The sequence below is a fragment of the Nitrospirillum bahiense genome, from assembly GCF_007828025.1.
Classification (GTDB): domain Bacteria; phylum Pseudomonadota; class Alphaproteobacteria; order Azospirillales; family Azospirillaceae; genus Nitrospirillum; species Nitrospirillum amazonense.
This window is the reverse complement of sequence record NZ_VITO01000001.1, coordinates 1-460,107: the sequence shown is the minus strand read 5'-3', so window position 1 is coordinate 460,107 and position 460,107 is coordinate 1. Positions and strand designations below refer to the sequence as shown.

At 67.4% G+C, this 460,107-nt stretch carries 388 protein-coding genes, 2 tRNA genes, 1 pseudogene and 1 riboswitch (1 of these 392 only partly in view); of the genes and pseudogenes, 186 read left to right on the top strand and 205 right to left on the bottom strand.

Annotated features, from left to right (window positions below):
• Positions 1-647, bottom strand: the 5' portion of a protein-coding gene (gene ytfQ / locus FBZ88_RS01945) for a galactofuranose ABC transporter, galactofuranose-binding protein YtfQ (protein WP_081486693.1). It extends 307 nt beyond the left edge of the window; the window shows 647 of its 954 coding nt (coding positions 1-647); its start codon is at positions 645-647; the stop codon falls past the left edge of the window.
• A gap of 337 nt (positions 648-984) precedes the next feature.
• Between ytfQ and araD1 the strand changes: the two genes are divergently transcribed.
• The 3 genes from araD1 (at position 985) to FBZ88_RS01930 (ending at position 7,009) form a co-directional block, all read left to right on the top strand.
• Positions 985-1,980, top strand: a complete 996-nt coding sequence (araD1, locus tag FBZ88_RS01940; protein ID WP_145615149.1) for an AraD1 family protein — start codon at positions 985-987, stop codon at positions 1,978-1,980.
• 423 nt (positions 1,981-2,403) lie between these two features.
• Positions 2,404-5,343, top strand: a complete 2,940-nt coding sequence (locus FBZ88_RS01935; RefSeq protein ID WP_246138453.1) for a TonB-dependent receptor domain-containing protein — start codon at positions 2,404-2,406, stop codon at positions 5,341-5,343.
• Positions 5,344-5,593: 250 nt separating this feature from the next.
• Positions 5,594-7,009, top strand: coding sequence for an amino acid permease (locus tag FBZ88_RS01930; RefSeq protein WP_145615147.1), 1,416 nt, complete (start codon positions 5,594-5,596; stop codon positions 7,007-7,009).
• A gap of 131 nt (positions 7,010-7,140) precedes the next feature.
• On the opposite strand, the gene FBZ88_RS01925 is transcribed toward FBZ88_RS01930, so the two are convergent.
• On the bottom strand, positions 7,141-8,904 hold the full coding sequence (locus tag FBZ88_RS01925; protein WP_246138452.1) for an alpha-amylase family protein: 1,764 nt from the start codon (positions 8,902-8,904) through the stop codon (positions 7,141-7,143).
• 127 nt (positions 8,905-9,031) lie between these two features.
• On the opposite strand from FBZ88_RS01925, the gene FBZ88_RS01920 reads away from it, so the two are divergent.
• The 3 genes from FBZ88_RS01920 to FBZ88_RS01910 all read left to right on the top strand — a co-directional run bounded on the left by FBZ88_RS01920 (position 9,032) and on the right by FBZ88_RS01910 (position 12,868).
• A complete protein-coding gene (locus FBZ88_RS01920; protein ID WP_145615146.1) occupies positions 9,032-10,624 on the top strand; it encodes an alpha-N-arabinofuranosidase in 1,593 nt (530 codons plus the stop codon).
• The gene (locus tag FBZ88_RS01915; RefSeq protein ID WP_246138451.1) at positions 10,621-12,129 is read left to right on the top strand and encodes a glycoside hydrolase family 27 protein; all 1,509 of its coding nucleotides are present in this window, start codon (positions 10,621-10,623) and stop codon (positions 12,127-12,129) included. The genes FBZ88_RS01920 and FBZ88_RS01915 overlap by 4 nt, the downstream gene beginning before the upstream one ends.
• 97 nt (positions 12,130-12,226) lie before the next feature.
• Positions 12,227-12,868 (top strand): GntR family transcriptional regulator, encoded by a 642-nt coding sequence (locus FBZ88_RS01910; protein WP_145615145.1) that lies wholly within the window; start codon positions 12,227-12,229, stop codon positions 12,866-12,868.
• A 40-nt stretch (positions 12,869-12,908) separates the two neighbouring features.
• Here the strand turns inward: FBZ88_RS01910 and FBZ88_RS01905 are convergent, their stop codons facing one another.
• Positions 12,909-13,544, bottom strand: a complete 636-nt coding sequence (locus FBZ88_RS01905; RefSeq protein WP_145615144.1) for a glutathione S-transferase family protein — start codon at positions 13,542-13,544, stop codon at positions 12,909-12,911.
• Between the two features lie 159 nt (positions 13,545-13,703).
• On the opposite strand from FBZ88_RS01905, the gene FBZ88_RS01900 reads away from it, so the two are divergent.
• Positions 13,704-14,612, top strand: a complete 909-nt coding sequence (locus FBZ88_RS01900; RefSeq protein ID WP_186464148.1) for a sigma-70 family RNA polymerase sigma factor — start codon at positions 13,704-13,706, stop codon at positions 14,610-14,612.
• Here the strand turns inward: FBZ88_RS01900 and FBZ88_RS01895 are convergent.
• The 7 genes from FBZ88_RS01895 to FBZ88_RS01865 form a co-directional block, all read right to left on the bottom strand.
• The gene (locus tag FBZ88_RS01895) at positions 14,580-15,047 is read right to left on the bottom strand and encodes an SgcJ/EcaC family oxidoreductase (RefSeq protein WP_145615142.1); all 468 of its coding nucleotides are present in this window, start codon (positions 15,045-15,047) and stop codon (positions 14,580-14,582) included. The two genes, FBZ88_RS01900 and FBZ88_RS01895, sit on opposite strands and share 33 nt — an antisense overlap.
• Before the next feature lie 83 nt (positions 15,048-15,130).
• The gene (locus FBZ88_RS01890) at positions 15,131-16,108 is read right to left on the bottom strand and encodes a glycosyl transferase family protein (protein WP_145615141.1); all 978 of its coding nucleotides are present in this window, start codon (positions 16,106-16,108) and stop codon (positions 15,131-15,133) included.
• Between the two features lie 23 nt (positions 16,109-16,131).
• Complete coding sequence (gene cobA, locus FBZ88_RS01885; RefSeq protein WP_145615140.1) at positions 16,132-16,923, bottom strand: uroporphyrinogen-III C-methyltransferase; 792 nt, start codon at positions 16,921-16,923, stop codon at positions 16,132-16,134.
• Entirely contained in the window at positions 16,904-19,552 is a 2,649-nt protein-coding gene (locus FBZ88_RS01880) for a nitrate reductase (protein WP_145615139.1), read from the bottom strand. Before FBZ88_RS01880 ends, cobA begins: the two co-directional genes overlap by 20 nt.
• An 11-nt stretch (positions 19,553-19,563) precedes the next feature.
• Positions 19,564-19,902, bottom strand: coding sequence for a nitrite reductase small subunit NirD (gene nirD, locus FBZ88_RS01875; RefSeq protein WP_145615138.1), 339 nt, complete (start codon positions 19,900-19,902; stop codon positions 19,564-19,566).
• The gene (gene nirB / locus FBZ88_RS01870) at positions 19,902-22,373 is read right to left on the bottom strand and encodes a nitrite reductase large subunit NirB (RefSeq protein ID WP_186464147.1); all 2,472 of its coding nucleotides are present in this window, start codon (positions 22,371-22,373) and stop codon (positions 19,902-19,904) included. The genes nirD and nirB overlap by 1 nt, the downstream gene beginning before the upstream one ends.
• A gap of 59 nt (positions 22,374-22,432) precedes the next feature.
• Positions 22,433-23,644 (bottom strand): nitrate/nitrite transporter, encoded by a 1,212-nt coding sequence (locus FBZ88_RS01865; protein ID WP_145615137.1) that lies wholly within the window; start codon positions 23,642-23,644, stop codon positions 22,433-22,435.
• A 430-nt stretch (positions 23,645-24,074) separates the two neighbouring features.
• On the opposite strand from FBZ88_RS01865, the gene FBZ88_RS01860 reads away from it, so the two are divergent.
• Positions 24,075-25,772, top strand: coding sequence for a bifunctional protein-serine/threonine kinase/phosphatase (locus tag FBZ88_RS01860; RefSeq protein ID WP_145615136.1), 1,698 nt, complete (start codon positions 24,075-24,077; stop codon positions 25,770-25,772).
• 23 nt (positions 25,773-25,795) lie between these two features.
• Here the strand turns inward: FBZ88_RS01860 and FBZ88_RS01855 are convergent, their stop codons facing one another.
• The 9 genes from FBZ88_RS01855 to FBZ88_RS01815 form a co-directional block, all read right to left on the bottom strand.
• Positions 25,796-26,068, bottom strand: a complete 273-nt coding sequence (locus FBZ88_RS01855) for a hypothetical protein (RefSeq protein WP_145615135.1) — start codon at positions 26,066-26,068, stop codon at positions 25,796-25,798.
• A 31-nt stretch (positions 26,069-26,099) separates the two neighbouring features.
• Entirely contained in the window at positions 26,100-26,366 is a 267-nt protein-coding gene (locus FBZ88_RS01850; protein WP_145615134.1) for a hypothetical protein, read from the bottom strand.
• Positions 26,363-27,391 carry an ABC transporter substrate-binding protein gene (locus FBZ88_RS01845; protein WP_145615133.1) on the bottom strand — a complete coding sequence of 343 codons (1,029 nt, stop codon included), beginning with the start codon at positions 27,389-27,391 and terminating at the stop codon, positions 26,363-26,365. Before FBZ88_RS01845 ends, FBZ88_RS01850 begins: the two co-directional genes overlap by 4 nt.
• Positions 27,388-27,978, bottom strand: coding sequence for an ANTAR domain-containing response regulator (locus tag FBZ88_RS01840; protein ID WP_145615132.1), 591 nt, complete (start codon positions 27,976-27,978; stop codon positions 27,388-27,390). Before FBZ88_RS01840 ends, FBZ88_RS01845 begins: the two co-directional genes overlap by 4 nt.
• 92 nt (positions 27,979-28,070) lie before the next feature.
• Positions 28,071-28,355, bottom strand: a complete 285-nt coding sequence (locus FBZ88_RS01835; RefSeq protein ID WP_145615131.1) for a 4a-hydroxytetrahydrobiopterin dehydratase — start codon at positions 28,353-28,355, stop codon at positions 28,071-28,073.
• Between the two features lie 11 nt (positions 28,356-28,366).
• Entirely contained in the window at positions 28,367-29,062 is a 696-nt protein-coding gene (locus FBZ88_RS01830) for an SDR family NAD(P)-dependent oxidoreductase (protein WP_145615130.1), read from the bottom strand.
• 20 nt (positions 29,063-29,082) lie between these two features.
• Positions 29,083-30,390 (bottom strand): fumarylacetoacetase, encoded by a 1,308-nt coding sequence (gene fahA, locus FBZ88_RS01825; RefSeq protein WP_246138450.1) that lies wholly within the window; start codon positions 30,388-30,390, stop codon positions 29,083-29,085.
• A gap of 8 nt (positions 30,391-30,398) precedes the next feature.
• Complete coding sequence (gene hmgA, locus FBZ88_RS01820; RefSeq protein ID WP_246138449.1) at positions 30,399-31,718, bottom strand: homogentisate 1,2-dioxygenase; 1,320 nt, start codon at positions 31,716-31,718, stop codon at positions 30,399-30,401.
• Positions 31,719-31,936: 218 nt separating this feature from the next.
• Positions 31,937-32,407: an Lrp/AsnC family transcriptional regulator gene (locus FBZ88_RS01815; protein WP_088873059.1), complete on the bottom strand. Its 471-nt coding sequence runs from the start codon at positions 32,405-32,407 to the stop codon at positions 31,937-31,939.
• A 155-nt stretch (positions 32,408-32,562) separates the two neighbouring features.
• On the opposite strand from FBZ88_RS01815, the gene FBZ88_RS01810 reads away from it, so the two are divergent.
• Together FBZ88_RS01810 and FBZ88_RS01805 are read left to right on the top strand one after the other, a co-directional pair.
• The gene (locus FBZ88_RS01810; protein WP_145615129.1) at positions 32,563-33,756 is read left to right on the top strand and encodes an amino acid aminotransferase; all 1,194 of its coding nucleotides are present in this window, start codon (positions 32,563-32,565) and stop codon (positions 33,754-33,756) included.
• A complete protein-coding gene (locus tag FBZ88_RS01805) occupies positions 33,753-34,145 on the top strand; it encodes a Rieske (2Fe-2S) protein (protein WP_211102469.1) in 393 nt (130 codons plus the stop codon). The genes FBZ88_RS01810 and FBZ88_RS01805 overlap by 4 nt, the downstream gene beginning before the upstream one ends.
• A 10-nt stretch (positions 34,146-34,155) precedes the next feature.
• Here the strand turns inward: FBZ88_RS01805 and galE are convergent, their stop codons facing one another.
• Together galE and FBZ88_RS01795 are read right to left on the bottom strand one after the other, a co-directional pair.
• The gene (gene galE, locus FBZ88_RS01800; protein WP_145615128.1) at positions 34,156-35,193 is read right to left on the bottom strand and encodes a UDP-glucose 4-epimerase GalE; all 1,038 of its coding nucleotides are present in this window, start codon (positions 35,191-35,193) and stop codon (positions 34,156-34,158) included.
• A gap of 76 nt (positions 35,194-35,269) precedes the next feature.
• Positions 35,270-36,646 carry a glycosyltransferase family protein gene (locus FBZ88_RS01795; protein ID WP_145615127.1) on the bottom strand — a complete coding sequence of 459 codons (1,377 nt, stop codon included), beginning with the start codon at positions 36,644-36,646 and terminating at the stop codon, positions 35,270-35,272.
• A gap of 358 nt (positions 36,647-37,004) precedes the next feature.
• Between FBZ88_RS01795 and FBZ88_RS01790 the strand changes: the two genes are divergently transcribed.
• From FBZ88_RS01790 to FBZ88_RS01760, 7 genes are all read left to right on the top strand, one after another.
• Positions 37,005-38,279, top strand: coding sequence for a glycosyltransferase family 4 protein (locus tag FBZ88_RS01790; RefSeq protein ID WP_145615126.1), 1,275 nt, complete (start codon positions 37,005-37,007; stop codon positions 38,277-38,279).
• A 145-nt stretch (positions 38,280-38,424) separates the two neighbouring features.
• Positions 38,425-39,528, top strand: coding sequence for a GDP-mannose 4,6-dehydratase (gmd, locus tag FBZ88_RS01785; protein ID WP_145615125.1), 1,104 nt, complete (start codon positions 38,425-38,427; stop codon positions 39,526-39,528).
• Entirely contained in the window at positions 39,497-40,471 is a 975-nt protein-coding gene (fcl, locus tag FBZ88_RS01780; RefSeq protein ID WP_145615124.1) for a GDP-L-fucose synthase, read from the top strand. The genes gmd and fcl overlap by 32 nt, the downstream gene beginning before the upstream one ends.
• 147 nt (positions 40,472-40,618) lie before the next feature.
• The gene (locus FBZ88_RS01775) at positions 40,619-42,163 is read left to right on the top strand and encodes a lipopolysaccharide biosynthesis protein (RefSeq protein WP_145615123.1); all 1,545 of its coding nucleotides are present in this window, start codon (positions 40,619-40,621) and stop codon (positions 42,161-42,163) included.
• On the top strand, positions 42,160-42,993 hold the full coding sequence (locus tag FBZ88_RS01770; RefSeq protein WP_088873068.1) for an FkbM family methyltransferase: 834 nt from the start codon (positions 42,160-42,162) through the stop codon (positions 42,991-42,993). Before FBZ88_RS01775 ends, FBZ88_RS01770 begins: the two co-directional genes overlap by 4 nt.
• Positions 42,994-43,080: 87 nt before the next feature.
• The gene (locus tag FBZ88_RS01765) at positions 43,081-44,037 is read left to right on the top strand and encodes a hypothetical protein (RefSeq protein ID WP_145615122.1); all 957 of its coding nucleotides are present in this window, start codon (positions 43,081-43,083) and stop codon (positions 44,035-44,037) included.
• A gap of 2 nt (positions 44,038-44,039) precedes the next feature.
• Complete coding sequence (locus FBZ88_RS01760) at positions 44,040-44,543, top strand: hypothetical protein (RefSeq protein ID WP_145615121.1); 504 nt, start codon at positions 44,040-44,042, stop codon at positions 44,541-44,543.
• 87 nt (positions 44,544-44,630) lie between these two features.
• On the opposite strand, the gene FBZ88_RS01755 is transcribed toward FBZ88_RS01760, so the two are convergent.
• From FBZ88_RS01755 to FBZ88_RS01685, 15 genes are all read right to left on the bottom strand, one after another.
• Positions 44,631-44,879, bottom strand: a complete 249-nt coding sequence (locus tag FBZ88_RS01755; protein ID WP_145615120.1) for a hypothetical protein — start codon at positions 44,877-44,879, stop codon at positions 44,631-44,633.
• Between the two features lie 27 nt (positions 44,880-44,906).
• A complete protein-coding gene (locus tag FBZ88_RS01750; protein ID WP_145615119.1) occupies positions 44,907-46,349 on the bottom strand; it encodes a hypothetical protein in 1,443 nt (480 codons plus the stop codon).
• A gap of 60 nt (positions 46,350-46,409) precedes the next feature.
• Positions 46,410-47,834, bottom strand: a complete 1,425-nt coding sequence (locus tag FBZ88_RS01745; RefSeq protein WP_145615118.1) for a hypothetical protein — start codon at positions 47,832-47,834, stop codon at positions 46,410-46,412.
• Positions 47,831-49,030: a glycosyltransferase gene (locus tag FBZ88_RS01740; protein ID WP_145615117.1), complete on the bottom strand. Its 1,200-nt coding sequence runs from the start codon at positions 49,028-49,030 to the stop codon at positions 47,831-47,833. Before FBZ88_RS01740 ends, FBZ88_RS01745 begins: the two co-directional genes overlap by 4 nt.
• Positions 49,031-49,202: 172 nt before the next feature.
• Positions 49,203-50,714, bottom strand: coding sequence for an undecaprenyl-phosphate glucose phosphotransferase (locus FBZ88_RS01735; protein WP_145615116.1), 1,512 nt, complete (start codon positions 50,712-50,714; stop codon positions 49,203-49,205).
• Between the two features lie 183 nt (positions 50,715-50,897).
• Complete coding sequence (locus FBZ88_RS01730) at positions 50,898-52,160, bottom strand: glycosyltransferase (RefSeq protein ID WP_186464145.1); 1,263 nt, start codon at positions 52,158-52,160, stop codon at positions 50,898-50,900.
• The gene (locus FBZ88_RS01725) at positions 52,150-53,469 is read right to left on the bottom strand and encodes a glycosyltransferase (protein WP_145615114.1); all 1,320 of its coding nucleotides are present in this window, start codon (positions 53,467-53,469) and stop codon (positions 52,150-52,152) included. Before FBZ88_RS01725 ends, FBZ88_RS01730 begins: the two co-directional genes overlap by 11 nt.
• Positions 53,470-53,524: 55 nt before the next feature.
• Positions 53,525-55,816: a GumC family protein gene (locus FBZ88_RS01720; protein ID WP_145615113.1), complete on the bottom strand. Its 2,292-nt coding sequence runs from the start codon at positions 55,814-55,816 to the stop codon at positions 53,525-53,527.
• Positions 55,816-56,490, bottom strand: a complete 675-nt coding sequence (locus FBZ88_RS01715; RefSeq protein ID WP_145615112.1) for a polysaccharide biosynthesis/export family protein — start codon at positions 56,488-56,490, stop codon at positions 55,816-55,818. The genes FBZ88_RS01720 and FBZ88_RS01715 overlap by 1 nt, the downstream gene beginning before the upstream one ends.
• A gap of 195 nt (positions 56,491-56,685) precedes the next feature.
• Complete coding sequence (locus tag FBZ88_RS01710; RefSeq protein ID WP_186464144.1) at positions 56,686-58,002, bottom strand: outer membrane beta-barrel protein; 1,317 nt, start codon at positions 58,000-58,002, stop codon at positions 56,686-56,688.
• Between the two features lie 187 nt (positions 58,003-58,189).
• Entirely contained in the window at positions 58,190-59,653 is a 1,464-nt protein-coding gene (locus FBZ88_RS01705) for a mannose-1-phosphate guanylyltransferase/mannose-6-phosphate isomerase (protein WP_145615110.1), read from the bottom strand.
• Between the two features lie 263 nt (positions 59,654-59,916).
• The gene (locus tag FBZ88_RS01700) at positions 59,917-61,917 is read right to left on the bottom strand and encodes a sulfatase-like hydrolase/transferase (RefSeq protein ID WP_145615109.1); all 2,001 of its coding nucleotides are present in this window, start codon (positions 61,915-61,917) and stop codon (positions 59,917-59,919) included.
• Between the two features lie 147 nt (positions 61,918-62,064).
• On the bottom strand, positions 62,065-63,591 hold the full coding sequence (locus FBZ88_RS01695) for a sensor histidine kinase (RefSeq protein ID WP_186464143.1): 1,527 nt from the start codon (positions 63,589-63,591) through the stop codon (positions 62,065-62,067).
• Complete coding sequence (locus tag FBZ88_RS01690) at positions 63,536-64,420, bottom strand: response regulator transcription factor (RefSeq protein ID WP_145615107.1); 885 nt, start codon at positions 64,418-64,420, stop codon at positions 63,536-63,538. The genes FBZ88_RS01695 and FBZ88_RS01690 overlap by 56 nt, the downstream gene beginning before the upstream one ends.
• On the bottom strand, positions 64,356-64,883 hold the full coding sequence (locus FBZ88_RS01685) for a hypothetical protein (RefSeq protein ID WP_145615106.1): 528 nt from the start codon (positions 64,881-64,883) through the stop codon (positions 64,356-64,358). The genes FBZ88_RS01690 and FBZ88_RS01685 overlap by 65 nt, the downstream gene beginning before the upstream one ends.
• Positions 64,884-65,623: 740 nt before the next feature.
• Here FBZ88_RS01685 and FBZ88_RS01680 point away from each other — a divergent pair.
• A complete protein-coding gene (locus FBZ88_RS01680) occupies positions 65,624-66,850 on the top strand; it encodes a glycosyl hydrolase family 28-related protein (RefSeq protein ID WP_145615105.1) in 1,227 nt (408 codons plus the stop codon).
• 93 nt (positions 66,851-66,943) lie between these two features.
• Here FBZ88_RS01680 and FBZ88_RS01675 read toward each other — a convergent pair whose 3' ends face one another.
• On the bottom strand, positions 66,944-67,702 hold the full coding sequence (locus FBZ88_RS01675; RefSeq protein WP_145615104.1) for an SDR family oxidoreductase: 759 nt from the start codon (positions 67,700-67,702) through the stop codon (positions 66,944-66,946).
• A gap of 122 nt (positions 67,703-67,824) precedes the next feature.
• Here FBZ88_RS01675 and FBZ88_RS01670 point away from each other — a divergent pair, with 122 nt between their 5' ends.
• On the top strand, positions 67,825-68,721 hold the full coding sequence (locus FBZ88_RS01670) for a helix-turn-helix transcriptional regulator (RefSeq protein WP_145615103.1): 897 nt from the start codon (positions 67,825-67,827) through the stop codon (positions 68,719-68,721).
• Here FBZ88_RS01670 and FBZ88_RS01665 read toward each other — a convergent pair.
• The 3 genes from FBZ88_RS01665 to FBZ88_RS01655 all read right to left on the bottom strand — a co-directional run bounded on the left by FBZ88_RS01665 (position 68,711) and on the right by FBZ88_RS01655 (position 71,353).
• Positions 68,711-69,778: an alpha/beta fold hydrolase gene (locus tag FBZ88_RS01665; RefSeq protein WP_425465776.1), complete on the bottom strand. Its 1,068-nt coding sequence runs from the start codon at positions 69,776-69,778 to the stop codon at positions 68,711-68,713. The two genes, FBZ88_RS01670 and FBZ88_RS01665, sit on opposite strands and share 11 nt — an antisense overlap.
• A 175-nt stretch (positions 69,779-69,953) precedes the next feature.
• Positions 69,954-70,415, bottom strand: coding sequence for a Dps family protein (locus tag FBZ88_RS01660; RefSeq protein ID WP_145615102.1), 462 nt, complete (start codon positions 70,413-70,415; stop codon positions 69,954-69,956).
• A gap of 239 nt (positions 70,416-70,654) precedes the next feature.
• Positions 70,655-71,353 (bottom strand): pirin family protein, encoded by a 699-nt coding sequence (locus FBZ88_RS01655; protein ID WP_145615101.1) that lies wholly within the window; start codon positions 71,351-71,353, stop codon positions 70,655-70,657.
• Between the two features lie 145 nt (positions 71,354-71,498).
• On the opposite strand from FBZ88_RS01655, the gene FBZ88_RS01650 reads away from it, so the two are divergent.
• Together FBZ88_RS01650 and FBZ88_RS01645 are read left to right on the top strand one after the other, a co-directional pair.
• Complete coding sequence (locus FBZ88_RS01650) at positions 71,499-72,437, top strand: LysR family transcriptional regulator (protein WP_145615100.1); 939 nt, start codon at positions 71,499-71,501, stop codon at positions 72,435-72,437.
• An 88-nt stretch (positions 72,438-72,525) separates the two neighbouring features.
• Complete coding sequence (locus tag FBZ88_RS01645) at positions 72,526-75,453, top strand: ATP-binding protein (protein ID WP_145615099.1); 2,928 nt, start codon at positions 72,526-72,528, stop codon at positions 75,451-75,453.
• Positions 75,454-75,469: 16 nt separating this feature from the next.
• On the opposite strand, the gene FBZ88_RS01640 is transcribed toward FBZ88_RS01645, so the two are convergent.
• From FBZ88_RS01640 to FBZ88_RS01605, 8 genes are all read right to left on the bottom strand, one after another.
• Complete coding sequence (locus FBZ88_RS01640) at positions 75,470-76,234, bottom strand: SDR family NAD(P)-dependent oxidoreductase (protein ID WP_145615098.1); 765 nt, start codon at positions 76,232-76,234, stop codon at positions 75,470-75,472.
• 63 nt (positions 76,235-76,297) lie between these two features.
• Positions 76,298-76,855 carry a response regulator transcription factor gene (locus FBZ88_RS01635; RefSeq protein WP_145615097.1) on the bottom strand — a complete coding sequence of 186 codons (558 nt, stop codon included), beginning with the start codon at positions 76,853-76,855 and terminating at the stop codon, positions 76,298-76,300.
• Positions 76,842-78,170 (bottom strand): ATP-binding protein, encoded by a 1,329-nt coding sequence (locus FBZ88_RS01630; RefSeq protein ID WP_145615096.1) that lies wholly within the window; start codon positions 78,168-78,170, stop codon positions 76,842-76,844. Before FBZ88_RS01630 ends, FBZ88_RS01635 begins: the two co-directional genes overlap by 14 nt.
• A gap of 238 nt (positions 78,171-78,408) precedes the next feature.
• Entirely contained in the window at positions 78,409-78,792 is a 384-nt protein-coding gene (cyoD, locus tag FBZ88_RS01625) for a cytochrome o ubiquinol oxidase subunit IV (RefSeq protein ID WP_145615095.1), read from the bottom strand.
• Positions 78,792-79,430, bottom strand: coding sequence for a cytochrome o ubiquinol oxidase subunit III (gene cyoC / locus FBZ88_RS01620; protein WP_145610240.1), 639 nt, complete (start codon positions 79,428-79,430; stop codon positions 78,792-78,794). Before cyoC ends, cyoD begins: the two co-directional genes overlap by 1 nt.
• 4 nt (positions 79,431-79,434) lie before the next feature.
• The gene (gene cyoB, locus FBZ88_RS01615) at positions 79,435-81,414 is read right to left on the bottom strand and encodes a cytochrome o ubiquinol oxidase subunit I (RefSeq protein WP_145610239.1); all 1,980 of its coding nucleotides are present in this window, start codon (positions 81,412-81,414) and stop codon (positions 79,435-79,437) included.
• 3 nt (positions 81,415-81,417) lie between these two features.
• The gene (gene cyoA / locus FBZ88_RS01610) at positions 81,418-82,314 is read right to left on the bottom strand and encodes a ubiquinol oxidase subunit II (protein WP_145610238.1); all 897 of its coding nucleotides are present in this window, start codon (positions 82,312-82,314) and stop codon (positions 81,418-81,420) included.
• Between the two features lie 653 nt (positions 82,315-82,967).
• Positions 82,968-83,735, bottom strand: coding sequence for a FadR/GntR family transcriptional regulator (locus FBZ88_RS01605; RefSeq protein ID WP_050898633.1), 768 nt, complete (start codon positions 83,733-83,735; stop codon positions 82,968-82,970).
• Between the two features lie 294 nt (positions 83,736-84,029).
• On the opposite strand from FBZ88_RS01605, the gene FBZ88_RS01600 reads away from it, so the two are divergent.
• The 4 genes from FBZ88_RS01600 to FBZ88_RS01585 are packed head-to-tail and all read left to right on the top strand — an operon-like array spanning position 84,030 to position 90,023.
• Complete coding sequence (locus tag FBZ88_RS01600) at positions 84,030-84,833, top strand: SDR family oxidoreductase (protein ID WP_145615094.1); 804 nt, start codon at positions 84,030-84,032, stop codon at positions 84,831-84,833.
• A gap of 22 nt (positions 84,834-84,855) precedes the next feature.
• A complete protein-coding gene (locus FBZ88_RS01595) occupies positions 84,856-86,688 on the top strand; it encodes an acyl-CoA dehydrogenase (protein WP_145615093.1) in 1,833 nt (610 codons plus the stop codon).
• Between the two features lie 28 nt (positions 86,689-86,716).
• A complete protein-coding gene (locus FBZ88_RS01590) occupies positions 86,717-87,895 on the top strand; it encodes an acetyl-CoA C-acyltransferase family protein (RefSeq protein ID WP_145615092.1) in 1,179 nt (392 codons plus the stop codon).
• A gap of 31 nt (positions 87,896-87,926) precedes the next feature.
• Positions 87,927-90,023, top strand: coding sequence for a 3-hydroxyacyl-CoA dehydrogenase NAD-binding domain-containing protein (locus FBZ88_RS01585; protein WP_145615091.1), 2,097 nt, complete (start codon positions 87,927-87,929; stop codon positions 90,021-90,023).
• Between the two features lie 7 nt (positions 90,024-90,030).
• On the opposite strand, the gene FBZ88_RS01580 is transcribed toward FBZ88_RS01585, so the two are convergent.
• Positions 90,031-90,213 carry a hypothetical protein gene (locus FBZ88_RS01580; RefSeq protein ID WP_145615090.1) on the bottom strand — a complete coding sequence of 61 codons (183 nt, stop codon included), beginning with the start codon at positions 90,211-90,213 and terminating at the stop codon, positions 90,031-90,033.
• A gap of 341 nt (positions 90,214-90,554) precedes the next feature.
• Here FBZ88_RS01580 and FBZ88_RS01575 point away from each other — a divergent pair, with 341 nt between their 5' ends.
• The gene (locus FBZ88_RS01575) at positions 90,555-91,028 is read left to right on the top strand and encodes a hypothetical protein (protein ID WP_145615089.1); all 474 of its coding nucleotides are present in this window, start codon (positions 90,555-90,557) and stop codon (positions 91,026-91,028) included.
• A 54-nt stretch (positions 91,029-91,082) separates the two neighbouring features.
• On the opposite strand, the gene FBZ88_RS01570 is transcribed toward FBZ88_RS01575, so the two are convergent.
• Positions 91,083-92,669, bottom strand: coding sequence for a porin (locus tag FBZ88_RS01570; protein WP_246138448.1), 1,587 nt, complete (start codon positions 92,667-92,669; stop codon positions 91,083-91,085).
• 595 nt (positions 92,670-93,264) lie between these two features.
• Here FBZ88_RS01570 and FBZ88_RS01565 point away from each other — a divergent pair.
• Entirely contained in the window at positions 93,265-94,035 is a 771-nt protein-coding gene (locus FBZ88_RS01565; RefSeq protein ID WP_145615087.1) for an AraC family transcriptional regulator, read from the top strand.
• An 85-nt stretch (positions 94,036-94,120) separates the two neighbouring features.
• Positions 94,121-95,110 carry a DMT family transporter gene (locus FBZ88_RS01560; RefSeq protein WP_145615086.1) on the top strand — a complete coding sequence of 330 codons (990 nt, stop codon included), beginning with the start codon at positions 94,121-94,123 and terminating at the stop codon, positions 95,108-95,110.
• Between the two features lie 4 nt (positions 95,111-95,114).
• Here the strand turns inward: FBZ88_RS01560 and FBZ88_RS01555 are convergent, their stop codons facing one another.
• Positions 95,115-96,851 (bottom strand): tannase/feruloyl esterase family alpha/beta hydrolase, encoded by a 1,737-nt coding sequence (locus FBZ88_RS01555; protein ID WP_145615085.1) that lies wholly within the window; start codon positions 96,849-96,851, stop codon positions 95,115-95,117.
• A 12-nt stretch (positions 96,852-96,863) separates the two neighbouring features.
• On the bottom strand, positions 96,864-98,999 hold the full coding sequence (locus FBZ88_RS01550; protein WP_186464142.1) for a TonB-dependent receptor: 2,136 nt from the start codon (positions 98,997-98,999) through the stop codon (positions 96,864-96,866).
• Between the two features lie 408 nt (positions 99,000-99,407).
• Here FBZ88_RS01550 and FBZ88_RS01545 point away from each other — a divergent pair, with 408 nt between their 5' ends.
• Entirely contained in the window at positions 99,408-100,706 is a 1,299-nt protein-coding gene (locus FBZ88_RS01545; RefSeq protein WP_145615083.1) for an MFS transporter, read from the top strand.
• 27 nt (positions 100,707-100,733) lie between these two features.
• Here the strand turns inward: FBZ88_RS01545 and FBZ88_RS01540 are convergent, their stop codons facing one another.
• Positions 100,734-101,375 (bottom strand): YbhB/YbcL family Raf kinase inhibitor-like protein, encoded by a 642-nt coding sequence (locus FBZ88_RS01540; RefSeq protein WP_145615082.1) that lies wholly within the window; start codon positions 101,373-101,375, stop codon positions 100,734-100,736.
• A gap of 392 nt (positions 101,376-101,767) precedes the next feature.
• Here FBZ88_RS01540 and FBZ88_RS01535 point away from each other — a divergent pair, with 392 nt between their 5' ends.
• Complete coding sequence (locus tag FBZ88_RS01535; RefSeq protein WP_145615081.1) at positions 101,768-102,733, top strand: GlxA family transcriptional regulator; 966 nt, start codon at positions 101,768-101,770, stop codon at positions 102,731-102,733.
• A 9-nt stretch (positions 102,734-102,742) separates the two neighbouring features.
• Here the strand turns inward: FBZ88_RS01535 and FBZ88_RS01530 are convergent, their stop codons facing one another.
• Positions 102,743-103,378 (bottom strand): helix-turn-helix domain-containing protein, encoded by a 636-nt coding sequence (locus FBZ88_RS01530; protein ID WP_145615080.1) that lies wholly within the window; start codon positions 103,376-103,378, stop codon positions 102,743-102,745.
• A gap of 511 nt (positions 103,379-103,889) precedes the next feature.
• Here FBZ88_RS01530 and FBZ88_RS01525 point away from each other — a divergent pair.
• Positions 103,890-106,946: an ATP-binding protein gene (locus FBZ88_RS01525; RefSeq protein WP_145615079.1), complete on the top strand. Its 3,057-nt coding sequence runs from the start codon at positions 103,890-103,892 to the stop codon at positions 106,944-106,946.
• An 82-nt stretch (positions 106,947-107,028) separates the two neighbouring features.
• Here the strand turns inward: FBZ88_RS01525 and FBZ88_RS01520 are convergent, their stop codons facing one another.
• Complete coding sequence (locus FBZ88_RS01520; protein ID WP_145615078.1) at positions 107,029-107,778, bottom strand: SDR family NAD(P)-dependent oxidoreductase; 750 nt, start codon at positions 107,776-107,778, stop codon at positions 107,029-107,031.
• A gap of 355 nt (positions 107,779-108,133) precedes the next feature.
• Between FBZ88_RS01520 and FBZ88_RS01515 the strand changes: the two genes are divergently transcribed.
• Positions 108,134-109,060: a Gfo/Idh/MocA family protein gene (locus FBZ88_RS01515; protein WP_145615077.1), complete on the top strand. Its 927-nt coding sequence runs from the start codon at positions 108,134-108,136 to the stop codon at positions 109,058-109,060.
• Here the strand turns inward: FBZ88_RS01515 and FBZ88_RS01510 are convergent.
• From FBZ88_RS01510 to FBZ88_RS01500, 3 genes are all read right to left on the bottom strand, one after another.
• Entirely contained in the window at positions 109,045-110,451 is a 1,407-nt protein-coding gene (locus tag FBZ88_RS01510; protein WP_186464141.1) for an MFS transporter, read from the bottom strand. The genes FBZ88_RS01515 and FBZ88_RS01510 overlap by 16 nt on opposite strands.
• A 130-nt stretch (positions 110,452-110,581) precedes the next feature.
• Entirely contained in the window at positions 110,582-111,013 is a 432-nt protein-coding gene (locus tag FBZ88_RS01505; protein WP_244909551.1) for a 6,7-dimethyl-8-ribityllumazine synthase, read from the bottom strand.
• Between the two features lie 111 nt (positions 111,014-111,124).
• On the bottom strand, positions 111,125-111,604 hold the full coding sequence (locus tag FBZ88_RS01500) for a MaoC family dehydratase (RefSeq protein ID WP_145615076.1): 480 nt from the start codon (positions 111,602-111,604) through the stop codon (positions 111,125-111,127).
• 128 nt (positions 111,605-111,732) lie between these two features.
• Here FBZ88_RS01500 and FBZ88_RS01495 point away from each other — a divergent pair, with 128 nt between their 5' ends.
• From FBZ88_RS01495 to FBZ88_RS01485, 3 genes are read left to right on the top strand one after another with little or no spacing between them, the layout of a single operon-like run.
• Positions 111,733-112,275 carry a winged helix-turn-helix transcriptional regulator gene (locus tag FBZ88_RS01495; RefSeq protein WP_145615075.1) on the top strand — a complete coding sequence of 181 codons (543 nt, stop codon included), beginning with the start codon at positions 111,733-111,735 and terminating at the stop codon, positions 112,273-112,275.
• A 13-nt stretch (positions 112,276-112,288) separates the two neighbouring features.
• On the top strand, positions 112,289-113,434 hold the full coding sequence (locus tag FBZ88_RS01490; protein WP_145615074.1) for an HlyD family secretion protein: 1,146 nt from the start codon (positions 112,289-112,291) through the stop codon (positions 113,432-113,434).
• Complete coding sequence (locus tag FBZ88_RS01485; protein WP_145615073.1) at positions 113,431-115,041, top strand: DHA2 family efflux MFS transporter permease subunit; 1,611 nt, start codon at positions 113,431-113,433, stop codon at positions 115,039-115,041. The genes FBZ88_RS01490 and FBZ88_RS01485 overlap by 4 nt, the downstream gene beginning before the upstream one ends.
• Before the next feature lie 39 nt (positions 115,042-115,080).
• Here FBZ88_RS01485 and FBZ88_RS01480 read toward each other — a convergent pair whose 3' ends face one another.
• From FBZ88_RS01480 to FBZ88_RS01470, 3 genes are all read right to left on the bottom strand, one after another.
• Positions 115,081-115,473 carry a catalase-related domain-containing protein gene (locus FBZ88_RS01480; protein WP_145615072.1) on the bottom strand — a complete coding sequence of 131 codons (393 nt, stop codon included), beginning with the start codon at positions 115,471-115,473 and terminating at the stop codon, positions 115,081-115,083.
• Between the two features lie 173 nt (positions 115,474-115,646).
• Positions 115,647-116,723, bottom strand: coding sequence for an EAL domain-containing protein (locus tag FBZ88_RS01475; protein WP_186464140.1), 1,077 nt, complete (start codon positions 116,721-116,723; stop codon positions 115,647-115,649).
• 191 nt (positions 116,724-116,914) lie between these two features.
• Complete coding sequence (locus FBZ88_RS01470) at positions 116,915-118,111, bottom strand: cytochrome-c peroxidase (RefSeq protein WP_145615070.1); 1,197 nt, start codon at positions 118,109-118,111, stop codon at positions 116,915-116,917.
• A 160-nt stretch (positions 118,112-118,271) separates the two neighbouring features.
• Here FBZ88_RS01470 and FBZ88_RS01465 point away from each other — a divergent pair, with 160 nt between their 5' ends.
• Entirely contained in the window at positions 118,272-119,813 is a 1,542-nt protein-coding gene (locus FBZ88_RS01465) for an acid phosphatase (RefSeq protein ID WP_425465775.1), read from the top strand.
• Between the two features lie 74 nt (positions 119,814-119,887).
• Here FBZ88_RS01465 and FBZ88_RS01460 read toward each other — a convergent pair whose 3' ends face one another.
• Together FBZ88_RS01460 and FBZ88_RS31200 are read right to left on the bottom strand one after the other, a co-directional pair.
• Positions 119,888-120,475 carry a hypothetical protein gene (locus tag FBZ88_RS01460; protein WP_145615068.1) on the bottom strand — a complete coding sequence of 196 codons (588 nt, stop codon included), beginning with the start codon at positions 120,473-120,475 and terminating at the stop codon, positions 119,888-119,890.
• Positions 120,476-120,481: 6 nt separating this feature from the next.
• On the bottom strand, positions 120,482-120,616 hold the full coding sequence (locus tag FBZ88_RS31200; RefSeq protein WP_281290088.1) for a hypothetical protein: 135 nt from the start codon (positions 120,614-120,616) through the stop codon (positions 120,482-120,484).
• A 228-nt stretch (positions 120,617-120,844) separates the two neighbouring features.
• On the opposite strand from FBZ88_RS31200, the gene FBZ88_RS01455 reads away from it, so the two are divergent.
• Entirely contained in the window at positions 120,845-121,564 is a 720-nt protein-coding gene (locus FBZ88_RS01455) for a 4'-phosphopantetheinyl transferase family protein (RefSeq protein ID WP_186464139.1), read from the top strand.
• Here FBZ88_RS01455 and FBZ88_RS01450 read toward each other — a convergent pair whose 3' ends face one another.
• Positions 121,565-123,607, bottom strand: coding sequence for a TonB-dependent receptor (locus FBZ88_RS01450; protein ID WP_246138447.1), 2,043 nt, complete (start codon positions 123,605-123,607; stop codon positions 121,565-121,567).
• Between the two features lie 139 nt (positions 123,608-123,746).
• Positions 123,747-123,976: riboswitch (cobalamin riboswitch) on the bottom strand.
• 395 nt (positions 123,977-124,371) lie between these two features.
• Between FBZ88_RS01450 and FBZ88_RS01445 the strand changes: the two genes are divergently transcribed.
• From FBZ88_RS01445 to FBZ88_RS01435, 3 genes are all read left to right on the top strand, one after another.
• The gene (locus tag FBZ88_RS01445; protein ID WP_246138446.1) at positions 124,372-125,973 is read left to right on the top strand and encodes a DEAD/DEAH box helicase; all 1,602 of its coding nucleotides are present in this window, start codon (positions 124,372-124,374) and stop codon (positions 125,971-125,973) included.
• Positions 125,974-126,022: 49 nt separating this feature from the next.
• Positions 126,023-126,259: a hypothetical protein gene (locus FBZ88_RS01440; RefSeq protein ID WP_145615066.1), complete on the top strand. Its 237-nt coding sequence runs from the start codon at positions 126,023-126,025 to the stop codon at positions 126,257-126,259.
• Between the two features lie 103 nt (positions 126,260-126,362).
• Positions 126,363-126,782, top strand: coding sequence for a DUF2177 family protein (locus FBZ88_RS01435; RefSeq protein ID WP_246138445.1), 420 nt, complete (start codon positions 126,363-126,365; stop codon positions 126,780-126,782).
• Here FBZ88_RS01435 and FBZ88_RS01430 read toward each other — a convergent pair.
• From FBZ88_RS01430 to FBZ88_RS01415, 4 genes are all read right to left on the bottom strand, one after another.
• A complete protein-coding gene (locus FBZ88_RS01430; RefSeq protein ID WP_145615065.1) occupies positions 126,761-127,249 on the bottom strand; it encodes a hypothetical protein in 489 nt (162 codons plus the stop codon). The two genes, FBZ88_RS01435 and FBZ88_RS01430, sit on opposite strands and share 22 nt — an antisense overlap.
• Before the next feature lie 73 nt (positions 127,250-127,322).
• The gene (locus FBZ88_RS01425) at positions 127,323-128,159 is read right to left on the bottom strand and encodes a DUF1295 domain-containing protein (protein WP_246138444.1); all 837 of its coding nucleotides are present in this window, start codon (positions 128,157-128,159) and stop codon (positions 127,323-127,325) included.
• A 3-nt stretch (positions 128,160-128,162) separates the two neighbouring features.
• Positions 128,163-128,834 (bottom strand): ChrR family anti-sigma-E factor, encoded by a 672-nt coding sequence (locus tag FBZ88_RS01420; protein ID WP_186464138.1) that lies wholly within the window; start codon positions 128,832-128,834, stop codon positions 128,163-128,165.
• An 8-nt stretch (positions 128,835-128,842) separates the two neighbouring features.
• Complete coding sequence (locus tag FBZ88_RS01415) at positions 128,843-129,469, bottom strand: sigma-70 family RNA polymerase sigma factor (protein ID WP_246138443.1); 627 nt, start codon at positions 129,467-129,469, stop codon at positions 128,843-128,845.
• Between the two features lie 216 nt (positions 129,470-129,685).
• On the opposite strand from FBZ88_RS01415, the gene FBZ88_RS01410 reads away from it, so the two are divergent.
• Together FBZ88_RS01410 and FBZ88_RS01405 are read left to right on the top strand one after the other, a co-directional pair.
• Positions 129,686-130,549: a DUF1365 domain-containing protein gene (locus FBZ88_RS01410; protein WP_326486103.1), complete on the top strand. Its 864-nt coding sequence runs from the start codon at positions 129,686-129,688 to the stop codon at positions 130,547-130,549.
• A gap of 13 nt (positions 130,550-130,562) precedes the next feature.
• Positions 130,563-131,789 (top strand): SAM-dependent methyltransferase, encoded by a 1,227-nt coding sequence (locus tag FBZ88_RS01405; RefSeq protein WP_246138442.1) that lies wholly within the window; start codon positions 130,563-130,565, stop codon positions 131,787-131,789.
• Positions 131,790-131,795: 6 nt separating this feature from the next.
• Here FBZ88_RS01405 and FBZ88_RS01400 read toward each other — a convergent pair whose 3' ends face one another.
• On the bottom strand, positions 131,796-133,124 hold the full coding sequence (locus FBZ88_RS01400; RefSeq protein ID WP_186464137.1) for a cytochrome P450: 1,329 nt from the start codon (positions 133,122-133,124) through the stop codon (positions 131,796-131,798).
• 13 nt (positions 133,125-133,137) lie between these two features.
• Positions 133,138-133,740 (bottom strand): acyl-homoserine-lactone synthase, encoded by a 603-nt coding sequence (locus FBZ88_RS01395; protein WP_145615060.1) that lies wholly within the window; start codon positions 133,738-133,740, stop codon positions 133,138-133,140.
• A gap of 130 nt (positions 133,741-133,870) precedes the next feature.
• Here FBZ88_RS01395 and FBZ88_RS01390 point away from each other — a divergent pair, with 130 nt between their 5' ends.
• Both FBZ88_RS01390 and FBZ88_RS01385 read left to right on the top strand, forming a co-directional pair.
• Positions 133,871-134,638 carry a helix-turn-helix transcriptional regulator gene (locus FBZ88_RS01390; RefSeq protein WP_186464136.1) on the top strand — a complete coding sequence of 256 codons (768 nt, stop codon included), beginning with the start codon at positions 133,871-133,873 and terminating at the stop codon, positions 134,636-134,638.
• 86 nt (positions 134,639-134,724) lie between these two features.
• Entirely contained in the window at positions 134,725-135,498 is a 774-nt protein-coding gene (locus FBZ88_RS01385; protein WP_145615058.1) for a sulfite exporter TauE/SafE family protein, read from the top strand.
• On the opposite strand, the gene FBZ88_RS01380 is transcribed toward FBZ88_RS01385, so the two are convergent.
• The 9 genes from FBZ88_RS01380 to FBZ88_RS01340 form a co-directional block, all read right to left on the bottom strand.
• Positions 135,499-136,239 (bottom strand): alpha/beta fold hydrolase, encoded by a 741-nt coding sequence (locus tag FBZ88_RS01380; RefSeq protein ID WP_145615057.1) that lies wholly within the window; start codon positions 136,237-136,239, stop codon positions 135,499-135,501.
• On the bottom strand, positions 136,236-137,459 hold the full coding sequence (locus FBZ88_RS01375) for a GNAT family N-acetyltransferase (protein WP_145615056.1): 1,224 nt from the start codon (positions 137,457-137,459) through the stop codon (positions 136,236-136,238). The genes FBZ88_RS01380 and FBZ88_RS01375 overlap by 4 nt, the downstream gene beginning before the upstream one ends.
• Before the next feature lie 86 nt (positions 137,460-137,545).
• A complete protein-coding gene (locus FBZ88_RS01370; RefSeq protein WP_145615055.1) occupies positions 137,546-138,013 on the bottom strand; it encodes a RidA family protein in 468 nt (155 codons plus the stop codon).
• 19 nt (positions 138,014-138,032) lie between these two features.
• A complete protein-coding gene (locus FBZ88_RS01365; protein WP_145615054.1) occupies positions 138,033-138,689 on the bottom strand; it encodes a phosphatase PAP2 family protein in 657 nt (218 codons plus the stop codon).
• 14 nt (positions 138,690-138,703) lie between these two features.
• On the bottom strand, positions 138,704-140,521 hold the full coding sequence (locus FBZ88_RS01360) for an ArnT family glycosyltransferase (protein WP_145615053.1): 1,818 nt from the start codon (positions 140,519-140,521) through the stop codon (positions 138,704-138,706).
• A gap of 15 nt (positions 140,522-140,536) precedes the next feature.
• A complete protein-coding gene (locus FBZ88_RS01355; protein ID WP_088873140.1) occupies positions 140,537-140,872 on the bottom strand; it encodes a lipid-A-disaccharide synthase N-terminal domain-containing protein in 336 nt (111 codons plus the stop codon).
• Positions 140,873-140,875: 3 nt separating this feature from the next.
• Entirely contained in the window at positions 140,876-141,595 is a 720-nt protein-coding gene (locus tag FBZ88_RS01350) for a glycosyltransferase family 2 protein (protein WP_145615052.1), read from the bottom strand.
• A gap of 208 nt (positions 141,596-141,803) precedes the next feature.
• The gene (gene pncA, locus FBZ88_RS01345) at positions 141,804-142,463 is read right to left on the bottom strand and encodes a bifunctional nicotinamidase/pyrazinamidase (protein ID WP_145615051.1); all 660 of its coding nucleotides are present in this window, start codon (positions 142,461-142,463) and stop codon (positions 141,804-141,806) included.
• A gap of 214 nt (positions 142,464-142,677) precedes the next feature.
• Positions 142,678-145,827, bottom strand: a complete 3,150-nt coding sequence (locus FBZ88_RS01340; protein ID WP_145615050.1) for an Rne/Rng family ribonuclease — start codon at positions 145,825-145,827, stop codon at positions 142,678-142,680.
• A 707-nt stretch (positions 145,828-146,534) separates the two neighbouring features.
• On the opposite strand from FBZ88_RS01340, the gene FBZ88_RS01335 reads away from it, so the two are divergent.
• Both FBZ88_RS01335 and FBZ88_RS01330 read left to right on the top strand, forming a co-directional pair.
• A complete protein-coding gene (locus tag FBZ88_RS01335; RefSeq protein WP_145615049.1) occupies positions 146,535-147,899 on the top strand; it encodes an N-acetylmuramoyl-L-alanine amidase in 1,365 nt (454 codons plus the stop codon).
• Between the two features lie 159 nt (positions 147,900-148,058).
• Entirely contained in the window at positions 148,059-150,512 is a 2,454-nt protein-coding gene (locus FBZ88_RS01330; RefSeq protein WP_246138440.1) for a penicillin-binding protein 1A, read from the top strand.
• A 68-nt stretch (positions 150,513-150,580) separates the two neighbouring features.
• Here the strand turns inward: FBZ88_RS01330 and FBZ88_RS01325 are convergent, their stop codons facing one another.
• On the bottom strand, positions 150,581-151,387 hold the full coding sequence (locus tag FBZ88_RS01325; RefSeq protein ID WP_088873145.1) for an SDR family NAD(P)-dependent oxidoreductase: 807 nt from the start codon (positions 151,385-151,387) through the stop codon (positions 150,581-150,583).
• A 132-nt stretch (positions 151,388-151,519) separates the two neighbouring features.
• Between FBZ88_RS01325 and FBZ88_RS01320 the strand changes: the two genes are divergently transcribed.
• A complete protein-coding gene (locus tag FBZ88_RS01320) occupies positions 151,520-152,458 on the top strand; it encodes a GlxA family transcriptional regulator (protein WP_145615048.1) in 939 nt (312 codons plus the stop codon).
• A gap of 82 nt (positions 152,459-152,540) precedes the next feature.
• The gene (locus FBZ88_RS01315; RefSeq protein ID WP_145615047.1) at positions 152,541-153,422 is read left to right on the top strand and encodes a hypothetical protein; all 882 of its coding nucleotides are present in this window, start codon (positions 152,541-152,543) and stop codon (positions 153,420-153,422) included.
• A 9-nt stretch (positions 153,423-153,431) separates the two neighbouring features.
• On the opposite strand, the gene FBZ88_RS01310 is transcribed toward FBZ88_RS01315, so the two are convergent.
• Positions 153,432-153,869: a MarR family winged helix-turn-helix transcriptional regulator gene (locus FBZ88_RS01310; protein WP_145615046.1), complete on the bottom strand. Its 438-nt coding sequence runs from the start codon at positions 153,867-153,869 to the stop codon at positions 153,432-153,434.
• Between the two features lie 114 nt (positions 153,870-153,983).
• Between FBZ88_RS01310 and FBZ88_RS01305 the strand changes: the two genes are divergently transcribed.
• From FBZ88_RS01305 to FBZ88_RS01285, 5 genes are all read left to right on the top strand, one after another.
• Complete coding sequence (locus FBZ88_RS01305; protein ID WP_145615045.1) at positions 153,984-155,408, top strand: MATE family efflux transporter; 1,425 nt, start codon at positions 153,984-153,986, stop codon at positions 155,406-155,408.
• A 281-nt stretch (positions 155,409-155,689) separates the two neighbouring features.
• Positions 155,690-155,872, top strand: coding sequence for a DUF1843 domain-containing protein (locus FBZ88_RS01300; protein ID WP_040847170.1), 183 nt, complete (start codon positions 155,690-155,692; stop codon positions 155,870-155,872).
• A gap of 59 nt (positions 155,873-155,931) precedes the next feature.
• Positions 155,932-156,111, top strand: coding sequence for a DUF1843 domain-containing protein (locus FBZ88_RS01295; RefSeq protein ID WP_088873150.1), 180 nt, complete (start codon positions 155,932-155,934; stop codon positions 156,109-156,111).
• 29 nt (positions 156,112-156,140) lie between these two features.
• On the top strand, positions 156,141-156,323 hold the full coding sequence (locus tag FBZ88_RS01290) for a DUF1843 domain-containing protein (RefSeq protein ID WP_040847175.1): 183 nt from the start codon (positions 156,141-156,143) through the stop codon (positions 156,321-156,323).
• A 77-nt stretch (positions 156,324-156,400) separates the two neighbouring features.
• Positions 156,401-157,891, top strand: a complete 1,491-nt coding sequence (locus tag FBZ88_RS01285; protein ID WP_145615044.1) for a GDL motif peptide-associated radical SAM/SPASM maturase — start codon at positions 156,401-156,403, stop codon at positions 157,889-157,891.
• A gap of 58 nt (positions 157,892-157,949) precedes the next feature.
• Here FBZ88_RS01285 and FBZ88_RS01280 read toward each other — a convergent pair whose 3' ends face one another.
• From FBZ88_RS01280 to FBZ88_RS01270, 3 genes are all read right to left on the bottom strand, one after another.
• Entirely contained in the window at positions 157,950-158,489 is a 540-nt protein-coding gene (locus FBZ88_RS01280) for a hypothetical protein (RefSeq protein ID WP_145615043.1), read from the bottom strand.
• A gap of 453 nt (positions 158,490-158,942) precedes the next feature.
• A complete protein-coding gene (gmk, locus tag FBZ88_RS01275) occupies positions 158,943-159,605 on the bottom strand; it encodes a guanylate kinase (RefSeq protein WP_088873152.1) in 663 nt (220 codons plus the stop codon).
• Positions 159,606-159,616: 11 nt separating this feature from the next.
• The gene (locus FBZ88_RS01270) at positions 159,617-160,486 is read right to left on the bottom strand and encodes a YicC/YloC family endoribonuclease (RefSeq protein ID WP_145615290.1); all 870 of its coding nucleotides are present in this window, start codon (positions 160,484-160,486) and stop codon (positions 159,617-159,619) included.
• 252 nt (positions 160,487-160,738) lie between these two features.
• Here FBZ88_RS01270 and FBZ88_RS01265 point away from each other — a divergent pair, with 252 nt between their 5' ends.
• Positions 160,739-161,515: an SDR family NAD(P)-dependent oxidoreductase gene (locus FBZ88_RS01265; RefSeq protein WP_145615041.1), complete on the top strand. Its 777-nt coding sequence runs from the start codon at positions 160,739-160,741 to the stop codon at positions 161,513-161,515.
• Here FBZ88_RS01265 and FBZ88_RS01260 read toward each other — a convergent pair.
• Both FBZ88_RS01260 and FBZ88_RS01255 read right to left on the bottom strand, forming a co-directional pair.
• On the bottom strand, positions 161,512-162,729 hold the full coding sequence (locus tag FBZ88_RS01260; protein WP_145615040.1) for an aminotransferase class V-fold PLP-dependent enzyme: 1,218 nt from the start codon (positions 162,727-162,729) through the stop codon (positions 161,512-161,514). The genes FBZ88_RS01265 and FBZ88_RS01260 overlap by 4 nt on opposite strands.
• A gap of 5 nt (positions 162,730-162,734) precedes the next feature.
• Positions 162,735-163,193: a RidA family protein gene (locus FBZ88_RS01255; protein ID WP_145615039.1), complete on the bottom strand. Its 459-nt coding sequence runs from the start codon at positions 163,191-163,193 to the stop codon at positions 162,735-162,737.
• Between the two features lie 137 nt (positions 163,194-163,330).
• Here FBZ88_RS01255 and gcvA point away from each other — a divergent pair, with 137 nt between their 5' ends.
• Positions 163,331-164,302: a transcriptional regulator GcvA gene (gcvA, locus tag FBZ88_RS01250; protein ID WP_145615038.1), complete on the top strand. Its 972-nt coding sequence runs from the start codon at positions 163,331-163,333 to the stop codon at positions 164,300-164,302.
• Between the two features lie 28 nt (positions 164,303-164,330).
• On the top strand, positions 164,331-165,593 hold the full coding sequence (locus FBZ88_RS01245) for an acyltransferase family protein (RefSeq protein ID WP_145615037.1): 1,263 nt from the start codon (positions 164,331-164,333) through the stop codon (positions 165,591-165,593).
• Between the two features lie 11 nt (positions 165,594-165,604).
• Here FBZ88_RS01245 and FBZ88_RS01240 read toward each other — a convergent pair whose 3' ends face one another.
• Both FBZ88_RS01240 and FBZ88_RS01235 read right to left on the bottom strand, forming a co-directional pair.
• Positions 165,605-166,276, bottom strand: coding sequence for a class I SAM-dependent methyltransferase (locus FBZ88_RS01240; protein ID WP_246138439.1), 672 nt, complete (start codon positions 166,274-166,276; stop codon positions 165,605-165,607).
• Positions 166,277-166,547: 271 nt separating this feature from the next.
• A complete protein-coding gene (locus tag FBZ88_RS01235; protein ID WP_145610177.1) occupies positions 166,548-168,434 on the bottom strand; it encodes an ABC-F family ATP-binding cassette domain-containing protein in 1,887 nt (628 codons plus the stop codon).
• Positions 168,435-168,566: 132 nt separating this feature from the next.
• Between FBZ88_RS01235 and FBZ88_RS01230 the strand changes: the two genes are divergently transcribed.
• The 12 genes from FBZ88_RS01230 to FBZ88_RS01175 all read left to right on the top strand — a co-directional run bounded on the left by FBZ88_RS01230 (position 168,567) and on the right by FBZ88_RS01175 (position 181,246).
• Positions 168,567-168,914, top strand: a complete 348-nt coding sequence (locus tag FBZ88_RS01230) for a type II toxin-antitoxin system Phd/YefM family antitoxin (protein WP_145615036.1) — start codon at positions 168,567-168,569, stop codon at positions 168,912-168,914.
• Entirely contained in the window at positions 168,911-169,579 is a 669-nt protein-coding gene (locus FBZ88_RS01225; RefSeq protein WP_211102468.1) for an ATPase, read from the top strand. The genes FBZ88_RS01230 and FBZ88_RS01225 overlap by 4 nt, the downstream gene beginning before the upstream one ends.
• 107 nt (positions 169,580-169,686) lie before the next feature.
• A complete protein-coding gene (gene ndk, locus FBZ88_RS01220) occupies positions 169,687-170,109 on the top strand; it encodes a nucleoside-diphosphate kinase (protein ID WP_040844830.1) in 423 nt (140 codons plus the stop codon).
• Positions 170,110-170,536: 427 nt separating this feature from the next.
• Positions 170,537-171,832, top strand: a complete 1,296-nt coding sequence (gene aptA, locus FBZ88_RS01215; protein WP_145615289.1) for an omega-aminotransferase AptA — start codon at positions 170,537-170,539, stop codon at positions 171,830-171,832.
• A gap of 170 nt (positions 171,833-172,002) precedes the next feature.
• A complete protein-coding gene (locus tag FBZ88_RS01210; protein WP_145615034.1) occupies positions 172,003-173,319 on the top strand; it encodes an NAD(P)-dependent oxidoreductase in 1,317 nt (438 codons plus the stop codon).
• A gap of 18 nt (positions 173,320-173,337) precedes the next feature.
• Positions 173,338-174,624 carry an NAD-dependent dihydropyrimidine dehydrogenase subunit PreA gene (preA, locus tag FBZ88_RS01205; protein WP_145615033.1) on the top strand — a complete coding sequence of 429 codons (1,287 nt, stop codon included), beginning with the start codon at positions 173,338-173,340 and terminating at the stop codon, positions 174,622-174,624.
• Positions 174,625-174,641: 17 nt separating this feature from the next.
• Positions 174,642-175,898: a Zn-dependent hydrolase gene (locus FBZ88_RS01200; protein ID WP_145615032.1), complete on the top strand. Its 1,257-nt coding sequence runs from the start codon at positions 174,642-174,644 to the stop codon at positions 175,896-175,898.
• A gap of 40 nt (positions 175,899-175,938) precedes the next feature.
• Positions 175,939-176,631 carry a TetR/AcrR family transcriptional regulator gene (locus FBZ88_RS01195; RefSeq protein WP_145615031.1) on the top strand — a complete coding sequence of 231 codons (693 nt, stop codon included), beginning with the start codon at positions 175,939-175,941 and terminating at the stop codon, positions 176,629-176,631.
• 22 nt (positions 176,632-176,653) lie between these two features.
• A complete protein-coding gene (gene hydA / locus FBZ88_RS01190; protein ID WP_145615030.1) occupies positions 176,654-178,114 on the top strand; it encodes a dihydropyrimidinase in 1,461 nt (486 codons plus the stop codon).
• A 93-nt stretch (positions 178,115-178,207) separates the two neighbouring features.
• Positions 178,208-179,671, top strand: a complete 1,464-nt coding sequence (locus tag FBZ88_RS01185) for an NCS1 family nucleobase:cation symporter-1 (protein WP_145615029.1) — start codon at positions 178,208-178,210, stop codon at positions 179,669-179,671.
• Positions 179,672-179,778: 107 nt separating this feature from the next.
• Entirely contained in the window at positions 179,779-180,129 is a 351-nt protein-coding gene (locus FBZ88_RS01180; protein ID WP_326486120.1) for a tRNA-binding protein, read from the top strand.
• Between the two features lie 193 nt (positions 180,130-180,322).
• Positions 180,323-181,246, top strand: coding sequence for a LysR family transcriptional regulator (locus FBZ88_RS01175; RefSeq protein WP_145615027.1), 924 nt, complete (start codon positions 180,323-180,325; stop codon positions 181,244-181,246).
• Between the two features lie 30 nt (positions 181,247-181,276).
• Here the strand turns inward: FBZ88_RS01175 and FBZ88_RS01170 are convergent, their stop codons facing one another.
• Together FBZ88_RS01170 and FBZ88_RS01165 are read right to left on the bottom strand one after the other, a co-directional pair.
• The gene (locus tag FBZ88_RS01170; protein ID WP_004272315.1) at positions 181,277-181,504 is read right to left on the bottom strand and encodes a hypothetical protein; all 228 of its coding nucleotides are present in this window, start codon (positions 181,502-181,504) and stop codon (positions 181,277-181,279) included.
• Between the two features lie 101 nt (positions 181,505-181,605).
• Positions 181,606-183,099, bottom strand: coding sequence for an FAD-dependent oxidoreductase (locus FBZ88_RS01165; protein WP_145615026.1), 1,494 nt, complete (start codon positions 183,097-183,099; stop codon positions 181,606-181,608).
• Positions 183,100-183,220: 121 nt separating this feature from the next.
• Between FBZ88_RS01165 and FBZ88_RS01160 the strand changes: the two genes are divergently transcribed.
• The gene (locus FBZ88_RS01160; protein WP_145615025.1) at positions 183,221-183,703 is read left to right on the top strand and encodes a MarR family winged helix-turn-helix transcriptional regulator; all 483 of its coding nucleotides are present in this window, start codon (positions 183,221-183,223) and stop codon (positions 183,701-183,703) included.
• On the opposite strand, the gene purN is transcribed toward FBZ88_RS01160, so the two are convergent.
• Together purN and purM are read right to left on the bottom strand one after the other, a co-directional pair.
• On the bottom strand, positions 183,700-184,374 hold the full coding sequence (gene purN / locus FBZ88_RS01155; protein WP_145615024.1) for a phosphoribosylglycinamide formyltransferase: 675 nt from the start codon (positions 184,372-184,374) through the stop codon (positions 183,700-183,702). The two genes, FBZ88_RS01160 and purN, sit on opposite strands and share 4 nt — an antisense overlap.
• Positions 184,362-185,429 carry a phosphoribosylformylglycinamidine cyclo-ligase gene (gene purM, locus FBZ88_RS01150; RefSeq protein ID WP_145615023.1) on the bottom strand — a complete coding sequence of 356 codons (1,068 nt, stop codon included), beginning with the start codon at positions 185,427-185,429 and terminating at the stop codon, positions 184,362-184,364. The genes purN and purM overlap by 13 nt, the downstream gene beginning before the upstream one ends.
• Positions 185,430-185,575: 146 nt before the next feature.
• Between purM and FBZ88_RS01145 the strand changes: the two genes are divergently transcribed.
• The 3 genes from FBZ88_RS01145 (at position 185,576) to FBZ88_RS01135 (ending at position 188,823) form a co-directional block, all read left to right on the top strand.
• Positions 185,576-186,835 (top strand): DUF2066 domain-containing protein, encoded by a 1,260-nt coding sequence (locus tag FBZ88_RS01145; RefSeq protein WP_145615022.1) that lies wholly within the window; start codon positions 185,576-185,578, stop codon positions 186,833-186,835.
• Positions 186,836-186,906: 71 nt separating this feature from the next.
• Positions 186,907-188,058, top strand: a complete 1,152-nt coding sequence (locus FBZ88_RS01140) for an AI-2E family transporter (RefSeq protein WP_145615021.1) — start codon at positions 186,907-186,909, stop codon at positions 188,056-188,058.
• Positions 188,059-188,124: 66 nt separating this feature from the next.
• Complete coding sequence (locus FBZ88_RS01135; protein WP_186291446.1) at positions 188,125-188,823, top strand: HdaA/DnaA family protein; 699 nt, start codon at positions 188,125-188,127, stop codon at positions 188,821-188,823.
• A gap of 61 nt (positions 188,824-188,884) precedes the next feature.
• Here the strand turns inward: FBZ88_RS01135 and FBZ88_RS01130 are convergent, their stop codons facing one another.
• From FBZ88_RS01130 to FBZ88_RS01120, 3 genes are read right to left on the bottom strand one after another with little or no spacing between them, the layout of a single operon-like run.
• Positions 188,885-189,154, bottom strand: a complete 270-nt coding sequence (locus tag FBZ88_RS01130) for a type II toxin-antitoxin system RelE/ParE family toxin (protein ID WP_145615020.1) — start codon at positions 189,152-189,154, stop codon at positions 188,885-188,887.
• Entirely contained in the window at positions 189,154-189,336 is a 183-nt protein-coding gene (locus tag FBZ88_RS01125) for a hypothetical protein (protein WP_145610157.1), read from the bottom strand. The genes FBZ88_RS01130 and FBZ88_RS01125 overlap by 1 nt, the downstream gene beginning before the upstream one ends.
• A 35-nt stretch (positions 189,337-189,371) precedes the next feature.
• Positions 189,372-191,276: a CYTH and CHAD domain-containing protein gene (locus tag FBZ88_RS01120; RefSeq protein ID WP_145615019.1), complete on the bottom strand. Its 1,905-nt coding sequence runs from the start codon at positions 191,274-191,276 to the stop codon at positions 189,372-189,374.
• A 316-nt stretch (positions 191,277-191,592) separates the two neighbouring features.
• On the opposite strand from FBZ88_RS01120, the gene FBZ88_RS01110 reads away from it, so the two are divergent.
• A complete protein-coding gene (locus FBZ88_RS01110; protein ID WP_186464135.1) occupies positions 191,593-194,787 on the top strand; it encodes a phosphoenolpyruvate carboxylase in 3,195 nt (1,064 codons plus the stop codon).
• Between the two features lie 67 nt (positions 194,788-194,854).
• On the opposite strand, the gene FBZ88_RS01105 is transcribed toward FBZ88_RS01110, so the two are convergent.
• On the bottom strand, positions 194,855-195,832 hold the full coding sequence (locus FBZ88_RS01105) for a malate dehydrogenase (RefSeq protein ID WP_145615016.1): 978 nt from the start codon (positions 195,830-195,832) through the stop codon (positions 194,855-194,857).
• Positions 195,833-196,022: 190 nt separating this feature from the next.
• On the opposite strand from FBZ88_RS01105, the gene FBZ88_RS31195 reads away from it, so the two are divergent.
• Positions 196,023-197,186: a M23 family metallopeptidase gene (locus FBZ88_RS31195; RefSeq protein WP_281290095.1), complete on the top strand. Its 1,164-nt coding sequence runs from the start codon at positions 196,023-196,025 to the stop codon at positions 197,184-197,186.
• A gap of 55 nt (positions 197,187-197,241) precedes the next feature.
• Here the strand turns inward: FBZ88_RS31195 and FBZ88_RS01095 are convergent, their stop codons facing one another.
• Together FBZ88_RS01095 and FBZ88_RS01090 are read right to left on the bottom strand one after the other, a co-directional pair.
• On the bottom strand, positions 197,242-198,273 hold the full coding sequence (locus FBZ88_RS01095; protein WP_145615014.1) for a methyl-accepting chemotaxis protein: 1,032 nt from the start codon (positions 198,271-198,273) through the stop codon (positions 197,242-197,244).
• A gap of 441 nt (positions 198,274-198,714) precedes the next feature.
• A complete protein-coding gene (locus tag FBZ88_RS01090; protein WP_145615013.1) occupies positions 198,715-199,245 on the bottom strand; it encodes a SixA phosphatase family protein in 531 nt (176 codons plus the stop codon).
• 174 nt (positions 199,246-199,419) lie between these two features.
• Between FBZ88_RS01090 and FBZ88_RS01085 the strand changes: the two genes are divergently transcribed.
• The 3 genes from FBZ88_RS01085 to FBZ88_RS01075 all read left to right on the top strand — a co-directional run bounded on the left by FBZ88_RS01085 (position 199,420) and on the right by FBZ88_RS01075 (position 203,900).
• Complete coding sequence (locus FBZ88_RS01085) at positions 199,420-201,606, top strand: RNA degradosome polyphosphate kinase (RefSeq protein ID WP_246138438.1); 2,187 nt, start codon at positions 199,420-199,422, stop codon at positions 201,604-201,606.
• Positions 201,607-201,635: 29 nt separating this feature from the next.
• On the top strand, positions 201,636-203,168 hold the full coding sequence (locus FBZ88_RS01080) for a Ppx/GppA family phosphatase (RefSeq protein WP_145615012.1): 1,533 nt from the start codon (positions 201,636-201,638) through the stop codon (positions 203,166-203,168).
• Between the two features lie 90 nt (positions 203,169-203,258).
• Entirely contained in the window at positions 203,259-203,900 is a 642-nt protein-coding gene (locus FBZ88_RS01075) for a hypothetical protein (protein ID WP_145615011.1), read from the top strand.
• Positions 203,901-203,915: 15 nt separating this feature from the next.
• Here the strand turns inward: FBZ88_RS01075 and FBZ88_RS01070 are convergent, their stop codons facing one another.
• A complete protein-coding gene (locus FBZ88_RS01070; protein WP_145615010.1) occupies positions 203,916-204,302 on the bottom strand; it encodes a hypothetical protein in 387 nt (128 codons plus the stop codon).
• 594 nt (positions 204,303-204,896) lie between these two features.
• Here FBZ88_RS01070 and FBZ88_RS01065 point away from each other — a divergent pair.
• Positions 204,897-205,373, top strand: a complete 477-nt coding sequence (locus tag FBZ88_RS01065) for a hypothetical protein (protein WP_145615009.1) — start codon at positions 204,897-204,899, stop codon at positions 205,371-205,373.
• Positions 205,374-205,487: 114 nt separating this feature from the next.
• Here FBZ88_RS01065 and purF read toward each other — a convergent pair whose 3' ends face one another.
• From purF to radA, 3 genes are read right to left on the bottom strand one after another with little or no spacing between them, the layout of a single operon-like run.
• Entirely contained in the window at positions 205,488-206,942 is a 1,455-nt protein-coding gene (gene purF, locus FBZ88_RS01060) for an amidophosphoribosyltransferase (RefSeq protein ID WP_145615008.1), read from the bottom strand.
• Between the two features lie 60 nt (positions 206,943-207,002).
• The gene (locus tag FBZ88_RS01055; RefSeq protein ID WP_145615007.1) at positions 207,003-207,701 is read right to left on the bottom strand and encodes a CvpA family protein; all 699 of its coding nucleotides are present in this window, start codon (positions 207,699-207,701) and stop codon (positions 207,003-207,005) included.
• Between the two features lie 6 nt (positions 207,702-207,707).
• A complete protein-coding gene (gene radA / locus FBZ88_RS01050; protein ID WP_145615006.1) occupies positions 207,708-209,135 on the bottom strand; it encodes a DNA repair protein RadA in 1,428 nt (475 codons plus the stop codon).
• A 229-nt stretch (positions 209,136-209,364) separates the two neighbouring features.
• Between radA and FBZ88_RS01045 the strand changes: the two genes are divergently transcribed.
• Positions 209,365-210,741, top strand: a complete 1,377-nt coding sequence (locus FBZ88_RS01045; RefSeq protein ID WP_246138437.1) for an amidohydrolase family protein — start codon at positions 209,365-209,367, stop codon at positions 210,739-210,741.
• Between the two features lie 236 nt (positions 210,742-210,977).
• Entirely contained in the window at positions 210,978-211,346 is a 369-nt protein-coding gene (locus FBZ88_RS01040) for a hypothetical protein (protein ID WP_145615005.1), read from the top strand.
• A 27-nt stretch (positions 211,347-211,373) separates the two neighbouring features.
• On the opposite strand, the gene FBZ88_RS01035 is transcribed toward FBZ88_RS01040, so the two are convergent.
• The 6 genes from FBZ88_RS01035 to cysQ all read right to left on the bottom strand — a co-directional run bounded on the left by FBZ88_RS01035 (position 211,374) and on the right by cysQ (position 218,059).
• On the bottom strand, positions 211,374-212,168 hold the full coding sequence (locus tag FBZ88_RS01035; protein ID WP_145615004.1) for an ABC transporter ATP-binding protein: 795 nt from the start codon (positions 212,166-212,168) through the stop codon (positions 211,374-211,376).
• Positions 212,165-212,935, bottom strand: coding sequence for an MlaE family ABC transporter permease (locus FBZ88_RS01030; protein WP_145610143.1), 771 nt, complete (start codon positions 212,933-212,935; stop codon positions 212,165-212,167). Before FBZ88_RS01030 ends, FBZ88_RS01035 begins: the two co-directional genes overlap by 4 nt.
• Before the next feature lie 56 nt (positions 212,936-212,991).
• Positions 212,992-214,137 carry an alanine racemase gene (gene alr, locus FBZ88_RS01025; RefSeq protein WP_246138436.1) on the bottom strand — a complete coding sequence of 382 codons (1,146 nt, stop codon included), beginning with the start codon at positions 214,135-214,137 and terminating at the stop codon, positions 212,992-212,994.
• A gap of 19 nt (positions 214,138-214,156) precedes the next feature.
• Positions 214,157-215,659 (bottom strand): replicative DNA helicase, encoded by a 1,503-nt coding sequence (locus FBZ88_RS01020; protein ID WP_186464134.1) that lies wholly within the window; start codon positions 215,657-215,659, stop codon positions 214,157-214,159.
• A gap of 154 nt (positions 215,660-215,813) precedes the next feature.
• Entirely contained in the window at positions 215,814-217,130 is a 1,317-nt protein-coding gene (locus FBZ88_RS01015) for an SAM-dependent methyltransferase (protein ID WP_145615001.1), read from the bottom strand.
• 128 nt (positions 217,131-217,258) lie between these two features.
• On the bottom strand, positions 217,259-218,059 hold the full coding sequence (cysQ, locus tag FBZ88_RS01010; protein ID WP_246138435.1) for a 3'(2'),5'-bisphosphate nucleotidase CysQ: 801 nt from the start codon (positions 218,057-218,059) through the stop codon (positions 217,259-217,261).
• Positions 218,060-218,290: 231 nt separating this feature from the next.
• Between cysQ and FBZ88_RS01005 the strand changes: the two genes are divergently transcribed.
• From FBZ88_RS01005 to FBZ88_RS00980, 6 genes are all read left to right on the top strand, one after another.
• Positions 218,291-218,848, top strand: a complete 558-nt coding sequence (locus FBZ88_RS01005; RefSeq protein WP_145615000.1) for a thermonuclease family protein — start codon at positions 218,291-218,293, stop codon at positions 218,846-218,848.
• A 220-nt stretch (positions 218,849-219,068) separates the two neighbouring features.
• Positions 219,069-219,287 (top strand): translation initiation factor IF-1, encoded by a 219-nt coding sequence (infA, locus tag FBZ88_RS01000; RefSeq protein WP_044559220.1) that lies wholly within the window; start codon positions 219,069-219,071, stop codon positions 219,285-219,287.
• A gap of 47 nt (positions 219,288-219,334) precedes the next feature.
• Positions 219,335-219,931, top strand: coding sequence for a Maf family protein (locus FBZ88_RS00995; RefSeq protein ID WP_088873191.1), 597 nt, complete (start codon positions 219,335-219,337; stop codon positions 219,929-219,931).
• 13 nt (positions 219,932-219,944) lie between these two features.
• Complete coding sequence (locus FBZ88_RS00990; RefSeq protein ID WP_145614999.1) at positions 219,945-221,261, top strand: ribonuclease E/G; 1,317 nt, start codon at positions 219,945-219,947, stop codon at positions 221,259-221,261.
• Positions 221,262-221,272: 11 nt separating this feature from the next.
• Entirely contained in the window at positions 221,273-221,485 is a 213-nt protein-coding gene (locus FBZ88_RS00985; RefSeq protein ID WP_145614998.1) for a DNA gyrase inhibitor YacG, read from the top strand.
• A gap of 210 nt (positions 221,486-221,695) precedes the next feature.
• Positions 221,696-221,771, top strand: a tRNA-Phe gene (locus FBZ88_RS00980).
• Between the two features lie 63 nt (positions 221,772-221,834).
• Here FBZ88_RS00980 and FBZ88_RS00975 read toward each other — a convergent pair.
• Positions 221,835-222,956: a DUF5694 domain-containing protein gene (locus FBZ88_RS00975; protein WP_145614997.1), complete on the bottom strand. Its 1,122-nt coding sequence runs from the start codon at positions 222,954-222,956 to the stop codon at positions 221,835-221,837.
• 175 nt (positions 222,957-223,131) lie between these two features.
• Here FBZ88_RS00975 and FBZ88_RS00970 point away from each other — a divergent pair, with 175 nt between their 5' ends.
• Entirely contained in the window at positions 223,132-223,689 is a 558-nt protein-coding gene (locus tag FBZ88_RS00970; RefSeq protein WP_145614996.1) for a DUF3833 domain-containing protein, read from the top strand.
• A 61-nt stretch (positions 223,690-223,750) separates the two neighbouring features.
• On the opposite strand, the pseudogene FBZ88_RS00965 reads toward FBZ88_RS00970, so the two are convergent.
• The 5 genes and pseudogenes from FBZ88_RS00965 to FBZ88_RS00945 form a co-directional block, all read right to left on the bottom strand.
• Positions 223,751-225,412: pseudogene (locus FBZ88_RS00965) on the bottom strand (methyl-accepting chemotaxis protein); the annotation flags it as partial.
• Between the two features lie 221 nt (positions 225,413-225,633).
• Positions 225,634-226,290, bottom strand: coding sequence for a PqiC family protein (locus FBZ88_RS00960; protein WP_145614994.1), 657 nt, complete (start codon positions 226,288-226,290; stop codon positions 225,634-225,636).
• Positions 226,287-227,924, bottom strand: a complete 1,638-nt coding sequence (locus tag FBZ88_RS00955; RefSeq protein ID WP_145614993.1) for a PqiB family protein — start codon at positions 227,922-227,924, stop codon at positions 226,287-226,289. The genes FBZ88_RS00960 and FBZ88_RS00955 overlap by 4 nt, the downstream gene beginning before the upstream one ends.
• A complete protein-coding gene (locus tag FBZ88_RS00950; RefSeq protein ID WP_145614992.1) occupies positions 227,917-228,648 on the bottom strand; it encodes a paraquat-inducible protein A in 732 nt (243 codons plus the stop codon). Before FBZ88_RS00950 ends, FBZ88_RS00955 begins: the two co-directional genes overlap by 8 nt.
• Positions 228,645-229,292 carry a paraquat-inducible protein A gene (locus FBZ88_RS00945; RefSeq protein ID WP_145614991.1) on the bottom strand — a complete coding sequence of 216 codons (648 nt, stop codon included), beginning with the start codon at positions 229,290-229,292 and terminating at the stop codon, positions 228,645-228,647. Before FBZ88_RS00945 ends, FBZ88_RS00950 begins: the two co-directional genes overlap by 4 nt.
• A 347-nt stretch (positions 229,293-229,639) precedes the next feature.
• On the opposite strand from FBZ88_RS00945, the gene FBZ88_RS00940 reads away from it, so the two are divergent.
• From FBZ88_RS00940 to FBZ88_RS00910, 7 genes are all read left to right on the top strand, one after another.
• The gene (locus FBZ88_RS00940; RefSeq protein WP_145614990.1) at positions 229,640-232,444 is read left to right on the top strand and encodes a M16 family metallopeptidase; all 2,805 of its coding nucleotides are present in this window, start codon (positions 229,640-229,642) and stop codon (positions 232,442-232,444) included.
• A gap of 172 nt (positions 232,445-232,616) precedes the next feature.
• On the top strand, positions 232,617-234,935 hold the full coding sequence (locus FBZ88_RS00935) for an ATP-binding protein (RefSeq protein WP_186464133.1): 2,319 nt from the start codon (positions 232,617-232,619) through the stop codon (positions 234,933-234,935).
• A 156-nt stretch (positions 234,936-235,091) separates the two neighbouring features.
• Positions 235,092-236,405 carry a pentapeptide repeat-containing protein gene (locus FBZ88_RS00930; protein ID WP_145614988.1) on the top strand — a complete coding sequence of 438 codons (1,314 nt, stop codon included), beginning with the start codon at positions 235,092-235,094 and terminating at the stop codon, positions 236,403-236,405.
• 193 nt (positions 236,406-236,598) lie between these two features.
• Entirely contained in the window at positions 236,599-236,841 is a 243-nt protein-coding gene (locus FBZ88_RS00925) for a hypothetical protein (RefSeq protein WP_145614987.1), read from the top strand.
• Positions 236,842-237,114: 273 nt separating this feature from the next.
• On the top strand, positions 237,115-239,472 hold the full coding sequence (locus tag FBZ88_RS00920; protein ID WP_145614986.1) for a response regulator: 2,358 nt from the start codon (positions 237,115-237,117) through the stop codon (positions 239,470-239,472).
• A gap of 107 nt (positions 239,473-239,579) precedes the next feature.
• Entirely contained in the window at positions 239,580-240,014 is a 435-nt protein-coding gene (locus FBZ88_RS00915; RefSeq protein WP_145614985.1) for a response regulator, read from the top strand.
• Between the two features lie 96 nt (positions 240,015-240,110).
• Positions 240,111-242,387 (top strand): putative bifunctional diguanylate cyclase/phosphodiesterase, encoded by a 2,277-nt coding sequence (locus FBZ88_RS00910; RefSeq protein WP_145614984.1) that lies wholly within the window; start codon positions 240,111-240,113, stop codon positions 242,385-242,387.
• Positions 242,388-242,435: 48 nt separating this feature from the next.
• On the opposite strand, the gene FBZ88_RS00905 is transcribed toward FBZ88_RS00910, so the two are convergent.
• The 4 genes from FBZ88_RS00905 to ald all read right to left on the bottom strand — a co-directional run bounded on the left by FBZ88_RS00905 (position 242,436) and on the right by ald (position 245,321).
• On the bottom strand, positions 242,436-243,167 hold the full coding sequence (locus FBZ88_RS00905; protein ID WP_145614983.1) for a hypothetical protein: 732 nt from the start codon (positions 243,165-243,167) through the stop codon (positions 242,436-242,438).
• 299 nt (positions 243,168-243,466) lie between these two features.
• Positions 243,467-243,808 (bottom strand): cupin domain-containing protein, encoded by a 342-nt coding sequence (locus FBZ88_RS00900; protein ID WP_145614982.1) that lies wholly within the window; start codon positions 243,806-243,808, stop codon positions 243,467-243,469.
• A gap of 28 nt (positions 243,809-243,836) precedes the next feature.
• A complete protein-coding gene (locus FBZ88_RS00895) occupies positions 243,837-244,031 on the bottom strand; it encodes a hypothetical protein (protein ID WP_145614981.1) in 195 nt (64 codons plus the stop codon).
• A gap of 174 nt (positions 244,032-244,205) precedes the next feature.
• On the bottom strand, positions 244,206-245,321 hold the full coding sequence (gene ald / locus FBZ88_RS00890) for an alanine dehydrogenase (RefSeq protein WP_088873209.1): 1,116 nt from the start codon (positions 245,319-245,321) through the stop codon (positions 244,206-244,208).
• Positions 245,322-245,481: 160 nt separating this feature from the next.
• Between ald and FBZ88_RS00885 the strand changes: the two genes are divergently transcribed.
• Positions 245,482-245,988: an Lrp/AsnC family transcriptional regulator gene (locus FBZ88_RS00885; RefSeq protein ID WP_088873210.1), complete on the top strand. Its 507-nt coding sequence runs from the start codon at positions 245,482-245,484 to the stop codon at positions 245,986-245,988.
• Positions 245,989-246,098: 110 nt separating this feature from the next.
• Positions 246,099-246,833 (top strand): SDR family NAD(P)-dependent oxidoreductase, encoded by a 735-nt coding sequence (locus FBZ88_RS00880; RefSeq protein ID WP_145614980.1) that lies wholly within the window; start codon positions 246,099-246,101, stop codon positions 246,831-246,833.
• 494 nt (positions 246,834-247,327) lie between these two features.
• On the opposite strand, the gene FBZ88_RS00875 is transcribed toward FBZ88_RS00880, so the two are convergent.
• Positions 247,328-248,203, bottom strand: coding sequence for a dienelactone hydrolase family protein (locus tag FBZ88_RS00875; RefSeq protein ID WP_145614979.1), 876 nt, complete (start codon positions 248,201-248,203; stop codon positions 247,328-247,330).
• A gap of 71 nt (positions 248,204-248,274) precedes the next feature.
• Positions 248,275-249,540 (bottom strand): CaiB/BaiF CoA transferase family protein, encoded by a 1,266-nt coding sequence (locus tag FBZ88_RS00870; protein ID WP_145614978.1) that lies wholly within the window; start codon positions 249,538-249,540, stop codon positions 248,275-248,277.
• 188 nt (positions 249,541-249,728) lie between these two features.
• On the opposite strand from FBZ88_RS00870, the gene FBZ88_RS00865 reads away from it, so the two are divergent.
• The 3 genes from FBZ88_RS00865 (at position 249,729) to FBZ88_RS00855 (ending at position 251,884) form a co-directional block, all read left to right on the top strand.
• Complete coding sequence (locus FBZ88_RS00865) at positions 249,729-250,127, top strand: acyl-CoA thioesterase (RefSeq protein WP_145614977.1); 399 nt, start codon at positions 249,729-249,731, stop codon at positions 250,125-250,127.
• A gap of 101 nt (positions 250,128-250,228) precedes the next feature.
• The gene (locus FBZ88_RS00860) at positions 250,229-250,537 is read left to right on the top strand and encodes a hypothetical protein (RefSeq protein ID WP_145614976.1); all 309 of its coding nucleotides are present in this window, start codon (positions 250,229-250,231) and stop codon (positions 250,535-250,537) included.
• 258 nt (positions 250,538-250,795) lie between these two features.
• Entirely contained in the window at positions 250,796-251,884 is a 1,089-nt protein-coding gene (locus FBZ88_RS00855; RefSeq protein WP_186464132.1) for a GGDEF domain-containing protein, read from the top strand.
• Positions 251,885-251,947: 63 nt separating this feature from the next.
• Here FBZ88_RS00855 and FBZ88_RS00850 read toward each other — a convergent pair whose 3' ends face one another.
• From FBZ88_RS00850 to FBZ88_RS00840, 3 genes are all read right to left on the bottom strand, one after another.
• On the bottom strand, positions 251,948-252,628 hold the full coding sequence (locus tag FBZ88_RS00850) for a TetR/AcrR family transcriptional regulator (protein WP_145614974.1): 681 nt from the start codon (positions 252,626-252,628) through the stop codon (positions 251,948-251,950).
• A 245-nt stretch (positions 252,629-252,873) separates the two neighbouring features.
• Positions 252,874-257,235, bottom strand: coding sequence for a response regulator (locus FBZ88_RS00845; protein ID WP_186464131.1), 4,362 nt, complete (start codon positions 257,233-257,235; stop codon positions 252,874-252,876).
• 303 nt (positions 257,236-257,538) lie between these two features.
• Positions 257,539-257,697, bottom strand: coding sequence for a DUF3309 family protein (locus FBZ88_RS00840; protein ID WP_040843864.1), 159 nt, complete (start codon positions 257,695-257,697; stop codon positions 257,539-257,541).
• 532 nt (positions 257,698-258,229) lie between these two features.
• On the opposite strand from FBZ88_RS00840, the gene FBZ88_RS00835 reads away from it, so the two are divergent.
• The 6 genes from FBZ88_RS00835 to FBZ88_RS00810 all read left to right on the top strand — a co-directional run bounded on the left by FBZ88_RS00835 (position 258,230) and on the right by FBZ88_RS00810 (position 261,237).
• Entirely contained in the window at positions 258,230-258,430 is a 201-nt protein-coding gene (locus tag FBZ88_RS00835; RefSeq protein ID WP_088873218.1) for a CsbD family protein, read from the top strand.
• Positions 258,431-258,653: 223 nt separating this feature from the next.
• Positions 258,654-259,400 (top strand): lipid-binding SYLF domain-containing protein, encoded by a 747-nt coding sequence (locus FBZ88_RS00830; RefSeq protein ID WP_145614972.1) that lies wholly within the window; start codon positions 258,654-258,656, stop codon positions 259,398-259,400.
• 304 nt (positions 259,401-259,704) lie between these two features.
• A complete protein-coding gene (locus FBZ88_RS00825; RefSeq protein WP_145614971.1) occupies positions 259,705-260,187 on the top strand; it encodes a ferritin-like domain-containing protein in 483 nt (160 codons plus the stop codon).
• A 108-nt stretch (positions 260,188-260,295) separates the two neighbouring features.
• A complete protein-coding gene (locus FBZ88_RS00820) occupies positions 260,296-260,541 on the top strand; it encodes a hypothetical protein (protein ID WP_145610110.1) in 246 nt (81 codons plus the stop codon).
• A 49-nt stretch (positions 260,542-260,590) separates the two neighbouring features.
• Positions 260,591-261,055 (top strand): hypothetical protein, encoded by a 465-nt coding sequence (locus FBZ88_RS00815; protein WP_145614970.1) that lies wholly within the window; start codon positions 260,591-260,593, stop codon positions 261,053-261,055.
• 32 nt (positions 261,056-261,087) lie between these two features.
• Complete coding sequence (locus FBZ88_RS00810; RefSeq protein ID WP_145614969.1) at positions 261,088-261,237, top strand: entericidin A/B family lipoprotein; 150 nt, start codon at positions 261,088-261,090, stop codon at positions 261,235-261,237.
• 73 nt (positions 261,238-261,310) lie between these two features.
• Here FBZ88_RS00810 and FBZ88_RS00805 read toward each other — a convergent pair whose 3' ends face one another.
• A complete protein-coding gene (locus FBZ88_RS00805) occupies positions 261,311-262,585 on the bottom strand; it encodes an Hsp70 family protein (RefSeq protein WP_145614968.1) in 1,275 nt (424 codons plus the stop codon).
• A gap of 158 nt (positions 262,586-262,743) precedes the next feature.
• Positions 262,744-263,778 carry a LacI family DNA-binding transcriptional regulator gene (locus tag FBZ88_RS00800; protein WP_211102466.1) on the bottom strand — a complete coding sequence of 345 codons (1,035 nt, stop codon included), beginning with the start codon at positions 263,776-263,778 and terminating at the stop codon, positions 262,744-262,746.
• A 645-nt stretch (positions 263,779-264,423) separates the two neighbouring features.
• On the opposite strand from FBZ88_RS00800, the gene FBZ88_RS00795 reads away from it, so the two are divergent.
• From FBZ88_RS00795 to FBZ88_RS00775, 5 genes are all read left to right on the top strand, one after another.
• Complete coding sequence (locus FBZ88_RS00795) at positions 264,424-266,619, top strand: TonB-dependent receptor (protein ID WP_145614966.1); 2,196 nt, start codon at positions 264,424-264,426, stop codon at positions 266,617-266,619.
• 110 nt (positions 266,620-266,729) lie between these two features.
• Positions 266,730-268,724, top strand: a complete 1,995-nt coding sequence (locus tag FBZ88_RS00790; protein ID WP_186464130.1) for a glycoside hydrolase family 3 protein — start codon at positions 266,730-266,732, stop codon at positions 268,722-268,724.
• 41 nt (positions 268,725-268,765) lie between these two features.
• Positions 268,766-271,003, top strand: a complete 2,238-nt coding sequence (locus FBZ88_RS00785; RefSeq protein ID WP_246138434.1) for a beta-glucosidase — start codon at positions 268,766-268,768, stop codon at positions 271,001-271,003.
• A gap of 78 nt (positions 271,004-271,081) precedes the next feature.
• Positions 271,082-272,677, top strand: a complete 1,596-nt coding sequence (locus FBZ88_RS00780; RefSeq protein ID WP_246138433.1) for a carboxylesterase/lipase family protein — start codon at positions 271,082-271,084, stop codon at positions 272,675-272,677.
• A 135-nt stretch (positions 272,678-272,812) separates the two neighbouring features.
• Positions 272,813-274,135, top strand: coding sequence for a sugar MFS transporter (locus FBZ88_RS00775; RefSeq protein ID WP_211102465.1), 1,323 nt, complete (start codon positions 272,813-272,815; stop codon positions 274,133-274,135).
• A 63-nt stretch (positions 274,136-274,198) separates the two neighbouring features.
• On the opposite strand, the gene FBZ88_RS00770 is transcribed toward FBZ88_RS00775, so the two are convergent.
• Positions 274,199-275,125, bottom strand: a complete 927-nt coding sequence (locus FBZ88_RS00770; protein ID WP_145614964.1) for an AEC family transporter — start codon at positions 275,123-275,125, stop codon at positions 274,199-274,201.
• Positions 275,126-275,131: 6 nt separating this feature from the next.
• Positions 275,132-275,710 carry a Holliday junction resolvase RuvX gene (gene ruvX / locus FBZ88_RS00765; RefSeq protein WP_145614963.1) on the bottom strand — a complete coding sequence of 193 codons (579 nt, stop codon included), beginning with the start codon at positions 275,708-275,710 and terminating at the stop codon, positions 275,132-275,134.
• A gap of 101 nt (positions 275,711-275,811) precedes the next feature.
• Between ruvX and gatC the strand changes: the two genes are divergently transcribed.
• Together gatC and gatA are read left to right on the top strand one after the other, a co-directional pair.
• On the top strand, positions 275,812-276,099 hold the full coding sequence (gene gatC / locus FBZ88_RS00760; protein ID WP_145614962.1) for an Asp-tRNA(Asn)/Glu-tRNA(Gln) amidotransferase subunit GatC: 288 nt from the start codon (positions 275,812-275,814) through the stop codon (positions 276,097-276,099).
• Positions 276,099-277,583 carry an Asp-tRNA(Asn)/Glu-tRNA(Gln) amidotransferase subunit GatA gene (gatA, locus tag FBZ88_RS00755; RefSeq protein ID WP_145614961.1) on the top strand — a complete coding sequence of 495 codons (1,485 nt, stop codon included), beginning with the start codon at positions 276,099-276,101 and terminating at the stop codon, positions 277,581-277,583. The genes gatC and gatA overlap by 1 nt, the downstream gene beginning before the upstream one ends.
• A gap of 68 nt (positions 277,584-277,651) precedes the next feature.
• On the opposite strand, the gene FBZ88_RS00750 is transcribed toward gatA, so the two are convergent.
• The 4 genes from FBZ88_RS00750 to FBZ88_RS00735 form a co-directional block, all read right to left on the bottom strand.
• Entirely contained in the window at positions 277,652-278,503 is an 852-nt protein-coding gene (locus FBZ88_RS00750) for an aspartyl protease family protein (RefSeq protein ID WP_145614960.1), read from the bottom strand.
• 43 nt (positions 278,504-278,546) lie between these two features.
• The gene (locus tag FBZ88_RS00745; protein ID WP_186464129.1) at positions 278,547-279,323 is read right to left on the bottom strand and encodes a ribonuclease T2 family protein; all 777 of its coding nucleotides are present in this window, start codon (positions 279,321-279,323) and stop codon (positions 278,547-278,549) included.
• 147 nt (positions 279,324-279,470) lie between these two features.
• Positions 279,471-279,656 (bottom strand): hypothetical protein, encoded by a 186-nt coding sequence (locus FBZ88_RS00740; protein WP_145614958.1) that lies wholly within the window; start codon positions 279,654-279,656, stop codon positions 279,471-279,473.
• Positions 279,653-279,910 (bottom strand): hypothetical protein, encoded by a 258-nt coding sequence (locus FBZ88_RS00735; RefSeq protein ID WP_145614957.1) that lies wholly within the window; start codon positions 279,908-279,910, stop codon positions 279,653-279,655. The genes FBZ88_RS00740 and FBZ88_RS00735 overlap by 4 nt, the downstream gene beginning before the upstream one ends.
• A 634-nt stretch (positions 279,911-280,544) precedes the next feature.
• Here FBZ88_RS00735 and FBZ88_RS00730 point away from each other — a divergent pair.
• The 5 genes from FBZ88_RS00730 to FBZ88_RS00710 all read left to right on the top strand — a co-directional run bounded on the left by FBZ88_RS00730 (position 280,545) and on the right by FBZ88_RS00710 (position 289,092).
• Entirely contained in the window at positions 280,545-281,801 is a 1,257-nt protein-coding gene (locus FBZ88_RS00730) for an efflux RND transporter periplasmic adaptor subunit (protein WP_145614956.1), read from the top strand.
• Between the two features lie 4 nt (positions 281,802-281,805).
• Complete coding sequence (locus tag FBZ88_RS00725) at positions 281,806-284,979, top strand: efflux RND transporter permease subunit (protein ID WP_145614955.1); 3,174 nt, start codon at positions 281,806-281,808, stop codon at positions 284,977-284,979.
• Positions 284,976-286,457 (top strand): efflux transporter outer membrane subunit, encoded by a 1,482-nt coding sequence (locus FBZ88_RS00720; protein ID WP_145614954.1) that lies wholly within the window; start codon positions 284,976-284,978, stop codon positions 286,455-286,457. Before FBZ88_RS00725 ends, FBZ88_RS00720 begins: the two co-directional genes overlap by 4 nt.
• Positions 286,458-286,556: 99 nt before the next feature.
• Positions 286,557-287,384, top strand: coding sequence for a transporter (locus FBZ88_RS00715; protein WP_186464128.1), 828 nt, complete (start codon positions 286,557-286,559; stop codon positions 287,382-287,384).
• A 40-nt stretch (positions 287,385-287,424) separates the two neighbouring features.
• The gene (locus tag FBZ88_RS00710) at positions 287,425-289,092 is read left to right on the top strand and encodes a methyl-accepting chemotaxis protein (RefSeq protein WP_145614952.1); all 1,668 of its coding nucleotides are present in this window, start codon (positions 287,425-287,427) and stop codon (positions 289,090-289,092) included.
• A 36-nt stretch (positions 289,093-289,128) separates the two neighbouring features.
• On the opposite strand, the gene FBZ88_RS00705 is transcribed toward FBZ88_RS00710, so the two are convergent.
• The gene (locus FBZ88_RS00705) at positions 289,129-291,528 is read right to left on the bottom strand and encodes a glycoside hydrolase family 95 protein (RefSeq protein WP_145614951.1); all 2,400 of its coding nucleotides are present in this window, start codon (positions 291,526-291,528) and stop codon (positions 289,129-289,131) included.
• Positions 291,529-292,010: 482 nt separating this feature from the next.
• Here FBZ88_RS00705 and FBZ88_RS00700 point away from each other — a divergent pair, with 482 nt between their 5' ends.
• Both FBZ88_RS00700 and FBZ88_RS00695 read left to right on the top strand, forming a co-directional pair.
• Positions 292,011-294,485: a glycoside hydrolase family 3 protein gene (locus FBZ88_RS00700; protein ID WP_246138432.1), complete on the top strand. Its 2,475-nt coding sequence runs from the start codon at positions 292,011-292,013 to the stop codon at positions 294,483-294,485.
• Between the two features lie 71 nt (positions 294,486-294,556).
• Positions 294,557-295,306, top strand: coding sequence for an SGNH/GDSL hydrolase family protein (locus FBZ88_RS00695; RefSeq protein WP_145614950.1), 750 nt, complete (start codon positions 294,557-294,559; stop codon positions 295,304-295,306).
• 81 nt (positions 295,307-295,387) lie between these two features.
• On the opposite strand, the gene FBZ88_RS00690 is transcribed toward FBZ88_RS00695, so the two are convergent.
• The 8 genes from FBZ88_RS00690 to FBZ88_RS00655 form a co-directional block, all read right to left on the bottom strand.
• Complete coding sequence (locus tag FBZ88_RS00690) at positions 295,388-295,903, bottom strand: META domain-containing protein (protein WP_145614949.1); 516 nt, start codon at positions 295,901-295,903, stop codon at positions 295,388-295,390.
• A gap of 1 nt (position 295,904) precedes the next feature.
• The gene (locus FBZ88_RS00685; protein ID WP_145614948.1) at positions 295,905-297,149 is read right to left on the bottom strand and encodes a DUF418 domain-containing protein; all 1,245 of its coding nucleotides are present in this window, start codon (positions 297,147-297,149) and stop codon (positions 295,905-295,907) included.
• A 64-nt stretch (positions 297,150-297,213) separates the two neighbouring features.
• Positions 297,214-298,740, bottom strand: a complete 1,527-nt coding sequence (locus tag FBZ88_RS00680; RefSeq protein WP_246138431.1) for a tryptophan halogenase family protein — start codon at positions 298,738-298,740, stop codon at positions 297,214-297,216.
• 147 nt (positions 298,741-298,887) lie between these two features.
• Entirely contained in the window at positions 298,888-301,821 is a 2,934-nt protein-coding gene (locus tag FBZ88_RS00675) for a TonB-dependent receptor (protein ID WP_145614947.1), read from the bottom strand.
• A 495-nt stretch (positions 301,822-302,316) separates the two neighbouring features.
• Complete coding sequence (locus FBZ88_RS00670; RefSeq protein WP_145614946.1) at positions 302,317-303,972, bottom strand: tryptophan halogenase family protein; 1,656 nt, start codon at positions 303,970-303,972, stop codon at positions 302,317-302,319.
• Between the two features lie 121 nt (positions 303,973-304,093).
• Positions 304,094-306,964 carry a TonB-dependent receptor gene (locus tag FBZ88_RS00665; protein ID WP_145614945.1) on the bottom strand — a complete coding sequence of 957 codons (2,871 nt, stop codon included), beginning with the start codon at positions 306,962-306,964 and terminating at the stop codon, positions 304,094-304,096.
• 938 nt (positions 306,965-307,902) lie between these two features.
• The gene (locus tag FBZ88_RS00660; protein ID WP_145614944.1) at positions 307,903-308,562 is read right to left on the bottom strand and encodes an HD domain-containing protein; all 660 of its coding nucleotides are present in this window, start codon (positions 308,560-308,562) and stop codon (positions 307,903-307,905) included.
• A 153-nt stretch (positions 308,563-308,715) separates the two neighbouring features.
• Complete coding sequence (locus tag FBZ88_RS00655; RefSeq protein ID WP_145614943.1) at positions 308,716-309,243, bottom strand: isochorismatase family protein; 528 nt, start codon at positions 309,241-309,243, stop codon at positions 308,716-308,718.
• 300 nt (positions 309,244-309,543) lie between these two features.
• Between FBZ88_RS00655 and FBZ88_RS00650 the strand changes: the two genes are divergently transcribed.
• The 13 genes from FBZ88_RS00650 (at position 309,544) to FBZ88_RS00590 (ending at position 325,736) form a co-directional block, all read left to right on the top strand.
• On the top strand, positions 309,544-311,193 hold the full coding sequence (locus tag FBZ88_RS00650; RefSeq protein WP_246138430.1) for a GH35 family beta-galactosidase: 1,650 nt from the start codon (positions 309,544-309,546) through the stop codon (positions 311,191-311,193).
• Between the two features lie 73 nt (positions 311,194-311,266).
• Positions 311,267-314,185, top strand: coding sequence for a TIM-barrel domain-containing protein (locus FBZ88_RS00645; RefSeq protein WP_246138429.1), 2,919 nt, complete (start codon positions 311,267-311,269; stop codon positions 314,183-314,185).
• A 312-nt stretch (positions 314,186-314,497) separates the two neighbouring features.
• Positions 314,498-315,544 (top strand): LacI family DNA-binding transcriptional regulator, encoded by a 1,047-nt coding sequence (locus FBZ88_RS00640; protein ID WP_145614942.1) that lies wholly within the window; start codon positions 314,498-314,500, stop codon positions 315,542-315,544.
• A gap of 83 nt (positions 315,545-315,627) precedes the next feature.
• Complete coding sequence (locus FBZ88_RS00635; RefSeq protein WP_145614941.1) at positions 315,628-316,593, top strand: metallophosphoesterase family protein; 966 nt, start codon at positions 315,628-315,630, stop codon at positions 316,591-316,593.
• A gap of 12 nt (positions 316,594-316,605) precedes the next feature.
• A complete protein-coding gene (locus FBZ88_RS00630; RefSeq protein WP_145614940.1) occupies positions 316,606-316,956 on the top strand; it encodes a cupredoxin domain-containing protein in 351 nt (116 codons plus the stop codon).
• Between the two features lie 12 nt (positions 316,957-316,968).
• Positions 316,969-317,517: a sigma-70 family RNA polymerase sigma factor gene (locus FBZ88_RS00625; RefSeq protein WP_186464126.1), complete on the top strand. Its 549-nt coding sequence runs from the start codon at positions 316,969-316,971 to the stop codon at positions 317,515-317,517.
• On the top strand, positions 317,514-318,305 hold the full coding sequence (locus tag FBZ88_RS00620) for an anti-sigma factor family protein (RefSeq protein WP_145614939.1): 792 nt from the start codon (positions 317,514-317,516) through the stop codon (positions 318,303-318,305). The genes FBZ88_RS00625 and FBZ88_RS00620 overlap by 4 nt, the downstream gene beginning before the upstream one ends.
• A gap of 138 nt (positions 318,306-318,443) precedes the next feature.
• On the top strand, positions 318,444-319,625 hold the full coding sequence (locus FBZ88_RS00615) for a fumarylacetoacetate hydrolase family protein (protein WP_145614938.1): 1,182 nt from the start codon (positions 318,444-318,446) through the stop codon (positions 319,623-319,625).
• Between the two features lie 70 nt (positions 319,626-319,695).
• The gene (gene xylB, locus FBZ88_RS00610; RefSeq protein WP_145614937.1) at positions 319,696-320,457 is read left to right on the top strand and encodes a D-xylose 1-dehydrogenase; all 762 of its coding nucleotides are present in this window, start codon (positions 319,696-319,698) and stop codon (positions 320,455-320,457) included.
• An 18-nt stretch (positions 320,458-320,475) separates the two neighbouring features.
• Positions 320,476-321,339 (top strand): SMP-30/gluconolactonase/LRE family protein, encoded by an 864-nt coding sequence (locus FBZ88_RS00605; RefSeq protein ID WP_186464164.1) that lies wholly within the window; start codon positions 320,476-320,478, stop codon positions 321,337-321,339.
• Positions 321,332-323,110, top strand: coding sequence for an IlvD/Edd family dehydratase (locus FBZ88_RS00600; protein WP_145614935.1), 1,779 nt, complete (start codon positions 321,332-321,334; stop codon positions 323,108-323,110). Before FBZ88_RS00605 ends, FBZ88_RS00600 begins: the two co-directional genes overlap by 8 nt.
• 143 nt (positions 323,111-323,253) lie before the next feature.
• A complete protein-coding gene (xylE, locus tag FBZ88_RS00595; protein WP_088873251.1) occupies positions 323,254-324,717 on the top strand; it encodes a D-xylose transporter XylE in 1,464 nt (487 codons plus the stop codon).
• Positions 324,714-325,736, top strand: a complete 1,023-nt coding sequence (locus FBZ88_RS00590; RefSeq protein ID WP_145614934.1) for an aldose epimerase family protein — start codon at positions 324,714-324,716, stop codon at positions 325,734-325,736. The genes xylE and FBZ88_RS00590 overlap by 4 nt, the downstream gene beginning before the upstream one ends.
• A gap of 67 nt (positions 325,737-325,803) precedes the next feature.
• Here FBZ88_RS00590 and FBZ88_RS00585 read toward each other — a convergent pair whose 3' ends face one another.
• The 5 genes from FBZ88_RS00585 to FBZ88_RS00565 all read right to left on the bottom strand — a co-directional run bounded on the left by FBZ88_RS00585 (position 325,804) and on the right by FBZ88_RS00565 (position 331,779).
• On the bottom strand, positions 325,804-326,316 hold the full coding sequence (locus tag FBZ88_RS00585; RefSeq protein WP_145614933.1) for a hypothetical protein: 513 nt from the start codon (positions 326,314-326,316) through the stop codon (positions 325,804-325,806).
• A 58-nt stretch (positions 326,317-326,374) separates the two neighbouring features.
• A complete protein-coding gene (locus tag FBZ88_RS00580) occupies positions 326,375-328,426 on the bottom strand; it encodes a tetratricopeptide repeat protein (protein WP_145614932.1) in 2,052 nt (683 codons plus the stop codon).
• The gene (locus tag FBZ88_RS00575; RefSeq protein ID WP_145614931.1) at positions 328,423-329,055 is read right to left on the bottom strand and encodes a phosphohydrolase; all 633 of its coding nucleotides are present in this window, start codon (positions 329,053-329,055) and stop codon (positions 328,423-328,425) included. Before FBZ88_RS00575 ends, FBZ88_RS00580 begins: the two co-directional genes overlap by 4 nt.
• Before the next feature lie 89 nt (positions 329,056-329,144).
• Positions 329,145-330,398 carry a DUF1501 domain-containing protein gene (locus FBZ88_RS00570; protein WP_145614930.1) on the bottom strand — a complete coding sequence of 418 codons (1,254 nt, stop codon included), beginning with the start codon at positions 330,396-330,398 and terminating at the stop codon, positions 329,145-329,147.
• A gap of 13 nt (positions 330,399-330,411) precedes the next feature.
• The gene (locus FBZ88_RS00565) at positions 330,412-331,779 is read right to left on the bottom strand and encodes a DUF1800 domain-containing protein (protein WP_145614929.1); all 1,368 of its coding nucleotides are present in this window, start codon (positions 331,777-331,779) and stop codon (positions 330,412-330,414) included.
• Positions 331,780-332,069: 290 nt separating this feature from the next.
• Between FBZ88_RS00565 and torT the strand changes: the two genes are divergently transcribed.
• Positions 332,070-333,266: a TMAO reductase system periplasmic protein TorT gene (gene torT / locus FBZ88_RS00560; protein WP_186464125.1), complete on the top strand. Its 1,197-nt coding sequence runs from the start codon at positions 332,070-332,072 to the stop codon at positions 333,264-333,266.
• Between the two features lie 102 nt (positions 333,267-333,368).
• On the opposite strand, the gene FBZ88_RS00555 is transcribed toward torT, so the two are convergent.
• Together FBZ88_RS00555 and FBZ88_RS00550 are read right to left on the bottom strand one after the other, a co-directional pair.
• Entirely contained in the window at positions 333,369-333,845 is a 477-nt protein-coding gene (locus FBZ88_RS00555) for a Ros/MucR family transcriptional regulator (RefSeq protein ID WP_145614927.1), read from the bottom strand.
• Between the two features lie 305 nt (positions 333,846-334,150).
• The gene (locus tag FBZ88_RS00550) at positions 334,151-335,053 is read right to left on the bottom strand and encodes an ATP-binding protein (protein ID WP_246138428.1); all 903 of its coding nucleotides are present in this window, start codon (positions 335,051-335,053) and stop codon (positions 334,151-334,153) included.
• A gap of 253 nt (positions 335,054-335,306) precedes the next feature.
• Between FBZ88_RS00550 and yajC the strand changes: the two genes are divergently transcribed.
• Positions 335,307-335,657: a preprotein translocase subunit YajC gene (yajC, locus tag FBZ88_RS00545; protein WP_040849264.1), complete on the top strand. Its 351-nt coding sequence runs from the start codon at positions 335,307-335,309 to the stop codon at positions 335,655-335,657.
• Positions 335,658-335,774: 117 nt separating this feature from the next.
• Positions 335,775-336,152, top strand: a complete 378-nt coding sequence (locus FBZ88_RS00540; RefSeq protein ID WP_186291458.1) for an Mth938-like domain-containing protein — start codon at positions 335,775-335,777, stop codon at positions 336,150-336,152.
• 112 nt (positions 336,153-336,264) lie between these two features.
• Here the strand turns inward: FBZ88_RS00540 and FBZ88_RS00535 are convergent, their stop codons facing one another.
• Together FBZ88_RS00535 and FBZ88_RS00530 are read right to left on the bottom strand one after the other, a co-directional pair.
• Entirely contained in the window at positions 336,265-336,861 is a 597-nt protein-coding gene (locus tag FBZ88_RS00535; protein WP_004274034.1) for a superoxide dismutase, read from the bottom strand.
• 249 nt (positions 336,862-337,110) lie between these two features.
• On the bottom strand, positions 337,111-338,079 hold the full coding sequence (locus FBZ88_RS00530; protein WP_088873262.1) for a squalene/phytoene synthase family protein: 969 nt from the start codon (positions 338,077-338,079) through the stop codon (positions 337,111-337,113).
• Between the two features lie 215 nt (positions 338,080-338,294).
• Between FBZ88_RS00530 and FBZ88_RS00525 the strand changes: the two genes are divergently transcribed.
• From FBZ88_RS00525 to FBZ88_RS00515, 3 genes are all read left to right on the top strand, one after another.
• A complete protein-coding gene (locus FBZ88_RS00525) occupies positions 338,295-338,858 on the top strand; it encodes a VOC family protein (protein WP_145614925.1) in 564 nt (187 codons plus the stop codon).
• Between the two features lie 63 nt (positions 338,859-338,921).
• Complete coding sequence (locus FBZ88_RS00520; RefSeq protein ID WP_145614924.1) at positions 338,922-339,734, top strand: citryl-CoA lyase; 813 nt, start codon at positions 338,922-338,924, stop codon at positions 339,732-339,734.
• Positions 339,735-339,770: 36 nt separating this feature from the next.
• Complete coding sequence (locus FBZ88_RS00515) at positions 339,771-340,925, top strand: CaiB/BaiF CoA transferase family protein (protein WP_088873265.1); 1,155 nt, start codon at positions 339,771-339,773, stop codon at positions 340,923-340,925.
• 25 nt (positions 340,926-340,950) lie between these two features.
• Here FBZ88_RS00515 and FBZ88_RS00510 read toward each other — a convergent pair whose 3' ends face one another.
• Entirely contained in the window at positions 340,951-341,790 is an 840-nt protein-coding gene (locus tag FBZ88_RS00510; protein ID WP_186464124.1) for an IclR family transcriptional regulator domain-containing protein, read from the bottom strand.
• Between the two features lie 186 nt (positions 341,791-341,976).
• Between FBZ88_RS00510 and FBZ88_RS00505 the strand changes: the two genes are divergently transcribed.
• Positions 341,977-342,690 carry an alpha/beta fold hydrolase gene (locus tag FBZ88_RS00505; protein ID WP_145614922.1) on the top strand — a complete coding sequence of 238 codons (714 nt, stop codon included), beginning with the start codon at positions 341,977-341,979 and terminating at the stop codon, positions 342,688-342,690.
• A 46-nt stretch (positions 342,691-342,736) separates the two neighbouring features.
• Positions 342,737-343,342, top strand: a complete 606-nt coding sequence (gene wrbA, locus FBZ88_RS00500) for an NAD(P)H:quinone oxidoreductase (protein WP_145614921.1) — start codon at positions 342,737-342,739, stop codon at positions 343,340-343,342.
• Between the two features lie 81 nt (positions 343,343-343,423).
• Here the strand turns inward: wrbA and FBZ88_RS00495 are convergent, their stop codons facing one another.
• Entirely contained in the window at positions 343,424-345,679 is a 2,256-nt protein-coding gene (locus FBZ88_RS00495; RefSeq protein ID WP_246138427.1) for a TonB-dependent receptor, read from the bottom strand.
• Positions 345,680-345,892: 213 nt separating this feature from the next.
• Here FBZ88_RS00495 and FBZ88_RS00490 point away from each other — a divergent pair, with 213 nt between their 5' ends.
• Positions 345,893-346,750 (top strand): phytoene/squalene synthase family protein, encoded by an 858-nt coding sequence (locus FBZ88_RS00490; RefSeq protein WP_145614920.1) that lies wholly within the window; start codon positions 345,893-345,895, stop codon positions 346,748-346,750.
• 9 nt (positions 346,751-346,759) lie between these two features.
• Here FBZ88_RS00490 and trmFO read toward each other — a convergent pair whose 3' ends face one another.
• Positions 346,760-348,121, bottom strand: coding sequence for a methylenetetrahydrofolate--tRNA-(uracil(54)-C(5))-methyltransferase (FADH(2)-oxidizing) TrmFO (trmFO, locus tag FBZ88_RS00485; RefSeq protein ID WP_145614919.1), 1,362 nt, complete (start codon positions 348,119-348,121; stop codon positions 346,760-346,762).
• 168 nt (positions 348,122-348,289) lie between these two features.
• On the opposite strand from trmFO, the gene FBZ88_RS00480 reads away from it, so the two are divergent.
• The 15 genes from FBZ88_RS00480 (at position 348,290) to FBZ88_RS00410 (ending at position 363,805) form a co-directional block, all read left to right on the top strand.
• Positions 348,290-348,604 carry an ArsR/SmtB family transcription factor gene (locus FBZ88_RS00480; RefSeq protein ID WP_211102464.1) on the top strand — a complete coding sequence of 105 codons (315 nt, stop codon included), beginning with the start codon at positions 348,290-348,292 and terminating at the stop codon, positions 348,602-348,604.
• Positions 348,605-348,629: 25 nt separating this feature from the next.
• Positions 348,630-348,887, top strand: coding sequence for a hypothetical protein (locus tag FBZ88_RS00475; RefSeq protein WP_145614918.1), 258 nt, complete (start codon positions 348,630-348,632; stop codon positions 348,885-348,887).
• Between the two features lie 49 nt (positions 348,888-348,936).
• The gene (locus FBZ88_RS00470) at positions 348,937-349,341 is read left to right on the top strand and encodes a hypothetical protein (protein WP_088873271.1); all 405 of its coding nucleotides are present in this window, start codon (positions 348,937-348,939) and stop codon (positions 349,339-349,341) included.
• A 165-nt stretch (positions 349,342-349,506) separates the two neighbouring features.
• The gene (locus FBZ88_RS00465) at positions 349,507-349,734 is read left to right on the top strand and encodes a Sec-independent protein translocase subunit TatA (RefSeq protein ID WP_088873272.1); all 228 of its coding nucleotides are present in this window, start codon (positions 349,507-349,509) and stop codon (positions 349,732-349,734) included.
• A gap of 132 nt (positions 349,735-349,866) precedes the next feature.
• Positions 349,867-350,430, top strand: a complete 564-nt coding sequence (gene tatB / locus FBZ88_RS30490; RefSeq protein WP_211102463.1) for a Sec-independent protein translocase protein TatB — start codon at positions 349,867-349,869, stop codon at positions 350,428-350,430.
• Between the two features lie 16 nt (positions 350,431-350,446).
• Entirely contained in the window at positions 350,447-351,280 is an 834-nt protein-coding gene (gene tatC / locus FBZ88_RS00455; protein ID WP_145614917.1) for a twin-arginine translocase subunit TatC, read from the top strand.
• Positions 351,281-351,394: 114 nt separating this feature from the next.
• Complete coding sequence (gene serS / locus FBZ88_RS00450) at positions 351,395-352,666, top strand: serine--tRNA ligase (RefSeq protein WP_145614916.1); 1,272 nt, start codon at positions 351,395-351,397, stop codon at positions 352,664-352,666.
• A 10-nt stretch (positions 352,667-352,676) separates the two neighbouring features.
• Entirely contained in the window at positions 352,677-353,459 is a 783-nt protein-coding gene (gene surE / locus FBZ88_RS00445) for a 5'/3'-nucleotidase SurE (protein ID WP_145615275.1), read from the top strand.
• Positions 353,456-354,220: a protein-L-isoaspartate(D-aspartate) O-methyltransferase gene (locus tag FBZ88_RS00440; protein WP_088873277.1), complete on the top strand. Its 765-nt coding sequence runs from the start codon at positions 353,456-353,458 to the stop codon at positions 354,218-354,220. The genes surE and FBZ88_RS00440 overlap by 4 nt, the downstream gene beginning before the upstream one ends.
• A 101-nt stretch (positions 354,221-354,321) precedes the next feature.
• Complete coding sequence (locus FBZ88_RS00435) at positions 354,322-355,608, top strand: LysM peptidoglycan-binding domain-containing M23 family metallopeptidase (protein ID WP_246138426.1); 1,287 nt, start codon at positions 354,322-354,324, stop codon at positions 355,606-355,608.
• A gap of 210 nt (positions 355,609-355,818) precedes the next feature.
• Entirely contained in the window at positions 355,819-357,228 is a 1,410-nt protein-coding gene (flgK, locus tag FBZ88_RS00430) for a flagellar hook-associated protein FlgK (RefSeq protein ID WP_145614915.1), read from the top strand.
• Positions 357,225-359,372 carry a hypothetical protein gene (locus tag FBZ88_RS00425; RefSeq protein WP_145614914.1) on the top strand — a complete coding sequence of 716 codons (2,148 nt, stop codon included), beginning with the start codon at positions 357,225-357,227 and terminating at the stop codon, positions 359,370-359,372. The genes flgK and FBZ88_RS00425 overlap by 4 nt, the downstream gene beginning before the upstream one ends.
• 12 nt (positions 359,373-359,384) lie before the next feature.
• A complete protein-coding gene (locus FBZ88_RS00420; RefSeq protein WP_088873280.1) occupies positions 359,385-359,666 on the top strand; it encodes a hypothetical protein in 282 nt (93 codons plus the stop codon).
• Positions 359,667-360,105: 439 nt separating this feature from the next.
• The gene (locus FBZ88_RS00415; RefSeq protein WP_145614913.1) at positions 360,106-362,823 is read left to right on the top strand and encodes a flagellar hook-basal body complex protein; all 2,718 of its coding nucleotides are present in this window, start codon (positions 360,106-360,108) and stop codon (positions 362,821-362,823) included.
• Positions 362,824-363,010: 187 nt separating this feature from the next.
• The gene (locus FBZ88_RS00410; protein WP_186464123.1) at positions 363,011-363,805 is read left to right on the top strand and encodes a putative metalloprotease CJM1_0395 family protein; all 795 of its coding nucleotides are present in this window, start codon (positions 363,011-363,013) and stop codon (positions 363,803-363,805) included.
• Between the two features lie 54 nt (positions 363,806-363,859).
• Here FBZ88_RS00410 and FBZ88_RS00405 read toward each other — a convergent pair whose 3' ends face one another.
• The 11 genes from FBZ88_RS00405 to FBZ88_RS00355 all read right to left on the bottom strand — a co-directional run bounded on the left by FBZ88_RS00405 (position 363,860) and on the right by FBZ88_RS00355 (position 380,433).
• Positions 363,860-364,219: a hypothetical protein gene (locus tag FBZ88_RS00405; RefSeq protein ID WP_145614912.1), complete on the bottom strand. Its 360-nt coding sequence runs from the start codon at positions 364,217-364,219 to the stop codon at positions 363,860-363,862.
• Between the two features lie 161 nt (positions 364,220-364,380).
• A complete protein-coding gene (locus FBZ88_RS00400) occupies positions 364,381-365,106 on the bottom strand; it encodes a hypothetical protein (protein ID WP_145614911.1) in 726 nt (241 codons plus the stop codon).
• Positions 365,107-365,266: 160 nt separating this feature from the next.
• A complete protein-coding gene (gene flaF, locus FBZ88_RS00395; RefSeq protein ID WP_145614910.1) occupies positions 365,267-365,779 on the bottom strand; it encodes a flagellar biosynthesis regulator FlaF in 513 nt (170 codons plus the stop codon).
• A 479-nt stretch (positions 365,780-366,258) separates the two neighbouring features.
• Positions 366,259-367,476: an ABC transporter permease gene (locus FBZ88_RS00390; RefSeq protein ID WP_145614909.1), complete on the bottom strand. Its 1,218-nt coding sequence runs from the start codon at positions 367,474-367,476 to the stop codon at positions 366,259-366,261.
• A gap of 24 nt (positions 367,477-367,500) precedes the next feature.
• On the bottom strand, positions 367,501-368,664 hold the full coding sequence (locus FBZ88_RS00385; RefSeq protein ID WP_145614908.1) for an ABC transporter permease: 1,164 nt from the start codon (positions 368,662-368,664) through the stop codon (positions 367,501-367,503).
• Positions 368,661-369,356, bottom strand: a complete 696-nt coding sequence (locus tag FBZ88_RS00380) for an ABC transporter ATP-binding protein (protein ID WP_145610039.1) — start codon at positions 369,354-369,356, stop codon at positions 368,661-368,663. Before FBZ88_RS00380 ends, FBZ88_RS00385 begins: the two co-directional genes overlap by 4 nt.
• A gap of 60 nt (positions 369,357-369,416) precedes the next feature.
• Entirely contained in the window at positions 369,417-370,484 is a 1,068-nt protein-coding gene (locus FBZ88_RS00375; RefSeq protein WP_246138425.1) for an efflux RND transporter periplasmic adaptor subunit, read from the bottom strand.
• A gap of 190 nt (positions 370,485-370,674) precedes the next feature.
• On the bottom strand, positions 370,675-372,612 hold the full coding sequence (gene cysN, locus FBZ88_RS00370; RefSeq protein ID WP_145614907.1) for a sulfate adenylyltransferase subunit CysN: 1,938 nt from the start codon (positions 372,610-372,612) through the stop codon (positions 370,675-370,677).
• Positions 372,612-373,538, bottom strand: coding sequence for a sulfate adenylyltransferase subunit CysD (cysD, locus tag FBZ88_RS00365; protein WP_145615272.1), 927 nt, complete (start codon positions 373,536-373,538; stop codon positions 372,612-372,614). The genes cysN and cysD overlap by 1 nt, the downstream gene beginning before the upstream one ends.
• Positions 373,539-373,881: 343 nt before the next feature.
• Complete coding sequence (locus tag FBZ88_RS00360) at positions 373,882-378,297, bottom strand: CHASE domain-containing protein (RefSeq protein WP_186464122.1); 4,416 nt, start codon at positions 378,295-378,297, stop codon at positions 373,882-373,884.
• 162 nt (positions 378,298-378,459) lie between these two features.
• Entirely contained in the window at positions 378,460-380,433 is a 1,974-nt protein-coding gene (locus FBZ88_RS00355; RefSeq protein WP_411861220.1) for a CocE/NonD family hydrolase, read from the bottom strand.
• A 198-nt stretch (positions 380,434-380,631) separates the two neighbouring features.
• On the opposite strand from FBZ88_RS00355, the gene FBZ88_RS00350 reads away from it, so the two are divergent.
• Positions 380,632-381,036: a spore germination protein GerW family protein gene (locus FBZ88_RS00350; protein ID WP_145614905.1), complete on the top strand. Its 405-nt coding sequence runs from the start codon at positions 380,632-380,634 to the stop codon at positions 381,034-381,036.
• 2 nt (positions 381,037-381,038) lie between these two features.
• On the opposite strand, the gene FBZ88_RS00345 is transcribed toward FBZ88_RS00350, so the two are convergent.
• Positions 381,039-381,815, bottom strand: a complete 777-nt coding sequence (locus FBZ88_RS00345; protein WP_145614904.1) for a sulfotransferase domain-containing protein — start codon at positions 381,813-381,815, stop codon at positions 381,039-381,041.
• A gap of 293 nt (positions 381,816-382,108) precedes the next feature.
• Between FBZ88_RS00345 and FBZ88_RS00340 the strand changes: the two genes are divergently transcribed.
• Positions 382,109-383,173, top strand: a complete 1,065-nt coding sequence (locus FBZ88_RS00340; protein WP_145614903.1) for an NAD(P)-dependent alcohol dehydrogenase — start codon at positions 382,109-382,111, stop codon at positions 383,171-383,173.
• 160 nt (positions 383,174-383,333) lie between these two features.
• A complete protein-coding gene (locus FBZ88_RS00335; protein WP_145614902.1) occupies positions 383,334-383,726 on the top strand; it encodes a hypothetical protein in 393 nt (130 codons plus the stop codon).
• Between the two features lie 16 nt (positions 383,727-383,742).
• On the opposite strand, the gene FBZ88_RS00330 is transcribed toward FBZ88_RS00335, so the two are convergent.
• The 4 genes from FBZ88_RS00330 to FBZ88_RS00315 all read right to left on the bottom strand — a co-directional run bounded on the left by FBZ88_RS00330 (position 383,743) and on the right by FBZ88_RS00315 (position 390,868).
• Entirely contained in the window at positions 383,743-385,023 is a 1,281-nt protein-coding gene (locus tag FBZ88_RS00330; RefSeq protein ID WP_145614901.1) for a DUF3422 family protein, read from the bottom strand.
• Between the two features lie 135 nt (positions 385,024-385,158).
• Positions 385,159-387,309, bottom strand: a complete 2,151-nt coding sequence (scpA, locus tag FBZ88_RS00325; RefSeq protein WP_145614900.1) for a methylmalonyl-CoA mutase — start codon at positions 387,307-387,309, stop codon at positions 385,159-385,161.
• Positions 387,310-387,314: 5 nt separating this feature from the next.
• A complete protein-coding gene (locus FBZ88_RS00320) occupies positions 387,315-389,321 on the bottom strand; it encodes an acetyl-CoA carboxylase biotin carboxylase subunit (protein ID WP_145614899.1) in 2,007 nt (668 codons plus the stop codon).
• 11 nt (positions 389,322-389,332) lie between these two features.
• A complete protein-coding gene (locus FBZ88_RS00315; RefSeq protein WP_088873296.1) occupies positions 389,333-390,868 on the bottom strand; it encodes an acyl-CoA carboxylase subunit beta in 1,536 nt (511 codons plus the stop codon).
• Between the two features lie 201 nt (positions 390,869-391,069).
• Here FBZ88_RS00315 and FBZ88_RS00310 point away from each other — a divergent pair, with 201 nt between their 5' ends.
• Positions 391,070-392,506, top strand: a complete 1,437-nt coding sequence (locus tag FBZ88_RS00310; protein ID WP_145614898.1) for a helix-turn-helix domain-containing protein — start codon at positions 391,070-391,072, stop codon at positions 392,504-392,506.
• Positions 392,507-392,549: 43 nt separating this feature from the next.
• On the opposite strand, the gene FBZ88_RS00305 is transcribed toward FBZ88_RS00310, so the two are convergent.
• Positions 392,550-393,266 (bottom strand): MgtC/SapB family protein, encoded by a 717-nt coding sequence (locus FBZ88_RS00305; protein WP_145614897.1) that lies wholly within the window; start codon positions 393,264-393,266, stop codon positions 392,550-392,552.
• A 171-nt stretch (positions 393,267-393,437) separates the two neighbouring features.
• Between FBZ88_RS00305 and msrB the strand changes: the two genes are divergently transcribed.
• A complete protein-coding gene (gene msrB, locus FBZ88_RS00300; protein WP_040847084.1) occupies positions 393,438-393,836 on the top strand; it encodes a peptide-methionine (R)-S-oxide reductase MsrB in 399 nt (132 codons plus the stop codon).
• Between the two features lie 19 nt (positions 393,837-393,855).
• Here the strand turns inward: msrB and FBZ88_RS00295 are convergent, their stop codons facing one another.
• Positions 393,856-394,275, bottom strand: coding sequence for a hypothetical protein (locus tag FBZ88_RS00295; RefSeq protein ID WP_145614896.1), 420 nt, complete (start codon positions 394,273-394,275; stop codon positions 393,856-393,858).
• Between the two features lie 266 nt (positions 394,276-394,541).
• Here FBZ88_RS00295 and FBZ88_RS00290 point away from each other — a divergent pair, with 266 nt between their 5' ends.
• The 11 genes from FBZ88_RS00290 to FBZ88_RS00240 all read left to right on the top strand — a co-directional run bounded on the left by FBZ88_RS00290 (position 394,542) and on the right by FBZ88_RS00240 (position 407,871).
• Positions 394,542-396,488, top strand: coding sequence for a methyl-accepting chemotaxis protein (locus FBZ88_RS00290; protein ID WP_145614895.1), 1,947 nt, complete (start codon positions 394,542-394,544; stop codon positions 396,486-396,488).
• Positions 396,488-398,020, top strand: a complete 1,533-nt coding sequence (locus FBZ88_RS00285) for a chemotaxis protein CheW (RefSeq protein WP_145614894.1) — start codon at positions 396,488-396,490, stop codon at positions 398,018-398,020. The genes FBZ88_RS00290 and FBZ88_RS00285 overlap by 1 nt, the downstream gene beginning before the upstream one ends.
• On the top strand, positions 398,017-399,171 hold the full coding sequence (gene cheB / locus FBZ88_RS00280; protein WP_145614893.1) for a chemotaxis-specific protein-glutamate methyltransferase CheB: 1,155 nt from the start codon (positions 398,017-398,019) through the stop codon (positions 399,169-399,171). Before FBZ88_RS00285 ends, cheB begins: the two co-directional genes overlap by 4 nt.
• Positions 399,168-400,073, top strand: a complete 906-nt coding sequence (locus FBZ88_RS00275) for a CheR family methyltransferase (RefSeq protein ID WP_246138424.1) — start codon at positions 399,168-399,170, stop codon at positions 400,071-400,073. Before cheB ends, FBZ88_RS00275 begins: the two co-directional genes overlap by 4 nt.
• Complete coding sequence (locus tag FBZ88_RS00270; protein ID WP_186464121.1) at positions 400,066-402,075, top strand: chemotaxis protein CheA; 2,010 nt, start codon at positions 400,066-400,068, stop codon at positions 402,073-402,075. Before FBZ88_RS00275 ends, FBZ88_RS00270 begins: the two co-directional genes overlap by 8 nt.
• Positions 402,072-402,314 (top strand): hypothetical protein, encoded by a 243-nt coding sequence (locus FBZ88_RS00265; protein WP_145614891.1) that lies wholly within the window; start codon positions 402,072-402,074, stop codon positions 402,312-402,314. The genes FBZ88_RS00270 and FBZ88_RS00265 overlap by 4 nt, the downstream gene beginning before the upstream one ends.
• Before the next feature lie 126 nt (positions 402,315-402,440).
• On the top strand, positions 402,441-402,824 hold the full coding sequence (locus FBZ88_RS00260) for a response regulator (protein WP_145614890.1): 384 nt from the start codon (positions 402,441-402,443) through the stop codon (positions 402,822-402,824).
• A complete protein-coding gene (locus FBZ88_RS00255) occupies positions 402,821-403,471 on the top strand; it encodes a chemotaxis protein CheX (protein ID WP_145614889.1) in 651 nt (216 codons plus the stop codon). The genes FBZ88_RS00260 and FBZ88_RS00255 overlap by 4 nt, the downstream gene beginning before the upstream one ends.
• A 36-nt stretch (positions 403,472-403,507) precedes the next feature.
• Positions 403,508-406,336 carry a hybrid sensor histidine kinase/response regulator gene (locus FBZ88_RS00250; RefSeq protein ID WP_145614888.1) on the top strand — a complete coding sequence of 943 codons (2,829 nt, stop codon included), beginning with the start codon at positions 403,508-403,510 and terminating at the stop codon, positions 406,334-406,336.
• 93 nt (positions 406,337-406,429) lie between these two features.
• Positions 406,430-407,272, top strand: coding sequence for a hypothetical protein (locus FBZ88_RS00245; RefSeq protein ID WP_145614887.1), 843 nt, complete (start codon positions 406,430-406,432; stop codon positions 407,270-407,272).
• Between the two features lie 20 nt (positions 407,273-407,292).
• Positions 407,293-407,871: a DUF4269 domain-containing protein gene (locus FBZ88_RS00240; protein WP_145614886.1), complete on the top strand. Its 579-nt coding sequence runs from the start codon at positions 407,293-407,295 to the stop codon at positions 407,869-407,871.
• Here FBZ88_RS00240 and FBZ88_RS00235 read toward each other — a convergent pair.
• Positions 407,831-408,742: an EamA family transporter gene (locus tag FBZ88_RS00235; RefSeq protein WP_145614885.1), complete on the bottom strand. Its 912-nt coding sequence runs from the start codon at positions 408,740-408,742 to the stop codon at positions 407,831-407,833. The two genes, FBZ88_RS00240 and FBZ88_RS00235, sit on opposite strands and share 41 nt — an antisense overlap.
• 135 nt (positions 408,743-408,877) lie before the next feature.
• Between FBZ88_RS00235 and FBZ88_RS00230 the strand changes: the two genes are divergently transcribed.
• On the top strand, positions 408,878-409,384 hold the full coding sequence (locus FBZ88_RS00230; protein WP_246138423.1) for an Lrp/AsnC family transcriptional regulator: 507 nt from the start codon (positions 408,878-408,880) through the stop codon (positions 409,382-409,384).
• A gap of 241 nt (positions 409,385-409,625) precedes the next feature.
• Here FBZ88_RS00230 and FBZ88_RS00225 read toward each other — a convergent pair whose 3' ends face one another.
• Together FBZ88_RS00225 and FBZ88_RS00220 are read right to left on the bottom strand one after the other, a co-directional pair.
• A complete protein-coding gene (locus FBZ88_RS00225) occupies positions 409,626-410,405 on the bottom strand; it encodes a hypothetical protein (protein ID WP_145614884.1) in 780 nt (259 codons plus the stop codon).
• Positions 410,406-410,654: 249 nt separating this feature from the next.
• Entirely contained in the window at positions 410,655-411,164 is a 510-nt protein-coding gene (locus FBZ88_RS00220) for a hypothetical protein (RefSeq protein WP_088873313.1), read from the bottom strand.
• A gap of 259 nt (positions 411,165-411,423) precedes the next feature.
• Here FBZ88_RS00220 and FBZ88_RS00215 point away from each other — a divergent pair, with 259 nt between their 5' ends.
• On the top strand, positions 411,424-412,077 hold the full coding sequence (locus FBZ88_RS00215; RefSeq protein ID WP_145614883.1) for a response regulator transcription factor: 654 nt from the start codon (positions 411,424-411,426) through the stop codon (positions 412,075-412,077).
• 22 nt (positions 412,078-412,099) lie between these two features.
• On the opposite strand, the gene FBZ88_RS00210 is transcribed toward FBZ88_RS00215, so the two are convergent.
• Positions 412,100-412,579, bottom strand: coding sequence for a hypothetical protein (locus FBZ88_RS00210; protein WP_145614882.1), 480 nt, complete (start codon positions 412,577-412,579; stop codon positions 412,100-412,102).
• 101 nt (positions 412,580-412,680) lie between these two features.
• On the bottom strand, positions 412,681-413,937 hold the full coding sequence (locus FBZ88_RS00205) for a cupin domain-containing protein (RefSeq protein ID WP_145610008.1): 1,257 nt from the start codon (positions 413,935-413,937) through the stop codon (positions 412,681-412,683).
• A 213-nt stretch (positions 413,938-414,150) separates the two neighbouring features.
• Here FBZ88_RS00205 and FBZ88_RS00200 point away from each other — a divergent pair, with 213 nt between their 5' ends.
• Complete coding sequence (locus FBZ88_RS00200; protein WP_186464120.1) at positions 414,151-415,014, top strand: LysR family transcriptional regulator; 864 nt, start codon at positions 414,151-414,153, stop codon at positions 415,012-415,014.
• On the opposite strand, the gene FBZ88_RS00195 is transcribed toward FBZ88_RS00200, so the two are convergent.
• Both FBZ88_RS00195 and FBZ88_RS00190 read right to left on the bottom strand, forming a co-directional pair.
• Entirely contained in the window at positions 415,015-415,683 is a 669-nt protein-coding gene (locus FBZ88_RS00195; RefSeq protein ID WP_145614880.1) for an HAD-IA family hydrolase, read from the bottom strand.
• A gap of 105 nt (positions 415,684-415,788) precedes the next feature.
• On the bottom strand, positions 415,789-416,790 hold the full coding sequence (locus FBZ88_RS00190) for a glutathione S-transferase family protein (RefSeq protein ID WP_145614879.1): 1,002 nt from the start codon (positions 416,788-416,790) through the stop codon (positions 415,789-415,791).
• 488 nt (positions 416,791-417,278) lie between these two features.
• Between FBZ88_RS00190 and FBZ88_RS00185 the strand changes: the two genes are divergently transcribed.
• Complete coding sequence (locus FBZ88_RS00185; RefSeq protein ID WP_145614878.1) at positions 417,279-418,703, top strand: mannose-1-phosphate guanylyltransferase/mannose-6-phosphate isomerase; 1,425 nt, start codon at positions 417,279-417,281, stop codon at positions 418,701-418,703.
• A gap of 42 nt (positions 418,704-418,745) precedes the next feature.
• Here FBZ88_RS00185 and FBZ88_RS00180 read toward each other — a convergent pair whose 3' ends face one another.
• Together FBZ88_RS00180 and FBZ88_RS00175 are read right to left on the bottom strand one after the other, a co-directional pair.
• The gene (locus tag FBZ88_RS00180) at positions 418,746-420,116 is read right to left on the bottom strand and encodes a phospholipase (RefSeq protein ID WP_145614877.1); all 1,371 of its coding nucleotides are present in this window, start codon (positions 420,114-420,116) and stop codon (positions 418,746-418,748) included.
• Between the two features lie 445 nt (positions 420,117-420,561).
• A complete protein-coding gene (locus FBZ88_RS00175) occupies positions 420,562-422,529 on the bottom strand; it encodes an SPFH domain-containing protein (protein ID WP_145614876.1) in 1,968 nt (655 codons plus the stop codon).
• A gap of 612 nt (positions 422,530-423,141) precedes the next feature.
• On the opposite strand from FBZ88_RS00175, the gene FBZ88_RS00170 reads away from it, so the two are divergent.
• Complete coding sequence (locus tag FBZ88_RS00170; protein WP_145614875.1) at positions 423,142-424,794, top strand: OprO/OprP family phosphate-selective porin; 1,653 nt, start codon at positions 423,142-423,144, stop codon at positions 424,792-424,794.
• A gap of 33 nt (positions 424,795-424,827) precedes the next feature.
• Here the strand turns inward: FBZ88_RS00170 and FBZ88_RS00165 are convergent, their stop codons facing one another.
• From FBZ88_RS00165 to FBZ88_RS00125, 9 genes are all read right to left on the bottom strand, one after another.
• Complete coding sequence (locus FBZ88_RS00165; RefSeq protein ID WP_145614874.1) at positions 424,828-425,595, bottom strand: MBL fold metallo-hydrolase; 768 nt, start codon at positions 425,593-425,595, stop codon at positions 424,828-424,830.
• Positions 425,596-425,603: 8 nt separating this feature from the next.
• Positions 425,604-426,449 carry a TatD family hydrolase gene (locus tag FBZ88_RS00160; protein WP_145614873.1) on the bottom strand — a complete coding sequence of 282 codons (846 nt, stop codon included), beginning with the start codon at positions 426,447-426,449 and terminating at the stop codon, positions 425,604-425,606.
• Positions 426,449-428,002 carry a methionine--tRNA ligase gene (gene metG, locus FBZ88_RS00155; protein WP_145614872.1) on the bottom strand — a complete coding sequence of 518 codons (1,554 nt, stop codon included), beginning with the start codon at positions 428,000-428,002 and terminating at the stop codon, positions 426,449-426,451. Before metG ends, FBZ88_RS00160 begins: the two co-directional genes overlap by 1 nt.
• A 64-nt stretch (positions 428,003-428,066) precedes the next feature.
• On the bottom strand, positions 428,067-429,185 hold the full coding sequence (locus tag FBZ88_RS00150; protein ID WP_145614871.1) for a DNA polymerase III subunit delta': 1,119 nt from the start codon (positions 429,183-429,185) through the stop codon (positions 428,067-428,069).
• Positions 429,185-429,829: a dTMP kinase gene (tmk, locus tag FBZ88_RS00145; RefSeq protein ID WP_145614870.1), complete on the bottom strand. Its 645-nt coding sequence runs from the start codon at positions 429,827-429,829 to the stop codon at positions 429,185-429,187. The genes FBZ88_RS00150 and tmk overlap by 1 nt, the downstream gene beginning before the upstream one ends.
• Positions 429,830-429,837: 8 nt before the next feature.
• Complete coding sequence (locus tag FBZ88_RS00140; RefSeq protein WP_145614869.1) at positions 429,838-431,010, bottom strand: D-alanyl-D-alanine carboxypeptidase family protein; 1,173 nt, start codon at positions 431,008-431,010, stop codon at positions 429,838-429,840.
• Between the two features lie 188 nt (positions 431,011-431,198).
• Positions 431,199-432,290, bottom strand: a complete 1,092-nt coding sequence (locus FBZ88_RS00135) for a septal ring lytic transglycosylase RlpA family protein (RefSeq protein ID WP_246138422.1) — start codon at positions 432,288-432,290, stop codon at positions 431,199-431,201.
• Between the two features lie 43 nt (positions 432,291-432,333).
• Complete coding sequence (locus FBZ88_RS00130) at positions 432,334-433,443, bottom strand: lytic murein transglycosylase (RefSeq protein ID WP_246138421.1); 1,110 nt, start codon at positions 433,441-433,443, stop codon at positions 432,334-432,336.
• A gap of 51 nt (positions 433,444-433,494) precedes the next feature.
• On the bottom strand, positions 433,495-434,169 hold the full coding sequence (locus FBZ88_RS00125; RefSeq protein WP_246138420.1) for a YdcF family protein: 675 nt from the start codon (positions 434,167-434,169) through the stop codon (positions 433,495-433,497).
• A 430-nt stretch (positions 434,170-434,599) separates the two neighbouring features.
• Here FBZ88_RS00125 and FBZ88_RS00120 point away from each other — a divergent pair, with 430 nt between their 5' ends.
• Positions 434,600-435,844 carry a putative bifunctional diguanylate cyclase/phosphodiesterase gene (locus tag FBZ88_RS00120; RefSeq protein ID WP_186464119.1) on the top strand — a complete coding sequence of 415 codons (1,245 nt, stop codon included), beginning with the start codon at positions 434,600-434,602 and terminating at the stop codon, positions 435,842-435,844.
• 52 nt (positions 435,845-435,896) lie between these two features.
• Here FBZ88_RS00120 and FBZ88_RS00115 read toward each other — a convergent pair whose 3' ends face one another.
• The 3 genes from FBZ88_RS00115 to FBZ88_RS00105 all read right to left on the bottom strand — a co-directional run bounded on the left by FBZ88_RS00115 (position 435,897) and on the right by FBZ88_RS00105 (position 438,385).
• Positions 435,897-436,274, bottom strand: coding sequence for a PilZ domain-containing protein (locus FBZ88_RS00115; protein WP_145614866.1), 378 nt, complete (start codon positions 436,272-436,274; stop codon positions 435,897-435,899).
• Positions 436,275-436,894: 620 nt separating this feature from the next.
• A complete protein-coding gene (locus FBZ88_RS00110) occupies positions 436,895-437,662 on the bottom strand; it encodes a phosphatase PAP2 family protein (protein ID WP_145614865.1) in 768 nt (255 codons plus the stop codon).
• A gap of 264 nt (positions 437,663-437,926) precedes the next feature.
• Entirely contained in the window at positions 437,927-438,385 is a 459-nt protein-coding gene (locus FBZ88_RS00105) for a nucleotide triphosphate diphosphatase NUDT15 (RefSeq protein WP_145614864.1), read from the bottom strand.
• Positions 438,386-438,489: 104 nt separating this feature from the next.
• Here FBZ88_RS00105 and FBZ88_RS00100 point away from each other — a divergent pair, with 104 nt between their 5' ends.
• Positions 438,490-439,182 carry an SOS response-associated peptidase gene (locus FBZ88_RS00100; RefSeq protein WP_145614863.1) on the top strand — a complete coding sequence of 231 codons (693 nt, stop codon included), beginning with the start codon at positions 438,490-438,492 and terminating at the stop codon, positions 439,180-439,182.
• A gap of 2 nt (positions 439,183-439,184) precedes the next feature.
• Here FBZ88_RS00100 and FBZ88_RS00095 read toward each other — a convergent pair whose 3' ends face one another.
• From FBZ88_RS00095 to gyrA, 4 genes are all read right to left on the bottom strand, one after another.
• Positions 439,185-440,021 carry a SphA family protein gene (locus FBZ88_RS00095; protein ID WP_186464118.1) on the bottom strand — a complete coding sequence of 279 codons (837 nt, stop codon included), beginning with the start codon at positions 440,019-440,021 and terminating at the stop codon, positions 439,185-439,187.
• Positions 440,022-440,301: 280 nt separating this feature from the next.
• A tRNA-Lys gene (locus FBZ88_RS00090) sits at positions 440,302-440,377 on the bottom strand.
• 165 nt (positions 440,378-440,542) lie between these two features.
• A complete protein-coding gene (gene coaD, locus FBZ88_RS00085; RefSeq protein ID WP_145614861.1) occupies positions 440,543-441,100 on the bottom strand; it encodes a pantetheine-phosphate adenylyltransferase in 558 nt (185 codons plus the stop codon).
• A gap of 99 nt (positions 441,101-441,199) precedes the next feature.
• Positions 441,200-443,998, bottom strand: a complete 2,799-nt coding sequence (gene gyrA, locus FBZ88_RS00080) for a DNA gyrase subunit A (protein WP_145614860.1) — start codon at positions 443,996-443,998, stop codon at positions 441,200-441,202.
• Positions 443,999-444,231: 233 nt separating this feature from the next.
• On the opposite strand from gyrA, the gene FBZ88_RS00075 reads away from it, so the two are divergent.
• The 5 genes from FBZ88_RS00075 to FBZ88_RS00055 all read left to right on the top strand — a co-directional run bounded on the left by FBZ88_RS00075 (position 444,232) and on the right by FBZ88_RS00055 (position 447,835).
• Complete coding sequence (locus FBZ88_RS00075; protein WP_145614859.1) at positions 444,232-444,639, top strand: VOC family protein; 408 nt, start codon at positions 444,232-444,234, stop codon at positions 444,637-444,639.
• 82 nt (positions 444,640-444,721) lie between these two features.
• Entirely contained in the window at positions 444,722-445,948 is a 1,227-nt protein-coding gene (locus tag FBZ88_RS00070) for a DUF4331 domain-containing protein (protein ID WP_145614858.1), read from the top strand.
• A complete protein-coding gene (locus FBZ88_RS00065) occupies positions 445,945-446,529 on the top strand; it encodes a HupE/UreJ family protein (RefSeq protein ID WP_145614857.1) in 585 nt (194 codons plus the stop codon). Before FBZ88_RS00070 ends, FBZ88_RS00065 begins: the two co-directional genes overlap by 4 nt.
• The gene (locus FBZ88_RS00060) at positions 446,526-447,002 is read left to right on the top strand and encodes a hypothetical protein (protein WP_145614856.1); all 477 of its coding nucleotides are present in this window, start codon (positions 446,526-446,528) and stop codon (positions 447,000-447,002) included. The genes FBZ88_RS00065 and FBZ88_RS00060 overlap by 4 nt, the downstream gene beginning before the upstream one ends.
• Positions 447,003-447,010: 8 nt before the next feature.
• Complete coding sequence (locus tag FBZ88_RS00055) at positions 447,011-447,835, top strand: DUF4198 domain-containing protein (RefSeq protein ID WP_145614855.1); 825 nt, start codon at positions 447,011-447,013, stop codon at positions 447,833-447,835.
• A 61-nt stretch (positions 447,836-447,896) separates the two neighbouring features.
• Here FBZ88_RS00055 and FBZ88_RS30085 read toward each other — a convergent pair whose 3' ends face one another.
• From FBZ88_RS30085 to nadE, 5 genes are all read right to left on the bottom strand, one after another.
• Positions 447,897-448,046: a hypothetical protein gene (locus FBZ88_RS30085; protein ID WP_186291334.1), complete on the bottom strand. Its 150-nt coding sequence runs from the start codon at positions 448,044-448,046 to the stop codon at positions 447,897-447,899.
• 95 nt (positions 448,047-448,141) lie between these two features.
• Positions 448,142-448,972: a helix-turn-helix transcriptional regulator gene (locus tag FBZ88_RS00050; protein WP_145614854.1), complete on the bottom strand. Its 831-nt coding sequence runs from the start codon at positions 448,970-448,972 to the stop codon at positions 448,142-448,144.
• Between the two features lie 46 nt (positions 448,973-449,018).
• Positions 449,019-450,467 carry an MATE family efflux transporter gene (locus FBZ88_RS00045; RefSeq protein WP_145614853.1) on the bottom strand — a complete coding sequence of 483 codons (1,449 nt, stop codon included), beginning with the start codon at positions 450,465-450,467 and terminating at the stop codon, positions 449,019-449,021.
• Positions 450,468-450,611: 144 nt separating this feature from the next.
• On the bottom strand, positions 450,612-452,324 hold the full coding sequence (locus tag FBZ88_RS00040; RefSeq protein WP_145614852.1) for a ShlB/FhaC/HecB family hemolysin secretion/activation protein: 1,713 nt from the start codon (positions 452,322-452,324) through the stop codon (positions 450,612-450,614).
• Between the two features lie 112 nt (positions 452,325-452,436).
• Positions 452,437-454,197, bottom strand: coding sequence for an NAD(+) synthase (nadE, locus tag FBZ88_RS00035; protein WP_145614851.1), 1,761 nt, complete (start codon positions 454,195-454,197; stop codon positions 452,437-452,439).
• Between the two features lie 149 nt (positions 454,198-454,346).
• Between nadE and FBZ88_RS00030 the strand changes: the two genes are divergently transcribed.
• Positions 454,347-454,649 (top strand): hypothetical protein, encoded by a 303-nt coding sequence (locus FBZ88_RS00030; protein WP_145614850.1) that lies wholly within the window; start codon positions 454,347-454,349, stop codon positions 454,647-454,649.
• 19 nt (positions 454,650-454,668) lie between these two features.
• Positions 454,669-454,944, top strand: coding sequence for a DUF3175 domain-containing protein (locus FBZ88_RS00025; protein ID WP_145614849.1), 276 nt, complete (start codon positions 454,669-454,671; stop codon positions 454,942-454,944).
• A gap of 501 nt (positions 454,945-455,445) precedes the next feature.
• Here the strand turns inward: FBZ88_RS00025 and FBZ88_RS00020 are convergent.
• The 5 genes from FBZ88_RS00020 to FBZ88_RS30485 all read right to left on the bottom strand — a co-directional run.
• On the bottom strand, positions 455,446-456,099 hold the full coding sequence (locus FBZ88_RS00020) for a hypothetical protein (protein WP_145614848.1): 654 nt from the start codon (positions 456,097-456,099) through the stop codon (positions 455,446-455,448).
• Between the two features lie 335 nt (positions 456,100-456,434).
• Positions 456,435-456,668, bottom strand: coding sequence for a hypothetical protein (locus FBZ88_RS00015; RefSeq protein WP_145614847.1), 234 nt, complete (start codon positions 456,666-456,668; stop codon positions 456,435-456,437).
• Positions 456,669-456,746: 78 nt separating this feature from the next.
• The gene (locus tag FBZ88_RS00010; protein WP_145614846.1) at positions 456,747-456,926 is read right to left on the bottom strand and encodes a hypothetical protein; all 180 of its coding nucleotides are present in this window, start codon (positions 456,924-456,926) and stop codon (positions 456,747-456,749) included.
• Between the two features lie 121 nt (positions 456,927-457,047).
• Positions 457,048-459,540, bottom strand: a complete 2,493-nt coding sequence (locus FBZ88_RS00005; RefSeq protein WP_211102462.1) for a hypothetical protein — start codon at positions 459,538-459,540, stop codon at positions 457,048-457,050.
• On the bottom strand, positions 459,524-460,107 hold a 584-nt coding region (locus FBZ88_RS30485; protein ID WP_211102461.1), incomplete at its 5' end, for a hypothetical protein. The genes FBZ88_RS30485 and FBZ88_RS00005, both read right to left, overlap by 17 nt.

Here is a 460,107-nt window from a genome sequence, read left to right as displayed (position 1 = left end):
ACGGCGCAGATGCTGCCCGGCGCCTCGGCCTTCAGGAAGCCCTCCATGACCTCCTTGCCCTTGGCGCGGGTGAACTCGCCCGACTGGGTGCGCACCAGATGCAGGTTGGGGGCGGTGGCGATGGCCTCCTCGAAGCCCTTCTTGCGGTTGGCCACCAGGCTGGCGCCCACCGTGCCCTGGATTTCCACGATGCGGCAATCGCGGCCCTGCACCTTGCCCGCCAGCCAGCGGCCGGCCACACGCCCCTCCTCGATGGTGTCCGAGGTGACCGCCGTCAGGTAGAGGTCGACGTTGGGCGTGTCGATCTGCCGGTCCAGCAGGATGACGGGGATGTTGGCGGCCTTGGCCTCGCCCAGCACCTCATCCCAGCCGCTGGAAACCACGGGGGCCAGCAGGATGGCGTCCACGCCCTGCGCGATGAAGGACCGCACGGCCTTGATCTGGTTTTCCTGGCGCTGCTGCGCGTCGGAGAATTTCAGGGTGATGCCCCGCTGCTCCGCCCCCTGGCGGGCCAGCTTGGTCTCCGCGGCGCGCCAGCCGGACTCCGACCCGATCTGGGAAAAGCCTACCGTCAGGCCCTTCTTGTCGCCGCTGTCGCATCCGGCCGCCAGGCTGCCCAGCAGCACCGCCGTTCCGATACCCAGCATCCGACGCGCCAAACCCTGGCGAGAGATTTTCCGGCTTCCCAGCAGCGTTTTCATATCCATCCCTGTCTCATGTTCACCCCGTCGGGGCCGTCCGCCGACTATCCTTTCCAGGAGATGGCGGGCGTTTGTTATGGGTCATATGATATTATTTATGGAGGCTACTCAAGCCCCTTTGCGTCCCCGGACGTCGCCCCTCTTGTGACGAAGTCGCTTGCCCCCGAAAAGGGCTTGGACTAGACAGAAATAGTATTATTAAATGAGCACGTCCAGCCCTCTGGTGCCGTCATTCCGGCCGGGCGGACCACAGTCACGCAAAACAATCGTCAGGGAAACACCCATGGTCCTGCGTCTCCTCCAATATGTCGACGCCACGGGCGCCCGTGCCGTCGCCGCCCGCCACGATGATGGCCCGGCGCACACGGTGCTCGGTGTCGCCAGCGTCTATGAGCTGGCGCAGCGGGCCATCGCTGCGGGCACGGGTTTGGCGGCGGTGGTCGAGGCGGCGGGCGTGGGCGGTTCCGTGGACTTGGCCGCCTTGATGGCCGAGGGCCGCCTGTTGGCGCCGCTGGATCATCCCGATACCGCCCACCTGCTGGTCACCGGCACGGGCCTGACCCACCTTGGGTCGGCGGAGGGCCGGGACAAGATGCACAAGGACCTGGCCGATCCCGCCAAGCAGACCGATTCGATGCGCATGTTCCGCCTGGGGCTGGAGGGCGGCAAGCCGGCCGCCGGGCAGGTGGGGGCACAACCGGAATGGTTCTTCAAGGGGGACGGCAGCATCGTCACGGCGCCCGAGGCGCCGCTGGCCTCCCCCGCCTTCGCCCTGGACGGAGGGGAGGAGCCGGAGATCGTGGGCCTCTACGTCATCGGTCCCGACGGCACGCCCTTCCGCCTGGGCTACGCCTTGGGCAACGAGTTCTCCGACCATGTGACGGAGCGGCAGAACTATCTCTACCTGGCGCATTCCAAGCTGCGCCCCTGCTCCTTCGGGCCGGAACTGCTGGTGGGGCCGCTGCCGGCCGACATCCGGGGGACGACGCGTATCGTCCGCGATGGCCAGGTGGCGTGGGAGAAGCCCTTCCTGTCGGGTGAGGCCAACATGTGCCACAGCCTGGACAACCTGGAACACCATCACTTCAAGTACGCCGGCTTCCGCCGCCCCGGCGATGCCCACGCGCATTATTTCGGCACCGCCACCCTATCGTTCAGCGACGGCTTCACCACCCGGCCGGGCGACCGGTTCGAGGTGGAGGCCGCACCCTTCGGCCTGCCGCTGCGCAACCCGCTGACGGTGAAGGAAGCGGAAGCGGTGGCCGTGACGGCGCTGTAGCCCGCGACTGCGGGTGCCGGAGATTTCTGGGGAGCCGAAGGCGGACTGGAAATCGAGGACAAGCCAAGGCCACGGATGTGGCCGCCCGGCGCCTGGGGGGCATTTGAGCGGTCACGATCAAATGCCGCACGTATAAGCGCTACGCCCGCGCACCGGCGCCCATCCTAAGCCGGATGGGTGATTTTTACGGCGACACCTCTGCAACCGCCCTCCCCACTGGGGAGGGCGGCTTTTGGCGTTTGTCTGTCGCGGCGCGACTTAACTATTTGAAGTAGCGCAAAGTTTGGTCGCCGCTGATGCGTCGGCGACACACTTTCGAATAAATCATACGATATACGATATAAGATATTTGACAGGTCCGTGGCATTTGCGGGACGGTTGTTCAGCGCGCACTAACGGGGGTGCGCGGTCTGGGAGATAAGAATGCAAAAGATTCATGCGAAGTCCGCCCCCGGGTCGGTGCTCCGCTCGGGCCGCGCGTCGGTCCTGGCGGCGGGGGCCGCCATGGTGGCATTGATGGCGGGTGGCCAGGCGCTGGCCCAGTCCGTCGATGACCTGCAGGAAATCGTCATCACCGGTTCGCGCATCAAGCAGGCGAACCTGACGACGGCCAGCCCCCTGACCACGGTGGGGTCGCAGGACCTGCAGTATCAGGGCACGACCAATATGGTGGACGCCCTGAACCGTCTGCCGCAGGTGACGGCGGACGCCAATGACAATGTGTCCAACGGTGCCGACGGCACCTCGCGCGTCAACCTGCGCAACCTGGGTTCCAACCGTAACCTGGTGCTGATCGACGGCCAGCGCATGCTGCCGCCGGAAACCTCCGACATCAACTTCATCCCCACCGCGATGGTGGACCGGGTGGACGTGGTCTCGGGCGGCGCCTCGGCGGTCTACGGTTCCGATGCCGTGTCGGGCGTCGTGAACTTCATCCTGCGCAAGAATCTGGACGGCGTGCGCGCCGACGTGCAGTACAGCATCGCGCAGCACGACAACGGCAACACCGCCCTGCGGTCCCTCAGCCAGGCCAAGAACTTCACCACCGCCCCCGGCGAGGTGTGGGATGGCATTAAGAAGGACATAAGCGTCGCCGCCGGCACCAACTTCGACGGCAAGAAGGGCAACGTCACGCTGTTCGCCGGCTATCACTATTCAATGCCGGTCACCCAGGATAAGCGCGACTATTCCAATTGCGACCTGAACCTGAAGGACGCCAACACCTTCATCTGCGGCGGCTCCAGCAACAACGCCTATGGCCTGTTCTATCCGCTGAGCGGCCCCAACGCGAACACCACCCTGGTGAACGCCAAGGACGGCAGCAAGACCTGGGTGCCGTACAACAGCAGCTTCGCCTACAACTACACGCCCACCAACTACATCCAGCGCACCGACAAGCGCGAGACCGGCGGCTTGGCCGCCCACTATGAATTTGCCAAGGAAATCGAAGCCTACGGCAACTTCATGTACATGAACGACCACAGCTTCTCGCAGGCGGCGCCGTCCGCCCTGTTCCAGGGCACGACGTTCAACATCAACTGCAACAACCCGCTGATGTCGTCGGCCCAGGCGTCCACGCTGTGCGGTGCCGACGCCGGCACCAATACCGACGCGCAGACCTTCATCGGTTACCGCCTGACCGGCCCCGGCAGCCAGCCGCGCCGCGACGACCTGCGTCACATCGATTACCGCTTCACCGGCGGCTTCCGCGGCGAGGTGTGGGACGGCTGGAGCTACGACGCCAACTTCCTGTGGTCCAAGGCCATCCTGAACGAGACCTACATGAACAACGTCGACAACACCAAGGCGCAGCGCGCCCTGGAGGTTGTCAACGTGAACGGCGTGCCCACCTGCAAGTCGGTGATCGACGGCACCGATCCGACCTGCGTGCCCATCAACGTCTTCCAGTACAACGGCATCAGCCAGGCCGGTTACAACTACCTCTATTCCCCCAGCCACACCCACGGCGCCCAGACGGAAAAGGTGGGCAGCCTGTCCATCAACGGCGATCTGGAGCAGTACGGGATCAAGAGCCCGTGGGCCAAGAAGGGTGCGGCCATCGCCCTGGGCTATGAACACCGCGAGGAAACGCTGCTGTTCGAGGCGGATCAGGTGGCCCAGGCCAACGGCACCCTGCCGTCGCACGGCAGCCTGAGCGTGGACGAAGGCTACGGCGAACTGCAGTTCCCCATCATCCAGGACAAGCCCCTGGTCGAGGAACTGCTGTTCAACACCGGCTACCGCTACTCCAAGTACGACTACCTGGATGGCGGTGTCAGCACCTACAAGTTCGAGTTGCAGTACGCCCCGGTCAGCGATGTCCGCTTCCGCGGCAGCTACAACCGCGCCGTCCGCGCGGCCAGCATCTCCGAACTGTTCGCGCCGACCACGCTGGGCAACGTCGCGGCGGTGGATCCCTGCTCCGGTTCCAGCCCGACGGCCTCGGCGGCCCAGTGCGCCCTGACCGGCGTCACCTCGGCCCAGTACGGCCACATCGCCGACTGCCCCTCGGCCGTCTGCGTGACCCAGGGCGGCGGCAACAGCGCGCTGAAGCCGGAAACGGCGGACACCTTCACCGCCGGCGTGGTGCTGACCCCGACCTTCATTCCCAACTTCTCCGCCACGCTGGACTACTACAACATCAAGGTTGACGGCTACATCTCGGCGCTGGACGCCCAGACGGTCATCAACCAGTGCGTCCAGACCGCCAACCCGTACTTCTGCGGCCTGTTCCACCGCGCCAAGGGCTCGGGCGTGCTGTTCGGCACCGACGGCTACATCATCGCCGGCAACCAGAACACCGGTCACCTGCAGACCTCGGGCGTGGACATTGACGTGTCCTACAAGCTGGCCTTGGAAGACGTCGTCAACCGCAACTGGGGCGACCTGGACTTCAACCTGACGGGCAGCGTGTTGCTGACCCGTGAGACCCAGCCGCTGCCCAGCCTGGGCACCTATGACTGCACCGGCCTGTTCGGGCCGACCTGCGGCCAGCCCAACCCGCGGTGGCGCCACCAGTTGCGCACCACCTGGTCCAGCCCCTGGGTCCCGGCCACGGTGTCCCTGAACTGGCGCTTCATCGGCCCGACGTCGCTGTCCAGCAACACGGCCAACGACTTCCTGGCCTCCGACTTCGTCGGCATCAACGCCAAGCTGCCGTCGTACAGCTACTTCGACCTGGCGATGACCTACAAGATGACCGACTACCTGTCGCTGCGCGCGGGTGTGAACAACATCCTCGACCGCGACCCGCCGGCCATCGCCTCCAGCCTGCTCAGCAGCTTCGGCAACGGCAACACCTATCCGGGTGTCTACGACCCGCTGGGCCGCACCATCTTCGTCGGTGCGACGGTGGAGTTCTAAGGCCTGGTCCTGGAACGGAGATATCCCCGCCCGGGTGGTCCCGGGCGGGGTTTTTTGTTGGAAAGCGGGCCTTCCGCGCCACAAAATGTCGTTTGAAACGGCTAGGGCAGTTAAGGTGTTGACGCCCGCGCTGATCGGTGTCCAAACAGCTTTCAGCCGACAGGCGCCGCCCCAGGGCAAGGGGGCGGTGCCCCTCAGGGGAAAAGGTCGGCGGCGGGGGCTAAAACACGTTCTAGATGGGGACTGCTTTATGACGTTCTGGACGCGCCGTAAGGCGTTGGACGCTTTGGCGCACGTGGACCAAAGCCGGCAGTTGCGCAAGACCTTGAGCTGGCCGCACCTGGTGGCCCTGGGCATCGGCGGCATCATCGGCACGGGCATCTATACCCTGACCGGCATCGGTGCCGAGCGCGCCGGCCCCGCCGTCATCCTGGCCTTCGCCGCCTGCGGCATCCTCTGCGCCTTCGCGGCCCTGACCTACGCCGAAATGGCCACCATGATGCCGGCCGCCGGCAGCGCCTACACCTACACCTACTCGGTACTGGGCGAGGGGCTGGCCTGGATCATCGGCTGGTCCCTGGTGCTGGAGTATGCCGTCACCTGCAGCGCCGTGGCGGTGGGCTGGTCGGGCTATATGGTCGGTCTGCTGGAAAGCATGGGCATCCATCTGCCCAAGGACCTCATCGCGGGACCCTATGCCGGCGGCATCGTCAACCTGCCGGCCATCGTCATCACCGCGCTGGTCACGGCCCTGCTGGCCAAGGGCGCCAAGGAAAGCGCCACGGTCAACATCGCCCTGGTCGCCATCAAGATCATCGCCCTGGCGGTGTTCGTCGGCCTGACGGTGTTCAGCCTGGTGCCGGAAAACTTCACCCCGTTCATGCCCTATGGCTTCGTCTCCCACATGGACGACGCGGGCCATGTGCGCGGCGTGATGGCGGCGGCGGCCATCGTCTTCTTCGCCTTCTTTGGCTTTGACGCCGTGTCGACCTCGGCGGAAGAGGTGAAGAACCCCGGCCGCGACCTGACCATCGGCATCCTGGGCTCCATGGTCATCTCCACCATCATCTATATGATCGTGGCCGCCTGCGCCGTGGGTGCCTGGCCCTTCGCCGAGTTCGCCGCCAGTGGCGAGCCGCTGGCCTTCATCCTGCGCAGCCTGAATCATCCCGGCGCCGCCTGGGCCATCGGGGCCGCCGCCATCGTGGCCCTGCCCAGCGTCATCCTGGTGATGATGTTCGGCCAGACCCGCGTGTTCTTCGTCATGTCGCGCGACGGCCTGCTGCCCCGTGGCCTCAGCGATCTGGGGCCCGACCGCCGCTCGCCGGTGAAGGTGACCCTGCTGGTCGGTCTGTTCGTGGCCCTGTTCGGCGGCTTCCTGCCGCTGGCCACCATCGCGGAGCTATCCAACGCCGGCACGCTGGCGGCCTTCATCTCCGTCTCGGTCTGCGTCATGGTCCTGCGCGTGACCAAGCCGGACATGCCGCGCCTGTTCCGCTGCCCCGCCGTCTGGGTGGTGGCTCCGCTGGCGGTCATCGGCTGCCTCTACTTCCTGTACTCCCTGCCCGGCACCACGCTGCGCAACTTCGCCATCTGGCACGTGATCGGCCTGGTGATCTACCTGGGCTACAGCCGCCGGGCCAGCCTGCTGAACAAGACTGTGTAAAGGCGACCACGCTTGAAATGAAAGGCCGCCTGCCCGGATGGGTCGGCGGCCTTTTTCTTTGTTTTCCTCAAGCGGCGGCGGGCATCCGCCCGCCACGCTCCCCGGAAAATCCCGGCGGCCGCAGTCGCGGCCTACTTCCGCCGCGCTTCACCCCAGGCCTTGGCCTGTTTGATGTAGTCCGCCATGGCGGCGCGTTCCTTCGTGAAGGTGTCGTCGACCACGGTGATGGTGGGGATGGCGCGCTGGTGCGGCGGGATCTCGGGCTTGTAGGTGCCGAAGCCCGCCTCGTGCACGCCGGTGCTGCCCCGGCCGGGGGCCGGGCGGCTGAGATGCTGATAGCTGCGCACGTGACCGTCGTAGGCGGCCGGGGCCAGGGCGTAGCGCGTCACATGGCTCATGGGGATGAAGGCCATCTGCGCGTCGTACAGCATCTCCCCCACCGGCGGGATGCTGGGGTGGCGCTGGGCCAGATCCTGCACCAGCCGGCGCGTGCCCTCATGCATGTCGGCCTTGGTGTTGTTGATGGCCGCGCCGGCGATGTCCAGGAAATAGCCGTCCACGCCGAACTGCCTGATGGTGGCGGAGATGCGCTCCCCCAACCAGCGGCGCCAGGAGTCCACGCCCAGGTTCATGAAGGGCATCCAGCCCTCGCCGGACCGGTCGTTGTCCCAGTCCACCCAGTTCAGGTCGAAGGAATCGCCGTCCACGCGCTCCGTCGTGGCGTCGGCGAACAGCTTGAACTCCTCCCACACCTTGTTGGCGCTGTTGGTGCCGAACATGGGAACGATGCGGAAGCCCAGCTTCTGCGCCTGGGTGACCAGGCGCTTGAAGCCCTCCGCCCCGCCCATGCGCGGGTCGGGCTGGTACAGGGGGTAATTCCAGTAATAGCGGCCGTCCCAGGCCGGCAGGAACACCATGACGCGCTTCGGGTCGATTTGCGTGGCGGCCCAGCGCAGGATCTCCAGGATGCGGGCATAGTCGTTGAAGATGTAGCCGGTCCAGTGCGCGCCGTGGATGCTCAGCACCAGGTCGACCTCCCGCATCCACGCCGGCATGTCCGGCCGGGTGGCCAGCGGCGGGATGCCGTAGGTCTTTTCCACATGGGCGAAGTGGGGGGCGACGGCGGCCGCGTAATCCGCCGCAGGGCCCACCCGCCACGGCGGGGTCGCCAGGCTGGTGGCCTTGGCCCAACCCTCGCCCTCATGGATCAGCTCGACGCGATAGCCGTCCGGCCCCGGCTGGAAGAAGAAGCGGCAGGTGCGCACCGCCGTCTGCCGCGCCGACAGGGCGAAGTGACGGCCATCGGCGGCCTTCAGCACAGCCAGGGGCGTCGCCACCCCATGGAAGAAGTTGGGATATTCGAAGACCTTCTCATCATCCTTCAAATCGGTGAAATCCTGGCCGGAGACGGAGATTTCACCGCGCGGCAGGCCGCGCACCACGGTGGTGATGGACTTCACGGGGTGCGGCGCCTCGGCCTTGGCCGTCCATTGCACCGTGCCGTCCGCCTCCACCGTGAATTCGGCCACCAGCGTGCCCGGCGCCTTCTCCTGCCCGCCGGCCCACAGCAGGCCGTCGCAGGTCAGGATGGTGCGGTTACCGTCGCGCACCATGCGCGTCACCGTGGGGTCGATGGCGTAGGCGTTCTCATACGTCTGCACCCGGAAGCCCATCAGCAAAGGGCCCACCTGCACCGACGCCTCGGGGAAATCGAAGCTGAACTGCAGCACCGCCTCGCCCTTGGCCGGGGTATAGACGCCGCTGCGCGAGGTCAGCAACTGCAAGTCCGGGCTGGGCGCGCCGGACGCCGCTGCCGCCGGGGCGGTGGCGGCCAGCGCCGCGGCGGTGCCGGCGCCGCTGGCCAGGAAGGCGCGGCGGGTCACTGGATGGGGCACGGGTGACGTCTCCTGTTCCTGCTTGTTCTTTTCCGGCGGTGGCCGGCCCGCGAATGGTTTACAACCTCGCTGCCGCCGGATAGTACTATTATACGACTTAAAAATACCACAGGGAGTGCCTCCAGGAATGATCCGTGCTCTTCGCCCCGCCGGGCGCCTCGCCGCCGCCGTCCTGTTGGCGGGCACCGCCCTGGGCGGTATGACGGCCTTCGCCGCCGCCCCCTCGGCCACGGTGACCGTTCAGGCCGACCATCCCGGCCCGGTCATCGCCAAGGAGATCTATGGCCAGTTCGCGGAGCATCTGGGCACGCAGATCTACGGCGGCATCTGGGTGGGACCCGACAGCCCCATCCCCAACATCCACGGTTACCGCAAGGACGTGGTGGAGGCGCTGAAGGCCCTGCATGTGCCGGTGGTGCGCTGGCCCGGCGGCTGCTTCGCCGATGAATACCATTGGCGCGATGGCATCGGCCCCAAGGAGCGCCGCCCCGTCATCGTGAACACCAACTGGGGCGGGGTGGAGGAGAACAACGCCTTCGGTACCCATGAGTTCATGGACTTCTCGGAACTGATCGGCGCCGGAACCTACGTCAACGGCAACCTGGGCAGCGGCAGCGTGCGCGAGATGGCCGACTGGGTCGCCTACATGACGGCGGACAACCACGGCAGCCTGGTGCAGGAGCGGCGGGCCAACGGCCGGGACAAGCCCTGGACGCTGAACTGGTTCGCCGTGGGCAACGAGGTCTGGGGTTGCGGCGGCAACATGACGGCGGATTACTATGCCGACCTGCTGCGCCAGACCCGCACCTTCCTGAAGCCGGGCGCCGGCCAGCCGACGAAGTTCATCGCCGTGGGTCCCAGCGATGACGACACCGCCTGGACCGAGACCATCATGGCGCGGGCGGCCAAGGAAATCGACGCGCTGTCCATGCACTATTACGACGTGGCCTCACTGAACAGCGTGCCCAAGGGCACCTGGAAGGTGAAGGGCTCCGCCACCGACTTCAATGAGACCGAATGGTTCGCCAGCATCTTCGGCGCCTACCAGATCGGCACCTACATCAGCCACCACAGCGCCATCATGGACAAGTACGACCCGGAGAAGCGGGTCGCCCTGGTGGTGGATGAATGGGGCACCTGGCACGACCCGACGCCGGGCAGCAACCCCGGCTTCCTGCAGCAGCAGAACACCGTGCGCGACGCGGTGGTGGCGGCGATCAGCCTGAACATCTTCCATGCCCATGCCGGCCGCGTGCGCATGGCCAACATCGCCCAGATGGTGAACGTGCTGCAGGCCATGATCCTGACGGACGGGCCGCGCATGGTGCTGACACCCACCTACCATGTCTTCGACATGTACAAGGGCTTCCAGGGCGCCACCAGCCTGCCCGTGGCGGTGACGGGGCCGGATTACAGCCAGGGCGGCCGCACCGTCCCCGCCGTCAGCGCCTCGGCCGGCCGTGGCACGGACGGCATCACCCGCCTGGCCCTGACCAACGTCGACCCCAACAAGGCGGCCCCCGTGCAGGTGCGCCTGGCCGGGCTGAAGGCGGGCAAGGTGACGGGCCGCATCCTGACGGGCCCGGCCATGAACAGCGACAACACCTTCGACCATCCGCAAACGGTGGTGCCGGCGGACTTCGGTGACGCCAAGCTGTCGGGCGACACCGTCAGTGTGACCCTGCCGGCCAAGTCTGTGGTCGTTTTGGAACTGAAATGACCAAGTGTGTCCTTGGCGTCCTGGCCGGTGTTCTTCTCACCGGCCAGGCGTGGGGCGCTGATCTGACGGGCGACTGGGTCTTCCAGGCCGCCCCGTCCTTCCCCCGTTTCACCAGGATGGCCATCCGTCAGGACGCGGGTGGTCTGCACGGCACCATCACGTCCGAGTGGTATGGCGACCTGCCCATGCTGGACCTGAAGGCGACGGGGGAGGGCCCGGCAGGGGAAAGGTTGGTCTTTCATATCGACAACGGCAATCCCAAGCTGAAGCCCCTGGACCTGACCCTGGCGCCGGATGGGGCGGGCATACGGCTGACCGGCCAGGTCTGGTACGAGAAGCAGGGCGCCACCGCCCATCGCGCCACGGCGGCGGAGATGGCGGCCCTGGACTTTCCCACGTATCCGCTGCCCGCCCCCGCCCATGTGCCTGCCAACGGCCAGGCCCGCACCCCGCCCATGGGGTGGAGCAGCTGGAACAAGTTCGCCGAGGCCATCGACGACAAGACGGTGCGGGAGATCGCCGACGCCCTGGTGCGCAGCGGCCTGCGCGACGCCGGCTATGTCTATGTCAACATCGATGACGGCTGGCAGGGGGAACGGGGGCCCGACGGCGTGCTGCATCCCAACGCCAAGTTCCCGGACATGAAGGCCCTGGCCGACTATGTCCACGCGCGGGGGCTGAAGCTGGGCATCTACAGCTCCCCCGGGCCTAAGAGCTGCGCCGGCTATGCCGGCAGCTACGGCCATGTGGAGCAGGACGCCCGCACCTGGGCGGAATGGGGCATCGACTACCTGAAGTACGACCTGTGCTCGGGCGAGGGCTTCTACCACACCGCCGATACGGTCCAGGCGGTGTATCAGCAGATGGGGGCGGCGCTGAACGCGACCGGCCGCCCCATCGTCTACAGCCTGTGCGAATACGGCCGCTTCGACGTGGGCGCCTGGGGCCGCGATGTGGGCGGCAACTTGTGGCGCACCACCGGGGATATCGAGGACAGCTACGCTAGCATGGCGGCCATCGGCTTCGACAAGAACGGCGTGCCCCGTCACACTGGCCCCGGCGGCTGGAACGACCCGGACATGCTGGAGGTCGGCAACGGCGGCATGACGACCGAGGAGTATCGCACCCACATCAGCCTGTGGGCCATGATGGCGGCCCCCTTGCTGATGGGCAATGACGCCCGGTCCATGACCCAGGAAACGCTGGCCCTGCTGGGCAATGCCGAGGTCATCGCTATCGACCAGGATCCGCTGGGCCGCCAGGGCCTCCCTTGGCGCAAGCAGAACGGGACGGAAATCTGGACCCGGCCCCTGGCCGACGGCTCGGTCGCCGTGGGCCTGTTCAACCGCACGGACAAGCCGGTGGCCATGATCGCCGATTGGCCCGCCCTAGGCCTGGGGGATCATCCCAGCGTGCGCGACCTGTGGGCCCACCGCAGCGTTGTATCGGGTGCGGTCCATACCGTGCCGGCGCACGGCGTGGTGCTGCTGCGCGCCACCCGGTAGGTGTTAGCGCTAACAGCGCCAGCGGACTTTCATTCGGAAAATGCTATGATGGGGCCACGGCAGTTCGCCGCGACCCTCTCCCGACTGAATCCGCCGCATGAGCATCATCGTTCGCAGCCTGCCCGATCAGGCCTATGAAATCGTGCGGGACCATATCCTGCTGGGCACCATGGCGCCGGGCACGGCGGTGCAGCAGGCGGCGGTCGCCAACCAGCTGGGCATCAGCAAGATCCCCCTGCGCGAGGCCTTGGGCCGGCTGGAGCAAGACGGCCTGGTCACCTCCTTCCCCAACCGGGGCTATGTGGTGAACACCCTGACGGCGGAAGAGGCGACGGAGGTGTTCGCCCTGCGCCTGAAGCTGGAACCCGGGGCGACGGCGGATGGCGCCCGGCGCGCCACCCCGGCCGACCGGGAGCACGCCCGGGCCGAGCTGCTGGCGCTGGAGCGGGAGCAGGGGACCGCCGGCACCGGCCACGTCACCCACAACCGCGCCTTCCACATGGCGCTGATCCGCCCGGCGGGCGGCATCACCAGCCAGCTGATGGAACGCCTGCACATCCTGTCGGAACGCTATGTCCGGGTGCACCTGGAACCCCAGGGCCGTGATGACCGCGCGCGGGACGAGCACCGCGCCCTGTTCGATGCATGGATGGCAGGCGACGCCCCGGTGGTGGAGACACTGACCGCCCGGCACATCCAGGGCACGCTGGACGATCTTCAGCGCGAACTGGCGGGCTGACCGACGACGCGGCGGGTGTGACCCCGCCGCGCTTGACGCCTCACGCCGCCACGGCCGTCGCCTTCGGTGCCGCCTTCACCCAGGCGGGTTGTTCCCGCATGTGATCCAGATAGCGGTTGATGTTGGGGAAGGGCGCCCAGTCAAAGGGCGTCACGCCGCGATAGCCCTCCAGGCAGACCAGGCCGTAATCGGCCAGGGTGACGCCGTCGCCGACCAGATAGGTCCGGCCGGCCAGGTGGCGTTCCAGCACGGGGGCGAAGCGCGCCAGATCCTTCTGGAAAAAGGCCATGACCTCGGCCGCCGGCTCGCCCAGGCCGTTGCGCGGCTTGATGATGCTTTCGAAGATCAGGGTGCCCCAGGCCTTGTTGAAATGCGCCTGCTCCCAGAACTGCCAGCGGGTGATGTCGGCGCGCACGGCGGGATCGTCCGGAAACAGGGATGAGCCGCCGGCCTTGGCCACCAGGTACTGGTTGATGGCGCAGCTCTCCCACAGCGTCAGGCCGCCGTCCACCAGTACCGGCACCATGCCGTTCGGGTTGAGGGCCAGGAAGGCGGGCTGCCGCGTTTCCTGCTTCATGAAGTCCAGGGTGTGGACATCGACCGCCAGGCCCAGATGGTGGACGACGGCCATGACCTTGCGGACGCTGGGGGAGCCGGGAAGGGTGTAGAGTTCCATGTTGCGTATGCTCCTTGGGTTTGGGGAACACCGCTAAGACGCCGGCGGCGCCGCAAAAGATTCGGACTCGTGCCCGCAAATATTTTTCGCGCCCCCTGTAACCTTCCGCCGACCTGGATCGTCCTTGGGGGATGCACCCCAGCGGAAGGCGTCTTTCCCATGCTTCAGATCCATCCCCGGCCCCAGACGGATTTCGACCGCCTGGTGCGCGACCTGCGCCCCCGGCTCTACACCTTTTGCGCCCGCATGGTGGGCTCGGTGGTGGAGGGGGAGGACGTTGTGCAGGACACGCTGCTGAAGGCGCTGCAGGCCTGGCCGGGGATCGAGCGGCTGGACAGCCCTGAGGCCTGGATGTTCCGCATCGCCCGCAACGCCGCCCTGGACGCGCTGAAGCGCGGCGGCCGGACGGAGCCGCTGGAGGATCATGAGCATCTCGCGGTGGAGACGACGGACGCGCTCAGCCAGCGCGAACTGACGGAATTTGGCTTGCGCCCCTTCATGAAGCTGTCGGCCGCCCAGCGCGCCTGCCTCATCCTCCTGGACGTGCTGGGCTACACCCTGGCGGAGATCGCGGCCATGCTGGACATGAGCGTGCCGGCGGTGAAGGCCGCTCTGCACCGGGGCCGGACCAAGCTGCGCGCCCTGGCCGCCACGCTGGAGGAGCCGGCGCCCCTGGTGCTGTCGGCGGAGGAGCGGGCGCATCTGGCCCGCTATGTCGCCCTGTTCAACGCCCGCGATTTCGACGCCGTGCGCGCCCTGCTGGCCGACGACGTGCGCCTGGACCTGATGGGCGAATTCACCCGCCACGGCCGCGCGGGCGTGGAACCGTACTTTGGCAACTACAGCCGCCTGCTGGGCTGGCACCTGGTGCCGGGCACCATCGACGGCCAGCCCGGCCTGCTGTCCTACCGCGACGGTGCCATCGCCAACTTCATCTTCATCAGCTGGCGGGACGGGCGCATCACCCGCATCCGGGATTTCTTCCACTGCCCGGTGGCGCGCGGCATGGCGGACGCCCGTCCCCTGGAGGTGGCTTCACTCCCGGAGGGTGGGGCCATCCAGATCTGACTCCCGGCTGAGGTGCCCCGTCAGGCTTTCGGGCGCGATGGGGACGGAGGTGTGCTCCTGCGCGATGAGCCACGCCGTCTTTCCCTGGGGCCCCTCGCGCTTCACCAACTGCCAGCTCAAGCGGTTCTGCATGGACCGCAGCTTGGCCCCCTCCGGCGTCAGGGCGGTATAGGTCAGGAAGGCGCTGAGGCCCGCGGCCTCACCGCCGCCCACCACCCGCACCGCCTCTGCCGTGACCTGCACGCGCTCGTCATTGAGCCCGCCCAGCCAGGCCTCCACCGACTGCCGCCAGGCCGCCCGGTCAGGATAGGACCAGGTGTCCCAGGTGTCGAACACCACTACATCCTCAGCATAAAGAGCCAGCAGCGCCGCCGCGTCCCGGTTCCACACCGCCTGGCGGTAGGCCTCCAGAACCGCTTTCACCTCTTCTTCCATATCGCTTCTCCTGTGGGCTTTGAGCCTGGAAGACGAACGACGAGGGGAGAAAGATACAGGGGCGATTGGGTTTTTTTTGAGGATCAGCCAGCGATGGCCTGGCGCCCCGCCCAAATCTCCGCCGCCACCCGGTCGGCCTCGGCCGGCTCATCCGCCAACCCTAGGGCCAGCACCCCCAGGGCGATGGTGGCGATGACCGTCGCCGTTTCCGCGTCCCGCCCCGGTTCGCCGCGCCACACGGGCAGCAGGCCCGGCACCTCCGCCTTGCCGGCGGTCAGCGCGGGGAGGGGGAGTTCTCGGCGCTCGGTGCCGACTTGCAGATAGGCGGTGGTGGGCTTGGCGGGATTGCGTTCCACCTCGCCGCCGCCGCCCTTGACCACCACCAGCCGGGGGCGGTTCAGGCGCTGGGCGACGCCTAAGTGCAGGTCGATGTAGGGCGGGTGGAAGACGCCGTCGACGGCGGCACGGGTGTCGAACGGGTCCAGCAGGCGGCAGACGGTGTTGATGGGGCTGCGCAGGCCCAGCAGGTGGCGCAGGTTCAGCAGATGGTCCAGCGTTGAACTGAGCACCGACAGGGGCAGGTAGGCGAAGCCGGTTTCGGCCACCAGGGCCTTGGCATCCTCGCGGCTGGTGGCCGGGCGCAGGCCCAGCTCCCCCAGGGCGTCGGGTACGTCGCGGCCCTGGGTGAAGGCGTTGGACCCGTGCATGATGACGCGGTGCCCGGCCTGGGCCAGCGCCAGGGCGGACAGCAGGAACCAGGGCTCATCGCGGGTGCGGCCGGCGCCGTAGGATGGCCAGTCCAGGTCGGCGGCGCCGGTGCAGGTGCCGTCGCTGATGCCAGCGGCGTCGCGTGCGGCCTCCACCAAGCCCGCCACCTCATCCCGGTCCTCCCCGCGATAGCGCAGCAGCATGAGGAAGGCGCCCACCTGGTGGGGATCGGCCTCCCCCTTCAGCACCATGCCCAGGGCCGTGCGCGCCTCTTCCCGTGTCAGGGAGCGCGAGCGGCCGGGGCCGCGCCCCAGGGTGCGGACATATTGGGCGAAGACATGTTCATCGGTCATGGGGCGGGCAGGCTCTGGCAGGATCAGGCGGCGCGGGACCGTACCTCGGTCATTGCGGACTCTACCGCGTCTTGCCGCCGCAATGCCACCACCCGTCCCACCAGCACGAGGGTCGGGCCGCTCACCGCGGCGGCAGTCACCAAAGCGGCGATGTCGGCCACCGTGCCGGGCAGGCGGCGCTCGGTTGCCAGGGTCGCGTTCTCGATGGCGATGGCTGGGGTGCTGGGGTCCAGGCCGGCGGCCAGCAGGCGCTGGGTGACCTGGCCCAGCGTGCGGCTGCCCATATAGATGGCGATGGTGCCGTCGCAGGCGGCCAGGGCGTTCCAGTCGTGGGTGGGCAACACCTCGTCTGCTCCATGACCGGTGATCAGGTGGAGGCTGCGGCTGTAGCCGCGCTGGGTCAGCGGCATGGCCATGGATGCCGCCGCGGCGCAGGCCACGGTGATGCCGGGTACCACCTCCGCCACCACGCCGGCGGCGGCCAGGGCCTCCAGCTCCTCGCCTGCGCGGCCGAAGACCATGGGGTCGCCGCCCTTCAGGCGCACGACATGGGCGCCCGCCTGGGCATGGGCGACGATCAGGCGGTTGATGGCGGCTTGGCTCAGGGTATGCCGGCCGCAGCGCTTGCCCACGTCGATGCGCGGGGCATGGGCGGGGGCCAGGTCCAGGATGCGCGGGTCGACCAGCTTGTCGTACAGCAGCACGTCGGCGCTCTCGATACGGCGCAGGGCCTTCACCGTCAGCAGCTCGGGATCGCCGGGGCCGGCGCCTACCAGACTGGCGCGGCCGGTGACGTTAGGCTGAGGCATGGACATCGCGCAGGATCTCCTTCAGTTCGGAAATACAGGACCCACAATTGGTGCCCGCTTTCAGGCAGGCGCCGATCTCCTCCGCCGAGGTCAGGCGGTGGGCGACGATGGCCTCCCGGATGGTGACCAGGCCGACGGAGAAGCAGGCGCAGACGGTGCGGCCGGCTGACTTCACGCCCGTGGCCCCCACGCCGCCTAGGGCGCGGCCGGACAGCAGGCTGGGCCGCGCCGCGTCTGTCACCTTGTCGCCCAGCAGGGCCGCCAGCACGTCGCGGGGCGGCAGTTGGGCGCCATCACCGGCGGCCAGGAACAGGCAGGCCTCCAGCCGGCCATCCACCAGGATGGCGACGCGCAGCAGGCCGCGCCCGGCGTCGGTCAGTTGCAGCCATTCGGCGCCCGCCGGCGGGTGCAGCAGGCCTTCGACGAAGCGGGTCAGGGCCGCCCCCGCTGGCAGGGGGTCCGACCCCACGAGCTCAAAGGCGTGGCCGGTGCTGAGCGGCACGCGTGACCAATAGGCCACACCCTGGGGGCGCACGGCGGCGCGGTGCAGCAGCAGGCCGCGCCAGGCAACGGGCACCGCCTCCGCCCGCACCGGCGTCAGCTTCAGTTCCGGCTGGCCGGAAACAGGGTCCAGCGCCGCGTTGACCAGGCGGCCGGCGGGCCCGGCGGAGCAGAACTCATCCGTCCAATGCATGGGCAGGAACAGCTCCCCCACCCGCTGCCCGGCATCGATGGTGGCGCGCACCACCGTGCTGGCGTGGACGCTTTCGATGCGCACCAGGTCGCCGTCCTTGACGCCCAGGCGCGCGGCGTCGGCGGGAGACAGGGCGGCGCGCGGCTCCCCGGTATGGGCCAGCAGGCGGGGCACGCGGCCGGTGCGGGTCATGGTGTGCCACTGGTCGCGGATGCGGCCGGCGGGCGGGCGCCAGGGGGTGGGCACCAGGCGGCCCCGGCCGCTGGGCGTGGCGAAGCCGCCCTGGCCGAACAGCCGCCCGCCCTCATCCCCCGCCCAGCGCACGGGCCAGCGCACTGGCGCCAGGGCGTCGTACTGCCCATCGGTCAGCATGGCCAGGCCGCTGATGTCGAAGGGCCGGCTGCCGGCGTTCTCGAAGCCGGACAGGGCGGCATGCTCCCGGAACACCGCCGCCGGGCTGGTCCAGGAAAAGGCGTCCTTCCAGCCCATGCGCTGGCCCACGGCGGCCAGCACCCGCCAGTCGGCCCGCGCCTCGCCCGGGGCGGGGCGGAAGGGGCGCTGGCGGCTGATGACCCGTTCGGAGTTGGTGACGGTGCCGTCCCGCTCCCCCCAACCCGCCGCCGGCAGCACCACGTCGGCCAGGGCCGTGGTGTCGTTGGGCCAGCAGTCGGACACGACGACGAAGGGGCAGCGTGCCAACGCCTCGCGCACCCTATCGGCCCGGGGCAGGCTGTCGGCGGGGTTGGTGGCGATGATCCACAGGGCCTTGATGCGGCCGTCCAGCACGGCGTCGAACATCTCCACGGCCTTCAGCCCCGGCCTGGTCGCCAGGTTGGGCGCCCGCCAGAAGCGGCGGACGCGGTCGATGGCCTCGGGCTGGTCGAAGCGCATGTGGGCGGCCAACTGGTTGGCCAGGCCGCCCACCTCGCGCCCGCCCATGGCGTTGGGCTGCCCGGTGATGGAGAAGGGGCCGCAGCCGGGCTTGCCGATGCGCCCCGTGGCCAGATGGCAATTGATGATGGCGTTGACCTTGTCGGTGCCCACGGAAGACTGGTTCACCCCCTGGGAATAGACGGTGACGACGCGCGGGGTTGACGCGAACCACTGGTAGAAGCGGGCCAGGTCCGCCGGGTCCAAGCCGGTGAGGGCGGCGGTCTGGCTGGCCGTCTGGCGGGCGGCGGCGAGGGCGGCTTCGAACCCCTCCGCATGCGCCGCCATCCAGGTGTGGTCCAGCGCATCCTGGTCAGCCAGATGGGCCAGCAGGCCGTTGAACAGGGCGACGTCGGCGCCGGGGCGCACGGCCAGATGCAGGTCGGCATCCTCACAGGTGGCCGTGCGGCGGGGGTCGATGGCGACGATGCGCAGCGGCCGCTTAGCCTTGGCCGCCAGCAGGCGCTGGTGCAGCACCGGGTGGCACCAGGCGGAATTGCTGCCCACCAGCACCACCAGGTCCGCCAGTTCCAGATCCTCGTACGTTCCGGGCACCACGTCGGCGCCGAAGGCGCGATTGTGGCCGGCGACGGAGGAGGCCATGCACAGCCGGGAATTGGTGTCGATGTTGCCGCTGCCGATGAAACCCTTCATCAGCTTGTTGGCGACGTAATAATCCTCCGTCAGGCATTGGCCGCTGACGTAGAAGGCGACACTGTCGGGGCCATGCTCCGCGATCGTGGCCTTGAACCGCTGCGCCACCAGGTCCAGGGCTTGGGTCCAGTCCGCCGCCCGTCCGTCGATCAGGGGGCGGGTCAGGCGTTCGCCATCCTTCAGCGTTTCCGCCAGTGCGGACCCCTTGGAGCAGAGGCGGCCCCGGTTGGCGGGGTGGTCGGTGTCGCCCACCACCTGGCCATCGGCCTGGGCGACGACGCCGCAGCCCACGCCGCAATAGGGGCAGGTGGAGCGGACGGTGCCGGCGAGGGCACCGGCTTCAGCGTCCCGTGCCATCCCCTCCGGCATCACGCCACCATGGCCAGCAGGATGCGGCCGTCCTGCACCCGCACGGGGATGCGGATGACGCAGCCCTCGTCGGGGGCGCAGGCCTCGCCCGTCTCGAGGTCGATCACCCAGTTGTGCAGGGGGCAGGTGACGGCATGGCCGTGCACCGTGCCTTGCGACAGCGGGCCGCCCTTATGCGGGCAGCGGTCGTCCACGGCGAAGACGGTGTCGTCCAGGGTGCGGAAGACGGCGACGTCGCCCCGGGGGGTGGCGACCACGCGGGCACCCTGGCGGGGGATGTCGTCCACCGCACCCACCTCGACCCAGCGGCTTTCGGTACCAACGCTGTCCATGGTCATCACTCCACCGTCGCCAGGGTGCGGAAGGGGGCGGCCGCCGCCTTGCCGGGCGCGCGCTCGGCCCAGGGGTCGTCCTGGCTGAATTTCTGGGCGTACAGGAACTTGGCGTAGAGCGCCTTGCGGCCCGCCTCATCGTCCACGATGCGCTGCTTCACATGGGCCAGGCCCACCCGCTCGATCCAGGGCGCCGTGCGCTCCAGATAGCGGGACTCCTCGCGGTAGAGCTGCAGATAGGCGCCGCAGTATTCCAGCACCTCCTCCTCCGTGCTCACCTTGCACAACAGGTCCGTGACGCGGACGTGGATGCCGCCGTTGCCGCCGACATGCAGTTCCCAGCCGCTGTCCACCGCCACGACGCCGAAGTCCTTGATGGTGGCCTCGGCGCAGTTGCGCGGACAGCCGGACACGGCCAGCTTCACCTTGTGCGCGTGCCAGGAGCCCCAGGTCATGCGCTCCAGCTTCACGCCCATGCCGGTGCTGTCCTGCGTGCCGAAGCGGCACCATTCCGACCCCACACAGGTCTTCACCGTGCGCAGCGCCTTGCCGTAGGCGTGGCCGGAGACCATGCCGGCGTCGTTCAGATCCTTCCACACATGGGGCAGCTGCTCGCGCGTCACGCCCAGCAGGTCGATGCGTTGGCCGCCCGTCACCTTCACGGTGGGGATGGCGTACTTGTCCACCACGTCGGCGATGGCGCGCAGCTCATCCGCCGTGGTCAGGCCGCCCCACATGCGCGGCACCACGGAATAGGTGCCGTCCTTCTGGATGTTGGCGTGGTTGCGCTCGTTCACGAAGCGGGATTGCTGGTCGTCCTGGTACTCACCGGGCCAGGCCACCAGCAGGTAGAAGTTCAGCGCGGGGCGGCAGACATGGCAGCCGTCGGGCGTGGACCAGCCCAGGGTGGACATGACCGCCGGCATGGTGCGCAGCCCCTGATCCACGATGGCGCGGCGCACCTGGTCGTGGCTGTGGGTCGTGCATTTGCACAGCGGCTTCTCGCCTGTGGGCTTGGCGTAGCTGTCGCCCAGCGACAGGGCCAGCAGCTGTTCCACCTGGGGCGTGCAGCTGCCGCAGGAGGCGGACGCCTTGGTGCGGGCCCGCACCCCCTCCAGCGTGGTCAGGCCATGCTCCGCGATGGCGCCCATGATCTTGCCTTTGCACACGCCGTTGCAGCCGCAGATCTCGGCCTCATCGGGCAGGGCCGCCACGGCGGCGGTGGGGTCGGCGGCGGGCGCGCCGGCCGCCAGGCTGGCGAAGGCCTGGCCGAAGATCAGGGTGTCGCGCAACTCGCCCAGGGGCTTGCCCTCGCGCAACAGCTGGAAGTACCAGCCGCCGTCCTGGGCATCGCCATACAGCACGGCGCCCACCAGCACGTCGTCGCGCAGCACCAGGCGCTTATAGGTGTTGCGGGCGGCGTCACGGAAGACCACCTCCTCCGTCGTCTCGTCACCGATGAAGTCGCCGGCGGAGAAGACGTCGATGCCCGTGACCTTCAGGCGGGTGGCCATGGCGGCGGGGACGTAGTCGCTGGTGGCGTCCTCGCGCGCCAGATGGTCGGCGCAGACCTTGGCCATGTCCCACAGCGGGGCCACCAGGCCATAGGTCTTGCCGCGATGCTCCACGCACTCGCCCACGGCGAAGATGTCGGGGACGGAGGTGCGCATGTCGTCGCCCACCTCGATGCCGCGGTTGATGGCCAGGCCGGCGGCGCGGGCCAGGTCGATATTGGGACGGATGCCGATGGCCAGCACCACCAGGTCGCCCGGTATCTCCCGCCCGTCGGCCAGGCGCACGCCCTGCACCCGGCCCTCACCGAAGATCTCTTCGGTCTGGCCGTTGGTGAAGAAGTTCATGCCGCGCTCGTCCAGCTCGCGCTGCAGCAGCTCGGCCGCCGCCTTGTCCAGCTGGCGTTCCATCAGCGTGCCCATCAGGTGGACGACGGCCACCTGCATGCCCCGGCGCAGCAGGCCGTTGGCGGCCTCCAGTCCCAGCAGGCCGCCGCCGATGACGATGGCGCGCTTATGCGTCTGCGACGCCGCGATCATGGTGTTGACGTCGGCGATGTCGCGGAAGGCGCAGACCCCGGGCAGGTCCAGGCCCGGCACGGGCGGGGCGATGGGTCGGGACCCGGTGGCCAGCAGAACCTTGTCATAGGCCACCACCCGGCCGCTGGCGGAGGTCACGGTGCGGGCCTGGGTGTCGATGGCGGTCACCGCGTCACCGGTGATCAGCTCGATCCCATTCTCCTCATACCAGGAGCGGGGGTTGATGACGATCTGCTCCAGGTCCTTTTCGCCGGCCAGCACGGACGACAGCATGATGCGGTCGTAGTTCACGTGCGGTTCGGCGCCGAAGACCGTGATGTCGTACTTCAGCGGGTTGCGCTTCAGCAGTTCGTCCACCGTCCGCATGCCGGCCATACCGTTGCCGACAACCACCAGCTTCTGGCGCGGGGGCATATGCGTGTCCATGGGGGAACCCTTCCCTTAAATCGCTAAGTCTGGAGTGCTGTCAGCAGGGCGCGGCCGGATCAGACGCGAGCCGCGCCCAGGGCGGCGGCGCCCCAGGTGGTGCGCCACCGGCGCTTCACGCCGGTCAGGCCGACCAGGGCCGCCAGGGCCAGCAGGGCGAACAGCAGGAAGCCCGCCTGGTAACCGCCGGTCAGCTGCTTGGAGTAGCCGAGGCTGGAGGCCAGGTAGAAGCCGCCCACGCCGCCCATCATGCCGACCAGGCCGGTCATGACGCCGATCTCGCGGCGGAAGCGCTGCGGCACCAGCTGGAAGACGGCGCCGTTGCCCATGCCCAGCGCCAGCATGGCGACGACGAAGACGGCCAGGGCCATCCAGGCCTGCGGCAGGGCGAAGCTGACCACCACCAGGGCGCTGGCGGCGATGGTGTACATGACGGTTAGTGAGCGGACGCCGCCGATGCGGTCGGCCACGGCACCGCCGATGGGCCGCACCAGGGACCCGGCGAAGACGCAGGCCGCGGTGAAATAGCCGGCGGTGATGGGGCTCAGCCCATACTGGTCGTTGAAGTAGATGGTGAGGGAGGAGGCGAGGCCGACGAATCCGCCGAAGGTGACGCTGTAGAAGAACATGAACCACCAGGCGTCACCGATCTTCAGCACGGCCAGGTATTCGGCCAGCGACTTGGCCGGCGGGCATTCCGGGCTGTCCTTGGCCAGCACGGTGTAGACGCACAGGGTCACGGCCAGCGGGATGGCCAGCAGGCCCAGCACGTTGTTCCAGCCGTAGGCGACGGCCAGGGCCGGCGCGAAGAGGGAGGCGAACACGGTGCCGGAGTTGCCGGCACCCGCCAGGCCCAGGGCCGCGCCCTGGTGTTCCGGCGGATACCACCGCGAGGCCAGCGGCAGGGCCACGGCGAAGCTGGCGCCGGCCACGCCCAGGATGGCGCCGGTCAGCAGCGTGGCGTTGAAGCTGTGCACGCCGAAGTACCAGACGGCGATCAGCCCGGCGATCACCACGACCTGCGCCAGGATGCCGGTGCGCTTGGGCTTCAGATGATCCACCAGGATGCCGTTGATGACGCGGAAGAAGGCGCCGGCCAGGACGGGAACCGCCACCATCAGGCCCTTCTGCGCCGGCGACAGGCCCAGGTCCTTGGCGATCAGCACGCCCAGCGGGCCCAGGATCACCCAGGCCATGAAGCTCATGTCGAAGTAGAGAAACGCCGCGAACAGGGTCGGCAGATGTCCAGCCTTCAGGAAACTCTTGTTCATCGGGTGCGCCTCCGGGCAGGGCCGTGGGCCTTTGGCGATGGGGGCTGCCATGGGTCAGGCGCCGCCTATCACCAGAAGGGGTGGTGGATCGGGATCAGGCCGCGAGGGGCCTGGGGGTGGGGTAGGGCCCGGTGGCACCGGACGCTGACAGGCCGCCGTTGACCCGCCGATCGAACCACGTGGGACGTGCGCCGCCGCACCATCCCGGAGGCGGGGCCGCCCCGCCGTTGGGGCCGCCCCGATGCAGAAAAGAACCTTTCGGCCCCCTGCTCGTGTAATGTTCTTCGCAACCGCCGTGCCAATTTCGCAATCGCGGAAAACCTGAGGTTTTGGAAAAATGGCGGGCGACCTGCATGCCTAATTACTGAGCAATCGCCAAGTTGACGGCGCAAATGATTAAAATATAGGCGATAGCTGAGGTGGGTCGGGGATGGGAGCACGGCAGATCGAACTGCGCGTCGGCTGGTGCAGCGAAACCGGCCGCCGCCCGCGCAATGAGGACTACGTGGGCGTGTGCCTGGGTACCGCCACCCAGCGGGCCCGACAGGGGGCGGTGGCCGCCGTGGCCGACGGCGTGTCGGGGGCGCCCGGTGGCCGGGTGGCGGCGGAACTGGCGGTGCGCGGCTTCATCGATTTCTATCTGGGTGAACGCCAGACCCTGGGCATTCGGCGGGCGGCGGCGCACGCGGCGGAGGCCATCAATCGCTGGATCCACGCCCAGGGCCGGGCGGACCCGGAGCGCAGGGGCATGGCCACCACCCTGACCGCCGTCATCCTGCGCGACCGCCGCGCCCATATCCTGTACGTGGGCGATACCCGTCTATACCGCCTGCGCGACGGTCGGCTGACCCAGCTGACCGAGGACCATGTGCACAGCGGCCCGGACCAACGCCACATCCTGCGCCGTGCCATCGGGCTGGAGGACGCGCTGCGCGCCGACTACACGGCCGAACCCTTGCGCGAGGGCGATCGCCTGGTGCTGCTGACCGATGGCGTGCACGGGGTCTTGTCATCCCGCGACCTGGCCCGCCTCACCTCGGGGGAACCGACGCCGGAGGCGGCCAGCCAGGAGATGGTGGCGGCGGCCCTGTCCGCCGGCAGCCACGACAACGCCACCGCCCTGGTCATCGACGTGGTGGCCCTGCCGCCGGCCGACCAGGGGGAATTGGCCGACCTGACGGCGGAACTGCCGATCCTGCCCGTGCCCAAGCCGGGCGATGTGGTCGACGGCTATCGCGTGGGCCGCCAACTGTCCGATGGCCGCTACAGCGCCCTGTTCCTGACCGAGCCGGTGGGGAAGGAGGTGCGGCTGGTGCTGAAGTTCCCCAAGCCGGCGGTGGCGGACGACGCCGTCTACCGCCTGGCCTTCGTGCGCGAGGGCTGGGTGGCAGCCCGGGTGCGCAGCCCCTGGCTGGGGGAGGTGGTGGAGGTGCCGCCGGGCCGGCAGACGCGGCTATACACCGTCATGCCCTATTACCCAGGGCAAACCCTGGCGCAGCGCCTGGCGGCCCCGCCGCGCGTGGGCGTGGCGGAGGGCGTGCCCTTGGCGGTGAAGCTGGCCAAGGCGGTGGCGGCCCTGCATCGCGCCGGCATCATCCACCGCGACCTCAAGCCGGACAACGTCATCATCGACGGCGCCGGCGGCCTGCGCCTCATCGACCTGGGCGTGGTGCGCCTGCCCGGGATGGAGGATTTCCCGGCCGAGCAAATCCCCGGCACGCCCAGCTACATGGCGCCGGAACTGCTGGCCGGCGCGCCGGGGGATGAGCGCACCGATCTCTACGCCTTGGGCGTCACCGTCTATCACCTGTTCACCGGAGCCTACCCCTATGGCGAGGTCGAACCCTTCCAGCGCCCCCGCTTCGGCGCGCCCGTGCCCCTGCAGCAGCGCCGCCCCGACCTGCCCACCTGGCTGGACCTGTCGGTCATGAAGGCCGTGGCTGCCCACCCGGCCGACCGCCACGGCGACGTGCTGGAATTCGCTTTGGAACTGGAGGCCGGCGCCGCCCACCCCGCGCCCCGCCCCGCCCGCCGCCGATCCTTCTACGACCGCGACCCGGTGCGCTTCTGGAAGCTGACGGCCCTGGCGCTGCTGATCCTGCTGATCCTGTCGCTGGTGCGGGATTAACGGCCTGGCTAATCCCGGCCCAATCAATGGGCAGGGAAGATGCTCAACCAGGCCAGTAGACCAAGCAGGCCAATCCCAACAATTGCCATCAGCGCGAAGACCAGCTGGAGAAACGGCCCATACAGCGGGTTTCTCAGGAAAGGCGGACTCGCTTTGGTGAAAATACGTCCATGCCCATGGCGCCAAGCCATCAGAAGTGCGATCCGTTCATTCGTCCGCTTGGCACGCCTGACGCCAGCGAACCCATAGACGATAAGTCCGATGGCCATGAGATAGCCGGGCAGCAAGTCCCTCATGATGAATCCAAATCAAGTTGGACGCCGATGATCAGCCGATAGCCAGGGTATGGGTGCACAAAGCCCACAGCAAGGCGCAGCCAACGCAAAAGGCGATCACGCACAGGAGCCGATACGCCGGCACATAGAGCGGCATGTCGAGGAAGAACAAGTCCAGGCTTGCCAAGGCTCGCCCTGTTGCGTGCCTAGCCTTGGCGCGGGACAAGAGGTTTTGATGAACGCGCCGGGTGCGAGCGAAGCCGACGATGCCTTGAAGGATGAAAAGCGCAGCCACTCCGTACGCGATGATTTCAGTCATGGCCGGACGGTGTCCGCCGCCATCTCATACAAGTCCGGCCGATAGATGCGTGCGGCCAATGCTTCCGCATCGGCGCCGCTGACTGGCAGGTCGCGCCAGCGGGCCATCTGGTCCAGGAACCAGCGGGCCTGATCCAGGGTGGGGCGGGTGGCGCTGCCGAAGACGCAGACGTCGGTGTCCTGGCCCAGGCCGTCGCGCGCGCCACCGGGGAGGGAGGCGGCGATGATCTCGGGCGCCAGGTTCAGGAAGGCGGGCTGGGCCAGGGTGGCGGCGATGGTGAAGGTGTTGGCCGGGTCGGCGCAATCCGCGGCGGCGCGGAGCAGGGCGCGCAGCAGGGCCTGAAGGGCGTCGGGCTGTTCCTCGGCCCAGGCTTCGCGCACCGCCAGGCATTTCTCCGGATGGCCGGGCATGATGTCGGACGACAGGGCCACGGTGCGGCCCACCCCGGCGGCCGCGGCCACGGCACCCCAGGGGGCGCCGGCGCAGAAGCCGTCGATGCGGCCGGACTCGATGGCGGCCACGCTGTCGGCCGGTGGCACGATGGCCCAGTCGACATCGGCCTGCGGGTCGATGCCGGCGGTGTGCAGCCAGCTTTTGAACAGCAGGGCATGGGTGGACCAGGCATGGACCACCGCCAGCGTCACGCGAGGGCGCCCTCGCAGCAGGGTGGCCAGGCGGCGGCCGGCTTTGGCCGCCGTGGGACGGCCGTTTTCCAGGATAGGACCGGCCAGCTCATTGGACAGGGTCACGGCGTCGCCGTGCTGGCTAAGGCTCATGGGGATGATCAGGCGGGCCGCCGCCGGCCGCAGGCCCAGCGCCATGGCCAGCACCAGGGGCGGCAGCATCACGGCGCCATCCAGCAGGCCGTAGGACAGCTTGTCCGCCAGGTTGGCCCAGCTGGGCTCCACCGACAGGGTGACGTCCAAGCCCTCTGCCGCGAACAGGCCGGAGGCTTGGGCGTGGATGACCGGGGCGCTGTCGGTCAGGCGCAGCAGGCCGATGCGGACGGGGCGCGAAACGGTCATGAGCCGCCTCCCTTCTTCTCTTCAGCGGCGGCGACGATGTCGGCGGCCACGGCGGCCAACTTGCGGCTTTGCTCCATGGCCTGGCGGCGCAGCCAGCGATAGGCCTCCGGTTCCGCCATGCCGCGCTGGCGCATCAGCAGGGCCTTGGCCTGGTCCACCACCTCACGCTCGCGCAAGGATGTTTCGGCCTTGTGCAGGCTGGCTTCCACCTGGCGATAGCGGCGGAACATGGCCACCGCCGCCTGCACCACCGGCTTGATCGCGGGCAGCGAGGCACCGACCACGTTGTAGGAGCTGACGCCGGCCTCGATCGCCGCCTCCATGAAGGCCGGGTCGTCCTGGTCGACGAACATGACGATGGGGCGGGGATCGTGGCGCGAGATGGCGCGGATGTCCTCCAGCCCGTCGCGGTCGGGGCGGGCCATGTCCACGATCACCAGGTCCGGGGCGGTGCGCAGCACGGCGTCCGCCAGCAGCTCGCCAGCGGCCAGGCGCACGATCTCCGTGGCGCCCGCGGCGGCCAGGTCGGCCTCCACGATGCGCCCGGGGTCGTTCAAATGGACTGTGTCGGCGATCAGAACCTTCACCGGCGGCCCATGAAGCTGGTTGGCGGGGGAACACCCTTAATCGCCAACCGGGCTGTCACGCAAGCGCGGTGATGCCGATTGTGTCCGTCAGGTTAGAGGACGGGCAACAAGCGGTCGATGGCCTGGGCCATGTCCACGTCGCGCTGCGACAGCCCGCCGGCGTCGTGAGTGGTCAGCCGGATGTCCACGCGGTTGTATACGTTGAACCATTCCGGATGGTGGTCCGCCTTCTCCGCCAGCAGGGCCACCTGGGTCATGAAACCGAAGGCGGCGCGAAAGTCGGTGAAGATGCAGCGGCGGGTGATGGCGTCGCCCTCCGGCGTCACGGTCCAGCCGGGCAGGGGGGGAAGATCGGTGGCGTTCAGGCGCTTGACCATGATGGGCCTCTTCAGTCGGCGGTGGGGGCGGTGACGGGAACCAGGGCGCCGTTGATGGCGCGGGCGGCCCGGCTGGCCAGGAAAACGATGGCATCGGCCACCGCCGCCGTGGCCGTCCAGCTCTTGGGATCGACGTTCGGCATGTCCGCCCGGTTCTGCGGCGTGTCCATGACCAGTGGCAGCACGGCGTTGACGCGGATGCGCCCGCCCAGTTCCGCCGCCAGGCTTTCCGTCAGGCGGGCCACGGCGGCCTTGGAGGCGGCATAGGCGCCCATGCCGGCACCGGCCTTCTCCGCCGCCGCGGCACCCACGTTGACGATGGCACCGCCGTCCGACAGGCCGCCATCCGTCTCGGGCATGATGGCGGCCCGGCACATGTTCAGGCAGGTGCGGGCGTTGATGGCGAACAGCTTCTCCCACGTGGCGGGGTCGCCGTCCGCCACCGTCTGCCAGCGGAAGCCGCCGGCGACGTTGACCAGCACGTCGGCTCCGCCCATGGCGACCTTGGCTTGGCTGAAGGCGGTGCGGGCGGCGGCCTCATCCGTCAGATCCACGCCGCCCAGGTGCAGCACGCCCTCCGTCACCGCGGCGGGGGCCGGCGCATGGTCGATCACGGCGACGTGATGGCCGGCCGCCCGGAAGGCCTGGGCCACGGCGGCGCCCAGGACCCCGGCGCCGCCGGTGATGATGACCTTCTGCTGGGTCATGATAATCCCTTCTTCGTTTCTCAGACGTTCAGCGCGGGCGTCACCTGGCCCCGGCAGTCGCCGAAGCCGATGGAGACATAGCCGTCGGCCGCGGCGCGGCCGGCCAGGATCAGCTCATCGCCGTCGGCCAGGAAGGTGCGCGTCTCGCCGTTGGGCAGGGTGATGGGCGCCTTGCCGCCCCGCGTCAGCTCCAGCAGGCTGCCCACGCCGCTGTCATCGGGGGTGGAGATGGTGCCGGTGCCCAGCAGGTCGCCGGGGTTCAGGTCGCAGCCGTTGCAGGTGTGGTGCGCCACCAGCTGCGCCGCCGTCCAATAGAGGTTGGTGGCGGGGCCAGTACCCAGGCGGTGCGGGGCCTGCTTGTCCTCGCGCATCTTGGGCGTGCGGATCAGCACCGACAGCTCGATGCCATAGGCGCCGCGCTCCTGGTCCGTCTCATCCCACAGATAGGGCAGGGGCTTGGGATCATCGGCGGCCCGGGCCGGCTGACGGGTGCGGAAGGGGGCCAGCGCCTCCGCCGTGATGATCCAGGGCGACACGGTGGTGAGGAAGTTCTTGGCCAGGAAGGGGCCCAGCGGCTGGTATTCCCAGGCCTGCAGGTCGCGGGCCGACCAGTCGTTCAGCAGGCAAAGGCCGGCGATGTGGCTGTCGGCCGCACCGATGGCGATGGGCGTGCCCAGCTCATTGCCCGGGCCGATCCAGATGCCCAGCTCCAGTTCCAGGTCCAGGCGCTGACTTGGGCCGAAGGTCGGCGCGTCGGCATCGGGCGCCTTGCGCTGCCCATTGGGCCGGCGCACATCCGCCCCGGTCACGCGCACGGAAGAGGCGCGGCCGTGATAGCCGATGGGCACATGCTTGTAGTTGGGCAGCAGCGGGTTGTCCGGGCGGAACTGCCGGCCGACGTTCAGGGCATGGTGGATGCCGGCGTAGAAGTCGGTGTAACCGCCGATGGCCGTGGGCAGGTGCAGGGTGCAGTCCACCGCGTGGTAAAGCAAACCTTCCACGATGCCCTGGTCATCGCTGCCGGTGGCCAGCAGCTGCGACAGCCGGCGGCGCAGGGCCCGGCGTGGGCCTGCCCCCAGGGCCAGCAGCGGGTTCAGCGTGCGCCCGCTGGCGGCGATGGCCGCGTCCAGCGCGTCGCCCGTCAGCAGGCCGGACCGGCCGGCCTTGGCCAAATCCAGCACCCAGTCGCCGATGGCGACACCGCCGCGCGGCGCCTCGTTCCGGGTGCTGAACACGCCCAGGGGCAGGTTCTGGATGGGGAAGTCGGCGTGGCCGTTGGCGCTGCTGACCCAGCTGGTCAGGGCCGGGTTGTGCGTTTCATCGATCAAGGGAATGTTCATCGCGGCAGCTCGGCCTTGGTGAAGCCCGCCCAGCAGTCATCATAGTCCAACTGCATCAGCGGGGTCTCGGTGGCGAAACGGGTGGGTCGGATGACCCAGCGGCTTTCGAACATGAAGGCCATGGTGTTCTCGATCTTATGCGGCTTCAGGTCGGCCGCCACCGCGCGCTCGTAACTGGTGCGGTCGGGGCCGTGGCCGCTCATGCAATTGTGCAGCGAGGCGCCGCCGGGGGCGAAGCCGCCGGCCTTGGCGTCATACTGGCCATGGATCAGGCCCATGAACTCATTCATGACGTTGCGATGGAACCAGGGCGGCCGGAACGTGTCCTCCGCCACCATCCAGCGCGGCGGGAAGATGACGAAGTCGCAATTCGCCGTGCCGGCGATTTCCGATGGCGCCGTCAGCACCGTGAAGATCGACGGATCCGGATGGTCGTAGGACACGGTGTTGATGGTGTTGAACCGCGCCAGGTCGTACTTGTAGGGCGCCAGGTTGCCATGCCAGGCCACCACGTCCAGCGGGCTGTGGTCCAGGGTGGTGGCCCACAGGCGGCCCTGGAACTTCTGCACCACTTCGGTCGCCTCATCCACGTCCTCGAACCAGGCGACGGGGGTCAGGAAGTCGCGCGGGTTGGCCAGGCCGTTGGCCCCGATGGGGCCCAGGTCGGGCAGATTGAACGGCGCGCCGTAGTTCTCGCAGACATAGCCCCGGGCGGTGCCATCCGGCAGCAGGACGCGGAAACGCACGCCGCGCGGCACCACGGCGATTTCGCCCGGCGCCACCTCCAGCCGGCCCAGCTCCGTTTCCAGGCGCAGGCGGCCCAGCTGCGGCACCAGCAGCAGTTCGCCATCCGCGTTGTAAAACACCCTTGCCGCCATGGGCTGGTTGGCGGCGTAGAGGTGGATGGCGATGCCGTTGTTGGTACCCACGTCGCCGTTGCCGCCATAGCTCACCAGCCCGTCGACGAAGTCGGTCGGCGCGTCGGGCAGGGGCAGGGGATCCCAGCGCAGGCGGTTGGGCGTGGGCGGCACCTCATCGAACGGGCCGGACCGCAGCAGGCTGGCCCGCCCATATGCCGTGAAGGGCGCATGGCTGGCGGTGGGGCGCAGGCGGTACAGCCAGGACCGGCGGTTCTCATTGCGGGGGGCGGTGAAGGCGCTGCCCGACAACTGCTCGGCATACAGGCCGAAGGGCACCTTCTGCGGCGAGTTGCGGCCCACGGGCAGGGCGCCAGGCACCGCCTCGGTCGCAAAGCTGTTACCGAAGCCGCTCATCATGTCAAAGGGCGCGTTGTCTCGGATGCTGTCCTGGGTCATGGCCGCTGCCTCCACCAGATCGTTTCATTTGAAACGATATAAGGGGCGATGTCCGCCGCTTGTCAAATGGATAAACGCCGCCGGTTCCAGGATCCGATCCAGGTTATCCGCCGGCTTCCGTGAAAACCTTTCAATCGCGCTGGCGGAACCCGGCAGGCCTGAAAAGGTTTCGCGGCCCAAATACCATCGGTGAAAGGAGTCACCGGAAATGGAAAAGATCAGATCGGCAGGGCGGTGGTGTATTTCACCTGGCTGAGCGCGAAGTGCGAGGCGGCGGCGGCCACGGCCGGGTGGGCCAGCAGCTCGCGCATCAGGAAGCGTTCGTAGCTGGCGACGTCGGCCACCACCACCCGCATCAGATAATCCCATTCGCCCGACATGCTGTGGCAGTCCATGATCTCGCCGCGTGTCTGGATGAAAGCCTCGAATTCCTGCCTGTCCTTGGTGGCGTGGCTTTTCATGCGCAGCTGGCACATGACGCTGACGCCCCGGCCCACCTTGGCGGCGTCGACCAGGCGAACGGCGGCGCCCAGGATGCCGGCCCCCTCCAGTGCCTTGATGCGCCGCCAGCATGAGGCCGGGGAGGCGCCCACCTCCTCCGCCAGGGCGGCATGGCTCAGGCTGGCATCGCGTTGCAGCGCGCGCAGGATGCGGTGGTCGATTTCATCGAACTGATCAATCTCTTTCATTTTTCCCAATCCGGCGAAATGCGCTTCCCATATTGGGTTCCCATGGCGCGTCAATGAAAAGACATTGTCACAGATTTCGCATAAAATCATTCAGCAACGATAGGGGTGCCGCCGCTGGGGGCGGATCCAGCCCCGCCCATAAGGGAGTCTCCACGATGTCCGCCCCGACGCCTTTCGACGCGCTGACGCCGCAGCCCGCCGATGTCCTGTTGTCCCTGATTGCCCTGTACCGCGACGATCCGCGGCCCAAGAAGCTGGACCTAGGCGTGGGCGTCTATCGCGACGACACGGGCGCCACGCCGGTGATGCGCGCCGTCAAGGCGGCCGAGGGCCGGTTGCTGGAGACGCAGGGCAGCAAGAGCTACCTGGGGCCCGAGGGGGACATCCGCTATACCGAGCTGCTGCAGCCCATCGTCTTCGGCAAGACCATGCCAGCCGACACGATGGTGGGGGTGCAGACGCCCGGCGGTACCGGCGCCCTGCGCCTGGCGGCGGAACTGGTGAACGCCGCCCAGAAGAATGCCAAGCGGCCTGGGGCCAAGGTCTGGCTGGGCACCCCCACCTGGCCTAATCATGCGCCCATCATGACCTCCGCCGGCCTGACCGTGGCCACGTACCGCTATTACGACCAGGCGACGCAGACCATCCTGTTCGATGAGATGATGTCGGCCCTGAAGGGTGCTGACGCCGGCGACGTGGTGCTGCTGCACGGCTGCTGCCACAACCCCGTCGGTGCCGACCTGGATCAGGCCCAGTGGCGGGCGGTGGCTGAGGTGGTGGCCGAGCGCGGCCTGATCCCCCTCATCGATCTCGCCTATCAGGGCCTGGGCGACGGGCTGGAAGAGGATGCCGCCGGCGCCCGCCTGGTATTGGACGCCGCCCCGGACGCCCTGGTGGCCTATTCCTGCGACAAGAACTTCGGGCTTTACCGGGAACGCGTGGGCGCCCTCTACGCCAAGGGCGGCACGCCCGCGCGCACCGCGCTGATGCGTTCCAACATCCTGCTGCTGGCCCGCGTCAACTGGTCCATGCCGCCCGACCACGGTGGCGCCCTGGTGCGCGTCATCCTGGATGACGCCGGCCTGACCGCCGAGTGGCGGGCGGAACTGGACGCCATGCGCACCCGCATCAACCAAGTGCGCCAGGCCTTGGCCGCCGGTGACGCCTGGCTGGCCCCGTTGGGGTGCCAGCGGGGCATGTTCTCGCTGCTGCCCCTGTCGCCGGAGCAGGTGGGCCTGCTGCGCCGCGACCATGCCGTCTACATGGTGGGCAACGGTCGCGCCAACCTGGCCGGCCTGACGCTGGCCACCGTGCCGCAGTTCATCGACGCCCTGCGGGCCGTCCGTTGAGCGACGCGCCCGCGCCGGGCGGCATCCGCCCGCGGCTGACCCGGACGCCGGCCGGGGTGCGCTTGTGCGCGATGGCGGAACTGGCGCCGCTCAGCGCCCGCAACTTCGTGCTGGAGATCCAGGGCGAGCGCTTCCATGGCTTCGTGGTGCGGCGGGGGGAGGCGGTCACCGGCTATATCGACCGCTGCCCCCATGCCGGCGTGCCCCTGGCCTTCACCCTGGACGACTATCTCGCCCAGGACCTGACCGGTCGTGACGTCATCCGCTGCAGCTGGCACAGCGCCCTGTTCGACATCGACACGGGGCGTTGCGTCGCGGGCCCATGCCCCGGCCAGGGGCTGCTGTCCTGGCCGGTGACGGTGCGCGACGGGTTCATCGAGACGGCCTAGCGGCCTGCCGTCAGGCGGTCTTGCGCGCTGGCGAGCTTTCACCGCCGGCCACACCTGTATCGCTGGGGGCCTGCAGTTCGCGCAGGCGTCGGCGCCAGGCGTCGGCGATCTGCACGTCCAGCCCGCTGCGCTCCGGTGTCCAGCCCAGGATGCGGCGGGCTTGCGTGGCGTCGCCGACCAGGGACGGCGGATCGCCCGGCCTGCGGGGGCCGACGTGCCAGGGGATGGGCAGTCCGGTCACCCGCTCCGCCGCCTCCATGACCTCGCGCACGGAATAGCCGTTGCCGTTGCCCAGGTTCAAGGCCATGGATGGGCCGTCGTCCAGCAGGTGTCTCAGCGCCAGAATGTGGGCCTGGGCCAGGTCGCTGACGTGGATGTAATCGCGGATGCAGGTGCCGTCCGGCGTAGGATAGTCGGCGCCATTGACTGTCAGCCCGTCTTTGCGACCCAGCGCCGCGTCCAGCACGTTGGGGATCAGGTGCGGCTCAGGGTCGTGGTTCTCCCCCAAATCGCCGTCCGGATCGGCGCCGGCCGCGTTGAAATAGCGCAGGACGACGGCGCGCAGGCCCCAGGCGGGTTCGCAGTCGGCGATGATGCGCTCCATCATCTGCTTGCTGGCGCCATAGGGGTTGATGGGCGCCTGGGGATGGCCCTCCGTGATCGGCACCCGTTGCGGCACGCCATAGACGGCGCAGGTGCTGGAGAAGACCAGATTGGTGACGCCGGCGTCGCGCATGGCCTCCAGCAGGCCGACGGAGCCGGAGACGTTGTTGCGGTAATACAGCAGCGGGTCGCTGACGGATTCGCCCACATGGGCATAGGCCGCGAAATGCATGACGGCGCAGGGATCATAGTCGCGCAGCACGGCGGTCAGCCGGTCCACATCGCCGATGTCGCCCACCTCCAGCGGGCCGTACAGCACGGCCTGCTGGGGACCGCGGCTGAGATTGTCATAAGTGACGGGGCTGAACCCCGCCTCGGCCAGCGCCTTGCAGGCGTGGCTGCCGATGAAACCGGCGCCGCCGGTCACCACAACGGTGTCGCTCATAGCCTATTCCCTTCACAGTCTTCTCCCCGACAACCCGGGGGGCTTTTGATGGGTCCGCGATAAATCGGGGGGCGGATCAGGAGGCGGGGTGCGGTTGCATCCCCTCCTCAACCGGCGGCTTTTCCATCGGGGTCGCGGCCCGCCGGGCGAAAAAACGGCACAAGGCCCGGATCTCCTCACCGGCGACGAAGGTCTCGTCGGGCAGGGCCAGCAGGCGCCGCCGCTTGCGTTCGTACTCCTCGACCGTCAGATCCTGGAAGAAGCGGACCATGGTCTCTTCCAGCGGCTGCTCGAAGCCCCAGCCCACATCGTGGCGGCGCACCAGGCGGTCGACCTCGAACCCTTGGACGCTGAGGCAGGGCACGCCGAAATAGCCCGCCTCGTAGAAGCGGTTGGGCAGCAGCCAGCGTGAATTGTGCTCGGTGTTTTCCAGGTCCAGCGCCCAGGCGAAATCCACGCCGGCGTACATGTCGGCCAATTCGCCCGGGTGGTCGTAGCGGCCGCCGTAAACGATGTTGGGGCAGGACTCCAGCGTCTTGAAAAAGCGCTTCTCATCCACCGTGGTCAGCACACCGCGAAAACGGATCTGCAGCCGGTCGGGCAGGCGCTGGGCCAGGCGGTGCATCAGGTCCACCGTCTGCTCCCCCCGGATCAGGCCGAAATAGCCGATGACCCAGGGACGGTGCGGCGGCATCAGGGGCTTGGTCCCAGCGGGCTGGGCTTTGGGCTGGGCTTCGGACGCCACCGCGGCGGCGGGCTTGGGCCGTTCCGGCAGGCCGACACGAGGCAGCTTGTTCTCCACCAGCAGCCAGGGGCCCCGGAACTTCTGCGTGGGCGCGTAATAATGCCGATGGAAGCCGGGGGAGGACAGCACCAGCAGCTTCACCTGGGTCAGGCACAGGCGTTCCACCAGGCGCAGCAGGAAAGAGCGCAGGCCATGGGCCACGAACATGGGCTGGATATCCAGCACCTCGTAGGCCACCTCCGCCCGCCGGCTGATGAACAGCTTCATGACCAGGGCCAGCAGCAACTGGTCGATGTTGCGGGCGTACAGGATGGTGGCGTCGGTCAGGCGCGGGCGGTGGCGGAAGATGACGCGCAGGGCGCCCGCCAGCGCCTGCAGGCGATGGGCGTACTTGCCATCCACGGTCCGCCCCAGCAGCACGTGGGGCCAGGGCGGCCGATAGCCGCTGTTGTACCGCTCGCGTTCAAACCCCAGGACCAGGACGGGCAGGCCGTTATCCAGGAATTCCCGCACCCGTTTGATGGTGCTGACGTCGGTGACGTCCTGGGTCAGGAACACCACGCCGGCCTTGTCTGCCGAAGGGGCGCCGGGGCCGACGCGCTGGGCCATCCAATCGCCCAGGACATCGCCGCCGGGCATGCCGCCCTGCGGCGCAGCGGCGGCGTCGGTGGGTGAAACGGCAGCGGTGGCAGCCTGACTATTGTCCATCAATGCTGCACTGGGAATTCTTGACGGCACGGAGCGTCCCCATTAGCGGCCAATGCGAAGTAATTCATCATGAACCTGGGCGGATTTTCCGTGCTGTGACAAAACAGGGCCGCCTTATCATTAAAGGGCATATGCCTTTTTTCCGTTGGGGTAGCCCCTGTGACTGAAATGGGGCAGATAAAGCACCCCCGGTCACAGGTTGGTCACTGGCGGGTTTGACGCCGGGCTTGTTTGATTTCAACCACGACATCAGCGGGTTCATGTGCCCGAACCACCTGTTCATAACGCTGCGGCGCCGGACGGGCCTCCAGGCACCCCCGATCCCGCCGCCGATCAACCGACCGGAGTGACCAAGGCCGTGGCCGCGCACACCCCCCAGTCCCAATCGCATCCGTCCGGGCGCCCCGTGCAGCCGCCGCCGGTTTTCGGTGGGTTTTCCGGGGAAGAGGCGCCCGCTCGTCCGGCCATCACGGAGGGTGAGGCGGGCGAGCGCCGTTTTGACCATGTGGCCATCACCTCGGTCTTCGGCGATCCCGCCCATCCCCGCACATGGTCGGGTGCCCCCCGCAACCTGGGCGTGGCCCTGGAAAAGCTGGGCGTGACGGTGGAGGGCTTCCATCCCCACCTGTCCAAGACCTTCAAGATGGGCTTGGCCGCGCGCCACGTGATGGGCGGCTACGGCAGGCTCATGACGTCGGAGCAGCTGTACCGCGCGGCCCCCGCCCGGCGCCATCTGGCCCGTCAGCTGGCGGCCAAGGCGGCGGAGCGCGGCACCCGCCACATCATCCACACCGGCGCACTCGACCTGCCGGCGGTGGAGGCGCAGGCCACGGCCGATCCCATGGCCGACCGGGCGCACCGTGTCCACCACTACCTTTATTGCGATCACACCTGGGCGCTGGCGGCGGAGCATCGCCCCGACATCGCCGGCTACAGCGCCCGCGCGCTGGAAGCTTATGAGGAGCTGGAGCGGCGGTCGCTGCACTGCGTCGACCACATCTTCACCTTCGGCCGCTATGTGCGCGACCACATCATCAGCCATTACGGCGTGCCGGCGGCGCGGGTGACGGCGGTCGGCTCGGGCATGGGCGACATCAAGCCCTACATCGGGCCCAAGGATTACGCCAAGCCCAAGCTGCTGTTCGTCTGCAAGCACCTGTTCCGGGAAAAGGGCGGCGAGCTGGTCATCGAGGCCTTCCAGCAGGCGGTGCTGCGCCGGCCGGACCTGACCCTGACCATCGTGGCCGACCCCTCGGTGCGTGACCGGGTGCCGGAGCATCCGGCCATCGACTTCCGCTCCGCCTTGCCATGGGCTGAGCTGCAGGAGCTGTACCGCCGCTCTTCCCTGCTGGTGCAGCCCATGCTGAACGACCCCTGGGGCCAAGTGTATCTGGAAGCGCTGATCTCCCGCACCCCCGTGCTGGGCTTGCGCCGCAACGGCCTGCCCGAGATCAGCGGTGACGGCCGCTACGGCTTCCTGGCGTCGCGCGCCGACCCCCAGGTGCTGGCCGATCTCATCATCCATGCCGTGTCCGACCCCCAGCGCCTGGCCGTCATGGGCGCCCGGGGCCAGAACCACGTGCTGGAAACCTACACCTGGGACCGTGTCGCCCGCGCCGTGCTGTTCCCGTGAGGGACGGGCGCGCCGGCCGGTCGCCAGGACAAGGGGCGTCTAGAACAAGGGAAAGAAGCGCCCCCGCGAACAACAACCCTGAAGAACAGAACTCCCAAGATTTTGCTGAAAGCAGCGATCAACCCTTTGATGAACGGAGCAGCGTATGTCGAATAGAACCGCGTTGATCACCGGTATCACCGGCCAGGACGGGTCTTACCTGGCCTCGTTCCTGTTGGCCCGTGGTTATGTGGTCCACGGCCTCAAGCGCCGTTCGTCGTCCATCAACACCGACCGGCTGGATCACATCTACCGCGATCGCCATGAGGGCGGCTTCGAGTTCTCGCTGCACTACGGCGACATGACGGACAGCATGGTGCTGACCCGCCTGATCGCCGAGACGCGGCCGACCGAAATCTACAACCTGGCCGCCATGAGCCACGTGGCCGTCAGCTTTGAGATGCCGGAATACACCGCCAATGTGGACGCCACCGGCACCCTGCGTCTGCTGGAGGCGGTGCGGTCGCTGAAGATGCAGGACGATGTCCGCTTCTACCAGGCGTCCACCTCCGAACTCTACGGCGGCATCAGCAGCGAGCCGTTGTCGGAGACGACGCCCTTCCATCCGCGCAGCCCGTACGCGGTGGCCAAGATGTACGGCTACTGGATCACGGTGAACTACCGTGAGGCGTACAACATGCATGCCTCCAACGGCATCCTGTTCAACCATGAATCGCCGGAGCGCGGCGAGACCTTCGTCACCCGCAAGATCAGCCGCGCCGTGGCCGCCATTGAGCGCGGCCTGCAGAACTGCCTGTACCTGGGCAACCTGGAAGCCCGCCGCGACTGGGGCCATGCCCGCGACTATGTCGAGGGCATGTGGCTGATGATGCAGCAGGACAAGCCCGACGACTACGTACTGGCCACCGGCGAGGCCCATTCGGTGCGCGAGTTTGTGGAACTGGCCTTCCACTGCATCGGCCGTCCGCTGGTGTGGCGCGGCGAAGGCGTCAACGAGCGCGGCTACTGCCGCCGCACCGGCAAGGTGCTGGTGGCGGTTGACCCGGCCTACTACCGCCCGGCCGAGGTGGACTTCCTGCTGGGCGACCCGACCAAGGCCAAGACGGTCCTGGGCTGGGAGCACAAGATCGCCTTCGAGGAACTGGTGTTCGAGATGGTGAACGCCGACCGCGCTCTTCTGGATCGCACCCCCGTCAAGCAGTGGGAAGGACAGCACGATGCACAAGCCCCCTTACGAGCTGCGCAATAAGCGCGTCTGGGTCGCGGGTCACCGCGGCCTGGTGGGCTCCGCCCTGGTGCGGCGGCTGGAGCGGGAGGGATGTGATGTCCTGACTGTCGGCCGCCACCACTGTGACCTGCGCAACAGCGGCCAGGTGGACAAGTGGATGAAGGACCTGCGTCCGGACGCCGTCTTCCTGGCGGCGGCCCATGTCGGCGGCATCCATGCCAATGACACCCGGCCGGCCGAGTTCATCTACGACAACCTGATGATCGAGGCGAACATCATCGACAGCGCCCACCGCTCCGGCGTGGAGAAGCTGTTGTTCCTCGGTTCCTCCTGCATCTATCCGCGGATGGCGCCCCAGCCCATCCCGGAAGAGGCGCTGCTGACCGGCCCGCTGGAGCCGACCAACCAGTGGTACGCCATCGCCAAGATCGCAGGCATCAAGCTGTGCCAGGCCTACCGCCGCCAGTACGGCTGCGACTTCACCTCGGTCATGCCGACCAACCTGTACGGTCCCGGCGACAACTTCGACCTGATGGGCAGCCATGTGGTGCCGGCCTTGATGGTCAAGGCGCACAAGGCCAAGCAGGAAGGCGCCAAGACCTTGGAAATCTGGGGCAGCGGCACGCCCTTGCGCGAACTGCTGTTCGTCGATGACGCCGCCGACGGCATGGTCTTCGTCATGAAGCACTATTCCGAAGAGGAGCCGTTGAACCTGGGCAGCAGCCAGGAGGTTTCCATCGCCGAGCTGGCGGAACGGATCTGCCGGGTGGTTGGTTTCCAGGGCCAGATCGTCCACGACCGCAGCAAGCCCGACGGCACGCCGCGCAAGATCATGGACAATGGCCGTCTGGAGGCCCTGGGCTGGCGGGCGCCGACGTCGATCGACGACGGCCTTGCCCAGACCTACCGCTGGTATGTGGAAAATATCGGCTCCGTCCGGGGCGCGCCGGTGGTCCATGCCTGATAGCGATGATTCTCGGGTGCCGGCTCTCCCCAGCGCCCGGGGCGTCGCCACCAATGCCCGGTCCGGCGATTGCCCTCGCCGGGCCGGGCATTGGTTCCACCCCAACAACGGCGGTCCGTGCTTCAGGGCCGCCGGTGAGAGGTGTTAATGCGTGATCGGAATGGCGATCTGAATACCGCGCACCTGATCGATGACATCGGCCGCCGGGCGACCCGCGGGGGCACGGTCATGCTGGGGGCCCAGGTGGTGAAGCTGGTGGCCCAGTTCGGATCCGTCATCGTGCTGGCGCGCGTGCTGGCGCCGGAGGAATTCGGCCTCATCGCCATGGTCGGCGCCATGACCGCCCTGTTCGAGATCGTGAAGGAACTGGGCCTGTCCGCCGCCACCATGCAGAAGACGGACATCACCCACGAACAGGTCAGCGCCCTGTTCTGGATCAACACCGGCGCCGGCTGTCTCATCGCCGCCTGTCTGGCCCTGGGCGCGCCCGCCATCGCGCGCTTCTACGGGCAGCCGGACCTGGAAGCGGTCACCCGCTGGCTGGCCCTGGGCTTCGTCATGAGCGGCGCCACGGTCCAGCACTGGGCCCTGCTGCGCCGGCAGATGCGTTTCTCCGCCATCGCCATCGCCGAAACGGGCAGTGAGTTGATGGCCTTCGTCGTCGCCGTGGTCCTGGCCTTCCAGGGCTGGGGCCACTGGGCCCTGGTGGCGCAACGCCTGGCCGCCCCGCTGCTGGTCATGACCGGCTGCTGGTTGTTGTGCCGATGGCGGCCGTCGCTGCCCCGGCGGACGCCGGGCATACCGGAACTGCTGGGCTTCGGCCTGTCGGTCTCGGGATGCGGTATCCTGGCCACCCTGGCCCGCAGCATCGATCAGATCCTGGTGGGGCGATTGTTCGGCGCCGCGACCCTGGGGCTATACGAACGCGCCGCGCGTCTGGTGCTGGTGCCCATCAACAGCATCAACGCGCCGCTCTATTCCGTGGCCATGCCGGCCCTCAGCCGCCTGGTGGATGAGCCGCAGCGCTTTCGCCGGGCGTTCGGTGTCCTGATCGAGCGGGTGGCCATGGTCACCATGCCGGCCGCCGCCGGTGCCGCCGTGGCCTCCGACTGGGTGACCAACCTGCTGTTCGGCCCGAAGTGGGAGGCGATGTCCCCCCTCATCACCTGTTTCGCCCTGGTGGCAGCGGTGCAGCCGACGCTGATGACGGCCGGCCTGATCTACCTGCCCCAGGGACGGTCGCGCGACCTGCTGCGCTCCACCGCCATCGACGTGGCCCTGGCCATCGCCTCCTTCGTCGCCGGCATCCCCTATGGCGCCGTGGGTGTGGCGGGGGCCTATGCCGCCATCGGCCTGGTCATACGTTTGCCGGTTTGCTTCTACCTGGCGGCGGGGCAGGGGCCGGTGACCCAGCGCGATCTATACCTGCGCATCACGCCCTCGGTGGTGGCGTCGCTGGCCGTGGCCGGCGTCGTCTGGATCTTGAGGAACGGCGTGATGCCTGAGAGCCTGCTGGCGGCGCCCTTGGTGGCCCTGGCGGTGGCCGCGGTGGTGGGCATGCTCACCGCCGGGGTCGCCTTCCTGCTGATGCGGCCAAGCCGGGATGCCATGACCAGCGTGGTCCGGTCTCTATTCTCCCGGCACCCGCCGCAGCCGGTAACGACGACCTTCGCCGAGGAGGTGGCTGAATGATCCCCGGTGCGCTGAGGCGCGGCGCGAAGCAACTGGTTCGCACCGTCTGTCCCACGCCGATGATGCTGTGGCTTGAACACAAGTATTTCGAGCATTTCGGTGAAGCCGAAATCCGCCTGGTACGCCATCTTTGCGAGCCCGGGCGCGACGCCATCGACGTGGGCGCCAACGAAGGCTGTTACATCCACTTCATGCGGCCCCATGCCCGGCGCGTGTACGCCTTCGAGCCGGTGCCCTGGCTGGCGGAGCGCCTGGCCGCCAAGTTCGGTGACGACGTGGTGGTTTACCCCACGGCTCTGTCGCAAACCTCGGGTATGGCGCAACTGCACATCCCCGTGGTGGCGGGACAGCCGGAAACCGGCTTGTCCACCCTGTCGCCTACCGCGCTGGCCGACCAGCCGGCGCAACGCGAGCTGAAGGTGACCTCCTCCCCCCTCGACGCCGTCTATTCCGGCGACGTCGCCTTCATCAAGATCGACGTGGAGGGGCATGAGGAGGCGGTGCTGGAAGGCAGCCGGGAAACCATCGCCCGTTCCCGTCCCCGCATCCTGGTGGAGATCGAGGAACGGCACGCCCGCGGTTCCATCGACCGCATCGCCCGTTTCTTCGACGCCATCGATTACCAGGGCTATTTCCTCTACCACAACAAGCTGCGCACCCTGGACGATTTCGACGTGGCCACCATGCAGCGGCCGGAAGACATCCAGGACTACCGTCCCGGCCTGGCCCGCAGCCAGTTCGCCGACTATGTGAACAACTTCCTGTTCCTGCCCCGCCAGGAATCCCCCGGTACCCTGGCCAATATCGCGGCCGAGCTGGCGCAAGAGTAGCGGCCCGCGGCGGCCGGCGTTCGCGCTTAGGTTGACAAGAACAAAGAAAGAACGTACGGTGCTCTTCCAGCAACAGGGAGGGCGAACATGGATGGTTGGCAGCGGCGTTACCGCCTCAGCACCGGCCCCGGCGGCCTGGGCCTCAACTGCACGGACGAGGGCTTGGCCCTGGCCGGCGTGCCCCTGCTGGCCAAGGGCGCCGGCGGCTTCCAGGCCCGCCCGGCGGCCGAGGTGGCGGTGTTGCTCAAGCGCGCCTATGCCGGCGCTGAACCGGACGCCGCCGTGCTGCCCGGCCTCACTAAGATCGCCGACGCGCTGAACCGGGGCGACCTGGCCCAGGCCATGATCCGCGCCGTGCATTTGCGCCTGCCCGAGCTGGACTGGGACGCCGCCGTCCGCCTGGCGCGGGCCAACGACAACTTGGCGAAGTACAGCCCGGACCAGCCGCGCGACTGGCATGGGCGGTGGGCGAGTGGAGGTGGGGCATCGCCGGAACCCGTCAAGGTTAAGCAGATGGAAGCCGGGGGTGCGCCGAATAAGCCTTCCATCCTACCCGAAGACAAGAACTCGCAAAATGCGCGGAAAGTATGCGGGCAATATCCTATATATGAAAATAGGATACTTAGTCAGGCTGACGCCAAGAAGATGTTTGATGAAGAATTGGGGAACATGTTGAGGTCTGGCCTTATTTCAAAACAAGATTTTGATAGGTTTTCCTTTGTTCCGTGGTTCGCGGCGACTACGAGAAAAATGAATGATCCGTTGCTATCAGGATCAATGCGGGCCGCCCTTTCGCAAGCCAACGGATTGACGGGTGGATTCGTCGCCGGTGGGCTAACCGACCCGCGAACCAATACGTCGAAGATTTATATGTCTGCAGCCGCTGGCGCCGTAATACCAGGGCTGGGAAAGACTGATGCTAGACGGACTATGCAGTATGTGCTTCGGCAAGAGTTATTTCATCAGCAGCACGGTGGAACCTGTGCGGGTGATGAAGAATGCTGCGCCGACGCTTTCGCAATTGCTAACATGCCGGAGAAGTGATTGTGAAAAAGTTGACAATAATTTCGATTAAGATGGCGGCCAATTTGATTGGCGCGGCGTCGTTTCTGGCGGTTATATTAATAATATATAAGATATACACTCCATCAATCGGGGTTTTTGTGGATGATGCAGATGCGGCCGCTGCTGTGTTGGCGCGTGAATACTTAAAGGGAGAGAGGGGTGACTTTTATGTCTCAATCAATGGGCACGATATTGACGGAAAGACTAGAAATTCCATTGCGAATAACAATCTCATACTGCGCAATTTGAGCGAACTTCCGGAATGTAACGTATCTGATGATCGGAAGCAGGATCCATCATGCGAAGAAAAGAAAATTCTCCGTGCGGAATTTAAAGATGAGCCGATAGAAGATGTCGCGCTGGTAGATTTTACGAAGAATTTAAGTGGCGGTGGAGGTATCGTCGTGAAAATTGCGGGTAGATGGCTTCTGTTGAAAAGCCATATGAATTATTGTTCATTAGAAACTAGAATAATTGAAGATTAATTGTATGCACACACTGTACAGAGATAGTTATCCCATGACATTCGCCCCTGTGTGAAGAACCTCCTGTCCGGCCCTTTGCCAGCCGGCCTAAGCGGACACCTTCGGCGCCCGGGGGGCCTTATCAGCTATCGTGGCGGACAGGGCGTAGGCCGCCCGCATCATGGCGGCCGCGGCCAGCAGTTCCGATGGGCTGGGCGGCAGGTCGATGATGCCGCTGGCGATTTCGAACGGTGAGAGGGATGCTTCCGCCACGGCGGTTGGCGCCACGGCGGTGGTCGCGACCCCCGGAAAGTCTGGATCGGTGGCGGGGGAGGGGGCGTCGGGCCAGAGGTCCATTGGGGGGGCTCCCTCTTTCGGGTTGGATTAGTGCAGGGCCGCCAGGGGCGGGATGGTGGGCGGGGCGGGCGGCAGGGCCGCCGCCGGCAGGATCACGGGCGGCTCCAGCGGGGCGGGGACGGCGGCCTCCGCCGCGCGCTTGGCCCGGGCGTGCAGCACGCTGCAGGCGCCGATCAGGAACAGCACGGTCCAGGTCTTGGGGCTGACATAGGCGCCGGACGCCTGGCCGAGCACCGCCCAGGACAGCCAGCACATCAGCACGGCGCGCACGCCCAGGGCGCGCAGCCAGCCGCTGATGGCCAGGATCATGACGATGCCGCCGCACAGGCCCAGATAGACCCAGTGCAGGAAGAAATAATTGATCAGAACCTCGTTGGGTTCGGGGATGTTCCACAGCGGGCTGAAGGCGCCGGAACGCAGGAAGACGTCGGCGATGTTGTCGCTGACCAGTTGCTCCCCCGTCAGGCCCACGCCCAGGATGGGGTGGTGCTTCACCACGTCCACGGCCACCAGGAAGGGACCGATGACGCGGTAGAAGAAGCTCTCGTCGTTGCCCGAGGCGATCTCGTGCAGGCGGTTGGCGTAGACCGTGCTGCCCACGATGGCGAAGGCGGCTATGGCCAGGATGCCCACGGCCGCCAGCTTGAGGATGCGGGTGGTGGTGGACTGGCCGGCATCGTCGCTGGGCCCCAGTTCGTGCAGCGCCAGCAACAGCACCAGCAGCAGCAGCGTGGGCCCCGGCATGGCCACCATGGCGGCGCCTGTCATGGCCAGATAGCCCAGGCGCTTGTACTTCCAGTTGCTGGTCAGCAGCCAGGAAAAGGCGAACAGGGTGTAGGCGAAGGTGACGGCCGATGGCTCTGTCGTGAACAGCTTGGGCCGCACGCGGCCGTACAGCATCTCGTCCCGGATGTCTGACTCGTAGATGCCTTGGTGATAGATCGCCAGGCGGACGGCATCGCTGATGCGGTTCAGGCCGGCATAGCTTTCCAGCAGGGTGCCGATGACGATGGTGATGATGAACACCAGCATCAGGCGCGAGAACGCCGCCGCCCCCGCCTCCACCACCGTCAGGAACAGGGCGTAGGAGATGACCAGCGAATACATCATCTGCAGCAGGCCCGTGGTGCGCTTGGACAGCAAATCCAGGCCCGGCGCATAGAGGATGGAGGCCAGCAGCAGCAATGTCACGCCCAGGAAGGCCGCCAGCCCGGTGGGGGAGATGCGATGCCGCCGGCGCCACAACAGGACGACACCGGCCATGCCGGCGATGGCGGCGGGGAAGGGCACGTTGGGCGTGATCTGGATGGAAAAACCGGTGTAGATGCCCAGCAGGAACACCACCAGCAGGACCCAGTCGGTGCGGGCCATGCCCGGTCCGGGCGCGTCCACCCCCCCGTCCAGGCTCCAGGATCGCTGCGGCGCCCACGCGCCGATATCAGGGGCCGTCCACTGGGTCGCAAGGGTCATCACTCTGCCTCAGGGCTTGGTGGCTACGGTGTCAGGGCCGGTCTTTTCCAGATGCGCCGGCTAGGGTCGGGAACGGGGGCGGCCGTTGCCGCCGATGGCCACCAGCGTGCCCGGCGGATAGGGCCGGGGCGGCGGAGGTGGGGCCGGGATGGGTGCGGATGGCGCCGTCTTACGCTTGTGGGCCTCGGCGTGCAGGATGCTGCAGGCCGCGATCAGCATCAGCACGGTCCAGGTCTTGGGGCTGACATAGGCGCCGGATGCCTGGCCCAGGATGGCCCAGCCCAGCCAGCACAGGGCCAGGGCGTGGACGCCCAGGCTGCGCAGCCAACCGGTGATGGCCAGGATCAGCACCACGCCGCCGCAGATGCCCAGATATACCCAGTGCAGCCAGAAGTAATTGGTCATCACCTCCTGCGGGTCCGGGATGGCCCACAGGGGGGAGAAGGCACCGGACCGCAGGAAGACGGTGGCGATGCTGTCGGCGATCATCTGCTCGCCCGTCAGGCCGATGCCCAGGATGGGGTGGTTCTTCAACACCTCCACCGTCACGAGAAAGGGGCCGATGACGCGGTAGAAGAAGCTCTCGTCGTCGCCGTTGGCGATATTATCCAGGCGGGCGGAATAGACGGAGCTGGCGATGACGGCGAAGGCGATCAGGGCCAGGGCGGCGATGGCGCCGATCTTGATGAGGCGCACGCTCAGCAGGGTGGGCGCATGCTCCTCCCCCTTCGGCACCATCTCGTGCAGGCCCAACAGCAGCAGCATCAGCAGCAGGGTGGGTCCAGGCATGGCGACCATGGCCGCCGCCATCATGGCGAGATAGCCGAAGCGCTTGTATTTCCAGGTGCTGGTCAGTAGCCAGCAGAACGAGAACAGGGTGTAGGAGAAGGTGACGGCCGATGGTTCCGAGGTGAACAGCTTGGGCCGCACCTTGCCGTACAGCAGCTCGTCCCGGATGTCGGCGTCATAGACGCCGGAGGTGTAGATCTTCTGCCGCACGGCGTCGCTGATGGCGGCCAGGCCGGCATAGGTCTCCAGCAGGGTGCCGACGATGATGGTCAGGATGAAGACCAGCATCAGCCGGCAGAAGGCGGCCGGCCCGGCCTCCACCACCGTCAGGAACAGGGCGTAGGAGATGGCCAGCGAATAGATCATCTGCAGCAGGCCGGTGGTGCGCTTGGACAGGAGGTCCAGTCCCGGCGCGTACAGGATGGAGGCCAGCAGCAGCAGGGTCACGCCCAGGAAGGCGGCCAGGCCGGCGGGTGAGATGCGGTGCCGCCGGCGCCACAGCAGGATGACCCCGGTGATGCCGGAAATGGCGGCGGGGAAGGGGACGTTGGGCGTGATCTGGATGGCGAAGCCGGTATAGATGCCCAGCAGGAATCCCACCAGCAACACCCAATCCACCACCCCCAGCGGCTGGCGTTGCGCGGCGCTGTCTTGGGGAACGGCGCCGTATCCCGCCCATTCTGTCCAGGTCGTCATGCCGCGGCGATGGCCGACAGCAACTGCGGCCCCCTGCTGGTCCAGTGGAAACTGTCGCGGCAGGCGCGATAGGCCGCGTCCTGCAGATTGTTCAGGCGGTCCAGGTCGTCGATGGACTGGACCACGCCCATGGCCAGGTCCTCATGCCCCGGGTACAGCAGGATGCTTTCCTCCTGCTCCAGCGGCACGCCGGCCACCGAGCCCTTCAGGGCCAGGATGGGCAGGCGGTTGAAGACATAGTCCAGCACCTTCAGCTTGAATCCGCCGCCGTTGCGCTCCGGAACCAGGGCGATGCGGGCCGCGTCCATGTGGCGGCGGACATCGTCCACCGTGCCGGTGAAGCGGGTGGCCAGGACGCGCTTGCGCATGCTGGCCAGGAAGGTGGCGTCGCCGCTGCCCACCACCTCCAGCTCCACGCCGTTGGCGGCGAAGATGGCGTCGGCCACGCTGATGAACTCTTCCAGGTTCATGCGCTTGGCGATCCAGTCGAAGCTGCCGACGATGACGGCGCGGCGGGGCAGGTCGCGGCTGATCGGCTTCTTCTCGCGCTCCGTCGCGCGATAGCCCGGGGTCAGCACGGCCATGGCCTTGTCGGGCCAGTGTTCGCGATAGAGGTCGGCGTCGTCGGGCGTGATGGCGGTGATCAGGTCCGCCTCTTTCACGATGGCGCGTTCCAGATGCGTCACCTTGGCGGCATCGAAGCGCATCGCCTGGTGCTTCAGCAGGTTGGATTGGTTTTGCGCCAGCTGGGCGCGCAACGATTCCTCGTGGTTGTGCGAGACATACACCAGCTTGGGCCGGTTGTGGCGGTCGGGGTAGCGGCGCAGGAAGTCCGCCAGCGCCCACCCCGATCCGATGCCGTCCAGCACCACGCTGTCCCAGGATTCCGTCGCCAGCAGGCGGCGCACCCGGGCATGCATGTCCGGCGTGCCGCAGCGGTGGGCGATGTTGGGCAGGGGGGACCGCAGGCTGCTCCAGCGTGAACGGGGCTTATGCTCCGCCAGGTGCCAGGCGATGGCGCCGGCGCCGGGCGTCTCGCGCGCGCCATCGGCACGCTTGCCGTCCGGGCGGCTCAGCCCCAGCACCGCCATATCGGCGCCCGCTTGTGCCAGGCTGCCGATCAGCCCCCCGGAATAGATGAACTGTCCATTATGGGGCGGATCGGGGTCGGCCAGCGTGATCCAGAGGCAGCGCATGGGCTACGGTCCCTTCTGTGATGGTCTGCCGCCGGCACCCTCAGGCGCCGGGCGCCGCCATCCGGCGGCTTGGCTTGTCCTCAGTTTCCAGTCCACTGCGTTTCCCCGGAAACTTCCGGCGGCCGCAGTCGCGTCCTACAACGGCAAGAGGCACAGCCTCTTGCCGTTGGCGTCAGTAGGCGTTCTTGGTGAAGATGCTGCTGGTGATGGTGCGGGCGATGATTTTCAGGTCGCCCAGCACGGTCCAGGTCTCGATGTAGCGGAGGTCGTGCTCCACCCGCTTGACGATGTGCTCTACCGTGCTGGTCTCGCCCCGCCAGCCGCTGACCTGGGCCAGGCCGGTGATGCCGGGCTTCATGCGGTGGCGGCTGTCGTAATGGGCGACGGCGTCGCGGTACAGCAGGCCGCCGGCCTTCGCCGACTGGGCGTGCGGGCGGGGTCCGACGATGGACATCTCGCCCCGCAGCACGTTGATGAACTGCGGCAGCTCATCCAGGCTGGTGCGGCGCAGGATGCGGCCCAGGCGGGTGATGCGGGGATCGTTGCGCTGCGCCAGCTTTTCGGCGTTCGCGTCCGCCATGTGGTGGTACATGGAGCGGAACTTGTACACCTCGATCAGCTGGTTGTTGTAGCCGTGGCGCTTCTGCTTGAAGAGGATGGGCCCCTTGCTCTCCAGTTTGATGGCCACGGCGATGGCCAGCATGATGGGTGAGATCATGACCAGGATGATGGCGGCCAGCACCCGGTCCTCGACCGTCTTGGCGATGGCCCGCCAACCGGTCAGCGGGTGGCTCAGCAGGTCCAGCACCGGCGGCTCATCGCCGGCACCTTCGCGCCACCCGCCCTGTTGGCGGTGGATTTCCACCTGATCCAGGCTGATGCCCACGTCCACCGGCGCCAGGCTCAGCTTGGCCAGGGCCGCAGCGAGGGCGTGATTGTCGTCCGACAACGGCATGGCCAGGATCACCCGGTCCACCCGGCCCTCGCGGATTTCGGTCAGCAGGTCGTCCAAACCGCCGCGGATGGGGTAGCCGACGCAGAAGCGGGCGTGGCCGGCGCGGTTGTCGTCATAGACGCCCACCACATGGCGGTCGTCGCGCGGGTTGGCGCGATACCGGCGCAGCAGGCGCTGGCCCTCCGGCCCCGTGCCGACGATGGCCACGGTCTGGGTCAGGCGCCCGGCGCGCTGGCAGGTGCCCACGGTCAGGCAGGTTGCCAGGCGGCCCGCCACAAGGGCGCCCAGCGCCAGCAGCGACCAGATGGCCAGCCAGCTGGTCATGGGTGGGTCGAAGGCGCCCAGCAGGTACAGCAGCGCCACCAAGCTGCCGGCGGTGGCCGCCCAGGCCAGGGCCAGAGGCAGCAGTCCATCGGCGGGCTTGCTCAGGCGGTTCAGCTGCCGCGCGCCAGTCCAGCGCAGGGCATACATGCCCAGCGTCAGGCCGATGATCAGGACCAGGCCGAACAGGGGACGGGCCACGGTGCCGTCCGCCAGGGCGGATGCGGCCAGGCCGGTGACCAGGATGACCAGGGCGTCGACGGCGGCGACGGTGCCGGTGATCACCTGCGGCGCCAGGGGGCGGCCGCTGCGCAGGCGGTGGGTGTCCGCCGCGGGAACGGCGACCGCCTGGGTCTCCCGTAGCGTGACGAGGGGGGTGGAAAGGGCTTCGGACAGGGCTGGGGGCATGGGTTGGGTTCCTGAATGCGGCGACCGGTGGCCACGGCCGCCCACGCAGGTGCGACGGTCTGGCCAAGGGTGGCTGATCAACAGCCGAGTTCGCCTAAATCAGGCCACGCTTGACTCAAGAAGTCCTGTGACCAAGCTGGGACCTGCTCGCACCTGCGGCAATTGATCCCGGTAATACTCCGATCAGGGAGTGCCCATCAGGCTGGAGAATATTTCGGAAGCGAAGTTCTGAGGACTCTGATGGCGGATATAGTTGGCCGCCGCCTCTTGGTCGAAATAGCTGCGGGTGTCGCTCTCCGATATATATTCTATACCTTTGGAGAGGACTTCGCTGTCGGTCGTATCCAACGCGAGACCTAGCCTATGGGTACGGGCCAGGCAGCCCAGCAGGCCCAAATCCTGGGTCAGCACCGGCTTGCCCGCCTGCGCCGCCCACAGCAGCACGCCGCTGGACCCGACGAAGCGCTGGTAGGGGGCCAGCACGACCGACGCCTCCTTGATCAGCGCGTTGATCTCACCGCTGCTCAGGCGGCGGTCCTCCAGGTGGATCCACAGCTCGGGCTGTTCCTGGATCACCTTTTTCAGGCCGGCGTACACCCGGTCGCGCAAGGCTGGGTCCACCTTGCCGGCGATCATGACACCCACCTTGGCCGCGGCTTCCGCAGGCAGCTGGCACAACGCGTCCAGCAAGGACAGCACGCCCTTGCGCTCACTCAAGAATCCGAACAGCAGCAAGGTGACGCGATCGGTGGGCATGCTGTCGGCCAGCGTCCGTTCCTCCGCCGTCTCGTTCACGAAGGGATGGACGGGGTCGACCACCGTGCGCACCTTCCCCCCCTGGCCATAGCGGTCGTGGGCGTAGGTCGGGAAGTACGGGTCCAGCGTCAGGACGCGGTGGACCGCGGAATTGCGCAGCATGAGGGGGTAGAGCAGGGCCTTGCGCGCGTCGCGCAACCACTCCTTCAGGCTGGGCTCATAGCTGCCCAGGGCGCGGTAGTGGACGGACGGCCGGAACAGGATGCCGCACAGGCGGCGGCCCCGCGCGCCCAGCGACAACGCCAGGGGCAGGGTCAAATGGTCCAGCGACAGGAAGTGCCCGGCCTCGGACCCCGTGCGCTCCAGATAGCGGCGCATGACCCACCAGCGGGCGAAGCCGCGCACCGGCAGCAGGGGGTGGCGGCACAGCGCCTGCTCCGACGGCTCCAGCGCCAAGACCTGCACGCGATCCTGGCGGCTGGCGGCGCCATCGGCCGCCAGCTCGTCATACAATTCGCGCGCCACGACGAAGGTGACGCGGTAGTCCCGCTTGTCCGCGGCAGCGAAGTGCATCAGGTGCTTCAGCCATTCGCAGGGGTGGCCCTCCGCGTCCGGCTCGAAGATGACGAAGGAGCGGGGGCCGTCGGCCAAGGGTTTGGCCTGGGCCCCTGCCGGGGACTTACTTGGCATAGAGCGCATCCAATCGCCGGACCAATCCCCCCAGGACGTGGGACCGGGAATAGTGCTGTTCCACGAAACGCCGGCCCCGGGCCCCCAGTTCCCGGCGCAGGCCCGCATCCCGCACCAGGCGCAGCACAGCCTCGGTGAAGGCCGCGGTGTCATGGGGTGGCACGCAGATGAAGGCGCCGCTGCGTTCCCGCAGGTGCCACAAGGGGCTGTGCGGGTTGGCCGTGGTGACGAAGGGGCGGCCCACCGCCATGATGTTGAAGATCTTGGATGGGATGGCGAAGGCGGCGGCCTCCGGCTCCTGCGGCACCAGGTGGATGTCGCCCTCGGTCAGGCCCTGGCGCAGCTGGTCGGGGGGCAGCAGGCCGGTGACGCGGACCCGGCGCAGCGCGCGGGCGGCGATCTCCTCCTCCAGGGTGGCGCGCATGGCGCCGCTGCCCCGCAGGATGATCTCCACGTCGTCGGTCTGGCGCTGCAGCTCCTCCGCCATGGACAGGACCTGGCCCAGGCCCTGCTTCAGGCCGAAGTTGCCGCTGTACAGCAGCCGGGCGGCGATCTTGGGCGCCGGGATGATGGCCGGTGCGTCGTTGGCCGGCACCTTGGGCGCGTCCGGGTACAGGCGGTCGGTGTCGACCCAGATGGGCACCACCTCGATGTCCTGCGTCACGCCCAAGTCCCGCAGCTGCTCGGCCATGTGGTCCGTCAGCACGACGATCAGGTCCACCCGGTTCAGCACGGTGCGCTCGCACCAGCGCATCGCCTTCACCAGGCCGCCGCTGGACACCATGTTCAGCCCCTGGGCCATGCCGGACTGGATGTCGTGGATGATGGCGACGTGCCGGCCGTCGCGCTGGCGGACCAGGCAGCCCAGCGCGACGGTAAGGATGGAAGGACAGAGGCTGATGACCAGGGGCTTGGGCTTGAGCCGGCCTGAGGCGCGGGCCCAGAGCCCCGCCAGCAGGAAGCTGGCCTCGGCCAGGATGCGCGCCTTGGCCGACCCCTTGCGGGGGATCATGGCCCGCAGGCGTTCCACCCGTACCCCGTTCAGCACCTCGTGACCGCCCTTGAAGTCCTTGTACTGGGTGAAGACCTCGTTGCCCGGATAATAGGGCAGGCCCGTGAACACCGTGGTCTCGCAGCCCAGCCGGGTCAGCCATTCCGCCAGATCGGCGCACTGCGGGGCGGAGCCGATGAGTTCCGGCGGATAGGCGCGGGTCAAAAGGGCCGCCTGGGGGGAGGGGACGGAGGAAGGAGGAAGATCCATCCCCTTCACCCCCTCTGGCGGCAAGTCACGCAGGGCCTCTCGCTCCATGGGGCTATCCTTAACCGAAGTGGCCCTTAACCGAAGTGGCCTTGACCGGAGTGGCTCAGCCGAAGTGATCGGCCAGGGGGCGGGCGTAGTCGTAGTTTAGTGGGCCGTAGCCATACTGGCGGTAGCGGCGCGGATCGACGCGGGACATGATCACGCCGGTCAGGTCGCACTGCACCTCCACCAGCTGGCGCAGGGCCTGCAGAGCGGCGTTGCGGCGCGTATGGTCCCAGCGCACGGTGAACAGCACCTTGTCCACCATCCGCGACATGGCCAGCACCTCGGCCCCCACCAGCACCGGCGCCGTGTCGATCAGCACCAGGTCATAGTTCTTGGCGAAGGTCTGCAGCAGGACCCGCATCCGGTCGGACGTCAGCATGCGGGTGTCCTTGGACGTCCAGTGGCCGGCGGTGATCAGCTCCAGCCCCGACAGGGTGTCGTGATGGATGCAGTCGTCCAGCACCACACTGTCATCGGTCAGCAGCGAAGCTAGGCCGTGCTTGTTCGACACGTTGAACAGCTTGTGCTGCGAGGGTGAGCGCCAGTCGCAATCCACGATCAGGATGCGCCGGCCGTGGCTGGCCAGCAGGCGGCCCAGGGCGGCGATGATGACGCTCTTGCCTTCGCCGGGCGCGGCGGAGGATAGCAGCACCGTGCGGGGACTGTACTCCATCTCCGACAATTCCAGCGCGATATGGATCTTGCGCAGGGTCTCGGCGAAGGGGGACACAGGCTCGCGCAGCACCTGGGCGGTGGGCGACTTGCCCTTCACCTCCGGCACCAGGGCCACGACCGGGATGCCCGTGGCGCTTTCGATCTGGCTGCTCTGGCGGAAGGTCTGGTCGGCCTCTTCCATCAGCAGCGCGATCAGCATGCCGGCGACAGCGCCCACCAGGGTGCCCAGCAGCAGGATCAGGGCCTTGGGCGGATAGCTGGCGGACACCGGCGGGGTGGCGCGGGAGATGACGCGGGCGTCGGGCGCCTCCAGCTGCTGGCGGCCGATCAGGCGCTTCTCTTCCGTCAGCATGGTTTCCAGCAGGTGCCGGTTGACGGCGGCGTCGCGCTCCATCGCCTCCAGGTGGATGGCGTTCTGGTTGTCGGAGCCCAGGGAGCCCTTGGCCTCGTTGAAGTCGCGCAGCACGGCGTTGTAGCGGGCGTTGGCCGTGCGGGCCACGTTCTGCAGGCCGTTGATGATGCCCTGCATCTCCGCCTTGATCTTGCGCTGGGCATCGGCGATCTGCGCCTTGGCGTCGGTGACCTGCGGATGCTTGTCGCCGTAGGTGGCGGACAGCTGGGCCAGGCGCTGCTCGGCGGCGGCCTGCTGCTGCTTCAGCGACTGGATCAGCGGGTTGTTCAGCACCTCCGGCACGCTGTCGCCGGTGATGCCCTGGCGCATCAGGTTCTGGGCGTCGTTCAGGTGCGCTTCGGCGTCGGCCTTGGCGGTCTGGGCGGTGATCAGCTGGGTGTTCAGCTCTGTCAGGCGCTGGCCCATGATGCCGGTGCCGTTCTGCTGATCGTACAAGCCGTACTGCTTGCGGTAGTCCTCGATGGCGCGCTCGCTATCGTCGACCTGTTTGCGCAGGTCGGCGATGCGGCCTTCCATGTACTCCTCGACCCGGCTGGCGGTGCCGACCTTCACGTCGCGCTGTTCCGCCAGATAGGCGTCGGCGACGGCGTTGGCGACCAGCGAGGCGGTTTCCGGATCGCGGGTGGTGGCGGATATCTTCAGGACGTCCGAACGGCCAACCGTGGCGATGTCCAGCTTGGACAGCAGGATGTCGACCGTGCGGTTGTTGATCATGGCGGCCGTGCGGGCCTGCTGTTCCGGCGTTTCCGGCGGCTTGGCCTTGGGCTTGGTCAGCCATTCCGCCACGCTGGTGGGCAGCAGCCGGGCCCAGGCCGGGATCTGCGGTGCGGCCGTCTTGGCGTCCGGGTTGAACTCCGGATCGTCGTTCAGGTGCAGCCGATCGACCACCTTCTGGGCCAGCTCGCGCGACTGGGCCACCAGCCCCTCGCTCTGCACCCGCTCGGCGTTGAAGGTCATGGACGCCATGGTGGGGCCGATGCCTTCCAGCGAGGGCTGGGGCACGCCCACCAGCACCCGGGATTCCGACGTGTAGCGCGACGGCATGCTCCAGCCGACGATGCCGGCCAGAAGGGCCGTGCCGACGGTGCAGGCCAGCACCAGGCGCCGGTGCGCCCAGATCTTTCGGTAGGTGTCCAGCACGTCCCGCTGCTGTTGCTGCGGCGGGGGCATGTAGACGGGGCGGGGGGCCGGCGGTGCGGCGGTGAGGCGCCGGGGGAGGATGGGACCACCACCCAGGGCGCGGGGCTGCTCGGGCAAAGTCATCAGAAATAGCGCTCCCGGACTGTGATGACGTCGCCGGGTTGGACCGGCGTCGTCGGTTCGGCGTCGACCTGGGTTTTGCTGCCGTCCTTGGCGGTGCGCTGCAGACGGAAGTCGTCGTCACGGGCGCGGTAGGTGAACCCGCCGGCCAGCGCGACGGCGTTCAGGACCGTCATGCCGGAGACATAGGCGTAGCTGCCGGGGGTCTTGACCTCGCCCAGGATGTAGAAGGGCCGATAGCTCAGCACTTCCACGCTCACGTGGGGGTTCTTGATGTAGTTGGGTGACAGGCTGCCTTCCAGCGCCTTGCCCAGTTGGCCCGCCGTCAGCGAGCCGGCGTGCACCTGGCCCACCAGGGGGAAGGACAGGGTGCCGGTGCCATCGACGGCGTATTCGCCGGACAGATCCTGCTGGCCGAACACGGTGATGCGCACCCGGTCGCCCGGGCCCAGTTGATAGTCGGCGGCGGCGATGCCACCCATGCTGGGGCTGGCGGGTCCGCCAGGCTTGGACGCCGGGTCGTTGCTGGCGACGGCACCCCCAGCGGTGGCGTTGGGCGCCGGCGGCTGACCGGCGTTCTGGGCGTAAGCCGCGTAGGGAAGCGCTAGAGCCCCGGCCACGACGGCCAGGACGGCCAGCCGGGACGAGGATTTGCGGGGGAGGCGGGAAGGCAGCATTCCGGCACCTTCTGCTTGATCGGAGGCAGCCCGGCCGCCTAGGCGCCGGGGTCTCGTTTGTGGGACTTGTGGTGACGGCCCGTTTTTCGTGGGGCTCACACGATAGTTTTATCAAAAGTGGGGGGCGGCGGTTGTGATCAAACGGGGGCCGCCCCCACCTGCGCTGTGATCACGATGGATACAGCCAGTATTCCCTTACAGATGAAGGGTTAAGCCAACCAAAATGTTGTGGTCGGCGTACCCGATTCCGGCGCCATTAGACGATCGGATTTGGTAGTTGTAGCGGACGTTGATGGCGGTCATTTGGTTCATCATGTATTTCGCGCCAAGACCTACGCCGTAGACATCATCTGTTCGGCCTATATTTTGAAAATCATCGGCCTCATGGCTTAGCTGCAGGTGAAGGATGAGGTTACGCAGCAATTCGTGATCGGCCGCTACGGTTTCCTTGGTGGCGAAATAGCCGGCCGCCCCCACGACGATGGTCTCATCGATGTCGCGGGTGATCTCGCCGGTCACGGTCGTCAGCGGCGTCACGTTCCAGGTGATCTTGGCGCCGCCCGTGGGCGCGGAGAAGGTGCCCAGGCGAACGTCGTCATAGTCCTGTGACCGGTATCCGGCGAACAGGTCGATGGAGGTGATGCCCGTCAGGTTGTACTTGCCGCCGACCAGGACGGTGTAGCCGTTGGAATTGCGGTTGAACCCGCTCATGTCCGACGTGCTGTCATAATTGCGCGTGTTGTAGGCGCCCTTTACATACAGCTCATACAGGCCCTGGATGGTGTAGCCGGTGCGGACGCTGACCTCGTTCTCATCATGGTTCTGGCGTTCCCACATGATGGCCCGGCCATCGAAGGTCTGGGCGTTGGTGAAGTCGTAGCGGTTGTAGCTGTCACCCAGCTCGACGAACAGGTTGCCGAATTCCTTGTGCCCGACCACATTGGCCGAGGCCTGGTTGTATTCGGTCGGGTCGGCCTGGCCGACGATGTTGTTGGGCGAGGTGCGGGGCAGGTGCCACAGGCTGTAGTCGGCGCCGCCGGATATCCACGCATCGTGGTAGACCTCCAGCCGGCCGTCCGCCCCGATGTCGTAGTTGGCGTAATTCTCGCGGCTGTGCTGGGCGTACCAGTCGATGTCGCCACTGGCGTGCAGGTTCAGCTGGTGCACGTTCCAGTTGGACTTCAGCTCCAGCTTGGGCTGCAGCACCGTGATCAGGTCGCTGGTGTCGTGCCCCTGCGTCGCATAAATGTTGCTGTCGAAGACCTCGTCCAGCGTGACGCTGGGATAGAGGATGAAGCCGCCCATCCGGATGCCCGGTGGATCGAATTCGGGGTGCTGCCGGGTGGCCACCGTGTCGTCCGGCGACGTTTCCGTCTGGGCGTTGGCCGGGACGGCGGCCAGGCCGCCGGTCAGCGCCAGCCCGGCCGCGGCCAGCAGCAGGCGCCGTTTCAGGCCGCCGGCCTCCGTCGTTTCCGCGGCCGGGTGAAGCCGGGCGAGAGGGCGATCGTACATCACCCTCCCAAACGACGGGATGGCATGGCGTCGATGGTATTCAGGCATCGGATTTGACCTCGGGCTTGGCGCGTTGCCCTCACGGGACCGCGTCTTGGTTTAAAAACGGGTTGCCCCCCGTTCCCCGCCCGTTTCCGCGTCAATTGGCTCCCTCTCCCAGGTTGGGTCCCGGGAAATGGGGCCGCGCTCACGCGCGGCCGTAGGTATCGGACAGACGCACGATGTCGTCTTCGCCCAGATAGGCGCCAGATTGCACTTCAATCAGGTGCAGGGGCAGTTTGCCGGGGTTCTCCAGGCGGTGCTCCATGCCGATGGGGATATGAACGGACTCGTTCTCCCGCACCAGGCGGTTTTCGCCGTCGCGCTGCACCAGCGCGGTGCCCTGGACGACGATCCAATGTTCCGCGCGGTGGTGGTGCTTCTGCAGGCTGAGGCGCGCACCCGGCTTCACCATGATGCGCTTGACTTGGAAGCGATAGCCGATGTCCACGGCACGATAATAGCCCCACGGCCGGTAGACCGTGGTGTGGTGGGTTTCCTCCGAACGGTTGCGGCGGCGCAGCTGCTCCACCACCTTGCCCACGTTCTTGGCGTGGGCGGCGTCGGCGATCAGCACGGCGTCGTCCGTGGCGACAATCACCAGATCCTCCACACCAATGGCGGCCACCAGGCGGCCGTCGGAGTGGACGTAGCTGTTCTTCACGTCCTGCAGGATGACGTCGCCCTGCTCGACATTGCCGGCATCGTCCTTGTGGCTGACATCCCACAGGGATCGCCAGGACCCGACGTCGCACCAGGCCATTTCCACCGGGATGACGGCGGCCTTGTCGGTATGCTCCATGACCGCGTGGTCGATGGACAGGGACGCGGCGGCGGTGAAGCAAGCCTCATCCAGGCGGAAGAAGCCATTGTCCTCCTTGCCGGCGGAAATGGCTTCGCGCACGGCGGTCACCATGTCCGGCTGCAGGCGCTCCAGCTCGGCGATGTACTGGCGGGCCGACATCAGGAAGATGCCGCTGTTCCACAGATAGTTGCCGCTGGCGAGATAGCGCTCCGCCGTTTCCGCGTTGGGCTTCTCGGCGAAATGCTCGACGGCGCGCACGCCGTCCACCCCAGCCAGCGGGGTGCCGGTGCGGATGTAGCCGTAGCCGGTTTCCGGCTTGTCGGGCACGACACCGAAGGTGACCAGATGGCCGGCCTGCGCCGCCGGCACGCCCTTGGCCACGGCCAAGTAGAAGTCGGGTAGCGAGCCGATCAGATGGTCACAGGGTTGGGCCAGCATCAGGGCGTCGGGATCGCGGTCCATCAGCCACAGGGCGACGGCGGCGATGGCGGGCGCCGTGTTGCGGGCCGCGCTCTCCAGGATGATGGTCTGCGGTTCGATCCCCATGCCGTGCAACTGCTCGTGGATCATGAACCGGTGTTCCTCGTTGCAGATGACGACGGGGTCGGCGAAGCCGGCGTCGCCCAGGCTGCGCGCAGCCGTCTCCTGCAACAGGGTCCGGTCCGAGGTCAGGGCCAGGAATTGCTTGGGATGGATCGCCCGGGAGAGGGGCCACAGCCGGGTGCCGGCGCCGCCGGACAGAAGAACCGGATGGATTTGCGTGGTCCGCAGGGCTCGGGTGGACACGCGCTCCGTCACGTCATGCATTTTATGACCGCTCCGCTTCAGGGTGGGAACCTTTGCAGATGACGCTACGGGGCAGGCTGAACCGGGGCCAGTGACCAAGCCGTGGCCGGGGGATTCGCAAGGGGAACCAGGAGCACGAGGCGCATCGGGCGTCCGCCTTTACGCTCATGAAGGGTAGGACAGTGGTGTCCGCTTTCAAGGGCGGGTGCGTCACGCTGGCGCGGATGCGGCAACGCCGCCCGGTTCGGGGCGGCGTTGCACGTTATGGGCGAGGCTGTGGGGGATCAGGGCGCTAGAGGCGGCAGGTCCCGCGTTTCCAGCCGGGCGAGCAGCTCGGCCAGGCTGTCAGCCTCCGCCTGAACGGCGGCACGGGTGGCCCAGCCGGGTAGGTCATGGCGCGCGGTGGGGGGCGACGCCCGCACCTGCACCAGGTTGACGGTCTCGTTCGGGTCGTGCCGCAGGTCGTACATCTCCCATTCCTGGGGCACGCGCCCATCCGGGTCGTGATAGCGGGACAGCTTGAAGTCCGGGGTGCGCACGCAGCGGACATGGTTGGGCTGTCGCACCGGCCCGGGTGTCAGGCCGGGCACGGGACCTTTGCCATGCGACCCTTCGCGCACGGCGGCCACCGTGGCGTCGAACACGGCGAACTGCGCGTAGGAGGCCGTCTCATGCGGGTCGCCGATGGGCGGCAGCGGCTTGGTGATCTCATCGTCGGTGATGAACAGCACGCCCCGGCGCGGCAGGCCGTCGGGCTCCGTCACCACATCGGTTTCCCCGCGGATCAAGGGGGCGAGGTCGGCGCCCGGCAGGGGTGGGAGGGGCCCGCGGGCCGCCGCCAGCTGCCGGGCGGCCTCATCCTGGTCCGCCCCGGCCAGGCCCAGGATGGTGGGCAGGATGTCGATGTGGCTGGTCACCTGGTCCAATTGCCGCAGGCCGCCCGGCACGCGGTACGTGGACGGCGGAAACTGCACCACCACGGGAACGTGCAGCGCCTCCTGATAGGCGGTGTGCCACTTCTCGATCATCATGCCGTGGGCGGCGGCATATTCCCCGTGGTCGGCCAGGAAGACGACGATGGTGTTTTCCGCCAGGCCCGATTCCTCCAGCGTGCGCAGCACGCGGTCGATCTGCGCGTCCACCACGGCGTGCAGATAGGCGTACAGCTGGATGAAATCCCGGGCCGAGGTCGAGGGGTTGTCGGCCAGCTGGAAGGGGATGCAGCTTTTCAGTGTGACCGCCACGGCCGCATCCATCTTGTCGGCCGGCGCGGCGCCGCCCGCGCCGGTGCCCACCTTGGCCGAGAGCGCCAGGCCCATCTTGTAAGCATAGTCATACTGGCAGGACGGCTTGGCCGACAAATCCTCATCCAGGGTGGGCGGATTGTGGGCGCAGGCTTGCGGGAAACCCAGGGGATTCAAGGCGGCCTGCAGGGTGCCGCCGGTGGGTGGGGGCGTACGGTCGCCCTGCAGGGGCACCGTCAGGGGGCCGAAGACCGACTGGGTGGCGCCCACGGTCAGGCCATTGGGCAGGGTGACGGGCGTGCCGGTGTCGGACGGCAGGGCCTGGGCGATCACCGCCGGGTAGGTCGCGATGTCATGGGGGTTGGCGAAGGACGCGACGGCGAACCACGGGCGCGCCTTGGACGCGTCCGGCGCCGCCAGCCCCGGCGCCTTGTCGCTCTTGACGGCGGCGGCGCGGTCATAGTCCAGGCCCAGGGCCTTGCGCCGCAGGAAGGTGCAGACGCTGTCGGCGAAACCGATATCGCGGTACAGGCCCAGGTTGTTGGGCGAAGCGCCGTGCGGCTCGGGGTAGGATTCTTCCCAGTCATCGAAGCCATAGGCCTGCAGGCTATGGTCCGGCGGGTTGCTGACGTGCCACTTGCCGAAATAATGGGTGCTGTAGCCGGCGGCCCGCATCCAGCTGCCCAGGGTGGGGATGCCATCCGGCGCCAGCCAGGGGAAGTTGGCGGCGTCACCGTTCTTGAACAGGCCGTCGGTTTGCGTCACGCCGGTGCGGGTGCCGTATTGGCCGGTATAGATCGTGGCGCGGCTGGGGGTGCAGGCGCTGGCGGCAATGGTGTGGTTGCGCAGCACGACCGCGTTATGGCGCAGGCGCAACAGGCCGGGGAAGAAGGCGGCGTAGGGATTGTGGGCATCCACGGTGCCCTGGAAGCCCAGGATCTGCTTCAGCGCTTCGGCGAAGCCGCCCTCGGGACCGTAAGAGAAGCGGGGAAAGCGATACTGGTCGGTGGTGACCAGCAGGATATTGGGGCTCGTGCTCATGGCGATACGTCCCTCCCGTGTCGGACGCCGCCTGAAGCGTGGTTGTCACGAGATTGCAACTAAAGAGAGCTGAGGCGGCGCGGTGCACTATAAAGGCGCGCGGCTGCTGCTCCAAGAATTTTCCCTCAAGAGTTGTGATGGGCGATTTCAGGTCACCGACGGCAGGACGATGTGGACCTTCAGGCCGCCACCGATGCGGTTGGTGGCGGTGACCGTGCCGCCCAGCGCCTCGACATTGCGCTTCACGATCCACAGGCCCAGGCCGGCATGGCCGGGCGATCCCGCCTTGGCGTCGCGGCGGGCGTGGTCGGGCGGGCGCAGGGAGAAATAGCGATCGAAGATGTTGTCGATCTTGTCCGGGTCGATGCCGGGGCCGCTGTCCTCGATGGTGAGGTTGATGACGCCGTCCTCCTCCTGCAGGCGCACGGCGATGGCGCCCGCGTCGGGGGTGAAGCTGACGGCGTTATCCAGGATGTTCTCCACCACCACGGCCAGGGCGACCTTGCCGGCGCGGACCAGCACGTCGGGGGGCAACTGGCGGCTAAGGCGGATCTGCCGCGCCACCAGCACCTCGCGGTAGCTTTTCAGGATGTCGGCCACGATCTGGGTCAGGTCCACCGCCTCGCGCGGGGATTCGATCATGTCCGCCATGGTGTTATCCAGGCATTGCGAGGCGGAGATCAGCGCCTTCAGCCGGTCCAGCGACAGTTCGATCAATTCGGCGGCGCGCTTGCCCCGGGCGTGCTCCGCCGGGATCAGGCGCTTCAGCGGCTCCAGGCAGGCTTGGATGGTGGCGACCGGCCCCTTGAAGGAATGGGCGTTGTCCTCCGCCGTCTGGCGAATGACGCCGGCCACATGGTGCAGGTCGTGCACCAGGCCGTCGAAGTCGCGGGCCACGCTGTCCAGTTCCGGGATGGCGTTGCGGCTGGCGAAGGTGTTGCCCGCCACCCGGCCCTGCCGGATTTCGCGGGCGACGTGGCGGAAATGGCGGATGTGCCGGCGCACGGACAGGGCGGTCAGCAGGGCGATGACGGCCACGGCCAGGTACAGCATCAACGACAGCCGCACCTGTGGTGTCTGCCAGTAGGGGCGGCCGATGGCGGTGGCCAGCAGTTCCGATGTGACGTGGGAAGAGACCAGGACCCAACAGCCCCAACGGCTCTGGATGGGCACGACGGAGGTCAGTATCTCCTCATGCCCCGTGGGCTGGGTGTAGCGGATGTCGACCGGCTTGTCCCAGGTGCAGCTTTCCGCCACCTGCGAGACGATGCCATGGCGTTGAAGGTTGTCCAGGATGGCGCCCAGGTCGGCCGCGTCCACCTTGGGCGCCGAGGCCAAAAAGTAGAAGCCGCCGTCCTGGCCGGCGGCTCCACCCTTGGGCTGGAACATCAGTTTCAGGTTGGTGCCGTCACCGCCGTATTTGGCCAGCTCCTCGTTCAAGGACGCGGTGGGCGGGCCGCTTTCGCGGTTCAGCAGCGGCTTCAAGGCCTGGGCGATAAGCCAGCTGCTGTACCGCAGGTTCTTGGTGACAATCTCCCTTTCCTTGCGGTCCGCCGTCTCGAACTGGCCGTAGAGGATGAAGGGAAGGGCGGCGAAGATGACGAGCAGGAAGCCCAGTCTAACCGTGAGTGATCCGGATATCCTGCGGGCGGTCCACCTCAGACGCCGCAGCATCGACGGTTCCCGGGTCACGCCATCGGTAGCCGAAGGCCGCGAAATTCTCAATTTCCGCAAAGCCACGATCGATAGCATTGAACTTGCTCCGGATCCGCTTGATCGACGAGCGCACGTTGGTCCGGAAGCCATCCTCGCCGCTGCCGGCGACGAACCCGCTCCAGTGCACGCGGTCGTAGATGGCCCGGTAGGTGACGTGCTCGCCCAAATTGGCCACCATGAACTCGACGATACTAAATTCGGTAACCGTAAGCATCACGTCGCGACCCTGCCAAAAGGCTCGGTTGACCTTAGGCTTAAGGGTAAGCTTGCCGCATACGATCTCATCCCCCGACCTAGCCGTAGGGGTAGGGGTTGCCGCCGCGGGCGGTTGCAGGATCAGGCGGATGCGGCGGGCCAGGACAGACATGCCGCGGGTCTTGTCGATGAAATCGACGGCCCCGCGGTCCAGGGCCAGCGTCTCGTTGGCGGGCATGGACATGCCGGTCAGGAAGATGACCGGGATGCGGCAGCCGCGTCGCCGCAGGTCGGGCAGCAGATCGATGCCCAGCGTCCGCTCCAGGCACCAGTCGATGACCAGGATGTCGGCGGCGCCGTCATCCAGGCCTGAGCCGTCGGCGCTGGTCAGGTAGTTGATCAGCGACTTCGCGTCGGCGAAGCCGGTGACGGTGAAGCCCAGGTCCTCCAGTTCGCCCGTGGCCGCCTCGCGAAACGCCTCGTCATCATCGACAAGGACCACGCGGGCCGGCATGGCCGGCAGGACGTCATTTGGCTTGAGCCACGGACCGGAGGTCGGCCAGGCAGTAGCGTTTGCGGTCGCCGGTGTCATTGTCACTTGTCACCTCATAGCTTAGGACGCGGTAAGCCTGCGTCTTGATGTCGGGGTACAGTGTCAGGTCGACGGTGCAAGTCCCGTGGCGGTAAAGCCATTCCTTCCCCGGGGACAAGTCCTGCTGCGAGGAAGGGGGACCCATCAGGGCCTGTAACTGGGATTCGTCCATACCCACCAGGTCGATGTCGGACGACGCCATGGCGGCGGCGCTGGCGGCCGCCGGTGTCGTCTGGGACGGGGTGGGGGAGGGAGCGGTGCGGCGGGCGGCCGCCACGCGGGCGGTGTCACCCGTCCCGGTGGCGGGGGCCGCCGGGGCCTTGGCACGGGTTGGGGCCGGCCGGGTGACCGCGATCTTCTGGGGGGCGGGCTTCGCCTGCTCCCACGGCGGCAACCAGGCGGTGCAGCCCGACAGCAGCGTCAGCCCTACCAGGCCTGCCCGATGCCAAAGTTTTGCGCACACCACAAAAAACCTCCATAAGGGACGACCTCCGTCAGCCCGCCCTCCGGCTGTGAAGCCAAGGGGCCGGTCACGCGCATCTATGGGGTGGTCCCTCCCGGGGAGCCTGCCTTCGAAGGCGTGGTCCCCGGTAGGCTGGGGCCGCCGCCTTTTTTATGGTTAAGAAGTCGTCCGTCCCCGTTACTGGCACGGGATCATGGCATCACCGTGGCGTGGGGCCGGTCGCTTGTTTTCTTACCGAAAGGCTACTGGTTGGACGGAACTGCTAGGTCAGGTCGATACCGATAGAGCAAGTGGTGATTACATACAATTTAACATAAAGGCAATCTATCGAACGGATTGGTGCTGTTTGCAAGCAGGGGAACAATGCCTTGCAGTGGCGTGTGGCCGCCATTGGGCATTCGGTGAACACAGTTTCGTCACATGGCGCGGGTGGCATATGTCTATTGCAGTGCGGCATATGACTAAAACCTGCCTATGTCTCCAGTGGTGCGTGAAATCGGTATAAAATGGCGGGATATTTGCTTTCCGAGGTATGTCGGATGCTGCTTCTTTTTGTGCCGTTTTGGTCTTGCGAGACTGTGCATGTCGGTGAATTCTGATACGGCACCGCCGAAAGAGACCTGCCACCCTATTCCCCCATAGGTTTAGCGCTCCTTAAGCTGGAACTTCCGGAAGGGCCAGGAAATTCAGGCTTCAACAGGGGCAGCGGCGGGACATGTTGTTCTTCAGCGAGGTAAATCATGGATCGCCGACATTTGATCGCGGCCGGTGCCGCGCTGCCCTTCGGCCTGTCTGCGGTGGCCGCCGCGCGCGCGGGCGCGGCACCGGCCTCCGATGAGGCCGAAGGGGCCGTCCAAGTGGCGCAGACCGCCACGGCCAAGGCCACCCCCACCATTTATGACTATGGCGCCGTTGGCGATGGCGTCACCGACGACAGCGCCGCCTTCTCCAAGGCCCTGGCGGCGGCGGCCACCAAGGGCCTGATGGTCATTGTGCCGGCCGGCACCTACGCCATCGCCAAGACCATTTCCTTCGTGTCCACCCAGGATGCCGGCAGGCCTTGGGGGCTGCAGGCGCAGGGCGCCACGCTGGTGTCGTCCATCACCAACGGCACCGACATCATGAGCCTGCAGGCGGTCAACACCGTCCGCTACTTCCGCATCCTGGGCGCCATGAAGATCCTGGGCAGCGGCAAGGATGGCAACGGGTTGCGCATCATCGCCTACGGCAGTTCCTATTTCTTCTACAACGTCACGCTGGACGGGTTGTGCATCGAGGGCGCGGGCCTGAACGGCCTGCTGTTCGAGGGTAACGTCTTCGAATCCCTGCTGGTCGGCTGCTTTTTCCAGGACTGCAAACAGAACGGCGCCGTCTTCGCCCAGTCCAAGGGCGGCGTTTGCTCCGCCATCACCGTGGTGGGCTGCTTCTTTGCCCAGAACACCAAGTGCGGAATGATGGCCACCAACTTTGATTCGACATACGGCGGCACCACCGACGTCCGCATCTTCGGCGGTTATTGCCGCGACAATGGCAGCTATGGCTTCTACTACAACAACGGCACCTCCAGCGGTGCTGCCATCGAGCAGGTGGGCTTCGAGAACAACTGCCGATCGCTGTCGCCGGGCGACCCCAACGGCGCTCATGTCTACGGCCTGGTGCAGATGCGCTTGCGCAACTGCACCGGTTATAACGAGGGCGGCGGCGCCACCTACATGGTGCGCGGCTGGTTCAGCAACCTGACGGTGCTGGACAATTGCGACCAATCGTCGGGTGGAGCGATGGCCACCACAGGCAAGTCGCGGCTGACGCAAGTGAACGGCAACGCCGCCGGCCATGTGCTCATGCGCCAGTCGGGCGGGGGCTTCGATATGGTCAGCGGCACCGGTTGTACCTGGGCGGCCGAGAATTGCTATGGCTCGTCACCCGTCGGCGCACTGAATCTCAAGGCCACGGTGACTTCCGGCTGACGCGCATAGCCAAATTCCGGTTAAGCCCAAGGCCCGGCGGGATTCGTCGCCCACCGGGCCATTGGCGGGCCACCCTGTCATCAGGGCGAGGTGTCACCAGGGCAAGGCGCCTTCGTCGTTGAAGAAGCCACCGGTCGGGCCATCGACTGGCAGCAGGGCCAGGCGGATGGGCGTCGCCGCCCCTTGCGCCGGCGTCCGCGGCCCGCTGTGGCGGTTGAGGTCGGTGGCGCAGTGGCCGGGGCAGGCGCTGTTCACCTTGATGGGCGTGTCCTTCAGCGCCTTGGCCAACTGCGCCGTGACGCCGTTCAACGCCGCCTTGGACGACGCATAGGCCGGGACGGCCAGCCCGGCGTAGGGATGCCGAGGATCGCTCATATTAGTCAGGGAGCCCAGGCCGCTGGAAACATTGACGATGCGGCCGGCGGGCGCCTGGCGCAGCAGCGGCAGCATGGCCTGGGTCACGGCGACGGCACCGAAGACATTGGTTTCATAGATGCGGCGCATCACCTCCACATCCACCAGGGGTTTGCCTTCGCGCGCGGCGTCAGCCTCCTCCCGCGCGGCGATGCCCGCATTGTTGACCAGGATGTCCAGCCGGCCGAAGCGCTGCTGGATGCGCGCCGCTGCGTCCAGGGCGGAGCCAAGGTCGGTCACGTCCAGGGTCAGGGCGTGGGCGTGCAGGCCTTCCTGCGTCAGTTGTCCGGCGGCATCGCGGCCTAGCGCCTCGTTGCGGCAACCCAGCAACACGGTGACCCCCTGGCGCCCCAGGCCCCGGGCGATCTCCAGCCCGATGCCCTTGTTGGCGCCGGTGATGAGGGCCACGCGCGAATCAGTGGGGAGGGGACTTGTCATGATCATTCTCCAGACAGGAATGGGCCCGCGGCGCCTATGCGCCCCCGGTCTGGACCAAAGAATGACGTTCCCTGTATCGTATAAGAAGAATCCAGTTATCCTACTATTGGGACTATCAGGCTATGGACAGCCCCTTACCAGCCGGCGTCTCCGCCAACGGCGGCAACCTGGCGTTCGCCGCTTTCCTGCGTGACCGGCGCCGGCATCTGGATCCGGGCTCGGTGGGCCTGCCCGCAGGCCGGCGGCGGCGCACCCCCGGCTTGCGGCGGGAGGAGGTGGCGCAATTGGCCGACATCGGCACCGCCTGGTATACGGCGCTGGAGCAGGGACGGGACGTGCGCCCATCCGATCAGGTACTGGCCAACCTGGCACGCGCCCTGCGCCTGACGGCGGTGGAGCGGGACCATCTGTTTACCCTGGCCGGCCGCCGTCCCCCGGCCCGGCTGGAGGGCACGGGCGAAGGGGTGGACGCGCAGTCGCTGGCGCTGTTGCGCCGCCTGGAACCGGATCCGGCCTACATCGTGGATGCGCGTTGGGACGTGCTGGCCTGGAACCAGGGGGCGGCGGACCTGTTCCGCTTCGACGCCGAGGCGCCGGCCTATGGGCGCAACATGCTGTGGCGCTACTTCACGCGCTCGCCCACGCCGGAGGAACGGTCGGACTGGAACGCCACCGCCCGCGCGCTGGCCTCCATCTTTCGGGGACAGAGTGCTGCCCATGCCAACGACCCGCGATTCCGGACCTTGATCGACGACCTACTGGTAGCCAGCGACACCTTCCGCCGGGTGTGGCCGGGGCAGGAGGTGCGGGCCCTGTGCGCGGGGCGCAAATGGGTGAACCATCCGGTGCGGGGCCGGCAGGAATACGACTTCGTGCCCCTGTTGCTGCCGTCCATGCCCGGGGCGTCGCTGATGGTCTATCTGCTGCGCCCGGCGGCGGACGGCGGCACAGGTGAAGGGGGACACGGTATGGGCCGCGCCCCCCTTCCCGAGCCCGTCACAAGGCTGGTCAGCCCTTAACGAACGCCAGCAGGTCGGGGTTGATGGTGTCGGCGTGGGTGGTGGCCATGCCGTGCGGCAGGCCCTTGTAGACCTTCAGGGTGCCGTTCTTCACCAGCTTGATGGCGAGATGCGCGGAGTCCGCGATAGGCACGATCTGGTCGTCATCGCCATGCATGATCAGCACCGGCACGTCGATCTTCTTCAGGTCCTCGGTGAAGTCGGTTTCCGAAAACGCCTTGATGCAATCGTAATGGGCCTTGATGCCGCCGATCATGCCCTGGCGCCACCAGTTGTCGATCACGCCTTCCGACACCTTGGCGCCGGGGCGGTTGAAGCCATAGAAGGGGCCCGCCGGAATGTCGCGGTAGAACTGGGCGCGGTTGGCCACCAGCTGGGTGCGGAAGCCATCGAACACCTCCATGGGCAGGCCACCCGGGTTCTTGTCGGACTTCACCATGATGGGCGGGACGGCGCCGATCAGCACGGCCTTGGCCACGCGGCCCTTTTCGGCCCGGGCGACATAGCGCGCCACTTCGCCGCCGCCGGTGGAATGACCAATATGGACGGCATTCTTCAGGTCCAGCGCCGCAGCCAGAGCGATGACGTCGGCCGCGTAGGTGTCCATCTCGTTGCCGGTGTCGGTCTGGGTGGACCGGCCGTGGCCGCGGCGATCATGGGCGATGACGCGATAGCCATGGGCCAGGAAGAACATCATCTGGTTGTCCCAATCATCGGCGCTCAACGGCCAGCCGTGATGGAAGACGATCGGCTGCGCCGTCTTGGGGCCCCAGTCCTTGTAGAAAATCTGGACGCCGTCCTTGGTGGTGATGAAGCTCATGGCATGGGTTCCTTTGTCGGCCGCGTGCGGGCCGGTGGCGGGGGAAGCGGTTTCGGTGGGGGCGGCGAGGGCCGTCGCGGCGCCTGTGGGCAGCATGGCGAGGGCGGCGATGGCGCCGCCGCCCATCAGCACGGCGCGGCGGGCGGCGTCTGGCCCGCCCCCGGCGACGCCCAAGGTTGGGGCGGCCGGATGGCCGTCGCCGGCTGGGGATTGGGGGGTGTCGTTGTTCAGAGTCATGACCCTGCTGTTCCTTGGTGTGTCCGGGGTGTGTCCGGAACCGGAACCCGGCCCCCGGCGGCGCCCAAGGTAGGGGCGACCGGGGGCCGATGACTTGCAGGGTTGAACGCGATTTGGCGGTTTGTGCGCTGAAATGATGAACCGGCCGAAAGAAAAGCGGGCCGGAACAAGGGCATCAGTCCGTGGCGATGGTCTGGTTCAGGAACCAGGCGCGTTCTTCCGCCTCATCGATCCAGTTTTCCAGAAGGCTGGCGGAAGCGACGTCGCCCGCCTCATCGCAGACCTCGTGCGCCTCGCGCAGGATGCCGGCCAGGGTGACGTTGTCCTCGTGCAGTTCCCGCAGCATGTCCAGGGCGCCCACCTTTTCGGCGTCGTTGTCCTTGATGCGCTGCAGCTTGGCGATCTGCCCGATGGACTTCAGGGTGGTGCCGCCCACCTTGCGCACGCGCTCGGCGATGGCGTCGGTGGTGGCGAAAATCTCCGCCGCCTGCGCGTCCAGCAGCAGATGGTATTCGCGGAAGTGCGGGCCGGAGATGTGCCAGTGGAAATTCTTGGTCTTCAGGTACAGGGCGAACATGTCGGCCAGCAGCGGCGTCAGCGCGCCCGGGACGCCTTGGAAATTCGGCTTGGTGCTCATGGGTCGGAACTCCCGTCGTGGATCGTAAGGATGCGTGGGGCGTAACAGCCCGTTTCGCTCCTGTCTTGTAGGGTTGCCCCCGTCTTGAACGGTTGCGCGACTATCGTCAGGAACCGCCGGTATCGGCGGCCCGCATCAAGCATTTAGGGCCTCGTCGCACCGTTCCAAGCCCATGGGTCGGTTCGGTCGGTGTTTAGGCCGACGGGCGGGGCGCCGCCGCGACGGCGCCCCGGTACGCGTCAGGCGGCGTCGACCAGCACCACCTCGGCGTCTTCGACACCCACCACCTCGACCGTGGCCTGGTCGGTGATGGCGGCGCCATCGCGGGCCTCGATGCGGATGCCGTCGATTTCCACCACGCCCTTGGCCGGAACCAGGTAGACATGGCGGCTGGGGTCGACGGTCAGGGTCACCCGCTCACCCGCTTTCACCGTGGCGCCCATCACCCGGGCCTTGGCACGGATGGGCAGTGCGCCCTCATCGCCGGTGAAGCCACTGGCCAGGGTCACGAACTTGCCGGAGCGGTCTGCCTTGGGGAAGGGCTTGGCCCCCCAGGAGGGCGTGCCGCCCCGCGTCTCCGGCTGGATCCAGATCTGGAAGATGCGGGTGGTCTCATTCTCCAGGTTATATTCCGAGTGGCGGATGCCGGAACCGGCCGACATCACTTGCACGTCGCCGGCCTCGGTGCGGCCTTCGTTGCCCTGGCTGTCCTGGTGGGTGATGGCCCCGTCGCGGACATAGGTGATGATCTCCATGTCCGCATGCGGGTGCGGCGGGAAGCCGGACTTGGGTGCGATCTCATCATCGTTCCAGACCCGCAGGCTGCCCCAGCCCATGTTGGACGGGTCGTAGTAGCTGGCGAACGAGAAGTGGTGCTTGGCCTTCAGCCAACCATGGTTGGCGCCACCCAGCTTGGCGAACGGACGACGTTCAATCATGACAAAGCTCCTTGCTTTCATCTTTGGCGCGGCGTCGGTGGGCGCCGCTGACAGGTCCTAAGATGGCCCTGCTTGACGCTGGCGAAAATAGAAACTATGGAACTTCATCATTTCCATTTTTGATGCCATCTCGTTGGAGAAGCTCATGCCCATCCCCGATCTTGAGGCTTGGGCCATTTTCGCCAAGGTTGCAGAAACCGGCTCCTTCGCCGCCGCCGCCAGTGATTTCGGCGTTTCCAACGCTACCGTCTCCAAGGCGATGAAGCGGCTGGAGGAACGGCTGGGCGAGCGGCTGATCCACCGCACGTCCCGCCGGTTTTCGCTGACCGAAACGGGGCGGGTGCTGGCGGTGCGTGCCGCCCAAATTCTGGCGGAGGGGGAAGCCGTGGAGGCGGAGGCCCAGGCCAAGTCCAGCCAGCCGCACGGGCGGGTGCGCCTGGCCGCCCCCATGTCCTTCGGCGTGCGCCACGTGGCGCCGGCCTTGCCGGACTTCCTGGCGACCTATCCCGACGTCACGGTGGACTTGCAGTTGGATGACCGGCTGGTCGACCTTGTGGCTGGTGGGGTGGACGTGGCGCTGCGTATCGCCGAGCTGGCCGACTCCAGCCTCATGACCCGGCGCCTTTGCCCCGTGCGGCGCTGGGTGGTCGGGGCTCCCAGCTATTTCGCCCGCCGCGGCATGCCGGTCCGACCACGCGACCTGAAGGATCATGCCTGCCTGGTCTACAGCTACCTGGCGACGGGGGAAACGTGGCGCTTCATCCATTTGGACGGCACGGAGGAATCGGTGCGGGTCAAGGGGCCGTTGAGCGCGACCAACGCCGACGCGCTGCAGGACGCGCTGCTGGCCGGGCTGGGGGTCGCCATGCAGCCGGATTTCCTGGCGTGGGAGGCGGTGCGCGATGGCCGCCTGGTGGTTGCGTGCCGCGACTGGGCACCGCCACCCCTGGCCATCAACCTGGTGACGCCAGCGGGCGGTCCGCGCGCCGCCCGGGTGGCGGTGCTGCTGGATTTCCTGGCGCACCGCTTTACCGCCGGCTCCGCCCCCTGGACACGGGAATTGGCTGAACCCGGTTTCATCTAAGGCAGGCGGATAGGGTCGTTGGGGAATTGTTGCCTTTATTAACCAATTTTGTTCGGATTGGCGCCGCAGCCCAATTCCGGCCTGGTCCATGCCTGAACAAGCAACAACACCATCATCGGCCGAAACCGTCTACCGGTTCGGCCCCTACAGCCTTTATCCGGCCCGCCGGCTGCTGACGGCGGGGCAGCCCATCGATTTGCGCGGGCGCGCCCTGGATCTGCTGTTGGCGCTGGTGGAACGGGCGGGGGAGGTGCTGGGCCGGGCGGAGCTGGAGCGCCGTGTCTGGCCGGATGTGCACGTGGGGGCAAACAACCTGCGCGTCCAGATGGCCAAGCTGCGGCGGGCCCTGGGGCAGGATGGCGACGATGGTCCCTATGTCGGCACAGTGCCGGGCCAGGGCTATCGCTTCGTCGCCCAGGTCCTGAAAGAAGGCGGGGAACGGGTCGCGCCCCCGTCTCCCGCCGTCGCCGCCTTCGCCCTGTCCCGGCAGCTGGCCCCGCCGGTAGGGCGGGATGAGACGATCGCCACGCTGGCCGCCCGCCTGGGCCGGCAGCGGCTGGTGACCATCGCCGGGGCCGGCGGCATGGGCAAGACAACGGTGGCCTTGGCCGTGGCCGCCGCCGTGGCCGAGCGCTATCCCGACGGTGTCGCCCTGGTCGACCTCTCCGCGGTGGGGGAGGACGATCTTGTGCCCGCTACGGTGGCGGCGCGCCTGGCGCCCCACATCCACGCGCCCGATCCCGTTCCGCCTCTGCTGGCCTTCCTGAAGCCCCGGCGCATGCTGCTGGTGCTGGACAGTTGCGAGCCGGTCGTCGCGGCGGCGGCGGCGCTGGTCGGCGCCGTCCTGGCCGCTGCGCCCGACGTGGACATCCTGGCCACCAGCCGGGAACCGCTGGGGCTGGAGTCCGAGCAGCTTCACCGCCTGGTCCCATTGGCCGTGCCCCTCCGGTCCCAGGGATTGAGTGCCGGCCAGGCGCTGGCGCATTCCGCCGTACAGCTGTTCGCGGCGCGGGTGGCGGCGGAGGCGGGGGGCGCGCTGACGGACGCCGAAGCGCCGGCGGTGGCGGAAATATGCCAGCGCCTGGACGGCATACCCCTGGGCTTGGAACTGGCGGCGGGCCAGGTGGCCGCCTACGGCATCGCGGGGGTTGCCCGCCGGCTGGACGACCGCCTGGGCTTGCTGGTGCGGGGGCGGCGCACGGCCCCGCCGCGCCACCAGACCCTGCGGGCCGCCTTCGACTGGAGCTACGCGCTGCTGTCCGGCCCGCAGCGCGCGGTGTTGAACCGGTTGTCGGTGTTCGTCGGTGGCTTTGATGCCGCCGCCGCGATGGCGGTCGTGTCCCCGGCCGACCTGGAGGACGCGGACACCGGCGGGCGCGTCGTCGAGGAACTGGTGGGCAAGTCCCTGGTGGTGGCGGACCGGCGGGGGGTGGAGGTCCGCTACCGCCTGTTGGACACGGTGCGGACCTATGCGCGGGAGTGGCTGGACGCCAGCGGCGGCGGTGCCGAAACCCGGGCATTCCATGCCTCCCATTATTTGCGACTGTTCCAGGCGATCCTGCCGGATTGGGCCACCCGGCCGGTGGGGGAGATCGTGTCCCGCTATGGGGCGGAGATCGATAACGTCCGCCAAGCGCTGGACTGGTGCTTCAACCATGCCGGCGATGAGGGGGTGCGCCTGGGCCGGGCGCTGATCCTCGCCGTGGCCCCCCTGTGGCAGTGTCTGTCCCTGGGTATGGAATGTCACCGCTGGGCGGCGCTGGCGCTAGGCAGTCCCCTGCCGTACGCCGATGATCGGCAGAGCCTGGGCTTGCAAATGCTGTGGGCCATGGCCGTCACCGTGATGAGCATCGCGCCGCCCGATCAGGTGGCCGCGCTGTGGCAGGGCGTCCTGGCCACCGCCGACCGTCTGGGTGACGGGGACGGCCGGCTGCAGGCGCAACAGGGCCTCTATTTCTGCCATCTTCAGCAGGGCCGGGTGCGCCAGGCGCTGGAACTGGTCCGGGGCATGCGGAAGGACGTGGCCGAGGGGGGTGATCCGTCGGCTCTTGCGCTGGCTGAGCGTATGGTTGGCGGGGCGCTGTACATATTGGGCGACCCGGCAGGGGCCCGCCATCACACGGAGATGGCGTTAAGCCTGGCGGAGAGCGGGCCGGCCACGGGGCGCCGCATCCGGTTTCAAATGGACCAGCAGATCGTGGCGCGCGGCGCGCTGGCGGGCATGCTTTGGCTGCAGGGGAATGTCGACCAGGGAATGGAACAGTTGCGCCGTTGCCTGGAGCAGGCAATGGCGCTGGATCACGCCTACACCACCTGCGTCGTGCTGGGGCAGTCGGCCTGTCCTCTTGCCCTGATGACGGGGGATCGGGCCGCGGCGCAGCGGCACAATGATCTGCTGACGCTGCTGGCGGAGCGGCACGGTTCGCTGACCTGGCAACCTTGGGCACGCGGCTTCGACCTGATCCTGCGCCAGAGAGCCGGCGGGACGGCGGAGGGTTTGGAAGAACTGCGTCGCCAGATGGCGGCCATCGGCGATCTGTCCCATGCGCGCTATGGCATCCTGGTGCGCGAGACGGCGTTGGCCCTGGCGCGCGCGGGCGATTTGGAGGGCGGCTTGGCGATGGTCGGGGCGGCATTGGCCCGCGCCGAGGCCAATGAAGAAGGTTGGGCCCAACCGGAACTGATGCGCCTGAATGGCGAACTGCTGTTCCGGCGGGGCGACGAGACGGCGGCCGAGATGCTGTATCGCCAGGCGTTGGCGGTGGCCGAAGGTCAAGGGGCATTGTCCTGGCATCTGCGGGCGGCGATCAGCCTGGCCCGGTCGCAGGCCCGCCAGGGGCGCGTCACCGACGCGCCGGATCTGCTGGTCCGGGCGGTCGGCCGCGTCAATGGTGGGCGACCAACGGCGGAGGTGGACGTCGCCCGGGTGCTGCTGGGTCACTTCCAGGGTATTCCAGCGCCGGACCATGTGCTGGACGGTCCGGCGGGACCCGCTGGCGGGCTGCTGGCGGCTTGATTATCCCGGACGCCGGTCAATCCGTGATCAGCGTCCCGCCGTCCACCACCAGGTTGTGGCCGGTGACGAAGGCGCCGGCGGCGGAGGCCAGGTAGACGGCGGTGCCCGCGATCTCGCGCGGCGTGCCCATGCGCCGCAGGGGCGTCTGGGCCATACGCTTTTCGAGACGGGACGGGTCGGCCTTGAACACCGCCGACAGGTCGGTGTCGATCAGGCCGGGGGAGATGGCGTTGACCCGCACGTTGCGGGGGCCATACTCCACCGCCATGTTGCGCGCCATTTGGGCCAGGGCCGCCTTGGTCATGGAATAGACGCCCAGGCTGCGGTTGCCGCGCAGGCCGGACAGGCTGGACATCAGGATGATGACACCGTCCCCCCGTGCCGCCATGGACGGAGCGATGCGGTTGCACAGGCGGAAGGCGCTGCGCAGATTGATGGCCATGACGCGGTCATAGGCCTCATCCGGTGTGGTGGTGCTGGGGCCGTTGTGCAGGTTCAGGCCGGCGTTGCAGACCAGGATGTCCACACCGCCCAGCCGACTTTCCGCGGCGGCCGCCAGGTCGTCCAGGGCGTTGTCGTCACTGACGTCGCAGGGGATGGCCACGGCGCTCAATCCCTGGGCCGCGAACGCCGCCGCCACCTGGGCGCAGTCGTCCGGCACTTCGCTGGAGATGACGACCGTCGCGCCGGCGCGGGCCATTTCCAGGGCGATGGCGTGCCCCAGGCCCCGTGTCGATCCGGTGATGAGCGCCCGCTTTCCTGCCAGGCTGAACAGATCCATGACCCCTCCCGTTGTCTGGTGGGGCCCATTTCCAACCGGGCAAGGTTGTGCCGTCAACCGGAATTAACTGACGCGCTGCTTGGCCAGTTTGCGGGCCAGGGTGCGCCGGTGCATGCCCAGGCGGCGGGCGGCTTCGGAAACGTTGAAGCCGGTATCGGCCAGGGTCTCATGGATGCGTTCCCACTCCAGCGTCTTGATGGAGGTGGCGCGGGTGGTCAGGCTGACGCCGCTGTCGCCCTCGGTTCGGCCGAAGGCGGCCTCGATGTCGTCGGTGTTGGAGGGTTTGGCCAGGTAATGGCAGGCCCCCAGCTTGATCGCCTCCACCGCCGTGGCGATGCTGGCGAAGCCCGTCAGCACCACGATCTTCATCTCCGGATCGTGGGCGTGCAACATCTTCACGCATTCAAGGCCGGAGGCCCCGGCCAGCTTCAGGTCCACCACGGCGAAATCGGGCGCCTCATTGGCCAGCAGGTCGGGCAGGGCCTCCGCCCGGTCGCAGCTCACCACATGATATCCCCGCCGCTCGAACGACCGTTTCAGCGCTCGGCCGAAGGAGGGGTCGTCCTCCACGATCAGCAGGACGGGCGCGTCCTCGTCGGCAATCAGGTTATCGTCCGTCATCGGCATCCTCGATCACCCCATCCGCGATTATCAGCGATTCGATGGGCAAACGCAGCTCCACAGTGGCGCCGCCGGCGGGGTTGTTGGCGGCGACCACCCGTCCCCCCAGTTTGCGCGCCACGTTCACGGTAAGGAAGAGGCCCAGGCCGCGACCAGGTTTGTTCTTGGTGGATTGGTAGGGCTTGCCGAAACGCGCCAGGATGTCCGGCGCGAAGCCCGGCCCCCGGTCCTGCACCGTGACGGTCAGCAGGCCCTCATGGCAGGCGACATCGATGCCGACCCAGGTGGGGCTGGCCTCCAACGCGTTGTCGAAGACGTTGAACAGGCTCTGCTTGATGGCGGTGTCGGACACGATGGCCACATCGTCGGTGATGTGGTTGGTGTAGTCGATGGCGCGGTCGGCGTGGGCCCCGCGCCAGTCCGCCACCACGGCGTCCAGGAAGCGCACCAGGGTCGTGCGCTCCGCCCCTTCGCCCCGCGCCTCGCCCGCCGTCAGCAGGATGCGCGACACGATCTCCTTGCAGCGTGCCAGTGCCGCCTGCATCTCCGCCACATCCTCCAGCAACTCAGCGTCGCGCTCGTTGGCCGGCATGTGCTGCCAGTCGTTCAGGATGACGGACAGGGTGGCCAGGGGCGTGCCCAGCTCATGCGCGGCGCCGGAGGCCAGCAGGCCCATGCGCACGATGTGGTCCTCCTCCACCGACTTCTGCCGCAGATCGGACAGGCGGGCGTCGCGCTGCCGCAGATTGCCGTTGATGCGGGTGACGAAGCTGACCGCCAGCACGGACGCCAGCAGGAAGCAGATGAAGGTGCCGGCCAGGTACAGGTCGAACACCCGGGGCCAGGCGCCCCCGGCCGATGCCAGCCCCTGGGAGAACAGGGCGATGTCCCGGTGATAGGCCGTCAGGCCGACGAAGCAGGCGCTGGTCAGCCCCACCAGGGTCCAGGTCAGGACCGGTTGCAGCAGGACGGCGCCTAAGATGACCTGCAGCAGGAACAGGGAGACGAAGGGGTTGGTGGCGCCACCACTGAGGTACAGCTGCACCGTCAGGGCGGCCACGTCCAGCAGCAGGCCCAAGAACAGTTCGCCGTTGGCGATGTGCGGGCTGGTGCGGCTGCGGTACAGGCTGACCAGGTTCAACAGGACCAGGAACAGGACCACCCCGGCCATGGGGAGGAGGGGCAGTTCGATATCGAACCAGGCCTGGGCCATGGCGATGGTCGCCACCTGACCGCCGACCGCCAGCCATCGCAGGGTCACAAGAAGAAGCAGGTTCTTCTTGTTGGTGGTGTCCTGGATCGAAATCTCTTCCATCCTGTCCCTAGTCCCTCCCGGCGACGGATGTCTTTTCCGGTAGGACTAACGGTTCAACGGGGGGCCGGCAATGACGAAGGCGACCACGGGGCCATCCCGCCGCAGGGGCCGGGGTGGTCTCGTGGTCGCCCTGACGGTGCTCAATGGCACGGGTGGTCAACAGCGCGGGTTTGGTGGGGAAGCGCCCCCGGGGGGAGGGGAGGATGGTGATCCAGCCCTGGCCCCCGGGGAAGACGCCTTACTCCATGGGCATGGCGCCCGGCATCATGTTGGCGTTCAGGTGCAGCATGACCCACCAGGAACCGACCACCAGGATGGCGACGATCAGCAGCGTGAACAGGAAGGCGGCCATGTTCCAGGACCGGGCCGACGAGCTGTTCATGTGCAGGAAGTAGACCAAGTGCACGACGATCTGGACGATGCCCAGGCCGAAGCACACCGGGATGGCGGTCCCGGCCGGCAGGGCGCCGGACATGACCAGGCCGAAGGGGATGGCGGTCAGGATGACCGACAGGACGAAGCCGACGATGTAGGACTTCACGCTGCCGTGAGCGCCTTCACCGTGATGGGCGCCATGGTGGCCATGATCATGGCCGTGAGCAGTGGTGTGTGCGGTAGCCATCACGCGGCCACTCCCGACAGGTAGACGATGGTGAACACGCCGATCCAGACGATGTCCAGGAAGTGCCAGAACAGGCTGAGGCAGGTCAGGCGGACGATGTTGGCGTGCGTCAGGCCGCGGCGCAGCACATGGGCGATCAGCGTGACCATCCAGACCATGCCGGACAGGACGTGCAGGCCGTGGGTACCGACCAGGGTGAAGAACGACGACAGGAAGGCCGACCGGTCCGGGCCCGCACCCTCGCCGATCAGCTCGGCGAACTCATGCAGTTCCATGAACATGAAGCCCAGGCCCAGCAGCAGGGTGACACCCAGCCACCGCAGGGTGGCCGACTGCTTCTGCTTCTCGGCGGCGATCATGGCCATGCCGTAGGTGAAGCTGGACACCAGCAGGAAGGCGGTTTCACCGGCCACGTAGGGCAGGCTGAACAGCTCTTTGGCGTCCGGCCCGCCGGCCGTCTGTCCGCGCAGCACCGCGAACGCCGCGAACACGGCGGCGAACAGGATGCAGTCGCTCATCAGGTAGATCCAAAACCCCAGCGTGGTCTTGGAGCCATCGTCGTGGTGGTGCTCGTCATGAGCCTCCACCGCATTAAGCAGGGCCGCGTCGGCGGCCGCGACGGAATGTGCGTTGCTCATCGTCTTAGACCTGCGACGTCAGTTGCTTGAAGTACTTGCCCTCGGTCTCGGCCACCGTCTCGGAGGGGACGTAGTAGTCCCGGTTCTCGTTGAAGGTGTGGCCGATGCCCACCGCCACGGCGGCGGCGAACGCGGCGACCGCCAGCCACCAGATGTGCCAGATCAGCGCGAAGCCCAGGACGGCGATGAAGCCGCCGAGAATGACGCCCGTGCCCGTGTTGTGGGGCATGTGGATCTTGCCGTAGGCCGGCAGGGGCTGCAGGCCGGCACCGGTGGTCTGCTTCTGCTCCCAGAAGGCGTCGCGGCTGGTGACGACCGGGTCGACGGCGAAGTTGTAGAACGCCGGCGGGGACGAGGTCGCCCACTCCAGCGTGCGGCCGTTCCACGGGTCGCCGGTCAGATCGCGCAGGGCCTTGCGGTTCAGCACGCTGACCAGGATCTGCAGGACGAAGGCGCCGATGCCGCAGGCGATGACCGCCGCACCCAGGGCCGCGACCAGCAGGTAGTTGTGCCAGACGACGTTGTCGACATGGTTCATGCGGCGGGTCATGCCCATCAGGCCCAGGGCGTACAGGGGCATGAAGGCCAGGTAGAAGCCGACCAGCCAGCACCAGAACGACACCTTGCCCAGGGTCTCGTTCAGCTTGAAGCCGAAGGCCTTGGGGAACCAGTAGGTGAAGCCGGCCAGGTAGCCGAACAGCACGCCGCCGATGATGACGTTATGGAAGTGGGCGATCAGGAACAGGCTGTTGTGCAGGACGAAGTCGGCGGCGGGCACCGCCATCAGCACGCCGGTCATGCCGCCGATGACGAAGGTGACCATGAAGCCCAGGGTCCACAGCACCGGAACGGTGAACTGCACCCGGCCGCGGTACATGGTGAACAGCCAGTTGAAGATCTTGGCGCCGGTGGGGATGGAAATGATCATCGTGGAAATGCCGAAGAAGGCATTCACGTTGGCGCCGGCGCCCATGGTGAAGAAGTGGTGCAGCCACACGATGAACGACAGCACGGTGATGCAGACCGTGGCGTAGACCATCGAGGTGTAGCCGAACAGCTTCTTGGACGAGAAGGTGGAGATGACTTCGGAGAAGATGCCGAAGGCGGGCAGGACCAGGATGTACACCTCAGGATGGCCCCAGGCCCAGATGAGGTTCACGTACATCATGGCGTTGCCGCCACCGTCGTTGGTGAAGAAGTGCATGCCCAGGTAACGGTCCAGCGACAGCATCGCCAGCGTGGCCGTCAGGATGGGGAAGGCCGCCACGATCAGCATGTTGGAGCAGAGCGTGGTCCAGGTGAAAATCGGCATGCGCATCAGCGTCATGCCCGGCGCCCGCATCTTCAGGATGGTCGTGATCATGTTCACGCCCGCCAGCAGGGTGCCGACGCCCGAGATCTGCAGGGCCCACAGGTAATAGTCGACACCGACGCCCGGGCTGTACTGCAGCTCCGACAGGGGCGGGTAGGCCAGCCAGCCGGTGCGGGCGAACTCACCCACCGCCAGCGAGATGTTGATCAGCAGCGCGCCCGCGGCCGTCAGCCAGAAGCTGAGGTTGTTCAGGTAGGGGAACGCCACGTCGCGGGCGCCGATCTGCAGCGGCACGACGATGTTCATCAGGCCGACCATGAAGGGCATCGCCATGAAGAAGATCATGATGACGCCGTGGGCGGTGAAGATCTGGTCGAAGTGCTCGGGCGGCAGCGGGCCGGCGGCGCCGGTGGAGGCCATCGCCTGCTGGGTGCGCATCATCACGGCGTCGGCGAAGCCACGCAGCAGCATGACCAGCGCCAGGATGATGTACATGATGCCGATGTTCTTGTGGTCGACCGAGGTCAGCCACTTGGACCACAGCGGCCCCCACAGGCGGAAGAAGGTGATGCCCGCGAACAGGGCCGCACCACCCAGGACCATCATCGCCACGGCGCCCATGATGATGGGCTCGTGATAGGGAATGGCCTCGAGAGTCAGTTTACCGAACATGGATTAACCCCTCGGCTTGGCGGGATTGCACAGCTGGAGGTCGCCGCCGGCCACTTCCTTGGCCATCGCCAGGCTGACCGCCGCGTCCATGCAGGTGGAACCGTCCGAGCACTTGTTGAGAATGTCGTGGTAGAGCGTGGGCTCGACCTCGGCGTAGTAGGAAACCGGGTCCTTCTCGCTGGGCTTGGCGAGATCCCGGTACTTGGCCATCGTCAGCTTGCCCTCGCCGGCGCGCGCCTTCTCCACCCACTGGGCGAAGGCGTCGTCGGTCATGGCGTGCGCCACGAAATGCATGTCGGAGAAGCCGCCACCGCTGTAGTTGGCGGACAGGCCGTCGAAGTCGCCGGCGGCGTCGGCCAGCAGGCTCAGCTTCGTCTCCATGCCGGGCATGGTGTAGATCTGGCTGCCCAGGCGCGGGATGAAGAAGGAGTTCATCACCGTGGCCGAGGTCAGCTTGAAGTGGACCGGGGTGCCGGCGGGGAAGGCCAGCTCGTTCACCGAGGCGATGTTCAGCTCGGGGTAGATGAACAGCCACTTCCAGTCCATCGAGACGACTTCGACCTCGACGGCCTTCTTGTCGGCGACCAGCTCACGGCTGGGCTCCAAGGTGTGCGAAGACACCCAGGTGACATAGGCCAGCACGGCGATGATGACGCAGGGGATGCCCCACACCGCCAGCTCGATCTTGGAGGAGTGGTCCCAGTCCGGCTTGAAGGTCGCCGCCTTGTTCGAGGCGCGGTAGCGCCAGGCGAACAGGAAGATCATGGCGATGACGGGGATCACGACGATGAGCATCAGGCACGTGGCCAGGATGATGATCGACTTTTCCTCGGCACCGATGGGGCCCGCCGGATCCAGCAGGGCCATGTCGCAGCCGCTGAGGAAGGGCGCAGCGGCCATGAGTGCCGCCAGGGATTTTGTGCGGCCGCGAAGGCTCCGCAAAATTCTAAGGGTCGCAGTCATTCTGTCCACGTAAAGCCGTGATTGATTGTCAACTCATGATTCTAATTTTTGGGCGCTTAGCCATTGGCGTTCTTGGGTTGTAGCGTTGACTCCTCAATGCCGGCCTCGCCGGCCCGCACGAGAAGGAACACCATTCCGCCGCATCGCGTGAGGTTTCGCACTGCAAAAGAACTAGACCTTCGCCGCGTCATTTATCGAGTTCATTGTGCAGGGGGGATTGGACAATTGGTCCAAGGGCGGGGACCCCACCGGTCCGCGTACGCGCGGGCGCGTCGAGCCATAGAAGGCTTTAGTGTCTTGGAATCTATGGAATATTTCCGGTGCGTCCGGCGAATTGTCCGGACGGGCGCACGATTGCCATCCTGTGACATGCGTATGGCGTAGGCCAGCCGTGCCCGGGGTTCAACCGCCATTGATGGTTAAAGGGCGCGCGTGCGCATCCGTTCCATCCGAAACGGTCGCCCGATTCGGAATCTGTCAGCACCACCAACGGTTTATGGTCACCGACCGATTAAGGGCGGGAGCCGCGGTTGTGACCGCAATTGCTGCGTGCGCGAAACAGGAAAATGTCTCGCGCCACGGTGGTGATTTCAGCGCCGCGGCGGGGGGGCGGCGGGCGGCGCCGCGGTGGGGTCCAGAGCCTCGTCCAGGTCTAGCCCGGCGGTGTCGTAGCCGCGGCGGAAATCCACCATGTGCTTGCGCATCCATTCCCGCGCCACCGCCGCGTCGCCGTCGGCCAGTGCCTCGACGATGCGGCGGTGGGCTTCCACCAAGCGGCGGGGGCCCACCGCCGACGTCTTGGGATGTCGGAACAGCCGTTCCAGGGCGGGATAGAACAGCTGGGTCACCGGCTCGCGCGCCAGCAGCAGGGCGCGATTGCCCGCCGCCTCCGCCACCAGGATATGGAAGGCGACGTCCAGCGGGATGATGGACGCACCGGCGGCGATGGCCTCCTCCGTCGCTTCCACATTGGCGCGCAGCTGCGCCAGGCGGCTGGCGTCGATGCGGCCGGCGGCGTGGGCGGCGGCGCTGGGCTCCAGATCCATCGACACCTCCCACAACTCGCGGAAGGTGACGCGCTGCATCACCATGGCACGGGACAGGCGGGGCGCCAGGTCGCCGTAGTGGGGTTCGGCGACATAAAGGCGCCGCCCGGCCTCCCGCCGCACCAGGCCGCTCTGCTCCAGGATGCGGATGCCCTCGCGCACGGTGTGGCGGGTGACGCCGAACTGGTCGGCCAGTTCCGTCTCCGTCGGCAGGATATCCCCGGCGTTCAACCTGCCGGCCAGTATCTCCCGCTCTATGGTGTCGCTGACCACCTTATAGGTGGGCAGGATGGCCAGCCGTGCGAACGCCATGCGCCGAATGCCCCTTTGCCCGCCGTGCCGAATAGGCCCGACACTGGTCCCGTGCGGATGATGAAACCCCAGGCGGCAGTTCACTGCGGCCCGCCCTTATGAAAGCCCCTCTAGCACAAGCCGCCGCGTGCCGGAATTGATCTTGTGTTTTCAGGGCGATATTTCAATTGTCCAACAAACGAACAATGGCATACAGTGCCCCCGCGCGGCAACCACCCCGTAGGGGCCGGGTCGCGGGTATCACCGGCCCCGGCAACGCATCCGGATGCCGAACGACAGGAGGAAACGCCCATCATGTCTTCGCTTGCCGCCCCCAAGACGGATGCCTTGCATCGCCTGTTCGACCTGTCCGGCCAAGTGGCCTTGATCACCGGCGGATCGCGCGGGCTGGGCCTGCAGATCGCGGAGGCGCTGGGTGAGTTCGGTGCCCATCCCGTGCTGGTGGCCCGCAAGCCGGAAGAGCTGGAGGCCGCCGTGGCCCACCTGGCCGGCCAGGGCATCACCGCCACCGCCATTCCCGCCGACCTCAGCCGCCAAGAGGCCATGGCCCCGCTGGTGGAGAAGGTGATGGCGGACCTGGGGCGCATCGACGTGCTGGTGAACAACGCCGGCACCACCTGGGGTGCCCCGGCGCAGGACCACACGCCGGAACAGTGGGCCAAGGTGGTGGACCTGAACCTCAACGCCGTGTTCTTCCTGACCCAGGCCGTGGCGCGGGCCGCCATGCTGCCCTTGAAGCGGGGGCGTATCGTCAACGTCGCCTCCATCGCCGGACTGCAAGGTCACCACCCGCGCATGATGGGCACCGTCGCCTATGGCACCACCAAGGGCGCCCTGGTCAACATGACCCGCGTGCTGGCGGCGGAGTGGGGTCCCTATGGCATCACCGTCAACGCCCTGGCGCCGGGCTTCTTCCCGTCCAAGATGACGCGCGGCACCCTGGCCAAGCATGAGGCCGACCTGGTGGCGGGCACCCCCCTGGGCAAGCTGGGCAACGACCAGGATCTGAAGGGTGCCGCCCTGCTGCTGGCCACGGCCGCCGGCGGCCATATCACCGGCCAGATCCTGGCCGTGGACGGCGGCGTCAGCGTCATCTGAAGCCGGCAGGAAGGAGCCACCCATGACCACGCCCCCGGTGCGCGCCCGCGACCTCGGCTTTCTGCTGCATGACTGGCTGGACCTGGAGGCCCTGCTGGCCTACCCGCATTTCCAGGATCACAGCGTGGAAACCGTGGACGCCATGCTGGACATCGCCGGCCGGGTGGCGGCGGACACCTTCCTGACCCATTACAAGGCAGCCGACAGCCAGGAGCCGCACCTGGTGGAGGGGCAGGTGCGCATCCTGCCCGCCATCCACCAGGCGCTGGCCGCCTTCGCGGAGGTCGGCATGTTCGCCGCCCCCTTCGATGCCGAGGTTGGCGGCCTGCAACTGCCGCAACTGGCCTACAGCGCCGCCATGGCGCAGTTCATGGCCGCGAACGTGGCGACGTCGGCCTATCCCATGCTGACCACCGGCAACGCCAAGCTGCTGGTGCGCTACGCCAGCGAGGCGCTGGTCAAGGCCTGCGCCCTGCCGGAGATCGAGGGCCGCTACTTCGGCACCATGTGCCTGTCCGAGCCCCAGGCCGGGTCTTCGCTGGCCGACATCGCCACCCGCGCGGTGCCCGATGGTGACGACGGGCTGGGCGCCCGCTACCGCCTGTTCGGCAACAAGATGTGGATCTCTGGCGGTGACCAGGACGCCAGCGAGAACATCATCCATCTGGTGCTGGCCAAGGTGCCGGGACCGGACGGCAAGCTGATCCCCGGCACCCAGGGCATCAGCTTGTTCGTCGTGCCCAAGGTGCTGGTGGAGGGTTCCGAATACGCCGGCCAGCGCAACGACGTGGTGGTGGCCGGCCTGAACCATAAGATGGGCTATCGCGGCACCGCCAACTGCCTGCTGAACTTCGGTGAGGGCGCGCATTACCGCCCGGGCGGTCTCGCCGGGGCCGTGGGCTACCGCGTCGGCGGGATGGGGCAGGGCCTGCCCATCATGTTCCAGATGATGAACAGCGCCCGCATCTCCGTCGGCCTCGGCGCCGCCATGCTGGGCTACCGCGGCTACCGCCTGGCGGTGGACTATGCCCGCGACCGCCGCCAAGGCCGGCCGATTGGCGGCAGAGGGGGGCCGCCCATCGCCATCATCGACCACCCCGACGTGCGCCGCCTGCTGCTGGCGCAGAAGGCCTACGCCGAAGGCGCGCTGGCCCTGGTGCTGTATTGCGCCCGGCTGGTGGATGAGGAACTGCACGGGCCGGCCGAGGGACGGGATGAGGCGGCCGGCCTCCTGAGCCTGCTGACCCCCATCGCGAAGACCTGGCCCTCGGAATGGGGCTTGGCGGCCAACGACCTGGCCATCCAGGTGCATGGCGGCTACGGCTACACCCGCGATTTCGATGTGGAGCAGCTGTACCGCGACAACCGCCTGAACCCCATCCATGAGGGCACCACGGGCGTGCAGGGCCTGGACCTGATGGGGCGCAAGACCCTGAAGGATGACGGTGCCTCCCTGGCCACGCTGCGGCACCGGGTGACCGCGACGGTGGAGCGGGCGCGCCATCTGCCGGCCCTGGCCGACTTCGCCCATGTGCTGGACGTTACCTGGGCCCGCATCGGCGCCCTGGTGGGCCACCTGAAGGCCGCCGGCGACGATGTCGCCAGCCTGGCCCAGGCGACGTCCTTCCTGTCGGCCTTCGGCCATGCCGTGGTGGCCTGGCAGTGGCTGGACCAGGCGGTGGTGGCGGGCAGCCTGGCCGCCACCGACGACCCGGACGAGACGGCTTTCCGTGCCGGCAAGCTGGCCGCTTGCCGCTTCTTCTTCGAGACCGAGGTGCCGCGCGTCGATGTCTGGCTGGGCATCGTCGGCCGGCGCAGCGACCTGACCCAGACCTTCGATCCCGCCGGCTTCTGACGCTGGCCCCAGATAGGAAAAAAGCACCATGACCGAGGTGTTCATCGTTTCCGGCGTCCGCACGGCCATCGGCGATTTCGGTGGCGCGCTGAAGGACATCGCTCCCGGCGAACTGGCGACCAAGGTGACCCGTGCCGCGCTGGACCGCGCCGGTGTGGCCAACGATGCCGTGGGCCATGTCGTCTTCGGCCAGGTCATCCCGACGGAGCCGCGCGACGCCTATCTCGCCCGCGTGGCCGGCATCGGTGCCGGGCTGCCGGTGGAGGTCCCGGCCCTGACCGTCAACCGCCTGTGCGGTTCCGGCCTGCAGGCGGTGGTGTCGGCGGCCCAAAGCATCCTGCTGGGGGACTGCGACGTGGCGGTGGCCGGCGGGGCGGAGAACATGAGCCGCGCGCCCTATCTGCTGCCCGACGCCCGCTGGGGTAGCAAGATGGGCGATGCCCGCGTGGTGGACTATCTCAACGGCGCCCTGTCCGACCCCTTCGACCGCAACCTGATGGGGGTGACGGCGGAGAGGGTCGCGCAGCGCTATGGCATCAGCCGTGACGACCAGGACGCGCTGGCCCTGGAAAGCCACCGTCGCGCCGCCCGCGCCCAGGCCGAGGGCCGGTTCACCGAGCAGATCCTGCCGGTCGAAATCACGGTGAAGCGCCAGGCCGTGCAGTTCGCCACGGACGAGCATGTGCGCCCGGATCTGGCGCCGGGGGATTTGGCCAAGCTGCGCACCGTGTTTCAGAAAGACGGCACCGTCACCGCCGGCAACGCCTCGGGCATCAACGATGGCGCCGCCGCCGTGGTGCTGGCCTCGGGCGAGGCGGTGAAGCGCCTGGGCCTGACGCCGCTGGCCCGACTGGTGGGGTATGCCCACGCCGGGGTGGACCCGGCCTACATGGGCATCGGGCCCATCCCGGCGACGCGCAAGCTGCTGGCCCGCACCGGCCTGACGGTGCAGGACCTGACCGTCATCGAATCCAATGAGGCCTTCGCGGCGCAAGCCTGCGCCGTGGCGCGGGAACTGGACTTCGACCCCGATCGGGTGAACCCTAACGGCAGCGGCATTTCCCTGGGCCACCCGGTGGGCGCCACCGGCGCCATCAACCTGGTGAAGGCGGTCTATGAGCTGCGTCGGGTGAGCGGCAGGCGTGCGCTGGTCACCATGTGCATTGGTGGCGGGCAGGGTATCGCCGCCGTCATCGAAGCCGTTTGAGCCCAACCCTCACCAGGAAGGAAGCCGCCCCATGCCGGTGCACATCGATATCCGCGACGGCGTCGCCGTCCTGACCCTGAACCGCCCGCCGGTCAACAGCTTCGACCTGGCGCTGCGCCGCGACCTGCGCGCCGCCCTGGCGATGGTCATGACCAAGCCGGAGGTCGAGGCCGTGGTGCTGACCGGCGGCACGCGCCACTTCTCGGCCGGGGCGGACATCGAGGAATTCGCCTCCGGCACGCGGGGTGGGGCCACGGCCGTGCCCACGCTGCCCGATGTGATCACCGATCTGGACCAGGCGGCCAAGCCGGTGGTGGCCGCCATCGCCGGCACCTGCCTGGGCGGCGGGCTGGAGGTGGCGCTGGGCTGCCACCACCGCGTGGTTGCCGCCAATGGCACCCTGGGCCTGCCGGAGGTGAAGCTGGGCATCCTGCCGGGCGCCGGGGGCACCCAGCGCCTGCCGCGCGCCATTGGGGTCAAGGCCGCCCTGGACATGATCCTGTCCGGCACGCCGGTGAACGGCGCCAAGGCGGCCAAGCTGGGCCTGGCTACCCTGTCGACCGGTGACCTGGTCGAGGACGCGGTGGCCGTGGCCAGGCAAGCGGCCCGCGACGGCGCCAAGCCGCGCCTGTCCTTGCTGCGGGCGGAACTGCCCGCCGACGCCGGTGCCGACTGGTTCCAGCGGCAGATCGATGGGCTGAAGCGACCGCTGCCGGCGCCGCTGGCCTGCATCGAGGCGGTGCGCGCGGCGGTGGAACTGCCCTTCAGCCAGGGCCTGCAGCGGGAATTCAACCTGTTCCGCGAGCTGGTGGTGACGCCGGAATCCAAAGCGCTGCAATACGCCTTCTTCGCCGAGCGCCGCGCCGCCCGCATCGATGGGCTTAGCCCCGACGTGCAGCCCCGGGCCATTGAGCGCGTGGCGGTCATCGGCGCCGGCACCATGGGGGCCGGTATCGCCACCGTGGCCGTCAACGCCGGGCTGGAGGTCATCCTGCTGGACCGGGATGAGACCGGGGTGCAGAAGGGTGTCGCCGGCATCACCAAGGGCTATGACGCTGCCGTGGCCAAGGGCCGCATGGATGGGGCCGAACGGGACCGCCGCCTGGGCCGCCTGCACACCGCCACCGACCTCGCCGCCTGTGCCGCTGTCGATTTGGTGATCGAGGCCGCGTTCGAGGATATGGGCGTGAAGCAGGATATCTTCCGCACCCTGGACAAGGTCTGCGGGCCGGACGCCATCCTGGCCAGCAACACCTCCACCCTGGATCTGGACGCCATCGCCGCCATCACCAGCCGTCCGCAAAGCGTGGTGGGCCTGCACTTCTTCAGCCCGGCGCCGGTGATGCGCCTGCTGGAGGTGGTGCGGGGGGCCGAGACCGCGCCCGAGGTGCTGGCCACGGCCATGGCGCTGTCGCGCAAGTTGGGCAAGGTCGGCGTCGTCGCCGGCGTCTGCAACGGCTTCATCGGCAACCGCATGGTCGAGGAATACCTGCGCCAGGCCTATTTCCTGGTGGATGAAGGCGTGCTGCCCTGGCAGGTGGACGGCGCGCTGGAGCGCTGGGGCATGGCCATGGGCCCCTTCGCCATGATGGACCTGGCGGGCAACGACATCGGCCGCGCCATCCGCGCCGGCCGCAAGGCGCTGGGCGATGAACGCCCCTATTCCACCTTCCCTGACAAGATTTGCGCGCTGGGCAGGTTCGGGCAGAAGACTGGCAAGGGCTATTACCAGTACGACCCGGCCACCCGGGCGCGGGAAACGGATCCGGAGGTCGATGCCCTGGCCCAAGCCCACGCCAAAGAGGTTGCCCAGGAATTCGGCCTCAGCCCCCGTGTCATCGGGGATGAGGAGATCGTGGCCCGCTGCCTGCTGGCGCTGGCCAACGAGGGGGCGGCCCTGCTGGGCGAGGGCATCGCCCAGCGCGCATCGGACATCGACGTCGTCTATCTCAACGGCTACGGCTTTCCCGCACACAAGGGCGGGCCCATGTTCCACGCCGACAGCCTGGGGCTGGAAAACGTGCTGCGCCTGATGGAGGGCTTCCTGGAGGGCTATCAGGGCCAGTTCTGGAAGCCAGCCCCCCTGTTGTGGGAAAAGGCCAGCGCCGGCGGTCGCCTGACCGCCTGAGCGGGAGTTAGGAGGGCGTGCCGGGAAGCCCGCCGTCGGCCGGCGTCCCGTCCTCGGCCTCTTCCTGGGCCAAGTGCCGGTCCAGGGTCTGCTTCAGGGCCAGCAGCATGGACCAGCCCAGCTGGCCCTGAGACAGGTTGTAGGCGCTCATTATCCCGGACAGGCTGCCCAATATCACAGTGCTTTCCATGGTGCCGGGCACCTCGCGTTGATCAGGTCGTGGACCGGTTCTCGCTGGGTGATACGGCGGGAAAAGGGCGACCCGTCGGCGCTTGCAGCCTGGCCGCTGCGACAGGCATGGCCTGAGCCTTCATGAATTATCTTTATATTTCAGATAATTAATGTGGCCTGTGGCGTATTGGCCAATAGGCCATGCATCTTCCGGGTGCGCCGTTTTGGCGCGGGGCGTGCCGTGGACACGCCGCCGCCGCGCCCCATTTCGGCTCCAATCCGCCGCGACCGTGGGCGGACGAAAGGACGGACGGGCCCGGTTGGGGGTAACCGCCGCCTGGAAGGAAGGAGCAAACCATCATGAAGCATATCAAAGTCTTGGGCGCCGCCCTGGTTCTGATGGCCGCGTCGGCCTGCGCCACCGCCCCCGGTCCGGCGCACGCGCAGCCGGCCCACCCCGCCTATCTGCACGCCCTGTCGGATCTGCGCATGGCCCGCGCCCTGCTGGATCGCCCGGCGGAATACAACGTGGTGCGTGACCAGTTCGCCGCCATCGGCCATGTGAACGGCGCCATCGGCGAAATCCGCCACGCCAGCTATGACGATGGCAAGGACCCCAACTGGAACCCGCCCATCGACGCCAACATCAACCACCGGGGCCGTCTCACCAAGGCGCTGGACCTGATCGCCACCGCCGAGCGCGACTTGCGGTCCGAGGAAGACAATCCCCATGCCGCGGGTTGGCGCAACGCCGCCTTCCATCATCTGGAAGAGGCGCGCCACGCCGTGGAGCATGCCATCAATGATAAGCGTATCGATGAGGATCGGTACTGATGATGCGGCGTGCGGGCGGCGGCTTCCGCCGCCCGCTTCGGCATGGGGCGGGTCCTAGAAGTTGAACCGGACGCCCGTGGTGGGAGAGATGTTGTCGGTATGCAGGTAACCCGACGCCAAACCGCCCGCGACCTCGGAGTACATGACGCCCAGATAGGCGTCGAAGCGGCGGGCGAAGCGGTAGTCGGCCACCAGGGAATAGGCGTTCAGCGTGCCGGAGCAGGTGGCGGCGCTGGCGTCGGCGCAACTCTTGGCGCCGAAGCTGTTCTGGCCATAGTGGTAGTAGCCCGCCGACAAATCCACCTTGGGCGTGACGGCGTAGCGGGCGCCGGCCCAGGTGACCTGGATGATCTTGTCGTGGACGAAGGCGCTATTGTTCACGAAGGCCAGGGTATAGCCGCCGATGTCGGTCGAGCCGGCGCGCAAGGGGACGGAAGGATTGGCGAAGTCGATGTGCTCGTAACCGGCATAAAGCTTCCACTGCGGGTCCAGGACATAGGACCCCATCAGCGCGTAGGACGTGTTGTCGGAAATGGTGGCCGCCAGTGAGTTGCTGGGGCTGTATCCCAGCGCGGTGGCTTGGGTCACCTGGGCCGCGGTCAGACTGCCCGCTGACACCATGTCCTGCTTTTGCGCATACGTGGCGTCCACGGACAGGCCGCTGACCTCGGCACCGGCGTTCAACTGCAGGGCGTTGCCGTGCATGCCGCCGTTATCCTCACCGAACTGGTACATGGCGCCCACGTGCAGCGGCCCGAACTTGTTCATGTACTTGACGGAATTGTCGAGACGGAAGTCCTCCGTGCTGCCGCCGCCACCGGTCAGGCCGGAGAAGCCGATGACGGAGAAGGCATAGGAGCTTTGCTGCGGGTCGTAGGTGATGATGTTGTCGGCCAGGATGGTGTTCTGGCGGCCGAAGGTGACGGTGCCCCAGTCCTTTGAACTGACGCCGGCATAGGCGGCGCGGTTGAACGCCTGGCCGGCGTGGCTGGAATCGCCGTTGGCCGCCTGTTTGGTCAGGGCGACGCCGTTGTTGGTCGCCATGGAATGCGGGCCATCGGCCAGCTGGCCAGACTGCGGGTTGAACCCCGTCTCCACCTTGAACAGGGCCGACCAGCCGTCGGCGAATTCCTCCGACCCGCGCAGGCCGACCTTGGACTGGCTGAGGCCGTTGCCCTGCAATGAGGCGATGCCCTTGTTGCCGTTCTTGCTGACCAGGAAGTCCAGCCCGGGCGGGTAATAGGGGCTGAGCGGCGCTCCGTGCGACTGGTAGGAGAAGCCCATGTCGACGGTGCCGTACAGGGTGATGCCGTAGAAGGTCAGGCTGCCGTCCTTGGGCAACTGAGGATGGGCGGCCGCGTCCGCCACCTTCTGCGCCGCTTGCGCCGCTGACTGGGCGGCCTGGGCCTGTTGCGCCGCCTGTGCCGCCGTCTGGGTGCTGGCGGCCGTCTGACCCGCCGTCTGGGTCTGCTGCGCCTCCAGCGTGTTCAGCCGGTCCTGCATCGCCTGCATGGCCTTGGCCTGGGCCGCCATCTGGGCCTGGGCCTCCTGCATCTGCTGGCGTAGCTTGCGCAGTTCATCGGCGTCGCTGGCGCGGGCCGTGGCCGGCGCCAAGGCCAGCAGGGCGCAAACGGCGGTCATGGCCCAGAGGCCCCTGGTCACGGGCGCCATGCGCCCGCGGAGCGCTTGGCATGCCGGTGCCAAGGCATGATTCATCGTCAAGGTCACGAGAGACCCTCCCACATTTGATGGTTTTTCTTGTTCGCGGCATGGAAATGCCGCATCCGACGGTCGATTTCGGGCCGACGGAATATATTTCCCAAAGACTGAAGCTTGAGAACTTGGCTACGTTTCTCTAGCGTCCGTCAGGTCGGCCTTTTTCAGTGCCGATCCCATCAGTATCGCTGATCATTTGATTAGAGGGCGTGATGGCTTTTTAAGAAATTAAATACGCTTTCATGAGTCTAAATTTATTTTTAATGCCCGCCGATGCGCCAAGATATGAGGGATTCCGCAGAGAATTATTGGTTAACAAATAGTTACCGGACTAATGCTCGTGGTCACCGTCACTTCAGCCTCCTTTTCTTATCTCTCCTGGATCTCCCCGCCGAGGAGCCCTCGATCAGCGTGACTGGTATGGGGGCTTCGCCCTTGGTGGCGCTTTCCCAGGGCCGCCAACCGTGACACGATGGGTTGACCTCTCAACCCCCGTTGGCCGCATTTGCGCCCGCATGCCATGACCGCCTCATCCGCCGACAGCCATCTCAGCTTCCGCCGGTATCGGTCGGCTGGGTTTTGCCATGCCCATGACCATGCCCAGATTGTGCTGCCTTGCCAGGGAACCCTGGAGATGGAGGTGGGCGGACGTGGGGGACGGGTGGATGCCGCCGTCGCCGCCTTCGTCCTGCCGGGGGAAGTGCATTGCCAGCGGGCCGAGGGCGACAACCGCTTCCTGATCGTGGACTGCGCCGGCGGTGAGGGGGCCGGTGCGCCGGACGAGCGCATGCTGGAACGGTTGGGCCGCCGTACTTTCCTGCCCATGACGCCGGCCGTGCGCCGCCTGCTGGATTTCATCACCCTGACCGCCGGCAATGCCGATGGCGGCGGCCGGCGCCTGGACGGCCTGGCCCGGCACTGGACGCCCCTGCTGTTGGATACGCTGATGGCGGAACCGGCCCGCCCGGCCTCCCGCCTGCATGCCCTGCTGGCCCGGCTGGAGGCGGCGCCGGAGCGGCCCTGGACGGTGGAAAGCATGGCCCGAACGGCGGGCCTCAGCGCCAGCCGGCTGCATGCCCTGTTCCGGGAGGAACTGGACCAGACGCCCCAGGCCTACGTCGCGTCGTTGCGCCTGGCCCGCGTCATGGACCAGCTGGCCGGCACTACCTTGTCCATCGCCCAGATCGCCTATCAGTCGGGCTATGCCGATCAGAGCGCGCTGACCCGCGCGCTGCGCCGCGCCGTGGGCCTGACCCCCGCCGCTTATCGCCGCCAGCATGGGCGGGCGTGATAGCCTCGGCCCAAACAATTGGAGGATCCGTCTATAGGTTTGGCCGCCCCGTCGCCATTTTCAGGGCGATAAAAGGGGAAGGGTCATGAAGACGGATAGGGCCGTATTGGCCGGGATCGGCTGCGGGGTGATGGCGGGGGCGTTCTGGGGCGTGGTGTTCCTGGGTCCCCGGGTGCTTCAAGACTTTTCCCCGCTGCAACTGGCGGCATCGCGCTATCTGCTGTACGGCCTGGTTTCGGGGGTGCTGATCCTGCCGCGCTGGCGGGTGCTCAAGGCCCAGGTGGGGCGTGGGGAATGGCTGGCGCTGCTGCGCCTAAGCCTGCTAGGCAACATCGTCTACTACATCTTCCTGGCCAGCGCCGTGCACTTGGCCGGCGTCGCCGCCACCTCCCTGGTCATCGGCCTGCTGCCTATGGCCGTCACCCTGGTGGGCAGCCGGGAGCAAGGGGCGGTTCCCCTGCGGATGTTGATCCTGCCCTTGCTCCTGGGGATGGTCGGCGTATCGCTCATCGGCGTCGACCTGATGGGGCGGCCGGGTGTCAGCGATGTTTCGATAACAGAACGATTTCTAGGCTTGGCATGTGCCAGCGGGGCGCTGGCGTCCTGGACCCTCTACGCCGTGCTGAACAGCCGCTGGCTGGCCCGCCTGCCCGCCGTGTCGGCGCATGACTGGTCGCTACTGACCGGTGTCGCCACCGGTGCCCTGGCCCTGCTGCTGGCTGTGCCCGCCTTCCTTTGGCACACCACACCCCATGCCGTTGGCGATTGGGCCCTGTTCTGGGGCGTCAGCGCGGGTGTGGCGATCGGCGCCAGCGTGGTCGGCAACGCCCTCTGGAACCGGGCCAGCCGTCTGCTGCCCCTGACCTTGGTGGGGCAGATGATCCTGTTCGAGACGCTGTTCGCCCTGCTGTACGGATTTCTTTGGGACGCGCGTTGGCCCACCCTGCTGGAAGGCCTGGCCATCTTGGCCCTGGTCGCCAGCGTTGGCCTATGCGTCGGCCGGCATCAACGCCGGCCGGAAGACGCCGCCCCCGAGGCCGTAGCCCCGGAGGCGGCGGCCCAGAAGGCGACGTAAGGCCTCACAACGCGCAGTCGAAGCTGTCGGCGCTGTTGAGGTCACCCGTGCCCTTGTAGCGCGCCACCTTGGGATAGGGGCACAGGGGCCGGGTGCGGCCGGGCCAGGGGGTGTCCGGCCCGGCGCTGGCCAGGATGCGATCCGGCGCCTGGCCTTGCTCCACCCAGCGCACCAGGGCGCTGAAGGCGTCGTAATGGGCGGTCGCCGGGCCGCCGGCGCAGTGGTTCATGCCCGGCACGGGGAAGACACGGACGAAGGCGGCGGCCTTGCCGCCCTCGCGGCCATCCACCTCGCGCCACCAGGCCAGGGTGTCGTTGATGGAGAACACGGGGTCGGAGGCGCCGTGCGGCACCATCAGCTTGGCGCCCCGCGCCTTGAGGCCGGACAGGTCGGGCGAGTGCGCCGACACGTCCTGCCAGGCGGAGCGGGGGAAGGCGGCGCTGGTCGCCGTCAGCTGAGCCGCCACCTGGTCGATGTCCAGGCCCATCTGCCAGCGCAGCAGCGCCTGCGGATCCGGCGGCAGGGGCGTGGGCGGTGTCGTGAAGACGGAGGCCAGCGAGGCGCCACCCAGGGCGACGTTCAGGCTGGGCACCTTGTCGGCCAGGCCCAGCTTCCAGATGCGCCAGCCGGGGGCGGCCACACCGGCATCCCAGGGCCAGTCAATGTAGATCGCCTGGCCGGCCTTGGTGCGCGGCCCCCCGTAGGACTGGGTGATGGCGGTGATCTGGTTGGCGCTGAGGCAGCCGTCCGCCTTGGCGCCGGCGCAGGTGCGGGACTTCAGCGCCGGCGCCACCTTGGCGGCGGTGCATTGGGCGAAGGTGCCGACAATACCGTCCTTGGCGCCATCGTCGGCGTCGCACGCCTCCAGCACCGCGTCGCGGACAAGGCCCAGGTCGGCGTCGCTGAAGGCGGCGGACAGCAGGGGGAAGGAAGGCTGGCCGTCCGGTCCCTTGGCCAGGGGGGCGAACGCCTGGGTATCCCACGCCTGGGCCAGGGCGGCGCGGGGCAGGGCGAAGCCGGGAGCGCTGGCCAGGATGCCGTCGAACTCCTCCGGATGTTGCTGGGCGAAGACCATGCCTTCCTCGCCGCCCTTGGAACAGCCGACGAAGTAGGAACGGTGGGGGCCGCTGCCGTAGAAGGCCGCCACCAGGGCCTTGGCCGCGTCGGCCACCGGTTTCAGCGAGGCGTTGCCGTAGTCGGCGCGCGCTTGCGGGTCGAAACCGAAGGCGGCGGTGCCGCCATGTGTCGGATCGCTGTTGCGCGCGTTGTCATGGCCGGAGTCCTGGCTGACCACGGCGTAGCCCTGAACCAGGGCCGGCGGTGTGTCCGATCCCGTGGGGCCAATGGCGTTGCCGACCTCGCCATTGGTGCCGCCGCCGCCCTGGAAGAAGAAGCCCTGGTTCCAGGCGGTGGGCAGGCGGACATGGAAGCGGATGGCGTAGGCCTGGCCGTCCACGCCGGTTCGCTCGTGCATCACGCCGTAGACTTCGCAATGTTCCGGCAGCTGCACCGGGGTCCCGGGGGCGCCCGGCATCATGGGTGGCAGGGTGATGGGGCCGGCGGCCTGCAGTGTGGACGAGACGATGCGGGTGCCGGCGTCCGGCCAATGGCCGGCCATGGTCTTTTCAAGCGCGAGGCATCGGCCCTTCAGGTCGGGCTCCGCCGCGTGGGCGCCAGCGGAAAGGGCCAGCAGGCTGGCGGTGGCGGCCAGGCCCAGGGCTGCGCGGGAATACAGGGGCATAGGTGTTCTCCGTCAGAACTCGACATGCAGGCGCAGGCCGTATTCACGCGGCGCGCCATAGAACTCGTTGTTGCCGGACTGGCCGGTGACATACTTCCGGTCGGTCAGGTTGGTGCCGTAGGCCTCCACCGTCCAGTCCCCGGACCGTAGCGTGACCAGGGCGGACAGCAGGGTGCGGGCGGCCAAGTAGTCGGTCACGCGGGAATAGAGGATGTCGGTATAGCTGGGCCCGACATAGGCGATGTTCAGGCGGGGTGTCAGGGTCATGCCGCCCGGCAGATCGATGGTGTAGTCGACGCCGGCATTGCCGGTCCATTTGGGCGAGAACAGGTTGGGCCCGCCGCCGCCCGTGCGCAGATAGCTGGTGTAGTCGAAACAGGTGGGCGGGTTGCTGGCCGTGCCGGCGGGGCATTGCGGCCCCAGGGTGCCGGAGGGGAGCTGGCGCAAATTGACCACGGTGACGGAACCCAGTTGGCTGTCGACATAGGCGAAGCCGGCATCCGCGCCAAAGCCGCCGTATTTGGCCTGCACCTGGCCCTCGATGCCTTTGATGGTCGCGTCCGACAGGTTGGTCACGCCGTTCTGGCCATTGGTCAGGTCGATGCGGCCGAACTGGAAGCCCTTGTAGTCGTTATAGAAGGCACCTAACTGCGTGCGCAGGTGGCCGTTCAGCAGGGTAGTCTTCCAGCCCACCTCATAATCCCATACCGTTTCCGGGGCGAATTGGGAGGTGGAGGAGTTGAAGCCGCCCGGTTTGTAGCCACGCGCGGCGAAGGCGTAAAACAGGGTGTCGGCGTCAGGTTTCCAGTTCAGCGCCACCTTGCCCGTGGGCATGCTGTCGTCGTGCCGGCCGGCTGTGTCGGCCACCTTCAGGCCATTGCCGGGGAAGCCCGGAATGCCCCGACCGATATAGACGCCGCCGTCGCCGGTGACATGAAACCAGCTTTCCCGCGCGCCCACCTGCAGTTCCAGGTCCGGTGTAATCTTGTAGCCGCCCTGGGCGAAGACGCCGGTGGTCAGCTTGTTGTTCTTGGTGCCGATATTGGTAGGGAAGCCCGCGTCTTCGTTCAGGATGTCGACATCGATCTTGTTGCGCTGGTAATAGCCGCCGACGATCCAGTTGAAGGCGCCGTCGGTGGGGGAGAGGATGTTGACCTCCTCCGTCCATTCCCGTTCGCGCACATATTGTTGTTCGGTCTGGGTCGCGGCGGTGGTGGCGTCGCTGTCGTACAGGTTGTTGATACGCTTGTTCTGGAAGCCGCTCAACGACCGCACGGTGATGCCATCCTCGAACTCATAGCGCAGTTCCAGGCTGTTGATGATGGCGCGTTCGGAATTCTGCGTGGGCGCGTTGTAGTCCAGGTTGCGGATGCCGGGCACGGCGTCATCGGCATACTGGGTGCCCTGAATGGGACGGTAGGCGTAACCGCCCGTGTTCTTGTTCGCCGCCTCCACCTTCAGCAGGGCCTGGAAGGCGCCGGGGTGCCACAGCACGCCCAGCCGCCCGTCCGTCTCGTTCAGGCCGCCGGGCTGGTTGTGATAGGGGCCGACGTCGTCATAATAGCTGTCGTGCTCGCGATGGTTGGCCGCCACGCGGATCGCCAGCGTGTCGGTGAGGGGGATGTTGATGGCGCCCTGCGTCGCCACGGTGGCGTAGTTGCCGTAGGCGACCTCGCCATAGCCCTCCACCCGATCCAGCTCGGGGCTTTTGCTGGTGATGAACATGGCGCCGCCGGTGGAGTTCGACCCCACCAGCGTGCCCTGGGGGCCGCGCAGCACCTCGACATTGGCGATGTCGTAGAAGCTGTTGGTGGTGACGATGGGCGGCTGGAACAGGCCGTCGATATAGGTGGCAACGCCGTTGGCCACCTGAGGCGATCCGCTGGCCAGGCCGATGCCGCGGATGTTGACCGACTGGGTCAGGCCAGCGTCCGTCACCGTCAGGGCGGGCGAGGCGAACTGGAGGTCCGACAGGCGTGTCACGGCCTTGTCGGCCAGCTTGTCGCCACTGATGGCCATGGCGGCGATGGCCACGTTCTGCAGGTTCTCGGTGCGCCGTTCGGCCGTCACCACGATTTCCTGCAGCGTGTCGCTTGCCGGTTGAGGGGCTGATTGCGCCAGGGCGGATGCAGACAGGCATAAAGCCATGGCCGTCGCCATCGCTGCGGAAGTAGCCTGTAAAGTAACCTTTACCATTTTGTGATGCCTCCCTCGGATTTTATTGGGCGGCCTCCGGATTGCCCGGGGGCGCCGACGTTTTGGTGTTTGGGTACAGGCGGTGCTTTAAAGCTGCGCGGTGCCGATACGGTGTCGGCCGCCATAACGTGGGGCGGGTCCTTCGACGATGCGGACGCGGTCTGGTGCTGGAGTCATGCTTGGTATCCTCCCCGCCGGCTTTCTACGAACCGTGCTTGGCCAACACTGTTATATTTCATAACTTGTGTCAATGGCCCCCGTGGGGGGGAGTATCTCGGGACTTGGCCTTGACCTCATGACGCTCGCCCGCCATACCCCAAGGAACGGATAAGAACGGTTGAAAATCGGGGTTGAAATAAAATGTCAAACGCAGCGGGCGGTACCCCGTCTTCGGCGCGCATCCTTGTCGCCAGCCTGGTGGGCACGGCGGTGGAGTTCTATGACTTCTACATCTACGCCACCGCCGCCTCGCTGGTCTTCGGGCCGCTGTTCTTCCCCGTTGCGTCGCCCTCCGCCCAATTGATGGCCGCCTATGGCAGTTTCGGCATCGCCTTCCTGGCGCGGCCGCTGGGCTCCATCGTCTTTGGCCACTTCGGCGACCGCATCGGGCGCAAGTCCACGCTGGTGGCCTCGTTGCTGTTGATGGGCGGATCGACGGTGCTGATCGGCCTGCTGCCCACCTATGACAGCATCGGCTGGCTCGCCCCCTTCCTGCTGTGCGTCCTGCGCTTCGGCCAGGGCTTCGGCCTGGGTGGGGAGTGGGGCGGGGCCGTCCTGCTGGCGGTGGAGAACGCGCCGCCCAGCCACCGCGCCCGGTACGGCATGTTCCCGCAGATCGGCGCGCCGGTGGGGTTCATCGCCGCCAATGGGCTGTTCCTGCTGCTGGGGGAGTTTCTGACGCCGATCCAGTTCCATGACTGGGGCTGGCGCCTGCCGTTCCTAGGCAGCGCCGTGCTGGTGCTGCTGGGCCTGTGGGTGCGTCTGAAGCTGACGGAGACGCCGGCCTTCGCCAAGGCCCTGGAGGAGGGGCCGCCGCCCGCCGTGCCGCTGGCCGAGGTGGCGCGCGACTTCCCCCGCCAGACCTTGGGCGGCACCTTCGCCGCCATCGCCTGCTTCGCCCTGTTCTACCTCGCCACCGCCTTCGCCCTGGGCTATGGCACCACCACCCTGGGCTACAGCCGTACGGCCTTCCTGGGGGTGCAGTTGGGCGCCATCCTGTTCCTGGCCGTGGGCATCATCGCGGCCGGCTGGTGGGCGGACCTGGCTTCGCCCCGGCGGGTATTGATGGCCGGCTGCGTCATGACGGCGCTGGTGGGCCTGGCCCTGGCCCCGATGATGGCCAGCGGCTCGCTGACCGTCGTCGGCCTGTTCCTGTGCCTGGCGCTGCTGGTCATGGGCTTCGTCTACGGTCCGCTGGGGGCCTGGCTGCCCAGCCTGTTCCCGGCGCGGGTGCGGTACACCGGCACGTCCATGACCTTCAACCTGGGCGGCATCCTGGGCGGCGGCATCGCGCCCGTGCTGGCGCAGTCCCTGGCCCAGTCGGGCGGGCTGCCCTATGTCGGCGCCTATTTGGCTGGTGCCGCCCTCATCAGCCTGGCGGCGTTGTATCCGCTGCGGGGCCGGGCGGCCGGCGTGGCGGTGGAGACGCCGGGCCCCTGAGGGGGCGGCGTCCCAAGGTGACCGGTGTCAACTGGCGCCCAGCAAGGCCGGGTTCAGGGAATAACCGCCCACGATGCTGGCCCGCTCCAAAACATGCCCCGTCATAGCCAGCAGGGTGGAGGTGCCGTTGATGGGCCCCACCACCGGCAGACGGGGAATGTCCAGGGCATGGATGGTGAAGATGTACCGATGGAAGATGCTGTCGTTCCACGGCGGGCAGGGACCATCGTAGCCGTAATAGTCGCCGGTCCGCGCCCTGTCCTCCAGGAACAGGATGGTGAAGTCGTTCAGGCCGTGGCGGGCGCCCGCCGGTTCCGGCGCCGAGGGGCCTTGCTTGCCGCGGTTGGTGATACCGGCGCTGTGCCGGCCCTCCTTCACCTCCCGCGTCCGGGCGGGCAGATCGATCAGGATCCAGTGATAGAAGGGCACGCGGGGCAGGTCGGGTGACAGGGTCCTGCCCTCCCGGTTGGCGTCGTTCCAGCGGTGCGGGGCGTCGGGACTGTGGACGGTCAGCACGAAGGACCGCGTCCCCGCCGGCGGGTCGCTCCACGCCACATGGGGATTGCGGTTGGGTCCCGGCCGGACACGGCCGATGCTGGAAGTGACGGCGTAGGCGCAGGCATCGGGCAGGCGGCCGCCATCACGGAAGCTGTTGCTGGTGATCTGCATGGGGTCCTTTCTCACCCCAGCAATATGCCCTGATTTTACGTGCAAAACTCAAGATGTTTTCAATCTTTTGGCCAATTAGGCCGAGCAGCGGAAGCACCCGCCACGGCCGAATACCCGCGCTTCACAAGCGCTGCGGCGGCGCCCAGCCCCGTGGGAAAAACTCTTTGGGACACAATGGTGGCGCGGTTTCGGGGCCGGTGTGCAGTGAAATGTTGTAAACGGCGTGCGAATCAAGGCCTCCCCCACGACTGACGGCAGGTGCCAGGGGCGGTGGCGGCGCGCCCTGCCTTTCCGGTTCTGGCAGTCATTGCACCAATGCGTTGTTTCCTGCCAAGATAAATGTCTCTTCCGCCAAGGTCCCAGCCATCGAACCAGAAGTCGGGGGTCCTCCCGTGCGTACCGTCGCCATCGCCATCTTTCCCGGTGTCCAGGCCCTGGACGTGGCGGGCCCGCTGGACGTCTTCGCGGAAGCCAACGGCTTCCTGCCACCGCAGGATCGCTACGCCCTGACCGTGCTGGGCACGGCGGCCGGCCCGGTGCGCGCCTCCAACGGCTTGTTGCTGGCGGCCCACCGGATCATCGATCCGGTGGCCGATCGTTTCGACACCCTGCTGGTGGCGGGCGGCCCGGATCTGCCCAGGGGGCCGGTGGACCCCGGGCTGGTGGACTGGCTGCGCGCGGCGGCGCCCCGTTGCCGGCGCTACGGCTCCATCTGCACCGGCGCCTTCGTGGTGGGGGCCGCCGGCCTGCTGGACGGCCGCGCCGCCACCACCCATTGGCAGAACGCGCCAGCGTTGGCGGAGCGCTTTCCCACTGCCCGGGTTGAGCTGGACCGCATCTACCTGCGGGACGGTCCGCTGGTGACCTCGGCCGGCGTTACCGCCGGCATCGACTTGTGCCTGGCCCTGGTGGCGGAGGATCATGGGGCCGCCATTTCGCTGGCGACGGCGAAGCGCCTGGTGGTCGTGGCGCAGCGCCAGGGCGGCCAGTCGCAGTTCAGCCCCTATCTCACGCTGCCGGCGGATGACGGTTCCCCCATCGCGCGCGTGCAGACCCATGTCATGCAGCATGTGGCGCGGGAGCATACGGTGGCCAGCATGGCCGAGGTGGCGGGCATGAGCGCGCGCAACTTCGCCCGCGTTTTCGTGCAGCAGGCCAAAGTGACGCCTGCCGAATTTGTGGAGCGGGCGCGCGTGGACGCCGCCCGTAACCTGCTGGAGGGCGGCGACCTTCCCCTGAAGACGGTCGCCTTCCATAGCGGATTCGGCAGCGCCAACCGCATGCGCCTGGTGTTCGTCAAGAACATGGGCATGACGCCCAGCCAGTACCGCGCCAGCTTCCAGCCCATCCCCCTGTAGGGACGTGGATCAGGCCGCCTCGGTTTGATAAGCCGGTTCCAGCGGGGCGTCGCGCCACTGCCGCCGCCAGGTGCTGGGGCTGAGGCCCACGACCCGGCGGAACAGCTTGGAAAAATGGGCCTGGTCGCACAGGCCGCAGGCAAGCGCGATCTGACACAGCGGTTCCTGGGTGGTCAGCATCAGGTGCTGCGCCTGCTGGATGCGGCGCTGCACCACATAGGTGTGCGGCGGCACGCCGAAGCTGCTCTTGAACGCGCGCGAGAAATAGCGGGTGCTGAGCCGCGTGACGGTGGCGCAGTCGTCCATGCGGATGGCGCCAGCCAGATTGGCGTCGATATGGCTGATCACCCGGCGTATCTGCCAGGGGGCCAGACCGCCGCGCAAGGGCTCGGTGGTCGCTGGTTGCGCCGGGACGGCGGGCGGGAAACCCTCGGCCTCTCGCTGGGGCCCATTCGTGCGGCTGGCGGCTGGGGCGGCCTCTCCCCGCAGGAAGGCGGCGGCACGCGCGATGCAGGCGCGCGCCGCGTCGCGGTCGCTGTCCAGGATGTCGCCGGCGTCGTCCAGCAGCTTCACCACCATCGCGGCGATCCACTGCGTGTCAGTGGCGGCCGGCGTTTCGATGTTCCCTTGGCCTGCGTCCATCATGGCTGCCCCCCGTCATGGGTGCCCCCGCACCCCGCGGAAGGCTGTCCTTACGATGGGGGGAAGTCTGCCGTCAGCCCGCCGTGATGGCGAATTAAGTGCTGTAATTTGTTGTAAGTTGCCGTCAACCGGCGCTCCACTAGTAACGAAATGGACATGGAGACGACGCGAATAGGCGAAAACTGCGGGATTTTTTAAAATCTGGCTGTCTCGATGGGGTATTGCCTCTAGGAGGATTGCCTGCCGCGACCTCATGCGCCAGCATCATTTCGTTCGCTGGCGGCGGGGCGGCCGGCATTCCTCTCGTCGCGTCTGAAGGAATACGGCCGTATGTTCCAACGGTTCCGCCTGGTGTTCCTGTTCCCCTGGGCATCTCTGCCCGTGACGGGATTTCTTGGCGAGTTTCATTGGCATTGAGGCGCCGTAAGCCGGGTTGCGGCAGATATCGCCATTTTGTCGGGGACCTGGCGATGGGTCCCCGGCGCAAAGGGGGTGGGATCGTGGGGGGCGTGGCATGACCGATACGACGGTTGGTTCAGGCTGCGAACGGCTGCTCACGTTCGGCCCTTTCCGTCTTTCGCCGGGTCGCAAGATCCTGTTGGACGGTGACGTGCCGCTGCGCCTTGGCAGCAGGGCCTTGGACATCCTGATCGTTCTGGCGGAACGCGCGGGCCAGGTGGTGGCCAAGGACGATCTGGTGGCCAATGTCTGGCCCGACACCTATGTCGATGACGCCAACCTGCGGGTCAACATCGCCGCCCTGCGCAAGGCCCTGGGCGAGGGCCGCGATGGCGCCCGCTACATCGCCAATGTTCCCGGACGGGGCTATTGCTTCGTGGCGCCGGTGACGCGCTTGGACGGGGTGCCGGAACCGGTCTTGGCGCCGCCGCCCGCGCCCGGCGGCAGCGGCGGGGACTTGGCGGGGCATAACCTGCCCGTCCGGCTGACCCGCGTCGTGGGGCGGGAAGCCCTTGTCCGCACCCTGTCTGAACAGCTGCCCGCCCGTCGCTTCGTCACCCTTGTCGGGCCGGGCGGCATCGGCAAGACGACGGTGGCGCTGGCCCTGGCCGAAGCGGTCGCGGCCGGCTATGCCGATGGCGCGCGCTTTGTGGATTTTGCGCCGGTGACGGATGCCACCCTGGGCGACGCCACGCTGGCGGCCAGCGTGCTGGCCGGGGCTCTGGGCATCTCGGTCGACCGCATCGCCGACCTGGGCACCATTTTGCAGGACAGGAACCTGCTGCTGATCCTGGATAATTGCGAGCATGTGGTGGGAACGGCGGCGGTGCTGGCCGAGACCGTGCTGCGGGGCGCCCCGGGCGTCCACATCCTGGCCACCAGCCGCGAGCCCCTGCGGGCGGAGGGGGAATGGGTGCAGCGCCTGGCCTCGCTGGAAACCCCGCCGGTGACGGCCTCCATTGATGCCGCCCAGGCCTTGGGCTATTCCGCCGTGGCCCTGTTCGTTGAGCGGGCCGCGGCCTGTGTCGACACCTTCACCTTCGCTGATGCCGACGTGCCGCTGGTGTCCGAGATCTGCCGTGGCCTGGACGGCATCCCGCTGGCCATCGAACTGGCGGCCGCCCGCCTGGACCTGTTCGGGTTGCGCGGCTTGGCCACCCGTTTGAATGACCGCTTCGCCCTGCTGGTGCGGGGCCGTCGCACTGCCTTGCCCCGGCACCAGACGCTGCGCGCCATGCTGGACTGGAGCTATGAACTGCTGCCTGTGGCGGAGCGGACGGTGCTGCATCGTCTGGCGGTTTTCGCCGGTGGCTTCACCATGGAATCCGCCGCGATCGTGGCATGCGACACGCTGCTCAGCCAGACCGACATTCTGGTGGCGTTGTCGAACCTCGTGGCCAAGTCGCTCTTGATCGCGGATGTTAGTGGTAACTATGTCCACTATAAGTTGCTGGAGATGACCCGGGCCTATGCCCTGGAAAAGCTGATGGAAAGCGGAGAGCTGCCTCGTCTGCTGCGTCGGCATGCCGAATGCCACCGCGATCTGCTGGTACGGGCGGAACAGGAATGGGATCACCGGCCCACGGCGGAATGGCTGGAGGTCTACGGCCGGCAGATCGACAATTTGCGCGCCGCCCTGATCTGGGCTTTCGGGCCGGAGGGGGACGCCAGCCTGGGCCTTTCCCTCACCGCCGCGGCCGTGCCGCTGTGGATGCAGCTGTCGCTGATGAATGAATGCCGCGAGGCGGTGCGCCGCGCACTGGACATTGTGCCGCCGTCGTCGCCGGCGGAGCTGGTGCCAGGCCCGGATGCGGAACGGATGCTGCGCCTGCTGGCGGCCCTGGGCCTGTCGCTGATCTATACCAAGGGGCCGGGGCCGGAAATCCGTGCGGTGCTGGGCCAGGCGCTAACCCTGGCGCGCCATCTGGACAACATCGACTATCAGCTGCGCGCCCTGTGGGGCCTGTACGTCGAGATCTTCAATGAGGGCCGCTACAGCCAGGCGCTGGAGATTTCCGAGCAGTTTCGCGCCGTGGCGGTACGGTCGGCCGACCCGGTGGATCTGATCGCGGCGGATCGCATACGGGGCTTCGCCCTGCATCTGATTGGTGATCATGCCGCCGGCCGGCGCCACATCGAGGATGGGCTGCGCCGCTATGTCCGACCCAATCATCGCGGTCACCTGGTGCGATACCAGTACGACCAGCGGGTTGCGGCGTGCGTGCCTCTCTCCTTCATCCTGTGGGTCCAGGGCTTTCCCGACCAGGCGGCGGCCATGGTGGCCACGGCGGTGGAGGAGGCGCAACTGCTGGACCATGCCCTGACGCTGGGGTACGTCCTGTCCACCGCTGCCTGCCAGGTGTCCCTGCTGGTGGGGGATTTGGCCGCGGCCGATCGTTATGTCGGGCTGCTGCAGGACCAGGCCACCCGTCATGGCCTGGGACCGTGGGCGGTGATGGGCCGCTATTTCAAGCATCGGCTGCAGGCACTGCGGGGTGAGCGCGCGGCCGGCCTGGCCGGGATGCGCGCCGCGATGGCGGACCTGGAGGCGATAAACTTCGCCCTGCGTTACATCGGCTATCTGGGCGAGTGGGCGGATGCCTTGGGCCAGGCCGGCCAGGCGCGCGAGGGGCTGCAGGTCATCGATCAGGCGCTGAGCCGGTCGGAGACGCGCGGCATCCACTGGGCCATGCCCGAACTGCTGCGCATCAAGGGTGAGCTGCTCTTGCGGGAGGACGGTTCCAGAGCGGTACGCTTGGGCGCCGCCCAGGCGGCGGAGGCCCATTTCCACGACGCGAGGGCCTGGGCGCGACAGCAGGAGGCCCTGTCGTGGGAGTTGCGCGCAACCCTCAGCCTGGCGCGGCTTTGGCGCAGCCAGGGCCGGTCCGCCGACGCCCACGCGCTGGTGCAGGGCGTCCATGGCCGCTTCACCGAGGGATTCCTGACCGCCGATTTGGTGGCCGCCCGCGACCTCATGGTGACCCTGGTGCAGGACATGGCCTGCCCGCTGGCATCCGGCTTGTTGAATGGCGCCCCCGGTCCCCTCCGGCCCCTGCCGGTGCGCGAGGGGCGGGATGGGGAGGTCATTCCCTTTCCGGGCGTGGCCTGCTAAGCGAGCGGCCTCTATAATCGGGTGTTGGGAACATCCGGGCCGCCAGGGCACTTTACTGGCGCCCGAGGACACGAAAGGGGCGTCAAGCCCCGTAGCCGCCATCTATGGTCAGGACCGAGCCTGTGACGAAGGAAGCGTCGGGGCTCGCCAGGAAAAGGATGCCGGCCGCCACCTCTTCGGGCCGGCCATAGCGCCCGAAGGCGTTCATCGCGGCCTGCACGGACGCGAAGGGTCCGTTGGCGGGATTAAGGTCGGTGTCGATGGACCCGGGCTGCACCACGTTCACGGTGATGCCCCGGGGGGCCAAATCACGGGCGGCACCCTTGCAATAGCCGGCCACGGCCGCCTTGGCGGCGGTATAATCGGCCAGGCTGGGAAAGCCCACGCGGGCCGCCACGCAAGCGCCCACCGCGATGATCCGTCCGTTGTCCGCCAACACCCGCGACGCCGCCCGGATGGCGGTGACCACCCCGGCCAAATTCACGGCGTACTGCCGGGTCAGCGCCTCGATGTCGCAGTCGGGATCGTCCACGTCACCGGTGGCGAACATGCCGGCGTTGTTCACCAGGATGTCCAGACGGCCGAACTGGGCCACCACACTGCGGACTAGTCCTTCGACCTCGCGTGGGTTGGCCTGGTCCACCTTGAACGCCGCCGCGCGGGCACCGCCCGCCCGTATGTCCCGCACCACGGTGTCGGCCAGGGTGGATGAGGCTAGGTAGCTGATCGCCACGTCCGCCCCCGCGCCGGCCAAGGCTTTCGCGGTCGCGGCCCCGATGCCGCGCGAGCCGCCGGTGACCAGGGCCACCTTGCCCGCCAATTTCTTCGTCATGCCTGCCATTTCCGGGATTGAGGGAGTGTCGCGGAAGGTGCGCGAGCCGGGCCTTCCGGAATGTTCCTGTTTTCAGGATTGGGCCGTGCAGGCGGGATGACGGGGCGAAACCGGTCCAGCAGGGTATTTTCCCATGGTGGAAATCGGTATCCATGAACGCTGGGGCTCCCATCAGTCAGGTCCCCGCCCGGGGGCCGTTTTACGGCGCAGGGTGCCGCTGTTCCGCCGCCGCCGATTGTACGATTCACCCTCTAATTTGAAACTGCGTGCGGCATCATGTCCGGCGGCGGCTGGTTTTTTCAGCCCGCCTGGCGCTAAGGTTCCCGCCGGACGTCCAGAGACTACTGGGGGATGCATGCGTGTCGCGATGATCGGTTTGGGGGATATCGCCCGCAAGGCCTACCTGCCGGTCCTGGCCGCGCGCGGTGACGTAACCCTGTCGCTGATGTCCCGCAATGCGGCCAAGGTGCATGCCATCGCCGCCGACTGGCGCGTGGCCCACGCCCACAGCGATCTGGGCGCCCTGCTGCGCGATGGACTGGACGCCGCCTTCGTTCATGCCGCGACGGCGGCGCATGAGGAACTGGTGACCCGGCTGTTGACAGCGGGCATCCCCACCTATGTCGACAAGCCGCTGGCCGATACCGCCGCCGCCGCCGAGCGGCTGGTGGAATTGGCGGAGGCGCGCGGCGTCAGTCTCATGGTCGGGTTCAACCGCCGCCACGCTCCAGCCTATGCCGCCCTGGCGGCGGCCCCTAGGGACCTGGTGCTGATGCAGAAGCATCGCGTGGATTTGGCCGACGCGCCGCGCACGGTGGTGTTCGATGACTTCATCCATGTCGTGGACACGCTGCGCTTCCTCATGCCGGCGCCGGTGCGTGACCTGCGGGTGGACGCCCGCGTGCGGGACGGCCTGCTGCATCATGTGGTGCTGACCCTTGCAGGGGGCGACGGCGCCACGGCCTGCACCGCCATCGGCACCATGAACCGCGTGGCCGGTGTGAATGAGGAGGTGCTGGAGGTGTCGGGCATGGGGCGTGACGGCCAGGCCCTGCGCCATCGCGTCGTCGACATGGCCGACATCCACATCGCCGAGGCCGGCACCCACACCAGCACCCGGCGGGGCGACTGGACGCCCGTGTCGGACCAGCGCGGCATCCGCCAGACGGTGGACCATTTCCTGGGCGCTCTGCGCGCCGGCCGCGTCTTGAGCGCCCGCGACGCGCTGGAAACCCACCGCCTGTGTGAGACGGTGGTCCAGCAGGTTCAGGCCGCCGGCTGAGGCTTCACCGTCAGGCGCAGGAAGCTGGCGACGCTGGCGGCCCCGGCGGCGAAGGCGCCCAGCCACAGGGCCAGCGTGGCGCCATAGGTCAGGTCATGATTAGCCAGCAGGCCGAAGCAGGCGGCCGTCAGGGCGGCGCCGGTCGATTGGCCCAGTAGGCGGGCGGTGGCGACGATGCCGCTGGCCCCGCCGCTGCGGTGCAGGGGGGCGCTGCTCATGATGGCCTTCAGGTTGGGCGACTGGAAAAAGCCGAAGCCGGCGCCGCAGACGCCCAGGCGCCAGGCGATGTCCAGGCTGGACGGATGGGACGGCATCAGCGCCACCAGCGCCATGCCCAGGCACAGCATGGCCAGGCCGAGGCCGCCCAGGATGCCGGCGGGATAGCGGTCGGACAGCTTGCCGGCGATGGGGGCCATCACCGCCACCACCACCGACCAGGGCGTGATCAGCAGCCCCGTTTCCACCGCCGTCCGGCCCATGACCGATTGGAACAGGAAGGGCAGGGCGACGAAGGCCAGCCCTTGCGCGATGAAGGTGCAGACGGATGTCAGGGCCGACAGGGCGAAGGTCCGGTTGCGGAACAGGTCGATGGCCAGCATAGGGGCGGGGTGACCCCGCTGCCGGCGCAGCAGCAGGAAGCCGCACAGGGCGGCCCCCGCCAGCTCCACCGCCACCTGCGGCCAGGACGCCGCATGCGCCGCCTCGCCCATCCCCAACACCAGCAGGGCGAACAGGCCGGCGGTCAGCAACGCCGCCACGCCATCGAAGCGGTGGCCCAGGGGCGGGATGGCGGGCAGGGTGACGGTGGCCAAGCCCAAGGCCAGCAGGCAGAACGGCACGTTCACCAGGAACAGCCAGTGCCAGGTCGCCACCGACAGGATGGTTGAGGTGACGGTGGGCCCAATGGCGAAGGAAATGGCGACGGCCAGGGCGTTGCGGCCGAACCCCCGGCCCATGATGCGGGCGGGATAGATGTGGCGGATCAGCGCGATGTTGACGCTCATGATGGCGGCGGCGCCCAGGCCCTGCACCACACGCGCCACTTCCAGCAGGGGCAGGGTGGGGGACAACCCGCAGGCCAGCGACGACAGGGCGAACAGGGCAAGGCCCGCCAGGTAGACGCGCTTTTGCCCCAGAAGGTCGCCCAGCGAGGCCAGCGGCAGCACGGCGGCGGCCACCGCCAGTTGATAGGCGTTCACCACCCAAACGGAATCGGCGGCCGTGGCGTGGAAATCGCCGGCGATGGTGGGCAGGGCGGTGTTGGCGATGGCCGTGTCCAGCGTGGCCATGCCCACCGCCGTCAGGATGGCGGCCATGGCCCAGAACCGGGGACGGTCGGGCAGGCCGTCGGTCTGCGTCGGCTTGGGGGCATCCATCACGTCTGCGGTCATCGGCCTATCCCAGGCTTCCGGTCATCGATCCGCTTCCGGGATAGTCGAAGTCGGCCCTGTCCAGGCGCGCCGAAAGCGCTGGCGTGCCATGCCGCCGCCCCGGCCAAGCCAGGGCGGCGGGCTGGGATGATCAGACCTCGTAGGGGGATTCGGCGCCGATCAGCATGACCTCCACGGCGGCCACGGCGGCCACGGCGTGTCCCACCAGGCGGGGCTGGATCTGGGTGGGGAAGACTTCGGGGCCGATGATGCCCACGCCGATGGGCTTCATGAATTCCAGCTGCATGTTGACCAGGGCGTCGCTGACCGACTGGCCCATGACGCGGCCGTGCGCCGTCTCGCCATGCTCGATGATGCCCAGCACCACCACGGCATCGACGTCGTCGCGCTGCAGCAGGCGCTTGGTGGCCAGCGGCTTTTCATAGGACCCCGGCACGCGCACCACGGCGCGCAGCGTCATGCCGCGCTCCTTGATGGCCCCGGCGGCGGCGGCCAGCATCGTCTCGCATTCATTCTTGTGGAAGGAGCCGACGACGATGGCGACTCCGCTTTTCTTGGGCACGGGATACTACTCCTGAAGAGGGGCGCGGACGCTGTCAGGCATCCGCCCAATGGGAAAGCTGCCCACTATGGCGAAAAGAAGGGGCGGCGGAAAGGCGTCGCCGCCGCCATCTCAGCCTTCCGAAGGCCGACGGAACACCACCACCCGGGTGGTCATCAGCTGCACCACCTCGCCCCGCTGGTTCCGCGTTTCGGTCCGCAGGGTGATCATCCCCCGGTCGGGCCGGGAGCGGGAGGGCTTCACCTCCAAAATCTCGCAATGTGCCTGCAGGATGTCGCCGGGCCGGGTGGGCGCCGGCCAGGTGATGTCCGCCCCCGCGCCGATGACGCCACCGGCGATGGGCAGGCCATCGACCATCAGCCGCATGGTGACGGCGGCCGTGTGCCAGCCACTGGCCGCCAGTCCGCCGAAGAAGCTGCGGCCGGCCGCCTCCTCATCCAGATGGAAGGGCTGGGGGTCGAACTGCGCCGCGAAGGCCTTGATCCCGGGGGCATCCAGCGTGTGTGTGCCGGTCACGTGGCGCTGACCGGGTTGAAGGTCGTCCAGGTACAGCTTGGGGGCGGTGAAGGGGGTGGTCGCCGTTTCCGACATGGGTGGTTTGCTCCCGTCGCAGGTATTGGGCCCGGGTGGGCCGGCTTTGTGACTTGCATTATGAAAGTAACTAGGTCTATATGGTGTCCTGTGGCTTTCATTATGAAAGTAACACAAGGATGGCCCTCATGCACGATAGCAGCCTGATCAATCCGCAGTGCCCCATCGCCCGCAGCCTGGAACGGGTGGGGGAGTGGTGGAGCATGTTGATTTTGCGCGAGGCGTTCCTGGGCGCCAGCCGTTTCGACCAGTTCCAGAAGAATCTGGGTATCGCGCCCAACATGCTGACCCGCCGGTTGCAGACGCTGGTGGCCGACGGCCTGTTGGAAAAGCGGCCCTACAGCACGCGGCCGCTGCGCCATGAATATGTGCTGACGGCTGCCGGCCAGGACTTCCGCCCCGTGCTGTGGACCATCATGGCCTGGGGCAACCAGCATTTCGCACCCGAAGGCCCGGCCATTCAGCTGGTGGACAGCGCTACCGGCGCGCCCGCCGAACCGATGCTGGTCGATCGCCATACCGGCCGGCCGCTGACCTACCCCGCCTTCCGTGTCGTGGCCGGCCCCGCCGCCGACGCCCGCACCAAGTCGCGCTATCCCACCTGGCCCGCCACCACGCCCACGCCGAACCCCACCGAATCCGCCGACGCCCCGACCGGCGCCGCCGCTTGAAGGATGCGATCCCATGTCCAGCCAGACCTATGAACAGCAGCAGGACGGCCGGCTTGCCGGCAGCCCGGTGAAGTCGCGGCGCCTGGGCCGCACGCTCCTCCTTTCCGTCCTGGGCCTCGGCCTGGGCGTGGCCGCCGCAGCTTACGGCTATGATTGGTGGACCAGCGGCCGCTTCATCGAAAGCACCGACGACGCCTATGTCGGCGGCGACGTCACGGTGATCGCGCCCAAGGTGTCCGGCTTCATCGCGCAGGTGGCGGTGACCGACAACCAGGCGGTGCACGCCGGCGACCTGCTGCTGAAGCTGGACGACCGCGACTATCGCGCCGCCCTGGCCCGCGCCGTCGCGGCGGTGGAGGCGCAGGAGGCCACGCTGGCCAACCTGGAGGCGCAACGCCGCCTGCAGCAGGCCGTCATCAACCAGGCCGCGGCCGGCGTCGGCGCCGCCAAGGCCGAGACCGACCGCGCCAAATATGACCAGGACCGCTACCGCGCCTTGTCGGCGACGGCGGCGGCCTCGATCCAGGCTTTCGAGAAGGCGGACGCCGCCTACAAGCAGGCGGTGGCGAATGGCGAGAAGGCCACGGCCACCCTGCAGGCGGCGCAGCGCCAGATCGACGTCATCGACACCCAGAAACGTCAGGCGGAGGCAGCACTTGCCGGCGCCATCGCCGACCGCGACACCGCGCAACTGAACCTCAGCTATACCGAGCTGCGGGCGCCCATCGACGGCACCGTCGGTAACCGCAGCGCCCGGCCGGGCGCCTATGCCACCATCGGCGCGCAGCTGATCGCCATCGTGCCGGCGCAGGGGCTGTGGGTGGATGCGAACTTCAAGGAAAGCCAGATCGCGGACCTGAAGGCCGGCCAGCCGGTGTCGGTCGAGGCCGATGTGCTGCCGGGCCGCCAGTTCCACGGCCGGGTGGTCAGCATGGCACCGGCCACCGGGGCGCAGTTCAGCGTGCTGCCGCCGGAGAACGCCACCGGCAACTTCACCAAGATCGTCCAGCGCGTGCCCGTGCGCATCCTGCTGGATGGTGAAGGCAGCCTGCTGGGCAGCCTGCGGCCCGGCCTGTCGGTCACCGCCGCCATCAACACGAAGGAGGGCGCCGCCACCCCGGGCAAGGCGGTCGCCGCCGCCGGGAAGACGGCGCCGTGACCGCCGCCACGGCCGCCGGGGGTCCAGGGGTGGCGATAGCCGCCCCGCGCAAGAAGGAACTCTCCCCCCGGGGCAAGATCGTCGCCTTCGCCATCATGTGCGTGGGCATGTTCATAGCACTGCTGGACATCCAGATCGTCTCCGCCTCGCTGCGCGACATCGGCGGCGGCCTGTCGGCCGGCACGGATGAGACGGCCTGGGTCCAGACCAGCTACCTGATCGCCGAGATCATCGTCATTCCCCTGTCCGGCTGGCTGGCGCGGGTCATGTCCACCCGCTGGCTGTTCGCCGTCTCCGCCGCCGGCTTCACCCTGACCAGCCTGCTGTGCGGCTGGGCCTGGGACATCCAGAGCATGATCGCCTTCCGGGCGCTGCAGGGCTTCCTCGGCGGGTCCATGATTCCCATGGTCTTCACCTCCGCCTTCGCCTTCTTCGCCGGCCCCCGCGTGGTGGTGGCCGCCGCCACGGTGGGGGCCTTGTCCTCGCTGGCGCCCACCCTGGGGCCGACCGTGGGCGGCTGGATCACCGACCATTATTCCTGGCACTGGCTGTTCTTCATCAACTTGGTGCCCGGCCTGTTCGTCACCATCGCCGTGCCCCTGATGGTGCGCATCGACGAACCCGACTGGTCGTTGCTGAAGGGGGCCGACTATCCCGGCATGCTGCTGATGGCCATCTTCCTCGGGTGCCTGGAATACACGCTGGAGGAAGGGCCGCGCTGGGACTGGCTGGACGACGACACCATCCGCCTGACAGCCTGGATCTCGGCCGTCGCCGGTGTCGCCTTCATCGTCCGCAGCCTGACCTATGCCAACCCGGTGGTGGATCTGCGGGCGCTGAAAAGCCGCAATTTCGCCCTGGGCTGCCTATTCTCCTTCATCACCGGCATCGGCATCTTCGCCACCATCTATCTGACGCCGCTGTTCCTGGGCCGGGTGCGGGGGTTCAGCGCGCTGGACATCGGCCTCACCGTGTTCTCCACCGGCCTGTTCCAGGTCAGCGCCATCCCCCTCTACACCATCCTCGCCAAGCGGGTGGACCTGCGCTGGCTGATGATGGTGGGGCTGACCGGCTTCGCCCTCAGCATGTGGAACTTCACCCCCATCACCCATGACTGGGGCTGGCGGGAACTGCTGCTGCCCCAGGCCTTCCGCGGCTTCTCCCAGCAATTCGCGGTGGCGCCCATCGTCACCCTGACCCTGGGCGGCCTGCCGCCGGCGCGGCTGAAGCAGGCGTCGGGCCTGTTCAACCTGATGCGCAACCTGGGCGGCGCCATCGGCATCGCCGTGTGTGGTACCATCCTGAACGACCGCACCAACCTGCACTTCGAACGCCTGGCCGAACATCTGACGCCCGCCAGCGATCCCATGCGCGCGCTGGTGGCCAGGGTGGCGGCGTCGGACGTCGCGACCCTGGGCGGGGACGCGCTGCGGGGGCAGGAGGCGGCCCTGAAGCAGCTGTGGACCCTGGCCTACCGCGAGGCCCAGACCATGGCCTATGCGGACGCCTTCCTGGTCATCCTGGTGTGCTTCGTCATCGCCACGCTGCTGGTGCCCGCCATGCGCAAGGTGGGGCCGCCCAAGGGCCCCTCCGCCGACGCGCATTGAGGGGCCCGGCTGGGAAATTCCAGGCCGGGGACCATCCGGTCACCCGGCCTGGTTACCGGCATCCACCAGGGTGGGCAGCGATACGCCCAGGCGGGCGGCGACGCCGGCGCCGTAGGCCGGGTCGGTGCGGCCGAAATGGGCCAGCTGGCGCTGTTGCAGGGCCACGGGCATGCCCCGCATGCTGGCGGCGACATCGTCCATCAGGATGGCCCGCTGCGCCGGGCTCAACAGCCGGAACAGGGCGTTCATGCTGGCCATGATGCGTGCTCCTTCATTGAGCGTTGGGCTGCTGGGCGTTGGGACCACCATCGCGTCCGCCCGGTTGGCGTCGGCCCGGTCGTTGGCGGCGGATTGATGGCTGAGGTCGGCCATACCGGGCACGGATTCGACGCGGCCGCAGGTCATGCAGAACAGGGCGGGATAGCGGGCCATTCACGTCATCTCCTACGGGCTGGGCACGCGCGGACACGGGGACTAGGCGGCCGGTTGATCCAACGATGCCCAGCATGATCGTCGCCGGTGCCCTTGGATTGTACGGGGCAGCGGCCTTTTGTTCGTCTGTGTGGCGACATTGGGCCGCGCCGGGCCGGCCTGGAAAGATCCGCTTACAGCGACAAGGTCAGGGCCGGCTGGGCCGCCGGTTGAGCCTGCTGGGCAAAGGCGATCAGGTCGGATGCCGGCATGGGCCGGGCGTAGACATAGCCCTGGATGTGGCGCACGCCCATCTGGCTCAGGCGGTCGCGCGTCTCCCAATCCTCCACCCCTTCCGCCACCAGCGACAGCCCCAGATCGCAGGCGATGGCCACGCTGGCCCGCACGATGGCGTCGGCGCGGGGGTCGTCGCGCAAGGTGCGGATGAAACTCTGGTCCAGCTTGATGCCGGTGAAGGGAATGCGGTGCAGCACGCTGAGCGAGGCGTAGCCGGTGCCGAAATCGTCCAGGTACACGGCCATGCCGGCCTGCCGCAGGGTGGTCACCGCCTTGTTGACCACATCGAAATGCACGATCGACTGGGTTTCCGTCAATTCCACCCGAATGGCGCCATGGGGCACGCCGTACTGGTCGCACAGGGTGATCAGGTGGTCCACCAGGTCGCTGGCCTCCAGATCCTCCACCGACAGGTTGATGGAGATGGGGATGTCCAGGTCGTGCAACTCGCGCCAGGTGGCGGCGGTGCGTACCGCGTGTTCCACGATGGCCTTGGTCAGCAGGCGGATTAGGCCGCCGCGCTCCGCCAGGCCGATGAACTGGCCGGGCGAAAGCATGGTGCCGTCGGCCTTGACCCAGCGGGCCAGCGCCTCGACCGCCACCACCTTGCCGGTGTCGGCGTCCACCACGGGCTGGAAGTGCGGCTGAATCTCGCCGCGCGCCAGCGCCTGGGGCAGGCTGCGCAGGATGCGCCGCTCCTCTGTCGAGAAGCGGGTGTGGGGGATCAGGTCCCAGATGCGGCGGGCCAGGTAGACGACCAGGCCGGCGATGGCCACCAGGGCCAGCAGGCTCAGCATTTCCCCCCGCGCCATGCTGAGGCCCGTGGCCTCCGCCACCACGTCGCGCAGGCCGTCCCAGGTCAGGACGGCCAGCAGGACGACCAGCAGCGCGCCACCGGCCAGCAGGTTCAGTAAACCACTGTCGTGCCGGGTGGGGGAAAGCAGGGGCAGGAACATGGCATGCTCGTGAATCATGCGGGCATGCCCCGCAGGATGCCTCATAGGATGCAATTTCACTGTGATGGCCATCGCTGGTTGCCCCGTCATCCCCGTCATCGACGGTGCGGATCATGGAGACGGCATCCCAATGCGGTAATCCCTACCTAGGTGTTAGCCGCCGGTCGCCCAAGTGCGGCCAACTGTCATCATCCTGAGATGCGCCTGGACTATGGTCCGGCGGTTTTCGGGGCCGACCAGCCATCCGTCAGGGTGCCCAGAAAGGCGATGATGTCGTGAATGTCCCGTTCGTTCAGCGCCGGCGGGTCGCCCGGGTGCCGGCCGAAGGGCGCCTCCATGTTGACGGCCGCCAGTACTGTGCCCTGCGCGGCCACCGGCAGGTCGTCGAACTTCATGACGCTGCCGTCGGTCCGGCGCGGGTACCATTTGCCGGGGTCGCTGTCGCGCTCCGCATAGAACTCCATCACCTGCCGCAGGGTGTGGAAGACGCCGTTGTGCATGAACACCTGGCGCAGCGCCACGTTGCGCAGGGTGGGGGTGCGGAAACGGCCGCAGTAATCGGCGACGCCGGTGAAATCCGTGCGCAGCGGCCCGCACAGGCCCTGGTCGAAATAGCGGGGGTCGGCGTTGGCCGGGATGTCGCGGTTGCGCGGCACCCCGATGGCGATCAAGCCATAGTCGGTGAAGTGCGGCGGCGTGCCGTCGTTGCCCCGCCGGCTGATGTGGCAGCTGGCGCAGTTGCCCCGCGCCGGATCCTCGAACGCCTCCAGCCCGCGCCGTTCGTCGTCCGTCAGCGTCGCCTTGCCTGCCAGAAAGGCGTCGTACTTGCTGGTGTAGGGATGGAACAGGGCCCCGTCCTGTTGGAAGACGTCCAGCGCCCGCAGCGCCAGGTCCACCACATCCGCCTGTTCCCCCGCCGTTACGCCCACCGCGCCGCGCAACTGGGCGCCATAGCCCGCCCGCTCCAGCCGGCCCGCCAGGTCGGCGGGATCGGTGTTGCCCATCTCAAACGGGCCGAACAAGGGCACGCGGGCCTGTTCCCGCTGGCCGTCCACCCGGCCGTCCCAGGTCAGGCCGCCGGTGGGGCCGTTGTCGATGCTCTCGTCCCCCTCATCCTCCGGCGTGCGGTAGTGCTCGGCGAAGGGGGGGACGTCCTGCAAGTACATGAGGGACGGCACGGCGCGCAGGCCCGGCGTTCTGCCATCCGCACCGCCCAGGCGCACAGCCGCCCCGTCGGGCGGGCCGAAGGCGTGCGCCGGGTCGTGGCAGCTCGCGCAAGCGAGGGTGCCGCTGGCCGACAGGCCGGGGTCGAAGAACAGCCGCCGCCCCACCTCCGCCAGGGCCGCCGCCTGGCGGCGCACCTCCGCCCGGCTCAGGCCCTGGGCCGTGGCGGGGGGCGGCACCATCAGCCAGACGGCCCCCAGGCCCAGGAAAATCGCCGCACCCAGCGCGACGCGGCCGCGCCGGGGGATGTGTTTTTTTGTGTCTGCGTATAAGACCTTCAGCAAAAGCGAAACGACGAAGAAGGGGAACATCATGGCAATGGGCATGGGGCGGAGCGGAAGCTTGCGTCAGGGTGTGGCCGCGGTGGCGCTGGCCGCCGGCATCATGGCAGGGTTTGGTGACCGGGCGATGGCGGCCAAGCCGGCCGATGACCTGGACAAGATCAAGACCGTGGTGGTGATTTACGCGGAAAACCGCGGCTTCGACAACCTGTACGGCACCTTCCCCGGCGCCAACGGCATCGCCGACGCGCCCCAGGACAGTCTGGCGCAGCGCGACCGCGACGGGTCCGTCCTCAAGGAACTGCCCCCCATCTGGAAGGGCCTGACCGCCCGTGGCGTGACGCCGGAGGTGACGCAGGCCCAGACGGAGCATTTGCCCAACCAGCCTTTCGCCATCGATGATCCCAAGGGTTTCAACCTGGGCCAGGGCGTCATCACCCGCGACCTGGTGCACCGGTTCTATGAGAACCAGATGCAGATCGACGGCGGCAAGAACGACAAGTTCGTGGCCTATGCCGACAGCGGCGCCCTGGTCATGGGCCATTACGACGGTGCCAAGCAGGCGATGTGGACGCTGGCGCAGCAGTACACGCTGGCCGACAACTTCTTCATGGGCGGATTCGGCGGTTCCTTCTTCAACCACTTCGTCCTGATCTGCTCGTGCGCGCCCTATTACCCGCATGCCGACCAGGGCCCGGCCAAGGGCTCGATCTCGGTGGTGGAGCCTGACCGCGTCAGCCTGACGCTGGCGCCCAACTCGCCCAAGTCGGCCATCGAGGGCGCGCCGAAGTTCGTGAACAGCGGCAACCTGACGCCCGACTTCTATGCCGTGAACACCATGCAGCCGTCCTACCAGCCCAGCGCCAACAAGCCAGCGCAGGGCGGCGATCCCGCATTGGCCGATCCGGCCAACCCCACCACCCTGCCGCCGCAGACCATGACCAACATCGGCGACCTGCTGAGCCAGAAGAAGGTGAGCTGGGCCTGGTACAGCGGTGCCTGGCAGGCGACGCTGGACCACGGCAACGCCGAGCCCGTGCCCAACTTCCAGTACCACCACCAGCCCTTCAACTACTTCGCCAGCACCGCCCCGGGCACGAAGGCGCGCAAGGAGCACCTCCGCGACGGCGGGCTGGAGGGCAAGGCCTTCATCAAGGACATCGACGCCGGCACGCTGCCCACCGTCACCTTCTACAAGCCCCAGGGCAACCTGACCCAGCATTCCGGTTATGCCGACGTGGCCTCGGGCGACGCCCACATCGCCGACATCGTGAAGCACCTGCAGGCCTCGCCGCAGTGGAAGAACATGCTGGTCGTGGTGACCTATGACGAGAACGGCGGCTACTGGGACCACGTGGCCCCGCCCAAGGCCGACCGCTGGGGTCCCGGCACCCGCATCCCGGCCATCATCATCTCGCCCTATGCCAGGAAGGGCTATATCGACCACACCTTCTACGACACCACCTCCATTCTGCGCTTCATCACCCGCCGCTTCGACCTGCCCAAGCTGGAAGGCATCAAGCAGCGCGACGCCGCCCTGGCCGCCAACGGCAGCCCGGCCCTGGGCGACCTGACCGGGGCGCTGGATCTCGCCCAGAAATAGATGGCCGAGGGGTTCGGATTTAAGCGGAGCGGGCGCCGGCGACGGCGCCCGTTTTCGTTTCAGCCCGTTTCACTTCAGAACGCGTACTTCACCGTCAGGCTCAGCACCGGGTACCAGCTGTAGTCCTTCACATCGTCGCGCAGTTCCTGGCGCTCGGCTTCCAGGCGGCTTTCGAAGTCGGGGGTGGTGGTGACGGGGCCGCTGGCGTCGAGGGAGACCTTGGGCGTGCCGTGGTATATGGCCCCGAGGTCGAAGCCGAAGCGCCAACGGTCGGCCACCGCGCCCTCATAGCCCACGCCGATATAAGGGGCGAAGCGGTTGAAGGCGATTTTGCCGTTCAGGCTGCCGACCTCGCTGGCGGTGTAGGTCATGCCGTGGATGGTGTAGGTGGCGTTTTGCGGCGTACCCTTCAGGTCGACCTCGTTCAGGTTCAGGCGCGCGCCGGCGGTTACGCGCCAGCCGTCGCCGAAGGGATGCAGGTCGGCCAGGAGGCCGAAGGACTCCAGCGTGGCGTCGCCGTCATAGCGTACGTCGCGCACCGTGTGGTTGGCGGAAAAGCTGAAGCCGTTGGCGTTCAGGCGCAGGCCGAAACGGTCATCGAAGCGGGCACCGACCTCCGCCCCCAGGCCCAGGGTGCTGACCACCGGCCCGACGCTCAGCAAGGGACCTCAGCCCGCCGGATCGGCCGTCTGCGCCTGGGCGGTGAGCGCGGCGGACACGGTCGCCAGCGCCACTGTGGCGGCCAGGATGCGGCGGGCGTTGCGGCGGTTGGGCATAGTCGTCGGGGCTCCGGTCACGGTCATGCTGCGCTTCAACAGGCTGGCCGCACGCCGTGTTCCTTGGGGATTCGGGGGATCATTTTCCGGATAGGGCGGCAATACCTTCGGCGATGGGGATATCCCCAGCCGTAGCGGGGCAATATATGGATTACCGCGTCGGTTGGGGGCCGGGGGACCGGGCCCTTGACAGGGGGCGGCCGGGCGCCTGTTCTGGCCGGGCTTTCTGATCCCCTGTCGCCTGAACGAATGACCATGCCGCTGCTGCGGACCCTGCCCCTGAGCACGCTGGATGACGCGGCCTATGACCGCCTGTGGCCCCTGCTGGATGAGGGGGAACGGGCGCGGGCCCGTCGCTTCGTGTTCGAGGTCAACCGGCGGGAATATGTGGCGGCCCACGGCCTGGCCCGGCTGTGGCTGGGCCGCCTGCTAGGCCGGCCGCCGGCGGCGCTGGCCTTCGCCCCCCTCACACCGCAGGGCAAGCCTGGTCTGGTGGACGCGCCGGCGGGGCTGGATTTCAACCTGTCGCACACCGACGGCCTGGTGGCCTGTGCCGTGACCCTGGAGGTTGGCACACGGATAGGCGTGGATGTGGAGCGCGGCGAACGCCGCATCGGGGCGGAGTTGGCGACGGCCATGTTCGCGGCGGAGGAACTGGCTTGGCTGGATGCCCGCCCCGCCGGGCGCAGCGGGCCGGACCTAGTGACCTTCTGGACCCTGAAGGAGGCCTACATCAAGGCCCTGGGCCTGGGCCTGTCGCTGCCCACCGACAGCTTCGCGATCGCGCTGGATGGCCCGACCTTGATCCGCGACGGCGGCTCCCTACCGGTGGGCCAGGCCTGCCGGCTGTGGGTGCGCGACCTGTCCAGCGGTCACGCGGCCGCCGTGGCTTGGATGGGACCGGCCTGGATTGAAGGGAAGGGCCAGCCCCCCACCGATCTGGTGATGGAGGAGGGGCTGGCCGACCTGTGGTGATCAGAAACTTTGGGCCACGGTAAACCGGACGGAGCGGGGCTCCAGCGGGTGGGCGTGCAGATCGCCGACACCTTCCGCCGGTTCGCCCTTCAGGCGGTCGGTGTAATAATAGTCGGCGGCGTCATCCTTGCTGTCGAAGACGTTGTAGAGGCCGATGCCGAAGCGCAGGCCGCTTTGCAGCGTGTAGTTGGCCGTCAGGTTCCATTCCTGGCTGCCCGACGAGTGCACGCTGTTGTCCTCGACCAGCGGGTGGGCGCCGAAATAGCGGTATTCCACCCCACCTGACCAGGGGCCGAGGTCACGCAGATAGATGCCCAGCGAGCCGATCAGCTTGGGCGCGTCGGGGATGAAGCTGCCGGCTGGATCGCTGTCGGTATAGCGGGCGTGGCTGAAGGCCATGCTGCCGTAGAATTCCAGCCAGCTGAACGGGTTGTAGGTGGTGTTCAACTCCACCCCGCGCCGGCGGCTGGGGCGCCCGGCCTCCGTCTGGCCGACATCGGCGTCGTAGGTCAACTCCGACACGAAATCCATCTGGAAGGCCGTCAGCGTGGCGGTCAGGTTGGGCAGGATGGTGCTGCGGATGCCCACCTCCTCGCCATCGGCCTTGGCCAGCAAGGGGGCGTTCCCCTGCGATGCTCCCCGCACGTCGTCGCTGTGGAAGCCGCGGCCGGCGCTGAGGTAGACCTCCGTTCCCTGCCACAGGGTGGCGATGGCGCTGCCCTTGGGCTGGAACAGGCGGGCGGCCACCACGCCGGCGTTGCTGCCGTGGTCGGTGGCGGTCAGGTAATCCTCGCGCATGCCCACCACAGTGCGTAGCCAGGGCGTCCAATGGCTGGTCGCCTGGACATAGGCGCCGCCGCCGGTCTCCTGAACGTTGTCGTTGCTCAGCTGGGCATAGGCCACGCGGGCCCGGGTCGCCCGCAGGTCGACATGCACATCGTCGAAGCGGGTGTCCAGGCCGGCGACCACCTCATGGTCCAGGCCCAGCAGGTTCACGAGCCGGCTGTAGCTGACGGCGCCGCCGGCCACCATGCGGTTCTCATCCTGGGCGTGCTGGTCGCCCTGGACGGGATTGTCCAGGAAATGGGTGAAGTTGTTCCACAGCGTCAGTTGGTTGTTGATGACATAGGCGTTGGCCGTCACCTCGCCGCCAGCCAGCCAGCCGGCCTCGACCGGCATGGCAAAGGTGCCCGACAGGCTCATGCGCCGCGCCTGGCCGCCATCCGTGGGGTCCAGGGTGCCATAGCGGCCGATCAGGCCTTGCGCGATGGCGCGTTCAGGCTGGTCGGTGGTGGCGTTCCACAGGCCACGGTAATACATGGCCGTCACGCTGAAGCCGTCGTCCCGCGCGCCCTGGCTGTAGCGCAGCACGGCGTTGCCCTTGCGCAAATTGTCCGGATGGTCCCAGGGGCCGTCATAATGCACCAGCTCACCGCCCGCCATCAGCTGGCCGGCGCCCAACTTCGTGGTGCCGGCGGCGAAGGCGCGCTGATAGCCCAGCGTGCCCGCCGTCAGCGCCACCTGGGCCGGAACCTCGTCCAGGTAACCCATCTGGATGGACCCGACGGCAGAGAAGTCACCCTGCGCCGCGAAGTAGGGGCCCTTGGTGTAGCCGATGCCGCTGGCCAGCTCGGGAATCACGAAATTCAGGTCGGTGTAGCCCTGGCCGTGCGCATGGGTGCGCATATTCACCGGCATGCCGTCCACGCTGGTGGCCATGTCGGTGCCGTGGTCCAGGTTGAAGCCACGCAGCAGATACTGGTTGGCCTTGCCCTCGCCGCTATGGCTGGTGACCACCAGGCCGGGCACCGTCTCCAGCATCTGGCCCACGCGATAGGCGGGCAACAGATCCAGTTCCTCCTTCACCACCACGCCCTGGCTGGAGGTGGCGGCCGTGCCGATCAGGTCGCGGCGGGCGGCGGTGACCACCACGTCGTCGAGGGGGACGGGGGACGACGCGTCGTCGTCCATGCCGGCGGCAAGGGCGGCCGGGCAGCTCAGCAATAGCAGCGATGTTGTTATTCCGGTAAGGAAACGACCCATGGTTGGTTGGCCTTTGGCAACGTGACACGTCACCACGGGCCAAAGATCGGATCACCCACCATCGGCCTGGATATTCCCCAAACGGCCGGAACGGCGGGCGCCCTTTCCCCACTGGTGCACCCCGCCCAATGTGCCCGTGCGTGACCACGGCGTGACGGCAGGTCTCCTGGCTCACGGGTCATCACCCTGGCACCGCCTTCCCGGTTTCCCAGTGGCTTCGATCCCCACCGCGATAGCATGCGCGGGGATGGTGTCGGGCTCGCCGTTCACAGTTGCGGGGGCAGCCGCGGCATCGGGGAGGGAATTCCCCACCGCGTTCCCTTTTCATCCCGCCCGGACAGGGCGGGAACCGTCAGGGCTTTTCTACGGGGAATTGCAGGCGCATGCAAACGCGATGTGGCAGCGCGGGGGTGAGCACCCTGGCGCACAAGCTTGGCGGTTGTGTGACAACGGCCACCCACGCCGGGGCATGGCAGCAATTCGGGGGGCTTCGAGCGATTTCCCTTGTACCTGGGACCGCTCACAGCCACTTATGCGGTCTTAAGGAATGGATGGCATCATCCGTTCCCATGCCGGGCCGCTGGGTCCGGCGGTATCCCCCGGGTGGCGCGTAGCGGTGGCGGCCAAATCGCCCCTGTAGCACCCAGGGCATACTCGACCTTCTGACACATGCCTGCCGGCACGCGCCCGGGCAAGGGCTTGACCGCGATCCGCGGCCGCGAGAAACGAACGCGGCCGGCGCGTCGCCCTGGGATTCCAAGACATTGACCGCTTTCGACACCCTTTCCCTGCGGCCTGAGATTCAGGCCGCTTTGGCCCAGCTGGGCCATCACACCGCCACCCCCATCCAGGCGCGGGCCATTCCCCATGCGCTGGAGGGCCGCGACATTCTGGGCATCGCCCAGACGGGCACCGGCAAGACCGCCGCCTTCACCCTGCCCATCCTGCAGCGCCTGGGGGCCGCCCCCTCGGCCCTGCCGCTGCGCATGCCGCGCGCGCTGATCCTGACCCCGACGCGTGAGCTGGCGGTGCAGATCGGCGAGAGCATCACCAATTACGGCGTGGGTCTGAAGCTCAGCCACACCGTCATCCTGGGCGGCGTCGGCCAGGGCAGCCAGGTGAAGGCGCTGGCCAACGGCATCGATATCCTGGTGGCCACGCCCGGCCGCCTCCTGGACCTGATGACCCAGGGCCACGTGCGCCTGGACAAGGTCGAGGTGCTGGTGCTGGACGAAGCCGACCGCATGCTGGACATGGGTTTCATCCACAGCCTGCGGAAGATCATGGCCAAGCTGCCGGCCAACCGGCAGACGCTGTTCTTCTCCGCCACCATGCCGGCCGACGTGTCGGAGCTGGCGAACAAGATGTTGCGCGACCCGCTGCGGGTCGAGGTCACGCCCGTTTCCACGACGGCGGAGCGCATCACGCAGCAGGTCATCTTCGTGCCGGCGGCAGAAAAGCGCCATGTGCTGGTCGACCTGATCCGGGGTGACGCCGGCATGCAGCGCAGCATCGTCTTCACCCGCACCAAGCACGGCGCCAACCGCGTGTCGGCCCAGCTGGAGCAGGCGGGCATCGAGGCCGCCGCCATCCACGGCAACAAGTCGCAGAATGCGCGGCAGAAGGCGCTGGACGGCTTCCGCGCCGGCACCGTGCGCGTGCTGGTGGCGACCGACATCGCCGCGCGCGGCATCGACGTGGACGGCGTCACTCACGTGGTGAACTTTGAGTTGCCCAACGAGCCGGAGACCTATGTGCATCGCATCGGCCGCACCGCCCGTGCCGGCGCCTCCGGCGTCGCCGTGTCGCTGTGCACGGCCGATGGGGATGAGCGCGCCTACCTGCGCGACATCGAGAAGCTGATCCGCAAGTCCATCCCGGTGGGTGAGCGGCCCGAGGCCACGCCCCAGGCCGCCGCCGCCCCGGTGAGCCGTCCGCCCCTGCCGGCCCGCCAGCCGCGCAACGGCGGCGGCAATGGCGGTCGCGGGCAGCCCCGCGGCCAGCGCGGCGCCGAGGGTCAGGCAGAGGCTCGGCCCCAGGGCCAACGGCCCGCCCGGAATGATGGCCAGCGGCCAGCCCGTAACGACGGCCAGCGGCCGGCCCGGACGGAGGGCAACCGCCCGCAGGGCCCGCGTCCTGAAGGGGTGCGTCCCGAGGGCGGCCGTCCGCAGCAGCAAGCGCGCCCGCAGGGTCAGCGTCCGGCCCAGCCGCAAGGGCAGCGTCCCAACGCCCCCCGTCCGGCCGCGCCGCGCCCCGTGCAGGATGGCCGTGGCACCCAGTTCTCCAGTTTCGTGGCGGCCTTGAACGCCAACGAAGACCAGCAGCCGTCGCGCGAGGATCGCAACCGTCCGCGCCGCCGCCGCTGAGCCGCACCACGTCTGAGTTTTGATGGTTCTTTAGGAAGAGGAGGTCCCCATGGGCCGCAGCAGCAAGCCGAAATCCAAGTCCGTCAGCGAATTCGTCCTGTTCGACGTCCTGTATGACGATGGTTCGCGGTCGTCCAACCGCCGCGTCCCCTCGTCCGAACTGGGCGGCCTGGACGGTGACGAGCCCGCCCGCGCCATCATCGAGGCGCAGGACCGCGAAATTGCAGCCATGTCCGGCAACCCGCGTGGCCGCATCAAGACGCTGACCCGCTCGCCGGTCCGGTGAGCGCCGGGCTGATCCATCCGCATCGCCGACGCGTATTGAGAAACGTCCCGTGCCCAGGCCCGGGGCGTTTTTCTTTTTTTGGCTTTGCGGGGAGGAAAAGGCCTTGGGACCACTGCTGCGCCAGGCCGCGATCTACGCGGCGACCCTTATCGCCTTCCTGGCCCTGGATGCCGTCTGGCTGACCCGCATGGTTGGGTTTTACCGCCAGGTGATGGGCGACATGGTGGCGCCCCAGCCGCGTCTGGGGCCGGCTGCCGTGTTCTACCTGCTCATGGCGGGCGGCATCGTCTTCTTTTGCGTGGAACCGGCGACGCGGTCGGAGGCGCCGCTGATGCAGGCGCTGATGCGCGGCGCGGTGTTCGGTCTTCTCACCTACGGCACGTACGACCTTACCAACCATGCCACCTTGCGCCTGTGGTCCGCCCGGCTGAGCGCGCTGGACATGGCGTGGGGGACCATTTTGACCGCCGTGGCGGCGGCGGCCGGCTGCACCACCGCCCTCTATTTCAGCAAGAATCCATAATGGTTGCCGCCGGCCGTGCGGTTCACGGTCTGGCCTGGGGTATAGTCGAAGGTATCGTCCAGGGTCAGGCGCACGAAGATGGGCTTTCCCATCATGTCCACGTGCGCCAAATCCGCTATCTCATAGTGCACATGCACCTTGCCACCGGCCAATGACACCAGGGTGACATCGCCGCCGATGCAGACCTGGCCGTTGAACTTGGCGCGCACGTAGTAAGTGTCGCGCCCATCCGCCAGAACGGTGGATTCGACACGCCGTACGTCCACCGGCGTCAGCGGCAGCTCGATCCGGTACATGGTCAGCACGTCCGTGCCTGTGGGGCGGGTCGTGTGGAGGTCCAGGGCGCAGGCGGCCTGCAACATCTTCTGGTCCGGTCCGGGGCCCATGGGGTCATCGCCGGAGCACCCGCCTAGCGCCAGGCCGGTGACCAAGGCCAGGACCGCCCCCATCTTCATCCCTTGCCGCATGCCCATCCCCCGATACGCTATCCCCCGGGCGGCCGATCGCCCCCGCCAGCTAATCGTCCGGTGGGGCGGACGGTCAAGGATCTATTCCGTGTCCCGCCTCAGTGTCCCGCCGGGGCGGCCAGGGGAAGAAGGCGCTGGTACGTCGGCAGTAGTCGGCGAACGCAGCCCCCCGGGACCGGGCCATATGGGCCTCCAGCGGCGGCAGGCCGGAGACATGGACCAGCAGGACATACATCATGAGGGGGCCGACGAAGGCCAGCCAGCCCCAAGGCCAAAGCCCTTCCGGCCCCGGTGCCAGGGCGAAGCAGGGATAGGCCAGCCAGCTCAGCCATTCGAAAAAATAGTTGGGATGCCGCGACCAGCGCCACAGGCCCGCATCGCAGACCCGGCCATGGGCATCGGGCCGTCGGCGGAAGCGGGCCAGCTGGGCGTCGGCCATCCCTTCGCCGGCAATGCCTCCCAGCAGCACCAGCGTTCCCAGCAGGTCCATGCCGCCAAGGCCCGGTGCGGGGTTACGGGCGGCGGCATAGACGGTCAACCCCAGCAGGGCCGCGGCCACGGCCTGGCTTTGCAGGAACCAGAACAGGCGCGCAGGTGCCCGCGACCCCCAAACGCGCATCAGCTCGGCATATCGCGGATCGTCACCGCCGCCCCGGGTGCGCGCCCCGATATGGGCGGCCAGCCGCGCCGACCACAGCCCCACCAGCGTGGCGACCAGGATTTGGCGGGCGGTGAGGGGCGCCCCGTCCACGGGAACCAGGGCAGCGGCCAAGCCACCCGCGCCGACGGCCAGCGACCAGCACGTGTCCACCCAGCCCGATTGGCGGGTGCGCCGCTGAATGGCCCAGGCCAGGGCCATGATGGCGCATTGGCCAAGTGCCACGGCCGCCAGCAGAAGGACGGGCGCCAAGGGTCAGAGCCCGACCAGCGGCTGGACCAGGCGGCCCAGCAGGCTGTGGATGCGCAGCCGGCCGCGCACGGCGATCAGGCACAGGCAGTCGCCATCCGGCTCTGCCAGCGGCTGGTGATCCACGCTGGCATCCACCGCCGCCATGTCGCCGGAGGCGAAGCGGCCGAAGACGTCGCTGAAGGCGCCGTCGACGACGCAGGTGTATTCCTGGCCCCGATGGCCGTGCATGGGTATGGCCATGCCCGCCGCCACCCGGAACAGCATGACCTTATAGCCCTGGGCAGGGTCGACCCGCACCGCGCGTCCCCGGATGCCGGGTGCGACGAAGCGCCAGGGGCCCAAGCGCTGGCGGCGCAAGGCGGGGGGCAGCATCGGATCGGCGTCAAGGGCGGGCACGTCGGCAAGCGGCCGTTTACTTTCCAGCCGGGCGCCATCGAGCCGGGCAAGCGTACGCTCCAGCGCGTCATCGGCCAGCGCCACGGGACGCTGGCTGTTCAGCAGTGCGCCACCCAGCGCCTCCCATGCCCGCACCTGGTGGCGGCAGACGGGGCAGAAGTCGAGGTGGGTGGCCACAACCAGCGCGGGGCCGTCAGCCAGGGTGCCGGCCGCGTGGCGTGACAGCAGGTCAGCGTCGGGATGGTGGGTGGGGCAGGGCAGGGAGGGGGGAGGGCGCATGGCGGCGATCATCGTTCGGCCCCCCCGGGATCGATCACGCCACGCAGGCGGGCCATGGCCAGGCGCAGGCGCGACTTGACCGTCCCCAGTGGAATGCCCAGGCGGCGGGCGATGTCCGGGTGCGGCGCGTCTTCAAAGAAAGAAAGCCGCACGACCGCCAATTGATCCGGGGGCAGGGTGTCAAGGGTGGCGCGCAGGCGGTCCGCCGCCTCCGCCGCGAACAACAGGTCGTCCGCCGGTTCCGGCTCGGACGGCGTTAGGCTTTCCTGCGCCACGGCGGCCTCCGCCGCGCGGCTGCGGCGCGCCGCGTCGATGCGCAGGTTGCGGGCGATGGTGAAGATCCAGGTGGCGGCCCGCGCGCGGGACGGGTCGAAGATGGCCGCCTTGCGCCAGACGGTCAGCATGACCTCCTGCGCCAGCTCCTCCGCCTCCATGGACGGCAGGCCGGTGGTCAGGAGATAGCTTTTGATACGGGGGGCGTAATGCCGGAACAGGGCAGAGAACGCGGCGCGGTCGCCCTGTGTGGCGATGGCCCGCAGGTGGCGGGCGTGCACATCCTCCAACACGACCGTGCCAGCCGTGGCGCCGGCCGCGGCGCGGCCTTCCGGCAGGATACCATCTCCACCGCCGGTCAAGCGGCCGTCCCCCGGCCGGGACCAGGACATGCTGGGCCGGCCGGTCGATGGCCGGCGGCGGGGGGATGCGGTTCGAAGGGTGCGAGCGTCATGCATGCCACTCTATACGAACCACGGCGGATTTGGATCAGCCGCTCTAGCGACTGATCCAGCATTCACCTTGGCGCGTATAGGGGGCACAAGCTTTTACTGCCGGGCGTGGGAGGCATGGGGCCGATGTCGGACATGGATGCGGACTTGGCGGATGCGGGGAACCCCGGCGCCCCAATGTCTGGCCACAGCGCCCTCTACCGGGGCTGGGTGGCCCACCGCCGCACCTGGCCGCGCCGCCACCATCTGCGTTATCGCGTCTGGTCCATGCTGCTGGACCTGGATGAGCTGCCGGCCCTGCACCTGCGGCTTCGGCTTTTCTCCCACAACAGTTTCAATCTGCTCTCCTTTCATGACGCGGATCATGGGGACGGTTCTGGCAGGCCCCTGGCGGACCAGGTGGCGGAACTGCTGGCCGAGGCCGGAGCCGGCTACGACGGCGGTGCGATCCGGCTGTGGTGCATGCCCCGCGTTCTGGGCTACGTCTTCAATCCCATCAGCATTTATTTCTGCCATCGCCGCGACGGCACGCTCTGCGCCCTGGTGCATGAGGTGAACAACACCTTTGGATTGCGGCACAGCTACGTCATCCCGGTGGATGCCCAGGCCACCGCCGATGGCGTGGTGCGCCAGCACTGCACCAAACACCTTCATGTCTCTCCCTTCCTGGACATGGACGCGCGGTATGAGTTCCGTGTGTCCCCGCCCGCAGAGCGCTTGACCGTTGCCATTCAGGTGCGCCCTGGCGAGGACCGGGACGGTCGGTCCGCGCCCATTCTGTCGGCCTGCTTCAGCGGGCGGCGCCTGGCGCTGACTGATGTCGGCGTCCTGGTTGCTTGGGTGGCGCAGCCGCTGCTGACCTGGAAGGTCGTGGCCGCGATCCACTGGCAGGCCCTGAAGCTGTGGCTGAAGGGGGTCGGCTTCCGGTCCAGCCCGCCGCCGCCGCCCCGCTCCGTCACCATCGTCACCTCCGCCGACCCTGGCCTCTAGGACTTCACCACCCATGTCATTGGACGTCTCTCCCACCCCCGTGGCCTCATCCCCATCCCTGCAACGGCTGCCTGCCGCCCTGGTGTCGCGCCTGACGGCGCGGCTGGCGGTGGGGCAGATCACGGTGCGGTTGCCGGACGGCAACCGGCTGACGCGGCGGGCGGCGCAGCCTGGGCCCGAGGGCGTGTTGGAACTCCATCGCTGGCGCGCCGTGCGGCGGTTGGCGCTGGGCGGCGACATCGCCTTCGCCGAGGCCTATGCCGATGGCGATTGGTCCAGCCCCGACCTGCCGGCCTTGCTGGAACTGGCGGCGCGCAACATTTCCCGGCTGGACGGCGCCATGGCCGGCACGCCGCTAACCCGCATGGTGAACCGACTGCTGCATCGCGGCCGCGCCAACACCCGGGCCGGCAGCCGCCGCAACATCATCGCCCATTATGATTTGGGGAATGACTTCTATGCCCGCTGGCTGGACCAGGGCATGGCCTATTCCTCCGCCCTCTATACGTCTCCCGACCAATCACTGGAGGCGGCGCAGGCGGTCAAGCTGGACCGTATCGTCCAACTGCTGGGCATCAGCGGCGGGGAGCGGGTGCTGGAGATCGGCTGCGGCTGGGGTGGCTTGGCGGAACGGATCGCGCGCGAAGGCTGCCACGTCACCGGCTTGACCTTGTCACCCGCCCAGTTGGCGGCGGCGCAGGACCGGTTGATCGAGGCCGATCTGGGCTGTCGCGCGGATCTGCGCCTGCAGGACTATCGCGACGTCACCGGCACCTATGACCGCATCGTTTCCATCGAAATGCTGGAGGCGGTGGGGGAACGCTACTGGCCGCTGTACTTCCGGACGCTGCGCCAGCGCCTGTCCGATGATGGGGTGGCGGTGCTGCAGGTCATCACCATCGACGATGCCCGCTTCGACCATTACCGCAGCAATGTCGATTTCATCCAACGCCACGTCTTCCCGGGCGGCATGCTGCCGCCCCCCGGCCGCCTGGCGCGGGAGGCGGCGGCGGCCGGGCTGCGACTGGATGGGGCGGAAACCTTTGGCGACAGCTACGCCCGCACCCTGGCGGAATGGCGCCGTCGCTTCCATGCCGCCTGGGCCGATATCCAGGCCCAGGGCTTCCCGCCCCGCTTCCGCCGGCTATGGGATTATTACCTGGCGTATTGCGAGGCGGGGTTCCGCGCCGGCCTGATCGATGTCGGACTCTATCGCCTGGTGCCGGCGTCCGGTGCTTGAGGCCTATCAGGCCACTCTGCGCAGGGGCTCGCGCACCGACAGGCGCACCTTCATGCCGGCGCGGGGGGCGCCCAGGGTGATGCCGCCCTCCGGCACCTGGGCGGCCAGCGGCCCGGATAGCGCTTCGATGTCGAAGGTGGTGACCAGCATGGCGGCCAGGGCCGTCAGCTCCGCCGTCGCAAGCTGTGCCCCGATACAGGTGCGCGGGCCGGCGCCGAAGGGCACATAGGCGAACTTGTCCGGCTGCGGGCCTTCCAGGAAGCGGCTGGGTTTCAGTTCCAGCGGGTCCGCCCACTGGTCCGGCCGGCGGTGCAGGGCCCAAGGGCACAGCAGGATCGAGGTGCCCTTGGGAATGGGCACGCCCGACACCACGTCGTCGGCCAGGGCCGTGCGGGCGAACCACCAGGCACTGGGGTAGAGGCGCAGCACCTCCTGCACCAGGGCGCGGGTGCGGGGCAGATCGCGCAGCAGGCCGGGGCGCATCTCCCCATCGGCGGGCAGCCTCTCCTCCACCTCCTGCCGCAGCCAGGCGGCCAGATCCGGTCGCCGGGCCAGGGCGTAGGCCAGCCAGCAGCCGGCGGTGGCCGTGGTTTCGAATCCCGCCACCAGGGCGGTGATGGCCTCGTCCCGCATGACCGCCGGGCCGTACTCCGCGACCAGGGGGTGCAAGGCCGCCAGGAAGCCCTTGGGGGCCTGGGCGAAGCCGGCGATCTGGCGTTCCATTTCCGCGATGGCGCCGCGGAAGGACCGGCCTTCCCGCGTGGGCAGGTACATATCCAGATCCACCAGCCGCCACATGGACAGGCTGAGATGGCGATGGGCGACGCAGCCCGCCCGGTAGATGGCATCCGCGGCCGCCGCGTCCTCCAGCCGTTCATGGAACAGGGCCGCGATCACCATGCGCATGGTCAGCCGGCCCATCAGACCATGCAGGTCGATCTCGGACCCGCTGGTCCGTGCCAGGCCCGCCGCTTCCCGCGCCAGCACGCACAGGGCCAGCTCCAGCCCGTGGTTCAGGCGGCTTTGCGAAAAGGCGGCCTTGGCGGCCTGGCGCGCGGCTTCCCAGCGCGGGCCGCTGGCGGTCACCATGCCCTCGCCGAACAGGGGGCGCAGGCGCGCCTGTTCGGCCCCCTTGCCATAGGCGTCACGGTTTTCCACGAGCACGCGCTGGAAGCCCGCCGGATGGCTGATCAGGAAGGCGGGCTTGGGGCCCAGGCGCAGGGCCACGGGGGCATCGGCGCCGATGCCGTGGCGCTCGACGAAGCCGATGGGATCGGCGGCGAAATCGGGCAGATCGCCCAGCACGGCGCGCCGCAGGGTGGTGATGAAGCTCATGGATTGGTCTCCCTCAAGCGGCGCGCGGGTCGGCGCCGGCGGTGATACTGGATGAGGGGCTGCCAGCGTAGGCCGGCACATCCAGGGCGATGATCACGGCATGGATGTCGCCCTTGTGGCCTTGGCCGACATGGATGGGGGCCGTCTCCTCCGTTACCGGCAGGCCGCACAGGCGCACAAAGCGGCCGAAGGCTGGTTCCACCACCGCGATCAGGCGGTTGGCGGCGCGCGCCACGCCGAAGGCGCCGATGGCCTGCACCAGCACCTTGCCGACGTCACGCCGGTTGGCCACGTCGGGGCAAATGACGAAGCGGCTGATTTCCCACACGTCCGGGGCGTGGGGGGCCGGCCTATCCCCCAGCAGCATGGGAAAGTCGCGTTCCAGCAGATAGGGTTCGGTGGTGGGCAGCGCCCGCCAATAGCCCACCATGCGGCCCCCCTGCAGTGCCGCGCAGTGCCAGGCCTTCCGGTCGAATCCGTCGAACTCTAGCAGATCGACCGAGGCCACGTCCCAGCCCAAGCCTTCACGAAAAACCCGATGCCGCAGCCGCCAGGCTTGGGCCAGCAGCTCCGGTGAGTCCGGTCCTGAAAAACTCACGACGCGCAACGATGACATGGTCCAACTCCGCCCGTTTTTCCGGGGTCAGTACGACATCGTTAGGGGCTTCGAAAAAGCTGGGCATATGCCGGGGTATTCCCCTCGCGCCGGCCGTGTCGAGGCATCCACCCGCGATGAAGAGATGGCCATGCGAGAGATCGAGGAGATGTTGTCGGCGTTCACGTCCGCCGGAACCTTGGACGCTTTGAAGACCGCCCTGGACAGACAGGTCGCTGATTTGGGCTTCGACGCCGCCAGCTACGTTGACGTGCGGCGCCTGCCGATTGCCGAGGAGCCCGTACCGTTCTACCAGACGTCGTTGCGACCGGATTTTCTAGAGACCTATTTGGCAGAGGATCTTCTGGGATACGACCCGGTGGTCAACCGGGCCGCCACCACCAACGCGCCCTTCACCTGGGCCGATGTTCCGGAATTCCGGCCTGCCAGGGGCGGCGGCCGGGGGGCGCGCAATCGGGCGCGGCAGGTCATGGATATCGCCCGCGACTTTGGCTACCGCCAGGGCTTCGTGCTGCCGCTGCATGCGGTGGATGGCCACGGCTTCCCTGCTTCCGCCCTGATCAGCCTGTTCTGGCGCCAGGAACCGGATCTGCTGGACCGGCCGGAACACCGGCCTGCCTGGCTGCGCCTGGCCGGCTCCTTCTATCATGAGCGGGCGCTGAGCCTGCGCCGCGAAGTGGCGTTGCCGCCCTTGGTCCCGCCCTCGCTGACGGACCGGGAGAGGGAATGCCTGGTGTGGGCCTGCCGGGGCAAGACGCGGGCGGAAACGGCCGACATCATGGGCGTTTCCGACCGCACCGTGGAATTCCACCTGACCAACACCATGCGCAAGCTGGGGGTGCACAGCAAGTACCACGCCATCGCGGTGGCGGTGCAGCTGCGGCTGATCGCGCCATAAAAAGGCGGCACGACTGATCCGGATCAAGTGATGCGGCCGGCGCATGGTTTATGGCTGGAGGCAGATCCTGATCCGGACATCGCTCGATGCACGACCATCTGTCCCTGCTGCAATCCGCCCCCCTCAGCCTGCCCGCGCTGATGGCCGCCGTGTTCATGGCGGGCCTGACCGGTGGCTTCGGCCATTGCGTGGGCATGTGCGGTCCCTTCGTGCTGGCCCAGGTGGGCGCGACGGGGGAGGCGTCCGGCCCGGCGCTGACGCGGGCCGGTGGCGCCCTGCTGCTGCCGTATCACCTTGGGCGTTTGACCACCTACGCCGGCCTGGGCGCGGTGGCGGGCGGCCTGTCCGGCCTGGTGGTGCGGGCGACGGAATATCGCTGGCTGCTGGCCCTGTTCCTGGGCATCGCCGCGCTGCTGTTCCTGCGCCAGGGCTTGGTGGGCCTGGGCCGGGTGGCGCCGCGCCTGCTGCGCCTGGTTCCGGCGGGACGGTTCAGCCTGGGGACGGCGGGAGCGGCCCGACTGACGGCCCTGCTGGCGCGGCCCCTGCGCGGCCTTTTCGCCGACCCGCGCGGCCTCCACGGCTATTTCCTGGGTGTGCTGCTGGGCTTCATCCCGTGCGGCATGGTCTACGCCGCCCTGGCGGCGGCGGTCAGCAGCGGCTCCGCCGCTGGTGGCGCCCTGGTGCTGGCGGCCTTTGCCGCTGGCACGGTGCCCAGCCTGATGACCGTGGCGGTGGCGGGGCGCGCCGTGGGGCGGCAGTTCGCCGGCCTGGCCGCCTGGATCACCCCGCCCCTCATGCTCCTGAACGCGGCCCTGCTGTTCAGCCTGGCTTTCGGCGTGCTGGACCAGGCGCCCTTCTGATCACGCGGCGCACAGCGTCCGCGCCCGCTCGATGGCGGCCAGCACGTCCCGCCGCCGGGTCCAGGGCAGGAAGTGGCCGGCCCCCTCCAGCGTGCGCACCTCCACCATGGCATGGGTCAGGTGGCGCTGCAGATAGGCGACGTTGCCGTAGGGCGATTCCCGGTCGGCAGTGCCGTGCAGGATGACGACGGGGCAGCGCACCTGGCCCAGGTCGCGCGCCAGGGCGCGCAGCTCCGGCACGATGGTCAGCAATTCCCGGTTGGCATTGCGCAGGGGGCGGGGCAACAGACGGCGCCACGGCTCCCGGTCCGCCCAGGGCTGCAGCGGGTGCTGGTGCTCCAGGTCCGGATCGAAGGAGGTCGCGACCAGCACCAGTGCCGCCACGCGGTGGGGTTGCTCCAGGGCCAGGCGGGCCACCACCGGGCCGCCCATGGAATGACCCACCAGGATGGCCGGCGGATTGGCCGGGTTCAGCGACAGCAGCAGCGCCAGGCGGCCGGCCTGCGCCCTCAGCCCGATCAGCGCCTGTTTCGGTTCGCTGCGGCCGAAGCCGGGCCGGTCGGGCGCCAGCAGCGACACCCCCTTGGGCCCGTGCCCCAGGAACCAGCGCCAGCCGCCGGCGCTGCCCGGCGTGCCGTGCACCATGATGATGGGCCGGGCGGCCTGTTCCACCGGATCGGGCCCGGCGGCCAGGACGCTCAGGCCGTGGGCGCCCACGGACAGCCGGTGGACCTGATTCATTCGGATCCGCCGTCGCCCTGGCGATAGGGGCTTTCGGCCATCAGCGTCTCGATGTCGGTGGCCACGCCTTCCCGTTCCCGCGCCACGAAATCGGCCACGGCGCGGCGCAGGGCGGGATCGACGATATAGTGGGCGCTGTAGGTGGTGACGGGCAGATAGCCGCGCTGCACCTTGTGCTCCCCCTGCGCGCCGGCCTCCACCCGCTTCAGCCCGCGCGCGATGGCAAATTCGATGGCGCGGTAATAGCAGGCCTCGAAATGCAGGAAGGGATAATCCCCGGCCGAGCCCCAGTTGCGGCCGTACAGGGTGTCATCGCCCATCAGGTTCAGGGCACCCCCCACCCAGGTGGGGCGGCCTTTCGCATCCGGTCGGGCGGGATCGCGGGCCATGACCAGGACGACACTGTCCGCCATCTCCGCCCCCAGCCGATGGAAAAAATCCTCCGTCAGGTAGGCCCAGCCCCACTTGCGGTCGCTGGTGGCGTTGTACAGGCGGAAGAAGGCGTTCCAGTGCTCCTCCCGCAGCTCGGCGCCGGTCAGCGTCAGCAGCTCCACACCGCTGTCGGCCACGGCCTGGCGTTCCTTGCGCACCGCCTTGCGCTTGCGGCTACTGAAGGCGCCCAGGAAGTCGGCGAAGTCGCGGTAGCCCCGGTTCTCCCAATGGTACTGGATGCCATGGCGGTCCAGCCAGCCGGCGCCCGTCAGCGCGGTCCTGTCTTCCGGGGTGGGGAAGGTGACGTGGACGGACGACAGCTTGTTGTCCACCGCCGCGGCGCGCAACGCCGCCACCATCAAGCGGCGCACGCCGTCGGGATCGGGGCAGGCGGGGTCCGCCATCAGGCGAGGCCCGGTCACGGGTGTGAAGGGGACGGAAACCTGGAGCTTCGGGTAATATTCCCCACCGGCACGCTCATAGGCGTTGGCCCAGCCCTGGTCGAACACGTATTCGCCGTAGGAATGGGACTTCAGGTACATAGGCGCCGCGCCCACCAGGCGGCCCTGGGCGTCGCGCACCGTCAGGTGCTGCGGCAGCCAGCCGGTCTTGCGCCCGACGGAGCCGCTGTCCTCCAGAATGCGCAGGAAGGTATGGTGGGTGAAGGGATGGCCGGGATAGGCGTCACTGGCCGCGAGCCGGTCCCAGTCCGCCGCGTCCAGCGCGCCGATACGTGGCGCCACGGCCACCTTGAGACCCGCCGTCCAGTCGCTGCTTCCATCCGCCATCACGCTATCCCGCTCCATCGGCACCCGACGTAAATAGTCGGGTGCCGGCGGGCATTTAACAAGGGCGGGCGAACAGGTATGCGGCTTCAGGCCACTTCCAGGATCGCTTCCACTTCCACAGCCACGCCCAGGGGCAGCGAGGCGGCGCTGACGGCGGAGCGGGCATGGCGGCCGGCATCGCCGAAAACCTGCACGAAGGTTTCCGAGGCGCCGTTGATGACCTTGGGCTGGTCGGTGAAGTCGGCGGTGGAGTTGACGAAGCCCACCAGCTTCACCACGCGCACCACGCGGTCCAGGTCGCCGTCCAGGGCGGCCTTGGCCTGGGCGATCAGGTTCAGCGCGCACAGGCGGGCGGCTTCCTGCCCCTGCTCGACGGTGAAATTGTCGCCCAGCTTGCCGACGCAGCGCAGCTCGCCATTCCAGAAGGTCACCTGGCCGGACAGGAACAGGGTGTTGCCGGTGCGCACGGCCGGCACATAGGCCGCCACCGGGATGGCCGGGGTCGGCAGTTCGATGGCGAGTTCTTGCAGACGGGCGTCGATACGGCCGGCCATGGTGTCCTCCAGTGGGTCGTTACGATTGAAACGGTTCTTGCGGCCGGACCATAGCGCCATCCGGCGCCGGCAGCCAGCCGCGGCGTGTGAAGCTATCGCGTAAAAGCCGGGTGGTCAGCACCGCCGTGGCCGCACCCCCCAGCACGTCGGACGGATAGTGCGCGCCCACCCACAGCCGGGTGGTGGCCAGCGCCAGGGCCAGTGCCAACAGCCCCAGCCGCCCGCGCGGCCAGAGGATACCGACCGACAGGGCCAGCGCCACCAGCGTGTCGGCGTGGCCCGAAGGGAAGGAGTAGTAGCGGAAGCCCATGTGGAAGGGTTGAGGCCAGATGGCGCCTTCGGTCAGGAACACCACCGGCCGGGGGCGGCCCACCACGGCCTTGACGGCGTCCACCGCCAGGCCGGAGAGGGCGACCGCCAGGAAGACGAAGACCACGGCCCCCAGCCAACGGCCCAGCCGTTCGCGTTGCGCCCCCTCCGCCTGGGCGCGGGCGGTCACCAGGGCAATGGCCGCCAGGCCCAGGGGCACAAGGCTGTAGAGGCTGTCGCCCGCCCGCGTCAGGTGATGGCTGAGGGCCCTGATCCAGGGCGGCAGATCGGCCGCCCACCCGGTGAAGGGCCGGTCGATCCACAGTACCAAGCCGGCCTCCAGCACCAGGAAGCCGGCCCAGGCCATCAACGTCCTGCGGTTCACGGCTGCGGCGTCGCCGGGGCCGGCTGGTCCGCTGCCGGCGGTTGGGGCGCGGGTTCGGTCGCCGCCGGCGCGTTCTGGGGGGCGCCGGCGCGGTACAGGGCCAGGTTGGCCCAGTTGCCGCGGGAATAGTTGAAGCCCCGGAAGTGCTTGATCAGCTCCGGCGACAGACCGCGCGCGGCGAGCTGGGCGGCGAAGGCCGGCTCTTCCTTGTCGCGCACCAGGGCCAGGGCGCAGCCAGGGTCGTCGGCCAGGTGGTTGGCCACCATGTCGGGCTCACCCAGCTTGGTCTTGGTACCCACCAGGAACACCAGGCTCGGCTCGGTATAGCCGGTGGCCGCCAGCACGGTGGTGGGGCACAGGCGGTGGTCGGCCACAGCCTGGGCGATGGCGGGGCTCAGCCACATGGCCTTCAGGCTGGGCATGACCAGCCCCAGGATGGAGATCATGCTGAGGGCCCCGCCCGCGGCGACGCCCAGGGTCAGCCGCTTCAGGCAACCGATACGCTCCAGCACCACGAAGGCGATGCCGGTGGCCAGCGCCAGGCCGCCGGCGACGAAGCCGGCCGGCAGGTTGGTGCCTTCCAGCCGCAGGGGCGCGCCTGCGCCCAGCACGGCCAGCGCGCCGGTGATGACCAGATAGAGGACAATGACGGCCCAGCGGGCAATGCGGCCGGCCAGCGGCGGCCGCACACGCTCCTCCCGGGGGACGTTGCGGTTGGCGGCCTTCTCGGCTGCGGCCTTGGCGTCGATGCGTGACAGCAGCGCCGCCATGCCCAGGAAGGCCAGGGCGGGGAAGGTGGGCAGGACGTAGTGGGGCAGCTTGGTCGCCACCGCCTCGAAGATCAGCCAGGTGGGCACGATCCAGGCGAGGCAAAAGCGCACGGCGTCGTCATGGCGGCGGCGCCAGGCCCAGGCGGCCCCCAGGCCCACCAGCAGGCTGCCCGGCCAGAAGCTGAGCCAGAAGGTGATGAGGTAATAGCCGGGCGGGCCGGCGTGCTTCTCCTGGCCCGAATTCACCTTTCCCAGGAACTCGTGGCCGATGGCGTCGGCGAAGAACTGCCCCTTGGTGGCGATGGCGATCAGGATGGCCCAAGGCAGCACCATGGCCAGCACGATGGCCAGGCCGGGCAGGGGGCGCAGGCTTTTCAGCCAGGACCAGTCGCGATCGGCGAAGCCCAGGGTGATAATGCTGCCCAGCACGGGCAGCAGGATGACCGGCCCCTTGATCAGGATGCCCACGCCCAGGGCGATCCAGAAGGTCAGCGTCAGGCCCCAGGTGGGGGGCATGGGCTTGCGCCGGTCCAGGTAGATGCGGCCCAGCGCGCCCATGGCGGCCACCACGGTGGCCAGCAGCACGGCGTCGGTCTTGGCCATGCGCGCCTCGACGCTCAGCAGGACGCAGACGGACATCAGCAGGGCGGCGCCGAAGCCGGCGGTGGCGCCGAACAGCAGTTGGCCCGCCCATGCGGTCAGCAGCACGGCGGCGACGGCGCCGATCAGCGAGGGCAGGCGGTAGGCCCATATGGGCGTGGCCTCGGGGTCGTGCTCGCCGGTGACGGCCTGCACGGCCGTGACCGTGGCGCTCTGCAGCCAGTGGATGCCCACCGGCTTCTTGTTGCGCGCCTCATCCTGGAAGCGGATGGACACGAAGTCGCGGGTTTCCAGCATCTGCCGCGTCGCCTGGGCGAAACGGCTCTCATCCCGGTCGAAGGGTGGGATGGTGGTGAAGCCCGGCAGGAAGGTCGCCAGCGCCAGCAGCGCCAGGATGACATAGTGCACGGGCCGCAGGACGGCGGGGCGGAAGGTGTCGTTCATCGATCGGGCGTCCCGTCAGGTCGCGGCGGCGGCTTCGGCGCGCTTGTGCTTATGGATCAGGTGCAGGTTGCGGGCATAGACCACCAGGCCGGGCAGTTGGCCGGCGATGATGACCAGGTCGGGCTTCAGCAGGCCGTACAGCAGCACCAGGGCGCCGCCCGCCAGGCTGAAATACCAGAAGGTCACGGGCACGACGCTGCGGCCGGCGCGCTCGCTGGAAATCCACTGCACGATGAAGCGCGACATGAACATGGCCTGGCCGAACAGGCCGAAGGCGGCGATCCAGCCGTTCTTGCCCAACGCTGCCTGCCACCAGTGCATCAGGAACTGCGCGATATGGTCCCACACCATGGCTCAGACCTCCCGCACCGTGCCGGGCATGGTGTTCCGCCGCAGCATCCACAGCATGCCCAAGAGGTCGAAGAAGCCGACGAAGGCGCGGCCGATGTTGGTGTACTTGGACCGGCCGGCGTGACGCTTGCGGTCGTTGATGGGCACGTTGGCCATCTTCCAACCGCTGTAGGTGGCGACCGTGGGGATGAAGCGGTGCACCGCGTCGAACTGCGGCAGTTCCAGCATGGCCGCGCGATGGACCAGCTTGAAGCCGCAGCCCGTATCGGGGCATCCGTCGCGCAGCAGGGCGCGGCGGATGCCGTTGCCCAGGCGCGAGGTGATCTTCTTGGCCAGGGTGTCGTCGCGGCGGCGGCGGATGCCGCATACCACCTTCACCTCCGCGTCCCGTTCCACCGCCGCCAGCATGGGCGCGATGTCGCGGGGATCGTTCTGCATGTCGCCGTCGACCATCATGATCCAGTCGGTCTTGGCGGCATGGCAGCCTGTGCGGATGGCGCGGCTCTTGCCCGCCCGCTTGCCGTGGCGCATGACGCGCACGAAGGGATACCTGGCCTTGGCCTGCTGCAGCTCATCCGGCGTGCCGTCCGTGCTGCCATCGTCAACGAACAGAACCTCATAGTCCCCGGGGTAGGGAGCGACGGCTTGCAGTTCTTCCAGCAGCGGCAGGATGTTCCCCTGCTCGTTCAGGACGGAAATCAGGATGGTGTAGCGCAAACCCATCACCTCGGGGCACGAAGGGCATAAAAATGGACCGGGCCGCCGCCTGGCGAAGGCGGCCCGGATCATTTGGGGCAGAAAGCTACAGATTGCCGCCAGCGTCAACAAGGGCGGCCTTGTCCCGCCGGCCGCATAGGGCAGGGGTGCCCTGCGGCGGGGCGCCTTGAACGGCGCCGCCCCGGGATCTCGTGGTGTATGAGGGGTGGGGTCGTCAGGCCACCGAAGCCAGCGGGGTGCCCAGGGCCAGGATGTCGGCGACGCTGACGCTGCGCACGCCGGCCGCCATCCAGTCACGGCGGGCGGCGGTAAGCGAGCCGTGCAGGTCGATGGCGCGGCAGGCGTCTTCCACGATCAAGGCCTCGAAGCCCAGGCGGGCGGCGTCGGTGGCGGAGTAGGCCACGCAATAATCCGTGGCCAGCCCGGCCAGGTAAATGCGGTGGATGCCGCGCTCCCGCAGGGCGCCGGCCAAGCCCGTTGGCGTCACCCTGTCGTTCTCGAAAAAGGCGGAATAGCTGTCGATGTGAGGGCGGAAGCCCTTGCGCACCACCAGCTGCGCCTTTTCCACCGCCGGCGCCAGCCCGGGGTGGAACGCCGCACCAGCGGAGCCCTGGACGCAGTGGTCGGGCCACAGCATCTGCGGGCCGTAGGGCATTTGCACCATGTCATAGGGCCGGTGCCCGGGATGGGCGCTGGCGAAGGAGCGGTGGCCGGCCGGATGCCAGTCCTGGGTCAGGATCACGGTGTTGAAATGGGCCGCCAAGTCGTTGGCCGGCCCCACCACCGCGTCGCCGTCCTTAACCGCCAGGGCGCCCCCGGGACAGAAGTCATTCTGAATATCGATCAGGATCAAGGCATCGGTGTCAGTGTGCATGAGGACGACCTAGCGTTAAAAAAGGGCGATTTCCGCGAGAGGGGGGAGTCGCGGGATGGCGTTCAGTGAACATCGTGCCCAAAGGCGCCGTCGCCTTCACACGGGAGAGCCATTCACTGAAACACATCGTACATGAAAAAACCCTCCCGAACCGCAGTTCGGGAGGGCTGATTCTTTTAGGATTATGGCACTAGGCCCTCTGTCCAGCAGGGGCTTACTTCAGGATACGGTTCCACCAGCCCTTCTTGGGCTGTTCCACCACCGGGTTCAGCTCCACCGAGGGGTGGATTGCCGGGGTGGCGGTCTCGGCGGGCGTGGCCTCGGCCGCGGGCTCCACCACCGGCTCGGCCACCGCCGTGTCGGCTATGGGCGCGTCAGCTACAGGCGCTTCAACCGGGGCTGCCTCAGCGACCAGAGCATCCGCCGGGGCGTCCACGGGGGCGGCCTTTTTGCGGCTGCGGGTGGCGCGCTTGGGCTTGGCCGGGGTCTCCTCAGCGACCGGCTCGGCGGCCGGGACCGCTTCGACCGGGGCGGCCTCAGCCACCGGAACCTCGGCGGCGGGAGCCTCCTCCGCCACCGGTGCGGCCTTCTTGCGGCTGCGGGTGGCACGCTTGGGCTTGGCGGGGGCTTCTTCTGCGACCGGCTCGGCGGCGGGGGCCGCTTCGACCGGTGCGGCCTCGGCCATCGGAACCTCGGCGACCGGCGTGTCCACCGGGGCGGCCTCGGTGGTGGTGGTCTCCACCGGCTCGGTGGCCGGCGCAGGCACGGCCTCGCCTTCGGCCGGGATGGTCACGCCCTCGGCGTCGACAGCGTCCTCGCCCTCGGCACCACCCTCATGATCCTCACCCTCGGCCGCGCCCTCGACGCCATGGCGGCCGCGACGGCGACCGCCGCGCTTGCCGCGCCGGCGCTTCTTGCGCTCGCCATTGGCGTCATCACCCTCGGCCGCTTCCGCGGATTCGGCGCCTTCGCCGTCGGCATCCTCGCCAACGGCCAGGTCGGCCTCCTCGGCGACGGGCTGCTCACCCTCCTCCGCCGTTTCCACGGCCTGCGGCGCGCCCTCATACCGGTCCTGACCACCGCCACGGCGGCGGCGGCGGCGGCGGCGACGGTCCTGGCCATTGCCTTCGCCGTTGGCGGCCTCGGCCGTGGTCTCCTCGACCTCGTCTTCGGCGACCTCGTCCTCCACCTCGTCCACGTGCTCCAGCGCACGATCGGTCTCGGCGTAGATGCGCTCGGCGCTCACGGCGGCGGCGGGCTGGTCGTCAGCGGCCGTGCGGGCGCGAATGCGTTCCAGACGATGGTCCGGCGGCACCAGGCTGTCGTCGGTCGAGAGGAAGACGCGCAGGCCGTAACGGCGCTCGATGGCCGTCAAGGCGTCGCGCTTCTGGTTCAGGATGTACAGCGTGACCGAGCTGGCGGCCGTCACCGTGATTTCGGTGGAACGGCGGCGGATGCCCTCATCCTCGATGGCGCGCAGGACGGCCAGGGCGGCGCTTTCCAGCGACCGTACCATGCCGGTGCCTTCACAGTGCGGGCAGCGCTCGAAGTTGATTTCCTGCAGCGACGGGCGCAGCCGCTGGCGCGACAGTTCCATCAGGCCGAAGGGCGAGATGCGACCCAGCTGGATGCGCGCCCGGTCGGCCTTCATGGCCTCCTTCAGGCGCTTTTCGACGGCGGCGTTGTTGCGGCCGTCCTCCATGTCGATGAAGTCGATGACGATCAGGCCGGCCAGGTCACGCAGGCGCAGCTGGCGGGCCACCTCCTCGGCGGCCTCCAGGTTGGTGCGCAGCGCCGTCTCCTCGATGTTCCGCTCCTTGGTGGCGCGGCCGGAGTTGACGTCGATGGCGACCAGGGCTTCCGTCTGGTTGATGACGATGTACCCGCCGGAGCGCAGCTGCACCACCGGGTTGAACATGGCGTCGATCTGGTTTTCCACCTGGAAGCGGTGGAACAGCGGAATGTCGTCCGTGTAGGGCTGGATCTTCTTGGCGTGGCTGGGCATCAGCATACGCATGAAGTCCTTGGCGGTGCGGTAGCCCGCAGCACCCTCCACATGCACCTCGTCGATGTCGCTGGCGTACAGGTCGCGGATGGACCGCTTGATGAGGTTCGCTTCCTCGTAGATCAGCGCCGGCGCCACCGCTTGCATGGTCTGCTCGCGGATGTTGTCCCACAGGCGCATCAGATACTCGAGGTCGCGCTTGATCTCCTGCTTGGACCGTTCCATGCCCGCGGTGCGCAGGATGACGGCCATGCCCTTCGGGATGTCCAGCTCCTCCAGCAACTCCTTCAGGCGCTTGCGGTCCTGCGGGTTGGTGATCTTGCGGCTGATGCCGCCGCCCCGGGGGGTGTTGGGCATCAGGACGCAGTAGCGGCCGGGCAGGGACAGGTAGGTGGTCAGGGCGGCACCCTTGGTGCCGCGCTCCTCCTTCGTCACCTGCACCAGCAGGATCTGCCGACGGCGGATGACTTCCTGAATCTTGTAGGAGCGCAGCGAGCGCGGACGGCGGCGTTCCTCGCCCTCCTCGTCGGGGTGCGCGGCCTCGCCATGGTGGCCGTTCTCCTGCGAGGGGCGATCCCCGCCGCGATCGTTACGGCCGCGACGGCCCCGGCGGCCGCGGTGACGGCGGCGGTCGCCCCCCTGGCGGGCGTTCTCGCCCTCGGTGGTCTCACCCTCGGCGGCCTCGCCCTCTTCACCCTCGTCACCGTCTTCGGCGTCGTCGTCGCCTTCGGTGAAGTCCGCACCCTCGGTGAACTCGGCAGTCTCGCCGTCGGCGTCGCCGGTGGTGGCGTGTTCCGCCGGCAGCTCCTCGGTGATGTAGGGCTGCTCGATGGTCAGGGGCTGGGCCGGGGGCACGTAGGCCTCTTCCGGATGACCCTCCGGCACCACCAGGTCGGTGGCCACGGTCTCATGCGCGCCGACCTCGTCGGCCACCGCTTCATAAGCGGCGGCGGGGGCGGCATCGCCTTCCTCATAGCTCACGGCGGAGGCGCCGGCTTCCAGCAGGGGTGGATGCTCCGCCGCGTGCAGGGCCTCCTCCTCCTCATGCTCCATCGCCTCGCGCTCACGCTCCAGCTCCTCCTGCTCACGCAGCAGGGCTTCGCGGTCGGCGACCGGGATGCGGTAGTAGTCGGGATGGATTTCAGAGAAGGCGAGGAAGCCGTGGCGGTTGCCGCCGTATTCCACGAAAGCCGCCTGCAGCGACGGCTCCACCCGGATCACCTTGGCAAGATAGATATTGCCCTTCAGCTGCTTCCGGCTGGCGATTTCGAAATCAAGCTCGTCCAGCTTGTTACCATTGACCACGACGACCCGGGTCTGCTCCGGATGCGTGGCGTCGACAAGCATACGCTTGGCCATTTTTTATCCTCATGGCACAGGGACGGCCGGCCCGCGCGACGAACGGGTTGACCGGTGTGCCACCGTTTAGTGCCGAAGCATCGGATCCCCATCGCCGCCGAGGGAAGAACACCCCGAAACGGCGCTTCCAGGAAGCGGCCAGCGGGGGGGCGGGCGACCGGGACCTGGCGCCGGCCCAGACTTTCAAAGGGGCCAGCGCCGGCTTCGTGGTTTCACAGGACCGAGCATCCTTCCAGGCGTCACACCCACGGATCGCATCACAGCGGACTTGGCTGGCTGCGGTACGAAACCCGGGGGCGACGCCCCCGCCCCGGGGAGGGGCGGGCCAGGATACTGGTTGTCGCGAATTCAAGATAAACACGGGGTGGCCCATACTACAATGAAAGAATCACAGCCCCCGGGGCCGGAAACGGGACAGGTCATGACGCGGGTGCCGCTTGCAGCAGGCGCCGGGCCGGTGTCGGCGCCCCTCCTGCGCCACCTATCCGTCGTTTCTTAGACAAGATCTCATGATCATGCTTGAAGCGGTTGATTCAAGGGCGGTATAAGGCCGGGTGCTGAGCCCGTCTCGTTTTGTTTCGGGGGGATGTGTCTTGTCCGCCTTTGGGCGTCGACACCGTTTGTTATGGGGGCACCGGGGGACGCGGCGCGCGGCCCTGGCCGGGACCCTGGCGGGCACTCTCAGCCTGATATCCGCAGTCATTCCCATGACGGTCTCCGCCGGCAGCCTGGGCACCATCGACATGGCCCAGGCCCAGGTGGCGCAGGCGCAGGTGCTGCGCGTGCCATCCGCTCCCAAGCGCAGCGCGGTGTTGGCCGTGCGCCTGGGTTTGCAGGGCGATGAGACCCGTTTCGTCCTGGAGATGAGCGAGCGCACCGATTATCGCGTGGCCACCTCGGTCAGCCCGACGCGGGTGGTCATCGACCTGCCGGCGGTCAATTGGCAGGCGGCCCTGCCCGGGGCCGGCCGGGGCCTGGTCAAGGCGGTGCGCATGACCAGCAGCCTGACCGGGTCGGCCCAGGTGGTGCTGGAAACCGATGGCCCGGTGCGCGTGGCCAACGCCGATTTCCTGCCGGCGCGTGACGGCCATCCGCCGCGCCTGGTGCTGGACCTGGCCCACGGCGATCTGGGCAGCCTGATGGCGGCTGTCGCCGGCCCGTCCGCGCCGCCACCGCCCCGCACGGAAGAGCGGGCCGTTGCCGTCTTGCCGGCGCCGCCGCCGCCGGGCATTCCGTCCGTAGGGGCCGCTGTCGTGCCCGCCGCCAACCGCGTGGGTGCCCTGCCCACCCTGCCGCCCGATCCGCCGCCGCCGCCGAAGGCGGCGCCGGTGGTGATGGTGCCGCCGGCGCCGGGCACCAAGCCCGCCCTGCGCGACCGCACGCCCCTGATCGTGCTGGATCCCGGCCACGGCGGCGACGATCCGGGTGCGACAGCCGTCACCGGCGCCTATGAGAAGGACATCACGTTGGCCATGGCCCGGGCGGTGGCCCGCGCGCTGGAGGCCACCGGCCGCTATCGCGTGGCGCTGACCCGGGACAGCGACGTCTTCATCCCCCTGCGCGAGCGGCCCGGCAAGGCGCGGGCGCTGGGCGCCGACCTGTTCATCTCCCTGCATGCCGACATCGTGGTGGGGCGGCCGGTGCGCGGCCTGTCGGTCTACACCCTGTCGGACAAGGCCACCGACCGTGAGGCCGACATGCTGGCCCAGCGCGAAAACCGGTCCGACGCCATCGTCGGCATGGACCTGGCGGACCAGAGCGCGCAGGTGGCCAGCATCCTGATCGACCTGGCGCAGCGCGACACCCGCAACCAGTCCCGCCGCCTGGCCAATCTGGTGGTGGAGTCGGTGGGGCGCGACATCGCGCTGTTGAATTCGCCCCTGCGCTCCGCGGGCTTCGCCGTGCTGACGGCGCCGGACGTGCCCGCCATCCTGGTGGAGATGGGGTACCTCTCCCATCCCACCGACGCCCGCCTGCTGGCCTCGGACAGCCACCGCCGCCGCTTCGCCGCCGACCTGGTGCGCGCGATCGACGGCTATTTCGGGCCGCGCCGCTCCCCCTCACGCAAATAGGGCCCGCAAATAAGCCACACTCGGCGCGATAGGTTGTCACCGGCAGTCGTGCGCCTGGGGCATGCGCGCCGCCGCCGCCCGGACGGCGACAGGGCGGGCGCTTCCTGCTAGGGTGCGGCCGTCTTTCGGTCTTATCGCCTGCGGGTGTCGGTCGGTTCCATGCGCATTCTCGTCAAGCTGTTGGTCGTGTTGTTGATTCTGGCGGGGGCCGGCTGCGTCGCCCTCTACCTGGGCTATCGCCATTACGCGGCCGACCTGCCGGACTATCACCAGCTGGTGGACTACCAGCCGCCCACCGCCACGCGGGTGCAGGCCGGCGACGGCCGGCTGATCGCGGAGTTCGCGGCCGAGCGGCGGGTGTTCGTGCCCATCAGCCTGATCCCCAAGCGCGTGCGCCAGGCCTTCGTCTCGGCCGAGGACCAGAACTTCTACCAGCATGGCGGCGTGGATTGGCTGGCCATCGCCCGCGCCATGGCCACCAACGTGGAACGGGTGGGGCAGGACCGGCGGCCCATCGGCGCCAGCACCATCACCCAGCAGGTGACGCGCCTGTTCCTGCTGAACAACGAGGTCAGTTACGTCCGCAAGATCAAGGAGGCCATCCTCTCCTACCGGATCGAGGACGCGCTGTCCAAGGACCGCATCCTTGAGCTGTACCTGAACGAGATTTTCCTGGGCAACCGCTCCTTCGGCGTGGCGGCCGCGGCGCTGAACTACTTCAACAAGTCTCTGGATGAGCTGACGGTGGATGAGGCGGCGTTCCTGGCCAGCCTGCCCAAGGCGCCGGACCGCTATTACCGCGACCGCTTCCACGACGCCGCCATCGCCCGCCGCAACTACGTGCTGGGCCGTATGGCGGAGGATGGCTACATCACCGCCGCCGAGGCCAAGGAGGCGCAAGGCCGTCCCCTGACCTTCCGCGACCGCCATTCCGAGGGCCAGGTCGACGCCGATTACTTCGTGGAGGAGGTGCGGCGGGAGCTGCTGTCCGTCTACGGCGAGTCCAAGCTGTATGAAGGCGGCCTGTCCATCCGCACCACCCTGGATCCCAAGCTGCAGCAGGCGGCGGTGGAGGCTCTGCGCCATGGGCTGGAGGCGTTCGACCGCCGCAAGGGGTGGCGCGGCCCGGTGGCCCACCTGGACGGCCCGGCCAACTGGCAGGACCAGTTGGCCAAGGCGACCTTGCCGGCCGGCGGTGAGCGCTGGCAGCTGGCCGTGGTGCTGAAGGCCGATGGGGAAGAGGCCGCCATCGGCCTGAAGGACGGCAGCCAGGGCAAGCTGCTGCCGGCCGACGTGCGCTGGGCCAAGCGCGCCACCGCCCTGACCACCGGCGACCTGATCATGGTCGAACCCGCGATGTCGGAGGCCAAGCCGGCGTCGAAGGGCCAGAAGGCGGAAGAGCCGGCGCCCATCCCCGGCGTCTACGCCCTGCGCCAGATTCCGGAACTGCAAGGGGCGGTCGTGGCCATGGACCCGCGTACCGGCCGCGTCCTGGCCATGAGCGGCGGCTTCAGCGCCCGCATCAGCGCCTTCAACCGCGCGACGCAGGCCAACCGCCAGCCGGGCTCCGCCTTCAAGCCGTTCGTCTACCTGGCCGCCTTGGACCGGGGTTTCACCCCCTCCAGCCTGGTGCTGGACGCGCCCTTCTCGCTGGAGCAGGGGGCGGGGCAGGAGAAATGGCGGCCCAGCAACTACACCGACCAGTTCTACGGCCCTACGCCGCTGCGCGTGGGCATCGAGAAGTCGCGCAACGTCATGACCGTGCGCCTGGCGCAAAACATCGGCATGCCGGCGGTGGTGAACGAGGCCAAGCTGTTCGGCATCAGCGACCATCTGGCGCCGGAACTGTCCATGGCACTGGGCGCCGGGGAGACCACGGTGCTGAAGCTGGCGACCGCCTACGCCATGCTGGACAATGGCGGCAAGCGCATCACGCCGACCTTCGTCGACCGGGTGCAGGACGCCAGCGGCAAGACCATCTACCGCCACGACCAGCGCGCCTGCGAAGGCTGCCAGCTGACGCCGGGCTCCGTGGCGCCTGCCGCCGACGTGGGCGCGGTGCCGGACGTGCCCGACACGCGCGAGCAGATTGAGGATCCCCGCACCGTCTACCAGATCGTCAACATTCTGCAGGGCGTTGTGGATCGCGGGACGGCCGCGTCGCTGCGGGTGCTGGGCAAGACCCTGGCGGGCAAGACTGGTACCACTAACGACAGCCAGGACGCCTGGTTCATGGGCTTCTCCCCTGACTTGGTGTTCGGTGTCTTCACCGGCTATGACCAGCCGCGCTCCCTGGGCGACCATGAGACCGGCGCCTCGGTGGCCGTTCCCATCTTCAAGGAGTTCATGGAGACGGCGCTGGCCGACAAGCCCTCGCTGCCCTTCCGCGTGCCGCCCGGCGTGCGCCTGGTGCGCGTGAACCCCGAGACCGGCCGCCTGGCCGAGCCCGGCGACCGCAAGGCCATCTGGGAAGCCTTCATCCCCGGCACCGAGCCCAAGGGCGGCGAAGGCGTGCTGGACGGCGGTGACGGCGGCAGCGTCTGGGTGCAGGCCACCCCAGCGGCGCAACAGCAGAGCACCCAGATGGGGACGGGAACGGGAACTGTTTATTGAGTCTGTCTCAGGTGTAAAAAACGGGCCGCCCCGGCGATGGAGCGGCCCGCTTCGTTTCCGATCTCTGTTTACGCGGCCGGCTTCAGGCGGGCGGCGGCGCTGGAGTGGGACAGGTTGGGCTTCAGCTTCTGCCGGGCGTCCTCATAGGCCTGCCAGTCGGCCTGGTTGGGCAGGGCGGGGATGGTGATCAACTCGCCCTGGTCCAGGCCGACCAGGGAGGCGTCGACCATCTCTTCCGCCGACATCACCCATTCCTGCGGGAGGTTGTCGGCCGGCACGCCGGCCACATCCCAGAACTCCGTCCGCGTGGCCCCGGGCAGCACGGCCTGGACACGGAGCCCCTTGCCTGCCAGCTCATGATGCAGAGATTGAGTGAATGCCACGACGAAGGCCTTGGTGCCGCCGTAGGTGCCGTTCATCAGCTCCGGCACGATGCCAACGACGGAGGCGATGTTGATGACCAGGCCGCCGCCCCTCGCCACCAGGCCGGGCACCGCCGCGTAGGTCAGGCGGGTCAGGGCGGTGACGTTCAGCTGGATCATCGCCTCCATGGCGTCCACGTTGCCCTCCAGCAGCGGGGCGGTCGCCCCCACGCCGGCATTATTGACCAGGGCGGTGATGCTGCGGTCTTCCCGCAGGCGGGCTTCGACGGCGCGCAGGTCGGCCGGTTTGGTTAGGTCGGCCGCCAGCACCTCCACTTTGCGCCCGGTCTCGGCCGCCAGGCGCTGGGCGTGGCTCTCCAGCCGGGCGGCGTTGCGCGCCACCAGGATGAGGTCATAGCCGCGGCGGGCCAAGCGGTCGGCGTAGATGGCGCCGATGCCGGAGGAGGCACCGGTGACGACAGCGGTGCCCTTGGAGGAAGAAGTGGTGCTCATGATCCGGTTTCCCTTGAGGCCGGCGGGATGCCGGCGTTGACAAGGGAAGAATACGAGCGCACGGTCATGACCTGAATGTCATTGATGCCACCTTTTAGGACATCATGTCTGTCAGGGGTGTTGGAGGTCGCCATGCGGCGCGTTGGTCTCGTCGTCTTCCCCGGTTTCCAGATTCTGGACCTGGTAGTGGTCACGGTGTTCGAGGTGGCGAACGTCATCGCCGGGCGCGCCATCTATGACGTGCACCTGGTGTCGGAGACGGGCGGCCTGGTTGTCAGCTCCGCTGGGGTGGCCGTGGACAGCCGTGCCCCGGACGAGCTGGCCTATGATACGCTGATGGTGGCCGGGCAGATGGAGATCACGCCGACGTCGCCTGGGCTGGTGGACCTGGTCCGGGACGCTGCTCGTGTTTCCCGCCGCACGGCCAGTGTTTGCACCGGCGCCTTTATCCTGGCCGAGGCCGGCTTGTTGGAGGGCCGGCGGGCCACCACCCACTGGGTCTATGCTCGCACGCTGCAGCGGGATTTTCCGGCTGTGCGTATGGATGAGGACTGCATCTTCATCCAGGACGGACCCATCTGGACCTCCGCCGGCATGACCGCCGCCATCGATCTGTCGCTGGCCCTGGTAGAGGCTGACCTGGGTGTAGATATATCGCGGGCCGTGGCGCGCAAGATGGTGGTCTATCACCGCCGTCCGGGCGGACAGTCCCAGTTCTCCGCCCTGCTGGAACTGGAGCCCCGGTCGGACCGCATCCAGAAGGCGCTGCGCTACGCCCGCGAAAACCTGACGGCGGATCTGTCGGTGGAAAAACTGGCGGAGGTGGCGAACCTCAGCCCCCGGCAGTTCAGCCGTGCCTTCCATGCCGAAACCGGCCAGTCGCCGGCCAAGGCGGTGGAGAATTTGCGCTTGGAGGCCGCGCGCGTGCTGATGGAGGAGGGGCGCCATCCCATCGAGATCATCGTGCGCGAGACCGGCTTCGGCGATCGTGAGCGCATGCGCCGGGCCTTCCTGCGCGCCTTCGGCCAGCCGCCCCAGGCCTTCCAGCGGGCCGCGCGGCTCACCGCTTGATTAAAAAGTATTTTAATCGGCCATCGGCTGGGGGCGATGTATACGGGAAAATATAACGAAAATCCCGAAGGAAGTTCTCGTCATGATCCGTCGCACTGCCGTTGGTGCTGTGGTGTCAAGTTTGCTTGTCCTCGGCGCCCTGGCTGGCCCGGCGCGTGCGGCAGGCACCGATGCCATCAGCGATTACTTCAACAATTGGTACGCCCGCGTGGATCAGGCCCAGTCGACTCAGCCCAGCTGGGTGACACCCCTGGTTACGGTGACCCCGCGGCTGGAGCAGGAATTCCGCTTCGACCAGACCAACCAGTACCAGGGCACCGGCGCCATGGTTCGCAACTATGGCGGCGGCAAAGGCCTGGAACTGATCCCTACCGCCACTACCGAGGTGGTGCTGAACATCCCCCCATATCAGGTGCGCAGCAACGTCAAGCCAGTACAGGGCTTCGGGGATGACCCCGTGCTGCTGGTGAAGCAGCGCCTGCTGTCCGCGAATGCGGAGCAAGGCGACTACATCGTCACGGCCTTCCTGGGCTTCCAGGCGCCCACCGGCATCAAGGCCTTCACCAACGACGCCTGGCTGGTGACGCCGACGCTGGCCGCCGGCAAGGGCTTCGGCCGCTTCGACGTGCAGGGCACCGTGGGCGTGGCCATCCCCATGGCGCATGAGAACACCATCGGCACGGCGGTGGCCACCAACGTCACCTTTCAGTACCACCTGGACGACTATTTCTGGCCGGAGCTGGAGGTGAACGACACCTATTGGTCCGGCGGTCTGCGCGACGGCAAGAACCAGGTGCTGCTGACCCCCGGTATCATCTTCGGCCGCTTCCCGCTGGGCGGCCATTCCAAAGCCAACTTCGGCTTCGGTTACCAGTTCGCCGTGTCGCCCAGCCTGCAGCGGGAGCCGGCGCTGACCCCGACCCTGGACCACGCCTGGGTCTTCACCGGCCGCGTCTCGTTCTAAGCGGGCCGGTCAGGTTGGGATGCTCAGGCCGCCCAGTGTTTGGCGCAGGGCGGCCGCCTGGTCCCCGCCATTGGCCGCCTCGAATTCCCGCTGGGCTTCCCGCCACAGGGGGGTGCCCGCGCGCAGGGCCTCGCGGCCTTTGTCGGTCAGGGTGATTTCATGGCTGCGCCGGTCGGTGGGGCAGGGGGTGGTCTGGATCAGACCCTCCCGCTCCAGCGGGCGCAAATTCTTGCCGGTGGTGGTGCGGTCCAGATCCAGGCGCGCCGCCATCTCGTTCACCGACAGCGTGCCGGCCTCGTACACCATGGCCAGCATCGAGAACTGCGTTATGCGCAGACCGGTGGGCGCCAGCTTGGCGTCATAGAAATTGGTCATCCGCCGGGCCGCCCGTCGTAGGGCACCGCAGTTGCAATGGGCGACGCCGTCGCGCTGCTGGTCGAAACTCATTCCGCTCTCCTTACGCCGCTGTTCTATCAGGCGCTGGCGCATCGCGCCAGATAGGAGTATATGCCCGCATATAAGAGCATATCCTCCTATTTCATCCAGATGGGGACGAGAATCATGACCACCGACATCGGCACGACGCCGGCGGAAACCTTATCCGAGGCCGGGGAAGGCGCCCGGGTGGAGGCCAAGCCGGTGCCGCCCGCCCGCCACGCCCTGCTGCACGGGGCCATCGTGCCCACCATGCTGCGCCTGGCCCTGCCCACTATCGTGGTGCTGGTCATCCAGACGGCCGTCGGTGTGGCGGAGACGTATTACGTCAGCGCGCTGGGCACGGACGCCCTGGTGGGGGCGGCCCTGGTGCTGCCGGTATCCATGCTGATGACCATGGTGGCGGCCGGCGGCATCGGCGGCGGCGTGGCGGCGGCCGTATCGCGCGCCATGGGGGCGGGGCGGGTGCGCGACGCCAACGCCCTGGTATTCCACGCCTTGGTCCTGGCCGCCGCCTTCGGCCTGGTTTTCACCCTTGCGCTGCGGCTGGGCGGGCCGGCGCTGTACCGGTTGCTGGGCGGCACCGGCGGGGCGCTGGACGCGGCGCTGTCCTATTCCGGCTGGCTGTTCGCCGGCGCCGTGCCGGTGTGGATCATCAACCTGATGTCGGCCGTGCTGCGCGGCATCGGCAATGTGCGGGTGCCGGCGCTGGTCACCCTGGTGGGGGCGGCGGTCATGATCCCGCTGTCGCCTTTCCTGATCTTCGGCGTCGGCCCCATCCACGGTTTCGGTGTCGCCGGCGCCGGTATGGCGGTCAGCGGCTATTACACCGTGGCGGCGGTGGCGTTGCTGGCCTATCTGGTGCGCGGTCGCTCGGGCCTGACCCTGCGCCGCGTCCCGCTGGAGGGGCGCTTGTTCCGCGACATCCTGGGCGTGGGCGTCGTCTCGGCCCTCAGCGCCCTGCAGCTGAACCTGATCACCATTCTGGTGACCGGTGCCGTCGGCCGCTTCGGGACGGAGGCGCTGGCCGGGTTCGGCATGGGTTCCCGCCTCGACTACCTCTTGATTCCGCTGCTGTTCGGTCTGGGCACGGCGGTGCTGACCCTGGTGGGGACCGCCATGGGGGCGGGCAACCAGGCCCGGGCGCGCCGCGGCGCCTGGATCGGTGCCCTGATGGGTGCCGCGGTGACGGAGGCGATCGGCCTGGGCGTGGCGCTGTGGCCGTCCGCCTGGGTCAACCTGTTCAGCCATGACCCCGGCGTGCTGGCCCATGGCGCCCATTACTTGCGCACGGTGGGGCCAGTCTATGGCGCCGTGGGCCTGACCTTCATCCTGGGCTTCGCCTCCCAGGGCGGCGGCCGGCCCCTGTGGGCCTTCCTGGCCGGCACCTTGCGCCTGATTGTCGCGGCAGGGCTGGGCTGGCTGGCAGTGGGGCTGGGCGCCGGCCTCGACATTTTGTTCAGCCTGGTGGCTGCGGCCTCCCTGGCCTCCGCCGCGCTGTGTGTTGCCGCCACCCTCAGCGGCGCCATCTGGCGGCCGGGGCGGGAGTGACTCCATAAGTTGTATTAACTTCATATTGCAATCATTTAAGTTGACTCCGGGGCGGCCTCGGGCCAGAAAAGTTCGGCCAAGACAACGAAGCCGTGGCCTGACCACCCTGCCGCTCGGGAGGCGGCGCCCAGACGCCGGACCCGCCCCCCGGTCCGCAGGGACCGTGCTGTTTTTGACCATTCCATGATGTCAGGTCCCCGCCCCTGGGCGGGGCGGCCGCACCCGCGCGCCTTCCGCGACCCTTCGAAAACAGTGGCCCTTTCAAAACAGTGGGGAAAACGATGACGATCATTCAGCCTTATGGCGTTGCCATCACCCAGGCCATCGCGAGCGGCGACCTGGAGGAAATGAAGCGGGCCAAGGCCCTGGCCGAGGACCACGTCCAGCGTTACGGCGACATCCCGACGCTGCTGACGCACCTGAAAGCGGCCATCGCCAAGCTTGAGGCCGGCAAGACGCCCTGATTCCGAAGCCCGGACAGGGCCTTTTCACGTCCACAACTACAACTTATGAGGGATATATCATGAGTCACATCCCCCTTTATGCCGTCGCCGCCACCCAGGCCATCGCCAAGGGCGACCTGGCGCACCTGAAGAGCCTGCATGCCGAGGCTGAGAAGCACCTGCAGGAATACGGCGACGTCGCCACCGTGCTGCAGCTGCTGAAGGTTGAAATCGCCAAGGCCGAGGCCGCCAAGCCCTGATCCCAAGCGCCAAACCCGGGAGGAAAACCATGTCATCCGTTCACACTCTGTACGGCGTCGCCATCACCGACGCCATCGCCAAGGGCGACCTGGCGGAACTGAAGAAGCTGGCCGCCGAGGCCGAGGCGCATGTGCAACAATACGGCGACGTCCCCACCCTGCTGACGCATCTGAAGCTGGAGATCGCCAAGGCCGAGGCGCGCAAGCCCTGAGCCCGGTGCCGTCTTGAGGCCGGCCGGCGCTTACGGGTGCCGGCCGCTTTCCCGCCTATTTTTAAGGAACCCGCCCCATGAACACCAGCGCGTCCGCCCTGCCGCCTGCCCCGCAAGAGGCGCCCGTCCGTTTCCGCCGGATGGAGGATCACCACAACCTGGTGCCGGTGCATGTGGTGTGGGAGATCACGCTGGCCTGCAATCTGAAGTGCCAGCACTGCGGCTCCCGCGCCGGCCGGCCCCGTGCCGATGAGCTGACCACGGCGGAGGCGCTGGACCTGGTTGACCAACTGGCGGCCCTAGGCACGCGCGAGATGACCCTGATCGGGGGGGAGGCCTATCTGCGCCGCGACTGGATCGACATCGTGCGCCGCTGCCGCGACCATGGCATGCGCACCGCCATCCAGACCGGCGCCCGCAACCTGACCGACGCCCGCCTGGACCAGGCGGTAGCGGCCGGCCTGCAGGGGCTGGGCGTCTCCATCGATGGCTTGCCCGATCTGCACGACCGGGTGCGCGGCGTCCCCGGCTCCTACGACCAGGCCATCAGCGCGCTGCGCCGGGCCAAGGTGCTGGGCCTGGACGTGTCGGTCAACACCCAGATCGGGCCGGAGACGCCGGCCCATCTGCCGGACCTGATGGACCGCATCATCGAAGCGGGCGCCACCCACTGGCAGATCCAACTGACCGTGGCCATGGGCAACGCCGTCGACAACCCCGACCTGCTGCTGCAGCCCTATCAGCTGATCGACGTCATGCCCCTGCTGGCCCGCCTGTATCAGGAGGGGGTGGAGCGCGGGCTGCTGATGATCGTGGGCAACAACATCGGCTATTTCGGGCCCTATGAGCGCATGTGGCGCGGCTATGGCGATGAGACCATGCACTGGACCGGCTGTGCGGCCGGCCAGACCACCATCGGCATCGAGGCCGACGGTACCATCAAGGGCTGCCCCTCGCTGGCCACCTCGCTCTATTCCGCCGGTCATGTGCGCGACATGACGGTGGAGGACATTTGGCGCCACACCGAGCGCATCAGCTTCGGCCGCCTGCGCTCGGTGGAGGAGATGTGGGGCTATTGCCGCACCTGTTACTACGCCGACGCCTGCCGCGCCGGCTGCACCTGGACGTCCGAATCGCTATTGGGCCGGCGAGGCAACAACCCTTACTGCCACCACCGGGTGCTGGACCTGGCCAAGCACGGCCTGCGCGAGCGGGTGGTGAAGGTCAAGGAGGCGCCGCCAGAGAGCTTCGCCATTGGCGAATTCGCCCTGATCACCGAGGCCATCCCGGGCATGGAGGATGCGCCACCCCTGCCGGCACGCGACCCGGAACATGTCCACATCCACCCCCGCGAGCGCGCGGCGGGCGGCGGCACCACGCCGCCCAGGCTGGAGGTCTGCCGGGGCTGCGACCAGTACATCTGGCCGCACGAGGAGACCTGCCCCCATTGTGGCTCAGACGTGGCCGCCGAAGCCGCCCGCCACGCGGAGGACACCGTCCGCCGCCGTGCCCTGATAGAGCAGGCCAAGCGCTTCCTGGCAAGCCTGCAGACGGCGGGGATGGAGTGAGTTCTCGTCTTGGGATTGGACGCGGCGGTTTATTTATTAGCAGATAAATCCTGAATAATTATGGCCTTGTAAGTACTTGGCATTCAGCATTATAGAATGTCTGGCTCTGAATTTTATTCCCGATCTTATTTCGTGTCGCGGAATCGCTATTGGTCATCAGGAGATAATATCCTCTATATTTGAATAGAGTTTCCTTAGAGAAATCGCCATTAGCCTGTATTTCTTTAAATGTTATTTTGGACTCACTGAGATTTTGCTCCGCTCCAACTACCTGGCCAACTTTCTCAGATCCCTGGTATATGCCATCTGGGTCGGTATTTTCCTTGTCCGATGGAATTTGTTTTTCGATCGATGAATATATCTTTTGATTATTCTCATATTCATCATTCCACGCGCTATACACAACGTAAAAAACCCCTGAGATAATAAGAAAAACTTCAATCGTTGTGCGTGTTTTCTGGGGTATTACGCCAAATTTTTCGTGAATTACTGGAAAAAATCTTTTCAATATTTTATCAATAGCCAGAAGATAGCCACCTCCACACCACTTTAACAGGGGGATGATGGTAATGGAGATGTATGTAAATACATTGTTCATATTTTGGTCCCAGATGAAATAAGTTTATCTGATGTAATGGATGCAGGTCGAAATCCCCCTTCAAAAAGGGGTCAAATCACCAACGTAAATGCGATATCGTGCCAGCCGTTAGTGGCATCGTCCATAACTCGAATCGGCTGTTAGCTGATGATGGTTTTGAACACGCCCCGATCACTGCCGCCTTCCGGTGTCAGGATCAAGAGGGTGCAGCCAGCACGGATGCACCAGCGCTGATCGTGCAAATAGACCACACCTGGCCGCCCCGCGCCGCGCTCAGATCCAACGGGGGCGGCGACACGGGGCGGCCATTGCGGGTCCCGCTCCGCCGTCGGCGGCAGTTTCCAGGAAAGCAGACAACGCGGCCGACTGCCTGTCGGCCGCATGGCCCTGCGCCGAAAAGGTGATGGTGGTAAGGAGGCTGCCACCGGGGCCGGGTCCCGGCGGCGCATCAGCTCACACGCCCGCCTGCAGGCCCTTCACGAACTCCGACAGGCCCACCTGGCGGCGGCGCACCAGGCGTTCGGCGGTCAGGATGGCGTGGGCCTTGGCGACGGAGCTGTCCACGTCGTTGTTGATGATGACGTAGTCGTACTCGGCCCAGTGGCTCATCTCGTTGGACGCCTTGCTCATGCGCTTGGCGATTTCGGCCTGGCTGTCCTGGGCGCGGCTGGTCAGGCGGCGTTCCAGTTCGCGGGCCGACGGCGGCAGGATGAAGATGCTGACCAGGTCGTCGCGGGCCTTTTCCTTCAGCTGTTGCGTGCCCTGCCAGTCGATGTCGAACAGCACGTCGCGGCCGCCCGCCAGCGCCTGTTCCACCGGTTCGCGCGGGGTGCCGTAGTAGTTGTCGAAGACCTTGGCGTATTCCAGCAGCTTGCCCTGGTTCACCATCAGGTCGAACTCGGTGAGGCTGGTGAAGTGATAGTCGACGCCGGCAACCTCGCCCGGCCGCTTGGCGCGGGTGGTGGCGGAGACCGACATGGTCAGCTCGTCATCCTGCTCCAGCAGGCGGCGGGCGATGGTGGTCTTGCCCGCACCCGAGGGTGAGGACAGCACCAGCATCAGGCCGCGGCGGTGCATGTAGGGGGGCAGGGCGGGGGACGGGGTGTCGGCGGTCATCTCGGGCGTGCTCATTCGATATTCTGAACCTGTTCGCGGAACTGCTCGATCGTGGCCTTCAGCGACAGCCCGATGCGGGTCAGTTCCACGTCGGCGGACTTGGAACAGAGGGTGTTGGCCTCACGGTTGAACTCCTGGCACAGGAAGTCCAGCCGGCGCCCCACGGCCGCCCCCTCGGCCAGCATGTCGCGGGCCTGGGCGATATGGGCGCGCAGGCGGTCCAGCTCTTCCCGCACATCGGCCTTGGCGATCAGCAGCGCCGCCTCCTGGGCCAGGCGCTCCTCCGGCAGGGCTGGCACGGCCTCCAGCAGGGCCTGCACCTGGGTCTTCAGCTTGTCCCGGAGTGTCGCGGGCTGCAGCGCGGCGGTGCTGGCGGCGGCCTCGGTCAGCGACGCGATCTCATCCAGGTGGCCGGTCAGCACCGCGTGCAGGCGGGCGCCCTCGGCAGCGCGGGCGCCGGCCAGGGCCAGGATGGCCTGGGTCACGGTCTTACCGATGGCGGCCTCGAGTTCCGCCTGCTCCTCCGGCTGTTCCGACTCCTCGCCCGTGTCGATGACGCCGCGCACGGACAGCAGGGCGTCGATGCGGGGCGGCGCCGCGCCGGCGCCCTCGATCTCCCGCGCCAATTCCAGCACCTGGGCCAGCAACTCACGGTTCAGGCGCAGCGGGGCCGTGGTGGCGGTACGGTTGACGGTCAGGTTCAGGGTGACGTTGCCGCGACGGATCAGGCGGTTCACCTCCGCGCGGGCCAGGGCCTCGATGGCGTCGAAGCCGGAGGGCTGGCGGGTGCGCAGATCCAGCGCGCGGCCATTGACGCTCTTCACCTCGACGATCCACGAGGTGCCGCTGGCGGCACCTTCCGCGCGGGCGAAGCCGGTCATGCTGGCGAGGGGGGAAGTCTTGCTCAAAGGGCGGGTCCCCAAGGGAAGGAGGAAGGCGACAGGGACGCAACCTCCGCCGCGCTGCCGGCTGGACCGGCGGCGAGACATGCTGCATCGTCTTGAGGCTAGGGTTATAGCCCGTGGCGGCGGCGACAAACAAGCAAGGCCCGGGGGGGGGGGCCGGTTGCGGTAAGTGCGTGGCCCCATTGATGATGCGGGCTTCACCACGGGGACAACAGAGGGGGACGGGCGGTGCAGTCGCCGAACAGCATTCTGATCACCGGCGCCTCCAGCGGCATTGGCGAGGCCCTGGCCTTGGCCTATGCGGTGCGTGGGCGTCAGCTGTGGCTGACCGGCCGTGATTCGGCGCGGCTGGACGCGGTGGCCGACGCCGCGCGCGCCAAGGGTGCCCGGGTGACGGCGGCCACGCTGGACGTGCTCGACCGCCAAGCCCTGGCCGATTGGATCATCGCCGCCGACAACGGCGTGCCCATCGACCTAGCCATCGCCAACGCCGGCATCTCGGGCGGCACGGGCGGCGGGGATGCCGCCACCTCGGGCGAGACGGAGGAGCAGGCGCGCCGCATCCTGGCCGTGAACATCGAGGGTGTGCTGAACACCATCCACCCCCTGATCCCGCGCATGGTGGCGCGCAAACGGGGGCAATTGGCGCTGATGTCCTCGCTGGCCGCCTTCCGCGGCATGCCGGGGGCGCCCGCCTACTGCGCTTCCAAGGCGGCGGTGCGGTCGTATGGCGAGGGATTGCGGGGCGAGCTGATGGGCAAGGGGGTGCAGGTCAACGTCATCTGCCCCGGCTTCGTGCGCAGCCGCATGACGGCGGTAAACAGCTTCCCCATGCCCTTCCTGATGGACGCGGACAAGGCGGCGCGCATCGTGGTGGCGGGGCTGGCCGCCAACCGGGCGCGCATCGCCTTCCCCTGGCCCACCTATGCCGTGTCCTGGCTGCTGGGCGTCCTGCCCCCCGGCCTGACCGACGCCCTGCTGGCCCAGGCCCCGCGCAAGGTTTAGGGCGCCAACCCGGTGATGGCGTCAGCCAACCTGTCCAACTCTGCCTCCGTCGTCAGATAGCTCAGGGACGCGCGGGCGATTTCCGTCAGGCCGCGCGTCGTCATGTCCAGCGGTGTGTAGGGCACGCCGTTGGCGCCCAGGGTCAGGCCCTGGTCCATCAGCCGGGCGCGCACCGCGGAGCCCGCCAAGCCCTCCACCGTGAAGGACACCAGGCCGCTGCGGGTTTCCGGATCGCCGATGTCGCGCACGGTGACGCCGGGGATGCCCTCCAGGCGTCCCCGCAGCCCCTGCGCCAAATGGTGGATGCGGGCGCGGATGTGGTCGATGCCTAGTGCCAGGGCTTGTTCCAGGGCGTTGCCCAGGCCCAGCTGCAGGGCCACCGAGGCCTCCGACGATTCCAGGCGGCGGGCGTCGTCGCGGGGCGACACCGGGCCATGGTCTGCCCCCAAATGCGTGGCCCAGGGCGAGGACTGCACGTCCAGCCAGGCGGGCGTAACCTTGTCCAGGAAGTCGCGGCGGACATACAGCAGGGCGGTGCCGCGCGGGCCGCGCAGGTGCTTGCGCCCCGGCGCCTTCAGCATGTCGCAGCCCAGCGCCAGCACGTCCACGGGGATTTGCCCCACCACCTGGGCGGCGTCGATAACATAGGGAATGCCGGCGGCGCGGGTCACCCGGCCCACCGCCGCCGCGTCATTGACCAAGCCGCCGTTGGCAGCCCCCCAGGTCAGGCTGACCAGGCGCACGCGGTCGTCGATCAGGCCGGCCAGGGCGTCGGCGTCCACCCGGCCGTCCTCCAGGCTGGGAATCACCTCCACCCCGGCGCCGGCGCGGGCGGCCTTGTCGCGCAGGGTGGTCAGGTTGCCGCCCCATTCCTGGCGACCCACCAGAACTCGGTCACCGGGGCGCAAGGGCGGCAGGCTGGCGATGGCGGTGCCCCAGGCGGCGGAGCCACCGGTGGCGAAGGCGATTTCCTCCGGGGTGGCGTTCAGCAGGGTGGCCGCCGCCGCGCGCGTCCGCGCCACGCCGTCCGCCGCCATCACCGCCGCTTCCATGGGGCCGACCTCGGCCTCCAGGGCCAGATGATCGGTGATGGCCGCCAGGGTGCGGCGGGAGGACAGGCTGGCGCCGGCGTGGTTGAAGTGCACGCGGGGGCCAGCGCAGCCGGGCGTATCGGTGCGCAGCGCTTCGATCAGGGCATCGGTCAGGACGGGCATGGGGGTCACTCCGCCAATTCGATGATGGCCTCGACCTCCACCGCCGCGCCGCGCGGCAGGGCGGCGGCGCCGACGGCGGAGCGGGCGTGGCGCCCGGCCTCGCCGAACACCGCCACCATCAGGTCAGATGCGCCGTTGGCCACCAGCGGCTGCTGGGTGAAGTCCGGCGCGCTGGCGACGAAGACGGTCAGCTTGGCCACCTGGCGCACCTTGGCCAGATCATCGCCCGCCGCCTTGGCGACGTGGGCGATGACGTTCAGGGCCGCGGCCTGGGCCGCCCGCACGCCATCCTCCACGGCGACCTGGTCCCCCAGCCGGCCCTGGGCGCCCGCCGGATCGATCTGCCCCGCCACGAACAGCAAGGGGCCCACCCGGGTGGTGGAGACATAGTTGGCGGCGGGGCTGGAGGGCTGCGGCAGGGTCAGGCCCAGGGACTGGACCTTTCCGGCGATTGAGATGGGCATGGCGCGGCATTCCTTGACGGCGGAATTCAGTAATGTGGCGCCAGGATGCCCGCCGCCAACGTTCGCCGCCAATTCAAAGGTGCACGGGGGAGTGATCGATCTGGCTCATGGGTTGGTCGCAGGCTACAGTGTGGCCCATGCGTCTGTCCCCCATCCTGCCGCCCCTGCCGGCCCTGCGCGCCTTCGAGGCGGCCGCCCGGCTGCTCAGCTTTCGCCAGGCGGGGGAGGAACTGCTGATCACCCAAAGCGCCGTCAGCCACCACATCCGCCAGCTGGAGGACAGCCTGGGGGCGCCCCTGTTCCTCCGCCACGCCCGGGGTGTGACCTTGACGGAGGCGGGGGCCCAGTATCTGGCGGCGGTGCGCCAAGCCTTCGGCCTGATCGCGGAGGCCACGCGCGAGGTGCGGGCCCACGCCACGCGCCAGGCGCTGCGGGTCAGCATGGTGCCGTCCTTCGCCGCCAATTGGCTGGTGCCGCGCCTGGACCGCTTTGCCGCCGCCCACCCGGACATCGACCTGATCCTGGACCCCACGCTGCGCAAGGTGGACGTGCCGAATGGCGAGGCCGACATCGGCATCCGCTATGGCGCGGGGCCCGAGCCCGGCGACGGTTTGGCGGGCCGGTTGCTGCACATGGATCGCCTGGCACCCGTGGCCGCACCCGCCCTTCTGCGGCGCGGGCCGCCGCTCCGGGCGCCGGGTGACCTCCTCACCCATCCGCTGCTGTTCACCATCCGCCCGCTGGAGTGGCGGGTGTGGGCGGCGGCGGCGGGCGTGGAGTTGCAGGCGGCCCGCACGGTGCAGCTGACCGACTACAACATCGTGCTGCAGGCGGCGGTGGAGGGACAGGGTGTGGCCATGGGCCGGGCGCTGCTGGTCCAGGATCGTGTGCGGGCCGGCACGCTGGTGTCGCTGTTCCCGGAGGTGGTGGTGGAGACGCCCCAGGTGGCCCACTGGCTGGTCTGGGCGGCGGCGCGGGCGCCCACGCCGGCCATGACGGCCTTCATCGGCTGGATCGTGGCGGCGGTGGCCGATGCCGCCCCGGCCGCCCCTGGCGGCATGCTTGATGTCGCCCCGGCCGCCTCCGGCGGCATGCTTGATGTCGGGTGAAACGGTCTCTAGACTGCAAACATAAGTCGTGGTGGTCCTGCGACGATCTTGGGGTGCTCTGTCCACTGCCTGGGCGTCTTGGGGTTGGTTGGGAAAAGGCTCCTTGGCATCACATGCAGATGGTCGACCGGATCAGGACGCGGGCGTGGGTGCGGGCGCGGCCAAGCTGCGTACGCTGGAACTTGGCCGTTTCCTTGCCGCGACCATCATCGTCCTGACCCACCTCCTCCTGTGGGTGAACAAGTTGGCGGCCGCTGGCGCGGATCCGCTCCTGGGCGGATGGCGGCCCCCTGGGGCGTTCGGCGTGACCTATTTCTTCGTGCTGTCCGGCTTTGTCATGATGACGGCCCATCATGGGGATTGGGGTGATGCCGCCGCCGTGCCGCGATTCTGGTGGCGGCGGCTATGCCGCATCTATCCCACTTATTGGCTGGCCTTGCTGATCCCGGTTTACTACCTGCACAGCACCGTGGCGCCGGCGTCGCTGGCGCAGATGTATCTGCTCTCGCCCTGGCACGATAAGGACTTCATTCCCGCCGCCTGGTCGTTGCGCCATGAGTTGGTGTTCTATTTCTTTTTTGGCTTGGCGTTGATGCCACGCGTCGGCCGTCCCATCCTGGCCCTCTGGATCGGCGCCACCCTTTGGCGATGGGTGCCGTGGCCGGCGTTGGACATGCTGCGCCTGCCGCATCCCACCTGGCTCAATCACGTGGTGGAAACCTATCTGGGCGAGCGGCTTTTCAGTTACTTCAATTTTTATTTCATCGCGGGCCTGGCCGCCGGCTGGATCTTCCTCAAACGCCGCCCGGGTCCGCAGGCCAGCCTGGCCCTGCTGGCGCTGGGCGTGGTGACCATTCTGGCGACGTTGCCGGAGATCGATTGGGGCAGGGACTATGGGACGCCGGCCATGATGATGCGGATGTCCGTCCTGTTCGCCGTCACGCTGCTGGGGCTGGTGGGGCTGGAACGTCATGGCATGCTGCGACTGGGCCGTCTCGCCGATCGGGCGGGCGCCTTGTCCTATCCCCTCTATATTCTTCACATGCCGCTGCTGCTGGCGCTGGAATTGAACCTGCCGGCGTTCACTGCGGGCGGGTGGGCCCTGCGCGGGCTGTTCCTCGCCGGCCTTTTGCTGCTCTACGCCGCTTCCCTGCTGGTCAGCGTCACGTTCGACCAGCCGATGCAGCGCGCGTTGCGTGCCCTTGGGCGGTATCTGGGGGGATTGAGGGCGCGGCCAACGGCCGATTCCCTCTCCGAGGAGGCGGTGGCGCCGCAGCCCCCCAGCTTCTGACGCGTCGCGCCTCAGTCCCGCGTATAGCCCCACACCGCCGCCGGCGGAATGTTGGAGACGGCCCAGCCCAGGCGCTTGCCCGACAGGTGCAGGGCCTGGCGGCGCAGGGGGGAGCGCAGGGAATAGGTGAAGGACAGGAATTGCCGGCCCTTGGGCATGACGGCATAGGCCTCATCCATGATAAGGCGCTGCGCTTCCGCCGGGATCAGGATCATGGGGATGCCACAGACGATGGTGCCGACCTTGCCCACCCATTGCGGCGGCAGCAGGCTGCGCACGTCCTTCACATCGCCCAGCAGCACTGTGACGCCGGGGAACTTGGCCGTCATGTAGGCGTGCAACTCCTTGTCCCGCTCGATGACGAACAGGCGCGAGGCGGGGATGCCGGAGTCCAGCAGGGCCTTGGTGATGGCGCCCGTGCCGCCGCCATACTCCACGACAATCTCATCCGCTTCGCGCCGCACATGGCGGGCCATCAGGCGGCCCAGCGACGGTGCCGAGGGGGTGATGGAAGCGATGGAGACGGGGTTGGCGGCCCAGCGGCGGAAGAACAGCCAAGCGGGGTTCTCATTGGCCGGGCTCTGCGCCCGGGGCGAATGGCCGCGCGGCTGGCAGCTCTTGGCGGAACCCCGGGCGGCGAATTTCTTGCCGTTCAAGGTCGTCTCGGCGCGGTCGGTCGGCATGGTTCAGGCGTTCCTCAGCATCGGCATTCCAGCGGCGGTGCGCCCAAACCGGGGCGTCAAGGCTCTGTTCAGGTCGGTACTCAGGGGCCCCAGGCCCCCGAAACGGTCGCGTGCACGGAACATAGGGGCAGAGATGGCACGCACCGCTCCGATTTGCAATGACGGGTGTGTTACACCCCCGTTTCCGTTACGCAATTTCGGATTAGACTTTAGGAGCGAGGTGCGGCAGTGGGGCGCAGGGCACGGGGTGCCGGGTGGATTCGGGTGTAGCTCATGCTCCCGCCGCCATCGCTTCCTCCAGCTGTTCCGACAGGGTCAGCCAGGCTTCCTCGGCGGCGTCCAGGTCCTTCTGCACCTGGCCCAGCTCGATCTGCAGCTTGGTCACGGCCTCCTTCGGGCCTTGGTACAGCGCGGGGTCGGCCAGCTTCTCATCCAGCTTGGCCTTCTTGGTGCCCAGCTGGCCCATGCGCTTTTCCGCGTCCTCCACCTTGCGGCGCAGGGGGGCCAGCTGCTGGCGCAGCTCGGCGGCGGCCCGCCGCTCTTCCTTGCGGTCGCGGCCGGCGGCAGGGGTGACATCGCGGGAGGCGCTGTCGCTGCGCCGCTGGTCCAGCAGCCAGGCGCGGTATTCGTCCAGGTCGCCATCATAGGGCTTGCACGTGCCGTCGGCCACCAGCCACAGCCGGTCGGCCGTCAGCTCCACCAGGTGCGGGTCATGGCTGATGAGGATGACGGCGCCCTGATAGCCGTTGATGGCCTCCACCAGGGCCTCGCGGCTGTCGATGTCCAGGTGGTTGGTCGGCTCGTCCAGCAGCAGGATGCCCGGCGCCTCGCGGCTCATCAGCGCGAACAGCAGGCGCGCCTTCTCCCCACCCGACAGGTCGCGGATCAGGGTGTCGGCCTTCACCTGGGGGAAGCCGAAGCGGCCCAGGTGGTTGCGCACCTGCTGCTCGGTGGTGCCCTTCATGGCGGCTTGGGTCTGCTGCACCGGCGTCCAGGCCAGGTTCAGCTCTTCCGCCTGGTGCTGGGCGAAGTAGCCGACCTTCAGCTTGGAGGACCGTCGGACCTCGCCGCCCATCGGGGCTAGCCGCCCGGCCAGCATCTTCACCAGCGTGGACTTGCCGTTGCCGTTGGCGCCCAGCAGGGCGATGCGATCCTCAGGATCGATGCGCAGGTTCAGGTTGCGCAGGATGGCCTTGTCGCCATAGCCGACGACGGCGCCGTCCATGTTGATCAGCGGCGGCGACAACTCCTCGGGCGAGGGGAAATCGAACCGGGTGCGGTGCTCCTCCAGCACGGTGATGGCCGGGCCCAGCTTCTCCAGCGCCTTCAGGCGGCTTTGCGCCTGCTTGGCCTTGGTGGCCTTGGCGCGGAAGCGGTCCACGAAGTCCTGCATGTGCTTGCGCTGGGCTTCCTGCTTGGCCGACTGGGCCTTCAGGTTCTCCAGTTTGGCGGCGCGCACTGTGACGAACTGGTCATAGCCGCCGCTGTAGGCGGTCAGCTTCTGCTGATCCAGGTGGATGGTCGTGGTCGGGACCTTGTTCAGCAGCTCCCGGTCATGGCTGATCAGCAGGATGGTGTGGGGGTAGTTCTTGAGATAGCTCTCCAGCCACACCGTGGCTTCCAGGTCCAGATGGTTGGTCGGCTCGTCCAGCAGCAGCAGGTCGGGCTGGGTGAACAGCACGCCGGCCAGCGCCACGCGCATGCGCCAGCCGCCGGAGAAGTCGGCGCACGGCCGTTGCTGCGCCGCGGCGTCGAAGCCCAGGCCGGACAGGATTTGCGCCGCCCGCGCCTCCGCCGAATGGGCGCCGATGTCGGCCAGGCGGGTATGCACCTCCGCGATGCGGGTGGGATCGGTGGCGGTCTCCGCCTCCGCCAGCAGGGCGGTGCGTTCCGTGTCCGCCGCCATGACCGTGTCCAGCAGGCTGGTGGCGCCGGCCGGCACCTCCTGCCGCACCATGCCCATGCGCACGCCGCCGGGCAGGGTGATCTCCCCGCCGTCGGGGTGCAGCTCTCCCGCGATCAGCTTGAACAGGGTGGACTTCCCCGTGCCGTTGCGCCCCACCAGCGCCACCTTGTGGCCCTTGGGCACGACGACGGAGGCCTGATCCAGAAGGGTGCGGCCGGCGATGCGGTAGGTCAGGTCGGTGATGGTCAGCATGGCGGCCCTCTTAGCATGAGGCGCGCCAGAAGGCACTGCTCAGCTTAAGCGGTCAGGTCTCAGAAAGGTGAACTGTACAGTACGTATATAATGTACCTAATATACGTCATGAGTTATTGAGGAGCTGTGTCTATGGTCGCTAAGCGATCGAGCATTGAAGCCTTGCCCCGGCGCAACGCCACCCAAGTGCGCAGCCGCTGGGCAGAGGTGGCGCGGGAAGTGCAGGCCAGCGGCAGCGTGGCCATCACCAACCATGATCGGGTGGAAATGGTGTTGGTTTCGGCTGAGGAATACGAACGGCTGGCGACCAAGGCCGCTGGCGGTCTGGCGCAACAGCAGGCTACCTTGGATCGGTTGGTTGCACAGTTCGATGCGGAATTGGCCACGCTGCGGGAGCCCGGGGCCAAGGATCGGCTTGAGGACATGCTGGCATCCCGAGGCCAGGGTGGGCCTCGACCGAAGGCGGGCTATTCATATTGAGCGACCCCAGGCCCTTCATTGTGGTGTTGGCGGGCGTGAACGGCGCTGGCAAAAGCTCTGTCGGTGGTACGATCTTGGCGACCCACGGCCTATCGTTCTTTAACCCGGACACGATGGCCCGTCGAATAGTCGCGCAAACCGGGATTGGGCCCGAGGCTGCGGATGTGCGGGCCGGGCGCCAGGGCTTGAGCAACCTCCGCCAAGCTATTGCGGATGTAACCAGCTACGCATTCGAGACGACGCTGAGCGGAAACGCCATTCCTTCCCTATTGCTGAAGGCGGCGGCCACGCATCGGATCATCATGCTGTATTGTGGATTGGAAGCGGTGGAGCTGCATCTGCGGCGGGTCGCTCAGCGCGTGGCCTTCGGTGGGCATGCCATCCCGGAAGCTAAGATACGGGAACGCTGGGTTACGTCTCGCGCCAATCTGGTCCGTATCCTGCCGGTGATTAGTCACCTTCAGCTTTTCGACAATAGTTTTACTGTCGGGGCGGGTGACGACATCCCGCCGGCGCGATTGGTCCTGGAGATGCGGGACCGTGAAATTTTTGTGCCACCGGCCGGGGACTGGGCTGCGCTGGCGTCCATTCCAAACTGGGCAAAGCCCATTTTCCAGGCGGCGCGCGACCTGGCAAAGGGGCCGGGTGGTGCCGAAAAGGCCTGACGGCTGCGCATCGCGGGCAGAGCGACGCCTGTTGCGGCCCCGCGTGCGCCCGTATATAACGCCGCCACTTTCGAGATTCCTCGTATCAAATCCCAGGAGATCCGGCCATGGCCGTCGAACAGACCTTCTCGATCATTAAGCCCGACGCCACCCGTCGCAACCTGACCGGCAAGATCAACGCCAAGTTCGAGGAAGCCGGCCTGCGCATCGTCGCGCAGAAGCGCATCCAGATGACCAAGCAGCAGGCCGAGAAGTTCTATGAGGTGCACGCCGCCCGCCCGTTCTACGGCGACCTGGTGTCCTTCATGACCTCCGGCCCGGTGGTCGTGCAGGTCCTGGAAGGTGAGAACGCCGTGGCCCGCAACCGCGAGATCATGGGCGCCACCAACCCGGCCAACGCCGACGCCGGCACCATCCGCAAGGAATTCGCGGAATCGATCGAAGCCAACTCCGTCCACGGCTCCGACAGCCTGGAGAACGCGAAGATCGAGATCGCCTACTTCTTCGCCGGCACCGAGATCGTCGGCTGACCGCCGGCGTCACGGATGACGATTTAAGGGAAGCGGCCCTGGGGGATGCCTCGGGGCCGCTTTTCTTTTGGCCGCGCCGGCCCCTCCTGGGTGTCAGGGCGGCGGCAACCATGGGTTTAGGGGATTGGAAACGGTGGAATTTTGCCATTAAATTAGGCAGCGGCAGGCGCTGGCGCGGTTTTGCGCATTTTTCTGGCCGCGCGGTCAAAAAAAACCTGACCAAATGGTCAAATTCATGTCACTCTCCATTCTATAAATTACGGGCTATAGAATACGGGTCCGCCTGGCCGACAGGGGCCGGGCGCCTGCTGGGAGAGTGGCTTTGGCACAGCGTCACGACGGCTTCGGCATCCATCCCTCCATCCCCCACGCGGCCCCCGACGGCCGTGGGGCCGGCCCGGGCTTGAGCGGCAGCGTCCCGAACAACATGGACGCCTTCTGGATGCCGTTCACGGCCAACCGCCAGTTCAAGAAGGCGCCGCGGCTGTTCGTGGGTGCCAAGGACATGCACTACACCACCGACGACGGGCGCCAGGTGCTGGACGGCACTGCCGGCCTGTGGTGCGTGAACGCCGGCCATTGCCGGCCCGAGATCGTTCAGGCGGTGCAGGCCCAGGTGGCGGCCATGGACTACGCCCCCGCCTTCCAGATGGGCCATCCGGGCGCCTTCGAGCTGGCGGCGCAGCTGGCGGCCCTGCTGCCCACCGGCATGGACAAGGTGTTCTTCACCAATTCCGGTTCCGAATCCGTGGACACGGCGCTGAAGGTGGCGCTCGCCTACCACCGCGCCCGGGGGGAGGGGACGCGCACCCGCTTCATCGGGCGCGAACGCGGCTACCACGGCGTGGGCTTCGGCGGCATCTCTGTCGGCGGCATCGTCACCAACCGCAAGTTCTTCGGGCCTATGCTGGCCGGTGTCGACCATCTGCCGCACACCCATGACAAGGCGCGCCAGGCCTTCACCAAGGGTCAGCCGGAATGGGGCGCGCACCTGGCGGATGAGCTGGAGCGCATCGTCACCCTGCACGACGCCTCCACCATCGCCGCCGTGATCGTGGAGCCGGTGGCGGGGTCCACCGGCGTGCTGCTGCCGCCCAAAGGCTACCTGGAAAAGCTGCGGGCCATCTGCGACCGCCACGGCATCCTGCTGATCTTCGATGAGGTCATCACCGGCTTCGGCCGCCTGGGCGCGCCCTTCGCCACCGACTATTTCGGCGTGGTGCCGGACATCATCACGGCGGCCAAGGGCCTGACCAACGCCACCGTCCCCATGGGCGCCGTGTTCTTCAAGAACCACATCTACGACGCCTTCATGACCGGGCCGGAGAACGCCATTGAGCTGTTCCACGGCTACACCTATTCCGGCCACCCGCTGGCCACCGCCGCGGGCCTGGCGACCCTGAAGATCTACAAGGAAGAAGGGCTGCTGACCCGGGGGGCGGAGCTGGCGTCCTATTGGCAGGAGGCGGCGCACAGCCTGCGCGGCCTGCCCCATGTCATCGACGTGCGCAATCTGGGCCTGATCGCCGGCATCGAGCTGGAGCCCATCGCCGGCAAGCCCACGGCGCGCGCCTTTGACGCCTTCCTGCGGGCCTTCGAGAAGGGTCTGCTGATCCGCACCACCGGCGACATCATCGCCCTGTCGCCGCCGCTGATTATCGAGAAAAGCCACATCGACCAAATCTTCGGCACGCTGGCCGAGGTGCTGCGCGACCTGCCGTGAGGATTGGCGATCCAAAAGGGGCAGAGTGGCTCGGCAGAAAATAAAGATCGAAAAATAAAACGAACGAAGGCATACGCCTGCGACACGCGTACCTCTGAACAGGACCGCCGCGAACGCACGACCGTTCCGGCGGGGGCCCAGCAAAGGGCGGGAAAGGACGGGAGCAGTAGATGAGTGGCGTAAACGGGGCCGCCCACAGTAACCAGCTTAGCCTGGAGCGGGACTTGGTCTCCCCCTTCACCGCCTTGCAGGCCATGGCGGAGAGCAGCCGGTGTCTCTATTGTTACGAGGCGGCCTGTGTCACGGCCTGCCCCACCGCGATCGACATTCCGGGCTTTATCCGCAAGATCGGCACCGGCAATGTGAAGGGGGCCGCCCGCACCATCCTGGACGCCAACATCATGGGCGGCACCTGCGCCCGCGCCTGCCCGACTGAGGTGCTGTGCGAGCAGGCCTGCGTGCGCAACAAGGCGGAGGCGGAACCGGTGCTGATCGGCAGGCTGCAACGCTATGCCACCGATGTGCTGTTCAAGGCGGGCGTGCAGCCCTTCACGCGACAGGCGCCGACCGGCAAGCATGTCGCGGTGGTGGGCGGCGGCCCGGCCGGCCTCGCCTGCGCCCACCGGCTGGCCCTGCTGGGGCACGAGGTCACGGTGTTCGAAGCCCGCGCCAAGGCCGGCGGCCTGAACGAGTATGGCCTGGCTGCCTACAAGATGGTCGACGACTTCGCCCAGCGCGAGGTGGACTTCATCCTGTCCCTGGGCGGTATCACGGTGAAGACGGGCGTGGCCCTGGGCCGCGACGTCACGCTGGCCCAACTGCGCCAGGACCATGACGCCGTGTTCCTGGGGATCGGCCTTGCCGGCATCAACACCCTGGGTGTGGCCGGCGAGGATTTGGCCGGTGTGGCCGACGCGGTGGACGTCATCGCCGCGCTGCGTCAGCGGGCCGCCCCGCCGGTGGCCCTGGCCGGTCGGCGCCTGGTGGTCATCGGTGGCGGCAACACGGCGGTGGACGCCGCCATCCAGTCGCTGTGCGCCGGCGCGGCGGAGGTGACCATGGCTTACCGCCGGGGCACGGCCGAGATGGGCGCCACCGGGCATGAGCAGGATCTGGCCCGCACCCAGGGGGTGGTCCTGCGCACCTGGCTGGCGCCGCGCGAGATCCTGGGAACCGGCGGCGCCGTCAGCGGCATCGTGCTGGAACGCATGGCGATGGATGCCGGCCGCCTGGTTGGGACCGGCGAGACGGTGACCATCCCCTGTGACGTGGTGCTGAAAGCCGTGGGGCAGAAGCTGGCGCCCGGCGGGCTGGACGGTCTGGTGTTGGCGGGCGGCCGCATCCAGGTGGACGAGACCCTGGCCACCAGCCTGCCCGGCGTCTATGCCGGCGGCGATTGCATCAAAAGCGGCGAGGACCTGACCGTGCAGTCCGTGGCGGACGGCAAGGCGGCGGCCTTCGCCATCGACGCTTACCTCAAGGCTTGAACAGGGGAGGGACGACCCATGGCCGATCTTCGCGGCACCATCGCCGGCATCAAATCGCCCAACCCGTTCTGGCTGGCCTCCGCCCCGCCCACGGACAAGGAATACAACGTCGTCCGGGCCTTCAAGGCCGGTTGGGGCGGTGTGGTGTGGAAGACGCTGGGCGAGGACCCGCCCGTGGTCAACGTCAGCAGCCGCTACGGCGCCCTGCTGGACAGCAACCGCACCATGATCGGCTTCAACAACATCGAGCTGATCACCGACCGCCCGCTGGAGGTCAACCTGCGGGAAATCGCGGCGGTGAAGAAGGCCTGGCCCGACCGTGCCGTCGTCGTCTCGCTCATGGCGGTGATGACGGAGGAAGCATGGGCCGGCCTGGCCCGGCGCATCGAGCCCACGGGCGCCGATGGGCTGGAGCTGAATTTCGGCTGCCCGCACGGCATGTGTGAGCGCGGCATGGGCTCCGCCATCGGCCAGGTGCCGGAAATGGTGGAGCAGGTGACCCGCTGGGTGAAGAACGCCACCCGCCTGCCGGTGATCGTGAAGCTGACGCCCAACATCACCAACGTGCTGTGGTCGGCGGAAGCGGCCAAGCGCGGCGGGGCCGATGCCGTGTCGCTGATCAACACCATCAATTCCATCGCCTCCATCGACCTGGACGCCATGGCGCCCACCCCCACCGTCGGCGGCAAGGGTACCCACGGCGGTTATTGCGGCCCGGCGGTGAAGCCCATCGCGCTGAACATGGTGGCGGAGATCGCGCGCAACCCCGACACGCGGGGCTTGCCCATCTCCGGCATCGGCGGCATCGGCACCTGGCGCGACGCGGCGGAGTTCCTGGCCCTGGGCTGCGGTTCCGTCCAGGTCTGCACCGCCGCGATGACCTACGGCTTCCGCATCGTCGAGGACATGATCGACGGGCTGTCGGCCTGGATGGATGAGAAGGGCTACCGCACCCTGGCCGATTTCCAGGGCCGCGCCGTGCCCAACGTCGTCAACTGGAACGACCTGAACATGAACTTCGTCACCAAGGCGAAGATCGACAAGGATCTGTGCATCGACTGCGGCCGCTGCCACATTGCGTGCGAGGACACCTCGCACCAGGCCATCCGCATCCTGCCCGGCGACGGAAAGCGTCTGTTCGAGGTGGTGGATGAGGAGTGCGTGGGCTGCAACCTGTGCGCCCATGTCTGCCCCGTGCCGGACTGCATCACCATGCATGAGCAGGAGACGGGCCGCCCCTACCTGACCTGGCCGGAGCATCCGCAGAACCCCGCTCGCGTCCTGCCGCCAAAAGCCGCCGAATAAGCTGGAGCGTTTGCGATATGAGCACGGAAGCAAAATTCGGAACGAACGTTGCCATCAACGGCAGCCGCCTGTGGGACAGCCTGATGGAGATGGCCAAGATCGGCGCGACGCCCAAGGGCGGTGTCTGCCGCCTGGCCCTGACGGACCTGGACAAGCAGAGCCGCGACCTGTTCGTGCGCTGGTGTGAGGATGCCGGCTGCACCATCACGGTGGACGCCATCGGCAACATCTTCGCCCGCCGCCCGGGCCGCAACAACGCGCTGCCGCCTATTCTGATGGGCAGCCATCTCGACAGCCAGCCCACCGGCGGCAAGTTCGATGGCGTCTATGGCGTGCTGGCCGGGCTGGAGGTGGTGCGCACCCTTAACGACCTGAACTACCAGACCGAGGCGCCCATCGAGGTCGTGGCCTGGACCAATGAGGAAGGGTCCCGTTTCGCGCCGGCCATGGTGGCCTCGGGCGTTTTCGCCGGCACCTTCGACCTGGAGTACGGCCTGTCGCGCAAGGACCTGGACGGCAAGACCATGGGGGAGGAACTGGCGCGCATCGGCTACGCCGGCGACGCTCCCATTCGCGGCCGCGACCTGGGCGCCTACTTCGAGGCGCATATCGAGCAGGGGCCCATCCTGGAGGCGGAGGACAAGACCATCGGCGTGGTCACCGACTGCCAGGGCCAGCGCTGGTATGAGATCACCTTCACGGGCCAGGAGGCCCACGCCGGCCCTACGCCCATGAGCCGCCGGCGCGATGCCCTGCTGGGCGCCGCGCGCGTGGTGGAGGTGGTCAACCGCATCGGCCTGGAACACGCCCCCCTGGCCTGCGCCACCGTGGGCCTGATGCAGATCCACCCCAATTCCCGCAACGTCATCCCCGGCCGGGTGTTCTTCACCGTCGACTTCCGCCACCCGGACGACGCCGTGCTGGCGGAGATGGACGCCAAGCTGCGTAACGCGGTTACACGAGTCGCCCAGGAAGTCGGCCTGGAAACGGAATTCGAGCAGATTTGGTACTATGCCCCGGTGAAGTTCGACGCCGGTTGCGTCGATGCCGTGCGCGGCGCCGTGGCGGAATTGGGCTACAGTAACCGCGACATGGTGTCCGGGGCGGGGCATGACGCCTGCTACCTGGCCCGTGTAACCCCGACATCGATGATCTTCATTCCTTGTGTGGACGGCATCAGCCATAACGAGATTGAACACGCGCATCCTGAATGGTGTGAGGCTGGGTGCAATGTTCTGTTGCGGGCCGTGGTGGCGAAGGCCGACGCCACCTGACCCGCGTTCCAGGCAATGGGTCGAGGGGTTGGGAGTACAGATGGCGCAGGGTGTTGGGGGAGCGTCCAAGAAGGACCAGAAGACGGTACGGGCGGACGCGTCGGCCGCGGCACCCGAGGGTGGGATCCGGCGGGAGAACCTGCGGCGCATCCTGACGGCGGCGGAACAGGTGTTCGCCGAGCAAGGCTATGGCGGCGCCACCACGGCGGCCATCGCGCTGCGCGCCGGCCTGCCCAAGGCCAACGTGCATTATTATTTCAGCACCAAGCACGAGCTGTACCGCGCCGTGCTGGCCGATATCCTGAAGCAATGGCTGGACCCCCTGGCCCATGTCACGCCGGACAGTGACCCGGCCCAGGCGCTGGCGGGTTACATCCGCGCCAAGATGCGGGCCACGCGCGACCGGCCGGTGGTGTCCAAGGTCTTCGCCAGCGAGATCATCCATGGGGCCGCCGAGATCGAAGGTTTCCTGACGTCCGACCTGAAGAAACTGGTGGATGAGAAGTCGGCCGTGCTGGACGGCTGGATCGCCGAGGGCCGCATGGCGCCCGTGGATACCCGGCACTTCTTTTTCTTCATCTGGGCGGTGACCCAGCACTACGCCGACTTCGACGCCCAGGTGCGCGCCGTGCTGGGCCGCAAGAAGCTGACCCGCCGCGACTTCGACGCCATCACGGTGGAGGTCGTGCGCTTCATCCTGCGGGGTGCCGGGCTGTCGCTGCCCGCCGCCTAGTCCATTGAGAAGGGAGTTACCAATGACCACCAACCCCTCCGCCCGCACCTTGATCCGGGGCGGCACCGTGGTCACCGCCGACCAGACCTTCCGCGCCGATGTCTACGCCGAGGGTGGGGTGATCAAGGCGGTGGGGCCGGACCTGGATGCGCCGGCGGGCGTGGCGGTGGTGGATGCCGGCGGCTGCTACGTCATGCCGGGCGGTATCGACCCGCACACGCACATGCAGCTACCCTTCATGGGCACGGTGGCCAGCGATGATTTCTATACCGGCACGGCGGCGGGCTTGGCCGGCGGCACCACCATGATCATCGACTTCGTCATCCCCAACCCCAAGCAGAACGTGATGGAGGCCTACCGCACCTGGCGCGGCTGGGCGGAAAAGGCGGCGGCCGACTATTCCTTCCACGTCGCCATCACCTGGTGGGACGACAGCGTGCACGCCGACATGGGCACCCTGGTGCGTGAGCACGGCGTGAACAGCTTCAAGCATTTCATGGCCTACAAGAACGCCATCATGTGCGATGACGAGGTGCTGGTGAACAGCTTCACCCGCGCCCTGGAACTGGGGGCCATGCCCACCGTCCATGCCGAGAATGGCGAGCTTGTGTTCCAGCTGCAGAAGCAGTTGCTGGCCCAAGGCCTGACCGGCCCCGAGGCCCACCCCCTGTCCCGCCCCACGGCGGTGGAGGGGGAGGCGGCGAACCGCGCCATCCAGATCGCCAAGGTGCTGGGCGTGCCGCTCTACATCGTGCATGTCAGCTGCCGTGAGGCGCTGGAGGCCATCGCGCGCGGCCGCATGGACGGCCACCGCGTCTATGGCGAGGTGCTGGCCGGCCACCTGCTGGTGGACGACAGCGTCTACCGCCATCCCGATTTCGAGGTGGCCGCCGCCCACGTCATGAGCCCGCCCTTCCGGCCCAAGGATCATCAGGCGGCCCTGTGGCACGGCCTGCAGTCCGGCACCCTGCACACCACCGCCACCGATCATTGCTGCTTCTGCGCGCCGCAGAAGGCCGCCGGCCGCCATGACTTCACCCGCATCCCCAACGGGACGGGTGGGGTGGAGGACCGCATGGCCGTGCTGTGGCACCACGGGGTGAACAGCGGCCGGCTGACCATGAACGAGTTTGTCAAGGTCACCTCGGCCAACGCCGCGCAGATCTTCAACATCTATCCGCGCAAGGGTTCGGTCGCCGTCGGCGCCGACGCTGACCTCGTGGTGTGGGACCCGGCGGCCACCAAGACCATCTCCGCCAAGACCCATCACCAGAACGTGGACTACAACATTTTCGAAGGCATGGAGGTGAAGGGCCTGCCGCGCGTGACCCTGACCGCCGGCCGCGTCGCCTGGCAGGACGGCGACCTGCGCGCCGTGCGCGGTGCCGGTCGCCACGTGAACCGCCCAGCCTTCGCCCCCGGCTTCGACGCCGCCGCCAAGCGCAAGGAGGCCCTGAAGCCCACGGGGGTGGATCGGGGCTGAGCGGCCCTAATATTTCTCAAAAAATAAGAAAATGAGAACGGGATTGGGATTGCCGCAGGTATAAGCAACCATAAGGTTGGACTGGGGGCATAGATGGGCACAGGGCACGGGGTCGATACGACCTCCGAAATCTGGAACGCGGATCTGGCGCCGGTGGATGCGGGTCACCGCACCTGGCGATGGATACACTTTGCGGCGCTGTGGGTGGGCATGGTCATGTGCATCCCCTCCTACATGCTGGCGTCGGGCCTGATCGAACAGGGCATGTCGGCGTGGCAAGCCGTCGGCACGGTGCTGCTGGGCAACCTGATCGTGCTGGTGCCCATGCTGCTGGTGGGCCATTCCGGTGCCAAGTATGGCGTGCCCTTCGCCGTCATCGTCCGCTCCGCCTTCGGGGTGCGGGGCAACAAGCTGCCGGCCCTGCTGCGCGCGCTGATCGCCTGCGGCTGGTTCGGTATCCAGTGCTGGGTGGGCGGCAGCGCGATCTACGCCATTGGCAACATCCTGACGGCCGGCGCGCTGGACGGGGCCAAGCTGGGCTGGATCGGCATCAACGCCGGTCAACTGGTGTGCTTCTTCCTGTTCTGGGCCCTGCATCTCTATTTCATCGCCAAGGGGCCCGAATCCATCCGCTGGGTGGAGACGGTGACGGCGCCCTTGAAGATCCTGATCATCCTTGCGCTGCTGTGGTGGGCCTACGACAAGGCCGGCGGCTTCGGCAGCCTGTTGTCCGCCCCGTCGCAGTTCGGCCCCGGCGGCGCCAAGGAAGGCGGGTTCTGGGCGGCCTTCCTGCCGGGCCTGACGGCCATGGTGGGGTACTGGTCCACCCTGGCCATCAACATCCCGGACTTCACCCGCTTCGCCCGCAGCCAGAAGGACCAGTACCAAGGCCAGGCGCTGGGCCTGCCGCTGCCCATGGCGGGCCTGGCCTTCATCAGTGTGGCCGTGACGTCGGCGACCATCACCGTCTATGGCAAGGCCATCTGGGATCCGGTGGACCTGGCCGGCCGGATGGAGGGCTTCGCCGTCGCCATCGGCCTCGCCATCATCGTCATCGACACGCTGTGCGTGAACCTGGCGGCCAACACCGTGGGGCCGGCCTACGACTTCGCCGCCATCTTCCCCCGGGCGGTGAACTTCAGCCGCGGCGGTTACATTACCGCCGCCATCGGTGTCATCATGATGCCGTGGAAGCTGATCGAGAGCACCGAGGGTTACATCTTCACCTGGCTGCTGGGCTATGGCGCCCTGCTGGGGCCGCTGCTGGGCATCATGCTGGCCGACTATTGGCTGGTGCGCCGCGCACGCCTGAGCCTGGAGGGCCTGTTCGACCTCAACGGACCCTATGCCTACCGCGGCGGCTGGAACCTCACGGCCCTGGTGGCCTTCGTCCTTGCCGTGCTGCCCAACATCCCGGGCTTCCTGCACGCGGCCTTTCCGGCGGCCTTCGCCGGCGTGCCGGCCTTCTTCCAGGCCATCTACAGCTACGCCTGGTTCACCGGCCTGTTCATTTCCACCATCCTGTACGCCGCCCTCATGCGCCGGCCGGCGGCATGATCACCTGTGACGAAGTGGAGGCCAGGCCCAGGAAACCGTAGCCTGGGCCAAGACGGCGCCTCCGCCGGCTGCCATAGTCCCAGGCATCGAGGCATGGGAGGATGACGATGGCGGTGGCACCCCTGAAGCCGCAGGCGGAGGTGGCGAATTTCCTGAACCTGGACATCCGGGTGGGCCGGGTGGCGGAGGTCCAACCTTTCCCCAAGGCGCGCAACCCGTCCTACAAGGTGGCGGTGGACTTGGGCGAGCTGGGCGTCAAATGGTCAAGTGCCCAGATCACGCACTACGCCCCCGATGACCTGATGGGCGCGCAGGTGGTCTGCGTCTGCAACTTCCCGCCACGCAACATCGCCGGCTTCCTGTCCGAGGTCCTGATCTTGGGGGCCCGCAACGCCGAGGGCAACGTCATCGTGCTGACCCCCTGGTCGGCCGTACCGCCGGGCGAGACGGTTTACTGAGGGTTCAGGCCTCCCGCAGCAGCCGGATGAAGTCGTCGGCGAAGGTGTCGGCGTCATAGGAAGAGGGCGGCCCTGGCGACCCCCTTATACCCAGATATGATAGCGGCATCGCGCCCCTGGCCCGACACTGCCCCCATCGAACGGTGCCCTGTTGAAGTGCGGCGCCGGAACCACGCGTCAAGGAGGCGGTGCGATGGATTGGGACCGGGTTCGGGTATTCCACACGGTGGCGGAGGCCGGCAGCTTCACCCATGCTGGCGCGGTCCTGGCCCTCAGCCAGTCGGCCATCAGCCGGCAGATCAGCAGCCTGGAACAGCAATTGAAGGCCCGCCTGTTCCACCGCCATGCCCGTGGCCTGGTGCTGACCGAGCAGGGGGAGGTGCTGTACCAGACCGCCCGCGACGTCATCGACCGCCTGGCGATGGCGGAGGCGCGGGTGAGCGACAGCCTGGAACAGGCGGGCGGCACCTTGCGGATCAGCACCACGGCGGCCTTCGCCCAATGGCTGGCGCCCCGACTGAAGGCCTTCCAGGACCGGCATGCGGACGTGCGCGTGGTGCTGCAGCTGGATGAGGGCAACGCCAACCTGGCGCTGCGCCAGGCCGACGTCGCCATCCGCATGGGCGCGCCCAGCCAGCTTGACCTGATTCAGCGGCCGCTGTTCGCCACCCACATCCAGGCGTACGCCACGGCGGACTACGTTCGGGCTCACGGTCTGCCGCAGCGGCCGGAGGATTTGGACGGGCACCGCCTGATCGCCTACCGCGACAGCCTGACGGCCCCTGGCTCCGCCCTGGCGGCGGAGGGAAACTGGCTGCTGTATGCGGGCGTGGGGGAGGAGGGTGGGCGCCAGCCGGCCCTGGCGGTCGATGACGCACAGGCGGTGCACCTTGCCATCCGCAGCGGCCTTGGCATCGGCACGCTGCCCTGTTTCTTCGCTGAGGATGCCAAGGCCCAGGACCAGGGCCTGATCCGGATTTTGCCGGCGGTGCCTGCCCCGCGCCTGGATGCCTACCTGGTCTACGCCGTGGCGCTGCGCGGCTCAAAACGCATCGGCGCCTTCCGCGACTTCGTGATGCACGAACTGCGGAAGGCGCCGATGGGTAAGGCGGCCTGATGGCCCAACCTAATGGCCCAGGGGCAAAGGCTAGACCTTGCCCAGCAGCAGGGCCAGGACCAGGATGATGTCGCCGACGATCATCAGGAACATGGAGAAGCCCCAGCCCAGGGCGAAGTGCGCCAGGAACATCAGCAGCAGCAGAACGACGGAGATGATGCCCGCCTTCACGAAGCGGGTGAACGAATGCCAGCCGTCGGCATGTTCCTTGACCACCGCGTCGCTGACCGCGACCGCACCGCTGTGAGCACCGGCCATATCTTGCCCTCCCTTATCCCGAGACGTAACCCGTTTCCCAAGGTTTATGCGCAAACGCGGGCCCCTGGCAAGGGGCCGCGTTGTTCGCCGAACGGTTGAGGTCACGCCTTGGTTGTGGACCGCAGCCAGTCGCGGATGGTGCTCGCGTCGCGGGCGGTGGCGGCGATGTAGCCGTCCGGCCGCACCAGCACCCAGGTGCCGGGGGTGAGATCATAGGCCTGGGCGACGTGCCCGGCGTCGTCCATCAGGTCGGCCGATTGTCCGCAGTCTTGCGGCGCCACGGTGAGCACCCTGACCTCCTCCGGCCAGCCGCCGCCCGCCGTGTCCTTGTCCACGCCATAGGCCAGCAGTGTGAAGTGCGGCCCCTGGTAAACCTCGAACAACCGTGTGGGGGTGCCGGCGGCCGTCCGGCAGGGGGCGTCCGGGGCCCGGTCGCCGGCCACCACCCGCCCGTGGTCGGCCTGGACTTCGGTGGCCAGCGGGCCGTCGCGATAGCTCAGGTCCAACTCGCGCGTCTCCCGGCCGCGGCGCATCCCTTCCGTCGTGCCCATCTGGCCCAGCAGCCGGCCGCTGAGGCCCAGCACGTGGGCGGCGATGGGCCGGCGCTCCGCCTCATAGCTGTCCAGCAGGCCGTCAGGCGCCCCCCGCAGCACGGCAGCCAGCTTCCAGCCCAGGTTATAGGCGTCCTGCACGCTAGTGTTCAGGCCCTGGCCGCCCGTCGGCGGGTGCACATGGGCGGCGTCGCCGGCGATGAACACGCGGCCCACGCGGTAGCGGTCGGCAAGGCGCAGGTTGACGCGCAGGGTGGACAGCCAGGTGGGTTCCCCCACCGTCAGGTCGTCGCGGCCAGTGCGTTCCCGCACGATGGCGCTGATCAGGTCCCGGGTGGGTGTTACCTCATCCGGCACCTGGGCCACCACCTGGAACAGGTCGGTGCCGGCCAGCGGGCACAGCGCCAGCTGGGCGTCGGGGGCGTACCAGCGGTGCCAGGCGTCGAACGCCAACCCGGCGATGGGCATGTCGCCGATGATGGCGCGGAAGGGCAGTGTCTCCCCCGGGAAGCCGATGTCCAGTGCGTGGCGGACGAAGCTGCGGCCACCATCGGTGCCCACCAGATAGCGGGCGCGTAAGCTGACCTCCCCCTCACTGGTGCGTAGTCGGGCGGTGACGCCCTCGGCATCCTGGTCGAAGCCCGTCAACTCCGTGGCGAAGGCGGGGGCGTGACCGAAGCCCGCCAGGCGGCGGAGCAAGACCGCCTCCGTCTGGAATTGCGGCACCATCAACGGATTGCCGTAGGGTTCCGCCGGGGTGGGCGGCTGCACGTCGTGCAGCTGGGTGCGCACAACCTGGCCGCCATCATAGGTCAGGACGGTGGGGTAGGGGCCGCCCACGGCCAGCAGGTCGGCCAGCACGCCCAGATCCTCGAACACCTCCAAACTGCGGGGCTGCAGGCCCTTGCCACGCGAACCGGGGAAGGGGCCGGTGTTCTTCTCCACCAAGTGGAAATCCACGCCCCGGCGGGCCAGATCCAGCGCCAGGGTCAGGCCGGCGGCGCCAGCACCCACGATCAGGATATCGGTATCGAAACGAGCCACGGGACTCTCCAATTATGTGCATGATGCACGGATATGGGCGCAATCAGCCGCGATATCCGTGTATAATGCACATATATCGGCACCCTGGACGCTTGCCAAGAAAAATGTGCATAATGCACACATGAGGAACGAGCTGCATGAAGCGCTGATGGATCTGGTGGGGGTGGTGAACCGCCCCCAGCCGGACCAATACATGTTGAACCTGGCCGGCGTGTCGCTGGACCGGGCGCTGTTCCCCTTGCTGGTGCGCATCGGCCTGCGCGGCCCCCTCGGTGTGGTGGAGCTGGCTGAACTGGCGGGCCGCGACCATTCCACGGTCAGCCGGCAGGTGGCGAAGCTGGAAAGCCTGGGCTTGGTTGAGCGGCGGGCCGGTGCCACCGACGCGCGGGTGCGCGAGGCCGTGGTGACACCCGCCGGCCAGGCCATGGTCGAGGCGATAGGTCAGGCGCGCAGTCGCATGTACGCGGCGGTGCTGGCCGACTGGACGGAAGAGGACAAGGCCACCCTGGCCCGGCTGCTGCGCCGCCTGGCCGACCGGGCCAAGGCATGGGTGGAGGACGGCAGCCCTAACCCTGGTGGGGACAAGGGCGCCGACAAGCCTTAAACAGTGGGGTTGAGGGCGATGGCCGGAAGGGGCAGGGGACCGCTCAGCACGGCACGATTTCCTTCCACCGTCACCCGGCCCTCGGCGATGAGGCGCACGGCCAGGGGGTAGAGCTCATGCTCCGCCGTCAGGACGCGGGCCGACAGGGTGTCGGCGGTGTCGTCCGCCTGTACCGGCACGGCGGCCTGGGCCACGATGGGGCCGCTGTCCACCTCGCTGCGCACATAGTGCACGGTGCAGCCGTGGAAGCGCACGCCGGCGTCCAGCGCCCGCTGGTGGGTGTCGATGCCGGGGAAGGCCGGCAGCAGCGACGGGTGGATGTTGATCAGCCGGTCGCGCCAGTGGTCCACGAACCAGGGCGACAGCAGGCGCATGAAGCCGGCCAGGCAGACCAGCTGCACGCCGGCATCCTCCAGCGCGCGGGTCATGGCCTGCTCGAACGCCGGCTTGTCGGCATAGTCCTTGTGCGGCAGCGCCAGGGCCGGGATGCCGGCGCCCCGCGCCCGCTCCAGCCCCGCGGCGTCCGCCTTATTGGACAGGACCAACGCCACCGTGGCCGGGAAATCCGGCGCGGCGGCGGCGTTCATCAGGGCCTGCAGGTTGCTGCCCCGGCCGGAAATAAGAACGCCCAGCTTGAGTTTGCCGGGCGTTCCGCTGTTTACGAGTGCCATGCCTTGTCCGTGCCGGTCACCGTGACGCGATGGGCGGCGTCGGCCGCGACCGGCACAACCTGGCCGATGCGGGCGACCGTCTCGCCGCCCTGGGTCAGGACGGATATCGCCTCATCCGCCTTGTCGGCGGGGACCACCACGGCCATGCCGATGCCGCAGTTGAAGGTGCGGGCCAGTTCCAGGTCGGCGATGGTGCCGACACCGGCCATCCAGCGGAACACTGGCGGCAAGGTCCAGGACGTGGCATCCAGGGTGACGCCCAGGCCGTCGGGCAGCACGCGCGGAATGTTCTCGATCAGGCCACCGCCGGTGATGTGGGCCATGGCCTTCACCAGGCCGGCGCGCACGGCGGCCAGCGTGCTCTTCACATAAATCCGGGTGGGGGTCAGCAGCGCCTCACCCAGGGTCTTGCCCGGGGCGAAGGGGGCTTCGTCCTCATAGCTCAGGCCGGAGACGGAGACCAGCTTGCGCACCAGGGAATAGCCGTTGGAATGCACGCCGCTGGACGCCAGGCCCAGCACCACGTCGCCGGCGGCGACACCGGCGCCGGTCAGCACCTGGCTGCGTTCCACAGCACCGACGGAGAAGCCGGCCAGGTCATAGTCGCCATCGGCGTACATGCCCGGCATCTCGGCCGTCTCACCGCCAACCAGGGCGCAGCCCGCCTGGCGGCAGCCCTCGGCGATGCCCGCGACGATGGCGCGGCCGGCGGCCACATCCAACTTTCCGGTCGCGAAATAATCCAGGAACAGCAAGGGCTCGGCCCCCTGCACCACCAGATCGTTCACGCACATGGCGACCAGGTCGATGCCGACCGTGTCATGGCGCTTGGCGTCGATGGCGACCTTCAGCTTGGTGCCGACGCCGTCGGTGGTGGAAACCAGCAGCGGATCGGTGAAGCCGGCGGCGCGCAGGTCGAACAGGGCGCCGAAGCCGCCCAGGCCGGCGTCGGAACCGGTGCGCGCGGTGGACTTGGCCAGGGGCTTGATGGCCTCGACCAGGGCGTTGCCCGCGTCGATGTCGACACCGGCGTCCTTATACGAATAGGTGCTTATGGCGTCCTCGCAGGGCCTGGGCTAAGAAGGGGCGTCCGTCAGGGCCGGCTGCGCTCAAGGCCGCCGCCCGCGACCGTCGGTTTAAGACGGTTTCATGACCCGCCCGGGTTTCGGGGCCGAACATAGCAATATCGGAAGGCTTTGCAATGCCGCACCGCTGCATCCCCCTCTTGCGCCAGACCGGGTTTCGGGGCGCCCTTTTCCTGGCCCTGGCCGCCGGCGCCCTTGCCGGCACCGCCCGTGCCGAGGCGGGACGGAGCGTCGCCGCGGAACAGGCCTTTGTTGAGCAGGGCGTGGATGTGGACGTCACCGCCGGCAACGCCAACCAAGCCCGCGACCAAGCCATCCTGCAAGCCCAGCGCGAGGCCTTGGCCCGCCTGTTCCGCAAGCTGACCCCGGCCGCTGACGGCCGCCAACCCCCGGCCGTCAGCCAGGGCGAGCTGGAGGCCCTGGTGGCCGGCTTCGAGCTGGAGCAGGAGCGCGCGTCCTCCGTCCGCTATGTCGGCCGTTTCACCGTCCGGTTCCGGCCCGCCGCCGTGCGCCAGCTGCTGCAGCAGAACGGCGTGCGCTATGCCGAGATGGTGGGCAAGCCCGCCCTGGTGCTGCCCCTGGACGCCACCGGCGCCGAACCCGCGCTGTGGACCGATGGCCCCTGGCGCCAGGCTTGGTCGCAGATCGGCCCGGTGGACGGGCTGGTACCCCTGGCCCTGGTGCCGCCGGACCCCGCCGACCAGAACGAGCTGCCGGCCAAGGCGGCGCTGACACCGGACGCGACCGTTTTGGCCCACATCGCCGCCCGCCACGGCGCCGGACAGGTCGTCGTCGCCCGGCTGGAGGGCGACGCCGCCAAGGGCTATCAGCTGACGCTCAGCACCTTTGTGCCGGGCGAGGGCCTGTCGCCGGCCGAGACGGTGCCGCAATCGGCCTTCGTCCCCCGCCCGCTGCCCGCTGCCGACACCCAGCCGCCCGCTGCCGGTGCCGCCGCCCCACCCCCGTTGCCGGCCACCCTGGGCCTGGCCGTGGCCACGGTGGTGGACCGGGTGGAGGAGGGGTGGAAGCGTCGCGTGGTGGTGGACGCCCGCCAGTCCGGCCAGGTGGCCGTGCGCGTGCCCCTGACCGACCTTACCACCTTGGTGGAGGTGCGGCGCCGCCTGGCCGGTGTGCCCATGGTCACCCAGGTGGACACCAGCGCGCTCAAGACCACGGAGGCCCTGCTCACCCTGACCGTGTTGGGCGACGTCGGCCACCTGAAGACGGCCCTGGCCCAACGGGACCTGGTGCTCGCCGAGGTGGATGCCGCCCCGGCACCCACCCCCGGGGCCGCCCCGGGGGCCGTTCCCGCCTCCGCGTCGGCGACGCCGGCTGAGGTGCGTTACCAGATCAGCCTGGCCGGCGCCCCGTCATAAGGGTGCCTGATTCCAGGGCCTTATCTGTTATTGTCTGGGCTTGTGCCTGATTCGGTGTTGGTGGGGGGACGATGGCGGAAACGCATGCAGGGCGGCAGATACGGTTCTGGCTGATCGGTCTTGTCGTGGGCGTCGTCCTGATCTGGCTGCTGCGCGGCATGCTGCTGCCCTTCGTCGCCGGCATGGCCATCGCCTATCTGCTGGACCCCGTGGCCGACCGGCTGGAGGGGTTTGGGCTGCCGCGCCTGGCGGCCACCTGCGTGGTGCTGCTGGTCTTCGTCGTCGTCGTGGTGCTTTGCATCCTGCTGCTGGTGCCCTTGATCCAGCAGCAGGTCACCCAGTTGATCGAAAGCCTGCCGGCCATCATCACCTGGGCCAGGGATGAGACCATGCAGCGCGTCCGCAGCCTGATGGCCGCCTTGCCGCCGGATGACATCGAGCGGCTGCGCAGTGCCGCCAGCGAATATGTCGGCACCCTGGTGGGCTGGGGGGCGGACTTCATCAAGAACCTGTTCAGCGGTGGTGCCGCCCTGTTCGGCCTCGTGTCCCTGCTGTTCATCACGCCGGTGGTGGCCTTCTACCTGCTGCGCGACTGGGACCGCATGGTGGCGACCCTGGATGGCTGGCTGCCGCGCGAGCACGCCGAGGTGGTGCGCGAGCAGTTGCGCGCCGTCGACCGCACGCTGGCCGGATTCGTGCGCGGCCAGGCCACCGTCTGCCTGGCGCTGGGCGCCTTCTACGCCCTGGCCATGACGGCGGTGGGGCTGAACTTCGGCCTGGTCATCGGCCTGATCGCGGGCATCCTGTCCTTCATCCCTTATGTCGGCACGGTGGTGGGCTTCGGCGCCAGCGTGGGCGTGGCCCTGTTCCAGTTCCACGACCTGTGGCGCGAGGGGCTGGTGGTGGCGCTGTACATCTTGGGCCACCTGCTGGAAGGTTATGTCCTGACGCCCAAGCTGGTGGGCGACAAGGTGGGCCTGCATCCTGTCTGGGTCATGTTCGCCCTGCTGGCCGGCGGCAGCCTGTTCGGCTTCACCGGCGTGCTGCTGGCGGTGCCGGTGGCGGCCGTCATCGGCGTGCTGGTGCGCTTCGGATTGCGTCAGTACCTCGCCAGCAGCTATTACACCGGCGTGCCTCCGGAAGAGGTGCTGCGCGAGGATCTGGCCCAGGAAGGCCTGGTCACGCCGGGGACGGACGCCGGGGCGCCGCCGCCGGTGCCCTGACCCGGCGTTCCGCCAGCGCCCCGTCCGTCCGCCTTTCGTGCCCGTTGCCGGTAAGACCCTGGAATCATGGCCGACTTGAGACAATTGCCCCTGGATCTGGGGCACCGTTCCGCCATGGGGGAGGCCGACTTCCTGGTGGCGCCGGGCAACGCCGACGCGGTGGCCTGGCTGGACGCCTGGCCGGACTGGCCGGCCCCGGCCCTGGTGCTGTACGGCCCCCCCGGCTGCGGCAAGAGCCACCTGGCCCAGGTGTGGCGCGCCCGGTCGCGCGCACCCCTGCTGGGGCCGGAGGATTTGGACCCGGCGGAGGTGCCCCACCTGCTGGGCCCCACCCGCACCGCCGTCATCGACCGCACGCATGAGATCTCGGGCGACACGGTGCGCGAGCGTGCCCTGTTGCATCTCTACAACGTGACCAAGGAGGCGGGCGGCCAACTGCTGCTGCTGGCGCACTACGCCCCGGTCAACTGGACCCTGCGCCTGCCCGACCTGCGCTCCCGCCTGGTGGCCGCCCCCGCCGTGGGCATGGCCGCCCCGGACGACGCCCTGCTGATGGCCGTGCTGGTCAAGCTGTTCGACGATCGCCAGGTGCGGGTGGGGGAAGAGGTCATCGCCTGGCTGATGACCCACACCGAACGCTCCTTCGACAGCGCGCGGCGCACCGTGGCCCTGCTGGATCGCGCCGCCCTGGCCGCCAAGAAGCCCATCACCGTGGCCTTCTGCCGCCAGGTGCTGGAGCCCAAGGACAAGCCGGCGGACGCCTGATCCGACTATTGCTTCGCTGGTGTCTATTTGGGAATCAACTTGAAGTTGATGTGGATAGATTCTAGCGTTCCTGCGAACCGTGCCAGACACGCAGGATAAGCACGCGGTCGTCTTCAATCTTATAAACGATCACATAGGGATAAATGACTGTGACCTCGCGTGTTCCAGGCTTGGAGCCTGGGCGGCCACGGCGGGGGAATGTCTTCAGGCTATCACCCGCAGCGGCCAGGCGTTGAGCAATGTCGGTAGCGGCGATGGGATTGAATTGGGCGATATAAGCGCGGTGTCCGATCACGTCCCGAAGGGCGGGGACCGACCAGACGACACGCACTAAGCGCCTTTCACAGGGATAGGGGCGGGCAAATCCTCGCCCGCGGCCAGCCGCAGCAGCCACTCACGTACAACCTCATGGTCGACGTAATCGCCACGAGCCACCGCTTCCAGCGCCTCATCGATCGCTCGATGTTTTGCGCCATTGTCATCAATATCGAAGATGGAAGCTGGCTTGGTCATGCACCCAGGATAGCATGCTTCCCGCCGGGACCCAACTACCGCCCCATCATCCAGAACATGCGCCGCCGGCTGTAGCCGCGCCATGTGGCTGGCAGCTTGGCCAGCGCCACGGCCTCCTCCTGCGCCAGACGGGACAGCAGGCGGGTGCTGCGGGCCTTGGGGCCGGTGGCCTTGGCCAGTTGCGCCACCAGTTGGGCGGCCTGGCGGGCGATGGCGGGGGCGGTGACGGCGCCGTGCAGGCGGGCGAGGGGGGCCAGGGGATCGGCGGCGGTGCGCTTGGGCGGGGCGGTCTTGGTGCCCTTGGCCACCTTGGGTTTGGCTGTCGCCACGGGATAGAGGCCGCGGCAGACCTCCGCCGTCTCATACAGCCGCTGTGCCCGGCGGCGCAGGCGTTCGAGCGCATCGGCGGCGGGGGGCGCCTTGCCCACCAGCACGGCGTTCCTCGCCCCAGGCGGTGGCGGAGACGGCAGCTCCAGCCGGTCGATGGCTCGGGCCACCTTGTCCTGCAGTTCGGCCAGCAGGCGGGGCGCCACGGTCTTCAACGGCTGATCCAGCGCGGGGGAGGCCCAGCCGCCGCCCTCGACCCAGGCGGCCAGGTCCAGCACCAGGGCGGTATGTCCGGCGCCGCGCAGATGCTTCATCACCCGGCGGCGCGCCTGCGTGGCGGCGTGGTCCAGGGCCAGGCGCTGGCGCTTGCTCAGGCCGGCGGCCCCCTTGCGGTCGGGCAGCAGGGCTGCGCGTTCGGCCAGGCGATCCCAGCCGCGCGCGGTTTCCAGCAGGGTGCGCAGGGGGGCCAGGCGCCTGCGCAGGGCGTCCGCCGCTTCCGCATGCGGGTTGGCGGCCGTCTTGGCCCCCACCCTCGCCATCGGCGCGGGGCCGGCGGCCGGTGGCAAGGTCATCGCCAAGCGCAGCAGGCGCATCGCCGTATCCAGCCGGCGGCTGGCCGCCGCCATCTCGCGCAGGGCCTGCGTGTCGCCGCTGTCCAGCAGCACCGTGGCGTTTTCCAGCAGGTGGCCCAGGGCATGGCGCGTGGCGTGGCGGAAGCCCTCCGCCACCGTGGTCACAGGCGTCAGGGCCGCCGGTTGGGCGGGAACGGCCGCCGCCGGCTTGCCGGTCAACAGGCGCAGGCCCGCGTCGGCCTTGCTGCCCGTGGTGATGCGCAGGGGCGCGTGGTGGTGCAGGGCGGCCGCCACCTCGAACAGGGCGGCGACCCGGCCGCCCTTCAGCTCCAGTTCCACCTCCGCCACCGGCCAGGTGGTCTCCTCCGCGTCGCCCGTTTCAGGGTTATTGGGCACGGACAGGCGCACCTCGCCCTGGTCCAGGGCTAGTTCCACGCTGGTGCGCGGGTCGGGGTGCAGCAGCAGGGCCGTGCGCTCGATATCGGTGGCGAAGCGGGAGGCGACCTGTGTCCACTGTTCCGATGTCAGCAGGTTGAAGATGCCGGCGGGCAGCAGGCCCAGGTCGGGACCGTCGCCCTCCGCCGGCAGCTGCCACTCCCATTCGCGCCGGCCCGCGGCGGCGGCGGTGCCGGCGTCGGAGGCCCAGGTCTTCACCGTCTGCACCCGCCGGCCGCCCTGCCGCCGCACCCGCAGGGCCAGGCCGTGGGCGGCCAGCGCCAGGTCGGGCGTGTCGTAATACGTCGTCACCTGATGGCGGTGGGCCGGTGGGCCATCGGCCATGCGCGCCAGCAGCGGCAGCGCTTGCAGGCGGGCCAGTGCCGCCGGTGTCGCCGCCAGCTTCACCTCCACCTCCCGCACGGCCAGGGCGCGCTTGGGCGGCGGCGGGGGGGCGATGGCCGGGGAACCGTCTGGCGACTGCGATGTTTCGTGGGGCGGTGTTTCAAAGGCGGCGGGGGAGGAAACGGCGGCGCGCCCCGCCTCCTGGGCGGAGGTGTCGGGACCGCTGGTGGTCGGTGTGGGGCGGGCGGGGCCGTTCGTCATCCTGCATGGATAACCGAAGACGGCGCTTACGTTAAGATCGTGTTGCGGAATTACATCGATTCCGTGCAATCGGTAAATTTCTTTCCGTTATGTTGCCTTGCAGCGCACAGTTGCGATAGTCTCACGGTTCCGTTGCGTCACAATAAATCGCCACCCTCGCCCGTCCTTAACCGGCCCCCGCCCCACCGGCCCATTTCGCCGTTGCGAGGTAGGATAATGACTCAACGTCATGCTTAACGCCGGATGGATACGGAACCAGGGACACAGGCGGTCCGGCGCATCAGGGATGAGCAACCAAACTGGGCATCGAACCATCATGAAGTCATCGCTGGCAGCGTCGCGGGATGCTGAAAAGTCCGCGGAAAAGTCCACCGACTCCGGGCAGGCCCCGGCCAAGACCGTGACGCCGGCGAAGACCCCTAAAACCACTTCCACCGGCACCGCCACGCCCGGCGTGGATGTGAAGGTGGCCGACGCCGCCACGCTGGCGGCCCTGGCCAAATCCGGCCCGCTGCTGGACCGCCCCGTCGCCAAGTTCGCCAGCCTGGACCAGCCGGGGGCGCCCAAGGCTGACGCCGTGGGCCTGACGGCCGACCTGGTGGCGCGCCTCACCCGCTATACTGAACTGGCGGACGCCGATCCCTTCGCCAACCCCGTTTCCCTGCTGGCGCTGGACGTGTCCCGCCGCCTGCATTCCGGCGAGCTGGACCTGGCGGCGGTGGAGCAGGCCATCCAGTACCTGGGGGCCGAGGGCTTCCTGGCCCGCGCCCGCCGCCTGGGCGCCTATCTGGGCGAGGCCGATCCCGCCGCCAACGCCGCCCGCATCCGCGCCCTGATCGAGGGACTGGCGGTGGGGGCCGATGGCCAGGCCGTGGCGTTCGACGCCTTCCGCACCCAGGTGGAGAAGGAGATTTTCGGCATCGTCATCACCGCGCACCCGACCTTCAACCTGACGGGTGAGTTGATGGACGCCATAGCCAAGCTGGCCACCGGCCGGGACGAGGCCGGGGTGCCCTTGACGGCCGCCGCGCGCGAAGCACTGATCGCGTCCGTCGCCGCGACGGAACTGCGCCCGGGTGAGCTGTCGCTGGCTGATGAGCACCGCCTGTCGCTGGCGGCCATCACCAACATCCAGGCGGCGCTGCGCACCGTCTACGACATCGTGCTGTCGGTGGCGCAGGAGCGCTACCCCGACCAGTGGTCCGAGCTGACGCCGCGCCTGCTGACGGTGGCCAGCTGGGTGGGCTATGACTTGGACGGCCGCTCGGACATCCGCTGGTCCGACACCCTGCACAAGCGCCTGGTGGTGCAGCTGGGCCAGCTGCGCCATTACCTGGCCGAGGTGCAGGCCATCCGCAAGGTGGCGCCGGTGCAGGAAGACCTGCGCAACACGCTGGACCTGCTGGAATCCCGCCTGGCGCTTGCCATCGCCCAAGTGTCGGATGAGGTCGCCGCCTTCGGCAGGGAGACGACCACCCAGAAGGACATCGAAGCCATCGCCCAGCGCATGCATGACGGCCTGCCCCTGCGCCTGGTGGAAGCCGCGCACGCTATCGAGCAGGTGGACCGTGCCATCCGCCTGGCCTCTGCCGCCGGGAAGGGTGCCGCCGGGAAGGGGGCGAAGGATGATGACGTGGTGCGCCGGCTGGCCATCCTGAAGGCGGAGCTGTCGAACTATGGCCTGGGGCAGGCGCACACCCATGTGCGCATCAACGCCACCCAGCTGCACAACGCCGTGCGCAAGACCGTGGGCATGGAAACGGCGCCGGACGACCCGCGCTACCGCCAGTCCTACCTGAACGCCATCACCGGCCTGCTGGATGAGGTGCGGCCGGTGCGCATCAATTTCGGCAGCATCATCGCCGAACGCACCTCGGCCAAGCGGCTGTTCATGGTCGTGGCCCAGATGCTGAAGTACGCCGACGCCTCTGTGCCCGTCCGCTTCCTGATCGCGGAATCGGAATCGGCCTTCACCGTGCTGACGGCGCTCTACTACGCTCGCCTGTTCGGCGTGGCCGACAAGGTCGACATCAGCCCCCTGTTCGAGACGGAACGGGCGCTGGAGGTGGGCAGCCGCGTCATCGAGCAGCTGCTGGACAACCCGCATTACCGCGACTACGTGAAGCGGCGCGGCCGGCTGTGCATCCAGACCGGCTTCTCCGATGCCGGCCGCTACCTGGGCCAGACGCCGGCGTCGGCCAGTATCGAGCGCCTGCGCCTGCGCATCGCCCGCCTGTTCACCCGCCACCGCCTGGACGGCGTGCAACTGGTGATCTTCGACACCCACGGTGAATCCATCGGCCGCGGCGCCCATCCGGCGGGCTTCCCGGAGCGCCTGGGCTATGTCGCGGCCCCGGCCACGCTGTCGTTCATGACCCACCACAAGATCGCCTTCAAGCAGGAGGTCAGCTTCCAGGGTGGCGACGGCTATCTCTACTTCGTGACCCAGCCGGGTGCCCTGGCCGTGGTCACGCGCATCCTGGAACACATGCTGGGCGGCAAGCATGCCACCCTGGACGACGACCCGTTCTATGGCGACGCCGACTACATCCGCGAATTCTTCACCACGGTGAAGCAGTTCCAGGTGTCGCTGGTGGAGGATCCGAACTACGGCGCCCTGCTGTCGGCCCTGGGCACCAACCTGCTCTATCCTTCGGGCAGCCGGGCCATCAAGCGCCAGCACGACGGCAACGCCGATGACGTGGACCAGAGCCGCGCCTCGCAGTTCCGTGCCATCCCCCACAATGCCATCCTGCAGCAGATGGGCCTGCCGGCGAACACCGTCAGCGGCGTGGGCGAGGCCATCGACAAAGACCCGGAACACTTCGCCGACCTCTACCGTACCTCGCCCCGCTTCCGGCAGCTGCTGGGCATGGTGGAGTATGGCGTGGCCATCGCCAGCCCTGATGCCCTGAAAGCCTATATCGACACCCTGGATCCGGCCTTCTGGCTGCTGCGTGCCGCGCACACCGGCGACCCCGCCCGGGTGGAGGAGATGCGGCGCCTGGCCGCCATCCTGGAGGACAACCCCCTCCACAGCCGCCTGATCCGCATCTTCCGCAAGCTTTACCGCGATTTCGACGTGCTGGAGGAAGGGCTGGCCCGGGTGGAGCGTCATCCGGTGCCGGGCCAGGTGCCGCCGCCGGATGAGGCGCTGAGCAATGGCCTACTGGTGCTGCACGCCCTGCGCATCGCCCTGATCCAGGAGGTGTTCCTGCGGGCGACGCACATCCCGCAGTTCTCCAGCCAGCACAACATCACCCATCGCCGCCTGCTGGCCCGGCTGATGCAGCTGGACGTGCCCTGGGCCCTGGACCTGCTGTCCCGCATCTTCCCCGTGGCAGAGACCGCGGGGGAGGGCGATTTCGGCGAAAGCGCCACCTACGTCAGCGATGACAGCCAGAACTATGGGCAGGAGAACGAGCGTATCTTCAAACCCATTGCCAGCCTGTACGACCTGGTGCGCCGGGTGGGCAACGGCATCACTCAGCGCATCGGCTTCTTCGGCTGACGGGCGCCATGGAAAAGGGCGCCTTCCCCGGGAATGAGGAGGGCGCCCTTCGTTTTTGCGGGAGGGGTCAGAGGTCGGCGACGGCGGCCCGCTCCTCCATCAGCTCGGCCACCGTGCGGTCCAGCATGCGGCGGGCGAACGCGTCGAGTTCCAGCCCGCGCACCCGCTCGATGCGGCCGTCACGGCATAGGGCGGGCACGCCGCAGACCAGGCCCTGGGCCAGGCCGTAATCCCCCTCCGACGCCAGGCCCATGGAAACCCAGCGGTCGCCGCTGCCCTGCACCCAGTCGCGCATGTGGTGGATGGCGGCATTGGCGGCCGAGGCGGCGGAGGACAGGCCGCGCGCCTCGATGATGGCGGTGCCGCGCTGGGCCACCGTGGGGATCAGGGTGTCGCGGTACCAGGCGTGGTCGCCGATCAGGTCGGGCAGGGGCCGGCCCTGCACCACCGCGTGCTGCCAGTCGGCGAACATGGTGGGGGAGTGATTGCCCCAGACCACCAGCCGTTCGATGGCCGTCACGTCCACCCCGGCCTTGGCCGCCAGCTGCGCCTGGGCGCGGTTGTGGTCCAGCCGGATCATCGAGGTGATGGCGTCGTGCGGCAGGTCGGGCGCGTGCCGGATGGCGATCCAGGCGTTGGTGTTGGCGGGGTTGCCCACCACCAGCACCTTGGCCGTGCGCTTGGCCTGCTCATTCAGCGCGCGGCCCTGCGCCTTGAAAATGGCGGCATTGGCTGACAGCAGGTCGCGCCGCTCCATTCCCTTGCCGCGGGGGCGGGAGCCCACCAGAAAGGCCGCGTCGATGTCGCGGAAGGCCACGGCCGGATCGTCGCTGACGCTGATGCCGCTCAGCAGCGGGAAGGCGCAGTCTTCCAGCTCCATCACCACCCCGCGCAAGGCGGGCAGGGCCGGCGTGATCTCCAACAGCGACAGGTGGATGGGCTGGCCGGCGCCGAACACATCGCCCTTGGCCAGGCGGAACAGCAGGGAATAGGCGATCTGCCCGGCGGCACCGGAGACAGCGACATGGATGGGGGCGGAGGTCATGATGATTATCCTCGGGGTGGGTTTACGCTTGCCCTGAAGCTGCGCCCCGTTTTATGATCGTTCCAACAGAACGTATTGAATGAACCGATCCGATTTATTGATGATTTGTCGCAGCGGGCTCGGGTTAAGATCCTTGCCGGTTTTCCGGGATCATGCTGCCTTAGAGGCACAACCCGGGGGGCGGCCTGTGATGCGATTTCTTGGCTTTATGGTGGGCGTCGTGCTGTGCGTCTTGGCGCCGGCGCGGGCGGCAGAGGTCCATCAGGCGCAGGTCGAGGCCCGCGTCCCCTGGCTGCCCCGGGCGGTTGCCGCCAGCGATGGACGGAACCACCTGGCCTATGAACTCCACATCACCAGTTTTGATTCCAGTGGCGGGCCGCTGACGCTGGAGCGGCTGTCGGTGTTCGCTGGTGATACGGCGGCCCCCCTGCTAACCGTGGCCGGCGCGGACCTAGCCGGCCTGTTGGCTCAGCCGCCGGAGGATAAAGCGGACGATGGTGTCGCCATTGGGCCCGGCCGGCGCCAGGTGCTGTTCCTCTGGCTGACCCTGCCGCCTGGTGCGCCGCCGGCGAGCTTGCGCCATCAGCTGGACTTCCGGACGGCGGCGGGGCAGGTGCAGCGTGCGGGCGCCGTGGCCTGCGCGGTCGCCCGCACGCCGGCGCTGGAGATCGGGCCGCCGTTGCGCGGTGGCGCTTGGCTGGCGGTGGAGGGGCCGGGCAATCCCCATTCCCACCACTGGGGCAGCATGGTCGCCGTCGATGGGGAACTCACCATCCCCCAGCGCTTCGCCATCGACTGGTTTGGCCTGGCTGGCACCGGCCATTCCTTGCGCGGCCGCCATGACAGCCTGTCGGCGACCCGGGATGAGGACTGGATCGGCTATGGTGCCGAGGTGCTGGCGGTTGCGAACGGCGTGGTGCGGGATGTGCGCAACGATGTGCCCGATGGCACGCCGCTGGCGCCGCAATCCGTTCCGGACGATCTGACCGCCCGGACCCTCTATGGCAACTTCGTCATCCTGGAAATCGCGCCTGGCGTCTTCGCGCACTACGCGCATCTGCGTACAGGCAGTGTCACGGTGAAGGTCGGCGATCGCGTCCAGGCGGGGGCGGTGATCGGCCGGCTGGGGCAGACCGGTGCCGCCGGCGCGCCGCATCTGCATTTCCACCTGAGCGACCGGCCGACCTTTGAGCAATCGGAAGGGTTGCCCTTCGTGATCAAGGGCTACACCCGGCAGGGCAAGACCAATGTCGAGGCGACCTTCGATGTCGATACACCGGTCGCGCTGGAGGGAAGCCCCCGGGCCATCCGCCACGCCATGCCCCTGGATGGCGACGTGGTGCGCTTTCCTTGAGCCGGCCGGCGCCTCGCCCGGCGGCGGATGCCGGGCGAGGTGCGGAGGAGAGGCCTCAGCTTTGGCCGGGTGGGTTGTGGACCAGGACGCCATACCAGCCCAGGCCGCGATAGGTTTCATAGCCCGGCGTCCGGGCGAAGCCGATCAGGCGGCCGTGGCGGTCCAGGTAATGGCCCATCGGCTGGCCCTGGGTCACCAGATGGAAGCTTTCCGTCAGCTCACCCCGGCCGTCGCTGGCGGCGATGATGCGGCCGGCGGCGTCCAGCAGCAGGCAGCGGGTGTTGGACCGTTCCGATGTTTCCAGGCGGACACCGGTTACCACGGCGCGGGCCTGTGGCTCCCAATCGAAGAAGATGCCCAGCGCGCCCAGGACCTCGCCGTCCTGGGCGCCGTCGCGGCGCACGGCGGTGGAATAAGTCGCGACGGTACGGTTCTCCAGCACCGGGTTCGGGCGGACGTCCTCAACCGCGAAGTCGCTGCCGTCGCGGGTGCGCAGGGCGTCGATGAACCAGGCTTCGTTGGAAACGTTGGTGCCGATGGCGTGGGGGAAGCGGTCGGGGCGGCCGGTGGCGATGACGCGGCCGCTGCGGTCGGCCACCCACAGGTCGAGATAGACGGTATAGCTTTGCAGGATGACGTTCAGCCGCTCGCTGGCGTGGCGGAACGCCTCCTGCGACGGGGTCTGCAGGCCGGCGACCACGGCGCTGTCCGTTGCCCACCACCGCACGTCGCACGACCGCTCATAAAGGTTGCGGTCGATGATGTCGATGCTGTTCAGCGCCAGGTCGGCCAGGCGCTGGCCCCGGAAGCGGGTCATCAGATCCTCGCCCACCGTGGTCATGCGGTCGACCAGTTGGCCGATCTCGCTGCGCAGTTCGCCCGCCACCACGCTGACGCGCTGGGAGATGGAGTTGACCTCATTGGCCACCACGGCGAAGCCCCGTCCGGCGTCGCCGGCGCGGCCAGCCTCGATCAGGGCGTTGAAGGCCAGCATCTTGGTGGTCCGGTTGATATCCTCGATCACCGAAACCTTCTGGCTGGCGACGTCCAGAACGTTCTTCGTCAGGTCGATCAGGCTGTTGTCCATCGGCTCCCCACTCTCTTGATTAGCTTTTGTGCGTCGCAGCAAAGAACGTCACGTTACTACGCTAACGCAAAAGACGTGCCGGAAGCCGAATGGTGCACCATCCCATTAATAAGTCGTTAAGAATCAAGGGGGATGGCCTGGTCATTCGTGGCAGGGACGCTGCCCTGTTCCTAACCGAAAGTGGAGGATTGGCCAAATTGCGGGCAAAGGGCTGCACAGTCGATGTGCAACCTATAGGCGGTGTCCGAAAGTGAAATCGGTTTCGTCTTCCGCTGCCGCATAATCGTGGAATGCCGCACCTTATGCCATTGATGCAGCCCACTGCCATCTACTTTTTTGATGGAGTTTGCAGATTTGGGATGGGTAGGTTTTCGCCTGCGGGCATATCGCTTGATTGTATGGATTATACAACCCTGACGGTTGATCCCATGGCGCCGGCCGTTAAGCCGGCGCTACCTCCCGTGGCGTGACGAATTCGGCCAGACGACCGGTCCCCGCAGCGAGATCGGCCCATCGGTCCAGGGGGAATTCCAGCCGCGCCAGGGCGCCGGTCGGATATTTTTCCATGATGCGGGTGCGAAGGGGGGTCTCTTCCGCCTGGACCAGGTCCAGCGCCAGCTCCTCCAGCCCGGGGTTGTGCCCGATCAGCAGGACGGTGGCGGTGGGGTCGGCCAAGGCGCGCAGCCGATCGGCCAGGGCGCGGGCCGACGCCATATAAAAGACTCGGTCCACGCTCATGGGTGGCGTCTCGCGCCACAAGGGCAGCAGGCCCGCCAGCGTGGCCCGGGTACGGGCGGCGGTGGAACAGAGGATGAGGTCGGGCTGGGGTGTTCCACCCTTGCGGCGCCGGAAATAGTCGGCCATGGTCGTTAACGCGCGCTCCCCCCGCGGCGACAGGGGACGCTCATGATCAGGGACGCTGTCATCGTCCCAGGAGGATTTCATATGCCGGAGCAGGAACAGGGTCTTCACGCGACATCCCCCAGGATGGACCGGCTGCCCGAGCCCGCTGTGGACCCGGCGGCCCCGGAAAAGAAAAAAGGAACGGGTACGAAAACAACGGGATCGACAACGCGGGAACCAGAAACGGTAACGTTGGCGGCCTATGGTGATCGACCCGATACCCGTGCTGTTAATGAGGCGACCATGTCCACGGCGGTGGAAACCCCGATCCGCGAAGCTGAGCCAGCCCCCATCGATATGACGTCGGCGGACCGGTTCATCAACCGCGAACTGTCCTGGCTGGCCTTCAATCAGCGCGTTCTGGAGGAAGCGTACAACGCCCAGCATCCGCTGCTGGAGCGCCTGCGTTTCCTGTCCATTTCGGCAAGCAACCTGGATGAGTTCTACACGGTCCGTGTCGCGGCGCTGAAGGCGCAGGTGACGGCCGGCGTCGCCACCCCCTCGGACGACAACCTGACCCCGGCGCAGCAACTGGCCGCCATCAACGAGCGTGCCGCCGAGTTGATGCGCGAGCAGCAGGCCTGCTGGCTGATGATGCGCGCCGACCTGGCCAAGGCCGGCATCGCCGCCATCGACCCCGGCGAGCTGACCCCGTCGGAAACCGACTGGCTGGAAGCGAAGTTCCTGGACGACATCTTCCCGGTGCTGACGCCCATCGCCGTCGATCCGGCCCATCCTTTCCCGTTCATCGCCAATTCCGGCTTCTCGCTGGCCGTCCAGCTGTTCGACCCGGCGCGCAACACCCATCTGGACGCCCTGGTCCTGTTGCCGGCGCAGTTGGACCGCTTCGTGCGCCTGCCGGGCAACGATGTGCGCTTCATCCTGCTGGAAGAGCTGGTGTTGCTGTTCATCGACCGGCTGTTCCCGCCCTTCACCCTGAAGGGCCACGGCTTCTTCCGCGTGCTGCGCGACAGCGACATCGAAATCGAGGAAGAGTCCGAAGACCTGGTCCGCACCTTCGAAAGCGCGCTGAAGCGCCGCCGCCGGGGCAGCGTCATCCAGTTGTGCGTCAACGCCGGCATGTCGCGCGACCTGCGCGACTTCCTGGCAAGCCAGCTGCATGTGCCGACCGACGACGTGTTCGTGCTGGACGGCCTGATCGGCTTGGCCGAGACCAAGCAGCTGATCATCGATGAGCGGCCGGACCTGCTGTTCCAGCCCTACAACGCCCGCTTCCCGGAGCGTATCCGCGATTTCGGCGGCGACTGCTTCGCCGCCATCCGCCACAAGGACATCATTGTCCACCACCCGTTCGAGAGCTTCGACGTGGTGGTGCAGTTCCTGCGCCAGGCGGCGCAGGACCCGGCGGTGCTGGCCATCAAGCAGACGCTGTACCGCACCTCCAAGAACTCCCCCATCGTCGCCGCCCTGATCGAGGCGGCGGAGGCGGGCAAGAGTGTCACGGCGATGGTGGAGCTGAAGGCCCGCTTCGATGAAGAGGCCAACATCCGCTGGGCGCGCGACCTGGAACGCGCGGGCGTGCAGGTGGTCTACGGCTTCGTCGACCTGAAGACACACGCCAAGGTGTCGCTGGTGGTGCGCCGGGAACAGAAGGGCCTGCGCTCCTACGTTCATTTCGGCACCGGCAATTACCACCCCATCACCGCCAAGATTTACACCGACCTCAGCTTCTTCACCTGCGACCCGGCGCTGGTGCATGACGCGGCCCACATGTTCAACTACATGACCGGCTACGCCACGCCCAAGGCGCTGGAGAAGATCGCCATCGCCCCCATCGGGCTACGCGACCGGCTGGTCAGCCTGATCGACGCGGAAATCGCCCATGCCCGCGCCGGCCGGCCGGCGCAGATCTGGGTGAAGCTGAACTCCCTGGTGGATGCCCGCATCATCGACAAGCTGTACGAGGCGTCGCAGCAGGGTGTCAGCATCGACATGGTCATCCGTGGCATCTGCTGCCTGCGGCCGGGGGTGAAGGGCCTGTCGGAAAACATCCGGGTGAAGAGCATTGTCGGCCGTTTCCTGGAACATGGCCGCGTGGTCTGCTTCGGCAACGGCGTGGGCCTGCCGCACCCCGGCGCCAAGGTCTTCATCTCCTCCGCCGACTGGATGCCGCGCAACCTGGACCGCCGCATTGAGACGCTGGTGCCCATCGAGACGCCGTCCTGCCACCGCCAGGTGATGGACCAGATCATGGTCGCCAACCTGAAGGATGAGGCGCAAAGCTGGCGGCTGAGCCCCGATGGCGAGTATCATCGTATCGAAGCACCGCTGGGCGCCTTCAACGCCCACACGTTCTTCATGACCAACCCCAGCCTGTCGGGGCGGGGCAGCAGCGCGGTCACCGATCCCAAGGGGCCGGCCAAGCTGTTGCTGAAGGCGGCCGCCAAGGCCGCGAAGCGCGCCGACTGAATTGCCTGCCTTAGCCCGTACCGGATGCCATGCCCGTAAAGTTTGACCGACCCGCCCCTGAACGCCACGTTGGCGCCGACCGGTTGGCCGTCATCGACATCGGTTCCAACTCCATGCGGGTGGTGGTCTATGACCGCCTGGAGCGCTCGCCCATCGCCATCTTCAACGAGAAGATCATGTGCGGATTGGGCCGGTCGGTGGAGAAGACCGGCAAGCTGCACCCCGAGGGCGTGAAGCTGGCCTTGGCCAATCTGGCCCGTTTCCGCCGCCTGATCGAGGGCATGCAGGTGGGGCGGGTGGACATCCTGGCCACCGCCGCCGTGCGCGACGCCAAGGATGGCCCCAAGTTCGTGGCGGAGGTGGAGGCGCTGACCGGCGTTCCCGTCACCGTGCTGGCGGGCGAGGAGGAGGCGCGGCTGTCCGCCATGGGTGTGCTGTCGGGCACGCCCGGCGCTGATGGCCTGATGGGCGACCTGGGCGGGGGCAGCCTGGAGCTGGTGACGCTGGACAAGGGCCTCATCGGCCGCCAGGCGACCTTGCCGCTGGGGCCCCTGCGTCTGATCGAGGCGGTGGAGGGCAAGCCGGGATCGGCGGCCAAGCTGATCGACACCCAATTGGCCAAGCTGCCGTGGGCCTTGGATGGCCGAGGGCGGGAGTTCCACCCCGTGGGCGGCGGCTGGCGCGCGCTGGCCAAGATGCATATGGAGCAGACGGGACACCCGCTGCACATCATCCATCACTACGTGGTCGATGCCCGGGTTATGGCCGACTTCGCCGGCCTGGTCGGGCGGCAAAGCCGCGCCTCCCTGGAGAAGATGCCGGGCGTTTCCCGCCGCCGGCTGGAAACGCTGCCCATGGCGGCCCTGGTGATGGAGCGGGTGTTGCGCACCGTGCAGCCGTCCAACGTCGTCTTCTCCGCCTACGGGCTGCGTGAAGGGTTCCTGTTCGACCAGCTGTCGGCCGAAGAGCGGCGGCGCGACCCCCTGATCGACAGCTGTACCCAAGTGGCGGAACGGCTGGGTCGGTTCGGCGAGGCCGCCACCCTGACGCAATGGACGGCCCCCTTGTTCGCCGGCGAGGATGAGATGGCCGCACGCCTGCGCACGGCCGCCTGCCTGCTGTCCGACCTGGGGTGGTCGGAACATCCCGACTATCGCGCCGAGCACGCCTATCTGCGGGTGCTGCGCATGCCGTTCGCCGGTGCCGACCATGCCGAACGCGCCTTCCTGGCGCTGGCCTCCTTCGTGCGTTATGCCGGCACCATGGACGGCCAGCCCCTGGGCCTGACCCGCACCCTGCTGTCGGAGGCACAGCTGAGCCGGGCCATGATCGTGGGACTGGCGTTGCGCCTGGCCCATACGCTGACCGGCGGCGCCGCCACGCTGCTGCAGCGCACCGCCTTGCGGCTGACGCCGGACACCTTGACCCTGCTGTTGCCCCGCGACGCCGCCATGCTGGATGGTGATGCCGTGCAGCGCCGCCTGGACGGCCTGGCCAAGGTCCTGGGCCGCAAGGGCGCGGTGGTGGTCCAAGGCCCCGCCTTGGCGGAGGCTGGCGCCTGAGCGACAGCCGGTGACGGGGCATTCCGTTGGAATACCGGGCCCCGCCGCCATATAAGGTCAATCCCGTTCATTCCCGCCCGGACAGCAGCCATGGCTCTCTTTCCTCGACTTGTCCTCGCGCTTGGTGTTCTGGTGGCGCTGGCGGCCGGCGATATGCCGGCCCGGGCCGACTTCCTTCCGCCCGCGCGCCCCGGCGAGACCGATCCCATTATCCAGCAGGTCCTGAATTGCTGGAGTTATGGCCACAGGCCCAACGCGAAGGGCGCCGGCGTGGGCGTTGGCGGGCAGAACCTGGTATGCGCCCATGGCGAGGCCAAGACCACCGTGATGCGGGACACCATTGCCCGCATCACGTCGGTCGATGCCCAGACGCTGGTGATCTGGTCGCAAGGGGGCGGTGACGCGCAGGCGGCGGCCGACCTGGCGCAAACCATCGTCGACCGGGGCATCACCGTCATCATCGACGGCCCTTGCGCCGGCCCCTGCGTGTGGTGGTTGGCGGCCGCGCCCAAGCGCCTGGTGACGCCGGAAGCTGTCTTCGACTTCAGCGCGGGCCCGGATGCGCCGCCGGCGGTGGTGGAGCGGGTGCGCCAGGCCACGGGCATAGACCTGAACGCCCTGCGACAGACCGGCGGCCCCCGGCAGCCGCGGGACGAGACCGCCTTGCGCGCCCTGGGCCTGGGCGTCACCCAACTGCCGCCCATTGTGGCGGTGAGGCCGACGCCCACCTGAGGCGCCGGCCCTTCCTCACGGTGGCCCGTCGGTCACCGCCCTGAACAGATCCTCCCGCGCCTGTTCCAGCGCATACCGCAGGGCGCCGCGCCTTTCCCTGTCATCGGGGATCGCGATCAGGCGGTCGTAGATGCGGCTGATCAGGTGGCCTTGCTCCGTCGGCATGCTGCGCAGCCCGTCATGGGCGTGGAGGGTCAGCACACCATCGATGATCTGGCTCAGCAACTGGGCGTCCAGCCCTGGCCGGTTGCCCGTCAGGTGCATGTTGCCGTGGCCGGTCAGCAGCCAGTCCACCGAGATGTCCAGTTCCAGCAGACGGGCCAGGGTTTCACCTTTGGGCAGCTTGCCCAGGCGCTCGTATCCCTGCCAGGTGTTCACGCCCAGGGCAAACCGGGCGGACATGCTTTTCTGGGTTTCACCCAGGTGCTCTCGAACCTGGCGCAACCTGTCCTTCAGTCCCGTCATGGCGTCGCGCGCGGCCCTTCGAAGCGCGGACGGAGGGAAGGGGGAGTGGCGGCAAGAGAAAGACGGCAGCACGAAATTTTGTGCTTCATTGGCACGAAAAAACGTGCCATGTTCAATCTCGCGTTCAGTCGGAACACTCCTTGACCACTCCTGATGTCACGGGGTCGCATAAGGGCGCCGGTGTCCGGAACGACCATAGAAATGGCGTTCCAAGGTACCGTCGTTGTTAGGGATTAAGACGGTTGATGGGATCGGGGTGTGCGGGTCGTGTCCCACCCGCGGAAGACGCAGGCAGTTGAGACGGGCGCACCGGGGGTGCTGAAAAAATCCCAAAGCTGGCGCAGGCCGGTGATCCTCCTCGGGCCAAGCCACCATCCAAGTACGTGTAGCTTCTCCCCAGAGCGGTACATCCGTTCAGGTAAAAGTTTGATTAAGACCTGATAGAATAAAGCTCCCGGACCTGATCGCAACGCCCAATCTGCACCAACACAGCGGGCCGGAGCCTTTGCCTATCGCGGTAGGACAGGGTTAATGCACAGGGCTGATTACCGGCTTTTTCCGCAATTGCGGTTAATATGCATTATCTATAGTGGGGATGTGGATGGCGATGAAATAGCGGATCACATCGGGAAGATCATACAGGGCGGCGCTGTTGGCCGGACTTGGAATTGCCTGGTTGATCTGCGGTCATTCATCGGCAACATCCATCATTCGTCTTTGGAGCGAATGTCCAAGCTACTTAATGAAAAAGAAGAGTCGGGAACGCTGAAGCGATCTCCGGACAACGAAGGCAATCGGATCGCTGTTGTAAGCTACAACGCCGGCCAGAAATTCCTGGTGAATCTGGCCCGTGTTTATATGCGGGGCTATGATCTCCGGCACTTCTCCGACATGCGGCAAGGCTTTGCTTGGGCGTCCGGGCAAGACGCCCTGCCGCCGGAGATGAAGTCTCTGGATTGGCATCTGGAGAAGGCGGAGGACGGTACCCCGCCCAAACTCCGGACATAAGCGGGGATCATCCTACGCACCGCCCCGGCGCGTCGGGGGATGGGGGAATCGAAACGCCCCCGGAAGAAGACTCCGGGGGCGTTCGTTTGTGCACAGAACTATTTGGCGTGGCGCTTAGGCCCGGCGCTCCGCCAGGAAGGCGACTTCACCACCCGGCGTGCCCTCGTAATCGGTCAGCGGGATGGGGTAGTCGCCGGTAAAGCAGGCATCGCAATACTGCGGGCCGCTGGCGTCGCGGCCGGCGTGGCCCAGCGCCTTGTACAGGCCATCGTTGGAGATGAAGGCCAGGCTGTCGGACCCGATGTAGCGGTTCATCTCCTCGACCGACAGCTTGTGGGCCAGCAGCTTTTCCTTTTCCGGCGTATCGATGCCGTAGAAGCAGGAATGCCGGGTGGGCGGGCTGGAGATGCGCATGTGCACCTCCTTCGCGCCGGCCGCCCGCATCATCTCCACGATCTTCACCGAGGTGGTGCCGCGCACGATGCTGTCGTCCACCAGGATGACGCGCTTGCCCTGGATGTAGTGCCGGTTGGCGTTGTGCTTCAGCTTGACGCCCAGGTGGCGGATCTTGTCTGTCGGCTGGATAAAGGTGCGGCCGACATAGTGGTTGCGGATGATGCCCAGCTCAAACGGAATGCCACTTTCCTCGGCATAGCCGATGGCCGCGGGCACGCCGCTGTCCGGCACCGGGATGATCACGTCGGCGTCCACGTGGCTTTCCTGGGCCAGGTGCGCGCCGATGGCCTTGCGCACCTTGTAGACGCTGGACCCTTCGACCAGGCTGTCGGGCCGGGCGAAGTAGATGTACTCGAAAATGCAGAAGCGGCTCTTTTCCGGTTGGAACGGGCGCAGGCTCTGCACCCCGGCGGCGGTCAGCACCACCATCTCCCCCGGCTCGATATCGCGGACGAACTCAGCGCCGATGATGTCCAGGGCGCAGGTTTCCGACGCCAGGACCGGCGCGTCGCCCAGCATGCCCAGCACCAGCGGACGCACGCCGCGCGGGTCGCGCACGCCGATGATCTGGTCCTTGGCCATGGCGACCAGGGAATAGGCGCCCTCGACTTGGCGCAGGGCCTCGACCATGCGGTCGATGACGCTACCGCCCCGGGCGGTCGCCATCAGGTGGACGATGACCTCGGTGTCGGTCGTGGACTGGAACAGGCAGCCGCGGCGCACCAATTGGCGGCGCAGCGTCATGGCGTTGGTCAGGTTGCCGTTGTGCGCCAGACCGAAACCACCGAACTCAAAGTCCGCGAACAGCGGCTGCACGTTGCGCAACGCGGTGTCGCCGGTGGTGGCGTACCGCACATGGCCGATGGCGGCGTTGCCCTTCAGGGGGCGCATGACCGCCTCGGAACTGAAGTTGTCGCCGACCTGGCCCAACGCGCGGTGGACGGCGAAATGCTCCCCGTCAAAGGCGACGATGCCGGCCGATTCCTGGCCGCGATGCTGCAAGGCATGCAGGCCCAGGGCCACCAGGGCGGCCGCGTCCGTGGCGCCCAGGATGCCAAAGACGCCGCATTCCTCGCGCAACTTGTCGTCGTCGAAGGGGTTCGTGGTCAGCATGTGCGGTCACCAGCGCCTTTCGCGCGAGCTTGATACGTTGCGGTCCGTTGCGAGGAACCCTTACTCCGGCTTCCTCTTATCGACGGAATTCTCGATCAGCTGATCAAGCCCCGTGCGTTCGCGGTCGTTATAGCCCTGTTCACCCGGCTTGGCACCCGCGTTCCCCGCAGGGGTGATCGCCGGGGTTTGAAGCCGTTCCAAGTCCTGTTTGGCGGCCAGGGCCCGCTCGGCTTCCATCCGGGCGGCGTCAATTCGTCCTTCACCCTCGTGCCGCAGGTCGGACGGCGCAAGGGTGCGCAGCATGTCCGCCCCGGCCTCCAGCGCCGGCCGGGTGCGCGCATCGCGCAGCCAGTCGGGCTTGTTGTCCGGCCAGATGTAACCCATGAGCATGTAGCCCAGGCTGACCAGCACCGCACCGCGCACCACCCCGAAGCCGAAGCCCAGCGACCGGTCGATGGCCGACAGGGCGCTGTCGCTGACCCGGCCCGCCAGAGTGTGGCAGATCATCTGCAACACCAGCAAGGCCGCCACGAACAGGGTGATGATGGCGACACCGTCGGCAATCATCTGACGCTCGATATGGGCGCGTACGAAGGGTTTGACCAGGGGAAAGGCATACAGCGTGACCAGGGCAGCCCCGACCCAGGCGCCGATCGACAGCACCTCGCGCACGAAACCGCGGGCGAAAGCCAGCAGGGCCGACAGCACGACGATGACGACGACCGCGATGTCCAGGGGGTTCAGACCGTTGATATCCATGATGCCTCAGCCCCGCCCGCCGCCGGATACGGCCTTGGGTGTGTTCTTGGGCGATGCGCTTTTCTGTGCGGGAGCGGCCTGGAACAGGGGCAGCAGGTCCGACAGGTGGTGCAGCTCGATGCGGCGCATGCCGGCATCGCCGCCCGACCCCTTACGCCGGGTGGGCACCAGCGCCGTGCCGAAGCCCAGCTTCGCCGCCTCCTTCAGCCGCGTCTCGCTCTGGCTCACCGCCCTGATCTCCCCCGACAACCCGATCTCTCCATAAACCACCGCGTCGGCCGGCACCGGCTCCCCCGTCAGGGAGGAGACCAGGGCTGCGGCCACCGCCAAATCCGCCGCCGGCTCCGTGACCTTCAGGCCGCCGGCGACGTTCAGATACACATCATTGGCGCCGATGGCGAGGCCGCAGCGCGCCTCCAGCACCGCCATCACCATGGCCAGGCGCGCCGTGTCCCAGCCCACCACCGCCCGGCGGGGCGTGCCCAGGGGCGACGGCGCCACCAAGGCCTGAACCTCCATCAGCACGGGGCGGGTGCCCTCCATACCGGCGAAGACGGCGGTGCCCGTCACGTCGCCGCGCCGTTCCGCCAGGAAGATCTCCGACGGGTTGGCGACCTCGCGCAGGCCATCCTCCGCCATCTCGAACACGCCGATCTCGTCGGTGGCGCCGAAGCGGTTCTTCACCGCGCGAAGGATGCGGAACTGGTGCCCGCGCTCGCCCTCGAAATACAGCACCGTGTCCACCATGTGCTCCAGCACGCGGGGGCCGGCGATCTGGCCGTCCTTGGTGACATGGCCCACGATCAGCAGGGTAATGCCCCGACGCTTGGCCACCCGGATCAATTCCGAGGCCGAGGCGCGCACCTGGGCCACCGTGCCCGGCGCACTGTCCAGCGTGTCCACATACATGGTCTGAATACTGTCGATGACCGCCACGCGGGGGCCATCGGCCGCGTCCAGCGACGCCACAATGTCGCGCACGTTGGTGGCGGCCGCCAAGTTCACCGGCGCCGCCGCCAGACCCAGGCGCAAGGCCCGCATGCGCACCTGGTCCACGGCCTCTTCACCGGAGATATAGGCGCAGGACGTGCCCTGGGCCAGGCGGCAGATGACCTGCAGCAGCAGCGTGGACTTGCCGATGCCGGGGTCGCCACCCACCAGCAGGGCCGAGCCGTGCACCAGGCCGCCGCCGCACACCCGGTCGAATTCCCGGATAAGGGTCATGCGGCGCGGCGCCTGCTCCGATACGCCGGACAGCTCCACGAATTCCAGCCGGCGGCCCTGCACCTTGTTGCCAAGACCCTTGGGCGCCGCCTCGGGGGCAGCCTCCTCCACCAGGGTATTCCAGGCGCCGCAGCCCTCGCACCGGCCGCTCCACTTGGGGTGGGCGGTGCCGCAGCTCTGGCAGACATAGCGGTTGGTGTTTCGGGCCACGGGAAAGGGTTCCTGACGGGATATTCTGGCGGTCGCCATCATAACAGCTCAGGTGACGGAACCGCCACCCCGGCGCCGGGTATACAGCCACTAGATTTAGGGGGTAGGGGCGTGCGGTACGCACGACAGGATGGTGTGGACCGTCATGCCGCGATGCCGCCCCGAATTGACAGCGTGCAGCCTGGCGCCCACAGTTGCGGCCACCCATTTCCTGTCTGGATGTACCGCCTTGAAGCCCGTCACCACGCTTCTCCGCTCCGCCCTGCTGGTTTCGTCCGTACTGGTTCCGCCCATGGCTGCGGCGCAGGAGACGCGGCCGACGCCCGAGCCGGTGGTGATCTATCGCGGCGCCACCCTGATCGACGGCACGGGGGTGGCGCCGCGTGCCGGCATGGCGGTCGTGACCAAGGGCCAGGACATCGCCCTGGTGGCGCCCGTGGGCCAAGTGCCGGCCGAGCTTGCCCAGGGTGCCACGGTGGTGGACGCCAGCGGCCTCTACGTCCTGCCCGGCCTGATCGACACCCATGTGCATCTCGCCACCGTGCCCAACCGCAAGGCGGAGGAGGCGCTGCTGCGCCGGGCGGTCTATGGCGGTGTCACGGCGGAGCGCGACATGGCGGGCGATACCCGCGCGCTGGCCGACCTGTCGCGATCGGCGCTGCTGGGCGAAATCCCGGCGCCGGACATCTATTACGCGGCCCTGATGGCCGGCCCCAGCTTCTTCAAGGACCCGCGCACGGCGGCGTCGGCCAAGGGCGATACGCCGGGGGAGGTGCCGTGGATGCAGGCCATCACCCCGGCCACGGACCTGAAGGTGGCGGTGGCCTTGGCGCGCGGCACCGGTGCCAGTGCCATCAAGATTTACGCCAACCTGCCGGCCGACCTGGTGGCCGGCATCACGCACGAGGCGCACGCCCAGGGCTTCCGCGTCTGGGCCCATGCCATGGTCTTCCCCGCCACCCCGGCGGAGGAGATCAAGGCCGGCGTGGATGTGCTGTCCCACGCCTGCATGCTGGCCTACCAGGCCTTACCGGTGAAGCCGACGCAGTACCATGACCGCGCGCCGGTGGACCCGGCCCGTATCGGCAATCCCGACCCTATTCTGACCGGGCTGTTTGACGGCATGAAGCGCCACGGCCAAGTGTTGGACGCCACCGTGCGCGTCTATGCCGAGGGTGACAAGCGCTGGGCCGGCAAGCCCAACCCGCCCGGATCCTATTGCCCTGGTGAACTGGCGGCCCGCATCACCGCCCAGGCCCATGCCGCCGGCGTGGCCGTTTCCGCCGGCACGGATGGCGAGACGCCCGCCGCCGATGCCTATCCCGCCCTGCATGAGGAACTGGAGCTGCTGGTCCGCCAGGCCGGCTTCACGCCCCTGGCAGCGATCCAGGCCGGCACGCAAATGGGGGCCCGCGCCCTGAACCTGGAGTCGCGCATGGGCACGGTGGCGGCGGGCAAGCTGGCCAACCTGGTGTTCGTCGCCAAGGACCCGACCCAGGACATCGCCAATCTGCGCAGCGTCGTTTACACGGTGAAGCGCGGTCGCCGGTACAACCGTGCCGACTTCCGGCCCATCGCCCCGGAAGAAGCGGGTGACGTCGACTGAACAAATGTCTCTGGGAAAGGTTGGTGTGGGGCATTGTCCAGTATTGGCGCCGCCTGTCTGCTACCTATGTAGCTAAGCCGGTCACGTTTTTGAAATTGTGACCGGTAAAATGATCATGCCGATAAAGTTTCAGCTGTGTTACCCCTTCCGCCGTCCTCGTTTCCGGTGGCAGTGCGGAAATGTATAAAATACAGCATAAATTGAATCCTTCATCCAGGATCATCTGTGTTCTGATCATGGACGATGTCGGCGGGGAAACCATCGCCGATTACATTGAAGAAATCCTGGCCTGGAATATGGACGTCGCCACGTGGAACAGCGTGACCGACCTGCGGCTGCATGTCGGCAACGTATCGCCGGATGCCATCCGCCGCATGGGCGCCATAATGGGTGAGGCCATGCGCGGCCGTGCCGGCGGCCGCGCGGCGGTGGTTAGCCATAACGCCGGCCTGCGCTTTCTCCTGAACCTGGCCCGCGTGTTCATCCCCGGGCATGAGTTGCGCGCCTTCAGCGACATGGCCACCGCCTATGCCTGGGCGGCAGGGCAAAAAGTGGACTTGCCGGCGGAAATGGCCACGGCCGGCTGGGGAAGGGTCGCCGCCTAGTTTTTCTCTCTTGGACGTCAGGGCACCTTAACCCAGCTTCACCTGCATCTGGATCGGGCCCTCGGCCCGGCCATGGATGAACTGGTCGACGTAAGCGTTGCCGCTGTCGTCGATGGCGCTGGTGGGGCCCTGCCAGATCAGCTTGCCCTGGTACAGCATGCCGATGCGGTCCGAGATTTTGCGGGCGCTGGCCATGTCGTGGGTGATGGTCAGCGCGGTGGCGCCCAGGTCGCGCACGCACTTCACGATCAGGTCATTGATGACGTCGGCCATGATGGGGTCCAGGCCCGTCGTCGGTTCGTCGAAGAAGATGATTTCGGGGGTGGTGGCGATGGCGCGGGCCAGGCTCACGCGCTTCTGCATGCCGCCCGACAGTTCCGCCGGCGACAGGTTGGCGACATCGGGGCCCAGGCCCACGGCGGCCAGCTTTTCGATGGCGATGTCGCGCGCCTGGGACCGCTTCATGCCCTGGCCCTGGATCAGGCCGAAGGCCACGTTCTGCCAGACGGGCAGGCTGTCGAACAGCGCGCCGCCTTGGAACAGCATGCCGAACTTGGTCATCACCCGGTCGCGGGCGCGGCCGCCGATGTGGGTCGTCTCCTCCCCATCCACCTTGATGGTGCCGGCATCGGGACGCAGCAGGCCCAGGATGGATTTCAGCATCACCGACTTGCCGGTGCCCGAACCGCCGATGATGACGAAGGACTCACCCTTGGCGACGCTGAGGTCCACGCCGTCCAGCACCTTCTTCGGGCCGAAGGCCTTCTTGACGCCGATGAGTTCAATCTTGGGGGTGCCAGAGTGGGGGGATACCGTGCTCATGAGAAGAACAGCCCCGTCAGCAGATAGTTGATCATCAGGATCATGATGGAGGCGGAAACCACGGCGTGCGTGGTGGCTGCACCCACGCCCTGGGCGCCGCCCTTGGAATGGTAGCCGTTGTAGCAGCCCATCAGCGCGATGATGAAACCGAAAGCCGCCGCCTTCACCAAGCCGGAGACGACGTCGATGGTCTGCAGGTACTGCGCCGTGCTGGTCAGGTACGCCGACGGGTTGAAGCCCAGGCGGTAGATGCTGACGACATAGCCGCCGAAGACGCCGATGATGTCGGCCACCAGCACCAGGCAGGGCAGCATCAGCGTGCCCGCGAGGAGGCGGGGCGCCACCAGGTATTTGAACGGGTTGGTGGACAGGGTGGTCAGCGCATCGACCTGTTCCGTCACCCGCATGGTGCCGATTTCGGCCGCCATGGCGGCGCCCACACGGCCCGCCACCATCAGGCCCGCCATGACGGGCCCCAGCTCACGGGTGATGGACAGCACCACCACGGTGGCGATGGCGCTGGAGGCGTTGAAGCGGGCGAAGCCGGTATAGCTTTGCAGCGCCAGCACCATGCCGGTGAACAGGGCCGTGAGCCCCACCACGGGCAGGCTGTTGTAGCCGATCTCCCGCATCTGCTGGACCAGCAGGCGTGGATAGAAAGGGGGACGGACGCAGTGCGACAGGCCGCGCGCCGTGAACAGGGCCAGCCGCCCGGTTGCGGCCAGGAACACCAGGGTGGCCCGGCCGATCCCGCTCAAGAACCCCATCCGCTCCGCTCCTCAGTCATATAAGGGACTTACAATCTCGAACTGCCATTGTCCCGTCACGGGTGCGCCGCAACAGGCCATGCCCCCTGATACACGCGGCAAAACCTCCGGCCAAGCCCTGTTAGGATTTCATAGCCGATGGTGCCGGCATCCGCGGCCACGTCGTCCAGCGGCCGATCGGGGCCGATCAGCTCGGCGAAGGCGCCGGGAACCAGGGCTTCCGGGGGGACTCGCGTCGCATCCACGCTCAGCAGATCCATGGATATGCGGCCCACCACGGAGGCCCGCACGCCGGCGATGGTGACATGGCCCGAGGATCCCAGGGCCCGGAAGTAGCCGTCGGCGTAGCCCACCGCGATGGTGGCCAGGCGCGCTGGCGCCGTGGTGCGATATGTCGCGCCATAACCCACCGTGGCCCCGGCCGGCACCTCCCGCACCTGCAGGATGCGGCCCAGCAGGCGCAGCGCCGGCGCCATGGGGTTGGGCGCCTCCGGCGTGGGGTTCACGCCGTACAGGGCCGCCCCCGGCCGCACCAGATCGTGCAGCAGCGCCGGCTCCCGGAAGATGCCGGAGGAGGCGGCCAAGCTGGCCGGCGCCCCGGGCAGCCGGGCCAAGTGCGCCCGGAAGCGGGCGTCCTGCTCGGCGGCGAGGCCGTCACCGGCCACGTCGGCGCTGGCCAGGTGGCTCATCCACCCCGCCGGCGTGAGGCCGGTCAACAGGGCTGGGTCCGCCGCCAGGTGCCGCGCGCCGCGGTCGTCCAGGCCCAGGCGGTTCATGCCCGTGTCGATGTGGATGTAGGCGGCGAGGGGGCGGTCCAGCGCTACGGCCGTGGCCCGCCAGCGGGCGATATCGTCCAGGCTGTTCAGGACGGGCGTGAGGCCCAAGGCCGCCATTTCCCGCTCCGTGCCCGCCGCGGGCCCGTGCAGGACCAGGACGCGCGCGTCCGGCAACGCCGCGCGCAGGGTGGTCGCCTCTTCCAGGTCGGCGACGAAAAAGCTGCGGCAGCCGGCCCCGGCCAGGGCCGTCGCCACGGGCACCGCACCCAGGCCATAGCCGTCGGCCTTAACCACGCCGGCGCATTCGACCGCGCGGCCGCTCCGCTGGGCATGGTCGCGCAGAACGCGCCAATTGCCCGCGATGGCATCCAGGTCGATGGCCAGGACGGCGCCGGCGCCGGCCGGCACCTGGCTTGGAAAATCCACGGACGACACCCCCGGCTCCTCAGTAATCGTCGCCGGCACCGGCCAGGGCGTGGTGGGTGTCGAGGTCGGAGAAGCGGGTGAACTCGCCATGGAAGTGCAGGCGCACGGTGCCCACCGGGCCGTGACGCTGCTTGGCGATGATGGCCTCGGCCGTATCGTGCACCTCTTCCAGGCGCTGCTGCCAGCGCTGGTAGCGGTCGTTGAACTTGTCTTCCGCCTCTTCCGGGCGGCGCGACGGCTCGGCACGCTCCAGATAGTACTGCTCGCGGTAGACGAACATGACCACGTCGGCGTCCTGCTCGATGGAGCCCGACTCGCGCAGGTCCGACAGCTGCGGGCGCTTGTCCTCGCGGTTTTCCACCTGTCGCGACAGCTGCGACAGCGCGATCACCGGCAGGTCCAGCTCCTTGGCGATGGCCTTCAGGCCGCGCGTGATCTCCGAGATTTCCTGCACGCGGTTGTCGGTCTTGCTGATCCCGCCGCCGCGCAGCAGCTGCAGGTAGTCGACCACGATCATGCCCAGGCCGTGGGTGCGCTTCAGGCGGCGGGCGCGCGTGCGCACGGCGGTGATGGACAGGGCCGGCGTGTCGTCCACAAAGAACGGCACCTTGGAGATGTAGTTGCTGGCCTCGATGAAGCGGGGAAAGTCGCTGCCGTGGATTTCGCCGCGGCGGATCTTGTCGCCGCTGACCTCGGCCTCATCGGCCAGGATACGGGTGGCGAGCTGTTCCGCCGACATTTCCAGCGAGAAGAAGCCGACCGGTGCGCCTTCCTTGCCGCTGCTCTTCATGTGCGCGCGGGCGGCGTTGAAGGCGATGTTGGTGGCGAGCGCCGTCTTACCCATCGAGGGGCGGCCGGCCAGGATGATGAGATCGGAGGGGTGCAGGCCGCCCAGCTTGCCGTCCAGGTCGCGCAGCCCCGTGGTGACGCCGGTGACGTGGCTGGACCGTTTGTAGGCCGCCTCCGCCATCTCGATCGCCGCCTTCAGCGACCGTTCGAAGGGGATGAAGCCGCCCTGGGCGTCGCCGGTGGAGGCGAGGTCGAACAGCTTCTTCTCCGCCTCCTCGATCTGGTCGGTGGCGACCACGTCCAGGTCGTGCTTGTAGGCGGCGTTGACCATGTCCTCGCCCACGTCGATCAGCTGCCGGCGCAGGTAGGCGTCATGGATGATGCGGCCGTAGTCCTCGGCGTTGCTGACGGTGACGACACCGGCGGCCAGGCGGGCCAGGTACTCGGTGCCGCCGATCTCCTTCAGGTCCGCGTCCTGCTCGAAATAGGCCTTCAGCGTCAGGGGGCTGGCGATCTGCCCGCGTTCCACCAGCTTGGCGATGGCGGCGAAGACGCGGCCGTTGGCGGGGTCGAAGAAGTGCTCCGGCCGCAGGAACTCGGCCACCTTCTCCAGCGCCTTGTTGTTGACCAGGGCGGCGCCCAGCAGCGCCTGTTCCGCCTCCAGGTTATGGGGCGGCGTGCGATAGGGCAACGCGCCGGTGGGGGCGGTGGGGTCGGTCAACTTGGTGTCCATGGGCATCAGTGTAGCAGCGGGGGAGGCATGGCATAGCCGGCCGCCGCGCGCACGGCAAGTGCAACATGCGGATGGATTTTATCCACAGGGGGATAATCATGGGGATAAGAGCGGAAAAGGGGTGGCATTCCCGCCCTTAAACTTTGATTTTCCTTTATTCCGCCACCATCGCTGGCGTGTGGGCGCGCGGTGCCATGGCCTCCTCCGCCCTGTGGATATAATCCCGGGTGAGGGGCACGGCAGCCAGGGCGTTGGACAGCTGGATCTGAAAGACCATATGCCCCTGGTAGCGGAAGGCGCACTCCGACCCCGCCAGGTAGAATTCCCACATGCGCACGAAACGCTCGTCATACAGCGCGGCCGCTTCATCGGCCTTGGCCAGGAAGCGGTGGCGCCAGGCGCGCAGGGTCTCGGCGTAATGCAGGCGCAGGATTTCGATGTCGGTGGTGACGACGCGCGCCTTCTCCACCGCCGGCATGACCTCCGACAGGGCAGGGACGTAGCCCCCAGGGAAGATGTACTTGCGGATCCAGGGGTTGGTGGCGCCCGGCCCGTCCAGGCGGCCGATGGAGTGGATCAGGGCTACCCCCTCGGGCGTCATCAGGTCGCGCACCGCGGCGAAATATTCGGGATAGTGGGGCAGGCCCACATGCTCGAACATGCCCACCGAGACGATACGGTCAAAATGACCGCCATAGCCCTGGCCCTTCAGGTGGCGATAATCCACCAGCTCGAACCTCACCCGGTCGGTGACGCCCTCGTCGATGGCGCGCTGGCGGGCGACGGCCAGTTGCTCCTCCGACAGGGTGATGCCCAGGATCTGGGTGGCAGGAACCTGGCGGGCGATCTCCAGCGCCATGCCGCCCCAGCCGCAGCCGATGTCCAGCACCTTCATCCCCGGCTCCAGCCGCAGCTTGGCGATGATGTGCCGCTTCTTCAGGCTCTGCGCCTCCTCCAGCGTCGTCTCCGGCGTGGGGAAGTAGGCGCAGGAATATTGGCGGTCGCTGTCCAGGAATAGGGAGTAGAGCTTGCCGGACAGGTCGTAATGGTGGGCCACGTTGGCCTTGGACCGGTGCGCCGGGTTGAACTGCTGGGCGTACCGCGTCAGTGTCTCGATGGGGCCCATCAGGTAGTCGGACCAGCCGATATGCTGCCAGCCGCTGTTGCGGGTGACCAGTGCCAGCAGGTCATAGATGCTGCCCTCCTCCATCACCAGCGTGCCGTCCATGTAGGCCTCGCCGGCGTACAGGCGCGGCGCCAGCGCCAGCTTCCAGTGCAGGCTGGGATCGGTCACGCGCACGGTGACGGGGCCGTAGCTGGCGGGGCCGCCGTCGGCGATACCCCCGGGGCTGACTCCGCCCGGCAGGGCGTCCGGGTCGCGCCGGCCGAATTCGTAGCGGCGGCCGTGGGCGTCGATCAGTGTCAGATGGCCGGTCTTGATCAGGGACCGGAACAGGCTGGCCAAGAGCATGCCGAAGGCTCCCTCGTCTCAAATCACCTGCATATCAAAGACATGTAGGTAGTCTGCGAGCGGGAGGCCAGGGGGTCTATTAGCTCTAAGATTTACTCAAAAGGGCAGGGTTCGCCTGTGCCTCGGCCTTATTTCCCGTGGGCGATGAAGGGACCGTTACGGAAGCCGGCCTTGCCGTAGCGGAAAGGGTCGCCTTCGGGCGTGGTCATGCCGCCGCCGGCGGCCAGCAGCACGGCGTGGCCGGCGGCAGTGTCCCATTCACAGGTCGGCCCGAAGCGGGGATAGAGGTCGGCCACGCCCTCGGCGATGCGGCAGAACTTGACGGAACTGCCGCAGGCCAGGGTCTCGGCCACCGAATAGGACTTCAGATAGGCCGCCAGCGCCTCGTCATTGGCGTGGGAGCGGGAGGAGACGACGGTAACGCCGGCGCGCGGCTGCGGGCGACAGGCGATAGCCTCCCGCTCCCCACCCGCGCGCTGGCGCCACGCCAGGGGCTGGGGCGCCAGGGAACCCGCGAACAGCTCGCCGCTGGCCGGGGCGTAGACCACACCCAGCACGGGCTGGCCCTTGTCGACCAGGGCGATGTTCACCGTGAACTCGCCATTGCGCTTGATGAATTCCTTGGTGCCGTCCAGCGGGTCCACCAGCCAGAAGGGCTGGCGGGCCGCCACGGCCGGAATCTCGCCCCGCTCCGCCGCCTCTTCCGACACCGCCGGGATGGCGGGCGTCAGGCGGGCCAGGCCGGGCAGGATGACCGCCTCGGCGGCGTGGTCGGCCAGGGTGACGGGGCTGCCGTCCGACTTGGCCTTGGCGCCGTGGTCGCCCTCATAGAAGGGAAGGGTGGCGTGGCCCGCCTCGACCGCCAGCGCCGCGATGCCATCCAGAAGGGCGACAAGGTCCATTCGGGCGAGGACGGGGGCGGTGGTCATGGGGCCAAGCCTATCTCTGTAGTGTCGCGGGGTGATCGGGGAGGGGAATAGTGCATCGGGCCCCCGCTCAGCAACAGTCCAAACCCGGACGCCCACGCGCGGCTCTCATGCGCGCGGCTGTCCAATTTTAAGCCGCATTTTAAGGACAGGACCATTGGGCGGCGCCAACCGCGCTCCGAACCCACGCGATGAGGGCGGCGGGCGACGGCGGCGGGTGCTAGACTGGTGCCCATGAGACTGACGCTTCCCCTCCTCATCGCCGTCCTCACCGTGTCCGCCGACGCCCTGGCCGCCCCACCGCCCCCTGTCGGGGGGGGCGGCGATGTCATTGAGGGGCATGCCCAGGCGACCGAGGGGGACACCCTGTTGGTCGATGGGGGGGAGATCAGGCTGTACGGTATCGACGCGCCCGACCCCGGCCAAACCTGCCAGAACCGGCGCGGCGCCACTTATGACTGTTTCGCCCAGGCGACCAAGGAATTGCAGGCCGTTGTCCAGGACAAGATCGTCCGCTGCACCACCAAGGAAAGCCCGCCCAAGCAGCGGCGCCTGGGTGTGTGCACGGTGGAGGGGCGCGATGTCGCCGGCATCATGGTGCGGGCCGGCTGGGCGCTGGCCTACACCGCCCTGACGCCGGACTATTACAACACCCAGGTCCTGGCCATGAGCCATCGCGCCGGCATGTGGGGGGGGCGGGTGGAACCGCCCTGGCTGTGGCGCGACCGGCAGGCGACGCTGGAGGCCGATGCCACCGGCAAGCCCAGGAAAAAGCCCTCAGGCCAGCCGTGAGGCCGGCCTGAAGACGCCAGCGGCCTGCAATCCACCGGGATGCCACCAATATATGATCGGGGGGCGCGATAGGGGGCCAGAGCCACAGTGCCGCGCAAAGACGCGGGCGCACCCCTGCTGCCGCCTGGAAAACACTTGACCGCGACCGCCGGGGCCATCACCTATGTCGCCGAAATTGCGCGTATCCCGCAGTCCACCCGTTTTTTCCTGAAAGGAAGTTATGTCGAAGGAGGATTTGATCGAGTTTTCCGGCACGGTGACCGAACTGCTGCCGAACGCGATGTTCCGCGTCAAGCTCGATAACGAACACGAAGTGCTGGCCCACACCTCCGGCAAGATGCGCAAGAATCGCATCCGCGTGCTGGCGGGTGACCGGGTCAACGTCGAAATGACGCCCTACGACCTGACCAAGGGCCGCATCACCTTCCGCTTCAAGTAAGCGGACGGTTGCCCATGGTGCGCGTGCAAGCGGACGGGACGGGGCGGATGCCACGACAGCTCCCGCCGCTGGTGCTGGCGTCCAGTTCCCCGCGCCGTCGGGAACTGCTGGCCCAGATCGGGGTGACGCCGGCCGGCATCGACCCGGCCGACATCGACGAAAGCCCGCTGGTGGATGAGCTGCCGGCCCATCACGCCCTGCGCCTGGCCAAGGCCAAGGCGGAGGTGGTGGCCGCCCGCAGCGCGGGGTCGGTTGTGCTGGCCGCCGACACGGTGGTGGGCTGTGGCCGCCGTATCCTGCCCAAGGCGGAAAGCGCCGACGACGTGCGCCGCTGCCTGGATCTGCTGTCCGGCCGCCGCCACCGCGTCTATGGCGGCCTGTGCGTCATCGACGCGGCGGGCAAGGTGCGCACCCGGCTGGTGCAGACCGCCGTGCTGTTCAAGAAACTGAGCCGCGCCGAGATCGACGCCTATCTCGCCTGTGGCGAGGGCGTGGGCAAGGCCGGCGGCTACGCCATCCAGGGCCGGGCCGCCTTGTTCGCGCGCGGGCTGGTCGGTTCCCATAGCAATGTCGTGGGCCTGTCGCTGTTCGAGACGGCGGCCCTGCTGCGTGCCGCCGGCATCGATCCGCTCTTGGCCGCGTGATGGGCCGGCCCTGATGGCCCGCGAACTCCACATCGATGTGACATCGCCGGCGCAGGGGCCGGCCCTGCGTCGCGCCGCCATGCTGACCGATGGCGTGTTGTCGGATCTCTATATCGACCGGGTGGAGCGGCCCACCCTGGCCGGTGCCGTGATTCGCGGCCGCGTCACCCGCATCGTCGCCGGCATGAACGCCGCCTTCATCGACATCGGCACCGGCCGCGACGGTTTGCTGCCCGCTGCAGACGTGCGCGTGCCCCAGGGGCGTGATAAGGGCGCCCCCAAGGATCGTCCGGCCGCGCGGCCCCAGGGCCCCATCGGTACGGCCTTGCGGGCCGGGCAGACCATCATCGTCCAGGTCAAGGCCGACCCCGTGGGTGCCAAGGGCGCGTTGCTGTCCATGGACGTGGCGCTGCCCGGCCGTTTCCTGGTGCACACGCCGTTGGCGGCCGGCATCCACGTGTCCAAGCGCCTGGGGCAGGGGGCCAGCGCCGCGGCGGAGCGTGCGCGCCTCACCACCGTGGTGCGCGACGCGGTGCCCGTCAGCAGCCAGGGTCGGGCCGGTGGCTGGGCAGGTGGCTGGATCGTGCGTGCCGCCGCCGCCGGTGTGCCCTCCGACTGGCTGGCGCAGGAGGCGGAGGCCTTGGCCATGGACTGGCGCGGGGTGGCGCGGGCCGGCGATGGGCCGCCGGCCACGCTATTGGCTGCACCCCATGCCGGCATCCGCGCCCTGATGGAACAGACGGGCCAGCCGGTATCGGCCATCCTGGTGGATGACCGCGCCGCCGCCGGCCAGGACCTATATGCGGAGCTGCGCCGCTGGTGCGACGATCGCGCCGCCGACCTGCTGCCGGTGCTGAAACGCGTCCCCGCTGGCCTGCCGCTGTTCGACGGCGGCGACCTGGACGGCGCCATCGCCACGCTGTTGCGTCCGCGCGTCCCCTTGCGGGGGGCCGCCGCCGGCAGCCTGGTCATCGAGCGGACCGAGGCGCTGACCGTCATCGACGTGAACGGGGGGGAGAAAGGTGACCCCCTGGCCGTCAACCTGGCGGCTGTGCCGGAAATCGCCCGCCAGCTGCGTCTGCGCAATGTGGGTGGCATCGTGGTGGTGGACTTCATCAACCTGTCGCGGCCGCCGGACCGCGAACGGCTGATCCTCGCCCTGACCGGGGCGGTGGCGGACGATCCCGGCAATACCCAGGTCTATGGCATGTCCCGCCTGGGCCTGGTGGAGATGACGCGCCAGCGCCGGGGACCATCCCTGCTGGACCTGGTGGCGGCTGACGCGCCGACCCCGGGCGTTTTGTCCGACGACGATGACGCCGTGATGTGAGTGACGTTGCCATGACCGACCAACCGATTCCCCTGAAACCCCGCAAGTCCCGCGCGGCCTGCCCCATTTGCGGCCGGCCGCCGGCGCCCGAGGTGAAGCCCTTCTGCTCCGCCCGCTGTGCCGACGTTGATCTGGGGCGCTGGCTGAACGAAAGCTACCGCGTGCCCGTGACCGAGGAGACGGACGAGGATGGCGAGACCGCCCCGGGAGCGGAGCGGGACTGAGTCCCGGCACCCCGTCATATCCCTAAATTTGCGAGTGGAATCAGCCGCCTAAAAAAAAACTGAAAAAGATCGAAACAACAGGCTGGACAAGCCCGCCGGACTTGTCTACATACAGCCACCTCGACGCGCCGCGGACACCAACGCCACGGCAACGGGTCACAAAAACCCACGCGAGATCAGGGGCTTAGCGCCTGCTACGTTCCTCTGGATGCCCAGGTAGCTCAGTTGGTAGAGCAGGGGACTGAAAATCCCCGTGTCGGTGGTTCGATTCCGCCCCTGGGCACCATTTTCTTCCAAGAAAATCGGCGATTGTTTTGGTGTGGCCGACTGTCCCGCTGTTGCCCATCGCTTACCGCAGCACGCTGTTTGAATCCGCCAGGCGCACGTCGTGCATCTGGTCGAGGTAGGCCTCGTAATACCCTTTGTGCGACGCGCCGACGATGGCGAGCAGGCGGGTACCGGGATGCTGGCCCAGGACGTCGCGGATGTTCGCGACCATGCGCAGGTTCCGCGTCTCCCAATACCCGACGTAATTCCGGCCAAATCCCTGGGGCGACGGCTCCCGCAGGGCGGCGCCGAAGTCTGCCTGATAGGCCTGCAGCGCGGCCTGCGGCGTGTTGTAGGCGCGGTACAGGGTCATCAGGCCGCCGGGCTTGGCGAAGCCAGCCTCCAGCCGCTCATCCTCCGCCCGGCGCGCCTTGGCGGCGGGATTGTCCCAGGCGTGGGTGATAGCGGCGGCATAGGCGTCGGCGTCCGGCGGGTCGGGAAAGTCGGCGCTGTGGTCATCCACGCTCCACAGCCGCTCCAGGCCCAGGCGCGCCGCCAGCACGGCCGAGATAAGGTTGGTTTCGTTGCGGCGGTCCTTGGCGCGCTCCAGCGCCGCCACCAGGTCGGGCGTGAGACCATCACCGGCGCGCCGCTCTTCCGCCGGCAGGCGCAGCCACTGCACCAGGGCGGAGCTTCGCTCCCCTGCCGCCAGGAAGATCGCGGCCAGATGCCGCCGGTCGGCGGCGGTGGGGGCGGCCGGCCATGCCGCCAGCAGCCGTTCCGCCTCTGCGTTGGCGGCGGGCACGTCCAGTCCGGTCGCCTGCCCTGCGGGACCGGGGTCTGGGCAGTAGTCGGCGACGGTCGAGGCATAGCGGGTGGGATAACGGCGCAGACTATCGCATTGCAGGCCGGACATGTCCTCGGTCGCGATGGCGTCCGGATGCCAGGCCGCCAGGCGGGTCAGCAGGGGCTCCAGCATGTCCGGCCGCAGCTCGCCCTTGAGCCCTGACAGATGCGGTGTGCCCAGCACCAGCACCTCGTTGGCCTTGCCCGCCGGTGGCCCCTTCAACTGGTCGGGCTTGAATGAGGGGTGGTAGTCCGACGCGCCGGTCCCGGCATCCGCCGGGATGACCTTGGCGACTGCCAGGATGCCGGCAAGCAGGGCTAAGCCCAGGCTGGCTGAGCGACGACGGACGTGTGTCATGATTTCCCCCAAAGGACTGCAGAGCGCTTCCGTCATCATCTTGATCGGCCGGCATCGCGAAAGGGCCGCTTTGGCGCCTTTCGTCCGGTCCGGCCATGATCCGCCGCGTGTCCTTCACCGTATCGTCCAGCGCCAGGGACGACGGGCCCTGGCGCACGCCGGGAAAGGGTTTGAGATGTGGAGACGGATTTGCGCCGCGCTGCTGTGCGCGCCCTTGCTCACCAGTTGCGCCGGGATGGCGCCCAAGGATTTCGCGGGCGGCACGCCCCCGCTGGTCTTGGAGGATTATTTCACCGGCCATACCAAGGCCTGGGGACTGTTCGAGGATCGTTTCGGCAAGGTGCGCCGCCAATTCACCGTCGACATCGACGGCACCCGGCAGGACGGCGTCCTGATCCTTCACGAACGTTTCCTGTACAACGACGGCGAACGGGAGGAGCGGACCTGGACGGTACGGCAGGTGGCGCCGGACCGATATGAGGGGACCGCCGGTGATGTCGTGGGTGTGGCGCGGGGCGTCGCGTCGGGCAACGCCTTCAACTGGGCCTACCGCCTTGACCTCAAGGTCGGCGACGGCACCATGCGCGTCGCCTTCGATGACTGGATGTTCCTGCAACCCGGCGGCGTCCTGCTGAACCGGGCCCACGTCACCAAATGGGGCGTCGAAATCGGGTCGGTCAGCATCTTCTTCCAGAAGGCGCCGGCGATGGCCGCCCCGGACATGCCGGATTAGAGGGGAAGGGCCGGGACCAGGCCGGGCGCGGCGGTCCGCCGCCCCTGGCCTGGCCTTGGCTTCAGGCGGCGCGCAGCTTGGCGAAGAAGTCTGCCACGGCCTCCTGCAGGCGGGCCGATTCCTTGGCCAGGCTCTGCGAGGCGCCCAGCACCTGGACCGAGGCGGCGGCGGTCTCTTCCGAGGCTTCGGCCACGGCGCCGATGTTGTTGGAGACCAGCACCGTGCCCTTGGAGGCCTCGCTCACGTTGCGGGTGATTTCCCGCGTGGCCGCACCCTGCTCCTCCACCGCGGCGGCGATGACGGAGGTGCCGGCGCCGATGTCGCGGATGGTGGACTGTATCTGGCGGATGGCGCTGACGGCGTCCGTCGTCTCCTGCTGAATGGCGGCCACCTGGGCGCCGATGTCCTCGGTCGCCTTGGCGGTCTGGTTGGCCAGGGCCTTCACTTCGGTGGCGACGACGGCGAAACCCTTGCCGGCCTCACCCGCCCGCGCCGCCTCGATGGTGGCGTTCAGCGCCAGCAGGTTGGTTTGGCTGGCGATTTCGCGGATCAGGCTGATTACCGCCTCGATGCGCTGGGCGCCTTCGGCCAGGCCGTTGACGGTGGCGTCGGTCTCTTCGGCCTGGCGCACGGCCTCATCGGCCACGGTGGCGGACTGCAGGGCCTGGCGGCTGATCTCCCCGATGGAGGCGGTCAACTCCTCGGTCGCGGCGGCCACGGTCTGCACGTTGGTGGACGCCTCTTCGGCACCCGTGGCCACGGCCTGCACCTGGCGGCGGTTGCCGTCCACGATCTGGGTCAGGCGGGCGGCCGTCTGGCCCAGTTCCTCCGACGCGTGGGCGACGAAGTTCACCAGCTCGGTCGAAACCTTGTCGAACTCCTCGATGTGCTGCTCGCGCAGGCGCACACGGGCCTCGCGGCGCAGCTGTTCCTGCCGGGCCTGCTCGGCCAGCTCATCGGCGCGGATCATGCTGTCGCGGAACACGGCGACGGCGGCGGCCATGCGGCCGATCTCATCCAGGCGGTCGGCGCCGGGGATCTGGACCGACAGGTCGTGGTCGGCCAGGCGGCCCATGGCGCCCGTCATGTCATCCAGCGGCTTGGACACCAGGCGGATCAGCGCGAAGCCGGCCAGGCCCCCCAGGGCCAGCGACAGGATCAGCGCGCCGATGACCACCATCTTGGCGGTCTGGTAGCTGTCGCGGTTGGCCTTGGCGGCCTCGTCCGCGCCCTTCATGTTGACGTCGGCGTCGGTCTTCAAGGCCTGGCGCAACTTGGTGAAATTGTCGATCATCTCCCCGCGGAAGGAGGCGACGGCCTCGTCCAACTTGCCGTCGTGGGCGGTGGCCAGCAGCTTTTCATGCAGGCCCAGATAGATCTTCCAGATGCGCTGGATGTCATCCGCCGCGGCGCGTTCCTCGCCGGCGCCGATCAGCGGCTGGTATGCCGTCCAGGACTTGTCGAAGTCCGCCAGGGTGGCGGCGAAGCGCTTTTCCACCTCTGCCCGCATGGCCGGTTCCTTGACCAGCAGGTAGGAGCCTTCGAGCGAGCGGAAGCGTTCGGTCGCCTGGACGATCTGTCCCACCGCGCGGGTGGAGGGCAGCCAGTCGTCACGGATATCCATAGCGGAGGTGTTCATGCGCGCGGCCTGCATCATGGCAACCACGCCCAGGATCAGGGTGATGCCCAGGACGGCGCTGAACGCCAGGATCACCTTGTGGCGGATGGACAGGTTTTTCATGGCCTTCGACGCTCCTCACCCTAGCGGGGGCCCTCAACGCGGGTACCCCCCAAAAATCAGGGCGCCATCGCCATCAAACGACCCTCGGCCAGACAGCATTGAGGACTTTCGGAGGGACGGCGCCATGAAGCCGAATACTCCGTTAAGCATATTAAGGATCGGTAAAGCGCGGACCTATGCTGTGGGTTAGGATGCCAATCCCCTCAGTTCGCGCCGCCGGCGCAGGGGGACGTAGCGCCAGGCGCCGCCGCGTCCAGGCGACCCAGGCTGTCGGCCACGGCGGCGGCCAACTGCGCCGCGCCATTGGACAGGGCGGCGGCGGCCGCGTCGGGTGAGGCGGCGGCCACCGGCAGGCTGAAGCCGGCGCGGCAGGTGGATGCGGCTCCCTGTGGCAGGCGCCGCATGGTCCAGCTGCCGTCCACCACGGCGGTGCCGCCGGGGGCGGCGTCAAACCGCTCGATGCGCAGCGCCAGGCGATACTGTGGCGGGCCGTTGGGTGCCGGGGCCACGGGCGCCTGGTAGATGTCGGTGGCGCGCAGCCGCTGCCACAGGGCGTTGGCCAGCGCCAGCCGCATCTCATCCGCCACCGGGGCGGCCCAGCGGTCGTCGTCGCGCACATCCAGCCGGCCGCCGGCGTCGGTCAGCACCAGCTGGGTGCGGTTCAGCCGCTCCGGCACCGTCACGGGCAGCACCTCCACCAGCACACGAGCGGCGCCGGTCGCGGGGGCGCCAGCCGGTTGCGGGGCCAGCGCGTGGTAGCGGATGGGGGTGGAACCGCCGCAACCGGCCAGCAGGACCAGGCCCGTCAGGCCGACAAGGGCGGAAAGGGAACGGGGGAAAGGGGCGGGGTTCGTGCTCATTCGTCCTTGTCCTTCCGGCCGCGCACCAGGGATTCCGGGTGGCGTTCCAGGCTGTCGCTCAACGCTTTCAGGGACCGGGTGGCATCTATGACGCCCTTCAGCGCCTGGCGGGTGTCCTGCTGCAGGGGGGCGTCCGGGGCGACGCTGGCCTGGGTGGCGGCCAGGGTCTGTTCCATCTGCTTCAGGCTGTCGCGGATTTCCGGCAGCACGTCGTGGTCGGCATGCTGCACCAGCTCGTCGATATGGCGGGTGGCGCCGTCCACGCTGGCCAGCGCCTTGCGCGCGTTCTCGCCGATGGCGTCGAAGGGGATCTTGTCCAGCTTGGCCACGATCTCCTGCACCTTCTGGTACAACTCCTCCAGGTCGCCGGGCACGGTGGGCAGTTCCACGGGATCGGTGTTGGGGTTGAACTGCACCGGCGGCGCCTTGGGCATGAAGTCCACCGCCACATACAGCTGCCCGGTCAGGAAGCTGCCGGTGCGCAGCTGGGCGCGCAGGCCCCGGTTCACCAGTTCCGCCAGGCGCTGCATCCGGGCGGCCCGCTCGCTTTCCGGCGGCAGCGTCTGCTCGAAGGAGGGCAGGCGATCCGGGAAGATGTTGACCATGACGCGGGAGGTGAAATCCTGGGTAGCCGGGTCGTAGTCGATACCCACGCCGGTGACGTTGCCGATCTCCACCCCACGGAAATCCACCGGCGCACCTACGGTCAGGCCGCGTATGGATTGATGGAAGCGCATCACCATGGCGACGTGGTAGCCCTCCGGCGCCTTCATCGCGTCGACATGGTTGGCGGCCAGCCAGAACTGGCTGCCGGCCGCCGCCGGGGTCATGGGCGTGTCCGGCGGGTCCTCGAAGGCGATGCCGCCCATCAGGATGGTGGCCAGCGCCTCGGTATCCACCTTCAGGCCTGAGCCGTCGATGCGCACGTCCACGCCGCTGGCGTGCCAGAACTTGCTGTCCTTGGTGATGAAATGGTCGTAGGGCGACTTGATGAAGACATGCAGGGTGATATGGCGCCCGTCCTCATCCAGGGTGTAGCGCTCGACATGGCCCACGGGGATGCGCTTGTAGTAGACGGGCGATCCCGCCGCCAGCGAGCCGATGTCGTCGGTGTGCAGGACATAGCGCTGCCCCGGCACGTCGGAGGCCACCACCGGCGGATCCTCCAGCCCGGTGAATTCCTTGCGCTGGCTGTCCGACTTGCCGGCGTCGACGCCGATGTAGGACCCGGACAACAGGGTGTTCAGTCCCGAAACGCCCGTCTCGGCGAAACGCGGGCGCACCACCCAAAAACGGCTGTCTTCCACGGCGAAGCCCTTGGCGTCCTTGGTCAGCTCCACCGTCACCAGCACGCGGGCGTGATCGTCGGTCAGCGTGACGCCCTTCACCTCGCCGATGTCCACGTCCTTGAACTTCACCTTGGTCTTGCCCGGCTCGATGCCGTCCGCCGTCAGGAAGCTGATGGTGATGCTGGGGCCTTTCATCCAAACCGTCTTCACCACCAGGGTCAGGCCCACGATGGCGGCGATGGCGGGGATCAACCATACCAACGACGGGATCCAGCGGCGGCCCGAGTCCACCACCGGTTCCGGCAGGTCGTCCTGGTGGGGGGCGGGGGGCGTGGTTTCAGCCATGGCGGGTTCCGAAGGCTAGTCGTTTCTTGGGATCGCGCCCCCTGCGCGGGCGGTGGGCGCGATCCCAGATCATACGGGGGTCGAAGCTGTGGGCGGCCAGCATGGTCAGCACCACCACGGCGCCGAAGGCGGCCGCACCCGGGCCGGCCTGGATGACGGCCAGCCCTTGGAAGTGCACCAGGCCCACCATCAGGGCCACGACGAACACGTCCAGCATGGACCAGCGGCCTACGAATTCGATGATGCGGTAAAGGCGGGCGCGCTGGTCGGCGCGGCCGCGCGCGCCGCGCTGGATGGACACGGCCAGGGTGCTGAGCGTCGCCAGCTTCAGCAGCGGCACCAGGATGCTGACGGTGAAGATCAGCACCGCCAGTTCGGGCGAGCCGGTGTTCCAGAAATAGAGGATGCCGGACAGGATGGTGTCGCTCTGGGTGCTGAGCAGGGTGGAGGTCTGCATCACCGGGAAGGCGTTGGCCGGGATGTACAGGATGGCGGCCGCGATCAGCAGCGCCCAGGTGCGTGACAGGCTGTCCACCTTGCGCGGGTGCAGCCGCCCGGCGCACCGGGGGCAGCGGACGCGCCCCTCGCCGTGTCCATGCCGGGATCCATCCGGGGCGGCCGTATCGCGGCATACCAGATGGCAGTGCGGACAGGCGACCAAACCCGCTTGCGCCGCCGTGGTCACGCGTGCTTCCGAAGAGGAGGTGGTCGGTGCCGCGCTCATGGATGCACCGATTGTTTGGGCCGGAAGCGCCGCCTCGGCCGCACGATGACACGGTCGCCCGCGCGCCACAGGCTGCGCAGATCCAGCGACAGGATGACCGCCAGCAGAATGGTCAGCAGGCCAAAGGCCCACAGCGCGATGCCCGGCACCACCTCGGCCATGTTGGACAGCTTCACCAGGGCCACGACGATGCCCAGCATGAACACCTCGATCATGCCCCAGGGCCGCAGCGCCTGCAGGAAGCGCAGCATGGGGGCGAAGGCCGGGGCCGGCCGCCCCCGCCGGATCATGAGCAGCAGGGCGAACAGGGCGCCCAAATCCACCAGGGGGAACAGCTGGGTCGTGGCGAAGACGAGGACGGCCACGATCTCCCGCCCCTCCCGCCACAGGGCCAGCACGCTGCCGACCAGGGTGGTGCTGTTGCTGCGCCCCTGGATCTCAAGATCGACGATGGGGAAGCTGTTGGCGATCAGGTAGATCAGGATGGCGGCGGCCACCAGCGCCAGCTGGTGGTCCGGTTCCAGGTAGGAGCGGCGGTAGAGCACGGCCCCGCAGCGCACGCATCGGGCCTTGGTGCCGGGCGCCAGCTCACGCCGTTCGTGCAGGGCGTCGCATTCAGGACAGGCGACCAGGGATTCGGTCACAGGGGATGCCAGTTCGTCGTCATGGTTCGGCCCCGGTGCATGGCCGTTGCCACGTTGGCCTTCATGGTGAGCGGCTTGCCGCCGCCACGATAGCCCGGCTTCCTGAATAGCACCATCGGGTGGGCGGGTGCGAACCCGATGCTGTTCGGGGGAGGCCGGTCGATGTAGCGGTCCTGCAACGGATAGGCCCCACGCCGCAGCCGCATGGGGCGGGCGGGTGCGCTGATAATTCCCTGCCCAGACGATGCGGCCTCGTGCACACTGGCCGGCCTGCCCATTCGGTGGGCAATGTGGTGCGCCCCATGCCGGGTGGTGCCCCTTGTCGGGTGTGAAAGAAAGGGACGACTTTGGCCTCTGGTAAGACCTTCCTGGCGGCGGCCCTCGCCACCAGTTGCGCCCTGTCCGCGCTGATGGCGCCTGTGCTCGTTCCCGCTGCGGCGCATGCCGCGGACCAACCCAAGGCCGCCGCGTCCGCCAAGGCGGGCAAGGCCGATTTCGCCGCCCCCAAGGCGGTGGCCAGCGTCGAGGGCATCACGGAATACCGCCTGGCCAACGGCCTGCGCGTGTTGCTGTTCCCCAGCGAGGCCAAGTCCACCATCACCGTCAACGTCGTGTACCGCGTCGGCTCGCGCATGGAAGGGTATGGCGAGACGGGCATGGCCCACCTGCTGGAACACATGATGTTCAAGGGGACGCCCAACCACCACGACATCCCGCAGGAAACGCAGAAGCGCGGTTTCCAGAACAACGCCACCACGGCCGAGGACCGCACCAACTACTACGAGACCTTCGACGCGCGGCAGGACTATCTGGACTGGGCCTTGGGCCTGGAGGCGGACCGCATGGTCCATTCCTTCGTCGCCCGCAAGGATCTCGACAGCGAGATGACGGTGGTGCGCAACGAGATGGAGATGCGGGAGAACAACCCCGTGGGCATCCTGATGGAGCGCATGCACTCCTCAGCATATCTCTGGCATCACTATGGCCATTCCACCATCGGCGCGCGCTCGGACGTGGAGAACGTGGACATTGGCCACCTGCAGGCCTTCTATCACCGCTATTATCGGCCGGATAACGCCACCCTGGTCATCGCCGGCAAGTTCGACCCGGCCAAAGCCCTGGCCAGCGCGCAGGCGGCCTTCGGCGGGCTGAAAAACCCGGCCGAGGCGCTGCCGCCGGAATACACGGTGGAACCGGCACAGGACGGCGAGCGGTCCGTCACCCTGCGCCGCGTGGGCGACACGGGGTACGAGGGGCTGGCCTATCACATCCCGGCCGCCACCCATCCCGACAGCGCCGCGCTGTCCATCCTGTCCTTCATCCTGGGCAGCACGCCCTCGGGGCGTCTGCACAAGGCGCTGGTGGAGCAGAAGCTGGCCACCGGCGTGTCGGCCTCGGCCGAAAAGCGCGTGGACCCCGGCCTGGCCATGGCCCTGGCGGAGGTGCCCAAGGGCGGCGACGCCGCCAAGGTGCTGTCGGTCATGACGGGCGTGGTGGAGGGCGTGCACGACCATCCCATCACGGATGAGGAGGTCGACCGCGCTAAGACCCGCATGCTGAAGAATTACGACCAGTTGATGGACAACCCCGGCGGCGTGGCGCTCAGCCTGACCGACGTCATCGCGCAGGGGGACTGGCGCCTGCTGTTCGTCGGGCGCGACCGCATCGCCGCCGTGACCACGGCGGACGTGCAGCGCGTGGCGGAGACCTATTTCCGCCAAGCCAACCGCACCGAGGGCCACTTCATTCCGACCACGGCGCCAGAACGTGTGGATATCCCGGCCGCGCCCACCGCCGCGTCCCTGGTGGATGGCTACAAGGGGCGGGACGCGGCGGTGGCCGACACCGTGTTCGACAGCAGCCCGACCAACATCGACGCCCACACCCAGCGCCTGGATTTGCCGGATGGTGGCAAGCTGGCCTTGCTGGCCAAGCCGGCCCGGGGCCAGGCGGTGAACCTGCTGATCCGGCTGCGCTATGGCGATGATGCCAGCCTGACGGGGAAGGACGCGGCGTCCGAGGCGGTGGCCAGCATGCTGCTGAAGGGCACCGCGAAGCACAGCCGCCAGCAGATCGCCGACCTGCTGGACAAGATGAAGGCCAATTTGGCCATCTCGTCCGGTACGCAGCAGACCAGCATCGCCGTGCGCACCGACCGCGCGCACGTGGCCGAGGTGCTGGCGCTGGTGGCCGAGATCCTGCGGGAGCCAGCCTTCCCGGCCGATGAACTGGAGCAGTGGCGCGCCGCCACCATTTCCGACCTGGAATCGTCCCGCACCGATCCCCAGTCCCTGGCCAGCAACGCCTTCGACCGGGCCTTCGACACGACGCAGCCCGACCATCCCGGCCATATCGACACGGTTGACGAGTGGATCGCCAAGATCAAGGCGCTGAAGCTGGAGGAGGTGAAGGCCTTCTACCACGCCTTTTACGGCGCCCGCGGGGCCCAGGTGGCCGTGGTGGGCGACTTCGACGCCGCGGCCATGCCGCAGCTGGTGCAGGCGGCCCTGGGCGGATTCGTGGCGCCACAGCCTTACACCCGCATCCCCGAGACCCCCGCCCAGGTGGCCGGCCTGGACCAGGTGATCCAGACGCCGGACAAGGCCAACGCCATCCTGCTGGCCGGCCTGCCCCTGGCCATGACCGAGGATGACCCTGACTATCCCGCCCTGTTGATGGCCAATCGCATCCTGGGTGGCAGCACCCTGCATTCCCGCCTGGGCGACCGCGTCCGCCAGAAGGAAGGCCTGTCCTATGGCGCCGGCTCCGCCCTGTCGGTCGGGGCCATCGACCACGTGGGACGGCTGACCCTGCAGGCCATCGCCGCCCCCCAGAACGTGGCCAAGGTGAAGACGGCGTTTGGCGAGGAATTGGCGCGCCTGGTGCACGACGGTGTCAGCGACCAGGAACTGGCGGAGGCCAAGAGCGGTTTCCTGGATCAGTTCCGCATGGGTCGGACAGAGGATGCGCGCCTGGCCAGCCTGCTGGCCACCAACCTTTACCTGGGTCGCACCATGGCCTGGTCGGCGGAAATGGAAGCCAAGGTGGCGGCGGTGACGCCGGCACAGGTGGCGTCGGCCCTGCGCGCCCGCATCGATCCGGACAAGCTGTCCTATTTCCGCGCCGGGGACTTCGCCAAGGCGACGAACTGAGGCTCTTGCCTTTGGGCGTATCCTGGCCGGCGGCGCCACCCACCACGGAATACCTCCTCTAGCCAGGGGCGCATGGCCGGGTTAGCTTGGCGCCCCGGCGATGGGCGGCGGACCGGGCAGCGGCTTCAAGCGGGGAAGGCGTGTGGCCGGACCCCGGCGAAGGAATCGAGACGTGGCGGATGGTGAGGACGTAGCGGCGGGAGGACGGGGTATCGCGGCCGCGATGCCGGCGCCGGCGGGCCTGCGCGCCGCCGCCCCCAGGCGCTCGGCCCAGACCTCCTCTCCAGCCTTGGGGGTGCGCGGGCGGCTGCTGCTGGCCGCCGTCACCCTGTTGTTGCCCCCCCTGCTGGGCGGCGCCCTGCTGCTGGGCGGCGCCTACACGCGGGAGCGCCGGGTGGCGGAACGCCACCTTGATGAGACGGCCCACATGCTTGCCCTGGCAGTGGACCAGCAGTTGGGCCAAAGCCAGGCCTACTTGCGCGCGCTGATCGCGTCTCCCGCCCTGGCGCACGGGGATATTGCGGCGCTGGAAGCCCAGGCCAGGGCTATAGACCTGCCCAAGGGCTACTGGTTCCGCCTGGCGGCGGCCAGCGACGGCCGGGTGCTGATGAACACCGCGCTGCCGCCGGGAACACCGCTCTCCGGCGGCCAGTTGGGTCCGAACCTGCGTGCCGCGCTGGAGGCGAGGCACAGTCGTGTCGGCAATCTGTTCAACAGCACCCTCACCAACCAGCAAGCCATCGCCCTGCACGAGCCGGTGTTCCAGAACGGCGCCCCGGCCTACATCCTGTCGCTGGTCATGCCGTCGACGGAATTCACCCAGCTATTGACGGACCAGCAGCTGCGGGCCGGCTGGATCGGCGCCGTCGTCGACCGCTCCGGCGTCATCATCGCGCGTACCCGCGACCCCGAGCGTTACGTCGGGCAGAAGGCCCGGCCGGAATTCGTCGAGGCCTATGCCAAGCAGACATCGGGCCGTATGCCCGGCGTGTCGCTGGAGGGCATGCCGACCATGGTTTCCTTCCGGCGCACGCCCAGCCAGGATCTGGTCGTGGCGATCGCCGCGCCTCGGGACGAGTTGGGGCGGGAGGCTTGGCGTGGCCTGTTGTTGGCGCTGGCCGGGGCGGTTGCCTTGTTGGGGCTGGCCATGGGCTTGGCCCTGCGCTTGGCCCGGGGCATCACCTATCCGGTTGAACAGCTGGCCGCCCGGGCGGCCGCGCTGGGCCGTGGGGCTCCCGTGCCGACCGAGACACTGGGCCTGGCCGAGGCGGATGCCGTGGCCCAGGTGCTGGCCGACGCCAGTCAGCGCCTGGCCCGTTCCAGCGCCGAGCAGGAGGAGAAGGTGCGGGCGGCGGTGGCGGAGGCGGAGAGCGCCAACACCGCCTTGTTCCAGGCCCACCGTATGGAGGCGGTGGGCCGCCTGACAGGCGGCATCGCCCATGATTTCAACAATCTGCTGCAGGCGGTGTCCGGCTGCCTGGACATGCTGTTGCGCCGGGCCCCGGACGATCGCAGCCGCGACCTGATTCGCGCCGGCATGCAGGCCGTCGACCGGGGGGCCGGTTTGACCCGCCAGCTGATGGCCTTTGCCCGCCGGCAGGCCCTGCGTCCCGAGCCGGTGGACGTGGCCGAGCTGGTGCGCACCATGCGCCAGCTGCTGATGCACGCGCTGCGCGCCGACATCGTATTGGAAATGGTGCTGCCCCAAGGGCTTTGGCCAGCCATGGCCGACAGCGCCCAACTGGAGCTGGCGCTGCTGAACGTGGCTGTGAACGCCCGCGATGCCATGCCCAACGGCGGCGTGCTGCGCTTCGTGGCCGAAAATGTGCACTTGGCGCCGGACCAGACGGAGGACGCGCTGAAAGGCCAGTTCGTGCGCCTGGCCATCACCGACACCGGCTCCGGCATCGACCCTGCCGTGTTGCCCCACGTGTTCGAGCCCTTCTTCACCACCAAGGAGGTGGGCAAGGGCTCCGGCCTGGGCCTATCGCAGGTCTATGGCTTCGCCCGCCAGTCGGGTGGCACCGTGCATCTGGACAGCGTGCCGGGCGTGGGCACCACGGTCACCCTATTCCTGCCGCGCGCCGCCACCGCCCCCCGTCGGCCCCCGGCACCGGCCGAGGCCCGCCCGGCCGACCGGGTGGAGACTCGTATCGTGCTGGTGGTCGAGGATGACGCCACTGTGTCCGCGACAGTGTCGGCCAGCCTGAAGGAACGCGGCTTCACCGTGCTGCAGGCCTCGCGCGCCGACCAGGCCCTGGCACTGCTGCAGGATGGTGACACCATCGACATCCTGTTCTCCGACATCGTCATGCCCGGTGGCATGAATGGCGTGGAACTGGCCAAGGTCGCCCGGCTGCTGCGGCCCGACCTCGCCGTGCTGCTGACGACGGGCTATGCGGAAAACCTGCCGCCGCTGGAAGGCATGCGCCTGCTGCCCAAGCCCTACCGCATGGACCAGCTGCTGGACGCCCTGGACGCCTTGGACTGAAATTGCGCCGTCCTATGCGGATTCCCCGAACCGCTTTCAGCTTCCATTAACCCGCCGCCGCCTATACTCGGTCCTGGCGGAGCGACCCCGCCCATTTGGGATTGGCCCGGCGGGCTGTCCCGCAGGCCTGTTACTTGGTCGCGAGCGGATGGTTCCATGTTCGGCGCCCAGCTGACCCAGATTATTGATGAGCACGAGCGCTGGCTGGCGGCCAAGCCGGGCGGGCGCCGTGCCAATCTGGCGATGCTCATCCTCCGCGGCATCGACCTGTCGAACCGCAACCTGTCCCGCGCCCAGTTGGCCGGGGCCGACCTGTCCGGCGCCGTCCTGGCGAATTGCCGGTTGGAGGGGGCTGACCTTTATGGCGCCGATCTCACGGATGCCGACCTGACCCAAGCATGCCTGGCGGCGGCTGACCTGCGCGGCTGCGCCTTGAGGGGCGCATTGCTGGACCGTACAGATTTGCGCGGCGCCGATTTGCGCTCCAGCGACATGTTGATCGCGGTGCCGGACTCCGGGGGGGAAGGCGAGGGAGCGGCGGAATTGGCGCGGTCCGGCCAGGGCGTCGTCTTCCGCCGGGCCCACCTGGGCCGCGCCCTTCTGGTGGGGGCCCGCCTGTCCGGCGTGGTCATGCTGGAATGCGACATCACCGGCGCGGTGCTGCGCGGCGCCGACCTGCGGGATGCAGACCTCAGCGGCTCCGTCTTGCGGGAAGTGGATTTGACGGGCGCCGACCTGAGCCAGGCCAACCTCACGGCCGCGCGCCTCAGCGGTGCCCTGCTGGCGGGCGCGCGGCTGCAAGGCGCGCGCTTCGCCGGTGCCGACCTGGTGGGGGTGGAGCTGGACCATTGCGACCTTGGCGAGGCGCTGCTGGATGAAGCCCGTTTCTCCCGCCCTCTCGATTCGCTGGCGCTGGACACGCGCCGTCGCGTGCACGACCACGAACGCTGGATAGACAGCGGCGGCGCCCGTGGCGCCCGTGCAGAGTTGGAGGGCGCCAATCTCGAGGGTGCTGATCTGCGGGGCGCGCGGCTGTCGGGCGCCACCCTGCGCGGCGCGCATCTGCAGGGCGCCCTGCTGGGCGGTGCAGACCTGACCCTGGCCGATCTTTCCGGTGCCGACCTGACCGAGGCCAGCCTGCGCGGCGCCATGCTGCGCGGTGCCATGCTTGGTCACGCCCGGCTGGCGGGCGCCGACATGGCTGATGCCCGCCTGGACCCCGCGGATATCCTGCAACCGGACGGCCATCCCAGCGGCCGGTCATGGCCCGCTGACCTCACGGGCGCCGACATGGCACGCGCCAGCCTATGGCGCGCCCAACTGCAATACGCCAACGTCACCGGTGCCGACTTGCGCGGTGCCGATTTGGCGCAGGCGGACACCACCGGCGTACGCTTCGCCGACGCTCGCCTTGATGGGGCGGTGGGCCTAGACCGGCCTGAGCTGTCACCGTCGGCCCGGGTGGGCTGAAGCCGGTCCCGGCACGCTTTCCAACCCTTGTCCATCTCCGTCCCAGGTCATAGTGAACCGGCGTCCAGCCAGTACTCTTGGCCGGTATTACTCACCCAAACCGCATAGACCGAATTAATGGGCGCTAAACGAAGCGTCTTTGATTACGGTCCCTTCTATCAAGTCGTCCATGGGAAGCGGGTGGGAGCGTTAGATGAACGATCGACTAAGGCCGGAATTGCGGGAACTGGCGGTCAAGATCGCAACGTCATATGCCCGGTCCAATCCCGTCAGTGTCGAGGCATTGCCGTCGATCATTGTCATGGCGTACCAGGGGCTTGAAGCCTGCATCGCGCCTCCGCCGCCGCCGCCGCCCGAGCCGGTGAAGCGCGGCCGCCGTGGCGCCAAGGCGGCTCCCAAGGCCACTGGCCGCGGACGCAAGGCCACCAGCCGCTAAGGCTGCGCTTTATTCTCGACTCCTTTGATCCACTGTTGCGGTCCAGTGACGTTACACTCCCGGATCGACCGCGGGATCGTGCGCGGCTGGATTGGCCGGGCCCTGTCATGTACAGTGCCCTGAGCACAGGGGTAGGGCGCGCTTGGCGCCGTGCCCCGATGGGGTCCAATCATCCAGCGGCATAAAGGTGCCGACACGTCGATCCATGGCTGTGACCAGCGGTTCCAAACGACAGCAGGCCGTCACTGCCCACCGCCCTGAAGACGGGCGGCGATGACGTCTGACCTCGATTCCCTGTTCCTGGCGGAGGATGCACCGGCGACGCGCGCGCCGGAGTTGCCGCCCTGGCCCATCCTGGTCGTCGATGACGACGAGGAAGTGCACATCATGACCCGGCTGGTGCTCAGCCGGCTGACGTACAAGGGCCGGCCGTTGGAATTGCTGACTGCGCGGTCGGCGGCGGAGGCGGCGGGCATCCTGACCAAGCGCGGCGACATCGCCGTGGCCCTGCTGGACATCGTCATGGAAACGGACGACGCCGGCCTGGTGCTGGCGCGGCGCATCCGCGAGGAATTCGACAACAACGACGTGCGCATCGTGCTGCGCACCGGCCAGCCTGGCCAGGCGCCGGTGCGCGACGTCATCGTCAATTACGACATCAACGACTACAAGGCGAAGACCGAGCTCACCTCGGAGAAGCTGTTCATCACCATCATCACGGCGTTGCGGTCCTACGACAACATCCGCACCGCCCGCGAGGCGCAGAGCGCCAGCCGGCTGAAGTCCAGCTTCCTGGCCACGATGAGCCACGAGATTCGCACACCCATGAACGCCGTGCTGGGCATGCTGGAACTGATGTCCCATACGGGTCTGGATGACGACCAGATGGAGATGCTGTTCACCGCGCGGGACGCGGCCGGCACCCTGCTGCGCATCATCGACGACATCCTCGACTTCTCGAAGATCGAGGCCGGTCGCATGGACATCGAGTGTCATCCGGTGGCGCTGGGCCCGCTGGTGGAAGGCGTGGCCGACATGCTGGCGGCCCAGGCGCGCAAGCGTGCGCTGGACCTGCACGTGCACATCGACCCCGCCATCCCCGAGTTGCTGATGGGCGACCCGTTGCGCCTGCGCCAGGTGCTGTACAACCTGACGGGCAACGCCATCAAATTCACCGAGAAGGGCGGCGTCACCCTGTCGGTGCGTTGCCTGCCCGGCGCGGCGCCGGGCCGGGCGCTGGTGCGGGTGGCGGTGCAGGACACCGGCATCGGCATCGCCGATGATGTGCAGAAGCAGCTGTTCCAGCCCTTCACCCAAGCCGAAAGCTCCACAAGCCGCCGCTTCGGCGGCACCGGCCTGGGCCTGTCCATCAGCCGCCGGCTGATCGATTTGATGCAGGGCCGCATCGGCCTGGACAGCGCGCCGGGCCAGGGGTCCACCTTCTGGTTTGAGATAGACCTGGCCGTCGCCCAGGAACAGCCGGTGGCAGCACCCCAGCCGGCCCTGCCGTCGCTGGCCGGCATCACCGTACTGGTGGCGGCCGAAACCCAGGCCCTGCGCGATACAGTCGCCTGTTATGTCGAGGCCGCCGGCGGCCAGGTGGCGGGCGAGGGCCAGCCCTGGAACGTGGCCGTGGTTGTTCCCCGGCCGGGCGACGTTTGGCCCGACCTGCCGGAGGGCAAGCCTGCGGTGCTGGTGGCGGCGGCGGATTCGGTGCGGCCGGCGGGCCTGCCGTCGGGCACGGTGCAGATCGGCCGCCCGGTGCGCCGCGTGCCCCTGATCCGGGCCGTTGCCTCGGCGGCGGGGCAGGAGACGGCGGCCCGCGCCGCGTCGTCGCCCTTGCGCCAGGGGCGCGGCGAGCCGCCGCCGGTCGAGGTGGCCATGGCGCAAGGCCGCCTGGTGCTGGTGGCGGAAGACCAGCCGGTCAACCAGATGGTGATCCGCCGGCAGCTCAGCCTGCTGGGCATTGCCGCCGAGGTCACCGAGGATGGGCGCCAGGCCTTGGCGGCTTGGCGCACGGGCCGCTTCGGCCTGGTGCTGACCGATTGCAATATGCCGGAGATGGACGGGTTCGAGCTGACCGCCGCCATCCGCGAGGCGGAAACGGGCACCGGCCTGCGCACCCCCATCATCGCCCTGACGGCCAACGCCATGGCGGGGGAGTCCCAGCGCTGCCTGGCGGCGGGCATGGACGGCTTTCTGGCGAAGCCCCTGGAGCTGGACCGGCTGGACCGCTGCCTGGCGCAATGGCTGCCGCCCCTGTCGGACAGCGGCGCGAAGGCCGCGCCGCCGGGGGATACGACAGCGGTGCTGAACCTGGCGCGCACCCTGGAATTGTTCAGCGTACTGGATGACGAGGCGCGGGCCTTCCTGAGTGACTTCCTGGGGGCGGCGCGCCCGCTGGCGGATGGCCTGGACCACGCCTTCACCCTCGATGACGCGGGGGCCGCCCGGCGCGAGGCGCATGCCCTGGCCGGCGTGGCGAAAAGCGCCGGGGCCGACGTCCTGGCCCGCGTGGCGGACCGAGTGGAAGAAGCCCTGGTCCAAGGGAAGGTTGATGAGGCGCGGCAGGCGGCAAAGGCTGTTCCGGGCGCGCTGGAACAGGTCGCGGCGGCCATCGCCTCTTTATAAGAAGACGACCACCGACATTTCTGCCTATACTAATCCTGTATTCCCGGGCTTGGTGTTCCGGAAGCCGGGATCGGGCGTGTATTCATTCCTCGTTAAAATAAAATTGTTTGGATTTGAAGGCGGCAGCCGTTTGGGGATGGCAGATGGGGGCGATTTCATTCAATTTCCGCAGCTCGCTGGTGATTGAGGATCAAAGTTTCATCCGTGGTGTGGTCGTCCGCATCCTGCGGCAGCTGGACTTCGGCACGGTGATGGAGGCGGAGGACGGGTCGTCCGGCCTGAACGTGGCCATGGAACGCCGGCCGGACGTCATCATCGCCGACATCGACATGGCGCCGGTCGATGGGTTGACCTTCCTGCAGCATCTTCGGGAGCGTGAAACGCAAGGACATCACATTCCCGTGGTTTTTCTGACCAATCGCGCGGACAAGGTAACGGTTTTGAAGGCCAGGGATTTGGGTGTGGACGCGTTCATCGCCAAGCCTGTCACCCTGGTTAACCTGCGGGAGAAGCTGCAGGTTGTGATGGCGCCGCGGCGATAGCCGAGGATGGCGGCGGGGAATGGGAATGGCGATGGCGCGGGGTGAGGGAAACGGGATGGGGCGGACGCCGGCGGTTACACCGGCGAAGGGCGCGCCGTGACCAAGCCCAACGCCATCCGTTCCAGTGTGCCGGTCCCCCGGCTGTTGGGCATCCGCCTGCCGCGCTGGGTGTGCGCTTGGCGCGTGCGTCGCGCCCGCCGGCAGGAAGCGATGCGCCGCCATCAAATGACCGTGGCCTTCTGGCGGTCCCTGGCGGTGCGCCAGGCGGCCCTGGCCTTGCTGTCTGCCCTGGTGATCGGCGCCATCCTGTCGCTGATCCAGGGCATCGGCCAGGCGGAGCGGGAGCGGGCCAAGTTCGCCAACGCCGGCCGCATGGTGCTGGACCTGGTGGAGAACACGGCCAGCGCCGCCGTGTGGAACCTGGATCCCGACCTGGCGTCCGGCCTGGTTCGATCCGTCCTGGCCATCGACGGCGTGCGCGCCGTGCGCCTCGTCGAAATGCCGGATCGGGTGCTGGCCGACGGCGCGCGTGACCTGCCGCCGGCGGAGGAGGGGGGGGCCTTCTGGCGCGGCTGGCTGTCCGGCGCCCGGTTCACCTCTGTCTTCCAGGACCTGGCGCGGACCCAGCGCCTGCTGTACCGCCCCGCCGGCAGCCCCCGCAACAGTCCCATCATCGGCCGGCTGGAGCTGGAGATGGACACCAGCCGGGCGGCGGCCGACTACGCCGCCTTCATCCGCACCACGGTGCTGGGCGGCCTTGTACGCGACCTGGCGCTGGGCGTGGTGTTGGCTTTGCTGCTGCACACCTTCCTGACCCGGCCGCTGCGCGCCGTGGGCCTGGCCGTGGCCAGCATCGATCCGTCGCGCCCAGGGGCCGCCCGCCTGCCGGACTTCCCCCGTCAGGCGGATAACGAGCTGGGCTATCTGGTGCGCCGCTTCAACGAGGTGCTGCGCCTGTTGGACCGCAGCCGCTCGGACATGGAACAGCTGGCGACCCATGACGTCCTGACCGGCCTGCCCAATCGGCTGCTGCTGCAACGCCGCCTGGAAGAGGCGCTGAGACGGCGGGAGCGGCGGCTGTACAATCCGGAACTTGCCCGCCAGGAAGACCTCAGCGGCCGCATGGACCGCGCCGGCGGGCGCGGCATCGCCCTGTTCTTCCTGGACCTGGACCGGTTCAAGCATGTGAACGACAGCCTGGGCCACGACGTGGGCGACCGGCTGCTAAAGGCCGTGGCGGGGCGCCTGCGCGACTGCATCGGCGAGGACGACATGCTGGGCCGCCTGGGTGGTGACGAGTTCCTGGTGGTGACGGAAAACGCGCTGGAGCCGGTGGACGCCGCCGTGCTGGCGGAGCGCCTGCTGAAGGCCCTGGAATCGCCCTTGATGGTGGAGGGCGGGCACCTGCTGCACGCCGGCGCCTCCATCGGCGTGGCCCTGGCCGGCGAGGGGGCTCCCAATGGCGACGCCGACACCGCCAGCACCCTGCTGCGCCAGGCCGACACGGCCCTCTACGCCGCCAAGGCCGCTGGCCGCGGTCAATACCGCTTCTTCTCCCGCGAGATGAGCGAGCGGGCGGAGAACCGGCTGAGCACCGAGGCCAACCTGCGCCAGGCGCTGAGCATCGGCTCGTTCGAGCTGTACTTCCAGCCTAAGGTGCGGGCCGCCGACCAGGCCCTGGTGGGGGCGGAGGCGCTGGTGCGCTGGAAGCATGACGGCCAACTGGTGCAACCCGGCGCCTTCATGACCGTGGCCGAGGATTCGGGCCTGATCATGGAACTGGGCAGCTGGGTGCTGGAACAGGCGGTGCGCGAGGCCACGCACTGGACCAAGCTGCTGCCCGACTTCCACATCGCCGTGAACGTCTCCGCCCGGCAGATCATCGCACCCGGCTTCGTCGAGCGGGTACGCGACTGCCTGGCGCGCAGCGGCGTGCCCGCCGACCGCATCGAGATCGAGGTGACGGAGAGCGTGATGGTGGACAGCGCCCGCTCGCTGGAGGTGCTGTGGCGCCTGAAGCGCCTGGGCGTGCGCATTGCCGTGGACGACTTCGGCACCGGCTTCTCCTCGCTGTCCTACCTGCGCCAAATGCCCATCGACACGCTCAAGATCGACCGCGCCTTCGTGCAGGACCTGCCGCGCGACAGCGCCATCGCCGCCATGATCCTGACCTTGGGCGCGCGCTTAGGGTTGGAAGTGGTAGCCGAGGGTGTGGAGCGGGAGGAGCAGCTGGCCTGGCTGGTGGCCGAGGGCTGTCCCGTCGTCCAGGGCTTCTTCATCGCCGAGCCCATGCCCGCCCGCCAGCTGGAAGCGCGTTTCCTGCACCCGTTGGTCATGGCGCAGGAGGAGAGCCGCGAGGGGCGCAGCGCTTAACACATTGAGCGATAACGATTTCGGCGGTCTGGCCTCGGCCCAGGTCGATCAAGGTTTCCAGGAGACGATGCAGGTCAGAGGCAACACCGCCGGAAATTGCGATTGCGCCGAAAGGCTCCACAGATCGCTGGGGATGCCTGGGCCAACGGGCTGCGTCCGGTGCAGCAAGGTCACAGCCACCGGCATTTGCTTCCACGTCAGAAGATACATCCCTTGATCATCGTTCACGTCGACTCCCTTGGGAGCCGAGGTATCGGAGATCACGGTGGTGCCGTGGCAGGTGGCCGGGTCGATTTCCCGCGTATAGGTAGAGATGCTGTGGAGGTTCCCCCCGTTGCCACCCGTCGTCGTCCAACCCATTTTTCGATACATCAGTAGGTACCGCGTGGCATTGACCAACTGCTCGCTGTAGACGTCGTACCGCTCAAAGACGGGCTCCGAGGGTTGCTCCATCGGGACTTTGAACGGTAAGGGCGGCGGATCTTGGAATAATGTCGGCGGGCACTGGTTCAATTGCGTCAGGGTGGCGATATCTTTGGCCGATGTGGCGGAGGCTGCTGGGGATTGGACGGCTATACGAGTGTTGGCGAGGAAATCCGAAATGAACTCCTCACACCCCTGATCAGCTTGGTGGGGGCGTTTCAGGGAGCGGACGGCGGCCACGAAGGTCTGTACCCCTTTTTCCTTGTGCGGAGAAAAAAGGGGATATCGGGTTTCGACTCGCTCAATGAGGGCGGCATTGCCCTGATTCTTGTTTGAAGTGCACCCTGGCAGGGTCATGGTCCCCGCCAGCATAAGGGCGCTGAAAATGAACGCCTGCGATCTTCTATTTATTTTTGTAGACATTGGATGAGGATCCATTTTGTTGCTTATGTTAAAATAATGGAATCTCGGAAAGAAGTAACGGCTGACGTGTCGAGCCTCTGTTAATTAAGGGATGGTACTCAGCTTTTTCTGGTTAATCCAAACTTGATCAATCTTCGCCGTGATACCGTGGGGGCGCCGCTTACGTCGCCCATTCCTGCCACATGATCAATAACATCTACTCATGGGGAATAATTAGGGATGGGCGAGGGGGCTTAAGGGGCCTCCCCGCCCTTTGGCCCCCAGAACAGCACCCAGGTGGCGAAGTCGTCGCTGAAATCCTCGAAGCGATGCTCGGCGCCAGCCTCCACGAACAGCAGGTCGTGCGGCTGGAAGGGATGGCGCTCACCGTTCTTCACGAAGGTGCCGGTGCCGCTGATGATCACGTAGATTTCATCACGGACATGGGGGCCTTGAGGGTCATGGCCCCGCGGGGCGTAGATGCCCACCTTCATGCTGCCGTGCTCCAGCAGGTACTGGAACCGTTCCCCTGTCGGGACATCGGGCAGGGTGGCCAGGGCGGGGACGGCCGAAAGAAGCCAAGGCGGGGTTTGCATCGCGGGCCTTTCTGTCGGTGTGGGACGATCAGGCGCCGGCCGAGGGCACGGCGGTGTCGTGTTCCTGCTTTATCCGCCGTTCCTCGCGATCGTTTTCCAGCTTCAATTTCCGCGTCCGTTCGCGGATTTCCTCTTCTTTGGCCTCAACGAGGTCAGACAGGTTCCAGAGGCCGAAAGCGCCACCGAACAAGAGCAACAACATAATCCCATCGGTAAATGTCATTGGTGCCCCCAAGATAAACACTAATGCAACTTAGACGGTGCGTCGCTGAGCTGGCCAGGGAAAATGCTTGAGTTATGGCGTCGCAGATCGACTGGGGCAGGGGAGCGGGCAGCGAAAAGGCCCGGCGTCGCCGCCGGGCCTTCGCATTCAACTTAATCGCTGATCCGGAGGGGATCAGGCGATGGCCTTGTCGGCGGCCAGGTAGCGGGCGTCGCCCTCTTCCACCAGGGCGGGGTGGGTCAGCTTGCCGCGGAACACGTTCAGGCCGTTGCGCAGATGCACGTCGTCGGCCAGAGCCTGCTGCCAGCCCTTGTCGGCCAAGGCCAGGACGAAGGGGGAGGTGGCGTTGTTCAGGGCGAAGGTGGAGGTGCGGGCGACCGCGCCCGGCATGTTGGCCACGCAGTAGTGGATGACGCCGTCGACCACATAGGTCGGGTCGGCGTGGGTGGTGGCGTGCGAGGTCTCGAAGCAGCCGCCCTGGTCGATGGACACGTCCACCAGCACGCTGCCGGGGCGCATCTTGGCCACCATCTCCTTGGTGACGACGCGGGGGGCGTTGGCGCCCGGCACCAGCACGGCGCCGATCACCAGGTCGGCGTCCAGCACCGCCTGCTCGATGGTGTCGATGTTGGCGTAGAGCGTGTTCACGCGGCGGCCGTACTGCTGGTCGATCTGGCGCAGCCGATCCAGCGACTTGTCCAGCACGGTCACTTCCGCTTCCAGGCCCACGGCCATGCGGGCCGCGTTCAGGCCGACCACGCCGCCGCCGATGACGACGACCTTGGCGGCCGGGGTGCCGGGCACGCCGCCCAGCAGGATGCCGTTGCCGCCGTAGCTCTTCTCCAGGCACTTGGCACCGGCCTGGATGGACATGCGGCCGGCGACCTCGCTCATGGGGGCCAGCAGGGGCAGGCCACCGCGGGCGTCGGTCACGGTCTCATAGGCGATGCAGATGGCGCCGGAGGCCAGCAGCAGCTCGGTCTGCTCCGGATCGGGGGCCAGGTGCAGGTAGGTGAACAGGACCTGGCCGGGGCGCAGCATGCGGCACTCGTGCGGCTGCGGCTCCTTCACCTTCACGATCATGTCGGCCTTGGCGAAGATTTCTTCGGCGGTGTCCACCAGGGTGGCGCCGGCGGCGGCGTACTGCTCGTCCGTCAGGCCGATGGCGGTGCCGGCGTTCTTCTGCACGATGACCGAGTGGCCGTGGGCCACCAGCTGGCGCACGTTGCCGGGGATCAGACCGACGCGATACTCGTGGTTTTTGATTTCCTTAGGAACGCCGACCAGCATGGTTATCTCCCGGATCATCTGGGTTGGCGCCGCCTGTCCGGTCGCGCAACCGTTGCCTCGATTTCGGAGCCCAAGATAAGGCCGAAGGCCGGTGCATGTCCTTGCGTTGAGGGTTAGGCTTGGCGCACAATGCGCAAGGAACCATCGTTAAAGGCGTTTCATGCGGCAGAGTCTGCGAACAACGGTGCTGGATAGGATTGATCGTGCCATCCTGGCCCGCCTGCAGGAGCATGGCCGCGTCCCTAATTCGGAACTCGCCGCCCATGTTCACCTGTCGGAAAGCGCCTGCCTGCGCCGCGTCAAGGCGATGGAGGAGGCGGGGATCATCAGCGGATACACCGCCATCCTGGACCCGGCCTCCTGCGGGCGGCCGGAAAGCGTGTTCGTGCAGGTGACGCTGGAGAAACAGACGGAGCCCTACCTGCGCGCCTTTGAGGAGGCGCTGGCCACCTGCCCGCAGGTGATGGAGTGCTATCTGATGTCGGGCGACAGCGACTATCTGTTGCGCGTGGTGGTGGCGGGGGCCGCCGATTACGAGGCCCTGCACAACCGCATCCTGACCCGCCTGCCGGGGGTGGCCCGCGTCCATTCCAGCTTCACCCTGCGCACCGTCATGAAACGCACGGCCCTGCCGCTGGCGGACGTCGTGACGGTGGGCGGCGATTGACGGGCGCAATGCCAGGCCGTAAACCGCAAAGCCAGCCGTTGCGGTGAGGGGTGGGCATCTCGCGCCCGCCGTGTTGCCACAAAAACCTTTATCCAAGGAAAACGTCCCGCATGACCGAGCCTGCCTCCCCCTCCATCACCGGCCGGCTCAAGGGCCGTGTCGCCGTCGTCACCGGCGCGTCGCGCGGGTTGGGCGCCGCCGTGGCCAAGGGGCTGGCGGCGGAGGGCGCGCATGTCGTGCTGATCGCCCGCACCGTGGGTGGGCTGGAGGAGGTGGACGATGCCATCCGCGCCGCTGGCGGCACCGCCACCCTGATCCCCCAGGATATGGCGGCCGACCCCGCCCAGCTGGATGTGCTGGGCCCGGCCTTGCTGGACCGGTTCAAGCGGGTGGACATCCTGGTGGCCAACGCCGGCATGCTGGGCGCCATCGGCCCGATGGCCCATGCCGACGTGAAGCAGTGGGACAAGGTGCTGGCCCTGACGCTGACCGCCAACATGCGCCTGATCCGCACGCTGGATCCCCTGCTGCGCGGTTCTGACGCGGGCCGCGCCGTCTTCATTACCGACCGCTATGGCCATGAGCCGGTGGCCTACTGGAACGCCTACGCCGTGGCCAAGGCGGGGCTGGAGATGATGGCGCTGACCTACGCGCAGGAGGTGCTGCAGAGCCCCCTGAAGGTGAACCTGGTGGATCCCGGCCCCATGCCCACCAAGCTGCGGGCCCAGGCGTTTCCTGGGGAAAAGCCCGATACCCAGCCGCCCGTGACCCGGGTCGTCCCCACTATCCTGGACCTGGTGGCGCCCGATAACACCCGCCATGGCGAGTGCATCGCCCTGTACTGAGGGGCGTGGGATTTGGGGCCGTCCATTCAAGGGTGGTTCACGCATGGCAGGGCATGCTTACGCTCCGGACCGTAGTGATATTGGTCACAGCCGCAGCGGTTCGGTGGGCATAGTCTTCCTTTCGTACCGGGGATGGCCCCAACCTCTCCGGTGCCCGAGACGGCGACCTCGGTCCCGTTTCTGCTTCCCCGTCCGGGTGGGTTGCTCCCCGCGCCCAACCCGGCCTCTTAAAAGGCCCGCCGCTCCCCCGCAGGCGGGCCTTTTTTCTTGTCCGAATTCCTCAAGCGCCGGCGGCCCCCCCGGCCCTTGGCTGTCCTCGATTTCCAGTCCGCTACCCTCCCCGGAAATCTCCGGCGGACGCGGTCGCGTCCTAGAGCGGAACGCGATCAGGTGGAATCACCTGATCGTGTAAATCCGCTCTATCATGAACAGGTTAAGAGCAAGATACGATCATGACTGATCGCATCTTGCTCTAGGGAGAGAATGAGCCTGGGCTAGGCGTGCGGCACGTAGGGCACGCCGTGCTTCTTGAACCACTCCAGCATCTGCTTCCATGCCACCTTGGCGTCCGTGGGGTTGTAGCTGGGGCGGTAATCGGCGTTGAAGCCGTGGCCTGAATCCTCGAACACCATCAGCTTGCAATCGCTGGCGGCCTTGTCGCCCTGGGCCAGGGCGGCCCGCATCTGATCCACGCTGGCGACCGGGATGCCGTCGTCCTTGGCGCCGTACAGGCCCAGGACGGGAGCATTCAGCTGGTTCACCAGGTCGATGGGGTTCTTGGGATGGGCGGCATCGGTATTGCCGACCAATCGGCCGTACCAGGCGGCGCCGGCCTTCAGATCGGGATTGTGTGCGGAATATAGCCAGACGATGCGCCCGCCCCAGCAGAAGCCGGTGATGGCCATGCGCCGGGTGTCGGCTCTCCCATCGGTCTTCACGAAGGCGACGGTGGCATCCAGGTCGGCCATCACCTGCTCATCGGACACCTTGGATACGATGTCGCGTACCAGGGTGGGGATGTCCGGCACCTTGGTGGCGTCACCCTGGCGGAAATACAGATCGGGGGCGATGGCGTAATAGCCCGATTTGGCCAGGCGCCGGCAGAGGTCACGGATGTGCTCGTGCAGGCCGAAGATTTCCTGCACCACCAGCACCACGGGATGGTGCCCGCCCTGGCCCGCCCATTTGGGTACGGCGCGGTAGGCGCCCATGGTGGCGCCGCCGGCCACGGGCACCTGCACCATGCCGGCCTCCAGATTGTCGGCGTCGGTGATGATGGTTTCCGCCGATACAGGCAGCACCGCCAGCGCAAAGCCAGCGGCCAGGCCGGCCGTGGTGAAGCCGCGACGGTTGATCACGTTGTCTTCCATGGAAGTCGCCCCTTCGTCACTGTTATGGCTGAACTTTTACCGCAAGCCCCTGCGCGCCGCAGCCGCCACGCTCACAAGGCGCCGGTATGCCGCAGGTGCCGGATTTCCTCCTCATCCAGCCGCAGCCAGTCCTGCAGCACGGCGTCGGTGTGCTGGCCCAGGGTGGGTGGGGCCTGGCGGTAGTTGACCGGCGTGTCGCTGAACTTCATGGGGCTGCCGATCAGCTCCACCGTGCCCGGCAGGCCGGCGCCCGGCGCCCCCGTCCCGCCCGCCTGGGGGTGGGGCAGGGTGACGCGCATCCCGCGGGCGGCCACCTGCGGGTCGGCGAAAACCTTGTCGATGCTGTTGATGGGGCCGCAGGGCACGCCCAGCGGTTCCAGCGCGTCGATCCAGAATTGGCTGCTCTGGCCCTGGATGACGGCGGCGATGGCGGGTACCAGGCTGTCGCGGTTGCCCACCCGCGCCTGGTTGGTGGCATAGCGCGGGTCGCTGGCCCAGGCGGCGTTGCCGGTCAGGTGGCAGAAACGGGCGAACTGCTCATCGTTGCCGATGGCCAGGATGATCCAGCCATCACTGGTGGCGAAGGTCTGGTAGGGCACGATGGTGGGATGGGCGTTGCCCACGCGCGGCGCCAGGTGGCCGCTGGTCAGGTAATATTGGCCCGGGTGGGACAGCCAGGCGACCTGGGTGTCGAACAGCGACAGGTCAATGGCCTGGCCCCGGCCGGTGTGGTCGCGGTGGCGCAGGGCCGCCAAGATGGCGATGACGGCGTAGGTGCCGGTCATCAGGTCGGCGATGGCGACGCCAGCCTTCAGCGGCTGGCCCTCCGGCTCCCCCGTCAGGGACATGAAGCCGCCCATGCCCTGCACCAGGTAGTCGTAGCCGGCACGCGCGGCATAGGGCCCGGCATGGCCGAAGCCGGTGATGGAACAGTAGATCAGCCGGGGGAAGGCGTCGCGTAGATCCTCATACCCCAGGCCATAGCGGCCCAGGGTGCCGGTCTTGTAGTTTTCCACCACCACGTCGGCGTGGCCGATCAACTGCAGGGCCAGCGCCTTGCCCGTCGGATTGGTGAAGTCCAGGCTCAGCGAGCGCTTGTTGCGGTTGGCCGACAGGTAGTAGGCGCTTTCCCGTGTGTCCTGCCCGGCATCGTCCTTGAGGAAAGGCGGGCCCCAGGCGCGGGTATCGTCCCCCTGGCCCGGCCGTTCCACCTTCACCACGTCGGCGCCCAGGTCGCCCAGGATCTGCGTGGCGCTGGGCCCTGCCAGTACTCGGCTCATATCCAGGACCTTCAGGCCGGTCAGCGGGCCGGTGGCGGGGATGGGCGGCTGGGTCATGGGCGCAGGTCTACCTTCTGTCGGGGATGCCTGGCTGTTGGGGACGCCTGGCCTGCACGGCGGTGATCTTACACGGCGGACGCGACCAGCGCCTAGATGGCATCGGTGTTGTTAAGCCCAGGCTTCCCCTGCGGGCCGTTTCACGCTCTGATATCCCAATCGTTTACCTGCCGAACCCGAGGCCCCCGATGCTCGATAAGAACGCCAAGATGCCCGACGAGGTCCCCGTGATCCGCACCATCGCCATGCCGGCCGATACCAACCCCGCCGGCGACATCTTCGGCGGTTGGCTGATGTCGCAGATGGACTTGGCGGCCGGCAACGTGGCGGCCCGCATGGCGCGGGGGCGCGCCGCCACCGTGGCGGTGGATGCCATCGCCTTCCTGGGTCCGGTGTTCGTGGGGGATGAGGTCAGCCTGTTCGGCCGGCTGGTGTCGCGCGGTCGCACCTCCATGCGCATCGAGGTGGAGGCCTGGCGCCGCAGCCGTGATGCCGACGACACCAACAAGGTGACCGAGGCGGTCTTCACCTTCGTCGCAATCGATGAGAATCGCCGTCCGCGCCCCCTGCCGGTCCCGGGGGAATAAGCGGGCGGGAACCGGGGCCCCGGACCAAAGTTCCCTCGACACCGGGGGCAAGGGGCGCGCACTCTACCGTTACTCCTTTTGCTGAAGTCAGAGCTGGTTTCATGGCCGATCCCCGTGACGAACTGCTGCGCCAGATCCGCGCCATCCGGCGGCGGATCGACCCGGATGTCCTGGAAAAGGCGGCCGCGGCGGCGGAGCGCATGCAGACGGCACGGGCAGCCCCCCCGGCTGAGGAGCCCCCGGACATACCCTTCGATCGCCAGGCCGCGCGCGATGTGGTGATGACCTTCCTGCAGTCCCGTCATGATGGCGGCCGCTTCGCCATGAAACTGATGGAAGAAATGAAGAAGCCCGAGGCGGCGGCCAAGGCTTACGGGCGGGCGGCAACAAAACCGACCCGTAAGACCTAGGGTGGGAAATAGTGTTTCCTTAAGATGGCATTAAATTGCCCGTAAGGCGGGGCCAAAGGTAGCAACTCCTAAAATTGGCCCCTGGGATCGGGATGGGGCTGTCTATCCTGCCTGGATTAGCCTTATCCTGCGGCACCTTGGCAGCGTGACCATCGAAATACTGGCGTAGTCGGGATGGGCCCGTGCGGTATAAGCTGCCTCAAGATAAGTCCATCCGGCATGTGTCGCACCTGGATGGGGAGACAGGGAACAGACCCGGTGGGCCACCACATCAAACAGGTCGTCTGGCCCGACCGGGCCTATGTCGACTACAAGTTCGATCACCACCGGCTGTTCAGCACCATCATGACGGTGGCGACCTCCATCACCGTCAGCGGCCTGTGGGGATGGGACTACGTCATCGATGCCGAAGGGGCGCGGCGTACCATCGGCCTGCGGCTGGTGATGTCCGTCATCATCGTGCTGCACGCCCTGCTGCTGCATTTCCGGGTGCCGCGCCGCCTGACCACGGCCTACGCCTTCATCGGCGCCTTCACGTGCCAGATGCTGTTCATCGAGGTGCTGAACCGCCTGGATCACGGCATGCAGGCCCAATTCTCCGGTTTCCTGTTCTTCACCTTCCTGCCGCTGCTGGTGATGCAGTATGTGCCCTTCACCACCGGCGCCGCTTTCATGGTGCTGATCATTTCCCTGCCGCCGGCGGCAGGGGCGGTGGGCTTCGCCCATGACTTCGAATATGTGAAGTACCCGCTGCTGCTGGGTCCGGTGGGCGCTATGTTCATCTGCGTGCTCTTTGCGTTCGAGCAGATCAATTACACCAACTACGAGAGCCAGCGGCTGCTGCGGCTGGTCGCCATCACCGACAGCCTGACGGGTGCCGGCACCCGCCGCTTCATTACCGACACGGCGGCGCGAGAGATGGCGCGGGCCCGGCGCTACGGCGGACCGCTATCGGTGTTGATGCTGGATATCGACCATTTCAAGCGCATCAACGATACCTGGGGGCACCAGGCCGGCGACCAGGCCATCCGTGCCGTGGTCGACCTCTGCCGGGGTGCCATCCGCGACACTGATGTCATCGGCCGCTTCGGCGGCGAGGAATTCGTGATCCTGCTGCCGCAGACCGACCGGCCGGAGGCGGAGCGGGTGGCGGAACGCCTGCGCTGCGCCGTGGCGGCCGCACCCGTCGTCCTGGCGCCGGACGTGTCCGTGACCCTGACCTGCAGCCTGGGCGTCACCACCCTGTCCGCCAACGACCACAGCGTGGACACCCTGCTGGGCCGTGCCGACCAGGCCCTCTACGCCGCCAAGAACGCCGGCCGCAACCGCGTGTCGGTGGCGGCATAGGTTTTTGGGCTTTTGTTCAATCGTGCGATCGCCTCAGATGAGGCCATCTGAAGCGATCGCACTCTAAGCCGGGTACAGCGCGTCGCTATGGATGCGCAGGGGTTTGGCCACTGGCTGGGGGGCGGCGTTCGCCGGGCCCAGCACGGCGGCCACCAGACGCTGGGTCCAGCCGGGTTCGTCCAGCGGCTGGTGACGGATCAGCAGGCGGCTGTAAAGGGTATTGTACAGCAATTCCACCACCACCGCCTCGTCCAACTCGGCCGGCAACTCACCGGAACGCACACCCATGCGCACAATCTCGCGGATGCGTTCCCGGCGGGGCTGCAGCACCTGGGTGCAGTAGGTCTCCAGCACTTCCGGATTGCTTTGCCCCTCCACGATGATGCTGGCGATGACCCGGCCCATGGGGCCGGCCATGGTCCCGGCCATGACCGCCAGCAGGCTTTCCAGGTCGCGACGGGCGGAGCCGGTGGCGCGAATGGGGGCCGCCACCTCCACCATTTCCAACAGCGAGGCGACGGCCAGCGCGCCTTTGGTGGGCCACCAGCGATAAATGGTGGTTTTGGCGCAGCCGGACCGGGCGGCCACCGCCTCGATGGTGAAACCTGCCAGGCCCGCTTGCACCAGCAGGTCATAGGCGCTGCTGAGGATGGCCTGTCGCGACTTGTCACAGCGCGGACGGCCACGGACGGAACGCTGCCGGGGGGCCTGGCCGGGGCCAGGGGCGTTGGCGGTGGCGGTCATTGGGCGTCTTGGCTTTCACTGCATGGGAATTCGAAAGACGATCCAACCCGGGCGACGGTTTCCAAACGCGGTGGAAAGGGTGCGGCGGCGCATGGAACGACAGCGTTTTCAGGTGACGGCAGCCACTCCCTGGCTTGGCTGCGCGGCGTCTTTTCCCGCCCCTCTTATCGCATCGGATCGCAACAAACAAGATGCGGACAGGCAATAATGGGTCATATTATTTGCGGCTGAGTAGGCAACCGGTGTCATCGCCCGCTTCCGCCTTCACCGATGAAACGTTGGCGCAGGGCGGCCCAGGCCGGGGGGCCCTCGCGCACGATGCGGTCCAGGGCCGTCTGGGCGCCGGTCGGGTCGCCGTCCACGCAGGCCTGGTGCAGGTCGCGGCCCAGGCGCTGCAGCCGGCGCAGGCCGACATTGCCGGCGGTGGACACCAGATCGTGCGCCTCGCCTTGGATGGTGCCAAGGTCGGTGCGGGGATCCAGGATCCGCAGGCGGTCAATGCGGGCCATCCCATTGTCGGCGAAGCCGCGCACCAGGCTTTGAAAGGCGGCGGCGGGCACCGCGGCGCCCAGGCCGGACAGCACGCCGGGGTCGAAGGCGGGTTCCAGCCGCTCCGCCGGCTCCGGCGGGCTGACCGAGGCGGGGCCGGCGGCTTCAGGCGGGAGCGGGGCCGGCTGCCCTGCCCAATGTTCCACCTTGTGCAGGAACTGCTCCTGATCGAAGGGTTTGGACACATAATCATTCATGCCCGCCGCCAGGTATTCCTCACGCATGCCCACCATGGCGTTGGCCGTCATGGCGATGATGGGCACCCGGGCGCAGGGTCCACCGGTGCGGATGGCGCGGGTGGCGGCCACACCGTCCATTACCGGCATCTGCACATCCATCAGGATCAGGTCGTAGGCCTGGCCGGCGCAACGGCCCACGGCCTGCTCCCCGTCCGTGGCGTCATCGACCGCATAGCCTTCCCGTTCCAGCATGATGCGCGCGATGGCGCGGTTGGTCTCATTGTCGTCGACCAGCAGGATGGCGCGCCCCTCACCAGGATGGGCGGCGACAGGCTGCGCCTTGCGTCCCGCCGTCGCGGTCGCCCGCGTCCTGCCACGGGCGACGGCGCCCGAGCGACCGGCGCGGCCGCGGCTGGCGGGGATGTCCTGCTGCACCAGGCGGGTCAGCAAGTCCTTCAGCGTGGCCAGGCGCACGGGTTTGGTCAGCACGCCGTCAAAGAGGCCCTTCATCTCCCCCAACTCGCCACCAACGGAGGTGACCAGCACCATCTTTACCCCGGCGTAGGCCGGGTCCTGACGGATCTGGGCGGCGAAGGCCAGGCCGTCCATGATAGGCATGGCCTGGTCGACGAAGATAACGTCGAAGGCGCGGCCCGCCTGGGTGGCCAGTTCCAGCTGGCGCAGGGCCGCGTTGCCGCCCGAGGTCGTGACGCAACCGATGCCCAGCCGGTTCAGGTGGCTTTCCATCACCGCCAGGTTCAGGGGCAGGTCATCGACCACCAGGGCGGTCCGGCCCTTCAGCACAGGCGCGCGACCGCTGCGGCCCTTGGTCGATACGACCTCCAGCGGGATGGCGAAGCTGAAAGTGGCGCCCTCGCCCGGGCTGCTGGTCACGACGATATCGCCGCCCATCAGGCGCACCAGCTGATGAGAAATGGCCAGGCCCAGGCCGGTGCCGCCGAACTTGCGGTTGATGGAGGTGTCGGCCTGGGTGAACTTCTGGAACAGCCGCGCTTGCTGGTCCTCCGTCATGCCAGGGCCGGTGTCGGTGACGGAGAATTCCAGCAAGCGGCTTTTCTTGTCGGCGCCCTTGGCCGCCACGGGCGCGACCTTGATGCCCACCTGGCCCGTGGCCGTGAACTTCACGGCGTTACCCGCCAGGTTCAGCAGGATCTGGCGCAGACGGGTGGGGTCGCCGCGATAGATGCCGGCGGCCTTGGCATCGACCAGGCTGGTCAGGTCCAGTTTTTTCTCCTGCGCCCGGGTGGCCAGGATGGCGACCACACCGTCCACCACGTCGCCCACGTCGAATTCCAGCATCTCCAGCTCGACCTTGCCGGCCTCCAGCTTCGAGATGTCCAGGATGTTGTTGATGATGTTCAGCAGCGCCTCGGCGCTGTCATAGATGGTCTCGGCATAGGTGCGCTGGTCATAGGTCAGGTCGGTTTCCAGCAGGATCTGGGTCATGCCCATGACGCCATTCATGGGCGTGCGGATTTCGTGGCTCATGTTGGCCAGGAACTCCGACTTGGCCTGGTTGGCCGCCTCGGCCGCGTGGCGGGACCGTTCCAGGTCGTCGGCCAGGGCCACCAGTTCGCTGGCCTGGGCCTCCAGCCGGCTGTTGACCTCGGTCATCATCTCCAGGTGGCGCCGCCTTTCCGTCACGTCGCGGGAGGAGGCGACGAAGCGCTGGCCCTCAACCGGATCGACGATCAGGCGGGCGACCGTTTCCAACCAGACAGTGGAGCCATCAGCCCTGATGACCCGGAACTGGTAGGTGATGGGCTCGCCATTCGGGGCGGCGAGCAGGCGGCGTTGCGCGTCGGCCAGGATGGGGATGTCCGTCGGCTCCGTGAACTCCACCGTGCGCCGGCCCATCACCTGGTCCAGCCGCCAGCCTAGAACCCGTTCCACCGAAGGCGACATGTACAGGCAGCGGCCGTCCAGGGCGTGCAGGGCCACGATGTCCGTGGCGTTGTCGGCCAGAAGGCGGAAGCGCTGCTCGCTTTCGGCCAGCGCGGCGGCGCGCGTCTTCTCTGCCGTGATGTCGGACAGGGTGACGGCCAGGCCCCTTTCCCAGGGGACGGCGGAGATCCGCAGCCAGGTGCCTTCGCCATCCAGTCCGCCTTCCTCGCGGTTCAGATGCTCAAACGTCTCGGGGGCGTTCTGGCTGACGATGCGGGCGTAGCGCTCGAACAGGCTCCCCCCCAGGGGGCCCGGCAATTCCTCCCGCAGGCGCTTGCCCACCAGATAGGCGGCCGGCTGGCCGATCATGTGTTCCGCCGCCCGGTTCACCAGCGCGAAGCGGAAGTCGATGACGGCGCCGGTCTTCGGGTCGCGCACCGCCGCCAGGGCGAGGATGCTGTCCAGCGAGCTGTTCATGACGCTGTCCAGGAGGGTGCGCTGCGCCTGCAGGTCGATGCGCGCGCTTTCCAGCTCCGCTACCTTGGCGGCCAGGGCGTGTGTCGCCTTGACCTCGGCGGTGCGGTCGCGGCCGGAGCCCCGGAAGCCCAGGAATGTGCCATCTTCACCAAAGCGGGGGACGCCACTGATGGCGATGAAGTGGGTGTTCCCCTGGTGATCAAGCGCGGCGTAGGTCAGCTCCCGGAAGGGCTGGCGGGCGGCCAGGAAGGCCTCATACCGGGCGATGGAGGGATCGCTTGGGTCGGCCGACAGTTCCCGCCGGGTGCGCCCCAGCATGTCCGCGGGATCCAGGCCTATGGTGGTGATGCCCTGTGACATGGCGGAGATGCGCCCGGCCCCGTCCGTTTCCCAGAACCAGTCGCTGGAAATCTCGGTCAGATCGCGGAAGCGGGCCTCCCGCGCCATCAGTTCCTGGTCCTGCCAGGTGATGGCCTCGGCCATGACGTTGAAGGCGTTCGCCAGTTGTCCCAATTCCCCGGCGCCGGAGGGCAGATGGGCGCGGGTGGTCTTGTCGCCGGCGCCCAGGCGGTCCACGGCCTGCTGCAGGGACGCCAGCCAACGCAGCACCGTGCCGCTCAACGTCGCCCACGCCAGGCCCATGGTCGCCAGGGTCACGGCGAGGGCCAGCAGGGCGACGCGTTCGGAATCCCGGTCCAGCTTGGACAACACGGCGGCGCGGTCGAATGCGATGATCACCCGCATGCCGGTGGCGGGGAGGACGGCGCTGCCGATCAGCTTTTCGCGGCCGTCCAGGCCGATGGCGCTGCCGCTGCCCTGATTCCGCTCCAGGGCGAACCGGATGGTGGGTGTGTTGGCCATCTTCCTGCCGATGGCCTCCGGCATGGCGGGCAGGCGTGCCATCACGGTACCTTCCTTGTCCACCATCAGGAAGGTCATGTCATCCTCAAGGATGACCTTGCTGTTCTGCTCCACCCAATCCAGGTTGAGGCCGGCCAGGACCAGCCGGTCCACGTCGCCGCCCGGCTGCAGGATGGGATACGCCATGCCGACGATGGGCTTGGCGGCGGCCCGGCTCAGCAGGAAGCCGCTGACGGTGGGCTTGCCACTCCGCACCGCTTCTTGCAGGAAGGCACGGTCGGCGTAGCTGGGCCAGGGCTGGGGCAGGGACGAGCAAACGAGTTGGCCGTCGCGGGTGGCGACGTGGATGTTGGCCAGCCAGGGCTGGGCATCCTTCATGATGGCGGCGTCGTCGTTGCAGGCGTCGGGCGGCAATCGCGCGGAATGCGTCGCAAAGCTGGCCATCAGGTCGCGGACTTGGTCCAGCAGGCGCTGTTCGCTGTTGGCCGCCAGGCGGGCGAAGGACAGGGCGGTGGCTTGCACGCCCGCCACCGCTTCATCCCGCCGCTGCTGAATGTCCCAGGCGAGCAGGAGGATGAAAGGCAGGACCGACAACAGTAGCAACAACAGCAGACGGTGCCGCAAACCGAACCGCATGCATCTCCCCCGCTTGGAGCGCCACCGTTGTCCCCAATGGGATGGGGGCGGGGCACGGGACGGCCGCGCCATGGCCGGCGTTGCCATCCCCATCAATCAAGCAACCAAATCCCGCGAAATCGACGGGAAATAGGGGGTAGTTCCGACCCCGCCCCCAATTCTACCCCCAATCAGGGCACCAGGATGAAATCCATAAGGGTATCTCGTCCGCTAGCTGTGGGTGCAGGGCCAGCGCCCGCATACACGAACGGCCCCGGCGCGGGTCAGCGCCGGGGCCGTCAAAGCCCGTCTGGACTGGCCGTCCTACAACCGGCCGATCAGGATGAGGACCAGCACGATGACGATCAGCGTGCCCAGGCCGCCGGCCGGGTAGTAGCCCCAGTTGACGCTATGCGGCCAGGTGGGCAAGGCGCCGATCAGGAACAGTATTAGAATGATCAGGATGATGGTTCCAAGGTTCATAGCGGCCTCTCTCCAGAATTCGAAGGCGTACGGATGATGGAAATTCATTGTGACCAAAACATGTTTTTAAAGTCCCGTCGGCATGAAAAACCGTCTATCCGCCAAAGAAAAGGGGCCTACATAATTCGACCCTAAATGCCTAAGCGCCCGACGTATCCCGGATTACCGGGTTGGGGTGTAAGTAAAATGGATGGCATAGGCGGTAGGTCATATGGGTTTGGAGTGTGGCCATCGTGGCGATGACGAAATAAATAATGTCCTTCTTTTCCAATATCCTACTTCATTTCCCAACGATAATTGCCGCATGATCCACCTAGGCGCGCCACATTGCCGCCATAAGGCGTGTCGAACATTGACTGGCTATTGACGGACCAACTCTTGGGAAATCGCCTGTCCCTATTGGAACAGGCGCCCCAGATGGACCCGCGGGAGCCCCGTCATGACCGTCCTGGGAAGTGTCCCGGGCGGGGGTGAGCGGCGGTCCTGTTCTTCAACCCAAGTGGCACTTCAACCCCAAGTGAGGAAGACGACCATGAACAAGAACCGTATTGAGGGTAATGCCAAGATCGCCGGTGGCGCCGTGAAGGAAGCGGCCGGCAAGGTCATCGGTGACGACCAGATGGCGGCGGAAGGCAAGGCCAAGAAGGTCGAAGGCCACGCCCAGAACGCCGCCGGCAAGATCCAGGAAGCCGGCAAGGCCCTGAAGGATACCGCCAAGAAGGCTCTGGACTGATAGGGCGGCGGTGGTCTGCCGCTGCGCCCGCCGCTGGACCGGTGACGGCGTGAACGCCGTCACCCCCCGCGCTGCGGCGGGGTCCCTGACCTTATTGGCGAGTGCTTTGAAACAGCAAAGGGAGCGACCGGTTCGGCCGTTCCCGTCCACCATCCCCGCCGGCTGGACCCTCAGCGGCGATGGCTTGGCCGGTGCCCCCGGCCGGCCCAATAACGGAGTGACCATGATGCCTGTGTCGCACATCTCGACGGCGGCCAAGCCGTCCCTGCAGTCCCGAGTCATTCCCGCCGCCCTGTCGGCCCTGATGGTTTTCGGCGCCATGACCGCGACCGCGCCGCACGCGCTGGCCGCCGTCGCCTCGCATGGCACCGACCAGAGCAACCTGGTGGAGCGTGCCCGCGTCACCGTTGACGACCTGCGCAAGGACAAGGAATTCGGCAACGCCCGTGAGTTGATGAAGCGCGCCAAGGGCGTGCTGATCGTGCCGCAGCTGATCAAGGGCGGCTTCTTCGTGGGCGGCGAGGGCGGCGACGCCGTGCTGCTGACGCGGGGCCCCAACGGCGAATTCAGCTATCCCGCCTTCTACACCCTGGGCTCGGCCTCCTTCGGCCTGCAGATCGGTGTGGAGCAGGCAGAGCTGGTCCTGTTCATCATGAGCGACAAGGCCTTGTCGTCCGTCCTGCAGGATGAATTCAAGATCGGTGCCCAGGCGGGCCTGGCCGTGGTGACCTTGGGCTCCACCGCCGAGGCCGCCACCGGTACCTCGATGAGCGGCGACATCATCGTCTGGTCCTCGGCCAGCGGCGCCTATGCCGGCCTGACGCTCAACGGCTCGGTCCTGAAGCCGCGCGACAGCTGGAACGAGGCCTATTACGGCAAGCCGGAATCGGTGTCGGCGATCGTCTCGGCCCGCAGCGCCAAGAATGCCGACGCCGACGGCCTGCGCAAGAACTTGGCGACCATACGCTGACGTTGTTCACCTAAAGGGGAGGGGTGGTGTGCCGCCCCTCTTCACCCGGAAGCATCCGGACGACGTCAGCGTATATCTACGGATGAAGGCTGGCCCGTTCGGTCTAGGCAGAAGGTTGTCCAGTAATTGATTTGCCTCAAAGCTTAGACAGAACATTATACACTATGAATAACTGGCTAAATTTATTGATAAAGATATAGCAAACAATTTCTGCGCAACGCTTCTTATGCGGAGTTTGTTTATTAGCCGTTGGGACAAATAATACGATCCCGACATGGCAATCACCCAAGGAGAGGAGCAGACCATGATCCCGCCCACGGTTCCCCCCAGCGTCCCCCCCGCCGCCACCGAGCACTCCGTCAAGGTGTTGAATGACCTGATCGAGAAGACCCTGGACAGCGCCCTTGGCTACAAGGACGCCGCGGAAGAGGCGACCAACGACAGCTTCAAGACGCTGTTTGCCACCCGCGCCCGCCAGCGCCGCCAGCTGACCACCGCCCTGCAGGCCGAGGTCATCAGCCTGGGCGGCCAGCCGGAAACCGACGGCACGGTGCTGGGGGCCGCCCGTCGCATGTTCGTGAACCTGAAGAATGCCGTCACCGGCAGCGACCAGAGCGTCGTCGCCGCCGTCGAGGCGGGCGAGGACGACATCAAGTCCAGCTTCGAGAAGGCACTGCAGGGCGACCTGCCCATGCCGGCGCGCGAAGTGGTCGCCACCTGCTACGACAGCATCAAGGCCGACCACGACCAGATGAGCACCCTGAAGCACGCGCTGGAACGCCGCTGACCGGCGGCGCGTGACGCCAGATCCGGCGGGCCCCTTTCAACCGGGGCTCGCCAAATCTGAGGGGGACGCGAGCGATCGACGTCCCCCAACCGACGAAGGAGAAGGACGATGAAGAGCGAAACCATCGACGCCGCCGCCACCGCCGCCCGTTCCGTGCGCGATGCCGCGCGTGAGGATGCCGACCACCTGTCCAGCGCCATCAAGGCCGAAGCCAGCGATCTCTACAAGACGCTGGCGGCGAAGGGCGAGGCGGCGGCCAAGGCCGTGGGTACGCAGGTGGAGGCGCAGCCCATCACCAGCCTGCTGCTGGCCTTCTCCGCCGGTTTCATCGCCAGCCGCCTGCTGTCCCGCTGAGGCGGGCGGGCGTGGCTGGACAATAAGCGCCGCATAAGGGGGACCGGTGATGGAAGGCTGGACCAAGCTGGCCGTTATGGCCTTGTCGCAACTGGGGGTGATCCCCTTTGGTCCGGTGCACCGGTCCTCTCCGGCGCCGCTGGTCGATGGTGTCGTCACGGTCGTCATCACCGGCGTGCTGGCCATGCTGGCCGTCATCGCGGCGGTGGGCCTGCTCTGCGCCGCGCTGTGGGCCGGGCTGGAGCCGCAGATGGGCCCGGTCTGGACACCCGCACTGGTGGCGCTGGCCCTGATCGTACTGTGCCTGGTGCTGCTGGTGGTGATGCGGCTGCTGGTCGGCCGTCGTGAGCCGCCGGCCCCGCCGGCGGTGCATCCCGCCCTGGATTTGGATCCCGAGGTGCTGCTGACCGAAGCCCAGCGCCTGGTGGTCAAACACAAGGTGCCAGCCTTGCTGGCGGCCGTGGTGGCCGGATTGATTGTCGGAAGCCCCGGCAGTCGCGCCGACCGCAAGTGAATGCAACCCCTAGCCCATCAAGGAGGGCCACGATGACTACGAAACTCCGCGCGCTTGTTCTTTTGTCCATGCTGGGCATGGGGGCGCTGGTCAGCGCCTGCCATACCACCGAGGGCGCCGGCGAGGATATCTCCGCCACCGGCCACGCCATCAGCAAGGAGGCCCGTAAGGACACCCCGTGATCGGGCGTTTCCCGCGTGCCTTTAGGAAAAACACTCGCCCGCGACACCGCCGGCGGGTGTTTTTCTGCCTGCCTTAACGATAGCGCCGATGGGCCTCCAGCGTCAGGCCCAGGCCGACGGAGCCGAACTTGTCGCCCTCGACCACCCGGGCCTCCGGCAGTTCCGCCAGGATGCTGGCGCGCACATTGGGCAGCAGGGTGGACCCGCCGGTCAGGAACACGGCGTCGATCTTGTCGCGCGTGAGGCCGCTGTCGCCCAGCGCCTTGCGGATCATGCCGGCGATGCCGTCGGTCAACGGCGTGGTGGCGGCGGCGAAGCCGGGCACGGTGAAGGGGATGGTCAGGCCCCGCTCGATGAAGTCGAACGGGATGTCCACCACCACGTCTGCCCCTCCCGACTGGGCCGCCGTGGCGCTGAGGCGGATCTTGGTGCGCTCCACCGTCATGGCGACGCGGTGGCCCAAGTGCTCCTCCACCACATGGATCAGCCGGCCGATCAGGTCGGGCTTCGCGGACTCGCGCAGTACTTGGCGCAGTTCCGCCATCACTTTGGGGGCATAGAGGAAGTTGATCTTGGACCAGGTGGCCAGGTCGTTGAAATAGCTGTTGGGCGCCAGCAGGCCGGCGCGCTTCATCGGCGACTGGTAGCCCAGGCGCGGCATGACGCCGTGCAGCGACAGCAGGCGATCGAAGTCGGTGCCGCCGATGCGCACGCCGGTGCTGGCCAGGATGTCCTGGCCCCGGTCGGCGGCCTCCCGCCGATCCGGTCCGATGCGCACGATGGAAAAGTCGGAGGTGCCGCCGCCGATGTCGGCGATCAGCGCGATCTCTTCCGCATTCACCTGGCGCTCGTAATCCAGGGCGGCGGCGATGGGCTCGAACTGGAAGGAGATGTCGGTGTAGCCGATGTCGCGCGCGATTTCCGCCAGGGCTGTTTCCGCCCGGCGGTCGGCCGCGTCGTCACCGTCCACGAAATGCACGGGGCGGCCGTGGACCACCTGGGTCAGGGGGTGGCCGACCTGTTCCTCCGCCCGGCGCTTGATCTCCGTCAGCAGGGTCTTCAGCACGTCGCGGAAGCGGATGCGCCGCCGGTCCAGCTGGGTTTCCATGTCGATCAGGTCGGTACCCAGTACCGACTTCAGCGAGCGCATGAGGCGGCCGTCGGCCCACTCGGCATAGATTTGGATGGCGGCGCGCCCGAACTCTTCGCGCTTGGCGGCGAAGTCGAAGAACAGCGCGCTGGGCAGGGTGGTCTCCTCACCCTCCAGCGGCAGCAGGCGGGCCTGGCCATCCTCGACGACGCCCAGGGTGCTGTTCGACGTTCCAAAGTCCAGGCCGCAATAGCCCATGGTGCGCGCTCCAACGACGGCCGAAAGGATCGGTTTTTGAAATGGGGGCGCGGTTTGTAACGGAAATAGCCGGGCGCGGCCAGGAAAAATCGAGCCTTTCCCCTGGCGCCGGGCCCATTTTCGCGGGCTGGAAGGCTACAGCGACGCCGCCGCCGGCTTCACGCCGGCGGGGCGGTGGACTCGCGGACCACCAGGCTGTGGTCGAACACCTTCTTCAGGTAGCTGCCCACCTGGCCGGCGGTGCGGTCGATGATGAAGCGGGCGGCGGCGGCGCCCATTTCCATCACCGGCTGGCGCACAGTGGTCAGCGGCGGGCAAACGACGCTGGCGGCCGGCAGATCGTCGATGCCGGCCACCGACAGGGCGCCCGGCACCGGGATGCCCATCTTGTAGGCCACGGACAGGACGGCCATGGCCATGCTGTCGTTGGCGGCGAAGATGGCGGTGGGGCGCCGCGGTTGTTCCAGCAGGGCGCGGGCGGCCGACAGGCCGCTGTCGAAGGTGAACAGGCCCGGCTGGATCAGGCGATCGGGGATGGGCCCGCCGTCGAACAGGGCGTCGCGATAGCCCGCCTCACGCTGGGCAGCCGCCGCGTGCTTGGGGTGGCCCTGGATGAAGCCGATGTCGCGGTGCCCTTGGTCCATCAGATGGCGCGTCATCTGGAATGCCGCCTGGTAATTGTCGATGTCGACACCCCAGCCCCATTTCTCCTCCGCGCTGCTGTCCAGGGTGGGGGAGATGCGCACGCAGGTGACACCGCGCCGTGCCAGCAGGGACAACAACTGGGGATCGTCGCACAGGGGGGGGATCAGGATAACGCCATCGACGCGCAGGGTGGAAACCAGGGTCTCCGTCAGGGCGGTAAAGTCGGAGGCGCCCAGGTCGATGTATTCCGTCAGCAGGTGGTAACCGCCGGCGCGGCAGGCCTGGATGGCACCCATCTGCAGTTCGGTCACGTACAGCATGGCGTTGTCCGACACCCCGCCGGAGGAGACCAGCGCGATCAGGAAGCTGCGCGATCCCGACAGGGCGCGGGCCGACAGGCTGGGCGTGTAGTTCAGGCTGCGCGCCGCCTCCATCACCCGGGCGCGCGTCTCCGCGCTGGCCTTGGGCTCCCCGTTCAGCACGCGGGACACCGTCTTGATGGAGACGTTGGCCACGCGGGCGACATCATAAATGGTGGCCTTGCTCAACGCCCCGAACCTCCAACCAGACCGCTGCCCCCTTGCCATTCCGGAGGTTTGTGCCCCGCCTCCTGAAAGCGGCGGGATCATAGCATCGGCGGGCGGCAAAGATAGTGCGTGAAACCGGTGGCGGCGGGCCGGCGCCGAAACGGCGTGTCCTTGCAGCCGGTTTTTGAGAAACCCTCTTGCGTGGGGTTGTTCTGGATGATAACAAAATAGGGCCAACGAGGCCTCCTTATTTTTTCGACACCGGGGACAGCGCTGTCATTCAGCCCTTGGATCGAAGGACAACAACAAGGCGGGGCCCAACAAACGGGAGAGACGATCATGCGTGACGCTTGCGCGTTCCAGGACCGGGCCATCCGGTAAGCCGGCCGCCCTTTTAAAAAACATCATCGGATATGAGCCATCGCGCCCCATGGGGCGGCGGTGAACGGCGGGGCCTTGCCCTGAGCCGCCACCCCGCGCCACCGACAACGCGATGAAAGCCTGCCGGCTTGGGCACCCGCTTGGGTGCGGCCTGGCCCTTGGATGACAAGGGCCGGGCAGGCATCGCTCATCCTCAAGGCGGGTCCTAAAGAGGCTCGGCACAGAAGCCGGGGCCCGTCTTCACGACGACAAGAACAAAGAAGCAGAATGGGAGTATTGGGAGAGATGCGTACCCACACCCTGCTGGCCGCCACCGCGCTGGCCAGCCTGATCGCCACCCCCGGCCTGGCCCAGACCGCCGCCCCACAAAACGCCCCCCAGGGCGCCCAGGCCGCGTCCCAGCAGCTGGAGGACATCGTCGTCACCGCCGAGCGGCGGCAGGAAACGACACAGAAGACACCCATCGCCATCACCGCCTTTTCCGGCGACACCCTGCAGCAGCGCGGCGTTTCCAGCTCCACCGACCTGAACAACATGGTTCCCGGCCTGGCCGTGGGCAACAACGGCAGCGGGTCCGTCCAGATCGCCATCCGCGGCATCGGCAGCACCAACGACACCGAGGTGGGCGACCCCGCCGTGGCCTTCAACGTCGACGGCGTCTATATGGCCCGGTCCCGTGCGGCCATTGGCGCGCTCTATGATATCGACCGTATCGAGGTGCTGCGCGGTCCCCAGGGCACGCTGTACGGCCGCAACGCCACGGCGGGCAGCATCAACGTCATCACCAAGCGCCCCAGCGACAAGTTCGAGGGGAACGCGTCGCTGGACTACGGCAACTACAACAACCTGCAGACCTCCGGCATGCTGAACGTGCCGCTGACCGACACGCTGGCCGTGCGCGCCGCTTTCCAGACCAGCCGGCACGACGGCTACACCAACAACGGCCGCTCCAGCAATTTCAATGACGAGGATACGCAGGCCGGCCGCCTGCAGGTCCAGCTGACGCCCAGCGAGACGTTCAAGGCCCTGCTGTCGGTGGACATCTTCCATGAGGGCGGCGTGGGCTACGCCTCCGCCCCCATCGGCCAATACGCCAAGTTCGCCTCGCCCTATACCTATCCAGTGTCGGCGGACGGCAGCCTGAACCACACCAACAAGGGTGTGTCGCTGACCACGGACTGGGATTTGGGCTTCGCCACCCTGACCTATGTCGGCGCCTACCGCACGGACACCGACCACACCCATGGCGGTTCCACGCAGAGTTCCACCTGCGCCGCCCCCTCCGGCGCGCTTTGCGCCTCCACCATCTTCCGGTCCGATGAAGACCAGATGTCGCACGAACTGCGCCTTGCCAACAGCGACGGGCCGCTGAAGTGGGTGACGGGCCTCTATTACTTCAAGGAAAACAACGACGTCCTGTTCGCGCTGGACCCCATCGCCGGCATCACCTCGCTGGCCTTCGTCCAGCCGGTGGTGACGGAGGAGTCCAAGGCCGCCTTCGCCCAGGCGACCTACAGCCTCACCGACAGTCTGCGGGTGACGGGCGGCCTGCGCTACACCGAGGACAACAAGGCCCGCACCGGCGCCACCGAGGCCTTCGGCCACATTGTCGGCAACACCTATGTCGGCGGCTCCCCCCTCTACCTCAACGACGCGGACCTGACCTGGCATTCCACCAACTGGAAGGTGGGTGCGGAGTACGATCTGGCGCCGGACAGCATGCTCTACGCCTCCATCGGCACGGGCTACAAGGCCGGCGGCTATGGCGACGGCCAGCCGCCCAACAACAACCCCTACCAGCCGGAAAAGCTGACCGCCTATGAGGTCGGCGTGAAGAACCAGTTCATGGACAAGAAGCTGCAGCTGAACCTGACCGGCTTCTACTACGACTATCAGGACTTCCAGGTCAGTGCCATCGGCCAGGTGGCGGGCCAGGCGTCCACCGTCACGGTCAACGCCGGCACGGCCGAGGTCTACGGCGTGGAGGTGGAAGGGGCGGCCCTGCTGACCCAGAGCGACCGCGTGGACGGCAGCGTCTCCTACATCCACGCCCGCTACACTGATTTCGTCCTGGCCACGGGCGACGTCTTCCACCCCAACAGCGCCGCCGTCTACACCGGCAACACGCTGGCCAAGTCGCCCGAATGGACCATCAACCTGGGCTACCAGCACATGTGGGATCTGGCGTCCGGCGCCATGATCACGGCCCGCGTCGACAGCGTCTATGTCGGCGATCAGAACCTGGACTACCGCAACTTCGCCGTCACAGAGCAGAAGGCCTACACCAAGACCAACCTGTCGCTGGCCTATGACGACGCCGACCGGCGCTGGCGGGTCATGGCCTATGTCCGCAACCTGGAGAACAACGCCGTGCTGGTCGTGGCCAACCCCGACACCAACGGGTCGGGCAACCGCCTGGCCGGCAGCGGTGCCTACGCCCCACCCCGCACCTATGGCGTGAGGGTGTCCGCCAACTTCTAACCCGCTTCCTCCGAGGCCTGTCGCCTCACTTCCCCTGGGCGTGCCGCAGGAATTTCCTTCCCCGGCGGCACGCCTCTTTTTTCCATTTCGCCTTACGGGATGAAAAGCCCATGCCTTCGCAGCACCGCCGCCTGACCGCCTTGGTGACCTTGAGCCTGCTGCTGGCCGCCCCCGCGCTAGGGGGGGGACCGGCTGGCGGACCGCCACAGCCGGTGCTGGGCGGCCGGGTAAAGCCGCTGCTGACGGTGGATGGCCTGTCTTTCCGCGACCTGAACGGTAACGGCACGCTGGACCCTTACGAGGACTGGCGCCTGCCGGTCGACGCCCGCGTGGCCGACCTGCTGGGCCGCATGACGGTGGCGGAGAAGGCCGGCACCCTGCTGCACGGCACGGTTCCGCCGAAAGGTGGCTTCACCTTCGCCACCATGCGCGGGCCCTACGATTTCCCGTTGGCCACCCACATGATCCGGGACTTCGGCATCACCACCCTGATCACCCGCCAGGCGACGCCGCCCCAGCAGTTGGCGGAGCAGGACAACCGCCTGCAGGCGGTGGCGGAGGGTGGACGCCTGGGTATCCCCCTGACGCTCAGCACCGACCCGCGCAACCACTTCCAGGTCACGGCCGGCGCCAGCCAGTTGTCCGCCGGCTTCTCGCAATGGCCGGAGACGCTGGGCCTGGGCGCCATCGGCGACCCCGCCCTGGTGCGCCGCTTCGCCGACATCGCGCGCCAGGAATACCGGGCGGTGGGTATCCACCAGACCCTGTCGCCCCAGGCCGACGTGGCGACGGAGCCGCGCTGGTCCCGCATCAACGGCACCTTCGGCGAGGATCCCGTCTTGGACGGCCGCCTGGTCCAGGCCTATGTCGAGGGTTTCCAGGGCGGTGACGACGGCCCCGGTGTCAGCGGCGTCTCGGCGGTGGTCAAGCACTGGGTGGGCTATGGCGCGGCGGCGGAGGGCTTCGACAGCCACAACAGCTATGGCCGCTATTCCCTGGTGCGGCCGGCCCACTTCGACCTGCACGTCCTGCCCTTCAAGGGCGCCTTTGCCGCCCATGTCGCTGGGGTGATGCCCACCTATTCCGTCCTGAAGGAGATGGTGGTGGACGGAAAGCCGGTGGAGCAGGTGGGGGCGGGCTTCAATCATTGGCTCCTGACCGACCTGCTGCGCGGCACCTATGGCTTCCAGGGCATCATCCTATCCGACTGGGCCATCGCCAATGACTGCAACGCGGTGTGCCGCAATGGCTTCCCCGCCGGTGAGCGGCCCACCTTCAAGGACTTCTCCACCGCCTGGGGCGTGGAGGACCTCTCCACCCCCGCGCGCTTCGCCAAGGGGCTGGAGGCGGGGCTGGACCAGTTCGGCGGCGTGGACGATCCCGCGCCCCTGCTGGCGGCCGTGAAGCAGGGCCTGGTGACCGAGGCGCGGCTGGACCAGTCGGTGCGCCGCATCCTGGCCCTGAAGTTCCAGCAAGGCCTGTTCGAAAACCCCTACGTCGATGCCGCCGCCGCCGCCAAGGTGGTGGGCACGCCGCAGTTCCTGGCCGAGGGGCTGGCGGCGCAATCCCGCTCCATGGTTTTGCTGGAGGCGGGCAAGAGTCCGGTGGTGCTCAAGGGCCGCAAGGTCTACCTGCGCGGCGTGTCGGCGGAGGCCGCCAAGGCCGCCGGCCTGACGGTGGTGGACGATCCCAAACAGGCGGAGGTCGCCGTTCTGCGCCTGTCCGCCCCTTTCCAGACCCTGCACCCCAACTACACCTTCGGCAGCCTGCAGCATGAGGGCGACTTGGGGTTCCATGATGGAAACGCGGACTATGAGGCGCTGAAGGCCGTGGCCGCCGCCAAGGTGCCGGCGGTGGTCAGCGTCTATCTCGACCGCCCGGCCATTCTGACCAACATCCGCGACAAGGCCGCCCGCCTGTACGTTGATTTCGGCGTCAGCGATCGGGCCTTCCTGGACGTGGTCACCGGCAAGGTGGCGGCGCAGGGGCACCTGCCGTTCGAGGTGCCGCGCAGCATGGCGGCGGTGGCGGCCCAGGCGTCGGACGTGCCGCACGACAGCAAGGACCCGCTGTACCCCATGGGTGCCGGCCTACGCCTGCCGTGACCCCTTCTTTCAAAAGAAACAACTGGATGGAAACGCACCCCATGACCGATCGCATGCGCCGCCTGCTGCTGGGCACGGCCCTGTCGCTCTCGCTCGCCGCTCCGTTGGCCACCACCGCCCTGGCCGCCGAGGTGGCGCGGCCGTGGATGGACACCAAGCTGTCGCCGGACCAGCGCGCCGACCTGTTGAACAAGGAACTGACGCTGGATGAGCGTATCGGCCTGGTCCATGGGCCCATGGCCATGCCCTTCCTGGGCGCCAAGCTGCCGGAAGGCGCCATCGGATCCGCCGGTTACATCCCCGGCGTGCCGCGCCTGGGCATCCCGGCCTTGCAGGAGAGCGACGCCAGCCTGGGTGTCGCCAACCCCATGAACGTGCGGCCGGGCGACCCATCCACGGCCCTGCCATCCGGCCTGTCGCTCGCGTCCACCTGGAACCCTGAGACCGCTTACAAGGGCGGCGCCATGATCGGCAAGGAGGCGCACGCCAAGGGCCTGAACGTCCTGCTGGCCGGCGGCGTCAACCTGGCGCGCGACCCGCGCAACGGCCGCAACTTCGAATATCTGGGTGAGGATCCCTTGCTGGCCGGCACCCTGGGCGGTGAATCCATCCGGGGCATCCAGGACCAGAACGTCGTTTCCACCATCAAGCACTTCGCGGTCAACGACCAGGAAACCCAGCGCATGACCATCGATGTGAAGATCGGCGAGGCGGCGGCGCGCGAAAGCGATCTGCTGGCTTTCCAGATCGCCATCGAGAAGGGCAAGCCCGGCTCCGTCATGTGCGCCTACAACAAGGTCAACGGCGCCTACGCCTGCGACAATCCCTTCCTGTTGAACAAGGTGCTGAAGACCGACTGGGCCTATCCCGGCTGGGTCATGTCCGACTGGGGTGCGGTGCATGGCGTCGAGGCGGCTGTGAACGGCCTGGACCAGGAATCGGGGGAGCAGATCGACGCGCTGCTGGCGCCAGGGGGGGCTGGCAAGGTCTGGTTCAATGAGCCGCTGAAGGCCGCCATCCAGGACAAGACGGTCCCGGCCGAGCGCCTGTCCGACATGACCCGGCGCATCCTGCGCTCCATGTTCGCGGCCGGCCTCTTCGACAACCCGGCGGCCAAGGCGTCCATCGATTTCGATGCCCACGCCCAGGTGACCAAGGCGGCCGGGACCGAAGGCATCGTCCTGCTGAAGAACAAGGGCGATGTGCTGCCCCTGGCCACGAAAGGCAAGACCATCACCGTCATCGGCGGTTTCGCCAACGCCGGCGTGCTGTCGGGCGGCGGGTCGTCGCAGGTGGTGTCGGACGGGGGCCCGGGCGCCAGCATTCCCCTGGGCGGCGACGGCATGATGGGCCCCTTCCGCACCGTGGTCTATCACGCGTCCTCGCCCCTGAAGGCCATCCGCGCCAAGGCGGGGGAGAAGGCGGTGCGCTTCAACGACGGTTCCTATCCGGCTGAGGCGGCGGCCGTGGCCAAGACCACGAACGTGGCCATCGTCTTCGCCACCCAGTGGATGAGCGAGGGCGCCGACGCGCCGGACCTCAGCCTGCCCAACGGCCAGGATGCCCTGATCGCCGCCGTGGCCGCGGCCAACCCCAATACCATCGTGGTGCTGGAGACGGGCGGGCCGGTGCACATGCCCTGGCTGGACAAGGTGGCCGGCGTGGTGGAGGCCTGGTATCCCGGCAGCCGCGGCGGTGAGGCCATCGCCGACATCCTGTTCGGTGACGCCAACCCCTCCGGCCGCCTGCCCATCACTTTCCCGGCGGACGACAGCCAGTTGCTGCACAAGGACATCCCCGGCGCCGACAAGCCGGAGTTCAGCCCGGCGGAGATCACCTATACGGAGGGCGCTGACATCGGCTATCGCCGTTACGCCAAGACGGGGGCCAAGCCCCTGTTCCCCTTCGGCTACGGCCTTAGCTACAGCCACTTCAGCTATGGCGACGTGAAGGTGACGGGCGGCGACACCCTGACCGTCAGCTTCGAGGTCACCAACACCGGCAAGCGTCCCGGCCAGGACGTGCCCCAGGTCTATCTGACCAACGCCGCCGGTACCAAGACCCAGCGCCTGATCGGTTGGTCCAAGGTGGCCCTGGCCCCGGGAGAGAAGAAGCGTGTGACCGTCACCGCCGACACCCGACTGCTGGGCAGCTTCGATGAGGCCGCGCACGCCTGGCAGGTCAAGGCTGGCGAGTACCAGGTTGCCGTGGGGGCCTCGGCCACCGACCTGGATCTCAAGGGCGGGGCGGCCGTCAAGGCCTCCACCCGCCAGCCATAAGCCTTTTTGGAACTTGGATCGCTACCGGTTCCGGCCAAGCTGCGACCGGTGGCGATGATCCTGACAAGGGGAAATGCGATGTCCAAGATGATGAAGCGGATCGCGGTCGCGGCGCTGCTGCTGACCGCTGCCCGGCCGGCGCTCGCGGCGGAAGCGCCGGTGGTGCAGGTGGAACAGGGCCGGGTCTCCGGCGTGGTCAGCGGCGATGTGGCGGCGTTCAAGGGCATCCCCTTCGCCGCCCCGCCGGTGGGCCCCTTGCGCTGGCGCCCGCCGCAGCCGGCCGCCGCCTGGGCCGGCGTACGCTCCGGTGCCGAATATGGCGCCGACTGCATGCAGAAACCGCTGCCGGGCGATGCGGCCCCCCTGGGTGTGGCCCCGGCGGAGGATTGCCTATACCTGAACGTCTGGGCCCCCGCCGACACCGTCAAGCCGGGTGCCAAGCGGCCGGTGATGGTGTGGATTTACGGGGGCGGCTTCGTGAACGGCGGCAGTTCCCCCGCCGTCTATGACGGGTCGAACTTCGCCCGTGACGGCGTGGTGCTGGTCAGCTTCAACTACCGCGTCGGCCGCTTCGGCTTCTTCGCCCATCCCGCCCTGGTGGCGGAGGCGGGGCAGGGCCCTGTGGGCAACTATGGCTATCTCGACCAGCTGGCGGCCCTACGGTGGGTGAAGCGCAACATCACCGCCTTCGGCGGCGATCCCGACAATGTCACCATCTTCGGGGAATCCGCAGGCGGCATCTCCGTTCACACCCTGCTGACCTCGCCCATGGCCAAGGGTCTGTTCAACCGGGGCATCGTCCAGTCGGGCGCCGGACGCGAGCGCATCCTCCCTACGCCGCCCCTGCATGCGGACGGTGACGCGCCGTCGGCGGAAAAATCGGGCCTGGCCTATGCCGCCCAGCACGGCATCACCGACACGGGCGCCGCCGGCCTGGCGGCCCTGCGCGCCCTGCCGGCGGAGGCGGTGGTGGACGGCCTGAACATGGCGACCATGAACGTGCCGACCTATTCCGGACCCATGGTGGATGGCGCCGTCGTCCGCTATTCGGCGCCGGTGACAGCCTATGCGGCGGGCGCGGGCGCCGACGTGCCGGTGATGGTGGGCGCTACCGGGGCCGACGGCTTCTTCTTCGGCGGTTCGCTGGACGATGTGCTGGCGCCCTTCGGTGCCGACAAGGACAGGGCGTTGGCCCTGTTCGATCCCGATGGGTCACGCGACGTGAAGCTGATCGGCCACCGTGTGGCGGGCGCCTTCATGTTCATCGAGCCGGCGCGCGAGACCGCCCGCCTGCTGTCGGCCCACAAATCACCCGTCTACCTGTTCCGCTATTCCTATGTGGCGGAGAGCATGCGCAAGGAATGGTGGGGCACGCCGCACGCGACGGAAATCCCCTTCGTCTTCGATACGGTGAAGGCCCGCTATGGCGACGCGCTGACGGCGGCGGACGCGGCGGCCGCCAAGGCGGCGCACGCTTACTGGGTGGCCTTCGCCAAGACGGGCAAGCCGGAGCCCCAGGGATTGCCGGCCTGGACGCCCTTCAAGGCAGGCCAGGATGAGCGCCTGATGGACTTCGGCACCAAGGGGCCGGTGCTGGAGGTCGACCCGATGAAGGACCGCCTGGACCTGGCGCAGAAGGTGGCGGAGCAGCGGACCAAAGCGGCGTCGAACTAAACATGCTGCGTTGCGGAAAATTTCATTTCGCAACGCAATAAAATACGAATGTGTCGTAATAGCCATTGAACCCGGGCCCGGCGGATGTCAAACCCCTCGGGCCCGGACTTATCATACCGACTGGACGAACGATCGATGTCGACCGCATCCGCCCACAATAAATCCATGACGTCGCTGGCCCCGATCGTCGTCATGCTGTTCTTCGCCTGGGGCTTCGCCACGTCCATCGTGGACGCCGTGATCCCCAAGCTGAAGGAACAGTTCTCGCTGAACTACACCGAGGCGATGCTGGTGCAGTTCGCCTTCTTCCTGGCCTACTTCGTCGTGTCGGTCCCGGCGGGCGCCCTGCTGGCGCGCCTGGGCTACCTGCGCGGCATCGTCGCCGGCCTCAGCATCATGACCCTGGGCTGCCTGCTGTTCGTGCCGGCCTCCAGCATGGGCCTGTTCGCCGCCTTCCTGCTGGCATTGTTCGTCATGGCCGGCGGTATTACCGTGCTGCAGGTGGCGGCCAACCCGCTGATGTCGCTGCTGGGCCGGCCGGAAACGGCGTCCAGCCGCCTGAACTTGGCCCAGGCGTTCAATTCCTTCGGCACCACCATCGGCCCCATCCTCGGTTCCGTCTTCATCCTGTCCAAGGCGGCGGATGGGGATGCCAGCGCGCGCGGTGTGCATGTGCCTTTCCTGATGATCGCAGCCCTGCTGGTGGTCCTGGCCGTGCTGTTCTGGTTCCTGCGGGGCCGTGAGGGGGCCGCCACCGACCAGCAGTCGGGCAGCGGCCTCAGCCTGCGGGTGCTGCGCCACAGCCAGCTGGCCCTGGGTGTGGTTTCCATCTTCGTCTACGTCGGGGCGGAGGTGTCCATCGGCAGCGCCATGGTCAACTACCTGATCCTCGACCGCACGCGGGACGCGGCGTCCGAACTGGGCACCTGGTTCGCCGGCGTGATCCACCTGCACGACGTGCTGAACACCCCGGAGTCCAAGGCCGCCGTGCTGGTCAGCCTGTACTGGGGCGGCGCCATGTTTGGCCGCTTCATCGGCTCTGTCGTTTTGCGCTTCGCCCGGCCCGGCATCGTGCTGATGGTGTGCTCGCTGGCCGCCGCCCTGCTGGTCAGCCTGTCCATGGCCAGCAGCGGTACGTTGGCCATGGCCACCATCCTGTCGGTGGGCCTGTGCAACTCCATCATGTTCCCCACCATCTTCACCATCGCCATCGATGGGCTGGAGGAAGAGACGCCCCAGGGTGCCGGCATGCTGTGCCTGGCCATCTTCGGCGGCGCCGTAGTGCCCATGATCACGGGCAAGGTCGCCGACCTGACCAGCCTGGTGCTGGCCTTCATCGTGCCGGTGGCCTGCTACCTGATGATCGCCGGCTACGGCCTGCTGACCGGCCTGCATCTGCTGTCGGGCAAGCCCGCCGCCAAGACCGGCGGCGCCCCCCGCGCGGTGTCCATGCACTGACGCGTGTTGGCCTTTTGACGTGATGATCGGCGGCGTGGGGCACCCTGCGCCGCCGACGTCGTTTCAGGCGGTCAAGAGGGCCAGCACGACCGGCAGGGTGACGGCCGCCGCCAGGGTCTGGACGGTAATGATGCCGGCCATCAGCGGGGCGTCGCCGCCCATCTGCCGGGCCAGGACATAGGCGCTGACCGACGTGGGCAGGGCGTTGTACAGCACCACGGCGACGAAGGCGTTGCCCTGGACGCCCAGCACCTTGGCCAGCAGCGCCGTGATGACAGGCAGGACGGCCAAACGGGCCACGCTGCTGATGGCCACCGCCACCTTTGCCCCCCGGATGGCGGAAAAGCCCAGGCCGGCGCCCACGGCCAGCAACCCTAGGGGCAGGCTGGCTTGACCCAAAACCGCCATCACCGGCGATACCACGGGGATCTGGCGGATGCCGGCCAGGTTCAGGGCGGCGCCCACGATGACAGAGCAGACCAGCGGGTTGCTCAGGATCTGCCACAGGGTGCGCAGGGGATGGCGTTTCATGCCGGCCGGCATGTCGCCGTGGCGCTGCATCACCAGGATGCTGAGGATGTTCACCGTGGGCATGCAGAACAGCACGCCGATGGCCATCAGGGCCGTGCCATGGGGGCCCAGCAGCGCGGCGCCCAGGGCCATGGCCACATAGGTGTTGACCCGCACCGCCCCCTGGAAGACCGAGGTGTAGGCCGGATCGCTGCCCGACAGGCGCCGGTAGGTCAACTGCAGGCCGGCGCTCAGCAGCAGGATACCGCCCACCAGGGCGCCGCCCATGGCCCAGATGTCCATGCCCGACAGATCGGTCTTGGCGGTGCCGTCGATCAGCAGCGCGGGGAAGAGCAGGTAATAGATCAGCCGCTCGGCCGCACCCCAGAAGGCGGCGTCGATCAGCTTGAAATGCCGCAACCCGAAGCCGATCGCGATCAGCAGGAAGGTGGGGGCCAACGCCGTCAGGACCTGCAGCATGCCTGGTCAGTCGTCCCGGTCGCGATCTTCTTCATCGTGTCTTCCGTCCAGGCCCGCCGCGTCACCCTCCGCTTCGTCACGGGCGGCCAGGGCGGCGCGCGCGGCCTCGGCCGCCATGAAGTCCAGGGCGCCCTGAAGGATGTAGGCCGCGGCCATGCGGTCGACCACCTCGTCCCGGCGTTTCCGGGTCATGTCCCATTCGATCATCATGCGGCTGACGGCCGAGGTGGACAGGCGTTCGTCCCAGAAGGCGATCTCGGGCACTTGGCCGCCCAGCAGCTGGGGCTGTTCGATCAGGTTCTGGGCGAAGCTGCGGGCGGATTGGGCGGCCGGGCCGTCGCTGCCGTCCATGTTGCGGGGCAGGCCGATGACGAAGCCGGCGACGTTACGGCCGCGCAACTCCCTGGCCAGATCCTGCACGTCGGTCGTGAACTTGCGCCGCATGATGGTGCCGACCGGCGAGGCCACGGTCAGGCCGGGATCGGAGATCGCCATGCCTATGGTCTTGGACCCCAGATCCAGGCCCATCAGCCGCCCGCCGGGGGGCAGCTGGGCCTTGAGGTCCCTGATGTTGCGGATCGCCATACCGGGTGTTACCTTCCGCGCCGCCCGGGGGCCGGCGGCATACGACACGCCGCCTGTCATCGCCCCCGTGGCTCCTTATTCCGAAGGAGAGACTTAGCACCATGTCCCTCGACAAGGCCACCGTGGCGAAGATCGCGCATCTCGCCCGCATCAAGGTCCCGGACTCCGATCTGGAGCAGCTGGCCGGCGAACTCAACACCATCATGCATTGGGTGGAGATGTTGGGCGAGGTGGACACCCAAAACGTGGAACCGATGACCAGCGTGGTCGCCGCCAACCTGCGCTGGCGCCCCGACGCCGTGACCGACGGCGGTTATCCGGAAAAGGTGGTCGCCAACGCCACCGATGCCACCGAGAATTTCTTTTCCGTGCCCAAGGTTGTCGAGTGATGACGAAGCTGACCCACCTGACCATGGCCGACGCCTTGGCCGGCCTGGCCGCCAAGGAGTTCACCGCCGTCGAGCTGACCCAGGCGCACCTGGACGCCATGGCGGCGACCAAGGAACTGAACGCCTACATCATCGAGACGCCGGACGTGGCGCTGAAGCAGGCGGCGGACGCCGACGCCCGCTACGCCAAGGGCGAGCAGCGGACCCTGGACGGCCTGCCCCTGGGCATCAAGGACCTGTTCTGCACCGAGGGCGTGCAGACCACGGCCGCCAGCCACATCCTGGACGGCTTCGTCCCGCCGTATGAGAGCACGGTCACCACCCAGCTGTTCCGCGACGGCGCCGTCATGCTGGGCAAGCTGAACCTGGACGAATTCGCCATGGGTTCGGCCAACATCACCAGCCACTACGGCCCGGTGATCAGCCCGTGGTCGCCCAAGGACGCGGCAGGCAATTTCACCCGCAAGCTGGTGCCCGGCGGGTCCTCGGGTGGCTCGGCCGCCGCCGTGGCCGCCCGCCTGGCGTTGGGCGCCACCGGTACCGACACCGGCGGTTCCATCCGCCAGCCGGCCAGCTTCGTCGGCATCGTCGGTATCAAGCCGACCTATGGCCGCTGCTCGCGCTGGGGCATCGTCGCCTTCGCCTCGTCCCTGGACCAGGCCGGCCCCATGACCCGCACGGTGAAGGACGCGGCGCTCATGCTGCGCTCCATGGCCGGTTACGACCCCAAGGACAGCACCTCCATCGATGTGCCGGTGCCGGACTACGCCGCCGCACTGACCGGCGACATCCGCGGCCTGCGCGTGGGCATTCCCAAGGAATACCGCGTCGACGGCATGCCGGCGGAGATCGAGAAGCTGTGGCAGCAGGGCATCGAATGGCTGAAGGCCGCCGGCGCCACGCCGGTGGAGATCAGCCTGCCGCACACCAAGTACGCCCTGCCGGCCTACTACATCGTGGCCCCGGCCGAGGCCTCCTCCAACCTGGCCCGCTATGACGGCGTGCGCTTCGGCCTGCGCGTCGAGGGCAAGGACCTGAAGGAGATGTACGAGAACACCCGTGCCGAGGGCTTCGGCGCCGAGGTGAAGCGCCGCATTATGATCGGCACCTACGTGCTGTCGGCCGGCTACTACGACGCCTATTACCTGAAGGCGCAGAAGGTGCGGGCCCGCATCGCCGAGGACTTCACCAAGGCGTACGAGCTGTGCGACGTCATCCTGACGCCCACCGCCCCGTCGGCCGCCTTCGGCATCGGCGAGAAGATGGACGATCCCATCGCCATGTACCTGAACGACGTCTTCACCGTTCCGGCCAACCTGGCGGGCCTGCCCGGCCTGTCGGTGCCGGCCGGCCTGAGCGGCGAGGGCCTGCCCCTGGGTCTGCAGGTGCTGGGCCGTCCGTTTGATGAGGCCACCGTGCTGAAGGTCGGCCACGTCATCGAACAGGCCGCCGGCCCGCAGCCCCTGCCGCCGCTGGTGTCGTAAGGGCCGTTCCGATTCCGGAATGAAAAAGGCGGCGTCCTCGCGGGCGCCGCCTTTTTGTTGCGGTGGCGCTACTGGGTGCGGGATGGCGACGTTCCGACGATCCATACCTTGGCGCTTGGATAGTCGATCGTCAGCCTGGTGCGATACAGGAAGTCCAGCCCCAAGATGCCCTCGACCGTCGATCCTGTCGCCGAACTGATGGCGGAGAGGCGGTCGGAAATGCTGAGATTCCTCAGGTCGTAACTTACGGGACCAAGGGTGACGCGCGCGTCGCCACGCCGGACCGCCACCGACCCGCCTGCGCCGCCGAGGACACCGTTCCCCGTGGCGACAACTCCGGCGCGCTCCGCCGCCTCCGGGGACAGGGTCGTTACAGTGGCCCCGGTGTCGATTTCAAAGGTGAAGGGACCGGTGCCGTTCACCGTCGCCTGGACCAGGATCAGGGGCTTCTTTAGGCCGAGGCTGAATGACAAGGCATCGGCATCCCGCCCCATCGCCGCCGCGAAGTCGATCTGGTGTGCGACATAGTCGATGGAGAAACGATAGTTGCGAAGGAACTGATAGCCGACGATACCATCGATGGGGGTGCCGACCTGCCGCGTCATGGCGTCGATCATAGGCAGAACCGCGACCTTGGCATGTTCCAGCTTGACGGGGCCGATCGAGAAGGCGGGCAACTCCCCTTCCCGGTAAGTTTGCGGTCCGCCGCCGATAGCTGTCGAGCTATCTGGCGTAACGTCGCCCGACAGCGGAAGGTGCAGTCTCTGGGCCCGGGATACGCTCAGGAATATAGGGAAGGGGGCGGTCGCGCCGGTGTCGACGACAATCCGCCCTTTTTCCGCCTGTTCACCAAGTTGTCCCTCGACAACGATCAGTGGCGCCTGCTGGGACGCATAATCGAAGGGTATCGCGCCCGACATAGGCTCACCTGTCCATCATCAGCCTGTCATGGATAAAGAGTGATCACTTGAACCCCGCCACCTTCAGCGCCTCATCCGGGTTGCCCTTGTCGCAGCGGCCGGCCTGGTCGGCGGGGCTGTCGGTCAGGTGGGCGGCGTCCAGGGCGGTGGTGCCGTCGTCGGTCGCCTTCAGGGTGAAGGTGATCTGGGTGAGGAAGGCGGCCTTGCCCGTGCCCAGCACGGCGGACTGGCGCGCGGCTTCGCCGAAGTCGGCGGCCAGGGCGTCGCAGAGGGCCTTGCGCGTCACGCTCTTGCCCGTGGCCTCGGCCAGCAGGGTACCGGCCTTGGCAGCCCCCAGCGTCTTCACCATGGCGCCGGCCTGGGCATAGTACTGGTCGGCGGACAGGCCGCTGCAATAGCCGTGCTTCTGCCACTCATGCAGGGTGAGGCCGGAGGCGATGCCCGGCATGACCTCCGCCAATGTGCCCTGCACTGCCGGCGATAGGGGCGGCAACACGCGATCCTTCCAGGTGGGGTCGTTGTCCTTGGCGGAGAGGGAGCACGCGCTGCTCCACTGCGGCCACAGGCCGTGTAGGGTCAGGTGGGTGGCGCCGAAGCTGGTGGCGCGGTCGCCGGCGGCGCATTCCGGATGGCCATCGCCGTGCAGGTAGCAGAACTCCGGCTCCCAGCTCAGCACGAACATGTAGGTGTGGTGGCCCGGCGTCTGCTTGTCGCCGGGAACCGATGCGCCCCCAGCGGCATCGGCGGCCAGGGCGGTGCCGCTGGCCAGGCAGGCAGCCGTGAACAAGGCCGTGGCGGTGTTCCGAAGATCCTTGCGCATCGCGTGCATCTCTCCATCCGGTTTGCCCTTATGGAGTGTGGGAACGCGCGGTCGCCGTCAAGGAGAAAGAGGTCCAAAAGGGGAACAAAAGGAATAGGCCTGGCGACGGTGGCCAGGCCTATTCGGCTTCGTCGGCACCTTAAGGCGTCAGGGCGTCCTGCGGAACAGGCCCGCCAGGAACTGCAGCAGGAACAGGAAGACGCCGATGCCGACGATGATGCGCAGCACCTCGGCCAGAACGGGCGGCAGCAGGGTCACGGCCAAATCCACCAGCATGATGATCAGCAGCAGGCTGAGGATGGCATAGAGGATGTTGCGAAGGGGTGCGTTCATGGCGTGATCTCTCTCGACAGGGAACCGGCATGGGGGCCGTTTCCAGGCTTGGTCAACTGTATGCCGTGCAGGCGGGCATGGCGGACGGCGGCCGCCAGCACCTGACCGACGAAGGCCAGGAACACCAGGCCCACCAGCAGCGGCGGCAGCGCGCCGATGACAGGGGGCAGCACCTGCATGGCCAGGTCCGTCAGGGGAACCAACAACAGAAGAACGACGGTGATCGACAAAAGGTTGCGCAAGGCGTTCAGCACGGGCGACCTCCAGACATTCCTCGATGGCCCCCAGCGGCGCATCTCACGATCCATTCGGAAGGACCCATCGGGCCTTTCCCTGGTAACAAATCGGGAAATAGCGGGGCCGGTTGCCGTGGCAACTGGCAGGCGGGCCAAAGCGCTAAGGGCCGTGCCGGAATGCCTATCCACCCACCAGGCGGGTCGAGGATGGGAATATCCGGCCCGCCGGACGGCATGACCAAAGGCGGCGAACGGAGAGGCGGGACGGTGCCCTCGGCCGTTCGGCCTATGGCCTGCGTCAAATGGCCCGCCCAGCCGTAGGGCGTCGTTTCACCCCTCCGCTGGCCGTCCGGGAAGTCCGTCGGCGGGCCGGCTGTACGGGGCATTCCAAGGAAAACAAGCGTTCCACCCTCGGCGCGCGCGATGCGGCGTAATCAAATCGACACAGCGATGAGGCGCTAACCATAAAATTTCGGAATGCCTTCAATAAATCCGGCGGCACCTGCGCTGAAATGGCCCATTGCCCCGTTCCTGCAAAGGTGCGATCCCGCGTTTCCTTGATTTTTGCGGTGCACCGTGCGGATGCGTCATCGCGACGCGCCTGTTTAGGCTTTCCGCCGTTTGCCCGCGACTGTGGCGTGGAGTGCTTAAGGTGCCTTCTTTCCGCTTTCTTCCCGGTCCCGGTCCCGGTCGCGGGCTGCAGTGGCTGGGTGCCGCCTTGCTGGCGGCTGCGGTCGTGGGGATGATCGTGATCCGGGAAAGCGATGCGCCGCCTCCTCCGTCGGCCCAGCCGGAGGCCGCCCCCGGCACCTTCCAGGTTACGCCGGGCCAGTGGGCGACGCTGGGCATGGAAACCGTGGCCCCACACCCCTTCCAAACCCATATCGACACCGATGGCCGGGTGACCGCCAATGACGAGGCGACAACGCCGGTCTATTCCCCCGTTTCCGGTCAGGTGGGCACCGTGACCGCCCGCGTGGGCGATCATGTGGCCAAGGACGCCGTGCTCATGACCGTCGATGCTACCGACATGGCGCAGGGGCGCAGCGACCTGGCGGCCGCCGCATCGGCCGCCGCCGCCGCCGATGCCCAGCTGCGCCAGGCCCGCGTGACGGAACAGCGCCAGCGTGACCTGTACCAGGCCGATGGCGGCGCCCTGAAGGATTGGCAGCAGGCCCAGGTGGACCTGGTGACGGCGGAAACGGCCGCACGCACGGCGCAGGCGGCCCTGGCCGCCGTGCGCGACCGGCTGCGCGTGCTGGGCCGCACCCCGCAGGAGATCGCGGCCCTGACACGGGAGGGCGCCGCCTTGGCGCCGACGCCGGTGCGCGCACCCGTCGCCGGTACGGTGCTGCAGCGCCAGGTTTCCCCGGGCCAGTACGTCAACGGGGCGGCCAGCGGCGGCACCATGGCCTTCAGCCTGGCCGACCTTTCCACCGTCTGGCTGCTGGCCAATGTGCGCGAGGCCGACGCCCCGGCCGTGGCTGTGGGGCAGGAGGTCGAGGTGCGCGTGCCCGCCTATCCGACACGGGTGTTCCGGGGGCGGGTGACGGCGGTGCCCCCGGCCATCGACCCCGCCACCCGGCGCCTGGCGGTGCGCGTCACCCTGGACAACGCCGACGGCGCCCTGAAGCCGGAGATGATGGCGACCGTGCGCCTGTTTACCGACCCTGGTGCCTCCAGCCCTGCCAACCCCGCATTGGCCGTGCCGGAACGGGCGGTGATCCATGAGGGCGAGGTGTCGCGCGTCTGGGTGGCCGACGCTGCCCACCACGCCCTGGCGCTGCGGTCCGTCATGCTGGGGCGGCAGCAGGACGGGCTGGTGGAGGTGTTGGACGGCCTGAAGGCGGGGGACAGCGTGGTGACCAAGGGCGCGCTGTTCATCGACCGCGCGGCGCAGGGCGACTGAGATCATGAACAAGGTCGTCATTTTCGCGCTGCGCCAGCGCGTCCTGATGCTGGCGGCGCTGGCCGCCCTGCTGGTGGTGGGCGTGGGCGCCTTCCTGCGCCTGAACATCGAGGCCTATCCCGATCCGGTCCCGCCCATGGTGGAGATCGTGACCCAGAACAGCGGCCAGTCGGCCGAGGAGATCGAACGCTACATCACCGTGCCCATCGAGGTGCAGATGGCCGGCATCCCCCATGTCACGGCCATCCGCTCCGTCTCGCTGTTCGGACTGTCGGACATCAAGATCCAGTTCACCTACGACTTCACCTATGACGAGGCGGTGCAGCGGGTGATCAACCAGCTGTCGCAGCTGTCCAACCTGCCGTCGGGTGTGCAGCCGGCCATTTCGCCGGAAAGCCCCATCGGCGAGATCCTGCGCTATCAGGTGGTGGGGCCGCCGGGCTATTCCGTCACCGATCTCAAGACCCTGCAGGATTGGGTGCTGCAGCGCCGATTCAAGGCCGTGCCCGGCGTCATCGACGTGTCCGGCTGGGGCGGCAAGACCAAGGCGTATGAGGTGACGGTGGATCAGCGCAAGCTGACCGCCTACGGCCTGACCATCCCCGGCGTGCTGCAGTCCCTGAACAACGCCAACATCAATGTCGGCGGCCAGACGGTGAACATCGGCGACCAGGCCATGGTGGTGCGCGGCGTGGGCCAAATCCATTCCCTGGACGACATCCGGGGCACCATACTGGCGGCCAACAACGGCACGCCGGTGCTGGTGGGTGACGTCGCCACCGTCACCGTGGGCAACCAGCCGCGCCTGGGCATCGCCGGCCGCGACGGCCAGGACGACATCGTCCAGGGCATCGTGCTGATGCGCCGGGGGGCGGAGAGCAAACCCACCATCCTGGCCGCCAAGGCGGAGATGGAGAAGATCAACACGTCCGGCATCCTGCCGCCGGGCGTATACCTCAAGACCATCTACGACCGGTCGGACCTGATCGACCTGACCACCCACACCGTGCTGCACAACATGGTCATGGGTATCATCCTGATCTTCTTCGTGCAGTGGCTGTTCCTGGGCGATCTGCGCAGTGCCGTCATCGTGGCGGCCACGGTGCCCTTCGCCCTGTTCTTCGCCATCCTGATCATGACCCTGCGCGGGGAGTCGGCCAACCTGCTGTCCGTCGGCGCCATCGACTTCGGCCTGATCGTGGACGCCACCGTCATCATGGTGGAGAACATCTTCCGCCACCTGGCGCAGCCGCCCAAGGAGCGGTTCGCCAAATCCTCCATCATGCACAGCGTGCGGCAGGAGGTGATCCTGCGCGGTCGGTTCGGCGTCATCGCCAACTCCGCCGTCGAGGTCAACCGCGCCATCTTCTTCTCCGCCGCCATCATCATCGCCGGCTTCGTGCCGCTGTTCACCCTGTCGGGGGTGGAGGGGCATATCTTCGGCCCCATGGCCAAGACCTACGCCTACGCCATCGCCGGCGGCCTGATCGCCACCTTCACCATCTCCCCCGCCTTGAGCGCCATCCTGCTGCCCGAGCAGGTGCGGGAGCATGACACGGTGGTGGTGCGCGTGCTGCACCGCCTCTATCCGCCCCTGTTGCGCCTGGCCTTGGCCAACAGGCGCCTGGTGCTGGCCGTGGCCGGCGCGCTGATGGTGCTGGCCATCGTCTGCACCCGCTTCATGGGCATGGAATTTCTGCCGCACCTGGAGGAGGGCAACCTCTGGATCCGCGCCAATCTGCCGCTGTCCATCTCGCTGGAGGCGGGGACCGAGGCGGTGGACGGCATCCGCCGCATCATCAAGGATTATCCGGAGGTGGAGACCGTCATCTCCCAGCATGGGCGCCCCGACGACGGCACCGACGCCACCGGCTTCTTCAACGCCGAGTTCTTCGTGCCGCTGAAGCCCTTCGACAGCTGGCCCAAGGGCTGGGACAAGGAACGCCTGACCCGCGACATCGAGGCGAAGCTGACCGAGCGCTTCCCCGGCATCGAGTTCAACTTCTCCCAATACATCGAGGACAATGTGGAGGAGGCGGCCAGCGGCGTTAAGGGCGAGAACTCGGTCAAGCTGTTCGGCAACGACCTTGAAACGCTGGAAAAGACCGCCAACCGCATCAAGCAGGTGATGTCCACCGTGCCGGGTGTCACCGACCTGGGCGTGTTCAAGTCGCTGGGCCAGCCCACGATCAAGATCACGGTGGACCGGGCCAAGGCCGCCCGTTACGGCCTATCGACGGGCGACGTCAACGCCGTTGTCCAGGCCGCCATTGGCGGGCAGGCGGCCGGCAACCTGTATGAAGACGGCAGCGACCGCAACTTCCCCATCATGGTGCGCCTGTCGCCAGAGGATCGCGGCAGCCTGGACGCCATCCGCCACATCACCGTGGGGACGACCGCGCTGGGCACGGGAACGGCACCCATCCCCCTGGCCGACGTGGCCGACATCCGCATGGTCTCCGGCGCGTCCTTCATCTATCGCGAGGGGCAGGGGCGCTACATCCCCATCAAGTTCAGCGTGCGCGGACGCGACCTGGGCAGCGCCGTGCTGGAGGCGCAGCAGAAGGTGGCGGAGCAGGTGCAGCTGCCTGGCGGCTATCGCCTGGAATGGGTGGGGGAGTTCGGCAACCTTCAGGACGCGGTGCGCCGCCTGGCGGTAGCCGTCCCGGTCAGCCTGGCGCTGATCTGCGTGCTGCTGTACCTCAACTTCGCCTCCATGACCGACACGCTGCTGGCGGCCAGCGTCATGCCCATGGCGCTGATCGGCGGCATCTTCATCCTGGCTGCCACCGGCACGCCCTTCTCCATCTCCGCCGCCATCGGCTTCATCGGCCTGTTCGGCATCTCGGTGATGGAGGGCATCATCGTCATCTCCTACTTCAACCAGCTGGTCCATGCGGGGATGGAACGGGCGGCGGCGCTGGTGAAGGCGGCGGAGACGCGCCTGCGTCCAGTCATGATGACCTGCATCGCCGCCTGCGTCGGCCTGCTGCCGGCGGCCCTGTCGCACGGCATCGGGTCCCAGGTGCAGCGGCCGCTGGCCATGGTGGTGGTGGGCGGCATCCTGCTGGCGCCCATCCTGATCCTGGTGGTGCTGCCGGTGCTGATCAGCCTGTTCTCCAGCCGCACCGCGCTGCCTGTGCAAGATGGCCCGGTCCAGGTGGGGGAGGCTGAATGATGCGCCGCGTTCTTCCCTTCATCCCCGCCCTGCTGCTCGCGGCCTGCGCCGTCGGTCCGGATTACCAGGCGCCGGCCGCCCCGCCCAAGACGGCGCTGGCCCCGCCGCCCAAATTGCCGGACCAGGGCCTGCTCGCCGGCCGCGACATTCCGGCCGACTGGTGGGCGCTGTTCAAGTCGCCGGCCCTGGACGGCCTGGTGCGTGAGGCCATGACCCACAACGCCGACGTCGCGGCGGCGCAGGCGGCCCTGCGCGTGGCGCGGGAAAACGCCTACGCCAACGCCGGCTCCTTCCTGCCCGCCATCGACGCCAGTTTCCAGGCCACGCGGCAGAAGGACCCGACCGGTACCGTGGCGCCCACGGCGGCCAACAACGCGCCGCAGCTGAACCTGTTCACCCCGCAGCTGTCGGTGTCCTACAGCCCGGATCTGTGGGGTGGCACCCGGCGGGGGCAGGAGGCGCTGGAGGCCACCACCGAGGGCCAGCGCTTCCAGGTGGAGGCGACCTACCTGACCCTGACGTCCAACGTGGTGGTGGCGGCGGTGACGGAGGCCAGCCTGCGCGGCCAGATCGACGCCACCCGGTCCATCATCGCCGACGCCGGCAAGGCCCTGGCCATCCTGCGACGCCAGCGGGACCTGGGCCAGGTCTCGGCCGCCGACGTGGCGGCGGGGGAGACGGCGCTGGCGCAAGCCGAGCAGACGCTGCCGCCATTGGAAAAGCAGCTGGAACAGCAGCGCCATCAGCTGAACGCCCTGCTGGGCCGCATGCCGGCCGACCCGACGCCGGAGACCTTCCAACTCAGCGACCTGGCCCTGCCGGCGGAGCTGCCCTACAGCCTGCCGGCCCGGCTGGTGGAACAGCGGCCCGACATCCGCCTGGCCGCCGCCAACCTGCATGTCGCCAGCGCCAATGTCGGCGTGGCCGTGGCCAACCGCCTGCCCAACCTGACGCTCAGCGGGGCGGCGGGGTCCAGCGCCTCGGCGTTGAACAGCCTGTTCACCGCCGGTAACGGCTTCTGGAACTTAGGCGCCAGCCTGACCCAGCCGGTGTTCGAAGGCTTCAGCCTTGCGCATAAGGAAAAAGCAGCGCGGGCGGCCCTGGATCAGGCGGCGGCGCAATACCGCTCCACTGTGGTCCTGGCTTTTCAGAACGTGGCCGATACCCTGTCGGCGCTGAAAAGCGACGGCGACGCCCTGGCGGCGGCACAGCGGGCGGATGCTGCGGCTGCCCATGCCCTGGACCTCGCCCGGCGGCAGCTGGCCCTAGGGGCGGTGGCGCCCCCGGCCGTGCTGGCGGCCCAGCAGGCGGCGGCGCAGGCTCGCCTGGCCTTGGTGCAGGCCCAGGCGGCCCGTCTGATGGACACGGCCGCCCTGTTCCAGGCCTTGGGTGGGGGCTGGTGGAACGTGCCGCCGGCGGAGGAGGGGGGCGAGCCCGGCCACGCAGCGCCGCCCGATGGGGGCTTCATTACCCGATAACCTTTCGGAGGTTCATTCGGTTAACCATCCGGAAACCCATTCCTGGCACCGTGATGTCGCAGAGACGATTTGTCACAGGCGATACGGGCGGGGCTGGCTTTGCGGACTTTCTACTTCCGGACCGGATTGTTGGCGCTGGCCGTGCTGGCCACGCCGGGTTTGACGTCGGCGCTGGCGGCGGAGGGGGAACTGCGCGAGTTCGCGCCCGACCGGCCGGACAAGACCGACGGCCCTTACACGATCGATCCGGGCCACGTCCAGGTCGAGACGGATATCATCAGCCACAACCGCGACTTCTATAACGACGACGGCACGCGCAAGCACGAGTCCGTCTTCATGGCCCCCAACATCCGCATCGGCGTCTGGGACGACGCGGAAGTCGACATCATCGCCCCCGCCTACACCGTCATGGGCCTGTCGGAGCGGGGCGGCGGCCACACCCGGCTTCACGGTTGGTCGGACATGACCGTGCGGGCCAAGATCAACCTGTGGGGTAATGATCGCGAGGGCACGACCGCCCTCGGCCTGATCCCCTTCGTGAAGCTGCCCACGGCCGCCACCGCCTATGGCAATGGCGCCTTCGAGGGCGGCATCGGCGTGCCCTTCGCCATCAAGCTGGGTGGGGAGTGGGAACTGGGCACGCAGACCACGCTGGCCCTGAACCGCAACGCCATCGGCGACGGTTACGACCCCGACCTGGCCTTTTCCATGAGCCTCAGCCACCCGCTGGGCGAGGTGCTGGACGGCTATATCGAGCTGTATGGCGAGCGGCAGACCGGCCCCGACGCCGCCACCGTCGCCACTCTGGACTTGGGCCTGACCTATCAGGTGACGCCGAACTTCTCCGTGGATGGCGGTGTGAACATCGGCCTGAGCAAGGCGGCCGATGATGTGAACCCCTTCATCGGCTTCACCATCCGCTTCTGATTTTTGACTTGGATTTCGTGACCGAACCCGGAGGCCCGCGATGAAACTGGCACACAAACTGACCCTGTCTTCGGCCATGAACGTGCTGATGATCCTGCTGATCGCGGGGGTCTTCACCCTGACCCTCAGCTGGTTGGCCGAGAGCAAGGCGACGCTGACCGGCACGTCCGGCGTGGCTTCCAAGTCGGTGCGCGCCGTGTCGGCGGGCAACGACCTCTACGCCATCGTCGCGGACGCGGAGATCAACCACAACCTGGATGAGACGCGCAAGGACTGGGCCGAGAAGAAGCAGGGCATCCTGGCCATGTTCAAGGAATTGCGGGCCGAAGCCGACCTGCCGGAGGAAAAGGCCGCCCTGGACGGTGCCGAGGCGGGCCTACGCGACTACATGGCCATCTTTGAGCAGCAGATGCTGCCGGCGCTGGAGAAAACCGATTCCTTGACCCCCGCCATCCGCGAGCTGGACGGCAAGGTGGACGGTGCGCGCGACCAGATGACCCAAAACCTGGAGAAGATGGCGGCGCTGAACCTGCAACAGTCGGAGGATGCGGAGAAGGCCTTCGACGCCGCCTCCGCCAAGGGCCGCGCCCTGGGCTTCGCCTTCGCCGGCATCGCCATCGCGTTGAGCCTGGTGCTGTCCTGGGCCACGGGGCGGTCTATCACCCGGCCCGTGGATCTGCTGCGCGGCGTCATGGAGACCATGGCCGGCGGTGCCCGGCAGGTGGATGTGCCCGGCGTGGCGCGCGGGGATGAGATCGGCGCCATGGCCCGCGCGGTCGAGGTGTTCAAGGAAAGCCTGATCCAGGGCGACGCGTTGGCGGCCGAGCAGGCGACGCTGAAGGCCGCGGCCGAGGCCCAGCGCAAGGCCGCCATGGCCAGCGCCGCCGACCATTTCGAGGCGACGGTGCGCGCGGTGGTGGACAAGGTGGCGACTGCCGCCGCCGACATTCAGATGACGGCCCGCGAACTGGGCTCCGCCGCCGAGGAGAGCCTGCGGCAGACCACCACCGTGTCGGCCGCCGCCAGCCAGTCCGCCGGCAACGTGCGCACCGTGGCGACGGCCAGTGAGGAGTTGTCCTCCTCCATCGGGGAGATCAGCCGACAGGTGGAGAATTCCGCCGTCGTGGCCCGCGAGGCGGTGGTCCAGGTGGATGCGACGCGCGGCACGGTCGACGGCCTGGCCGAGGTAGCCAACCGCATCGGCGCCGTGGTCCAGCTGATCAGCGACATCGCCGGGCAGACCAACCTTCTGGCCTTGAACGCCACCATCGAGGCGGCGCGGGCGGGGGAGGCTGGCAAGGGATTCGCCGTCGTGGCATCCGAGGTGAAGACCCTGGCGACGCAAACGGCCAAGGCCACCGAGGAGATCGCGGCCCACGTCGGCGCCATCCAGGGGGCCAGCGGCCAGGCGGTGACGGCCATCGGCGACATCGGCGCCACCATCCGCCGCATCGACGAAATCGCCTCCATCATCGCCGCGGCGGTGCAGGAGCAGGGTGCCGCAACCCAGGCCATCGTCAGCAACGTGGGCGAGACGGCGCGGGCGACGGAGGAGATCACCGAGAACATCTACGGCGTCAACGAACGCGCCGGCAAGACGGCCCGCAAGTCGGCAGAGGTCGAGGCCTCCTCCACCGAGCTGACCAGCGAGGCCCAGGTGCTGCGCGCGCAGGTCGACGCCTTCCTGGCCCAGCTGCGCGCGGCCTGAGCGCAAGGGCATCCATGAGGAGCGGTGGGCTGGTCCTCAGGCGAGGGCCAGCCTGCCGTTTTTCAGCGTCACGCGCTTTTCACCACCGGCTGGCACCGTCACCGCCACCACGTCCTCGCCCAATCGCACCTGCCAGCGTCGCGGCTGCGCGCCGGCGTTGCGCAAGGCCGCCTGCGCCAGCGCGCCGTCCTTCCAGGCCAAGTCCAGCCGGCCCTGGCCGCGCACCCGCACGCCGCGCAGGCTGCCATGGCCCCAGGCGCGGGGCAGGGCGGGCAGCAGCTCGATATCGTCGCCGATGCTCTGCACCAGCATCTCCACCATGCCGGCCGTGCCGCCGAAGTTGCCGTCGATCTGGAAGGGCGGGTGGGCGTCGAACAGGTTGGGGTAGGTGCGGTCGGGCCCCAGCAGCAGCTTCAGGATCGCGTGCGCGTGGTCGCCGTCGCCCAGGCGTGCCCACAGGTTCAGGCGCCAGCCCAGGCCCCAGCCGGTGGCATCGTCCCCCCGGATCTCCAGCGTCCTGCGCGCGGCCCTGATCAGGTCCGGCGTGCCGCGCCGGGTGATCTGGTCGCTGGGGTAGACGGCGTAGAGGTGGGAGACGTGGCGATGGTGGATCTCCGGCGCCTGCATGTCCCAGTCCTCCAGCCATTCCTGCAACTGGCCGGCACCGCCGATGCGGTCCGGGGGCAGGCGCTCGCGGGCGGCCGTCACCTTGGCGCGGAAGTCGGCGTCCTTGCCCAGGATTTCGCCGGCCTTGACGGTGATGGCGAACAGGTCGCGCAGGATCTGCCGGTCCATAGCCGGCCCGGCGCACAGCGAGGTGCCCAGGGGGTGCACGTTTTCCGGCGACAGCGACGGGTTGGTGACCAGCCAGTCGCTGCCCGGCAGGACCAGGAGCGTATCCAGGAAGAACTGCGAGGCGCCCTTCAGGATGGGGTAGATGTCGGCCAGGAACGCCTTGTCCCGGCCATAGTCGTAATGGTCCCACAGGTGACGGCAGAGCCACGCCCCGCCCATGGGCCAGAGGCCCCATTTGGGGCCGTCCGGCGGCCCCACCACCCGCCAGACGTCGGTGTTGTGGTGGGCCATCCAGCCGCCGGCACCGTACATGTCCCGCGCCGCCCGCGCGCCGGTTTCCGACAGGTCCTTCAGCATGCCCACCAGGGGCTGCACGCATTCACCAAGGTCCACCAGCTCCGCCGGCCAGTAGTTCATCTCGGTGTTGATGTTGATGGTCCACTTGGATTCCCACGGCGGATCCACCTGCTCATTCCAAATGCCTTGCAGGTTGGCGGGCTGGCCGCCGGGGCGGGAACTGCTGATCAGCAGGTAGCGGCCGTAGTTGAAGTAGAGGGTGGCCAGGGCAGGGTCGTCCTGCGGGGCGGCGGCGCGCACCCGCTCATCCGTGGGCAGGCCGGCGGCGGGCGTCGTCCCCAGGTCCAGGGCCACGCGGCGGTACAGGCGCTGATGCGCCGCCACATGGTCGGCCAGCAGCTGGGCATAGGGCTTGGCGGCGGCCTGGGCCAGGGTGGCGGCCGTCAGGGCGGCCGGATCGGCGCTGATGTCGTCGTAGCGCTTGTAGCCCGTGGCGGCGGTGATCAGCACCACGGCTTCATCCGCGTGGTCGATGACGATGCCGTCGCTGCCGGCCCGCACCGCGCCGCCGCTGGCGATGACCTTGAGGCGCACGGCGAATTTCAGCCGCCCCTCTATGCCGGAGCGGCTGGGGCCGGTGCCGGTCAGCAGCAGGCCGTCCGGGCCATCCGCCACCAAGGTGGCGTTCTGTGGCGTCAGCAGCGACAGGTTGGCGCTGACCAGGCCCGGCTTGTTGGCCGAGAGCCGGGTGACGATCACCTGGTCCGGCGCGCTGGCGAACACCTCGCGCGTGTGGGTGGACGACCAGGCGCCGCCGCCGCTGACAAGGCGGGTGGTGGTCACGGCGGTGTCCAGATCCAGCCGCCGGTGATAGTCGTGCACCGTGTCCAGGCCCTGGAACAGCAGCACGGCGTCGCCCAGGGTCTGGTAGGGCATCTGCTTCAGGGGTTTGGCCATCAGCTTGGCGCCGGCCAGCGCCTCCGCCTCCCTGTACCTGCCCTGGAAGACCAGCTCGCGCACCTGGGGAAGGTTGGCCTTGGCCTCCGGGTTCACGTCGTCGTAAGGCCCGCCGGCGTAGAATGTGTCCTCGTTCAGCTGCAGCCGTTCCATGGACATGCCGCCGAACACCATGGCACCCAGCCGGCCGTTCCCCACCGGCAGGGCCTCCACCCATTGCGCCGCCGGTTGGTTGTACCAGAGCGTTTGGGTGGGGGCCGGGGCAGGCAGGGGAGGCACCGGGGCCGCGGGCGGCGCCTCCTGCGCCAGGGCGGGTCGCGTGGCGCTGGCCGACAGCAGGGCGGCGGCGCTGGCCATCAGGATTTCCCGGCGCGATATGTTGGACATGGGCAGGCGACCTTCCCCTTGGTGGATCGACAGTCAGGACAGGGGATCGGTATTCGGCAGGCCCGTCTGGCCGCCGGCCGCGCTCGGGCGCCCGTTTCCTCCGTCACCGGCGATCAGCGCCGCCGTTGCCGGTGATCCTAATGTGACCGGTATCATGGGGCAAGGCGTGGCTCGCTTGCGGGGGTTGGATGATAGCGCTATCATCCTACTAATTCGCGCCCCTGGAAATCCGCCCATCCCGACGGGAATAGAGGTGGGACGGGGCCCCGCGGATCCACCTGTCCGGCACTAGGGAGGCCCGGCGCGGGTGGCGGCATCGGCTAGCGGCACCCAAGAAGACCTGAGAAGAACAAGGAACATCCATGAAGCACCGCATGGCCCTTCTGGCGTCCGTGACGCCGGCCTTACTGCTTGCGGCCCTGACACCGCTCCAGGTCTCAGCCCGGCAAACCTCAAATCCCCCGCAGAAGGCAGCTTCCACCGTGACAGACAGCGCCCGCGGCGTCGCCCACCCTGAGCTGTGGCCGGCCGCCAAGAGCAAGGGCCTGGTGGACGCCAAGACCGAAGCCTTCGTGACCGGCCTGATGGCCAAGATGAGCTTGGAGGATAAAGTCGGCCAGATGATCCAGGCCGACATTTCCACCGTAACCCCGGCGGACCTGGCCAATTACCCCTTGGGCTCCATCCTGGCCGGTGGTGACAGCGCGCCGGCGGGCGGCGACGACCGCGCCGGCCCCGACAAGTGGGTGGAGACGGCGCGCGCTTTCCGCGCGGCCTCGCTGGCCGAGCGGCCCGGGCACGTGGCCATCCCCATCATGTTCGGCATCGACGCCGTGCACGGCAACAACAACGTGGTGGGTGCCACGCTGTTCCCCCACAACTCCGCCCTGGGTGCCACTCACGATCCCGCCCTGATCCGCCGCATCGGCGTCGCCACGGCGCAGGAGACGGCGGCAGCGGGCATCGACTGGGCCTTCGGCCCCACCCTGGCGGTGCCGCAGGACCACCGCTGGGGCCGGACCTACGAAGGCTATTCCGAGGATCCGGACATCGTCCGCCAATACGCGGGCGAGATGGTGCTGGGCCTGCAGGGCCAGGCGGGCGCCGGCCAGGCGCTGCAGCGCGGCCACGTCGCGGCCTCGGCTAAGCATTTCCTGGGAGACGGCGGCACCACCAACGGGGTGGACCAGGGCGACGCCGACGTCAGCGAACAGGATCTGATCCGCATCCATGCGGCGGGGTATCCGGCGGCGGTGGACGCCGGCATCATGACGGTGATGGCCAGCTTCTCCAGCTGGCAGGGCGCCAAGATGCACGGCAACAAGTCGCTTCTGACCGACGTGCTGAAGGGGCGCATGGGCTTCGACGGCTTCGTCGTCGGCGACTGGAACGGCCACGGCCAGGTGCCGGGCTGCACGGCGGACTCCTGTCCCGCCGCCGTTCTGGCCGGCCTGGACATGTTCATGGCCCCCAACGACTGGAAGGCGCTGTTCACCAATACCGTGGCCCAGGTGAAGGCGGGCACGATCCCCATGGCGCGCATCGACGACGCCGTGCGCCGCATCCTGCGGGTGAAGACCAAGCTGGGCCTGTTCGATCCCGCCCGCCCGTTCGAACTGAAAGACGGTGTCATCGGCAATGCCGAGCACCGTGCCCTGGCGCGCGAGGCGGTGCGCAAGTCCCTGGTGCTGCTGAAGAACAACGGCCAGGTGCTGCCGTTGAAGGCCAAGTCCCACGTTCTGGTGGTGGGGGAGGCGGCGGACGAGATCGGCCGCCAGACCGGCGGCTGGACCCTGTCGTGGCAGGGCACCGGCAACAAGAACAGCGACTTCCCCGGCGCCACTTCCCTCTATGAGGGCATCCGCCAGGCGGTGACCGCCGGCGGCGGCACCGTGGACCTCAGCGCCGACGGCAGCTACACCACCAAGCCGGACGTGGCCGTGGTGGTGTTCGGCGAGATGCCCTATGCCGAGTTCCAGGGCGACATTCCCAGCCTGGAGTTCCAGGCGGGCGACAAGCAGGATCTGGCGCTGCTGAGGAAGCTGAAGGCCCAAGGTATCCCGGTGGTGTCCGTCTTCCTGTCCGGCCGTCCGCTGTGGGTGAATCCGGAGATCAACGCGTCCGACGCCTTCGTGGCGGCTTGGTTCCCGGGGTCGGAGGGCGGCGGCGTGGCTGACGTGCTGGTGGGCGATATGCTGGGCCGGCCGCGTTACGACTTCACCGGCAAGCTCTCCTACTCCTGGCCCAAGACGGCGGCGCAAGCGACGCTGAACCGGCTGCGCCAGCCCTATGATCCGCTGTTCCCCTTCGGCTATGGCTTGCGTTATGCCGACGCCAAGCCCGTGACCGTGCCGCAATTGCCGGAGGTGTCGGGCGTGGATGCGGCGGCGGCCAACATCGACACCTATTTCGTGAAGGGCCGCAACCCCGCACCGTGGAGCTTCGTGCTGCGCCAGGGGGCTGCCAGCGTGCCGGTGCCGGGCGACGGCACCGCGACCGAGGTGGCGGGCGCCCTGGCGCTGAAGCCCGTGGATGCCGGCGGCATACAAGGTGCTGGCCGTCAGCTGAGCTGGACCGGCAAGGGGGAGGCCGCCATCGCCGTGACCGGCGGCAACGCCCTGGACTTGACACGTCAGGCCAATGGCGCCCTGTCCTTGCAGGTGGACTATCGGGTGGATGAGGCGCCGGCCGGCACCGTCTGGCTGATTTCCGGCCCGGGGAGCGGCACCGGGCCCGCCACGCCGGGCGCCCTGGACCTGACCAGCGTGCTGAAGGCCGCCCCCCTTGGGCAATGGCAGACCCTGAAGATCAAGCTGTCCTGTTTCAAGCAGGCTGGGGCGGACCTGTCCCGGGTCACCACCCCCTTCGCGCTCAGCACCGGCGGGACCTTGCGCCTGTCACTGGCTACCGTGCGGCTGTCGGCCAATCCGGCGGGCTCCATCTGCCCGGGCCATTGACGGCCAATTAAATTAAGACGTTTTATTAATTTGGGTCCCGGCTGCGGGGCCGCGTGGGAGGAACCTTGAGAATGAAGAAACGTACCGTCGCCGCCGCCCTGATGCTGGCCGGCCTGATGGCCGCGCCGGCGCTGGCCGAGGACAACAAGCCACCCAGCGCCGAGCAGGTGGCCAAATGGCACCAGGAAGAGGAAGATCGCCTGCACCACGACTTCGCCTATCTCAACCGCTACGCAGCGGACAATGAGAAGCTGGCGCCCGGTTCGGTCCAGGTGGTGTTCATGGGCGACAGCATCACCCAGCTGTGGGTGGATAAGACGCCTGGCTTCTTTACCCCCGGCCGCGTGGGCCGGGGCATCAGCGGCCAGACCACCGCGCAGATGCTGCTGCGCTTCCGTCAGGACGTCATCGACCTGCATCCCAAGGTCGTGCACCTCATGGCCGGTACCAATGACCTGGCCCAGAACTGGGGCCCGGTATCGCCGCAGCAGCTGAAGAACAACATCATGAGCATGGTGGAGCTGGCGCAGAAGCACGGCATCACCGTGATCCTGGCCGGCATTCCTCCGGCGCTGGACTTCAAATGGCACCAGGGCCTGGACCCGGCGCCCAAGATCGCCGCGCACAATGCCTGGCTGAAGGAGTACGCGGCGCAGGTGGGCGCCCTGTTCGTCGACTACAAGGACGTGGTGGGCGACGGCAAGGGCGACTTCAAGCCCGGCCTGGCCTCCGACGGCGTGCACCCGACCGAGGCCGGCTACGTCGCCATGGCGCCCCTGGCCGACAAGGTGGTGAAGGAAGCGCTGGCCAAGGCCAAGTAAGTCCGCCGAACGTTGTTGGAGCGACGAACGCCCGGGATCGGCTGGTCCCGGGCGTTTTGTTTTTAAGATCTGGATTCTCACTTAACGGGAGAGGATCAGCTGGAGATTGCCAGCCTGATCAAACAGCAGGGCACTTGCGCCTCGCCATGCCAGGTTGCTCGTTGCTTCCATCGCGGCTACGACGGCGAGGAGTTGGTGGGTGTCGTCTGTGCCGCAGTTTATTGTCCAGGCCAAGGCGCGTAAGGTCAATTTGTCATCGGTCATGTCATAGCGACCCAATGCAGGTCCGCAGCCGACAAAGACTTCCAGCGCCCCCGTGGTGTTGAACGTTATCGTCGGCCAAGGAAGGTTGACGGTTTGGCCGGCGTTGGCGGGCGTTGCGAAGTCCTGCAGCTTGGGTGCAGCGAGGGCCACCCCGTCGAAGTACGTGATGATGCGCCACCGCCCACCGGCCAGGGTGGGCGGCGGAACAGGAACTTGGGTTACCACCGGTGGTCGGCCGAGTGCAGGCAGATGTGGCGCCTCTTCCGCTTGACCCGTGGTCATTGTCAGTATGACGGTCGTGGCCAAGGCGGCTAGGCGCATCCATGCATTCATCTTACGCCGCCTCCGCCAGTGCCGCTTTCGGAGGGCGGCGCAAGGGCAGGGACAGGGTGCGGAAGGTGGCGGCGCGCCAGACCCATTCCAGGGGGCCGTAACGGTAGTGGCGCAGCCACCAGTGGGCGACGCTGCACTGTAGGATGACGAAGGCGAGGCCGCTGGCCACGCTGTAGAATGGGCCCATGAACCTATAGAGCCCCAGGCCGAAGCCGTAGAACAGCGGCACGAAGACCAGGGCCTGGGTGATGTAGCAGGTCAGGCTCATGCGCCCGAAGGACGCGAGCGCCCGCACCGGCGCCAAGGCCTGGAGGCGGGGATACAGCAGGACGAAGCCGCTGGCCCAGACGGCCATCTGCGCCAGGCCGCAATAGGCGCTGGCCAGGTTCGTCACCTCATAGGCCGTCATGGCCGGCAGGCCGGCACCCTCCGCCAGGCGCTTCAGGGGATAGAGCACGGCGAAGGCCAGCGCGCCGCCGGCGAGGACGCCCTGCAGCAGGCGGCGATGCTGGGATGCCCGTTCCAGGATGTGGTTGCGCCCCACCACCAGGCCCACCAGGAACAGGCCCATCATCTGCATATAGCGGCCGGTTTCGATGGTCCAGAAGGTGCGGGCCAGCACGCCCTGCCATAGGTTGGCCTTCACCAGGTCCCAGAAACCGCCGTTGGCGTAGATGGGCATCAGGCCCTCATACACCGTCCAGTGGGCGGGGACGGCCGGCGTGGGGGCGGTGCCGCTCAGCAGGCCCGCCACCTGCCACAGGGTGGGCGGCTGGATCAGCAGCACGGCCGCCAGGGCCAGCAGGGCCCGGTCGCCCAGGCGGTGCAACAGCACCAGGGGTGCGCCCATGACCGCCAGGATGGTCAGGATGTCGCCGCAATAGATCAGGCCGTGCAGATAGCCGATGGCGAACAGCACGGCCAGCCGCCACAGGAAGCGGAGCGACGCGCTGCCCGGCCGCCGCGACCAGCTGCCCAGGATCAGGGAGAAACTGATGCCGAACATCAGGGCGAAGATGCCGTAGGCCTTGCCGGCGAACAGGAAGAAGGCTGTGTCGTGAGCCGCGGTGTCGAACGGTTTCAGCCAGGCCGGCGGCACGGCCGCGTCGCTCAGGAAATCGAAATGCTCGATGGTGTGCAGCAGGAACAGGCCCACCAGGGCCGTTCCCCGCAAGGCGTCGATGACGGTGATGCGGTCGCCCGATCCGTCAACACCCGATCCCGATGCGCTTCCCGATGCACTCATGTCAGGCCATCCCGTTGTTCTTCTTACCCCCTGGCTGGACATCTTCCCCGGGATGCCAGCGTTGTCATGCTGCCACCGGCCGGTCGGCGCGGCAATGCCGGTTGATGAACTCGGCATGGGTGGGCAGGGCGTCGGCCATGCGCCGGATGGCCTCGCGGATGCGGGCAAGGCGGGCCGTCACCTCCGCCTCCGGCATGACGTCGCCCACCGGGTCGTAGGAGTGCGGCTGGATGCCCTGGCCCAGGAACACGGCAACCCAGCTGGGCTCCGCGAACAACTGCTCATCAAAGCGGGCGATGCGGCCCCGGGCGCGGAACAGGTCGATCTTGTGCCGCAGGCTGTCCGGGATTTCCATGGTACGGCAGTAATTCCACAGCGGGGAATCATCCCGCTCCACCGCATGGTAATGCAGGATCAGGAAGTCGCGGATCTGTTCGTATTCGATGTTGGTCAGGCGGTTGTACTCATCCACCGTCGCCTGCTCGAACCCGTCGCGGGGCAGCAGCGAGACCATGCGGAACAGGCCGCTCTGCACCAGGTGGATGCTGGTGGATTCCAGCGGCTCCATGAAGCCGGAGGCCAGGCCAAGCGAGACGCAGTTCTTGGTCCAGGAATTCTTGCGGCGCCCGGTGGTGAAGCGCAGCGGGCGCGGATCGGCCAGGGGCTTGCCGTCCAGGTTGGCCAGCAGAGTGGCCGTCGCCTCGTCATCGCTGATGAAGCGGCTGCTGTAGACATGGCCGTTGCCGATGCGGTGCTGCAGCGGGATCCGCCACTGCCAGCCGGCCGCCCGCGCGGTGGAACGGGTGTAAGGCGTGATCGCCGCCACGCCCTCGCACGGCACGGCCACCGCGCGATCGCACGGCAGCCAGTGGGACCAGTCCTCATACGGGGCCTTCAGCGTCTCCCCGATCAGCAGGCCGCGAAAGCCGGAGCAGTCGACGAACAGGTCGCCCTGCACGCGGGTGCCGTTGTCCAGCACCAGGCTGTCGATGAAGCCATCGGGATCGCGTTGCGCCACCCGCACGATCTTGCCCTCGGTGCGCTTCACGCCGTTGCGCTCGGCGATGCCCCGCAGGTACTGGGCGTATAGGCCAGCGTCAAAGTGGTAGGCGTAGGCGATGACGGGGCCGCCGGGCCGCGCGTCCGGTGCCGGCGGCTGGAACTTGCCCATCCGCGCCGCGACGGTGGAGGGGGAATAGTCGCCGATGTCGCTGGTGTCGCCCTGGGCCCGCTGGCGCAGCCAGTAATGATGGAAGGACACGGCGTCGATGGTGTGGCCATGCGGCCCGAAGGGATGGAAATAGCGGTGGTTCAGCCGCGTCCAATCGACGAATTCGATGCCCAGCTTGAAGGTCGCCTGGGTCTTGCGGACGAAGTCGACCTCATCGATGCCTAGCAGGTGGTTCAGGAACTGGATGGGGGGGATGGTGGCCTCACCCACGCCGACGGTGCCGATCTCGGCTGATTCCACCAGTTCGATGGTGCCGTATTTGCCCTTCAGCACCCGGGCCAGGACGGCCGCCGCCATCCAGCCGGCGGTGCCGCCGCCCACGATCACGATTTTACGCCCGCTCCGCATCGCCTCGGCCATGGCGGCATCCTCCCCACATGATCTTATCGTTGGCCGCCCAGCTTACGGCAGGGAACGGCCTTAAAAAAGCGGCCCTGCCTCCCCGGCCGCGACCAGCGCGACCGGGAAGAGACAGGGCCAGACAACGAGACTCCCCAGGAGAAAGCGTTACAGGGAGCCGCGGATGACGAAGGCGTAGCGCCGGTCGGCGTCCACCCAGTTGTGATAGGTCAGGTGGCCCGGATACCCCACCAGGATGCGGGTCTGCGCATCGGTCAGGTTGGCCGCTTCCACACCCACCTTCAGGTAGCTGTTGACGGTGTAGAAGAAGGACGCGTCCAACTGGCCGTAATCGTCGGACCAGGCCGGGATGTTGATGTTGGCCGCCGAGGTAGTCAGCAAGTAGCGCTGGCGCCAGTTGTAGGCCAAGCGGAACTCAAACGGTCCCTTCTGGTAGATGCCCGCCAGGTTGTAGCTCCACTTCGACATGCCTTCCAGCGGCAGGCTGGTGTTGGTCGGCGCGGCGTTGGTGACCTGGGTGGCGTCGTAGGGGTTGGCCGCCGCGTTGCGGCCACCCTCGCTTTGCACGAAGGTGACGTTGCCCTGGAAGCCCAGGCCGCTGAGGATGCCCGGCAGGAAATCATAGAACTGGGTGTAGCCGAACTCGAAGCCCTTAACGCTGCCCTGGCCGGCGTTATAGGGCTGCACCACCAGGACGTTCCGGGTCACGCCGTTGTTGGTGAACGCGACGTTCTGGGGCGACGTGGTGATGAAGTCGAACACATCCTTGTTGAACACCGCGGCGGTGATGCTGCCCGTCGGGGCGAAGTACCACTCGATCGAGGTGTCGAACTGGTTGGACCGCATCGGCTTCAGGTTCGGGTTACCGGCATAGCCCGTCCACTGATAGACGCAGTTGCCCGTGGCGCCCGTTCCCAGGCTCTGGCAGTGGCCGCTGCTATCCAGCAGGCCGGCGGTCGCGCCGATGTTCAAGGACGGCTGCAACTGCGAGAAGTCCGGACGAACGATGGACTGGGCGAAGGCGAAGCGCCACTGCAGGTCGTCGCGCAGCTTCAGGCGCAGGTTCACGCTGGGCAGCAGGTCGGTGTAGTTGCGGCCGCCGCTGATGACCGTGCGGGCGCCGTTGGCGAAGGCCAGGTCCGAGGAGGGCGCGCCGTTGAGGTTGGTCACGGTTACGAAGTTGGCGTTGCCCGAGCCCTGGGCATCGGTGTTGACAACGCGGAAGCCGACGTTGCCGTCAAACGGCTTGTTGCCGCCGAAGAAGGGCACGTCATGTTCGAAACGCACCAGGGCATAACCGGCCGTGGTCTCTTCCGTCTGGGTGTTCACACCGGCGCCGCCGCCGTTGTAGCTGCTGTAGTCGCCGTTGAACGGAACCCAGTTGCCGAACGAGTCAGCCGCCGACAGCGCCTTCAGCTGGGCCGCGACCCCATTGTAGAAGCCCTTGCTCAGGGAGGCGCTGGGGATAATGAACTGCGTCGGGACGGTCACGCCGCCGCGATAGAAGTTCTGCAGCGGCCACACGCTGGCTGACGACGCGCCGGGCGTGGTCTGGTTCAGTGTCTGGATGCCGTTGGCGCCCCAGCTCTGCACCACGCCGCCCCAGTTGTAGTTGGTTTCACGCGTGATGGACTTGCGGTCGGTGTGACGGACGCCGAAGCGGAAGGACTTCAGCCAATCGGCGTCGTCGAAGCTGTACTCGGCGTCCAGGCGCTCGGCCCACTCATGCGCCTCGTTGTTGTTATGATAGTCCATCGCCGCGTTGTAGTAGTAGTTCGCGGGATTGGAGATGAAGCTGGTGTTGGCCGGGATGCTGATGGTGGGCAGACCGCTGCCGTTCAGCGTCAGCGTCGCCGCCGGCAGGGGATTGGTCAGTGCTTCGAAAACCGTGAAGTCCAGCTGCTTGCTGGTGGCGTCGATGTACTGGGCGTCGCCGCTGATGTTCCAGTTCTTGGTCGGCGTCCACTTCATGTGCAGGGAGTAGTCGGACGTGACTGATTCCTTGATGTCATAGCGGCTGTCGATGACGTCGGGATTGTTGGTCGTGCCGCCCACGGTGTCGGCGATGGTGCCGGAGATATAGTTGCCTTGGGCGTCATACTTGAAGCTGGTACCGGCGGCTGGGCCGTTACCGGTGCCGGAATCCAGGCCGATGGCGTTTTCCAGGGACTCTTCCGTGGCTTCCGACCGGATGTACTGGGCCGTGAATTCCAGGTCGCTGCTGGGCCGCCACTGCAGGGCGCCGACGATGCCCTTGCGCTCACGCGTGAATTCCAGGCTGCGGTAGCCGAAGCCGGTGGGGACATAGACGGTCTGGCCGGGTACCAGGTCGGTGCGGGCCTGGAAGGGGTCGACCGACACGGTGTCGGTGCGGCTGGCGAACTTGCCGTCCGCGACGTCGATCAGCACACCCACTTCGCCGATGCCGGTGTTCCAACGGTCGCTGTAGAGGGCGGAACCGGACGGCTTGCCCTTGCCCACCAGGTCGCCATAGCTGTAATCGGCGGAGTAGGCGAGGATGCGCTCTTCGCTGTCGAAGGGCAGGCGCGTGCGCAGGTTAATGGTGCCGCCGATGCCGCCTTCGACCAAATCGGCCGACGGGTTCTTGTAGACATCGACGCCGGCCATCAGTTCCGACGGAATGTCGGCGAAGCTCAGCGTGCGGCCGGACTTGGCCGAGAAGCTGTCGCGGCCGTTGAATTCACCGCGCACCCAGCTCAGGCCGCGGACCTGGACGCCGTCGCCCTCAACCGAGATGCGGTCGGCGTCGCGCGGGTCGGGCGTGCGCTGGATGGTGATGCCGGAGATGCGCTGCAGGGCCTCGGTCACGCTGCGGTCGGGCAGGGCGCCGATGTCCGTCGCGGTGATGGAATCCACCATCTGCTCGGAGTTCTGCTTGATGGCCTGCGAACTCTCGATGCTCTTGCGAAGGCCGGTGACGACGATTTCCTGCAAATCATCGCCCGCCGCCGGAGAGGCGGATTGTGCATATGCGAAAGACGTGGCGCCGATCGCGCCAATGGTCAGCGCCGAAGCGCCCGCCAACATGAAATTACGATAGGAGCGATTGGAGCGTCGCATCGCGTTTCCCTTCCCTGATTTATATTATTCCACGGCAGAACCGCGGCTCTTTTTACCAAGGCGCCGCTCTGGGGCGTCAGCCTGTGGTCATATAAATCCATATGAGACTTCTCGCCGGCATGCAACCAAAGAATGTTAGCGCTCCCATCAAAAATGGTAGCGCTCCTTTACGCAATGTTAGGAAATCGCCGACTTGACCAATATCCAAACGCTCCATAGCGTAGCGAATATTAAAAAAATGTTTTTGAATCCTGTACATAGCAACTACCTCCGGTAGTCCACTTGCCTCGGCGGCGAGGTGTTGCGCGGATGCCGCTATCGGTTACAAAGACGGCGTGGTTCTGCGGTCGGCGCCCAGGTGCCACCGGGAGGTTGCCGCTACACAAGTAGGCGGGTGACTCAGGTCGTATTTTTCAGACCAGAGTCAAAAACCGCCGGAGAGAACCTCCGACGGTTTTATCAGACATTGAGCGAAGACCTGATGCGAGTGACCGCTTAGCGGGCCAGGCCGGCCATGCCGGAGGACAGGCTGGCACGGCCTGAGGGGGCGCCACCGAGGGGCGTGCGCGGGCGCAGGCCATGGCGGTAAATCTGCGTGATCAGGTCGCGGTGCCGGGGCAGGGCGGCCAGGGCCTGCTCCGTGCTGGCGCGGATGGCGGCGAACTGCTGACGCGCCTCATCCATGTGGCGGAAGGCGCCCGCCTGGGCGCTGAGATCCGTGTTGTAGCCCATGCCGTACAGCACGAACTGCCAGCTGGCCTCGCTGAAAGTGTCGAGGTTGAGGTCGAAGTCCAACCCCTCCGGCGGGCGATGGCGCCAGCGGTCCAGCAGGTCGTGCAGCGTGTCGGGCACGGTGGCCGCATCGGCGTTGTCGCGCCAGAAGGCGGTGTCGGTACGCCGCGTCAGGCAATAATGCAGCTTCAGGAAGTCCAGCGCGCGTTCATAGCGCTGGCGCATGATGCGGTTGAACTGCCGCGCCGCCGTGGCCATGTCGCCCGCCCAGGGGAACAGGCTGGTCAGCAGCACGGACGCCACCTCGATCAGGACGATGCCGGTCGATTCCAGCGGCTCGAAGAAGCCGCTGGAGAGGCCGATGGCAACACAGTTGCGCACCCAGGGTTCCGGGCGGTAGCCGGCTTCGAAGCGGAAGGTGCGGGCCGTTTTGTCGCCAGCCGCCGGGCCGATGTAGTCGCGCAACACCTGCTCGGCCCGCGCGTCGTCGGTATGGTCGGAGGAATAGACGTGGCCGATGCCGCGCCGCGTCTCCAGCCCGATGTCCCAGGTCCAGCCGGCTTCATGCGCGGTGGAAACGGTATAGCTGGGAATGGGGGCGTCCGGCTGGTCGTAGGGCACCTGCAGGGCCACGGCCCGGTCGCAGAACAGCCACTTGCGACAGGACTGATAGGGGGACTTCAGCGCCTGGCCGATCAGCTGTGCGCGGAAGCCGGTGCAGTCGATGTAAAGGTCGGCCGTCAGGGTGCCGCTCTCGCGCGTGACCACGCCAGCCACGGCCCCCGTTTCGTCCAGGGGCACGGCATCCACCGTATCGACCACGTGGCGGACGCCCAGATCCGTGGCGACGACGCGCAGCAGGCGCGCGAACTTCACCGCGTCGAAATGATAGGCGTAGTTCAGTGGTGCCGCGTAATCGGCATCGCCGGAGCGCTTGGGCGCCAGGGCCGCGTCGGCCACCCGCTTCTGCATCGTCAGCGCGGTATCCAAGGGCACGCCGTCACCGGCGGCACCCAGCAGCCAATAGGGCACCAGGTCCAGGTCTTGGCGGCTGATGGCGGACTGGAAGGGATGGAAGTAGTGGTCGCGTTCCCCGGATCCCGGGGCATGCTGCCAGTGATCGAAGCGGATGCCTTGCTTGAAGGTCGCCTCGCTCTCTCGCATGAACACCGATTCATCGATGCCGATGCGGCGCAAGGTGCGCTGGATGTTGGGGAAGGTACCTTCGCCCACGCCCAGGATGCCGATGTCGGCCGATTCCACCAGGGTGATGCGCGCGCCGCCCGGCTGGCCGATGGATAGCGTGCGGGCCAGATAGGCCGCGGCCAGCCAGCCGGCGGTGCCGCCCCCGACGATGAGGACGTTCCTGACCGGTGCGCCTTTGGCGCGGGCGCCATCGGGGGCGTTGGTGTCGGCCATGCTCGTTCCCTCCCATGATGATCCGGACCCAATAGAGCCTCAGACCTTGGCAAAGGAAAACCCCCGGCCCATGACAGACCGAGGGTTCCCTTTATCGCTACCGTGTCGCCCCTAGGGTCGATCAGTAGGTGAAGCGCACCACCGCGCTGTAGCGGCGGTCGGCCACGAACCAGCTGCGGCCATACTGCTGGCTGCCATAGCCCATCAGCGTCTTGGTTTCGCTGTTGGTCAGGTTCTGGGCTTCCAGCGTCAGGGTGATGTGGTCGTCGAAGCTATAGGCGACCGAAGCGTCCAGCGACCCGTAGTCGTCGGAGAAGATGGGCAGGTTGTAGGTGACCGTCTGGCCGGCGGCATTGGTGTAGGTGCCGTTGGTGCCGTTGGCCGTCGGGGTCAACAGATACTTGCTGCGCCAGGTGTAGGCGAGGCGGGCCGAGATCGGGCCTTTCTCGTACATGCCGGTGATGTTGTAGTTGTACTTGGACAGCAGGTCGACCGGCAGGCCGGTGATGCGGTTGCCCAGCATGTCGTAGGACAGGTCGCCGGGGCTGCGGCTGTTGATGTAGGTGAAGTTGGCGTCGATGCCCAGGCCGTCGAACGGGGCGGGCAGGAAGCTGAAGAACTTCTGCACGCCGAATTCGGCGCCCTTGATGTAGGCGGGCGAGGCGTTGAAATAGCCGCTGGACGACACCGGCATGGTCTGCGTCACGCCGCCCGGCAGGCTGATGGGCAGGTTCAGCGGGGTCACGCCGTAGGAGATGTAGTCCTTGATCTGCTTGTAGAAGCCGGCCAAGTGCACCTGGCCGTCCGGCATGTACCATTCCAGCGAGACGTCCAGGTTGTTGGACAGCTGCGGCTTCAGGTCCGGGTTGCCGGCATAGGTGGTGGCGCCGGTGATCTGCTGGTTGGCGTTGGTGATCAGGCTGATCTGGCCCGAGGCGTTCAGGGCGTTGAAGCTCGGGTTGGACATGGACTGATACGCCGCGAAGCGCAGATGAATGTCGTCCTGTGGCATGAACTGGATGTTGAACGACGGCAGGGCCATCAGGCTGTTGTGCCCGCCGCTGTTGGCGGTGAAGCCGCCCGGCAGGGTGCCCGAGGCGCCGTTGTAGAACACGGTGCCGGTCGGCTGCTGGATGGAGCCTTCGCTGCTGTTCTCGTTGTTGACGATACGGACACCGAAGTTGCCGTTCATCTTCCAGCCGAACAGGTCGTCCTCACCGAAGCGCGTCATGATGTAGGCGGATTCGGTGCGCGTCTTGGTGTGGGACAGCGTGGCGGCCGTATAGGTCACCGGCTGGGTGTTATCGCCGGGCAGGCCGTAGGCGTGGTGGATGGCCGTCAGGTTTTCCGGATAACCCTCGGCCAAGGCCCAGGACGGGAAGGCGGCGGCGCTGGGCAGGGCCGTGGCGCCCCGGAAGAAGTTGCTGAAGCCGCTGACGGTCACGTCGCCAGGGGTGGCGTTGCTCAGGTACTTGAAGGTGGACGGGTCGTTGAACGACGGCGTCAGGCCCACCCAGTTGTAGCCCGAGACGTTGTCCTTCTCCGTCCGGTCGGCGAAGCGGGCGCCGACCTTGATGGCGCGCAGGAAGCTGGACTCTGAGACCTTGTACTCGGCATCCCCCGACCACGACAGCTCGCGGCCGATGTGGTTCTCCAGGTGGTCCATGGTCGCGTACCAGATGGTGCGCGACGGATCCGCCACCTGCGCCGGGTTGCTGACCTTGATGGACGGCAGGTCGCCGGTCAGATCGATGGCGTAGCTGGGCACCGAAACCTGCGAGAACAGGTCGATGCGCTGCGTCTGCGCCTGGGAGACGGCGTACTGGAAATCAGTGTTGATGGTCCAGTTCGACGTCGGCGTCCACTTCATGCCCTGGGACAGGTCGGTGGTGACGTTGTGCTGGTTGGTCAGGCCGGGGTTGACCGTGGCCAGGCTGCCGCCGGTCTCGGAACCCACCTGCAGCGGATCCCAACCGGTGGAGCTGAGGTTGTTGGAGGTCAGCAGCCCACCCGAGGGGCCGAAGGTGCTGGTGCTGCCAGGGGACACGGTGACGGCGTTGCCGCCCGTGTTGTAGACGCCCGCCTCGGTCGACTTGCTCCAGTAATCCGAGCGGAAGCCCGTCTGGTAGAAGGTCAGGTCCGGGTTGGGCGACCACTGCAGGGCCTCATAGGCGCCCAGGCGCTTGCGGTCGAAGTTGCCCGAACGCCAGTCGAAGCCGCCCGGAACGTAGACGTTCTTGCCGTTGAAGGTCTGCGGGAAATAGGGCTCGACCTGGATGGTGTCGTGGCGGGTGCTGATGTCGCTGTAGGCGACGTCGAACATCGCGCCGATCTCGCCGATGCTGGTTTGCCAGCGGTTGGCGTACAGGATCGAGGCATCGGGCTTGGTCTGCTGGATGAAGTCGCCGTAGTTCGCGCCGACGGAGCCGCTGATGGTCTGCTTGTCGTAGTCGAACGGCATCTTGGTGCGCAGGTTGACCGAGCCGCCGATGCCGCCCTCGATGATGTCGGGGGTGCCGCTCTTGACGACGTCGATGCCGGCCAGAAGTTCCGGCGGCACGTCCTCGAACAGCAGCGCGCGGCCGCCGTTGGCGCTGAAAGCCTCGCGGCCGTTCAGGGTGCTGCTGACCTGGGACAGGCCGCGCACGGTCACACCGGAGCCTTCCACCGAGTAATGGTCGGGATCGCCCACGGCGGCGAAGTGGGTGATGGACACGCCGGGGACGCGCTGCAGCACTTCGGTCACGCTGTTGTCCGGCAGCTTGCCGGCGTCGTCGGCGGAGATGCTGTCCAGGATCTGGTCGGCATTGGCCTTGCGCTTGGCGGCGTCGGAAACGGCGAAGCGCTGACCGGTGACGACGATCTCCTGCAGTTCGTCATCGGCGGCGGCGGCTTGGGCCCGCGCCACGGAAGCGGCGGTCAGGGCGCCGAGAACCAGCACGGACGCGCCGGCCAGCACGAAGGAACGATAGGAATTCTGGGGCCAACTCATGGCGTTTCCCTTCCCTGGGTATCTTATTTTCGTGGGTCGAGACCCACGCGTTTCGGCCCGGGGTGCCGCCGTTCAGCGCGTCACACCGTAGTCATATAAATGCATATGGAGATTCATGGGGGCCTGCAACGGGAGAATGTTAGCGCTCACATGAAAATTGGTAACGGTCCCTTTCCGCGGACGGTTATTTTGCAAATTACCCAATAAAATCAATATACTCAACTAAAGGTGTGTGTTGCATGAAGGGCACAGAGATACCTTTGCAGGAGGTGTTCGCCACCGTGCATTTCGTCGCGGAAAAAAGGGTTTTCTGACCGAGCGGTCGGCCTGACCTGAGCCATATCTAACTGATTAACCTTGATATATCGGCAGCGCCGTCGATTGTGTGAACGGCTCTGGCAGGCTGAGGCGTTCCCTGTCGGGCTCGATGCCGGCAAGGACAACCGGAATGACGTCAAACTCGGCGCCCAGGTGGAGTCCACACGTCAAGATGGTAGTGTTCGCCAGCCCAAATCCGTGCAATTCTGCCATGATATTATCAAATGTACGGCGCTTCGGTGCGATTTATGGCTGATATTTTAAGTAAATACTGCAATTGGTTTCCAGTCACACAATATAAGTTTCAATCATTCACCGAAAATCATGCCGCCAACCCGGCTCAATCTAAGTATGATAAATATCTTCGCCGGTAAATGACACCGTTGTCGGTGCGCCTGCCGGTGAGCCCGCCCCGGTTACGGACGTTTTGTTTGGTATAGGTCCGAAAATCGGGTGAATGGGGCGATGATGATCTCGAAGGCGGTGGCCAGTGACGGGGGTGGCGGGGCGCGACGGCGCCGGGATTCCCCCGATCACTGCGACCAGTTGTCCGCTCGTCCGGCGTGCGCCGCACGTGGAGGCTGCGGAACGTTCAGGGAAGGGCGTCTCGGTCCACGATCTTAGCCATGCCAATGCGATCCGCGGATGACGCTGCAGAAGTTGCCCCGATGGAAATGCGGTTCCTTGTCGGCGATCACGTCGGCCTTGACGTTGCCGAAGGTGGTGTCGGGCTTGTGCTTGATGCCGTCGTAGAAGGCCCGGATGATGTCTTCCTTGAAGGTGGGCGTGCGCGGGAAGGCAGCCACCACGGCGTCGCGGATATGGTCCGGATACTGGTCGTAGGTCAGCCCCAGCACATCCATCTCCACCCCGGCGGTGGTCAGGGCCACAACTGGATGCATGAATTCCGGGATGCCGGGCGTGGTGTGCAGGGCGATGGCGGTCCACACCGTGTCCAGGTCGGATGGGGCGATGCCCCGGCTTTTCAGAAAGTCGCGGGCGGCGTTGGCGCCGTCGACCTCAAAGCGCAGATGAGCGCTGCTGTGCGCCGGCATCAGGCCTGTGTCGTGGAACATCGCGGCGGCGTAGAGCAGTTCCGCATCATAGGTCAGGCCGCGCTGCGCGCCAGCCAGCGCGCCGAAGAGATAGACCCGGCTGGAATGGTTGAACAGCAGCTCGGTTTCCGTGTCGCGAATATAGGCGGCGATGTCGCGCGCCAAGGCGCTGTCCGGAATAGCGACACCGCCGACGGCATCGGGGGAGATCAAGGGGGTGGCCATGGGATCCTCCTGGGGTCGGGTGTGCCGGGCCAGGACGGCGCCGGCCACAATTATATGCGCCGGCGGTGTTCGCCGCCGCAACGCGACCCGGGGAGGGATTCCTGCCAATCATGCCCTGTTTCCTGCCAGGGCCCGTTTACCGCCTGGAAGCCCTTATTTGATCAGGGCGATGACCTCGCGGAAGCGGGGATGCTCCGCGCTTTCCAGCCATTCGAACACGGCCATTTCGATGGTGATGATCTCCGCCCCTTCGGCCGCCAGGCGGTGCAGGCCGGCGGCCTTGTTCTCCGCCGTGCGCGAGCCTACGGCGTCCCCCACCACGCAGACGCGGCGTCCCCGCTCCAGCAGCCCCAGCGCCGTCTGCAGCACGCAGACATGCGCCTCGCACCCGGTCAGCACCACGGCATGGTCCGGGGGCAGGCGATCGATGAGGACGGGGGTGGCGTCGAAGGTCATCTTGGGCAGGACCGATGCAGCATCGGGCGCCAGTTCCGGCACGGTGGCGCCCAGCCCGCGCGGGTTCTGCTCAGTGAACAGGGCCGGAATGTCCATCAGCCCCGCGGCGCTCAACAGGCGCCGGGTGTTGGCCACCACGCCGCCGCCATCCTGGATGACCGGCATCAGCCGGGCCTGCAGGTCGATCACAGCAAGGGTGCTGCGGCGGGGATCAAGGCGGGGCACGGCTAGGCTTTTCGGCTGGGGTGGGGAGCGTGAAACCCACTATGCGAGAGGGTGCCCGCGTCGGCAACAGCGGCGGATCGCCTGGGATTGACGCGAACGGCTAGGCCGAAAGTAAGAATACGTAGCGTCATGAGCGCCTGGTAGCGCTATCAGACATGCGGATTGATTTGATATCGCCGACGCGTATGATCGCGCCCGGGCCACTATGATCATATAAATGTGGTCAGTGCCGGATGGGATGGGGCTGGCGTGACCGGCGCCCTGAATAAAGCGATACGGGCTTGGGAGGGCCTGCCGATAATGCGCATTTCGACCATGAAGAAGGCTGGCCGTTCCCTGCTGATGGCGGCCACCATGCTGGCGGGCCTTGCCCCCGTGGCGCACACCCGGGGGGCGCAGGCCGCCGATGGGCATAGCGCCGAGATGCCGCGCCTGGTGCGCGAGGACGGACGCTATGCCCTGATGGTCGACGGCGCCCCCTATCTGGTCTTGGGTGCCCAGGCCAACAATTCCAGCAACTGGCCCTCGGTGCTGCCGCAGGTGTGGCCGGCGGTGGAACAGGTGCAGGCCAACACCCTGTTCATGCCCATCGCCTGGCAGCAGATCGAGGCAACGGAAGGCAAATTCGACTTCAGCTTCCTCGACACCCTGCTGGCGCAGGCGCGGGAGCACAAGAAGCACCTGGTGCTGCTGTGGTTCGGCACCTGGAAGAACAACGGCCCGTCCTATGCGCCGAATTGGGTGAAGCTGGACAACGACCGCTTCCCCCGCGTCGTGGGATCCAAGGGCGTCATGCGCGGTTCCCTCTCGCCGCTGGCTCCCGCGACGCTGGACGCCGACAGGAAGGCCTTCGTCGCCTTCATGCGCCACCTGAAGCAGGCGGACGGCCAGCAGCACACGGTGCTGATGGTGCAGGTGGAGAATGAGACCGGCACCTACGGTGCCGTCCGCGACTTCACCCCCATGGCGCAGAAGGTGTTCGAGGGCAAGGTGCCCGACGATCTGGTGAAGGCGCTGAAGAAGCAGCCGGGCACCTGGAAGGATGTGTTCGGCAAGGACGCGGATGAGTTCTTCCACGCCTATTACATCGCCCGCTTCGTCGACCAGGTGGCGGCGGCCGGCAAGGCCGAGTACCCCATCCCTATGTACGTGAACGCCGCCCTGCGCGACCCCTTCAAGGACCAGGACCCGTACAGCTATTCCAGCGGCGGCCCCACCTGGAACGTGCTGGACATCTGGAAGGCGGCGGCCCCCAGCATCGACCTGATCGGGCCGGACATCTACGATCGCGGCTATGATTTCTACATCAAGACGCTGGAGCAGTATAAGCGGCCGGACAACGCCCTGTTCGTGGCCGAGACCGGCAACGACAGCGTCTACGCCCGCTATGTCTTCGCCACCCTGGGCCACCAGGGCATCGGCTTCGCGCCCTTCGGCATCGATTACACCCGCTATGTGAATTACCCGCTGGGCGCGGCCAAGATCGACGCGGAGGCGCTTGAGCCCTTCACCATGAACTTCAAGCTGCTGGGCTCGATGAACCGCGAGCTGGCGGCGCTCAGCCTGAAGGGCAAGGTCTGGGGGGCGTCGGAGCCGACGGCGGATCACAGCAACACCCTGGACCTGGGGCCGTACAAGGCCACCATCAGCTATGGCCTGCCGCAGTTCGGCGATGCCAAGCCCACCGGCAACGACAAGCCCTGTGGCGGCGTCGTCATCGCCGAGATGGCGCCCAATGAGTACCTGGTGGCGGGATATCACGCCCGTGTCGACTTCGCCCAGACCATCAAGGCCGGCAAGAACGGCTTCATGATTGCCAGCGTGGAGGAGGGGCACTTCGAGAACGGCAAGTGGGTGTTCGAGCGCCTGTGGAACGGCGACCAGACCGACTACGGCCTGAACTTCACCTCCATCCCCCAGATCCTCAAGGTGCGGTTCGCCACCTACTGAGCCGGCTGACCGGGCTTGGCGCCAATGCCAAGCCCGTCCCTGTTTTCCCGATCTTCTCCCACGGAGAATCGCCATGAACATTCGTTCCTGGGCCTTGGCCTCTGCCGCCTTGGCGCCCGTGCTGCTGCTCGCCTCCTGTGAGACGGCCAAGTCCCCGTCCGACGTTGCCGCCAAGGCGGTGTCGGCGCCGTCCTTCCAGCAAACCGCCGACGGCGTCGTGGTCACGGTCACCGGCGCCGCCGTCAAGAAGGTGCGGCTGCAGGTCATCAACGACCGCATCGTCCACATCACCGCCGTGCCGGGTGACAGCCTGGATCTGCCCGCCAGCCTGATGGCCGTGGCCAAGCCCGCCACCGGCGGCTTCCAGGTGGCGGAGCACGGCGGCCAAGTCGTCCTGACCACGCCACAGCTGCGGGCCGAGGTCAGTGTCGCCAGCGGCGCCGTCAATGTCTTCGACGCCAAGGGGCAGCCCCTGCTGACGGCGGTGGATGGCGGCAGCTTCAAGCCCGCCACCCTGCCCACGGGCGAGGCCGGCTTCTTCCAGGTGCGCCAGCAGTTCAACCGCGGCACGGATGAGGGCTTCTACGGCTTGGGCCAGCACCAGAACGCCCAGATGAACTATAATGGCGAGGACGTCGAACTCGCCCAGCACAACATGGACATCGGCATCCCCTTCGTGGTGTCGACGCGTAATTACGGCGTGCTGTGGGACAACAACGGCATCACCCGCTTCGGCGATGCCCGCGAATACCCGCTGATGTCCAAGGAGCTGAAGCTCTTTGATGCCGACGGCAAGGAGGGCGGCCTGACTGCCCGCTACTACCAGGACGGCAAGCTGAAGCTGACCCGCGTCGAAAACGACATCAATTACCAGTACATCAAGGATCTGGCCGCTTGGCCGGAGGAGGTCGGCGGCAGCCGTGTCAACGCCAAGCAGCGAGCCACCAAGGACAAGTCGGTGGTGTGGGAAGGCAGGATTGAATCCCCGGTGGACGGCGTCCACCGCTTCCAGGTCTATGCCAGCGGCTATTTCAAGGTGACGCTGGACGGCAAGGTGGTCATGGACCGCTGGCGCCAGGACTGGAACCCCTGGTACCACAATTTCGACCTGCCCATGGTGGCGGGCAAAGCCCAGACGCTGAAGGTGGAGTGGGTGCCGGAAGGGGGCTTCATCTCCCTGATGCATCAGAATCCATTGCCGGATGGGGAGCGGCATGAGCTGTCGCTGACCTCCGATGTCGCGCGCGCCATCGACTATTACGTCGTGGCGGGGAAGGACATGGACGACGTCATCGCGGGATACCGCCAGCTGACGGGCAAGGCGGTGATGATGCCGCGCTGGGCCTATGGCCTGTGGCAGAGCCGCCAGCGCTACAAGACGGCGGACGAGCTGACCGGTACGGTGGCGGAGTTCCGCAAGCGCAAGCTGCCGCTGGATAACATCGTCGAGGATTGGTTCTACTGGCGCGAGGACGACTGGGGGAGCCACAAGTTCGACCCCACCCGCTTCCCCGACCCGCAGGGCCTGGTCGACACCCTGCACGGCCAGAACGCCCACTTCATGATTTCCGTGTGGCCCAAATTCTACCCCACCACGGACAACTACAAGGAGCTGGATGCCAAGGGCCACATCTACCGCCGCAATGTCGAGGTGCATGAGCACGACTGGGTGGGCAAGGACGGCTATGAGAACGCCTTCTACGATCCCTATTCGGCGGAGGCGCGGCAGATCTATTGGCGCCAGATCAATGAGAACCTGAACAAGCTGGGCATCGACGCCTGGTGGCTGGACGCGTCGGAGCCGGACACCCACTCCAATCTCGACATCCCGGAGCGCATGCTGCGCATGGGCCCCACCGCCATGGGTCCGTCGGCGGCCTTCTTCAATTCCTACCCGCTGATGCACACCAAGGCGGTGTATGAGGGCAACCGCGCCGCCAACCCGGACAAGCGCGCCTTCATCCTGACCCGCTCGGGCTTCGCCGGGCAGCAGCGCAACGCCGCCGCCAGTTGGAGCGGTGACGTCGCCTCGCGCTGGACCGACCTGCGCAACCAGATCTCGGCCGGCGTGAACTTCTCCCTGTCCGGCGTGCCCAACTGGACGACGGATATCGGCGGCTTCGCCCTGGAAAAGCGCTATTCGGCCAAGAATCCCAAGGCGTCCGACGTGGCGGAGTGGCGGGAGCTGAACCTGCGTTGGTTCCAGTTCGGCGCCTTCTCCCCCCTGTTCCGCTCGCACGGGGAATTCCCGTACCGCGAGATCTACAATCTCGCGCCCAAGGGCTCGGAAGTTTACGACAGCCTGGTCTGGTATGACGAGCTGCGTTACCGCCTGATGCCCTACATCTACACCCTGGCGGCCGACACCTATCACCGCGACGGCACCATCATGCGCGGCCTGGTGATGGATTTCCCCGACGACCGCGAGGTCTGGGGCATCAATGACCAGTACCTGTTCGGCCATGCCTTCCTGGTGGCGCCAGTGACCGACTACCGGGCGCGCAGCCGGGCCGTGTATCTGCCCTCGGGCGCCCAGTGGTACGACTTCCAGACCGGCAAGCTCTATGACGGCGGCCAGCGTATCGCCGCCGATGCGCCCCTGAAGCGCATGCCGCTGTTCGTCCGTGCCGGGTCCATCGTGCCCACGGCGCCGGTGACCCAGTACACGGGACAGATGCCGGATGCGCCGCTGACCCTCGTCGTCTACACCGGCGCCGATGGCCATTTCGACCTCTATGAGGACGAGGGCACGACCTATGGCTATGAGCACGGCGCCTTCAGCCGCATCCCGCTGTCCTTCGACCAGGCGGCGGGCACGCTGACCATCGGCGCGCGCGCCGGCAGCTTCCCCGGCATGGTGCAGGAGCGTGTGATCAACGTCCGCTTCATCGGCCCCGGTGCCCAAGCGGCCCCGGCCGACTTCGCCGTCAAGCCGGACCAGACGGTGCGCTACAGCGGTCAGGCCGTGACGGTGGTGCGGGCCAAGGCTTGAAAACGTCCGTATAGTCAAGTCCTTACGGGGGAAAAGCCTCGCTGCTTTCCAGGTCTTGCAAAGCGGCGGGGCCTTTTGCCGACTCGCCAGCAGGCCCCGAGTCCAAGTTGCGATCCTTATGAGCCTGTATTTGGCGCCTCTTTAACGCCGTCCGCCCATGTAAAGGGCACTCGAACATCCCTGCGGGCCTGCATCCCAGCCGGTTTTTACACAAAACTGTCAGCAGGCGATTGCGCAAGTCCCAATGGTACTGCTATCACCGGTCCAAACCGGCAGTGGATGCGCGGATCCGATAAGCGGAGCAGGAAGCGTATGGAAAAGCGGCGTGGGCGGAGTTCGCAGGGGGTCACCATTCGTGAGGTGGCGGCGCGCGCCGGTGTTTCCCCGATGACGGTGTCCCGCGTCATCAACAATGAGAACAACGTCACCCCGGCCACGTCCGCCGCCGTAATGGCCGCCATCCAGGAACTGAAGTACACGCCCAACCCCGCGGCCCGCCGTTTGGCGGGATCGGAAACCTTCCGCATCGGCCTGCTGTACAGCAACCCCAGCGTCGCCTTCCTGAGCGAATTCCTGCTGGGCGCGCTCGACGAAAGCAGCAAGACCGGCCACCAGCTGGTGGTGGAGAAGTGCGGCGCCACCGCCGCCACGGAAAAGGCGGCCCTGCAGAAGCTGCTGCAGAGCGGCGTCGATGGTGTCGTCCTGCCGCCGCCACTGTGCGAGGCCAAAAGCATCCTGGCGGAGATCGCCAAGTCCGGTGTGGCTGCCGTGGCCGTGGCCGCCGGTCAGCCGGGCCCCGATGTCGCCACCGTGCGCATCGACAATTACAAGGCCGCCCACCGCATGACCCAGCACCTGTTGTCGCTGGGTCACCGCACCATCGGCTTCATCAAGGGCCACCCCAACCAGACCGTCAGCGACCAGCGCCTGCACGGCTTCCTGGATGCCCTCAGCGAGGCGGGGCTGGATCCCACGGCGGCCCCGGTTGAGCAGGGCTACTTCAACTACCGGTCCGGCCTGGCGGCGGCGGACAAGCTGCTGGCCCTGCAGAACCGACCCACCGCCATCTTCGCCGCCAACGACGACATGGCCGCGGCCGTGCTGGCCACGGCCCACCGTCTGGGCCTGAACGTGCCGGTCGACCTGTCCATCGCCGGCTTCGACGACACGCTGATCGCCGGCACCATCTGGCCGGCCCTGACCACCGTGCGCCAGCCCATCGCGGCCATGGGGCGGGCGGCCGTCAGCATGCTGCTGGACGAAGTGAAGCGCCGTCGCGGCGGCGGCACCGGCGCCCCGGCGCAGCAGCTGCTGCGCCACACGCTGGTGGAACGCGAGTCGACGGCGGCCCCCTCCTGAAAATAATTTCCGTCGATCGGGAATAAGCCGGGGCACCGGCCGGTCTTGCCCCCTGGAACCACCTTTTCCAGGGGAGCGGCGTCATGGCCAAGCAATCTTCCGTACCTGAAGACGAGATCGACACGGGGCGTCGGCACGCCCTGAAATGCATGACCTGGGCCGGCACCGGCCTGGTGTGGAGCCTGGCCGGCGGCGTACCGCTGACGGCTGGCCTGCTGGGGCGTGACGCGCAAGCGGCGCCAGTCAACGCAGGGCTCGCCTTCGTCCAGATCAGCGACAGCCATGTCGGCTTCGACAAGCCGGCCAACCCCGACGCGCTGGCCACCCTGCGGGAGGCGGTGGCCGGTGTCCGCAGCCTGCCGACCAGGCCCGCCTTCGTCATCCACACCGGCGACATCAGTCACCTGTCGCGCGATGAGCAATTCGACGCCGCCGACCAGGCGTTGAAGGAATTGGGCGTGCCCGTCTTCTTCGTGCCCGGCGAGCACGATGTGCTGGACGACGGCATGGGCGCCGCCTATCTGGCGCGGTACGGCAAGGGGCCCAATGGCAAGGCGCTGGGTGCCGGCTGGTATAGCTTCGACCATGCCGGCGTGCACTTCGTCGCCCTGGTCAATGTGGTGAACCTGAAGGGCGGCGGGCTGGGTAACCTGGGGGAGGATCAGTTGGCCTGGCTGGCCGACGACCTGCGCGCCCTGTCCGCCAGCACGCCGGTGGTGGTGTTCGCCCACATCCCGCTGTGGACCGTCTACCCCGAGTGGGGCTGGGGCACTGACGACGGCACCCGCGCGCTGGGCCTGCTGGCCCGCTTCGGCAGCGTCACCGTGCTGAATGGCCACATCCACCAGATCCTGCAGAAGGTAGAGGGCAACGTGGCCTTCCACACCGCCCGCTCCACAGCCTTCCCCCAGCCGTCACCTGGCAGCGCCCCGTCGCCGGGGCCCATGAAGCTGCCGGCGGACAAGCTGCGCGGCGCCCTGGGCGTCACCACCGTCACCTATCGCGCCAAGGCCGGCCCGCTGGCCGTCGTCGACGCCACCCTCGGTTAAGCGAGAAAATCCATGCGTTCCTTTATTCATGCCGCGCGCGTCGCGGCCGTGCTGTTCTGCGCCCTGGCGGGACAGGCTCAGGCCGAAACCGTCGAGATCCGCATCGACAATTTCACCTTCAGCCCGGCGGAGGTGCATGTGGCGCCGGGCACCACCATTGTCTGGATCAATGCTGACGACATTCCCCATGCCGTGGCCGCCAACGACAAGTCCTTCAGGTCCAAGGTGCTTGATACGGAGGAGAAGTACAGCCGCACCGTGGCGGGGCCGGGCACGATCGATTACTTTTGTTCCCTGCACCCGCATATGACCGGTCGCATCATCGTGGATGGCAACGGCTCGGGTGGGGCAGGGGGGCATTAGGAGGCGGGCGCCTTGAGGGGTGACGAGACGGCGGACAGGACCCGTCGCTTCCAGGACCAGGTGCTGATCCACCTCGACGCCGCCTATGGCCTGGCGCGGTACATGACGCGCGACCCGGTGGCGGCGGAGGATATCGTCCAGGACGCCTTCCTGCGGGCACACCGCGCCTTCGACGGCTTTCGCGGCGGCGACGCCCGGGCCTGGCTGCTGACCATTGTGCGCAACAATGTCCACAGCTGGGCCGCTGCCCGCCGTGACCGGGCCGAGCAGGCGCTGGAGTCGGTGCCCGGGCAGGGCGCGGACATCGCCGATGAGGCGGCGCCGACCCCGGAGGCCTGGCTGGCGGCGCAGGAGGATGCGGCCGACCTGCGCACCTTGATCGAGGGACTGCCGCCCGCCTTTCGTGAAACCCTGCTGCTGCGGGAGATGGAAGAGATGTCCTATCGCGACATCGCCGCCGTGACCGGCGCGCCCGTGGGGACTGTCATGTCGCGGCTGGCCCGGGCGCGCGACCTGCTGGCCGCCGCCTGGCGGCGGCGAGAGGCTGGAGAGACGAGATGACGGCATGCCCGGACAAGGCGGAGCTGCTGCACGGCCTGCTGGACAATGAACTGGACGCGGCCCATGCCCGCGAGCTGGAGGCGCACATCGCCACCTGCCCGGCTTGCGCCGAAGCGTTGGGGGAACTGCGGGCCCTGCGCGCGCTGCTGGCTGATCCCGCCCTCCGGCGCAAGGCGCCGGCGGCCTTGCGCACCCGCATCCTGGCGGACATCGGCGCCGTCGATCCGCTGCATCATGTCGGCAAGTCTCAGGGCCGGCCCCGGTCCCGGCAGCTGCGCCGCTGGGGCGGGGCGGGGATGGGTGTCGCCATCGCCGCCAGCCTGCTGCTGCTGATGGTGGCCCCATTCGGGGGCGACGCGGCGCTGGAACGGGAATTGGTGGCGGGGCATGTCCGCTCTCTTCAGGCGCAGCACCTGCTGGATGTGCCGACCAGCGACCACCATACGGTGAAGCCCTGGTTCGCCGGCAAGCTGGATTATTCCCCGCCCGTGCCGGAACTGGCGGCAGCGGGCTTCCCTCTGCAGGGCGGCAGGCTGGATTATCTGGCCGGCCGGCCGGTGGCGGCCTTGGTCTATCGCCACGGCGCCCATGTCCTGAACCTCTATGTCTGGCCCGGCGACGGTCCCCGCCAGCCGGCCTTCGAGGCGCGTGATGGTTACAACCTCATGAGGTGGCGGGACGGCGGCATGGCCTACTGGGCGGTGAGCGACGTGGGTGTGGAGGAGATGCACGCCTTTGCCACAGCTCTGGCCGGGGCCGTCGCGGCCCAGAATCCTGGCAAACCTTAGCGCGAAACCTTCGTGCGTCCCGCGTCGAATTCCGGACTGGTATGGTAACGTCGCCTTGACAGCGCTTCTCCCTGGCCTCTAATGTTAGCGTTAACAAGGGCCGCCTGGCGATAACGCACCTTGGGAGGAGTTCAAGAGATGGGGTACCCGGTCGACACGCCGGTGCAGACTACGCACGACAGCATTTTTCCCGAGGACAGCGCGGACGCCGTTCTGTTGGGCCGCATCGACGCGGGCGAGGGGCCGACGCCCATCCTGATCCGCAACGGCGAGATTTTTGACCTGTCGGGCGTGGCCCCGACAGTCTCGGAATTGATGAACCGTCTTGAGCCCGGCCAGATCCCCGAGGGCAAGTCCATCGGCCGCGTGGCCGATTGGGACCTGAACCCCACCTGGGCCGGTGGCACTAAAGGCGCCAAGCTGCTGACCCCGATCGACCTGCAGTGCATCAAGGCCGCGGGCGTGACCTTCGCCGTATCCGCCCTTGAGCGCGTGATTGAGGAACGGGCGCGCGGCGATGCCGGCAAGGCCCTGGAAATCCGCCAGGCCCTGTCGTCCCGCGTCGGCACCGACCTGCGCCTGGTGAAGCCCGGTTCCGAGAATGCCGCCCGCCTGAAAGAGGCGCTGATCGCCGACGGCCTGTGGTCGCAATACCTGGAAGTGGCCATCGGTCCCGACGCCGAGGTGTTCACCAAGGGGCCGACCCTGTCCGCCATGGGCTGGGGTGTGGAGATCGGTGTGCGCGCCGACAGCCATTGGAACAACCCGGAGCCCGAGGTGGTGATCCTGTGCGACGGCCAGGGCCGCGCGCGCGGCGCCACGCTGGGCAATGACGTGAACCTGCGCGACTTCGAAGGCCGCAGCGCCCTGCTGCTGTCCAAGGCCAAGGACAACAACGCGTCCTGCGCCATCGGGCCCTTCGTCCGCCTGTTCGACGACACCTTCACCATGGACCACGTCCGCGAGGCCGTGGTGCACCTGAACGTGACGGGTGAGGACGGCTTCGTCCTGGATGGCAAGAGCACCATGTCCGAGATCAGCCGCGATCCGCTGGACCTGGTCGGCCAGACCCTGAACAAGAACCACCAGTATCCCGACGGCTTCGCGCTTTTCCTGGGGACGCTGTTCGCGCCGGTCGAGGATCGCGACGCGCCGGGCCGCGGCTTCACCCACAAGACCGGCGACATCGTCAGCGTCTCCAGCCCGCGCCTGGGCACCCTGGTCAACAAGGTGGTGCCCTGCCACGAGGCGGCGCCCTGGACCTTCGGCCTGACCGAACTGATGCGCAACCTGGCCCGCCGCGGCCTGCTGAACGGGTGATGCCGCTGGCGCCACCCACCCAAATCCGTTCTTTTGGGCAAACCCTTTTCTGTTGGGCCTGAAATACATCATGACGCACGCCATCTATCCCAGCCTGCGGGGCAAGCGGGTCATTGTCACCGGTGGCGGCTCCGGCATCGGCGCCGCCATCACCGAGGCGTTCGTCCGTCAGGGCGCCCAGGTTTCCTTCCTGGATATCGCGGAAGCCGACAGCCGCGCCCTGGAGCAATCGCTGGCCGAGGGCGCGGAGCACGCGCCCAAATTCTATAAGTGCGACCTGACCAACCTGGATCAGCTGAAGGCGACGCTGGCGGAAATCCAGAACGCCGGCCCGGTCGACGTGCTGGTGAACAACGCCGCCAACGACGACCGCCACACCATCGAGCAGATCACGCCGGAATACTGGGACAACCGCATGGCGGTGAACCTGCGGCACATGTTCTTCGCCAGCCAGGCCGTGGCCGCCGGCATGAAGGAACAGCGCCGTGGGGCCATCATCAACTTCGGCTCCATCTCCTGGCATGTGGCCTTGCCCGAGTTGCTGATCTACCAGACCGCCAAGGCCGGTATCGAGGGCATGACCCGGGCCCTGGCCCGCGACCTGGGTGAGCACAACATCCGCGTCACCTGTGTGGTGCCGGGCGGCGTGCGGACGGAGCGCCAGATGCGCCTGTGGCACAATCCAGAGGAAGAGGCCCGTATCCTGTCGCAGCAGTGCCTGAAGGAACGGGTGGATCCGCCGCACGTGGCCGCCATGGTGCTGTTCCTGGCCTCCGACGATGGCCGCATGTGCACCAGCCACGAATACTTTGTCGACGCCGGCTGGCGCTGAGGATTGGGGCCGGTGACGATGGAGCCGCGCTGCATCTGGGCTTTGGGCGCCACCTTGGGGGAGGGACCGGTGTGGTCCCCCCGCGACCGGGCCCTGTGGTTTGTGGACATCAAGAAGCGGCAAATCCACCGCTTCCGCCCCGCGGATGGGGATACCCGCAGTTTCGACGCGCCGGACCAGCCGGGCTTCGCCCTGCCGCGCGCCGGGGGTGGTTTGATCGTGGGCCTCCCGGGAAAGTTGGCCCGTTTCGATAGCGAAACGGGTGTGTTCGAGCCCTTGGTGCCCCTGGAATGGGATCGGGCGGGCAACCGCCTGAACGACGGCTTCGTCGATGCCCAGGGCCGGCTGTGGTTCGGCTCCATGGATGATGCGGAAGAGGGGCCGACCGGTGCCCTTTATTCCTGGACCGGAACGCTGAAGCGCCACGTGGACGGCATCGTCATCACCAACGGGCCCTGCACCAGTCCGGACGGACGCACCTTCTACCACACCGATACCCTGGGCAAGACCATCACCGCCTACGACCTGTCGGCAGACGGTACGCTGGACAATGGCCGCCTGCTGATCACCATCGAGGACGGGGCCGGCTGGCCCGACGGAACGGTGGTGGACGCGGAGGGCTGCCTGTGGGTGGGCCTGTTCGGCGGCTGGGCCGCCCGCCGCTACTCCCCGGCAGGGGAGCTGCTGCAAGTGGTGCGCTTCCCCTGCGCCAATATCACCAAGCTTGCCTTCGGCGGCGATGACCGCTTGGATCTCTACGCCACCACCGCCGCCAAGGGCCTGAGCGACGATGATCGCGCCGCCCAGCCGCTGGCCGGCGGCTTGTTCCACTTCAGGGCCACGGTGCCGGGCCTGCCCCCGGCGGAGATTGCGTATGGTTGACCGTCCTTCTGTGCGATTCCGCTCCCGCGATTGGTTTGACGCGCCGGACCGGATCGACATGACCGCGCTCTATCTGGAGCGCTTCATGAACTACGGCATCACGCCGCAGGAACTGCGCTCCGGCAAGCCCATCATCGGCATCGCCCAGACCGGCAGCGACATCTCTCCCTGCAATCGTATTCACCTGGATTTGGCCAAGCGCGTCCGCGACGGTATCCGCGACGCCGGCGGCATTCCCATGGAATTCCCGGTACATCCCATCTTTGAGAACTGCCGTCGTCCGACGGCGGCCATGGACCGGAATCTCGCCTACATGGGCCTGGTGGAGATCCTGTACGGCTATCCCATCGACGCCGTGGTGCTGACCACCGGCTGCGATAAGACCACGCCCGCCGGCATCATGGCCGCCAGCACGGTCGACATTCCGGCCATCGTCCTGTCCGGCGGCCCCATGCTGGATGGCTGGCACGAGGGCGACCTGGTGGGGTCCGGCACTGTCATCTGGCGCAGCCGCCGCAAGCTGGCCGCCGGCCTGATCGATGAGGAGGAGTTCCTGGACGCGGCCGCTTCCTCCGCGCCGTCCGCCGGCCACTGCAACACCATGGGCACGGCCAGCACCATGAACGCCGTGGCCGAAGGCCTGGGCCTGTCGCTCACCGGCTGCTCCGCCATTCCCGCGCCCTACCGTGAGCGCGGGCAGATGGCGTACGAGACCGGCCGCCGCATCGTCGACATGGCCTACGAGGATTTGCGCCCGTCCAAGATCCTGTCGCGTGAAAGCTTCCTGAACGCCATCAAGCTGGTGGGCGCGCTCGGTGGTTCCAGCAACGCGCAGCCGCACATCAACGCCATGGCCCGCCACGCCGGCGTGGAGCTGACGGCCGACGACTGGCGCATCCACGGCTATGACGTGCCGCTGCTGGTCAACATGCAGCCGGCCGGCAAGTACCTGGGCGAGCGCTTCCACCGCGCCGGCGGCGTGCCCGCCGTGATGTGGGAACTGCAGCAGGCGGGTAAGCTGTTCGACAAGGCGATGTCGGTCACCGGCCGCCCCATCGGCGAGAACCTGGAGGGCCGCGAGAGCCCGGACCGGGAGATGATCACGCCCTACAGCGCCCCTCTGAAGGAGCGTGCCGGCTTCCTGGTGCTGAAGGGCAACCTGTTCGACTTCGCCATCATGAAGACCAGCGTGATCTCGGAAGAGTTCCGCCAGCGTTACCTGAGCGAGCCGGGCCGCGAGGGTGTGTATGAGGGCCGCGCCATCGTCTTCGACGGGCCGGACGATTACCACGAGCGCATCAACGACCCGGCGCTGAACATCGACGAACGCTGCATCCTGGTGGTGCGCGGCGCCGGTCCGCTGGGCTTCCCCGGCTCGGCCGAGGTGGTGAACATGCAGCCGCCAGACGCGCTGCTGAAGGCCGGCATCACCAGCCTGCCCACCATCGGCGACGGCCGCCAGTCCGGCACCTCGGACAGTCCGTCCATCCTGAACGCCTCGCCGGAGAGTGCCGTGGGTGGTGGCTTGGCATGGCTGCGCACTGGTGACACCATCCGCATCGATCTGAACCAGGGCACCTGCGACATGCTGGTGGACGATGCCGAGATCCAGAAGCGCAAGGCCGACGGCATCCCGGCCACCCCGCCCAGCTACACGCCGTGGCAGGAGATGTACCGACAGACCGTGGGCCAGCTGGACAGCGGCGGCTGCATGGAGCCGGCGCTGAAGTACCGGGGCGTCGTGGCGCACCCGCCGCGGCATAACCATTGATTTGAAGGATACCGGTGCCCGGCGACGTCATGTCCGGGTGCCGGCGGTAATCTGAGGTGCAAAGGCGTCCCCGTTCCAGGTGGAGTGGGGGCGCCTGGCTTTAGGACAAATGGCGGGCGACGTGGCCCGTCGGGGAGGAATGAATGGGCAACAAGCAAGGCGCACTGTCGCTGACGACGGGCCTGACACTGATCGCCACCCTGGGCGGTCTGTTGTTCGGGTACGACACCGCCGTCATTTCCGGCGCGATGGCCAGCATCGACATCAATTTCATCAAGCCGCTGAATCTGACGGAAACGGCGCATGACAGCCTCAAGGGCCTGACCATCTCCAGCGCGCTGGCCGGCTGCGTCGTCGGTGGCCTGGTCGCGGGCAAGATGGCCGACCGTTTCGGCCGCAAGCCGACGCTGATCGTCGCCGCCTTGATGTTCCTCATCTGCTCGCTGGGATCGGCTTGGCCGGAGTTCGGTTTGGGCACCATCGGCCAGATGGGGCCGGACGCGCTGACGCCCTTCAACATCTACCGCATCATCGGCGGCGTCGGTGTGGGCATCGCCTCGCTGGTTTCCCCCCTCTACATCGCCGAGATTGCGCCGGCCGAGTCCCGCGGCCGCCTGATCTCCTTCAACCAGATCGCCATCGTCGGCGGCATGGTGGGCGTCTATTTCGTGAATTGGGCCATCGCCGGCCTCGGGGACGAAACTTGGCTGCATAGCACCGGCTGGCGCTGGATGTTCGCCTCCGAAGGGCTGCCCTCCATCCTGTTCGCCGTCCTGTTGCTGTTTGCCCCGGACACCCCCCGCTACCTGGTCATGCAGCGCCGTGACAATGAAGCGTTGGACGTGCTGAAGCGTCTGGGCGGCGCCACCGACCCCAAGGTCACGCTGGTCGAGATCGAGGAAAGCCTGGTCGTGACCAACGAACGCCTGTTCGCCTTCGGCGGCCTGGTGGTGTTCGTCGGCATCCTGCTGTCAGTCTTCCAGCAGTTCGTGGGCATCAACGCAGTGCTCTACTATGCCCCTCAGATGTTCCAGAACATGGGCATGGATACCAATGCCTCCCTGTGGCAGACGGTCATCGTCGGCATCGCCAACGTCGCCTTCACCTTGGTCGCCACCGTCTCGGTCGATCGCCTGGGCCGTAAGCCCCTGCTGATCGCGGGTGGCCTGGTCATGACCGTTTCCATGCTGGCGCTGGGCACGCTGTTCGCCACCGGCCAGGCCGGGCTGGCGGCGCTGGCCGCCATGCTGGTCTATATCGCCGGCTTCGCCTTCTCCTGGGGCCCGGTGGTCTGGATCCTGCTGGCCGAGATGTTCCCGAACGCCATCAAGGGCAAGGCGCTGGGTATCGCCGTCGCGGCGCAATGGATCGCCAACCTGCTGGTCACCTGGTCCTTTAACGTCATGGACGGCAATTCGGTACTGAACGCCCATTTCCACCACGGCTTCGCCTATTGGATTTATGGCCTGTTCAGCCTACTGTCCGCCCTGTTCGTGTGGCGCTTCGTGCCGGAAACCAAGGGCCGCAGCCTGGAAGCCATCCAGGAGCTGTGGACCCACAAGCCCCTGCATGACGCCGTGCAACAGGTGAGGGCGGCGCGGTCATGATCCGATCCTTCGGGACGACCAGGGATGGCGCGCCGGTCCGGGCGGTGACGCTCGGGCCGGCGGACGGCCTTCAGGCGGAGGTGCTGACCTACGGCGGCATCTTGCGACAGTTGTCGGTGCCCGGCCCCAAGGGCCGGCGCAACCTGGTCCTGGGTCTGCCGGACGTGGCGGCCTATGAGAACGATCCCGCCTATCTGGGATGCCTAGTGGGCCGCTACGGCAACCGCATCGCCAACGCCCGCTACACGTACCAAGGCCGCACCGTAGAGCTGGTGCCCAATGAGGGCGTCAACCAGCTGCACGGCGGTCCAGGCGCCTATGGTCGCAAGGTCTGGCGTCTGCAGGATTTCCAGGGGGGGGCGGACTCCCGGCTGGTGTTGGGCCTGACCTCCCCGGATGGGGAGAACGGCTTCCCTGGCACCCTGGAGGTGACGGCGGAAATCACCATCAGCGGCGGTGACCTGACCCTGCGCTTCACCGCCATCGGCGACGCGGACACACCGGTCAGCCTGACCTGGCATCCCTATTTCAACCTGGCGGGCGATCCGCAGGTGGCGGCGGACCGGCAGATGCTGCGCCTACGGTCCCAGCATTTCCTGCCCGTGGGCCCCGGCTTGATTCCCACCGGCGCGCTGGAGCCGGTGGCCGGCACGGCCTTCGACTTCCGTCGGCCGCGCCTGGCGACGCCGCGCCACAACCATCCCCAAATCTTCCAGGCCGGCGGCTACGACCATTGCTTCGTCCTGGACCGGGAAGACACCTGGGACGAGGCGGCGGACTGGGCCGCCACACTGTCCTCGCCCGACAGCGGCGTCAGCCTGCGCCTGCATACCGACCAGCCATCGGTGCAATTCTACGGTGGCCAGGGTCTGGCATCTCAATACCCGGACCTGGGTATGGGTGTTTGCCTGGAGCCCCAGGCCTTCCCTGACGCGCCCAACCAGCCGTCCTTTCCGGACACCATGCTGAAGGCGGGTGACCGCTACAGCCGGATGATGCGTTTCAGCATCAGCTGGTAGGAAAGTTGGCGCCTTGAAGGAGGGCATCCGTCCGGCCGGGCGGATGCCTTTTTTTGTTGGAGTGCCCTCAGGTGGCGACCAGGGCCCGCGCCCGCCGCAAGGCGAAGGCTGCGGCGATCCACAGCGCCAATGCCGCCGCCAGGCCGGCCAGAATGCTGCCCGCCGGCTGGGGCATCAGCGCGCCGATAACAGCTGCTGCGATCAGGGTGCCGCCCAGGAAGCCGAAAGGGCGGGACGGGATGGCGTAGGCCATGGGCAGGAAGTGCAATCCGACCACGGTGGCGATGCCGGGCAGGATCAGGTCACGATGGCCGGTGTTGGTCAGCAGCAGGATCACCGCCGGAATGCCCAGGGCCTCCCCGGTGGTGCAACGGCTGATGATGCGGTCGATGCGGGGCGGCGGATCGAAGCGACCAGCCGGATGGCGGCGGATCAGTTGCAAGGCGACGGCGGCGATGACACAAAACGCCAGCAGCGGAATCATGAGGATGATGGGGGATAGTCCACCGGTGACCACGGCGGTCAGCGAAAAGAATATTGCGCCAAAGAATCCCATGATCAGCGCGCCCCAAGGTCCCATGCGTCATCCCCTTTATTGATGTTGCCAGGATGCAAGGTTCGTCTTGGGCTTGTCCAGCTCAAGACGGCACGCCCAGGCGGCCCAGATTGGCCGCCGCCTTGTCATAGCCGGGATTGAGGCGCAAGGCGGTGCGCCAGGCCTCCGCCGCCTCAGTCCGCTGGCCCAGGGCCAGCAGTACGGCGCCCAGGCTGTTCCACGCCTCGAAAAAGCCAGGCTCCGCTGCCAGCACCTGACGCAGCAGCGGTTCGGCCTCCCCCGGCCGGCCGGCCTGGTGCAGCAGCAGGCCCAAGAGGTGCAGGGCGTCGCCCCGCGCCTGGGCGTCGGCCGGCCCGTCGGCCAGCAGGCGGCGATAGGCGGCCTCCGCCTCGTCCATCCGGCCGGCCTGATGCAGGGCCAGCGCGTCGTTCAGCGTCGGGGGTGGCGCTGGTGGTGGGGAGGCGGCCGCCGCCGTGCCCACCGCCAAGGCCGCCAGGGCGTAAACCATGCGTTGGATCACGTCGGCCAGGGTCTCTTCCTCCCTGGGCGCGGGGAAGACGCGCATGGCGGGGTACCAAGGGCGAACCATGGTGCCCAGCCCGCTCCAATCCTGGCTGGGTGTGGAGATGCGCCAGGTGGGCACGCCCAGGCCGGCGGCGATCTCCCCCACCGAGGTGGGGGCGGTCAGCACCAGGTCTAGGGTGGAGACAAGGGCGGCCGCCCCCTCCAGGTCGTCGCGCTGGTCCAGGTCCGGCCAGTCGGCGATCTCCAGGCCTTGGGCGCGTGCCTGGGGTATTTCAATGGCGGCGATGTCGCGGTTGTACTGCAGGCTGACCAGGTGGATGCCTGGCACCTGGGCCAGGGGCAGCCAGTCGGCCAGGGTGGTGTAGCTGATGGCCCGCTCCGCCGTCAGCAGGCCGCTGGTCCAGCACAGCCCCACCTTCAGTCCCGGTCCCAGGGCCGCCACCCGCCGCGCCCACAGGGCGACACGCTCGGGATCGGGCTTCAGGAAGGGGCGGGCGGCCTGGAAGCTGGCCAAGGTGGGACGGCAATAGCGCGCCAGGCTGCCGGTGGGCAGTTGCGTCGTGGCCGCGGCGGTGCGCGGATCGGCCGAGGTATCCCTCGACCCGCTACGGGCTACCGCCGCCGGGCGGCCCACCACCGTTATGGGGGCGAACGACCGGGCGAACAGCGGCACCAGCCGCTCGTCACATTCCAGGAGGATGTCGGTGCCGGCGGCGCGCACGGCGTCGCTCAGGCCGGCGGCCAGGTCGGGCACCTGGCTGGCGAACAGGATTTCGTCGCCCAGGCCTTGCTCCCCCCACAGCAGCAGTCGCCGGCCCAGCAGGCTGTCGCCTTGCCACACCGGCACCGGGAAGGACCGGCGGACGGAGGGGAAGTGGCTGACCTTCCACCGGCTTTCATGCAGGGCCCATGCCTCCGCCCCCGGTCCCCGCAGCAGCAGCAGGCGGGCCAGGTTGTAGCGGGCGTCGTGGGCTAGCTGTTCGCTTGTCCCAGGCTGGGCCAGCAGGTGGCGCAATTCTTCCACCGCCATCGCTTGCTGTTCCAGCGCCTTGCAGGCCAGCGCCAGGTTCATGCGGGCGCCGCCGTTGGTGGGATCCAGAGTGACCGCCTGGCGCAGGGCCGCGCGCGCCGCGTGCATGGCCTGCTGGTCGAACAGCATCTTGCCCAGGTTGGCGTAGGCGCCGGCGAAGGTGGGGTCCAGGGCGATGGCGCGGCGCCAGTGGGCCTCCGCCACCAAGGGCTGGCCATTATGGCGGGCCACCAGGGCCAGTCCGTTCTCGGCATCGGCGGCGAAGTCGGCCGGCAGGCCGGGCAGGGCGGCCAGATGGGCATAGGCGGCGCCGGCTTCCGCCATGCGGCCTGCCTGTCGCCGCTGCTCCGCTACGTTGGCCCATGCGGGGGCGTACGCCGGCATAAGGGACGCCGCCCGCTCCGCGGCGGCCAGCGCGTCGTCCGCCTGGCCCAGGGCGGCCGCAGCCACGCTCAAGGCCAGCCAGCCGGCGCCATCGTGCGGCCAACGGGCCACCACCTCCCGACACAGGGTGGCCGCATCCGCCATGCGGCCGGCAGCCAGGGCGGCCTGCGCCCGGCCCAGCAGAGGCGTGTTCATGCCTGGCCGTCCCGCTTCCGCAGCAGGACGCGCAGCGCGGCCAGAAAGCGCTCCGCCGCCACGTCGGCCGGCCAGGGCTCCCAGGGTATGCCCGCGTATTCCTGGTGCAGGGGGTCGTCGTCCAGGGGTTGATAGGGAATCTTGAGCGTGCGGCGGATTTCGTCCCGCGACCAGCCGACCACGTGCAGCGCCTCGCTGGCGGCGGCGATGCGATCGGCCCGCTTGTGGTTTTTCTTGGTGGTCAGGTTCCAGGCCGGGATCTGGTACCGCAGGGTGATCGCCCCCTCCAGCCGTGCGGCCAAGGCCTTGTACTCCGGTCCCAGGAAGGGCTTCAGCGGTGAAATGGCATCGAAGCCCAGCAGCCCCTCATCGGCGTCGTGCAGCAGCTCCCGCAACTCCGCCGCCGGGCTCAGCGGCTTTTCGGCCTGGGCGCGCGACAGGGCCAGTACGGTCAGGGAATGCTGGGCCACCGACAGGGGCAGGGGCCAGCGGGAGTGCCCACCCCAGCGGTAGGTGCGGGCCAAGCCCATGGCCAGGTCCTCGTCATCCCAGTCCAGGGGCGTGGGCGCCAGCAGGTTCAGATGGCGCCGAGAGGGCAACCTGACCCAGGCCCGTGCCTCACCGCTCATGCCTGCCGCCTCCCTCCGCCCCCATCCTGTTACGGGCCGTCCTGTAACAAGTCATCCTGTAACAGATAGCGCGTCGGACGGGGTCAGGGCTAGGTCCGGATCAGGTCGCGCGCGGCGGCGGGGGTGCTGCCGCCGGGGAAGACGGCCTTGTCCAGGGCGCCGGTGTCCAAGCCCAGGTGATCCCGCAGGATGCCTTTCATCAGGGCGCGCAGATCCTGCGTGGGCGCCAGGTCGCGGCCCTGGTAGAGGCGATCGTCGGCCAGACCGGGCCAGTTCGTCAGCACGCGTCCCCCCTGCACGGCGCCGCCCGCCATGAAGGCGGCCGTGGCCGTGCCGTGGTCGGTGCCGCCGGTGCCGTTGGGCCGGGCGGTCCGCCCAAACTCCGTCACCACCGCCACCACCGTCTGCCGCCAGGCGGGGCCCAGGCTGGCGCGCAAGGCCACCAGCACCTTGGACAGATTGCCCAGCGCCCCGGCCAGCCGGCCGGCGGTCGTGCCCTGCTGGGCATGGGTGTCCCAGCCCTGCAGATCCATGACGGCGACGCGTGGGCCGTTCGCGTCGGCCAGCAGGCGGCCGGTGGCGGTACCCAGCTCAGCCGGATCCAGGCGCACGGCCTTGGGCTTGGGGGCACCGTCCATCATCGCCCCGTCCATGGCGCCATCGGGATCGGTGTTGAGGGCATGATCGGCCATGCTGGCCGAGTCCAGGCCGGCCTTCAGGGCATTCGCCAGCAGCGGGTCGTTGGCGTACAGCGCCGCCACGCGGTCCAGGAAATCACCGTCCGCCTCCCTCAGCGGCGATGGCGACCAGGAGGCGATGGGGGCGGCCCCGCGCAGCACCAGGGGCACGCCCTGTCCAACGGCCAGGCCCAGGCGCCGTCCGCCAGTATCGCCACCCAACTGCGCAAGGGCCCGGTTCAGCCAGCCGCTGGCCACACCGTGCGGCGTCACCGTGCCATTCTCCAGCAGATCCTGGGCGTCGAAATGGCTGCGGTCGCGGTAAGGGGTGGCGACGGCATGGGCCACCAGCAGCTGGCCTTCTTTGTACCAGGGATGGATGTCGGCCAGGGCCGGGTTCAGGCCGAAGAAGCCGTCCAAATCCAGCACGCCGCCCTGGGCGTTGGGATCCGGTAGGGCCAGGCGGCCGCGCAGGGCCGCATAGTCGCGGTCGGCATAGGGGGCGACGGCGGCCAGGCCGTCCATGCCGCCGCGCAGCACGATCAGGACGAAGCGCTGCTCGCCCACCGTGCGGGCGAAGCTCACCTGCGGCAGCAGCGACAGCGCCGCGGCACCGCCCAGGCCGGCCAGCAGGCCGCGGCGGTTGAGGGGAAGAAAGGCGGTCATGATGGGCACTCCTTCAGCGCCGCTGGAATTCGGGGGCGGAGATCAGCAGGGCCAGGCCCTCGGCGGCGCTGGGGGCGCGGGCCACGGCTTGGCGGGTGGCGTCACCCGCGAACGGGCCCAGTGCCTGCTCCGCGATCCGGCGGGGGTCGATGCGGTCGCCCAGCTTTTCCCCCACGGTCAAGGCCCAGTCGACCCGCTGCACCATGGCTTCCGGCCCCACCCAGTCGGCGGCCTGGTCCGGCCAGCCGGCGGGCGAGGGGGCGGCGAAGGGCAGCTGCCCCAGCAACGCCAGGGAGCGTAGGGCGGGCTCGGCGCGCGCCGCCTTCATGTCGGTGTCGCCATCGTCCACCGCCGGGTGGATGTCCGTCCCCAAGGCACGGCCGGTGGAGACCACGAGTTCCGTCGGCGTCTTCACTTTGCGGGCCTCGGGTGCCCAGGCGGCATCCTGGTGCAACAGGGTGCGGGTGACCTCTCCCAGATGGCCGTCGCTGTCGTGGTAGCTTTTTTCCAGCGCCGCCACCACGGCTGGCGGCGGATCGTCGGCAATGAAATGCCGGGCCAGCTTGGTGGCGAGATGGCGGGCCGTGGCCGGGTGGCGGGCCAGGCGCTGCAGGGCCAGCAGGCCTTCGCCCATGCCATCCTCGCTGTAGCGTTGGCCCAGCAGGATCTTGTCGCCCGGCTCGTGCAGGTTGGGGCGGAACAGGAAGGTGCCGGTATCGCGATCCCGCTCCGCCGCGATGCTCCAGCCTGTCAGGATGCGGGCCAGCTCGCGCACGTCGGTCTGGCTGTAGCCGCCATCCACGCCCAGGGTGTGCAATTCCAGCAGTTCGCGGCCCAGATTCTCATTCAGGCCGCGCTGGCGCCGAATGCCGGCCAGGCTGTCCGGCCCGACGGACACGGCGTTGTCCAGATAGGCCAGCATGACCGGATGGCGGGTCGCGGCCAGCAGCATGTCGGCGAACCGGCCGGTGACATGGGGGCGTATGGCCTCATTCTCGTAGGGAACCACGGCGGCGGCGACGATGGGCCGGCTGGTCGAGACGGTGAAGTGGTTGGACCAGAAATGCACCAGCCGTTCGCGCAGGGGCGCGTCGGTGGCGATCGCGGCCCGGGTGCGCCGCGCGGCGTCGTCGCGATAGGCGGCGCGCAGCGCCTCGCGGAGGGGTTTGCGCGCCTCCTCATCCTTTTCCTTGCGGGCGGCGTAGGTCGCGGTCAGGCGGGTGGCGCTGTCCTCCACCCCATGCAGCTCCGGCGGCAAGCCAGGGTCCCGCGCCAGCTGCGCCTCCAGCCAGCCGCGGGGATCGGATTGGGCCGCCGCGATGTCGCCGGGGCGGGCGCCCAGGCCGAATCGGTTGGTGGCGATGGCCGCTTGCAGGGTCATGCGGATGTCCTCGAACAGGCCGATTCCAGGATCGGCGTCCCGGTGCTTCCACGCCGGTGGCTTTAGGGCCACGTTTGGCGCCAGGGAAGCATCCCGTCTTGGCCCTGGTACGACCGATGCTGACCGGACCCTGCAGTACCCGCGATGCCCGAAGAATGGTGGGCTCACCGGCGTCGTCCGCCTTTCATCGCCGCGCCGGGGGTGTCAGCATTGGGGAACACTAGGCGGGGGCAGGCATGGCTTGGGGGCGAGGCCGGCATCGGCGGCGGGGGCTGCGTAGCCTTCTCGTCATGACGGGTGTGGTTCTCGGATTGGGAACGGCGCGGGCGGGCGTGCCGCCGGGAACGGAGGCTGGCCCGGCGGCGCCACCGCCGGCCAGTCTGTCGCAAGGCAACGTGTCGCGGGACAACTGGTCGCCGGTGTTGGTGTCGCGCGATGGGCGGGTGGGCACCTATGTTCCCCTGGCGCGGGCGGTGCATCCCTGGCGGGTTTGCGCCCTGCTCCCGGGCGCGCAGGACAAGTTCTGGTGGGGCGTCTCCTGGGGATTGGTGCGCGAGGCCGAACGGCTGGGCGTGGTCATCGGCGTCTATCAGGCCGGCGGCTATGACAAGCTGGATGTGCAAAAGGCGCAATTGGACACTTGCCGCACGCTGAAGCCCGACGCTTACATCGTCGCCGCCATCACCAGCGATGGTCTGGACGCGCAGGCTGCCGCCATCGCCGACGGCGGACGGCCACTGATCGACCTTATCAACGGCATGGCATCCCCCTACGTCACCGCGCATATTCTGGGGAATTTCCGCGAGAACGCCCGCTTCGGTGCCAATTATATCCTGGAACACCGCGCGGAATGGGAAAAGGCGGCCGGCCGGCCGTTGAAGGTGGGTTGGCTGCCGGGGCCCAAGGGGGCCGAATGGGCGGATGCCATGGAGGCGTCCGCGCTGGACGTTTTGCGGCGCGCGGGCGTGGAGGTCATCCACGGCGGCTATGGCGCCACCGGGATGACGACGCAGATGGAGTTAGTGCGCGCCCTGTTCGACCAAGTGCCGGATGTCGACGTGGTCTTCGGCAACGCCGTGGCCATCCAGGCGGCGGCGAATTACCTGCGCTCCCGTCACGACGGCGGCACCCACCTGGTGGCGACCTACGCCACCGACGGCATCACCGATCTGGTCCGCGGCCGCACCATCGAGTTGGCGGCGTCCGACTCCCCCATCGTGCAGGCGCGCATCGCGGTGGATTTGGCCGTGCGCGCGCTGGAGGGGCGGCCCCACGGGGTGTGGAACGTCATGACGGTGGACCGGCTGGACCGGGCGCGCCTGGCCGGCTACGACCTGTCCCGCATCGCCGTGCCGGAGGGGGAGCGGTTTCAGCTGCGCCCCTTGCCCCCTTTGGGGGCTCCCCTGGGGCCGCCCCCGGGGGCAAACGTGCCGCCTGGCCCATTGCCCGCCGGTGTGGGCGGTTTGCCCCCCGGCTGGGGGTCATGAAAAGGCGCTTCACGGTCAAGGCTGGGATGAGAAGGCGCCCAAATGAAAAAGGCGGACGCCAGGGTCCGCCTTCTCCATTACTGAGATACCAAGGGCGGCGCCTTACTCGGCCGCGGCGCTGCTGCGGCGGCGCTTGCCGCTGGGCTTGCCCTCGGTGCGGGAGCGCTGGCCCAGGCCGATGGCCTTGGCCAGGCCCGACCGCTGCTCGGCATAGTTGGGGGCGACCATGGGATAATCGGACGGCAGGCCCCACTTCACGCGGTATTCCTCCGGCGACAGGCCGTAGGCGGTGCGCAGGTGGCGCTTCAACATCTTCAGCTTGCGGCCATCTTCCAGGCACACGATGTAGTCGGGTGTGACCGACTTGCGGATCGGAACGGCCGGGGTAAGCGGCTCTGCCGGGGTGGCGACCACTTCCTCGGGCGTGACCAGACGACGCAGGGTGTCGTGCACCTGCTTGATCAGATCAGGCAGGGCGGCCGGGGCCAGCGTGTTACCGGCAACATAGCTCGTGACGATCTTTCCGGTCAGGGCGATGATCTGCAGGTCGTCATTGGAATCGGATATCGGTTGTGTCATGTCCAGCCCTGGCGTTGTTTGTCACTTGTTGCAGGTTTTGTTGGACGGACTATAACCGAATTTATCTTGTTTGTATTGAAAAGAAGTGGTTTCCCCCTTGGAATTGCAGAAATGGGGGAAAACTTGGGGGGATAGAGTAATGGAAGGTCCAGTTACCGGCCCCATCAAGGCGAAAACCCGAGAGAATCGGAAGCCGTAAACCGTTACATGCCGAGGAGGGGAAGTCGCCTTGATGGCGACTCCCAATCCGTTTCAAACGCTTCGCTGAGAAAAGTTGAATGGGCCGTTAACAGCGGTTCAACGGCTCAGGCGCCGGGCGCGGCTTCCTGTCCAACGATGTCTTGCCCGGCGATGTCCTGGATGAATTGCCAGGCGACCCGGCCGGAACGGTTGCCGCGCGTGACCGCCCATTCCACGGCGCGGGCGTGCAGTTCCTCCGAGGACAGGGCCAGGCCCAAGGCCGCGGCATAGCCGTCAACCATGGCGAAGTAGGTGTCCTGGTCGCAATTGTGGAAGCCCAGCCATAGGCCGAAGCGGTCCGACAGGCTGACCTTCTCCTCCACCGCTTCGGACGGGTTGATGGCCGTCGACCGCTCATTATCGATCATGTCCCGGGGCATCAGGTGGCGGCGGTTGGAGGTGGCGTAGAACACCACGTTGGCCGGACGACCCTCCACCCCGCCTTCCAGCACCGCCTTCAGCGATTTGTAATGGGCGTCGTCGTTGGTGAAGGACAGGTCGTCGCAGAACAGGACGAAGCGGCGGCCGCTGTCGCGCACGGCGGCCAACAGGCGGGGCAGGGAGGGGATGTCCTCGCGGTGGATTTCCACCAGCGCCAGGGGGCCGTGGCCAGGAGCGGCGCCGGCGGCCTCGTTCACCGACGCGTGCACCGACTTAACCAGCGAGCTCTTGCCCATGCCGCGCGCACCCCACAGCAGGGCGTTGTTGGCGGGCAGGCCCTGGGCGAAGCGGCGGGTGTTTTCCAACAGGGTGTCGCGCTGGCGCTGCACCCCCTGCAGCAGGCGGATGTCCACCTTGGAAACCTCAGGCACCGGCGACAGGCGGTCCCCCTCCGCATGCCAGACGAAGGCGTCGGCGGCGTGGAAGTCGATGGGGGCCGGCGGGGGCGGTGCCAGCCGGTCCAGCGCGTCGGCGATGCGGGCCAGAAGCGGCAGCAGGGCGGAATCAGTGCTAATGGGGGCGGTCACGGGGCTTGTTTCCTTCTGTCCATTTCTTATCGCGCCCATCCCCTTCCTCCTGGCCAGCGGCGGCGGTTTTGGGCGGCGGCCTGCCTATTCAACCGGGGAACGGTACGGGGATGGCCGCCGGGCGGCAACCCGCGCCAACGGGGGGGCTGAGATTGGGTTGCAACATGGCCGGCGGTCGGTATAGTCGCGCCCAAACGTGGGCACGCCCGCCCCGTTGGCTTTTGTTATTCCCGCACGCTGGAGCAACCGTCCCATGTTCGTGTCCACCGCCCAGGCCCAGACCACCGGCGGCGCCGGCCCCGTCGATGCCGGCTCGCTGATGCAGATCCTGCCCTTCGTGGCGGTGTTCCTGGTCATGTACTTCTTCCTGATGCGGCCGCAGCAGAAGAAGATGAAGGAACACAAGAACATGCTGGAGTCGCTGCGCCGTGGCGACAAGGTCGTCACCGGCGGTGGCATCATCGGTACCGTGGTGAAGGTTGGCGACAACGACGAGGTCACCATCGACGCCGGCGAAGGCGTGAAGTTCCGCGTCCTGCGCAGCACCATCACCACCGTGCTGGCCAAGACCGAACCGGCCAAGACCGAGACCGACTCCAAGTGAGCCAAGGCGGGTCGGGTTTGAAACCGATGCCGCCGCACGCCAGGTAAAAGGCCCGGCACCCGCATCCCCCGAGGGGCGAGTGTCAGGCCTTTTTCATTGTGGGAGGGCTGGAAGCCCATGGACATCACCCCCCTGATCCCGGCGGACCGCCAGGTCATCGACGCCTACGGCCCCGGCCGCTTCCGCGTCAGCAACGTGGTCTATGAGACGCCCATCATCGTCTTCCCCGACCGCACCATCCCCTGGACCGTCGATGGGTTCGCCGGCCTGCAGCCGGATGATTTCGCGGCCCTGATCGCCGAACAGCCGTCGCTGGAGATCGTGCTGCTGGGCACCGGGCCCACCATGCAGCTGTTCACCTCCACCCTGCGCCGTGCCGTCAAGGAACGCGGCCTGGGCGGCATCGACGCCATGGACACGGGTGCCGCCTGCCGCACCTATAATGTGCTTCTGGCGGAAGGCCGCCGCGTCGCCGCGGCTTTGCTGCCTGCTTGAGCGCCCCCCGGAATTCAGGCGAACAAAAACCCCGGCCCTCGTAAGAAGGCCGGGGTTCGTATTTGGGCTTCCGCCCCGGGCTTTTCAGCCCAGGGTCATCGGCCGAGGTTCGTCAGCCCAGGTTCTGGGCGGCGAATTCCCAGTTGGCCAGCGTGTCGACGAAGGCCTTCAGGAAGTCGGGGCGACGGTTGCGGTAGTCGATGTAGTAGGCGTGTTCCCACACGTCGGCGGTGATCAGCGGCTTCAGGCCGTGAGCCAGCGGCGTGTCGGCGTTGGCCGACTTCGTGATCTTCAGCTTGCCTTCCTTGGTGTCTTCCACCAGCCAGGCCCAGCCGCTGCCGAACTGGCCGATGCCGGCATCCACGAAGGCCTTCTTGAAGGCCTCGACGCTGCCGAAGTCGGAGACGATGCGCTTCTCCAGCTCACCGGGGATGGCCGAGGCCTTCGGCGTCAGGCTGTTCCAGAAGAAGGTGTGGTTCCAGTGCTGGCCGGCGTTGTTGAAGATGGCCTGGGACTCGGCCTTGCCGGCGGTCGCCTTGACGATGTCCTCCAGGCTCTGGCCCTCGAACGCGGTACCGGCGATCAGCTCGTTCAGCTTGGTCACGTAGGCGTTGTGGTGCTTACCGTGGTGGAAATCCAGCGTCTCGGACGACATGTAGGGCTGCAGGGCGTCCTTGGCGTAGGGCAGAGGGGCAAGTTCGAAAGCCATGGTTTTCCTCGTCTTCTACGGGGTTATTCGGGAGTGGGCCGACGCGGCCGTCATGCGGGGGCCGGCGGTCCACCGGGACCGTTATTCTTCAACGAAATCATGCCCCGGCGGGGACGCCCGGGCATGTGGGCGCGATCACATCAGGGCAGCCGCCCGCGCCCTGGTTTGCGCACCCGGAGCAAGGGGGTAACACGAACATTCCCATCCCGGGAAGCGAATAGAACCGGTTTGGGGGCGGAAAGATTAACCTTATTGTTGCGGCTGCCGTTCCGGGCCGGGGGTGTCCTGATCACTCTCCCCGCCCGGGTCGATGGGCGGGCCGGAGGGTGGGGCGGGCGCCATGCCCGCCATGCTGCGGGCCAGCGCCAGCCGGGCGCGCACCACCACCCAGCCGCGGGCGAGCGGGCCCAGGCTGATGCCCTGGGCCAGGGGGTCGCGGCGGCGCAGGCGTCCGGCCATCAGCCGCGCGGCGTGCAGCAGAACGGCCGTCTCCATGCGCAGGCCGGGATCGCGCAACGCGCCCGGCAGGGCGCGGGCATGGTCCAGCTGGCGGTCGATGCGGTCCAGCATGCGGTCCAGCACGACGCGCACGGCCGGGGTCGCCCGGTGCTCCACCAGGTGTTCCGGGCTGGCGCCCACGGCGTCGAACCAATCCAGGGGGAAGTAGCAGCGGCCCAGCCTCACCCAATCGTCCCGGCATTCCTGCACCACCCGCAGCAGGCGGATGGCTGTGCACAGCGCGTCCGTGGCGGCCAGCGCGTCGGCGCTTTCGCCGTAGAGCTCCAGGATATGGTGCCCCACCGGGTTGGCTGCCAGCCGGCAGGCCATCAGCACATCGCCCCAGGTTCGCGCCCTGTACCCCTCCGCATCGCGCCGGAAGGCCTGCAGCAATTGCCGGGCGTGGAGGGAGGATCCGCCGGTGATGGCCAGGCTGGCCTTCAGTTCCAAAGCGGGGCTGAGCCATGAGGACACGCCGCCGCCGCTGACCAATGCCCGTTCCAGAGCGTCCAGTTGGGCGACCTTGGCCTCCGGCTCCAGATTGGCGTCGCCCGTGATGTCGTGCGCCAGCTTCAGGAACGAAGCGAAGGCCGCCGCGTGGCGTCGCATGGCCTTGGGCACCCGCCGCAGGGCCGAGGCGTAGCCACCCTGGACGGGCGGGCGGCGAGGGGCCGCGCGCGTGCGTCCGATATGGGCGGTCTTGATACGGAAGTCGGCCATGGGCGGTCTTCTGTCCGGGCAGCGAAGGACGCGGGATGAAATAGGAATACAGAGTGCCAGAGCTTGGCCGCCGGATGAAGCTTGCGTTTGGCAGAGGCCGAAGTGGGTGGAAGGGGCAGGGGCGCGGGGCCGCCTTGACGGCCCCTGTTCGCTCGCCTAATATACGAACATCGAAGATATATTCGATATACGAAAATAAAAGAGGGAGGGCGGGCATGACTGTTCAGGCTGGAACGGCAGGGGCCGGGTTGCCGCTGCGGCTGCACCACAACGCCTATGTCACGGCGGATATGGAGGCGACGCGCCGCTTTTATGAGGAGCTGGTGGGCATGCCGCTGGTTGCCACATATTGCGAGACCGACCATCTGTTCGGCGCCGACCGGGTCTATTGCCACTGCTTCTTCGCGCTCAGCGATGGCGGGGCCCTGGCCTTCTTCCAGTTCGCCAGCCCCGAGGATCAGGCCCTGTTCGGCCCGGCCATGCCGCCCTCGCCCTTCCATCACATCGCGCTCAAGGTGGATGCCGCCACGCAAGCCGCCGTCCACGGCCGCTTCCGCGCCGCCGGTGTGCCCGAGCCGTCGGACGACTGCTATTTCCTGGACCATGGATATTGCCAGTCGCTGTACGTGCGCGACCCCAACGGCCTGATCGTGGAGCTGACGGTGGACGCGCCCGGCATCGAGGACACGGATGAGGAGCGCAAGCGCAACGCCCATGCCGACCTCGCCCGCTGGCTGGGCGGCGACCACCGTTCCAACAACCTTTACCGCCCACAATAACCGGCAGCACCCCAGCCGACGCCAGGGGGACGGCCGTCGCCGCCCTTCAAAGGAAAGTCATTGATGAAGATCGGACCTGACACGACGCCGACCACGGCCATTTCCGGCTCCAACGCCGAGACCATCATCGTCCGGGGCCATGACCTCGTTCAGGATCTGATCGGCACGGTCAGCTTCACGGACCATGTGTGGCTGCTGGTCTGCGGCACGCTGCCCAGCCCGGAGCAGCGGCGGGTGCTGGACGCCACCCTGGTCGCCATCGCCGAGCATGGCCTGGTGCCCAGCGTGCAGGCGGCGCGCATGACCCTGGCGGCCGCGCCGGAAGCCTTGCAAGGCGCCGTCGCCGCCGGCCTGCTGGGCTGTGGCTCCGTCATCCTGGGCAGTGCCGAGGCGGCGGGCCGCTTCCAGAGCCAGGTGCTGGACGCGGCCGGGGGCAACGACGGTGACCTGGACGCTGCCATCACCAGCACCGTACGCGCCTATCGCGCGGAGAAGCGGGCCATCCCGGGCTATGGCCACCCCTTGCACAAGGACGGCGACCCCCGCGCCCTGCGCCTGTTCACCCTGGCGGAGCAGGCGTCGCTGGCGGGCCCGCACATGGAGGTGGCGCGCCGGGCGGAACACCTGCTGCCCGACCTGGTGGGCAAGCCGCTGAAGATGAACGTGTCGGCCGCCATTCCGGCCGTGCTGCTGGACGCGGGCTTCCCGCTGCTGGCGGTCAAGGGCGTGCCCCTGCTGGCGCGCACCGCCAGCCTGGTGGCCCATTTGCTGGAGGAGCAGCGGCACCCCATCGGCTTCCGCATGTCGCACGCGGCCAGCGGCGCCATCCGATACGACGGGCCGGCACCGGACGGTTTTGTCGCCGATGAGAATTGAGTGGATGAGAACGGATAGTCGAAAGGTTGCAGGCTGATGGTTGAGGTGCTGAAAGGCATACGGGTGGTGGAGCAGGGGACGTTCATCACGGGTCCCTGTGCCGCCATGCTGCTGGCGGACCTGGGGGCGGATGTCATCAAGATCGAATCGCCCGAGGGCGGCGACCCCTACCGCACCTTCAAGGACGGGCACTACAGTGCCCACTTCCAGGCCTATAACCATGCCAAGCGCAGCCTGTGCCTGGACCTGAAGAAGGCGGAGGACCGCACGCTGTTCCACGGGCTGGTCAGCAGCGCCGATGTTTATATCCAGAACTTCCGCCCCGGCGTGGCCGGCCGCATCGGTGCCGGCTGGGACGACCTGTCGGCGGTGAACCCCAAGCTGGTCTATTGTTCCATCAGCGGCTTCGGCCCGGACGGGCCCTACAGCCGCCGGCCCAGCTATGACAGCGTGACCCAGGCGCTGAGCGGCTTCCTCAGTGTCGCCATCGACCCCGCCAACCCGCGCCTGCTGGGCCCCGCCCTGGCCGACGCCATCACCGGCCTATATGCCGCCCTGGGCATCCTGGGCGCGCTGGTGGAACGGGGACGGACGGGCGTGGGCCGCCTGCTGGAAATCTCGATGCTGGAGGCGATGATGCACTTCGCCATCGAGCCGTTCGCCGGCTATTTCGCCCTGGGCGAGGTGCCGACGGGCATGGATCGGCCCCGCCTGGCCCAGGCCATGATCCTGACCTGCGGCGACGGCAAGCATGTGGCCGTGCATATGTCGTCGCTGGAGAAGTTCTGGGACGCGCTGGTGGCCGGCATCGGCGGGCAGGCCCTGACCCAGGATCCGCGCTTCGCCACCCGCCTGGCCCGCATCGACCATTATCCGCAGTTGGTGGCGGCGCTGAACGCCATCTTCGCGACCCGGCCGCGGGCGGAGTGGGTGGCGCTGCTGAGCGATACGGACCTGCCCTTTGCCCCGGTGAATTCCATCGCCGACACCGCCGCGGATCCACAGGTGGAGCACCTGAAGATGCTGGTGCCCGTGGCCAAGCGGATCGAGGGGGCGAGCCGCCTGGTACGCTCGCCCTTCGCCTATGGTGGCGCTCGCGACGATGCGGTGGTGGCGGCCCCGCTGTTGGGCCAGCACAGCGCCGGCATCCGCGCGGCCCTGGTCGAGAACCCCGGCACCTGGCCCGGCTGATCAGCGCCGACCCGACCCATCAGCATCAGCGACCCAGGGCCACCGTGTCGGCCACGGGCAGCAGCCCGTTACCCGAGGGCAGGCGGCGCAGTTCGCGGGAAATCTGGTCGGCCACACCGCGCAGATGGTCCAGGCGCTCGGCCACCAGCTGGTCCTTGGCATAGCGCTTGGAATGGCTGGCGGAATTCAGGGTGGCGATGGTGCGCCCACCCTGGTCTTTCAATGGCACGGCCAGGGAGACGACGCCGTAGGCCAGTTCATCCTCAACCGCGCAATAGCCGTCCTTGCGCACCTGGGTGATCAGGTCGAACAGCTGGCCGCGGTCCACCACCGTCTTTTCGGTGATGGGGGCGATGGCCGCCTTGTCCAGGAAGGCGCGCAGCATGGGGTCGGGCAGGGCCGCCAGCAGTACGCGGCCCATCGCCGTGGCGAAGGCGGGGAAGCGGCTGCCGACATGCGCCTCAAGCCGCACCAGGGTACGGACGGAGGCGCGGGCGACATAGATGATGTCCTCCCCGTCCAGCACGCTGATGGACGCGCTGTCCGACGTGGCGTTGGCCAGTTCCGTCAGTGGCACGGAGGCCAGGCGCTCGATGTCCAGTGCCTCCAGATAGGCGGCCCCCAGGTCCAGCACCTTGGGCCGCAGGAAGAAGCGGCGCTTGACCGAGCCGACATAGCCCAGGGATTGCAGGGTCAGAAGGCAGCGGCGCGCGGTTGCCGGCGCCAGGCCGGTGATGGTGGCGATCTCGCTGAGCGACAGGCTGGGGTGGTCGTGGTTGAAGGCCAGCAACACGCTGAGGCCCTTGGCCAGCCCGGCCATTTCTTCGCGGCGGCCTTCGCCCTCCGTGCCCGCGTCCTCATCCATGCCGCGCATCCTTCGCTGCTTCAAATCATGCCAACTAGGCGGCGGGAGGGTCGGCTTGGCCGCTTGTCCTTGTCAAGCGACCGCAAGGGCCGCCGGCGATTGCGCCGCCCAATGGGTGCTGCTATCATACGATAATAGAAAAAGAATTCGATAAACGAATTTCAGATCGCAGGGAGAGCGATATCCATGGCATCCGATCCTGTCCCCCAGCCTACCCTGGTCCTGCTGCCCGGTTTGCTGTGCGACCGCACCGTCTGGGAACCGCAGATCGCGGCCCTATTTTCCCGCCGGATGATCCAGGTGGCGGACTTCTGGGGCCAGGACAGCTTCGACGCAATGGCCGACCGGGTGTTGGCCCACGCCCCGCCCCGGTTCGCGCTGGCCGGTCATTCCATGGGCGGCCGGGTGGCGCTGGAGATCATGCGCAAGGCGCCGGAACGGGTGGAGCGGCTGGCCCTGCTGAGCACGGGCGTGCATCCCGTGCTGCCCAACGAGGCGGTGCAGCGGGAGGAACTGATCCGCTTCGCCTGGGAACAGGGCATGACGGCGCTGGCCCGCCGCTGGCTGCCGCCGGTGCTGCATCCCGATCGCCGCGGGGATGCGGAGCTGGTGGGGCGGTTGGAGGCGATGTGGTGCCGGGCCACCCCCGCCATCCATGAGGGGCAGATCCGGGCGGCGCTGACCCGCCGGGACGCACGCGATGTGCTTCCCGCATTGACGTGTCCCACCCTGATCTTGGGTGGGGAGGACGACCCGTGGAGCCCGCCCGCGCAGCAGGCCGCCATCGCCGAGGCCATTCCCGAGGGCCGCTTGGCCATCATCCCCCGCTGCGGCCACATGGTGACGCTGGAGACGCCCGAGGCCACCACCACCCTATTGGTGGATTGGCTGTCGCGCTGACCGACCCAACCTTGATCCCATCCTCAACACCATGGAGAACACCGCCATGACCAAGGTCCTGGTCCTCTATTACAGCACCTACGGCCATGTGGAGACGCTGGCCTATGCCATCGCTGACGGGGCCCGCGAGGTCGCCGGCACCGAGGTCACGGTCAAGCGCGTGCCGGAGCTGATGCCGCCGGACGTGGCGGCCAAGGCGCATGCAAAGCTGGACCAGAAGGCCCCGCTGGCCGATCCGGCGGAGCTGGGGCACTACGACGCCGTGATCATCGGTGCGCCCACCCGCTTCGGCAACATGGCCGCACAGATGCGCAATTTCCTGGATCAGACGGGGCCGCTGTGGGCTCAAGGGGCGCTGGTCGGCAAGGTGGGCGCCGCCTTCACCTCCACCGCCAGCCAGCATGGCGGCCAGGAAACCACCCTGACCTCCATCCACACCACGTTGCTGCATCACGGCATGGTGATCTGTGGCGTACCCTATTCCGAGCCGGGCCTGACGGTGATGGATGAGGTCACGGGCGGCACACCCTACGGCGCCAGCACCATCGCCGGCCCCAAGGGCGAGCGCCAGCCCAGCGCCAACGAACTGGCCATCGCCCGCGCCCAGGGCCGTTTCGTGGCCGGCGTGGCCGCCAAGCAGGCCGCGCAATAAAGATGGGCCGCCCTGGAGGTCGGTCCGGGGCGGCCCCAATATCCCGGCCGGCGGTGGCGACGGCCGGGATGAAGGTGGGGTTTAAAACCAGAAAGTGGCCTCCGCGCCGAACCGGCGGGGCAGGGCCTTGAAGACGAAGCCGCCGGGCGAATATTCGGCGTTGTAGCGCTTGTCGAAGACGTTCTTGGCCCACAACGCCACGGACCAGTCGTCACGGGTGTAGGTGGTGCGCACGTCCACCAGGTCGACGGGGTCGCGCACGGTGGAGTTCTGCGGATCCCAATAGGTGTCGCCGATGCGCTGGTATTCCAGGCGGGAGACCAGGGACGAACTTTTACCGAAGTCCCAGGTGTGCTGGAGGGCGGCGTTGATGGTGTACTTGGAAACGCCGGGCGCCTGGTTGCCGATGACGGTGCGGTCGGTGGATTCCGTGATGTTGCTGTCGGTGTAGCCCGCCCCGATGCTGGCCTGCAGGCTGTCCGTCAGGTGGGCGGTGAGGCCGGCGTCGGCGCCCTTGTATTCCACCAGGCCGAGGTTGCCCAGGTTCTGGGTGGAGTTGGCGGCCAGGAAGACGAAGAAATAGGGGTTGTGGGAGCGGGTGTAGAAGCCGGCGCCCTCCACCTCCAGCCGGCGGTCGAACAGGGTCTTCTTGAAGCCCAGTTCATAGGTGTCCGCCCATTCCGCCTGGAACACGTCGGATACGCCCAGGATGCCGTTGGCCGCGGCCACGGCGCCCACGCCCGTCTGGTTGAAGCCGCCGCTGCGGAAGCCGCGCCCCCAGTCGGCATACAGGGTGGTGGTCGTGTCCGGCTTGTAGCGCAGCACGATCTTGGGCTGGGCCCGGTCGAAGGTGCGCTCGCGCACCTCGCCGCTGACCCCCTGGGGGAAGCCTGGGATGTTGGGCAGGAAGGCGGTGGGGGTCAGGGTGGTGTTGCGCCGGTTGTCGCTGTCGTAGCGCAGCGACAGCGCCAGCTCCAGCTGGTCGGTCAGTTCCGCCGTCAGGTCGCCGTACAGCGCCCAGGCCATGTTGTCCTGGCTGTCGGCCAGGAAGGTCGCCTGCGGGTTCAGCGGGTTGGTACTGGGGCTGCGGTAGACGGGGAAGACGCCGTTGCCGGTGTCCACCATGTTGCCGGTGGAGATGTAGCGGTCGGTATGGATGAGATAGCCGCCGACGATCCAGCGCAGGAAGCCCTCGTTGGGCGAAGTCAGGCGGAAATCCTCGCTGACCGCCTTCACATCCAGGAACTGGCTCTGGTTCATATCGAAGCCCAGCAGCCCCTTGAAGAAGGACTCGTTGATGGGCAGGAAGTCGAAGGCGTCGCCGGTGACGATCTCGCGCACCACGTCATAGGCCGTGACCGAGGTGGCGGTGGCGAAGCCCAGGTTCCAGTCGACCTTGACCGAGGCGTCCAGCAGACGGCGGTTGTCGATGCCGGCGTTGTTGACCCGCACCGGCAGACTGGTGTCGTTCACGTCGCTGACGATGTTGTAGTAGAAGCCGCGCGTATCCAGTTCCGACAGGGAAAAGCGCGTGTCCACGGTCAGATCCTCGGTGGGCGTGAACAGCAGCTTCAGCCGGCCTGAGGTCTGCTTGACCGGGTTGGCCTCGGTATCCAGGTAGGTGTTCTTGATGGTGCCGTCGTTGCTGGTGTGGCTGATGGAGCCGATGAACTTCAGCTTGCCGGGGACGATGGCGCCGCTGGCCGTGGCCTGCTCGGTATAGCCGGGGCCGTTCTCCACCCCCGCCTTGACCTTGAACTCATAGTTGTCGGTGGGTTCCTTGGTGGTGATCAGGATGGCGCCGCCGATGGCGTTGCGGCCGTAAAGGCCGCCCTGCGGACCCTTCAGCACTTCGATCCCTGAAATGTCGAACAGGTCCTGGTTGAACTGGGACGGGTTCACCTGCTGCACCCCGTCCACCACCACGGCGGTCGACGGTTCGCTGTTGCGCGCCTGGCCGATGCCGCGCACGACCACGAACGCCGTGCCCACGTTCTGGGTTTCCACCAGCGTGACGTTGGGCGTCATGGCGATGAAGTCGCGGGGTGCTGTGATGCCCGACGCCTCGATTTGCGCCTCGGTGAAGGCCGTCACCGCCGCCGGCACGTCCGTCAGCTTTTCCGCGCGCTTGCGGGCGATGACCAGGATGTCCTCCAACTGGCCAACGGCGCTGTTGTCGCTCGCGGCGTTGGTCTGGCCCAGGGCGCTGCCGCCGGAAAGCAGAGCGGCCGTCAGTGCCAGCCGCGAGGTCGTCCGGGTGAAGGCGGAGCGCGCCTTGCGGCGGCGCAGGTGGTGGTCAGGTGTCAGGCGATCCCCGTGCACGGCCGCTGGCGGCATCGTTGTCCTCCCCGTTCTTTTTTCGTATAACGAAAATATTTTCTATAAACGTATCTTAGCATTCTGGCGAAGATCGTCAAGACGCCGGCCCTGGCATGGCGGCGGCCGGCTATCGTCCTTTGGGAGGGAGGCGGGGTGGTGAAGGTGGCGCTGGTCAGGGGCGGGGCGGGCGGTTCATAAAGGCGGCCTCTTTCCCGCCGGATGCGTAGCGCCATGGCCCCCTCAGCCCAGCCCACCCTGTCCTATTGCCTGGAAACCGTCCGCCGCCAGGATCCGGACCGTTTCCTGACCCTGCTGTTCGCCCCGGCGGACAGGCGGGAGGATTTGGCCGCGCTGTACGCCTTCAACCATGAGGTGGCGAAGACGCGTGAGGTGGTGACCGAGCCCATGTTGGGCCAGATCCGCCTGCAATGGTGGCGCGACAGCATCGCCGGCATCTATGAGGGCGAACCCCGCCGGCACGAGGTGGTTCAGCCCCTGGCCCAGGCGGCGCAGCGCCACGGCCTGGATCGCGCGCAGTTGGAATTGCTGGTGGATGCGCGTGAGGCGGACATGGACGACGCGGCGCCGGCGGATCTCGCCTGCCTGGTGAACTATGCCGAGGTGACGTCCGCCCCGCTGGTGCGCCTGGCGTTGCAGATCCTGGGTGTCGCGCCCGAGGGGGCCGCCGCGACGGTGGCGACCCATGTCGGTCGGGGCTGGGCCCTGGCGGGCATCCTGCGCGCCGTGCCCTTCCTGGCCCGCGCCCACCGCTCGCGCATGCCGGCGGACTTGATGCAAAGGCACGGTGCCGATGAGGCCCAGCTGTTCGAGCTGAAGCCCCAACCCGGCCTGGCCGTCGTGGCCAAGGAGATCGCGGACGCGGCCCGGACCGAGCTGACGGCCGCCCGGCGCCTGCGCGGTCAGCTTCCGCGCGCCGCCGTGCCCGCCCTGCTACCGGCCCGCCTAGCCAGCTTTTCACTGGCCCGCCTGGCCAAGGCCGGCCACGACCCGCTGGCCCCGGAACTGCTGCGCCCCGATGGCCTGAGGGCCGCTCGGCTGGCCTGGGCGGCCTTCAGCGGCAGGTGGTGATCGGGGCCCTTACCCCAGCCAACCCGCCAAGTCGTTGAGCGCCCGGCGTGTGTAGGCCAGCTTGCGCTCCTTGCCGCGCAACTCCCGGCCGCGGGCGTCACGCTCCTCGGGCGGGGGGAACAGGCCGAAGTTCACGTTCATGGGCTGGAAGGTCTCGGCCTCCGCCCCGCCGGTGATGTGGCTCAGCAGGGCACCCAAGGCGGTGGTGACGGGCGGCGTGGGCAGCGTGGTCCCCAAGCGTTCGGCGGCGGCGAAACGGCCGGCCATCAGGCCCACCGAGGCGCTTTCGACATAGCCCTCGCAGCCGGTGATCTGCCCGGCGAAACGCAGGCGCGGGGCGGCCTTCAGCCTCAGGGTCGGATCCAGCAGGCGGGGGCTGTTCAGGAAGGTGTTGCGGTGCAGGCCGCCCAGGCGCGCGAACTTGGCATTCTCCAGGCCCGGGATCATGCGGAACACCCGTGTCTGGTCGGCATACTTCATCTTGGTCTGGAAACCGACCAGATTGTACAGCGTTCCCAGGGCGTTGTCCTGGCGCAGCTGCACCACGGCATAGGGACGGCGCTCGTCATGCGGGTTGGTCAGCCCCACCGGCTTCATGGGGCCGTAGCGCAGGGTGTCCAGGCCCCGCTCCGCCATGACCTCGATGGGTAGGCAGCCCTCGAAATAGGGCGTGTCCTTCTCCCATTCCTTGAACTCGGTCTTGGGCGCCTCGACCAGGGCCTGGATGAAGGCCTCGTATTGAGCCTTGTCCATGGCGCAGTTGATGTAGTCCTTGCCCGTGCCGCCGGGGCCGACCTTGTCATAGCGCGACTGGAACCAGGCTTTGCTGAGGTCGATGCTGTCGAAATGGACGATGGGGGCGATGGCGTCGAAGAAGGACAGCTGCGCCTCCCCCGTCAGGTCCAGCACGGCCTGCGCCAGGGCGGGCGAGGTCAAGGGGCCGGTGGCGACGATGACGCTGTCCCATTCCTCGGGCGGCAAGCCCGCCACCTCGTCCCGCACCACGGTCACCAGCGGGTGGGCGGTCAGCTTGGCGGTGACCGCCTGGGCGAACGCATCGCGGTCCACGGCCAGCGCGCCGCCGGCCGGCACCTTGTGCTCATCGGCGCAGGCCAGGATGAGGGAGCCGCAGCGCCGCATCTCCTCATGCAGCAGGCCCACCGCATTGTATTCATGATCGTCGGAACGGAAGGAGTTGGAGCAGACAAGCTCGGCGAAATGCTGGGTCTGGTGCGCCTCCGTCCCCCGCACGGGCCGCATCTCATGCAGCACCACGGGCACGCCGGCCTGCACCAGCTGCCAGGCGGCCTCGCTGCCGGCCATGCCGCCGCCAATGACGTGCACGGGAGGGATGGTGGGGGTGTCTCTCATGACCAGATCTTGCCTTCAACAAAACTGAAACCGTGTGGGGCCAGAGACGCCAGCCGGCGCCGTCCGTCAAGCCCTGGGACGTGGGGTCGATGCGGGTGCCGAAAAAAGCACTTGCAATTCGCTGACACCTGCAAGAATTTACTGACACATGTTCGATGGGGTTTGCGCTTGTCCATTTCCGGAGACGATCTGCTGACGATGCTGTCGGCGTTGGCCAATCCGCACCGGCTGAGGATCCTGGCCACGCTGAAGGCCGAGGGTCGCAGCTACGTCAGCCAGCTGGCGCGGCAGGTCGGTATCAGCCGGCCGCTGTTGCACCTGCATCTGCAGAAGCTGGAGGAGGCGGGGCTGGTCACCAGCCAGTTGGAGTTGTCGCCGGACGGCAAGGCGCTGAACTTCTTCGCGGTCGCGGATTTCGCAGTGGATCTGACGCCGGACCTGCTGGTCCAGGCGGTGGCGACGCTCAGCGCCAAGACCGATTGAGACTTTGAGCTGAAGGAACAAAGGAATGTCGCCCAGTATCTATCTTCTTACCTTGCTGCTGTTCTTCGGCACCTTCGTGCTGATCTTCGGCTTCAAGTACTTCTCCGCCGCCGTGGCGGCCCGTGCCAAGCTGGAGACCGAGGCCGGCTATCGCGCCCTGGCCGAGCGGGCGGTCGCGGCCCAGGCGGAGACCCAGGCCGCCCTGGCGGCGCTGACGGGCGACATGGCCAAGCTGGCCGCCAGCCTTGCTGCGGTGGAACGCATCCTGCGCGAAGTGGAATAGGGCCCGGTCGCCGGGCGTGCCCATCAAAATCAAAACGGGGGACAGGGAAATGACGATATCGGTGTTTCGGCTTTATCTGTTGCGGGCGGGCTATCTGTTGATCGCGCTGGCCATGGGCGGGCTGACCTGGCCCGAGATCCTGGACCCAGCGGCGGACTGGAGCTTCAACCAGGGCGTGGTCCGTTGCATGTTGGGGGCGTTGACGTTGCTGTGCCTGCTGGGTGTGCGCTATCCACTGCAGATGCTGCCCCTGCTGATGTTCGAATTAACGTGGAAGATGATCTGGCTGGCGCGGGTGGCGCTGCCGGCCTGGATGTCCGGTCACATCGACGACGGCATGGCGGAAAACATCTTCGCGGTGGGTATCGGTGCCATCTACTGGTTCATCATCCCCTGGCGCTATGTCATTGACCGCTATGTGACCCAGTCCGGTGACCGCTGGGCGTGGCGCTGATGCGACGGGATGACCGGCGCCGGGCGGGGGGCTTACATCGGGCGCCGGTCGTCCCCACCTCTAGGAGGCCAAGCATTGCGGCGGGCGGCACCGCCATGCCATAGTGCCGCGCCTTCACGGGCGTCGTTATCGACCTACACCTTATTCAGGACACGGGACCCACCCATGGGCTCTTTTAGCATCTGGCACTGGCTGATCGTTCTTTTCATCGCCCTGCTGCTGTTCGGCAACCGCCTGCCCCGTATGATGGGTGACTTCGGCAAGGGCATTAAGAACTTCAAGGCCGGCCTGAACGAACAGGAAGAAGGCGGCGCCTCGGCGCCCCGCTCGATCGATGGCCACACGGACGCCTCGACGACCTCCGCGCCCAAGGACACCGTTTCCAAGGGCTGAACCGGTTAGGGGCCAGGCGGACGCCGGGCCCCGCTGGACGGATCCGTCGCGCCGGAACGGCCGGGGTGCAACCGCGCCCGCAGCCGTTGTGGGCCGACGTCGGGGAATTGTCGGGAATAAGGCACGCCGCCCATGTTCGACATCGCATGGTCCGAACTCGCGCTCATCGGTGTGGTGGCGCTGGTCGTTATCGGACCCAAGGACCTGCCGGTGGCGCTCTATACCGCCGGGAAGTGGATGCGCAAGGCGCGCCTGCTGGCCCGTGATTTCCAGTCCCACCTGGATGACATGGTGCGCCAGGCCGAGCTTGAGGATCTGCGCAAGCAGGCCCAGAAGGTGGCACAATTCGACCTGACGGCCGAGGTCACCAAGATGGTGGACCCCACCGACAGCGTGCGCCAGGCCCTGGAGATCAACCCTACCGCGTCGCTGACGGCGACCGAAGTCACGCCCGCGCCGACCGCCGCACCTGAGGGAGCCTCAGAGGGGAGCCCTGAGGGAACCATCGAAACCCAGCCCAAGGTCGAGCCGGCGGAAGCCGAGCTGCCGGCCATCGGCTCCCCCGCCATGCCCCTGATTCTGCCTGAATCGACGCCGGAGGCGGCGGCCGAGCCTGTGCCGGTGGCCCCAGTGGCGGCCCCGGCGCCCCACGCCGAACACGCTGGCGCCGATGCCCCGGCCCTGACCAAATCCTGATAGGGCCAGCGACCCCATGGCCGATCCCACCCAAGACGAAATCGACGCCTCGCGCATGCCGCTGCTGGATCACCTGATCGAGCTGCGCAACCGCCTGATCATTTCCCTGTCCGCCCTGCTGGTCGCGTTCCTGGTCTGCTACCAGTTCGCCGCCCGCATCTACGGTTGGCTGCTGGTCCCCATGGTCAAGGCCTGGGGTGAACATGCGCCGGAGCATAAGTTGATCTTCACCGCGCCCACCGAGGCCTTCTTCACCTATGTGAAGGTGTCCTTGTGGGCGGCGGCGCTGATCGCCTTCCCCATCATTGCCCAGCAGATCTGGAAGTTCGTGGCGCCCGGCCTGTACAAGCATGAGCGCAAGGCTTTCCTGCCCTTCCTATTGGCGACGCCGGTGCTGTTTTTGCTCGGCACCTGCATGGTTTATTTCTTCGTGATGCCCACGGCGCTCAGCTTCTTCCTCAGCTTTGAGCAGAAGGGCGGGGCAGGGGTTGTTCCCATCGTGGCCGAGACGCGGGTGGAACAATACCTGTCCTTCGCCATGTCGCTGATCTTCGCCTTCGGCATCGCTTTCCAGATGCCGGTGCTGCTCAGCCTGCTGGTGCGGGTCGGCATTCTGACCGCTGACCAGCTGGCGTCCAAGCGCCGCTATGCCATCGTGCTGATCTTCGTGCTGGCCGCCATCCTGACGCCGCCCGACCCCATCAGCCAGACTACCCTGGCGGCACCCATGATCGTCCTGTACGAGGTGTCGGTGTTCGCCGCCCGCCGTATCGAGCGCAGCCGGGCGCGGGAGTTGGCGAAGGCGGAAGCCGAAGAGAAGGCCGCGAACGGCAAGGGCACGCCCGGCTGATGCCGGGCCTTGCTCCAGGGGTGGGGCCAAAATGGCGGGGCGGGCTGGACCCCGGTGGGGCTTCCCGCTTATAAGTCGGTGACCAATGTCTAACCGTCTTCCAAGAAGCCTGCCATGCATGACCTCCGCGTTCTCCGCGACAATCCCGAAGCCTTTGACGGCGGCTTGGCCCGCCGCGGGTTGCCGCCCCAGTCCGCCGTCGTGCTGGACCTGGACGCCCGCCGCCGCGCGGCCCAGACGGCGCTGCAGGACATGCAGGCCCGCCGGAACGAGGCGTCGAAGCTGATCGGCGCCTACAAGAAGGACGGCAAGGACGCACAGCCGCTGATGGACGAGGTCGCCAGCCTCAAGGAAGGCATGGCGGAGGCCGAGGCCACCGAGAAGGCGCTGTCGGAAGAGCTGGACCGCCTGCTGTCGACCATCCCCAACCTGCCGGCCACCGACGTGCCGCAGGGCAAGGACGAGCACGACAATGTGGAGCGCCACCGCGTCGGCACGCCATCCGTGATCGAAAACGCCAAGGAGCATTTCGACCTGGGCGAGGCCCTGGGCTTCATGGATTTCAGCGCCGCCGCCAAGCTGTCGGGCGCCCGTTTCACGGTGCTGAAGGGGCCGCTGGCCCGGCTGGAGCGCGCGCTGGGCGACTTCATGTTGGACACCCACACCCGGGAGTTCGGCTATACCGAGGTGTCGCCGCCCCTGATGGTGCGGGACGAGGCCGCCTTCGGCACAGGCCAACTGCCCAAGTTCGCCGAAGACCTGTTCCAGACCAACACCGGGCATTGGCTGATTCCCACGGCCGAGGTACCGCTGACCAACCTGGTGGCCGACAGCATCCTGGACGCGGAGGAACTGCCCCTGCGCATGACGGCCCGCACACCCTGCTTCCGTGCCGAGGCGGGTGCCGCCGGCCGCGACACCCGCGGCATGATTCGCCAGCACCAGTTCTACAAGGTGGAGATGGTCAGCGTGACCACGCCCGATCAGTCGGCCGCCGAACATGAGCGCATGACCGAGGCGGCGGAAACGGTGCTGAAGCGCCTGGGTCTGCCCTTCCGCACCGTCACCCTGTGCACCGGCGACATGGGTTTCAGCGCCGCCAAGACCTACGACATCGAAGTTTGGCTGCCGGGCCAAAACATGTATCGCGAGATCAGCAGCTGCTCCAACTGCGGGGACTTCCAGGCCCGCCGCATGAAGGCCCGCTGGCGCAACAAGGGCGACAAGAACACACAGTTCGTCCACACCCTGAACGGTTCGGGCGTGGCAGTGGGCCGCGCTTTGCTGGCCGTGATGGAGAATTATCAGGAGGCCGACGGCTCCATCCGCGTGCCCGAGGTTCTGGTCCCCTATATGAACGGGCTGGAGCGCATCGTCCGTGGCTGAGGGCACGCCGATGCGGGCCCCGGGGGAAGACCGCCCCCTGCGCATCCTGATCAGCAATGACGATGGCATCCACGCCCCCGGCCTGGCGGCGCTGGAGCGCATCGCGCGCCAGCTGACCGACGACGTCTGGGTGGTGGCGCCGGAGGCGGAGCAATCCGCCGCCAGCCATTCGCTGACCATCCACCGCCCGTTGCGCATGAAGCGGGTGGCCGACCGGCGTTATACCGTCGATGGCACGCCCACCGACTGTGTGCTGCTGGCCGTGAACCAGCTGATGGCAGACCAGCGGCCGGACGTGGTGCTGTCCGGCGTGAACCACGGCCAGAACCTGGGCGAGGACGTGACCTACTCGGGCACCGTCGCCGCCGCCATGGAGGCAACCCTCCTGGGCGTCCGGGCCTTCGCCTTCAGCCTGCGCCTGCGCGACGGCCGCGACCCCGACTGGGCCACGGCCGAGCGTTGGGGGCCGGAGGTGGTGCGCAAGGGCCTGGCCGTCGAGTGGCCGCGCCATGTCCTGCTGAATGTGAACTTCCCGGCGGTGGATCCGGAAAAGGTGGCTGGCATCCACGTGGTGCGCCATGCCAACCGCAAGGCCGGCGACGATTTGTTCGAGCGCATGGACCCTCGGGGCCGTCCCTACATCTGGATCGGCGCCGCGCGGGGATTGAACGAGGTGCCGGAAGACACCGACGTTCACGTGGTGGAGGCGCTGGGCGGCATTTCCGTCACGCCGGTCCATCTGGACTTGACGCACTACGAGACCTTGAAGCGGCTGGAGGGGGTATTCGGGTGAGCAGTGCTGCGCGCAAGATCCGTCTGTTGATGCTGTTGCGCCGCAATGGCGTGAACAGCACGGACGTTTTGCGCGCCATGGAGCTGATCCCGCGGGAGGTGTTCGTGCCCCCCACCTTCCACGACCAGGCTTATGAGGACACGGCGCTGCCCATCGGCCATGGGCAGACCATCAGCCAGCCCATGGTGGTGGGGCTGATGACCCAGGCCCTGCAGCTGAGCGACCGGCTCAAGGTGCTGGAGATCGGCACCGGTTCCGGCTATCAGGCGGCGGTACTGGCCAAGATCGCCCGCCGGGTCTACACCATCGAGCGCCACCGGCCCCTGCTGGCGGAGGCGGAGGGGCGTTTCCAGGCCCTGCGCCTGCATAACATCACCGCACGCCATGGCGACGGTATGCGCGGCTGGCCCCAGGCGGCGCCCTTCGAGCGCATCCTGGTGACGGCGGGGGGCGGCATGGATCCGCCGCCCGACCTGATGGACCAGCTTGCGGTGGGGGGCATCATGGTCATACCCTTGGGCGCCGACCGCCGCAGCCTGCATGTCGTGCGCCTGCGTAAGACGGAGACGGGGGTGGAGCGTGAGCAGCTGTGGCCGGTACGGTTCGTGCCCCTGTTACCCGAAGTCCCTGTTGAGCCAGGGCGAGCCGAACCCGGACGGGGACAGGCCGCACCGGGGCAGGGGGGGATGGAGCGGGGGGATATGCCTCCGCCGGCCCTAATTCCGCCCGACTTTTCCGACGTAATCCATCAGCGGGCGTGATGCCTTTCCTCGAACGACAAAGCGCGATGGCCTTGAAGACTTTCCGCCGGATGACCGGTGCCGCTGCCCGTCCCACAACGCCCCTCGAGTCCACGAGCGGCTTGTCCCGGCTGCTGATGCAGGGGGCCTTGGCGGGCGCCCTGGCGTTCGGCCTTTCGGCCTGCGGCACCCGGTCTGAGCCGCCGGCGCCGGTGGTCACGCCGCCGCCCACGCCGGCCAACGTCATCTTCGTGTCCAAGGGGGAGACGATCTATGACGTGGCCAAGCGTTACAACATCCCGCTGCGTGACTTGATCGACGAGAATCGCCTGCAGCCGCCCTACACGGTAACGGCCGGGCAGCGCCTGGTGGTGCCGACGCCGCACACCTATGTCATCAAGCCGGGCGATACCCTGTACGGCATCGCCCGGACCTTCAACGTCGACAGCAGCGAACTGGCGCGCCTGAACAGCTTGGCGCCCCCTTACCTGCTGCGCGTGGGCCAGACCCTGAACCTGCCGCATGCCGGTCCAACGCCGGCCTGGACGCCGCCGGGCGGTGCCCCCACGGTCGCGGAGGCGCCCCCTCCGGCGGCAGCCCCCCGGCCGGGCGTCACCAGCGCCGGCCGCGCGCCCGCGTCGGCCGCCACCGCGCCGCAGGTATCCGCCGCCCCGCCGCCCGTCACGGTGGCTCCTCGCCGCACGGTGGAAAGCCAGGAACTGGCGGCCCCATCGGCGTCGGCACCAGTGGGGGCCCCGTTGCCCACGGGCAGCACCGGCGCCGCCATCCCGCCGGGCGCCACGGCCGCGCCCGCCGCGCGCTGGGCCCCCGTTACGCCGGGTTCCTCGTCCGAGCCCACCGCCGCGTCGCCCTCGGCCGCACCCGCCATTTCCTCAACGCCAGCCACGCGCGCGCCCGGCTCGGCCACTCCGCCGGCCGTGGTCGCCGCCGGTCCGTCGGTACCGCCGCCGTCCGCCATGCCCGCGCCTGAAGCGCCAGCACCTGCCCCGAAGGGCGGGGCGCGCTTCCTGTGGCCGGTGACGGGGCAGGTGATCTCCACCCACGGGGCCAAGCCCGGCGGCCAGTACAACGACGGCATCAACATCGCCGCCCCCACGGGCACGCCGGTGGTGGCGGCCGACGCCGGCGTGGTGAAGTACGCCGGCAACCAGTTGCGCGGCTTCGGTAACCTGGTGCTGATCCAGCACGCCGACGGCATGGTGACGGCCTACGCCCAGCTGGACCAGATCATGGTGGAAGCCAATGCCAGGGTGGCGCGCGGCCAGCGCATCGGTACCGTGGGTGCCACCGGCAACGTCACCAGCCCGCAACTGCACTTTGAGGTGCGGCAGGGCAATAAGGTCTTGGATCCCATGGATGTTTTGGATCCGGGCAAAGGCGTCCGCTAGCCCGGTCATCCCTGCCTAGCGGAACTCGGGAACAAAGGTGGGGCGGCAGATTTTGCCGCCCTTGCCTTTTTCGGTAGTTTGCAAAAATACGAATAATTCCAATGCCCTAACGTGCCGGACCAAGTGGCCCGGGGTTTGCGTGGTGGGGGACGGATCGGCCATGGGGGTCGGTCCCCTGCGCGGAACTCCCCGCCACCGAGGCCCGGTCCCATGAGTTTGTTCAGCGCGCTGAATTCGGCCGCCAACAGCCTGAATGTCATTCAGGCCGGCATCCAGGTCGTTTCAGACAACATGAACAACGCCAACAGCCCGGATCGTACGAAACACACCGTTTCGCAAACGACCGATCCGTTGAGCGGCGTCACCATCTCGCAGTATTCGCGATCGGTGGACGTGGCCCTGCAGGCTCAGCTTCAGGGGACGACGTCAGAGAACGGGATGCAGCAGGTGCTGTCCCAGTACATGAGCCAGATCGGCGGCATGCTGGGCACCACCAATTCCAGCAATTCCAGTGACAGCGCCACGCCCAAGCTGACCCAGGCGTTCCAGGACTTCACCTCCGCCCTGCAGGATCTGTCGGCTTCGCCAGAGAACGCCGTGGCACAGAACCAGGTGGTGCAGAAGGCCCAGGCCCTGGTGCAGACCATCCACACCCTGTCGGCGGGCGTGGACCAGATGGAAGTCCAGGCCAAGGGGGACATCACCCAGACGGTGAAGTCGATCAATACCGATCTGACCCAGATCGACCAGTTGAACGCCACCATCTCCCAGCTGAAGGCCAGCAACCAGCCCACCGCCGATTTCGAGGACCAGCGCGACGCCACGCTGCGCGACCTGTCCTCCATGATCAACATCCGCACCACGCAGCGCGACGACGGCTCCATCGCCGTCTTCACGCCCACGGGCTCCACGCTGGTGGACGGCACCGCCACCCAGCTGAGCTATGACGGCAAAGTGATCTCGGGCGCCGGTGGCGCCGACATCACCGCCGCCATCAGCGGCGGCAAGCTGGGCGGCCTGCTGGACATGGTGGCCGACAGCTCGCCGGCCCCGGCCAGCGGCGACGCCACCACCGAAGTCTTCCGCAAGCTGAAGTCGCAGCTGGACGCCGTGGCCGGCGCCCTGACCGGCACGACGCAGGCCGGCCAGCCCACCAGCATCACCGACGCCTATAACAAGGCCAGCCCCACCAACGACGGCGAGCTGGCCAGCGGCCTGTTCTCGGGCAGCGACGCCGGCACCCTGGCGGTGAACAAAGACCTGCTGAACGGCACCAAGACCATCAAGCAGTCGGCCGTGAACGCCATGGTCAGCGCCATGACCGCGACCGGCCGCACCATGACCGCCGATGGCCTGACCCTCACCAACGTCAGCTACGGCGGCATGGCCGACCAGGTGTCCAGCAACTGGTCCACCATCCAGTCCAACGTCAACACCCAGGCCACCACCACCTCGTCCTTCATGACCAGCCTGCAGACGCGCTACGCCAGCTCGACGGGCGTCAACATGGATGAGGAGGTCGCGAACCTCCAGGTCCTCCAGCGCAACTATTCGGCCACCGCCCGCGTGATCTCGGTCATCGGGCAGATGTTCGACACCCTGACCCAGGCCGTGACATGACCATCTCCCGTGTAAGCACCTACGGCAGCTACCTGTCGATGCTGAACGGCATCAATGGGAACTCTTCGTCGCTGGCCGAGCTGCAGCAGCAGTTCAACACCGGCATCAAGTCGCAGGACTTGTCCGCCTACGGCACCCAGGCCAACCAGCTGCTGGCCCTGAAGGCCCAGTATGCCCAGCGCACGGGTTATTCCAGCGCCATCACCGCGGCCACGACCCAGGTGAACGCGACGGAGAAGGCGCTGTCGTCGATGCAGACCGTCGTGGCCAACCTGTTGAGTTCGGCCAACATCCCGGCCGGCGCCGGCAGCCCCACCATCTCGGCCGTCACCTCATCCAACAGCGGTAACCTGGGCCTGTCGGTCGACACGACCAAATCCGTGTTCAACGCCGCCGCCACCTACACGGTCAGCGCCGTGCCTTCCAATTCCGGCAAGAGCGGCAGCTATGACGTCACCGTCAGCGACGGCATGGGCGGCGTGTCGACCAAGACGCTGAACCTCAACACCATCCCACCCGATGACGGCCAGCAGACCTTCGAAATGACGGGCGGGCCGGGTGATGGGTCCACCATCGCGCTGGACATCAACCAGTTGAAGGGCACGGGCAGCGCCACGTTCAGCGTGGGCTTCCCGGACCTCGCTGCGCCCAAGGCGCTGTTGCAGGGCGCCCTGACCCAGCTGTCCAGCCTGCTGAACACCAAGGCCGGTGACCGCTACATCTTCGCCGGCAGCCGGTACGATACGCAGCCGGTGGGTGACCTGTCGGCGACCAAGCAGGTCACTAAGATGACCTTCAAGGGCACGCTGGGCGTGGCCGGCGACACGTACGAGATGTATGTGGGCGATAAGCGCTACACCTATACCACGACGGGTAGCGAGACCAGCCCGTCCGACATCCTCAACGGCCTGGCGTCGCAGATCAACGGGCCCAACCAGACGGCCATTGCCAACGGCCAGAAGCCGAACCCACCGGTGGTCGCTTCCGTCTCGGGCAATGTGATGACGCTGACCGGCATGGACGCGGGCTACACCTTCACCGCCCAGTCCAACGTCTACAGCCAGCCCGGCTACAACAATACCGAGAGTGGTGCCGCCACACCGGTCGCGGCCTATACGCCGGCCACGAACGACGGACAGGACGCCATCTACGCCCAGTTCATGACCCAGCCGGCCATCGCGGCCGATCCCACCGCCGTGCCGCCGGTCACGGGTCAGCAGCAGATCGACCAGGTTAACCTGAGCGGCGCCAGTGTGGACGTCGGCGATGTCTTCACCATCACCATGGGCAACCGCAATACCGTCAATGTCACCAGCGACGATGCCAATCCGGCCAACAACATCTCATACGACAAGGTGAGCGGGCCGACGACATACAGCTACGTCATGACGGCGGGCGACATCGCTGCGGCCAAGGCCGACCCGAACGGCCCCATGAACTACGTGGCCAACAAGCTGGCCGGCGTGATCAACACCGACCCGCAGCGCTCGGCCGATGCGGTGGTCACGGCCAATCCGCCGCTGGGCGCGCAGCTGACGCTGACCGGCACCGGGACGCAGCGCTTCGCCACCACGGCAACGGTCCAGAACAATACCAACCAGAACAGCTTCACCACCAATACGCTGGACCCCTTCCAGGACCCCAACTCGTTCAGCACCACCATCACCAGCCCGCCCAGCCTGGCGGTTTACGATACGCAGTACACCAGCGGCGCGCAGAGCACGGCCGCCTTCGCCAGCAGCACGCTGAACGTGGACGACAGCACCACCGCGACCTACGGCGTCAGTTCCAACGACCCCGCCATCCAGAACCTGATCATCGGCATCAAGCAGATGCTGTCCGCGGTGAGCAACCCCGGCAACTACACGGCGTTGATGAGCACCGCGCGCTCCACCATCGTGCAGGCCCAGGGGCAGATCCGCCAGCTGGACGCCAGCACGGTGAATGCGCAGAGCGTCCTGGGCACGGCGGCGACCAACCACAAGAACGCCATGGACGATATCCAGAACCAGATCGCCAACATCCAGAACGTCGATCCGACGACTGTGGCCGCACAATTGCAAGCAGCCTTGAACCAACAGCAGGGCGCCTACACGGTTGCCGGCAAAATCGCTTCCCTTTCCCTTGTCAACTTCCTGAGCTGAGGAGACCTTGCCATGAACGCCTATACGCCTGCAGAAGCCTTCGCCGTCGCCACCGTCGCCGCCGCTCCGGTGAACGACGAAGCCCAGCGCGCCCGCCTGTTCGACCAGTTCAACGCCTATTGGGTGAACGCCGCCAGCGAGGGCGTGCCCTACGATACCATCGGCACCATGTCCGTGATGGCCTCCATCTACGGCATCTTGGCCAAGTACGGTAAGACCACCACCGCCGAATACCTGGAAATCCTGGCTGAGAGCGTGCGCTCCGGCGAGTTTTCGGTGAAGCAGGGCGCCTGATCCGGCAGACGTTCTCCGACGCGTCAGGGTCCAAAAGGGACCCGCAGGAACGGACCAGGAAAAGGCCGGGCCGGTCTCCCCAAAAGGGGGAAGACCAGCCCGGCCTTCCTTGCTTTTGGGCTACGGTTTACCGGCCCTGAACCGAAGAGAAGCCTACCGGGAAGAAACGGCCGGGTTCGGGTAGCCGGTAGGAAAAAACGCCCCGGTCCCCCGCCGCCGCGGCACATCCTGCCAGGCGGTCTGACGAGCGATGTGATGGCGGCGGAGGGGGCGATTTTTCAAAATACAAGGCGATAACAATAACTTACGACGCGAGCCTTCCGGAAGGGACCCGCCTGTTCGGAAAATTGTGGGTGCCAAGCCAATCTTCGCAAACTGGCATCCATCTTGCTTTCCTTCGGGTCCAGATACGCAACCGCTCTTCCTGGGAGCCAGCACCATGAGCATTTTCGGCTCGATGTCCGTCGGCATTTCTGGTTTGCAGGCGCAGTCCACCGCGCTTAGCAACATCTCCGACAACATCGCGAACGCCCAGACGACGGGCTTCAAGCGCATCGACACATCGTTCGAATCCCTGGTCATCTCGGCCAGCAACACGCAGTACCAGGCGGGCGGCGTCCAGGCCTCGCCCAACTACGTCAACAGCGTGTCGGGCACCATCTCGACCTCGGACACGCCGACCAACATCGCCATCCGGGGCAATGGTTTCTTCAGCGTCAGCAAGCTGACCACAGTGAACGGCCAGACCACCGCATCGACCGAGCGCTACTACACCCGCGACGGCAGCTTCTCGCTGAACTCCAGCCGCACGCTGGTCAACAATTCCGGCTTCGCGCTGAACGGCTTCGCCTACGACAGCACTACGGGCCTGTTCGCCACCTCCGCCACGCCGGTGCAGGTGACGTCGGACATCGACAGCCCGGTGCCGACCAAGGAAATCGACCTGAAGGCGAACCTGCCGACCGACCCGTCGGGCGGCATCACCCCCACCCAGATCCAGGTTTATGACAGTGCGGGTACGGCCCACAACCTGAACCTGTCCTGGCGCCAGGGCAACACCGACGGCACCTGGCAGTTGGGCGTCACCGCCGACGGCAGCCAGGGGTCGCAACCCATCCAATCGCTGCTGAACACCGGCTTCCCTGCCGCCATCACGGAAAGCAGCCTGCTGACCGGCAAGAACGACCGCGCCCAGGTCGATGACGTGACCTTCGCCACGGCGGCGGTGGCGCCGGCCTACGGCTTCAACGTCGGCGACAGCTATTCGGTGGTGGTCAACGGCACCACCTACAGCCAGAGCATCACCACGGCCAACGCCGCGCAGTTCAGCGGCATGAAGGACATCGCCCAGGCCCTGGCCGACAAGATCAACGGCGCCGACACCTCCTCCGGTGTGCTGGCCACGGTCACGTCGGCGGGCGCCCTGCGCTTGACGGCCAAGACACCCGGCACGCCCTTCACGCTGGACCAGAGCGTGAACGCCGGTGCCATCACCACGCACACATCGACCGACACCCTGGTGCAAAGCGCCACCGCGACGACGCCGGAAATCCACACCTCGTCCTTCGTCGGCAACACCATCAATATCGACGACGTCTACAGCATGGACGTCAACGGCACGACCTACTCGGTCACCGTGACGCCGCAAAACCTCGGTTCCCTGTCGAACATCAACGGTGTTGTGCAAAAGCTGGCGTCGCTGATCAACGTCGATACCCCCACCACGGGCCTCACCGCCACTCCGTCCAATGGGACGATCAGCGTGAAGGGTGGCAACGGCGTCACCTTCACCCAGACCTCCTCCGCCGTTGACTCCCCCGGCCTGACCAACACGGCGACGCAGTCGACTTACGTCGGCAACACCACCGGGTCGAAAGAGGTGGAGAAGATCAGCATCACCGGCCAGCCCGGTGACGTGGGCACCAGCTACAGCTTCACGGTGCAGTCGCCACAGGCCAAGTCTGTGCTGCCGGTCGAACAGCTGAACGCCGGCGCGCCCACCACCTACACCTACGATTTCGCCACACCCTATGGCGCCACCACGGTGCCGCAGGTGGGCCAGCTGTACAGCGTCACGCTGGGGTCCTCGACCTACAACATCCAGATGACCAATTCCAACATCGCCAACTATCCGGACGTGCAGTCGGTGATCACCGACCTGGCGTCCAGGGTCACGGCCGATACCAACTCGCCCTTCACGGTGCAGTCGTCGGCGGGCGGTGTCCTGGTGCTGCAGACCAAGGCCAACGACGCCACGCTGCCCACCGCCCAGAACCTGCCGCCCAGCTTCTCCCAGGCCATCACCTACACGACCGACGGCACCGAGACCAGCCTGGCCGACATCAGCGGCAAGATCGCGGCCAAGATCAACGCCATCTCCGGCATCCCGGTGCAGGCAACCTCGTCCGGTGGCACCATCACCCTGACCGGCAACACCGACGCCGCCGCCTTCTATACCAGCATCCCTGGCGGCTCCAGCGCCTCCACCCCGGGCGTGGTGGTCGGTAAGACGCCAGGTCACATCAACCTGACCTTCGGTGGCACCTTGTCCGACGGTACCACCGCGCAGGCGGGAACCCTGAGCCACATGGACACATCGTCCATCGGCACCGGCAACGCCACCGTCAGCGCCGACCAGAGCGCCAACTCCTCGGCCCAGGTGGGCTTCGACTTCGACTTCGGCTACGGCCTGCAGCACATCGTGTTGAACCTGGGCAACTTCGGCGAGTCCTCCGGCCTGACCCAGTTCGACGGCACCAACATCAACGTCACCTCCAAGGTGCAGGACGGCAGCCCGGCCGGCACCTTCAAGGATGTGCAGATCAACGCCGACGGCACTGTGCTGGCCAACTACGACAACGGCCGCCAGCGCACCATCGCCAAGGTTCCGATCGTGCTGTTCAACAACCCGGACGCCCTGTCGCGCTCCACCGGCAACGTCTTCACCGAGACGGTGGACAGCGGCAAGGCCCGCTTCAACGACACGGGCGTCAATGGCGCCGGCGACATCGCCTCCAGCAGCCTGGAAGGCTCCAACGTCGACATCGCGTCGGAATTCACCCAGCTGATCGTGGCGCAGCGGTCCTACACCGCCAACACCAAGGTCATCACCACCGCCGACGACCTGCTGCAGGACACCATCAACCTGAAGCGGTAAGGCGTAGCATCCTGACGGCCCGGGCGTGGCGGATTGCCGCTGTCCGGGGCCCGAAGGGCAGACGCATCAAGCGTTTAGGGCAGAGCCGTCCCGCGTCCTCGCCAGGATGCGGGCGGCTTTGTCTTGCGCCGGCGGACGGTTGGTGCTGAAGTATTTGCATTATTAAGACTAATGCGACCGCTTCGGTATGTCCGCCCTTGGTGGCATTTCCGCGTCGCCCGTCTGGGCGCGCGCCCTGACGGGCCCAACCCCTGCCGTTGCCGCGGTGGGGCAGGGGGCGGCTGTTTCCGCCACCAGCCCATCCGGGCAGGCGCCCAACCCTTATAGTGTACGGGGCCAGGTTCAGGCCAAGCAGTCCGGTGGCGCCCAGGCGGCCGGCAACGGCACGGCCAGCGACGGCACCAAGCTGAGCGATGCCCAGCAGCAGCAGGTTGACAAGCTCAAGACCGTGGACCGGGCGGTGCGGGCGCATGAGGCGGCGCACAAGGCGGCGGGCGGGCCCTATGCGGGATCGGAGTCCTTCACCTTCACCACCGGGCCTGATGGGCAGCACTATGCCACGGCGGGTGAGGTCGCCATCGACATCGGCTCGATCCAGGGCGACCCCCAGGCCACCATCACCAAGCTGGAAACGGTGCGCCGCGCCGCCTTGGCGCCGGCTGACCCCTCCGGTCAGGACCGCGCCGTGGCTGCCCAGGCCCAGGCCGGCATTGTCGCCGCCCAGGGGGAGGAGGCTAAGCAGAAAACGCAGGCCGATGGCGGCACGCCCAATAGCGGGACAACCAATGGCGACGCGGCTGCCAGCGGTGGCGCGTCGGATTCCGGCCGTTCCGCCGGTGCGGAGGCGGGACGGGTGGGGGCCGGCGGCGTCACCATTCGGCAGGGGGCCGCCGCCTACCGGAAAAGCCAGGGCGCGCTGGACGCCAGCATTGTGCAGGCCGCCCAGGCCGCCGCCGCCCAGCCTCTGGCGCTGATCGCCTGAAACGCGAACGGCCAGCGACGGGTGTCGCTGGCCGAACATCGGAAAAGAACGGTCTTATTTGGCGTCGCTGTACCGCAGGGCGCAGATCTTGGTCGCCATGTCGGCCATGACGGCACCGCCCTCATTCTTGGCGAGCGTGGCGGCGTCGGCGCACTTGTGCTGATCGATCAGGCTGTCCACCCGCTGAGCCACATTGGTCAGGCGCGCCTTGGTCGCGGCGGTCATGCCCTTGGGCTCCACGATTGGCGGATGACCGTAGGGCGTGGAGGCGTCATAACTGAAAGCCGGGTTGACGGCGGCGAGGCCCCCACCGGGGCTCCAGTAGGAAGTGGCGGCACCCGTGGTCGCCGCGGCGGAGGCGGCGCCCGCCAAAATGATAAAGGTCACCGCCAGCACGCCGGTCATCGTCTTCATACCAACCTCCCGCCGCCATGATGAAATCCTTGCCCAGGGTGTGCCGATTGCAACCCTTGGGGTGTGTTTATCATCACACCTTTGCCAGGATTTCCAAATTAAAAAAGCCGGCCATCGGTGATAGCCGGCTTCTTGGCATTCCTGCGGGCGGAAAAGCTTATTCAGGCAAACAGATCCATCATGCTGCCCATCAGCTTCTGCGTGCCCGTTTGGCCGATGGTCCAATTCTTCATGGTGGTGATCTGGTCGCTCAGTGCGCCAGAGATCGCGGCGGCGCTGGAGGAGATCGCCGCGGTGGAGGACGCGGCCTGGATCGTCGTGGTGTAGTCCTTGGAATAGTCGCCCGCGGCGACCTGGACACCGTAGTTCACCTTCTGGGTCAGCTTGACGCCCGTGGCGCGCGATATCTTCAGCACATAGGTGCCAGAGTCCAGGGACTGCTGCCCGTTGACCATGGCGTTGTAGGCGTCATACGCCTTGCCGGACTTGCTGTCGCTATCCGCCAAGACGACGCCGGTCTTGGTCATGACCTGAACCCGTGTCTGATCCAGGTTCAGTTGACCAAGGTTGATGGCGCCCTGGCGGGCGAGCTTGAAACTAAGGTAATCGGCCTGATCCCCGGCGGCGAGGCTGCCGAAGGCGTTCACGCGCGTTTGACCCTTGGTCACCGTTCCGATGTCGGTGGCAGAGGCTACGGTGTTGTATTGCGACTTCGACACCGATTTGGTGAAGTCCTGCGGCGTGCCGATGGCGTTGGAGGTTTGGGCCGAGCCCTGGGCGGCGATGGCATCATTCTGGGCCGCCAACTGCGACTGGATTTGCGCCAACTGCGCGAACACCGAGGCGTTCGTGCTGGCGCCGGCCGAGGTTGATGCGACGTTGCTCACGGGAACGATCCCCATTGCCGGTTCCCGCATCCACGCGGGAAAGAGTGGTCCTGACTACCTTGCGATAGTCTGCGGAATGAAAGCATAAAATGCAAGATATTTACGATGATAACCTTCGAAGCGTCTCATTTTCAGCGCCCGTTTTGGCGCCGCCGGCCGTTTAGATCGATATGTTGAACTTGCCCACACCACCTGCCGCCACGCCTGGGGCCATGCCGGGACGCTGCGCCCCGGGGCCGGCGGCCGGCGGGGCCATCATGGGCGCGCGCGGCGCCATTCCCGCTGGCGCTGGGGCCGGCGCCGCCGCGGTTGCGTCGGCGGGGCGCTGCGACAGGCCGGCGGCGATGTTGCGGTTGATGTCGATCAGCGAATGCAGCTTGGTGACGTCCAGGTCGCCCAGCCGTTCGAAGGTTTGGCGGTCGACGATCAGGGACAACACCAAGATCTTCTCGCGCAAATCCTTAGGCAGGGGGCAGTCCGGCTCCGCCATCGAGGATTGGAAGATGGTCCACAGTCGCTGGTTCAGTGACAGCGCCTGGCGCAGGGGTTCAGGGTTCTCAGGCGTCTGCGCCGCCAGCATCAGCCGGCGCGCAGCTTCCGTCAGGCCCCAGGCTTCGATGTCGCGGGGATTGTCCGACGCGGGACGGTTGGTATATCCGGCCGAAGGCTTCATCAGATCACGTGATCCCTGGCTAACTCGTTTCCGGGTGGCGGGTCCGCGACACCGTCCGGCGTGCCGGCCTGAGGGTGTTCCCGCAGACAGGTCAACGACGGACGGGACGGTGCCGATGCCGCCCTCTACCTTCACCGGAAGGGTCCCATCCTCTAGGGAACGCCTACCAGGCCCTTTCATTCCCGACCGCCCAGCGGGCGGTTCCACATCATCGGCTACCTCTTTGTGGCTACCCTAGGCGGGGTTGCGCGCACGAGGCGTATGCCAATAATGCCGACTTGCAAGTATCCCATACTCATTTGGGACCAGCAACCCGGCAACAAATGCCGGCCTACGCCCCTTCTCGGGCCCTGCACCTGCTATTATTGCAAGGGGTGGGCCAGGAATGGGGCGGCAGCCGCTGCGGGTCCGCGAGAGACGTGTTTAAGGTAAAAAGGTAAAGATATTTTGAAGCCCGCGCCGGCGAACTGGGCAGCGGCTCAAGGCGTGCCGTAGGCTTCCACGATGGGAATGCGCGCCGCGCGCCAGGCCGGGAACACGCCGCCCACCAAGCCCACCACCAGGGCCAGGATGATGCCCTGCACAGCCACCGCCGGTGTCAGGTGGAAGGTGAAAACGATCTGGGAGAAGCTGGCGCCCGACAAGGTGGAACCTGTCAGCCCGTCGAACAGCGCCCAGGTGACCAGCGTGCCGACGATGCCGCCCACCAGGGCCAGCACCAGGCTTTCCAGCAGGGTCCCGATGAAGGAGGAGGTGCCGCTGAAGCCGATGCAGCGCAGGGTGGCGATCTCCTGCGCGCGCGCCGCAACCGAGCTGTACATTGTGTTCAGGGCGCCGGCCAGGGCGCCGAAGGCCATGGCGATAGCCAGCGGCCACCCCAGTTTCTGGATCAGGTCGGAGGTGCGGCTGGCCTGCTGCGCGTAGTAGTCGGCCTCCGTCGTCACGTCCAGCTTCAGCTGCGGGTCGTTGGTGGCATAGTCCGACAAGGCCTTCAGGGCGTCGGGGCCCGTCAGGCGGGCGCGGATGGACTGGAAGACGTTCTGGCGATGGAATAGGTCCTGTACCTCCGGCGTGTCGGCCCACAGTTCGGATTCAAAGACGCTGCCGCCCAATTCGAAGGCGCCCACCACCAGCCAATTGCTGTTGCCCAGCTTGACGGTGTCTCCGACGTTCAGGCCCGCGAAATCCTTCTGCAGGGCCCGGCCAACCATCAACTCATTGGTGCCGGGCTTGAACGCTCGGCCTTCCACGATCTTCAGGCCGGGGCGAACGGCGATGCCGGCGGGCCCCAGGCCGCGCAGGGTGAGGTTGGAGCGGGGGGCCTTCTTCAGGTTGCCGTCAGCCGGCACGGCCGTCTTCTTGACGCCATCGACGATGACGTAGAGTTCGGGTGACACCAGGGGTTTGCCGTCCGCGTCCTTCATGACGCCCGGCGCCTCCTCGATCAGGCGCGCCTGGTCGCGGGTGACACCGCTGTTCAGTTCCGCCTGCGACCCCGCCCGCATCAGGATGGCCATGTCCTTGGTGCCCGTGCCGCGCAAGGTCTGCTGGAAGCCAGCCGCCATGGCCAGGAAGGCCAGCAGCACGGTCACCACCAGCCCCACCGCCACCACCGTGGAGAAGGAGGCCCAGAAGCGTTGCGGGATGCTTTTGATGCAGATGGTGGTGACCACCGCGATCTCGTTGAACACACGCATCACGTTGTTTCCTTCCGAGGGCGGTCACAGGCGCCCGAGGGCGGTGACGATGTTCAGGCGCAGCGCGTTCCAGGCCGGCAGGAAGCCGGTCACCACCCCGAGAAGCAGCATGAAGGCCACGCCCAGGCCGGCGACGGGCAGGGTCAGCGCCAATCCCGGGATGGCGCCCGACGCGGCCTTGGACAGCACCGTCACCAGCAAGCCGGCCACCAAGAGTCCCGGCACGCCACCCAGCAGGGACAGCAGCACGGATTCCCCCAGCACCTGGCGCCAGATGCGCCAGGATGGGAAGCCGAGGGTCTTCAGCACGGCGATCTCCTTGGTGCGCTCGCGCACCGCCATCACCATGGTGTTGCCCACGATCATCAGGATGGTGGCGAAGGCGGCCCCTACCACCAGGGTGATGATCAGGGCGATGTTGCCCAACTGGGCCAGGAAGGCCTTGCCGAACGCCTTTTCCGACTGGGTGTTGGTTTCCGCCGTGGAGTTGGCGAACATGTCGTCGATGGTGGCAGCTACCTTGTCGTTCACCGCGGCGCTGTCCGTCTCCAGGGTGATCCAGCCGACCGTATCCTTGCCGAACGTCTTGCTCTCGTTGAAGTTCTCGTACTGGAAGATGATGAAGCTGGTGTTGAAGGATTCCTTCGCCGCATAGGCGATGCCCGCCACGGTCAGCTCCCAGGTGTGGCTGCCGTCGGCTTTGTTGGTGAAGATGTTGGAATTGATGGGAATGCGGTCGCCCACCTTCCAGCCGTACTTCGTGGCGATGGCCTCGCCCACGACCATGCTGGTGCGGTCGTGGATGAAGGCGTCGCGCTGGGCGGGATCGATGCGCAGATCGTCGCGGTAGATCCGCAGATAGCTTTCGGGATCGACGGCGAAGGTGCCGATCTGGTTGCGCGCGTCCTGGTAATAACCGCCGAACCAGTTGGCGAAGGTGAGGTTCTTCACGCCCTTGATGGCCGCGATCTTGCCGACATAGGCATAGGGCAGGGGCTGGATGAAGGTGATCTTGTTCACCACCACCAGCCGGTTGTCGGCCGACGAATCCACGCCGTGTTCGAAGGCGTAGTGGATGCTGCCCAGCACGCCGTAGATGACGAAGGCCACGAATATGGCCAGCATCATGAGGAAGGTGCGCAGCTTGCGGCGGAACAGGTTGCGCCAAAGCAGGTAGAGGTCACTCATGCCACCAGCTCCCGCTCGGTGAAGCGGCCCTTGTCCAGGTGCAGGGTGCGGCGGGCGTACTTGGCCGCCTCCGGATCGTGGGTGACCATGACGATGGTCTTGCCCATCTCCTGGTTCAGCAGCCGCAGCATGGCCAGGATCTCATCCGCCGTGGTGCGGTCCAGGTCGCCTGTAGGCTCGTCGCACAGCAGCAGCTTGGGGTCGGAGATCAGGGCGCGGGCGATGGCCACGCGCTGCTGCTGGCCTCCCGACATTTCCCGTGGATAGTGGTCCGCCCGCTCCGCCAAGCCCACCAGGCTCAAGGCCGCCTCCACCCGCCGCTTGCGCTCCGCCCGGCTGAAGGAGGTGAGCAGCAGGGGCAGTTCCACGTTTCGCGCCGCCGACAAGGTCGGCATAAGGTTGTAGAACTGGAAAATGAAGCCGACATTGTGGGCGCGCCAGCGGGCCAGCTGCCCCTCCGTCAGCGTGTCCACGCGGCCGCCGTCGAAGGTGATGCTGCCCTCCGTCGGCTGGTCGATGCCGCCCAGCAGGTTCAGCAGCGTGGTCTTGCCCGAGCCGCTGGGCCCCATCACCGCCACGAAGTCGCCGGCGGGGATGCTGAGGCCCAGATGGTCGAAGATGGTGATGGTGTCCTTGCCCTTCACGAACCGCTTGGAAACGTCCTGCAGGTGAATCAGCGTCTGGCCCGTCATGGCCTCAGGCTCCCGATTGTGGTCGTGGGACGATGGGATGGGGTGGGCGGGGTGGCTGGATCAGCCGCCCTTGCCGTCGTTCAGGAAGGTCACCTTCGCCGCCATGTTGGGCAGGATGCGGGGATCCTTGACCGCGATGGTCACGCGCACCTTGATGGTGGCCTTTTCCCGGCTGGCGGTGGGGATGATGGCCAGCACCGAGGCTGGCACCTTCCAGTCCGGGTAGGCGTCCAGCGTCGCCTCCACCTTCTGGCCGGGGCGGACGCGGGCGATGTTGGCCTCGTTCACCTCAACCTCGAATTCCAGGCTGTCCATGTCCACCAGGGTGCAGATGCCCGTGCGGGTAAACCCGCCGGACGACATGGGGGAGATGATTTCACCCGGCTGGGCATTTTTTTCCGTGACCATGCCGGTGAAGGGGGCGCGGACCTGATAGCGGTCCACCATCTCCGCGTCATAGGCGACGGTCGCGCGGGCAGCGTTCACATCGGCCTTGGACTTCACCAGCTGGGCGCGCAACGAGGCGGCGCGGGCGTCCGCCTTGATCAGGTCAGCCTCGCTGGAGAACTGGCGGCCGGTGAGGGCGCGCGTGCGTTCCAGCGTCTTTTCCGCGTCCACCAGATCCGCCTGGTTGGCGACCACGGCAGCCTCGGCCGAGGCTTGGCGGGCCCGGGCCAGATCAAGGTCGCTGCGGGCCAGCACGTCGTCCAGCGTGGCCAGCACCTGGCCCTTCTGCACCAGCATGCCCTCCTGCACCAGCACCTCGCGCACCCGGCCGGTAACGTCGGCGGAAACCGTGGCCACCCGCCGGGCCACGACATAGCCGGAACCGATAAGGTTGCCACTGCGCACCTCGGAAACCGGAGCGGCGGGCGTTGGCTGGGCCGGATTGGCGGAGGTGCTGGCCGCAGGCTTGGCGGAAACGGCCGCCGGTGCCGGATCGGCGCCGCCGACGCGGTTGAGCAGGCCGGCGGACCAGGAAACCGCCACGGCGACCGCTACGACGGCGGCGCCGGCGCCCAAGCCGAGAATAATGCCCCGCCCACCGCCGCGGCCCTGCCGCGCCGGCGGCGCCGCCCTCCGGTCAATGGCGATGGACCGCAAAAGCTCCGCTTTGTCCCGCTGCACCTTGGCCCCCCGACTGGCACAATCCCCACTGGCATCATAGCGCGCGAGGCGCGCTGTCGCACCACAAATGGTTGATCTGAAAGGCAGGGTATAAGCGAGAGCCAGTTCTGAAAGGGGGAAGGGGGCCAAAAATACGAAGGGCCGGCGGATCGCCCCGGCCGGCCCTTCCACATCAAAATGTGCGCGTCCATCAGATGGCGGCGCCGTCCACCAGGTCGGCATCCTCATCGAAGCGGGACAGCAGCGTGAAGATGTGGTTGGCCGCCTGTTCGGCGGTCATGGCCTGGGTGTCGATGCGCACGTCGGGCGATTCCGGCGGCTCATAGGGGCTGTCGATGCCGGTGAAGTTCGGGATCTTGCCAGCGCGCGCCTTGGCGTACAGGCCCTTCACGTCCCGGCCCTCGGCCACCGCCAGGGGCGTGTCCACGAACACCTCCAGGAACTCGCCCGGGCCCAGCAGCTCGCGGGCCATGCGCCGTTCCGCGCGGTAGGGGGAAATGAAGGAGACCAGGACGATCAGTCCGGCGTCGACCATCAGCTTGGACACCTCGGCCACGCGGCGGATGTTCTCCACCCGGTCGGCGTCGGTGAAGCTCAGGTCGCGGTTCAGGCCGTGGCGGACATTGTCGCCGTCCAGCAGCATGGTGTGGCGGCCATGGGCGTGCAGCTTCTTTTCCACCAGGTTGGCGATGGTGGATTTGCCGGCGCCGGACAGGCCAGTGAACCACAGCACGCGCGGACGCTGGCCCTTCATCTGCGAGCGGGCGCGCCTGTCCACGTCCAGCACCTGCCAGGGCACGGTGCGCACGATGGCGGACCGGATAAGGCCGGCGGCCACCGTCTCATTGGTCAGGCGGTCGATGAGGATGAAACCGCCCGTATCGCGGTTGTTGCGATAGACGTCGAAGGCGATGGCCTGGTCCAGGCTCAGGGTCGCCAGCCCCACCTCGTTGAGGCTCAGCGTCTTGGTCGCCAGCTGTTCCAGGGTATTGACGTTGATCTTGTGCTTCAGCGTCGCCACGGTGGCCGGCACCGACTTGGCGCCCAGCTTCAGGATGTAGGGGCGGCCGGGCAGCAGCGGCGCCTCCGACATCCAGACCAGCGTCGCCTCCATCTGGTCGGCCGCCTCGGCGACCTCATCCAGGGTGGAGAGGATGTCGCCACGGCTGATGTCGATCTCGTCCGTCAGGGTGAGGGTGACGGATTGCCCGGCCACGGCCAGGGGCAGGTCGCCGTCATGGGTGACGATGCGGGCCACCCGGCTTTCCTGCCCCGAGGGCAGGACGCGGATGCGGTCGCCCGGACGCACCGTGCCGGCGGCGATGGTGCCGGCATAGCCACGGAAGTCCAGGTTGGGTCGGTTCACCCATTGCACCGGCAGGCGGAAGGGCTGGCTGGCGCGCCGGTCCGCGACCTCGACCGTCTCCAGATGCCCGATCAGGGTGGGGCCCTGGTACCAATGCATGGCGTCGGTCAGGGTGGTGACGTTGTCGCCCTTCAGCGCCGACAGCGGGATGGCCTGGATGTCGGTCAGGTCCAGCTGGCGGGCAAAGGTGCGGTATTCCGCGACCACGCGGTCGAAGACAGCCTGGTCATAACCCATCAGGTCCATCTTGTTGACGGCCAGCACGATCTTCCGGATGCCCAGCAGCGACACCAGGAAGCTGTGGCGCCGCGTCTGGGGCAGCACGCCCTTACGCGCGTCCATCAGGATGATGGCGAGGTCGGCGGTGGAGGCGCCGGTGACCATGTTGCGCGTGTACTGCTCATGGCCCGGCGTGTCGGCCACGATGAACTTGCGCCGGTCGGTGTTGAAGAAGCGATAGGCGACGTCGATGGTGATGCCCTGCTCCCGCTCCGCCGACAGGCCGTCGACCAGCAGGGCGAAATCCAGGTCGCCGCCCTGCGTGCCCACCTTGCGGCTGTCGGCCTCGAGCGCGGCCAATTGGTCCTCGAACAGCATCTTGCTGTCGTACAGCAGGCGGCCGATCAGGGTGCTCTTGCCATCATCGACGCTGCCGCAAGTGATGAAGCGCAGCAGGCTCTTGGACTGCTGGGCCGCGAGGTAGCGCTCGATCTCGGACACGCCCGCCTCCAGCGTCTCGGGCAGGGGGGTATCGGGGGCCATCAGAAGTACCCTTCCTGCTTCTTCTGTTCCATAGAGGCGCCGCCGTCGCGGTCGATCACGCGGCCCTGCCGCTCCGACGTGCGGGCCAGCAGCATCTCGCGGATGATGGCGGGCAGGCTGTCGGCGTCGCTGTCGATGGCGCCGGTCAGGGGGTAGCAGCCAAGGGTACGGAAGCGCACGCGGCGCATTTGCGGCGTCTCCCCGGGCTTCAGCGGCAGACGGTCGTCATCGACCATGATCAGGGCGCCGTCACGCTCCACCACGGGGCGTTCGGCGGCGAAGTACAGCGGCACGATGGGGATGCTTTCCAGGTAGATGTATTCCCAGATGTCCAGCTCGGTCCAGTTGGACAGGGGGAAGACGCGGATGCTCTCGCCCTTGTTCTTGCGCGCGTTGTACAGCTGCCAGAGCTCGGGGCGCTGGTTCTTGGGGTCCCAGCGGTGCTGCTCATTGCGGAAGCTGAAGATGCGCTCCTTGGCGCGGCTCTTCTCCTCGTCGCGGCGGGCGCCCCCGAACGCGGCATCGAAGCCGTAACGGTCCAACGCCTGTTTCAGCGCTTCCGTCTTCATCACCTGGGTATGGATGGCGGAGCCGTGGGTGAAGGGACCGATGCCGCGCGCCAGGCCTTCCGGGTTGGTGTGCACCAGCAGGTCCAGGCCCAGATCCGCCGCCCGCTGGTCGCGGAAGGCGATCATCTCGCGGAATTTCCAGGTGGTGTCCACGTGCAGCAAGGGAAAGGGCGGCTTGGCCGGATAGAAGGCCTTCATCGCCAGGTGCAGCATCACCGCGCTGTCCTTGCCGATGGAATAAAGCATCACCGGGTTCTGCGTTTCGGCCACCACCTCCCGCAGGATGTGGATGCTTTCAGCCTCAAGCCGCTGGAGATGGGTGAGCCGGGGGGCCGAAAGGGGGCCGGCAAGCGACACGGGAAGGGGGGAGGGGGGCTGTACGATGCTGTCCAACACTGCCGCGTCTTTCACGTCAATCACTCTGTCCGTCACGCCTAGGCCACCGTCTTATACGGCTAACAGTCTAATCCGCCTGCGGTTGCACGCCAACGGACACGCTGCTGGTCGGCTATTTCCTCAATACCCTGTCAACAGACGTATAAAGGAAACTTTCACAGCGGGCATTGCGATTATGGAATTGCTGTGGGGGCAAAAAATACTTGGATGAATGTGCAATAAATAACACATAAACAGTGTATTTTTCGTTAATGATCGAAGACGGGCGGAATTCCTGGGAAAGCCCGGGTTAGGACAAGCCCGCTCAATCCGCCGTTTCCAGGAAGCGTCGCCCCAGGGCTTGCCAAGATTGAGGCCCTATGGTGCCGATCAGGCCCCCCAGGGCCCGGGCGCGATCGGTGTCGCCGGCATCGCAAGCGGACTGCAGTTGGCGAGCGGCTTCCTCCAGGCGTCTTAATCCACAATTTCCCGCCGTGGAAATAAGGTCATGGGCCTGCTGTCCCAAGGTGTGCAGGTCGGTCCCGTCATCTGCGGCCGCCAGGCTGGCCACACTGTCCACCCGGCTGGCGCCGTTGCCGATGAAATCGCGCACCAGCCGGTCAAAGGCGCCGGGGCCCGCCACTGGTTGCAGGCGGCCCAGGACCGCCTCCTCCAACAGCGGCAGATCGGTCATCGCGTTCGCCGCCGGCGGCATCGGTTCCGGCACCGTGACAGGCTCGGGGGCGGGGGCTTCCATCCCTGTGGCGGCGGCTCCTCCGGCGCGGGACCAGTCGTCGACCACCTGCAGGATCTGCTGTTGGCGGAAGGGCTTGTAGACGCAATCGTCCATGCCGGCGGCGGCATAGTCGGCGCTCATCCCCGCCATGGCATTGGCGGTCATGGCCAGGATGGGGGTACGGGCCCGGCCTTCCGCCGCCTCCGCCGACCGGATGCGGCGCGTGGCCTCCATACCGTCCATCACCGGCATCTGCACGTCCATGAGCACGATGTCGTAGCGCTCGCGGGCGCAGGCCGCCACCGCCTGGGCGCCGTCCTCCACCACCGTGACCATGTAACCGGCCTTGCGCAGCATCAGGCTCGCCACCGCCTGGTTGGTGGGGTTGTCCTCCACCACCAGCACCCGGCGGCCCTGGCCGTCTGGCGCCGTGGCCGGCGCCGCCGCCGGCTGGGGGCCGCAGGGCGGCATCAGGCAGCCGAAGGCGCGCGCCACCGCCTCGTTCAGGGACAGGCGGCGCACAGGCTTGGCCAGCAGGGCGTCATAGCGGGCATCGACCGTTGCCTGGTCCGGTTCGATGGAACTGACCAGGATGACGCGCAGGTCCTGGAATCGGGCGTCGGCGCGCACCCTGGCCACCACCTCGGGCCCGTTGAGGCCCGGCATGCGGTTGTCGATCAGCAGGATGTCATAGGGGTCGTCGCCACCCGCCGCCGACCACAGGCGCGCCAGCGCGGTTTCCCCGTCCGGCGCCTCATCCACGCGCAGGCCCAGGTCGAAGCTGAGGTTGTGGGTCAGGATCAGGCGGTTCATGGCCAGGTCGTCAACCACCAGGGCGTGGCGGCCGCGCACGCTTTCCAGCGAGGGCAGGGGCGCGTCGGCCGGCTCCGCCGGGGCCAGGGGTAATTCGAACCAGAACAGGGACCCTTGGCCCGGCGTGCTCTCCACCCCGATGCCACCCCCCATCAGCTCCACCAGCTGCTTGCAGATCGCCAGGCCCAGGCCGGTGCCGCCGAAGCGCCGGGTGACGCTGGCGTCTGCCTGAGTGAATTTCTGAAACAGGCGCTGGGCCTGCTCGTCGCTGAGGCCGATGCCGGTGTCCTGCACGGCGAAGCGCAGGCGCCGCGTACCGGGCGCGGTGCCGGCCAGGCAGGTGACGATGACGCTGACCCAGCCGCGGTCGGTGAACTTGACCGCGTTGCCGGCGAGGTTCAGCAGCAGCTGCCGCAGGCGGGTGGGATCGCCGCGCCAGTGCCGCCGCGCCTCTTCCACCACCAGCACGCCCAGCTCGATACCCTTGTCGCGGGCGCGGGGCGCCAGGATGGCGGCCACCCCCTCCACCAGATCACCCAGATCGAAGGACAGGTTCTCCAGGTCGACCTTGCCCGCCTCGAGCTTGGAGATGTCCAGGATATCGTTGATGACGCCCAGCAGGGCATCGGCGCTGTCGCGAATGGTTTCCGCGTAACCACGCTGTTCGGGGGTGAGGCCGCTGGTGTCCAGAAGCAGCTGCACCATACCCACCACGCCGTTCATGGGCGTGCGCACCTCATGGCTCATATTGGCCAGGAAGTCGTTCTTGGCGCGGTTGGCCTCTTCCGCCCGCCGCTTTTCCGCGGCCAGGGCGCGGGCGCTCTCGCGCGTTGCCGTCACGTCCCAGTTCACGCCCACGATCTTGATGGCCTGGCCCTGGGCGTCGCGCTCCACCAAGCCGTTGGTCTTGATGTGACGGATGGCGCCATCGGGCAGGCGGATGCGGAACTCCGTATCTAGGGGCACTTCGCCACGTACGGCCGCCTGCACCTCCGCCTGCATGCGGCCCAGATCCTCGGCATGGCAGCGGGACTGCCAGGTGGCGAAGGTCAGAGGCCGTGGTGTGTCGGGATCGACGCCGTACATCTGGAACATGCGTTCGTCCCAGACCAGTTCCTGCGTCGCCAGATCGAATTCCCAGACGCCGATGCCGCCGGCCTGCGTCGCCAGGGTCAGGCGTTTGCCGGCGGCCATCAGCTTGGTGTTGATGGCGCTCAATTCCCGTGTCATGCCCTCGGCGATCGCCGTGGCGCGGGCGCGAACCAGGTGCAAATTGGCGGTCAATGCCGCCAGCATAAGCGAAATAAAGGCCAGGCTGGCGGCGGCCAGCGCGGCGCCCGCTTGGCCGGCGGTGGCGAAGCTGGCCGCCCGCGACCAGGCCAAGGTCAAGGCGTGACCGCCCTCATCCACGCGGCTCACCTGGTCCGGAGCACCCAGGCCCGAGGCTTTCAGGCCCACCCGCGCGGCCAGCCGGCCCCCCAAGGTGTCGGGTGTGATCTTGCGGTACAGCAGGGCGTCGGGCCGCGTCTCGCCGCCGTCGTAAACGGCGACGTTGACCTCGTCCACCATGTCGCGCAGCGCTTCGCGGAAGAACACCTCCGAAATAAAGGGGGCGAAGATCCAGCACTGCAGGGCGTGGCGGCGCTGCGCCACCGTATCCAGCGGCTTGCCGCGCGTGTAGACGGGAATGAAATAAAGGAAGCCCGCGCGCCGCTGCGCATCCTGCACCAGGATGATGCGCTTGGTCATGGCGGGCTGGCCGGTATCGCGGGCGCGAAAGGCGGCGTCGCGGCGGTTGGCCTCCGTCGCCACGTTCAGCCCGAGGGCGGCCGCGTTGGCGTCCGCGGGCTCGATATAGGTGATGACGTCGTATTCCAGCGCGTCGGCGAAGTCGTCCAGCACCGGTTCGGTGGAGGCGGCGTGCAGCCTGAAGTCAGGCGCGCCATCGGCCCGGACATGCGCCAGGAAGGCCTCCAGCCCATCGGTGGGCACGGGATAGACGACGCCGATGCCGTTGATACCGGGATAGCGGCCGTCGATGTTGATGGTGCTGGCGAACGCCCGCCACTGATCGCGGCCCACGGGCAGGCCGGTGGCGTAAAGGGCGGCGCCGGCTTCCAGGGCGTTGGAATAGACCAGCAGGCGTTCGTGGATGCGCGCCATGGCATTGTCCACGATCTTGCCCAGGTGGGCCTCATCGCGGGAGCGGGCGATGTCCGTCCGGTCCAGGAAGACGCCGGTGGCCACCAGGCAGCCCACCAGGAAGACGACGGATCCCAAGCGCGCCGACTGCGGGGGAATGTCGGAAAAGACGATGGCGGTCAGGGCGAACGTCGCCAGCATGGCCTGCATGTTCAGCAGGCTTTCGTTCAGGGTGGCATCCATGAACGGGCCGATGCCGGCGGCCGTGCCCAGCACATAGACCGTGGCCGCCGCCAGCACCACCAGGTGGGCCGCTGCCGGGCCGTAACGGCGGGCGGCCAGCAGGATGGCGGGATACAGCAGGAAGATGCCCAGCGCCGCGGCCGAGCCCAGCAGCGTCCGCGCCACGGGCAGGAAGGGCAGGGTCAGGGCCGCCACCGTCAGCCCTAGCACGGGCATCAGGCCGCTGAACAGCGTGGCCCATAAGTGGGCGGGGCGCCAGTCGGCAGCCTTGGCCTCCCGCAGGGCCACCAGCAGGGCGGTGACGATCAGGATGCCCAGCGCGTCGCCTGTCCACCAGGTGATCCAGATGGCGCCCAGGTTCACGTCCCAGGACAGGTTGCCCGCCACCAGCAGGGCGCTGACGCCGACGGTAGCGCTGCAGACGGGCGCCACGATGGCGGCCAGGCCATGGGCGGCAGCGCGGGAAACCTGCAGCCTTTCCTTGTCTATGCCATCGATGCGCGTGAACAGCAGGGCGCCCAGCACCGCCTCGCCCGTGTTGCCCAGCGCGATGAAGGCAGCCGTCAGCGGCCCCACGCCGGGGGTGAGCAGGTTGGCGATGAAGGCGCCGATGAGGACGAAGGGCCAGGCGCTCCGGCCGAAGATCAGCAGGCCCGCCACGGCCAGGCCGGAGGCGGGCCACACCGGGCTGGCGCTCTCGCTCAGGCTGGCCAGGGCCAGGCCCAGGCGTGCCGTGCCCAGATATGCCGCCGCCAGGAGCAGGACCTTGAACGAAGTCGCCAGGGCGTGCCCCGGGAGTGGACGCATGACGCCGCCTGTCTTCACGTGCGCGCCCTTGCCCGCACCCCTCACATCCGACAAGTCTACCGGCATGGGCCGGGTGATAGAAGCCGTGCAATCGGGGAGCGAAAAAATAAGCCGGGCGTGTGCCGCCCGGCTTTAAAACATGGGTTCGGCGGATTATTGCGCCTAGTTGGCGGGCACCACCGGCAGGTCGATGAAGCTGGCCTGCGCGCCCTGATGGAAGACGCGCTGCGTCGCCTTGCGATAGTCGCCCGGCTTGGCCAGGAAGATGTTGTCGACGAAGGTCTGCGGGTTGCGGTCATACAGCGGGAACCAGCTGGACTGCACCTGCACCATGATGCGGTGGCCGGGCAGGAAGACGTGGTTGGCGTTGGGCAGCTCAAACCGATAGCGCTGCACCTTGTCTGCCGGGATGGCGGTGGGATGTTCCAGGCTGTCGCGGTAACGGCCGCGGAAGATGTCCATGCCCACGGCCAGCTGATAGCCGCCCATCTCCGGCTGCGATGGCACCTCGTCGGGATAGACGTCGATCAGCTTCACCACCCAGTCGCTGTCGGTACCGGAGGTGGAGGCGTAGAGGTTCACCACTGGCGCGCCACTGATCTTCATCGGCGCGGTCAGCACCTCGCTGGTGTAGACCAGCACGTCGGTGCGGTCGGCCACCGCCCGCTGGTCGGTGACCAGCCAGCGCTTCCAGGCGTCGCCATCGCCGAAGCGCACGGGACGCGGCACATAGGGCACAGGCTTGGCCGGGTCCGAGACGTACTCGTCATAGGCTGGGCCGCCCTTGGCCGGGGCCGTGAAGCCCAGGCCGCCGTTAGCCTGCAGGTACAGGGGCTTGGGCGTGGCGGCGCAGCCGGTGGCGCAGGAGGTCGGCCATTTCTGCAGGCGGCGCCAGACGTTGGTGCCGCTTTCGAACACCAGCACCGGCGGTGTGTCGGCCTTGGGCGCGCCGTCCTTCAGGTGTTCATCCAGGAAGGGCAGCATGGTGTTGCGGCGGAAATCCAGGGCGGTGTCGCCCTCGAACTTCAGCGGGCCCAGGGTGCTGCCGTCATAGTTCACGCCGCTGTGCCGCCAGGGGCCCAGCACCAGGTAGTTCAAGGTGTTGCTGTTGTCCTTGGGCTCGATCGCCTCATAGGTGTGGACGGCACCGTACATGTCCTCCTGGTCCCACAGGCTGGCCACGATCATGGTGGGCACGGTGGGGGTGCGGGCGCCCAGGATCACGTCCAGCGCCTGGTTCTGCCAATAGGCGTCATAGGCCGGGTGCTCGATCAGCTTGTGCCAGAAGGGCAACTGCTCCAGTCCGTATTGCCGGGCGAAGCCATCGGCGGAGCCGGCGCGCAGGAAGGCGTCGTAGTCGTCGTAGATGCCGCGCGGGATGTCGCTGCCTTCGCCCCTTACCGTCGTCTGGTGCTGGAAATAATCGAAGTTGGTCTGGCGGAAGGCGCCGTTGTGGAACCAGTCGTCGCCCTTCCAGCCGTCGACCATGGGGCTCATGGGCACGGCGGCCTTCAGCGCCGGATGCGGGTTCACCAGCGCCATCAGGACCGTGAACCCTTCGTAGGAGGAGCCCACCATGCCGACCTTGCCGTTGCTCTCCGGCACGTTCTTCACCAGCCAGTCGATGGTGTCGTACGCGTCGGTGGCGTGGTCGACCTCGCTGTCGTTCAGGGGGCCGCGCAGGGGCCGGGTCATGACGTAGTCGCCCTCCGACCCGTACTTGCCGCGGATATCCTGGAAGACGCGGATGTAGCCCTCGGCCACGAAGCTTTCATCCCCCATGGCCAACGTCGCCTGCATGTGCGGGCTGGTGGACCGTTTGGCGCGCTTGGTGGCATTGTAGGGCGTGCGCGTCAGCATGATGGGGGCGCCCTTGGCACCCACGGGGATGACGATGACGGTGTGCAGCCTCACGCCGTCGCGCATGGGAATCATGACGTCGCGCTTGATGTAATCGGCGCCCTGGATGGTGCTGTCGACCTTGGCCGGGATGTCGGGCGCCAGGTAGGGGGTGGCCGGCGACGGCTGTGACGCCGTCTGGGCCAGGGCCGTCGTGGTCAGCAGCACGCCCATACCCACGCCCACGCCGACGCGCGCCAACCCGCCGGCCATTCGACCCACCTTGAACCACGCCATGAACCTTGCCCCTTTATCCGATATCCCCTTGGCCCATCTGCCGTGGGCGGGGATGAACGATACCGGGGTAGGCGCTCTGGTCAAATGGCGTTCGGTAACGGAACTGTTACAGAAAGGGTCGCGGACTCTTTAGGTAGAATTATTCCATGTTGATGCGCGCCATGATAGTGTTGCGTCGCAACAAGGAGGTTCCTCGCCATGCTGCTCAATCCCTTTGCCGACCCCACCAAGACCCTGACCCAGGACCTGTTGACAGAGTTCGAGACCATCCTGGGAAAGGGGGTCCTGGGCGCGCCGGTGGAAATTCCCGGCGGCCTGATCGTACCGGTAAACATCACCACCTTCGGTGTCGGCGTCTATGGCGGCAGCGTCTGGGGTGAGGCCGTGGGCGGCGGGGGCGGGGGCGGCGTCATTCCCGCCGCCGTGCTGGTGGTGCAGGACGGCAAGGTGACCTTCCACCCCATAGCACCCGAGACCACCAAAGCCGCGGCGGAGCATGTGACCGCCATGGTCAGCAAGATGCGCGGGCCCCGCGCGCCGCAGCAGGACGAGGTGAGCCCGGTGACGCCGACAGCGGCCACGCCCGCCGTCGCCGACGCCTGACCTCAGGCCGTTGCCGTCCTGTCCGGCGGCAGATAATAGGCCGCCAGGAAGGACCAGAAGGCGTTGTCCATCAGGGACTGCGCCCGGTCCGGCAGGGCCTTGTACTTGCCGACCGCGCCATCGCCAATGTGGCTCCTGTGCCAGTGGGTCACGGGGTCGTAAAGGTTGGGATGCGCGTCCGTTCCGGCATTTTCCACGAAGCGTCCGGTATCCTCCATCTGGGCCAGGGTTCGCTCCACCGTCCGGGTCCGCAGGCCCTCGTGAATGGCCAGCAGTGCGGGATCAGCTGCCATCACACCGATAAATCCGGCGATGCGGGCCACCGAGTCCGGAAGGTCGTGGAAGCCGTCTTCATAACGGAACACCAGGGTGCGCCGGCCCTGGGCGACACAGGCCTGCACCCGGCGCACGCTGCGCAACACATAGGCGAAGGCTTCGTTGAACGGCTGGTCGAAGCGCCGCATCAGCGAGGCGACACAGTCGCGCGGATCCCGCAGGGTGATGATGGTGGCGATGTCCTCATGCGCGATGCGCAGCTGCATCATGGGGTCGGGATGGTGGGTCTTCAGCACCACCGGCATCCTGGCCTTTTCCCCGATGCCAACATAATCCGTCAAATCATTGGCATAGTCGGACCTGTAACCCGACTCGCCATAGGTCTGGGCCAGCAATTGCCGCACGACATTGAACGACCAGGTGGAAGCACTGCCGGGCAGGCCAACGCAAATAATCGCAACATTGTCATCAAAAGTGGCGGCCGCGCCATTCTCTTGCATCATTGTAATAACCAAGCTGCCAATATCTTTGTTACTGATCTAGCGACCATGACTTATACGCGCGATGACGGATATTTTGTCGCATCCGGTTGGGGAATAGGGGTGGCGCATCTGGGGAGGTGCCGTAGGGGGCGGGGCCAAAATTTCCGGAAACATCGCCGCCAAGGTGGTTGAACTAAGTCACTCGACTTCCCATTTGCGGCGGATAGGGCTTCGGGGGGCAGATCGCCCGCACCGGGGGGGACACCGGGAAGCCCTGCCTCATATCGGGATCAAGCCATCAGAGAGGGGCTGACGTGATCAAGACCTTGGGATATGCGGCCTATAAGGCCAAGGAAGCCCTGGCGCCGTTCACCTTCGAACGCCGGGACCCACGTGACCACGATGTGGTCATCGACATCCAATACTGCGGCATCTGCCATTCGGACGTGCACCAGGCGCGGGACGAATGGGGCGGCAGCCTGTTCCCCATGGTGCCGGGGCACGAGATCGCCGGCATCGTCGCCCGGGTCGGCCCGGCGGTCACCAAGTACAAGGTGGGCGACCGGGTAGGCGTCGGCTGCTTCGTCGATAGCTGCCGTGAGTGTGACTACTGCAAACAGGGCCTGGAACAGTTCTGCACCCAGGGGATGACCGCCACCTACAACGCGATGGAGCGTGACGGCAGGACGCTGAGCCAGGGCGGCTATTCCACCACCATCGTGGTGGACGAAAACTATGTCCTGCGCATCCCGGACACCCTGCCGCTGGATGCCGCCGCGCCGCTGCTGTGCGCCGGCATCACCCTGTATTCCCCGCTGGCCCATTGGAAGGCCGGGCCGGGCAAGAAGGTGGCCATCATCGGCCTGGGCGGCCTGGGCCACATGGGGGTGAAGCTGGCCCACGCCATGGGGGCCGATGTCACGGTGCTGAGCCAGTCGCTGCGCAAGGAGGCCGACGGCCGGCGCCTGGGCGCCGACCATTTCTACGCCACGTCGGACGAGGCGACCTTCACCAAGCTGGCGGGCACCTTCGACCTGATCATCAACACGGTGTCGGCGCCCATCGATTGGAACGCCTACCTGGGCCTGCTGAAGGTCGATGGTGCCCTGGTCGTGGTGGGCGTGCCGGAGGAGCAGGTGCCGGTGGGCGCCTTCTCCCTGATCATGGGCCGCCGCAGCCTGGCGGGTTCCCTGATCGGCGGCATCCAGGAAACGCAGGAGATGTTGAATTTCTGTGCCGAGCACAACATCACCAGCGACATCGAGACCATCGCCATCAACCAGGTGAACGAGGCCTATGACCGCGTCGTCGCCAGCGATGTGCGGTATCGTTTCGTAATCGATATGGCATCGTTGAAGACTGCTGACGCCAGCTTCTAAGGCCTTGCGATTCTGACGTTGAACGGGCGGCGGGGCCCTTCCGCCGCCCGTTTCATTTTGCTGAAATGGAATTTACGTTGCGCCAGGCGCGTGCCGGTTGTGGCCGTCCCGGACGCGGACTACGCTCAAGGCCGTCGAATGGCTCTGAAGCGGTGACCCTATGCGCCCTGGTGTGCTGATCCTTGCCGGTGTTATCGCCGCGTTGGCTTCCGGGGCCTGGGCCCAGGGCACCACCAGTTCGGGCACCAGTCCGGCCGCCAATCCAGCAGGCAGTCCGGCGGCCGGCCCTGCGGCACCTCCGGCGCTGAAAAAGGACGACCTGCCCCGTGACATCATCGTCACCCCGCAGGTGCTGCCGACGCCGGAGGAGGAGCAGGCCTACCACGATGCGGAATATGCCCGCCTCAAGGCCATGTTCGGCCCGCCGGAACTGCCGCCGATCTCGCGGGGGGACGCCTTCAGCCGGGATGAGACACAGAACACCGGCACCGTGGCGGGCCCCAAGGCGGTGAATTGTCCTGATGTCGTGGCCTGTTACGCACCGCCGAAGTAGGCCCCGGCCAAAACCTTCAATGCGGCATGTTGCGCCGCAGCCAGCGGGCGGCGATGGCCACCACGCCGGCGCAGACCGGCACGGCGATGGCCACGATGCGGCTGGTGGAAGGCCAGCCCTCCGTCTCCGGCAGGCCGTGCATCACCTTTTCCACCAGCGACACCAGGTAGTAGGTGATGCCCACGATGGACAGGGCCTCCACCGCCTCCTGGATGCGCACGTGCATGCTGGAATTGCGGTCCAGCGAGGTCAGCAGGGTGGCGCTCTGGCTGGACAGGCCGACATCCACGCGGGTGCGCAGGCTGGCCTGGGCGCGTTCCATGCCGGCGGCCAGTTCCCCCTGAAGGCGGGCGGCGGCCTCCACCGTGCGGATGCCGGGGCGCAGGCGCCGCTTCAGGAACAGGCCCACGCGCTGCAGGCCGGGGATGCGTTCCTCCCGCAGTTCGTCCAGCCGCTCGCTGACGATCTCGCCATAGGCCAGGCTGGCGCCGAAGCGCCAGCGGTTACGCGTCACCAGATGGCCCAGGTCGACCGCCAGGTCGGTCAGGCTGTCCAGGATGGCGCGGTCCTCCGCCGGGGTCTTGCTGTCGCGAATACGGCCGACGGTTTCCTCCAGCCGGCGTTCCATGTCGGTCAGGATCGCCATCGTCTCCCGCGCCTGGGGGAACGCCAGGAAGGCGGCGGTGCGATAAGTCTCGATCTCCAGTATGCGCTGCACCAGACGGCCCAGCCGGTCGTCGGTCAGGCCCCGGTTTTGGATCAGGGCGCGGCTGTAGCCGTCATCGTCGATGTGGAAGTCCAGCGCCACCCAGGCCTCGCCACCGTTCACGACGGCACCGGCGCAGGTGCCGGTGGGGAAGCGGGCGGCCAGCGCCACGGGGTCCGGTTGCCCCTCCGCCTGCTCGACCTGCACGTAAACCGCGGCCAGGCGCTGGGCGCCCAGGGGACCGAACACGCCGTCCAGCAAGGTTTCCACCGCCAGGCGGGTCTCCTCACCGTGAGCGCCGGTGATGGCCACGCTGACGCTGAGGAATTCGGTGTGGTGCTCCCACTTCACCTGGGCCGGCCGGCCGGCGATGGCGGTGGCGATGACGCCATAGCGCGGCGCCTCGGCCTGTGAGGAGGGCAGGGCGTCCAGCACGGTCAGCAGGCGGCCGGTGCAGGCCGATCCGTCCGCCGGGGTGCAGAGGTAGGTGGCCTGGAAGACCTCCACCGGCGCCTTCACCGGCATGGCCATGCGGGAGTGCAACTCCTGCATCAGCACGCCGCGCAGCGGGTGATCCGCCTCTATGCCCATGATGCCCTACCCCTCACGCCGTAAGCCGAAGTTCCGGGGGAATGCTAACACAGGGTGGGCGCCAAGCCAGGGCGGAGCCCTGTGCGCCGGGCGCACAGGGTGTTTCCCTCGCTGCATGGCTCGCCTGGTTGCCGGTCAGGCGGCGGCCGGGCGCCGCTTCTGCAAAATCTCCAGGATTTCCGCGGCGGCCGTGGGGATGTTGGTGCCCGGGCCGTAAATGGCCGCCGCCCCCGCCTGGTACAACATGTCATAGTCCTGGGGCGGGATGACGCCACCGCACACCACCAGGATGTCGCCCGCGCCCTGCGCCTTCAGGCTGTCGATCAGGGCCGGCACCAGGGTCTTGTGCCCGGCGGCCTGCGACGACACGCCAATGACGTGCACGTCGTTTTCCACTGCCTGGCGGGCCGCTTCCTCCGGCGTCTGGAACAGCGGGCCGACGTCGACATCGAAGCCGATGTCGGCGAAGGCCGTGGCGATGACCTTGGCACCCCGGTCGTGGCCGTCCTGGCCCATCTTCACCACCAGCATGCGCGGTCGGCGGCCTTCCACCTCCGCAAAGGCCTCCACATCCTTGCGGATGCGGTTGAAGCCCTCATCGCCGTCGTAAGCCGAGCCATAGACCCCGCTGACGGAGCGGATGACGGCGCGGTGGCGGGTGAACACCCGCTCCAGCGCGTCGGAGATTTCGCCCACGGTGGCGCGGGCGCGCGTCGCCTTGATGGCGAGATCCAGCAGGTTGCCGGTGCCGTCGGCAGCCCCCTGGGACAGGGCGTCCAGCGCGGCCTTCACCGCCGCGTCGTCGCGGCTGGTGCGGATGGCGTTCAGGCGGGCGATCTGGGCCTCGCGCACGGCGGTGTTGTCGATGTCCAGCACCTCCACCCGCTCCGGGTTCTGCGGCCGGTACTTGTTGACGCCGACCACCACTTCCTCGCCCCGGTCGATGCGGGCCTGGCGGCGGGCGGCCGCCTCCTCGATCATCAGCTTGGGCAGGCCGCTGTCCACGGCCTTGGTCATGCCGCCCATGCCTTCCACCTGGTCGATCAACTTCTCCGCCTCGGCCGCCAGGCTGTGGGTCAGGCTTTCCACGTAATAGCTGCCGCCCAGCGGGTCGACCACGTGGGGCACGCCCGTCTCCTCCGCGATGATCAGCTGGGTGTTGCGGGCGATGCGGGCGGAGAAGGGCGTGGGCAGGCCCAGCGCCTCGTCAAAGCTGTTGGTGTGCAGCGACTGGGTGCCGCCCAGCACGGCGGCCATGGCTTCGATGGTGGTGCGCACCACGTTGTTGTAGGGATCCTGCTCCGTCAGGCTGACGCCCGAGGTTTGGCAGTGGGTGCGCAGGGCCAGCGACCGCGCATCCTGCGGGTCGAAATGCTTCTTCATCAGCTTGGCCCACAGCAGGCGGGCCGCGCGCAGCTTGGCCACCTCCATGAAGAAGTTCATGCCGATGGCGAAGAAGAAGGACAGGCGCGGGGCGAACTGGTCGACCTTCAGGCCCTTGGACGCCGCCGCCCGCACATACTCCAACCCGTCCGCCAGGGTAAAGGCCAGCTCCTGCACCGCCGTCGCCCCGGCTTCCTGCATGTGGTAGCCGCTGATGGAGATGGAGTTGAACTTGGGCATGTTCAGTGCCGTGTACTCGATGATGTCGGCCACGATGCGCATGCTGGGGGTGGGCGGGTAGATGTAGGTGTTGCGGACCATGAACTCCTTCAGGATGTCGTTCTGGATGGTCCCGGACAGCTTGTCCTGGCCCACACCTTGTTCCTCCGCCGCCACGATGTAGCCGGCCAGCACCGGCAGCACGGCGCCGTTCATGGTCATGGACACGCTCATCTTGTCCAACGGGATGCCGTCGAACAGGATCTTCATGTCCTCCACGCTGTCGATGGCGACACCGGCCTTGCCCACGTCGCCCACCACGCGGGGGTGGTCGCTGTCGTAGCCGCGATGGGTGGCCAGGTCGAAGGCCACCGACAGGCCCATCTGGCCCGCCGCCAGGTTGGCCTTGTAGAAGCGGTTGCTTTCCTCCGCCGTCGAGAAGCCGGCGTATTGCCGGATGGTCCACGGCCGGTGGCTGTACATGGTGGCCCGGGGACCCCGCGTGTAGGGCGCGAAGCCGGGCAGGGTCTGGAGCTCCAGACCCTCCAGGTCCGCCGCGGTGTAGAGCGGCTTCACCGCGATGCCCTCGGGCGTGGTGCGCACCAGGCCTTCGGGGTCGGCGCCGAATTCCTTGGCGGCCAGGCGCTGCCAATCGGCCAGGGTCTTCTCGGGGAAGTCGCTCATGATGGTCACTCGAACTCGATGATGATCTGGTCGACGGCCAGGGACGTGCCCTTTTCGGCCGCGATCTTCTTGACCTTGCCGTCGGAGTCGGCGCGCAGGATGTTTTCCATCTTCATGGCCTCCACCACCGCCAGTTCCTGGCCGGCCTTGACCTCGTCGCCCACGGCCACCGCCACGGTGACCAGCAGGCCGGGCATGGGCGACAGCAGGAACTTGGACATGTCCGGCTTGGCCTTGACGGGCATCAGGGCCGCGAACTCCGCCGCCCGGGCGGTAAGCACCTGCACCTCCAGCTCTGCACCGCCGTGGAACAGGCGGTAGCCGATGCCCGTGCCGTCCACCTGCACGGCCAGGGCGTGGCCGTCCACCGTGCCGGCCCACAGCGATTGGCCGGGGTGCCAGTCGGCGTTGCGCACCGTATAGGTCCGGCCGTCCAGCGTCACGTCATGGCCGTCCTCCACGGCGACGATCTCCGCCGGATGGTTGTCCCGGCCACAGCGCACCACCCAGGTGGCAGGCACCACGCGGTGGTGGCCCGCCATCTGGCCGGAAATGGTGGCATCGCGTTCCACCCGGGTGCGGTGGAGGCTGGCGGCCATGGCCAGCAGGCGGGTCAGCACCTCGGCCGGCAATTCGCGGCCGTGGAAGCCGTCGGGGAATTCCTCGGCGATGAAGTTGGTGGTCAGGCGCCCCTCGCCGAAGCGGCGGGATTCCACCAGGGCCGCGAGGAAGCTGATGTTGTGGCCCACGCCGCGGATCTGGAAGCGGTCCAGCGCGTCGCCCATGGCGGTGATGGCCGTGGTGCGGTCGGGGCCGTAGGTGATCAGCTTGGCGATCATGGGGTCATAGAACATGCTGATCTCGCCGCCCTCGTGGATGCCGGTATCCACGCGGACGATGCTGCCCTCCTGCGCGCCCGCCCCCTCGGCCGGGGGCCGGTAGCGCGTGACGCGGCCGATGGACGGCAGGAAGTTGCGCGTCGGCTCCTCCGCGTACACGCGGGCCTCCAGCGCCCACCCGTTCAGCTTTACGTCATCCTGGGTGATCGGCAGCTTCTCACCCGCCGCCACGCGGATCATCAGTTCCACCAGATCCAGGCCGGTGATCATCTCCGTCACCGGATGTTCCACCTGCAGGCGGGTGTTCATCTCCAGGAAGTAGAAGTTACGGTCCTTGTCGACGATGAACTCGACCGTGCCGGCGCTGCGGTACTGCACCGCCTGGGCCAGGGCCACGGCCTGCTCACCCATGGCCTTGCGCGTGGCCTCATCCAGGAAGGGGCTGGGCGCCTCCTCGATCACCTTCTGGTGGCGGCGCTGAATGCTGCATTCACGCTCGCCCAGGTAGACGCAATTGCCATGGGCGTCGGCCATGACCTGGATTTCGATGTGCCGGGGCTCGGTCACGTACTTTTCGATGAACACCCGGTCGTCGGCGAAGCTGGAGCGCGCCTCGTTGCTGGCGCTGCGGAAGCCTTCGCGCGTCTGGGCGTCGTCCCAGGCCACGCGCATGCCTTTGCCGCCGCCGCCGGCCGACGCCTTGATCATCACGGGATAGCCGATGTCGTGGGCGATGCGCACCGCCTCCTCATCGTCCTTGATGACGCCCAGGTAGCCGGGAACGGTGGAGACGCCGGCGGCCTTGGCCAGCTTCTTGGACTCGATCTTGTCGCCCATGGCGCCGATGGCGTGGACGTCCGGGCCGATGAAGGCGATGCCGGCGGCCTTCAAGGCCTCGCAGAACGCGGCCTTTTCCGACAGGAAGCCATAGCCGGGATGGACGGCCTCCGCCCCCGTTTCCAGGCAGGCCTGGATGATGCGGTCGGCCACCAGATAGCTTTGGGCCGACGGCGCCGGGCCGATGGCCACGGCCTCGTCCGCCATCTGCACGTGCAGGGCGCCGGCGTCGGCCTCGGAATAGACGGCGACGGTCTTGATGCCCATGCGGCGCGCCGTCTTGATGACCCGGCAGGCGATCTCGCCCCGGTTGGCGATCAGGATCTTGGAGAACATCAGAGGCAGCCTCAGAGCGGCAGGTTGTCGTGCTTCTTCCAGGGGTTCTCCAGCTTCTTGTTCTTGAGCATGGAGAACGCCTTGATCAGGCGGCGGCGGGTGTTGTGCGGCATGATGATGTCGTCGATGTACCCGCGCGAGGCCGCGACGAAGGGGTTGGCGAACTTCTGCCGGTATTCCTCCGTCCGCGCATCGATCTTGGCCGCGTCGCCGATGTCGGCACGGAAGATGATCTCGACGGCGCCCTTCGGCCCCATGACCGCGATCTCGGCCGACGGCCAGGCATAGTTGACGTCGCCGCGCAGGTGCTTGGACGCCATCACATCATAGGCGCCACCGTAGGCCTTGCGCGTGATCAGCGTGACCTTGGGTACGGTGGCCTCGGCATAGGCGAACAGCAGCTTGGCGCCGTGCTTGATGATGCCGTTGTATTCCTGCGCCGTGCCGGGCAGGAAGCCGGGCACGTCCACCAGGGTGCAGATCGGGATGTTGAAGGCGTCGCAGAAGCGCACGAAGCGCGCCGCCTTGATGGAGCTGTCGATGTCCAGGCAGCCGGCCAGCACCAGAGGCTGGTTGGCCACAAAGCCCACGGTGGACCCGTTCAGCCGGCCGAAGCCGATGATGATGTTCTTGGCGTAGTCCGGCTGCAGCTCGAAGAAGTCGCCCTCGTCCACGACCTTCAGGATCAGTTCCTTCATGTCGTAGGGCTTGTTGGGGTTGGCCGGCACCAGGGTGCCCAGCGACGGCTCCGGCCGGTCCACCGGGTCGGCGGTGACGCGGACCGGCGCCTGTTCCCGGTTGGACAGGGGCAGGAAGTCGAAGAAGCGGCGGGTGTGCAGCAGCGCCTCGACATCGTTGTTGAAGGCGAGGTCGGCCACGCCGGACTTGGCGGTGTGGGTCACGGCCCCGCCCAACTCCTCCGCCGTCACCACCTCATGCGTCACCGTCTTCACCACGTCCGGGCCGGTGACGAACATGTAGCTGCTGTCCTTCACCATGAAGATGAAGTCGGTCATGGCCGGGCTGTAGACGGCGCCGCCGGCGCAGGGGCCCATGATCAGCGACAGCTGCGGCACTACACCGGAGGCCAGGACGTTGCGCTGGAACACCTCGGCATAGCCGCCCAGGCTGGCCACACCTTCCTGGATGCGGGCGCCGCCGCTGTCGTTCAGGCCGATGACGGGGGCGCCCACCTTCATCGCCTGGTCCATGATCTTGCAGATCTTCTCGGCATGCGCCTCGGAGAGGGAGCCGCCGAAGACCGTGAAGTCCTGGCTGAAGACGAAGACCAGGCGGCCATTGATGGTGCCGTGGCCGGTCACCACGCCATCGCCCGGCACCTTCTGCTCCGCCATGCCGAAGTCGGCGCAGCGGTGCTCCACGAACATGTCCCATTCCTCGAAGGAACCGGCGTCCAGCAGCAGCTCCAGCCGCTCGCGGGCCGTCAGCTTGCCCTTGGCATGCTGGGCCGCCACGCGCTTCTCACCGCCGCCGGCGCGCGCGCCCTGGCGTTTGGCTTCAAGGGTTTCAATGACCGTGAGCGTCAACGCCCGTCTCCTGACCGGTTATGGGTGCGCCGGATGGCGGCTGTTTTGGGGTGTGGCGATGGCGGCGGGGGCCGCCTGGATTGACAGCTGCGATGTTTGCAAACAGTTTGATCCCAGTTCAAGCCGATGCCACGCGAAATCGTGCGACGCCGGGGTGGTTATTTTGTAAAGGTTGTGAAATCCAGCGAGGGGCGAGCGGCCATGGCGGGTAAGATTTTCGCGGGCGAACGGGTGCGGCAGCTGCGCCAGCAGCGGGGCATGGCGCTGTCCGCCCTGGCCCAGGCCAGCCAGCTGTCCATGAGTTATTTAAGCCAGATCGAAAACAATCAACGCCCCCTCAGCACGGCGGCGCTCGCCGCCATCTCCGCCGTGTTCGGAGTGGAACCGCGCCATTTCGCCGACGACAGCGACTTGCGCCTGGGCAGCGAACTGCGCGAGGTGCTGGGCGATCCGCTGTTCGCCGACGACGCCTCCAGCCTCAGCGCCATCAGCGACGCGGTACGTGCCGCGCCCGGTATCGCTGGCCAGTTCATCAAGCTCTACCGCGCCTACCAGCATTTGATGGAGGAGGGGGCGCGCCACCGCCTGGACCAGGATCTGGAGATGGAAACCGGCGGCACGGCGCCCTTCCCCTATGACGACGTGCGCGACTTCGTGCAGAGCAAGCGCAACCACTTCGCCAGCCTGGACGTGGCGGCGGAATCGCTGTTCGAAAGCCAGGGCTTCACCGCCACCCGCCTGCTGGAAGACCTGATCGACTACCTGCGGGACCGCCACGGCGTCACCTGCGCCGTGTCGGCAGCGCTGGGCGGGGAGGGGGTGCTGTGGCGCTACGATCCCGCCCTGCGCCAGCTGCATCTGGCGGAAAGCGCGCCGCGCGAAAGCCGCGCCTTCTTCCTGGCGCAGCAGATCGGCCGCATGCAGTTCGCCTCCCTGATCGAGGAGGAGGTGCGCAAGGCGCCGTTGAGCAGCCCCGAGGCGCGCGGCCTGGCCTACACGGGCCTCGCCAATTACTTCGCCGGCGCGCTGATCCTGCCCTATGGCCGCTTCCTCACCCAGGCGCGGGCCGTGCGCCATGACATCGAGCGGTTGCAGCACCATTTCGGCACCAGCTTCGAGCAGGTGTGCCACCGGCTCAGCACCATGCAGCGGCCGGGCAACGCCGGCATCCCGTTCTATTTCCTGAAGGTCGACCGCGCGGGCAACATCTTCAAGCGCAGCAGCGCCACCCGTTTCCAGTTCGCCCGCTTCGGCGGCGCCTGCCCTTTGTGGAACGTGCACGAGGCCTTCGCCCAGCCGGGCCGCATCCTGGTGCAGGTGGCCCGCACGCCGGACGGCATCACCTATCTCTGCATCGCCCGCACCGTCACCATGACCGGCGGCGGCCACCTGTCCCGCCCGCGCGAGGCGGCGCTGGGCCTGGGCTGCGAGATCACCCATGCCGGCGACCTGGTCTATTCCGCCGGCCTGGATTTGCAGAACCAGGAAACGGCGGTGCCCATCGGTTCCAGCTGCAAGGTCTGCGACCGCGACGACTGCCGCCACCGCGCCTTCCCCTCCATCGGCCGGGGCCTGGCCATCGCCGGACACGAGCGCCACGTGGTGCCGTTCAGCATGACGCCGGGCGGGATCAAGTGAAGCCTAGCGGACCGATGGACGCGCCCAGTGTTTGAGGGCGTCCTTAGGTTTCCGGCTCCGCCCGCTCCACTTCCCAGCTGACGGCGTAAACGTACGGCTCCAGGCTCAGGCGCCCCACCATCTGTTCCAGGGCCGCGTCGTTGCGGGTGGGGGAAACGGCCTTGGCGGTCACGTCCACCTTGGTGGTATCCGGCACGTCCTGGCTGTCGATGCGGCGCAGGCCCAGGCCGCCGTGGGTCAGGGCATGCATGAGCAGGGAGCGGATGTGCGCCTCCTCCGCCCCCTTGCAAGTGACGGAGACGGTGTAGTGCGTCTCCACATCCGTGGCGATCAGAATGCGGCGGTTCATGCGGCGCACCAGGGGGCGCAGGATTAGGTTGGTGACGACGACGAAGCCGGCCGCCGCCAGGCTGGGCAGCCAGTAGCCGCCACCGGCGAAGGTGCCGACCATGGCGGAGCACCACAGGGTGGCGGCGGTGTTCAGGCCATGGACGTTCACGCCCTCGCGCAGGATCACGCCCGCGCCCAGGAAGCCGATGCCCGACACCACTTGCGCCGCCACACGGGTGGGATCGCCCTGGCCCACCATGGCCGAGAAGATGACGAAGCCGGCGGAACCCAGGGCCACCAGCGCGTTGGTGCGCAGGCCGGCCATCTTCTGGTGCAACTGGCGCTCGAAGCCGATGCCCGAGCCCAGGGTCAAGGCCATGGCCAGGCGCAGCACGACTTCCAGGGGGTTGGTCAAGTCGCCGGTTATCATCCTGTATTCTCTTATCTTTGGCGCCGCGCCGATCGGCACCGTTTATGGCGCTGGCTGAACCATAAGGCAAGCAGGCGGGTGGCCGCGACCCTGTGGCAATCCGCGCGCAGAAAGCCCATATCGGTAGCGACCCATATCGGTAGCGACTTGGTAAAAAAGGAGCGTCAGGCCATGGATGGCGAATACGAAGTGGTGCGCACGGACGAGGAATGGCGCCAGCTGCTGACGCCAGAGCAGTACGCCGTCATGCGCGGCCACGGCACGGAACGACCGGGCAGCTGCGCCCTGAACCATGAGAAGCGGCCGGGCACCTTCTCCTGCGCCGGCTGCGGCCAGCCGCTGTTCCAGTCCACCCGCAAGTTCGAGAGCGGCACCGGCTGGCCCAGCTTCAACGACCCGGTGGAAGGCTCCGTCGCCACCACGGTGGACCGCAGCTATGGCATGGTGCGGACCGAGGTGCACTGCGCCCGTTGCGGCAGCCACTTGGGCCACGTCTTTCCCGACGGCCCGCCGCCCACGCACCTGCGCTATTGCATCAATGGCGTCGCGATGAACTTCGAGGCGGATTGAGGGCTAAGGAAGCCCCAGGTCAATGCCGGCCCAGCTTACCCGCGGCGGGGCCGGCGGCGGCCACCGCCTGCTCCGCGCACTTGGTCAGGGTGTTCTCCTGGCAGGTGACTTCGGTGAACCCCAGCGTCTGGCCTTGGGCGGAGGCGTAGCGGATGGGGAAGGCCAGCTTGTAGTGGATGCCCGCGCGCGCCGCCGCCGTGGGACCCTGCACCACCACGATCAGGGAATTGGCCCGGTGCCCGCTGCTGAGCACGAAGGCGCCGTCGCGGCCGAAGGCCTGAACGACGGCGCCGGCCAGGGCCACCGTGACGTCATCATCGCCGCCGCGCAGCACCTCCACCTGGGTGGGGGCGCCGGCCCGGGCGGGTGACCACCCAGGGACGCACAGGGCGGTCACGGTCATCACCGCCGCCGCTTTCATGATTCCGGGCGCATCCATCGCCCTCTCCCTTCCTCAAAAGCCCTCACGCACAGCTTTACGCGAAACGCTTGTGGGTTTGCCAGCGATGGTCCCAGATGGGGGATCGTGCCGCGGCGTCTCTTAACCATAGTGCCTATGGCCTTACGTCGATTGCTGCGGCAAGCGCCTGGCCTGTAAAACGAAATCTACGCATCCTGATGCCAAGGATGCCCGGGATGCCCTCCCGGACGGTAGGGGGTCGGGGCCTCGCTCGCGGACGAGGGCTTCGGATTGGGGGAAACAACATGGCATTGGTAAAGACCTCCCGCTTGGCCGGGGCGAAGGGCCGAACCCGCGCCCAGGCCGCCGCCGCGGTCGAGGCGCCGGTGAAGGCTGCGCCCAAAGCCGTGGCACCGCCCAAGCGCACGCGCCGGCCCCTGCTGGCCACCACCCGCCAGACAGCGGCGGAACGTATCGCCGCCGCCACCGAGGAGTTGGCCGCCGGCGTGGCGGAGGCGTCCGCCGCGTCGGAAGAGCTGCGCCGGTCGCTGGAGCAGATCGCCAGCGCGGCGGAAGAGGCGGCGTCGGCCAGCCACGAATCCCTGGCGGCCGTCGCGGGTATGGCCACCTCGTTCCAGCAGGCTCGGGAGCGGGCGGACCGGGCGCAGACACGCACCCTGGCCCTGCAGACCCAGCTGACCGAGGCCGCCGCCCTGATCGAGGCGTCGGTGGCGGCGGTGGCTGCCAGCGCAGACCGGCAACTGAAGTCGGTCGACATCATTGTCACGCTGGAACGCCACGCCGCCCACATCGGCGACATCACCCGCACGGTGGCGGACATATCCGACCAGACCGGCCTGCTGGCCCTGAACGCCGCCATCGAGGCGGCGCGGGCAGGCGATCACGGCCGGGGCTTCGCCGTGGTGGCGGACGAGGTGCGCGCCTTGTCCGAGACCTCGGAAAGGCGGTCGCGCGACGTCCAGGTTTTGGCCGGCAGCATCACGGATGAGGTCCGCATCGTCGCCGACCGGGTTCGCGCGGCGGCGGCCACGGCAACCGCCGAGGCGGCCGAGGGCCGCACCGTCACCACCCAGCTGGAGAGCACCCGCGCCGACCTGGCCGGCCTGGTCGATGGTGCCCAGGCCATCCTGCTGGCGGCGGTGGAGGCGGACGCCGCCGCGCGGGAGGCGCAAAAGGGGGCGGAAAACATCTCCAGCGCGGCGGAGGAACAGTCCTCGGCGGCGGCGGAGGCCCAGCGTTCCGTGGCGCAGCAGAGCCAGGCGCTGGACCAGAGCCGCCAGGCCGCCGATGCCCTGGCCGCCCTGTCCGAGGGCCTCAGCCTCGAAGGCCAGCGCGACAGCCTGGTCGAAGACGTGGGCGCCATGGCGGAGCAGCTGTCGGCGGCGGTGCAGCAGCTGTCGGGTGCTGCCGGCGAAATCCTGATCGCCATCAATCAGATTAGCCGGGGGTCCCAAATCCAGGCCGCCGCCACCCAGCAGTCCAGCAGCGCCATGGCTCAGATCCAGCGGGCGGCCCAAGCCACCAGCAGTAGCGCCGGCCAGGCGCTGGACCGGATCAAGGGCTCGCAAGCCATGCTGGCGCAAGGCCGTGCGACCGTGGGGAGGCTGATTCAGGGCGTGGGCCGGGCCCTGGCCGAAACCCGCGCGGTGATCGACCTGGTCGCCGCGCTGGAGGAAACCGGCCGGCGCATGGAGAAGATCGTGGACGGCATCGCCATCGTGGCGGTGCAGACCACCATGCTGGGCGTCAGCGGCTCGGTCGAGGCGGCGCGGGTCGGGGACCAGGGCACGGGTTTTGCCGTCGTTTCCACCGATATCCGCGCCCTGGCGCGGGACTCGGGCGAAAACGCCGACCGCGCGAAGGACGTCATCCGCCATTTCCAGCTGCTGGTGGCGGCCGTGCGCCGCGATCTGGAACAGATCGCCGCCGTGGCCGAGGCCGAGATGCAGAAGAACAAGGAGATCGACGTCCGGCTGGCCGCCATCGCCACCGGCGCGCAGGAGCTTTATGCCGCCAGCAGCGACATCGCCGCCGGGGCCGACACCATCAGCGGCACGGTGCGCGAGGTGTTGAGCGGCGTGCAGCAGATCGCCGTGGCGGCGGAACTGGCCGGCGGGGCCGCCATCCAGGCCGCCACCGCCGCCCGGCAGCAGGCGCGCGGGGCGGAAGACCTGGCAGCCGCCATCGAGGAGATCGCGTCGCTGGCCGAAGAGTTGCAGAAAGCCGGGTGATGGCCGCTTCCAAGGCGGCCGGGGGCCGCCGCCAGCACGTGCTGACCTTCCGCGTGGGCGCCGCCCGGCTGGCCGCCTCGGCCGCCGATGTGATCGAGGTGCTGCGCCCCGTGCGCGTGACCCGGGTGCCGCACGCGCCGGCCGGCTTGACGGGTGTCGCCAGCGTGCGCGGCACCGTCGTGCCCGTGCTGTCGCTGGCCCGCCTGCTGGGCGGGGAGGAGGCCGCGTCCGGTGCCGCTTCCCGCCTTCTGCTGCTGCAGGCGGAGGAGCCTGTGGCGCTGACGGTGGACGAGGTGGGGGCGCTGGCCCAGCTTGACGCCGGCGCGGACCAGGCCGCCGGGGGGCTTTATGTCCATGAGGACGGCGCCCTGCGCCTGATCGACTTGGCCGAGCTGCTGCGCCGGGAGTTCGCCGGCCTGGTTCGGCGCGGCGATGGACCAGGCCGGGCGGAACCCGCTGAGCCGCGCCGGCAGGCGGCCAAGGATGAGAGTGCCTTTCTGGCCTTCACCCTGGCGGACCAGGCCTACGCCCTGCCCCTGGCGGAAGTGGGGGAAGTCATCACCCTGCCGGATCATCTGATGAAGCTGCCCCGTACCGACGCCGCCATGGTGGGCGCCGCGTCGCTACGGGGCGCCCTGTTGCCCATCGTTTCCCTGCGGGCGCTGCTGGGCCTGGGTATCGCCGCCGGCGATCAGCGTGGCGCGCGCGTGGTCGTCGCCCATGTCGGTGGTTCACGGGTGGGGCTGCTGGTTGATCGCCTGAATTCCATCCTGCGCGTCCCGGCGGACAGCGTGGGCGCCGTGCCGGCGGTACTGAACCGGGGCCGGGGCGAGGCCCAGATCCAATCCATCTGCCGTCTGCCGGATGGTCGCGGCCTGGTCTCCATCCTGTCGGGCGCGCGGTTGTTCCGGGATGACACGGTGGCGCATATTCTGGCGGATGGCGGCCCCAGCCCGCAGGAGGCACGTGATATGAACCCTGAGCGCCATGCAACGACGGGTGACCGCGTGGTTGTTTTCCAGCTGGGAGACGAGGAATACGGCCTGCCCGTGGACGCGGTGGAGGAGGTGGTGCGCCTGCCGGACACCCTGACCCGTGTGCCCAAGGCGCCTGGCTTCATCGAGGGGGTCATGAACCTGCGCGGCCAGGTGCTGCCCGTCATCGATCAACGCCGCCGGTTCGGCGTGGCCGGGTCCGGCACGGGCCGGCGGCGGGTCATCGTGACCCGCATCAACGGCAAGCTGGCCGGATTCGCCGTGGATGGCGTGTCTGAGATTCTGGCCCTGCCGGCTGGCCGGGTAAGTGATGCGCCGGACTTCAGCCAGGCGGGTGACGCCGAGGGTGCCCCGGTGTTCAGCCGCATCGCCAACCTGGAGACGGTGGACGGCGCCGGCCGCATGATCCTGCTGATCGAACCGCAGGCCCTGCTGGACCGGGCGGAGCGTGACCTGCTGGCCGCCCTCGATGCGGCCTTGAAGGGGGACGGCGCCCAGGCGGGGAACGATGCCATGACCGGTTCGAGCGCCCCGTGACCCGCCTGTTGATCGTCGACGACAGCGCCCTGGTCCGCCGCCTGCTGGGCGACCTGTTCACTGCCGCTGGCGATTTCGAGGTGGCGTTCGCCCGCGACGGGCTGGAGGCGCTGGCCCAGCTGCGGGAGTTCAGTCCCGACGTCATCACCCTGGACGTCCACATGCCGCAGATGGACGGGCTGACCTGCCTGGACCAGATCATGGTGGAACAGCCCCGGCCGGTGGTGATGGTCTCCTCCTTCACCGAGGCGGGGGCCGAGGTGACGCTGGAAGCCATGGCGCTGGGGGCGGTGGATTTCATTCAGAAGCCGGACGGGGCCATCTCCCTCAAGATGGACCAGTTGGGGCCTGGTCTGGTCGACAAGGTGCGCCAGGCGGCGGGCGCCCGCCTGCGCCGCTCCCACCGCCTGGCCGAGCGCCTGCGGCGGCAGGCGGACGCCATCGAGGCCGGCAGGCTGGATACCGGCGCCGTTGCCCGGGGCGCCGTCGCCCGGGCCAAGCGCGCCCGGCTGCTGACCGACGCCCCGCCGCAGGAGGTGGAGGGGGCGGCCCCGGCGGCGGAAAGTCAGGCGCTGCCCGGCTTGGTGCTCATCGGCTGTTCCACCGGTGGTCCGCCGGCGCTGGACGCCGTGCTGGAAGGGTTGCCGGCGGACTTTCCCTGGCCGGTGCTGGTGGCCCAGCACATGCCGGCCACCTTCACCGGCCCGTTGGCGCGCCGCCTGGACCGCCTTTGCGCCCTGACGGTGCAGGAGGTCGCGCGGCCCACCCCACTGGCCCCAGGGAATGTCTACATCGGCCGGGGCGACGCCGACCTGGTCCTGAGCCAGCGCCCCTCCGGCTTGATAGCGCTGCCCACCCCCGCCAAGGAGGAATACCGCTGGCATCCCAGCGTTGACCGGCTGGTCGACAGCGCGTTGTCACTGGTGGAACCTTGGCGCCTGGTGGGCGTGCTGATGACCGGCATGGGCTATGATGGCGCGGCCGCCATGACCCGCCTGCACGACAACGGCGGACGCACCATCGCGGAGTCTGAGGAGAGCGCCGTGGTCTGGGGCATGCCGGGTGAACTGGTGAAGGCTGGCGGGGCGGACGTGGTGGCCCCGCTGGAGGAGATTTCCGGCCGCCTGGTGCGCATGGTGGCCGGGCGATGAGTCCCCGCCGCCCCCATGGCCCCAACGGCGACGCCCCGCTGCTGAGCGCCCCCGAACTCGCCCGCTTCTGCGAATTTCTCTATGACCGCACGGGCATGCAGTTCGGGGAGAGCAAGCGGTATTACATCGACCGGCGGGTCGGCCAGCGCATGGCGCTGACGGGGGCCGGCAGCTTCACCGACTATTTCAACCGCCTGCGCCTGGATCCCGTGGAGGCGGAGCAACTGATCAACAGTTTCACCGTCAACGAGACCTACTTCTACCGAGAAGATCATCAGCTGAAGAGCCTCAGCCGCGACATCCTGCCGGACATCGTTTCCCGGCGGGGGCCGGGCGACAAGCTGCGCTTATGGTCCATCCCCTGCTCGACGGGCGAGGAACCGTATTCCATCGCCATCTGGCTGCTGGAAAACTGGGCCATGGTGGACGCCTACCATGTGGAGATCGTCGGGTCGGACATCGATACCCAGGCCTTGGAGGAAGCGCGGCTGGGGCGGTACGCCGCCAAGTCGCTGGCGCGCTTGCCGCCGGATCTGCGGCGGGACTATTTTCTAGAATCCAAAGGACGGGGTGGGGTTGAGCATTTCCAGATCATCCAGGATTTGCGGGAATCCGTGACCTTCACCAATGCCAACCTGATGGATGGGGACGCGCTGGCCATTCACGGCAAGTTTGATGTCATCTTCTGCCGCAACTTGTTGATTTATTTCGATGACCGGTCGCGGCGCCAGGCGGTGCGCAACCTGCATGACCGATTGGTGCCGGGCGGTTATCTGTGCCTGGGCCATTCGGAGTCGCTGGCCCGCCTGAGCGACAGTTTTGACGTGCAACGTTTCGCCGATGCCGTGGTCTATCAGCGCCCGCGTGACCCCCGCCCAGCCAAGGCGGGCCGCGATGGATGAACTGCTGGAACAGTTCCTGATCGAAGGGCCGGAGCAGGTGCAGCAGGCGGCCGAGGCCTTGCTGGCCCTGGAAAGCCGGCCGGATGACGCCGCCCTGGTCGACCAGGCCTTTCGCGCCATCCACACGCTCAAGGGCTCGGTCGGCCTGTTCGACCTGCCGGCCATGGGGCGGGTGCTGCACGTGGCGGAGGACCTGCTGGGCGCGTGGCGCGATGGGCGCCAAGCCCCGTCACGGGGCGCCGTGGATGCCTTGATCGCGGCCACCGGCCAGACGGAGCGCTGGCTGGGCGCCCTGGCGGCGACGGGGGGCGGCCTGCCGGCGGACGCCGACGCCGTGGCGGCCGACCTGGTCAGCCGCCTGAGCCGCGCCCTCGACGGCGACGCGCCGGCATCCGCGGCGGCCCAGGCGGCGCACGTCGATACCGCCTGGATCGAGGCCCTGTTCCGGGACCGCGACTTGGACCCCGCCCGCCACCCCACGGTGACGGCGCTGCGCTATATCCCCGATGCCGGCTGCTATTTCCGTGGGGAGGATCCCGTCGCCTTCGCGCGGGCGGTGCCGGACCTGCTGGCCTTGCGTATCACCCGGCGTAATGCTGCGGCGCCTGTGACGGCCGACACCTATGATCCCTACGCCTGCGACCTGGTGTTTGAACTGCTGTCGGCCGCGGCGCCGGAGGCGGTCAAGGGACCCTTCCGTTTCGTGCCCGACCAAATCCAGCTGCTGTCCTGGTCGCCACCTCCGTCGCCATCCGCGCCCGTGCCGCCGCCAGCCCCGGTGGAAGGGCCGCGCAGCCTGAGGGTGGAGGCCGGCCGCATCGACGCCCTGGCTCAGTTGGTGGATGAGCTGGTGGTGGCCAAGAACGCGCTGTCCGACCTGGCGGGGCAGATGGCGGACGGATTGGCGCCGCAGGCGGCGGTGCAAATCCTGGGTGACCGCCAGGCGGCGCTGGACCGGCTGGTCGGGCGTCTGCACCGCACGGTGATGGGCATACGCCTGGTGCCCATCCTGCCCTTGCTGCGCCGTTTCCCCCGGGTGGTGCGCGAAACCGCGACCGCCTTGGGCAAGGAGGTCGACTTGGCGGTCGATGGCCAGGATGTCCAGGTCGACAAGGCCATCGTCGAGGGGTTGTTCGAACCCCTGACCCATTTGCTGCGCAACGCCGTCGACCACGGCGTCGAGCCGGCGGCGGAGCGCGCGGCAGCGGGCAAGCCCGCCCGCGCCTTGATCAGCCTGGTCGCCCGGCGCGAGGGCGACCACGTCGTCATCGACGTGACGGACGATGGGCGCGGCATGGACCCGGCCCGCATCCGCCAGGCCGCCGCCGCGCGCGGGCTGTTGCCCGACCGCATGCTGGACGCCCTGGCCGACGACCAGGTGCTGGACCTGGTGTTCCGTCCCGGCTTCTCGACCGCCGAGGCGGTGACCGACCTATCCGGCCGGGGGGTGGGCATGGACGCGGTGCGCGCCGCGGTCGGCCGCCTGGGCGGTAGCGTCGGCATCAGCAGTGTCACCGGGCAGGGCACGACGGTGCGCCTCGTCCTGCCTCTGAATCTGGTGCTGACCAAGGTCATGGTGGTGACGGTGGCGGGAGAACGCTACGGCATCCCCATTGACGGCATCGTGGAAACGGCGCGTGTGGACCCGGACCGCGTCCTGCCCATCCGCGCGGGATGGGCCTTCGTCCTGCGTGATACGGCCGTACCGCTCCTGTCCCTGACGGCGTTGCTGGGGCTGCCGGAAGGGGCGCGGGCGGCCGGGGGACCGTGCCGGGCGGTGGTGGTCCGGGTGGGCGGCGATCTGGTGGCGGTGGAGGTTGACGCCTTCGTCGGCCGGCGCGACGTGGTGTTGCGGCCCCTGACCGGCCTGCTATCGGCGATGCCGGGCCTGTTGGGGACAACTCTTTTGGGGGATGGGCACGTGCTGATGATCCTGGATGTGCCCGGCCTGATCGCCGCCGCACCCAGCGACGCGGCGCTGCTGGGGCAGGGGGAGCCATGACGGTGGAGGTCGCGGGGAATGTGATCCGCCTGCGAGGCGTCTGCGCCGCCGAGGACGCGGAAACCTTGCTGTCGCGGCTGCAGGCGGCGCCCGAGTCCGAAATCGACGTCACCGCTTGCCGCCACCTGCACGGTGCCGTTGCCCAGGTTTTGCTCGCTTTTCGGCCTAGTGTACGCGGTATGGCCGAAGATATATTTCTGCGCGACTGGGTCATACCCAATTTGGCGGCGCCGCGCTAAGTCTTTCGCAGACAAGATTACTGGGCGCGCGCTATACATATTTGGTCACTGGCCGGGCGCGAAAAGACCGATAACTTGCTGGTGACGATAATAGGCAGATTGGATGACTTGGGCGGGATGGTTGAAATGGGTACTACGGTCTTAATCGTCGATGATAGCAAACTAGCGCGCATCGTCGTGGCCAAGGCTATAGCGGCGCTGCAGCCCGGTTGGACAAAGGTCGAGGCGAGCAATGCCGACGAGGCGCTGGCCGTCCTGCGCGATGGTCAAGTCGACCTCGCCATCCTGGACTTCAACATGCCCGGCCGGAATGGATTGGAATTGGCGGAGCATATGCGACATCGCTACCCGGACATGCCCATAGCGCTCGCGACCGCCAACGTGCAGGACGAGGTGATCGCCCGTGCCCGCGCGGCCAACGCCACCTTCATCAGCAAGCCCATCACCGAAGACGGGATCCGGGACTTCCTGTCCGGCGCAGCCTTGAAGCTGCGCGCGGTGCACGGATGAACCAAACCCCCCATATTCTGGATGAGTTGGAGAACGACGCGCTGACCGAACTGGTCAACATCGGTGTCAGCCGCGCGGCCGTCAGCCTGCGCAAGATGGTGGGCAACCAGGTGACGCTGTCGGTGCCGTCGGTGGAGGTGGTGGGGCGCAAGCTGGCCGCCACCCTGATCCAGGAGCGGGAAAGCGATGAACTGGTGGCCGTTCGTCAGGATTTCACCGGCGCCTTCAACGGCCGCGCCCTGCTGATCTTCCCTGAGTCCAACAGCCTGGAACTGGTCCGCGCCGTCACCCAGGACGAGCTGTCGCGGACGGAGATGGTGGACATCGAGGAGGAGGCCCTGGCCGAGACGGGCAACGTCGTCCTGAACGGTTGCCTGGCCACCATGGCCAACATCCTGCAGCGGCCCCTGACCATGTCGTTGCCGCAGGTGCTGCGCGGCGATGGGCAGATCCTGTTCGAACTGGCGGAAAAACACGATGACGACGGCGTCGTCCTGTTCCTGTACATCAATTTCGCCATCAGCGGCCGGGACATCCGGGGCTATATCGCCATGCTGATGGATCTGCCGTCTTTGCAGTCGCTGAAGGAACTGATCGGCGAATTCATCGCACGGGTGGTGGGCACGGACGGTGGCGATGCCCACTGACGGTCTTGCCTCTGGCGCCAGGGTGAGGGGACGGGCATGAGCGGCCGAGCGGAGGCTGTGATCGTGATGGAGCGGGACAGCGGGGTTTTGCCGGAGGTGCGGGCACTGTGCGGCCCGCTGCTGGACGCGCTGGTCCAGTCCGGCATGCCCTTGACCATCACCGACCATCGCCGGCCGGGCGAGCCGCTGGTTTTCGCCAATCCCGCGTTCGAACGCCTGACCGGCCACGCCTTCAGCGGCCTGGCCAACCGGCCTTTCGGCTTCCTGGCCGCCGCCGATGCCGACCCCGCCATCCTGGCCGGGATCGAGGAGGCTTTGGCCGCCGACCGGCCGCTGACGGCCGATCTGCGGGTGATGCGCAAGGACGGTACCATTTTCTGGGACCGGCTGCGCCTGACCCCCGTGGTGGACGGCCAGGGCGCCACGCCCTATTTCCTGTGGACCCATTGCGACCAGACCGTTGATCTCGCCCGCATGGAGGTGGAGGCCGAGCTGGCCGCCAGCCGCCAGGCGTTGGCCAACGCCAAGGAACGGGCGCGCCTGGCCCAGGCCGTGGGCGGCACCGCCGGCGCCTGGGAATGGGACGTGGCCGATGGCCGGCTTTACGCCGACGCCCGCTTCGCCGAGCTGTATGGCCTGGATCCCGTGGCCGCCGGCAATGGCCTGTCCACCGACGCCTTCTTCGATTCCATCCACACCGACGACCGCATGCGCATCCGCATCGCCGTGGCCGGGGTGATGCATGGCGCCGACATCTTCGCCAAGGACTACCGGGTGGTGGCCCGTGACGGCACGGTGCACTGGGTCTCGGCCCGCGGGGGGGCCGACCGCACCGCGGACGGGGCAGTGCGCCGCTTTCGCGGGGTGCTGGCCGACATCACCGAGCAGAAGCGGGTGGAGGAACAGCTGCGCGTGGCCCAGACGGCCGGCGGCGTGGGCACGTTCGAGTATATCAGTGGCTTCGGCACCGTATCCGTGTCCGAGCAGTTCTGCCGCCTGCTGGGTTTGCACCCGACCACGGCCCTGCCGGTGCGCACCGTCAACGCCGTGGTGCTGGCCGAGGACGCCCCCCTGATCACCAGCCTGGAGGGCGGGGAGACGGCACCACCCTATCGCGAGTTCCGCATCCGCAGGCCCGACACGGGGGAGATCCGCTGGCTGGCCCAGCGGGGGGAGCACCGCCGCGACGGCAAGCGTGACCGCGAGGGCCGCCAGGGATCCGGCAGCCGCTTCATCGGCGTGATCTATGACATCACCGCGTCAAAGGACGCGGAGGAAAAGCTGCGCCAGTTCGCGGAGACGCTGGAGGCGCGGGTGGAGGAACGCACGCGGGAGCGTGACCGCGTCTGGAACAACTCGCGCGACCTGCTGGTCATCATCGGTGCCGACGGCCTGTGTCGGGCGGTCAGCCCCTCCTGGACCGCCATCCTGGGCCATGAGACGGATGAGGTGGTGGGGCGTCAGGTTCAGGACTTCGTCCACGCCGACGACGTGGTGGCGACGGCGGAGGCGCTGATGGGTGCCCTTCATGACCAGAACCTGACCAATTTCGAGAACCGCCAGCTGCACAAGGACGGCAGCCTGCGCTGGATCTCCTGGAACACGTCCAAGGAAGGCGATCTGGTCTACGCCTACGGCCGCGACATCACCGAGGACAAGCAGCGCGCCGACATGCTGCGCCAGACGGAAGAGCAACTGCGCCAGGCCCAGAAGATGGAAGCCGTGGGCCAACTGACCGGCGGGCTGGCCCACGACTTCAACAACATGCTCATGGGTGTCATCGGTGGCCTGGACATCGTGCGCCGCCGCATTTCCCAGGGCCGGCTGAACGACCTGGACCGGTTCATGGACGCCTCCATGGCCTCGGCCCAGCGGGCGGCAGCCCTGACCCATCGCCTGCTTGCCTTCTCCCGCCGGCAATCGCTGGACCCCAAGCCCATCGACGTCAACGGCCTGGTGCGCTCCATGGAAGACCTGCTGCGCCGGACTTTGGGCGAGCAGATCGAGCTGCGCATCACCGTGGCGGAGAACCTGACGGCGGCCCGCAGTGACGTGAACCAGTTGGAAAGTGCCATCCTCAACCTGGCGATCAACGCGCGCGACGCCATGCCCGACGGCGGCATCCTGACCATCGAGACCAGCCGCGCCACGCTGGACCGGTCCTACACCAACCGGCACGACGGCCTGTCGCCCGGCGACTATGTCATGATCCGGGTCAGCGATACCGGCATGGGCATGCCGCCCGATGTGGTGGCGAAGGCCTTCGATCCCTTCTTCACCACCAAGCCCATCGGCCAGGGCACCGGCCTGGGCCTGTCCATGATCTATGGTTTTGTGAAGCAGACGGGCGGCCACGTGCGCATCGACAGCGAGCCCTGGCGCGGCACGGCCATCACCCTGTACCTGCCGTGCGATGGTGGCGCCAACGCCCAGGATGGCGGCTTTGCCGGTATGGGCGAGACGCCGGAAGGGGCCGGGGAGATCGTCCTGGTGGTGGAGGATGACGATTCCGTGCGGCTGCTGGTCCTGGATGTGCTGCAGGAACTGGGATACACCGCCCTGCACGCGGCGGATGGGCGCGGTGCGCTGAGTGTCATCGAATCCTCCAGCCAGATCGATCTGCTGATCACCGATGTCGGCCTGCCGGGCTTGAACGGCCGGCAATTGGCGGAGATCGCGCGCCGGCGGCGGCCCAACCTGCCGGTTCTGTTCGTTACCGGGTACGCCGCCAACGCCGCCGTGCGCGGTGATTTCCTGGAACCGGGCATGGACATGGTGATGAAGCCCTTCGCCATGGACGAACTGGCGGCCAAGATCCGCGGCATCTTGGAAGAGCGGCAGGTGCTGGCGGCCGCTCCCCCTTAACGGGTATTTTGAGAGATTGCATTCCGTATAGGTTGCGACCCGACCTGCTTTCCGGCATATCTGGCTCCAATGGATTGAACCCTGGGGGCCGGGATGCGGACGAATTTGATCATGGGCGCGGTGGCGTTCTTGGTGCTGGCGGGCTGTGCCGCCACGGGACAAGGAACGGGTGGCCCGGGATCGGCCGGGCAGGGCACCAGCGCCACGCCGGCCCAGCTTTTCGCCCGCTCCCTGAACGCGGCGGCCGTGGCGCGGCCCGACCTGGTAGGGCCGGAACTGGTGCGCATCGCGCCCGACGCCGCCCAGGCATCCTGGGCCAAACTGGTGTGGCGTGATGGGCCGCACGGGCGCCAGGTGCTGGTGGCCTCGACCATGGCGGCGGCGGCTTATGAGAAGTACTACGCTGGCAAGGCCGGCGGCACCTCGCCCGACAGCTGGGGCACCATGTGGGTGACGGCCGTGCCGCAGTTGCAGGAGTTCTGTGCCGGTGCCACCGGCGATGCGGCCGCCAAAACCGAACGGGTGAAACAGTATCTGGGCCTGGACCCGTCCCGCGATTATTCCGAGGTGGTGGAGATGTGGGTGGCGCCCGAGGCGCTGGCCCGCCCGTGCCCAGACACGGACGTGACCGCCTCCCACTGCGCCCTGGACACCTCCTCCACCGTGGCCCGGCCCAGCTGTGCCGCCGGCGACGCCGCTTGCCTGGAGAAGCAGGGCTATTGGGATTGGTTCGCCCGCAACATGCGTGTGAACTATGTCGAGGGTGGCGCGCCCTGGACCCGCCTGGGTTATACCTATGACTGGCATCCCCAGGCCGGCGGGCCCGACGGCGCCGTCCGCTATGGCGCCAGCGAGTTCATCCTGAAGCCCAGCCGCCCCTATGACATCCGCGCCGCCTACACCCTCGCCGACTATTGCCGCAAGCCGGCGGCCTGAGGCCCACGGAGGGCGGCGCCATGTGGCACAATCGCTGGACGGAAAAGCCGTCCTATGAGGAGGCGCTGGCGCTGACCGGCCTCATGAAGACCTTGGCGGCGTTCAACCCGCGCGTCGCGGGCACGCCGCCCCTGGGCCTCGACCTGCCATCCAGTGACATCGACATCCTGTGCCACGCCCGGGACGCGGCCGCCCTTGCCGCGGCGCTATGGACCGTGGGCGCGGACTGGGAAGGTTTCACCCTGTATCAATGGCGTCGGGCGCCGCGGCCGATCATCGCCCGTTTCCGGGCCCACGGCTGGGCCTTCGAGGTTTTCGGCAGCCCCGAGCCGGTGGAGATGCAGGCGGGATGGCGGCACTTCATGGTGGAGGCGCGCCTGCTGTCCCTGGGCGGCCCGGCCCTGCGCGCCGCCGTCATGGCGGCCCGGCTGGGGGGAATGAAGACCGAACCCGCCTTCGCGCAGGTGCTGAAGCTGCGGGGCGACCCTTATGCCGCCCTTCTGCTGCTGGCGGCCGCGCCCGATGACCGGCTGTCGGCCCTGGTGGCCGCCGCTGGCTTCATTCCGGCATCACGGGGGCTGTTGGCCGGCGGGCGCTGAGCGTCGCGCCGATGGAGGCGACCATGATGGTGGCGATGGCGAGCCAGTGGAGGGGCGACAGCGCCTCGCCCAACAGCATCATGGCCATTAGGGCGCCCACCGCCGGCTCGGCGCTGGTCAACGTGCTGAAGGTCTGGGCCGGCAGGCGGCGCATCGCGAACATTTCTAGCGTGTAGGGTAGGGCGCTGGACAGGGCTCCCACCATGAAGGCGCTACCCAGGATGCCCGGCTGGAACAGGGTGGCCGCCCCGGTTTGCGCGATGCCGATGGGCAGCACCAGGGTGGCGGCGATCAGCGTGCCCGCCGCCGTCGCCTGGGTGCCGTGGGCGCCGCCCACCTTCTTGCCGGCGACAATGTACAGCGCCCAGAACACGCCCGCCCCCAGGGCGCAGGCGATGCCGTACGGGTCCAGCTGCGCCGCCGACCGCTCCAGTGGCAGCAGCAGCGCCAGCCCCGCCACGGCCAACCCTATCCATAGGAAATCGACCCGGCGGCGGGATGACAGCAGCGCCAGGCCCAGCGGCCCCGTGAACTCGACCGCAATGGCGACGCCCACCGGTATGGTTTGCAGCGCCTGGTAGAACAGGAAATTCATCGCCCCCATGGCGCCGCCGTAAACCAGCAGCGGCCGCCAGCTGTTCCGCGTCAGCCGCAGGCGCCAAGGCCGCAGCAGCAGGGTCAGCATAAGGGCCGCCGTCGTCAGGCGCAGGGCCGTGGTGCCCTGCGGGCCCGTCACCGGGAACAGGGTCTTGGCGATGGACGCGCCCGTGGTGACCGACACCATGGCGGCGAACAACGCAGCCACGGGCAGCAGCGGGGACAGGCGGGCGGCCCCCGGCAGGGACGGCGGCAGGGTTGTGTCGTGGGACATGGGACTGTGATCGAGGAAGGGTGTTGGATGCCTGAGACTTCAAGCGCTGCGCTAGTTTAGCGGCTTGGTCCGTCCAAACGTGTCAATTATTGTTGATCCATGATAATTTTTATCGCGAAAGCGGTGCATGAGGCCATGATGATATCGCCCGACCTGGACGCCATCGACGCCAAGCTGCTGGAACAGCTACAAGGCGATGCCCGCTTGCCCATGCCGGTGCTGGCTGAGCGGGTGGGCCTGTCGGGCCCAGCCTGCTACCGCCGTGTCCGGCGCCTGCGCGAGATCGGCGCCATCGAGCGTGAGATCGCCATCGTCCGGCCGCGCACGCTGGGCTGGCCTTTGACCATGGTGGTGCTGGTGACCTTGGAGCGCGACAGCGGCCGCGCCACCGATGCCGGCGGCGGGCACGTCATCGACCAGTTCATGCGCAAGATCGCCGCCGTGCCGGAGGTGGTGGAGGCCTGGTACGTCACCGGCGACCATGACTTCGCGCTGCGCATCGTCGCCCGCGACATGGAAGGCTATGACGAGCTGACCCGGCGCATCTTGCTGAACGATGAAAACGTTCGCACCTTCAAGACCTTGGTCGTCATGCGCCAAGCCAAGGCGTTGAGCCCGGTACCAGCCGACCAGGCGATTTGAACGTTATTTCCATAACGTATATTATCGGTTTTTGGTATGTAGGCGGGTGGACTCAAAAACGAAGTGCGACTTTCCAACGTTCTCAGTGAGTTGGACAGGAGGTCGCAAATGGGGTCTCACTACTCTCACCTGGATTTGTCGGAACGTCGGCTGATTGAAGCCGGTCTTATCGCCGGTCTCTCGGTTGCGGCGCCATCGCCTCTCCGGCGCCGCCTGTTTCGATCAAGGTCCGCGCCAGACGTCAGCCGGCCGTGGGGAACAGGGCGTGGAGGACGGCGGCCTTCCTCTGCAGATACTGGCCTATGATCCCTTCCAGATCATAGGCCGTCCAGTCAACCTCCATCGCCCGGGCGTAATGCGTCAGGGTGTTCACGGCGTGGAAGAAGTGATTCTTCTCGGTGCCGCCGCAATGCACCGTGATCCAGCGCAGCGGCCGGGCGGTGTCCTCTTCGGTGTAATGGTACTGGTCGATCAGCCAGCGCTTGAACAGCGGCAGGATGAACTCGACCTCCCCATGGGTGTAGATCTCGTGCGTCAGCGTGGTCAGCAAGCCCAGCGCGACGTCAGGCTCCCGCAAGGACATATGGTCCTTCCACGTCTTGAAATCGGCGGCGGTCGGGTCGATGTAGCGGGTCTGCAGCCAGGCGTCGTCACCGACGATGCTGGTCGCCATGGTATGGAACAGCTGCGAATGGAGAACCTTGTGCGTCACCGCCAGGTCTTCATCGATGATGCGGTGCAGGGCAACCAGGCTTTGCAGCAGGGCGTGGGAGTCGATCACCGGTTCGCCGCGATGCAGCTTCAGGGTCAATCGGTTGCTGATGCCGGCGACCGTCATGGCGCTGTTGTTTGTCTGACTCCAACTCGCGAAGAACCGGCGCAGGACCTCGGCGTCCTGCTGGCGCGCGGTCAGGGCGGTGAACCCATGTTCTATGGTGGCGAACGCCGCGGGATGGCTTGAAAAGCCGGTCAGCAGCGGCCCCCGGAACGGCCCGTCGGGCATGCCCCGCAATACGGGCAAGATGTGAGTGCTCAGGTTTCCCATATGACTTCCCCCAAACAAGCATGATGAGCGCCGCCGGCAGTGCGCGCCGGTGGCCTTAAAGGCGGATGGATGCTTTTCATCGCAGGTGCCGCGGCTGGCGGCGCCATCTATGGCGAGTTTTTCTGTTTGGTCCTGTTGTTTATTAGAAAGAAAAACGCGTGATATTCTGTTAATATTTATAGAATTCTAAATTGGCTTAATCTTTTAATGCTCTGCCCAATGGCATCAAATGGCAGGCTCCCCTTCCCTCGCGATGTCGATATCCTGTAGCGCCTGGTGCAGGCGCCGGACGGCGATGCGGGCGCCGGTGATCGTGATGTCCGAACCATCGACGCGCACCTCCACCGCACTTTCCCGCCACTCCAGCCAAGCCAGGTACCAGGGCACGGCCAGGCGGTAGAGGGTGCGGCCGCCGCCGCGTTCCGCCGGGTGATACTTGATGCCGGCCAGGACGCCGGCGGCCTTGGCGGCGGCGATGGCGGGGGTTGTCGTTATCAGCCGCCACTGGAACGGCAGAACCTCATAAGGTGCGCGCAAGGATCCTGCGAGGCTGCCGATCAAGGTGCCCACGATGACGTCGGCGTGCAGCGGCCCATAACCGAACAGCTGCAGCAGGCCGTCAAAAGCCAGCAGCCCAGCGGTGGCAGCGCCCAGGGTGCCGGCGCCATGACTCAATAGCTGGCGGGGCGACTGGAAGATCAGGACCTGGCGCCAGCGGGGCAGAAGGCACTGCATGTCGACGAGCTGTCCCTATCAGCCGGTTGCTCGCGTCATTGATAGCCGAATTAGACAGTTTTTACAACTATGACGTTTAGAGATACCTCTCCGAGCGCGCACTCATCCAGGCCGCCCGAGGATGGTTAAAAATTAATTCTATACCTTGATATGATGGTCCCGGGCGCGGCGCGGGCCCATGGATGATGGGGACAAGAATGGCTACACCCCCGGGTGATTAAGCTGCGGGGCATGTGGCCAAGCGACAGGGGATGGGCAAATGACAGGTTCGGTTGGGATGTCGGAAAGCCTCATCTGCGTCATCGATGATGATGCGGAGGTGCGAGGCTCGCTGGAAAGCTTCCTGAGGTCCTGCGGCTATGCCGTGCGCACCTTCGCCAGCCCCGATGCCTTCCTGGCCTGCGACGCCGCCGACGCCGCCGCCTGCCTGGTGCTGGACGTCCAGCTGGGTGACGCCAACGGCCTGGATTTCCAGGAGCAGCTGCTGGGCAGCGATAGCCACCTGCCCGTCATCCTGATCAGCGGCCATGGCGATATTCCCATGACGGTGCGGGCCATGAAGGCCGGCGCGGTCACCTTCCTGCCCAAGCCCTTCGAGGAAGACGACATGCTGCGGGCCATAGCCGAGGCGGTGGCCCGCGATCGCGAACGGCGGGCCAAGCGGAGCGAAAGCGCCCTGCTGCGCGCCCGATATGACGGCCTGACGGGGCGCGAGCGCGATGTTATGGGCCTGGTCACCGCCGGCCTGATGAACAAGCAGATCGCCGGCCGGCTGGCGCTAAGCGAGATCACGGTGAAAATCCACCGCGGCAACCTGATGCGCAAGATGGAGGCGGAGTCGCTGGCCGACCTGGTGCGCATGGCGGAAGCGCTGGGCGTGCGCGAGGCCGTGTCCCGCTACAACCACGGCTGACACGTCCGGCATCGCTGAAACGTCAGGCGTTCTTCAAGGCGCGATGCAGGTGCCGCACGGCGATACGGGCGCCAACGATGGTGACGTCGGCACCATGCACGCGCACCTCCACCGCGCATTCGCGCCAGCGCAGCCAACTGAGCGACGGGATCGGGGCTAGGCGATAGACAGTGCGGCCGCCGGAGCGCTGCGCCGGCAAGTAGTCGATGCTGGCCAGAAGAACGGCGGCCCTGTCCGCCAGCAGGCCGGGATAGGCGCTGCTGACGCGCCACCGCACCGGCTGCACCTCATAGGGAACGCGCAGGGAAATGGCGATGGCGAAGGCCAGCGTTCCCGCCAGGACGTCGGGCGGGATGGCACCATGGCCTACCAGCCGCGGCAGCCCGATGAACAGGCAAAGGCCGGCCGCGATGGCCGCCAGGGTTCCGGCGCCATAGGAAGCCAGCTGGCGGGGGGACTGGAACAGCAGGATCTGGCGCCAGGCGGGCAGCACGCTTTGCATGATCACGAGTTCCAAAAGGCCGCCGACGGTTCGGGGCGACACGGGAGCCCCCCGGATGTCGGCGGCAAGTTTGTGGGAGGGGTAAAGAGGGGGGACTGGCGTCAGGCCGGAAGGATGTCCCAACGGGCCTTGTTGAACTGCCGGATCAGGTTGGGATCCATGTTGGTGTGCTGGGCCACCAGTTCCGGCGGGGTGCAGGCCAGCCACTGGGCCAGCGAGACCTCCTGGAAGCGGTCAGCCTTGAAGATTTCCAGGAACACCAGGTCTTCGGTGCCGGTGTTCTGGACGTAATGGCCGAAGCTTTTCTTGACGTAGCCCAGGTCGCCGGGGCGGAAGTCGGCCGTTTGGGCGCGCGGGCCGGTGTTGAACACGGTCATGCGGCCCTGCCCCTTCAGGTAGTACTGCCACTCGTCGGCGTTGGGGTGCCAGTGCAGTTCCCGCAGCCCGCCCGGCTTGATGGTGACCAGGGCGGCGGCGATGGTCTTGCTGACCGGGAAGTTGCGGGTGTCCACCACCTTGACCGAGCCGCCCTTGGTGACCCGGGTGGGCTTCATCGTACCCATGGAGAAGGTGAACTCGAACTCCGGCTCACCATCTGGCGAGCGCACGGCCTTCTGCACCTCCTCCAGCGGCGGGATGGGGTCCTTGGCCTGATAGATCCAGAGGTCATCGACCGGGATGTTCTTGAAGGCGCTTTGCGGCAGGCCGAAATTCTCGGCCAGCACCTCGGGCGGGGTGTGGGCCATCCATTCCGTCAGCAGCAGGGTGTTGAACTCCGACGCGCGGCCGTTGTCGAACACCAGGGTGAATTCGGCCCCGCTGGTGCCGATGCCCTGCAGGGAATGCGGCAGGCCCGGCGGGAAGTACCAGAGATCACCCTCCTTCACATCGCGTACCGCGGGGCGGCCGTCGGCATCGATGACGGTGATGCGGCACTTGCCGTCGGTCATCACCGCCCATTCCGCCTGCTGGTGCCAATGCAGTTCACGCACACCCCCCGGTCCCAGGCGCATGTTCACGCCTGATACCGCCTCGGAAATGGCGAAGTCAGCCTGAGTCACCTCGCGCGCCCAGCCACCGTCCTGGATGCGTTTGTGGGCGTTGTTGAACGAGGCCCAGAACAGGTCCATGCCGGCCACATCGGTGGCGGGCGGATCCTGGAAGGACGGGAACTGGCTGGCCAGCGCCGGGTTCTGCGGCCCCGGCTCCTGCCCGGCGATGGGGTTGGACAGGTTGACGCGGCCCTGGGCCGGCCGATCGGGATTGCCGAATGTGGCGGCGCCGGCGGAGTTCGCGGCGGCGGCCGCCGCGGCCACGGCGCCGGCCGCGATGATGTTGCGCCTGGTGAAGTCGGTCATGACGGATACCTCGGGCAAGGCACGGCTGGCCCCTCACCCCGGCTCATACCAGAGGATGATTTTCAAAGAGGGTCGGGGCTGCTGTGATCTTCTGGGACGATTTGCCGCCGGGTGACCTGCCATTAATTCCAATGACTTGGTCCCGACACATCCAATATGGCTGAGGTAACGGACGATGTGCAGAAATAACAGTTATTATTGGATGCAATGACAGTGTTCGACCTCAATCAACTGCAGACCTTCCTGGCCGTGGCCGACGCGCGGCATTTCACGGCGGCGGGCGCGGCCCTGGGCATCAGCCAGTCCACCGTCAGCCAGCATATCCGCCGGCTGGAAGCCGCCTGCGGCCGGCAATTGTTCGAGCGCGACACCCATACCGTGGTGCTGACGGCCGACGGCACCGTGCTGGCCGAACTGGCGCGCGATATCGTGGGCCTCAGCCGGCAGGCGGCCGATTATTTCACCGACAGCGCGCCGCGTGGCCGCGTGCGCCTGGGGGTTTCGGACGACCTGACCCTCACGCGCCTGGCCGACCTGCTGCGCGACGTGGGCCGGGCCAATCCGACTTTGAGCGTGGAGCTGACGGTGGGCCTGACCAGCCTGCTGTACCAGAAGCTGGACGCCGGCCGGCTGGACCTGGTGTTCGCCAAGCGCCAGCCGGGCGATGATCGCGGCATCCTCATCCACCGTGAGCGCCTGGCCTGGCTGGCGCACCGGGAGCTGGCGCTGGGCGCGGACGAAGCCGTGCCCCTGGTGCTCTACCCCACCTCCTCCATCACCAGCACCCTGGCGATGGAAGCGCTGAACGGTGCCCGGCGGCCCTGGTTCGTCGCCTGCTCCAGCGAAACGCTGGCCGGCTTGCGCGCGGGTGCGCAGGCGGGCCTGGGCGTGATGGCGCAGTCGCCCCTGCTGATGCGGGCACCGGGATCCGACCTGGTGGAGGTTGACGGCCGCGCCGCCCTGCCCCCCTTGGGGGAGGTGGAGTTCGTCGTGCTGGGCCGCAGCCGCCGGCTGCAGGGCGCGCCGGCGGCCCTGGCCGACCTGATCATCAAGAAGGGCCCCGGGCTTTGGGCCTAGTCAATTGCGTGCGGTGACCTGCAGACGTCCGTCGGCCGCCACCATCGCTTTCAGCGGCTCATAGTTGGGCACCAGCGGATGTCTGGTTTCCAGGGGCTGGTGGTGCGTGGCGGTGATGACGGCCACGGCGGCGCCGGCCGCCTCCCCCGCCGTGATGCCGGCGGGCGCATCCTCCCACACCAGGCAATCCCGCGGCGCCACTTCCAATTGGCGGGCGGCCAGCAGGAAGGGGTCGGGCGCCGGCTTGCCCCGGCTGACATCATCGGCGGTGATCATGACCGGCGGCGGGGTCAGTCCGGCGGCCATAAGGCGCACATGGGCCAGGGCGCGCGGGGCCGAGGTCACCACCGCCCACCGCGCGGCCGGCAGGTCCGCCACGAAGGCTGCTGCGCCAGGGATGGCCACCGTGCCCGCCACATCGTCGATCTCATCCCGTGTCAGCTGGGCCACCTCCGCCTCCACGTCCGTGCCGGGCGGCGCCCAGCGGCGGATGGTCTCCACCGCGCGCACGCCATGCATGGTGGCCAGCAGGGGCGCCGGATCCAGGCCGTGGCGCAGGGCCCAGCGGGACCATGCCCGGTTGGCGGAGGCGATGCTGTCGATCAGGGTGCCATCCATGTCGAACAGGAAGGCGGCGAAGGTGCGGTCGGCGTGGGGAACGGCAGGCATGGGGTCCAGCGGCGGCGTCGGGGTGCCACCATCCTGCGATGGGGACGGCAATCCTGTCGACGCACGCGGACGCAAGGCACCGCCGATGCCGACGGGCTTGTTTTCTCAGGCCGGCAGTGGGTTGCCCGGTGATACCCGTTCCCGACCATGCGGCTTGCCATAGTCCAACGCCGGCCCCACGGGCACGATGCCGGTGGGATTGATGGAACGGTGGCTTTCGTAATAGTGACCCTTGATGTGCGTCAGGTTGACCGTCCCGGCCACGCCCGGCAGTTGGTACAGGTCGCGCAGGTAGGCGGAAAGGTTGGCGTAGTCGGCGATGCGGCGGATGTTGCACTTGAAATGGCCGACATAGACGGGATCGAAGCGCACCAGGGTGGTGAACAGGCGGATGTCCGCCTCCGTCACATGGTCGCCGGTCAGGAATCGACGGCTGGCCAGGCGGTCGTCCAGCCAGTCCAGGGTCTCGAACAGGGGGCCGACGGCTTCCTCATAGGCGGCCTGGGTGGTGGCGAAGCCCGCCTTGTAGACGCCGTTGTTGACGGTGTCGTAGATGCGGGCGTTCAGCGCGTCGATCTCCGGCCGCAGCGCCTGGGGATAATAATCGCCCGGCTTGGCGCCCACGCCATCGAACGCGCCGTTGAACATGCGGATGATCTCGGAGGACTCGTTGTTCACGATGGTCCGCCGCTGCTTGTCCCACAGCACCGGCACCGTGACCCGGCCGCTGTAGCGCGGATCGGCCGCCTGGTAGACCTGGTACAGCACGCGGGCGTTGTTCACCGTATCGGGCACCGTGCCCGGACCCTCGGCGAAGGTCCACCCCTCCTCCAGCATGCGCCAATGCACGACGGAGACGCTGATGGCGTCTTCCAGCCCTTTCAGCGTCCGCATGATCAGGGTGCGGTGGGCCCAGGGACAGGCGAGGCTGACGTACAGGTGGTAGCGGCCGGCTTCCGCCTTGAAGCCCCCGTCCCCGTTGGGCCCGGCGGATCCGTCGGCCGTGACCCAGTTGCGGAAGGCGCTGTCCTTGCGCACGAAGCGGCCGCCCGTCGACTTGGTCTCATACCAGACGTCGCGCCATTCACCTTCAACCAGCAAACCCATGGTCCGTCTCCCGTGGTCCGGGCCGGCGTTTTGGCGCCGGCCGTCGGATGGTAGATAGCGCCGACGCGAGCCGGGCGGCAGGCCCATAATTGTGTGGCTATCATTCAGGAAACCGGAACGGTGCGCGGTGGTTCCGGAACGCCGCTACCGCGCGCGATCTCATCAATGCGCCTGGGAAGGTGGTTGAGGAATCCAGCCCTGATTTCCTGGAGACGCTGCTGGATCGAGGCTTGAATCCCGCTGGAACCGCCTATGTTGTTGGCCATGCCAACCCCCGTTTCAGCGGATCAATAATCAAGTACGTTGGCCGTTGGAAAATATGATCTTCGAAATAGATCATTGTCAGGCTTCAGTCTGACTAAAAATCAATCGGGTCGCGACCATACGCCGTAATTCACGCACCGCCATCAAAATGTAATTATTCTCACCCAGGGTGCGGCCCCAGGGTGCGACTGGTGCCAAGTGGCGGAATTGGGCTGGGGAACGTCATGGACAAGGCGCAGATACTTCCGCTGATTCTATCGGGCGGCTCCGGAACACGGTTGTGGCCGCTGTCGCGCGAACTCTACCCCAAGCAGTTCCTGCCCCTGACGGGCGAGATGTCGCTGTTGCAGCAGACCCTGCATCGCTGCCATCAGGCGGGCCTGGGGCCGGCGATGATCATCGCCAGCCATGAGCACCGCTTCGTGGTGGCGGAGCAGGCGCGCGCCATCGACCTGCAACTGGACAGCCTGTTCCTGGAGCCGCTGGCCCGCAACACGGCGCCCGCCATCGCCGCCGCCGCCCTGGTCGCGACCGCCACGCGGCCCGACCGGCTGATGCTGGTCCTGCCGGCCGACCATTCCATCGTGGATGAGGCCGCCTGGCGCGCGGCGCTGGACACCGCCATCCCGGCGGCGGTCGATGGCGCCTTCGTCACCTTCGGCATCGAGGCGACGCGGGCGGAGACGGGCTATGGCTATATCCGCAAAGGGGACGGATTGGCGGGGTGCGCCGGTGGCTTCCGGGTCGCGGAGTTCGTGGAAAAGCCGGATCGCGCCACGGCGGAGGACTACCTCGCGGGCGGCCAGCACCTTTGGAACAGCGGCATGTTCCTGTTCCGCGCCGACCGCCTGGTGGAGGAACTGGGCCGGTTCGAGCCCAAGCTGATCGAGGCGGTGCGCGAGGCGGTGGAGCGGCGCGCCGGTGATCTGGACTTCCAGCGCCTGGACGCCGACACCTTCGCCAGGGCGCCCTCCATCTCCATCGACGACGCCCTGTTCGCCCGCACGGCCCATGCCGCGGTGGTGCCCTGCAGCATCGGGTGGAGCGATGTCGGCTCCTGGAAATCCCTGCTGGATGTGCTGCCCGTGGACGACAAGGGCAATTTCCTGCACGGCGACGTGGTGCTGGAGGATACCACGGGCAGTTATGTCCGCACCGACGGCATCCTGACCACCGTGCTGGGCATGGACAACGTCATCGTCGTCACGACGCCGGACGCCGTGCTGGTGGCCAACAAGGACCGCATGGATGGCCTGAAGGGCATTGTCGCCACCCTGAAGAGAGGCAACCGGCGCGAGGCGCTGGCCCGCCCCCGCGTCTACCGCCCCTGGGGCTATTACCAGACCCTGCATGAGGGAGAGCGTTTCCAGGTGAAGCGCCTGACGGTGAAGCCGGGGCACAAGCTCTCCTTGCAGAAGCATTTCCACCGGGCGGAGCATTGGGTGGTGGTGAACGGCACCGCCACCGTCACCCGCGACGGCGAAACCCACATCGTGCGGGAAAACGAATCCATCTACCTGCCGCTGGGCTGCACCCACCGGCTGGAGAACGCCGGCAAGATCCCGCTGAACCTGATCGAGGTCCAGTCCGGTCCCTATCTGGGGGAGGACGACATCGTCCGCCTGGAAGACAGTTACGGCCGCGCCTGACGGCCGAGGCCGCCATGCAGGAACCAAATACAGGCGCCCCTCTCAGCGCTGAGCGGCTTCGGTCCCGTCCGGCGCCACCGCGCGGATGACCGCCCGCGTGTCGCGGCCGGCCTGGCGCATGCGGTCGGCCACCAGGCCGGCCAGCTTGGCCTGCTCCGCCGCCGGGGCTTGACGGGACAGCGCATAAAGGTCGGCGTCCTTGCCATCCAGGTTGGTGGCGGCATCCGAGACGTAGCGGGCGGGGAAGCTGCGCTCCACCTGGGCGTCCAGCGCGTCGGCTGCGGCCACCGACTGCACGCTGCTGACATCGCGCAGGGTGGTGGGTTGCAGCCGCTGCACGGTCGCGTCGCCGCTGGTGTCGCGCAGGGCGGCCACCAGCGGGTCGTCCTTGTCGCCCTGGGCCAAGGCGGCGGTCATGCGGTTCTTCTGGTAGTTTTCCAGCGCCGTGTGGCGGTTGGTGACGCGGTTCAGGGCCGCGATCCTGGGCCCATGCACCCCCACCTTGTCCAGCACGCTGGTCCATAGCATGGAAACCGTTCCGACCCCCGGCAGGACGCGGGCGTGGTAGGGCTGCGCCATGTCCTGGACGTAGTGGGCGGCCCATCCGGCGAAGCGCCAACCCCAGTAGGGATGGCCCTGGGCGAAGGCGAAGCGCGACAGGGTCATGTACAAATGGACCCGCGCCTCCGGGTAGGTGTGCTGAAGGAAGGGGGCGGCCTTATAGAGGATGCCGGCCTCGTGATAGAAGCCCATATGGAAGGGCGCCTGGCTGCCATAGTCCAGCAGCGGATTGCCGAAGGGCTGAGGACCGAAATTGTAGAGCGCGCCCTGCTTCTGGCCATTGTCCTGGAACAGGCCGATATCCAGGCCGAAATCGGGCTCGTCGGTGGCGGTGGCGATCACGTCGGCCACGCTCAGCGCCTCCCCCTCCTCCACCCGCTCCATCCGCTTCTGGTCGATGTCGCCAGCGTCCTTCAGGATGCTAAGCGCCGACCACGCCATCTCCCGGCCCGCCGCCGCGACCGTGCCGGGCTGGCGCTGTACGTAGAGTGGGAAGGGCACGTCCTCGTTGACACGGATGGCATGGACGAAGGCCTGCTTCAGCGCCACCGGCTCCGCCCCGTCCGCCGCCTTGAACGCCAGGCTGTCCGGCCGGGGCGCGTAAAATGGCACGTTGGTTCGCGCCCACTGCTCCTCCTCCTCCAGCACCTTGGGCAAAGCCGCCGCCTCCATGGCCAGGAAGGTGGTCAGTGCCTCGGCCGGCACGCTGTGGCCGACCACCTGCGGCATCGTCCCCACCGCATCCCAGGTGCACAGGGCGTGGCCGCTCCACGCCCACGCCACCGGCTGGGCGGCGAAGAAGAAGGCTGCCGTCAGGCACAGGCAGCGGCGAAGGGGGCGGAGGTGGCGCATCTAAGACCCTGTTTTCGCGGAACCATCAAGGATGGCTCGGACCATACCCGGGTTTGGAGTCATTTCCGAGACAGTCACCCCGGTGAGGGCGGCCACCTTCCCCGACCATTGGCTGCATAACCTAGTCGCCCGACAACGTGGACTACGTTATGAAGGGAGGCGTCATCCATGTGGTCTTGAGGCCATGGCTCCCTTCCCACCAGTGCGCGCCATAATGTGTGACATGGCCCTCTGCGCTCTCTCCTTCGCGTATCTTTGTGGCGCGTTCATCCTAGCGAGCCACCACCCTTTGCAAGCCATCCTCCTCCTGGCCGTCGGCATTCTGCCTACATTGTTGGTGGTCAAATGGTTGTGGCCGCGTGGCGCCCTGGTGCGATTGGCCTCGCGACAGATGAATAAAAAGGCCGGATCGTTCCCGACCCGGCCTTCCTGAGCCCATTGGACCTTACGCCGCCGTCTCCGGCTGCTTGCCCCGCTGCTTCACCAGCTGGTCCAGTCCGCCCTGGGCCATCAGCAGGCTGATCAGGGCGTCCACCAAGGTGCCGTGACCGGCCTCGCCGCCGCCCATGGCCACGGTGGGCACCAGCGGCACCTTGGCCTGGGTGATGGCGCCGCTCAGCATGGCGGCCACCTCCTTGGACAGGGCCATCTCCGCGCCACCGAAGGCATCGACCTGGGCCTTGGCCGCCTGGGCGTTGGCGTCGCCGATGGCGGCCACGCGGTCGGCTTCGGCGCGGCCCTCGGTGCGGGTGCGCATGGCGGTCGCCTCGGCCATCACTTTGGTCGCCTCCGCCTCCTGCGTCTTGCGGGCCAGCTCGGCGCGGCCGTGGTTCTGCGCCACCTCGATGGACACCGACGACTTGGTCAGGTCGCCCTGCGCCGCCGCCCGGGCCTCGGCCGCGCGCAGTTCCAGTTCCTTGGCGGCCGCCACCTGCTGGCTTTCATAGGTCTCCACCTTCTCCCGGGCGACCTGGCGGGCGCGCAGCTGTTCAAAGATGGTGTCGATGTGGGTGTCGCCCTTGGCCGCGCGCGGCGTGCCGATCATGACCTCCTTCACGTTCAGGCGGTACTTGGCGAAGCGGCCGGTCATGGCGGCCAGAGCCTCGCGCTGCACCTCGGCCCGCTGGTTCACCAGCTCGATCAGGGTGCGGCTTTGCGCGGCGTCCTTGAACCAGGCGCTGACCATGGGGTCCAGGGTCTGCTCCACCAGCTTCTTGATGTCCGCGAACTGCTGCACCACCCAGGGGGCGTCGTCGTAACCGATGTGCACGACGATGGACAGGGGCAGCACCGGTTCGAACGCGTCCTTGGTGATCAGCTTGATCTCCGCCAAATTGTCGTCGAAGCCGTGGGCCTCGCTGCGCCCCTCGATCCAGCGCAGGACGAAGTTGGTGGTGGGCACCGTGCTGACCTTCACGGCATAGGGGTTGATGGCGTACTTGCCGGGGTGCAGGGCCGTTTGCCAGACGCCGCGCTGGCCCTGCTGCACCAGCTCGCCATGCTTATGATCCGTGCCCGACACGTCGGTGCCGCGCGGACCGGTGAAGCTGACCACCACGCCGACATTACCGATTTCCACCTGGGTCTTGGGCCGCACCTCGATGGTGGCGAACAGGCGGTTGATGTAGTAGGTGCCCTCCACCAGCACCTGTTCCTGCCGGCCCCGGCGGCCGCCGGCGGCCAGGAAGGTCTCCGGATCCTGGAAGGAATTGTGGAAGGTGGCGCCGTCGGCGGCGTGGGTTCCCACAGTGGGGGCGATGATCTCGCCATGGTCCAGGGCGGGGCCGTCGTGGACGGTGACCACGCCCACCGCGTCCTCATGGTCGCGGATGATCAGCGGGCGGAAACCGTTACGCTCCTCGATCATCTCGCGCATGGTTTCCACGGCGCGCGCATCGCTGGCATCGCCCAGCACCACGGCGTGGGTGGCGGATTCCGTGAAGACGATGAACTGCGCCGTGTTGATGGCGTAGACGCCCTCACGCAGGATGCGGCGCTGGGGGCCGCGCTGGCCGCCTTGGCTCACGAAGGCGCGGGCGTTCTCCACCCCCACGCCGACCGGCCAGCGGGCCAGCGCCTGGGCGTTGGGCAGGGCCTGGCCGCCGCGGGCGAAGATGTAGGCCAGGCTGCCCTGGGGTACCGTCACCAGGTTGGCGCGGTGCACGCGGTATTGCAGCGGCATGAAGAAATGAAATCCGCCGCGCAGCGTTTCCGGCCGGAAGCCGGCCTCGCCCGCCAGCGCCAGGAAACCCTCTTCAACCGAGCCGCCCAGGGCCCAGAGCTTCTCGACGATGCCCACGGCATCGTTGCGGATATAGACGACGGCACCGGTAAGAAACGCCAGGATGAGCATGCCCAGGACGCCGCCCACCAGATAAAGCGTGGTGAGCGCCCAGGAAGGGAACTCCAGCATGGAAGCCTCGTTCAACGGACCATGATGTGGGCGCCCGATCCGGATCCGTGACGGAGTCCGGGCGCAGTACCGCCGTGGCCGACGCCCAGGCAAAGGGGCATCCGGCAGGCGGAATGGGGTGGAATTGGGGGATGTGTCAGGAGGCCGCCGGTGTCAGGGGCGGCGCTGGCTCATGCCGATGTCGATGAAGCCTTAGACACGAGAGCCGATCGCGGCGCGGAAGGGCCGCAGGCGGGAGGGACAGGAACCGGAACGCCGCATTCTTGGGCACCCGAACCGTTTGTCGATGGCAGGGATTTTACCATGACGGCGGTGTGACACAACGCACACTCGCAATGCTGGCATTTTTGCCCAGCACCGCGCGCGGCGCATACCGGTTGCCGTGGACAAGCCGGATGATTGGAGTCAGCCAGACTGATGGGCCTTTGATCCATATCGGAAACAGAGTATTTCGATATGAGAAGCGTATAACTATACCCGAAATTAAGATTTCGTTATCAGTCGATCACGAAATACTATCGGCGTGACGCAATAAATATATAAATATAGCGCCTAAAATTGGCCCTGCATCCCGATCAGGTGCGATCGAATACAGATGAAGGGTTCCTCAAAATGTCGAAGCAAACGCGGACGTCCCGGCCCGGGCGAACCGGCGTGTTCCTGTTCACCGCCGCCTGCGGCCTGATGGCCGGCCTGCCCGCCCATGCCGCCGCAAGCGCGTCCCAAGAAGTCCAGCTCCTGCGCGCCCAGCTGGAGGCGCAGATGAAGGTCAGCCAGGCCATCCAGGCCCGATTGGAAGCGCTAGAGGCGCGCGAGGCCGCCGACGCCAAGGCGCAGGCGGAAACCAAGGTCCAGGCGGAACAGGTCGCGGCGCAAGCGGCCACCCAGGCCAAGACCATCGCCAAGCTGGAGGCCAGCAGCGGCGACAACGGCAGCTTCACCATGGCCGGCGGCCGCCCCACTTTCACCGCCTTCGGCGGCAAGGGCACGCTGCAGATCGGCCTGCAGGCGCAGTTCGACGCCGCCGCCTATTTCGAGGACAACGCCAGCGTGAAGCGATCGGGCGTGGATCTGGGCGATGGCGTCAACGCCCGCCGTATTCGCATTCCCTTCGTCTTCCGCTATGGCGACATCACGGCGACGGTCACGCCCGACTTCGGCGGGTCGCCGGATGGCCGCCAGAACACCCAGTACCTGTATGAGGCCAACCTGGCTTATATGCCGTTCAAGGGGTTCACGGCGGCGCTGGGGTATTTGCAGCCCAACATCAGCCTGCAGGACGCGCCCAGTTCCAACGACTTCATGTTCATGGAACGCCCGGCCATCATGGATGTGGAGCGCAACATCGCCGCCGGCGACGCCCGCGCCGCCGTGGGCGCCCGTTACTACCAGGACCGCTTCTTCGTCTCCGGCTTCCTGACAGGCCAGGCGTATGGCGGCCAGTCCACCACCACCGCGACCTCATCCGTCGGCGCCACCGGATCGGTCACCACCGCCATCTCCACCACCCAGCCCTCCAACGGGCAGCAGACGGGTGCCGTGATGCGCGTAGCGGGCCGCCCGGTCTATGGCGAGGACTATGACGTCCACCTGGGCTTCAGCGGGTCCAAGGTGTTCAGCATGAATCAGAACGACAGCAACCGGCTGGCGCAGAACCTGGCCCTGTCGGTGCAACCGGAATTGCGGGTGGACACCAGCAAGCTGATCAACACCGGTTCCATGCCGGCGACGGGCGTCTACACCTGGAACCCGGAAGTGGGCCTGCGCTACCAGAACTTCCTTGTCCAGGCGGAGTATGTGGAGATCGGCATCAACCGCCAGCATCAGGCCGGTGCCGGCCTGGGCGGTGCCACCCAGACGCCCGACCTCACCTTCCATGGCGCCTATGTGGATGCGTCCTGGGTGCTGACGGGCGAGCCGCGCCTGTACCAGTCGGCCCGCGGCGGTTTCGGCGGGCTCAAGGTCGCCCACCCATTCAATCCCGGGACGGGCGACTGGGGCGCGTTCGAGGTGGCGGCGCGCTACAGCGACATCAACCTGAACAGCCATATCCAGCGCTTCCTGGCCCAGTCGGTGACCGGCGGCGTGGCGGGCGGTCAGCAGGATGTCATTCAGCTGGGGCTGAACTGGTATCCCAACGACCACCTGAAGTTCATGGCCGACTATCAGATCGTGGACGTCAGCAAGCTCAGCGGCGCCACCCTGCAGAACCAGACCGGCCTGCGCTACCAAGCCGTGGGCTTCCGTGCCCAGGTCGCCTACTAAGGCGGCGCCTCAGGACGGTCTGGTGCCGGGTGGTCAGGCCATCTCCAGCACCAGGCCGTCGTAGGCCGGCTCCACCCCTGGCGGCAATATCGCCATCAAGGAGCGGTAGTCCATCTGGTGGTTCATGTGGGTGAGGTAGGCGCGGCGAGGTTTGAGCCGGTCTATCCAGCTGAGCGCCAGGTCCAGGTGGGCATGAACCGGGTGGGGTTCGATGCGGGTAGCATCCACGATCCAGGTGTCCACGCCCGCCAGCACGCTCCAGGCCTTCTCATCCAGGTGCACGACGTCCGTGGAATAGGCGAAGTCGCCGATGCGGAAGCCCAGGCTGGGGAAGCGGCCATGGTCCTGGTGGAAGGGAATGAAACCCAGGTCGCCGATGCTGAAGGGGCCGGTGATGGTGTGTGGCACCAGGCAGGGGCGCGGGAACCAGTCCGGCCTGTCTTGCGGCTTGAAGCAATAGTCGAACCGCTCCTGCAGCTGGCCCAGATTGACCGTGTCCGCGTAAATGGGCAGCGGCCGGTTATTCATCCAGTTGACCTGGCGCAGGTCGTCGATGCCGTGGGCGTGGTCGGCGTGCGCGTGGGTGTAGACCACGGCGTCGATGCGGGTGACCTGCGCGTCCAGCAGCTGCTCCCGCATTTCCGGACCGGTGTCGATCAGCACGCTGGTGCTGTCCGTCTCCACCAGGATGGACGCCCGGCGGCGGCGGTTGCGCGGCTCATCGGGGTCGCAGTCGCCCCAGACGTTGCCGATCATGGGCACGCCGCCGGACCCGCCGCAGCCCAGGATCCGCACCCGCATGCCGTTCCTCACGCCGGGAACCCCGCGACCAGGGTGCCGCACTCGGCGGGGGGAATGCGGTCGAACAGCGTCAGCATGGTAGTGGTGGTGGCGCGGGCCAGGTCCGCCGGATCCATACCCTTCACCTCCGCCAGCAGGCGGGCGGTGTGGGCCACGAACGACGGTTCGTTGGTCTTGCCGCGCATGGGCACCGGCGCCAGGAAGGGCGCGTCGGTTTCCACCAGCATGCGGTCCAGCGGAACTTCCTTGGCGAATTCCCGCAGTTCGTCCGACTTCTTGAAGGTGACGATGCCGCTGAAGGAGATGTGCAGGCCCATCTCCAGCGCCTGGCGGCCCAATTCGGGGCTGGAGCTGAAGCAGTGCAGGAGGCCGCGCAGCTTGCCTTCGGCCCCGCCCTCCTCCCGCAGGATGCGGATCATGTCCTCATCCGCGTCGCGGGTGTGGATGATGACCGGCAGGCCGGTTTCGCGCGCCACGGTCAGGTGGGCGCGGAAGCTGGCCTCCTGCACCGCCTGCGGGCTCTTGTTGTAGTAGTAGTCCAGGCCGGTCTCGCCCAGCCCCACCACCTTCGGCAGGGTGGCCAGTTCACGCAGCTTGTCGACGGAACAGAGCTCCTGCTCCTCAAGCGCCTGGTGGGGATGGACGCCCACCGTGCACCAGACATCGGGATAGGCCTGCGCCACCGCATGCACCTGGGGAAAACGGCTGAGGTGGGTGCAGATGGTCAGCATGGCTCCGACCCCGGCCGCCCGCGCCCGCTCCACCACCGCATCGCGCTGGTCGGCGAAGTCGGGGAAGTCCAGGTGACAGTGGCTGTCGATCAGGAAGGGCTTCTGAATCAGACCGTCCGGCATCAGGCGGCCCCCTCCGGCTCCTCGACGTGGCGGGGGAACACGCCCTGCGGCGGCGGCAGCGGCGTGCCGGGCACCAGCGCCTGGTCCAGGTGGGCGAAGTCACGGGCGTCCGCCGGCACGGCCAGCAGGTCCAGCACCTTGGCCATGGAACCGGGCATGAAGGGCTGGGTCAGGATGGCAACGTGGCGCACGGCCTCCGCCAACACGTACAGCACCGTGGCCATGCGCGCCGGATCCGTCTTCTTCAGCGCCCAGGGGGCCTGTTCGTCGATGTAGCGGTTGGCGTCGCCCACCACCACCCACAGGGCGTCCAGCGCCTTATGGAAGGCCTGCACGTCCAGCTCCGCCCGCATGGTGGGCAGCAGGCCGCGCGCGGCGGACAGCAGGGCGTTGTCCGCCTCGGTGAACGCACCGGGCGTGGGCACCACGGCGCCGCAGTTCTTCTGGATGATGGACAGGAACCGTTGCGCCAGGTTGCCGTAGCCGTTGGCCAGTTCGCTGTTGATGCGGGTGACCATGGCGCGGCGGGAGAAGTCGCCGTCGTTGCCGAAGGGGATCTCGCGCATCAGGAAATAGCGGGTCTGGTCCAGGCCGTATTTTTCCAGAAGCTCGGACGGCGCCACCACGTTGCCCAGCGACTTGGACATTTTCTCGCCCTCCACCGTCCACCAGCCGTGGGCGAACACGCGGCGCGGCGGCTGCAGGCCGGCGGACATCAGGAAGGCCGGCCAATAGACGGCGTGGAAGCGCAGGATGTCCTTGCCCACCACATGCAGGGCGGGCCAGTAGCGGGCGTACGGCGTGCCCTCCCCCGTCTCGGGATAGCCGATGGCGGTGGTGTAGTTGGCCAGGGCGTCCAGCCAGACATACATGATGTGCTTCTCATCGCCCGGGACCGGAATGCCCCAGTCGAAGGTGGTGCGGCTGACCGACAAATCCTTCAGGCCGCCCTTCACGAAGCTCATGACCTCATTGCGCTTGCCGGCCGGCAGGATGAAGTCTGGGTTGGCCTCGTAAAAGGCGATGAGGCGGTCGGTCCAGGCGCTGAGGCGGAAGAAGTAGCTGGGTTCCTCCACCCATTCGCACTCGGCGCCCGTGGGCGCGAACTTGCGGCCGTCGGCCTCGGTGCGCAACTCATCCTCACCGTAATAGGCCTCATCGCGGACGGAGTACCAGCCAGCGTAAGAGCCGAGGTAGATGTCGCCGCTCTCCACCAGCTTCTGCCACAGCGCCTGCACCGACGTGATGTGCCGCGGTTCGGTCGTGCGGATGAAATCGTCGTTGGAGATGTTCAGCAGGCCGGTCAGGTCGCGGAAGTTCTGCGACACGCGGTCGGTGAAGGCCTGCGGGTCGACGCCGGCCTTCTCGGCCGACTTCTCCACCTTCTGCCCATGCTCGTCCGTCCCGGTCAGGAACTTGACGTCATAACCGTCCAGGCGCTTGAAGCGGGCCATCACGTCGCAGGCGATCGTCGTGTAGGCGTGGCCGATGTGCGGCACGTCGTTCACGTAGTAGATCGGCGTGGTGATGTAGAAGGGCGGGCGCCCGGACATGGCAACTCTCCGGCTAACAGGCTGTCGGTTTATTATTTAGGTCTGTGCGACCGCTTTTCAGCGTTCAGGACGCCGCCGCCTCGATCGTGCGCAGCGCGCTCAACATCACCTGCTTGCGATCGAGATTGGCGCCTTCCGCCTTGGCGAACAGGCGGTTGACGTTGTCCCATACCTCCATCCAGCGATCAAGCGCACGATCCCGGCGCGCCGCGAAGGACAGACGTTCCATCAAGGCCGCCTCGCCCTCCACGATCTCGGCCGCCGCCTGGTCGCGGGCCAGCGCCCGGTTGAAGCGGGCCAGCCACCACAGCAGCAGGTCGGTCGTCGTCTCCCACACCGTGTCCTGGCCGGCGCGGGCCACTTGGTCGGCCAGGGCATGGGCGGCGGCCAGATCCAGGCGCGGCAGGGTATCCAGCACGCCCAGCAGCACGCGGTAGAGGTCCAGGCCCCCGGCGGCGGCCAGATCCAGGCCCCGGCCGATGCTGCCGTCCGACAGGGTGGTCAGGGCGGCGGCGTCGCCCATCTCCAGATCCGGCATCATGCGGTTGACCAGGCTGCGCACCGTGGTGGTGGGCAAGGGATCCAGCATCAGGGTGCGGGTGCGTGAGCGGATGGTGGGCAGCAGCGCGCCGGGGTTATCCGCCACCAGCAGGATCAGGGCGCGGGGCGGCGGCTCTTCCAGGATTTTCAGGATGGCGTTCTGGCCGCTGGGGTTCATCTGGTCGGCGCCGTCCACGACCACGATGCGCCAGCCGCCCTCCGCCGCCGTCAGCCGCAGGAAGGGGGCGATGCGCCGCACCTCCTCCACCGGCAGGTCGCGCTTGAAGCGCTTGCGCTTCTCATCCCAGGTGCGCTGGATGGTCAGCAGATCGCCATGCGCGCCGGCGGCCACGCGCCGGGCAATGGGGTTCTCCGGCGAGACGTATAGGCTGGTGGGCGGCGGTGGGGCGCCGAACAAGCCATCGTCCTGCGGCTCAGCGCCGCCCGACAGCAGGAAGCGGGCGAAGCGGTAGGCCAAGGTCGCCTTACCGATGCCGGGCGGTCCGCCGATCAGCCAGGCGTGGTGCAGTCGTCCGCCGGTGGCAGCCTTTAGCAAGGTCTGCTCCGCTGCCGCATGGCCCATCAGGTCGTGCGTGGCGATGGGCGCCGGCACGCTTTCCCGGTCGAACGCCGGCGCCGGCATCAGGCGGCCCTCCCCAGCGGGCCCAGGCGCCGCTCCACCACCCCCAGCAGCCGGGCCTGGATGGTGGCGATGTCGCCGGTGGCGTCGATCACGGCGCAGCGGCCGGGATCGTGGGCGGCGATGTCCAGGAAGCCCTGGCGCAGGCGTTCATGAAAGGCCATGCCCATGCGCTCGTACCGGTCTTCGGCGCCGGGCCGTGATCCAGCACGCGCCAGACCGGCCTCGACCGGCAGGTCCAGAACCAGGGTCAGGTCGGGCATGAGGCCGCCGGTGGACAGGCGGTGCAGGTCGGCCAGGACGCCCCGGTCCACGCCCATGGCATAGCCCTGATAGGCCATGGTGCTGTCGACATAGCGGTCGCACAGCACCCAGGCGCCTCGGGCCAGCGCCGGGCGCACCAGCGCCTCGACATTCTCGTGCCGCGCGGCGTTGTGCAGCAGCGCCTCGGTCAGGCGCTGCCAGGGCGTGTCGCCGGCCACCAGCAGGGCACGGATGCCGGCGGCGCCGTCGGAACCGCCGCCCGGCTCGCGGGTGGTCACCACCTCCAGCCCCCGGTCCGTCAGGGCCTGGGCCAGCAGGCGGATCTGGGTGGACTTGCCCGCCCCCTCCCCGCCCTCAAGGGTGATGAACCGGCCGGTCGCCATCAGCCACCTCAGCTGCCGAAGATCATGCGGTGCAGGCCGGCGCCCATGCGGCCGAACAGGCCCAGGCGCGGCACGTCGTTGGCCGCCTGCAACGGGATCTCCAGGGTTTGCAGGTCCGGCGCCGTCACCTTCAGGGTGGCGACGGTGGCGCCCTTGGCCACCGGGGCGGCCAGCGGCAGTTGCGTCACCACGGCCACCTTCATGGCGCGGCGCTGCTCGGCCGTCAGGGTGATCTTCAGGGCGTCGGGGACGACGACGGGCACGGTGTCGGCGGTGCCCAGCGATACCGGCAGGGTGTCCACGGTCTCGCCCGCCTTGAACAGGGCGTAGTCGTCGAACTCGTGGAAGCCCCATTCCAGGATGCGGGCGGGCTCATCCGCGCGGCTCTGCATGCTGGTCAGGCCGTTGATCACCAGCACCAGGCGACGGTCGCCGCGCTTGGCCGAGGCGATCAGGCCATAGCCGCCCGCCTCGGTGTGGCCGGTCTTCAGGCCATCCACGCCCATGTTGCGGTACAGCAGCGGGTTGCGGTTGCCCTGCTTGATCTTGTTGTAGGTGAACTCCAACTCCGAGAAATAATGATAGTACTCGGGGAAGTCGTGGATGGTGTGGATGGCCAGGATGGCCAGGTCATGCGCCGTGGAATAGTGATTGGCGTCCGGCAGGCCGGCGGCGTTGGTGAAGTTGCTGTCCTTCATGCCCATGTCGTGGGCGCGCTTGGTCATGTTGCGGCAGAAGGCTTCCTCCGTGCCGCCCAGGCCTTCCGCCAGGACGATGGTGGCGTCGTTGCCGGACTGCACCAGCACGCCGCGGATCAGATCCTCGACCTTCACGTTGGCGCCTAGCGGCAGGTACATGGTGGAGCCTTCGGTCTTGGCCCCGCCCAGTTCCCAGGCGCGGCGGCTGACCGGCAGGCTGTCCTCCAGCGACAGCTTGCCGTTCTTCAGCCGGTCGAAGACCATGTACATGGTCATGACCTTGCTCATCGACGACGTCGGCATGTGCTGGTCGGCGTTCTTGGCGAACAGGACGGTGCCGGTGTCGGCATCCATCAGGATGGCCTGGCGCGCCTCGGTATCGATGGTGGCGGCGTGCGCCACGCTGCTCAACAGACCGCTCAGCAGCCCTATAACCAGGGCGGCCTTAACCGCGCCGCGCTTCGCCAAAACCTTCAGTTCCATGTCTCTTCTATCCCGACTGCGTGTCCGATAGCTCTAAAAGCCTTAAAGCATGCGGGGGCACTGATGCCCCATGAATGGCCGTCCATGCCAGTCTCCAGACGGCCTATGGCCAAAATGTCCCAACCGGCGGCGACCCTGGTGCACAGGGTGCGGCGGCCAGCGGCGATATTTCAAGCTTAACCCGCGCCTTACTCGACGATCACGCGGGCGCCGTTGTTGCCGGCGGCCACCACCTGGTCCAGCACCTGGTCGGCCTGTTCGGGCGTGTCCAGCGGGCCGACGCGGACGCGGAAGAACTGCGTGCCGTTGACCATACTGGGCGCCAGGAAGGACGGACCGATGCTGGCCAGCCGGGCGCGCAGCTTGTTGGCGTTGTCGAACAGGGTGAAGGACCCGGCCTGCACATAGATGCGCTTCGGCCCTGGGCCCACTGCGACCTGCTGCACCACCGGCGCCGGCAGGAATCGGCCGTCCGGTTCCGTCGTGCCGGGAACGGTGGTGGGGGCCGGGACGGGACGCGCCGGGGCTGGATTCGGCCCTTGCGCCGGGGGCAAGGCCTGGCCCTGCACGGTCACGCTGGGGCGCGGGGCGGCCTTGGGCACCGGGCTGCCGTCCGCCATGGTGGTGGGCACGGGTGCCGTGCTGCTGGGCGGCGCATTCAAGGCCACCTGGCTGCCGCCGGCCTGCATGGCCGCCGCCGCGATGGCGCGGCTTTCGTCCGCCAGGATCTGCACCCGCACCTTGGCCGTGCCCTGCTGTTCCATGCCGAGCAGCTGGGCGGCGCGGCGGGACAGGTCGATGATGCGGCCGGCGGCGAAGGGGCCGCGGTCGTTGATGCGCACGACGATGGAACGGCCGTTGTCCAGGTTGGTCACCCGCACCAGGCTGGGCATGGGCAGGGTCTGGTGGGCCGCCGTCAGCTCGTTCTGGTCGAAGGTTTCGCCGTTGGCGGTGCGCTCCTGGTGGAAGCCCGGACCGTACCAGCTGGCGATGCCGGTCTGATCGTAATCATAGTCGGCACGCGGATAGTACCATATGCCGCCGATCTGATAGGGGTTGCCCACCTTGTAGGTGGGCTGGCCCGCGCCGGCGGGCGATGGCGCCTGGGTCTTGATGGTGGCGGTGGGGCCCGGCGCCTCCTGCTTGTGGGCGCAGCCGGCCATCAGCAGCCCAGCCAGCGACGCCCCGGCCAGGGTGGACGCTTTCCAGGGGAACTGCCACGTCGATTCGTTGGCGGCGGCGGCCGCCGCCGTCCGCCTCACCAGATTTGCCCGGCTCATTACTCGCACACCGCTATGGATTGTGGCTGCACCCTACAACATCTCACGGCGCCGCGCCAAGTTGATCGGCCAGCAAACCGACGGTGGTCGCGAAATAGGTGGATCGGTTCCAGTTCATGATGGTGCGGTAGTTGTCATAGACCAGGAAGGCGCGGCCGTCCGGCCCGTCCGGAATGACCAGCGAAGCCGACAGCGCGCGGGCCGGCAGCGGCTTGCCGTCCAGGGACCGCACCCCGGCCTTGGCCCATTCCGCCAGCGTGCGCTTCTTGTCCAGGCCGGCGGCGGCCGCCGCGTCCAGACCTTTCGCGGGCAGCTTCACCTCCCGTCCCCAGGTGGTGCCGGCGTCCCAGCCTACGGTGGACAGGTATTTGGCGGCCGAGGCCAGCACGTCCGGTGTCTTGGTCCAGATGTCGCGCCGGCCGCAGCCGTCGAAGTCCTGCGCGAACTTGAAAAAGGCGCTGGGCATGAACTGCACCTGGCCCATGGCGCCGGCCCATGACCCCTTCATGGTGGCGGGATCGACCTTGTCCTCCTCCACGATGCGCAGGGCCTGGATCAGCTCTTTGCGGAAATAAGCCGGGCGGCGGCCGTCATGGGCCAGGGTGGCCAGGGCGTCGATGATGCGGAAACCTCCGGTGACGCGGCCATAATTGGTCTCCAACCCCCACAGCGCGACGATGTACTGCGGCTGCACATGATATTTGGCGCTGACCTGGGCCAGCAGGGCCGCGTTCTGGCGCATCATGTCCCGCCCGCGCTGGATGCGGTCCTTGGTCAGGACGCGGTCGGCGTAGGTGGCGAAGGTGACCGTGCCTTCCGGCTGCTTGCGGTCCAGGTCGATGACGCGCGGCAGTTCCTGCACATTGGCCAGCGCCAGGTCCAGGGTGGCCTTGGAGATGCCCTGGGCCTGCGCTTCCTGCCGCACGCCGTCCAGCCAGCGCGCGAAGTCCGCCTGCTGTTCCGGGGTGATGACGGTGGGGGCGGGCGCCGCCGGGGCCTGGGGTTGCGCCGGCGCGGGCGGGGGTGCCGGTGGCTGCTGGGCGTTCGCTGCCGCCGGCGGCCCGCCGGCGCACCCTGTCAGCAACAGCGCCGACAGCAGGCCGATGCCGGCGCTGCGGGACAGGAGGGGGCGGCTGGCGGGAAAGCGGGTCACAGGCGAAATCCTCAGGCAAGCGGGAAAGGTGATCGAAAACTAGAAATGAAATCAGGGCGTTTTGGTGGCGGCATCCGGCGCCGGGAACAGGCTGTCGGTGCGGCCCAGCAGGCGGTAGGCCAGCAGTCCGATGTATTCGTGCACCGACTGCGACAGCAGTTCCAGCCCGCGCAGCAGATCGAAGTCCGGCCGGTACAGCAGGGTCTTGGGCGCCCGGATGTCCACCGGGTACGCCACCACCGGCCAGCCGACATGGCGGAAGATGCCCACCGAGCGCGGCATATGGAAGGCCGATGTCACCAGCAGCCAGGTCTGTCCGGGCTGCGGATGCATCAGGTCACGGCTGAACAGCGCGTTCTCCCAGGTGTTGCGCGACTCCCCCTCGAAGGTCACGCGGCCGATGTCCATGCCGATCTCCTCCAGGGCGGCGCGGGCCACCGGCGCCTCCTTCTCATCGGGGTCGCGCAGTTCCCCGGAACCGCCGGAGAAGATGATGCGCGCGTCGGGATAGCGGCGGGCCAAGTCGGGGATCACCATCAGCCGCTCCGCCGCGGCGTTCACCTCGGGCTGGCCCGTCTCGGCCGTCGCCACCTGGTCGACGGACCCGCCCAGGACGATGATGCCGTCGACATGGGCGGGCAGGCTCGCAGGCGCCGGAAAGCGCTGCTCCAGCGTGCGCATGCTCCACGCCCCGACGGGCAGCACGGCGATGATGGCCAACCCCACGGCTGCGGCCCGGGCGCAGAGCAGGGACCGGCGCGCCCTGAAGCCCCCGGTTGCAAAAAGGCCAGTCAACAAAAACAAAAGCAATAGGTTGCCGGGCGCCGTCAGCGTCCAGAAGATCTTGGACAGGGCAAAACTCAAGGCATTTGCCTCCCATAATCATTGAGCGGGAAAGCCTAGGCCGGGCAGGCCTACTCCTGTAACCGGCCTACCCCTGTAGCCAGTGCTTCAGGCCAGACCCGTCCGGATACCGTCAGATTCCATCGTATTTTTCGAATATTGCATGGACGGCGCAGTTTCCTCATGCGGTCGGGACAGGAAATGGTCTAAGGTCAAACTCAATCGAGAACAAGCCGGCCTAGCCCTGATCGTGACCGATGCCTGCCTGACCGTCGTCGCCAGAACCGACGCTGCACCTCCCGGTGCCGGTGCCATGCAGGATATTTCCGTCTTCACCCGCCGTATCGATGATCATTTGGCCAGCCACAGCGGCCCCTGCGCGGTGCTGGTGATCGAGATCTCCCGCATGGCGGAGCTGTACAAACTGTTGGGCCAGCAGGCACTGGACGCATCCATGGCGGTCATGGCCGAGCGGGTCCTGGGTCTGTGCGGCAGCGGTGATGCCGTCTGCCGAATCGCGCGGGCGCAGTTCGCCCTGTTCCTGCCCAACCTCAGCCATGCCAGCAAGGCGCTGTTCACCGCCTCCGCCCTGGCTGCCCGCATTGGGGAGCCCATCCTGGTGGAGGGGCGGCTCCTGTACATGGTGGCCAAGATCGGGGTGGCGGTGTCGCCCGACGACGGCACCAGCGGCCAGGCGCTGCTGCGGAACGCGGCCATCGCCCAGGGTGAGGTGGCGAAGTCCGGCTCCGCTCATTACCTCCACTACACCGAACAGATGCGGGAGCGGCTGCGCCATCAGCTGATCACGGAGACGGAGCTGCGCCAGGCCATCCTGGATGAAGCCTTCGTCCTGCACTATCAGCCCAAGGTGGCCATCGCCGACGGCACCCCTATCGGGGGGGAGGCGCTGATCCGCTGGCGCCATCCCACCCGGGGCCTGCTCTATCCCATGGAATTCATTCCCATCGCCGAGGAGACGGGCCTGATGGTGCCCATCGGTGAATGGGCCCTGCGCGCCGCCTGCCGGCAGATCCAGACCTGGATCGAGGCCGGCCGCCAGCCGCTGCAGATTGCCGTCAACGTCTCGGAACGTCAGTTCCGCTGGGGCCACCTGCCCGCGCTGATCGACGTGTTGCTGCGGGAAACGGGCATCCCGCCCCACCTGCTGCAGCTGGAAATCACCGAATCAGTGCTGCCGGAGGATTTGGAGGGGGCGCTGCGCCAGATGGCCTGGATCGCCGATTGCGGCGTGGCCCTGGCGCTGGATGATTTCGGCACCGGCTATTCCTCGCTGTCCTACCTGCGCGAGTTGCCGCTGGATTGCCTGAAGGTTGACCGCAAGTTCGTGCAGGACATGGAACAGGACAGCGGCACCCGCCATATCGTCCAGGCCATTGTCGCCATGGCCAAGGCCATGGGCCTGAAGGTGGTGGCGGAAGGCGTGGAGACGGAAGGGGAGCGCAGCCTGCTGCGTGGCATGGGCGTGGAAGAAGGCCAGGGCTATCTGTTCGCCCGCCCCCTGCCCGTCAAGGAATTCGAGTTGTTCTGCGGGCTGTAGGCGCCGCGGCCGCTTCGCTGGCGATCATTCCCCTAGTCGGGGCAACGGCCCCTCAGGTCGGCGTGTGCGCGGCATCATCCCGGGCCGCCGGACCCGTGCCGCTGACGGCGCGAACCCAACCGGCGACGATGGCGCCCACGCCGTCGCGCAGGAACTCGACACCCACGCCGTTTTCGGTGCGGCGCACGATGCGGACGGCGGCGGCCACAGGCGCGCCCGGCAGGCGCAACACCCCCTCCGTCCCGATGGGCAGGTCAGGGTCGGGAACAAGAAAGGCACCGCCGGCGGAAACATCGGCGATGCGGCAAGATACAAGGACGTCGCCGCAGCTCAACTGCACTTGGCTGTCAACGGACAGGCGGTCATAGGTCCGGCGGTTGCTGGGCCGAACCAGATTGGACAGCACGCGTCTGATACCGCCCCAGGCCATTAACCCCTCCCCTGCGAAGTCAGGCGGGCCGACGGTTTCCCGAAAATAGGGTAGCGTAAGCCATGCCGTGGCTGAAGTGTGCCGCCAAAGCCGTCGCGATACAATTGCCCGGGCGGAATGCCTTTCCCGCGAGGTTCTTGCACGGCGCGCGTCTTATGGTTCGGCGCCTGCGCCGTTGCGGATGCGTAATGAGCGGGGCGATTGGGGATCTTGCCCTAGGGTGAACCGAAATGCGCCCGCGCGGCGTGGTTCGGGGGGCGTCCGTCGACCAGCTCAAGAACGTAGGATTCAAGTTCCAGCCGTTCCTCAGGGGTGGCATCGGCGTACGCCCGGGTGCCGCGGATGCCCAGAAGCATCTCCGCCGCCCGTGTCAGGGCGATGTCAGCCGCAATGCACGGCTGTGCCGGTCTGTTCTTGGGGGAGGCGCTCCCTATCGTTGCTGTGGGACCACCCCCGCGATCGTCATGAAGATCGGACACGGTCCATGTCTCCCGGACAATTGTGGGCACTGATCTACAACGAAAGTTATTTATACAGGCTGCGAAACGGCCATGGAATTGTGACGGGCGGGCTATCTCCAAAGTGGCGCGGTGACGGGATCGCGCGGCAGCGCCGACGTCTCAGTTGGGCCGGGCCGCGGTTTCCACGGGCCCCACCGCATACGGGGACGGATCGGCGTCGCCGTGATGGGCCTCCAGCACCTTGTGCACGGACTGGCCGATCATGCGGATCTCGTCGAACTGGGTTACCAACTCAAAACAAAACAGGAATGCCAGGGTATAACAGGGGGCGGGAAAGCGCATCATGACCCGCAGGATAGGGGTGGTGTACAGCGGTCGGACGGCGTCGCGGGTCATGACCAGGGTGATCAGCACGCCGATGATGGCGCCTCCCAGCACGTCCGTAGGGTAGTGCAGTCCCAGATAAACCCGCACCGTGCAGACGAAGATGGCGGTGTAGGCCATGGCCAGCACACCGATCCAGCGCCAAACCAGGAAGATGCCGGTGGAAACCGCCATCCACAGCATGGCGTGATCGCTGGGAAATGAACTCCAGGTCCGCAGGATGGCTTCGCTGGTGCCGCTCAAGGGAAAGTGGAAGGGCACGGCGGGGTCGTAGATGGGGCGCTCCCGGAAGGGCAGGAAGTGAGCCAGCAGGCGCCCGACGCCCAGGGCCAGCAAGCCGCTGACGAAGGTGGCGATCACCATTTCCTTTTCCCACAGCCCGCGCCGGCCGCCCCGGAACCAGATCCACCAAAGGATGGCCACCGGGAACAGGCCCTTGAACATCGAGAAGTCGGCGATGGTACGGATTGCGTGGTTCACCACATCCGAGGTGAAGGCGTGCGTGGTCAGGAATTCCTGGATGGCACTGTCGAAGCCGTTCATTTGTATGTTCGTCCTCCCTGGCCCTACTCGTCTCTTGTGGCGATCGGGCAAGTCTCGGGCGTCGCCGGCCGCGATGACGGCCGGACGCGCGCTATTCCCCCTATTGCCCCGGAAATACCGGCGATGTCGGGCAGGCGACCCCGCGCCACCTCGACTCGCAACTGCCAACAAAATGTAACAAAAACTTTATATGGCGCACGCGACGTCGCCAAAGACGTTCTTTGGAAATAGGTCGTGGGTCACAGATTGGTCGCGCCAAACGACCTAGCGCGCCAAGGGCGCCGCCAGGGGCGTGTAGCTGCGCCGGGCGGCCCAGGCGTCCAAGGCCAGTTCCACCGGGCGGAACAGCGGCCGGGGTAGAGCGTCAAGGCCGTACCAGCCCCAATCCGCGATCTTGTGCGGTTCCAGCACCTGCGGTTCGCCCGGTTCCACCTCCTCGGCGATGAACTGGACGTCCACGTAGTGCTTGTCGTAGGCTAGGATGTTGTGCAGGCAGAGGAAGCGGAGGCGCCGCACCACCAGGCCGCACTCCTCCCTCACCTCGCGAATGGCGCATTCCTCGAAGGTCTCGCCATATTCCAGGTGGCCGCCGCACCAGGAGTAGCTGCCGTCGCCATGGCTGTTGCGCCGGCGGCCCAGCAGGATGCGACCCTCACGCCGGATCAGGACTCCGATGCCGACCTTGGGCACGCCCGCAGCGGCGGAGGCTAGGGATTGGGTCATGCTATGGCTCCGGATACTAGCTGTGGCGTATTTGGCCTTGGCAGCGGTATCATGCCGCCGCCCGGGTGCCAAGCGCCCGTCCACGTTCCGGAGTCGTCCCCACCATGTGCGGTCGTTATGCCGCCGTCACCCCGCCGCAGGCCATGGAAGCGCTGTTCCAGACCCTGGGCGCCCTGCCCAATTTCCCCGGCCGCTTCAACATCGCGCCGACGCAGTCGGCGCCGGTGGTGCGCTGGAACGCGCAGACGGGGGAACGGCGCCTGGACATGCTGCGCTGGGGCCTGGTGCCGTCGTGGGCGGCGGATATGGCGGGGGGTGCCAAGATGATCAACGCCCGCTCGGAAAGCGTGACGGAAAAACCCACATTCCGGCAGGCCTTCGCCCGCCGCCGCTGCCTGGTGCCGGTGACCGCCTTCTATGAATGGCGGGTGGAGAACGGTGCCAAGCAGGCCTATGCCATCGCCCCAGCCAACGCGGATACCGCCGCCTTCGCCGGGTTGTGGGAGGGCTGGAAGGATCCGGCCAGCGGGGAATGGGTGCGGACCTACACCATCCTGACCACGGCGGCCAACGACGCCATCGGCCACATACACCACCGCATGCCGGTCATCCTGACGCCCGACCACTGGCCCGCTTGGCTGGGCGAGACGGATACCGATGCCTCCGCCCTGCTGGATCTGCTGCGCCCCTACCCCGCCAACGAGACCCGCTTCTGGGCGGTGGGGCCGCGCGTCGGCAACGTGCGCAACGACGATGCCGACCTCCTGGCCCCGCAGGGCGCCGCAACCCTGTTCTGAGATCAGAGCCGCAGGCCCAACTGCATCCACAGGTTTTCGCCCTGGGCACGATGTTCGGCCACGAACTCATGCTGCCAGGTGAAGGTCGCCTGCAGCGGCCCGATGTCATGACTGATGGCCGGTCCCACTGCGAAGGCCTTGCCGCGATAGCCGTCGGTACCAACCTTCAGCCCATCCTGGGTGTCATCCTCATACTGGACGTAGAAATAGCCGGACACGCCGAAGCGCCAGCCATCGACATTGCGGGCCACGGCGAAATCCAGGTCGAAGTCCGACCCGGAATGATAGCGTGTGGCATCGTTGGTGGTATTGAACGCCAGGCGCGGGGAAACCTGCGCCTGCCAGCCCTGAGGATCGATATAGGCCAGGCCCAGCGTGGGCTGGAAGGACCAGACGTTGCGGCCAATGTTGGCCAGGGCGGCGGCGTTGTATTGGCCCACCGGCATGAAGATGTCGGTGCCCCACACCAGGGACAGGTTGGGGCCCAGGCGCCAGCCCAGCATCAATGGCGTGATGCCGACGTCCCCGAAGCCCAGCTTGCTGGTCTTCTGCCCCGCCACCTCGGCATGCAGGTCGACGATGGGCAGGATCACCTCGGACGCCACCTGGGCGCCGAATAGCCGGTAGGGCGTGACCACGAAGCCGCGAAAGGTCTGCGAGACGGATTCGACGCTGAAATCCAGCGGCAGCTTGTTGCCCAAGCCATCGTTCATCCGATCGGCGGTGTAATAGTTGGGCTGGAACAGGATGTACTCACCCGGCGGCGGCATCGCGCCGGCCAGGTAGATGCTGGCACCCGGCGGATAACTGTTGCCGCCGCTCTCGGTAGCCCACGCCAAATCCACATTTGCAAACGAAATCGCGTACAGAAATGCCGCACACGCTGCCCAGTTCTTCACAGAGCATTCCCTCCTCATTTAACGACCATACAGATGGTCGCTTTTTATTTTGATGAGGAGAAAATCAGCGGAAATATTGCCGCCGGACAAGGCGCTTTATTCAATATGGATTCATCTGTTTGGCCGATACATCGTGCGGCTGCCAACGCGTGGCGCCAATAGCCCAGCACAATGCAGACTTAAGCCCGCTTGTCCAAAACTTGGCCAAGTCATTGAAAATTGGTGATCCCGGTGGGATTCGAACCCACGACCCCATGATTAAAAGTCACGTGCTCTACCGGCTGAGCTACGGGATCGACCGCAGGGAAAACGCTTGGGTTTTCCGCGAACGAAGACGGGCCCTGGGGCCTGTCCCGGTGTGGCGCGCACCATAATGACGGGTATGGGCGCGGTCAATGGAAAGCGGCGGGGTCCGGCACATCAACGGTGCATAGGGCCCCTGCCCGCAAATGTAATCGGGCTTATTCGCCGGCGCCGCCGGTGGCGGGCTCGACACCCCCACCCAGTCCTTGCCGGGCGTCCTGGGCGAAGCGCTCCGTCAGGCGATTGGCCACGCGCGGGCTGACGAAGTGGGCGATATCGCCACCCAGCCGTCCGATCTCCTTCACGAAGCGGGAGGAGATGAACTGGTGTCGATCCGACGCCATCAGGAACACGGTCTCAACTTGCGGGTTGAGGCGCGCGTTCATGCCGGCCATCTGGAATTCGTATTCGAAGTCCGAGACGGCGCGCAGTCCGCGGATGATCACCTGGGCCTGGCAGCCCACGGCGAAATTCATCAGCAGGGTGTCGAAGGGCCGTACCTCGACCGAGATGCCCTTGGCGGCCAGCGGCCCCAATTCATCCTGCACCAGGGCCACGCGCTCCGCCGTGGAGAACAGCGGCCCCTTGCCGGCGTTGCTGGCCACCCCGATGATCAGGTGGTCGACCAGCTTGGCCGCGCGCTGGATGATATCGAAATGCCCATTGGTGATGGGGTCGAAGGTGCCGGGATAAACCCCGATGCGACGCTCGCTCATCCTCGCCCCCGCTGATCCCATCCACCCATCGTGTCAGCTCCCTCCGCCGGCTTTGCCAAGGCGAGGTTCGAATCCCGGTGGGATTCGAACCCCTGTTCCTCAGCCGCCGGTTCCCTCGTTTGAACCATCAGGGGCCGGACCCGCGACCGGGCCGGTTTCAGCCGGCACGGCGTCGTCCGCCCCGCCGTCCTCGGTACCGTCGTCCGCCAGCCGCGCCACCGAGACCACGCCCTCGTCCGCCGACAGGCGGAACAGGGTCACGCCCTTGCTCTTGCGCGCGGTGATGCGCACGTCGTGCACCGGCATACGGATGACTTGGCCACCGTTGCTGACCATCATCACCTGGTCGGTTTCGGCGATGGGGAACACGGCGGCGATGGCCTTGTTGCGGGCCCCCATGTCCATGTTCCAGATGCCCTGGCCGCCACGTCCGGTGAGGCGGTACTCATAGGCCGAGGTGCGCTTGCCGAAGCCCTGGACCGATACCGTCAGCAGGAATTCCTCGCGCGCCTTCATCTCGGCATAGAGCTCAGGCGACAGGGTACCGACATCGCCGGTGACCTCGGGGTCCACGTCGGCGGCCTCCTCGACCTCCTCACCCTGCTGGCGGCGCTCGGCGCTGGCCTGCTTCAGGTAGGCGGCGCGATCCTCCGCCGTGTACTCGGTGTGGTGCAGGATGGACAGGCCGATGACCTCGTCCCCCTCGGCCAGGCGGATGCCGCGCACGCCGGTGGAGGTGCGGCCGGCGAAGACGCGGACGTCCACCACCGGGAAACGGATGCAGCGGCCCAGGCGCGTGGCCAGCAGCACGTCGTCCGCCTCGCCACAGGTGCGCGCGGCGATCAGCAGCTCACCCTCTTCCTCCAGCTTCATGGCGATCAGGCCATTGGCGCGGATGTTGGTGAAGTCGGACAGCTTGTTGCGGCGGACGTTGCCGTGGCTGGTGACGAACAGCACGTTCAGGTCACCCCAGCTGGCCTCATCCTCGGGCATGGGCATCACGGTGGTGATGACCTCGCCCTCCTCCAGCGGCAGCAGGTTCACCAGGGCCTTGCCCCGGGTCTGCGGCTGGCCCAGCGGCAGGCGCCAGACCTTCAGCTTGTAGACCATGCCGCGGTTGGTGAAGAGCAGCATGGGCGTGTGGGTGTTGGCCACGAACAGGTCGCTGACCGTATCCTCCGCCTTCAGCTGCATGCCGCTGCGGCCCTTGCCGCCGCGTGCCTGCGCCCGGTATGTCGAAACCGGCACGCGCTTGATGTAGCCGCCCTGCGTGACGATGACGACCATGTCCTCGCGCTGGATCAGGTCCTCGATGTCCGCCTCGAACTCCAGGTCCTCGATCTTGGTGCGGCGTGGCGTGTCGAAGCGCGCCTTCACCTCCACCAGTTCGTTGCGCAGGATGTCCAGCAGCAGCGGGCGGGAAGACAGGATTTCCAAGAAGTGGCGGATCTGCTCCACCACCGCCGTCAGGTCGGCGCCGATCTTGTCACGCTCCAGCCCGGTCAGGCGGTGCAGGCGCAGTTCCAGGATGGCCTTGGCCTGGGCTTCCGACAGGCGGTAGGTCCCGGCCTCCGACAGGCCGCGGCCCGGCTCGTCGATCAGGGTGATCAGCGGCGCCACGTCGAGGGCCGGCCATTCGCGGGCCACCATCTCCTCGCGCGCCGACTGCGGATCGGGCGCGCGGCGGATCAGAGCGATCATCTCGTCCAGGTTGGCCACGGCCACGCCCAAGCCCACCAAGGTGTGGGCGCGCTCGCGGGCCTTGCCCAGCTCGAACTCGGTGCGGCGGGTGATGACCTGCTCGCGGAACTTCACGAAGGCCGCGATGATGTCCTTCAGGTTCATCAGCTCCGGCCGGCCGCCGTTCAGGGCCAGGGTGTTGACGCCGAAGGAGGTCTGCAGCGGCGTGTGGCGGAACAGCTGGTTCATCACCACGTCGGCCACGGCGTCGCGCTTCAGTTCCACCACCACGCGCACGCCGTCGCGGTCGGACTCGTCACGGACGTCGGAGATGCCCTCGACCAGCTTTTCCTGCACCACCTCGGCGATGCGCTCGATCAGCTTGGCCTTGTTCACCTGGTAGGGGATCTCGGTGAAGACGATGGCCCAGCGGTCCTTGCGGATCTCCTCGATCTCGCTCTTGGCGCGCATGACGACGGAGCCGCGCCCCGTCTCGAACGCGGAGCGGATGCCCGCACGGCCCAGGATCAGGGCGCCGGTGGGGAAGTCCGGACCGGGGACGATCTCCATCAGCTCGGGAATGGTGATGTCCGGGTTGTCGACATAGGCGCAGCAGGCGTCGATCACCTCACCCAGGTTATGGGGCGGGATGTTGGTGGCCATGCCCACGGCGATGCCGCCGGCGCCGTTGACCAGCAGGTTGGGGAAGCGCGACGGCAGGACGGTCGGTTCATCCTTCGACTCGTCGTAGTTCTTCTGCCAGTCGATCGTGTCCTTATCGATGTCGTCCAGCATCGCCTCGGCCGACTTGGCCAGGCGGGCTTCGGTGTAACGCATGGCCGCCGCGCGGTCGCCGTCCATGGAGCCGAAGTTGCCCTGGCCGTCGATCAGCGGCAGGCGCATGGAGAAATCCTGCGCCATGCGGACCATGGCCTCGTAGATCGAGCTGTCGCCATGGGGGTGATAGTTACCCATGACGTCGCCGACCGCCTTGGCCGATTTGCGGTACGGCTTGGTGCTGTCGTAGCCGCTTTCCTTCATCGCGTAGAGGATGCGGCGGTGCACCGGCTTCAGGCCGTCCCGCACGTCGGGAAGCGCGCGGCTCACGATCACACTCATGGCGTAATCGAGATAGCTGCTGCGCATCTCCTCTTCGATGGCGATGGGGGTGATGTCGCTGGCGGGAGGGGCCGCGGGGGGCGTCGGAGTCGTGACCAAACCAGAATCCAAAAGCAAGGAAAACCAAGCCTTAGGGGCGGATGCTCAGCCGCCCCCGGGCGATGGGGATCGGGGGCTTTTCTAGCACCAATCGCGCATGTGAACAATGAAACCGGCACGCCGCGTATCTCTATGGTTCGCGCGCGCGGGTGCGACTCGCGGATGGGGTTCCGCAGCCCTCACCCCGGCGCTACAGTGCGCAGGCGCTTTCCCCCTGCCCAGGGCCCCGACCCATGACTCCGCCCTTCACCCCGCGCGGCTTCGACCACCTGGCCTTGCCCGTCACCGACATCGCCGCCAGCGTGGCCTTCTACCGCGATGTCCTGGGATGTCCGGTGACGGCGGAATGGCCGGAGGATGCGCTGGTGCGGCTGCGGGTGGGCGACGCCGACCTGTTCCTGGTGGACGTGACAGTGCCGGAAGGGGCTTGGGCCCAGCCGCCGGCGGGGCCAGGCCGCAACCTGGACCACCTGTGCATCGCGCTGGCCCCCTGTGACGAGGCGGCGGTGCGCGGCCATCTGGCGGCCCACGGCCTGGACATCATCGAGGAGCGTGTGGGCGACAACCGCCATGGGCCCACCCTTTCTCTCTATGTCCGCGACCCCCAGGGCACGCAGGTGGAATTGCTGCTGCCCCGCTGAAAGTCGCTAAAGAATCCGACAGCGCGCCTGTCGGCTTTCCGGCTTGCTTCCGCCCATCTGGAGACAAGCTGGAAAGCCCATCATGCGCCCGTTCAGGCACCTCATCCCGCTGCTGGCGGCCCTATTGCCCCTCGGACTGCCGCCCTTCAGCGGGCCTGTCCTCGCGTCCGACCACCTGGACACGCCCACCGTCATCGCCGACCCGCGCGCCGATATTGGTGACCTCTACGCCTGGATGAGCCCGGACGGGCGCCAGCTGAACCTGGTGATGACCATCGTCGGGCACAGCCTGTCCGACCGGTTGGACTACACCTTCCACATCGACAGCGCCCACCGCTTCGGCAAACCCGGGAACGCCTCGGGAAGAAGCATGGACCTGACCTGCCGCTTCCCCGGCCTGCAGCAGGCGGATTGCCGCCTGGGCGGCATTGACCGCGTCCAGGGCGATGCCAGCTCGACGGAGGGGCTGTGGGGCGAACACCATCGCGTCCGCCTGTACGCCGGCCTGCGCGACGACCCCTTCTTCAACAACGTGCGTGGCACCCGCCAGGCCTACCAGGTGGCGGAGGCGGCCCTGGCCCGGGGTGTGGCCAAGGACAAGGCCGGCTGTCCCGCCTTCGACGCCGCCACCTCGGCCGAGATCCTGGACAAGTGGCGCCACACCGACGGCGGCCCGGCCAAGAACCTGCTGGCCGGCTGGACGCCCATGGCCATCGTGGCGTCGGTGGACGTGGACGCGGTGAACCAGGGTGGCCCGCTGCTGGCCGTCTGGGCGGCCACCGCGGGGGCCAAAGGCCAAGTGGACCGTGCCGGCCGGCCGCTGACGGGCAATGCCTTGCTGGGCCAGTTGCGTTCCGATGAGGAGGGCGACCGGTGGAAGGAGGCGTACAACGCCGCCACCCCCGCCGACGGCGCCCGGTTCGAGGCGGAGATCGCCAGGGGCCTGGCCTATTACGACAGCTTCGACGGCCAGTGCGGCAACCAATGGCTGGCCGATGCCAGGGCATCGCCCGCGCGGCGCTATCACCGCCTGGCGGCGACGCTTGCTGATGACAGGCTGTGGGTGAACAGCGCCACCGGCATCTGCACGCAGATGTTCGCCGTGGAGCTGGCGGCCCTGTCGGACGAACGGGCGCTGCGGTCCGACTGCGGCGGCCGGACGCTGACCTACGACGCCTCGAACATCTATCGCTCCTTCCTGGTGAACGGCACCGCCGCCGGTGTGGCCGACGGCCTGACGCGGGATGAGCACCCGCCGTCCAACACAATCTTCCCCTTCCTGGTGGCGCCGAAGGTGCCGCCGTCATGAAGCGCTGGATCCTTGTCGCGGCCGCGCTGGCTATCAGCCACCCGGCGGCGGCGCACAGCGGCACCGGCCTGCCGGGCGGATTCGGACCGGGACTCCTGCATCCCTTCAGCGGCCTGGACCATCTGCTGGCCATGGTGGCGGTGGGCCTGTGGGGCGCCATCCTGGGCAATCCCCTGCTGCTGGCCCTGCCCATCCTGTTCCCCGCCATGATGGTGGTGGGCGCCGTCGCCGGCATGGTGGGGATTCCCCTACCGCCGGAGGAACTGGGCATCGCCTGCTCCGTCCTGGTGCTGGGCGGCTGCGTCGCCGGCGGGATCAAGGCGCCGGTCTGGCTGGCCCTGGCGCTGGTGGCCGTCTTCGCCCTGTTCCACGGCTATGCCCATGGACGGGAACTGCCGTCGGCCGCCGATCCCGCCGGATACAGCGCCGGCTTCGTCCTGGCCACCGGCCTGCTGCATCTGGCGGGCGTCGCCGTCGGCCATTTGAACCGCCGACCCAGCGGGATGCGTGTAACTCGGGGGCTGGGCGGGGCCATCGCCCTGTTGGGCGTGGGCTTCCTCACCCGTGCGGTGCTGTCATGAGAAGCGCGCTGCCGCCCCTGCTGCTGCTTTACGCGGCGCTGGCCTTGTCCTTGGCCTCCGCCCCCCGGCGCGCCTGGTGGCTTTGCCTGGGCCTGTTGGTCCTGACGACGGGTGTTGCGGCCACCTACCCACCCCCTTGGCATGACGGGGTGTTCGTCGGCTGCTGGATCAGCGTGGCGGTGACCGCGGCCGGCGGCCTGGTTTGCCGCACCGACCGGCATCTCGCCTGGGGCCTGGCGGTCAACGCCGGCCTGTGGTCCGGCGCACTCGCCGCCGTGACGGACGCGCCGCTGGATCTGCTGGCGGCCCTGCCCGCCCTGGCCCTGCTGCCGGCCGCAGCCTGGGCAATGCGCCACCTGTCCTTCCCCGCCGTGCGGGTCATGTCCAGCTGGCTGGTCGCCGTGGCCGTGCTGGCGGTCACCCTGGCCTGCCTGCCGGTGACGCCCGGCTATCTGCCGGATCATTTGGAATGAGGTGCGCAATGCTGAGAACGCTGGCCCTGACGGCGATGCTGGCGGCCTTGCCCGCGTCGGCCCCCGCATCGGCCCATGACTTCTGGGTACAGCCGGAGGGTTTCCATTCCGCCCCCGGCGCCCTCCTGCCCCTGACCTTGCAGGTGGGGCACGGCCCCTACCGCCAACGCTCCCCCTTGCCCGCGCGCCGCATCGTCCGCTTCCTGGCCGTGGCGCCGGATGGGACGGCGTCCGACCTGCGCGCCGCCCTGCACCCCGGCGAGGCTGATGAGGACGGTGCCGTCCGTCTCACCGCCCCCGGCACCCATGTCCTGGTGCTGGAGACGGACGATAGGGCGCAGAGTCACTTGCCCGCCCTGCGCTTCAACGACTACCTGACCGTGGAGGGGCTCACGCCCGCCCTCGAACTGCGCCGCGCCGGCCATCGCATGGACGCCGATGGGGCGGAGAATTACAGCCGTCGGGCCAAGGTGCTGGTGCGGGTCGGATCCGGCAGCAGCGACGCGGCGGTGACTCGTCCCCTGGGCCTGACGCTGGAGATCGTGCCGGAGGTCGATCCGTACGCCCTGCCCCGGCCGGCCGACCTGCCGGTGCGGATCTATTATGAGGGCCGGCCCCTGGCGGGCGCCCTGGTCAAGCTGACGGACCTGGCCCATGACGCGGAGCCGCTGGAAACCCGCCGCACCGACGGCGACGGCCGCGCCCGCTTCCCCCTGCCCGATGCCGGTGATTGGCTGCTGAACGTCATCTGGACCAAGCCGCAGCCGCCCATGGCGGAGACGGATTTCGAAACCGTCTTCTCCAGCCTCAGCTTCGGCTTTCCCCGGCGCTGAGGCGTTTCAAAGAAAAAGGGCGGAGCCGCGAAGCCCCGCCCTTTTTGCCGTCGCCGCCGGTTCAGTCGCCGCCGCCGGCCGCCGCCTGGGCCTCGCGCAGCTTGTCGGCGCATTCCTGGCAGCAGGCCTCCACGGTGCGGCCGCCGATGGTCACGCTGATGGCGTTTTCATCCAGCGGGTAATCGCAGGCGGCGCAGGTCTTCTCGCTCATGATGGTTCTCCTCCGGTCACTCAGGGCCGGCCGTTCCGGCCCAAGGGGAAGAGACCATTTCGCCCGCCCCCACCGCTGTCGGAATCTTTAGCGACTTACCGGGCGCGGACGGAGCGTTGAAACTCCGCCGGGGTACGGCCATAGGCCTGGCGGAAGGCGGCGCTGAAATGGCTGTGGCTGGAGAAGCCCAAGTCCATGCTGAGCGTGGTGATGTCGTCGTATTCGCCCAGCAGATCCAGCGCCCGGGTCAACCGCAGGCGTAGCTGATAGCGATAGAGGGGCACCGCCTCCACCTGCTGGAACACCTGGGTGAGGTAGACGGGGGAGACGCCGACCTCGCCCGCGATCTCCGCCAGAGTCCAGCGCCGGGTGAGGTCGCCGCTGAGCGCCAGCTTGGCCCGGTCCACCAGCTTCCGATGGCCAATGCTGGCCTGGGGCGCGTGCGACGTCCGCTCCCCCAGCGCCCGGCGGATCAGCGTCAGGGTCAGCGCCTCCGCCTCCAGCGTCTCGGCGGCACCCTGGGCCAGGCTGTGGCGCAGCAGGGCGGCCAGCACCTGGGCGCGTGGGTCGATGCGCAGCCGCTGATGGCGGAAGGCCAGGACGCCCTGGTCACGCACATGCTCACGCGGTGCCAGTTCCTGCAGCAACGCCTCGTCCACGGTGATGGACAGGCAGGCGTCGCCGCCCGTCACCGGATGGCTGACGCTGTATTCATCGCCCTTGTTGAAGAACAGCACCTGGTTGGCCTCGGCCACCGCCTCATCCCGGCCCAGGTGGCGGACATAGATGCCGCGATAGGGAAAGACCAGTGTGGTGGCGCCGGCGCATTCCCCGGCGCTGCGATGCCGGCAGGTGCCGGCGCAGGCCACGTCGCGGATGTGCGCCGTGTCCGTGTCCAGCAGCGCCTGTACCGTCAGTTCCGTCATGACCCGCGGCCTTGGTTTCCTAAGCCGCGAGGATAACAGAAGCGGCTCAGCGCCGCGACAGCAGGTGGAAACGGGTCATCAGCACCGTGACCGCCACGATGCTGGCCACCAGGATGCCCTCGAAGATGCCCATGATGCCATGCCCCAGGTGGAAGGCCGCATAGGCCGCCGTGGGGATCATGACACCGTAGTAGCTGAAGAAATGTAGGGCGGTTGGTATCCAGCTGTCACCTTGGCCGCGAAGCGCGCTGGCCATGACCGTCTGCCCGCCGTCCGCCACCACGATCCAGGCCATGAAGGCGATGGCAGGCACCAACACGCGGATGAGGTCAGGATCGCTGGCGTAGAGGGTGGCGATGCCCTCCGGCACCGACGACAGCACCACGCCGACGACGACCATGATCAGGGCGGTCAGGGTCAGGCCCGTCCACCCGGCCAGCGTCGCCTCACGGCGGTTGCCAGCACCGTGCGCCTGGCCCACCTGCACCGCCGTGGCTGAGGCCAGGCCCAAGGCCGCCATGAAGATGAGGGCCAGCAGGTTCAGTCCCACGGCATAGGCCCCCAGGCCCAAGGCGCCCAGCCAACCGGCGAAAATGCCCATGGTGCCGAAGGCGGTGGATTCCGCCCCCTGGCTGAGGCCGGCGGCATAGCCCAGGTGACGGTGCGGCCGCCCCTCCCGCCATTCCAGGAAGGATCCGCGCACACCGTAGTGGACGTGGTCGCGCATGGTCCAGACGTACAGGATCAGGCCCAGCGCCGTCAGCCAGCGTATGGTGGTGGTGGCGATGGCGGACCCCACCGCCCCCAGCGCCGGCATGCCGAAATGGCCGAACACCAGGGTGTAATCCAGGGCGAAGTTCAGGAGGTTGGCCACGATCATGGAGACCATGGCCGGGAATGGCCGCTTGATGCCCTCCAGGAAGAAGGAGGTGCTGATCTGCAGCACCGCCGCCGGCATGCCCAGGCCCAGGATGGCGATGACGGGGGCCGCCCCGTGGGCGATCCCAGGCTCCTGCCCCGTCAGCAGGAAGAAGGCCTCGCCGAACTGGCAGCCGATGGCGACGACACTGCCGATCAGCAGGGCGTAGGGCAGCGAGCGGCGCCAGACCGCGCCGGCGTCACGCGGGCGCCCCGCCCCCACCGCCTGGGCCACCAGAATGATGGTGCCCATCATCAGGCCGACCACGGTGGCGAAGGCCGTGCCCACCGGGGTGCCGCCCAGGCTGAAATAGGCCAGTTCCTCCGCGCTGTGGCGCCCGACCATGGCGGTGTCGACCGTCTGCATGAACAACTGGCCGATGCGGGTCAGCATCAGGGGCGTGGCCAGCAGCACAAGGTCGCGGGCATGGACCAGGATGCGGGGCAACAGGCGCTCATTGGGGGCCCGGGGCGGCAAGCCGGGACAGGCCTTCTCCACCGCCGCCTCATCCAGGGGCGGCAAGGGCGTCACCGCCGCCGACAGTTCCGGCGGCACGGGGATCTCGGACTGGGCCATGACGGGCGCGCTCGGGTGGCTTTATCATCGCCCAACGGCCGGCCGTTCGGGCGTCCCCCTTGCCTACCGCGCCGGGCGCGCCGCCGCAACCCGCGAGCGGCGCACGGCTGCCGGGCGTCCGGCTTGCGATGCCCTGGCGGCCCGTCAGAAGCTACCCGTCACCCGCACCCAGGCGCGGGTGTGGCGGCGCAAACCATCACTGTCGGTCCCCGCGATGCGGCCGGGGTTGTCGCCCACCACATGGGCCAGCGTCGCATCGAGCGTCAGGGCGTCCACCGGCCGCCAACTGACGGCAACGCCGATGCCCTGCAGGCCATAGTCGTTGGGCAGGTCCGTGCCCCGGTTCCAGCCGGCCCAGGGGCTGACGAACTGGCGTATCCACCCGCCATCCCAGAAGGCCGCCAGGCGCAGGCTGTCCACGGGGCGCCAGCGCAGTTCCAGGGTGCCCAGGGCCCCCTCCGCCCCCTGCCCCTCGTTCACGGGATAGGCGCGGATGGCGTCGGGGCCGCCCAGGGCCAGCCGTTCGGAGCTGTCCAAGTTGCTGCTGGCCCACTGGCCGGCCAGCCGCGCCACCAACTCCACCCCCTCACCCAAGGGCTGGGCGTGGCTGAGGGTCAGGGCCAGCTTGGCGTAACCGCCCTGGGTGCGGGCGGAGGCATCGTCCACCGCTTGGTTCTCCGGCACGCCACCCAGGTCGACATTGCCGGCGGTCAGGGTCCCATCCACCTGGTCGACGCCATCCCAGCCGTCGCGCGCCACCCCGCTCACGCCCAGGGTGGCGGCGTCAATGACGGTGATGCCCGTCGCAATCTCCGCCGTGCGGTTGACCAAACGGCGATGTTCATAGACCAGGCGGCCGTCCAGGGCCGTATCCTCCGTCCGCCACAGCGGCAGGGTGGCCACCGCCCCGCCGGTGGCGCCCCACCCGTCAGGCGTGCCGGCGTTGAAGTCATGGGCGACGCGATAATCGAAGGCGCTGCCATTGACGCCCAGGCGCAGGCCGGAGTAGCCCACGGGCAGGGTGGCGGCCAGGCGACTGTAGTTGCTGCCCAGGCTGCGCACGCCGGTCAGGACGGTCTGGTCGCCAATGCCGGCCAGGTCGTTGGCCGACAGCACGGCGATGCCGCGCCAACCGCCGCTGGCCCGCTGCGCCTGGTTGTCCACCAGGGCGACGCCACTGAATAGCGGCCCCTCGGTGAGCTTCAGGCGGATGTCGGTCTGGTCGGCCGCCTGCCCGGCCTCCGCCGTTGCCGTGGCCGTGATGCCCGGCAGCGCGTCCAGCGCCGCTACACCCCCTTCCAGCGCATCCAGGCGCAGGGCCTCGCCCCTGGCTTGGCGGTCCAGCAGGTATCCGGCGGCGGTGTCGGCATCCAGGCGCGTGTCGCTGCTGGGGTCTACCACCACGCGGCCCAGGCGGCTTTCCTGCACGGCGATGGTGACGACGCCGTCGCGGATTTCCTGCCGGGGCAGGTAGGCGCGCGCCAGATAGCCGTGCTGGCGGTAATAGGTGCTGACTGCGCTTGCTGCCGATTGCAACTCCCCCAGGGTCAGGTCGCGGTCACGGAAAGGCGCCAGCACCGCCTGCAACTCCGCTTCCGGAAACAGCGTGGCCGCGATGTGGAAGGCGGTGACGTGGACGGTGGGGCCTTGGGCCGGGCGCTCCGGGGGCGGCGCCTCCGGCACCACCGGGCGCAGGGGCGCGGGCGGCGCCGTCAGGCGCGGGGTGGTGCGTTCAGTGTCGCGCAGGATGCTGCCGGCATCCGGTGTCTGTGGCGTCTGCTGGGCCGAAGCCTGGCCAGGAACCAGGGCAAGGACGGCAAGCGTCGCGGCGGACCACGCTGGAAACGATCGACGCATTCGAGACCAGCCTGCAGGCCTGTTTCCGCACCAACAGGTTGCATCCTACTGCGGTAGCGGGCCGGCCGCACCGGCGCTATGCCCCCGCTACAGAAAAGTCACGGGCGCGCGATCAGCCTGTGAAGCGCGCCGTCAGGGGGAACCGCCGGTCCTTGGTGGTGGGCGACTTGCGGTGCACCTTGGGGCCGGGCGGGGACTGGAAGCGCTTGAACTCCGCCCGGCGGACGCGGCGGCGGATGTCCTGCACGAATTCCAGCGGCTCACCCAGCTTTTCCGCGATCTCCGCGTCGGTCTGTCGCTCCTTGGCGTCCTCCATCTCCCACAACACCGCATCCAGGCGGGGATAGGGCGGCAGGCTGTCGGTGTCGCGCTGGTTGTGCTTCAGCTCGGCGCTGGGCTCCACATCGATGACGGCGCGCAAGGCGGCCTGGGCCTTGGCGTCGTAGGCCTCCAGCGGCTTGCCGAAGGCCCCTTCCCAGATGCGGGCGAACAGCGGGTCCGGGTTTTGCGCTTGGGCCAGGCGCATCTCCAGGATGGGGAAGACATCGATGGCCTTGTACAGGTCCTTCAGCGGGTTGAAGGCGCCGCGCATGTCGCCGTAGAGCGTTCCGTATCCCATCAGGATCTCGCTCTTGTTACTGGTGCCCAGGATGGCGCGGCGGCCATGGTCGTTGGAGATGGCGGACAGGGTATTGCCCCGGATCTGCGCCTGCAGGTTCTCATCCGCCAGGCTGCCCATGTCACGGCCGAAGGCGTTGCGGAACTTGGCCAGCCCGGCCTCATACTCCACGGTGATGGGCAGGCTGATGGCGCTGAAGCCCGCGCCCACGCCGGCCGCGAAGTCCGCCGCCCGGGTGTTGGAACCGGAACTGGTGTAGGGCGAGGGCATCATGACGGCATTGACCTTGGCCGGGCCGAACACGTCGGCCGCCAAGGCCGCCACCAGGGTGGAATCGGCCCCGCCGGACAGGCCGAAGACCACGTCCTGGAAGCCGTTTTTCTCGATGTAGTCACGCAGGCCCAGGCCCACGACCAGATAGCGTTCCTGCGGGTCGGTCAGCTGGACGGGCGCCTGCGTCTCGGTCAGGCGGAAGCCCTGACCCTGATCCGCCAGGGTCACGGTGGCGCCCCCTTCCCCGCCGATTGCCATCTCATAAATGGCGCCGGCCGGATCCATGATGGCGGAACAGCCTTCCCACACCAGCTCGTCATTGCCGCCCACCTGATTGACGTAGACCAGGGGCAGGCCCGTCTCCTGGATGCGCTGGGCGAACAGGCGGCGGCGGAAATTACCCTTGGCGATGGCATAGGGGCTGGCGTTGAGGGAGACGATGACCTCCGCGCCCATCTGCCTCAAGTCATGGGTGACGTCGTCGAACCAGATGTCCTCGCAGATGCAGAAGCCCAGGGTGACGGGGCCGCCGGCGGCCTGGAACCGCAGCACGCCCATTTCGGCATCGGCGCCCGTCTGTTCCCCCCGGGCCTCGAACCAGCGCACGTCGTCGAAGACGTCATAGTTGGGCAGGTGGGTCTTGAACTGGCTCAGCACCGCGCGGCCCCGCTCGAACACCACCAGGCCATTGCCCATCTTGCGCCCCTGCACCTTGCCGCGCAGGGGGGTGCCCACGGCGATGGTGGTGCCGGCCTCTTCCGACAGCAGGCGGTACTGCTCCGTCCAATGGACGATGGACTGCTGATAGTCGGCCTCCAGCAGATAGTCGCCGGCGGCATAGTTGGCCACGGCGCATTCCGGCAGGACGTGCAGGTCGGCGTGCGCCTGCCCCAGGATGCTGGCCTTGGTCCGCTCGAAATTCCCCCGGAAATCGCCCGTGGTGTAGTTCATCTGGTGCAGGGCGACCTTCAGCGTGCGCATGGTCTCAGTCTCATGGGTTCCGATGCCAGGCCGTCACCCTAGCATCCGGGGGCGGGCCCTGGGCAATCCCCGGGAACGAATACCCCTCCCCCGTCCTTACGTTAGGGAAGAGCCGGGCAAGCCCGGCCGACCCAACGCCGGAGGAGAACATGTCCCAGCACCAAGACACCACCGACCGAAAGGACGATGTGCACGAGGCCAGCGACCCCCAGCGCCTGAAGCAGGAGTGGCATATGACCAGCCACGCCGCGACCAAGAAGTCGCGCGGCATGGAGGGTCCGCCGTACGATCCGCCCGCCAGCACCGGCGGCACGGGCCCCCAAGCCAAGTCAAAAGGGGATTGGAGTGCGGCCGGTAGCGGCCAGAAAGGCCCCCAGGGCGACCGCGCCGAAAGCTCCGCCGGAACCGGAACCATGGCGAACAAGCCGCAAGGGCGCGGCAGCACGTCCTGAGTCCGGAAGGAGAAGAGAAATGACCGGGAAGCGAAAATGGTCAGCCGAGGTCACGGAACACAGCGACGCGCTGGACCTCAAGAACCACGTCTTCGAATCGCATGATCCAAAGGAGATCGCGAAGTCCCTGAAACAGTCCGCCGAGGCCAGCCACCGGCGGAAATCGTCGCCCTACCGCTCGGCAATGTCGATGTTGACCTTTTACATCAACCGCGCGGGCAAAAACCTGCCGCAATCACAGAAGACGGTGCTGGAGGCCGCCAAGGATGAATTGCGCCACGAATTCGGGCGCTGAGTCCAAAAGGGAAGGGCCGCGTCTCCGCGGCCCTTCGTATACGTCCGTTCCGGATCAGAACGGTTATGCATACTTACGCTGTGTAAACAACGTCTACGTATTTGATTATAAACATATTTTTTATCTTTTTCAAGGATTTAGCTCAGGAAGTGTAAACATCCTGCTCAAATGAGGCGTAAAAGTTTACATGTGGCGCTCGAGTTGCGTCGAATCATCGATTCGACGCAACTCGAGCGCAAGGGGAGCACGAGGGAACACCCTCGTTTCGCCAAGGCGAAATTTGTAAAGGCTCATCACATATTTTTTGCGCGAGTGAGGTAGGCAGATCACTCCGGCCGATGAAGTTGCGGCCTCTCATGCCGAATGGCGAAGAACTGTAGCAGGGGCAATACTATTTGATACCGAATGAATCGAATAGATGAAATGTTGGGTCGGTGAATGATGCATCCACTGGGCCGGATATTATCCGATGTCGGAGACATGCCCTTCGATGTCTCAATTTTAATTTAATATTATTTCCGGCTTCCACAATCCCCTACGGTCGGCTAGATAGCGCCCCAAATCGAAGCATCCATCTTGTTCTAGGCGGCTATGGATACGTCCAAGTCTACTCGCAAAAATCGGCACGGTTTCCGGCTTTGGTAGTATCAGAACGCCCTCCCCTGGTTGCGTCGGCGCGAAACTCATGTTTCGCCAACGGCTCGCAAGGGCCCAAAAATCGATCATGGGAACTGCGGAGGTTAGGATAATGGTGACGCGATGCGTCTTAAGCAGATTTAGCATGCCGCTGCTAATCGAGATGTCGATGATGCTGGCGGGGACTCTCAAGTCAGGGTTAGACCAGCGTGCGAGCCGGCGCCACAGGGAAAAACGCCTTGACGCACCCGCATTGCGGGCAATGAGCATTCCGTCCCAGGTCTGCCGTAACAGATCGAAGCGCCTTTTAACCCCGAAACCGCCGAACTCGCGCTCCACCGCTTCGCGCAGTTGGGCCATGCCGGCGTCATCGAACGGACCGAATGTCTCGCCATTCGCCAGCCTCATAGATTCAGGCATCGCGTCTAGATTGGCACGATAGTCCGATTTGCTAGCAGAAATTCCCCTAATATCCAGCAGTCGAACCTCGGCGTCATAGGGTTGGCCAGTTAGAAACATTCCATCCAGAGGGCGGAGAAGTTCGAACAGATGGCTCGGGGACCCTATCCAGCTTATTTTTCGCAAGGACTCGTATGCTAGGTCGCACTCTGGATCGATCCGCCATCCCGAATTTAGCGATGAAATACATGTGACGAGCGGGTTAAGAGCATTCAGTGTATTTTGGATTTGGAACATAGTCACCTTTAATATTGTAGCGTGTATATTCATAAAATATTAATGCGCAGGGAAAATCTTCATAATGTCAGCGCATTATTTTTCGGAATGGACGGTGCGACCGGGCGATCGAATAGCGTTCGACTGCAATTAATGTTGGAAGATATAAATAAAAATCGCTATTCGTCTAGGAGGTCGTCCAGGCGGCTATGTCTTGGGCACATTTCGGAGTTGATAACGGCTTGAAAGTCTTTTTCAGAGAACTCCGACACGCTCACTGCTGTGGAATAACCTTGTAATTGTACCACAGCACCAGGCAGGGCGTCCCGAATCCTATCAATCGCTCTTTGAACTTCCTGCTCATCGGCTGCTCCGTTGAACAGTACCCTCAAGCTGAGCTGATGCGTCGCCATTCCGTTTCTCCATGGTCGAGGAGGACAAGAGCTATAGAATGCCAACCGCCATGATAGCAGGTATTCCAAACCTGTGGGTCATGTGGCTTCCTGCGCTGAAGCTTCGGTGGTTTCGAGGCGCTGCAGTGTTGTATCTAGCGCGGCAGTGGCGGCATCGAGATCAGCTTCCATGCCAGCGATGAGCCGATCCACCTGGGCGAGAGCTTGAATTGGAATACCAGCTTCTTTTTGGTCACAGACCGGGGTGTTGGCACACATGGTGGGCCCCTGGAATGGGGGTGTGGACGGTTGGGTCATAGGGCTGATTCCTCCGTGAAGACCATCCTATATTGACATATTCGAAAGCATATGTTGAGGGAGTTCGTTTGTCCGACGCGACTTAAAGTCGATCACTAGAAGTTGACTCATAGACACGAATACCCTTATGAATATTTTTATGGCCTGCATAGTGCTTATGTAAATTAGACCTCTCAGAAAATCGGTAATGGAAGTCACGCTCTCCCCACATGAGCCACACCAGCACTTTATTGGAATGCGACAAATACCTGTCAAGAAGGTCACGGCGCAGATAGCTGAAATTACCATTAATCTGGGAGCCGTACTCGCCGATTTCGCGGTACAGAGATGCCACGCCTGAAGCGTCGTGCAAGTCCCATTTGTTAGGGCTATACCTAAGGCTCAAAGCTTCACAGAGCTGTTTAGAAGGTAGACACGCACCACCACTCTGGTTCATCTCGCTATGGTAGCTTTCCCACGCGTACTTTTGCACTGGGATGTCGACCACAACACCGTTGTTTGACCATCCATCAGCTGACACTACATATTCAGCGCGATCGCTCTCTTGCTCACCGGCAATAGGCAGGCCAGGAATCGACAGGAACGGCATCTCACCCGCATAAGTATAGTAATAGCTCGGTCCTTCTGGAATGGCGTGATTGCCGGGGTATTTAAGACCAGTGAACAACGTGCAAAGACGGTCGACTTCTCCGCTGTCCACGAGCACACCTCGAAGGAAGGTAAAAACCTGTCGTTCATCAGCAGGAGCGTTCTGTTCGAGGTACCCGTCAAGTACGATCCACGGCCCTGTTAGGCCATCAATCTCCTCGATCTCGAGGATGCAGCCGTAGTCTGGTTGCGGACCTCTTACTAGCCAGTCACCAGCGTCTATAAGGTGATCGGTAAACAAGGCTGGAAGCGGCAGGTCAATGCTCGCTGCTTCGAGCGGGAATGTCGGGTCGATGTCCACATCTGAAGGGCGGGCACTGCGGTCTTCGGCAAGGAGGCCCTGTGCGCATCGGACGCCCCACATCTCAAAGTAAGAGATCCATCCATACTTTTTCCCATATCGGTCAATCTGGTGCTTATCATTTCCCATACGGGGGCCGGAGTTCATTTGGCGATCAACAGTTTCGAACTGCTCGGGGTCATAACCGAGCATTAGCATTCGTGAGACAATTGCTGGCAGTACCCGCTGGTACTCTGGGTTGCGGTCGTCATAGTTTGACCGACCTGGAATCAGTCTTCCTATTGTATAGTTGCCGAAGTCCATTTGAATCGCTGCTAGCCTCGCACGTTCTATAACCGCCTGGTCGTAATGCGGCATGTTGTCAAACGGATTGGGCAAATGGCTCAGCGGCGAAAGGAGATGAGCAGCCTCCTCCTCAGACAAGAAAACTGGATCAATCATCCTTGCAATAGCAATGATTCCCAGACAGTATTGCCGATATAGAGCATGCCATGTAGGATGCGTAGCTCCAGGCGCGAACATTGTTTGATAAATCTCGCGTGAAATTTTAGGCAGCGCCTCACGCATCTCCGCGGCATTGATATCCGACCAAGTGGTCAGCGCTGCACCATAGGCCGCAGCGAACATTCGCTCTGGGACGTATGGGTCTGAAATAGCAGTTGCTTCCACCGCCAGCCGGAAAAACTCTGTGGGCCGCCTAACAGCGAATTCGTACAGTGTCTTGGTGGCCATGTCCCGCAGGCTTCTATACGTCGACGTCAGCGTCCACATCACCCACCGCGCCCGTCGAACCTCTCGCTCGTCTAGGTCAGCTATTTTCCATCTGGTAGATAGAAATTTTAAATCCTTTTCAACTTCCTCAGAGCTTGCTCGAACCCACTCCGTCCAAAGGAGATCGCGCTGCGTATTGGACATAGCCAAGAGCACGCCGTGCAAAAAGTCCATATCATACGGATGCGCCCGCGCTGCCCTGGTACTCCGTAGCCTCTTGAATGCAATACGCGCGAACTGCATGGACTCCTGCATCGCGCGCGCGAACCGCTCTACCGTTTCCCGGCCGATTTGCCTTGGGTCTGATTGAGGCGTCAGCAATAGAGCATTCATGACGAGATTCTCATCCGACAAATCTTGCCAAAGTTGGCGCCTACTAGGACGGTGCGGGTACAAGCCAACCAGAGACTGGAACACGTCATAGGCGAAGGTATGCGATCCAGGTTTACCGAATTGGAACTTGGCGCGCCCTTCATCGCTTTGCAGCCACTGCGCCAAGGCAGGCTTGGCAAGTAAGTGACGCGCCATCATGTGTCCAGCAATCAGGTCGTACGAAAATGCGATACCTTGGCCACCCTCCGGGGACGTCGTTCGAACGAGTACGCCTTCGGACTCCAGCGCGCGAATGATGCTGAGGTCCCAGCGCCCCACGTCTTGAACAATCGTCCGAGCAGCTTTTAACTCCACGCTTCTCGCGTTGTTCTCCCAGAGCATACCCGCGATCATCAGCACTGCATCTTCGACTTCATTTTGATAGACGCGATGCGCCGCTGGTGAAAGCTCAGCAACTCGTGCAGCAACCTTGTTGAAGTACTCGTCGAATAGGCTTGCAAGCGAGTTAGGTAGCGCTTCCACCCCAACATTGGGGCTGGCGACGTGGATTCGCCACCTCGCAAAAGATTCTCAGCGTCAACGGGTGCTGTAAGAACTCGATTAGCAGGTTTGCGTCGGTGGCGTCAATTTTGTAGTACTCAAAATATTTGTCGATGGCGACCTGAGTATCTTCTTGGAATCCTTTGTGCTCCAATTGAGGAAATTCCTCTGGCAGACACATGTGCGCGAATTCGTTACGCAGCGTTACTATTAAAAGTACGCATGGGAATCCCTTCAGAAGCTCATCCGCCCGTGAGAGTTCATCCTTCCAGTTTCTCGGGTCTTCCGCCTCATTCAGGCCGTCAATGACAATGGGGATGCGTTTCCCCGCGCGCTGACCCGCCGCATCTATAGCCTCAACCAGCCGGTCGAAACTCTCCACTGATCTGCCAGAAATCTTGAAGGCAGACACGAGATCATCAAGCCCTTGACCAGCATGAAGGTTCTTACCTAGCAGGGTGTTGAAGAAGTCAGCTTCTTCGGGCTTTGAGAGTGACCTCGTCGTCGTTGTCGTATGAGAGTTCGATTTCGAGTGTCCCGTCATCGTTG

Excerpts from the sequence above, each read along its gene's own strand:
- FBZ88_RS00615 (WP_145614938.1), top strand. The coding sequence starts at position 318,444 with ATGGGGTACCCGGTCGACACGCCGGTGCAGACTACGCACGACAGCATT.
- FBZ88_RS00780 (WP_246138433.1), top strand. The coding sequence starts at position 271,082 with ATGTCCAAGATGATGAAGCGGATCGCGGTCGCGGCGCTGCTGCTGACC.
- FBZ88_RS01070 (WP_145615010.1), bottom strand. The coding sequence starts at position 204,302 with ATGTCCGCCCGGTTTGCCCTGGGCGTGAACACCTGGCAGGGATACGAG.
- gcvA (WP_145615038.1), top strand. The coding sequence starts at position 163,331 with ATGCGTCTGTCCCCCATCCTGCCGCCCCTGCCGGCCCTGCGCGCCTTC.
- FBZ88_RS00920 (WP_145614986.1), top strand. The coding sequence starts at position 237,115 with ATGACGTCTGACCTCGATTCCCTGTTCCTGGCGGAGGATGCACCGGCG.
- FBZ88_RS01770 (WP_088873068.1), top strand. The coding sequence starts at position 42,160 with ATGATCCCCGGTGCGCTGAGGCGCGGCGCGAAGCAACTGGTTCGCACC.
- FBZ88_RS00160 (WP_145614873.1), bottom strand. The coding sequence starts at position 426,449 with ATGCCGGACGGTCTGATTCAGAAGCCCTTCCTGATCGACAGCCACTGT.
- FBZ88_RS01065 (WP_145615009.1), top strand. The coding sequence starts at position 204,897 with ATGCACAGGGCTGATTACCGGCTTTTTCCGCAATTGCGGTTAATATGC.
- FBZ88_RS01320 (WP_145615048.1), top strand. The coding sequence starts at position 151,520 with ATGCGGCGCGTTGGTCTCGTCGTCTTCCCCGGTTTCCAGATTCTGGAC.
- FBZ88_RS00860 (WP_145614976.1), top strand. The coding sequence starts at position 250,229 with ATGGCCGATCCCCGTGACGAACTGCTGCGCCAGATCCGCGCCATCCGG.
- FBZ88_RS00665 (WP_145614945.1), bottom strand. The coding sequence starts at position 306,964 with ATGAGTTGGCCCCAGAATTCCTATCGTTCCTTCGTGCTGGCCGGCGCG.
- FBZ88_RS00675 (WP_145614947.1), bottom strand. The coding sequence starts at position 301,821 with ATGCGACGCTCCAATCGCTCCTATCGTAATTTCATGTTGGCGGGCGCT.
- FBZ88_RS00810 (WP_145614969.1), top strand. The coding sequence starts at position 261,088 with ATGACTACGAAACTCCGCGCGCTTGTTCTTTTGTCCATGCTGGGCATG.
- FBZ88_RS00180 (WP_145614877.1), bottom strand. The coding sequence starts at position 420,116 with ATGCGCCACCTCCGCCCCCTTCGCCGCTGCCTGTGCCTGACGGCAGCC.
- FBZ88_RS01315 (WP_145615047.1), top strand. The coding sequence starts at position 152,541 with ATGATCCGTCGCACTGCCGTTGGTGCTGTGGTGTCAAGTTTGCTTGTC.
- FBZ88_RS00390 (WP_145614909.1), bottom strand. The coding sequence starts at position 367,476 with ATGCGTGTGTTCAACGAGATCGCGGTGGTCACCACCATCTGCATCAAA.
- FBZ88_RS00255 (WP_145614889.1), top strand. The coding sequence starts at position 402,821 with ATGAACCAAACCCCCCATATTCTGGATGAGTTGGAGAACGACGCGCTG.
- FBZ88_RS00220 (WP_088873313.1), bottom strand. The coding sequence starts at position 411,164 with ATGCAGTGCCTTCTGCCCCGCTGGCGCCAGGTCCTGATCTTCCAGTCG.
- FBZ88_RS00350 (WP_145614905.1), top strand. The coding sequence starts at position 380,632 with ATGCTGCTCAATCCCTTTGCCGACCCCACCAAGACCCTGACCCAGGAC.
- FBZ88_RS01720 (WP_145615113.1), bottom strand. The coding sequence starts at position 55,816 with ATGACTTTGCCCGAGCAGCCCCGCGCCCTGGGTGGTGGTCCCATCCTC.
- cyoC (WP_145610240.1), bottom strand. The coding sequence starts at position 79,430 with ATGAGCAACGCACATTCCGTCGCGGCCGCCGACGCGGCCCTGCTTAAT.
- FBZ88_RS00240 (WP_145614886.1), top strand. The coding sequence starts at position 407,293 with ATGTGGCACAATCGCTGGACGGAAAAGCCGTCCTATGAGGAGGCGCTG.
- gatC (WP_145614962.1), top strand. The coding sequence starts at position 275,812 with ATGTCCCTCGACAAGGCCACCGTGGCGAAGATCGCGCATCTCGCCCGC.
- FBZ88_RS01635 (WP_145615097.1), bottom strand. The coding sequence starts at position 76,855 with ATGACGGACGATAACCTGATTGCCGACGAGGACGCGCCCGTCCTGCTG.
- FBZ88_RS01765 (WP_145615122.1), top strand. The coding sequence starts at position 43,081 with ATGGATGGTTGGCAGCGGCGTTACCGCCTCAGCACCGGCCCCGGCGGC.
- FBZ88_RS00795 (WP_145614966.1), top strand. The coding sequence starts at position 264,424 with ATGCGTACCCACACCCTGCTGGCCGCCACCGCGCTGGCCAGCCTGATC.
- flgK (WP_145614915.1), top strand. The coding sequence starts at position 355,819 with ATGAGTTTGTTCAGCGCGCTGAATTCGGCCGCCAACAGCCTGAATGTC.
- FBZ88_RS01705 (WP_145615110.1), bottom strand. The coding sequence starts at position 59,653 with ATGCATGACGTGACGGAGCGCGTGTCCACCCGAGCCCTGCGGACCACG.
- xylE (WP_088873251.1), top strand. The coding sequence starts at position 323,254 with ATGGGCAACAAGCAAGGCGCACTGTCGCTGACGACGGGCCTGACACTG.
- FBZ88_RS01095 (WP_145615014.1), bottom strand. The coding sequence starts at position 198,273 with ATGGACAACAGCCTGATCGACCTGACGAAGAACGTTCTGGACGTCGCC.
- FBZ88_RS01795 (WP_145615127.1), bottom strand. The coding sequence starts at position 36,646 with ATGGACAATAGTCAGGCTGCCACCGCTGCCGTTTCACCCACCGACGCC.
- FBZ88_RS00410 (WP_186464123.1), top strand. The coding sequence starts at position 363,011 with ATGTCCGCCCTTGGTGGCATTTCCGCGTCGCCCGTCTGGGCGCGCGCC.
- FBZ88_RS01575 (WP_145615089.1), top strand. The coding sequence starts at position 90,555 with ATGAAGCATATCAAAGTCTTGGGCGCCGCCCTGGTTCTGATGGCCGCG.
- trmFO (WP_145614919.1), bottom strand. The coding sequence starts at position 348,121 with ATGAGAGACACCCCCACCATCCCTCCCGTGCACGTCATTGGCGGCGGC.
- FBZ88_RS00420 (WP_088873280.1), top strand. The coding sequence starts at position 359,385 with ATGAACGCCTATACGCCTGCAGAAGCCTTCGCCGTCGCCACCGTCGCC.
- FBZ88_RS30085 (WP_186291334.1), bottom strand. The coding sequence starts at position 448,046 with ATGAGCGAGAAGACCTGCGCCGCCTGCGATTACCCGCTGGATGAAAAC.
- cyoA (WP_145610238.1), bottom strand. The coding sequence starts at position 82,314 with ATGGCCGCTGCGCCCTTCCTCAGCGGCTGCGACATGGCCCTGCTGGAT.
- FBZ88_RS00850 (WP_145614974.1), bottom strand. The coding sequence starts at position 252,628 with ATGACCGCCACCGCCAACGCCCCTGGCCCCGGCCAGGCCCCCCGGCAG.
- FBZ88_RS00060 (WP_145614856.1), top strand. The coding sequence starts at position 446,526 with ATGAGAAGCGCGCTGCCGCCCCTGCTGCTGCTTTACGCGGCGCTGGCC.
- flaF (WP_145614910.1), bottom strand. The coding sequence starts at position 365,779 with ATGAAGCCTTCGGCCGGATATACCAACCGTCCCGCGTCGGACAATCCC.
- FBZ88_RS01420 (WP_186464138.1), bottom strand. The coding sequence starts at position 128,834 with ATGCGCCCTCCCCCCTCCCTGCCCTGCCCCACCCACCATCCCGACGCT.
- FBZ88_RS00670 (WP_145614946.1), bottom strand. The coding sequence starts at position 303,972 with ATGGCCGACACCAACGCCCCCGATGGCGCCCGCGCCAAAGGCGCACCG.
- tatC (WP_145614917.1), top strand. The coding sequence starts at position 350,447 with ATGGCCGATCCCACCCAAGACGAAATCGACGCCTCGCGCATGCCGCTG.
- FBZ88_RS00330 (WP_145614901.1), bottom strand. The coding sequence starts at position 385,023 with ATGGGCATAGAGGCGGATCACCCGCTGCGCGGCGTGCTGATGCAGGAG.
- FBZ88_RS01400 (WP_186464137.1), bottom strand. The coding sequence starts at position 133,124 with ATGAGCTTCATCACCACCCTGCGGCGCGCCGTGCTGGGCGATCTGCCC.
- FBZ88_RS01480 (WP_145615072.1), bottom strand. The coding sequence starts at position 115,473 with ATGGCCCGCTATCCCGCCCTGTTCTGCATGACCTGCGGCCGCGTCGAA.
- FBZ88_RS00150 (WP_145614871.1), bottom strand. The coding sequence starts at position 429,185 with ATGCCGGCGCCGGCGTTCGACCGGGAAAGCGTGCCGGCGCCCATCGCC.
- FBZ88_RS00605 (WP_186464164.1), top strand. The coding sequence starts at position 320,476 with ATGGAGCCGCGCTGCATCTGGGCTTTGGGCGCCACCTTGGGGGAGGGA.
- FBZ88_RS01385 (WP_145615058.1), top strand. The coding sequence starts at position 134,725 with ATGCACGACCATCTGTCCCTGCTGCAATCCGCCCCCCTCAGCCTGCCC.
- FBZ88_RS01280 (WP_145615043.1), bottom strand. The coding sequence starts at position 158,489 with ATGAACAATGTATTTACATACATCTCCATTACCATCATCCCCCTGTTA.
- hydA (WP_145615030.1), top strand. The coding sequence starts at position 176,654 with ATGACCACCAACCCCTCCGCCCGCACCTTGATCCGGGGCGGCACCGTG.
- FBZ88_RS01455 (WP_186464139.1), top strand. The coding sequence starts at position 120,845 with ATGCCGCTGCTGCGGACCCTGCCCCTGAGCACGCTGGATGACGCGGCC.
- wrbA (WP_145614921.1), top strand. The coding sequence starts at position 342,737 with ATGACCAAGGTCCTGGTCCTCTATTACAGCACCTACGGCCATGTGGAG.
- FBZ88_RS00645 (WP_246138429.1), top strand. The coding sequence starts at position 311,267 with ATGAACATTCGTTCCTGGGCCTTGGCCTCTGCCGCCTTGGCGCCCGTG.
- FBZ88_RS01365 (WP_145615054.1), bottom strand. The coding sequence starts at position 138,689 with ATGGCCTGGGCCGGCTTCCTGGTGCTGGAGGCCGGCTTGGTACTGTGG.
- FBZ88_RS01830 (WP_145615130.1), bottom strand. The coding sequence starts at position 29,062 with ATGACCCAGCAGAAGGTCATCATCACCGGCGGCGCCGGGGTCCTGGGC.
- FBZ88_RS01285 (WP_145615044.1), top strand. The coding sequence starts at position 156,401 with ATGAACACCAGCGCGTCCGCCCTGCCGCCTGCCCCGCAAGAGGCGCCC.
- FBZ88_RS01005 (WP_145615000.1), top strand. The coding sequence starts at position 218,291 with ATGAGACTGACGCTTCCCCTCCTCATCGCCGTCCTCACCGTGTCCGCC.
- FBZ88_RS00895 (WP_145614981.1), bottom strand. The coding sequence starts at position 244,031 with ATGACATTTACCGATGGGATTATGTTGTTGCTCTTGTTCGGTGGCGCT.
- FBZ88_RS00535 (WP_004274034.1), bottom strand. The coding sequence starts at position 336,861 with ATGGCTTTCGAACTTGCCCCTCTGCCCTACGCCAAGGACGCCCTGCAG.
- FBZ88_RS01355 (WP_088873140.1), bottom strand. The coding sequence starts at position 140,872 with ATGGTGTGGGACCATATCGCGCAGTTCCTGATGCACTGGTGGCAGGCA.
- FBZ88_RS01585 (WP_145615091.1), top strand. The coding sequence starts at position 87,927 with ATGCCGGTGCACATCGATATCCGCGACGGCGTCGCCGTCCTGACCCTG.
- hmgA (WP_246138449.1), bottom strand. The coding sequence starts at position 31,718 with ATGACCCAGGACAGCATCCGAGACAACGCGCCCTTTGACATGATGAGC.
- FBZ88_RS00620 (WP_145614939.1), top strand. The coding sequence starts at position 317,514 with ATGACGGCATGCCCGGACAAGGCGGAGCTGCTGCACGGCCTGCTGGAC.
- FBZ88_RS01120 (WP_145615019.1), bottom strand. The coding sequence starts at position 191,276 with ATGACGAACGGCCCCGCCCGCCCCACACCGACCACCAGCGGTCCCGAC.
- FBZ88_RS01020 (WP_186464134.1), bottom strand. The coding sequence starts at position 215,659 with ATGGACACCAAGTTGACCGACCCCACCGCCCCCACCGGCGCGTTGCCC.
- FBZ88_RS00990 (WP_145614999.1), top strand. The coding sequence starts at position 219,945 with ATGGCCCGCGAACTCCACATCGATGTGACATCGCCGGCGCAGGGGCCG.
- FBZ88_RS01035 (WP_145615004.1), bottom strand. The coding sequence starts at position 212,168 with ATGAGCACGGTATCCCCCCACTCTGGCACCCCCAAGATTGAACTCATC.
- FBZ88_RS00600 (WP_145614935.1), top strand. The coding sequence starts at position 321,332 with ATGGTTGACCGTCCTTCTGTGCGATTCCGCTCCCGCGATTGGTTTGAC.
- FBZ88_RS00070 (WP_145614858.1), top strand. The coding sequence starts at position 444,722 with ATGCGCCCGTTCAGGCACCTCATCCCGCTGCTGGCGGCCCTATTGCCC.
- FBZ88_RS01200 (WP_145615032.1), top strand. The coding sequence starts at position 174,642 with ATGAGCACGGAAGCAAAATTCGGAACGAACGTTGCCATCAACGGCAGC.
- FBZ88_RS01645 (WP_145615099.1), top strand. The coding sequence starts at position 72,526 with ATGCCTGAACAAGCAACAACACCATCATCGGCCGAAACCGTCTACCGG.
- cyoB (WP_145610239.1), bottom strand. The coding sequence starts at position 81,414 with ATGTTCGGTAAACTGACTCTCGAGGCCATTCCCTATCACGAGCCCATC.
- FBZ88_RS01640 (WP_145615098.1), bottom strand. The coding sequence starts at position 76,234 with ATGGATCTGTTCAGCCTGGCAGGAAAGCGGGCGCTCATCACCGGATCG.
- FBZ88_RS01170 (WP_004272315.1), bottom strand. The coding sequence starts at position 181,504 with ATGGCCGGTGCTCACAGCGGTGCGGTCGCGGTCAGCGACGCGGTGGTC.
- FBZ88_RS01255 (WP_145615039.1), bottom strand. The coding sequence starts at position 163,193 with ATGCCCATCTCAATCGCCGGAAAGGTCCAGTCCCTGGGCCTGACCCTG.
- FBZ88_RS01305 (WP_145615045.1), top strand. The coding sequence starts at position 153,984 with ATGACCACCGACATCGGCACGACGCCGGCGGAAACCTTATCCGAGGCC.
- FBZ88_RS01300 (WP_040847170.1), top strand. The coding sequence starts at position 155,690 with ATGACGATCATTCAGCCTTATGGCGTTGCCATCACCCAGGCCATCGCG.
- FBZ88_RS00050 (WP_145614854.1), bottom strand. The coding sequence starts at position 448,972 with ATGACGGAACTGACGGTACAGGCGCTGCTGGACACGGACACGGCGCAC.
- FBZ88_RS01565 (WP_145615087.1), top strand. The coding sequence starts at position 93,265 with ATGACCGCCTCATCCGCCGACAGCCATCTCAGCTTCCGCCGGTATCGG.
- FBZ88_RS00580 (WP_145614932.1), bottom strand. The coding sequence starts at position 328,426 with ATGAACACGCCTCTGCTGGGCCGGGCGCAGGCCGCCCTGGCTGCCGGC.
- FBZ88_RS00790 (WP_186464130.1), top strand. The coding sequence starts at position 266,730 with ATGCCTTCGCAGCACCGCCGCCTGACCGCCTTGGTGACCTTGAGCCTG.
- gatA (WP_145614961.1), top strand. The coding sequence starts at position 276,099 with ATGACGAAGCTGACCCACCTGACCATGGCCGACGCCTTGGCCGGCCTG.
- xylB (WP_145614937.1), top strand. The coding sequence starts at position 319,696 with ATGACGCACGCCATCTATCCCAGCCTGCGGGGCAAGCGGGTCATTGTC.
- FBZ88_RS00165 (WP_145614874.1), bottom strand. The coding sequence starts at position 425,595 with ATGCGGGTGCGGATCCTGGGCTGCGGCGGGTCCGGCGGCGTGCCCATG.
- preA (WP_145615033.1), top strand. The coding sequence starts at position 173,338 with ATGGCCGATCTTCGCGGCACCATCGCCGGCATCAAATCGCCCAACCCG.
- FBZ88_RS01545 (WP_145615083.1), top strand. The coding sequence starts at position 99,408 with ATGTCAAACGCAGCGGGCGGTACCCCGTCTTCGGCGCGCATCCTTGTC.
- FBZ88_RS00835 (WP_088873218.1), top strand. The coding sequence starts at position 258,230 with ATGAACAAGAACCGTATTGAGGGTAATGCCAAGATCGCCGGTGGCGCC.
- FBZ88_RS01755 (WP_145615120.1), bottom strand. The coding sequence starts at position 44,879 with ATGGACCTCTGGCCCGACGCCCCCTCCCCCGCCACCGATCCAGACTTT.
- FBZ88_RS01260 (WP_145615040.1), bottom strand. The coding sequence starts at position 162,729 with ATGCCCGTCCTGACCGATGCCCTGATCGAAGCGCTGCGCACCGATACG.
- FBZ88_RS00040 (WP_145614852.1), bottom strand. The coding sequence starts at position 452,324 with ATGCGTCGATCGTTTCCAGCGTGGTCCGCCGCGACGCTTGCCGTCCTT.
- FBZ88_RS00305 (WP_145614897.1), bottom strand. The coding sequence starts at position 393,266 with ATGATAACCGGCGACTTGACCAACCCCCTGGAAGTCGTGCTGCGCCTG.
- FBZ88_RS01295 (WP_088873150.1), top strand. The coding sequence starts at position 155,932 with ATGAGTCACATCCCCCTTTATGCCGTCGCCGCCACCCAGGCCATCGCC.
- FBZ88_RS01845 (WP_145615133.1), bottom strand. The coding sequence starts at position 27,391 with ATGACCGTTTCGCGCCCCGTCCGCATCGGCCTGCTGCGCCTGACCGAC.
- FBZ88_RS01080 (WP_145615012.1), top strand. The coding sequence starts at position 201,636 with ATGCCCGTAAAGTTTGACCGACCCGCCCCTGAACGCCACGTTGGCGCC.
- FBZ88_RS00880 (WP_145614980.1), top strand. The coding sequence starts at position 246,099 with ATGACCGAGCCTGCCTCCCCCTCCATCACCGGCCGGCTCAAGGGCCGT.
- FBZ88_RS00930 (WP_145614988.1), top strand. The coding sequence starts at position 235,092 with ATGTTCGGCGCCCAGCTGACCCAGATTATTGATGAGCACGAGCGCTGG.
- FBZ88_RS00210 (WP_145614882.1), bottom strand. The coding sequence starts at position 412,579 with ATGCAAAGCGTGCTGCCCGCCTGGCGCCAGATCCTGCTGTTCCAGTCC.
- FBZ88_RS01015 (WP_145615001.1), bottom strand. The coding sequence starts at position 217,130 with ATGCTCTTGGCCAGCCTGTTCCGGTCCCTGATCAAGACCGGCCATCTG.
- FBZ88_RS31195 (WP_281290095.1), top strand. The coding sequence starts at position 196,023 with ATGCGATTTCTTGGCTTTATGGTGGGCGTCGTGCTGTGCGTCTTGGCG.
- FBZ88_RS01590 (WP_145615092.1), top strand. The coding sequence starts at position 86,717 with ATGACCGAGGTGTTCATCGTTTCCGGCGTCCGCACGGCCATCGGCGAT.
- FBZ88_RS01500 (WP_145615076.1), bottom strand. The coding sequence starts at position 111,604 with ATGTCGGAAACGGCGACCACCCCCTTCACCGCCCCCAAGCTGTACCTG.
- FBZ88_RS01195 (WP_145615031.1), top strand. The coding sequence starts at position 175,939 with ATGGCGCAGGGTGTTGGGGGAGCGTCCAAGAAGGACCAGAAGACGGTA.
- FBZ88_RS00925 (WP_145614987.1), top strand. The coding sequence starts at position 236,599 with ATGAACGATCGACTAAGGCCGGAATTGCGGGAACTGGCGGTCAAGATC.
- FBZ88_RS01675 (WP_145615104.1), bottom strand. The coding sequence starts at position 67,702 with ATGACAAGTCCCCTCCCCACTGATTCGCGCGTGGCCCTCATCACCGGC.
- FBZ88_RS00875 (WP_145614979.1), bottom strand. The coding sequence starts at position 248,203 with ATGGAAGACAACGTGATCAACCGTCGCGGCTTCACCACGGCCGGCCTG.
- FBZ88_RS01405 (WP_246138442.1), top strand. The coding sequence starts at position 130,563 with ATGTCATTGGACGTCTCTCCCACCCCCGTGGCCTCATCCCCATCCCTG.
- FBZ88_RS01230 (WP_145615036.1), top strand. The coding sequence starts at position 168,567 with ATGGTCGCTAAGCGATCGAGCATTGAAGCCTTGCCCCGGCGCAACGCC.
- FBZ88_RS00540 (WP_186291458.1), top strand. The coding sequence starts at position 335,775 with ATGGACATCACCCCCCTGATCCCGGCGGACCGCCAGGTCATCGACGCC.
- FBZ88_RS01855 (WP_145615135.1), bottom strand. The coding sequence starts at position 26,068 with ATGAGGGACTTGCTGCCCGGCTATCTCATGGCCATCGGACTTATCGTC.
- FBZ88_RS01890 (WP_145615141.1), bottom strand. The coding sequence starts at position 16,108 with ATGACCGATGAACATGTCTTCGCCCAATATGTCCGCACCCTGGGGCGC.
- FBZ88_RS00265 (WP_145614891.1), top strand. The coding sequence starts at position 402,072 with ATGACGGTGGAGGTCGCGGGGAATGTGATCCGCCTGCGAGGCGTCTGC.
- FBZ88_RS00270 (WP_186464121.1), top strand. The coding sequence starts at position 400,066 with ATGGATGAACTGCTGGAACAGTTCCTGATCGAAGGGCCGGAGCAGGTG.
- FBZ88_RS00805 (WP_145614968.1), bottom strand. The coding sequence starts at position 262,585 with ATGGGCTATTGCGGCCTGGACTTTGGAACGTCGAACAGCACCCTGGGC.
- FBZ88_RS00405 (WP_145614912.1), bottom strand. The coding sequence starts at position 364,219 with ATGAAGACGATGACCGGCGTGCTGGCGGTGACCTTTATCATTTTGGCG.
- FBZ88_RS00335 (WP_145614902.1), top strand. The coding sequence starts at position 383,334 with ATGCGCCCTGGTGTGCTGATCCTTGCCGGTGTTATCGCCGCGTTGGCT.
- torT (WP_186464125.1), top strand. The coding sequence starts at position 332,070 with ATGACGGGTGTGGTTCTCGGATTGGGAACGGCGCGGGCGGGCGTGCCG.
- FBZ88_RS00505 (WP_145614922.1), top strand. The coding sequence starts at position 341,977 with ATGGCATCCGATCCTGTCCCCCAGCCTACCCTGGTCCTGCTGCCCGGT.
- FBZ88_RS00590 (WP_145614934.1), top strand. The coding sequence starts at position 324,714 with ATGATCCGATCCTTCGGGACGACCAGGGATGGCGCGCCGGTCCGGGCG.
- FBZ88_RS01695 (WP_186464143.1), bottom strand. The coding sequence starts at position 63,591 with ATGCTGCGGCGTCTGAGGTGGACCGCCCGCAGGATATCCGGATCACTC.
- FBZ88_RS00250 (WP_145614888.1), top strand. The coding sequence starts at position 403,508 with ATGAGCGGCCGAGCGGAGGCTGTGATCGTGATGGAGCGGGACAGCGGG.
- FBZ88_RS01865 (WP_145615137.1), bottom strand. The coding sequence starts at position 23,644 with ATGAACAAGAGTTTCCTGAAGGCTGGACATCTGCCGACCCTGTTCGCG.
- FBZ88_RS01905 (WP_145615144.1), bottom strand. The coding sequence starts at position 13,544 with ATGGAACTCTACACCCTTCCCGGCTCCCCCAGCGTCCGCAAGGTCATG.
- purN (WP_145615024.1), bottom strand. The coding sequence starts at position 184,374 with ATGGCACTCGTAAACAGCGGAACGCCCGGCAAACTCAAGCTGGGCGTT.
- FBZ88_RS00585 (WP_145614933.1), bottom strand. The coding sequence starts at position 326,316 with ATGGGACCTTGGGGCGCGCTGATCATGGGATTCTTTGGCGCAATATTC.
- FBZ88_RS00320 (WP_145614899.1), bottom strand. The coding sequence starts at position 389,321 with ATGTTCTCCAAGATCCTGATCGCCAACCGGGGCGAGATCGCCTGCCGG.
- FBZ88_RS00575 (WP_145614931.1), bottom strand. The coding sequence starts at position 329,055 with ATGAGCGGTGAGGCACGGGCCTGGGTCAGGTTGCCCTCTCGGCGCCAT.
- FBZ88_RS00750 (WP_145614960.1), bottom strand. The coding sequence starts at position 278,503 with ATGTCGGGCGCGATACCCTTCGATTATGCGTCCCAGCAGGCGCCACTG.
- cyoD (WP_145615095.1), bottom strand. The coding sequence starts at position 78,792 with ATGGCTACCGCACACACCACTGCTCACGGCCATGATCATGGCCACCAT.
- FBZ88_RS01515 (WP_145615077.1), top strand. The coding sequence starts at position 108,134 with ATGCGTGTCGCGATGATCGGTTTGGGGGATATCGCCCGCAAGGCCTAC.
- FBZ88_RS01700 (WP_145615109.1), bottom strand. The coding sequence starts at position 61,917 with ATGAGCACGAGCCCCAATATCCTGCTGGTCACCACCGACCAGTATCGC.
- FBZ88_RS01540 (WP_145615082.1), bottom strand. The coding sequence starts at position 101,375 with ATGCAGATCACCAGCAACAGCTTCCGTGATGGCGGCCGCCTGCCCGAT.
- FBZ88_RS01075 (WP_145615011.1), top strand. The coding sequence starts at position 203,259 with ATGGCTCTCTTTCCTCGACTTGTCCTCGCGCTTGGTGTTCTGGTGGCG.
- FBZ88_RS00775 (WP_211102465.1), top strand. The coding sequence starts at position 272,813 with ATGTCGACCGCATCCGCCCACAATAAATCCATGACGTCGCTGGCCCCG.
- FBZ88_RS00975 (WP_145614997.1), bottom strand. The coding sequence starts at position 222,956 with ATGACACACGTCCGTCGTCGCTCAGCCAGCCTGGGCTTAGCCCTGCTT.
- FBZ88_RS01660 (WP_145615102.1), bottom strand. The coding sequence starts at position 70,415 with ATGAGCACCAAGCCGAATTTCCAAGGCGTCCCGGGCGCGCTGACGCCG.
- FBZ88_RS00725 (WP_145614955.1), top strand. The coding sequence starts at position 281,806 with ATGAACAAGGTCGTCATTTTCGCGCTGCGCCAGCGCGTCCTGATGCTG.
- FBZ88_RS00770 (WP_145614964.1), bottom strand. The coding sequence starts at position 275,125 with ATGCTGCAGGTCCTGACGGCGTTGGCCCCCACCTTCCTGCTGATCGCG.
- FBZ88_RS01570 (WP_246138448.1), bottom strand. The coding sequence starts at position 92,669 with ATGACCGCCGTTTGCGCCCTGCTGGCCTTGGCGCCGGCCACGGCCCGC.
- FBZ88_RS00185 (WP_145614878.1), top strand. The coding sequence starts at position 417,279 with ATGGACAAGGCGCAGATACTTCCGCTGATTCTATCGGGCGGCTCCGGA.
- FBZ88_RS01240 (WP_246138439.1), bottom strand. The coding sequence starts at position 166,276 with ATGCCGACCGACCGCGCCGAGACGACCTTGAACGGCAAGAAATTCGCC.
- FBZ88_RS00635 (WP_145614941.1), top strand. The coding sequence starts at position 315,628 with ATGGCCAAGCAATCTTCCGTACCTGAAGACGAGATCGACACGGGGCGT.
- ald (WP_088873209.1), bottom strand. The coding sequence starts at position 245,321 with ATGCTGGTCGGCGTTCCTAAGGAAATCAAAAACCACGAGTATCGCGTC.
- FBZ88_RS00845 (WP_186464131.1), bottom strand. The coding sequence starts at position 257,235 with ATGCGGTTCGGTTTGCGGCACCGTCTGCTGTTGTTGCTACTGTTGTCG.
- FBZ88_RS01510 (WP_186464141.1), bottom strand. The coding sequence starts at position 110,451 with ATGACCGCAGACGTGATGGATGCCCCCAAGCCGACGCAGACCGACGGC.
- FBZ88_RS00045 (WP_145614853.1), bottom strand. The coding sequence starts at position 450,467 with ATGGCCCAGTCCGAGATCCCCGTGCCGCCGGAACTGTCGGCGGCGGTG.
- purF (WP_145615008.1), bottom strand. The coding sequence starts at position 206,942 with ATGCTGACCACGAACCCCTTCGACGACGACAAGTTGCGCGAGGAATGC.
- FBZ88_RS01580 (WP_145615090.1), bottom strand. The coding sequence starts at position 90,213 with ATGGAAAGCACTGTGATATTGGGCAGCCTGTCCGGGATAATGAGCGCC.
- FBZ88_RS01715 (WP_145615112.1), bottom strand. The coding sequence starts at position 56,490 with ATGCTGCCTTCCCGCCTCCCCCGCAAATCCTCGTCCCGGCTGGCCGTC.
- FBZ88_RS00360 (WP_186464122.1), bottom strand. The coding sequence starts at position 378,297 with ATGCGTCCACTCCCGGGGCACGCCCTGGCGACTTCGTTCAAGGTCCTG.
- serS (WP_145614916.1), top strand. The coding sequence starts at position 351,395 with ATGCATGACCTCCGCGTTCTCCGCGACAATCCCGAAGCCTTTGACGGC.
- FBZ88_RS01330 (WP_246138440.1), top strand. The coding sequence starts at position 148,059 with ATGCGCATTCTCGTCAAGCTGTTGGTCGTGTTGTTGATTCTGGCGGGG.
- aptA (WP_145615289.1), top strand. The coding sequence starts at position 170,537 with ATGGACGCCTTCTGGATGCCGTTCACGGCCAACCGCCAGTTCAAGAAG.
- FBZ88_RS00510 (WP_186464124.1), bottom strand. The coding sequence starts at position 341,790 with ATGGATGAGGACGCGGGCACGGAGGGCGAAGGCCGCCGCGAAGAAATG.
- FBZ88_RS01390 (WP_186464136.1), top strand. The coding sequence starts at position 133,871 with ATGCGAGAGATCGAGGAGATGTTGTCGGCGTTCACGTCCGCCGGAACC.
- gmk (WP_088873152.1), bottom strand. The coding sequence starts at position 159,605 with ATGACCGCCGACACCCCGTCCCCCGCCCTGCCCCCCTACATGCACCGC.
- FBZ88_RS01470 (WP_145615070.1), bottom strand. The coding sequence starts at position 118,111 with ATGGTGCCGCCCCCCGCCACGGCCCAGGGCCTGAGCCGGGCGGAGGTG.
- FBZ88_RS00710 (WP_145614952.1), top strand. The coding sequence starts at position 287,425 with ATGAAACTGGCACACAAACTGACCCTGTCTTCGGCCATGAACGTGCTG.
- nadE (WP_145614851.1), bottom strand. The coding sequence starts at position 454,197 with ATGCGCACGCTGAAGGTCGCCCTGCACCAGATGAACTACACCACGGGC.
- galE (WP_145615128.1), bottom strand. The coding sequence starts at position 35,193 with ATGAGCGACACCGTTGTGGTGACCGGCGGCGCCGGTTTCATCGGCAGC.
- FBZ88_RS01680 (WP_145615105.1), top strand. The coding sequence starts at position 65,624 with ATGGATCGCCGACATTTGATCGCGGCCGGTGCCGCGCTGCCCTTCGGC.
- FBZ88_RS00680 (WP_246138431.1), bottom strand. The coding sequence starts at position 298,740 with ATGGCCGAGGCGATGCGGAGCGGGCGTAAAATCGTGATCGTGGGCGGC.
- FBZ88_RS01085 (WP_246138438.1), top strand. The coding sequence starts at position 199,420 with ATGTCCACGGCGGTGGAAACCCCGATCCGCGAAGCTGAGCCAGCCCCC.
- FBZ88_RS00425 (WP_145614914.1), top strand. The coding sequence starts at position 357,225 with ATGACCATCTCCCGTGTAAGCACCTACGGCAGCTACCTGTCGATGCTG.
- cysN (WP_145614907.1), bottom strand. The coding sequence starts at position 372,612 with ATGGCCCCCGATACCCCCCTGCCCGAGACGCTGGAGGCGGGCGTGTCC.
- FBZ88_RS01745 (WP_145615118.1), bottom strand. The coding sequence starts at position 47,834 with ATGACGACCTGGACAGAATGGGCGGGATACGGCGCCGTTCCCCAAGAC.
- FBZ88_RS01030 (WP_145610143.1), bottom strand. The coding sequence starts at position 212,935 with ATGGGGTTCTTGAGCGGGATCGGCCGGGCCACCCTGGTGTTCCTGGCC.
- FBZ88_RS01490 (WP_145615074.1), top strand. The coding sequence starts at position 112,289 with ATGTCCAGCCAGACCTATGAACAGCAGCAGGACGGCCGGCTTGCCGGC.
- FBZ88_RS00020 (WP_145614848.1), bottom strand. The coding sequence starts at position 456,099 with ATGTTTCTAACTGGCCAACCCTATGACGCCGAGGTTCGACTGCTGGAT.
- FBZ88_RS01310 (WP_145615046.1), bottom strand. The coding sequence starts at position 153,869 with ATGAGTTTCGACCAGCAGCGCGACGGCGTCGCCCATTGCAACTGCGGT.
- FBZ88_RS01595 (WP_145615093.1), top strand. The coding sequence starts at position 84,856 with ATGACCACGCCCCCGGTGCGCGCCCGCGACCTCGGCTTTCTGCTGCAT.
- FBZ88_RS00705 (WP_145614951.1), bottom strand. The coding sequence starts at position 291,528 with ATGTCCAACATATCGCGCCGGGAAATCCTGATGGCCAGCGCCGCCGCC.
- FBZ88_RS01160 (WP_145615025.1), top strand. The coding sequence starts at position 183,221 with ATGAGGAACGAGCTGCATGAAGCGCTGATGGATCTGGTGGGGGTGGTG.
- FBZ88_RS00515 (WP_088873265.1), top strand. The coding sequence starts at position 339,771 with ATGGTTGAGGTGCTGAAAGGCATACGGGTGGTGGAGCAGGGGACGTTC.
- FBZ88_RS00285 (WP_145614894.1), top strand. The coding sequence starts at position 396,488 with ATGGCCGCTTCCAAGGCGGCCGGGGGCCGCCGCCAGCACGTGCTGACC.
- FBZ88_RS00140 (WP_145614869.1), bottom strand. The coding sequence starts at position 431,010 with ATGGAACTGAAGGTTTTGGCGAAGCGCGGCGCGGTTAAGGCCGCCCTG.
- FBZ88_RS01410 (WP_326486103.1), top strand. The coding sequence starts at position 129,686 with ATGTCGGACATGGATGCGGACTTGGCGGATGCGGGGAACCCCGGCGCC.
- FBZ88_RS01730 (WP_186464145.1), bottom strand. The coding sequence starts at position 52,160 with ATGCCAAGTAAGTCCCCGGCAGGGGCCCAGGCCAAACCCTTGGCCGAC.
- FBZ88_RS00120 (WP_186464119.1), top strand. The coding sequence starts at position 434,600 with ATGCAGGATATTTCCGTCTTCACCCGCCGTATCGATGATCATTTGGCC.
- surE (WP_145615275.1), top strand. The coding sequence starts at position 352,677 with ATGCGGGCCCCGGGGGAAGACCGCCCCCTGCGCATCCTGATCAGCAAT.
- FBZ88_RS00205 (WP_145610008.1), bottom strand. The coding sequence starts at position 413,937 with ATGACCGACTTCACCAGGCGCAACATCATCGCGGCCGGCGCCGTGGCC.
- cysQ (WP_246138435.1), bottom strand. The coding sequence starts at position 218,059 with ATGACCACCGCCCCCGTCCTCGCCCGAATGGACCTTGTCGCCCTTCTG.
- FBZ88_RS01325 (WP_088873145.1), bottom strand. The coding sequence starts at position 151,387 with ATGAGCACCACTTCTTCCTCCAAGGGCACCGCTGTCGTCACCGGTGCC.
- tmk (WP_145614870.1), bottom strand. The coding sequence starts at position 429,829 with ATGGCGACCGGCCGGTTCATCACCCTTGAGGGCGGGGAGGGGGCGGGC.
- FBZ88_RS01440 (WP_145615066.1), top strand. The coding sequence starts at position 126,023 with ATGGGCCGCAGCAGCAAGCCGAAATCCAAGTCCGTCAGCGAATTCGTC.
- FBZ88_RS00960 (WP_145614994.1), bottom strand. The coding sequence starts at position 226,290 with ATGAGCACGAACCCCGCCCCTTTCCCCCGTTCCCTTTCCGCCCTTGTC.
- FBZ88_RS00815 (WP_145614970.1), top strand. The coding sequence starts at position 260,591 with ATGGAAGGCTGGACCAAGCTGGCCGTTATGGCCTTGTCGCAACTGGGG.
- FBZ88_RS01815 (WP_088873059.1), bottom strand. The coding sequence starts at position 32,407 with ATGAAAGAGATTGATCAGTTCGATGAAATCGACCACCGCATCCTGCGC.
- FBZ88_RS01125 (WP_145610157.1), bottom strand. The coding sequence starts at position 189,336 with ATGACCAAGCCAGCTTCCATCTTCGATATTGATGACAATGGCGCAAAA.
- FBZ88_RS00905 (WP_145614983.1), bottom strand. The coding sequence starts at position 243,167 with ATGACCCTGCCAGGGTGCACTTCAAACAAGAATCAGGGCAATGCCGCC.
- FBZ88_RS00570 (WP_145614930.1), bottom strand. The coding sequence starts at position 330,398 with ATGACCGCCTTTCTTCCCCTCAACCGCCGCGGCCTGCTGGCCGGCCTG.
- FBZ88_RS00660 (WP_145614944.1), bottom strand. The coding sequence starts at position 308,562 with ATGGCCACCCCCTTGATCTCCCCCGATGCCGTCGGCGGTGTCGCTATT.
- FBZ88_RS00355 (WP_411861220.1), bottom strand. The coding sequence starts at position 380,433 with ATGGCGTGGTTCAAGGTGGGTCGAATGGCCGGCGGGTTGGCGCGCGTC.
- FBZ88_RS01915 (WP_246138451.1), top strand. The coding sequence starts at position 10,621 with ATGACCAAGTGTGTCCTTGGCGTCCTGGCCGGTGTTCTTCTCACCGGC.
- FBZ88_RS01340 (WP_145615050.1), bottom strand. The coding sequence starts at position 145,827 with ATGGCCAAGCGTATGCTTGTCGACGCCACGCATCCGGAGCAGACCCGG.
- yajC (WP_040849264.1), top strand. The coding sequence starts at position 335,307 with ATGTTCGTGTCCACCGCCCAGGCCCAGACCACCGGCGGCGCCGGCCCC.
- FBZ88_RS01360 (WP_145615053.1), bottom strand. The coding sequence starts at position 140,521 with ATGAACGACACCTTCCGCCCCGCCGTCCTGCGGCCCGTGCACTATGTC.
- FBZ88_RS01910 (WP_145615145.1), top strand. The coding sequence starts at position 12,227 with ATGAGCATCATCGTTCGCAGCCTGCCCGATCAGGCCTATGAAATCGTG.
- FBZ88_RS00415 (WP_145614913.1), top strand. The coding sequence starts at position 360,106 with ATGAGCATTTTCGGCTCGATGTCCGTCGGCATTTCTGGTTTGCAGGCG.
- FBZ88_RS00525 (WP_145614925.1), top strand. The coding sequence starts at position 338,295 with ATGACTGTTCAGGCTGGAACGGCAGGGGCCGGGTTGCCGCTGCGGCTG.
- FBZ88_RS00215 (WP_145614883.1), top strand. The coding sequence starts at position 411,424 with ATGACAGGTTCGGTTGGGATGTCGGAAAGCCTCATCTGCGTCATCGAT.
- infA (WP_044559220.1), top strand. The coding sequence starts at position 219,069 with ATGTCGAAGGAGGATTTGATCGAGTTTTCCGGCACGGTGACCGAACTG.
- FBZ88_RS00495 (WP_246138427.1), bottom strand. The coding sequence starts at position 345,679 with ATGCCGCCAGCGGCCGTGCACGGGGATCGCCTGACACCTGACCACCAC.
- FBZ88_RS01600 (WP_145615094.1), top strand. The coding sequence starts at position 84,030 with ATGTCTTCGCTTGCCGCCCCCAAGACGGATGCCTTGCATCGCCTGTTC.
- msrB (WP_040847084.1), top strand. The coding sequence starts at position 393,438 with ATGGATGGCGAATACGAAGTGGTGCGCACGGACGAGGAATGGCGCCAG.
- FBZ88_RS01520 (WP_145615078.1), bottom strand. The coding sequence starts at position 107,778 with ATGACGAAGAAATTGGCGGGCAAGGTGGCCCTGGTCACCGGCGGCTCG.
- FBZ88_RS01475 (WP_186464140.1), bottom strand. The coding sequence starts at position 116,723 with ATGATTCACGAGCATGCCATGTTCCTGCCCCTGCTTTCCCCCACCCGG.
- FBZ88_RS01665 (WP_425465776.1), bottom strand. The coding sequence starts at position 69,778 with ATGACTCTGAACAACGACACCCCCCAATCCCCAGCCGGCGACGGCCAT.
- FBZ88_RS00115 (WP_145614866.1), bottom strand. The coding sequence starts at position 436,274 with ATGGCCTGGGGCGGTATCAGACGCGTGCTGTCCAATCTGGTTCGGCCC.
- FBZ88_RS00055 (WP_145614855.1), top strand. The coding sequence starts at position 447,011 with ATGCTGAGAACGCTGGCCCTGACGGCGATGCTGGCGGCCTTGCCCGCG.
- FBZ88_RS01920 (WP_145615146.1), top strand. The coding sequence starts at position 9,032 with ATGATCCGTGCTCTTCGCCCCGCCGGGCGCCTCGCCGCCGCCGTCCTG.
- FBZ88_RS01835 (WP_145615131.1), bottom strand. The coding sequence starts at position 28,355 with ATGGTCAAGCGCCTGAACGCCACCGATCTTCCCCCCCTGCCCGGCTGG.
- FBZ88_RS01630 (WP_145615096.1), bottom strand. The coding sequence starts at position 78,170 with ATGGAAGAGATTTCGATCCAGGACACCACCAACAAGAAGAACCTGCTT.
- nirB (WP_186464147.1), bottom strand. The coding sequence starts at position 22,373 with ATGGACACGCATATGCCCCCGCGCCAGAAGCTGGTGGTTGTCGGCAAC.
- FBZ88_RS00830 (WP_145614972.1), top strand. The coding sequence starts at position 258,654 with ATGATGCCTGTGTCGCACATCTCGACGGCGGCCAAGCCGTCCCTGCAG.
- FBZ88_RS00230 (WP_246138423.1), top strand. The coding sequence starts at position 408,878 with ATGATGATATCGCCCGACCTGGACGCCATCGACGCCAAGCTGCTGGAA.
- FBZ88_RS00105 (WP_145614864.1), bottom strand. The coding sequence starts at position 438,385 with ATGACCCAATCCCTAGCCTCCGCCGCTGCGGGCGTGCCCAAGGTCGGC.
- cobA (WP_145615140.1), bottom strand. The coding sequence starts at position 16,923 with ATGTCCATGCCTCAGCCTAACGTCACCGGCCGCGCCAGTCTGGTAGGC.
- FBZ88_RS00175 (WP_145614876.1), bottom strand. The coding sequence starts at position 422,529 with ATGCTGGAGTTCCCTTCCTGGGCGCTCACCACGCTTTATCTGGTGGGC.
- FBZ88_RS01210 (WP_145615034.1), top strand. The coding sequence starts at position 172,003 with ATGAGTGGCGTAAACGGGGCCGCCCACAGTAACCAGCTTAGCCTGGAG.
- FBZ88_RS01430 (WP_145615065.1), bottom strand. The coding sequence starts at position 127,249 with ATGCGGCAAGGGATGAAGATGGGGGCGGTCCTGGCCTTGGTCACCGGC.
- FBZ88_RS01235 (WP_145610177.1), bottom strand. The coding sequence starts at position 168,434 with ATGCTGACCATCACCGACCTGACCTACCGCATCGCCGGCCGCACCCTT.
- FBZ88_RS01350 (WP_145615052.1), bottom strand. The coding sequence starts at position 141,595 with ATGGGTTTGCGCTACACCATCCTGATTTCCGTCCTGAACGAGCAGGGG.
- FBZ88_RS00530 (WP_088873262.1), bottom strand. The coding sequence starts at position 338,079 with ATGGCCGACTTCCGTATCAAGACCGCCCATATCGGACGCACGCGCGCG.
- coaD (WP_145614861.1), bottom strand. The coding sequence starts at position 441,100 with ATGAGCGAGCGTCGCATCGGGGTTTATCCCGGCACCTTCGACCCCATC.
- FBZ88_RS01380 (WP_145615057.1), bottom strand. The coding sequence starts at position 136,239 with ATGAATCAGGTCCACCGGCTGTCCGTGGGCGCCCACGGCCTGAGCGTC.
- FBZ88_RS00985 (WP_145614998.1), top strand. The coding sequence starts at position 221,273 with ATGACCGACCAACCGATTCCCCTGAAACCCCGCAAGTCCCGCGCGGCC.
- pncA (WP_145615051.1), bottom strand. The coding sequence starts at position 142,463 with ATGCACACTGACACCGATGCCTTGATCCTGATCGATATTCAGAATGAC.
- FBZ88_RS01895 (WP_145615142.1), bottom strand. The coding sequence starts at position 15,047 with ATGGAAGAAGAGGTGAAAGCGGTTCTGGAGGCCTACCGCCAGGCGGTG.
- FBZ88_RS00310 (WP_145614898.1), top strand. The coding sequence starts at position 391,070 with ATGGCGGGTAAGATTTTCGCGGGCGAACGGGTGCGGCAGCTGCGCCAG.
- scpA (WP_145614900.1), bottom strand. The coding sequence starts at position 387,309 with ATGAGCGACTTCCCCGAGAAGACCCTGGCCGATTGGCAGCGCCTGGCC.
- FBZ88_RS00025 (WP_145614849.1), top strand. The coding sequence starts at position 454,669 with ATGACCGGGAAGCGAAAATGGTCAGCCGAGGTCACGGAACACAGCGAC.
- FBZ88_RS01560 (WP_145615086.1), top strand. The coding sequence starts at position 94,121 with ATGAAGACGGATAGGGCCGTATTGGCCGGGATCGGCTGCGGGGTGATG.
- FBZ88_RS00475 (WP_145614918.1), top strand. The coding sequence starts at position 348,630 with ATGTCGCCCAGTATCTATCTTCTTACCTTGCTGCTGTTCTTCGGCACC.
- FBZ88_RS01555 (WP_145615085.1), bottom strand. The coding sequence starts at position 96,851 with ATGCCCCTGTATTCCCGCGCAGCCCTGGGCCTGGCCGCCACCGCCAGC.
- FBZ88_RS01775 (WP_145615123.1), top strand. The coding sequence starts at position 40,619 with ATGCGTGATCGGAATGGCGATCTGAATACCGCGCACCTGATCGATGAC.
- FBZ88_RS00650 (WP_246138430.1), top strand. The coding sequence starts at position 309,544 with ATGCGCATTTCGACCATGAAGAAGGCTGGCCGTTCCCTGCTGATGGCG.
- FBZ88_RS00970 (WP_145614996.1), top strand. The coding sequence starts at position 223,132 with ATGTGGAGACGGATTTGCGCCGCGCTGCTGTGCGCGCCCTTGCTCACC.
- FBZ88_RS00295 (WP_145614896.1), bottom strand. The coding sequence starts at position 394,275 with ATGGATGCGCCCGGAATCATGAAAGCGGCGGCGGTGATGACCGTGACC.
- FBZ88_RS00490 (WP_145614920.1), top strand. The coding sequence starts at position 345,893 with ATGGCCCCCTCAGCCCAGCCCACCCTGTCCTATTGCCTGGAAACCGTC.
- FBZ88_RS00865 (WP_145614977.1), top strand. The coding sequence starts at position 249,729 with ATGCTCGATAAGAACGCCAAGATGCCCGACGAGGTCCCCGTGATCCGC.
- FBZ88_RS00235 (WP_145614885.1), bottom strand. The coding sequence starts at position 408,742 with ATGTCCCACGACACAACCCTGCCGCCGTCCCTGCCGGGGGCCGCCCGC.
- FBZ88_RS31200 (WP_281290088.1), bottom strand. The coding sequence starts at position 120,616 with ATGACCGTGACCGGAGCCCCGACGACTATGCCCAACCGCCGCAACGCC.
- FBZ88_RS00245 (WP_145614887.1), top strand. The coding sequence starts at position 406,430 with ATGCGGACGAATTTGATCATGGGCGCGGTGGCGTTCTTGGTGCTGGCG.
- ruvX (WP_145614963.1), bottom strand. The coding sequence starts at position 275,710 with ATGGCGATCCGCAACATCAGGGACCTCAAGGCCCAGCTGCCCCCCGGC.
- fcl (WP_145615124.1), top strand. The coding sequence starts at position 39,497 with ATGCACAAGCCCCCTTACGAGCTGCGCAATAAGCGCGTCTGGGTCGCG.
- FBZ88_RS00290 (WP_145614895.1), top strand. The coding sequence starts at position 394,542 with ATGGCATTGGTAAAGACCTCCCGCTTGGCCGGGGCGAAGGGCCGAACC.
- FBZ88_RS01530 (WP_145615080.1), bottom strand. The coding sequence starts at position 103,378 with ATGATGGACGCAGGCCAAGGGAACATCGAAACGCCGGCCGCCACTGAC.
- FBZ88_RS00110 (WP_145614865.1), bottom strand. The coding sequence starts at position 437,662 with ATGAACGGCTTCGACAGTGCCATCCAGGAATTCCTGACCACGCACGCC.
- FBZ88_RS01725 (WP_145615114.1), bottom strand. The coding sequence starts at position 53,469 with ATGGAGCGAGAGGCCCTGCGTGACTTGCCGCCAGAGGGGGTGAAGGGG.
- FBZ88_RS00685 (WP_145614948.1), bottom strand. The coding sequence starts at position 297,149 with ATGAGTGCATCGGGAAGCGCATCGGGATCGGGTGTTGACGGATCGGGC.
- FBZ88_RS01270 (WP_145615290.1), bottom strand. The coding sequence starts at position 160,486 with ATGACCGGCTTCGCCCGCGCGGAAGGTGCCGCCAGCGGCACCTCGTGG.
- FBZ88_RS01900 (WP_186464148.1), top strand. The coding sequence starts at position 13,704 with ATGCTTCAGATCCATCCCCGGCCCCAGACGGATTTCGACCGCCTGGTG.
- FBZ88_RS01055 (WP_145615007.1), bottom strand. The coding sequence starts at position 207,701 with ATGGATATCAACGGTCTGAACCCCCTGGACATCGCGGTCGTCGTCATC.
- FBZ88_RS00260 (WP_145614890.1), top strand. The coding sequence starts at position 402,441 with ATGGGTACTACGGTCTTAATCGTCGATGATAGCAAACTAGCGCGCATC.
- FBZ88_RS01140 (WP_145615021.1), top strand. The coding sequence starts at position 186,907 with ATGGCGGAAACGCATGCAGGGCGGCAGATACGGTTCTGGCTGATCGGT.
- FBZ88_RS00840 (WP_040843864.1), bottom strand. The coding sequence starts at position 257,697 with ATGAACCTTGGAACCATCATCCTGATCATTCTAATACTGTTCCTGATC.
- FBZ88_RS01655 (WP_145615101.1), bottom strand. The coding sequence starts at position 71,353 with ATGATTGAACGTCGTCCGTTCGCCAAGCTGGGTGGCGCCAACCATGGT.
- FBZ88_RS01810 (WP_145615129.1), top strand. The coding sequence starts at position 32,563 with ATGTCCGCCCCGACGCCTTTCGACGCGCTGACGCCGCAGCCCGCCGAT.
- FBZ88_RS00820 (WP_145610110.1), top strand. The coding sequence starts at position 260,296 with ATGAAGAGCGAAACCATCGACGCCGCCGCCACCGCCGCCCGTTCCGTG.
- FBZ88_RS01040 (WP_145615005.1), top strand. The coding sequence starts at position 210,978 with ATGGACGATGTCGGCGGGGAAACCATCGCCGATTACATTGAAGAAATC.
- FBZ88_RS00785 (WP_246138434.1), top strand. The coding sequence starts at position 268,766 with ATGACCGATCGCATGCGCCGCCTGCTGCTGGGCACGGCCCTGTCGCTC.
- FBZ88_RS00065 (WP_145614857.1), top strand. The coding sequence starts at position 445,945 with ATGAAGCGCTGGATCCTTGTCGCGGCCGCGCTGGCTATCAGCCACCCG.
- FBZ88_RS00740 (WP_145614958.1), bottom strand. The coding sequence starts at position 279,656 with ATGAACGCACCCCTTCGCAACATCCTCTATGCCATCCTCAGCCTGCTG.
- FBZ88_RS00380 (WP_145610039.1), bottom strand. The coding sequence starts at position 369,356 with ATGACGGGCCAGACGCTGATTCACCTGCAGGACGTTTCCAAGCGGTTC.
- FBZ88_RS01335 (WP_145615049.1), top strand. The coding sequence starts at position 146,535 with ATGACGGTCTCCGCCGGCAGCCTGGGCACCATCGACATGGCCCAGGCC.
- FBZ88_RS00345 (WP_145614904.1), bottom strand. The coding sequence starts at position 381,815 with ATGATGCAAGAGAATGGCGCGGCCGCCACTTTTGATGACAATGTTGCG.
- FBZ88_RS00630 (WP_145614940.1), top strand. The coding sequence starts at position 316,606 with ATGCGTTCCTTTATTCATGCCGCGCGCGTCGCGGCCGTGCTGTTCTGC.
- FBZ88_RS00190 (WP_145614879.1), bottom strand. The coding sequence starts at position 416,790 with ATGGGTTTGCTGGTTGAAGGTGAATGGCGCGACGTCTGGTATGAGACC.
- FBZ88_RS00385 (WP_145614908.1), bottom strand. The coding sequence starts at position 368,664 with ATGAGTGACCTCTACCTGCTTTGGCGCAACCTGTTCCGCCGCAAGCTG.
- FBZ88_RS01525 (WP_145615079.1), top strand. The coding sequence starts at position 103,890 with ATGACCGATACGACGGTTGGTTCAGGCTGCGAACGGCTGCTCACGTTC.
- FBZ88_RS01935 (WP_246138453.1), top strand. The coding sequence starts at position 2,404 with ATGCAAAAGATTCATGCGAAGTCCGCCCCCGGGTCGGTGCTCCGCTCG.
- FBZ88_RS01180 (WP_326486120.1), top strand. The coding sequence starts at position 179,779 with ATGGCGGTGGCACCCCTGAAGCCGCAGGCGGAGGTGGCGAATTTCCTG.
- FBZ88_RS00565 (WP_145614929.1), bottom strand. The coding sequence starts at position 331,779 with ATGACCCTGCAAGCGGCCATCGCCACCAACCGATTCGGCCTGGGCGCC.
- FBZ88_RS00870 (WP_145614978.1), bottom strand. The coding sequence starts at position 249,540 with ATGACCCAGCCGCCCATCCCCGCCACCGGCCCGCTGACCGGCCTGAAG.
- FBZ88_RS00995 (WP_088873191.1), top strand. The coding sequence starts at position 219,335 with ATGCCACGACAGCTCCCGCCGCTGGTGCTGGCGTCCAGTTCCCCGCGC.
- FBZ88_RS01185 (WP_145615029.1), top strand. The coding sequence starts at position 178,208 with ATGGGCACAGGGCACGGGGTCGATACGACCTCCGAAATCTGGAACGCG.
- FBZ88_RS01370 (WP_145615055.1), bottom strand. The coding sequence starts at position 138,013 with ATGGCCGGCCGTATCGACGCCCGTCTGCAAGAACTCGCCATCGAACTG.
- FBZ88_RS00465 (WP_088873272.1), top strand. The coding sequence starts at position 349,507 with ATGGGCTCTTTTAGCATCTGGCACTGGCTGATCGTTCTTTTCATCGCC.
- FBZ88_RS01110 (WP_186464135.1), top strand. The coding sequence starts at position 191,593 with ATGAAGTCATCGCTGGCAGCGTCGCGGGATGCTGAAAAGTCCGCGGAA.
- FBZ88_RS01145 (WP_145615022.1), top strand. The coding sequence starts at position 185,576 with ATGCCGCACCGCTGCATCCCCCTCTTGCGCCAGACCGGGTTTCGGGGC.
- FBZ88_RS00075 (WP_145614859.1), top strand. The coding sequence starts at position 444,232 with ATGACTCCGCCCTTCACCCCGCGCGGCTTCGACCACCTGGCCTTGCCC.
- FBZ88_RS00015 (WP_145614847.1), bottom strand. The coding sequence starts at position 456,668 with ATGGCGACGCATCAGCTCAGCTTGAGGGTACTGTTCAACGGAGCAGCC.
- FBZ88_RS00720 (WP_145614954.1), top strand. The coding sequence starts at position 284,976 with ATGATGCGCCGCGTTCTTCCCTTCATCCCCGCCCTGCTGCTCGCGGCC.
- FBZ88_RS00275 (WP_246138424.1), top strand. The coding sequence starts at position 399,168 with ATGAGTCCCCGCCGCCCCCATGGCCCCAACGGCGACGCCCCGCTGCTG.
- FBZ88_RS01650 (WP_145615100.1), top strand. The coding sequence starts at position 71,499 with ATGCCCATCCCCGATCTTGAGGCTTGGGCCATTTTCGCCAAGGTTGCA.
- FBZ88_RS01175 (WP_145615027.1), top strand. The coding sequence starts at position 180,323 with ATGGATTGGGACCGGGTTCGGGTATTCCACACGGTGGCGGAGGCCGGC.
- FBZ88_RS01135 (WP_186291446.1), top strand. The coding sequence starts at position 188,125 with ATGGCCGACTTGAGACAATTGCCCCTGGATCTGGGGCACCGTTCCGCC.
- FBZ88_RS00690 (WP_145614949.1), bottom strand. The coding sequence starts at position 295,903 with ATGAATGCATGGATGCGCCTAGCCGCCTTGGCCACGACCGTCATACTG.
- FBZ88_RS01605 (WP_050898633.1), bottom strand. The coding sequence starts at position 83,735 with ATGGCGTTCGCACGGCTGGCCATCCTGCCCACCTATAAGGTGGTCAGC.
- FBZ88_RS01495 (WP_145615075.1), top strand. The coding sequence starts at position 111,733 with ATGCACGATAGCAGCCTGATCAATCCGCAGTGCCCCATCGCCCGCAGC.
- FBZ88_RS01850 (WP_145615134.1), bottom strand. The coding sequence starts at position 26,366 with ATGACTGAAATCATCGCGTACGGAGTGGCTGCGCTTTTCATCCTTCAA.
- FBZ88_RS00135 (WP_246138422.1), bottom strand. The coding sequence starts at position 432,290 with ATGAGCCGGGCAAATCTGGTGAGGCGGACGGCGGCGGCCGCCGCCGCC.
- FBZ88_RS00640 (WP_145614942.1), top strand. The coding sequence starts at position 314,498 with ATGGAAAAGCGGCGTGGGCGGAGTTCGCAGGGGGTCACCATTCGTGAG.
- FBZ88_RS01860 (WP_145615136.1), top strand. The coding sequence starts at position 24,075 with ATGGGAGCACGGCAGATCGAACTGCGCGTCGGCTGGTGCAGCGAAACC.
- FBZ88_RS00900 (WP_145614982.1), bottom strand. The coding sequence starts at position 243,808 with ATGCAAACCCCGCCTTGGCTTCTTTCGGCCGTCCCCGCCCTGGCCACC.
- FBZ88_RS01740 (WP_145615117.1), bottom strand. The coding sequence starts at position 49,030 with ATGCGCTGCCTCTGGATCACGCTGGCCGACCCCGATCCGCCCCATAAT.
- FBZ88_RS00745 (WP_186464129.1), bottom strand. The coding sequence starts at position 279,323 with ATGCGCAAGGATCTTCGGAACACCGCCACGGCCTTGTTCACGGCTGCC.
- FBZ88_RS01880 (WP_145615139.1), bottom strand. The coding sequence starts at position 19,552 with ATGGCACGGGACGCTGAAGCCGGTGCCCTCGCCGGCACCGTCCGCTCC.
- FBZ88_RS01735 (WP_145615116.1), bottom strand. The coding sequence starts at position 50,714 with ATGCCCCCAGCCCTGTCCGAAGCCCTTTCCACCCCCCTCGTCACGCTA.
- FBZ88_RS00885 (WP_088873210.1), top strand. The coding sequence starts at position 245,482 with ATGCGGCAGAGTCTGCGAACAACGGTGCTGGATAGGATTGATCGTGCC.
- FBZ88_RS00825 (WP_145614971.1), top strand. The coding sequence starts at position 259,705 with ATGATCCCGCCCACGGTTCCCCCCAGCGTCCCCCCCGCCGCCACCGAG.
- FBZ88_RS00695 (WP_145614950.1), top strand. The coding sequence starts at position 294,557 with ATGAAGAAACGTACCGTCGCCGCCGCCCTGATGCTGGCCGGCCTGATG.
- FBZ88_RS00195 (WP_145614880.1), bottom strand. The coding sequence starts at position 415,683 with ATGCCTGCCGTTCCCCACGCCGACCGCACCTTCGCCGCCTTCCTGTTC.
- FBZ88_RS01395 (WP_145615060.1), bottom strand. The coding sequence starts at position 133,740 with ATGTCATCGTTGCGCGTCGTGAGTTTTTCAGGACCGGACTCACCGGAG.
- FBZ88_RS00555 (WP_145614927.1), bottom strand. The coding sequence starts at position 333,845 with ATGACACAACCGATATCCGATTCCAATGACGACCTGCAGATCATCGCC.
- gmd (WP_145615125.1), top strand. The coding sequence starts at position 38,425 with ATGTCGAATAGAACCGCGTTGATCACCGGTATCACCGGCCAGGACGGG.
- FBZ88_RS01105 (WP_145615016.1), bottom strand. The coding sequence starts at position 195,832 with ATGACCTCCGCCCCCATCCATGTCGCTGTCTCCGGTGCCGCCGGGCAG.
- FBZ88_RS00950 (WP_145614992.1), bottom strand. The coding sequence starts at position 228,648 with ATGAGCGCGGCACCGACCACCTCCTCTTCGGAAGCACGCGTGACCACG.
- FBZ88_RS00520 (WP_145614924.1), top strand. The coding sequence starts at position 338,922 with ATGAAGATCGGACCTGACACGACGCCGACCACGGCCATTTCCGGCTCC.
- FBZ88_RS01670 (WP_145615103.1), top strand. The coding sequence starts at position 67,825 with ATGGACAGCCCCTTACCAGCCGGCGTCTCCGCCAACGGCGGCAACCTG.
- FBZ88_RS00955 (WP_145614993.1), bottom strand. The coding sequence starts at position 227,924 with ATGGCTGAAACCACGCCCCCCGCCCCCCACCAGGACGACCTGCCGGAA.
- FBZ88_RS01550 (WP_186464142.1), bottom strand. The coding sequence starts at position 98,999 with ATGGCTTTATGCCTGTCTGCATCCGCCCTGGCGCAATCAGCCCCTCAA.
- FBZ88_RS01375 (WP_145615056.1), bottom strand. The coding sequence starts at position 137,459 with ATGGCGGATGGAAGCAGCGACTGGACGGCGGGTCTCAAGGTGGCCGTG.
- FBZ88_RS00030 (WP_145614850.1), top strand. The coding sequence starts at position 454,347 with ATGTCCCAGCACCAAGACACCACCGACCGAAAGGACGATGTGCACGAG.
- araD1 (WP_145615149.1), top strand. The coding sequence starts at position 985 with ATGGTCCTGCGTCTCCTCCAATATGTCGACGCCACGGGCGCCCGTGCC.
- ndk (WP_040844830.1), top strand. The coding sequence starts at position 169,687 with ATGGCCGTCGAACAGACCTTCTCGATCATTAAGCCCGACGCCACCCGT.
- FBZ88_RS01450 (WP_246138447.1), bottom strand. The coding sequence starts at position 123,607 with ATGGGTCGTTTCCTTACCGGAATAACAACATCGCTGCTATTGCTGAGC.
- tatB (WP_211102463.1), top strand. The coding sequence starts at position 349,867 with ATGTTCGACATCGCATGGTCCGAACTCGCGCTCATCGGTGTGGTGGCG.
- FBZ88_RS00170 (WP_145614875.1), top strand. The coding sequence starts at position 423,142 with ATGTCGAAGCAAACGCGGACGTCCCGGCCCGGGCGAACCGGCGTGTTC.
- FBZ88_RS00010 (WP_145614846.1), bottom strand. The coding sequence starts at position 456,926 with ATGTGTGCCAACACCCCGGTCTGTGACCAAAAAGAAGCTGGTATTCCA.
- FBZ88_RS01690 (WP_145615107.1), bottom strand. The coding sequence starts at position 64,420 with ATGACACCGGCGACCGCAAACGCTACTGCCTGGCCGACCTCCGGTCCG.
- FBZ88_RS01750 (WP_145615119.1), bottom strand. The coding sequence starts at position 46,349 with ATGACCCTTGCGACCCAGTGGACGGCCCCTGATATCGGCGCGTGGGCG.
- FBZ88_RS00100 (WP_145614863.1), top strand. The coding sequence starts at position 438,490 with ATGTGCGGTCGTTATGCCGCCGTCACCCCGCCGCAGGCCATGGAAGCG.
- FBZ88_RS01930 (WP_145615147.1), top strand. The coding sequence starts at position 5,594 with ATGACGTTCTGGACGCGCCGTAAGGCGTTGGACGCTTTGGCGCACGTG.
- nirD (WP_145615138.1), bottom strand. The coding sequence starts at position 19,902 with ATGACCATGGACAGCGTTGGTACCGAAAGCCGCTGGGTCGAGGTGGGT.
- FBZ88_RS01290 (WP_040847175.1), top strand. The coding sequence starts at position 156,141 with ATGTCATCCGTTCACACTCTGTACGGCGTCGCCATCACCGACGCCATC.
- FBZ88_RS00470 (WP_088873271.1), top strand. The coding sequence starts at position 348,937 with ATGACGATATCGGTGTTTCGGCTTTATCTGTTGCGGGCGGGCTATCTG.
- metG (WP_145614872.1), bottom strand. The coding sequence starts at position 428,002 with ATGTCCGGGCGCCCGCCCTTCTACATCACCACGCCGATCTACTACGTG.
- FBZ88_RS01710 (WP_186464144.1), bottom strand. The coding sequence starts at position 58,002 with ATGTACGATCGCCCTCTCGCCCGGCTTCACCCGGCCGCGGAAACGACG.